Origin of the sequence: Xanthomonas sp. DAR 34887 (assembly GCF_041245805.1) — a bacterium.
Lineage (GTDB): Bacteria > Pseudomonadota > Gammaproteobacteria > Xanthomonadales > Xanthomonadaceae > Xanthomonas_A > Xanthomonas_A tesorieronis.
On the sequence record NZ_CP162490.1, the window covers coordinates 1569874 to 2031246 of the forward strand.

Genomic DNA, 461373 nt, shown 5'->3' on the forward strand with positions numbered 1-461373 from the left:
AGCTGGCTGGGCTGAGCGGACGCTGCCGCCGGCAGCGGTGATGGGCTGCAAGGCGGCGTCGCGGTTGACGCCGCCGCAACGCGCGCCCTGGGGCGCCACGCAATGACGGCGCTGCGCCGCGGTGGTGCGCATGCGCGTATCGCTGCCCGCCACGCCGCCGACCGCTCATCGTACGGGCCGCTCTGCCAAACTAACCGGCAGGCGGCGCCGTTGCCGTCGCATCGGAACCCGCACGTGACCGCAGCCCGCTACGACCTTCCCGCCCTGCTTGAGATCATGGCGCGCCTGCGCGATCGCGAGCACGGCTGCCCCTGGGATCTGGAGCAGGATTTCGCCAGCATCGCCGCGTACACGATCGAGGAGGCCTACGAGGTCGCCGACGCGATCGACCGCAACGACCTGGGCGAGCTGAAGGACGAACTCGGCGACCTGCTGCTGCAGGTGGTGTTCCATGCGCAGATGGCGCGCGAGCAGGGCGCCTTCGGTTTCGACGACGTGGTAACCGCGATCTGCGACAAGATGGTGCGCCGGCACCCGCATGTGTTCGGCGACAGCCAGGTCGCCGATGCCGGGCAGCAGACGTTGAACTGGGAACAGATCAAGCGCGACGAGCGCGCTGCGGCCGGCAAGACCGACAGCTCGGCGCTGGCCGGGATCGCCCGCGGCCTGCCGGAATGGCAGCGCGCGGTGAAGCTGCAGGCGCGCGCGGCGCGGGTCGGCTTCGACTGGCCGGGGCCGGAGCCGGTGCTGGAAAAACTGCAGGAAGAGCTGGAGGAAGTGCGCGCGGAATTCGCGCGCGGCGCGGTGCAGGACAACCAGGCGCGGCTGCAGGACGAGATCGGCGATCTGCTGTTCGTCTGCGCCAATCTCGCGCGGCACGCGCAGGTCGATGTCGGTGCTGCACTGCGTCATGCCAACCAGAAATTCGAGCGCCGTTTCCGCGCGATGGAGCAGCTCGCGCAGCACGACGGCAGCGCGCTGGACGGCCTGTCGCTGCAGCAGCAGGAGGCGTACTGGCAGCGCGCCAAGCGCCAGGAACGCGACGCGGCGCAATGAAGACACTGCTGCTGTTCGCGCTGACCGCATTGGCCGAGATCGTCGGTTGCTACCTGCCGTATCTGTGGTTGCGCGAGCGGGGCAGTGCGTGGCTGTTGCTGCCCGCCGGCGCCAGCCTGGCAGCCTTCGTGTGGCTGCTGAGCCTGCATCCGGAGGCCAGCGGCCGTGTCTACGCGGCGTACGGCGGCGTCTATATCGCCATGGCGCTGCTGTGGCTGTGGGCGGTGCAATCGATCCGGCCCACGCGCTGGGACCTGCTCGGCGCCGGCCTGTGCCTGCTCGGCATGGCGGTGATCATGTTCGCGCCGCGGCAGGGCTGATCCGCGCGGCGCGCCGGCGCGCCTTGCAGAAACTGGCGACTTTCCGGCGCCGCGCCGAGGATGCGGCGCCGGCCGTCGCATGGCGCCCGCGGCGCCACTTGCCGCCCCGCGCGATTGGGCTGCGCGGCACCCGCCTCCGGCGTCTCGGGCCTTTCCAGCGCCCGCTAGCACGCTTCTTTAATGCCGACGCCGGCGCGGCGTATGCTGGCCGCCTGCGTTGCCTCGGGAGGGCCGCCGCATGCGCCGTTTCGCCAGCTTCCGCGAGTTCTATCCTTTTTACTTGAGCGAGCACCGCCATCCGCTGTCGCGGCGGCTGCACTTCGTCGGCAGCGCCGCGGTGCTGCTGAGCGTGTTGCTGGCGCTCTGCACCGGCCAGCCACGCTGGCTATGGGTGGCACCGGTGTGCGGCTACGGCTGCGCCTGGGTCGGGCATTTCTTCTTCGAGAAGAACCGTCCGGCCACCTTCCGCCATCCGCTGTATTCGTTCGCCGGCGACTGGGTCATGTTCAAGGACGTGCTGCTCGGCCGCATCCGCTGGTAGCGCTGGTCGCCTGCCGGCGCTCGCTATACTCGCGGCATAGTCTTTTCTTTGGTTAATGGAGCGACCCGATGCCGTCCACTTATTTCCTCGCGCTGGTGATCCTGTTCTTCGGCGTGGTGGCGCTGTTCAAGACCGTGCGGATGGTGCCGCAGGGATTCCAGTGGACGGTGGAGCGCTTCGGTCGCTACACCCACACGCTGTCGCCCGGCCTGAACTTTCTTATCCCGTGGATGTATGGCGTGGGGCGCAAGGTCAACATGATGGAGCAGGTGCTGGACGTGCCCAGCCAGGACGTCATCACCAAGGACAACGCCGTGGTGCGCGTGGACGGGGTGGTGTTCTTCCAGGTGCTGGACGCGGCCAAGGCGGCGTATGAAGTGTCGAACCTGGAGATCGCCACCATTGCGCTGGTGCAGACCAACATCCGCACCGTGATCGGCTCGATGGACCTGGACGAGTCGCTGAGCCAGCGCGAGACGATCAACGCGCAGCTGCTCAGCGTGGTCGATCACGCGACCAACCCGTGGGGCATCAAGGTCACCCGCATCGAGATCCGCGACATCCAGCCACCGCGCGACCTGATCGATTCGATGGCGCGGCAGATGAAGGCCGAGCGCGAGAAGCGCGCGCAGATCCTCGAGGCCGAGGGCTCGCGGCAGTCGGAGATCCTGCGTGCCGACGGCGAGAAGCAGGCCGCGGTGCTGGAGGCCGAAGGCCGCAAGGAGGCCGCGTTCCGCGACGCCGAGGCGCGCGAGCGCCTGGCCGAGGCCGAAGCGCGCGCCACCGCGATGGTGTCCAAGGCGATCGCCGAAGGCGACGTGCAGGCGATCAACTACTTCATCGCGCAGAAGTATGTGGAGGCGTTCAAGGAGCTGGCCACCGCGCCGAACCAGAAGTTCGTGCTGATGCCGATGGAATCCAGCGGCATCATCGGCTCGATCGCCGGCATCGCCGAACTGGCGCGCGAGGCGTTGGGCAAGCAGCAGTCCGCGCCGCCGGCGGTGCCGCGCGGCATGCCGCCACGAAGCGGAGTCTGAGCCATGCGCACCGAGGTGGTGGCGTGGGGCGCGCTGACCTTGCTGCTGTTCGCGGCCGAAGCGCTGGCGCCAGGCGCCTTCATGCTGTGGATGGGGTTCGCCGCCGCGGCGGTGTTCCTCGCGGTGCTGGTGCTGCCGGACATGTCGCTGCTGCTGCAGGTCGGCGCGTTCGTGTTGCTGAGCTTCGTCTCGATCCAGGTGTACCGCACCTGGTTCCGCAACCGCGGCCGGGTCAGCGACCAACCGCTGCTAAACCGCCGCGCCGAACAACTGATCGGCCGGGTGGTGATGCTGGACCAGGCGATCCAGGCCGGCCGCGGCCGCGCCAAGGTCGACGACGCGTTCTGGGTGGTCGGCGGCCCCGATTTGCCGGCCGCCAGCGCGGTGCGCATCGTCGGCGTGGACGGGATGACGCTGCTCGTCGAGGCGGCTTGAAGGTCGGGATTGGGCCTTCGGGATTGGGGATTGGTGGCGCGCGTGCGCGGCACCTCGACGTTTCTGATGCGTACCGGTAGGAGCGACTTCAGCCGCGACCGCCGTCCGCGGATGTGTCGCGGCTGAAGCCGCTCCTACAACGGATGCGCGAAGGGTGTCGCTCCATCGGGTTCGGGAAGCCCGCTCCTGCGAATCCCCACTCCCGACTCCCCAATCCCGGCCTTCTGCCAGCGATAATGGGCGACTTTCCTCACGGACCCGCGCCATGACCCAGAAGACCATCCTCAACGACAGCCATCGCGCCCTCGGCGCCAAGATGGTCGACTTCGGCGGCTGGGACATGCCGATCCACTACGGTTCGCAGATCGACGAGCACCATCAGGTGCGCCGCGACGCCGGCATGTTCGACGTCAGCCACATGACCGTGGTCGACCTGCATGGCACGCAGGTACGCGGATTCCTGCGCCATCTGCTGGCCAATTCGGTGGACAAGCTCAAGGTGCCGGGCAAGGCCCTGTACACCTGCATGCTCAATCCGCAGGGCGGGGTGATCGACGACCTGATCGTCTATTACATGTCCGACACCTTCTTCCGCCTGGTGGTCAACGCCGCCACGCGCAGCAAGGACCTGGCCTGGATCGGCGAGCAGGCGCAGAAGTTCGGCGTGGACGTGCGCGAGCGCGAGGACTTCGCGATGATCGCGGTGCAGGGCCCGAATGCGCGCGCCAAGGCGATCGGCCTGCTGCGCGAGGACGATCGCGCCGCGGTGCAGAAGCTGGGCCGCTTCGCCGCGTTCGAGGCGACCTCGGCCGACGGCGTGGCGCTGTTCGTCGCGCGCACCGGCTACACCGGCGAGGACGGCTTCGAGATCGTGCTGCCGCAGGAACACGCGGTGGCGTTCTGGAACGTGCTGCTGCAAGCGGGGGTCAAGCCGGCCGGCTTGGGTGCGCGCGACACGCTGCGCTTGGAGGCCGGCATGAATCTGTACGGGCAGGACATGGACGACAGCGTGTCGCCGTACGAGGCCGCGCTGGCCTGGACCGTGGCGCTGGAAGAGGGCCGCGTGTTCATCGGCCGCGACGTGCTCGAGACGCAGAAGGCCAATGGCGCGCCGCGGCAGATGATCGGTCTGGTGATGGACGACAAGGGCGTGCTGCGGCACGGCCAGAAGGTGCTCACCGCGCAGGGCGAGGGCGAGATCCTGTCCGGCACGTTCTCGCCGACGCTGGGCAAGGCGATCGCGTTCGCGCGCGTGCCGGCCGGCGAGCCCGGGCAGGTGCGGGTGGACATCCGCGGCAAGGAAGTGCCGGTGCGCGTGGTCAAGTTCCCGTTCGTGCGCGAAGGCCAGGTCCAGCCCGGCGTCCTGGAGTGAACCGACCGTCGCCGCGATGCGCCCGCGACGTCGTTGCGGAGCATCCGGTTCGCTACACTAGCCATCCATTCCCGACACCGTCTTTTTCCGGAGCAGCCCCATGAGCGAGATCCCTGGCGACCTCAAATTCCTCAAGTCCCATGAATGGGCGCGCGTCGAAGGCAACGGTCGCGTCACCGTCGGCATCTCCGAGCACGCCCAGGGCCTGCTTGGCGACCTGGTCTACGTCGAACTGCCCAACGTCGGCGACGACGTCGTCGCCGGCAATGGCGTGGCCGTGGTCGAGTCGGTCAAGGCCGCATCGGACGTGTACAGCCCGCTCAGCGGCAAGGTGGTCGAGGTCAACTCCGCGCTCAGCGACAAGCCGGAGACGATCAACGAGGACGCGTACGGCGAAGGCTGGATCTTCGTGCTGGAGATCGAAGATCCGGAGCAGTTGAACGACTTGCTGACGCCGGACGACTACGCCGAGCTGCTCGAGGAAGACGGCCACTGAGCCGAGCCTCGCGTCGCGACAGCCGAACCGGCCGCCTTGTGCGGCCGGTTTTCGTTTGGGCGGCGCAAAAGAAAGCGGCAGCGGGAATACAGGAGGCGGAGCGCGTTTCGATGATCCGCGAGGTTTGCCGAGCGGGCGCGCTGGCTCGGCGCTCGGCATTTCCGAGTGGCCGGCGTGGCACCGAGCGGATGCGCCACAGGCGAGGGTGCGGCACGCCAGGCGGTGGATGCGGTCGCACCGCACGCAGCGATGCGCACCGGATGATCGCCGTGTGCAGGAAAGCGACGTCGCTGCAGCGACACCGGAACGCGGCGACCACGCGCCGGTTTTTTGGCAGTGACGGTGATGTGCATCGCAGTCGGTCGTGGGCGAGGCATCTGCCGATCGCGGCGGCGCTGGCTGCGTTGCGGCCAGCGGCGTCGCATTCGTTCGTTCGGTCGGGTGGGTTCGGCGTGGCGCGCGCATGCGCAGTGCGGCGAGTCGGTCGAGGCGGGCATGCGCGACGCGGCGGACGCGGCGGCAACAGCGAGCGCGACGCGTCCGGTCGCGTGCGCGTGATGTGCCGGTGAGGAGCATGCGCAGACATGCGGACGCTACAACGGCATCGTCGCCGCCGCCGCGATGCAGTGCGAGGCGCCGCGCACGCGCGCTCGCAAGCGCCGAACAGCGCGAAAAAGTTTGCGCAGTTTTGCGCATTTGCTCTTGTGCGATGCCGGAACGGTGCACGCCGCGAAAAGTTTTTTTCAGCTTGCGGACAGGCTCGCGTACGCGCGCCCGGATGCCGCCGGCGCCGCGCGCGGCAGCACGCGAAACTGCCGGTCGCGTCGGCGTGTTGCAAAAAACCACGGGAATTACCGCTGTTTTTGTTTGCGTCGAAGTTTCGCTGCGGGTTTCGCAGCGGCGGTCGTCGAGGTCCGGGGGCTGCCGATCGCGATGCTCGGTGCGCTCGCGCCGCGCGACGCCTGAAAAAAAATTGCGCAGAACTGTTGACAGTAAAAAAAAGCGTGATTAGGTTTCGCCCAGCAGACGTTGCTGCGCAAGCGAGTGAATCGGATCGACATCAGAACGCGAAGCACAACTTGGACCTCCACCAGGAACCTGACGATGGTGGATCAGGTGTCGCTTCCCTCCGAGAAACGCAACGTCTCCCCCGGCACGGCACCCGTATCGAGCTTCGATACGGGTGTTTCTGTATCCGACCCGGCCCGCACTACGCGCCGACGGATCCTGCAGGCGCACCATCGCCGCAGGTTTGCTTTAACTGGGCGTTTTCAATCCATAGTTCACTGACGAGGAGCCATCCCATGGCCACGAAAAAAGCTGCGAAAAAGAAGCCGGCCGCTAAGAAAGCGGTCAAGAAGACTGCCGCCAAGAAGCCGGCAGCGAAGAAGGTCTCGGTAAAGAAGGCGGCCAAGAAGGTCGCCAAGAAAGTCGCCAAGAAGGTCGCCAAGGTGAAGAAGGCCATCAAGAAGGCCACCGCCAAGAAGACCACCGCGAAGAAGGCGGTAAAGAAGACGGCGAAGAAGGCGACCGCCAAGAAGGCCGCCACCAAGAAGGCCGCCACCAAGAAGACCGCGAAGAAGGCCACCGCCAAGAAGGCCGCCACCAAGAAGACCGCGAAGAAGGCGACCGCCAAGAAGGCGGTGAAGAAGTCGGCTGCCAAGAAGCCGGCCGCGAAGAAGGCCGTCGCCAAGAAGGCCGTCGCGAAGAAGAAGCCGGTTGCCCGCAAGAAGAAGACCGCTCCGGTCGCGCTGCCGGCAACGCCCGCGCCGCTGATCTGATCTGATCCATCCCGATAGCCGTACCTAGAGCTCTCTCCCCGGTGCCCAGCGGGGAGGGAGCTTTTTTATGGGCGTCCGCTCGCCGTCGCCGTGGCGAGCTGCTTGCCGGCGTCGCCATGGCACCGACCTGCCGCACCTCTGCTGCCGACGTGTTGCCTGCACGGCGGCTAGCCCTGAGCCGTGACCGGCAGTGTTGCCGCCGCCGCGCTCCGCCGCCAACGCGCGCGTGCCCGATCTGTGCCGGATTCCTGCGCGTGCAGGTGGCGATGCTGCGCGAGTTCGCGAAGTGTGTGCCTCGCTGCCGTAGATGAGTGGTCGCCACGCCGCTCGCAACGCCGGATGAGGGGGTATGCGTAGCCACCCTGGTAGGGCGAGGTGGGGAGGCATCGTCATGCGCACTCATTGCCATCAGGCTCGGCCGGGTCCTCACAGCCGCTTTTTGTCGCGGGCCTCGCCCGGTCTCAGCGACCTGTTGTCGCGAGGCTTTGCCCGGACCCTACCCCAACCCCTCTCCCGATGGGAGAGGGGCTTTTGTGTTGGCTTGATGGATTTCTGCGCGAGTGCCCGCAGCTGACCCGATAGCCGGTTGTCGTAGTCGCAGACGACGGCCACGCCGCCAGCGACTTTCCGGTCGCTGGCATCAGCAGCCTGTCGACGCGCACGCTGCTCTTCCTGTAGGAGCGGCTTCAGCCGCGACAGATCGCCTGGTTCCCATCGACCTCGAAGCAGGCGCAGTTGCTGACTAGCGCAGCCCGCGCCAGATCCCGTCACGCTCAGGCCGCGGCTCCGCTAAAGCCGGCGCGCAGACAGCAGAAAGGCGGCTCGCGCCGCCTTCCGCCGCATTCATCGGGAGACCGCCCGCGTCAGTGCGGCGACGCGGTCGACTTGGACGAGGAGGCGCCCTTCTTGTCCTTCGGGTCCGCGCGCTCGGCCATCATGTTGTCGCTGCCGAAGTCGGTGTCCACGTCCAGCCAGCGCTGCGTCGGCAGGCCGATCGCGCGGTCGAGGATGGTCGGCAGCAGGCCGGAAGGCAGGCCGCTCTCGCCGTTCCACAGGATCGCCACGCCCAGGTCGCGTTCGGGCACCAGCGCGACCAGGCCGCGATAGCCCTGCACCGCGCCGGCATGGAACACCACCTGGTGGCCGGAGTAATCGAAGATGCGCCAGCCCAGCGCGTAGCTGGCCGAGTTGACCCGCTCGCGGCGCCAGCCCGAGCGCATTTCGCCAGGCGTGAGGATCAGCGGCGCGTGCAGCGTGGCCAGCAACGGCGCCGGCAGCACGTCCGGACGGTGCCCGGTCTGCGCAATCAACCACTGCGCCATGTCGCTGATGCTGGCGTTGACGCCGGCGGCCGGGGCCAGCCGGTAGTAGGTGGGCTTGGGCATCAGCGACACCCAGCCGTTGCGGCTGCGCACGTGCGGGCGTGCCCAGCGCGGGCTGGCCTGGATCCCGGCCAGGCCCATGCTGGCGTCGTTCATGCCCAGCGGCTTGAAGATGCGGCGCTCCACCGACTGCTCGTAGAAGCTGCCGGACGCGGCGAACACCACGTCGCCGATCAGGCTGAAGGCGACGTTCTGGTAGGCGTAGCACTCGCCCGGCGCGCACTTGAGCGGCGCGTAGGCGAGCTTGTGGCTGAGCGTGTAGTAGTCGGTATTGGATTCGACGTCGCGGTCGTAGGCGTTGTAGGTCAGGCCGACGCGATGGCTGAGCAGGTCGGCCACGTTCAACTGGCGGGTGGCGACCGGATCGCTGAGCTGGAAGCCGGGCACGTAGTCGACGACCTTGCTGTCCCAACGCAGCGTGCCGTCGTTGACCAGCAGGCCGGCCATGGTGCCGGCGAAGGCCTTGGACAGCGAGGCCAGGCGGAACACGGTGTGCGCATCGACTGGCTCGGGGCGGTTGACGTCGGTGACGCCGTAGCCGCGCGCGCTGATCACCTGGCCGTTGTGCACGATCGCCACCGCCAGGCCGGGCACGCGCTCGCCGTAGGTGAGCTGCTCGGCCATCGCTTCCAGGCTGGCGACATCGAAGTCCCTGGCCAGTGGCAGCACCTTGCTGTCCGGCAGCGACGCGCGGTACGGCAGCGGCTGGGTCGGCGAGGTGTAGCGCGTGGCCTCGGTGTAGATCGGCGGCGGCAGCGGCTGCGAAGGAGCCGGCGTCTGCGCGGTGGAGGACATCGCAAAGGGCAGCAATGCCCCGAGCAACCCGGTTGCCACCGGTCGAAGGAGCCGGTGCCTGCTGTTCTGTTTCATCGCGCGTGTGGCCTGTGAGGTGCTGCCGAAACCGATTCTAGCGCCGCTTTTCGCCATTGCACAAACCGGGAGAAGATGAATGGGCATCGCCTTGATCCTGCTGGTGATTTTGCCGGGCCAACAAGGCCGGCAACGTGGCGTCCGCGGCGGCTGCCGCGACGCTATGGCGGGTGCCTGAAAGACATGCAATCGATGTGCCGAAGCCGCTGCGGCCGCGGTTGACCAGACCGAATCGTTGCGGGCGCCGTGACGGCGCGGTACTGCTGCGGGATCATGGCGCATGCCCGCTCCCGACCTCGCCCCGATCCCTGCCGCCCGCACGGCGCCTGCCGCCGCGACCTGGCTGGGCTTGGCCTTCGTGCTGGTCTGGTGCACCGGCTACATCGCCGGCAAGCAGGTGGTGGCGCATGCGGCGCCGTTCACCGCGCTGCTGTGGCGCTTCGGCCTGACCGCGCTGTGCTTCGCGCTGGCCGCCGGTCCCGCACGCCTGAAGGCGCTGCCGCGGCAGGAGCTGGCGCGCAGCGCCGTGGCCGGGGTGTTGATGCTGGCCTTGCAGTTCGGCGGGGTCTACGCCGCCTTCGCGCTGGGCACCGGCTCGGGCGTGGCCGCGCTGGTGATCGGGGCGATGCCGCTGCTGGTGGCCTGGGTCAGCCCGTGGTGGGGTGGTCAGCGCTTGCGCGCGACGCAGTGGCTGGGCATGGCGCTGGGCTTCGCCGGCGTGGCCACGGTCGCCGCCGACCGCATCGACGGGGCGACGCCGTGGGGCGGCTGGCTGGCCTTGCTGGTGGGCCTGTTCGGCATCGCCGCCGGCACCCTGTACCAGAAGCGGCATGCCGCGCAGCTCGACCTGCGCGTCGGGCTGGCGGTGCAGAACGCCGCGGCGACGCTGGTGCTGCTGCCGCTGGCGGCGTGGGAAGGCTTTCGCTTCCAGGCCAACGGCGGTTTCGCCGCGGCGATGGCGTGGCTGGTGCTGGTCAATTCGATCGGCGGCTTCGCGTTGCTGTTCCTGCTGTTGCGGCGCGGCGCCGCCACCCAGGTGGCGAGCCTGTTCTTCCTGATGCCGCCGGTGACCGCGGTGTTCGGCCACGTGCTGCTCGGCGAGCACCTGACCGCGCTGAAGCTGTGCGGCTTCGCGCTGGCGGCGCTGGGCGTGTGGCTGGCGGGCCGCGCGCGGTGAGGCGCGGGTAGGGCGGCCGCGGCTCAGCCGTCGCGCAGCACGCTGCGGCCGCGGATCAGGTCGGCGGCGCGCTCGGCGATCATCATTGTCGGGCCGTTGGTGTTGCCGCTGACCAGGCGCGGCATCACCGATGCATCGACCACGCGCAGGCCTTCCAGCCCGCGCAGGCGCAGCTGCGGATCGACAACCGCCTGCGCATCGCTGCCCATGCGGCAGGTGCCGATCGGGTGGTAGATGGTCTCGGCCTTGGCGCGGATGTAGGCGATCAGGCCGGCCTCGTCCAGGTTGTCGCGTTCCGGCAGCAACGGCGCGCCGCGCCAGGGATCGAACGCCGGCTGCTGCAGGATGCGCCGCGCCAGGCGCGCGCATTCCACCAGCATGCGCAGGTCAAAACCGTCCGGATCGCTGAGGTAGTTCGCCTGGATCCGCGCCGGTGTGCGCGGATCGGCGTCGTTGAGCGACAGGCGGCCGCGGCTGCGCGGCTGCAGGTGGCAGGCGTGCAGGGTGAAGCCATCGCCGGGCAGCCGGTTGCGGCCATGGTCGTCGAGCATCGCCGGCACGAAATGCAGCTGGATGTCGGCACGCGCGTCCGGCGCCAGCGGCGAGCGGATGAAGCCGCCGGCCTCGGCGATGTTGCTGCTGCCGGCGCCGCGGTGGCCGCGCAGGAAATAGTCGAAGGCGATCTTCAGCTGGTTGCGGCGGTCGTAGCTGATGCCAGGGCGGGTGCGGTACAGCGTGCACACGTCGAGATGGTCCTGCAGGTTGGCGCCGATCTGCGGCTGATCCAGGCGCACAGGAAGGCCATGGCGCTGCAGCTCGTCGGCCGGGCCGATGCCCGAGAGCATCAGCAACTGCGGCGAGTTCACCGCGCCGGCGCTGAGCAGCACCTCGCGCGCAGCCCGCGCCTGCACTTCGGCGCCGCGTTGCGCATAGGCCACGCCGACCACGCGTTCGCCCTCCACTAGCAGTCGCAGCACTAGCGCGTCGGTGACCACCTGCAGATTGGCGCGCGCAAGCGCCGGCGCCAGGTAGGCGACCGCCGCCGAGCAGCGCGCGCCGTCCTTCTGGGTGACCTGGTACAGGCCCACACCCTGTTGCTGCGGGCCATTGAAATCGAGGTTGTGGGCGAAACCGGCCTGCTCTCCGGCCGCGATGAACACGTCCGACAGCGGGTTGTGGTAGCGCAGATCGGACACGTGCAGCGGCCCGTCATTGCCGTGCAGCGCATCGCCGCCGCGGCTGTTGCGTTCGCTGCGGCGGAAATACGGCAGCACGCCGCGCCAGTCCCATCCCTCGGCGCCGTCGGCGGCCCAGTCGTCGTAGTCGGCCGGCACGCCGCGCACGTAGCACATCGCGTTGATCGAACTGGAGCCGCCCAGCACCTTGCCGCGCGGCCACCACAGGCGCCGCTCGTTCAAGGCCGGCTCCGGCGCGGTGAGGTAGTTCCAGTTGATGCGGCGGTTGCCGGTCAGCCGCGCCAGGCCCGCCGGCATATGGATGAAGGGATTGCGGTCGCGCGGCCCGGCCTCGATCAGCAGCACCTTGCAATCGCGATCCTCGCTGAGCCGGTTGGCCAGCACGCAGCCTGCCGAGCCTGCGCCGATGATGATGTAGTCGTACACCCGCGGTCCCCCTGTTTCGTGGCGCCGACGCTAGTCGCCGGGGATAGAGCATATGCTCGGCCGCGTCGCGGGACGCGGACGCCGCGATGGGCACGGGGCTGCGCAGGCCGGCGGCGCTGGCGATGTTGCAGTGCATCGGCTACCGTGCGCGCAACCACACGGCGAACGGCGGGCCGATGCAAGCGGAAAACAAGCGCGTCCAGACCGGCGAGCTGCGCGCGGTGCTGCTGTCCTTCGTGTACTTCTTCTGCGTGCTGGCGGCGTACTACGTGATCCGGCCGGTGCGCGAACAGCTGTCGGCGGCGGTGGGCTCGACGCAGCTGCCCTGGTTCTTCATGGCGACCTTCGTCGCCACCCTGCTGCTGACCCCGCTGTTCGCATGGATGGCGGCGCGCTGGCCGCGGCGGATCGTGGTGCCGGCGGTCTACGTGTTCTTCGCGCTGTGCCTGCTCGGCTTCGTGCCGCTGTTCAGCGGCTACGGCGGGCTCAGTCAGCGCATGCTGGGCATCGTGTTCTTCGTTTGGGTCAGCGTGTTCAACCTGTTCGTGGTGTCGGTGTTCTGGAGCTTCATGGCCGACATCTGGAGCAACGAACAGGCGCGGCGGCTGTTCCCGCTGATCGGCCTGGGCGGCACCGCCGGCGCGGTGGCCGGGCCGCTGCTGACCCGCGGCCTGGTCGGCGTGATCGGCGTGGCGCCGCTGCTGCTGGTGTCCGCGGCGCTGCTCGGCGTGGCGCTGGCATGCGTGATCCTGCTCGGGCGCTGGGCGCGCGTGCATGGCGCGCGCCGCCACGACGCCGGCCACGAGGCGGCGGTCGGCGGTGGCATGTTCGACGGCCTCAAGCAGATCCTGGCCAATCCGTTCATGCGCGGCATGGCGCTGCTGATGCTGCTGGGCGACTGCATCGGCACGGTCGGCTATTTGCTGATGACCGATTACTCCGGCGCCACCTTCCACAACGCGGTCGAACGCACCGAGTTCGCCGCCAGCATCGACATGCTGACCAACGTGCTGCAGGTCGTGGTGCAGATCAGCGTGACCCGCTGGCTGCTGATGAAGAAGGGCGCCGGCGCGGTGATCGCGCTGTGGGCGCTAATCAGCGTGGGCACGCTGGTGGCCACCGCAGTGGCGCCCGATCCCTATGCGCTGGTGGTGTGGATCGTGCCGTGGGTGGTGCTGCCGCTGGTCATTACCCGTTCGCTGACCTACGGCATGGTCGGCCCGGCGCGCGAATCGCTGTACACGCGCGTGCCGCGGCAACTGCGCTACCAGGGCAAGAACGCGGTGGACACGGCGGTGTGGCGCGCCGGCGACGTGGCCGTGGCCTCGGCGATGAACGGTCTGCGCGCGCTGGGCATGGGCGTGCCCGGTTTCGCCGCAGCGGCCGCGCTGGCAGCCGGGCTCTCCGGCGTCATCGGTTGGCGCCTGGCGCGTGCTGTCGAAAGCGCCGCGCCTGCAGCAGCGGAGACGGCACCGACGCGCTGAGCCTGCGCGCCGCAGGCCACGCGGACGCGGTGCCGGCCGCCGCGGCAACGGCTATGCTGTGCATCCTCTTTCGCCGACGGACGCGCGCATGACCCTGCTGGCCTCGATCCTGGTAAGCCTGGTGGCCTTGCTGCACGTCTACATCCTGGTGCTGGAGATGTTCCTGTGGACGCGGCCGCTGGGCATGAAGGTGTTCCGCAACACGCCGGACAAGGCGCAGCTGACCAAGGTGCTGGCGGCCAACCAGGGGCTGTACAACGGCTTCCTCGCCGCCGGCCTGGGCTGGGGTGTGGCGGCGCAGCGGGTGGACGTGATGCTGTTCTTCCTGGGCTGCGTGGTCGTGGCCGGCCTGTACGGCGCGTGGAGCGTCAGCCGCCGCATCCTGTTCGTGCAGGCGACGCCGGCGGCGCTGGCGATCGCGGCGGTGCTGCTGGCGTACTGACGAGCCGGCGCCGTGCCGGCAGCGCGCTGCGGCGTCAGCCGTTCGCCGCCTTCGCGCGCGGCGACACCCACATGGCGATGCTGGCGAAGAACACCACCTGCTCGCGCGCGTCGCGGATCTCCACGCTGACCGGCAGTTCGTAGCCGCTGTCGGCGGCCACGATCGGCACGTCCGGCGTCGCCACCGCCTGCATCGTGCCGCTGGCCTTGCTGCGGTATTCGACGCGCATGCCTTTCGGGATCCAGCGCATCGACGGCGGCAGGCTGGCATCGACCATGACCCCGCCGGCCAATTCGGCCAGGTTGCAGAGCGCGATCGCATGCACGGTGCCGATGTGGTTGCTGACCCGCCGCCGATGCGCGATGCGCGCCTCGCAGCGGCCCGGCTGCAGGACGGTGATGCGCGGAGAAATGCTGGCGAAGTAGGGCGCCTTGAAGCACACCGCGCGCGAGAACAGCCACTGCCCGGCCGGCCAGCGCTGCATGCGTTGGTAGAGCGAAAGCAATCGGCTCATGATGCATGTCCTGAAATGACGACGGCGGACCGAAGTCCGCCGTCGTGGTGAGCGTAGCGCCGGCGCGGATGTCGCCGGCCCGGTTCAAGCCGCTTGCGGATCAGGCCGCTTCGCGCGAATGATCGTCGCCGGCCGCGGCACGGTGGTAGTAGCTGGCCGACCGCAGTTCGTCGGTGTCGAAGTCGTCCACGCTGATCGTGTCCATGGTGATCTCGCGCAGTTCCTCCAGCTGACGGCGCTCGTCGGCCGAGAGCACGCCTTCGCGCACCGCCTCGTCCAGCTGCGAGGCGAAGTCCAGCGCCTCGATGCCCTTGCTCTTGAGCGCCTTCAGGAACTTGCGCTCGACCGGCTCGGCCAGCACCGCCTTGGTCAGGTAGCTGGCGATGCGGCCGCCCGGATTGTTCTCGCACGGGGTCAGGAACACGCCCTGGCCGAGGCGATCGCGGGCTTCGTTCGGCGTCATCAGCAGCGCGGCGACGCGGTGACCCAGACGGTCGCCCGGGGCTTCGGCGCGGCGGCCCCACGGGAAGATCAGCGCCCACATCAGCCAGCCCACAGGGCGGATCGGGAAGTTGCGCAACGCCGCCGACAGCGCCAGTTCGATCTTGTGCACGCTGTCGTGGAACGCCCAGGCCAGCAGCGGCTGGTCGGTCGCCGGCGCGCCGTCGTCGTGGTAGCGCTTGAGCATCGCGCTGGTCATGTAGATGTGGCTCAGCACGTCGCCCAGACGGCCGGACAGCGATTCCTTGAACTTGAGCTTGCCGCCGAGCATCAGCATCGACACGTCGGCCATCAGCGCCAGGTTCGCCGAATAGCGGTCGAGCTTGCGGAAGAAACGACGGGTGTAGGCGTCGCCGGGCGCGGCGCCGATGCGTGCGGCGGTCAGGCCGAACCACAGCGAGCGCACCGCATTGGAGATGCCGAAGCCGATATGGCCGAACAGGTTGCGGTCGAACTCGTCGACGCCGGCCTTGTGGTCCGGGTTGCCGGCGGCCTTCATTTCCTTCATCACCCACGGATGGCACAGGATCGCGCCCTGGCCGAAGATCAGCAGGCTGCGGGTCATGATGTTGGCGCCTTCGACCGTGATCGCGATCGGCGCGGCCTGCCAGCTGCGGCCGGCGAAGTTGCGCGGGCCGAGGATGATGCCCTTGCCGCCGACCACGTCCATCACGTCGCTGATGACTTCGCGGCTCATCGTGGTGCAGTGGTACTTGGCGATCGCCGACGGCACCGACGGCACGTCGCCGCGGTCCACCGCCGCGGCGGTGGCCTGCGACAGCGCGCTGATCGCATAGGCCTTGCCGCCGATCCGCGCCAGCGCCTCTTCCACGCCTTCGAAGCGGCCGACCGACAGGCCGAACTGCTTGCGGATGCGCGCATACGCACCGGTGACGATCGCGCCGTACTTGGCGCCGCCGCTGGCGGTGGAGGGCAGGGTGATCGAGCGGCCCACCGCCAGACACTCGTTGAGCATGTTCCAGCCCTTGCCGACCATGTCCACGCCGCCGATCAGCTGGCTGAGCGGGATGAACACCTCGCGGCCGTGGATCGGGCCGTTCTGGAACGGCGAGTTCAGCGGGAAGTGGCGGCGGCCGATCTCGACGCCCGGGGTTTCGCGCGGCAGCAGCGCCAGGGTGATGCCGATGTCCTTGGTGTCGCCGATCAGGCCTTCCGGGTCGTACATGCGGAACGCCAGGCCGACCAGCGTGGCCACCGGCGCCAGGGTGATGTAGCGCTTGTCGAAGGTCAGCTTGACGCCGAGCACGTTGGCGCCGTTCCACTCGCCCTTGCAGACGATGCCGTAGTCGGGGATCGAGGTCGCGTCGGAGCCGGCGAACGGGCCGGTCAGGCCGAAGCAGGGCACTTCCTGGCCCACCGCCAGACGCGGCAGGTAATAGTCCTTCTGCTCCTTGGAGCCGTAGTGCAGCAGCAGTTCGCCCGGGCCCAGCGAGTTGGGCACGCCGACGGTGGAGCTGACCACGCTCGACACCGAAGCGATCTTCTGGATCACCTTGTGGTGGGCCAGCGCGGAGAAACCCAGGCCGCCGTATTCCTTGGGAATGATCATGCCGAAGAACTTGTGCTTCTTGATGAAGCTCCACAGTTCCGGCGGCAGGTCGGCGTGGACGTGGGTGATTTCCCAGTCGTTGGTCATCCGGCACAGTTCTTCGACCGGGCCGTCGAGGAAGGCCTGTTCTTCGGCGGTCAGCTGCGGCTTGGGATAGTTCAGCAGCTTCTGCCAGTCCGGATCGCCGGTGAACAGTTCGCCCTCGAAGCCGACCGAGCCGGTTTCAAGCGCGATGCGTTCGGTCTGCGACAGCGGCGGCAGCACCTTGCGGAACACTTTCAACATCGGCGCGGTGAGCAGCGGCTTGCGCACGAACGGCAGCAGCAGCGGAACCGCGATCACCGCCAGCACGACGGCGGCGACGATGGTCGCGACATGGCTGGCGCCGAGCAGCCAGCACGCGACCAGCAGCGTGGCGCTCAGCGCGGCCCACACGGCGAGCCGCATGCGGTGATAGGCGGCGAAGGCGCCTGCCAGCAACAACACGAGGAAGGGTGCGACGATGCTCATGGGCTTGCTCCGGGGACATGCTCGGTGACGGCGGACGATGCGCCGGCGCTAGCCGGTGGCAGTGCGTCCAGATAATGCAACACAGTGGCGGTAAATGCGGCGTTGTCGTCGCCGGCCAGCATATGCGTGGCCTCGGGCAGGTGCACATGCTGTGCATGCGGCACCAGCGACAGGAATTCTTCGATGGTCTGCGGCGTGACCAGATCGCTGCGTCCGCCGCTGACCAGCAGCACCGGGCAGTGCACCTGGCGCGCGGCCTGCGCGATCGCGTCCTGGTGCTGCTCGCTGTCGCGCGCCAACTCCTCGACCAGGCGCGGATCCCAATGCCAGTACCAGCGGCCGTCGGCGTGCCGGCGCAGGACGCTGCGCAGCGCCTCCGGCGATTTGCGCGCGCGCTGCGGCAGATAGGCGGCGATGGCATCGCCGGCATCGTCCAGCGTGGCGAAACCGTGCGGATGCGCGGTCATGAAGGCGAGGATGCGTTCGACCCCGGCCGGCTGCCAACGCGGGGTGATGTCGACCAGCACCATCGCGCGGAACAGGCCCGGCCAGCGCGCCTCGGCCATCAGCCCGAACAGCCCGCCCATCGAGGCGGCCACCAGCACCGGCGCCGGCGCCATTTCGCCGGCGACCACGATCAGGTCGTCGGTGAACTGCTCGCCGCGGTAAGCCAGGGCGGCGGGGTTGCGGGTGGAGTCGCCATGGCCGCGCGCGTCGTAGGCTACGCTGCGGTAGCCATGCGCCTGCAGCGCCGCGGCGCTGGCCATCCAGGCATGCCGGGTCTGCCCGAAGCCGTGCGCGAACAGCACGCTGCCGGCAGCGCCGGGCTCGGTGACGGTCGCGGCCAACCGCATGTCGTCCGCGCCGGCGAGCAGGGCGGAGACGGCAGTCGGCATGCTGGAAGGAGAGGAAACCATACGAGCTAGTATGGATGAGCCGGCGACGATGTCAATACGATGCAGTATGGAAGCGAAAAGCCAATGCTGCCGGGCATTTGCGCGCGATTCATGGAGGGCACATACTGCAACCGACTTCCCCGTATGGTTAAATCGACGGATGAACAACGCTTCCGTGTCTACCACCGACGATGCCGCCGCTCCCAGCGGTGGCCGCAACAACCGACTCAGCGCCGAAGACTGGGCGCAGGCCGCACTGGACCTGATCGCCGAACAGGGCGTCAACGCGGTGGCGGTGGAACCATTGGCACGGCGCCTGGGCGTGACCAAGGGCAGCTTCTACTGGCACTTCCCCTCGCGCGATGCGTTGTTGCAGGCCGCGCTGGAGCGCTGGGAACTGGTCGAGCAACAGCAGGTGTTCGGCAGCCTGGAAGAGGTGCCGGATCCGCGCACCCGGCTGCGCGCGCTGTTCCAGCTGGTCGCGCACGAGGTCAAGCCGCACATCATCTACAGCGAGTTGCTGAAGGCGCTGGATCATCCGGCGGTGCGCCCGGTCATCGACCGGGTCTCGCAGCGGCGCATGGAATACCTGATCGCCTCGTTCCGCCAGGCCGGCCTCAGCCGCACCGATGCCCAGCATCGCGCCCGGCTGGCCTACGCCGCCTACGTCGGCTTCCTGCAGTTGTCGCTGCAACTGCACCAGCCCAAGCAGGCGCGCGAGGAGTTCGAGGCCTACGTCGAACACGTGATCGTGACCCTGATCCCCGGCTGATGTTCCAGGAACTCACCCGCGCCGGCGTGCACGAGCAAGTGCGCCGCCATCTCGCCCAGGGCGACTACCGGCGCGCCGACGCGCTATGCGAACAGGTGCTGGCCACCGCGGCGGACGATGTGACGCTGCGGCGCATGCACGCGACGTTGCTGATGGAGAGCGGCGAGATCGCACGCGCGGCCCAGGCCTGGGCGTTGGTGGCCGCCGCCGAACCGAGCCTGGAGGCGTACAGCCGGCTGGGCGTCTGCCTGGCCCACCTGGGCGAGCATGCGCAGGCGCTGCCGGCGTTCGAACAGGCCTTGCGGCTGTCGGCGGACGCGTTCCTGGTACGGCTGTGCTATGCCGAGAGCCTGGATGCAGTGGGGCGCGGCGACGACGCCTTGCCGATGTACTTCGCTGCGGTGCATGCCGCGCAGGCCAGGGGCCGCTGGCTCGATCAGCACAGCACCGCGCCGGAGCTGCGGCCGCGGGTGATCGCGGCGATGGCGCGGATCGACCAGGGTCGGCATGCCTTGTTCGCGGCAGCGGTGCAGCCGCTGATCGACCGTTTCGGCGAAGCGGCATTGCGCCGGGTGACGGCGGCGCTGCGGATCTATCTGGGGCTGCAACCGCGTCCCGCCGACGACGGCCAGCATCCCACCTTCCTGTATGTGCCCGATCTGGATCCCTCGCCGTACCTGAGCGCGTCACGGTTCCCTTGGTACGCGCAGCTGCAGGCCGCCACCGAAGGCATCAGCAACGAAGTGCGGCAGGTGCTGGCCTCGCGCCAGGCGGTGCAACCGTTCCTGGATTTCAGCAACGGCGCCACGCCGCAGGACTACCTCAGCGCCAAGCACGGCGATGGCGCCTGGGATGCCTATTTCTTCTACCGGCACGGCGTTGCGCACGCCGAGAACCTGCAGCGGTGCCCGATCACCGCGGCGGCGCTGGCGCATGTGCCGTTGACCCGGATCGATCTGCACGCGCCGGAGGTGCTGTTCTCGATCCTGGCGCCCGGCACCACGATCAAGCCGCACTACGGGGTCAGCAACTCGCGTGTGGTCACCCATCTGCCGCTGATCGTGCCGCCGGAGTGCGCGCTGGAGGTCGCCGGCATCGCCCACCATTGGCAGGTCGGACAGCTGGTCACCTTCAACGACACCTGCCTGCACCAGGCCTGGAACCACAGCGAGCAGCTGCGGGTGGTGATGATCCTGGACACCTGGCATCCGGACCTGGAAGAGGCCGAGACGCTGGCGCTGCGGCAGTTGATCGAGACGATCGGCGCATTCAACCAGCGCGCGGGCCTGTAGCCCGCGCCGCCGTCCGGCCACGCGCGCCCGGCTCGCGCACGCGATGTCGGACCGGCGCGCGCCGCTCAGCGCTTGAACATCAGGTAGGTGGACAGGATGTACTTGTCGTTGGAGATCGGCGGATTGCCGACGTGCTGGTACATCCAGTACGGCGGGAACATCAGCAGCCTGCCGGTGCGCGGCACGGTCTCCACGTCCAGGTCGCAGAAGCGCGTGGTGCCGCCCTCGGCGACGTCGTTGAGGTACCACAGGAACACCAGGTAGCGCTCGGACACCTCGTCGACCGAATCGAAGTGCGGCTGGAAGCGGTCGCTGCCGCCGACCTGGTATTTCTTCAGGATTAGCCGATCGATGGTGGGGCGGTACGGGATCGACAGGGTCAGCCCGAGGTCCTGGTTGTAGCGCGCCAGGTAATGCTCGATCTTGTCCAGGAAGAACCCCAGGAACGCCGGGTCGGCGAGCGCGCCGACATCCAGTTCGGTCCAGTTGCTGTCGCCGAGCACCGCGCGGCTGTTGCTGCCGTTGCGCCGGTGGTGCGCGGCCGAGGCTTCGAAGCCGTCGATCAGCTGCCGGCAGAACGCCTCGGGCAGCGCGTCGTCGTAGCTGCGGATGTAGTCGCTCAGCGCTTTCATGACGCGGGAGTCTCCAGGTCGTAACCCCAATGCGCGGCCACCGGTTGCAGGATCGGCAAGGCGCCGGCCAGCCACGGCGCGTAGGCGTGCCAGCGGTCCACCGCACGCCGGTTCACCGGTTCCACCACCTGCGAATAGCTGGGCGTGCTGATATAGCCCTTGCGCGCGGCATGCTGGCTGAAGCCGGCCAGGAACTCCGGCTGCGCGATGCCGAGGAAGCCGCCGATGCGCTGCACCTGCGCGGGAAAATCGGCCACCGTTTCCTCGTACTTGAGGATCAGCAGGTCCGGCTGCAGCAGCGCCTGATGGTGGATCCAGAACCGCATCGCGTTGACGTAGCTCTTGGCCAGGCGCTCCAGGCTGGAGCACAGCACCATGAACGCCGGCGAGCGGAAGTTCTGCATGTAGCAGCTCAGCAGCACGTCGCAGGGATGGCGCAGGGCGAGGATGATCTTGGCGTTCGGGAACAGGCGCACGATCATCGGCAGGCGCAGCATGTTGAGCGGATTCTTGTCGACCAGTTGCTGCCCCGGAGCCAGCGCGATGACCTTGGCGATCTCCGACCAGTACACCTGGCGCATCGCCTCCACCTGCGCCTCGTCCAGCGTGCCCAGGTCGTAGGGATAGCGCTTGCCCTGCGCTTCCATCCAGTCGATGCAATTCTGCAGGATGGCACGCTCGTCCATCGACGCGTAGTTCGGGTGCGCGTCTAACATCTGCTCAAGCATCGTGGTACCCGAGCGCGGGAAACCGACAATGAAGACCGGCGAGGTACTGCTGGTGGGTGCTGCGTCGCGAGTGCCGGCATAACACGCTTGCGTTTGTTCTAGCCACAGTTGTGAGCTTTGCAGCGGTTCCTCTCCAGACTGGACGATGCCAGGCATGCTGCCCGCGGCGATCTTCAGCTGTATGGCATGCGCCTTTTCCAGCATCTGCATCGCCTCGGTGGTGTGCCCCTGCTTATCTGCGATGCCGCCGAGCATGAAATAGGCAGTGGCTTGTATCTGCGGGGGAGGCTGCAATTCAAGCAATGCTCTGAGCGCGTTGCGCGCGGCAGCATGATCCTTGCGGCGCAGCGCAAGAGATGCTTCCAACTGCAACATGTCCCCCCGCTCCTGTGGACTCTGCTCGCTCGACGCCAATGCGATTTGCCGCAGTAATTCGCTGGCTCGCTCAAGCCGATTGGTGCGCTCGTGCAACTGCGCAAGTCGGATGAGATGGGAGATAGGGGGATGCTGGCCCTGTGATGGTTGCGAAAGCAACACTTCGGCCTCCGCGGTTCTGCCCACTTGGATCAACGCACTCGCCAGTTCCCCACGCAGATCTTCGGACAGTTGCGGCCACGCCGATGGTGGCGGTAGCAAGGCGGCCGCACGCTGCGCATCGCCGCACTCGAAGCAGGCGATCGACGCATGGATGCGCGCTTCCGGCTGTGTAGGGTCCAGGTCGACGGCGTCCAGGAGGCGATGGCGGGCGTGGGCGATATCGCCCATCTCCATCAGCAGCAAGCCATAGTCGACCAGGTGGTGATGTGTGTGGGGAGCAAGCGCCAGCGCTTGCAAATAGGCTTGCTCTGCAGGGCCATGATCGCCAAGGGTGCGCAGAACCAATCCAAGGTTGGCCCAGTGCGCAGGCTCATGCGATTCCAGTACTGTGAGCGTTCGATAGATGGCGGCAGCTCCTGCGAAGTCGCCGATCTGCTGCAACGACATCGCCAGCAGCGTGTTCCAGGAGGGGTCTCGGGGAGCGCCAGCCAACGCCTGGCGGCAGATGCCAGCAGCCTCCTCGGCTGCACCTTGTTCGATCAGTTGAATAGCGTATTGCAATTGCGGAGCGCTCATTCGGATCTGCCAATGAAAAGGGCCGCGCGAATCCTTCGCGCGGCCCTCTATTTCAAACCAACAGCACGATCAACTCGATCAGAAGTTCATGCTGTAGCGAGCCCACAGGTAGCGGCCCACGGTGTCGAAGGTGTTCACGTCCGTGTTCGCATTCAGTACGTTGTTCTGATACAGCAGCGGCGGCTGCTTGTCGAACACGTTGTCCAGGCCGACTTCCACCTTCGAGTTGAACCACGGCAGCGCGTAGTTCACGCTGACGTTATGCACGAAGTAGGAGCCGTAGCTCGTGGAAATGGCGCAGTACTGCGGGGTTTCCGTGCTGCAGGCTGCGTCGCTGCTGAACTGCTGCCCCGGATCCTTGCTGCCCACATCGAACGGACCGACATAGCGCACACGCCAGCTGGCGCCGAAGTCACCCTTTTGCCAGTTCACGAACAGGCGGCCGCGGACGCGCGAGTACAGGCCGTAGCTCTTGTTGTACGTGCCTGCCACATGGACCACGGTGCCGTCCGGGTCGGCTGGATTGGTGTTGTTGTCGTAACGTGCGATGTAGGTGCCGTCCAGGCCGAAGGTGTAGCTGCCCCACGCGGTATCCGGCAGGCGGTAGCGCAGCGCCAGATCCCAGCCCTTGGTGTCGAGACGGCCCAGGTTGACGATCGGTTCGCGGATGAAATTGACTTGACCGTCCGAATAACGGCTGATGAAGCCGCAGAACGGGCTGCTTTCGTCGTTGTAGCAGATGTTAGACACGGTCTGCGCATCGGCGCGGTTGATCGTATCGTTCAGGTACAGGCGCCAGTAGTCCAGGCTGGCCGAGAAGCCCGGCAACCACTCCGGATCGTAGACAACGCCCCAGTCGAACGACTTGCCCTGTTCCGGCTTCAGATCGAAGCCGGCAGCGACGGAACCCGACCACACGCCGGTGGTTTGCGACAGGCCGGTGGAGGTGATGCCGGTGGCGGGAATGGCGGTCGCGCCCGAACCCGCGCCGCAAGCGGCTTCGTGGTTGCGGGGGGTGCCAGCAGCGCCGTAACCGATACACGGGTCCGTGAAGTTCGGCGCATCGCCGCTCGCACCCGCATACAGGTTGTCGATGGTCGGCGCACGGAACACTTCGGCAACCGTGCCGCGCAGCAGCAGGTTCTGGATCGGACGCCATTCCAGCTGAATCTTGCTGTTGGTGGTGTTGCCGAAGGTGTTGTAGTCGGAGTAACGCGAGCCCAGGGTCAGCGCCAGCAGGTGCGCGAACGGCACTTCCGACAGCAGCGGGACGTACAATTCGCCGTAGACTTCCTTGACGTTGTACTTGCCGCTCAGCGGTGTGCCGCAGGCTTCCTGCGAGATGAAGCAGTTGCCATTCGGGTCGGCGATGGCGATGTAGTCCACCGAGTTCTTCTGATATTCCTCGCGCCAGGACACGCCGACCGCCAGCTGCGCGGCGCCGGCCGGCAGCGTGAACAGCTCGCCGTTGGCATTGGCTTCGAAGCTGCGCATCTGGTACGTGGTCGAGTAGGTCGGACGCGCTTCGTAGTCCTTCAGCGTCGAGATCGTCTGCGGATCGTTGATGTTGAAGATGTTGAGCGGGGTGCAACCGGCGATCACATTGCCGGCGCTGCCGCACTTGACCACGCCGTCGGTGTCCTGGAACGACGGGCCCAGCGCGTCGCGCAGGCCGGCGTAGTACACGTAGCCGTAGCTGGTGTTCTCGCGGGTGTAGTGGCCGTAGTTCATCGCCGCGTCCCACTTCCAGGACGTGTCGCCGACGAAGCCTTCCAGGCCGGCGACGACCTGGTCGGTGACGGTGCTGTAGTACGAGCGACGCTGACCCAGCGAAGTGAAGCGGGTCAAGAGCTGGTTGTACTGGTTGCCCGCGGTGTCGGCACCGAAGTCGACGCCGAACGGGTTGTAGTAGTTGTCGGCGGAGATCACCACCTTGTCGCCGCGGGCGTCGAACGGCAGCGCCGCGATGGCGAAGTTCGAGCTGGTCTTGTTGTGGTAGACCTGCGCGAACGCGTTGATGCTGTCGGTGATCTGGTAGTTGGCCAGGAAGAACGCGTTGGTGCGCTCCTGCGGGGTCATGATCAGGTTGGTGGCCTGATAGTTGAACGCGTCGCGCGCGCCGGAGTAGCAGCGGTAGTCGCCCTGCGAAGCGCCGGTGGTGCCCGGGGTCAGGGTAACGCTCGAGCAGCCACCATACTGGCCCTGAAGAGACGTGGGCAGGGAAATGCGGCCACCCGGAGTGCGGCTGGAACCGCCGATGCTGATGCTGCCGCCGGACAGGTAGGTCGCGTCCTTGGAATACTTGCGGTTGGCCGAGGAGATGCCGTCGAACTTGTTGTAGTTCAGGCCCGCCATGATGTTGCCGCGATCGCCGACCTGGCCGAAGGTGACCGAGCCGCCGTTACGCGCGCCGTCGCTCAGGTGGGTCGCCTGGCCGTAATCAACCGAGACCGCCAGACCTTCGAAGTCCTTGCGCAGGATGAAGTTGACCACGCCGGCGACGGCGTCGGAGCCGTACACGGCCGAGGCGCCGCTGGTCAGCACTTCGATACGCTCCACCGCGCTGGCGGGGATCGAGTTGACGTCGTTGTTGGCGACGCGGCGGCCGTTGACTAGCAGCAGCGTGCGCTCATCGCCCAGGCCGCGCAGGTCGACCGAGGACTTGCCATCGCCGCCGCCGTTGTTGACCGCCGGAGTGGACGGCGCGCCGGACATCGCGGGCAGTTCCTGCACCAGGTCGCCCAGGGTCAGCTTGCCGGTCTGCTCGATCGCGGCGCGATCGATCACCACCACCGGGCTTGCGGTTTCGGTTTCGACGCGGGCAACGCGCGAGCCGGTGACCTGGATCGTGTCCAGGGTCTTGGAGGGGTCGCTGGAAGAACTGTCCTGGGCAACCGCTGCGCCCGTGCTGAGCAGCGCGGTGGTGCCAGCGGCGAGCGCGAACGTGATGGCGTCGCGCAGGCGATGGGTCTTGCAATTCATTGGCTCTCTCTCCGAATGAGATGTGGTGTCAACTGAAGGTTGTCCGGCGGTGGTGTCGAAAAAGGCGACGCCAAAATCCGCAGGGTGAACCGATAGTAACTGCGTCTTCAGAGAAATTAAAGAGTTGTTAATAAGATCGACATAAATGTGATGTAGGTATCACTAATTTGCGTCAACCGGGCAAAAAAAAGCCCTCGAAAAGAGGGGCGTTTTTCCGCAACAACTCCTTTTCCAACAAGGGGTTGCTGGTTACAGGTCCTGCTCGTAACGCACGTAAGGGATGGTGCCTTCCTCGGTGCTGATGTTGTTCGGGGCGAACGGGTTCTTGCCGCGGGTGATCACGTTCTCGGCGCCGACGGTCAGCTGGCCACTCCACGGGGTGCGCCAGGTCAGGCCCACGCCGAGGCCGGACCACTTGCCCGGTTGGCCCGGCGCGTCGACCACGCGGCCGATGACGTTGGCGCTGAACGAGCCGTAGCCGCCGCCGATGCTCAGGCTCTTGCTGTCCCATTGGTCGACCAGCGCCGGCGAGGCGTCGGCGATCGGCACCAGACGCGCACGCGCATAGGTGCCGCCGATCGAAACGAAGCCTTCGCGGCCGATGTTCTGCTGCGCGAACACGGTCAGGTCGTTCTGCTCCATGCGCAGCGCGGGGGTCTTGTTGGCTCCCGCCAGCCACGCCGGCATGTTCTCGCGGCCTGTGCCGGCCGACAGCGACACGCGTCCGCCGGGGCGGTTGAAGGTGGTGGTCGCGGCAATGTGGTGGCCGACGTCGTTGTCGTCGTCGCCAAGGCTGGCGAGCATGCAGTGGCTGGCCAGTCCGCTGATGCTGCTGCCGCTGGCGCTATTGCACAGCAGGCCGAGCGAGTCGCCGGAGGACAGGCCGAAGGCGGCGTCGAGCGAGTTGCGGCCGAAGTGCCAGCGCGCGCCGACCGCCTGCTCGCCGGTGGGTTCCAGGTACAGCAGCGCTTCGACCTTGCCGCTGCCCTTGTTCCACACCGGCAGCACGGTACGGTCCGCGGGCTTGCTTTGCGCGTGCGCGCCCGTGCTCGCCGCAAGGGCGATCAGCAGGGCAAGTGGCAGGCGCAGTAGGGCTCGCATCGGCAGTGTCTGACTCTCGGGCGGGGACTAAAGTTCCCGCCGTTCAGGGTGAACGATACTAGTGGGTTTATGTTTCTTTAACAAGTCGGACTCCCCGGTCCTAGTCCTCGCCCCTGGCTATTGCAAGCGCTCCGAGGGCGCCGGTTCAGCCAAGGTTACAGCAAACAATACGCCAAATTCCGTCAAGGGGAAGTCATAGTGGCGGCCGCAGAATTCGCACCGTATCTCAACTTGCCCGGTTGCCTCGGCGGCGGCGCGCGCTTCTTCCTCGCCCAGCGAGCGCAGCATGGCCGCCACCCGCTCGCGCGAGCAGGAGCAGCCGAAGCGCAGCGGCCTGGTGCCCAGCAGCTCCGGCGCTTCCTCGTGGAACAGCCGGTGCAACAGGGTTTCGGCCGGCAGCTCCAGCAGTTCGGCTTCGCTGATCGTGTCGAACAAGGCGCCGGCGCGGTTCCAGCCGTCCTCGTCGCCGCTGTCGCCGGGCAGCTTCTGCAGCAGCAGGCCGGCCGCCTGGTCGCCGTCGGCGGCCAGGATCAGGCGCGTCGGCAGCTGTTCTGACTGGCGGAAATACTCTTCGAAGGCCTGGCCCAGCTCGGCCGCCGACAGCGCCACCAGGCTCTGGTAGCGCTGTGGTTCGCGCGGGTCCAGGCCGGGATTCTCGATGGTGATGGCCAGCAGTGCGTCCTCGCCGAGCGCGCGCAGGTCGCGCGGGGCGTCGCTGCCCTCGCTCAGCTGGACGATGCCGCGCAGGGTGCCGGCCGCGGTGCATTCGGCGAACAGGGTGCGCAGCGCGCCCTGGCTGCGCAGCTGCACCGAGAGGCGCCCGTCGACCTTGGTGTGCCCGGTGAACAGGGCCGCGGCCACGCAGGCCTCGCCCAGCAACTCGGTCGCCGCGGCGGGATAGCTGGCCGGCGCGAGGATGTCGCGCCAGGCGGACTGCAGGCGCACATGCACGCCGCGCACGCCGGCGCTGGGCAGCAGAAAGCGGGTCAGGTGATCGTGATCGGAGGAAGTCATCGCGGCCTCGCTGCGCATGGGAAGATGGCGACCGCAGGATAGTGGGTCATCTCGGTGGACAAAGTCGAAGAAGGCATAGCAATGGGGGCGACACGAGGCGTTGCAAGTGGCGCGGCGGTACCGCGGCGCAGGCGTTGGCTGCGCTGGCTGCTGGCGGCGCCGCTGTTGTTCGCGCTGGCGAGCGTGTCGCAGGTGATCATGCTGCGCTTCGTCGATCCGCCGTTCTCGGCGATGATGCTCGAGCGCCAGATAAGCGCCTGGGGCGAGGGCGATTGGTCGTTCCGCGTGGCTTACGATTGGCGCGACAGCGCGCAGATCGCGCCGAGCCTGCCGATTTCGCTGGTGGCCGCCGAGGACCAGCGCTTCCCGAGTCACCATGGCTTCGATCTGGAGGCGATCGAGAAGGCGCGCGACCACAATGCGCGCGGCGGGCGCCTGCGCGGCGCCAGCACGATCAGCCAGCAGGTGGCCAAGAATGTGTTCCTGTGGCAGGGCCGCAGCTGGCTGCGCAAGGGATTGGAGGCCTGGTACACGGTGCTGATCGAGGCGCTGTGGCCGAAGCAGCGGATCCTGGAGGTGTATGCCAACGTGGCCGAGTTCGGCGACGGGGTCTACGGCGCGCAGGCGGCGGCGCGCAGTTTCTGGGGCAAGGATGCGGCGCAACTGAGTCCGGCGCAGAGCGCGCTGCTGGCGGCGGTGTTGCCGGCGCCGCAGCGCTACAACGCTGCGCGCCCGGGTCCGTACGTGCAGCGCCGCGCCAACTGGATCCAGCGGCAGACGCGGCAGCTGGGCGGCCCGGCCTATCTGCAGGCGCCCTAGGAACATCGGCATGGCGCTGCGTTTAGCCCCTCTCCCATCGGGAGAGGGGTTGGGGTGAGGGTGCGGCTGTCCATGAGCTTAGAGGGTTCGGCGGCAGGCGTACCCTCATCCGCCCCTTCGGGGCACCTTCTCCCAGTGGGAGAAGGGAACGGCTAGGCATCTTCTCCCGGCGGGAGAAGGGAGACGCCGAGTTTTCGCCAGGCGGTGTGCTGCCGCTGGTGAACGCGCAGGCTGCTCCGTACCATCGACACATGGAACCCGAGCGCCTGACCGTCGTCGTCACTGCCTTCAACGAGGCGCAGACCCTGCCGCTGCTGCAGCCGCGGATCCTCGCCGCGCTCGACTGCCTGGATGGCCTGGAGGGGCGGGTGCTGTACGTGGACGACGGCAGCCGCGACGCGACCTGGGAGGTGATGCTGGCGCTGGCCGCGGCCGATCCGCGGGTCGGGGCGCTGCGCCTGTCGCGCAATTTCGGCAAGGAGTTGGCGCTGACCGCCGGCCTGGATTTCGTCGAGCGCGGCGCGGCGATGCTGCTGGATGCCGACGGCCAGGATCCTCCGGAACTGATCGCGCAGTTCGTCGCGCAATGGCGCGCCGGCTACGACGACATCTACGGCACCCGCATCGCGCGCGACGGCGAAGGGTGGCTCAAGCGCGGCACCGCGTCGTTGTTCTACCGGGTGATCGGACGCCTATCGAAGACGCCGATTCCGGCCGACACCGGCGATTTCCGCCTGCTGTCGCCGCGCGCGCTGGCGGCGCTGGCGCAATTGCGCGAGCGCCATCGGTTCATGAAGGGCCTGTTCGGCTGGGTCGGGTTCCGGCAGATGGCCTTGCCGTACCGGCGTGCGCCGCGCCTGGCCGGGCGCAGCAAGTTCGGCCTGTGGCGGTTGTGGAACTTCGCGCTGGAAGGCATCACCAGTTTTTCCACCGCGCCGCTGCGGGTGGCGACCTATCTGGGGCTGGCGACTGCGGTGGGCGCCTTCGTGTTCGGAACCTGGATCGTGATCAAGGCGGCGCTGTGGGGCGATCCGGTCGCCGGTTGGCCGACGATGATGGCGGTGATCCTGTTCCTGGGCGGCGCGCAGCTGATCGCGCTGGGCCTGATCGGCGAATACCTGGGCCGGCTGTACGAGGAATCCAAGCAGCGGCCGCTGTATCTGGTCGACACCTGGCGTGCACCGGGCGGAGGAGTATCCTCGGCCGTACGATCCAGCGAACCGGGAGGCAGCGATGCGTACGGTACGACAGTTGTTGGGCGACAAGGGCGGTGAGATCCACGCGGTGTCGCCGGATGCGGCGGTGGTCGATGCGCTGCGGCTGATGGCCGAAAAGGGCATCGGCGCCGTGCTGGTGATGCAGGACGGGCGTCTGGCCGGCATCCTTTCCGAGCGCGACTACGCGCGCAAGGTGGTGCTGCAGGACCGTTCTTCGGCGACCACGCCGGTGCGCGACATCATGAGCGCGAAGGTGTACACGGTGGACCCGTCGCAGAGCGTGCAGCAATGCATGGAGCTGATGACCGGCCAGCGCATCCGCCATTTGCCGGTGGTGCAGGCCGGCGCGGTGGTCGGGGTCATCTCGATCGGCGACCTGGTCAAGGCGGTGATCGAGGAACAGCAGCAGGAACTCGATCAACTGCAGCGCTATATCACTAGCTGACGCGGGATTGGGAATTGGGGATTCGGGATTAGGAAAGTCAAAAGCAGGTCACCCTGCTTTTGCTTCTACGAATCCCCAATCCCAAATCCCCAATCCCAGCTACTGGGCGTAATGCCCACCGCAATCGGCATCCTTGCCCGGGCCGGTTTCCAGCGTGGCGAGCAGGGCCGCCGGCGGAGCGATGCTGCCCAGGGTCAGGGCGATCGCGCCGCGCACACCCAGCGCCTTGAAGTCGGGGCGGAAGCTCGGATCCTTGAAGGTGCCGCCGACGCGCAGCGGCGAGCGCAGCGACAGGATGCTGCGGTCCTTCGGCCGCGCCTTCAGCAGCAGGTCCAGTGTCTCGTCGCCCAGGTCGATGTTGCCGGTGCCGATCAGCAGCGTATCGGTGCTGTCGAAGGCCAGTGCGCGCGACTCCATCACCCCGTCCCGGACCGCGAAATCGCCGAACGCACAGCGCACCGGAATCTCGCGGTCCTTGGTGACCAGGAATTTCAGCGATTCGGCGATGTCCAGCCCGGCCAGTTCCATGATCAGGTTGCTGATATGGCCCTTGCCCATGCCGATGGCGACGCTGCCATCGGCGCTGCCGAGCATCTGCGCGATCGAGTTGCCGGTGCCGGCGAGCACGATCTCGCCGCCGATCGCGCCGGAGGCTTCCTTGGCCAGCTGCCCGTCCGGGAACAGCTTGGCCAGTTGCATGCCGCGCACCGAGATCTGCGCGCGGGTGGCGATCGTGGGCTTGCGCGCGTCCATGCGGATGTCGGAGCGGAGGTTGCCGCCGGCGACGCCGAAGTCGAGCGGCTGCAGCAGCAGGACGCCGTCGTTGAGTTTCAGGTGCGCGTCCATGTCGTCCAGCGGCAGCGTCTGCGCATTGATCCGCTGTGCCTTCCAGCGCACGTCGGCGTCCATCGCGCGCAGCTTGCCGAGGTCGTACGGGGTGGATGGCAGCACTTTGCTGGCGACGGCGAGCTTGGCCGCTTGCGCCTTCTGTTCGTCGTTGGCGGTCTCGCCGGCGCCGGTACGCGGCGGCGCGCCGACGAAGCCGGCCAGGTCGTCGAAGTCCAGGCGCCGCGAACGCAGGTCGGCACGCAGGAAGGGGCGTGGCCCGGCGGTGTCGATCTGTACGCTGCCGGCCAGATCGCTATCGCCGGCGCGGCCGCTGAAGTCCTCGTAGCGCCAGAGTTCGCCGTTGCGCTTGAGCCGGCCGTCCAGCTCATAGGGCGGGGTGGAGGGAATGGCGATGCCGAGCAGCGGATACAGGTGTTGCATGTCGGTGCCGGCCAGGCTCAGCTGCAGGTCGAACACGCGCAGCTGAAACGGATTGGTCAATGTGCCGCGCATGTGCGCGCGGGTGCTGCCGGCGCTGCCGCGCAGGTCGACCTTGAACGGATGATCGCTTTCGCTCAGTTCCAGCGGCGAGGCGGTGCTGCCCTTGAGCGTGAACGGGTTGCCGCGCCAGCGGCCGTCGCCGGCGACCGCGATCGGCGGCGCCGCGTCGCCGCGGCGCCGCTGCGAGGTCAGGCTGTCCACGCTGACGTCGATGTCGGTGCGGCCGGGGACATCCTCGAAGCGCAGGCGTCCCTGCTGCACCAGCAGGCGGCCCAGGACCACCTGCGTCCCGCCGTCGTTGCCGAAATTCCAGTTGCCGGGCTGCCCGTTCGGGCCGGTTTCCAGCAGCAGCGTTGGCTGGGTCAGGCGGATCTCGGGGATGCGTACCTTGCCGCGCAGCAACGGCCACAGCGACAGGTCGATTTCGGCGCGCTGCGCGCTGGCCATCTGCGCTTGTTTCGACCAGTCCGCATTGGCGAAGCGCAGGCGGTCGCCACGGATGGTGACGGTGCTGCCGAGGTCGACGTCGAGATTGCCGTCGATATGGAATTCGCGGCCGGTCTTGGCCTGCACCGCGCGTTCCACCGGGCCTTTGAACCAGTTCCAGTCGAAGATCAGGATGACGACCAGCAGCACCAGCACCAGTGCGCCGAGGACCAATGGCCAACGCCGCAGGCGGCCGTCGGGCCGACGCCAGGGCCAGGAGCGGCGCCGGCCACGTGACACAGAAGTGGGTTCGCGATCCATCGCGTCATACTAGGCAGCGGGCGTGCACGGGGCGCGAAAAACGTGCCTCCCGCAAGCGGTCTACAGCACCTGCCCGGTCACCGCGACGAAATGGCAGACGCTGCCGGCGAGCACGAACAGGTGCCAGATCGCATGGAAGTAACGCACCGTGTCGCGCTGGTAGAAGTAGGTGCCCAGCGTGTAGAACAGGCCGCCGGCCAGCAGCCAGCACAGGGTGGGGACATCGATCGAGCGCAGCAGCGGCTCGATCGCCACCACGATCAGCCAGCCCATGGCGAGGTAGAGGATGGTCGACAGCAGCCGGAAGCGGCCGGTGAAGAACAGTTTGAACACCACCCCGGCCACGGCGATGGTCCAGATCGCCGCGAACAGACCCCAGCCCCAGGGACCGCGCAGGCCGATCAGGGTGAACGGGGTGTACGTGCCGGCGATCAGCACGTAGATCGCGCAATGGTCCAGGACCTGCAGCCGCGCCTTGGCGCCGGGATGCGGGATGGCGTGGTACAGCGTGGACGCGGTGTACAGCAGCAGCAAGGCGACACCGAACACGATCGCGCCGGCCAGTTGCCAGCCGTCGCCGTAGATCGCGGCCAGGGTGATCAGCACCGAGCTGCCGGCCAATGCGGCGATCGCACCCAGGCCGTGGGTCAGCGCGCTGGCCAGTTCGTCGCGCCAGTCGGTGGAGGGCGCTGCGTCGGCCTGCATGGGCGAAGACGTGGGGTCGGCTTCCATGGCCGGAGACGGTACCGCAATTGCGAGCGGTTCGCATCCGTTGCGATGCAGCAATTGGCGCGCGGTTCACGCCCGCGCGTTGCCGTTTCCGTCTCTCGCGTCAGTCCAGCGCGACACTGTGCGCGTGCTCGCGGGTCGCGGCGAAGCGCACGTCCGGCGCGCGTTCCTGCGCCAGCTGCAGGTTGACCCGGGTCGGCGCCAGATAGACCAGTTCGCCGGCGCCGTCGATGCCGAGGTTCATCGCGTTCTTCTCGCGGAATTCTTCCAGCTTCTTCGGGTTGTCGCAGTGCACCCAGCGCGCGGTGACCACTCCGACCGGCTCGAAGCTGGCATCCACGCCGTACTCGTCCTTGAGCCGGTAGGCGACCACCTCGAACTGCAGCACGCCGACCGCGCCCAGGATCAGGTCGTTGCTCATCAGCGGGCGGAAGAACTGGGTGGCGCCTTCCTCGGACAGCTGCGCCAGGCCCTTCTGCAGCTGCTTGAGCTTGAGCGGGTCGCGCAGCCGCGCGCGGCGGAACAGTTCCGGAGCGAAATTGGGGATGCCGGTGAACGACAGCGCTTCGCCCTCGGTGAAGGTGTCGCCGATGGAGATGGTGCCGTGGTTGTGGATGCCGATGACGTCGCCGGGGTAGGCCTCGGCGGCGATCTCGCGGTCGCTGGCCATGAAGGTCAGCGCGTTGGCCAGCTTGGTGTCCTTGCCGGTGCGCACGTGCAGGGTCTTCATGCCGGCACTGAAGCGGCCGGAACAGATGCGCATGAACGCGACCCGGTCGCGGTGCTGCGGATCCATGTTGGCCTGGATCTTGAACACGAAGCCGGTCAGCTTTTCCTCGGTCGGCTGCACCGGGCGGCCGGTGGTGGCATGTTCCTGCGGCGGCGGCGCATGCTCGGCGAAGAAGTCCAGCAGCGGCTGCACGCCGAAGTTGTTGACGCCGGAGCCGAAGAACACCGGGGTCTGCTTGCCGGCGCGGTAGGCGTCCAGGTCGAACGGATGGCTGGCGCCCTGCACCAGCTCCAGTTCCTCGCGCAGGTCGGCCAGCATCTGCTCGCCGATCCGCTCGGCCAGGCCGGGCGCGTCCAGCGACGGGAAGATGGTCGAGTCCTGGCGGGTGAAGTTGCGGCCCTGTTCGTACAGGTGCACTTCGCCGCTGATCAGGTGCACCACGCCCTTCAGGCGCTGGCCCATGCCGATCGGCCAGGTCACCGGCGCGCACTGGATGCCGAGCACGGTCTCCACTTCGTCGAGCAGGTCGATCGGCTCCTTGCCTTCGCGGTCGAGCTTGTTGATGAAGGTCATGATCGGCGTGTCGCGCAGCCGGCACACTTCCATCAGCTTGATGGTGCGTTCCTCCACGCCCTTGGCCACGTCGATCACCATCAGCGCCGAGTCCACCGCGGTGAGCACGCGATAGGTGTCCTCGCCGAAGTCGGCGTGGCCCGGGGTGTCGAGCAGGTTGATGATCTTGCCTTCGTACGGGAACTGCATCACCGACGAGGTCACCGAGATGCCGCGCTCCTTCTCCAGCGCCATCCAGTCGGAGGTCGCATGGCGCGCGGCCTTGCGGCCCTTGACCGAGCCGGCCATCTGGATCGCGCCGCCGAACAGCAGCAGCTTTTCGGTCAGCGTGGTCTTGCCGGCGTCGGGGTGGGAAATGATGGCGAAGGTGCGGCGGCGCGCAGCTTCCTGGGCAACATCGGACATGGCAACGGCGCCCACTGGGCGATCACGGCTACAGGGAAGAGGGCGATTATAGCGCCGCGGCGCCAGGCTCGGGTTGCGCGCCGTCCGCAGCGTCCTCGCTGCGCGGCAATTTGAGTTCGCCGAGCGCGCCGGCCATGCGGAACGGGATCGACTCCAGGCGCATGCCGCGGTTGACCTGCACCGCGAAGTGCAGGTGCGGCGCGGTGCTCAGGCCGGTGTTGCCGGACAGCGCGAGGCGTTGTCCGGCGGCGACGCGCTGGCCCGGATGCACCGCCACGCCGTTCGGCGCCAGGTGCGCGTACAGCGCCATGCTGCCGTCGGCGTGGAGGATGCGCACGAAGTTGGCGCGGCCGCCGAAGGTTTCGCGGTCCAGTCCGGCCTCGGCGAAGCCCGCCTCCACCTGCATCACCGTGCCGGCGCGCGCGGCCAGGACCGGGGTGCCTTCGGCCAGGGCGAAATCCAGCGCGTAGTAGTTCTGCGCGTCGCGGTGGCTGAACTGGCCGCCCACGCCCTGGTCCACGCGCACCGGCGCCGCGGCGAACGGCAACTGGTACAGGGCGTCCTGCGGCTTGGCGGCCGGGTCGCCGGGCACGGTTTCCAGCAGCAGTTCGAACGGGCTGGCGTAGCGCGGGTCGCTGGCGTACAGCCGCGACAGCAGGGCGCTGCCGCGCGCGGGCAGCACCGCGCGCAGCGGCAGTGCCGGGACCGCAGCGAGGTTGTCGGCGTGGCGGCTGCGCAGTTGCACCTGCAGCGGTCCGTCCAGGCGGTTGTCGGCCCAGGCCTGTTGCCGTGGAGGTTGGCCATCCAGGCGCAACTGCGCCAACGGCAACTCGGCGCTCGCCGACGCCGACGGCGGTTCGGGCGCCGCGGCGTGCTGCTGATCGGCCACATGATCGCCGTAGTGAGCGATGCCGTTGGCGTCCCTCCACGTATATAGCGTCTCGGCTGCGCCCGGTGTGGATGTGACAGCCAGTGCCCAGGCGACCAGCAACGGCCAGCGCGGCGCGGCGCGGAGCCGAGCGACGTCGTGGGCGGTGGCGGGGGCCGGGCACTGGCCGGGCATGGGAGCTCCTGGCGCCGGCGTGGGGAGCGCCGTGGCGGTGCGGAGTATGCGGCAGTCGCGCTGCCGGCTTCTTTATATCGCTCCATCCGAATAAAGAGATTTGACAACGCCGAAAAACGCTGGCATCGTGGCGCCACCATCGAGACCGGCGGAGGGACAGGCCCTTTGATGCCGGGGCAGCCAGCGGACGCGCAAGCGACCGTGTAGGTGCCAAATCCTGCGGGGACCACCGCGTCCGCCGAAAGATGGTTCGATTCGTGCCTTCCGCACGTCGAACGCGAGCTCCGCGAAGCTCGATGGCCGTTCCTCCCCGGATATCGCCATGAGCCTCGTGAACACGCCAAACCGCCCCCTTGCTGTGAATGTGCCGCTGGACCGCTATGCCGCCGCCGTTGCGCCGGCCGCCGATGGCGTCGTCGCGATGCGCGGCGAAGTGGCGGTGGCGCTGCCGCTGCGCCATGCCGGCGTGCAGTTGCTGCGCCTGCGCTACGAACTGAGCGGCCCGGCGGACGCGCCGGTGGTGTTCGTTGCCGGCGGCATTTCCGCGCATCGCCATCTCGCCGCCAACGCCAGCTTCCCCGAGAAGGGCTGGGCCGAAGGCCTGGTCGGGCCGGGGCGGGCGCTGGACCCGAGCCAGCGGCGGCTGCTGGCCTACGATTTCGTCGGTGCCGACGGCAGCCTGGACGCGCCGATCGACAGCGCCGACCAGGCCGATGCGATCGCCGCGCTGCTGGATGCCCTGGGCATTGCCCAACTGCATGGCTTCGTCGGCTATTCCTACGGCGCGCTGGTCGGCCTGCAGCTGGCGGTGCGGCATCCGCAGCGCTTGCTGAAGCTGGTCGCGGTCAGCGGCGCGCACCGCGCGCATCCGTATGCTGCGGCGTGGCGCGCGCTGCAGCGCCGCGCGGTGGCCTTGGGCCAACTGCAGTGCGCCGAGAGCCACGGGCTGTCGCTGGCGCGGCAGTTCGCGATGCTCAGCTACCGCACCCCGGAAGAGTTCGGCGAGCGTTTCGACGCGCCGCCGGAAGTCATCAACGGCCGGGTGCGCGTCGCCGCCGAGGACTACCTGGATGCCGCCGGCGCGCAGTACGTGGCGCGCACCCAGGTCAACGCCTACCTGCGCCTGTCCGAATCCATCGACCTGCACCGCATCGACCCGGCGGCCGTCGCCGTGCCGACCGTGGTGGTCGCGGTCGAAGGCGACCGCCTGGTGCCGCTGGCCGACCTGGTCACCCTGGTCGAAGGACTGGGCCCGCGCGGCAGTCTGCGCGTGCTGCGTTCGCCGTACGGCCACGACGCCTTCCTGAAAGAAACCGACCGCATCGACGCGATCCTCGCCACCGCCCTTCGCCCCACCGGAGCTACCGCATGAGCACTTCTCACGACCACGATCTGCCCTGTAGCGCCGCCACCGCCGCGGTGCGCGCCGGCATCGATCGCGATACCGCCTACGGCGCGGTGACGCCGCCGATCGTGCTGTCGTCGAACTTCAGCTTCGACGGCTTCGGCAACAAGCGCCAGTACGACTACACCCGCAGCGGCAATCCGACCCGCGACCTGCTCGGCGAAGCGCTGGCGGAGCTGGAAGGTGGCGCCGGCGGCGTGATCACCGCCACCGGCATGGGCGCGATCAACCTGGTGCTGAACGCGCTGCTGCAGCCCGGCGACAAGCTGGTGGTGCCGCACGATGCCTACGGCGGCAGCTGGCGGCTGTTCAACGCGCTGGCCAAGAAGGGCCATTTCGAGCTGATCACCGCCGACCTGACCGACCCGCGCTCGCTGGCCGAGGCATTGGCGCAGTCGCCGCAGCTGGTGCTGATCGAGACCCCGTCCAATCCGCTGCTGCGCATCACCGACCTGCGCTTCGTCATCGATGCGGCGCACAAGGCCGGCGCGCTGGCGGTGGTCGACAACACCTTCCTGTCGCCGGCGCTGCAAAAGCCCATTGCCTTCGGCGCCGATCTGGTGATCCATTCCACCACCAAGTACGTCAACGGCCACAGCGACGTGGTCGGCGGCGCGGTGATCGCCGCCAGCGCCGAACTGCACCAGCAGCTGGTGTGGTGGGCGAACGCGCTGGGCCTGACCGGATCGCCGTTCGACGCGTTCCTGACCCTGCGCGGCCTGCGCACGCTGGATGCGCGCCTGCGCGTGCACCAGGAAAACGCGCAGGCGGTGGTGGCGCTGCTCGACGGGCATGCCGCGGTCAACCAGGTCTATTACCCGGGCCTGGCGACGCATCCGGGGCATGCGGTGGCGGCGCGGCAGCAGACCGGCTTCGGCGCGATGATCAGCTTCGAGCTGGCCGGCGGCGAAGCCGAGGTGCGTGCCTTCGTCGATGGCCTGCGCTATTTCACCCTGGCCGAATCGCTGGGCGGGGTCGAGAGCCTGGTCGCGCATCCGGCGACGATGACCCATGCGGCGATGACCGCAGAAGCGCGCGCCAACGCCGGCATCGGCGATGGGCTGCTGCGATTGTCGGTGGGCATCGAATCCAGCGAGGACCTGATCGCCGATCTGCAGGCCGGTCTGCTGCGTGCGCAGCAGGCAAGCGAGGCGGTGGCGCGCAAACGGGTGGACGCGTGAGCAGCAGCGTTGCCGATGCGATAGCGCCGGCGCCGGCGCGGACGGACGAAGCCGCACTGCCGCGGCTGGGTCTGCTGGGCACCGGCACGGTCGGCCGCGCCTTCGTCGCGCGCTACCAGGTGCTGCAGCAACGCCGCCCGGGCTTGCCGGCGTTCGCCTGGCTGGCCAATTCGCGGATCCTGCAGGACTGCCGGCAAGCGCCGGCACAGGCGCTTGTTGTGGCCAATGCCGCCGCGCGCGGCGCTGGCGGCAGCGCGCCGCAACCGGCCGACCTGCGTGCCGGCGACATCGTGGTCGATGCCACCGCCAGCGAAGCGGTGGCGCAGCGGCATGCCGAATGGCTGGCGCGCGGGGTGCACGTGGTGACCGCGAACAAGCTCGGCCAGGGCGCGGCGTTGGCGCGCGCCGAACAGATCCATGCCGCGCGGCATGCCGGCGGCGCGCACTACGGCGACAGCGCCACGGTCGGCGCGGGCCTGCCGTTGTTGAGCAGCCTGCGCGCGCTGGCTGCCGGCGGCGACCATATCCATGCGGTGGAGGGCGTGCTGTCCGGTTCGCTGGCGTGGCTGTTGCATCGCTACGACGGCAGCCGCGCGTTTTCCGAGTGCGTGCGCGAGGCGGCGGCGGCCGGTTACACCGAGCCGGATCCGCGCGAGGACCTGTCCGGCGAGGACGTGCGCCGCAAACTGTTGATCCTGGCGCGCGCGGCCGGGCTGGCGCTGCGCGCCGAGCAGGTGCAGGTCGATTCGCTGTTGCCGCCCGCGCTCGCCGCGGCGGCGCCGCGCGATGTGGATGCGGCGTTGTCGACGCTGGATGCGCCGCTGGCGGCGCGCCTGGCGCAGGCGCGCGCGAACGGCGCCTGCCTGCGTTTCGTCGGCCGCTTCGATGCGCATGGCGCGTCGGTGGGGCTGCGCGAACTGCCGCTGGCGCATCCGCTGGCCAGCGGCGCCGGTACCGACAACCGCGTCGCCATCCACAGCGACCGCTATCTGCAGCAGCCTTTGCTGATCCAGGGCCCGGGCGCCGGCGCCGAGGTGACGGCCGCCGCGCTGCTCGACGATGTGCTGCGCATCGCCGCCTGAGCGCTGAAGCTGAGCGTGGTGGACGCTTGCGTGCGCGTGCGTGTGCGCGAGCGCAGCCGGCAGATCGGCCGAGATGCGCCGAGGCGAATCCCGCGATGACGAAGACAAACGCCGGCTTGCGCCGGCGTTTGCATTAGTGGCCTCGCTGCGCGCTGGCGGTCACTGCAGGCCGTTGCTGAGCGCCTTGACCAGTTCCGCCTGCGGCGCATCGCCGCTGAACTCCCAGAAGAACGCGCCGCCCAGTCCCTGGGCTTTCACGTAGCCCATTTTCTGGGTGATCACCGCGGGCGTGTCGTAGCTCCAGAAGGTGCTGCCGTTGTATTTCCAGTGCGCGCCGGCGGCGCTATCGGTATGCGAGGTGCCGGCCGCGTTCTTGAGGACCTTGTAGTCCTCGATGCCGGCCTCGTAGGTGCCCGGAGCCGGGCTGCCGCTCTGGTACAGGCCGTTGTTGACGTTGGGCACGTTGGTCCAGCCGCGTCCGTAGAAGCCGATGCCGAGATTGAGCTTGGCCGCCGGAACTCCTGCGTCCAGGAACGCCTGCATCGCATCGTTGCTGTTGTAGTAGCGCTGGTCGCCGGTGGACGGATCGGCCGGCGAATCGAACAGCGCCGAGTGGTGGTTGGTGATCGGCTCGAACGCGCCATGGAAGTCGTAGGTCATCACGTTGATGTAGTCCAGCGACGGGTGGTACTGCCCCGGATCGGTTGCGCGGATCTTGTCCACGCCGGCACCCACCGCCACGGTCAGCAGCAGGCCGGAGCGCACCTCGTTGAGCTGGCGCCGGAACTCGGCCAGCAACGCGGTGAAGTTCTGCCGGTCCTCGGCGCTGCCGCAGCTGATGCCGCAGGCGTTGGGGTACTCCCAGTCGATGTCGATGCCGTCGAACACGCCGGCCGCCGCCGCCGCGCCGCCCGCGCCGTCGGTGACCGGCAGGTTGCCGCGGATGTAGGCGTCGATGCACGAAGCGACGAAGGCCTGGCGGTTCTCGGGACGCGCGGCGTTGGCGAAGCCGCGCGACCAGGTCCAGCCGCCCAGCGAGATCAGCACCTTCAGCCCCGGATGCTTGGCCTTGAGCTTCTTCAGCTGGTTCCAGTTGCCGCGCAGCGGCTGGTCCCAGGTGTCGGCCACGCCATCGACGCTCTGCGCAGCCGCGAACGCCTTGGTGTAGTCGGCAAAGGCGTCGCCGCCGGCGCCGGTGTTGGGATCGGACGGCTGCACCACGCCCACTTCGCAGCGGTTGTTGCGCACGTTGCCGAAGGCGTAGTTGATGTGGGTCATGTAGCCGGCCGAGCCGCTCTTCTCGATGTCGGCGACCTGGTAGTTGCGGCCGTAGATGCCCCACTGCGCGAAGTAGCCGATGACCCGCTTGCCGCCGCCGCTGCCGGACGGCTTGGTGCGCACGCTCAGCGCCGCGCTGTTGGCCGAGACGTTGCCGGCGTTGTCGCGCGCGGCCACCTGGTAGCTGTAGCCGGTATCGGCCGCCAACGCCGTGTCGGTGTAGGCGGTGCCCGTCGGCGAGCCGACCAGCGTGCCGTTGCGGTAGACGCGGTAGCCGGCGATGCCGCTGCCGCCGGCGTTGTCGCTGGCCGCATTCCACGACAGGGTCACGCTGCTGCTGGTCTGGGTGCTGGATGCCAGGCCGCTAGGGACGCCCGGCGGCGTGGTGTCGGTGGGCGCGGTGCCGGTGACGGTGATGCTGCGCGCCGCGGAAGTGGCGGTCGCGCCCTGGTTGTCGGTCGCCACGGCGGTCAGCTGGTAGCTGCCGGCGCCGGCGTTGTTCCAGGTCACCGCATAGGGTGCGCTGCTGTCGCTGCCCAGCGAGGTGCCGCCGCGGAAGAACTCGACCTTGGCGATGCTGCCGTCGGCATCGGTGGCGTTGGCGGACACGGTGATCGAGGCGCCGCTGGCGAAGCTGGCGCCGTTGGCGGGAGCGGTCAGGGCCACGCTCGGCGGCTGGTTGGCGGTGGCGCTGCAGGTGCCCAGTTCCTGGTACCAGCCGCAGCTGCTGCAGTAGTTGGGCGCGGCGTTCCAGATCTGCGTGGTGGCCTGGTACAGCTTGCCCTGGAAGGTCAGCTTGTCGCCGCTCTGGTAGATCGTGGCGGCGTTCCATGCGGCGATGCCGGTGCAGGAGACGGACTGCGCCCGTGCCTGCGGCGCGAATCCGGCGAGGGCGGTACAGCACAGCAACCACGGGAGAGCGCATTTCACGTTCATGGTGAAACCTCCAGTCTGTGTGGCGTAGGTGGTGCTTTGTCGGAACAGCCGGACTCTCCCCCTGCTGGCTGCCTTCCAGCGGTGCCGGGCGCGGCGAGGGTGGCGCGCCGCGGGGTGCTGGAAAACCGACGCTCGGCTCCGTTGATAACGTTGTCAATTACCGACGCAAAGCTATCGGGGATGGCATCACATTAATTAGTGACAACGTTGGTTCTGAGGCGCGCGCGGACGGCGTCCTGGCGCGCTCCATGTTGCGGGGCGGCAAAGGTGAAGCGGCTGCGGCCAGGCCGGCGCAACCGGCGCCGGGTTCAGTGCGACAGCGCCTGCAGCAGCGCGGCGTTGAAGCGCTGCGGCGCTTCGACCTGCGGCGAGTGGCCCAGGTCGGCGAATTCGACCAGCGTCGCGCCGGGAATCGCCGCCGCCGCGCGCTTGCCCAGCGCCGGATAGTCGCCCAGGGTCTTGGCCAGCGCCGGCGGCGCCAGGTCCTTGCCGATCGCGGTGCGGTCGCGCTGGCCGATGAACAGCGTGGTCGGCACGCGCAGTTGCGGGAACTGCTGCACCACCGGCTGGTTGAACACCATGTCCGAGGTCAGCGCCTGGTTCCAGGCCACGCGCTCGTGGCCGGGGCCGGCGTACAGCCCGGCCTGCATCGTCACCCAGCGGTCGTAGTCGGGTTTCCAGTTCCCGCCGTAATAGGCGTTCTGCTGGTACTGCCTGATCGAAGCGGCATCGGTCTTGAGTTCCTTCGCGTACCAATCGTCGACGCTGCGCCACGGCACGCCGGCCGCCTTCCAGTCCTCCAGCCCGATCGGATTGACCAGCAGCAGCCGGCTCACGTCCTGCGGATACTGCAGGGCGTAATGCGCGGCGAGCATCCCGCCCATCGAGTGGCCGACGAACACGGCCTGGGTCACTCCGGCGTGCTGCAGCAGTGCATGGGTGTTGGCCGCCAGTTGCGCGAAGGAGAACTGGTAGGCCTGCGGCTTGCTCGACTTGCAGAAGCCGACCTGGTCCGGCGCGATCACCCGATAGCCCGCGGCGACCAGTGCGGCGATCGCCGACTCCCAGGTCGCGGCGCAGAAGTTCTTGCCGTGCAGCAGCACGACGGTGCGGCCGTTCGGCGTGCCGCTCGGCGCCACGTCCAGGTAGGCCATCTGCAGCGGCTGGCGCTGCGAGGTGAATTCGTAGCGTGCGACCGGATACGGATAGTCGAAGCCTTCCAGCTGCGCGCCGTAGCGCGGCGTGGGCGTGGCGGCATGGCAGGGCGGCAGCAGGAGCGCGGCGGCGAGCGCGGCGAGGAGCGAGTGTCGGCGCATGCGGACTGAAGCGAGTGCGGGGATGCCGCGACTCTAGCCCGGGCCATGCGCGGGCCGCGTCAACGCGCTTCAGCAGCGCGAATGCACCAGGCTCAGGCAGGCGTGGTACTGCATGCGCTCGGCCGGTTCCTGCAGCGCCGCCAGCACCTGCTCGGCCTGGGTGCCCAGCACCGGCCGGTACGCGGCCCAGCCGTTGCGGCCTTTGGCCTTGGCCTGGTACAGCGCGCGGTCGGCGAGGATCAGCAATTGCTCCCAGCCCAGGCGGCTGTCGGGATCGTGCACGAACGGGAATTCGGCCAGGCCGATCGAGCAGGTGACCTGGCTATGGCGGCCGTGATCGAGCGCGAAGCTGTGCGCGGCGATTGAGCGGCACAGGCGCTCGGCGGCCACGGTCAGGTTTTCGCGCGGCGCCGAGCGCAGCACCAGCAGGAATTCTTCGCCGCCCCAGCGCACCACGTAGTCGCTTTCGCGGGTCAGCTTGACCAGCAACTGCGCCATCTGCTGCAGCACCGCGTCGCCCGTGTGGTGGCCGCCGCTGTCGTTGATCGCCTTGAAATGGTCGATATCGATCAGCGCGAACAGCATGCCCGAGGACAGCATGTCCTGGTCGTTGGCGGCCATGCGCCGGTACAGCGCGATGTCGCTGGGGATGTGCAGCGACAGGTAACGGCGATTGCGCAGCTGGGTCAGGTCGTCGGTGAAGCTGGCTTCCTGCAGGCGCTGGTTGGCTGCCTGCAGCGCCTCGGTGCGCTGACGCACCTGCCGTTCCAGGGTTTCGCGCTGTCGCTGGTTGACGACGCGCGCGATGCCGATGCACAGCAGCGCCAGCGCCAGCACGCCCAGGCCCAGCAGCAGCTTGTAGAACAGCGTCTCCTGGAAGCGCAGCCGGATCCGCAGCGGCAGCCGTGCCGGCGCCTGCGTCCAGACGCCGGCATTGTTGCTGCCGGCGACCTCGAACACGTAGTCGCCGCCGGGCAGGTTGGTATAGCTGGCTACGCGCTGGCGGATGTCGTCCAGGCTGCGCCACTGGGTGTCGTAGCCGACCAGGCGGTAGCGCAGCTCCACGTTTTCGGGGGCCTGGAACGAGGGCGCGGTGAACTCGAAATCCAGGTCGCGCGCCTGCGCCGGCAGCGGCGTGTCGCGCAGCGCCTGCGGCGCCAGCCAGCGGCCCTGCGCGCGGATCCGTTCCACCACCGGCTGCGGCGCGACCGGATTCTTGACGATGCCGGCAGTGTCCATGGTCACCACCCCGTCGCGGCTGGGCAGCCACAGCGTGCCGTTGTCGATGAAGCCCTTGCCGTTGCCGGCGCCGTTGCAGCACAGGCCCTGCACGCCGCCGTGGCGCTGGCCGCGTTCGTTGAGCAGCAGTTCGGCCTGCAGCGGCGTGCTCGGCACCTCGATGCGCTTGAGCAGGCTCGCCAACGGCGTCCGGTACACGCCGCGCAGGCCGGCCACCCACAGGCTGCCGTGGCCGTCGTCGGCGATGAAGAACGCGGCGTTGGCCGGCAGCCCGTCGCGTTCGTCGAACATGGTCCAGCGCTTGCCGTCGAACACCCACAGCTGATCGGCCAGGGTGCCGATCACCCACTGTCCGCCGGGCAGTTCGTGGATCGCGGTGACGTCGGCGTCGGCCAGCGCCGAGCCGGCCTCGGCGAGCGGCAGCAGGCGCTCGTCGCGCAGTTCGTACAGGCCGGCCTGGGAGCCGATCAGCAGGCGGCCGGCGCGGGTCTCGTGGATCAGGCGGATGCGCGGGTCGCGCAGGCCCTCGCTGTTGCCGTAGCGCTGCAAGTGCGCGCCGTCGCTGCGGAACAGGCCGTCGCTGGTGGCGAACCACAGCCGCTGCGCGCGATCGCGGACGATGCCGCTGACCTGCAGTTCGTGCAGCGGCGCCAGCCACGGCGGCTCGGTGGCGCGCCCGTCGCGGTACAGCAGCGCGCCGCGGCGGGTGCCGATCCACAGCTGGCCGGGTTCGGCGAGCAGGGTATAGGGAACGTCCGTAGGCAGCTGGTCGCGGCGCAGCACCTGCTGATAGCGGCCGGCGCGCAGCCGCGCCAGGCCGTTGCCGGTACCGACCCACAGCGAACCGTCGGGATCGCGCGCCAGCGTCCACACCAGCGGGTCGGTCAGGCCTTCGTAGCTGCTGTAGCGGCGGGTCCAGCCGTTCCACAGCCGGGTTGCGCCGTTCAGGGAGCTGCCCAGCCACAGGTTGCGCTCGCGGTCCTCGAAGATCGCGCTGGCACCCTCGTCCCGATCGCCTTGCAGGTTTTGCTCGACGATGCCGCCGTCGCGCACGCGCAGCACATAGCCGGGCAAGCCCACCCACAGATTGCCGTCGCTGTCCTGGAACAGCGCCTGCACCGCGCGCCGGGTCACCGCCGGGTCGCCCGGCAGCCGCTGCCAGCGGCCATCGCGGCGGAACAGCAGGCCGTCGCGACTGCCGGCCCACAGCCGTCCCTGCGCGTCCAGCAATTGCCGCACCGGCGCTGCGTGCGCATCGGCCGGCAGCGGCAGCGGTTCCTCGTCGCCCTCGGCGAAGCGCAGCACGGCGCCGCGCGTCCCCACCCACAGCTCGCCGCCGCGCGGCAGCAGCGCATAGGCGCCGTCGGCGATGCGATGCCGCAGGCGCAGGCGGTCGCCGACCACGGCATAGACGCCGTCCTGCGCGGCGACCAGCACCGTGCCTTGCGCGTCGACCGCGATCGCTTCGATGTTCAGCAGCGACGCCTGCGGATCCTGCGGCAGCAGGTTGCTGAAGCGGCCGTCGCGGTAGCGCGCCAGGCCGCGGTAAGTGCCGATCCACAGGTCGCCGCGCGGGTCCACCTGCAAGGCCTTGATCCACGGGCCGGGCAGGTTGGCCGGCGCCTTCTCGCCGAAGGTGGTCATGCGCACGCCGTCGAAGCGCGCCAGCCCGCCCATTGTGCCGATCCACAGATAGCCCTGCCGGTCCTGCGCGAAGGCCTGCACGCTCAGCTGCGGCAACCCTTGCTCCAGGCCCCAGCTTTGGCGTTCGTAGTGATTGAACTGCTTGTCCGGCTGCAAGGCGTCCGCCGTCGGCACGAGCGAGATCCACGCTGCAAGGAGCATGGCCAGCTTTAGCGCACAGGTGCACCAGGAAGCGGGGTGGGACTGCAAGGGCATTCCAGTGCCGGCTCGGCGGATCGTCAAAGTCGCTATCGGCGCAAGTGCGCCGATCTTTATCCGTACTGCAGCAAAGGCCTGCGCGGCGTCGGCGATGGCAATGGCGATGGCGACGGCCGCAAGGCCTGTCATTCGGCCAGGTCCGACCCGTGCGGCGTGGCGGCGCGCGGCCGCGGCGCGCGATCCGAGTCCGCGCGCCGGCGTGGCCCCCGCATGCGCCGCAGCGTGCGATCCGCGCGGGACATCAAGGGCACGCCCGCGCCATCATCTCAGCACTCGATCACGTTCACCGCGAGCCCGCCGCGGCTGGTTTCCTTGTACTTGTCCTGCATGTCGCGGCCGGTGTCGCGCATGGTCCGGATCACCTTGTCCAGCGACACCTTGTGTTTGCCGTCGCCACGCATGGCCATGCGGCTGGCGTTGATCGCCTTCACCGCGCCCATCGCGTTGCGCTCGATGCAGGGGATCTGCACCAGCCCGCCGATCGGGTCGCAGGTCAGGCCGAGGTTGTGTTCCATGCCGATCTCGGCGGCGTTCTCGATCTGTCCCGGCTTGCCGCCGAGCGCGGCGACCAGGCCGCCGGCGGCCATCGAACAGGCCACGCCGACTTCGCCCTGGCAGCCGACTTCGGCGCCGGAAATGGACGCGTTTTCCTTGTACAGGATGCCGATCGCCGCGGCGGTCAGCAGGAAATCGAAGATGCGCTGTTCGTCGCTGCCCGGGCAGAAACGGTCGAAGTAGTGCAGCACCGCCGGAATGATCCCGGCCGCGCCGTTGGTCGGCGCGGTGACCACGCGCCCGCCGGCGGCGTTCTCTTCGTTGACCGCCAGCGCGTACAGGTTGACCCAGTCCAGCGTGGTCAGCGGATCGCGCATCGCCGCTTCCGGCTTGGACGACAGCTCGCGGTACAGCGCCGGCGCGCGCCGCGACACGTGCAGGCCGCCGGGCAGCGTGCCTTCCTCGCGGATGCCGCGCGCCACGCAGGCCTGCATCGCGTTCCAGATCTCGCGCAGGCCGGCGCGGATCTCGTCCTCGCTGCGCCAGCATTTCTCGTTCTCGAACATCAGCGCGGCGATGCTCAGGCCGCTGCGCGCGGCCTGCGCCAGCAGCTCGTCGCCGCTCTTGAACGGGTAGGGCAGCGGGGTTTCGTCGGCGACGATGCGGTCGTCGGCGGCGTCGTCCTGATTGACCACGAAGCCGCCGCCGACCGAGTAGTAGTCGCGCGTGGCGATCACCTCCTCGTCGGCGGCATAGGCGGTGAAGCGCATGCCGTTGGTGTGGTACGGCAGCTTCTGGCGCTTGTTCATGGCCAGGTCGCGCTTCTCGTCGAAGGCGATGCTGTGCTGGCCCATCAGGTTGATGCGCTTGCTGCCGCGGATGCGCTCCAGCGTGCTCGGGATGATGTCCGGGTCGATCAGGTTCGGGCGCTGGCCTTCCAGGCCCAGCAGCACCGCCTTGTCGGTGCCGTGGCCACGTCCGGTCAGCGCCAGCGAGCCGAACACCTCGGCGCGGATCCGCACCACCTCGCCGAGCCGGCCCGGATCCAGCAGCCAACGGTGCACGAAGCGCTCGGCCGCACGCATCGGCCCCACGGTATGCGAGGAACTCGGCCCGATGCCGATCTTGAACAGGTCGAAGGTGCTGACAGCCATACGTGCCGGAGAGGTGGAAGGCCAAAGACCGTCTATTCTATGCTCCCGGCGCATCGCGCACGCCCGCAACGCAGCATCGGAGCCGCGACCATGTCCCTGACCCTGTACCAGCGCGACGACTGCCATCTGTGCGACCAGGCGCTGCTGGTCCTGGCGCAGGCGCGCGTGGGCGAGTTGGAAAGCGTGTTCATCGATGGCGACCCCGCGCTGGAGTCACGCTATGGAGAGCGGGTGCCGGTGTTGCGCGATGCGGCGGAGCGCGAGCTGGACTGGCCGTTCGATGTGGCGCAGGTCAGGATCTGGTTGACGGCCGAGCAGTAGTCTGGCAGGCGGGGCACCTGGCGCGGCGGTATCGACGCAAGTCATCCACAGTCATGGCGACAAACGCAGAGGCGGCGACATGAGGGTTCCTTTTCGTACTGGAGTGGCAGTGCTTGCTCTGCTGTGGAGCGTGGCCGCAGCGCAAGATCAGGTGCAGCGCCGTTTCGACCTGCAGACCGCGACCATCGCCGAGATCAACCGCGCGATCGACAGCGGCGCGCTGGATTCCGAGCGACTGGTCGCGCTGTCGCTGGCCCGGATCCACGCCTACGATCCGCAGCTGCATGCGGTCATCAGTCTCAATCCGCACGCGCTGGAGCAGGCCCGCGCGCTGGATGCCGAGCGCCGTGCCAGCGGACGCCGCTCGCCGCTGCATGGCATTCCGGTGCTGCTGAAGGACAATATCGATACCCGCGACCTCCCCACCACGCTCGGCTTCTACGGCCTGCGCGGCGCGGTGCCGTACGCGGATGCAGCGGTCGTCGTGCGGCTGCGCGAGGCGGGTGCCATCATCCTGGCGAAGGTCAACTTGAGCGAGCTCGCGTCGGGGCCGGCATTGAGTTCGCTAGGCGGGCAGACGCGCAATCCGCACAATCTCGCCTACAGTCCGGCCGGCTCGTCCAGCGGGACTGCCGTGGGCGTTGCGGCCGGCTACGCGCCTGTGGGCATCGCCACCGACACCACCGGCTCGGCGCGCTGGCCCGCGGCAACCAATGGCGTGGTCGGCTTGCGTCCGACCACCGGCGCGATCGGTTATGCAGGCATCCAGCCGAATGCGCCCACGCTCGATGCGGTCGGTCCGATCGCGCGCTCCGTCGCCGATGCCGCGCTGGTGCTGAGTGTGCTGGAAGATGCGGTCCGGCGGCCAGTGACGGCGTACGACGCCACTGGCCGCTCTGCGGCCGATCCCATGCTCGGGCTGCGCACCGATGCGCTGCGTGGTGCGCGCATCGGCTTTCCGCGGCGCGACTTTTCCGGCGACGATCCGCAGGTGGACGCGGCGATGGAGGCCGCTCTCGACGCGTTGCGGGCGAGCGGCGCGGCGGTAGTGGAGATCGAGCTGCCGCCGTGGTTGCTGCGCCTGAGCGGCGAGCTGCAGGCGATCCTCGTGCGCACCGAAGCCGCACCCAGTCTCGATGCGTATCTGTCGGCCTCTTTCCCGCCACGATATCCGCAACGCCACGCCGATATCCTGGCGCTGAGCGAAGTGCTCAATGCGGCGCCGCCGGCCGGCGCCTTCCCGAATCCCGGGCGCCTCGATGGATATCGCGAGGAGGCCGCGGCGGCGCCGCCGACCGATCCGGTCTATCTCGCCGCCCGCGACCAGGGCCGTCAGTTCGTCAAGGCGTCGATGCAGGCGGTCCTAGCCCGCTACCGTCTGGACGCGATTGTCTATCCGACCCAGACCATGCGCATCAACCGGATCGGGGAACCCGCGCAGCGCAATGCGCGCGGCCTGTTCGGCAACTTCGGTCCGGGCGTGGCGAGTGTAGCGGGCTGGCCCGAGCTGACGGTGCCGGCGGGTTTCACCGCGGACGGCTTGCCAGTGGGAGTGTCGTTCATGGGGCCGGAGTTCAGCGAGCAGCGGCTGTTGGGCTACGGCTTCGCCTTCGAACAACGTACGCACGCGCTGCGTCAGCCGGCGGCGACGCCGCCGCTTGCGGGCGACCGCTTCGTCTATTGAAGCGGCGCGCCACAAGCGGCGATCGCGCTCGTGCGGCAAGGCCAATCCGTCGTGGCCAGAAAGCGCCTTGCTTCTATTCCGCCGACAGGCCGGCCGCGGCGCCGTGCGGATGCTTGGTCGCTGGCGGCGTGTCCGCATGCCATGCGAAGCAGCAGCTCAATGTGCCGTCGCCGACCCAGCGCATGGCCTCGGCATCGCCATAGACCGCGAGCAAGGCATCGACGTCGGATAGGCGCAGGTGGCGGCCGATCAGGCGCGTGCTCCTAAAGAGTTCCCGTTGCATGACCAGAGTGTGTGGCATGCGCGGCAAGTGCGCGCGCCCGTCCGGCCCCGGTGCCACCTGCGCGAGCGCACAAGGCCCGTTGGCGGCGATGCCGCCGGCACGGCGTGCGCCTGGCCGCGCAGCGTACGTCCAGGCACAAAAAAAGCGGCGGACCCGACGAGGGAATCCGCCGCCCAGTGGCCGCGTGCCGCAGCGGCCTGTGGCGAATCACTTCGCCTTGAACACCACCTTGGTGCTGATCGCGGTTTCGTTGGGAATGGTCTTGGTGTCGGCCCAGTCGCCGCCACCGACGCCGAAGTCCAGGCGCTTGACGGTGGCCTTGCCGGCCAGCACCGGCTGCGCGCCGGGGGTCCAGGTGAAGGTCAGGGTCACCGGCTTGGACACGCCGCGCAATTCCAGGGTGCCGTCGGCGGCGTACTGGTTGTTGCCCAGCGAACGGAACTTGTCGGCGCGGTAGTGGGCGGTGGCGAACTTGGCCACGTTGAAGAAGTCCGGCCCCTGCAAGGTCGAGTCGCGGTCGCTGTTGCCGCTCTTGGCGCCGGCCAGCGGAATCGCCACGTCGAGCTTGGCGCTGGCCAGATTGGCCGGGTCGAAGCTGAGCTTGGTGTCGAAGCCGGGGAACTGGCCGGTGAACACTTCGCCGTCGTACTTGCTGGCGAACACCAGGCTCGAGCCCGCGGCCTGCACGTAATCGGCGGCGAACGCAGGAGCGGCGGCGAGCATCGCCACCAGGCTGGCGGCAACGGCGGCGGGGGAGGCGAAACGGGACGACATGATGGAACTCCTCAGGATTTGGGGGTCAGCCAGCCGCGCGGCAACATCCGCGCCAGGGTGGCATCGCGTTGGAACAGGTGGTGGTAGAAGGCGGCGCCGGCATGCGCCAGCACCACGGCGATCAGGATCCAGAAGCCCCATTCGTGCACCGCATGCGACAGGTCGCGCAGGTGCGGATCGGGCGCGCTGAGCTTGGGCACGGCGACCAGGCCGAACCAGCGGAACGGGCGCAGGCCGCTGCTGGAGTCGTACAGCCAGCCGGACAGCGGCATGGCGAAGATCAGCACGTACAGCAGCGTGTGGGTGGCGCCGGCGATGCGTTCCTGCCAGCTCGGCGTGCCCGGCACCGGCTTGGGCGCGCCGGCATACAGGCGCCAGCCCAGGCGCGCGACCACCAGCGCCAGCACGGTCAGGCCGAGCGACTTGTGCGCGGTGTAGACCCAGAAATACTTGGGCGTCTTCGGCAGTTCGCCCATGGTCAGGCCGACCACGCCCAGCAGCAGGATCAGGAAGGCGATCAGCCAATGCAGGGTCTGGCTGACGCCGCCCCAACGTTCGGCGGTGTTCTTGGCGGTCATGGCGTGGTGGGTTCCTGGCTGACGCTGGGCGGCGGAGTGGGGGTGTCGGCGGCAGGCGCGTCCGCCGCTGGTGGCTCGGCATCGGCGCGGCCCTCACGGGTGGCCTCGGCCTCGATGCGCAACTCGACCGTGGCGCCGATCACCGACGGCCAGGCCGCGATGCCGAAGTCGGCGCGCTGCAGCGTGGTGGTGGCGGAAAAGCCGACCGTACGGCGGAACGGCGGCAGCGGGTGGCGCTTCAGCGCGTTGAGGGTCACGTCCAGCGCGATCTCGCGGCTGACCCCGTGCAGGGTCAGCGTGCCGAACACCTTGGCGTGGGTGGCGTCGATCGGCTCGATCCGGGTGGAGACGAAGCGCGCCTCGGGGAAGCGCTCGCCGTCGACCAGGTTATGCGCCAGCGCAGCGCGGTTCCATTTGTCGTCGCCCAGGTCCAGGCGCTGCAGCGGCACCCGCGCGTCCAGCCGCGCGCTGCGCCAGTCGTCCGGGTCGAACGCCAGCGTGCCGGTGCTGCCGGACACGGTGCCCAGCGCCTTGGAGAAGCCGGCGTGCTCGATCGCGAACAACACGCGGGTGTGCACCGGATCCAGCGCGTACTGCGCCGGGGCGGCCAGCGCGGCGGTCGGCAAGGTCAGCAGCAGGGCGATCAGGCAGCGCTGGAGCATGGGTGGGCCAGGCGGGAAGGGTAGGCGGGATTCTAGGCGCAGTCCGCCGCGCCTGCGCCAGCGCATGGCGCAATGGTTCGTTGCGTTGCGCGGCGGGTGGGATTTTGCGGCCCCCCGCGGTATAAGAACGCTGCCGCATCAAGGCGGCACGGAGCGGTCGCGCTGTCTGCGGCCGGCCCCGGCAGTGCGCCGGTGTTCATCCGCCGCCGATCGTTCACTGCCGCTGGAGCCGATGTCGATGCAAATCCCGTGTCCTCGACGCCTGCGCCGCGGCTGGACGCTCGCCTGGCTGCTGCTGTTGCTGGCCGGTTGCTGCAGCGGTGCACTGGCGGCGGTGCCGGAACTGCCGCGGTTCCGCGTGCTGGGCGCCGAGCATGGGTTGCCGTCCAGCGAGATCTCGCGGCTGGCCCTGGACCGCGACGGTTACCTGTGGATCGCTAGCGGCGACGGCCTGGCCCGCTACGACGGGCGCGAATTCCGCCTTTGGCGCCACGACCCGGACGATCCGCAGTCGCTGCGCTGCAACTACGTGCAGGAACTGCACATCGATGCGCGCAACCGGGTCTGGGTCGCCTGCGAAGGCGGCGGCCTGAGCATGCTCGATACCGCGCGCCGCGGGTTCCGCCATTTCAACATGGCCACGCAACCGGCGATGCGCAGCGACGAAGTGTTCGCGATCACCAGCCGCGGCGACGAGGTGGTGTTCGGCACCTACGCCGGCGGCCTGTACCGGGTGACCGCGGACGGGCGCGTGCAGCGCATCCAGGCCGGCGACGGCGAGGTCGATGCGATGCTCGACGGCGTGATCGTCGGCCTGGGGTTCGATGCGCAGGGGGTGCTGTGGATCGGCACCTTCAAGGGCATGGTGCGCTACGACGGCAAGCGCGCCAGCGCCTACCGCCTGCCCGGTCCCACGGATGCGCCGCAGAAGGTCGCGGCGGTCATCGCGCTGTCCGACGGCCTGTGGGTCAGCACCAACGGCGAGCTGTACCGGCTCGGCCACGACGGTCGCTGGCAGCGCGCCGACTGGACCGGCGCGTTGCAGCGCGGGGTGCTGTGCATGGCCGAGGACGGCAACGGCGGCTATTGGCTTGGCAACGGCCAGGGGCTGTGGCACAAGCCGGCCGACGGCGCGTTGCGCCGCATCGCCGAGGGCGAGGCGGCGGTGGCCGGCGCCAACGTGGTGGTGAGCATGCTGCGCGACAAGGAAGGCGGACTGTGGGTGTCGTTGCCGACCCGCGGCCTGGGCTACCTGCGCCCGAGCTGGCGGCGGCTGGCGGTGCTGGGGCCGGCGCACGGCCTGGTGCCGGACCTGTATGCCAGCCTGGCGCCGGCCCGCGACGGCGGCGTGTGGCTGGCCGGCACCGGCGGCAATGTGTACCGGCTGCAGCCGGCCAGCGGCGAGCTGGTCAAGCCGCAGTGGACGCCCAGCCTGCCCGGCGTGCGCGTGCTGTCGGTGCTGGAAGACACGGCCGGCGACGTATGGCTGGGCAGCAGCGCGCAACTGCTGCGCGGTCCTGCCCACGGCGGCGCGCTGCAGGGGTGGGGACGTACTTCGGCGGCCGACGCGACCCCCGATATTGGCGTCAACAGCTGGTTGCGCCAGCGTCCCGACGGCACCTTGTGGGTGGCCGCGCCCGGCTTCGGCGTGCAGGTGCGCGCGCTCGCCGACGGCCATGTGCTGGACAACATCCACGGTCCGCAACGCGGGCTGGCCGCCGCCGCCGATATCGCCGCGTTCGACCTGGCGCCGGACGGCACGCCGTGGCTGGCCGCCGAGCGCCTGCACTATTGGGACACCGCCGCCGGGCAGTTCCGCGCGCCGCCGGAATTTGCCGGCGAGCGGGTGCAGTCGTTCGCCTTCGCCGATGCGCAGACCCTGTGGCTGCATCGCCTGTCCGGACTGGAGCTGTGGCGGCGCGAGGGCGGACGCTGGCAGCAGGTGCATCGCTATGCGGCGGCCGACGGCGTGCCGGCGATCGAGTCGCAGGGCCTGGTGGTCGATCAGCAGGGACGCGCCTGGCTGGGTACCCGCCGCGGCCTGTTCCGGATCGATCCGCGGCACACGCCCGCGGTGCGCGCGTTCGGCACCCGCAATGGATTGAGCAGCCAGGAAGTGGTCAAGCGCGGGTTGTTGATGGCGGCCGATGGGGTGCTGGTGGCGGCCACCGCCGATGGCAGCGTGGTGTTGCTGGATACGCGGTTGCCGGACCCGTCGCCGGTGCCGCTGACGCTGAGCGTGGAGAGCGTGCAGGTGCGCCGCGGCGAGCGGCTGCTGGCGCTGCCGGTGGGCGGCGGCTTCGCCCTGCAGCCGGACGATCGCGATCTGCGCGTGGTGGCGCGGCTGCTGTCGTTCGTCGATCCGGAGGGCATCGTCTACCGCTTCCGCCTGGCCGGCTACGACCGCGACTGGATCGTGGTCGGCGCGACCGGCGAGCGCACGCTGCCGCAGTTGCCGGCCGGTGCGCAGGTGCTGGAGGTGCAGGCGCGCACCCGCAACGGCGCCTGGTCGCCGACCTTGCGGCTGCCGTTCCGGGTGTATCCGCCGTGGTGGCGCAGCGTCTGGGGCATTGCCGGGCTGCTCGCCACCGCCGCGCTGCTGGTGCTGGCCTCGCTGCGCGCCTACCGCCGTCGCCTGCGCCGCCAGCACGCCTGGCAGCTGGCGCTGCACAAGCAGGAAGTGGCCGAGCAGGCGTCGCTGGCCAAGACCCGCTTCCTGGCCACGCTCGGACACGAGGTGCGCACGCCGATGACCGGCGTGCTCGGCATGAGCGAACTGCTGCTGGCCACGCCGCTGGATCCCAAGCAGCGCGGCTATACCGAATCGATCCGCCATGCCGGCACGCACCTGCTGCATCTGGTCAACGACGCGCTGGATCTGGCGCGGATCGAGGCCGGGCGCCTGCAGCTGGACCTGCAGCCGTTCGCGTTGCAGGCGCTGATCGCCGACGTGGTGAATCTGATGGCGCCGCTGGCGCAGGCGCGCGGCCTGCGCTTCGAATGCCACGACACCTTGCCGGGTGCGGTGACCGTCAACGGCGACGCGGTGCGGGTGCGGCAGATCCTGCTCAATCTGATCGGCAATGCGATCAAGTTCACCGCCAGCGGTTCGGTGACCCTGCACGTGTCGCCGCTGCACAGCGGACACGGGCTGTGCGTGGAGGTCGCCGACACCGGTCCGGGCATCAGCGCCGAACAGCAGGCGCGGCTGTTCCAGCGCTTCGAACAGGGCGAAGGTCCGCGCACCGCCGCCCGCTACGGCGGCAGCGGGCTGGGCCTGGCGATCAGCCAGGAGCTGGCGATGGCGATGGGCGGGCGCATCCAGGTCGACAGCCGGCTCGGGCACGGCGCACGCTTCCGGGTGACGTTGCCGCTGCGCTGGCAGGCGCGGCCTGCCGCCGCGGTGACGGTGGTGCCGCTGCCGGCGCGGGCACAGGCGCCGCTGCGGATCCTGCTGGTCGAGGACGAACCGACCGTGGCCCAGGTGATGGCCGAACTGCTGCGCAGCCGCGGCCATCATGTCGCCTGCGCTGCGCATGGCCTGGAGGCGTTGACCGAAGTGACCCAGGGCACGTTCGATGTGGGCCTGCTGGACCTGGACCTGCCGGCGCTGGACGGCCTTGCGCTGGCGCGGCAATTGCGTGCGCTCGGCTACGGCTTCCCGCTGATCGCGGTGACCGCGCGTTCCGACGGCGAGGCCGAGGCCGCGGCCAAGGCGGCCGGTTTCGCCCGTTTCGTGCGTAAGCCAGTCACCGGCGACATGTTGGCCGAAGCGATCGCGGGCGCGATGCAGGGGGACGCCGGAGCGCGGGACGCGGGACCGGGTACGCGGAAAGCGTAGCGTCTTGTCGGAAGGCGCTGCGGATGCGCGGGCAACGCAAGCGCCGCGTCGAGTCCCGAGTTCCGCGTCCCGCCACCGGTCTGTTGCCAGCGGCGGCGCTTATCGCCGACGATGGCGGCGGGCGTCGAGGGACACGGCGCCCATGCACAAGGGGACGAGGATGCGGTCGAGACGGATCTTGGGATGGCTACTGCTGCTGTGGTCGACGGCGGTCGTCGCGGCGGTGCCGCCGACCCCGCAGCCGCGCCAGTTGACCGTGGCCGACGGCTTGCCGTCCAACAGCATCAACGGCTTCGCCGAAGACCAGCTCGGCTACCTGTGGCTGGCCAGCAGCGACGGCCTGGCGCGCTTCGACGGGCGCGGCTACCGCATCTGGCGGGTCGAGGACGGGCTGCGCGACAACAAGATCTGGACCGTGCACGTCGATGCGCAGAACCGGGTCTGGTTCGGCACCCAGAACGCCGGCATGGGCATGCTCTCGGCGGACCGGCGCACGTTCCGCTATTACGACCGCACCAACTACCCGCAAATCGGCGGCGCCACGGTCTGGGCGATCGCGTCCACCCCCGACGGCAGCATCTGGTTCGGCACCGCCAACGGCGGCCTGGACCGGCTGCGGGCGGACGGCACGCTGAGCCGCTACATGCCGATGCCGGGCGATGAGCGCAGTTTGCCGTCGCCGGCGGTGATCTCCCTGGCGACCACGCCCGACGGCACGCTGTGGGTGGGGACGCGCGGCGGCGTGGCGCGCTGGACCGGGCACGACTTCGAGCGGCTGCCGGCCTCGGCGCTGCCGCGGCCCGAGGTGCAGGGCCTGATCCCCGAGCGCGACGGGTCGGTGTGGGTCTCCACCCAGGGCGGTACCCGCCTGCTGCGCGCCGACGGCAGCGTGGTGGCGCCGTACTGGCGCAACATGCCCAGCGAGAGCGTGCTGGGCATGCTGGTCCACGACCGCCACGGCAATCGCTGGTTCGACACCCTGGACGGTCTGGGCCGCGAGGGCGATGCCGGGCAGATCCTCAACGTTCCCCTGTACAGCAATTCCGCGCACGGCCTGGTCAAGCCCAATTGGTCGCTGGCGTTCGAGGACCGCGAGGGCGATCTGTGGTTCGCCAGCTTCAACGCCGGCCTGTGGTACCTGCCGGCCAATTGGCGGCAGTTCTCGGTGCTGTCGTACCGGGTCGACGATCCGGACTCGATGGGCAATCCCTACGTCATGGCCACTGCCGCCTCGCGCGATGGCGGGGTGTGGCTGGCAGGGACGCGCGGTGTGCTGGACAAGCTGGATCCGGCCACCGGTACGGTGCGCCACCACATCATGGCGCTGTTCGGGCGCGATTGGTCGCGCACGCTGGTCGAGGATGGCCAGGGTCGAGTATGGGCGTCGGCGTTGGCGGGCGTGCTGCGCTACGACCCGGTCAGCGGCGAGGTGCGGCGCTGGGGCAAGCAGGACGGCGCCGATGCGCCGATGCCCGGTGACGTCGATCGGGCGATGCTCAGCGGCGACGGCCGCCTGTGGTTGTTCGGCGAGGTCGGCGGTGCGCAGGTCCGCGATCTGGACGGACACGTGTTGCGCAACATCGCCCCAGGCGCCGACGGGCTGCCGGCGGAGCTGACCGTGGACGATGCCCGGCCCGGCCCGCTGGGCCAGCCCTGGGTGCTCGGCCAATACGGCATGCTGGCCTGGGATGCGACCAGCGAGCGCTTCGCGCCGGTGCCGGGCGCGCCGACGCGGCCGCTGAGCGCCTTCACCATCACCGACGGCAACGTGGTGTGGCTGGCCAGTCTCGGCCGCCTGGAACGCTATCTGTGGGACGGCGCGCGGCTGAGCCTGCTCGACCGCATCGACGCCGAACAGGAGTTCCCGTCGCTGGCGCCGAACGGCATCGTGGTCGATGCCAGCGGCGTGGCCTGGTTGAGCAGCGTGCGCGGCCTGATCCGGGTCGATCCGGCGAGCAAGGCGATCCGCTCCTACAGCGTGCACGACGGCCTGCCCAACCAGGAGTTCCGCACGCAGACCCTGATCCAGGCGCGCAGCGGGCAGATCCTCGGCGGCACCCCGGACGGGGTGGTGCTGTTCGAACCGTCGCAGGTGGTGCCGTCGCGGCGGCAGCCGCCGCTGGTGATCGAGCGCATCGGCGTGCGCCGCGGCGAGCGCGCGCTGGATCTGCTGCATGCCGGCAGCATCGCGCTACAGGAAGGCGACCGCGACCTGCATGTGGTCGCGCGCCTGCTGTCGTTCTCCGACACCGACGCCAACACCTACCGGTTCCGGCTCAGCGGCTACGACCCGGACTGGGTGGATGTCGGCGCCAGCGGCGAGCGCCTGTTCTCGCGCCTGCCGTCGGGCCACTACACCCTGGAAATGCAGGCGCGCACCGCCGACAAGGTGTGGTCGAAGGTGACCACGCTGCGTTTTCGCGTGCTGCCGCCGTGGTGGCGCAGCCCATGGGGCATGGCCGGGCTGGCCTTGCTGGCGCTGTTGGCGTTGTGGCTGGCGTCCTATCTGTACCGGCGGCGGCTGCGCCGGCGCAACGCGTGGCAACTGGCCCTGCACAAGCAGGAGCTGGCCGAGCAGGCCTCGCTGGCCAAGACCCGTTTCCTGGCCACGCTCGGACACGAGGTACGCACGCCGATGACCGGCGTGCTCGGCATGAGCGAACTGCTGCTGGCCACGCCGCTGGATCCCAAGCAGCGCGGCTACACCGATGCGATCCGCCGCGCCGGCGCGCACCTGCTGCGCCTGGTCAACGATGCGCTGGACCTGGCGCGGATCGAGGCCGGCCGCCTGGAGCTGGACCAGCAGCCGTTCGACCTGATCCAGCTGATCGCCGAACTGGAAGCGATGATGGCGCCGATGGCGCACAGCCGCGGCCTGGCCTTCGCCCTGGACAACGCGATGCCCGCGGCGGTGACCGCCAGCGGCGATGCGACCCGGGTACGGCAGATCCTGTTGAACCTGCTCAACAACGCGATCAAGTTCACCGACCACGGCGGGGTGACCCTGCGTGTGGCGCCATTGCAGGATCGCAACGGCGTGCGTTTCGAGGTGGCCGACACCGGCCCGGGCATCAACGCCGAGCAGCAGGCGCGGCTGTTCCAGCGCTTCGAACAGGCCGACGGCCCGCGCACCGCCGCCCGTTACGGCGGCAGCGGGCTGGGCCTGGCGATCTGCCAGGAACTGGCGGTGGCGATGGGCGGCCGCGTGGAGCTGCACAGCAAGCTCGGCGTCGGCACCCGTTTCATCGTCGATTTGCCGTTGCCGTGGACCCCGGACGCGCTGCATCCCACCACGCGCGGCGAGCGCGAAACCCTGGCGGCGACGCAGCCGCTGCGCATCCTGCTGGTCGAGGACGACCCGACCGTGGCCGAAGTGGTCAGCGGCCTGTTGAGCGCGCGCGGACACCACATCATCCACGCCGCGCATGCCCTGGCGGCGCTGACCGAAGCGGCCGGCAACCGCTTCGACGTGGCCCTGCTGGACCTGGACCTGCCCGGCCTGGACGGCCTGGCGCTGGCGAGGCAATTGCGCGTGTTCGGCTACGAAATGCCACTGATCGCAGTCACCGCCCGCGCCGACGCCGACGCCGAACCCCAGGCGCGCGCCGCCGGCTTCGACGGCTTCCTGCGCAAGCCGGTGACGGGCGACATGCTGGCCGAGGCGATCGAGGCGGTGCTTGAAGGCCGGGATTCGTGATTCGGGATTGGGGATTCGCAAAAGCGCATTGCCGTCGCGGCCGCTTCGACGGCTTCCCAGGAGACATGTTGGCCGAGGCGATCGAGGCAGTGCTCGGAGGCCGGGATTAGGGATTTCGCAAAAGCGAGTGGCCGCCGCCGCCGCTCCTGCGAATCCCCAATCCCGAATCCCCAATCCCGGCCACTCAGCTACTCAGCCACTTCCTCCACCTTCTTGTCCGGATGCGGCCGCGCGTCCGGCAGCTGCCAGAAGATCAGGGTCGAGGTCAGGGTGATCGCGCCCACGCAGACGAAGGTCGCGTGCAGTGCGGCGGTGGCGCCGTGGCTGTCGCCGAGGTGGTCGTTGAAGGCGGCCAACAGGCTGCCCGCGGCGGCCGCGCCGAAGCCGGTGGCCAGCATCATCACCATCGACAGCAGACTGTTGCCGGCGCTGGCCTGGTCGCGGTCCAGGTCGCGCAGCGTCACCGTGTTCATGACCGTGAACTGCAAGGAGTTGACCGCGCCGAACAGCGCCAGCTGCAGCAGCCGCCAGCCCAGCGGCTGGCCGGCGTCGAACAGCAAGAAGCTGGCCATCGCCACGCCGACCAGCACGGTGTTGGTCATCAGCACCCGGCGATAGCCGTAGTTCTCCACCAGTTTCACCGCCGCGCGTTTGGCGGCCATGCCGGCCAGCGCCACCGGGATCATCATCAGGCCGGCGCGCATCGGACTCATGCCCAGGCCGACCTGCAGCAGCAGCGGGATCAGGAACGGCATGCTGCCGCTGCCCACGCGCGCGAACAGATTGCCGAGGATGCCGATGCGGAAGCTGGTCACCTTGAACAGGTGCAGCGGGAACAGCGCCGCCGGCGCGCTGGCCGCGTGCAGCCAGTAGCCGATCAGCGCGGCGAGGCCTGCGATGGCCAGCAGCATCACGAACGCATGGCGCAGGCCCAGCTCGGAAATCCCGTCCAGCGCCAGCGACAGCGCGATCATGCCGAAGGCCAGCATCGCGTAGCCGATCAGATCGAAGCGGGCGCGCTGTTCGCCGTGGAAATCGGGCATCACCTTCAGCGCCGCGGCGAAGCCGATCGCGCCGATCGGCAGGTTGATCAGGAACACCCAATGCCAGGATGCGACCTGCACCAGCCAGCCGCCGAGGGTCGGTCCGACCAGCGGCCCGATCAGCGCCGGAATCGCGATGAAGCTCATCGCGCTGAGGAACTGCTCGCGCGACACCGAACGCATCACCGCCAGGCGCCCGACCGGCAGCAACATCGCCCCGCCGATGCCTTGCAGCACGCGCGCGGCGACCAGGTAGGGCAGGCGCGGCGCCGCCGCGCACAGCAGCGAGCCGAGCGTGAACAGCACGATCGCGGTCAGGAAGGTGCGGCGCGTGCCGTAGCGGTCGGCGATCCAGCCCGAGGCGGGGATGAACATCGCCACCGCCAGCGCATAGCTGAACACCACCGACTGCATCTGCAGCGGGCTCTCGCCCAGGCTGCGCGCCATCGCCGGCAGCGCGGTATTGACGATGGTCGCGTCCAGCATCTGCATGAAGATGGCCAGCGACACCAGCCACAGCAACGGCCGGAAACTGCGGTAGCTCGGAACGGAGATCGGATCGGGGGAGGGCGCGGACATCGGCACGCACGGCAACGCGAGGGGTGCATAGGATCGCGCACATCGCGTTGCGGCGTCGTGCAGCAGCGGGCGGTTGTGGCGCGTGGCGAAGGTGGTGGCGTCGGAGCGGCGGCCGATCGAAGCGCGTCGCGTGGCGTGCTGTCTTCGGTGTTGTGTGAGATTTCAGTGCCGATGCGGTGCGAAGTTGTGTGGGAGTTCAGTGCCGATGCGGTGCGAAGCCATCGGGCCCATCGTTCTGCTCGTCGCGACTGAAGTCGCTCCCACAAGGGGCTCGCGCTCAGCGCATCGGATGCAGTGTGGGAGGGACTTCAGTCCCGACGGAGTCCGCAGCCCGAGGGTTCATCGCTTCGCTCGTCGCGGCTGAAGCCGCTCCTATAGGAGCTTGCGGCAGGTCGGCTGGGTGCACTGTAGGAGGGGCTTCAGCCCCGACCGATGTCCGCGGGTGTCGGGTTCACCGTTTCGCTCGTCGCGGCTGAGGCCGCTCCTACAGGGAGCTCGCAGCAAGCCGGCTGGGTGCACTGTGGGAGGGACTTCAGTCCCGACTGCAGGATGGCCGAACATTCCGCGCATCCGCGGCGCGCAAGGCGCCCGGCGGATGCGGCGGCTGGGGGCGGGTCGCTATGCCTGCCCGCGGCGGCTGTGCCGCTGCACCGCGGCGACCAGTGCGCCGACATGCTCGGGTTGCATGTCCGGCGACAGCCCATGGCCGAGGTTGAACACGTGCCCTTCCGCGGAGCCGTTGCCTTCGGCATAGCTGCGCAGCACGCGCTGCACCTCGCCTTCGATCGCCGCCGGCGAGCCGTACAGCATGGCCGGGTCTAGGTTGCCCTGCAGCGCCACGCGGCCGCCGGTGCGGCGCGCGGCATCGGCCAGGTCGATGGTCCAGTCCACGCCCAGGCCCTCGGCGCCGGAGGCGGCCAGCTCTTCCAGATACGGTGCGTTGCCCTTGCCGAACAGGATCAGCGGGGTGCGCTCGGCGCCATCGCCGCGCGGCAGTTCGCGGGCGATGCGCTGCAGGTAGGGCAGCGAGAACTCGCGGTACATCGCCGGGCTGAGCACGCCGCCCCAGGTGTCGAACACCTGCAGCGCCTGCGCGCCGGCCGCGCGCTGCGCCGCCAGGTAGGCGATCACCGCGTCGGTGTTGACCGACAGCAACCGGTGCAGCGCCGCCGGGTCCTTCAAGGCCAGCGCCTTGATCCGCGCGTAGTTGTCGCTGCCGCCGCCCTCGACCATGTAGCAGGCCAGGGTCCATGGGCTGCCGGAGAAGCCGATCAGCGGCACGCTGCCGTCCAGCTCGCGGCGGATCACCCGCACCGCATCCATCACGTAGCGCAGCTCGGTCTCCATGTCCGGCACGCCGAGCCGGGCGATCGCCGCCGCGTCGCGCACCGGGTGCTTGAACTTGGGACCTTCGCCTTCGACGAAATACAGCTCCAGGCCCATCGCATCGGGAATGGTGAGGATGTCGGAGAACAGGATCGCCGCGTCCAGCGGGAACCGCGCCAGCGGCTGCAGGGTCACCTCGCAGGCCAGTTCCGGGGTCTTGGCCATCGCCAGGAAGCTGCCGGCGCGTGCGCGGGTGGCGCGGTACTCGGGCAGGTAGCGCCCTGCCTGGCGCATCAGCCACACGGGGGTCTGGTCCACGGGCTCGCGGCGCAGGGCGCGCAGCAGACGGTCGTTCTTGAGCATGGGGGTTTTTCCTTAGCGCGGGGCGTCGGCGCCGCGGGTGAACATGACCTGGAAGCCGCGCTTGATTTGCGCATCGCGGGCTTTCTCGAAGGCGGCGTGGGCCTCGTCCTGCAGCAGGTATTGCTCGCGCTTGAGCTGCGCGCGGCCGCCGATCTGGCCGCTCTCGCGCAACAGCTCCCAGCTGCCGAACAAGTCCGGTTGCAGGGTCAGCTGGACGTAGCGGGGCGGCTCGTTGTCGCCGGGGCGTTGCTGTAGGAAGACGCGCATGGGCCGATTGTACCCATCGCGGGTCGCCGCGGCGTCGGCGCCGGCCGCGCGTTAGGGGTCGGGTAGGGAAGCCGGCCGGACGGCCGTGCCGCGGTTGTCGGGCCGCCACGGCAGCTGGCGGCTGGTGCGACGCGTGCATCCGCCGGTGTCCGAACCATGGACGACGCGCGACCGCCAGGGCGAGCGTCTTGGCGCTGGCTTGCGCCCGGGGCGCCGTGCAGGCACGCGTGCCTGCTGGCTGGGTGCACTGGGGGAGGGACTTCAGTCCCGACGTTGTCCGGCGTCGGGAGGCCCGCCCTTTCGCTCGTCGCGGCTTCACGGCACCTCTGACAACTCCAAAAAATGCCGACCTCGGCATTCGCAAGTGATTGATGTGCAGAACCTGCAATTTCTCGGAATCGAGGGCATTGGAGGTGCCGTGAAGTCGCTCTCTCAAGGACTTGCGGCGAGCCGGCCGCCGAGGGCAGAGGCATGCCTCTGCGCAGCGACCTGCGCTACGCCGCCGCCCGCATTGCCGCGTCCAGCACCGCCAGCACCGCCGCTTCGTCCACGTCCGGCACCACCTCGGCGCGGCCGATGCCGCGCCACAGCACCAGCCGCAGGCGCCCGGCGATGTTCTTTTTGTCCAGCCGCATCCGCGCCAGCAGCGCGTGCGGCGCCAGTCCGGCCGGCAGCGCGGTGGGCAGGCCGTAGTCGGTCAGCAGCGCGCGCAGCCGTTCGCTGTCCTGCGCCGTGGCCATGCCCAGCTGCGCCGACAGTTCGGCCGCCAGCACCATGCCCACCGCCACCGCTTCGCCGTGGTTGAGGTTGGCATTGCCGGGCGCGCCGTAGCCCTGCTCGGTCTCGATCGCATGGCCGAAGGTGTGGCCGAGGTTGAGCAGGGCGCGCTCGCCTTTCTCCAGCGGGTCGCGGGCGACGATCTCGGCCTTGTGTTCGCAGCTGCGCGCGATCGCCTGCGCCAGCGCGGCCGGGTCGGCGGCCAGCAGCGCCTGGCGTTCGGCGTGCAGCCATTCGAAGAACAGCGGGTCGCGGATCGCGCCGTACTTGATCACCTCGGCCAGGCCGGCGCGCAATTCGCGCGGCGGCAGGCTGCGCAGGGTGGCGGTATCGGCCAGCACCGCGCGCGGCGGATGGAACGCGCCGACCAGGTTCTTGCCCTGGGCGATGTCTACCGCGGTCTTGCCGCCGACCGAGGAGTCGACCATCGCCAGCAGCGTGGTCGGCAGCTGCACGCAGTCCACCCCGCGCATCCAGCACGCGGCGGCGAAGCCGGCCAGGTCGCCGACCACGCCGCCGCCCAGCGCCAGCACGCAGGCGTCGCGGGTGGCGCCGAGCTCGGCCAGCGCGGCGATCGCCGCGCCGAAATTGTCCAGGGTCTTGGAGGCTTCGCCGGCGGGGATCACGAACTCGCCGATCTGCAGCTGCGGGCGCGCGGCCAGCAACGCCTGGCGGACCTGCGCCGCGTACAGCGGGGCGACGTTGCTGTCGCTGAGCAGCAGCACATGGCGGCCGCGCACGTGCTCGGCCAGGCGCGCGCCGTCGTCGAGCAGGCCGGGGCCGATGCGGATGGTGTAGGCCGGGTCGCCTTCGACCGCGACGCTGCGGTGGGAAACAGTCATGCAATGGAGTCCGGAAGTTTCCACGACGCGGCCAGGCGCACGACCAGCTGCGCGGTGGCTTCGGCGGGATTGAGGTGGTCGGTGTCCAGGATCAGGTCGGCGACTTCGCGGTACAGCGGCTCGCGCACCGCGTGCAGTTCGTGCAGCACCCGTTCGCGGTCGCCACGCTGCAGCAGCGGGCGGCTGCGGTCGCGTTGCAGGCGCTGCAGCTGCGAGGCCACGCTGACCCGCAGGTAGACCACGAAGCCGTGCTCGCGCATCTCGCGGCGGCTGTCGGCGTCGAGCACGGCGCCGCCGCCGGTGGAAATGAGGTGGCCGGGGGTGCTGAGCACGCTTTCCAGGACGCTGCGCTCGTGCTCGCGGAAGCCGGCTTCGCCGGCATGCTCGAACAGCGAGGCGATGCTCGCGCCGGTGCGTTCGACGATGGCCTGGTCGCTATCGACGAAGGCGAGGCTGAAGCGCTCGGCCAGGCGGCGGCCGATGACGCTCTTGCCGGCTCCCATCGGGCCGACCAGCACGAGATTGGGGGCGGGATTCATCCGCCGATGCTAGCAGACGCGCTGCGTACGCAGGCCGGTCGTGCCGCTTGCGCTTGGAGGCGTGTACCGTTGCGCTCGCGGGCGCAAGCGCCTCGCTGCCGGCCGGTGCGTCTGCGCCACGCGCGGCGTTGGCGGCCAGTCGGCTGGGTGGGGGCGCGCGTGACGGTCGCGGCGCGTGCCGTGCAGGCTGCCGCACGGGCCGCGCGGTGCCGCCAGCCTCGGAGGGTAGGCGAGCGCATAACCCGATCGCGGTACTCGTGTGGTCCGCAAGGACCGTCGCCCGGCCAACCCCGCGCTGCCGCGTGCGTCGCGCCGTGCATGGCGCGACAATGGGGCATCGTCTGCCGAGTGCCTTGCTGCCATGCCCGATCTCTACGCCGAAGCCCTGTCCACGTTCGCCGACCTGTTCGCGGAGGCGCGGACCAGCGACGAGGCCGAATACAACGCCATGGTCGTGTCCTCGGCCACGCTGGAGGCGCGCCCGTCCTCGCGGGTGGTGCTGCTGAAGTCCTACGACGCGCGCGGCTTCGTGTTCTACACCCACCTGGACAGCCAGAAGGGCCGCGAGCTGCAGGCCAACCCGCAGGCCGCGCTGCTGTTCCTGTGGCGGCGCATGCGCGAGGACGGGGTGCAGGTGCGTATCGACGGCGAGGTGCAACTGGTCGCCGCGGCCGAGGCCGATGCGTATTTCGCCTCGCGCCCGCGCATGAGCCAGATCGGCGCGTGGGCGTCGGCGCAGTCGCGCACCCTGCAGTCGCGCGAGGAGTTCGAGCAGCGCGTGGCCAAGGCCGAGGCCAGCTTCGAAGGCCGCGAGGTGCCGCGCCCGGACGGCTGGAGCGGGTTCCGCGTGGTGCCGCGCAGCTTCGAGTTCTGGTACGGCGGCAAGTACCGCCTGCACGAACGCTGGCGCTACGACGCCGATGCCGCCGGCCACTGGTCCAAGCGGATGCTGTTCCCGTGACCGAACAGTTCTCGATCCGCGCCGCCGCCGCCGCGGACCTGCGCGCCTGGGCGGCACTGCGGATGGCGCTGTGGCCGGACGAGCCCGATGCCTTCGGCGGCGTGGCCGAAGCGCTGCAGCGCGAGGACGCGGCCAATTTCCTGGCCTTCGCCGGCGACGGCCAGGCGATCGGGTTCGCCGACGTCACCCTGCGCCAGGACTACGTCAACGGCACCGATAGTTCGCCGGTCGGGTTTCTGGAAGGCTGGTACGTGGTGCCCGAATGGCGCGGCCGCGGCATCGGCCACGCGCTGTTGCGCGAGGTGCTCGAGTGGACCCGCGCACAGGGCTGCAGCGAGCTGGCGTCCGATGCGCTGCTCGATGATGCTGCCGCACAGGCCGCGCATCGCGCCTGCGGCTTCGAGGAAACCGAGCGCGTGGTGTATTTCCGCATGCCGGTCGAGGACTGACGTGGGTCCGCAGCGCATCGTCTGCCTGACCGAGGAACCCACCGAGACGCTGTACGCGCTCGGCGAGCAGGCACGCATCGTCGGCATCAGCGGCTTCACCGTGCGGCCGCCGCAGGCGCGCCGCGACAAGCCCAAGGTCAGCGCCTTCACCAGCGCTAAGATCGGCGAGATCCTCAAACTGCAGCCGGATCTGGCGATCGGATTTTCCGACATCCAGGCCGACATCGCCGCCGAGCTGGTGCGCAACGGCGTGGAAGTGTGGATCGCCAACCATCGCAGCGTCGACGGCATCCTCGACTACATCCGCCGGCTCGGCGCGCTGGTCGGCGCCGGTGCGCGCGCCGAGGCCTACGCCGACGAGTTGCAACGCGGGCTGGATACGATCGCGGCGCAGGCGGCGGTGCTGCCGCGGCGGCCGAAGGTGTATTTCGAGGAATGGGACGAGCCGATCATCACCGGCATCCGCTGGGTCGCCGAACTGGTGCGCATCGCCGGCGGCGACGACGTGTTCCCGGAATTGTCGGCCGAACCGCTGGCCAAGGCGCGGATCCTGGCCAACGGCGACGAAGTGGTGCGGCGCGCGCCGGACATCATCCTCGGCTCGTGGTGCGGCAAGCGCTTCCGCCCCGAGCGCGTGGCCGCACGGCCGGGTTGGGCGGCGATCCCGGCGGTGCGCGATGGCCAGCTGTTCGAGATCAAGTCGCCGCTGATCCTGCAGCCCGGTCCGGCGGCCCTGACCGACGGCGTGCGTGCGATCGCCGCCATCGTGCAGGCCTGGACGCAGCGCCAGTAGGGCACCTCAAATAACCCCCCCAAAAGCATGTCGATGCACTTGCGAGACGCCGACACGCCCAGCCTGCGGGTTTTGGCATCGATACGTTCGAGATGCGACGGGCAAAGACGCATTGGCGGTAGACTCGGTGGCGTTGCGGCCGCGTTTTTCATGGACGCCTTGGCATCATGGCTACTTCGTCCTCCTGTCGCGGCTGAAGCCGCTCCTACAAGAGCACGGCGCGCATGTGTAGGAGCGGCTTCAGCCGCGACAAAAAAGAACACGCCATCGCCACGCGCCGCGTGCAGCTTCCGGAATGGAGTTATTAGAGGTGCTCAGTAGTCGCGCGGGCTCAGCGCGGCGGCGCCGGCTGGGTGCGGCCGGCGATGCCCAGGCCGAGCAGCGCCAGCAGCGCCGCCACCGCGAAGGTGGACAGGTACGCGGCGGGCACCGAGCGGGTCAGCAAGGCCGCGAACAGCGAGCCGCCCACCGCCAGCGTGGTCGCCACCGCGATCGCCTCGCTCAACTGCAGCGCCGAACTGTTGGCGCCCTGCTGCGCCGGCGGCGACAGGGTCAGGGTCAACACCGACAGGGTCGGATAGATCAGGCCCATGCCCAGGCCGGTGGCGGTCCAGCCGCCGATCGCTACTGCCGCGGGTACCGCAGGCAGCAGCGCCAGGGCGGTGATCGCCAGGCCCAGCGTCATCAGTGCGCCGCCCACGCGCAGCCGACGCAGGCGGGTGCCGTCGCGGCCGTAGTGGCCCTGGTACCAGGAGCCGGCGAACCAACCCAGCGCGCCGACGCTCAATGCCACACCGGCCCAGATCGGCGACAGGCCGCGTTCGCGCGACAGCAGCAGCGGCAGGAACGCCTCGCAGCCGAAGAACGCCGACCCGGCGATGCCGCGCAGTGCGATCACGCTGGGCAGCCCGCGTGCCGCGCGCAGGGTGCCGCGCGGCAGCAGCCGCCAGGCGCAGACCAGCAGCAGCGCCAGCGCCGGCAGTACCATGGCCGCCGCCCAGGCGCCGCGCTGCTGGCCGCCCAGGTACAGCAGGCAGATCCCGGCCGCAGCGCCGATCGACCACAGCAGCGGCGCCGCACTGGAACGCGCCGCGGCCGCCACCGGCGGCAGGCTGCGCAAGGCCGGCTGCAGCAGCGCGGCCGACGGCAGCGCCAGCAGCGGCACCGCCAGGAACACCCAGCGCCAGCCGGCGTGTTCGACGATCAGTCCGCTGATGCTCGGCCCGATCAGCGACGGCACCACCCAGCCGGCGGAGAACGCGGCGAAGATGCGCGGCCGCAGCGCCTGCGGATACAGCCGCGCGACCAGCACATACAGCGCCACCGAGATCGCGCCGGCGCCCAGGCCTTGCACCAGCCGCCCGGCCAGCAGCATCGGCATCGACAGCGCCAGGCCGGCCAGCAGCAGGCCGCACACGAAGCACAGCAACCCGGTCCACAGCGGCGCCGCCGGACCGCGCAGGTCGCTCCAGCGACCGGCCACGGTCATGCCGATCGCACTGGTGGCCAGCGTGCCGCCGAACGCCAGCGCGTACAGCCGCAGGCCGTCCAGCTCGCGCGCCACCGTCGGCATCGCGGTGGCCACCGCCAGCGCCTCGAAGGCGATCAGCGAGACCAGCGCGACCATGCCCAGCGTGGTCGCGCGATAGCGCGGCGCCAGCACCGAGTCGGCGCCAGGCACCGCAGTTGCGGTGGTATCCGCCGGCGCCGGTGCGGTGCCGTGGGGTTCGTTGCTGGATGCTGCGGCGTGATTCATCGAAAAACCTTGTGCGGGGCAAACGGCCGCCAACCCAGGCTTGCGTGGCGGGAAGCGGACGCGCAGCATGCAACCTCAACCGGACTCGAGGTCAAGCGATGCGGCAGGAGCTGAGCGTGGGGCAGGTGGCCGAACGCAGCGGCGTGGCGGTGTCGGCGCTGCATTTCTACGAGAAGAAGGGCCTGATCCACAGCCTGCGCACCGCCGGCAACCAGCGCCGCTATGCGCGCGACGTGTTGCGCCGGCTGGCGGTGATCCGCGTCGCGCAGCGCGTCGGCGTGCCGCTGGACAGCATCAAGGCCGCGTTCGCGCAGCTGCCCGATGCGCGCACGCCCACGCGCGCGGAGTGGGCGCGGATGTCGGCGGCGTGGCGCCAGGAGCTGGACGCACGCATCCTGCAGCTGACCCAGTTGCGCCACCAGCTCACCGATTGCATCGGCTGCGGCTGCCTGTCGCTGCGCCGCTGCCGCCTGAGCAATCCCGCCGATGCGTTGGGCACGCAGGGCGACGGGGCGCAGCGCTGGACATCGCCCTGAGCGGCGCCGATGCTGGGCGCCACGTCACGGCAGGAGCGATGCGATGAAGGTGGCGGTCTACAGCGCGCGGCGTTACGACATGGCGTTGCTGGCGCAGGCCAATGCCGCGCATGGCCATGACCTGGTCTTCGTGCAGGATGCGCTGAGCGCGGCGACGGTGCCGCTGGCCGCCGGCTGCGGCGCGGTCTGCGTGTTCGTCAACGACCGGGTCGACGCCGCCGTGCTCGCGCTGCTGGCCAGGGCTGGCGTGGGCCTGGTCACCACCCGCTCCACCGGCTTCAACCATATCGACGCGCTCGCCGCGCAGCGCCATGGCATCGCCACCGCGCGGGTCGGCGACTACTCGCCGTATTCGGTGGCCGAATTCGCGGTTGGGTTGCTGATCGCGGTCAACCGGCGCATCGCCCGCGCCAGCCAGCGCACCCGCGACGGCAACTTCGAGCTGGACGGATTGATGGGCTTCGACCTGCACGGGCGCACCGTCGGTGTGGTCGGCACCGGCAAGATCGGCCGCATCTTCGCCCGCATCATGGCCGGCTTCGGTTGCCGCATCCTTGGCTTCGATCCGTTTCCGCACCCGGAGTTCCTCGCGCAGGGCGGCAGCTATGCGGACCTGCCGACCCTGCTGGCTCAGAGCGACGTGGTCTCGCTGCACTGCCCGCTGACGCCGCAGACCCAGCACCTGATCGACGCGGCCGCGCTGCAGCACATCAAGCCCGGCGCGCTGCTGGTCAACACCAGCCGCGGCGGCCTGGTCGATACCGAAGCGGCGATCGCCGCGCTGAAGTCGGCGCGGCTGGGCGGCCTGGCGATCGACGTCTACGAGCAGGAGGCGGACCTGTTCTTCCACGACCTGTCGGCCACGGTCATCACCGACGACGTGATCCAGCGCCTGGTGTCGTTTCCGAACGTCATCGTCACCGGCCACCAGGCGTTCTTCACCGAGGAGGCGATCGGCCAGATCATGGCGGCGACGCTGGACAACATCAGCGCCTTCGAACACGGCGCGCCATTGCCGAACCCGATTCCGTTGCCGGCCGGCGCCTTGGACGGCAGCGCCTGACGCGCGAATGCGCTAGAAACTGCGGCTGAAGCGCACTGTGCCGGCACCGTCGGCGCTGCGCACATCCACCACGAAATTCAACTGGTCGTGCTCGCTGGTGCGCACCGTGCCGACGTAATCGGTGTAGGCGTCGGTGACCGCTTCGCGCAAGGCGATGGGTTGCCGGCGGCCGCTCAGGTCGGCGGCCACCGCACGCACCTCGCCGGTGGCCGGCAGCTCTTCGCCGCCCTGCACCCGGCGCAGCGCGATCATCACCAGGGCGGTATCGGCGGCGCGCACGATGCCGTAGCGGCGCGCCACGCTGTCGCTCATCGCCAGCGTCGGCAATGCGTTGTAGTGCACCCGCAGCGCACCCAGCTCGGCCTGTGCGGGTGTGGCCGCGACCAGCGTCGCCGGGCGCGGCGCGTCCTGCGCCGAGCAGGCGGCCAGGGCCAGGCACAACAGCGCGATGGCAGGCAGGCGGCGCATCATCGGCGGCTCCGGATCAGTCGTTGGCGGCGGACAGGGCGCGGCCGCGTGCGGCGGCGGCGGCGATGGCGGTCGCGGTCAGCGCTTCGAAGCCGCCGGCCTGGAAGGTTTCGATCGCGGCCTGGGTGGTGCCGTTGGGCGAGGTCACCCGGCGCCGCAGCTCGCTCGGCGCTTCGCCGGATTCGGTGAGCATGCGCGCCGCACCGAGCACGGTCTGCAGCACCAGCGTGCGCGCCGCCTCCGCCGGCAGGCCTTGCGCGATGCCGGCCGCTTCCATCGCCTCGGCGAGCAGGAACACATAGGCCGGGCCGCTGCCGGAGACCGCGGTGACCGCATCGATCAACGCCTCGTTCTCGACCCAGACGGTGACTCCGGCGGCGGCCAGCAAGCGTTCGGCCTGGCGCTTCTGCTCGGCACTGGTCTGGGCATTGGCGAACAGGCCGGTGACCCCGGCGCCGAGCAGCGCCGGCGTGTTCGGCATCGCCCGCACCACCGCGTGCGCGCCGCCCAGCCAGCGGTCCAGCTGGAGCGCGGTGATGCCGGCGGCGATGGACAACAGCAGCGGCCGCTGCGCCGCGGCCAGCGCGCTCAGCTCGCCGCATACGCTGCGCAGCACCTGCGGCTTGACCGCGAACACCCACAGCGGCGCGCCATCGGCCGCCTCGGCCGCCACGGCCACGGCATGCACGCCATAGTCCGCCGCCAGCGCCTCGCGCAGGGCCGGCACCGGTTCGGCGACGCGGATCGTGTCCGCGGCGATGCCCTGGCGGACCAGCCCGGCGATCAGGCTGCGGGCCATGTTGCCACCACCGATGAAGGCGATGTCGGCGCTGGGGGAGCCGGAGCTGGCAGAGGGCATGGGCGGACACCGAGAACGCGAGGAATCCCTATGGTAGCGGCTGCGTTGCCCGCGGCGGCAGTGCGGCGCCGTCTGCCGGCGGGCGGCCGGGCCTGCCGACAGGTTCGCGCTGGCGCTGGGGCGCATCGCCAGCGCGGGCTGGCTCAGTTGGCTTCGGTGAAGGTGATCGACGGCGTGGAGCCGCCGGCGGCGGAACAGCTGCCCAGGTTCAAGTTGTTGGTTTCGCCGGTGGTGCCGGCGTTGGCGGCGCAGGTCGGCGCGGCGGTGGAGCCGTTGGTGGCGGCCACCTTGACCGTGATCGAGGAGCCGGAGTTGAAATTCGCGCTCGAACCGCCGGCATTGCCGACCACGTTGAACTCGGACATCTTCCACACCGTCGCCAGTTTGACCACGCTGTCCTTGGCGCTGATGCTGTAGGCGGTGTTGCCGTTGGCGAAGGTGATGGTGTCGTTGCCGTTGGCCGTCGCCGAACCGGTCAGCTTCAGGTTGGCCAACTGCGTCGCTGGCACGTCGGGGGCGCTGACCGCATTGCTGTTGCGGTAGCAGTCGGTGCCGCCGTCGCTGAGCCAGCCGCTCGGGCAACTGGAGCCGTAGCCGATCAGCCAGTACTGCATGAACACCGCCGCTTCGCCCTGGGTCTCGTAGTCGGTCGCGTATACGAACTGCTGCCAGACCGTGCAGCCGGAATGCCCGTTGCAGACGCTGGTAGTGCCGTCGTAGTTGGAATTGATCTGCAGGGAATATTCGTTGGGGCCGAGAATGCCGCCGCCGCCGAACGCGGCCACGCCCACGCCCTTTTCGGAGGTGACACCGCTGACCTGGGGGAAACTGCCGACGGTCTTGCTGATCAGGCTGCTGGACTGCAGGGCGTAGTCGTAGCCGTTGCCGGTGGTTTCCGACGCTCCCCAGTGGACACGGTGCGGGATCGGGTGGATATGCCGGGTCAAGGTCTTGCAGGTGTCCGCTTGCCAGTTGGTGTCGGGGTAGGTCGCGTGGAAGCAGCCTTCCGCGGGGGTCGGCAGGTGCGCCATGGTGTCGCGCCATGCATTCCGCGCACTGGCTTCGGCAGGCGTCATCAGCGGATCGTTCGCGCTCCACGCGCTCGTCGCCGACGGCGCCGCCATCGCGGTCGGGACCTGCAGAAAACCGGCTACACAAGACGCAAGCAGCAATCTGGTCGATGCATCCATTTGGTTGACCTCGTACGTGCCGATCGCATTCGGCGATGGGCAGCGGAAAACCCGCTGCCGCCGCCATGGGAGCGGAGTTTTCCGGGTCGGAACCTTGACCGATTTAACGGTTGTGCATGCAGTCTATGCAGCACCTTGACTTCAACTGGAAAAAGTAGTGTTTTCAAATGTTTGAGCTACGACATATTTCCGATGTCGCTTAATCGGGTTTGAATATTTCGTAGACAAGCATCCGGCCGCGCTGGCCGCTGTCACGCCATGCTCGGTTGCGCGGCGACTTCAGGGCGCGACAGGCGCTGCGCGGCTGCCGAACAGCGCGGTGCCGATGCGGACCATGGTCGCGCCATCGGCGATCGCCGCGGCGAAGTCGCCGCTCATGCCCATCGACAGCGTGTCGGCGTCGGGGTGGCGCGCTTGCAGGCCGTCGAGCAGGGCGCGCATGCGTTGGAACGCCGCGCGCCGCCGCGCCTGTTCCGGGAACGGCGCCGGGATCGCCATCAGCCCGCGCAGGCGCAGCGTCGGCTGCGCGGCGATGGCGGCGGCCAGCGCGTCCACCGCGTCGGGGGCGCAGCCGTGCTTGCTGCTCTCGTCGTCGATGTTGACCTGGATCAACACGTTCAGCGGCGGCCGCTGCGGCGGACGGTAGCGGCCCAGGGCGGCGACCAGCTTGAGCCGGTCCACGCTCTGCACCCAGTCGAACAGCGTGGCGGCCTGCTCGGCCTTGTTCGATTGCAGGTGGCCGATCAGGTGCCATTCCAGCGGCAGCGCCGCCAGCTCGGCGATCTTGCCGGCCGCTTCCTGCACGTAGTTTTCGCCGAACGCGCGTTGTCCCTGTGCGGCCAGGGCCGCGATCGCCGCGGCCGGTTGGGTCTTGGACACGGCCAGCAGCTGCGCCGGCGGGCGCTGCGCGTCGGTGGCGGCGCGGCCCATGTCCAGGCGGATCTGCTGCAAGGGGGAGAGGGGCACGGGCGGCGCTTCTGGCAATGGGGAAGGGCGCTATACTGCCGGCCGGGGAATCATCCTTCCAGTCGCAGCCCAAGGGGAAAAGCAGCGTATGGATATCGCTGAACTATTGGCGTTCTCGGTCAAGAACAAAGCATCCGACCTGCACTTGTCCGCCGGCCTGCCGCCGATGATCCGGGTCGATGGCGACGTGCGCCGCATCAACATCCCGGCGCTGGACCACAAACAGGTGCACGCGCTGGTATACGACATCATGTCGGACAAGCAGCGCCGCGACTACGAGGAGTTCCTCGAAGTCGACTTCTCGTTCGAGATTCCCAGCCTGGCGCGCTTCCGCGTCAACGCGTTCAACCAGAACCGTGGCGCCGGCGCGGTGTTCCGCACCATTCCCTCGGAAGTGCTGACCCTGGAAGACCTCGGCTGCCCGCCGATCTTCCGCCAGCTGATCGACCAGCCGCAGGGCCTGATCCTGGTCACCGGCCCGACCGGCTCGGGCAAGTCGACCACGCTCGCCGGCATGATCGACTACATCAACAAGAACGAATACGGCCACATCCTCACCGTCGAGGATCCGATCGAATTCGTGCACACCTCGCAGAAGTGCCTGATCAACCAGCGCGAAGTGCACCGCGACACGCACGGCTTCAACGAGGCGCTGCGTTCGGCGCTGCGCGAAGACCCGGACATCATCCTGGTCGGCGAGTTGCGCGACCTGGAAACCATCCGCCTGGCGCTGACCGCGGCGGAAACCGGCCACCTGGTGTTCGGCACCCTGCACACCAGCTCGGCGGCCAAGACCATCGACCGCATCATCGACGTATTCCCGGCCGGCGAAAAGCCGATGGTGCGCTCGATGCTGTCCGAATCGCTGCGCGCGGTGATCTCGCAGGCGCTGCTGAAGAAGGTCGGCGGCGGCCGCACCGCGGCGTGGGAGATCATGGTCGGCACCCCGGCGATCCGCAACCTGATCCGCGAGGACAAGGTGGCGCAGATGTACTCGGCGATCCAGACCGGCCAGCAGAACGGCATGCAGACCCTGGACCAGCACCTGCAGGACCTGGTCAAGCGCAGCCTGATCACCCGCAACCAGGCGCGCGAGTACGCCAAGGACAAGCGTGTGTTCGAGTAGCCGGGATTGGGGATTCGGGATTGGGGATTGGCAGGGCAACTCGCCAGCCCGGCTCTTGCGAATCCCGAATCCCCAATCCCCAATCCCGGAGTTCAAGCCATGAGCACCATCGACTTCACCTCGTTCCTGAAACTGATGGCGCACCAGAAGGCGTCGGATCTGTTCATCACCTCGGGCATGCCGCCGGCGATCAAGGTGCACGGCAAGATCACCCCGATCACGCAGACGCCGCTGACCTCGCAGCAGAGCCGCGACCTCGTTCTGAACGTGATGACGCCGGCGCAGCGCGAGGAGTTCGAAAAGACCCACGAGTGCAACTTCGCCATCGGCGTGGCCGGAGTGGGGCGCTTCCGCGTCAGCTGCTTCTACCAGCGCAACCAGGTCGGCATGGTGCTGCGCCGGATCGAAACCCGCATCCCCACTGTCGACGAGCTGAACCTGCCGCCGGTGATCAAGACCCTGGCGATGACCAAGCGCGGCATCATCATCTTCGTCGGCGCCACCGGCACCGGCAAGTCGACCTCGCTGGCGGCGATGATCGGCTACCGCAACCAGAACTCCACCGGCCACATCATCACCATCGAGGACCCGATCGAGTTCGTGCACAAGCACGAGGGCTGCATCATCACCCAGCGCGAAGTCGGCATCGACACCGACAGCTGGGAGAACGCGCTGAAGAACACGCTGCGCCAGGCGCCGGACGTGATCATGATCGGCGAGGTGCGCACCCGCGAAGGCATGGACCATGCGATTTCCTTCGCCGAAACCGGCCACCTGGTGCTGTGCACTCTGCATGCCAACAATGCCAACCAGGCGATGGACCGCATCATCAACTTCTTCCCCGAAGACCGCCGCAGCCAGCTGCTGATGGACCTGTCGCTGAACCTGCGCGGCGTGGTCGCCCAGCAACTGATCCCCACGCCCGACGGCAAGGGCCGCCGGGTGGCGATGGAGATCATGCTCGGCACGCCGCTGGTGCAGGACTACATCCGCGAGGGCGAGATCCACAAGCTCAAGGACGTGATGAAGGAATCCACCAACCTGGGCATGAAGACCTTCGACCAGAGCCTGTTCGAGCTGTACCAGGCCGGCGAGATCAGCTACGAGGACGCGCTGCGCCACGCCGACTCGCAGAACGAAGTGCGCCTGCGCATCAAGCTGGCCCAGGGCGGCGACGCCAAGACCCTGGCGCAGGGGCTGGACGGGGTGGAGATCGCCGAGGTGCGCTGAGCCGGTCCGTCCGTCCGGCGGTCGGGGGAGGGCAGGCGCAGGCAAGATGACAGGGAATCGACACGACACCGGTTATATGCAGGTCGTCCGCTGGTGTCGTGTTTTCAGCCAAATGCTCGCAGGAGTCCGTTGAGGACTCTTCAACCCAAGGGAGGGGATCCGCTTGAACGACGTGCCTGAAGTGCTCTGGTCGACGCAGCCGCATGCCGGCTACTACATCAATTCGGTGGCGGTGTCCGGCGATGGCAATGTCATCGCCGCCGGCACCTTCTTCCACGAGTACGGCGGCTCGTCGCAGAGTGCCGGGCTGGACGCGGTGCCCGTCGCCCAGCGCAAGATCTTCGAACGCATCGACCCTGCCACCGCGCGCAGCGATGTGCGCGGCAACCAGGACGGGACCTTCGGCACCTACGTCTGGGATCGTACCGGCCAGCCGCTGCTGGCGAAGGAATTCGACGGCTGGCAGGGCGTGTACTGGGTCGATGTCGCGGCGAACGGGAGCACCGTCGCCAGTTGCGGCTGGAGAAGCCAGAATCCGTACGCGGGTTTCATCGGGGCCTGGTCGGTACCAGGCGGCGAGGAACTGCTGTCGTATCCGCTGACGGGGGGCCGCGGCAACATGGTGTCGCTGGATGGGCGCGGGCTGACCCTGCTGGCCGGCGCCGATCAGGGCTATCTGTTCTTCCGCAGCGCCGCTGCGGCCTTCCCCGCGCCTGTGTACATCGCGCTGAGCGCTGCCGGCGACACCGTCGTCGCCACGGGCCTCTCCATCGACGGCGGCACCGGGCTGGTGGCCAGCTATCACGGCGAGATCATCCTGTTCTCGATCGCCTCCGGACAACCGGCGGCGCTGGCGCGCTGGCAGTTGCCCAATGGCGCCTACACCCATGCCGCGGCGCTGTCCGGCGACGGGCGCAGGGCCTATGCCGGCGCCAGCGACGGCACGCTGTACGCGTTCGACGTGGCCGCCTTCCAGGGGATGCCCGCGCCGGCCTGGAGCGAGGAGGTCCCCGGTGGTGCGAAGACCATCTATGGACTGGCCTGCGATGGCGCCGGCGACAAGGTCGCGATCGCCGGCAACCTCACCCAGGGCGGCATCGTTGCGGTGTTCGCCGATACCGGCAGCGCGGCCCAGCCGCAGTGGACGGCATCCAGCGAGTACTCGCCCAACTGTCTGGCGTTCGACCCTGGCGGGCGCTGGTTGGGGCTGGCCGATGGCCACCCCGACGGTACGCCTGGCGGGTTCACGCTGTGGGATGCGAGCGACGGCGCGCTGCAATGGAACCGGGCCGCGGGCAACATGAGCTGGCCGATCCGCCTGAGCGGCGATGCGTCGGTGGTGGTGGGCGGCAGCGACGACAGTTCGGTCACCGCGTTCGTCGGCCCCGGTTCGGCCACCGCCCGGAGCCGGCCGGAGGCGGATGGATGACAGGCTGGGACGCCGAGGCGCCGTTCCGCACGCGCGCCACGGCGCCGCGCCGTCCCGGCGCGCTGCTGATACTGTCGGCGGTGCTGGTGGCGGCGTGGCTGGCGGGCTTCGAGTTGGCGCGAGTGCTGGGCTATCAGACGCATGCGAGCCTGTGGTTCCCGCCGGTGGCGGTGACGCTGGCCGCCTTCATGGTGCTGGGTTGGCGCGCCGCGCCGGCGATCGCCATCGCCTGCGTGCTGGCCACGCTGCTCAGCTTCTACCGCACGACCGAACACACGGCCGTTCCGGGCCGGGCGGTCCTGGGCTACGCACTGCTGTTCACCGCGCAGCAGTTCTTCATCTGGGGCGGACTGGCCTGGCTGCTGCGCCGGGTCGGGCAGGGGATGTCCTCGACCAGCCTGCCGCGCGCGGTCACCTACTTCATCCTGGGCGGCGGGGTGGCCTCGCTGCTGTCCGCCTGCCTGGGCGGCGCGGGGCTGGTGGTCACCGGTGCCATCGACCTGCCGGCCATGTTCGCCCAGTCGATCCCGTGGGCGATCGGCGACTACGCCGGGCTGCTGGCGCTCGGTCCGCTGGCGATCCTCGCGGTGCTGCGCCTGGCCGAGTTCCTGCAGATCGCGCCGCGGCCCGGCATCCCGCGCCTGTCGGGGATGATCGCGCCCAGCGGAAGCGCCACCGGCTATCTGGTCAAGCTCGCGCTGCTGCTCGGCGTCACCCTGGTGGTGATGTGGCTGGCGGCCGCGTTGCCGCGGCAGCCGGCGGTGGTCTTCGCGTTGTTCGTGGTGGTGGTGATCCAGTTGTGGATCGTGCATACCCACGGGATGCTGCAGGCGCTGGCGGCGATCGCCGCCTTCAGCCTGCTGATCGCCCTGGCCACGCCGCTGCTGCGGCTCGAGGCGCAGGCGCTCGCGCTGCAGTTCGCCATGATCAGCCTGGCGGCGAACAGCTATTTCGGTCTGGCCGTCCCCGGGCTCTACGCCGACAACACGCGGCTGCGCCATGCGCTGGTGCGCGATCCGGTGACCGGGGCGCTGTCGCGGACCGGATTCCTGGAACAGGTGCTCAACGATCTGCAACTGGCCGCGCAGGAGCCGCGTCCGTTGGCGGTGATCGTCGCCGACATGGACAACCTCAAGGCGATCAACGACCAGTTCGGACACGCCGCCGGCGATGCGGCCTTGCGCGCCTTCGTCAAGCGCTGCCGCAGCTGCCTGCGGCCGGGTCAGTTGCTTGGCCGCCGGGGGGGCGACGAGTTCGCGCTGTATCTGCCGCTGATCACGGCGGAGAAGGCGCGCGGACTGATCGACGCGCTGCGCGCGGCGCTTGCCAAGCCCGGCGAGGACGACGGGTTCGCGACCGGGCTGTCGGCCAGCTTCGGCCTGGCCCTGTGCAACCACCGGGACCTCGATGCGGAAGCGCTGGAGGAACTGCTCGAACGCGCCGATGCGGAAATGTACGCGGACAAGCGGCAGCGCCGCGCCTTCGCGCGCTGATGGCGCTCGCCGCGGCGCGATTCTGGAAACGCACCGGCCTAAAATGCCACGCATGCAATCAGACAATCCTTACGCCGTCCCCGCCGCCGCGCTACCCGATGATGCATCCGCTCTGGCCTCCGGCGATCCCCTGTCCGCGCTGTTCGCGCCGTCCGCAACAAAAGTGGCATTGCTCTGCGCGACGAGCTTCGGCTGGTATGCGCTCTACTGGTTCTACCGCAACTGGCACGCGTTGCGCCTGCTGTCCGGACATCGACGCATTTCGCCAGTGTGGCGCTCGGTGTTCTCACTGATCTGGGTGTTTGCCTGCTTCCGCGGGCTGGAACGCACCATCGGCGCAAAGCGCGGCGCATGGATCGGCTGGCTGGCGCCTGCGCTGGCGTATGTCTGCCTGAGCTTGATCTTCGCATGGCCCTCGGCATTGTCGCTGCTGACCCTGTTGGCCTGGACGCCGGTACTGCTGGTCAACCAGCGTCTAGCCCGCTTCAAGCAGACGCATGGCCTGCCGCGCAGTGCCGCGGAGCGCTTCACTGCGTGGACCTGGACCTGGACGTGGCTGGCGATCGCGGGGCCGGTGACCCTGCTGGTGGTGATCGCCATGGTAAGGGCGGTGACCGTCGGCCTCAGCATCGACGTCGACTTGCCGAAACACTAGGTCAGCGAAGCGGATCCCGCGCGACAAGCTGGAGCGTCCTGCAGCCGGTGGCCGGCATGCTGCAGGGACAGTCCGTTGCGAGACTTCAAAGTTTCATGTGCAACCACCTCGCGGCTGGTGTCTAATACCGCGCCCCGCGTCGCCTTCCCTCCCGTGAGCCTCCCCGATTCCGATCTGCGTCCGGACCTGGACCCTTTGCCCGACGACGGCACCGTCGTCACCGCCGGGCCGTTGACGCCGCCGGCGGATTCGGCCGGCACCGCACAGGATGCGCAGGCGCTGCGGCACAGCGTGGCCGAAGACATCCAGGGCATGCTGCTGGCGACGCTGGTGGCCTCGCTGGGCCTGGCAGTGTTCGCCAAGGGCGGACTGATGATCGGCGGCATGGCCGGCGTCGCGTTCCTGCTGCACTACGCGCTGGGCTGGAACTTCGGCCTGATGTTCGTGCTGGTGAACCTGCCGTTCTACTGGCTGTCGGTGCGGCGCATGGGCTGGGAGTTCACCCTGAAGACCTTCGTCGCGGTCGCCGCGTGCGGGGTGCTGACCGATCTGCTGCCGCGCTGGGCGCAGTATTCGACGATGACGCCGCTGTATTCGGCGCTGGTCGGCGGCGCGCTGGTCGGGCTGGCGATCCTGTTCTTCATCCGCCATCGCGCCAGCCTCGGCGGCGTCGGCATCCTGGCGGTCTACCTGCAGCGCAGCCGCGGCTGGAGCGCGGGCAAGGTGCAGATGAGCTTCGACGGGGCGCTGATGTTGATCGCATTCTTCGTGCTGGCACCGCAGCAGGTGCTGTATTCGGCGATCGGCGCGGTGGTGCTGAGCCTGGTGCTGATGTTCAACCACCGCTCCGGGCGCTACATGGGCGTGTGAGCGGCAGGCCGCGGCGCCCGCTGCGCGGGGTGCCCGCTCGGTGCGATGCGTCGAACGGCGCAATGGATGCCTATGCCACGGTGCGCCGAAGCAGTCGCGCCGTTTACCGCATGCCGCAACCGATTTTGCGTATGCCGATGTAGGACGTCGACGCGCATGCATGCCGCGCGGCCACGCATCGCTCCAGCGATCGCCACCATGCGGACATGGCCCGCATGCAGCGATCGGCCGCGGCTGCAACTGTCTACGGGATATCCCGCGTGTCTACGAAATGGCCTTGTGGACGCGTTTGTCGTCGGCGCATGCTGGCTGCGCAGGCGAGCGGCAGTACGCGCGAATGACATGACGCGATTCACGGGAGTCATCGTGCCTGCGATGGGGGAACCGATCTGGATTTTTTCAGCGCTTGCCGGTCCGGCATCGTGAGCTGCCGCATGGCCGCGCGCCGTCATGGGAAGGGGCGTTTTCAGCTGTCTTTCGAGTGCCGAAGGAGAATGCGATGAAGCGTGCGATAGGGTTCGCGGCGTTTGTCTGTGTCTTGGTCGCGGCGTGTTCGGCCGTGAATCCCGGTCCCGGTCCGGGTCCGCTTGCGCAACAGGGCAGTGGTGGCGTGGTGCCGCCAAAGCCGGGACCTGCCGCCGGCACCTGCGTGCCGCCCGGATCGCCGAATTCGAACTGGTTTCCGCACGCGAACACGCCGGCGCCGGATTCGACCGATTTCGGCACCGACAGTACCAATTGCGACTTCCACATCTGGTCGTGGAACGCGTTCCTGTGGTTGACCCAGGACGTGGGCGGGCAGCCGCGTTTCCTGAGCATGAGCACCGATGGCATCGGCGGTGTCGCCGACGGTGTGCTCGATCCGTTGATCGGCCGCTCGCAGCAGGCGCGCACCGTGGAACTGATCGATCAGGCGGGGCCAGACGGCGTGCTGGTGGACCGCAACGGACGCGCGGTCTATTACTCGATCCACTCCAACGACGTGTTCGGCCAGTTCATCGCCAGCAATGGCCTGCAGGATCCGAAGAAGCTGCGTGCCTTCAATCCCGACGCGGCCTTTCCGGTGGGCAGCATGACCCTGAAGGCGGCGTGGAAGGTGGTGCAGCCGGGCGAGGATGTCTCGACGTTCTATACGCGCCAGGCGCAGATCGCCAAGCTGGGCACGCGCAAGGGCAAGATCGTGGCCACTGCCGATACCGAGACCGTGACCGTGGCGTTGGTCGGTTTCCACATTGGCGGCACGGTCCAGGGGCATCCGGAAATGATCTGGGCCACCTTCGAGCACCAGGACAACGCGCCGGACCTGCCGCAACCGATGGAGAAGATGCAGCCGAACGACATCGTCTCCGCCAAGGACTGGACGTTCTACCAGGCCGATACCCCGATGAAGCAATGCAATCTCAACGCGGCCGGCTCCGGTGCGCTGAGCTTGAACGCGCAGACGCAAACGCTGAGCCCGGTCACCCAGGTGTGCCGCATGGTGCCCTTCGGCGGACAGAAGCCGTGCCCCACCGGACAGGACTGCAACATCGACAACATCAAGTCGATGAACGCCTCGGTCGATGGCCAGTTGAACGATGTGTGGAAGAACTACTTCGAGGTCGGCGCGATCTGGTTCAACCAGCTGGACGCGCTGCAGCCCAATTGCACCTTCCAGCCCGGCTCGGCGCTGGAGTGCGTGCCGACGGGAAAAACCTCGCCGCTGCTCACCGGTTCGGTGCGCCTGTCCAATTCCACCATCGAGACCTTCACCCAGGTGCAGAGCACGCAGGACAACTGCTTCGCCTGCCACAACACCACCCAGGTGATTTCGCCCGATCCGCGCGCGCAGTCGTTGCCAGGGCTGAACGTCAATCTCAGCCACGTGGTGATCAACGACTACTTCCAGGCGCAGCTGCCGCAGAAGGCGCCGCCGGCGCCACGGCCGGCCTCGCCGCGCTGACGCGCGCCCTCTCTTCCGGATCAGGAGCAAATCATCATGTCCAGCAACGTGTTTCGCGTGCATCCGGCGATCGGCATCGGCCGCGTCGGCGATAGCCAGGACTTCTATCTGGCGCCGGTGACCGCGGCCGGCGCGCGCGGCGCCGACGGCCTGATGGGCGGGTTGCCGGTGCAGCCGGGTACCGAGTCCACGCCGATCACCGCCGAGCAGTTCCGCGACGCCGACGGCAACGTCAAGCGCCAGGCCGCGCGTTTCCACATCTACGCCTATCCCAGCGGCAGCTCCGGCACCTATCCCAATGGCGGCGGTACGCGCGTGGACGTGGGCAGCACGATCGACGGCAAGACGGTGAAGGACATCGTCTGGACCGTGCATGTGGCCAACAAGAAACTCAACAACTATTCGACGGTGAGCGAGGGCGGCCAGTTCCGCGGCATCGGCGCGTACGAGGCGCCGGGCCTGCTGGAACTGCGCAATCCCAGCTACACCAGTTCGGGCGACCCGAACGACCCCGTCCGCCTGCAGCAGCTGGTCATCGATCCCGGTCCGCGCGCGCTCAGCGTCGCGGCCGGCAGCGCGGCGCCGGTCGGTTTCGATGCGGTGACCACCGCCAGCTACGCCGATGCCGCCGGCGCGATCCAGCAGGTGCCGGACTATCCGGTCAGCTTTCCGTCCATGTTCCATTTGCTGCACGAACCGCTGGGCGCGCTCGATTCGCTGGGCGACATGCGCGTGGAAGCCAATGGCGCGCTGATCGTGGCCGGCGGCTTCGCGCGGACTTCGGCGGTCAAACAGGCCGACGGCAGCTATCCGCCGTTGACGGACCCGACCGAGAACGGCCTGTGGTACGACGATGCCGCCGACGGCCCGGTCAATGCGGTGCTGCTCTTCAGCGACGGCAGCAGCGCCAGCGTGCAGGGTGCGTGGTACGTCACCGGCGATCCGGGCTACGCGCCGCAAACGCGCAATGTGGTCTCCACCTGGGACGACGTCTACGACGTGTGGGTGCGCGAACTGGGGCTGGTGCCGTCGCTGTACGCCAACAATGCCTTCGTTGGCACCTACCAGCCGTCCTTCAGCGACGACATCCAGCCGATCTTCCACGCGGCCATGCTGCAACGCTGGAACACCAATCTGCCGTCGGGCGCGATCAGGGGCCACGACATGATCGGGCAGATCCAGCCGACCGACGATCCGACCGCGAAGATTCCCAATCTGAAGACCCTGATCCGCGATCCGGCGTCCGCCGCCGACACCCAGACCGGCTCGCCGATGATGCCGCTCTCGCTCGGCGATGCGCAGAAGAGCTTCCTCAGCGTCAGTGCGACCCAGTACTTCCTGCTCAACCAGTGGCATGGCAACAACTACGTGCAAGGTGGTGCCACCGCGCTGGGACCAGGCGAACTGCTGGACAAGGTCACGCTGCAGAACTGCCTGGGCGGCCGTTACAGCCCGGGCATCGAGGTGTCGTTCCCGATCCGAGACACCAACCTCTATGTGACGCAATGGCAGCAGCAGGATTGCGGCCCGTTCCGCATCAACCAGGCGCCGCTGGATTACGGCACCGCGCAGAAGGGCAAGGCGTTCCTGAGTTTCGGCTACGTGCCGCTGCAGCCGCATCCGGTGGAGCCGGGCGATCTGTCCAAGTTCATGTCGGTGCCCTGGCATACCGACTACAACTCCTGCGCCACGCATCTGCCCGATCCCAACCCGGGGGCGGCCAGCACCAATCCGAACATCACCGCGAACAACACCCTGTTCTGGTCGTGGCCGGCCGAGCGGCCGTTCGCGGTCTATCCGGTGGCGTTGTGCCAGGTCGATCCGGACGACGACACGTGGTATCCCGGCCCGCAGGTGTACTCGGTGCGCGGCACCGGCACCGACACCGACTATCCGGCGCAGGTCGGACGCTTCCAGAAGTACGAGGATTTCGTCGCCAACTGGGCCAAGGTGGGCTTCGTCGTCAGCGGGTCGCAGATCGCGCAGGCGGCGGGACAGCCGCCGTATCCGGGGGACATGTTCCTGGAAGTCGCCAGCCGGTTCGATGTCGGCCAGGAGTTCGTCGCGCCCTGGCCGATGGCCAACATTCCGGTCTATCCGCCGCCGTCGGCAACGTCGCGCGACGCTGCCGATGGCCTCGGCTGAGCCGATCGGCGCGATGGCCGCGAACGCGCGCCATGCCGTGGCGATCGTCGGCGGCGGCGCGGCCGGATGCGCGACGGCGCTGGCGCTGGCCGCGCGCGGCATCGAGGATGTCGTCGTGGTCGACATGGGCCGCGCCGCGGGCTGGCGGCTGGGTGAGGCGCTGGCACCCACCGCCAGCGCGGCGCTGCAGCGGCTGGGCGTGTGGGACGCGTTCCTGGCGCAGCGGCCGCTGGCCTCGGCCGGCAGTTGCGCCAGCTGGGGCACGCCGGAGCTGGGCTACAACGACTTCATCGTCGCCGGCCAGGGCAAGGGCTGGCACGTGGATCGTGCCGCCTTCGACGCGATGCTGGCGGCGGCGGTGCCGGCGCAGGGCGGCACGCTGTTGCGCGGACTGCGCCTGGGTGCGGTCGGCCGCGACGCGGACGGCAGCCATGTGCTGGAACTGCATGGCGAGCAAGGTACGGCGCGGCGCTTGCGCGCCGGCTTTCTGGTGGATGCCAGCGGCATCGCCGCCGCCGCGGTGCGGCGGCTCGGCGTGGCGCGCAACGAAGTGGATTGCCTGGCCTTCGTCGCCGGCGTGTTCGCGCTGGAGCACGCGCAGGCGATCCCGTCGCAGGCCTTGCTGGAGGCCTGCCGCGATGGCTGGTGGTACGCGGCCAAATTGCCGGGCGCGCGCATGATGCTGGCCCTTGCGCTGGAGCCGCGGCGGCAGCGGCATTTTCTGGACACGGCGACGTGGCTGGCGGCGGCGCAGCAGACGCGGCACGTCGCGCACTGGCTGGCGCGCAGCGGTGCGACCCTGCCCGCGGGCGGCGGCCTGCTCGCCGCGCTGGGCCCGTCGGCGATCCTCAGCCGCGTGGTCGGGGAGGATTGGCTGGCGGTAGGCGACGCGGCCAGCGCTTACGATCCGTTGACCGCGCACGGCATCGTCAAGGCGTTGCAGGATGGCGAAGCGGCGGCGCATGCCCTGGCGGTGCAGCTGCAGGGTGCCGGTCCGGCGCCGCTGGCGGCCTATCAGGACGGGGTGTTCGCGCGTTTTCGCGCCTATCTGGGCGAGCGCGGGGCCTTGTACGCGCGCGAGCGGCGCTGGGCGCAAGCGCCGTTCTGGCAGGCGCGGCTGGCGGCGTGATCCGTCTGCAGCGCGGCGCCGGATTCGCGCCGCGGCGCAACGGATGCGTAGCGCGTGCCGCTGCACGCTGGTGCCTGCGTCAGCCGTCGCCTTCGTCGCGGTCCGGGCACGGCGTCGCGATGCCCAACCGTTGCGCCAGGCGCCGCGCATCGAACGGCGCATGCACCTTCATGTCGTTGTCGAAGTAGCAATACACGTCGCGGCGGGCGCGCCGCGCAGCGGCCGGGCCTGCGCGTTGCGGCGCCGCCGGCTCGCCGCCGCGGTGCCAGGCGTCGATCCGTTCGGCCCAGGCATCCAGCGCCTGGTCGCTGTAGCCGCTGGCATACAGCTGCGCGTCGCCATGCAGGCGCAGGTACAGGAAATCGGCGGTCACGTCCTCCAGGTACGGCCATTTGCCGGCGGTGTCGGCCTGCACCAGGGCGACACGATGCTTGCGCAGCAGCGCGATCGCCGCCGGCGTGGCGAAGCTGGGGTGGCGCACTTCCAGCGCATGGCGCAGGCGCCGGTTGCGGTCGATCTTCAGCAGGCTGCGCTCGCGCATGCGGGCGGCATCGCGCTTGCCGGCCAGGGCCAGCGCCGCTTCGTGACTGCGCGGCAGCAGCGCCAGGAAGTCGTCCAGCAAGGCGGAGTCGAAGGCCAGCGACGGCGGCAGCTGCCACAGCAACGGTCCCAGCTTCGGCCCCAACCCGAGCAGGCCGGAGGCGAAGAAGTTGGCCAGCGGCTGCTCGCAATCGCGCAGCCGTTTCAGGTGCGTCACGAAACGCGGGCCCTTGACCGCGAACACGAAGTCGCGCGGCGTCGCATCGCGCCAGGCGGCATAGCTCTTCGGCGTCTGCAGCGAGTAGAACGAGCCGTTGAGTTCGACCGAGCGGAAGCAGCGCGAGGCGTATTCCAGTTCGCGCCGCTGCACCAGCTCGGGCGGATAGAACACGCCGCGCCATCGGGGGTAACGCCAGCCGGAGATGCCGATGCGCAGGCTCATGCGCCGACCATGCCGATGGCAGCGTTCAAGCGCCGTGCATGCCATGGCAAGACCGCGTCGACCGTGGCCGGCGCAGCGCAGGCGGATCAGCTGGCGCTGCTCACTCCTGAGCCGGCGGAGCCGCGATCACCGCGACGCCGGCGCGCTCGCGCCTGGACCGCAACGGCAAGACCACCGCCTGCTGGCCGGGCGCGGCGTACAGCCACAGCGCGCAGCAGGCGGCGTAGGAGGTAAGGTAGCTGCTGCGAAAGGCGACGATGCTGGCGCTGTAGCAGTCCGGCCCGTGCCGCAGGCGCAGGTCGGCGACGTAGTCGAAGGTGTAGTGGCCGGCATCGCGCCACGGCCATTGCGCGCGTTCGTCGGGGTCGCCGATGCCGGCCGGCACCGGGCAGCGCGCGTCCGGGTCCGGACTGCGTTGCCGGCCTTGCGCATCGAACCCGAGGCGCTGCAACTCCCGGTCCGCAACCGCGCGCAGCTGCGGGTGCTGCGCCAGCCAGCGCGCCGCGTCCTGATCCTCGGGCGTGGCCTGCGCAGGACCTGGCGAAGGCGCCAGCGTGTGCCGGTAGCGGTAGCGCACCTGCAGTACGCGCGGGCTGCTGCGTTCCTCGGACAGCGGCGACAACGGCCGCGACAGGGTCAGCGTGTCCTGGAAGTAGTCGCCATCGCGATAGGCCGCGTAGCTGCGGCCGTCGAGGCGCAGCCAGTACAGGGCCTGGTCGCCGCCGCGCCCGTTGATGCTGAAGACAGCCGCCGCCGGCTCCGCTTCGGATGCGGCGTTGGGCGGGGCGAGGAAGCCGTGCGCGGCGTCGCGGCGCAGCACCGCGATCTCGGTGTACAGGCCGGTGCCGCCGACGTAGGCCGTGTCCAGCAGGTCGCGTTGCCCGTCTTCGTCCAGGTCGAGCAAGGTGTAGTGGTGGTTGCCGTTTTCGGAGACGTCGTTCTGCACGACGCTCGCGGCACCCAGGTAGGTGCGCAGCGCCTGCCACTCGGCGGCGGTGACGCCGGCCGGTTGCGTGGGCGGCGCCGCCGCGTTGCCATCCGCGCCCGCCGTGGCGATGTCGAAGCTCAGGCCGGTGGTGTCCGCGTGGCGCTGCAGCACCGTGTCGATCGGAGTGGGGTCGGTGGGCGGTTCGGCCTCGATCTCGCGGCGCAGGCGTTCCAATACCTGGGGCAGCGTCGCCGTGCCGGCATCGGCCGCAGTCGCTTGTGCCGCGTTGAAGGCGGCCAGCGCGAGCAGTGCCGCGGCTGCCCACGCTGTCGGCCGCGGCCGCAGCGTCCGCTGCGCTGCGGCGTCGGCGCAGTGCGCAAGCGCCGCAGCGCGGTTCACGCGCCGCGCATCCATGGCGGGTCGAGCCGCGCGATGCGCGCGAACGCCGGGCAGTGTTCTTGGTGCGCGCCGCGCAGGTAGCCCAGGCTCATCAGGAACTCGCCGGTGATCTCGCCGCCGGTGAAGCGGAAGGTGCGCTTGAACAGCTTGATCCACTCGGCCTTGTCGCGCGAATGGTGCGCATCCAGCCAGGCGGCGAAACCGCCATGCGAGGCGCGCATCCGCTGGATCACCTGCGCGTTGTGGATCGCGGCCTGCACCTTGAGCCGGTTGCGGACGATGCCGGGGTCGGCGAGCAGGCGCAGTACGTCGGCCTCGCCGAATGCGGCGACCTTGTCCACGTCGAACCCGGCGTAGGCGGCGCGGAACCCGGCGCGCTTCTTCAGCATCAGCTCCCAGCTCAGCCCGGCCTGGTTGATCTCCAGCACCAGCCGCTCGAACAGATCGGTTTCGGCGCGCTGCGGAACGCCGTATTCGTCGTCGTGGTAGGGGCCGTGCAGTGCGTGGCCGGGGGCGATGTCGCAATAGCTGGTCATCTCGGTCGGATTCCGTCAGTCGTGCTGGTCGTTGTCTTCGGGGGAGATTTCCGCGCGCTGCGCATCCGGCAAGCGCAGGTCCGGCCAACGCCGTGGCACCAGTTCCAGCTTGCCGGCGCGCAACGCGTCGAACGGCGCATCCGCGCGATCGGGCGACCTGGGCGAGAAATGCACGCGCGCCACGTCCTGCCAGCGGTCCTGGCGGTGCGCATGGATCCGGCACTCCATGCCGAAGGTGTCGGTGTCGTTGCACAGCAACGCCTCGCCGCTGCCGTCGCCGTCCAGGTCGCGTACCAGCAGCACGCAGCGGTCCTCGCGTTGGCGGCAGTCGCCGTCGTGCACGCTGCCGGCGAGCAGCGCCTGCCACCAGCCCTCGCCGGGATCGGCGCTGCCGGCGGCGAGCGGGATGTGCTGGCGCAGTTCGGCCGCCGCATCGATCCGGCCCTGCGCGCGTTGCTCGCCGCTGGCGTCGCCGTCGTCGCCCCAGCGCTGCGTGCGTTGCAGGATGCGTTGCAGCCGGTCGCGCTGCGCCGGTTCCTCGGCGAACCCCGGCGTGTCGCGCAGCGACTGCGCCGCCTGGTAACCGCGGCGGCCGCTGTCGAAGCGCAGGTAGTACAGGTCCACGTCCGCGGCCGCGGTGCGGCCGTCGGCGAAGCGTTGCAACTGGCTGCCGACCACGATGCGGTACGGGTCCAGCAACGGCGAAGCGGTGGCCAGCGCCAGCGCGATCACCACCCAGGACATGGCCCGGTTGACCGGCGCCAGCGGCCGCAGCCAGTGCCCGCCCGGGCGCAGCACCGCCCACGCGTAACCGAACGCGTAACCGCAGGCGACCACCGCCACCAGCACGCCATTGAAGCGCTCCGCGCTCCAGCCGTATTGGTCGATGCGCAGCCACAGCGCGTACAACGCCAGCAGCGCGTACAGCGACAGGCTCAGCAGGCCGGCATCGATCAGCCGCCGCAGCCACTGCGGATACGGCGCGGTGGCGGTGCCGTCCTGATACACCGCATTGACGAACAGCACCAGGGCCGCCACCAGCGCGATCAGGATCTTCGCCGCGGCGCGGGTCTCCCACAGCGGCTGCAGGCCGGTGAACGGCAGGCTCAGCGCGAACAGCACCGCCACGAACGCCAGCAGCGGCAACAGCCCGGTGCAGATCGCGAACAGGATCTGCCGCATCACCTGCACCGCGCGCTGCTGCGTGCGGCCGATCAGCACGCCCAGGCCGAACATGATGCCGGTGGCGAGATAGGCGAAGGCGCTCTGGCGGAACAGCTCACGGAAGAATTCCAGCTTCACCAGCGCGAACAGCGCGCCCCACAGCCACAGCACCAGCCAGCAGACGCCGACGAACAGCCCGGCCAGGGCCAGGGTCAGCGCGTTCTGCCAGGCGTGTTCGAACAATTCGCGGTACGGCGCCTGCCAGTGGCCATGCTGCAGCCGGCACTGCAGCCACGCCAGCAGCACGAACATGCCCAGCGCGGTGGCCATGCCGAATGGAACCAGCACAGCGTCGCTGCGCAGGCCGGGCGCGCCGGTGGCACTCCACGCGGCCCAGCCCGACAGCGCCGCCACCAGCAGCGCCAGGGCGATCGCGTGCTGCCACAGGCGCAATTCGCCAAGGCGCTGCACCGACAGCAGGACCATCGTCGGCACGGTCAGCACCAAGGCGTACCAGCACACCCGGCCGCCCAGCGCCGCGAACGGCCACCACCCGGCATCGGCGCCGCGCTGGGCCAGGTACAGCAGCGCGCCCTGCAGCAGCGCCACCAGGACGATGAAGGCACGGGTCTGGCGCGGCAGGTCGGGGGCGGTTTCCATGCAGGACGGCATCCTTGGCGGCGCGGCGGCGCGCGATCGGGGGCGATTATGGCAGCCCGCTCTGGGCCGACGCAGCGCCGGCCCGGGAGGGACGATAGAATGGGGCCATGTCCGCTTTGCCTACCCCCCTGGCCAACCAGCTGCTGATCGCGCTGCCGGCGCTGTCCGATCCCAATTTCGCGCGCGGCGTGGCCCTGATCTGCCAGCACGACGCCAACGGCGCGATGGGCGTGCTGGTCAACCGCGCTTCCGAATACACGCTAGGCGAAGTGCTGGAGCAGATGGGCATCGACACCATCGACGAGACCCTGCGCGAGCAGGTGGTGCTCAGCGGCGGGCCGGTGCATCCGGAGCGCGGCTTCGTGATCCACGACGGCGAACGCGCCTGGGATTCGAGCCTGGCGTTCGGCGACGGCCTGTTCCTGACCACCTCGCGCGACGTGCTCGAAGCGATGGCGCGCGGCGACGGTCCGCGCCACGCGGTGGTCGCGCTGGGCTGCGCCGGCTGGGGCGCCGGCCAGCTCGAATACGAACTGGGCGAGAACAGCTGGCTGACCGCGCCGGCCGATGCCGAACTGCTGTTCGAGCTGCCGCTGGAGCGGCGCTGGCAGACCGCCGCCGGCCGCATCGGCGTGGACCTGTTCCGCCTCACCGACTACAGCGGGCATGCCTGAGCCCGGCGCGCCCGCTGCGGACAGCGCCGCCGCCGGCACGATTCGCCGCGACGGCACCGTGCTCGGTTTCGACGTCGGCAACCGCCGCATCGGCGTGGCCGTGGGCAGCAGCTTCGGCAGCGGCGCGCGCGCCCTGGCCGTGGTCGACGTGCACGCGCAGGGCCCGGACTGGCCGGCGCTGGACCGCCTGCACGCCGAATGGCGGCCGCACGGCCTGGTGGTCGGCGATCCGCTGACCCTGGACGGCGCCGACCAACCCAACCGCAAGCGCGCGCATGCGTTCGCCCGCGAACTCGGCGCCCGCTACAAACTGCCGGTGGTACTGGTCGACGAGCGCTCCAGTTCGGTCGAGGCGGCCAAGCGCTTCGCCGTGGACCGCGCCGCCGGCCGCAAGCGCCGCCGCGACGCCGCCGCGCTGGACGCGGTGGCCGCCGCGGTGATCATCGAGCGCTGGCTGGCCGCGCCCGACGACGCCACTCCCATTTCCTGATTCCCTGCCCGGACCCGCCATGACTGACCCGCAACTCGATTCGAACGGGCGCCTGCGCCACCTGCTGACCCTGGAAGGCCTGCCGCGCGCGACCTTGCTGCAATTGCTGGACCGCGCCGGGCAGATCCGCGACGCGGCGGTGGGGCGGGTCGGCAAGCGCAACGTGCTGGCCGGCACCGCGGTGTGCACCCTGTTCTTCGAACCATCCACGCGCACCCGCAGCTCGTTCCAGCTGGCCGCGCAGCGGCTCGGCGCGGACGTGCTGAACTTCGACGCCTCGACCTCGTCCACGCGCAAGGGCGAGACCGCGCGCGACACGCTGAAGAATCTGGAAGCGATGGGCGTGCGCGGCTTCGTCGTGCGCCATCCCGAGGACGGCGCCGTCGAGCGCCTGGCCGAAGCGGCCGGCGAGGGCACCGCACTGATCAACGCCGGCGATGGCCGCAGCGCGCATCCCACCCAGGGCCTGCTCGACATGCTGACCCTGCGCCACGCCAAGGGCGGCGATTTCTCCAAGCTCAAGCTGGTCATCGTCGGCGACGTCAAGCACTCGCGCGTGGCGCGCTCGGACCTGCACGCGCTGCGCACGCTCGGTGCCGGCGAAGTGCGCGTGTGCGGCCCGCAGGCGCTGCTGCCCGACGACGGCACCCTGGACGGCTGCGTGGTCGGCGACGACTTCGACGCCATGCTCGACGGCGTGGACGCGGTGATGATGCTGCGCCTGCAGCGCGAGCGCATGGAAGAAGGCCTGGTGTCCTCGCTGGAGGGCTACCACGCGCAATACGGCCTCACCGCCGAACGCCTGCGCCGCGCCGCGCCGGGCGCGGTGGTGCTGCACCCGGGCCCGATCAACCGCGGCGTGGAGATCACCGACGAGGTCGCCGACGGCGCGCAGTCGTGCATCCTGCGCCAGGTCGCCAACGGCGTGGCGGTGCGCATGGCGGTGCTGGAGACGTTGTTGGGGTGAGGCGAACAGGCGATCGCGACTGAACTTGTGGGAGCGACTTCAGTCGAGACGGGCATTATCGCTAAGGCCCGTCGCGACTGAAGTCGCTCCCACGGTGGATTTCGCGATGTGGATACCGTTCGGCACACCCGCGCCCGCGCGATTCGGCCTACCATCGGTGGCGATCCTCCCCACGGACGCCCACATGATCCATATCCTGCGCCGCGCCGGCTTCGCCGCGGCTTGCGCTTCCCTCGTCGCCTTCGCCCAGGCCAGCGCTGCCGCGCCGGCCGCTGCCGCGCCCGCCGGCTACGACCCGCTGGCCCTGTTCGCGCCACTGCAATTGCCGCAGCCGGCCAATGCCTACCGCAGCGGCGGCGGCGTGCCCGGGCCGCTGTACTGGCAGAACCGTGCCGACTACGACCTGCACGCCACCATCGATCCGGCCACGCGCACGCTCAGCGGCCAGGAAACCATCACCTACAGCAACCGCAGCCCGGACACGCTGGACGTGCTGTGGCTGCAGCTGGACCAGAACATCTACCGCGTCGACGCGCGCGCCCACGGCGTGCGCCCGGCGCGGGCAGACCGTCCATCCGCGCCGTCCAGCGACGGCTACCGGATCGCCAAGGTGGAAGTGGAGCAGGGCGGCAAGCGCGTGCCGGCCAATTTCCTGATCGACGACACGCGCATGCGCGTGGACCTGCCGCAGCCGCTGGCCGGCGCCGGCAAGACGCTGAAGCTGCATATCGACTACGCCTACACGGTGCCCGGCGCCTGGGGCGGGCGCACCGCGGTGACCGCGACCGGCGACGGCGACATCTACGAGATCGCGCAGTGGTATCCGCGCATGGCGGTGTACGACGACCAGCGCGGCTGGGACACGCAGCCCTACCTGGGCGCGGAGTTCTACCTGGAATACGGCGACTTCGACTACGCGGTGACGGTGCCGTGGAATTACCTGGTCGCCGGCTCCGGCGAACTGGTGAACCCGGCGCAGGTGCTGACCGCCACGCAGCGCCAGCGCCTGGCCCAGGCCGCGGCCAGCGACCGCACCGTAGCGATCCGCAGCGCCGCGGAAATCGGCGATGCGGCCAGCCGGCCCACCGCCAGCGGCACCCAGACCTGGCGCTTCCACATGGCGCATACCCGCGACGTGGCCTTCGCCGCCTCGCCGGCCTTCGTCTGGGACGCGGCGCGCATCAACCTGCCCGAAGGCAAGCATGCGCTGGCGATGTCGGTGTATCCGCGCGAAGGCGTCGGCGCCGACAAGTGGGACCGCTCCACCGAGTTCGTCAAGGCCTCGATCGAGCATTTCTCGCAGTGGTATCCGTATCCGTGGCCGGCGGCGGTGAACCTGGGCGGCCACGGCGCCGGCATGGAATATCCGGGCATCGTCTTCGACGACATGCACGACGGCGGCAAGGACCTGTTCTGGATCACCGCGCACGAACTGGGCCACGGCTGGTTCCCGATGATCGTCGGCTCCAACGAACGCCGCTACGCGTTCATGGACGAAGGCTTCAACACCTTCATCGACGTCTACGCCTCCGATGCCATCAACCACGGCGAATTCGCGCCCAAGCGCGACAGCGAGTACGCGCCCAAGGGCGGCAACCCGGTCGAGGAGATCCTGCCGCTGCTGGCCGATGCGCAGGCGCCGAACCTGCTCGATCGCGCCGACGCCACCAGCGAGACCTACCGGCATCCGCTGACCTACTTCAAGGGCGCGCTGGGCCTGGTGCTGCTGCGCGAACAGATCCTCGGCCCGGCGCGCTTCGATCCGGCGTTCCGCAAGTACATCGCCACCTGGGCATACAAGCATCCGACCCCGTCGGATTTCTTCCGGCTGATGGAAAGCGAGTCCGGCGAGGATCTGTCGTGGTGGTGGCGCGGCTGGTATCTCAACAACTGGCAGCTGGACATGGGCGTGCGCGCGGCCAGCTATGTCGAACACGATCCGGGCAAGGGCCTGCTGGTGACCTTGCAGAGCCGGCAGAAGCTGGTGATGCCGGCGACGTTGCGCATCGACTTCGCCGACGGCAGCCACCTCGACCAGCGCGTGCCGGTGGAGACCTGGATCCAGCAGACCCAGCCGCAGATCCGCGTGCCGAGCACGCAAAGGGTGCTGCACGTGATCCTGGACCCCGAGCACAAGCTGCCCGACGCCGATCGCGCCGACAACCAGCTCGACACGGTGAGCTGAGCCGCATCTCATTCGCGGCGCGCGGCGGGCGCATGCCGCTTGCGCCGCCGCGCCGGCACGGCGATAGTGCCGCGCCGCACGCGTCCGCGTGCGTCTGCACGCAGGAGAAGGACCTTGCCCTCCATTGCCGGCCTCGCCACCGCGATCATCCTGTCCGTCATCGACGCAGCGGGTGCGGCGACGAAGGCTGCGCGTGCGCCAAGCGCGGCGCGTTCGCACGCGGTCGCCGCGCCGCGCGCCGGCATGTCGCTGCGCCGGCAGCCACGCGCGCCGCGTATCGCCCTGGCGCTGTGCCTGCTGGCGGCCGCACCGCTCGCCGGCGCCTGGCATCCGCAATATCCGCCCTGGGCCGGCACGCCGCCGAGCGCGGCATGCAAGGTGCAGGCGCTGGCACCGGCCGATGGCGGCGCGGTGAGCTGGGACGGCATCGCGACCTATCGCCATGCCGGACTACGCCTGGAACTCGATTTCACCGACACGCCGACGCTGCGCCTGTTCGATGCGCAGGGTCGCGCCTTGGCCGCGCCGGTGGCGATGAGCGGCGCGCGGCTGGGCTTCCACGGCGTGGAAACGCTGGACCTCAACCACGACCGGCGACCGGATTTCGTCGTCACCCTCGGCAGCGGCGGGGTCGGCCTGGCCGGCGGCAATGCCTGGCGCCGGGTGATGCTGTCCGATGGCGACCGCTATCGGCCGATCGACGTGGCCACCCATGAGCCCACCGCCGACGACTACCGCCTGCTGCCGCGCCATGCCGGTTGCGGATTGCTGCAACTGGTGCCGGTGTGGGCCGATGCGTCGCTGACGCGCGACCGCAAACCGCATCTGTTCTGGGTCTATCGCCTGTTGCGTTTCGACCACGGGCGCGTGCGCTACGCCGATGCGCGCCTGCCTGAATTGCCCAAGTGGATCCTCTACACCGCGCGACCGCACAACAGCCGCGCCACCAACCTGCTCGGGCCCGCGCAGAAGCGCGTGGCGTGGGCGGCGCGCGAGCACGGCGAGATCACACCCGCGCCCGCCACGCCGTAGCGGTCCCGATCTGCCGGGCGGTCGTCGGCGACCCGGTTCGGCCGGCGTCGCCTGCGCCGTTCCATGCTGCGTGCGCAACATCGCTTGCAGGTGGGCCGATGCGCCAATGACGCGCGAATGTCTCCGTTACCAGGCCAGCGCGCCCGGCGGGTGGCGCCACGCGCCGTGCCGATGGCGCTGCGTCGCGGCTCTTCGTCGCATTCGGCACGCCTGTAACAGCGCACGCGAGTGCGTTGCCGCCGCCTGTCTTCGCCTGTCGTTGTCTGTCTCCGCTTGTCCATTCGTGTCTGTTTCGCCTGTCTTGCGGCGCGATCGTAGGTACGGATCTAGCTTCCCGCTTTGACCGATTGCGTCCGCGCAAGGCCGGGCGAAGACTGCGCCCGGCCCCCACGCCCCGTGCCATCGCCCATCGCGTCCGCGAGGGCGCCAGGCATCTATCGCTGCAAGATGGGAGAGTCTGATGAACATCCAGCCGCTCAAGTGCGCGCTCGCGCTTGCCCTGGTTTCCTGCGTATCGCCGGCCGTCGCCGGTCCGGTCGGCTACGGCGCCGCCACCACCGGCGGCGGCAACGCGATCCCGATCAACGTCGCCACGATGCAGGCGATGCAAACGGCGATCGACAACTACTCCGGCAGCGGCGGGCTGGTGCTGAACTACACCGGCCAGTTCGATTTCGCCAGCATCGGCAATGTCTGCGCGCAGTGGCAGCTGCCGGCCAAGACCGTGCAGATCAAGAACAAGAGCAACATCACCATCAAGGGCGCCAACGGCTCCTCGGCGAACTTCGGCCTGTGGGTGGTGGGCAATGCGCACAACATCATCATCCGCAACATGACCATCGGCCTGCTGCCCGGCGGCGAGGATGCCGACTCGATCTCGCTGGAAGGCAATTCCAGCGGCGAGCCGTCCAATATCTGGGTCGACCACAACACCTTGTTCGCCTCGTTGACCAAGTGCGCCGGGGCCGGCGATGCCTCCTTCGACGGCGGCATCGACATGAAGAAGGGCGTCCACCATGTCACCGTGTCCTACAACTACGTGCACGACTACCAGAAAGTCGCGCTCAACGGCTACAGCGACAACGACACCAAGAACGCCGCGGCGCGTACCACCTATCACCACAACCGCTTCGAGAACGTGGAGTCGCGGCTGCCGCTGCAACGCCGCGGGCTGAGCCACATCTACAACAACTACTTCAACAATGTGTTCACCTCGGGCATCAACGTGCGCATGGGCGGGATCGCGCTGATCGAGGCCAACTACTTCGAGAACGCAAAGAACCCGGTGGCCTCGCGCGACAGCAGCGAAATCGGCTACTGGGACTTGATCAACAACTACGTCGGCAGCGGCATCACCTGGAGCGTGCCGGACAGCACCAGCAAGCCCTACGCCAACGCCACCACCTGGATCTCGTCGAAGACGTTCCCGCAGCCGCTGGGCTACGTCTATACCGCGCTCCCGGCGGCGCAGGTCAAGGCCAAGGTCATCGCCACGGCCGGCGCCGGGACCAACCTGGCCGAGTAGCCGTTCGACCGGCGCGCGGTCACGTTCGGTCCGGCCCGGGGCGCCGCCGCCGCGCGGCTGTCCGTGCGCGCGCCGCAGCTTCCAGGCGAGCGGCGCGTACACGGGAAGCGCGGCGCCATCTGCTCGGTTTCGCACCGGGGCGAACATCGAGCACGCGGGTCGCAACGACCCGCCGGCTGCACGGCGAGCGCTTCGCCGGCGCGCTCGTGTCGCATGTTTTTCACGTGGATTTCATCGATCCGTGCGCGCCGCGGTCGCCGCGCCGCTTACTGTGCACATGCCGCTCACCTCGCTGACGGAGTTCAATAAAATATGCGTAATTGCGCATAAAGAATTTGCAGCGGTCGCCGTTACACCGCCCAAGCAACGGTGCACGCGTTGTGCGCGATGGGCCTGGATTTCGAACGATTCGGCCTGCCGCTCGCGCTGCATCGCGGCTTCCCGACGCCTGTCGTTTCGTGCCCGTTTCCGCATCGTTCAGGATCGCGGCGCACTTCAATTCCTTCCCCCAAGCAGGTACCTCATGATCGGATTTCTTCAGCGCTACAACGTCGGCACGCGCCTCTCCGCTGCCTTCGGCGTGCTCATCCTGCTTTCCTGCGCGCTCGTCGTCGCCGGGTTGATGACCCTCGCGCAGGCGCGCGAACGCATGGACACCATCGTCAACCGCAACATGACCATCCTCGAGTACACCAGCGAGATGCGCGAGGCCAGTTCGATCATCGCGGTCAACCTGCGCAACATCGTCCTGCCGACCACGCAGGAAGAGAACGTCCAGTTCGGAAAGCGCGTCGAGCAGCAGCGGCAGCGCTACAGCGAGGCCCACGACAAGCTCTATGCGATTCCGGTGTCCGATGCCACCGGCGCGCAGATGCGCAGGCAGATCGACCTCGGGTACCAACGCGCGCGCGGTGCCAACCAGCAGGTATTGGATCTTGGCATGAACGGCAAGCCCGACGAGGCGCTCAAGGTCATGCTGACGCTGGCGGCGCCTGCCACCCAGCAATGGCAGGACGCGCTCAACGCGTATTCGGAGCGGCAGCGCCAACGTGGCGCCAGCGCCTACGCCACCGCCAATACGGCGATGGACCGCGGTCGTGCCATGCTCATCGGCGGCGGTCTGGCAGTGATCCTGGTCAGCAGCCTGCTGGCCTGGCTGATCACCCGCAGCCTCACCGTGCCGCTGAGCCGTGCCACGCGCGCGGCCGAGGCGATCGCGCGCGGCGACCTGGACAACGATGTGCAGACCCAGGCCCGCGACGAGACCGGCCGCCTGCTGCGCGCGATGCAGGGCATGCAGCAGCAATTGCGCAGCCTGATCGCCGCGCAGCTGGACATGGCCAAGCGCCACGACGCCGGGCAGATCAGCTTCCGCATGAGCGCCACGACGCCGGGCAGATCAGCTTCCGCATGGATGCCGCTGCATTCCCGGGCGACTACGGGCGCATGGCGGCGGAAACCAACGCCTTGGTCGGATCGCACATCGAGATGAAGCTGAAGCTGGCGCAGATCATGGGCCGCTATGCGGTCGGCGACCTCAGCCAGGACATGGACCGTCTGCCGGGCGAAAAAGCGGTGCTGACCCGGACCATGGACGAAGTAAAGGCGAATCTGTCGGCAATGAACGGCCAGGTCAAACAGCTGGCGCAGTCCGCCGCCAACGGCGACTTCAGCGCCCGCGGCGATGCGGCGCGTTTCCAGTTCGACTTCCGGGTCATGGTCGAGAGCCTCAACCAGTTGATGACCACCGCCGACGGCAATCTGCAGGCGCTGTCGGGTTTGCTGCAGTCCATCGCCGCCGGCGACCTGACTGCGCGCATGCACGGCGAGTTCCACGGCGTGTTCGCGCAGATGCGCGACGACGCCAATGCCACGGCCCAGCAACTGGCCGAGATCGTCGGCCGGATCAAGCACTCGGCGGTGTCGATCGATGCCGCCGCCAGCGAGATCGCCACCGGCAACGACGACCTGTCGCGCCGCACCGAGCAGCAGGCCGCCAGCCTGGAAGAAACCGCCGCGTCGATGGAAGAGCTGACGTCCACGGTGAAGCAGAATGCCGAGCATGCGCGCCAGGCCAACCAGCTCGCAGTCGGTGCCGCGTCGGTCGCGTCGGAAGGCGGCGAGGTGGTCGGCCAGGTGGTGACCACGATGAGCGGCATCGAGGCTTCGTCGAAGAGAATCGCCGACATCATCAGCGTCATCGACGGCATCGCCTTCCAGACCAACATCCTGGCGCTCAATGCGGCAGTGGAAGCGGCGCGCGCCGGCGAGCAGGGCCGCGGCTTCGCCGTGGTCGCCAGCGAGGTGCGCACGCTCGCCCAGCGCTCGGCCGGCGCGGCCAAGGAGATCAAGGAACTGATCGACGACTCGGTCAGCCGCGTTGCCGAAGGCTCGGCGCTGGTCGGCCAGGCCGGCAAGACCATGCACGAGATCGTGTCCTCGGTGCAGCGCGTCACCGACATCATGGGCGAGATCTCCGCCGCCTCGCAGGAGCAGTACGCCGGCATCGAACAGGTCAACCAGACCGTGACCCAGATGGACGAGAGCACCCAGCAGAACGCCGCCTTGGTGGAAGAAGCCAGCGCCGCGGCGCGGTCGATGGAGCAGCAGGCCACCGAGCTGGCGCAGGCAGTGGCCTTGTTCAAGCTGGAAGACAACGCCGCGCCGATGCGCCAGCCGACCTCGGCAATCGCGTCGAAGCCGAGGAGCTACGCGCGTCCGGTGCCGACGCCGACCGCTGCACGTCGCCTGCAGTCGGTCGCCATGGCGACCAGCGACAAGGATTGGCAGGAGTTCTGACCGGCACTGCGATGTTCGCCGCTCTCCGATCGGAGGGCGGCTCGCCGTCGCGGTGCGCACCCATCGCGTGTCGCGCTGGGTGCGCGGGCCGGAGACCGCAATGGAATGATCGCGCTGACAGACCTGTAGACAGCGGCAGCGGCCTGGACCGCCGCATTCGCATGCCTCGCGGCTGCAAGACCTGGCCGCTCCCGGTCGCGGCACGTTGATGCCGCCGCGCGCCACCGCAAGCGCAGAGCACCGCCTGAGAAGCCCGGGCACTGCGCGCGCACGCCGCAGGCAAACGCCGCGCCCGGTCGCGCGCGCGGCGCCGTGATTTTGGCTATATTTGCCGCGCGGGCGCCGGCAGGGGCGGGCGTCGCAGATCAAGGAAAGATCGTGGAAATCAAGCAACGCCGCTTTTCGAACCGCATCGGCTATGTCTTCGGCGACGACGAGTTGCACTATTCGGTGCAGGACAGTTCCGGCAGCCGCAGCTTCTCGGTGGCTTACGGCGACATCGGCCGCGACCGCCAGACGCTGACCGAACGCAACCAGTGGCTGCGCAATGCCGGCCTGCTATGGGGCGTGTTCGGGCTGGTACTGACCGTGATGTCCTCCATGAAATACCACGCATTCACGCCCTCGTTCTGGCTGTGGATCGGCATGGTCTGTTATGCCGCCTACCACCTCGTGGTGACCCACTACCTGATCATTCCGACCGAAAAAGGCAATCTGCTGGTGATCAAGAATGCCGACGGCGAGCGTATCGTCGCGCAGATCGAGCAGCGCCGCGCCAGCTACCTGCGGCGCGAGTACGACGTCATGCTCGCCGAAGAGCATCCCGAGCAGCGCCGTAGCCGCTTTCGGTGGCTGCATCGCGAGGGCGTCCTGAGCAGCCAGGAACTGGAACAACGCCTGCAGCAGGTGGATGCGCGCGATCCGGCGCTGCTGGTGGTGCAACAGGTCTTGTCGGGCAACCAACTGCCGTGAGCCGGCCGCGCATCGCCGACGCGGGCGCCTGCGGCGCACGCGGGGACATGAAGCTGATGCAGCGTCCGCCGTCTCCGTGCTGCCGTGTCTGTTCGCCCAGGCCTGCAAACGGGTAAGGATCGCGTGCCTGCGTGTTCGTAATGCGGGTTTGCGCATGCAACGAAAACGCCGCGGCCGTCGCCGGCCGCGGCGCTGCGGGTGCCGGCGAGGCCGGTTACTGCGGCGGTTTCGTTGACGGGCTGCGCGGGAGCACGTACGAGGTGATGTACTCGCCGTTGGAGCCGTAGACCACGACGATCATCTGGGTGGCGTCCTGGTAGACCACGGTGGCGCTGCACGGGCAGCTCGCGGCGGCGGTGACCATGCCGAGCGGGCGGTCCTTCTCGTCGTTGACGACGAGCAACTGCTCTTCGGCGGCCAAGCCGATCGGCAGGCGCGATTGGGCGCCCGGGGTGAGCGAGAGCACGGTGATCACCTCGTCCTTCGACGAATTGATCTGGGCGAAGGTCAGCCCGGACTTCTCGAACGTGTAGACCTTGAACAGCGGCGACAGGCTGACGTTCTTCTTGCCGACCGGGACGCGTTCGCCCAGGCCTTGGATGGTGTCGTTGGCTTCCAGCTTCTGCCCGGTGGCGTGGGTCTGCGCCGCGGTGAATGCGACGGCCAGAACCGCCAGGGTCAACAGGGGTTTGATCATGGTGTCTCTCCTTGTCTCGATGAAGCGGACCGTTGCGCTTGGGCCGTGCGGTAGCCGTGGTCCTTTCCGGCCGAACCGTTCGGTGCAGACCATCTCCAGGCCTGCCATCACACGTGCGGACGGAGCCGTACCTGGCGGCCGGCGTAGCGCCCTTGTGCGGCGCTACCTCGGTCGTCGGGGCACACTTCCGACGCGACACTAAGTTCAGTATTTCTGACGTTAGTATCGCTGTCAATATCTAAAATCAACGACATACGTCGCGCGCGGCAAAAAATCTTTTGTTTTGTATCTCCGAACTTCGGTTTGCCACCCTGGCCGCGCGGTTTGTGCTCCGTTTGCATGCATGCAGGCGGTCGAGCGGGTGAGGGAACACGAACGGCGGGCGAGGGCAGAGCGACGGACCTGCGTCCGGCGGTGCGCTGCCGCCTAGGCTGCACGCGACAGCCCGGCGCGGTGGGGCGGGCGCGTCGCCATTCGCCAGCCCGAACGCTGCGTCATACGTCCGCTGCCGTTGCGCGAAGGCGCCACGCGTCCGTCGGCGGCCGGGGTTCTGAAGACCCGGTGCGACCCGCTCAGGATCGACTGGCGCGTGACCGCGAGCACGGCGCCATCGCGACGCGGTATCGTGTCGGGATTCCTGCCAATCGACGAACCCGATGCCGCATCCGTCCATGCCTCCCGGTCCCGCCGCCCCGTCCGCCGCGCCGGCGTTGCGCCATGCGTTGAAGCCGCGACAACTGATCATGATGGGGCTGGGCAGCGCGATCGGCGCCGGCCTGTTCCTGGGGTCGGGCGTGGGCGTGCACGCGGCCGGGCCGGCGGTGCTGATTTCTTACCTGGTCGCCGGCGCGCTGGTGATCATCGTGATGAACGCACTGGGCGAGATGGCCGCGGCCAAGCCGGCCAGCGGCGCGTTCTCGGTGTACGCCGCCGATGCGATGGGCGCCACCGCGGGCGCGACGGTGGGGTGGTTGTGGTGGCTGCAGCTGGTGATCGTGATCGCCGCCGAAGCGGTGGGCGCAGCCGGGCTGTTGGCGACGGTCTGGCCGGCGTTGCCGGTGCCGCTGGTCGCCGTGGTGTTCATGGCCGCCTTCACCGCGATCAATCTGCTCGGCGTGCGCAATTTCGGCGAGTTCGAATTCTGGTTCGCGATCCTCAAGGTGGTGGCGATCCTGGCCTTCATCCTGGTCGGCGTGGCGCTGCTGGCCGGCTGGCTGCCGAACGTGGCTTCGCCGGGATGGTCCAACGTCACCGGCAATGGCGGCTTCGCGCCCAAGGGGCTGGCCGGCATCGGCGCGGCGCTGCTGGTGGTGGTGTTCGCCTTCGGCGGCACCGAGATCGTGGCGGTGGCCGCGGCCGAGACCGCCGACCCGGAGCGCAGCATCGCGCGCGCGATCCGCACCGTGGCCTGGCGCATCCTGGTGTTCTACATCGGCTCGCTGAGCGTGATCATTGCGGTGGTGCCGTGGCAGAGCGAGGCGCTGAGTTCGCCGTTCGCCGCGGTGCTGCAGGCGGCCAAGATTCCCGGCGCGGCCACCGGCATCACCCTGATCGCGGTGATCGCGCTGCTGTCGGCGCTCAACGCCAATCTGTACGGCGCCTCGCGCATGATCTTTTCGCTGGCGCAGCGCGGCGAGGCGCCGCGCGTGCTGGCCTTCACCAACGGCCAGCAGGTGCCGCTGCTGGCGGTGCTGGCCAGCGTGCTGTTCGGCTTCGTCGCGGCGGTGCTGGAATTTCTGTATCCCAACCGCGTGCTGCCGACGCTGCTGAACATCGTCGGCGCGACCTGCCTGCTGGTGTGGACGATCTCGCTGCTGTCGCAGCTGATCCTGCGCGCGCGCGCCGATCGCGCCGGGACGCGCCTGCCGTTCCGCATGCGCGGCTATCCGCTGCTGACCTTGCTGGCGTTGGCGATCCTGGCGCTGATCTTCGGCCTGCTGGTGGCCTCGCCCGACACCCGTGCGCAATTCCTGTCGATGGCCGCGCTGACCGCAGCGATCGCGCTGATCAGCGGCGTGGCGCGGCGCCTGCGCGCGTAGCGGACAGGCTGGGGTGCGCGCCGCTTTCCGTAGGAGCGGCTTCAGCCGCGACAGGACGTCGGAGGCGTTCCCGTTCCTGCAACATGCGTTGATCCGCGGGGTCGGTCGCATGCATCCCAGCGACCGGTCGCGGCTGAAGCCGCTCCTACAGAAAGCGGCGGGGGCTCAGCCCAGCAGCAGCCGCGCGCCCAGCGCGCACAGCAAGGCCGGCGGCATCACCAGCGCGCCGACCTTCAGGAAGCGCCAGAAGCCCACGTCCTCGCCTTCGCGGCGGATCGCGGTCAGCCACAGGATGGTGGCCAGCGAGCCGGTGATCGACAGGTTCGGCCCCAGGTCCACGCCGATCAGCAGCGCATCGACCACCAGTTGCGGCGGATGCGCCTGGGCGATGGTGGTGCTGGCGATCAATCCGGCCGGCAGGTTGTTCAGCAGGTTGGAGCCGAACGCCAGCAGCGTGCCGGCCGCGCCGGCGGTGGCCACCGGCGACTGCGTCGCGGAGGCCGACAGCGTCTGCGCGAGCCAGGCGATGACGCCGGTGCGCGACAAGGCCTCGACCAGCACGAACAGCCCGGCCACCAGCGGCAGCACCGCCCACGACACCGCCTTGGCCAGCGGCAGCGGCGACTGCCGGCCGCCCAGGCACACCGCCGCCAGCGTGGCCACGCCGGCCAGACAGGTGGGCAGGCCCAGCTCCAGACCAAGCGCCGAGACGCCGACCAGCAGCGCCGCGGTGGCGAGAATGCCGGCCAGCGCGAAGGCGCCGCCGCGGCTCAGCGGCACCGTATCCACGCGTTCGGCGCAGCGCCCGCGCAAGTCCTTGCGTTCGGCCCAGTACAGCATGCCGAAGGTGACCGCGATCGCCAGCAACGACGGCAGCGCGAAGGCGGCCATCCACGCGCCCAGCGTCGGCATGGTGCCGCCGTACAGCACCAGGTTGGCGGGATTGGAAATCGGCAGCACGAAGCTGGCGGCATTGGCGATCAGCGCGCAGGCGAACAGCAGCGGCAGCGGCTTGGCCCCGGCCTTGCGCGCGGCCGCGTACACCGCCGGGGTCAGCACCACCGCGGTGGCGTCGTTGGACAGGAAGGCGGTGACCACGATGCCGACCCCGAACACCAGCGCGAACAGGCGCCGCGGCGAGCCCTTGGCCAGGTTCACCGCATGCATCGCCACCCAGTCGAACAGGCCTTCGGCGCGCGCGGTTTCCGACAGCAGCATCATGCCGATCAGGAACAGGTAGACGTCGTAGCCCTTGAGCACCGCGTGCCAGGCATCGGCGCCGGGCATCAGGCCGAGCACCATCAACAGCGCCGCGCCGCCCACCGCCCACAGCGCTTCGGGCAGTTTGAACGGCCGCGCGATCACGCCCGCCGTGGCCAGCGCGCAGATGCTCCAGGTGGCGACGTTCGCCGTGTGTCCGCTGAGCATGGTCATGCCGCCGTCGCGGCGGCCGTGGCCGGGCAGGGCGCGTGCACCAGGCGATCGGCGAGGGCGGCGGCGCCGTCTGCGGCGGATGCGTGGGGAAGGGCGGACATGGCGGCAATCGGCACGCGGATCGGCAGGAAAGAACGGCCGGCAAGGATAGCAAGCCGATTGCCGTCGGCCTGGCGTTCAAATCCTCTTGGCGGAGCGCGTGCGCGGTTGCGTTCAGCGGCGAGGCGGCAGCGACGTGCGAATGCCGACAAGTGGGCTCCAGCGCATGGCTTTCGCTGTACGCAGCGACCGCCCGGGCACGTGCCTGACGGTCTCGGAAAGCGCGCACCAGCGTTGCGGGCGCGTCCCGATCGCGCATTGCATGCAGCAACCGCCCAGGCCACGCTGTTGCCGTGTCCCGTGTCCCGTGTCCCGTGTCCCGTGTCCCGTGTCCCGAGTCCCAAGTCCCAAGTCCCAAGTCCCAAGTCCCAAGTCCCAAGTCCCAAGTCCCGAGCCCCGCTATCGGACGTGCCGATCGATCCAGCGCTGCAGAAAGTCGCTCAGGCTCAGCTTGGTCGCCGGCGCCAGGCCGGCGCTGCGCACGAAACCGGCCGCGGCCTGGGCGAAGTCCTGTTTCGCACGCCGCGTCGCCTGCTGCGCCGCCGCCTGCTGCTGGCGCAATTGCACGAGATGCAGCGACGGCCGCCCGGGCGGCGCGAACTTCTGGTCGCGGCGCAGCGCATCGGCGGACAGGGTGGTGGCGTGCGCGGCGTGCAGCAGCGCACGCCTGGCCTGCAGCGCCCGCAGCAACCATTGCCCGGTGTCGCTGAGCCGCCAGGGCGCGGCCGGATCGGCGCTGGCGATCAGCAACGGCGGGATCGCGGCATCGGCGAGGCCGGCGGCGCTCGGGTCCAGGCGCTGCAGCCGGTCGAGAAAGTCGGCCTGTGCGAAGACGGTGTCGGTTGCCATGGGCGTCCCGGGAAGAAGCGAGCGCGGACTGTACGCGGTTTTTGCGCGTGGTGGCGCCGCCGAGGGGTGCGCAGTAGGCATGCAGGTCCGGACGTGCAGTATCGGCATGCACATTCGCGGTGGATGAACTCGCCGTGGCGGTGTTCAGGCGCTTCGATGCTGTCGGCTGGTGCGGCTGCAGTCTTGCCTTCGGCGGGCTCGGCGTCTGCAGCGTTGGGCGCATTGCCGGTCTGGGTGTTCCCGCTTGTAGGTGGGTTTCGGTCGCGGCCGAAGCCGCTCCTACAAGGGGCTTGTGGCCAGTCTCGTGGGGCATTGCAGGAGGGGTTCAATTGCGAAAGACGATCGGCAGTTCCGCGAATGCCCGACGTCGCTTGTCGCGGCTGAAGCCGCTCCTACAAGGGCGAGACTGTTCCGGTCCGCGACGCCGGCTCAGCTGCCGCCGCTCGTGGTTTCCGGCGCCGCGTCGGCGGTGTCGCCGCCGCGCTTCTGCGCGAACAGCCATTGCCACATCTTCGGATTACGGTAGGTGGCGTCCCAGGCGTTGTGGTTGCCTTCCGGATACTCGGTGTAGCGCACGTCGGCATCCAGGTTCTTGAACGCGCGGTAGATCTTGCGGTCGTCGTGCGGCAGCACCACGTCGTCCTCGGCGCCATGGAACATCCACACCGGAATCTGCTGCAGGCGTTCGGCCAGCGCGGTATAGGGGTCGGGCAGTTCCGCCACCGGGGTCACCACCAGATATTCGCGGTCCTCGTGCGGGGACAGGATCGCGCCGCACACCGGCACCAGCGCGGCGAAGCGCTGCGGCTGCTGCAGGGCGATTTCCCAGGTGCCGTAGCCGCCCATCGACATGCCGGTCAGGTAGGTGCGCTGCGGATCGCCGTTGAATTCGGCGCTGGCCGCGTCCAACGCCTGCAGCGCCATGGTCGCGTTGACCCCGTTCCACTCCTGCTCGTCCGGCACCTGCGGCATCACCACCAGCGCCGGGAAGTCGCCCAGGTGGCGGCGCAGGTACGGTCCCACGCCGGCATCGGCCTGCTGCTTGCCGTCGCTGCCGCGCTCGCCGGAGCCGTGCAGGAACAGCACCACCGGCACCGGTCCCTGGCGGTGCGGCGGCGCCGGCACGAACACCTGGTAGCGGTACAGGCGACCGTCCACGGTCAGTTGCCGGGCCACGAAATGGCCGGTGGCCGGATCGCTGGGCAGGCTGCTGCAACCGACCATGGACAGGCACAGCAGCATCAGCAACGAACGCATGGACATGGGCGGCCCTCGGCGGTGGAGATCCCCAGTATCGGCGTCCCGGCGCTTCGGCGACAGCGCGGCGTGCGGCCAGGGCCAGGGTCGGACATGCGCCAGTCAGGCGCCGCCGGCGCGGCGTTCAGCCTGTCGCGGGCGCCTCGGCATGCGGCGGCGAGAAAGCCGACACATGTGCGTGCGCCGGCGATGCGCTGGCGTGCGCGGCAATGCGGATGCCGCGCGGATCGGCCTACAGCAGCACCAGCGTGGCCAGGCCGAGGAAGCTGAGGAAGCCCATCACGTCGGTCAGGGTGGTCAGGATCACGCCGCCGGCCAGCGCCGGATCGAAGCCCAGGCGCTTGAGCGTCAGCGGCACCAGCACGCCGCCGAGCGCGGCGGTGAGCAGGTTGATGGTCAGCGCCGAGCCGATCACCAGCGACAGCAGCGGCTGGTGGAACCACGCCAGCACGATGATGCCCAGGCCGACGCCCAGCGCCAGGCCGTTGATCAGCGCTACAGCGAGTTCCTTGCGCAGCAGCACGGTGAAGTTGGAGGCGCCGATCTGGCCCAGTGCCAGGCCGCGCACCATCAGCGCCAGCACCTGGGTCCCGGCGTTGCCGCCCATGCCGGCGACGATCGGCATCAACGCGGCCAGCGCCACCAGCTTGGAGATGGTGCCCTCGAACTGGCTGACCACGCTGGAGGCGATGAACGCGGTGCCCAGGTTGATGGTCAGCCACAGCAGGCGGCGCCGGAACGCGCGCCGCACCGGGCTGAACATGTCCTCGTCCTCGTCCAGGCCGGCGGCGCTGAACGCCTGGTGCTCGGCCTGGTCGCGGATGATGTCGACCACGTCGTCGATGGTGATGCGGCCGAGCAGGATGTTGTTGTCGTCCACCACCGGCGCGGAGATCCAGTCGTGGTCGGAGAACTGCCGCGCGACCTCGTCGGCGCCTTCGCCGACGTCGATGGCCGGCTGCTCGTCGTCGATCAGCCGGTTGATCGGGGTGGAATCCTCGTGGGTGACCAGCGCGGCCAGCGAAACCCGGCCCAGGTACTGGTGGCGGCGGCTGACCACGAACAGGTGATCGGTGTGGTCCGGCAGTTCGCCGCGCAGGCGCAGGTAACGCAGCACCACGTCGACGTTGACGTCGGCGCGCACGGTGACCACGTCCGGGTTCATCAGGCGCCCGGCGCTGTCCTCGGGATAGGACAGCACCTGTTCCAGGCGCTCGCGGTTCTCGCGGTCCATCGACTTGAGCACTTCGTCGATGACCGTGTCGGGCAGATCCTCGACCAGGTTGGCCAGGTCGTCGATGTCGAGGTCTTCGACCGCGGCGATGATCTCGTCCGCGTCCATGTCCGCGAGCAGGCTTTCGCGCACTTCCTCGCCGACGTGCAGCAGCACCTCGCCGTCGTCTTCCGGATCGACCAGGCCCCACACCACCACGCGCTTGCCGGGCGGCAGCGACTCGAGCAGGTTGCCGATCTCCGCCGGCGCCAGCGTATTGACCAGCCGCCGTACCGGGCCCAGGCGCCCGCTATCCAGCGCATCGGACAGCAAACGCAGCTGCCGCGCGGTCTTGTCGTGGCGGACGGCGTCGGCCATGCGCTGCTCCTGAAAGTGGAAGGCCGCGCGCCGAAGGCGGGCGGTCGGTCAGATGTTCATCGCAACATTATCGCCTGCATGTTGCGGGAAGCACAGCGGGCCGGGATTTGGGATTTGGGATTTGGGATTGGGGATTGGGGATTGGGGATTGGGGATTGGATGGTGTTGCGCGAGTGCAGGCTGCTGCGCTTTTCTGTAGGAGGGGCTTCAGCCCCGACGCCTTACCGGTAACGCGTCGGGGCTGAAGCCCCTCCTACAGAAAAGCGGTGGGGCAGGCACTGCTGGGATTTGCGGTTGCTGCCCGAAGGGCTGGCGATTTTTTCATCAAGGCGCGCAGTGCAGGACGCCGCAGCCGGCATCCTGCAATCGAATCCTTACGTTCCGCAGCCGAACCGCTGCTTGTCCGAATCCCCAATCCCCAATCCCCAATCCCGGCACTCAAGCCAACCAGCGCTCGATGCCCTTGCGGTCGCGCGCCTGCAGCAGCTTTGCGCCACGCAAGCGCAGCGCCTGCAGGTCGGTGTCGCGGATCACCCGGCGCACTTCCAGCATCGTCGCCGGGTGCAGGCTGAACTCGCGCAGGCCCAGCGCCAGCAGCATCGGCGTCAGCGCCGGGTCGCCGGCGATCTCGCCGCACACCGCCACCGGTTTGCCATGCGCCTGGCCGGTGGCGATGACCTGCGCGATCAGGCGCAGCACCGCCGGGTGCAGCGGCGAATACAGCTCGCCCAGCGCTTCGTTGTTGCGATCGGCGGCGAGCAGGTATTGCACCAGGTCGTTGGTGCCGATCGACAGGAAGTCGATGGCGTCGATGAAGGTGTCCAGCGCGATCGCCGCGGCCGGCACCTCGATCATCGCGCCGAGTTGCACCTGCTCGGCAATGACATGGCCCTCGCGGCGCAGTTGCGCGGCGATGCGCTTGAGATGCCGGCGCATCGCCATGATCTCCTCGCGTGCGCCGATCATCGGCACCAGCACGCGCACCGGACCGTAGCCGGATGCGCGCAGGATCGCGCGCAGTTGCGTGTCCGAGACCTTTGGCCGGGCCAGCGACAGGCGCACGCCGCGCAGGCCCAGTGCCGGGTTCTGCTCGTTGCTCATGGTCAGGCCGGTGCGGTCGGCCTTGTCCGCGCCCAGGTCCAGGGTGCGGATGGTCACCGGCCGCCCGCTCATGCCCAGCACCGCGTCGCGGTAGGTGCGGAACTGTTCTTCCTCGTCGGGCAGCGCGTCGCGCTGCAGGAACAGGAATTCGGTGCGGTACAGGCCCAGGCCGTCGGCGCCCAGCGCATGCGCGCGGGCCACGTCGTCGCGCGATTCGGCGTTGGCCAGCAACACGATGTCGACGCCGTCCACGGTGCGGCTGGGCTTGGAGCGCAGCTTGCCGAGGCCGCGTTGCAGCTTGGCCTGGTCGCGCACCCGGGTGCGATAGTCGCGCAGATCGTCGGGCGTGGGCTCGACGATCACCGCGCCTTGCACGCCATCGACGATCAGCACGTCGCCGTCGTTGATCTTCTGCAGCGCATCGGCGACGCCGACCACCAGCGGCAGGTGCAGGCTGCGCGCCAGGATCGCGCTGTGCGACAGCGCGCTGCCGGCGCTGGTGACGATGCCGACCACGCCCTGCGCCTGCAATTGCGCCAGTTCCGACGGCGCCACGTTCTCGCACACCAGGATCTCGCCGGCCAGGCCGGCGCTGTCGGGCTGGCGCTTCTGCAGGAAGGCATGGATGCGCCCGATCACATGGTCCAGGTCGTCCATGCGGCTTTTCAGGTAGGCGTCTTCCATGTCGTCGAACACGGTCGCCAGGCGGTCGCGTTGCAGGCGCAAGGCGTAGTCGGCGCTGTAGCGGCCGGTGCGGATCAGTTCGTCCAGGCCGTGCAGCAGTTCCGGATCGTCGAGCAGCAGCGCGTGCAGGTCGAGGAACTCGCCGACCTCCTTGGCCAGGGCGCCGTGCAGGCGCTGGCGCAGGCCGTGCATTTCCTCGCGCGCGGCGTTCACCGCCAGGTGCAGGCGCTCCAGTTCTTCGGGAATCTGCGCGGCGCCGATGCGTTGTTCGGCCACCTCCAGCGCATGCGGCAGGCGTACCCGCGCGCGGCCCAGCGCGTTGCCGCGCGAGGCGCCATGGCCGACGATGCGCAGGCTCACCGCGCGCACCCGCGGCGGCGCGGCGGCGTGGTCGCCGACGGCGGCCGGCGCCGCATGCTCAGCTGTCCTCGTCGAAGCGCCGCTCGAACAGGCCGACCACGGCCTCCAGCGCGTCGGCTTCGTCGGCGCCGTCCACCCGCACCGTCACCGGCGTGCCCTGCGCGGCGGCCAGCAGCATCACGCCCATGATGCTCTTGGCGTTGACTTCGCGGCCCTTGGCCGCCAGCGTGGCGTTGCAACGGAACGAGGACAGCGTCTGCACCAGCTTGGCGGTCGCGCGCGCATGCAGGCCCAGTCGGTTGGATACGATGAGTTCGCGTTCAAGCATCGTCGATCACCACTCCGTTGCGCGAGCCGGCGGCGGCGGTCGCGGGCAACTGGTCCAGCCCCTGTTCGGGGTAATTCATGATCCGCAGCAGCATCGGCAGGCTCAGCGCCGAGACGCGCCGCATCGGCGTGCCGAGACGAGCGAGTTTCGTCGCCAGGTTGCTCGGGCTGGCGCCATACAGATCGGTGACGACCAGTACGCCGTCGCCGCCGTCGACCCGCCGCAATGCCGCCGATGCCTGCGGCAGCAGCGCATCCAGATCGGCATCGAGCGGGACTTCGAACGCTTCGGTCTTCAGCGGCAATTGCCGCAACAATCCGGTGGCCACGCTCAACAGCGACGCGCCCACACCGGGATGAGTAATCAGGAGAATGCCACAGGCCATGGGAGAACGTTAACAGGTCGGGCAGGGGGCAGGGAATGGCTGGTTGTGGGGCCGGGATTCGGGATTGGGGATTGGGGATTGGCAAAAGCGGGAGCGGCTCTGGCGTTTGCGAATCCCCAATCCCGAATCCCCAATCCCGGCCTTCGATCAATCCTGCTCGCGATGGAACGTCGCCACTTCCGGCCAACCCTGCTCGCGCGCGTGGCGGGCCAGGCGTTCGGCCAGGTACACCGAGCGGTGCTTGCCGCCGGTGCAGCCGAAGGCGATGGTGACGTAGCTGCGGGTGTCGTTGCGCAGCCGCGGCAGCCAGGTGTCGAGCAGGTCGACGATCTGCGCGGTGTAGCGCTGCACGTCCGGTTGCGCGTCCAGGTAGTCGCGCACGCCACTGTCGCGGCCGGTCAGCGGCCGCAGTTCCGGATCCCAGTGCGGATTGGGCAGCACCCGCGCGTCGAACACGAAGTCGGCTTCGGCCGGAACCCCGCGCCTGTAGGCGAAGGACTCGAACAGCAACGACAGGCTGTTCTCGTTGGTCAGCGCGAACTCGGTGGTGACCCGCCGGCGCAGCTGATGCACGTTGAGCGTGCTGGTGTCGATCACCGCATCGGCCTCGCGGCGCAGCGGTTCGGTGAGTGCGCGTTCGCGCTCGATCGCCTCCGGCAGCGACAGGCCCAGGTGCGACAGCGGATGCCGACGACGGGTGTCGGCGTAGCGCTTGATCAGCGCTTCGTCGGTGGCATCGAAGAACAGCAGCCGCGCGTCCAGGCCGAACTGCGCCACCGCCTCGCGCCAGCGCGACAGCTGCGCCAGGTCGCTGTGGCGGCTGCGCACGTCGATGCCCACCGCCAGCTTGCCGGGGCCGACGTCGTCGCGCACCAGGCTCTTGACGAAGGCCGGCAGCAGTTCCACCGGCAGGTTGTCGACGCAGTAGTAGTCCAGGTCCTCGAAGGTCTTCAGCGCCACCGATTTGCCGGAGCCGGACAGGCCGCTGACGATCACCAGGGTGGAGGTGTTCGCCACCGCGTTCATGGTGTGCGCCGTTCCAGCAGGTTGCTGTGGCGGGCGATGAACATCGCCGCCGGATCGATGCCCTTGGTGCGCAGGATGTGCAGGCGCGTGGCGGCCTCGGTCAGTACCGCCAGGTTGCGCCCGGGCATCACCGGCAGGGTGATCAGCGGCACGTCCAGGTCCAGCACATGGCGGGTGCCGGAATCGCCGGTCAGACGCTCGTAGCCATGCGGGGTCGGTTCGGTCATGGGCCGGGTCAGGTGCACGATCAGGCGAAGATACTTGTTCTTCTTTACAGCCGTGTCGCCGAACATATCGCGCACGTTGAGCACGCCCAGGCCGCGCACTTCCAGCAGGTCCTGCAGCAGTTCCGGGCAGGTGCCGTCGAGCACGTCGGGGGCGATCTGGGTGAACTCGGGGGCGTCGTCGGCCACCAGCCGATGGCCGCGGCTGAGCAGTTCCAGCGCCAGTTCGCTCTTGCCGGAGCCGGCCTCGCCGGTGATCAGCACGCCGATCGAGTAGATCTCCATGAACACCCCGTGCAGGATCACCCGCGGCGCCAGCGTGCGCGCCAGGTGATAGGACAGGTGGTTGAGCAGTTCGTGGCCGCGCTTGGGCGAGCCCCACAGCGGCGTGTCGGATTCGTCGGCGGCCGCGCGCAGGTCTTCGGGGCAGGACTGGTTCTTGGTGATCACCAGCGCCAGCGGCCGCACCTGCACGATCTTCTCGATGGTCTCCCAGCGCTGGCGCGAATCCAGCGAATCCAGCCAGGCCAATTCTTCGGTGCCGAGGATCTGCACCTTGTTCGGATAGATCGTATTGAGATAGCCGGCCAACGACGGGCGCCGCGACACCGCGTTGCCGGCTTCCAGCTCGCGGTGTTCGCCTTTTTGCCCGCCCAGCCAGCGCAGGCCGAGCCGGTCGCGTTGCTGGTCGAACAGTTCGCGGGCAGTGATGCTGGTATTCATGCTCATGCGGCGCTGGCCTGGGCAGCGCCGCCGAGCAGGTCGTGCAGCGCGGCAGCGTCGGGGGCGCGGCGCAGCGCCTCGCGGAAGCGCTCGTCGGAGAACTGTTCGGCCAGTTCCGACAGCAGCATCAGGTGTTGGTGGGTGTAGTGCGCCGGCACGGCCATCGCGAAGATCAGGTCGACCTGCGCGCCGTGGCCGTCGAAATCGATCGGTTGCTCCAGCCGCAACAAGGCGCCACGTGGTGCGTCGAGATGCGGGGCGCGGCCGTGCGGGATGGCGATGCCATGGCCGATGGCGGTGCTGCCGAGCTGTTCGCGCTCGCGCAGGCTGGCGAAGAGTTCGTCGAAGCCGGCCTGCGGACAGGCCAGCAGGCCGGCGGCGGTGCGCAGCAGGGTGTCGCGATCGGCGGCCGGCAGCACCTGGGTGCGGACGGCCGCCATTAGATCGGTCAAGGGCATGGCAGGAGCAACGTGTGCGGGATCACACGATATTGTCGCGCACCTCGGCGGCGTGGTGGTCCTGTTTCTTTTCCTTGTGCTTGATGATCAGCCGGTCGAGCTTGTCGGCGAGCAGGTCGATCGCCGCGTACATGGTCTGCGCGCTGGCATCGGCGTGCAGGGTGCGGCCGGGGACGTTGACGGTGGCTTCGACGTGGTGGTCGGGCTTGCGCAGCGCCAGCTGGGCGCGGACCTCGATGGTTTCCTCGTAATGCCGCTTCAGCCGTTGCAACTTGGTCTCCACGTACTCGCGCAGGGCGGGGGTGACTTCGATCTGCTGGCCGTAGGTCTCGATACGCATCGGATACTCCTTGGTTCGGGATTCACCTATGAACCATTGCCGCCTGCCGCCGACGCATCAACCGATGCGGACGCGTTCGTGGGAGGCGGAAATGTTCATGGCCTCACGATACTTCGCAACGGTGCGCCGCGCCACAGGCACGCCGGCGCCCTTCAGCAGGTCGGCCAGCTTGGCGTCAGAAAGCGGCTTGCGCGGGTTCTCGGCCTCGATCAGGCGCCGGATCATCGCCTGAATGGCGGTGCTGGAGGCTTCGCCGCCACTGTCGGTGTCGATGCCCGAGGCGAAGAAGGCGCGCAGCGGGATGGTGCCGCGCGGGGTGCGCACGTACTTGCGGGCGATGGCGCGGGAGATGGTGCTCTCGTGCAGGCCCAGTTCGCCGGCGATCTCGCGCAGAGTCAGCGGGCGCAGCGCCTGCTCGCCGAATTCGAGGAAGCCGGCCTGCTGGCGCAGCAGGCAGCGGGTCACCTTGAGCAGGGTCTCGCCGCGCGCCTCCAGGCTCTTCAGCAGCCAGCGCGCTTCCTGCAGCTGGCCGCGCAGGTAGCCGGCGTCGCTTTCGCCGCACTGGCGGATCAGTTGTTCGTAGCCGCGGTGGATGGTGACCTTGGGCCGCGCGTGCCCGGCCAGCGCCGCATGCCAGACGCCGCGCTGGCGCCAGATCACGCAGTCGGGCACCACGTAGGTGTCGGCGCTGAGTTCGCCGACCTGCTTGCCCGGGCGCGGGTCCAGCGAGCGCAGCAGGTTGACTGCGGTCTCCACCGCCGAGGCCGGGCGCTTGAGTTCGTGGGCGATGCCGGCGATGCCGCTGCGCGGCAGTTTCTCCAGCGGACCGTTGGCGATGGCGCGCGCCAGTTCCAGTCCGGGGGTGTCGGCGGGCAGCACGTCCAGCTGCAGGTTCAGGCATTCGCCCAGCGTGCGCGCGGCGATACCGACCGGGTCGAAGCGCTGGATCTGGTGCAGCACGGTGAGGATTTCCTCCTCCTCGGCGACAATGTCCGGCTGCAGGGTCTCGGCGATCGCGGCCAGCGGTTCGCGCAGGTAGCCGTCGTCGTCGAGCGCGTCGATCAGCGCCGCGCCGATGCTGCGGTCGCGCGGCGACAGGTGCGACAGATGCAACTGCCACAGCAGGTGGTCGATCAGCGTATCGGGATCGGCGACGCGCTCGGCGGCGCTGCCCATGTCGTCGTCGTCGTCGAAGGAACCGCCGCTGCCGCTGCTCCAGGCCGGCTCGGCATCGGACCAGTCGTCGCCGTCGTGCTGCGGCACGTTGTCCAGCGTATCGCCGGCCGGCGGCGCGACCTCGGCCTCGCCTTCGGCACTGCCGGCGCCGCCCACATCGAGCGTGGGCGCGGCGTCTTCGGCCCATTCCAGCAGCGGATTGCTCTCCACCGCCTCGGCGATCTCCACTTCCAGTTCGGCGCTGGACATCTGCAACAGCTTGATCGCCTGACGCAGTTGCGGCGTCATGACCAGATGCTGTCCCAGCGATGTCTGCAGCCGTGCTTTCATGCCTGTGCCGAACGAGGAGGGGGCGTATGGCGGGACGCCCGCGCGGTCACAGCCTGAAGGTTTCCCCGAGGTAGACGCGGCGCACGTCGCTGTTGGCCAGCAGCGCTTCCGGTGCCCCCTGCGCCAGCACGCTGCCTTCGTTGAGGATATACGCCCGGTCGCAGATTCCCAAGGTTTCGCGCACGTTGTGGTCGGTGATGAGCACGCCGATGCCGCGTTGTTTGAGGTGGGTGACGATGCGCTGGATTTCGCCGACCGAGATCGGGTCGACGCCGGCGAAGGGTTCGTCGAGCAGCATCAGCCGCGGCTTGGCGGCCAGCGCGCGGGCGATCTCGCAGCGGCGGCGCTCGCCGCCGGACAGGCTGGCGCCGAGCTGGTCGGCGACGTGGCCGATCTGCAGTTCGTCCAGCAGCGAGGACAGTTCGCGCTCGCGGCCGGCATCGTCCAGGTCCTCGCGCAGTTCCAGCACCAGGCGGATGTTGTCGGCGACGCTGAGCTTGCGGAACACCGACGGCTCCTGCGGCAGGTAGCCGACGCCCAGCTTGGCGCGCTTGTACATCGGCAGCGCGGTGATGTCGTTGCCGTCGAGCACGATGCGTCCGGCATCGGCCTCGACCAGGCCGACGATCATGTAGAAACAGGTGGTCTTGCCGGCGCCGTTGGGGCCGAGCAGGCCGACCACTTCGCCGGCCTCCAGGGTCAGCGCGAACTCGCGCACGACCTCGCGCTGCTTGTAGCGCTTGCGCAGGCCTTCGGCGAGCAGCATCACTGGCCTCCTTGCTTGGCCGGGGTGGTGGGCTTGGCTGGCGTCGCGGCGGGCTTGGCGGCCGGTTTGGCCGCCGGTTTGGCGCCAGCGGCTGGAGCGCCGGCGGGCGCAGCGTTCTTCGGCTGGATCACCGTGTGCACGCGGGTGCCGTCGCCGCCGCCCTGCATGTCGCCGGTCTTGGTGTTGTAGACCATGCGCTGACCGGCATTGGTGCCCTTGGGCGAGGTCATGCGGTAGTTGCCGGTCAACACCACCGTATCGGTGCCGACCTTGTAGTCGATGTTGTCGGCCACGGCATCCATCGGCGAGCCGTCGTCCAGTTCCTGCTTGAGCGTGGCCTGCTTGCCGACCAGCACGACGCGGTCGATGTCGCCATCCTTGCGGAACAGGTCGGCGGTGTCGGCATGGATTTCGAGCGTGCCCTGGATGATGACGACATTGCCCGTGTAACGGATCTTGCCGTTGTCGTCGAGCATGTTGCCGCTCTGGCTGGCGGAGGTGATATCCATCGGCTGGTTGCGATCGGACGACTTGGCCATCGCCAGGGCGGGCAGCAGCAGGGCGAGCAGCGCGAGCTTAGCGGGCAGCGTTCGGTTCATAGCGTGTCTTGACCTGTGAAAGGAGCTTGTACTGCCGGGACTTCAAGTCGATCTCGAAGCCGACGCCGGACTGCATCATACCGGGCCGGGTCATGGTGACCGGGTCGGCGGTGCGCGCGGCGTTGGTCTGCGGGAAGACGTCCAGGCTCTGGGTACGGAAGGTGGTGGGCGGGATGCTGGGCACCTTGGGGCTGTCGCCGGCGACGTCGCCGCGCAGGCGCAGCTCGTTGCCGTCGGCGCTGACCCAGCCGGTCTTGCTGCGCATCTCCCAGTGCTGGCCGTTGGCGTCCGGCAGCAGGAACAGCGGGGTTTCGATCGCCATGGTCTGGTCGGCGCGGCTGCGTTCCATCTGCGGCGCGCGCAGGGTCATCGATTCCTTGCCCTGCTTGTCCAGCGCCACGATCTGGAAATCGTGCGCGATGTAGTCCGAGCGCGCCTCGGCGTCGGTTGTCGGCACCCGCTTGCTGCGCTGGTGCCAGGCCGACCAGCCGCTGACCACGGCCGCGACCAGCAACAGGCCGCCGAGAACGGTACGCCAGTTCATGCGCCATGCTCCTGCAGCAGGGAGGGGACGTGGCCTTGCGCGGCCAGCAGCACGTCGCACAGCTCGCGTGCGGCGCCTTCGCCGCCGCGGGCGCGGGTCAGCCAGTGCACGTGCTCGGCGGTCCACGGATGCGCATTGGCCGGGGCCACCGCCAGCCCGACCACGCGCAGCGGCGCGAGATCCGGCAGATCGTCGCCCATGAAGCACACCTGGTCCAGGCTCAGCCCGCGCTCGTCGCACAGCGCCTGCACCCCGGCGCGCTTGTCCTTGACCCCGATCTGCACCAGCAGGCCCAGTTCCTGGCCGCGCTTCTCCGCGGCCAGGCTGGGCCGCGCGGTGATCAGCGCCACTTCGATGCCGTGCCGCCGCAGCTGCACCAGGCCCTGGCCGTCGAGCACGTTGAACGCCTTGCTCTCGTTGCCGTCGCGGTCGTAGTACAGGCGGCCGTCGGTCAGCGTGCCGTCCACGTCGAAGCACGCCAGGCGGATCCGGGCGGCGCGGTCGATCAGGTCGGCGGGAAGGTCGGCCAGCGGGGAATAGGGCATGGTTCGCTATATCGGGACGGGGAGGCCGGCTTTCCAGCAGGCCAGGGCCAGCGGCGCAAGACGCCGGCAGCGGTGAACAAGTTCAGGCTGTTAAACCACTCTGGCGCGCAACAGGTCGTGAATGTTGAGCGCGCCGACTGCACGGCCGTCGCCATCGACCACGATCAAGCCGTTGATCTTGTGGGTTTCCATCAGCCGTGCGGCCTCGGCGGCGAGTTGGTCGGCGCCGATCGTGCGCGGTTGTCGGGTCATCACGTCGGCGATGCGGGTCTGGCGCACGTCCAGCGGGCTGTCCAGGGTGCGGCGCAGGTCGCCGTCGGTGAACAGGCCGAGCAGGCGCCCGTCGCCATCGACCACCGCGGTCATGCCCAGGCGCTTGCGGCTCATCTCCACCAGCGCCTCGCTGAGGCTGGCGTCCTCGCGCACCCGCGGCAGCTCGTCGCCACCGTGCATCACGTCGGTGATGTGCAGCAGCAGGCGCCGGCCCAGGCTGCCGGCCGGGTGCGAGCGGGCGAAGTCGTCGGCGGTGAAGCCGCGCGCGTCCAGCAGCGCCACCGCCAGCGCATCGCCCAGCGCCAGCGAGGCGGTGGTGCTGGAGGTCGGCGCCAGGTCCAGCGGGCAGGCCTCGGCCGGCACGCTGACGTCCAGGTGCAGGTCGGCCTCGCGCGCCAGCGTGGACTGGGCGCGGCCGGTCATCGCGATCACCGCGTTGCCCTGGCGCTTGAGCACCGGCAGCAGCATCAGGATCTCGTCGGACTCGCCGGAATAGGACAGCGCCAAAACCACGTCGGCATCGGTGATCATGCCCAGGTCGCCGTGCCCGGCCTCGCCGGGATGCACATAGAACGCCGGGGTGCCGGTGGAGGCGAGGGTGGCGGCGATCTTGCGCGCCACGTGCCCGGACTTGCCCATGCCGGTGGCGACCACGCGCCCGCGCGAGGCCAGGATCAGCCGGCAGGCGGCGGCGAACTCGGCGCCGATGCGCGCACCGACCGCGCCCAGCGCGGCCTGCTCGATCTCGACCACGCGGCGGCCGCTGGCGACCAGGCTGGCGTCGTCGATCGCGGCGGGGGACAGGGGCGATACAGCCATGCGGAAGCCGGTCGGAGGGTAGAATGGCCGATCATTTTATTAGGAAAGCCCGTTGGACGCCGAAACCATCCGTAAACTGATCGAGGCCGGCCTGCCCGGCGCGCGCGTGCAGGTGCAGGGCGACGACGGCGTGCACTTCGAGGCCACCGTGGTCAGCGCCGCGTTCGCCGGCAAGCTGCCGCTGGCCCGCCACCGCATGGTCTACGCGACGCTGGGCGAGCTGATGGGCGGGGCGATCCATGCGCTGGCGCTGACCACGCTGACCCCCGAACAGGCCGGCTGAGCCGCGCCTTCCGCGTTCCTTCCGTTTCTTCTTTCCAATCCCCCGAGACCCATGGCCAAAATCGTAGTGACCGGCGGCGAACCGCTGCACGGTGAAGTGAACATTTCCGGCGCCAAGAACGCGGTGCTGCCGATCCTGTGCGCGACCCTGCTGGCCGACGCGCCGGTGGAGATCACCAACGTGCCGCAACTGCACGACGTGATCACCACGGTGAAGCTGCTCGGCGAACTGGGCGCCGAGGTCACCATCGACGAGGGCACCCTGGCGCGCGGCAGCGCGATCACCGTCGATCCGCGCAAGGTCGACCAGCACGTCGCGCCGTACGAACTGGTGCGCACCATGCGCGCCTCGATCCTGGTGCTGGGCCCGCTGCTGGCCAAGTTCGGCGCGGCCGAAGTGTCGCTGCCCGGCGGCTGCGCGATCGGCTCGCGGCCGGTGGACCAGCACATCAAGGGCCTGCAGGCGCTGGGCGCGGAGATCAGCGTCGAGAACGGCTACATCAAGGCGACCAGCAACGGCCGGCTGAAGGGCGGCCGCTACGTGTTCGACATGGTCAGCGTCACCGGCACCGAGAACGTGCTGATGGCCGCGGCCCTGGCCGACGGCACCACGGTGCTGGAGAACGCGGCGATGGAGCCCGAGGTCACCGACCTGGCCGACTGCCTGGTCGCGCTCGGCGCGAAGATCGAAGGCGCCGGCACCTCGCGCATCGTCGTGCACGGTGTGGAACGCCTGTCCGGCGGCCGCCACGCGGTGCTGCCCGACCGCATCGAGACCGGTACCTTCCTGGTCGCCGCGGCGATGACCGGCGGCAGCGTCACCGTGCGCCGCGCGCGCGCCGACACGCTCGATGCGGTGCTCGACAAGCTGAGCGAGGCCGGCGCCAGCATCGAGACCGGCCCAGACTGGATCCGCCTGGACATGCAGGGCAAGCGCCCGCGCGCAGTGAGCCTGACCACCGCGCCGTACCCGGCGTTCCCGACCGACATGCAGGCGCAATTCATGGCGCTCAACTGCGTGGCCGACGGCGTCGGCGTGATCAACGAGACGATCTTCGAGAACCGTTTCATGCACGTCAACGAGCTGCTGCGCCTGGGCGCGGACATCCAGGTCGAAGGCCATACCGCGATCGTGCGCGGCAGCGAGCGGCTCAGCGGCGCGCCGGTGATGGCCACCGACCTGCGCGCCTCGGCCTCGCTGATCCTGGCCGGCCTGGTCGCCGACGGCGACACCACCATCGACCGCATCTACCACCTGGACCGTGGCTACGAGAACATCGAGGAGAAGCTGGGGGCGCTGGGCGCGTCCATCCGGCGCATCGCATGATCCTCAGCGGCCGTTTCAGCCGCCGGCGCAAGGTGCTGCTGGCGGTAGTGATCCTGTTCGTGGCCTGGATCGGCTACGCCTGGTACGCCGGCATCGCCATCACCCAGGGCATCGAGCAGCGCGACATGGACTGGAACGGCGACGGCCAGGTCAGCCGCGGCGAGATCGCGCAGGCGTTCTACGCGGTCGGCGTGACCCGCACCCAGAACGGCCCGCGCCAGTGCAGCACCTTCTACTGGCGCGACAGCGGCACGCAGATCCGCGTGGACTGCCGCACCACCTTCAAGGCCGCGCCGGCGGAAAAGAAGTAACGGCGCAGGGCGGGGCGCTGCCTAGTCGGCGCCCGCTTTGGGAGTGCGGTAGGGAAAGACAAGGCCGGTCGTCGCGATCCATGTTCCATGGAGAGGAGTTCACGCGCGCCTCGGGGTCAGCCGCAAATCGCCGGCCGGTTTCGCAGGACGATTCGCGCCCTCGCCTCGGGGCTGAAGCCCCTCCCACATGGGAAGGCCACGCGCTGGGGAACTGCTGCTGCAATTCCCGAATCCCGGCTCACCGCGTCGCGGCTGAAGCCGCTGCTACATGGGAAACACAAATAGCGGGGAAACCGCTGTTGCGATTCCCCAATCCCAATTCCCCGTTCCCACGGCGAAGCCGCCGTTGCGATTCCCCAATCCCGAATCCCCAATCCCGGCCTCAGTGCAGCGTCTTGATGGTCAGGTCCAGCGCGTCCTGGCCGTTCTCGCGCTGCAGGATGCGCACCGGCACCGGCATGTCCGGCACGATCCAGGCGATGATCTCCTTGGAGCCGTCGCTGCGGCTGACCTTGGTCGCCTGCTCGCTCTTGCCGTTGACGGTGATCGCTTCCTTGCCGGCCACCTTGTAGCTCATCGGCTTGGCGCGGCCCTCGTCGACCATGCGGTAGCTGGGGGTCTTGCCGGCGTTGACGTCGCGCGCGATCGCCAGGTTGATCAGCAGCGCGTCCATGTCGCCGGGCTGCAGCTTCACCGGGCCACGGCGGTCCGGCTTGACGTCGCCGGCCCAGGTCGCCTGCGCGGTGCTCCAGTCGTAATTGGCGGTCACCGCCTTCTTCTTGATCAGGAACAGCGAGCGGTCGTCGCTGCTGAGCGGGCGCAGTTGCCCGCCCTTTTCCTCGAACACGGTGCTCTGGCTCAGGTCGGCGACCTGGTTCTTGATCGACAGGCTGTAGCGCCAGCGGTTGTTGCCTTCGCTGGCCAGGGTCATCAAGCCGTTGGCCTGCATGCCCATGTAGCTGGCCTGATAGTCCGCCTTGAACGGCTCCAGTGCCAGGGCGGGCAGGCTGGCCAGCGCCAGCAGGGCGGCGGCGACGGCGGACAGCGGGCGGGCGATGCGTGTCATGGTCAGACTCCTTGATATTCGGTCAGGCGCAGGTCGATGCGGTCTTCGCCGTTTTCGCGCTGCAGGATGCGTACCGGCGTCGGCACGCCGTTGGCGATCCACAGAATGGTCTCATTCCTGCCGCCATTGGTGCGCGACACGCGCAGCGCGTCGTAGTTGAGATCGCCGACCTGCACCGTCTCGGTCTGCTCGGCGGCATGGTAGATGTGTTCGCGCACGCGGCCGACGTCGACGAAGCGGTAGGTCATGGTCTTGCCCGGCTGCGCGTCGCGCATGATCGACAGGTTGATCAGCAGCGCGCTCTGGTCGCCGGGCTGCAGCGGGATCGGCTGCTGCCGGTCCTTCTTCAGGTCGCCGTCCCAGCGCGCCACGCCCTTGCTCCAGTCGTAGAAGCCGGTGACCTTCTTGCCGAAGAACACCGCCTTCTTCACCGTGCTCTGGCTCTGCGGCACGTAGCGCCCGTCCTGGGTGCGGAACACCGTGCTCTGCTCGATGTTCAGGCCGAGGATGCTGGCGAAGCCGCTGCGGCCCTGCACGCCCAGGTCCACGCGCCATTCGTCGCCGTTGCCGTGGCTGACTTCCATGCGCGCATCGCCGGCCTGCTTGCCCTTGTACAGCGCCTGGTAGGTGGCCACGAAGGGTTGCAGCGGCGGCGGCGTCCACGGCGCCGCCTGCAGGTCAGGCGCGGCAGCCGGTGCGGGAGCGGCAGGCACGGGAGTGGCTGGCGCGGTCGGCGCCTGTGGCGGTGGCGTCGGCGTGGCTGCCGGCGCCGGGGGCGCCTGCGCGAGCGCGCCGATGGCCGGCGCCAGCAGGCCGAGGCAGGCCACGGCAAGAACAGCGAACGGACGCGGAAGGGGCTTCATGGGATCGGCTGCGAGAGAAGGGAGTAGGGCGCGAATGCGTCGCAGCGGTATCGGGCCGCGGCGTATTCAGGAAATCAGCACGCCCTGGCAATCTAGGCGCAGCGGACTAAACCGACACTGACCGTCTAGCCAGACGCTGCCATCCCGTTCAGCCAGGCGTCCGGCCGCGGCCAACTGCAGCACTGCGCACAGCAACTGGTGTTCGCGCGGCAGCAGGCGCTGCGCCAGGTCCTCCGGGCGGTCGCCGGCCTGCACCGGCACTCGCACCTGCGCGATCACCGCGCCGGCATCCAGTTCCGGCACCACGAAGTGCACGCTGGCGCCGTGTTCGGCGTCGCCGGCGGCGAGCGCCTGCGCGTGGGTATGCAGGCCGCGGTACTTGGGCAGCAACGAGGGATGGATGTTGAGCAGGCGGCCGGCGAAGCGCTGCACGAAGCCATCGCCGAGGATGCGCATGTAGCCGGCGCAGACGATCCAGTCCGGCTCCGCCGCGGCGACCGCATCGCCCAGCGCCCGATCGAAGGCGGCGCGGTCGGGGAAGCCGTTCGGCGCCGCCGACCAGCGCAGGGCCGGCGCCACCTTGGCTAGCGCCGGCGCCTGCGCGCGGTCGCTGAACACCCCGACCACCTGCGCATCCAGCGCGCCGGCGGCGATCGCATCGAGCAGCGCCTGCAGGTTGGAACCGCGGCCGGAGGCCAGCACCGCCAGGCGGACGGTCATCGGCGCGGTTCCTGGAACAGGGCGCTGGCGGCCGGACGCTGCAAGACCAGCAGGGTCCACACCCCCAGTGCGGTGCCCAGCGGGAAGCCGAAACAGGTCAGCGTCGCGGCAGCCTTGCACAGGGTCAGCTTGCGGCGCCGACGCAGCGCCAGCGCCGCGGCCACGTGCGCCAGCAGCAACGTCAGACCCAGTGCCAGCATCACCGAGAGCATGACGATGACCGCCTGGCCATTCTGCGCATCGTGAGCGCTCTGTCCGGCTGCGGTCTTGGCCGCTTCGTAATGAATGCCGAAGGCCAGAAAGCCGCCCAGCAGCAGAACCGACAGTCCTTGCAGCGCCGCCATCACCGCGTACAGGGTGGCCAGCGTGCGCAGGTCCGATTCGGCGCGCAGGGACGCGATGCGGTCCAGGTCCTGGGAGGGCAAGGGTGGGGGCAGCGACATCGTGCGGTCTCTAGCGCGGCAATGGGGTGGGGTGGTCGGCGCGCCGCCACGGCCAGGCGCTGGCGCAACCCAGGGTGGCCAGCAGCATGTCCATGTGCGCGTCCCACGGGTCGCCCTGCTGGCCGTTGTAGGACTCGGCCTGCTCGGGCGACAGCAGCAGGGCGATCGACCATTCCAGCCATTCGTAGACCAGGCTGGCGCACATGATCGCCATCGTCGCCAGCGCGAACGCCTGCCGCGCGCTCAGCGCCGGCCAGCGCTGGCGCGCGTATTCGCGCAACGCCGGCGCGAAGCACAGCCCGAACAGCAGGTGGATCAGGCGGTCGGTGTGGTTGCGCTGCCAGCCGAACGCGGCATTCGGCGACCAGCCGCTGAGCGCGCGCAGCCACTGGTCGTAGGGCACGTTCGAGTACAGCCAGTGCGCGGCGATGTTGTGCACGCTGATGAAGATGCAGATCGCGGCGAAGTGCGCGCGGCGCAGCGGCCAGCGGCGGTCGTGCCAGACCAGCCAGGCGATGCCCAGCACCGCCAGCGAACTGTGCATCGCCTGTTCCGCCGGCCACAGCGGATGCACCCAGCTGGCGGCGAACACCGCCAGGGTCAGCGCCAGCCAGGCGCGCTTGCCCGCCGCCATGCGGCTCAGCCGATATGCACGCGTTCGCCGGCGCCGGCCGCCACCACCGCGCCGATCTGCCAATGCGCCAGGCCCAGGCGGTCCAGGCTGCGCTCCAGCGCGGCGACCTGGTCGGGCGCGGCCACCAGCACGAAGCCGATGCCGCAGTTGAAGGTACGCCACATCTCGCTGTCGGCGACCGCGCCTTCGCGCTGCAGCCACTCGAACACCGGCGGCAGGCTCCAGGCGCTGGCGCGGATGTCCAGGCCCAGGCCGTCGGGGATCACGCGGATGATGTTCTCGGTCAGGCCGCCGCCGGTGATGTGCGCCATCGCGTGGATGCCGTCGGCATGCTCGCCGCGCAGCAGCGACAGGATCGGCTTGACGTACAGCGCGGTCGGCGCCATCAGCGCGTCGGCCAGGGTGGTGCCACCGAGCTGCAGCTCGGCCGGGCGCCCGGCGCGGTCGTAGATGCGGCGGATCAGCGAATAGCCGTTGGAGTGCGGGCCGGAGGAGGCGATGCCGATCAGCACGTCGCCCTGGCGCACCTTGGCGCCGTCGAGCAGCTGCGACTTCTCCACCGCGCCGACGGTGAAGCCGGCCAGGTCGTACTCGCCCGGCGGATACATGTCGGGCATTTCCGCGGTCTCGCCGCCGATCAGCGCGCAGCCGGCCAGTTCGCAGCCGCGGGCGATGCCGCCGACCACCGCCACGGTGGTCTCCACGTCGAGCTTGCCGGTGGCGAAGTAGTCCAGGAAGAACAGCGGCTCGGCGCCCTGCACCAGCACGTCGTTGACGCACATGCCGACCAGATCGATGCCGATGCTGTCGTGCCGGCCCAGCTGTTGCGCCAGCTTCAGCTTGGTGCCGACGCCGTCGGTGCCGGACACCAGTACCGGCTCGCGGTACTTGCCGGACAGGTCGAACAGCGCGCCGAAACCGCCCAGCCCGCCCATCACCTCGGGGCGGAAACTGCGCTTGACCAAGGGTTTGATGCGTTCGACGACGGCATTGCCGGCATCGATGTCGACGCCGGCGTCGCGGTAGGTCAACGGGGCGGCGGCGGGGGTCTTGGGAGTGGTCACGGGCGGTGGCGTCGGCGGAAAGACGGCGATTTTAACAGGCCGCATTGGCGCTACGCCCGCATTCGGGCAACAATTCGCCCCGGATACGCCGAGCAATGGAACCTTCGATGCGCCGCAGCCTTGCCTTACTCCTGTCTTTCGCGCTGTGCCTGCCCGCCGCGGCCGCCCTGGCCCAGGCCGGTCTGCGCACCGAAGGCGACGTCGCCGGCGCGCAGAGCCCCTACGACGCCGAGGTGCCGGTCAACAGCCAGAGCGAGGGCGACCGCAACGGCGCGGTGGCGCGCGCGCTGGGGGTGGTGCTCGGCAAGATCTCCGGCGACCGCGCGGTGATGTCGCGCCCGGGGGTGACCCAGGCGCTGCGCAACGCCAAGAACTTCGTCGACAGCTACGACTACCGCCAGGACCAGGGCACCTCGCCGAGCGGTGCGCCGACCTTCCGGACCACCTTGATCGCGCGCTTCCGGCAGAGCGATGTCGACGGCCTGGCCGCGGCGCTGGGCCTGCCGCTGTGGCCGCAGCCGCGGCCCAAGCCGGTGCTGTGGCTGGCGATCGACGACGGCAGCGGTCCGCGCCTGGTCGGCGTGCAGCAGTCCAATGCCGCGCGCAGCGTGCTGGACCGCGCGATCGAGCGCGGCTACCGGCTCGGCCTGCCCACCGGCAGCGCCGCCGAGCAGGCCCTGGTCGGCGCGATCTGGCGCCAGGACACCGCCGCGGTGGCCAGCGCCTCCTCGCGCTACAGCCCGCCGATGCAACTGATCGGCAAGCTGTACCGCGGCAAGTCCGGTGGCTGGACCGCCGACTGGGTGTTCGTCGACAGCGGCAAGACCCTGTCCAGCTGGTCGGCCAGCGATGCCGACGCGCGCCGCGCGATGGCCGCCGGCGCAGACGGCGCCGCCGACGCGCTGGTCAAGCGCTATGCCAAGGCCGCCAGCACCGGCCCGGCCGGCGTGTACCGGGTGGTGATCAGTGGCATCAGCAGCGCCGACGACTACCTGCGCGTGTCGGCGACGCTGCAGAACACCTCGGTGGTGCGGCGCATCGTGCCGGTCCAGGCCAACGGCGACCGCCTGGAACTGGATCTGGACCTGCTCAGCGGCGTGTCCGGCCTGAATCGCATGCTCGGGCCCGATAGCCCGCTGCAGCCGGTGACGACACCGGTCGAGGGTGGACCGATCATCCTCAACACCGAACGCACCGAGTACCGGCTCAAATGACCCTGTCTCCCGAAGCGGAGATCGCCCAGTTCCTGCGTCGCCTGAAATGGGCGGCGGTGATCGTGGGCGTGCTGTGGGTGATCGCGCTGCTGGCGCCGATCCTGACCCCGTTCGTGCTGGCGCTGCTGCTGGGCTGGCTGGGCGATCCGCTGGTCGATCGCCTGGAGCGCGCCGGCCGATCGCGCAACATGGCGGTGACCCTGGTGTTCGTGCTGATGCTGTTGCTGCTGGTGCTGGCGCTGCTGATCCTGGTGCCGATGCTGGAGCGGCAGATCGTCACCTTCATCGACGTGCTGCCGCAGGTGCGCGACTGGTTCACCGGCACCGCGATCCCTTGGGCCGAGCAGAAGACCGGGCTGCAGCTGATGGCATGGCTGGATCCGGAGCGGCTGATCGACTGGATCCGCGGCCACTGGCAGCAGGCCGGCGGCGTCGCGGCGACCTTCTTCGGCTATCTGTCGCGCTCGGGTTTCGCCATGGTCACCTGGGTGGTGAACCTGGTGCTGCTGCCGATCCTGACCTTCTACTTCCTGCGCGACTGGGACATCTTGGTCGAGCGCGTGGCCGCGACCATTCCGCGCAACCACGTCGCCACGGTCGGCCGCCTGGCGCGGCAGTCCAACGACGTGCTGGGCGCGTTCATCCGCGGCCAGTTCCTGGTGATGCTGGCGCTGGGCGTGATCTACGCCGGCGGGCTGAGCCTGGTCGGGCTCAACCTGGGCCTGCTGATCGGCATCGTCGCCGGCCTGATCAGCTTCATTCCGTACCTGGGCGCGACCACCGGCATCCTGCTCGCGGTGCTGGCCGCGCTGGTCCAGGCCAAGGGCTTCGACCTGCAACTGCTGATCCTGGTCGGCGTGGTGTTCACTGTCGGCCAGCTGCTGGAAAGCTATGTGCTGACCCCGCGCATCGTCGGCGACAAGATCGGCCTGCACCCGGTGGCGGTGATCTTCGCGGTGATGGCCGGCGGCCAGCTGTTCGGTTTCCTCGGCATGCTGCTGGCGCTGCCGGTAGCGGCGGTGGCCAACGTGCTGTTGCACTACCTGCACGAGCAGTACCGGCAGAGCGAGCTGTATGCCGGCGACAAGCCGGCGATCCTGCTCGATGGCAGCGCCGAACGCGCGCCGCTGATCGAACTGCCGCCGCGTAACCCCGACCAGCCGTGAGCGTGCCGCAGCTGCCGTTGGCGTTGCGCTATCCGCCGGAGCAGCGCTTCGATCGCTATGTCGGCGCCCCGGCCGGCCTGCTGGCGCAGCTGCAGGCCGTCGCCGACGGCCGCGACGCGGACTGGATCTACCTGGCCGGTCCCGCCGGTACCGGCAAGACCCATCTGGCGCTGGCGCTGTGCGCGGCGGCCGAGCAGGCCGGGCGCAGCGCCGCCTACCTGCCGCTGCAGGCCGCGTCCGGGCGCCTGCGCGATGCGTTGGAAGCACTGGAAGGCCGCGACCTGGTCGCGCTGGACGGGTTGGAGGCGATCGCCGGCCAGCGCGATGACGAAGTGGCGCTGTTCGATTTCCACAACCGCGCGCGCAGCGCCGGGGGCACCCTGTTGTACACCGCGCAGGCGATGCCCGACGGGCTGGCGCTGAATCTGCCCGACCTGCGCTCGCGCCTGGCGCAATGCACGCGGATCGCGCTGTCGCCGCTGGACGATGCCGGCCGCGCCGCGGTGCTGCGCGAACGCGCGCAACGCCGCGGGCTGGTGCTGGAAGATGCGGCGATCGACTGGTTGCTGACCCATGCCGGCCGCGACCTGGCCGGCCTGGTCGCGCTGCTGGAGCGGCTTGACCGCGAATCGCTGGCGGCGCAGCGGCGGGTGACGGTGCCGTTTTTGCGCAGGCTGGGAGTCGGGAATGGGGAATCGGGAATGGGGAAAAGCTGACACCCTCGCAACCGGAAGCTGCTGCGAACTCGGTAAGCGATTTTCCCTGCTTGGGCGATGCACGCGCATCCCCGATCTCTCAAAAACCACGCACGCATTCACATTTCATCCGCCGTGCCTGGCGTGGCGGTCTCGGAATCGGCGTTCTAGCGGTGGTTGCGCGCCACCGTGACGTGGGCCGCCCCGCGGGAACCTCAGCTGTTCCCCATTCCCGATTCCCCATTCCCGATTCCCAGCTCTCCATCCAGCTCCGCCAAGCGCTGCGGCGTGCCCACATCGGTCCAGCGGCCGCGATGGTGCAGGCCGTGGATGCGGCCGGTGGCCATATGCGCCCGCAGGATCGGCGCCAGCGCGAAGCGCGGCGGCGTGCCGTGCTCGGCAAGCGGCGTCGCGAACACCGTCTGCCAGTCGCGCAGCAGGTCCGGCCGATAGACGCCCACCCCGGCGTAGGTCAGCAGCGGCGCGCCGTCGTTGCGCAGCGTGGCATCGGCATGCAGCGCGAAATCGCCGTGTGCGGCATAGGCCGGCGGATCGACCAGCACCAGTTGCGCCAGGCCGGGCGGTTCCGGTGCCAGCCGCGCGAAATCGAAATCGGTCCAGATGTCGCCGTTGACCAGCAGGAACGGCGCCGGCCCGAGCAGCGGCAACGCGTGCAGCATGCCGCCGCCGGTTTCCAGCGGTGTGGCGCCTTCGTAGGAATAGGCGATGCGCAGGCCGAACGCGCTGCCGTCGCCCAGCGCCTGCGGGAACTGCTCGGCCAGCCACGAGGTGTTGACCACCACCTCGCGCACGCCCAGCGCCGCCAGCTTGCGCAGGTGCCACACGATCAGCGGCGTGCCGCCCACCGCCAGCAGCGGTTTGGGGGTGCGTTCGGTCAGCGGCCGCATGCGCTCGCCGAAGCCGGCGGCGAAGATCAGCGCCTTCATGCGCCGGCCACCGCGCGCTGCGCCAGCGCCGGCTTGATCCGCGCCTGCAGCAGCTGCGCCAGCGGCTGCAACTGCGGGTGCCGCGGCAACACCTCGTCGAGGTAGCCGATGAAACGCGGCACGTTGTCCAGGTACCAGGCCTTGCCGTCGCGGTAGTTCAATCGCGAAAAGATGCCCAGGTTCTTCAGGTGCCGCTGCACGCCCATCCAGTCCGCATCGCGCAGGAACTGCGCCAGCGGCGGCAGCGCGATCCCGGCCTGCAGCGCGCGCGTGTGGTAGCGCGTCAGCCAGCCATCGACCCGCGCCAGCGGCCAGCTCACCGTGGTGTCCTTGAACAGGCTGACCGGATCGTAGGCGACCGGGCCGAGCACGCAGTCCTGGAAATCCAGCACCGCCGGGCCATCGTCCACCGGCATCAGGTTGCGCGGCATGAAGTCGCGGTGCACCAGCACCTTCGGCTGCGCCAGCGCGTTGTCCATCAGCCGGCGCTGCACCAGTTCCAGCGCGTCGAGGTCGGCGCAGTCCAACTCCAGGCCCAGGTGCCGGCGCAGGAACCATTCTTCGAACAAGCCGGCGTCACGCTGCAGCAGCGCCTCGCCGAACACGCCCAGGTCCGGCGGTGGCGCGATCGCCTGCAGCCGCAGCAGTTGCCCGAGCGCGGCATCGAAGTGGGCATCGGCCGAGACCGCGTCCAGCGTCTGCGCCAGGGTCGGTCCGCCAAGATCTTCCAGCAGCAGGAAGCCGGCCTCCATGTCCTGCGCCAGGATCGCCGGCACGCGCACGCCGCCTCGCTGCAGCAAGGCGTGCATGCGCAACCACGGACGCACGTCCTCCAGGCCGGGCGGCGAATCCATCAGCACGCGGCTGGCGCCTGCGCCGTGACTGCGCCAGTAGCTGCGCCAGCCGGCGTCGACCGACGCGCGCTGCAGCGTCGCCTGCGTGTCGCCCAGTGCGGTGCGCGCCCAGTGCAGGCGTTGTGCTGCGCGCAGGTCCGGCGCGTCGGGAAGATCGGTGCTGGAACTCATCGGGACGTTGCGGCGGACATTGGCCGCACAGCGTAAACGTGCGGCGTCGGCATGGCGAGCCATGCCGACGCCGCCGCGTGGCTTCAGCGTTTGCCGGAGAACAGCCGCAGCAGCGCGAGCAGGGCGATGGCGCCGAGCAGCGCGCCGAGGAAGCCGGCCGGCTCGCCGCGGCTGTACCAGCCCATGTAGTGGCCGAACCAGCCGGCCAGCAACGCACCGGCGATGCCCAGCAGCACGGTGAACAGGCAGCCCGAGCGCCCGCTGCTGGGGCCGAGGAAACGCGCCAGCAGGCCAACCACGAAGCCCACCAGGATGATGTAGAGCCAGCTGTCGCTGCCGAACAGAGTGTGCATTGGGAGCGTTCCGGACGCGGAAGGGAATCAGCGTCGGATCGTGCCAGATCGACCGTGATGGCGTCGATGCTTGCGTGCGCGGCGCAGGCGGCACAGCCATGAGGCCGGCCGCCCGCGCTGCGCAGCGATGACGCGATCGGATAGGCGCCGCGTCGGGCGACGCCTCTTCCAACGAAGAGCGGGAGAAATCAGGAAATCAGGAAACAGGGTTTCCAAATCCCCAATCCCGACTCCCCGCTTTTCCACAGCCTAATGGCTGGTCATTCCGACCCCATCAGCAGCAGCCGTGCCCGCCGTGCTGCTCGCCGCCGGCCACCGCGGCGCTGCCGCTGGTCTCGCCGCGCACGCTGGCCGCATGGTGCTCGGCGATCACCTTGGACACGCAGGCGGTGACCCGCTTGCCCATCGGGATGTGCAGGAACTCGTTCGGCCCATGCGCGTTGGAATGCGGGCCGAGCACGCCGGTGATCATGAACTGCGCGCCGGGGAACTTCTCGCCGAGCATGCCCATGAACGGGATCGAGCCGCCTTCGCCCATGTACATCGCCGGCTTGCCGAACGCCGCCTGCGAGGCGGCCTCGATCGCGTTGCTCAGCCACGGCGACTGCGCCGGCGCGTTCCAGCCCGAGGACGACTTCTCCAGCGCCAGCGACACCTCGGCGCCGTACGGCGGATCGCGCAGCAGCACCTCCTTCAGCAGCTCGCCGGCGCGCTTGCCGTCCAGCGTCGGCGGCAGGCGCAGCGACAGCTTCACCGCGGTCTGCGGGCGCAGCACGTTGCCGGCCGAGGCCAGCGGCGGCAGGCCGTCGGCGCCGGTCACCGACAAGGCCGGGCGCCAGGTGCGGTTGAGTACCAGCTCGGTCAGGTCCTCGTTCATCGGGGTCATCCCCGGCAGGAACGGGAACTTGCTGTAGACCTCGTCGCCGAGCACCTCGGCGACCTTGCGCGCCTGCGCCAGGCGTTCCTGCGGAATCTCCGAATACAGTCCGTCGATCCTGATCTTGCCGGTGGCCTCGTCCTCCAGCCGCGACAGCAGGTCGCGCAGCACGCGGAAGCTGGACGGCACCACGCCGGACGCATCGCCCGAATGCACGCCTTCGCTGAGCACCTTGACGCTGAAATTGCCGCCGGCCAGGCCGCGCAGCGAGGTCGTGCACCACAATTGCTCGTAGTTGCCGCAGCCCGAATCCAGGCACACCACCAGCGACGGCTTGCCGATGCGCTCGGCCAGGTGATCGACATAGGCGGGCAGGTCGTAGCTGCCCGATTCCTCGCAGGCCTCGATCAGCACCACGCAGCGCGCGTGCGGGATGCCCTGATCCTGCAACGCCAGGATCGCGGCTAGCGACCCGAACAGCGCATAGCCGTCGTCGGCGCCGCCGCGGCCGTATAGGCGGTCGCCCTTAAGCACCGGCGTCCACGGACCCAGGTCGGCGTCCCAGCCGGTCATTTCCGGCTGCTTGTCCAGGTGCCCGTACAGCAGCACCGTGTCCGCGCCGGTTTCCGGGCCGGTCGCCGGCACCTCCAGATAGATCAGCGGCGTGCGCCCTTCCAACTGCACGACCTCGACCACCAGGCCCGGGATGGCCTGCGCGCGCGCCCAGCGCTCCATCAGCTTCACCGCATCGTCCATATAGCCATGGGCGACCCAATCGGCGTCGAACATCGGCGATTTGTTGGGGATGCGGATGTAATCGACCAGTTGCGGGACGATGTCGTCGTCCCACTTCTCGCTCAGGAAACGGTCGATCTTGGCACTGTCCATGGAGCACTCCGGCTTTGTTGCAAAAGAAAGTACGCGCATTCTACGCCCCGGCCGCCGTGTAGGGTTTTTCCTACACGTTGACGCGCCGTTTACCTGCTGTTTGGAAAGGGCCTTGGCGATAGGCTGTACTCATGTGGCGAGGGATGCTTTCGACACCGGCAGGAGAGGCCGGTGAAGTCCCCATCCAAGTCACAAGGAGTGTTGCCATGCAGTCTTTTATCGTGGTCCTGAAGTCTCTGGTCCTGGCGTTGCTGCTGACCGGTTCCGCGCTCGCCGCGGACAAGGTCAACATCAACTCCGCTAGTGCAGCGGAAATCGACCGGGTGTTGTTGAACGTGGGTGCCTCCAAGGCACAGGCGATCGTCGACTACAGACAGGCACACGGCCCCTTCAAAAGCGTCGAGGACCTGACGCAGGTGAAGGGAATCGGACTCAAGACGGTCGAACGGAACCACGACCGGATCGAAGTGGGAGCCACGAAGGCGACCACGCCGACGGCAGCCAGGACGGCAGCCGCTAAGCCGGTGGAAAGGCGTTAAACGGATTTAAGGATTAAACGGATTTAAAGGCATTAAAGGGATTTGAAAGGACAGAGGATACGGCTGGCGCAGGACGCGCGGTCGCGACCTCGCTGAGCAGGACGCTCAGCGGGGGAGGCAGGAAGCCGACAAGGACGTACATCGTCGCCCGGTGTTGCACAGTGACGTGCAGCCGGGCGACGTTTTTTATGGGCGAAGGTTTTTTGTCGGGCATCGCGCCGCTGCGCTCGGCGTGCTTCGGTCGTCCTGCTGCCGTCCTGCTGCCGGCGGTGGCCATCGCGCCGCGGCGGTGCACCCGTGGGCGGCGCGCGGCCAGCCCATATCGCCGACGTTATCGATGTCCTTGGCCGGGCGATGGTCCGTTTCGATGCGCGAAGGTCGCTGGCTGGTGCCCGCCGGTGCGATTCGTAGTTGCTCACGGCCGGGTACGTGTGGGAAGCCGCAGACGCCTGCCGGTCCCGCTGCATCCGGCCGCGCCGCCGGATCGTGCAGAATGCGCCGATGGACTGGTCGCACATGCCTTCGCGGGTAATCCCCGCCAACGATTACCGCCGTGAGCGCTGGCGCAACGGACTGGGGTGGACACGGGAGATCCTGCGCCTGCCGCAAGCGGACAGCGACGACTGGCTGCTGCGCCTGTCGATCGCCGAGATCGAGCAGGACGCGGCCTTTTCCAGTTTCCCCGGCATCGATCGGGAGCTGGTGCTGCTGCGCGGCGCCGGCCTGCGCCTGCGCTTCGACGACGGCGCCGTGCATGTGCTCGAACCGCCGTATGCGCGCTTGCGCTTCGCCGGTGAGCGTCCGCTGCGCGGAGAATTGCTCGACGGCCCCACCCACGACTTCAACTTGATGTGGCGCCGCGATCGCCTGCGCACGCAACTGCTGCATCGGCCGCTGGTCGGGCCGATGCTGTTCTTCGCCGAACCCGGAATCTGTTGGGTCGTTCATCTTCTGGCAGGGCAGGCGCAGTTCGATGCGGGCTGCGGATTGCCGCCGATGGCCGCCGGCGACAGCGCGTGGTTGGGCGCCAACACCAGGCAGCGCTTCGCTTTGAGCGGTGGCGGCGAACTGCTGGCGATCCGCATCGAGCCGCTGGCGGCGCCCGCCGACTGAGCGTGCGGCGCCACGCGCGTGGCTCTTGCGGGGTTGCCGCCGACCGCGTCCAATGCGCGAACGCGGCTATCCCGGAGCCGTGGACCGGAACGAACAGGTGGCCTCGGATAACAGCAGGTGGTTGGCGAAAGTATTGGTAGTGGACGACGACGCGGCCTTGCGCGACCGGATTCGCGATTATCTGGCCCGTTTCAACTTGCAGACCCACGATGCCGAAAGCGGCGTGCAGCTGTATGCGCAGCTGGCGGCCGATCGCTATGACGCGGTGCTGCTCAATGCCGGCCTCGGCGGCGGCGAAGGGCTGAACCTGTGTCGGCAGCTGCGCGACCGCGGCGGCATCGCGATCGTGATGATGGCCGACCAGGCCGAGCCGGTGGATCGGGTGATCGGCCTGGATCTGGGCGCGGACGACTATCTGAGCCGGCCGCTGGACCTGCGCGAACTGGTGGCGCGGCTCAACGCGGTGTTGCGGCGTACCCGTGCGACCCCGCCGCCGGCGCCGGCGCAGGACGGCGCGTGGCAGGTCGATGCCTATCGGCACCAGGCGGTGGCGCCGGATGGGCGCGCGATCCCGTTGTCGCCCAGCGAGTTGCGCCTGATGGCGGTGTTCCTCGAGCAGCCCGGCAACGTGCTCAGCCGCGAGGACCTGCGGGCGGCGATCGGCGACAGCGACGGCAGCGTTCCCCAGGGCGGTCGCGGCATCGATCTGCAGGTCTCGCGGCTGCGGCAGAAGCTGGGCGACGACCCGCTGGTGCCGCAATGGATCCGCACCGTGCGCGGCAAGGGCTATCTGTTCGAACCGCATCGGTTGGGGATGCCAGCCGCACGCTGAGCAACTGCCGCGGAGTCGCGGTGGCGCGGATCGCGGCGTATCCGGTTCTGCGAGTGAGGCATGCGTGGTGCCCCGATCGCTGCATCGATCACAGTGGGGGGCTGCGCGGTCGGGGCCATCACTCTGAGGCCCTTCTGACAGCTGCGTGATACGCACCGACGACGCAATGACGCGCGACCCGCGACGGATTGCCGGTCGCGGCAACGTGATGCCTGTCGAGTGTTTCAGTATCGATACAAAGCCGATATCGTGCTGACAAACCCTGCATCGACACTGCCTGCGTCGGGTTGCCGCATCGGCGCAGCCCTGACCGCAGCGATGGCTGCATTCCACGCCTGCACTTCATGACCACAGGGGGTCAGCATGATCAGCAGCATCAGCAGCATCAGCAGTGGCAGCTCGGCCTATGCCGTCAGCCGCACCAGCTCCGGCAGCGGTGCGCTCTCGCAGACGGCGCAAGCCGAAAAGCAGAATCCGCTCCAGCAATTGTTCAAGAGCATCGACAGCGATGGAGACGGCAGCCTCAGCAGTTCCGAGCTGAGCACGGCGTTGAAGTCCAGCAGCGACAGCGACAGCAGTTCCAGCATCGATATCGACGGTTTGCTCAGCATGCTCGACCAGGACGGGGGCGGCACCGTCAGCGAAAGCGAGTTCGCCCAGGCCTTGCAGCCACCGCCGCCGCGCGGCGATGGCGGCGACAAGGTGGATGCCGAATCGCTGCTCAACAGCCTGGATACCGATGGCGACGGCACCATCAGCAGCGAGGAATTGAGCGCCGCCAGCCAGGGCAGCGACAGCAGCGACCTGTTCGCCACTCTCGACAGCGATCAGGATGGCGGCATCAGCCTGCAGGAACTGAAGGAGGGCACGCGGCCGATGGGACCGCCGCCGCCGCGGGGTGCCGAGGGCGGCGATGCCACCAGCGCCGGTGCCACCAATGCGGACTCCAGCTCCAATTCCAGTTCCAGCAGCACCAGCAGCACCAGCAGCGCGCAGGATGCCTACGCCTTGCTGCTGCAGCTGGCATCCAACCAGTACCGCAGCTACGGCAGCAACGCCAGCGCGACGACCTCGTTCTCCGTCGCCGCCTGACCGCGGCGGTCCGCCCTCGTGGCGGACCGTGCGCCGCGACCTGCGGCGCCGGCGCAGTTCGCGCTCGTAGCGGCAGACGCCGACGCAGCGCAAAGGGATCACCAGGCTGGTTCTCACGCCATCGGTGCGTGCATGGCACACAGTCGCGTGTCTCCGGCAGCCCGCGGACGGCGGTAAGCGTTCAACCAGACATTGGTGCCGCTTGCTCGCATGATGGTGCTTCATGCGCAGCGGCGCGCGGGGGCGCGATGCTTACGGCGCGCTTCGCGTTTCTCACTCGGCCGGCGCCTTGGCCAATGCACGCCGCCGCCGCGTCCGGCAACGTGCCCCATGCGTCGGCAATTCAGCCGACGATGGGCGCTCGATCGATGCGTGTCCAGTCCGATGGCCAGACGCGGCGTCATGACCCGCACGCGCATCGGTTGCTGTGGAGAGTCACTACAGCTGCTGCTCGAATTGGCCGGGATCAGCGTAGACACGGCAATGGACGCGGGCAGGTTGCGCAAGTCGCTGTCGCGCATGTCTGGGCGGGATCGCAGTGCTCCGACGCCGGCGTAAGCGCTGGCTTCAATACACGTCGCGCCGGTACCGCCCTTCCAGCAGCAGGGTTTCCTTGCCCAGCCGTCCCAGCACGTCCTCCAGCACCGCGTCCACGCCGGGCGCCATGCCGCGCAGGCTGCCGCAGACATAGATCGCGGCGCCTTGCGCGACCCAGTCGCGCAGTTCCGGCGCGGCCGCGCGCAGGGCGTCCTGCACGTAGCGGTGCGCGCCGGTGTCGCGCGAGAACACCGCATCCAGCCGTTGCAGCGCGCCGTGCGCCAGCCAGGTGCGCAGTTCCTCGCCGTAGTGGTCGTCGTGCGCGGCGTGGCGTTCGCCGTACAGCAGCCAGGTGCGGGTCGCGCCGGCGTCGATGCGCGCGCGCAGGTGCGCGCGCAGGCCGGCGATGCCGGTGCCGTTGCCGATCAGGATCAGCGGCCGCGTCGGATCGGCAGGCGGATGAAAGTTCGGATTCGGGCGCAGCCGCAGGGCGATCTCGGCGCCGATCGGCGCGGTGTCGCAGAGCCAGCCGCTGCCCAGGCCGGGCGTGCCGTCCGCGTGCAGCGCACGGCGCAGCAGCAGGCGCAGCGTGCCGTCGCTGGGCATCGAGGCGATCGAGTATTCGCGGTGCGGCAGCGGCTGCAGGCGTGCGGCCACCGCTGCGGGTGCGGCGCCGGCGACCTGTTCCGGCGCCGGCAAGTGGCTGCGCGCCAGCAACGCGGCCAGTGTCGTCGGCGCCTGGCCTGGGCGCTGCAGCGTCGCCGTGCCGTCCAGGCCGCTGGCCTGCAGCCATGCCTGCACCACGGCGTCGCCATGGCACGGACCGATCTCGGCCAGGTCGCCGGCCTGCCACGCCGGCAGCGCGCCGTCGGCGGGCAGCAGCGCCAGTTCGAACACCGCGCCGCCGACGCTGCGGGGATTGCACAGGCGCCGCTGCTGCAACTGCCAGCGCTGGTAAGCCGGCGGGCTCCAGTCGGGTTGTTCGCTGCCGCCGGCGAGCTGGCCGAGCAATTGCTGCCAGTGGCGCAAGGCGGCGTCGTCGGCGTTGTCCACGTCGATGCGGTCGAACAGCGGGTGCGCGCCGTGCTGGCGCAGCCAGGCGTCGAGCTGGCGGCCGAATGCGCAGAAATGGTCGTAGCGGCGATCGCCCAGCGCCAGCAGCGCGTAGCGCAGCTGCGGCAAGGCCGGCGACTGCGCCATCGTCTTGCGCAGGAACGGCAGCGCGTGGTCTGGCGGATCGCCTTCGCCGCTGGTGCTGACCACGAACAGCGCCTGCGTCGCGCCGGCCAGTTCGGCCGCGCTGACGTTGTGCAAGGGCAGCACGCGCACCGGCTGGCCCGCCGCACGCAATGCCGCGGCACTGCGCAGCGCGAGTTGCTGGGCAAAGCCGGTCTGACTGGCCCAGGCCAGCAGCAGTGGCGCGTCGCCCTGCTTGCCGGTGCGCTGCGCGCGACGGCCGCGCCACCACAGCCACGCGCACGCCACTGCATACGCCGTCGTGACCAGCGCCGCGTAGACGATGCGCTGCCGCGATGGCGCGCCGGTCCACCATGGCTGCGGATGCAGCCGCAGCAGCGCATAGCCGATCGCGCCCAGCAGCGCGAACGCCGCCACGTGTCCGACGGCATTCCAGTTGCGTTGCGAGCGCGGCCGGGTCATGCGTCGAGCAGTGCGGCGAAGGCGCTGCTGAGCCGCTCCTGCACGCGCTCGCCATCGCGCAGCAGGAAGCGTGCTGCCAGCCGTTCGCGCTCGGCGCAGGCCAGGCCGGCGTCGGCGCCGAGCACGCTCAGCGCGGTGGCCCAGGCATCGGCCCGCATCGCATCGGCGGCGACCACGCTGACCGCCGCCAGCGACGCCGCGATCGGCGTGCCGCTGCGCGGATCCAGGGTATGGCTGTAGCGCTGGCCATCCTGTTCGAAGCGGTGCCAGCGATCGCCTGAAGTGGCGACCGCGCGGCCGTCCAGCGCCAGCACCCGCGGCGGCGTCGCCGCCCGCGCGTCCTCGTCCGGCGCCGACTCCACCAGCACCCGCCACGGCTGCCCATCCGGCTTGCGGCCATAGCCGTAGAGTTCGCCGCCGACCTCGACCAGCGCGCTGGCCACGCCCTGCGCCCGCAAGGCGCGCACCGCCACATCCACGCCGTAGCCCTTGGCGATCGCCGAGAAATCCAGGCGCAGGCCGCCAGGCTGGCGCAGCGTGGCGCCGTCCTCGTCCAGCACCAGTTGCCGCCAGTCGCCAGCGGCGCGCGCCTGGCGCAACGCATCGGCATCGGGCACACGCTGGTTGCCGGCGTCGGCGCCAAAGCCCCACAAGCCAAGCACTGCGCCGATGGTGGGATCGAACGCGCCGTCGCTGCGCCGCGCAATGTCCAGCGCGCAACGCAGTACCTCGGCGAACGCGGCGGGCAGCGCGTGCACGCTGTCGGCGGCGGCGCGGTTGTAGCGGCTGATGTCCGAGTCCGCTTCCCAGGTGCTCATCTGCGCGACCACCTGGTCGAGCTGCGCCTGGATCGCCGCGTGCAGCGGATGCAGGTCGCGGCCGCGACGCAGCACCAGTTTCGCGCTCCAGGTCGTGCCCATGCTGCGACCGCCGAGCGTGGCGATCTCGGCATCGGCCTGGAGCGCGAGCGGCGTGTTCATGCCGCGACGTGCCGCCATGCGCAGGACGGGCGCGCTGCCGCTGTCACTGCGGCAGCACTTCCAGCGTCGCCACGTAGCTGAGCCGGCGCTGCTTGGCCTGCGGCAGCGAGGTCTTGGCGTCCTCGCTGGTGGTTTCCAGCCAATACATGCCCGCTTCCGGCCAGGTCACGCTGAAGCTGCCCTGCGCGTCGGTGGTGAGCTTCAGTTCGTCCTGCGTGTTGCGATAGCGGGTGCCGCCGCGCACGATCTCTACCTCCAGCCCAGGCGCCGGCTTGCCGTCGATGTGCAGCTTGAAGGTGGCCTTCTCGCCGGCGAACAGGTCGTTGGGATGGGTCACCGGCACCAGTTCCAGGCCGCGGCCGCTGGGCTTGAGCGCGGTCTGGTTGGGCGCGCCGTTGGTGACGAAGGTTTCCACCCGGCCCAGCGTCTGCGACACCTGCAGGTCCTTGGCGTCCTTCGGCACTTCGCTGGCGAAGCTGGCGGCATTGCCGCGCCAGCGCTTGCGCTGGCCGTTCTCGTTCCAGTTCGCGAACAGGCCGTCGTTGACCAGGGCCAGGCGGTAGGTGCCGGTCTGCACCAGCTCCACGTCGAACACGCTGCGGTACTTGCCGGTGGCCGGGTTCTGCGGCTGCACGGCGCTGCCGTCGGGCGCGGTGATGACCAGGCTGTCCAGGCGCAGAGGCACGTGGTTGAAGTAGAACAGGTCGTTGGATACCGCCGCATCGACGGTGATCCACGGCCGCTCGCCGGCGAGCACGGTCTGCGAGGGTTGCAGCCAGGCCTTGTGGGCGAGGGCGGAGAACGGCAGCACTGCGGCGATGGCCACTGCCAGCAGGAAAGAACGCTTCATGGACTTGCTCCTTGCGATGAACGAGGGAATCACGGCTTGGCGCTCAGGCGCACCGCGCCCAGTTCGCTGCTGCCTTGTGCGCTGCCGGTGGCGCCGGCCTTGGCCGGCCAGGCGAACGGGATCTTCAGCAGCTCGCGGCCGCCGACTTCGCGCACGGCTTCGACCACCAGCGTGTACTCGCCCGGCGCCAGGCCCTTGAGCTGCTGCGCGTCGGTGAACGCCAGCGCGTGTTTGCCGGCCGGACGGGTCGGGCCGCTGACGCCGTCCACCGGCATCTGCAAGGTGCGCCCGCTGCGCCGCCACCACTGGCGCAGATCCGGCAGCCACTTGGTGCCGTGGCCTTCGGCGGTGTCCTTAGACTGGTACCAGACCGCCAGGTTGCGCGCGACCTGCTGGTCGGCGCCTTCCACCCAGATCGCGACATAGGGGCGGTGGTATTCGGCGACGTTGAGCTTGGGAATCTCCACGTCCAGTTCCAGCGTGGCCGCATACGCGGGCAGCGTCGTCAGCAGGCCGCTCAGGGCGATGGTCAGGGTGACGCGCATGCGAGGCTCCATAGGGGTGAGAGGAACGATTCGAAATGACCGGTGAAGCGAATCAGTGGATCAGCAGCAGTGCGATCAGCAGCGGAATCAGCAGGCCCAGCCCGACCAGCGGCCAGGTCATGCGCCGCTGCCGCGCATGCAGCTGCAGCAGGAACAGGCCGGTGATGCAGAACACCAGGCAGGCCACCGCGAACAGGTCGATGAACCAGCCCCACGCGGGGCCGGCATTGCGGCCCTTGTGCAGGTCGTTGAAGTAGGAGATCCAGCCGCGGTCGGTGCGTTCGTACTCGACCGCGCCGCTGCCGCGATCGATGCTCAGCCAGGCATCGCCGCCGGGGCCGGGCAGCGCCAGGTACACCTCGTCGGCAGACCACTCTGCCGGTTGCCGGCCCAGGCTCAGCGCCAGTTCGCGTTCCAGCCAGGCCGACACCGGCCGTGGCAGCGGCGCGTCGCCATCGGCGTGGCCGGCGAGCCGCTGCAGCAACGCGGGCGGCAGCTGCGCGGTGCGATTGAGTACCTGCGGCTTGGCCTCGATGCGCGCGGCATGGTTGAGGGTCAGCCCGGTGGCGGCAAACACCAGCATGCCGATCAGGCACAGCGCCGAGCTGATCCAGTGCCACTGGTGCAGCGTGCGCAGCCAGAAACCGCGGCGTTGCTGCGCCGTGGCCAGATCGGGAGAGGAGGAGTCGGACAACGCGGCGGTCGTATCGGAGTAGGGCGGAATGCATTCTACATAAATGAGAATTAGTCGCGATTGTGGCGATGCGTCTTCGCGGCAATGGCCGGGCTACGTCTCCAACGCGGCGGCGCCGTCCGCGTCGACCGCCGGCTCAGGTCTCCGACCAGTCGCGCAACAGGTTGTGGTAGACGTTGCTCAGCCGCAGCAGCGCGGTGGCGTCGGCCTTGGTGGCGGTCAGCGCCTGGATCGAGGTGTCCAGTTCGAACAGCAACTGCCGCCGGCTGGCGTCGCGCACCAGGCTCTGCACCCAGAAGAACGCCGCCACGCGCGCGCCGCGGGTGACCGGCAGCACCCGATGCAGGCTGCTGGACGGATACAGGATCAGATCGCCGGCCGGCAGTTTCACCTCGTGCTCGCCGTAGGTGTCGCTGATGACCAGTTCGCCGCCGTCGTACTCCTCCGGTTCGCACAGGAACAGGGTGCAGGACAGATCGGTGCGCAGGGTCAGCGCCGGCTGCGTGGCGTTGGTGGCCTGGGTCATCACCGCGCCATCGACGTGGAAGCCGTACTCGCCGCCGCCCTCGTAGCGATTGAAGCGCGGCGGGATCGTGCGCAGCGGCAACGCGGCGGCGAAATACAGCGGGCTGCGCGCCAGCGCGTTGAGCACCGCCTGGCCCAGTTCGTGCTTCAGCGGCGAGGCGTCGGGCAGTTGCAGGTTGCGTTTGACCTGCGCGCCCTGCGCGCCGACCGTCTCGCGGCCGTCGGTCCAGTCGGCGCCGTCGAGCGCCTGGCGGAAGCGCGCGAGTTCTTCGGCGCTGAGGATGTCGGGGATGTGCAGCAGCATGGGGCGCTCCGGCGGCGGCCGCCTTCCACTGAAGGCGGCCGCTGCATGTGGATGGACGACGCTGCGGTCAGAACTTGATTTCGGCGCTCAGCATCGCCGAGCGCGGCGCGCCGGGCGTGTAGCGGAAGCCGCTCTTGTTGATGGCCGCGACGTAGTCCTTGTCGAACACGTTGTACACGTTCAGACGCAGGTTGAAGTGGTCGCTGATCGGGTAGGTCACGACCGCGTCCCATACCGTATACGACTTCACCAATGCCGGCGTGCCCACCGCGCCGTCGGTGCCGCGCTTCATCTCGCCGGAGTAGCGGGCGCCGCCGCCGACGGTCAGGCCGAACGGCAGGGTGTAGGTGGTCCATGCGGTGAACGCGCTGTCCGGGGTGTAGGCCAGGTCCAAGCTGCCGTCCTGCGACACCTTGCTGCCTTCCAGCACCTGCGCATCGAGCTTGGTGTAGCCGGTGGAGATCGACCAGTTGTCGCTGAGCTTGCCGACCGCCGACAGTTCCACGCCCTGCACCCGCTTCTTGCCGGTCTGGTAGTACAGCCCGTCGCTGCCCTGCGCGATCTCGTTGCTGACATCGGTGCGGAACAGCGCCATGGTCACGAACAGGTTGTCGTCCAGGAAGTTCCACTTGGTGCCGACTTCGGCGGTCTTGGCCTTCTGCGGATCGAAGCTCGGGTTGTTGGCGTTGTTGGCCGACGCGCTCAGTTCCAGCGAACTGCCGCCCGGAGGCTGCTGCGAGATCGCGTAGTTGGCGTACAGGCTGATGTCGTCGGCCGCCTTGTAGACCGCGCCGAGCTTCCAGCTGAACAGCGTATCGGAGATGTCCGCGTCCACGCCGACCGCGGTGGTGCAGGGCACGGCGGTGGAGGTGGCGGTGGTGCAGGTCAGGCTGTTGAAGTCGGTCTTGTAGTGGTCCGCGCGCACGCCGGCGGTGATCAGGAAATCGTCGCCGAACTTCAGCGTGTCGAAGGCGTAGGCCGAGAACGTGGTGGTGGTGCCCTTGCTGTGCGCGCCGTTGCGCGCGGTGAACAGCGGCGTGGTGTTCCAGTCCGGGGCGTAGACGTTGGCCGGGTTGGCGGCCAGCCAGGCGGCGCGGTTGACGATGTTGTGGCCCCAGCTCTGCAGCTCCTCGCGCGCGGCTTCCACGCCGGTGCTGAGGTTGTGCTGCACCGCGCCGGTGGCGAAGTCCACGCGCAGGTTCAGCTGGTCGGTGAGGATGGTGTACTGCTGGTCCTTGAACGTGGGCAGGCTGCGCGCCACCGTCCAGGTCGAGGTGTCGGCAGGGTTCGGCGTGCGCAGGTTGGCGGTGTTGGGCATGAACGCGAACAGCAGGTAGTCCTGCTCGTTGCGGCCCCAGCGCGCGGTGTTGGTCAGCTTGACCGTGTCGGAGAAGTCGTGCTCGAAGCGGAACGTGGCCATCTTCGCGGTCACGTCGTCGTGGTCGTAGCGGGTGCCGTAGAAGTTCTCGCTGTCCACGCGCGGGGCGTTGGTCAGCCACGGACGCGCCGGATCGGGCGAGGTGTAGCCGGGCAGGCCGAAGGTCGGCACGCCGCCGTCGGGCACGTTGTCCTGCTTCACGTACAGCAGGTCGAGGTAGTAACGGGTGTCGCTGCCGAGGCCGAACACAAGCGACGAGGCCACGCCCCAGCGCTTGTTGTTGACGTGGTCGCGGCCGATCGCATCGCTGTCCTGGCCCATCACGTTGACCCGCAGCGCGCTGCTGGCGCCCAGCGTCTGGTTCCAGTCCGCGGTGACGCGACGCTGGTTGTCGCTGCCGCCGGACAGCGTGCCGCTGACCGCATCGGTGAGGTTCGCCTGCTTGGTCACCAGGTTGATCGCGCCGGTCGGCGCGCTGCGGCCGTTGTCGGTGCCGGCCGGGCCCTTCTCGACCTCGATCTGCTCGATGTTGAACACATCGCGCGAGATCGAGCCCAGGTCGCGCACGCCGTCGACGAAGATGCTGCTGGAGCTGTCGAAGCCGCGCATGTAGATCGCATCGCCGGTGGTGGTGTTGCCGTTCTCGCCGACATAGAAGGTGCCCACGCCCGGGCTGTTGCGCAGCGCTTCGGTCAGCGTGGTGGCGCCCTGTTCGTTGAACAGGTCCTTGCTGATCACGTTGATCGTCTGCGGGGTGTCGATCAGCGGCTGGGTGAACTTGGGCGAGTCCGGCGCTTCCACCAGGTAGCGCTTGGCGCGCTGCGCTTCCACGTCGACCTTGCCGAGGGTGGTCGGCTGATCGGCGGCCGCGGCATCGGCGGCGAGCGCCGGAGAGGACAGCAGGCTCAGGCCGCCGAGCAGCGCGGCGGCGGTGAGGGTCTGCGCGGAGACCTGGCGGGAAACGGCGTGCTTGCGGCTCTTGATCGGGGAGGTCATGGACGGGTCGGCTATGCAGGATGGAAAAGGCGGTCCGCAGCGCACCGGGCCGTGCCGGGAGGGCAGGCCGCAGGCGATGGTCGGAGGGTGGCCAGATGACTGGCTGCCGCTGGCCGCTTAACGCGGTCATCACGTCTATTTCCGCGCAAATGCGAATTATTTGCAATAGCTTTCGTTACATTGCGTTACATGGCGGCGCGTGGCGCCGTTTCCCGGGATCGCCTGCCGGCATCTCGTTCTGTAGCAGATATCTGAAAAATAAAGCTTTTCGGCGCGAGCTGGGCAGGACGCTCAGTCGCGGTCGTCGCGGGTCCAGAGCCCGCCGTGTTCGGACTTCACCGGGAACTTGGGTACCGGGCTGTAGGCCGGTGCGCACAACGGGCGGCCGTCGCGGATGTCAAAACGGGCGCCGTGCAGCAGGCATTCGATGCTGCCCGTGGCGGCATCGAAGGTGCCGGGAGACAGCTCGTAGTCCTCGTGGCTGCAGCGGTCCTCCAGCGCGTAGAACACGCCGTCGAGGTTGAACACCACGATCGGGGTGGCGGTGACTTCGTCCCACACCGTCGCGGTCTCGCCCGGCAGCAGCGCGCCGTCGGCGCAGACGAAGGTCCAGGTCTCGCTCATGCGGCGCCGCCCAGCGGCTTTTCCAGCAGTTCGAAGCGCAGGTCGTCGCGCTTGGGCGCGCCGAAGCGTTCGTCGCCGTAGGGGAAGGGCTTCTTGATCCCGGTGCGGCGGTAGCCGCGGCGCTCGTAGAACGCGATCAACTCCTCGCGCACGTCGATCACCGTCATCTGCATCACCGGCAGCCGCCATTCCTGCCAGGCGATGCGCTCGGCCTCGGCCAGCACGGTCTTGCCCAGACCGCTGCCCTGCGCCTGCGGCTGCACCGAGAACATGCCGAAATAGCCGGCGCCGCCGTCGTCGGCGATGTGCGCGCAGGCGATCAGTTCGCCGTCGCGCTCGGCCAGCAGCACCAGGCTGCGCGGGCGCAGGATGTCGGCGCGCAGCACCTCGCGATCGATGCGGTTGCCGTCGAGCAGATCGGCCTCGGTGGTCCAGCCGACGCGGCTGCTGTCGCCGCGATAGGCCGAGGTGACCAGGGCGGCGATGGCGTCGATGTCGGCGACGGTGGCGGTGCGGAAGGTGAGGGTGTGCATGGGCCGATTTTAGCCTGGCGGCCGGGATTTGGGAGTCGGGATTGGGGATTCGAAAAAGCTTCGCCTTTGCGAATCCCCAATCCCGAATGCCCAATCCCCGCTCATCAGCCCAACAGCTTGCGCACCTTCAGCAACGCCGCCACGAAGCGCTCGATCTCGGCGTGGGTGTTGTAGAACGCCAGCGAGGCGCGGCAGGTGGCGGCGACGCCATAGAACTGCAGCAGCGGATGCGCGCAGTGCTGGCCGGAGCGCACTGCCACGCCTTCCAGGTCCAGCAGGGTGGCCAGGTCGTGGGCGTGCGCGCCCTCGACCAGGAACGACACCACCGCGGCCTTGCCCGGCGCGGTGCCGAAGATGCGCAGGCCGTCGATCCTCTGCAGTTCCTCGGTGAAATGCGCCAGCAATTCGGCCTCGCGCGCTTCAACGTGCTGCAGGCCCAGCATGCCAAGGTAGTCCACCGCCGCGCCCAGGCCGACGAAGCCGGCGATGTTCGGGGTGCCGGCCTCGAACTTGTGCGGCGGATCGTTGAACACGGTGCCGTCGAAGCTGACTTCCTTGATCATCTCGCCGCCGCCGATGAACGGTGGCATCGCCTGCAGGTGCTCGCGCCGCGCCCACAGCGCGCCGGTGCCGGTGGGGCCGCACATCTTGTGGCCGGTGATGGCGTAGAAGTCGCAGCCGATCGCGGCCACGTCCAGGGCGCGGTGCGGCGCCGCCTGCGAGCCGTCGATGACGCTGACGATGCCGCGCTTGCGCGCTTCGCGGCAGATCTCGCGCACCGGATTGACCGTGCCCAGCACGTTGGAGACGTGGGTCAGTGCAAGCAACTTCACGTCCGCGGTCATCGCCTTGCGCAGCGCGTCCAGGTCCAGCGCGCCGTCGGCGGTGATCTCGGCGACCTTGATGGTGGCGCCGGTGCGCTGCGCGACCAACTGCCACGGCACGATGTTGGCGTGGTGCTCCATCCGCGACACCAGGATGCTGTCGCCGGGCTTGAGCCGCGGCAGCGCCCACGAGTAGGCCACCAGGTTGATCGCAAAGGTGGTGCCGCTGCACAGCACCAGTTCGTCGGCGCGCACGTTGAGGAAGCGCGCCAGCTTGTTGCGCGCGCCCTCGTAGGCGTCGGTGGCCTCGGTGCCCAGCGCGTGCACCGCGCGGCTGACGTTGGCGTTGTAGCGGCGGTAGAACTCGTCCAGCGCCGCGATCACCTGCAGCGGCTTCTGCCCGGTGTTGGCGTTGTCGAAATAGATCAGCGGCTTGCCGTGCACCTGCCGCATCAGCAGCGGGAAATCGCTGCGGACCTTGTCCCAGTCCGGCGCCTGTTCCGGCGCCGCGGTGTGCGGGGCCAGGCTGCTCATGCCACGCCCGCGGCGGCCAGCGCCTGGTCCAGGCGCGCGACCAGGAATTCGCTCAGCGATGCATCCAGCACGCGCAGCGGTTCGCGGCAGAACGCGGCGGTCAGCAGCTGCTGCGCGCGCTCGCGCGGCAGCCCGCGCGAGCGCAGGTAGAACAGCGCATTGGCGTCGAGCTGGCCGACGGTGGCGCCGTGCGCGGCCTTGACCTCGTCGGCGTCGATCACCAGCACTGGCTGGGTGTCGATCTCGGCATCGGCGGACAGCAGCAGGTTCTTGTTCGACAGGTTGGCGTCGCTGCCGTCGGCGCCCTGGCGGATATGGATGCCGCCATGGAACACCACCCGGCTGCGCGCCGCGGCCACGCCGCGCCACAGCAGTTCGCAGGCGGTGTCGCGGGCGATGTGCTCGATGCCCAGGCGGGTGTCGACCTGGCGGCGACCGTTGCCGAGCAGCACGCCGTTGGCGATGAGCCGCGCGTTGTCGCCCTCCAGGCGCACGTTGAGTTCGTGCCGCGACAGCGCGCTGCCCAGTTCCAGATCGACGCGCCGGTACTGCGCGTCGCGCGCCAGCACCGCATCGGTGCGCAGCAACGCGGTGACGCCGGACGCGTCCGCCTGCACCCGCGCGTGGGTCAGTTGCGCGCCGGCGGCCAGGTGCACGTGGGCCAGGGTGTTGCTCAGGTGCGCGGCCTCGCCCAGGTGCAGGTGATGCTCGACCAGCGACAGCGCCGCGTCCTGGCGCAGTTCGACCAGGTGGCGGTGGTGCCAGGCATGGTCGCCGGCGCCGGCGGTGGACACGAACACCAGGTGCAGCGGCGCCGCGACCTGCACGCCGGCGTCCACGCGCAACACGCTGCCTTCGTCGGCCAGCGCGGCGTTGAGTCGGGCGAACACTTCGTCGCTGCGTTCGAAGCGGCGGCCGAGGAAGCGCATCGCGTCGTTGCCGCTGCGCAGGATCGTGGACAGGCGCTGCAGTTCGACGCCTGCCGGCAGGCCGGCCAGGTCGGACAGCGCATCGCTGGCGCGGCCGTTGACGAACACCAGCCGCGGCGCGGGAATGCCGTCGACGATGGCCGCATCCACGACCGCTGCCGCGCTCGGCACCGGGCTGAAGCTGCGCCGCTCCAGCGCGCGCAGCGAGGTGTACTTCCACGCCTCGCTGCGCGGGCCGGGCAGGCCGTCGCGCAGCGCCTGTTCCAGCGGCGCACGGCGTGCGCCGTCGCCATGGAAAGCGGCGGCCAGGGAGTCGAGCAGGGCGCTCATCAGACTGCCGCCTCCGGCGCCACACGGTCCTTCAACCATGCGTAGCCATGCGCTTCCAGTTCCAGCGCCAGTTCCGGTCCGCCGCTCTGCACGATGCGGCCGTCGGCCAGTACATGCACCACGTCCGGCTTGATGTAGTCGAGCAGGCGCTGGTAATGGGTGATGACCAGGAATGCGCGCTCGGGCGAGCGCAGCGCGTTGACGCCTTCGGCGACGGTCTTCAGCGCATCGATGTCCAGGCCGCTGTCGGTCTCGTCGAGGATCGCCAGCTTCGGCTCCAGCACCGCCAGCTGGAAGATCTCGTTGCGCTTCTTTTCGCCGCCGGAAAAGCCTTCGTTGACGCCGCGGTGCAACAGCTCGTCCTTCAGGTGCAGCACGGCCAGCTTCTGCCGCACCAGCTTCAGGAACTGCATCGAATCCAGTTCGGCCTCGCCGCGCGCCTTGCGCTGCGCGTTCAGCGCGGCGCGCAGGAAGTAGGTGTTGTTGACGCCGGGAATCTCCACCGGGTACTGGAACGCCAGGAACACGCCGGCGGCGGCGCGCTCCTCCGGTTCCAGCTCGAGCAGGTCGCGGTCTTCGAAGCGCACGCTGCCCTGGGTCACCTCGTAGCCGTCGCGGCCGGCGAGGATGTTGCCCAGCGTGGATTTGCCGGCGCCGTTGGGACCCATGATGGCGTGCACCTGGCCGGGCTGCACCTGCAGCGACAAGCCCTTGAGGATGTCCTTGCCGGCGACGGAAGCGTGGAGGTTTTCGATGGTGAGCATGCAAATGGTCCGTCAGAATTCTTGATTAGCCCCTCTCCCATCGGGAGAGGGGTTGGGGTGAGGGTGCGGCGCGAAGCGTCTCGTGGAGGTTTGGGGGCGCGAGGCTTCGCACGTACCCTCATCCGGCGCTTCGCGTCACCTTCTCCCGATGGGAGAAGGGTAGAGGCGTCAGCCCACCGAGCCTTCCAGCGACACTTCCAGCAGCTTCTTTGCTTCCACCGCGAATTCCATCGGCAGTTCGCGGAACACCTGCTTGCAGAAGCCGTCGACGATCATCGACACCGCGTTTTCCTGGTCGATGCCGCGGGCGCGGCAATAGAACAGTTGGTCGTCGCTGATCTTGGAGGTGGTGGCCTCGTGCTCGACCGTGGCGGTGGGGTGCTTGACCTCGATGTACGGGAAGGTGTGCGCGCCGCACTGCTTGCCGATCAGCAGCGAGTCGCACTGGGTGTAGTTGCGCGCGCCCTCGGCGCCGCGCTCCACCTTGACCAGGCCGCGGTAGGTGTTCTGGCCGCGGCCGGCGCTGATGCCCTTGCTGACGATCTTGCTCTTGGTGCGCTTGCCGATGTGGACCATCTTGGTGCCGGTATCGGCCTGCTGGCGGTGATGGGTCAGCGCCACCGAGTGGAACTCGCCGACCGAGTCGTCGCCGAGCAGCACGCACGAGGGATACTTCCAGGTGATCGCCGAGCCGGTCTCGACCTGGGTCCAGGTGATCTTGCTGCGCGCGCCGCGGCATTCGCCGCGCTTGGTCACGAAGTTGTAGATGCCGCCGACGCCGTTCTCGTCGCCCGGGTACCAGTTCTGCACCGTCGAATACTTGATCTCCGCGTCTTCCAGCGCGACCAGCTCGACCACCGCCGCATGCAGCTGGTTCTCGTCGCGCATCGGCGCGGTGCAGCCTTCCAGGTAGGACACATAGGCCTTGTCCTCACACACGATCAAGGTGCGCTCGAACTGGCCGGTGTGGCCGGCGTTGATCCGGAAATAGGTGCTCAGCTCCATCGGACAGCGCACGCCCTTGGGAATGAACACGAAGCTGCCGTCGGAGAACACCGCCGAATTGAGCGCGGCGAAATAGTTGTCGCCGACCGGCACTACGCTGCCCAGGTACTGCTTGACGATTTCCGGGTGTTCCTTGATCGCCTCGGACATCGAGCAGAAGATCACGCCCTTCTCGGCCAGTTCCTTGCGGAAGGTGGTGCCGACCGAAACTGAGTCGAACACCGCGTCCACCGCCACGCCGGCCAGCTTGGCGCGTTCGTGCAGCGGCACGCCGAGCTTGTCGTAGGTGTCCAGCAGTTCCTTGGGCACGTCGTCCAGCGAGGCGTACTTGGGGCCCTTCGGCGCGGAGTAGTAGCTCAGCGCCTGGAAATCGATCGGCGCGATATTGAGCTTGGCCCAGTGCGGCATCGGCATCTTCAGCCAGTGCCGATAGGCGGCCAGGCGCCATTCGGTCATCCACTCCGGCTCGTCTTTCTTGACGGACAGGGCGCGCACGACATCTTCGTTCAAGCCGGGCAGGAACGCGTCGGATTCGATGTCGGTGATGAAGCCGGCGTCGTAGCGACGTCCCAGCCGTTCCAGGATTTCAGCGTTTTCGGTGGCCATGGGGGCTGCCTACAGGTCAGGTGGTCGCGAAACGCACGGCGATCGGGCGCCGTCTGGTTTCGCCGGAAGAGGGAAGCGGATGCAGCATCTGCGCCAGGGTCACGCCGCGCAGCGCATCGGCGACCACGTCGTTGATCAGCCGCCAGTTGGAACGCACGCCGCATTTTTGCGCGATGCTGCACTGGCTTTCCTGGTGGCTGCATTCGGTGATCGCCAGCGGGCCTTCCATCGCCTCGACGATCTGGATCAGGGTGATAGTGTCGGCCGGGCGCGCCAGCCGGTAACCGCCGTGCACGCCGCGCAGACCCTCGACCAGCCCGGCCTGGGCCAGCGGCTTGAGCAGCTTGCTGACGGTGGGCGGCTCCAGCCCGGACTGCTCGGCCAGCTCGGTCGCGCTCAGCACCTCGCCGGGACGCGCGGCAAGCACGGTCAGCACGACGGTGGCGTAATCGGTCAACTTGGTGACGCGGAGCATGGGACAACGGCCGGAATTCAATGCGGACCGAAATTGTACGCTTTTGCGCCGCCGACGTCCAAGCCGTGCGTTCATGTTTTTCGCGATCGTTGCGATTCCCGCCGCCAATGGCCGCGGTGCCGCCGCCCGGCCGGTCCGAAAGGGCTTGGGATCGCCGCCGATGTGCGCCAGAATCAGCCCTTTCCCGTTCCGGACCGCCGCATGCCCCGCAAGATCGCCGCCCGCAAATCCCGCATCCATGGCAACGGCGTGTTCGCCGTGCTGCCGCTCAAGAAAGGCGAGCGGGTCATCGAGTACAAGGGCCGCCGCCGCACCCATGCCGAAGTGGACCGCGACGAGGCCGGCGATGTCGAGACCGGGCACACCTTCCTGTTCACCCTCAGCGACGACTACGTGATCGACGCCAACTACGAGGGCAACGACGCGCGCTGGATCAACCACAGCTGCGCGCCGAACTGCGAGGCGGTGATCATCGAGGCCGAGGGCGACGACCGGCGCCAGGACAAGGTGGTGATCGAGGCGCTGCGCGCCATCAAGCCGGGCGAGGAGCTGACCTACAACTACGGCATCACCCTGGGCGAGCGGCATACGCCGCGGCTGAAGAAGATCTGGGCGTGCCGCTGCGGGTCCAAAAACTGCACCGGGACCATGCTGCAACCCAAGCGCTGAGCGCCCTGCACGTGGCCTAGACGCGCGGCTCACGACGCTGCAACCGCGGTGCTCCTACGGTGACGCTCCCCCTGTAAAGGAGTTTCCCATGAGCACAGCATCTTCCCTGTCCGGCAAGCGCGTCGCGGTTCTGGCGACCGACGGCTTCGAACAGTCCGAGTTGCAGGAGCCAAAGCGCCTGCTGGAATCGTGGGGTGCCCAGGTCGATGTGATCGCCCCCGGCGATGCCTCCAGCATCCGCGGCTGGAACAAGAAGGACTGGGGCGACAATGTCCCGGTCGACAAGCGCCTGGCCCAGGCCGATGCCGGCGACTACGACGCGCTGGTGCTGCCGGGCGGGGTGATCAATCCGGACAACCTGCGCACCGAAGCCTCCGCGATCCGCCTCATCCAGTCGTTCGCCAGCGCCGGCAAGCCGGTCGCGGCGATTTGCCACGGGCCTTGGCTGCTGGCCGAAAGCGGCCTGGTCCGCGACAAGCAGGTGACCTCGTGGCCGTCGGTGAAGACCGACCTGAGCAATGCCGGCGGACGCTGGCAGGATGCGGAAGTGGTGGTGGACGGCAACCTGATCACCAGCCGCAAGCCGGACGACATTCCGGCGTTCGCCGCGGCGGTGGCCAAGGCGCTGGGCTGATCGGCGCGGGTTCGGCAAGGAAACGGCGGCCCATCGGCCGCCGTTTTTCTGTGCGCTGTGGTGTGGGGGGCCGCACCGTAGCGCTATGCACGCTGCAATACATGCAGGATCATGCGGTGCTTGATCTGCATGGAGCACGCATTCGATGTCCAAAGGCAAAAGAAAGACCCTGCCGAAGAATTTCGAGGACCTGCTGAAGGAGGGCGATCCCGATGCGATCAAGGCCGTCTTCGACACCTGCGACGTGAATGCCTACGGCGGCGTGTTCAAGCAGACCGCGCTGGCGTTCAACGAGTTTCCCGATGCGCTGGTGCGCTGGTTGATCGAACGCGGCGCGGACATCGCGGCGCCGAACAGTTATGGCGAAACGCCGCTGCATGCACGCGCCGGCCATTGGCAGGGCCGCATCGAGGCGCTGCTGGAGCTGGGCGCAGATGTGCATTGCATCGATAGCAGGGGCGATACCCCGTTGCACAAGGCCGCGGCGGTGCGCAACGTGCGCACTGTGGGCGTCCTGCTCGCGCATGGCGCCAGCGTCGAGGCCGTCAACAAGGCCGGTTTGACGCCGTTGGAGCACGCGCTGCAACGCTGCAGGAATGCCGACATCGAGGGGATGGCCGATGTCGCCGAGGTCTTGCTGCAGGCGCAGCCGCGCACGGCCGACACCCGCTCCTTCGCTGCGCGCCTGTTCGGCAAGGCGCCAGCGACCGAAGCCGTGATCTCCCCGACGATGCGCGAATGCGTGCAACGCATCGGCACCGATTTCGAATTCCACCGCAGCGGCTTCAATCCGGACGGCGTGGACGCGGCCAGCGCTGCGCTGAACAGGCTCTACGTCTTGTTCGGGGTGGCGCCGGTCCCGCGGCGAAGCCTGCACGACGGCAAGGCGCCGATCGTCGCCAAGGCGGACAGCTGGCAACAGCGCCACCAGGAGCTGTGGGAGTTGCTGGTTCCCTCCAGCGGCGCCGCCACGACGGTGCAGGGCGAAGTGATCCGGATCTCCGGACGCATCACCAGCGAGCTCGATGGCAACGGCGGAGCGAATTGGGATGCGCAGTTCGCGCGGATGGCCGATGCATTGTTGGTGCATTTCGGCGCTGGCAATGCCTTGCCCACGCCCGAGCTCAGCGAAGCAGCCTTGATCGTCGGCGATGTGAAGCGCAAACATGGCGACACGCAGCGGCTGTGCGAACTGGCGGTCGCGTGGGTCGGATTGAATCCGCTGCCGATCGCCTTGCCTGCGCCGTCCTACGACCGCTGACCCGGCCGGCCAGGACGGGATTGCCGATAGGAATGTGCCGAAGCGATGGGATGGGATAGCGTTTCCCGAAGCCTGGCTTCACGGCCATCGCTTCCTGTCGCGGCTGAAGCCGCTCCTACAGAGGTGCGGCGCACTTGTTGTAGGAGCGGCTTCAGCCGCGACAGGAAAACGCCAAGCCATCGATACCCGCAACGGGCAGCTCCCGGATTGAGGCTATTCGAGGTGCCCTGCAGCCGCCGCCTCAGGCGTCGCTGCTATGGCGGGGACATCAACGCACACAGCAGAACAAGCGCGATGCTGCGCGGTTTGCGGCGACCGTCGCTTCCTCGCTGTGCATCTGGCGCCTGGCGCCGCGATCCGGCGTCATTGTCCCGGCAGCGCGCCGGCCGGCACCAACTTGCCGACATCCTGGTTGAAGTGCACCACCAGCTTGCCGTTCTCCACGCCCGCCGATTCGATCTGCACGTTGCCCATCACCGCGGCCAGCGCCGGATCCAGCTTGTAGATCGGTTCCTTGCGCGCGTAGTCGCCCAGCCAGACGTTGAGCAGTTCGCGGGTATTGGCGTCGAGCTTGCCGCCGTTGGCGGCCGGGCGGAAGTCGTCGATGGTCGGCGACTGCAGGTGGAAGCCCTGGGTCTGCTGTTCGTAGCGCAGTCCGCTGGTCAGCAACACCGTGCCCAACGGCGTCGGCGCGCCACCGCCGGTGGCCATGCTCAGGTCGAACTGCATCTTCAGCCGGTCGCCCGGCGGCAACGACAGCTTGGGGTCGCGAATGGTCATCTTCACCAGGCCGCCGAGCGCCTTGTGCGTCTGCGGGAAGCTGCCGTCCAGATAATGCTGCACATCGGCGGCGCCGACGCTGACCTGCTTGCCCTGGATCATCGGCTCGGCCTGCAGGTGGCTCGCGGCGACGAGGGTCAGCAGCGCGGCGGCGCGCAAGGTCAGCAGGCGGAGTTTCATGGGATGTGGGGCCTTGGCGGAATCAGGGGTTCAACATAACCGCAGCTGGTGAATGCGCGATTAGCGAACGCGGGCGAGGGCGGCGGTCCGATCCGTGGGTCGGCCGGACCGTCTCATGCGGCGGTCGGCGCCAGCCGTGCCAGGATCGCATCCAGCGCCGGCCGCAGCGGCGCCAACAAGGCCTGCGCCTCGCTGTCGCTGTGCTCACTGAGTCCGCGCAGCAGTTGCGTGCCGATGGTCAGTGCCGCGCGCTCGTCGCCGCGCAGGCCGGGATGGCGCTGCGCCGCTTCGAGCAGGCGCATCCAGTCCTGCCGGCAACGCGCCTCGAATTCGATGGTGCAACGGCCTTGGCATTGCAGCCCGTCGGCCTCGATCGGCGTGACGGTGATGCGGTAGCGTTGGGAGGCGGTCATGGGCGTGCGCACGGCGGGTCGGTCGATCCAAGATAGGCGCCATCTGCCGCCATCACGAGAGGGATGACCGCGACGCTCTGTTCTAGCGCGCGTCATCAAGCATTGGACCCCCGTCGTGGCGCGAGCCGTGGCTGTCCGGTTCAGGCATTGGCAACTGCCGCCTGGCGCCCGCGGCGCGGATTCCACCCTCTTGATGAAGAGCGCCGTCATGTCATCGGCAAGCGCCCTGTCGGATCCGGTGCGGAGTGTCTGGGCGGCGGTGCGCCGCTTCGCGCCTTGGTCAGCGTGCGGCGCGCAGCAGCGGCAGCGGATCGTAGGCGCCGCCCTCAGCATAGACGCCGTAATGCAGATGCGGTGGCGTGCCGCGCGCGTTGCCGCTGTCGCCGACCGTGCCGAGCGGATCGCCGGCCTCGACCAGGTCGCCGACCTGCAGGTCCGGCGCCCAGTCCTGCAGATGCGCGTAGTAATGGCGCTGCCGGGCCGGACCCATCACCCACACCTGGCGGCCGCCGAGGCCGCGATCGGCGACGGCGACGACGATGCCGCGGGTGGCCGACAGCACCGGGGTGCCGCGTTTGGCGAAGATGTCCACGCCCGCATGCTGGCGATCGCGGCCGCGCGGCGCACCGAAGGTGGCGGCGACGCGGCGCGGATCCACGCCCTGCACCGGCATGCGCAGGGTGGCGGGCGGCGGCTGCCGCGCCAGTTCCCAGCCGGCCCGCGCGCGCAGCGCCCACGGTTGCTGCCAGGCCCAGGCCAACGCCAGCGCGGTGCAGGCCAGCGCCGCCGAGCGCAGCAGCCAGCGGCGCAGCGTCCGCGCAGGCGAGGGCGCTGCCGTCGGCATCGCGTCAGCCAGGCTGCGCGGCGGCCTGCTTCTGCAACTGCTGCTTCAGCGCCTCGTCGATGCCGAGCTGGCGCGCCAGTTCGTCCAGGTAGCTGCGTTCCATGAAGCTCTGCTCGTCGGCGGCGAGCAGGCTGGCCAGGTACATCTCCGAGGCGATCTCCGGCGTCGCGGCGGCCTGCGCCACCTCGGCAGGGTCCAGCGGCTTCTCCAGCTCGGCATGCAACCAGCGCTGCACGTCCTCGTCGCCGTTGAGGCGGGTGAACTCGCCTTCGATCAGTTCGCGTTCGCGGGTGTCGATGTGGCCGTCGGCCTTGGCCGCGGCGACCAGTGCGCGCAGGATCGCCTGGCTGTGCTGTTCCACTTCCAGCGGCGGCAACCGATCCAGGGTTTGCGGATCGGGCGCGGCGGCACCGAGTTGCTGGCGCTTGTAGTCGCCGTAGGCGCGATAGGCCATGACCCCGAGCGCGGCCAGGCCGCCGTAGGTCGCCAGCTTGCGCGTGGTGCGGTTCTTGCCGAGCAGCAGGCCGAGCGCGCCGCCGCTCAGGGCGCCCTTGCCGAAGTCGGCGTTGAGCATGCCGCCGAGGCCGCCGCTGTTGGCGGGCGATCCCGCGGAGGCGGGCGTACCGGTCTTGGCCATGGCCTGTCCGGCGGCGCCCTGCGCCGATTGCAGCAGTTGGTCGAGAAAGCCCTGTAGCTTCATGCACGCATTCCTGTCGGGTTGAGCCGCAGGTATAGCGGGCAGCGCCTTAGCGGCCTGTCAATCCCGCTGCGGGCAGCGGCGCGCGCAAAAAAAACGAGACGGCAGGGCCGTCTCGTCAGGTGTACGTGCCTGGATCAGGCGACGCTGCTCAGAGCGCGGCGTCCTTGAGCTTCTTCAGCGGGCGCACCTTGAGCTTGGTGGTGGCCGGCTTGGCGGCGAACCACTGCTCTTCCTTGGTGAACGGGTTGATGCCCTTGCGCTTCGGCTTGGCCGGCACGCTGACGGCGGTGATCTTGAGCAGGCCCGGCAGGGTGAACGAACCGGCGCCCTTCTTGCTGACCGAGCCGGCCACGGCGTGCTCGAGCGAGGCCATCACCGCGCGCACGTCCTTGGCGACGACGCCGCTGGCTTCGGCGATGTGGGCGACCAGCGCGGACTTGCTCAGCGCTTCCTTGATCGGCTTGGGAGCGGCCGGCTTGGCGGCGGTCTTGGTGGCTACTTTCTTCGCTGCCTTTTTCGGGGCAGCCTTTTTCGCGGTCTTTGCCATGATGTCCTGATTCCGTAAACGATAGGTGGTTGGGTCGCGCCGACCCCGTCGGCATGGCGAAATGTAGGGCATGTGCTACGCCGCGCCAATAGGCAAACCGCAAAAAGACGCGGAAAAAGCCCCATGCCGGGTTTTTTGGCGCCACCAGGGCGCATTTGGACCGGGAAAAACCGCGGCGCGCTGCCGCCCGGCGCAGCGTTGAAGCGTTCGTGGTGCGCGCGAACGGGCTATCGCGACGGTCTCGCCGCGGATGGCGGCAGTGCTGGGCGAGTGCGCAGGCCGTTGCCGGACCAGTCCGGCGGATTGCGATTCCCTCACCGCGTGGCCGGCTGATTCCGATATTCGTGCCGAGCGCACACCTCCGGAACTGACGCAGTCGCTGCCGCCGAGGCGCAGCGGTGCGCCGCGGGAACGACCAGCGGCGTCCCGATGCGCGCCGCCCGCGCGATGTACTGCGCCGCACAAGGGCGTAACGCCTGCTGCCCTATCGTGTCCGCTTCATTCACCACGGGAGTACCGCATGGGCATTTCGCGTCACGCCACCGCGCATTGGGAAGGCGATCTGAAGAGCGGCAAGGGTCAGCTGAGCACGCCGCAGAGCGGTCTGCTGGACAACACCCGCTATGCCTTCAGCAGCCGCTTCGGCGAGGAGAAGGGCACCAATCCGGAAGAACTGATCGCCGCCGCGCACGCCGGCTGCTTCACCATGGCGCTGTCGGCCAAGCTCAGCGAGGCGGGCTTCCCGCCGACCACGCTGGACACCCGCGCCGAGGTCGATCTGTCGATGGAAGGCGGTCCGCAGTTGTCGCAGATCCGGCTCAAGGTCAAGGCCGTGGTGCCGAACATCGAGGCGACGCAGTTCCGCGCGCTGGCCGACGACGCCAAGCAGAACTGCCCGGTGTCCAAGGCGCTGAGCGCCGTGCCGATCAGCCTGGAAGCGGAACTGGGTTGAGCGTCGGGCCTGGTGCGAACCGCCAGGCCTTTTCTCTAAAACGGCGGTCAGGCCGCGCCGGCTGCGGCGCGCGCGGTCTGGCCGTTCGTCGTTGCATGGAGCGGTTCCAGCCCCGATGCGCGCAGCCCGATGCTGCGGCAACAGCTGTCGCGACGCTAAACAGTCGCCACGGAACGGGCCCAATTCAGTGTCGTTTCACCGGAACAGACCGAGCATGCGGTTGCGCGATCCACGCGCCTGGAATCTTCGACATGAACAAGTTCTCGACCCGTCTTCTGACCGCCGCGCTCGCCGTGAGCGTGGTCGGCTCCGCCGCTGCGCAGGACTATGGCCGCTACGACGACTACCGCGACCGCGGCTACCCGAGCAGCGGTAGCTACGAGTACGCGCGCGTCGTCCGCGCCGATCCGATCTTGGTGCATGTGCGCGGCCCGCGCGAGACCACCGAGCGCTGCTACGAACGTCCTGCTTCCGGCAGCTATGTGGAGAACGGCTACGGCGGCGGCTATTACAACGATGGCTACCGCGGCACCGATGGCGGGCGCAGCGCGGCCACCGTGGTCGGCGGCATCGCTGGCGCGTTGCTGGGCAGCCGCGTCGGCGGCGGCAGCGGCCGTTTCGTCGGCACCGCGGTCGGCACCATGGTCGGCGGCCTGGCCGGGCGTTCGATCTACGACAGCAATGCGCGGACCACGGTGCAGACCGGTTCGGTCAGCGTCTGCGAACCGGTCGCCTATCGCAACGACAGCTACGACCGGGTGGACGGCTACGACGTGACCTACGAATACGGCGGCCGCTACTACCACACGCGTAGCGCGGAACGTCCGGGCGACCGCATCCGCGTGCGCGTGGACGTGCTGCCCGACTGAACGATGCGGACGCCTCGCCGAGGCGTCCATGGACCTCGGCCTCCAGCGCCACGGCGCTGGCGGCCGACAGCGAGTCGTCAGGCCGTCCGTTCCGGCCGCTGCAGACAGCCGCTGTCGATCTGACCTTCAACGCCAGTCGATGCGCCCGTCGATCACAGTCTGTACCTGGCCGCCCGACCAGACCTCGCCGGCGCTGTCCACGCTCAGGGTCAGCAAGGCATCGTGGCCGACCTCGCGGCCCTGACTGACCACGTAACGGCCCTCGCGGCCGGGCAGGGCGTTGCGCTGATCCAACCATGCGGCGAGCACGGCGTTGGCCGCGCCGGACGCGGCATCCTCGAAGCGGCGGCCATTGCCGACGAACGCGCGCACTGCCAGCTGGTACGCCTGAGCGTCCGACCGCGCATAGGCGAACACGCCCATGCTGGCGGTGCTTTCGGCCAGCGCGGCGATCGCGTCCCAGTCCGGCGTCAGGCCGCGCAACGCGGCCTCGTCGGCGAGTTCGACCAGCCACCAGCAGCGGCCGCCGTCCATGCGCACTGGCGGTTGCACGCCGGGCGTCCAGCCGGCCAGCGCCGCGGCCAGGCGCGGATCGGCGGCCTCGGCGATCTCCGCGACCTGCGCGCGCGGGGTGCGGATGGCGATGCTGCGTACGCCGCCGTCCGCATCCACGCGCAACGGCAGCAACCCAGCGATGCCTTCCTGGATCAGCACGCCGTCCTGGGGCGCGGCGATGCCTGCTTCCAGCACCGCGTGCGCGGTGCCGACGCTGGGATGGCCGGCGAACGGCACTTCCTTCTGCGGACTGAACATGCGGATGCCGTAGCTGGCGCCGGGTTGCGTGGGCGGAAACACGAAGGTGGTCTCCGGCAGCCGCGTCCAGCGCGCGATCGCCTGCATCGCCGCCGCGTCCAGGCCCTGCGCATCCAGCACCACCGCCAGCGGGTTGCCGGCGCCGGGGCGCGGGGAGAACACATCCAGTTGCAGGAAACGGCGCGTGGTCATGGCGGGGGCACTTGACGGTGGGGGCGCGCAGCTTAGCAACCGCGGCCTGCGCGCGCTGCGGTGCCGGCGCAGCGCGGGCTTGGCCAGGCGAGCGCAGGCGTGCTGCGCTTGGCATAGAATCGCAGGTTCCGCCCGGCGTTCCGGGCCTCTTTCCCTCCACCAGACCCCACAACGAAATGTCCTCTTCCCCCCACGTCGATCGTTGGATCGTCCTCAAGTTCGGCGGCACCTCGGTGTCGCGTCGTCATCGCTGGGACACGATTGGGAAGCTGGCGAAAAAACGCGCCGACGAGACCGGCGCGCGTGTGCTGGTGGTGGTGTCGGCGCTGTCGGGGGTGACCAACGAGCTGACCGCGATCGCCGACGGCAGCGCCGACAGCGCGCAGCGGGTCGCCGCGCTGGAGCAGCGCCACCGCGAGTTCCTGGGCGAACTGGAACTGGATGCGGACAGCGTGCTCGGCGAGCGCCTGGCGGCGCTGCGCGGATTGCTCGACGACCCGCGCGCGGCGAGCCGCACGCTGGACTGGCAGGCCGAGGTGCTGGGTCAGGGCGAGTTGTTGTCCTCGACGCTGGGCGCGGCCTATCTGCGCGCCAGCGGCCTGGATTTCAGCTGGATGGACGCGCGCCAGTGGCTGGACGCGCTGCCGCCGCAGCCGAACCAGAGCGAGTGGTCCAAGCGCCTGTCGGTGTCGTGCCAATGGCAGTCCGACAGCGCCTGGCGCGAACGCTTCGTCGCCCAGCCGGCGCGGATGCTGATCACCCAGGGCTTCATTTCGCGGCACCAGGACGGCGGCACCGCGATCCTCGGTCGCGGCGGCTCTGACACCTCGGCGGCGTACTTCGGCGCGCTGCTCGGCGCCAGCCGCGTGGAGATCTGGACCGACGTGCCGGGCATGTTCAGCGCCAATCCGCGCGAGGTGCCGGATGCGCGCCTGCTGACCCGGCTGGACTATTACGAAGCGCAGGAAATCGCCACCACCGGCGCCAAGGTGCTGCACCCGCGCTCGATCAAGCCGTGCCGCGACGGCGGCGTGCCGATGGCGATCCTGGACACCGAGCGCCCCGAGCTGCCCGGCACCAGCATCGACGGCAACGCGCGCACCGTGCCCGGGGTCAAGGCGATCAGCCGCCGCAACGGCATCGTGCTGGTGTCGATGGAAGGCATCGGCATGTGGCAGCAGGTCGGCTTCCTGGCCGACGTATTCGCGCGTTTCGCCAAGCACGGCCTGTCGGTGGACCTGATCGGTTCGGCCGAGACCAACGTCACCGTGTCGCTGGACCCGAGCGAGAACCTGGTCAACACCGACGTGCTGGCGGCGCTGTCGGCCGACCTGGCGGAAATCTGCCGGGTCAAGATCATCGTGCCGTGCGCGGCGATCACCCTGGTCGGGCGCGGCATGCGCTCGCTGCTGCACAAGCTCTCGGACGTGTGGGCCACGTTCGGCAAGGAGCGCGTGCACATGATCTCGCAGTCGTCCAACGACCTGAACCTGACCTTCGTCATCGACGAGGCCGACGCCGACGGCCTGTTGCCGATCCTGCATGCCGAGCTGATCGACAGCGGCGCGATGCCGGTGGAGGAGACCGAGGTGTTCGGTCCGCGTTGGCGCGAGATCACCGGCAGCGTGCGCACGCGGCCCACGCCGTGGTGGCACGCCGAGCGCGAGCACCTGCTGCGCCTGGCCGACGCTGGTACGCCGCGCTACGTCTACCACCTGCCGACGCTGCGCGAGCGCGCCCGCGCGCTCAAGGCGATCGCGCCGATCGACCAGCGCTACTACGCGATCAAGGCCAATTCGCATCCGGCGATCCTCGAGGCGCTGGTCGCCGAGGATTTCGGCCTGGAATGCGTGTCGCACGGCGAACTGCGCCGGGTGTTCGACACCTTGCCGGAGCTGTCGCCGCGGCGCGTGCTGTTCACCCCCAGCTTCGCGCCCAAGGCCGAGTACGAAGCCGCGTTCGCGCTGGGCGTGACCGTCACCGTGGACAACGTCGAACTGCTGCAGCGCTGGCCGGAGCTGTTCCGCGGCCGCAGCCTGTGGCTGCGCATCGACCTGGGCCATGGCGACGGCCACCACGAGAAGGTCAATACCGGCGGCAAGGCTTCCAAGTTCGGCCTGTCGGCGACGCGGGTGGACGAGTTCATCGAAGCCGCGCGCGCGCTGGACATCCGCATCGTCGGCCTGCACGCGCACCTGGGCAGCGGCGTGGAGACCGCGCAGCACTGGCGGCGCATGTGCGACGAACTGGCCGGTTTCGCGCGCCGCATCGGCAGCGTGGAGGTCATCGACATCGGCGGCGGCCTGCCGATTCCGTACAGCGCCGATGACGAGCCGTTCGACCTGCAGACCTGGGCGCAGGGCCTGGCCGAGGCCAAATCCGTGCATCCGGCGTTCCGCCTGGCGATCGAGCCGGGCCGCTACCTGGTCGCCGAATGCGGCGTGCTGCTGAGCCGCGCCACCCAGGTGGTCGAGAAGGACGGCATTCGCCGGGTCGGCCTGGATGCGGGCATGAACGCGCTGATCCGCCCGGCGCTGTACGACGCCTGGCACGACGTGGCCAACCTGAGCCGGCTCGGGCACGAGGCCGACGCGGTGTTCGACGTGGTCGGGCCGATCTGCGAATCCAGCGACGTGTTCGGCAAGCGCCGGCGCCTGCCCGCCGCCACCGCGGCCGACGACGTGCTGCTGATCGCCGATGCCGGCGCCTACGGCTACGCGATGGCCAGCACCTACAACCAGCGCGAGCTGCCGCGGGAGGAGGTGATCGATGGCCCCACTGCCTGAGTTCGTCGCGCTCAGCATCGTCGCCGGCGCCGCGGCGATGATCCTGGCTACCGCGGCCGACCAGTCCGGCACCATGCTGCCGTGGACCGACAGCCTCAAGTGGGCGCTGCCGGCCTTGATCGCGGCCGGCGCGGGCGCGTGGTTGACTGGGCGCTGGCAGGGGCGACGACCAACCCGGCGTGCTGGCATGCTGGCGTTGCGCACGCTGCTGCTGGCCGCTGGCGGCTATCTCCCGTTGCTGGCGCTGTACCTCGCGGTGGCGTTCGCGGCTTCGGGCGATGCCTCGCAGGCGGGCGCGAGCCCTTGGGTCTGGTTTCCGTTTGCGTTCCTGTTGGGCTGTCTGCCGTGGCTGTGGGCGGCGCTGCCGTTTTCCCTGATCGAATTCTTCCTGTGCCGGCGCTACTTGCGTCGCACGCGCGCGCTTGCAGGTAGTTCATGACCGTTTTCGACAAACAGCAGATCACCACCTTCCGCTTCGTGCGCTGCGCGTTCGACGCCGACAGCGGCGTGGCGCGCCTGGTCTATGCCTTCGACCAGGGCCCGGAGCTGGTGGAGACGATCACCGTACCCGGCGCGCCGTTCGTGCTGGACGCGGCGCGTGCGCAGGCGGTGCAGCGCGCGCTGCGGCTGCTGCATCTGATCGCCGGGGTCAGTTACTACAAGGCCGCGGTGCCGCCGCAGATCGCCATCGACGACTACGCGATCGACGCCGAGACCGCTGCGCTGCTGGAGACCGTGTACCTGCATGGGCTGGGCGAGTTCGCCTACCGCAACGGCCTGGACCTGCACGGGAAGATCCGCTTTCCCGCGAACGCAGCGGCGGATGCGCAGGGCGCGGCGGCGCTGGGCCTGCGCGCGCACGCGCTGGTCGCGATCGGCGGCGGCAAGGACTCGCTGGTCAGCATCGAGGCGCTGCGCGCCGCCGGCGTGGAGCAGACCGTGGCCTGGATCGGCGGCTCGCAACTGATCCGCGCCTGCGCCGAGCGTACCGCGCTGCCGACCTTGAACATCGGCCGCGCGCTGGCGCCGGAACTGTTCGAACTGAACCGGCAGGGCGCGTGGAACGGGCATATCCCGGTGACCGCGGTGAACTCGGCGATCCTGGTGTTCGCCGCGCTGCTGCAGGACGCGGGCCAGGTGGTGTTCTCCAACGAGCACTCGGCCAGCTACGGCAGCCAGATCGCCGGCACCGGCGAGGTCAACCACCAGTGGTCCAAGGGCTGGGCGTTCGAGCAGGCGTTCGGCGCGCACGTGCAGCGTTACGTGGCCGCGGACCTGCACTACTACTCGCTGCTGCGCCCGCTGTCGGAACTGGCGGTGGCGCGGCAGTTCGCCAAGAACGATCACTACGACGCGCATTTCTCCAGCTGCAACCGCAACTTCCACATCCTTGGCGAGCGCCCGGCGCATCGCTGGTGCGGGGTATGCCCGAAGTGCCATTTCGTGTTCCTGGCGCTGGCTCCGTTCATGCCCAAGACGCGGTTGGTGCGGATCTTCGGCCGCAACCTGCTCGACGATGCGGCGCAGGCGCCGGGCTTCGATGCGCTGCTGGAATTCCAGGATCACAAGCCGTTCGAATGCGTCGGCGAAGGCCGCGAATCGCGCGCGGCGATGGCCACGCTGGCGGCGCGCGCGGAATGGAAGGAGGACGCGCTGGTAACGCGTTTCATCCGCGAGATCCAGCCGCAGCTGGAGGCCGGCGACCTGCGCGTGGAACCGCTGCTGGCGCTGGACACGCAGCACCGCATTCCGGCCGAACTGTGGGAACGCGTGCGTGCGAATTTCGCAGCTTGAGGGCTTGCGCGTCGCGCTGTGGGGTTGGGGCCGCGAAGGCCGGGCGGCGTATGCCGCGGTGCGCGGCTGGGAATGGGGAATCGGGAATGGGGAATCGGCGGCGCCGCTGCCGCTGACGGTGTTCTGCTCGATCGACGAGGCGCCGGCGCTCATTGCGCTCGGCGATTCGGCGCTACACGTGGAGACCGAGGCCAGCGCCGAGCGGCTGGCTGCGTTCGACGTGGTCATCAAGTCGCCCGGGATCAGTCCGTATCGACCCGAGGCGCAGGCCGCCGCGGCGCGGGGCACGCGCTTCATCGGCGGCACGTCGTTGTGGTTCGCCGAACATGCGGACGCCGACGGCGTGGTGCCGGGCAGCGTCTGCATCACCGGCACCAAGGGCAAGAGCACCAGTACCGCGCTGCTGGCGCATCTGCTGCGCGCCGGCGGCCACCGCACCGGCCTGGTCGGCAACATCGGCCTCCCGCTGCTGGAAGTGCTGGCGCCGGCGCCGCCGCCGGAGTATTGGGCGATCGAACTGTCCAGCTACCAGACCGGCGACGTGGCGCGCAGCGGCGCGCGGCCGCAGCTGGCGCTGGTGCTCAACCTGTTTCCGGAACATCTGGACTGGCATGGCAGCCAGGCGCGCTATGTCGAAGACAAGCTGGCGCTGGTGACGCGGGCGCGGCCGCGCGTCGCGCTGCTCAACGCCGCCGATCCGCAGCTGGCGGCGCTGGCGCTGCCCGACAGCCAGGTGCTCTGGTTCAACCGCGAAGACGGCTGGCATATGCGCGGCGATGTCGTGCACCGCGGCGACGTGGCGGTGTTCGACAGCGCGCGGGTGCCTCTGCCGGGCCGGCACAACCGCGGCAACCTGTGCGCGGTGCTGGCGGCGATCGAGGCCCTGGGCCTGGACGCGGCGGCGCTGGCGCCGGCGGCCGTGCAGTTCCGGCCGTTGCCGAACCGGCTGCAGACGCTGGGCGAGCGCGACGGCGTTGCCTACGTCAACGATTCGATCAGCACCACGCCGCATGCCACGCTGGCGGCGCTGGAGTGTTTCCGCGGGCGCCGCATCGCGTTGCTGGTCGGCGGCCACGACCGCGGCCTGGACTGGCAGGACTTCGCTGCGGCGATGCGCCACGGCGCGCCGCTGGAGATCGTCACCATGGGCAGCAACGGCCCGCGCATCCACGCCTTGCTGGCGCCGCTGGCCGCGGCCGGCGGCTTCGGCCTGCATGCCGCCGCGGACCTGCCGGCGGCGGTGGCATTGGCGCGCGCGGCGCTGGGCGAGGGCGGCGGCGTGGTGCTGCTGTCGCCGGGCGCGCCCAGCTTCGGCGCCTACCGCGATTACGTGGCGCGCGGCCGCCATTTCGCCGAACTGGCCGGGTTCGACCCGGAGGCGATCAGCGCGATCCCGGGGCTGGGCATCGCCTGAGCTGTGCGCTCCTGCATGGGCCGGCGTGCGTGCCGCTTGCCAGGAGCCTGCCCTGGGACACTTCGATCGAGGGACGCTGTCTCTGGGAGGGGCTTCGGTCGCGACAGGCTTTCTCGGTAATGCTTGTCGCGATTGAAGGCACCTCTAATAACCCACAAAAGCATGTCGATGCATTGCGAGACGCCGACGCCGACACGCCTGCAGGTTCCGGCATCGATACGTTCGAGATGCCATGGAGTGGCGAAGCGCATTGGCGGTAGACGGTGGCGCTGCGGCCGCGTTTTTCATGGACGTCTTGGCATCACGGCCACTTCGTTCTCCTGTCGCGGCTGAAGCCGCTCCTACAAGAGCAAGGCGCGCATGTGTAGGAGCGGCTTCAGCCGCGACAGAAAAAAGGAACACGCCATCGCCACGCGCAGCGGGCACCATTCCGGAATGGAGTTACAGAGGTGCCCTGAAGTCGCTCCCACAGGTGTGCGGATCGCCGAGAGAAAACGTTCTAGACTGCCGGCTGGTTCCGATGGGAGAGACGCGATGCGCACTCGTTCGATGCGGTGGATCGGCCTGCTGGGCCTGGCCTTGGCGCTGCCGTTGCCGGCGCTGGCCGCGATGCAGGCCAAGCCGGTGGAGTGGAAAGTCGGCAAAGACAGCTTCAGCGGCGTGCTGGTCTACGACGATGCCGACAGCGACAAGCGCCCGGGCCTGGTGATGGTGCCGAACTGGCGCGGGGTCAACGCCTCGGCGATCGAAAAAGCCAAGCAGCTCGCTGGCGACGACTATGTGGTGCTGCTGGCCGACGTCTATGGCAAGGGCAAGCGCCCGGCCAACGATACCGAGGCCGGGCAGTTCGCCGGCGCGCTGAAGAAGGACCCGTCGACGCTGCGCGCTCGGGCATTGAAGGCGGTCGAGGTCTTGAAGGCGCAGGCCGGCAAGGCGCCGCTGGACGCCTCACGGATCGGCGCGGTCGGCTTCTGCTTCGGCGGCACCACGGTGCTGGAACTGGCCCGCGCCGGCGCGCCGCTGGCGGGTGTGGTCAGCCTGCACGGTGGCCTGTCCACGCCGTCGCCGGCGGCCGCAGGCAGCGCCAAGGCGCCGCTGCTGGTGCTCAACGGCGCCGACGACAAGAGCGTGAGCCGCGACGACATCGCCGCCTTCGAGCAGGAAATGAACGCTGCCGGCGCCGACTGGCAGTTCGTCAACTTCAGCGGCGCGGTGCACTGCTTCGCCGAGGCCGATGCCAACAGTCCGCCGGGCTGCCAGTACAGCCCGCGCGCGGCCAAGCGTGCCTTTCGCATGCTGCACGATTTCTTTGACGAGCGGTTTGGTGAATAGCCGGGATTGGGGATTCGGGATTCGGGATTCGTAAGAGCGGCTTGGTCGCGCTTTTACGAATCCCGGCCTTCGATAGCCGGGTGGCTGGTCAGCCCGAATCCCTGATCACGATTCGGTGGTAGGCGATTCACCGAAAAGCGGGGCCCCGCCTTTGCGAATCCCCAATCCCGAATCCCCGCTTTCCACAGCCGAATGGCTGGTCATCCCGTCCGGCGCGCAAAGCGCGCCGGATCAATGCCTGCGTTCGACCGCGTAACGCGCCAGCCCGCGCAGCGCGGCCACTGCCTCGCTCTCCGGCAGGCCGTCCAGCGCGCGTTCGGCGGCGGCGGCGTATTCGGCGGCGCGGCGCCGGCTGTAGTCGAGCCCGCCGCTGGCCTGGATCGCCGCCAGCACTTCCGGCATCGCGTCGGCATCGCCTTGTTCGACGATATGGCGCAGGCGCTGGCGGGTGGCCTCGTCGGCGTGCGCCATCGCGTGGATCAGCGGCAGGGTGGCCTTGCCTTCGGCCAGGTCGTCGCCCAGGTTCTTGCCCAGGTCGGCGGCATCGGCGGTGTAGTCGAGTACGTCGTCGGCGATCTGGAACGCATAGCCCAGGTGCATGCCGTAGTCGTACAGGCGCTGCTGCACCTCGTCGGAGGCGCCCGAGGCCATCGCCCCGAGGCGGGTGCCGGCGGCGAACAGTACCGCGGTCTTGCGCTCGATCACACGCAGGTAGGCGGCCTCGTCGGTATCCGGGTTGTGCACGTGCAACAGCTGCAGCACTTCGCCCTCGGCGATGCGGTTGGTGGTGTCGGCGAGCAGCCGCATCACCTGCATGTTGTCCAGCTCGACCATCAGCTGGAAGCTGCGCGAATACAGGAAATCGCCGACCAGCACGCTGGGCGCGTTGCCCCACAGCGCGTTGGCGGTGCTGCGGCCGCGGCGCAGGTCCGATTCGTCGACCACGTCGTCGTGCAGCAGGGTCGAGGTGTGGATGAACTCGACGATCACCGCCAGCTGATGATGCACCGGCCCGCCGCCGGCACAGGCGCGCCCGGCCAGCATCACCAGCATCGGCCGCAGGCGCTTGCCGCCTGCGGAGACGATGTGCTCGGCGATCTGGTTGATCAGCACCACGTCCGACGCCAGGCGGCGGCGGATCAGGGCATCGGCGGCGCTCATGTCGGGCGCGGCCAGCGCCTGGATCTGAGGCAGCCCCAGGGCGGGGCGGAGGTCTTCGGCGAGGCTCATGCGGTCGGACTAGGGGGAGTACAGGGATTATAGGCCACCCCGGTGAGGGCTCGCCTGACGCCTGAACCGGGAGAAGGCTGATATCCGCCGCCAGCCCGGTATAATTCACTGTCTACGTCCGTTTCCGAGCGGGCGCCCCCATCCGACCTGCCCGCGCCCGAGCGGGTTCACCACCCCGAACGGAAGAATTCCATGGCCCGCGGCATCAATAAAGTCATCCTCGTCGGCAACCTCGGCAACGACCCCGACACCAAGTACACCCAGGCCGGCATGGCGATCACCCGCATCAGCCTGGCCACCACCAGCGTGCGCAAGGACAAGGACGGCAATCAGCAGGAGCGCACCGAATGGCACCGCGTGGTGTTCTTCGGCAAGCTCGGCGAGATCGCCGGCGAGTACCTGCGCAAGGGCAGCTCGGTCTACGTCGAAGGCTCGATCCGCTACGACAAGTACACCGGCCAGGACGGCGTGGAGAAGTATTCCACCGACATCGTCGCCGACGAGATGCAGATGCTGGGCGGCCGCGGCGAAGGCGGCGGTGGCGGCATGGGCGGCGGCGATCGTCCGCAGCGCTCGGCGCCGCCGCGCCAGGAACGCCCGAACCAGGGCGGCGGCGGGCAGGACTACGCGCCGCGCCGCCAGCAGCCGGCGCCGCAGCAGTCCGCACCGATGGACGATTTCGCGGACGACGATATCCCGTTCTAATTTTTAGTATTTTCACGATGCAAATAAACCCCAGTAAGCAATTGTTCTTACTGGGGTTTTTTTGTTTACACGACAATCTCTACTTCCTGCTACTGTGAGGCCAATCTTCTATCAGTAGAGGATGTAAACGATGGGGCCGGCATTTCGAGTTCGGATCGTCGTGTTTGCCTCTGGTGAACGCTTTCCAGTGCTGTTGGATGAGCACGGGTGCCCGCTCTTTCGTCCTACCATATTTGCCCTCACTCAGGTCCGCGGTAGAAATCTCTCAACAAACACGATCAGCAATGTGCTGCGTGCGGTCGTGGTTCTCGAATTGTTCCTTGCTGCGCAGCGAATCGACATCGACAGTCGCCTGCAGTATGGGGAACTTCTTTCGGTCGCCGAGGTTGAGGGGCTGATACGTAGTAGCCGACAGCCGTTGGCAGAACTCGGTTCCAAGACAGCAGTCTCCCGCATTCATAAAAAGACGCAAATCCAAGCTGTGGAGACGGTGCGTGGTCGATCAGCTAGACAGCAGCTGAAAGAGGTGGCCCCCCAAGTAGCATCCACGCGCCTCTTGTATATTCGGGGCTATCTTGCCTGGTTGGCGGATGATCGTAGGAGTCAACATGGCCTCTCGAACGAATTCCTAGTCCGCTTTCAGAGTGCCACAGAGATCACGCTCAGGGCATTGGATAGCCGGATGCGTTTCTCGGCCGTAGCCGGCGTCGGAGTTGAGCGAGAGGGACTATCCGACAGCCAAGTGCAAGAACTGCTGCGAGTAACCGATCCTTCTTGCACCGACAACCCGTGGCGTGATGAACATACTCGCCATCGCAATGCGCTTCTGGTGCGGTGGTTGCTGAATCTTGGGTTGAGGATTGGAGAGGCGCTTGGAGTGCGCAATTCTGATATCGATAGCCGATTGGGTGAAGTCACAATTCATCGCCGCGCGGATGATCCGGAGGATCCTAGGCGAAATCAACCTCAAGCCAAAACTCGAGCAAGGATTCTTCAATTGCAGAAGGATCTCCTGGCTCAAACTAACGCGTACATTCTTGACCATAGGTCGGGTTTGCCGATGTCAAAGACCCACGGCTTTCTGTTCGCGGCCAGCCGCAGTGGAAAGCCGCTCACTGTGGCCGCTGCGGAGAAGGTCTTTGAGGTACTGCGCACCGCATGTCCAGACTTGCCCAAGGATCTTTCACCACACCTTCTCCGACATACGTGGAATGACATGTTCTCTAGGCAGATGGATTCGGCGAACGTGCCGTCGGCAGAGGAGCAGAAGTATCGAAGCTACCTGATGGGATGGTCGCCAACGTCCGACCATGCGTCCGTATATACCAGGCGTCACATTCGTAAAAAAGCAAGAGAAGCTTCAATCGCAATGCAGGAAAGGGTTGTTGCTGAGGGTCATAAGGATGAATGAGGCAGGGCGTACCAGTGTCGAAGACCCCCGGTCTCTGCCAACCCGGGTGCAGACGCCGAGTGGGGTGGTGTTCAATCCCCAGCGCGATCACTGGATGTATCGGGACGTTTCTGAGGTAATAAGCCTTCGCTTTTCTAAACTCTGTCTTTCAAGGGACTTGGAAGATTCGGCCAAAGTAGTGCTTGTGTGGTACGCGGAAAGGATGGCGTCCAGCCATCTGCGCGTGATGTTTCAACAGCTACTTAGATTCGCGTTGCACGTCGGAAAGGTTCGTGGCGGCCCGGTTGCTGAGTTCAATGACACTGATCTTATCAATTACAGAGCATCTTTGGATGCTCGGAATCTCTGGAGTTTCGGTCAGTTGTCAACCCTGTTGCGGCGCTGGTACGAGCTCGGCTGCGCGGGAGTTCCAGAGCAGGCATATCTGCTTCTTAAGCAAATTAGAAATCCTGGTGTTAAGAAGGGGCGTGCAGTACTGACTCATGATCCTGTCTATGGCCCCTTTACTGACATCGAATTGGAGACCCTTCAAAGGGCTCTAGATCATGCCGATAAGAGAGGTGATGTCTCCAAAGAGGGATATGTGCTGGCGTATTTGTGCATGCTATTGGGGCAGCGTCCTGTTCAACACGCCGCGTTGAAGGTGCGGGACATCTCTGTTGTTGAGCAGAAGGGCGGGGCGCCGGTGTATTTGCTGCGAATGCCACGGGCCAAGCAACGCGGCAGCCTTGTCAGAAGTGCGTTTAAGGATCGCTTGGTGATACCGCAGATCGGTAAAGTGCTTGTAGAATACGCCGACGGTGTCAAGAAGTCGTTCGAAGGGGTGCTTGAAGATCCCTCTGAGGCACCATTGTTTCCCGCGACTTCAAGGTCGCATATCGAGCCTGACGGTTTTCGGTTTCATCGCACTGCGAAGGATATCACTGATCTTTTGCGGTCCACCTTGGATCCTCTCAAAGTTAGGTCGGAGCGAACGGGAGAGCAACTTCGAATTAGCTCTGTGCGTTTTCGCCGAACATTTGCAACCAGGGCTGCGATAGAAGGCCATGGCGAACTGGTCATAGCAGAATTGCTTGATCATAGCGACACCCAGAATGTCGGTGTGTACATCGAGGCTCGGCCGGAGATCGTGGAGCGAATCGACAAGGCTATCGCATTTCGATTGGCTCCACTGGCACAAGCTTTCTCAGGCGTGCTCATTGAGAACGAGTCTCACGCTACTCGCCACGCCGATCCGACTAGTCGGATATGTGACCCGCGCTTTGATCCATCGATGAGGCCGATCGGTAGCTGCGGAAGCTACGGATTCTGCGGCTTCCTGGCTCCCATCGCCTGCTATACCTGCGTAAACTTTGAGCCCTGGGTTGATGGACCTCATCACGCCGTGCTGGAGCACTTGGTGGATGAGCGCGAGCGGCTGAGCAAGGATGTTGATGCTCGAATCGCAGCAGTGAACGACAGAACTATCCTGGCGGTGGCGGAAGTAATTCGTCGCTGTGAGACGTGGAAGGAGGGGCGAGATCATGGTGGTTGATATCGTCGTCTTCATTCCTCGTTCTGAGACTGACACTAGGGCCAATATTCGTCAATTTATAGATCTAGCTCGCGATCAGCTTGTTGTCTTTGGTCGACAGCTTTCGTTCGGAAGTGATACGTGGGACGTAACCGACGCGGTCTTGACCAAGGCTAAAGGAAGAAAGCGAGAGCGCATCAATTTTTCAATGCTTGCGGCGATAGATGGTCCTGTCCCAGTAGCGATGCCTGAACCGTTCCGAAGTTTTGCGAAGGCCTACATTCGCTACCTCTCGGGGATTCGTCCCGTTAAAGCCATTCACGCTAGACTCGCTGCGCTTCGCACGTTGGCTGCGGCTCTTGCAGAGTGCCACGGAGATTGTGATCCAGTACGCGCGGATCAGGCGGTCTTTAATCGAGCAGCACAGCTCGTGGTAGGACACTTCAGTGACGGAGCGGCTTATCGCATCGGGCAACAGCTGGAGTTGCTGGCTAAGTTCATGAAGGCTAATGCCCTTATGATCAATAGGACAGGCTGGCGTAGCCCGATCCGACGCCCATTGGATACTGTGCGGGTGGGTGCGGAGGCTGATAGGCGCAGGGAGGAAAAGCTACCGTCTGCAGCTGCTCTTGATTCTTTGCCACGAATATTCCTGTTGGCTCAAGAACCCGTGGACGTTATCACCACGGCAGCGGCTGCAATCATGCTGTCAGCTCCCGACCGCATTAGTGAGGTCTTGACGCTGCCATCGGACTGCGAGGTTATAGAGGAGCGTGCAGGGAAGGGTGATGCATACGGCCTGCGCTGGTGGCCGGCTAAGGGGGCCACGCCCGGAGTGAAGTGGATGGTGCCAGCAATGGTGCCGGTGGTGCAGGAAGCTTTGCGTCGAATCCGAACAGTCACTGCCGAGGCACGGGTAGTTGCCGAGTGGTACGAACGCAACCCTGGTCAGATCTATCTGGCGTCAGATGTGGAGAGCCTCCGGGGCAATGAAATGCTAAGCCTCGGGGAGGTTGCGCGAATCATTGGCCTAGTTGACAGGGTCAGCGCGAACTCTTGGTGCAAGGTACAGGGAATTAGGACGGTTAAGCAGAAGGGTGAGGCGAAGGCGTTGTATGTCAAATTCCAGGATGTTGAGAAGGCCATTCTTTCACTGCTCCCGCGGGGCTTTCCAACTCTCGATGAGGTCACGGGTGTCACCTATGCGAAGGCGTTGTTCGTTGTCCGCCGGAACGAACTAGGAACGCAGCGTGGGACATACCGTTGCATGATTGAGCTGGTAAGCGTTGGGCAGATCAATACGGGCCTCGGAAGTCGGAGCGCACACGGCTTGAGTTCAATCTTCTCGCGCTTTGGTTTCACAGAGCCCGATGGTAGCCATATCGCTCTGAAGTCCCATGCTTTTCGGCACTACCTAAATACGTTGGCGCAGACAGGTGGGCTGAGCCAGCTCGATATTGCGAAATGGTCTGGTCGACTGGACGTGCGCCAGAACGAAGCATACGACCACGTGTCACCTAGGCAGATGCTCAAGAGCATTCGATCGGCAGTAGGCACTGATGAAATGATTGGCCCTCTGTCCACGCCGCCAAAACGTGCGCTTATCAAGCGTGATGCCTTTGCACAACTGGTGGTGCCGACTGCACACGTAACAGAACTCGGATACTGTATTCACGATTATACGTCGTCTCCGTGTCAGTTGCATGCTGACTGCATTAATTGCCAAGAGCTGATCTGTGTAAAAGGTGATGTCAAAAAAGTCTTGAGATTGCGTGAGCAGCTGGCGGAGGCAGTTCGGCTGAAGGAGAAGGCGGAAGTGGCAGTCGGCCGAGGCTATGCTGGCAGTGATCGTTGGATGGAGCATCATTGCGTGACTGTGGGGCGGCTCACCCAGTTGCTGTCCATCATGGAAGACCCAAGTGTTCCAGATGGTACGCCAATCCAGATGGCAGTGAATCAAACTCCTTCGCGCCTTGAAGAAGATGGGGTCATTCATGCGTTATATGCGCCAATTGCCCAAAAAGATCAAGCGGAGGCAGAGTGAGAGCAGCTCATAAGAAGACCGGCGCGCGACGGAGTAAGAATCTATCAGATGGTGCGATTGAGCAGATTGTCAGGATCCTTGACGCTTGGATTTCCGCTCCGTTGAATTGGAACGCCTTGATCGATGCGGTTGCTCTAAGGTTGCATTGCCGCTACACCCGGCAGGCACTTCATAAACATGAGCGCATTCGCGCGGCATTTGTTCTAAGGAAGGAGGCGCTGAACGAGATGCGGCCGGCACATAGGCGGGGCGTCACCTCACCCGGTATGGCAGAGCGGTTGGCTCGACTGGAAGCCGAGAACCAGCGGCTTGAGGCAGAGAACCAGCGGTTGCTAGAGCAGTTCGTTACCTGGGCCTACAATGCACACTCGCGCGGCTTAACTCAAGATTTCCTCAGCCAGCCACTTCCTCGCGTGAACCGTGGACAGACCTCACCACGGCAAGGGTGATGCCCCATTGAGCAAAAGGAAGTTTCAAGCTTGAAATTAATTAGGAACTGGCATGGTAGAGACCGCTGTCGAAAAGAAAGAGATTGGAAGTGCAAAATTCCTAGCATGGGGATCAGTTTTTATAGCGTTTGGCGCTGTTCAAGGAGTGATTTACCTAAGGTCGTACTGGGGTAATTTCGGCATAGATCCGTTTCAATTTGGGGCCGTAAGCGATTTGGCGCTAGTGGGCCTGATTGCTATTGGCGCGACATTGGCGTTTCTGCTTCTGGCATCGCTTGTTGGTGGTTATCTGGGCAGGCAACTCGCTACCTTGAGCGAGCAATATCGTGCGGTAGCAATATTTGCCCCAATTGCTGTGTTGATCTCTCTGATCGCTTTGGCTTTCTATGTGGATTTTGGCCTTTATCTTGTAGTTGGTGTTTTTCTCACATGGATTATCATCTGGTTGGTGAAAAGAACTCCTGAAGTTCCCATGGGCGTCCGCCGGATGGAACTACTGCCTTACATGGCACTGGTGCTTGCGTATGTGCCACTCTCGGCACACTACCTTGGACACCGCAAGGCTGCCAGCGTAAAGCGAGGGCCTGCGATGGTGAGAGTCTTGACTGATCGTAACGCAGAGATGGGAGCTAAGGACTCTGAGAAATACCAACTAGCAGGGCGACTTGGCGATGTCTACGTCCTTTACCGCAAGGTCGACGACAGCGTCGAAATAGTTCCTTCATCGGAACTTCAGCGCCTGATAATTGGGCGATCCGCTACCCCTCCTGGCAATACCTCTAAGCCGCGAGAAAGCGTGCGTAATCCCGCCTAGATCTTGACTGACGCATTGGCTGACGCATCGCGGATCAAAATTTCAGCGAGGAATGGAGCCGCACCGAGAAGGGCGTCCACCGGCTTCTACCGTGGCGTCAGCCGTGTGTCTGAAGCAGCGTGATCTAACCAGACGGTGCCAATGGCTATTTGTCTCTTGGTGTGCGTCTGGTTGAGCTGGATTGGCTCTTGGTCGGCAAGTCGCCAAGGTTGTAATACAGCCTAGAGACCCTGTCGCTGAGCCCCATGGTCAACGGCCCGTACCGATAGCCTTCAAGCCAGCCAGGCTCAGGCTGCGGCAGGAAGTGTCCGATGGCCGACGGAGTAACGGCAAGAGTGCACCCTGGCGTGGGGTAGTGACGTGTCAGCCGGGCCGCTTCGCGGCGCACCTCAACAGGCAAGCGATCATCAAGCGCTAGCTCAACCAGGAAGGCGCCGGCCTGAAAGAGGTGGCGCGTACTTTCTTCGGGTGTCGTCATATGAACATCCTGAAAAATGGAGGAGTTGGGATCAAAAGGCCTGGGCTTGACACGCGATCTCGGCTCGTCCGTAGCCGTTAGCTGGCTTGGGGGGGTGGCAGCGTCCAAAATTTCTCCCCCATCGGCGCGATTCGTGTCAGGAAGAGTTCCAGCAGTATTGGGCGGCGCCAATGGGCGTCGGGTACGAAGCTGTACTCGTCATCAGCAAGATCTCGCTGGCGCTGCCTTGCCGCGAGCCAACGCCCTCGGCGTCGTAGATGAGTTTGCAGGGCGGCGTATGCTGCGTCCGTACCAAAGTCTCCCTGGGACAATGTGGCGGCCGCGTGGCGCACGCTCAGCCACGCAAGATAGCGACGTCTACCTACGGAATATGGAGCCCACTCTGCTCGGATCGCCAATATGAGCGTCTGGACGTCGCCACTGTCCAGTCGATGGCGCTGCAAGAGACGGACAAGATAGGCCTCGCTATCCCCATCAGCGAGCAGGCGCCAGAGGGCATTGCGAACAATCCCATCGTCCTCGGCCAAGCGAAGTTGCAACGCGTCGTCAAGTCCGGCCTGGATTTCTGTGCTTGGCAGATCGACATCACAGTAGCGCCAGGCTACAGGTTCGTAGAGAGCCCGGTGCGTTGCACCAGAGGGGGACATGCAACGTATCAAAATGCCCGCCTGCTCTAGGAACTGAAGCAGCTGCTCTGTTAGGCAAGGGCGGGAGGTGATTGGGCTTGGCTGTTGGGTGGCAAGGTGCAATGCGCACCAGGCAGCAGTGCCCATCAAACCGACACGCTCGGAAGCGCGCAACAGCGCGGTGCGAGGAGTTAAGAGGGTCGGTTGAGTCTGGACATGGGCCACGTATACCCCGGTGGGATCCAGTCCTTAGCGTATCAGGTGAAGGGACGGAAGGCTACATGATTTTCATGTAATCAGTGGGTGGCGCATAGATTGCTGGTCGCATTCAGCAATCGCGACCATGGCAACCAAGACGATCTATGACGGGCAATACCGTGAGCTGATCTACCAGCTACGTGCACGTCGTGAGCGATTGGGACTCTCACAGAGTGATGTTGCTCGGCGGTTGAGCTGGCCACAACAACGCTTGTCGGCGATCGAAGCGGGTGCGCGTCGTCTCGATATCTTGGAGTTTGTTCTGCTTACGCGGGCCTTGGACATGAGTGTAGCTGCTGCCACCAGGCTTCTGTTCCCAAAAGAAGGCTAGGTGGCAAGCCCCATAGGGCGCTTTCACTAACTCAGCGCGTAGCTGGAGCGTCGATCGGTTTTCCTAGTGTGGGAGCCAGTTGAGAGGAGGGTGCAGGTCGCCGGCAGCCGAGGGATGGGTGGTGGTTGTATTAGACTCTTGGGGTTGCGGGGTAGAGCCCATATTTCTAAGAAGGCATTAGCTGGATGAGTAGGAAAACCCTGGAGTCGATTGTTTCCGCCAAGGCCAAGATTGAAGAGGAACTCCGCAAGCTTGAAGAGCAGGAGGTGGCTCTCCACCAAGAACAGACTGCCTCCGCTGTCGCGGAAATCATCGACCTACTGACCCAATACAGCGAGCACTTCACCCCGAAGCAGAAGGCGGAGCTGGCAGTGGCGATCGGGGCCAGCAGCCCAGGCCGTGGCCGCAAGGCTGCTCCGACCTGGGCGAAGAAGGAAGTCGCCCCCAAGTATTGGCTGCCTCATACCCACGAGACCTGGAGCGGCCGGGGCCGTCCTCCGCGCGCCTTCACTGCCTGGCAAGGAACCGCTGCCTACAACCAGTGGAAGGCCGGTCACCCGGACGAGAAGTTCCCGAAGTATCCCGGCTAAGCGTTGTCCCTTTACTGGAGGCCAACTTTTGATGGAGCGCAAGCTCATAGGCCTCTGAGGGCCTGACAGGACAGTGGGCGTCGTTAGAGGCCAGGGGGTGAGGCGCGGTGCTCTGGATTTCCCCGGCGGCTAGCTGGGCCGGCCGGCCATCAAAAAAGTTCTGGCCGTCTCAGAATTTGCAACAAAGGAGCGATACGATTTGTTGGCGCCGGGCAATGCCTACGCATCGCGTTTGCCCGCCTACCCTCTATCGAAGCTCAAGGATGAAGCCATGTTGAAACGCCTCACTGCTGTTATCGCTTTAAGCGTCCTTGCGCTTCTTCCTGCGAGGGTGTTTGGGCAAACTGGCGACTATGGCGCGCCTTATACCGTCCAGTCTATACATGGGGTAGGCTCGTTTGCCACCGTTGGTGAGGCCGTGGGGTTCGTCACCAAAAAGATAAATGATCTGTGTAACGGAACTTGTACCAATCCACCTCAGATCTCGGTTCGCTATGGAACGGGCGATGTTGTTGCGGTCATTTATTTGAATGGATCGAGCGACACATACGTCCATGCCACATTGAGTCGGGCCGGCGGCGTGCCCCAGAAGAACCTGGGAGGCTGCCATACGCGCTGTACCGCTGGGCTTGGAGCGGATAAGGACGGTACCGGCCCGCGCGGCAGTCGCGAAAATGCGTCATTAGCGAATGGCGAAAATCCAGGAAGCCCCTTTGAAGGCGATCCAGTAAACGCATCGACGGGAAATCTGTATCGACAAGAAACGGATTTCCGCTCTGCCTCCAACCTCGTGTTCCGCAGGTTCTATAACAGTTCTTCGGTTGTGGCGTCTTCCAATCTAGGGCCTCAGTGGAGGCACATCTATGACAGGCGCTTGGAAGTTCAGCGCTCTGACATGGCGGATAGTCAGCAAATCATTAACGCGTTTCGGCCGGATGGCGGCGTGATTCGCTTCGTGCTTGCAGATGGTGTCTGGAAAGGTGACCAGGATGTGGCTGAGAAGCTTGTCGAGCTTCCAGCTGGGGCTGGTTACGCACTCCAGCTTTCAGCGAACCATCAAACCGAGTCTTACGACGCGAGCGGGCTGATTAAAGAGGTTAGCGATCAGGCCGGGCAAGGGATTCTTGTATTTGCCTACAGCGACAGCAATACGCCTGCCAGTATTGCGCCAAAGGCAGGATTGTTGATTGCAGTGACTGACCAGTTTGGTCGAACGCTCAACTTCAGCTATGACAGTGCGGCGCGACTGGTCAGTGTCGTTCAGCCGGATGGCGGAAGCCTGGGCTATGTCTACAATGCCGCCGGATATCTCACTAGCGTTACCTATCCCGATGGGAAGGCGCTTTCCTATGTCTACAACGAGGGCGCTTACACCGGAAACAATAATCTTCCGGGTGTTCTGACCGGAATCATTGATGAGAAAGGCGTCCGCTACGAAACGATCAAGTACCAGGGAAACACAACGAGGCGTGTGGCATCCACAGCCTTCGCCGGCAATGTGGATCTGACCAGTTTTGAATACGACAGCATCATTAGGAATGGTGGGTACAATGCGAAGGTCACCGGTCCACTTGGCAGCAGCGTAACGCTCTCTTTCACGAATACCGGCTTCGGCACACTGCGCTCCTTTGGCGCCAGCGTTCCGTGCGGCGACCAATGCAACCAACCATGGAAGTCGCTGACCTACGATGCCAACGGCTATCCGGCGTCGGTGACAGACTTCAAGGGGACAGTCACCAAGACGACCTATACGGCGGATGGACTGCTGACCCAACAGATCGATGCCTCGGGGACCACGCAGCAGCGCACGACCAACACCACCTGGAACGCCAGCCTGCGCGTGCCGCTGACCCGCACCGTGCTCGATGCCGCCGGCGCCACCGCCGCCAAGGCCGCCTGGGCCTACAACGCCCGCGGCCAGCAAACGGCGCGTTGCGAGGTCGATCCGGCCGTGTCCGCCGCCATGAGCTACAGCTGCGGCAGCGCGGCCAACGCGCCGACCGGTGTGCGCCAATGGCTTACCAGCTACTGCGATACCGTCGATGGCACGCAATGCCCGCAGATCGGCCTAGTGCTGAGCCAGGACGGCCCGCGCACCGATGTGGCCGACACCATTACCTACCGCTACTACCTGACCGCCGACGAATCCGGCTGCGCCAACGTTGGCGGCGCCTGCCATCGCGCTGGGGACCTTTATCAGGTGGTCGATGCGCTGGGCCGGGCCACGACCTATGTGGCCTATGATCGCAACGGCCGTCCGACGCGCACCCAGGATGCCAATGGCCTGATCCGCGACCTCACCTATACGCCACGCGGCTGGGCGGCCTCGAGCACGCTGCGTGCGAATGCCGACGGCACGCCGTCGGACCAGGACCAGGCCACGCTCGTCGCCTACGATGCCGTTGGCAACGTCAGCAAGGTCACCGATCCGGACGGCACGTTTGTCCTCTACGGATATGACGACGCGCACCGCTTGACCGACGTGACCGATGGTGCCGGCAACACGATCCACTACACGCTGGATGCGTCCGGCAATCGAGCCAAGGAAGACACCAAGGACGCGTCCGGCACGCTCAAGCACACGCTGTCGCGGATCTACAACAAGCTCGGCCAGCTGGCCACGCAGGCCACCGCCGAGGCCGACCCGACCGACTTCAGCTACGACCTCAACGGCAACGTGCAACTGGTCACCGACGCGCTCAAACGCAAGACCCAGACCGACTATGATCCACTGGACCGGGTCAAGCAGACCCTGCAGGACGTCGGCGGCATCGCCGCGCAGACTCAGTTCGACTACGACGCGCTGGACCGCACCACCAAGGTCACCGATCCCAAGGGTTTGGCGACGAGCTACCAATACAACGGCCTCGGCGAGCTGCTCAAGCTGACCAGTCCCGACACCGGCGTGACCAGCTACACCTACAACAGTGCCGGCAACCTTGCGACCCAGACCGACGCGCGCGGCACCAAGACCAGCTACATTTACGACGCGCTCGGCCGCCTGGCCAAGGCGACCTACGCCGACAAGGCGCTGATCGCGACCTATACCTATGATGCGAGCCAGACCGTTTGCGCGGCCGGCGAAACCTTCGCGCTGGGTCGCCTTAGCAAGCTGCAGGATGGCAGCGGCCTGACTCAGTATTGCTACGACCGCTTCGGGCGCGTGGTGCACAAGGTGCAGATCACCAACGGCAAGGCCTTCACCGTGCGCTATGCCTACACCAAGGGCGGCCGCCTGAGCCGGGTGACCTACCCGGACGGCGCGGTGGTGGACTACGTGCGAAATGCGCTGGGCCAGGCCACGGAAGTGGGCGTCACCGCAGCCGGCGGCACCCGGCAGAAGCTGCTGGGCAGTGCCACCTACTATCCGTTCGGCCCCAGCGCCGGCTGGTCCTACGGCAACGGCCGGCCGCTGCAGCGCGTGTTCGACCAGGACTACCGCCCGCAGGCGATCCAGGACAGCCGCACCGATGGCCTCAATGTGGGCTTCGCCTTCGACCCGGTCGGCAACCTCACAGCGCTGACTGCGCCGGGCAATACAGCGCCCGTGGTCAGCTTGGGCTACGACACCCTCAGCCGCCTGACCGCCTTCAAGGATGGTCCGACCGGCACGGTGATCGACGGCTACAGCTACGACGCCACCGGCAACCGGCTCAGCGCCCAGGTCAACGGCGGCACCCAGACCTACAACTACCCGACCGACAGCCACCGCCTGGCGAGCGTGGCCGGCGCCGCGCGTAGCTACGACGCGGCCGGCAACACCACGGCCATCGACGGCACCGCCCGCGAGTTTGCCTACGACGCGACCGGACGCCTGAGCCAAGCCAAGCGCAGCGGCACGCTGGCGATGGAGTATCGCTACAACGACCGCGGCGAGCAGGTGCGCCGCTTCCTGGGCACGACCAACACCTACACGCTCTACGACGAAGCCGGTCGCTGGCTGGGCGACTACGACAGCAACGGCAAGGCGCTCCAGCAGGCCATTTGGCTCGACGGCCTACCGGTGGGCGTGCTGGCCGGCACCGCCTTGAACTACGTGCAGCCGGACCACCTCGGCGCACCGCGGACAGTCATCGACCCGGTGCGCGACGTGGCGATCTGGAAGTGGGACATCAAGGGCGAGGCCTTCGGCAACTCGCCGCCGGACCAGGATGCGGATCGTGATGGCGCGGCGTTCGTGTTCGGGATGCGCTTCCCAGGCCAGCGCTACGACGGTGCGACGGGACTCAATCAGAACTACTTCCGGGACTACGACACGAGCACGGGCCGCTATGGGCAAAGTGATCTCATTGGATTAAATGGTGGTATTAGCACTTATGCTTATGCTTTGGGTAATCCACTATACCTTCTTGATTTGGATGGGCTTGCGCCTGCCGTATTGCCGAGATTTACTCCTGTATTGCCTAGAATTCTGCCCCGGACCGTTCCCGTGCCTGTCGATCCGGTAATGCCTGTTCCTTCGCAATCTTTGCCTTTTAGTGAATCTAATCCGCGGCTGCCACGAACCGATTCCTGCAAGACAACTGAAATGGATATGTGCAGGGCGCGTTGTCCAGCAAGAGTGGATGGATGTTATGTTTCTATAAAATGGAAAACCCATGGAATTCGTGGCGGTAGTCCGATCCGATCAGAGGAGCGAACTGTGAATTGCAATTGCGCAGATGAGGAATATTATGTGTGCAAATAAAATTAATATGAAAACAGGTGGGATATATTACCGGGTGACTTATCTGGATCCTTTAATGAGGTATCCAGTAATAAAGGCGTTTTTATGCTTGGGAGTTAATTTATCAGATGATGATATGGACGGGGACGTTTGGTATTTTCAAGACGTATCCGACTATTATGAATATGGGTCAGCCTTGGAGGCAACCGAAGAGGGGACTCCCGTTGTATGTCTTCCAGCTGATGCCTTGTATGACGACATGCTAGATATAGATCGTCTCCATGCGGCACTTTCAGCGGTGAATGGAAGGATGTGACCGGGCTCGTGATGCAGCGACCAGTGGGTGGTGATTCCCCATGTTCGAAGGCTGACTAATTCGCGGATTGCGCCATGTTGAATGTGGGTGCAAAAATGAACGCTACTTTTTTGGCCGTTTATTTTTTATCTTTGGCCGTTTCTTTAGGTTGGTTTTTCATGGCTTGGCGGAAAGGGCGCGCAATCGCTCCTTCGGTGATTCTGGCCATGGACATGATTTTTGGTGTTGTTCTGGTGAGGTTGGCTGCTCGAGGTGTTCCAGGTTTGTGCTCGTCTGAGCAGTGCGTGTCAAGAGTTGTGCGAGTTTTTGATTTTTCCAGTTACATGATGATGGCTTTTGTGGCTATCGCTGTTGCTTTGCTTTTTTTCGCTGTAAAGAAAAGAGGTTGATTCGCTGGCAGACGTGATGCTGGCGTGCGGGGTTTTCTGACACTGCAATGGGGGTCTGGCTGATCAACCTCCGATGTCAACGATGGCAACCTGTCTCCGTCGTCCAGGCCACTTCACCCACCATGGTTGGGGGACGGAGGCCAGAACCTCCACTCAAGCGCCGACGACCAGAGGCCTCGCATGCGAGGCCTTTGGCTTTTGCGCCTAGGGCCTCCTAACCAGGCAGGGGCGGGCATGGGAAGGCCATCGGCCGGAAGACTCTGTCTATCCTCGTAGACGTTTTGGGTAGTCCTCGAACTGGCGCTTGCGTGCCCATCTGGCCAGCAGTAGCGTTTTCGCAACGCTTTCCTCGTCAAGGAACGAACGATGAAAACCCTTTCCGGAGCATTGCTCGGATTGGCCGTGCTGACTGCTGGCCTCTCTCCGGTAGCCAAGGCGACGGACCAAGTGATGAACCAAGGCGACGTCATAGAGGGCATGGGGGAGCGGGTGCCCCCAGGCAAGCAGAACGTCAGTCTCTCCCCGCTGTTCAAGGTCTACACCTTCGAAAAGTCAGGGCTGAAATTCGTTCAAATCAATTCTTTGCGGGACGAAGTCATCACGGTGATCGTCGTGACCCCGGGCGCCGAGTCCCGCCTGCCGATCGGCTCTGCGGCGGGCCAACCACTGCTCTTGGTCAACGACGAAGCGGTGGGCTTGCAGGCGGGGTAAGGCAGCAGGTCCCGTACCCTCTGCCTCGGGTTAGGGAGGGCGTTATCGAGGCTGGAAGATATTTGGAGCCTAGACGAAGCTGCCAGCTAATCATGCGTGCACGATCCATCGCGCATACTGCCACTTGAGGAGATCCAACCAATGACTCCTGATCCCTGGTGAACTTAGGGCTATTGTGGATAGTCGCGATTAAGGAGGAATGCTAATTTGTCAAGATTCAATCGGCAGCCGAGGACCTATGCATACTTGGGAAGTACACGTTGACGCAGGTAGCGACTACATCGATTTCGCGAGTAATTTTCATAGCCGTCATCTGGCGTTTGGATCGGAACATGATGAGCATACGGGGCATGTCTTCACGGCCTATAGCCATCACATCGATCACCTCGACGATCCGGTAGCTATCTCCAATAGGGTCTACTCGCTTGAGCTGTTGGTGAATGGTGCTCGGCGAATGAGTATCGGCGGGATTGAGCGCACGATGCGCATCAAGTTCTCGGGATACCAATCCCTTACAGGTACGGCGGGTCGGTACGAGGTGGCGGCGATTGACGAGACCCCCTTTGATTCCTCGATGCCTCCGCCTGTTCCTCATTGCGTAAAGGTTGGTCGCTTTACGCCGGAGCACTATATTGATGTGGCGGCTTCTGACAACCCCGTCAGAATGTTACTTTTTCTGGCCGGCCTCATCTATCGCGCGACACCTCAAGAGGTAATACTTACTTGGAGCACGCTCTACAAAATGTTCGACAGCTACAGGTGGATGGCAAAGCAAATAGGGGAGAGCCTATCAGATTTCGAAGACACTGTCGGTGAGGTAAATCGATTCACCGCGGCATGTAACAACGCGAGCATTCTAGGTCTGGAGGCTCGCCATGGATTAAGCACGAACGTGCCTCCGTCCAACCCGATGACAGATCTTGATGAGGCTATAGAATTGAACTTGCGTATAGCGCGAAAGATCTGCGAGCGTTACATAAATCATTTATATTCGTGATTTATCAAATAGTGTCTAAGCTTATCTATTTAGTTGAGAGGTAATGTATTTTACTGGATTATGGGTGTTTATCGGCGGTAGGGTAGGTTCGCTTCGACCCGAAGCGGACCTGCCGGCACCACCACGATAACCGCCCTGACTGGCCCTTAGCGACCAACGCCTGGCCTTCACCGGCGGCATCAGGCGCAAGAGTGAGCAGTTGCTGGCGCAGGCGCAGCGGGAGTTATAATATTGATCCCCCGTGAACACGCCTAAGCTTGACCACCGATGATTCCCATTGCCTCCACCGAAGAAGACATCGACCGACGGGTCCACCAGTTCTGCGCCCCTCTATTTGGCAATGGAATATTCCTGGAAGGCGGGCACGACACTTCGGTAACGAACGCCACTACGACGTTCGTGAAGTTCGAGTCGCGCTTCTATGCCGTGACTTGCCACCATGTCCTAGCGGCGTTCTTCAGCGCCAGTGTGAGTAGTAACCGACGCATCGTGCCGACGCTTCACTCTGGCAACGCTGTCTACCATTTCGGCAACTACACGTCACAAGGCACCTATCGATGGTCCTTTCGCAGTTGCCGGGATTTCCCCCGCTCAGCAGATGTCGGCAACGCTGACGCACTCGCTGCACTGGATAGAGTGAACGCGGAACGACCGGACATCGCAATCGCGGACCTCACCGAGATCTGGCCATCGTTCCGCAGTCACCGCAACGCCGAGGCGATCGACCTCGACACTTGGACCGAACCAGACTGGGCGACGGCGCAATCGACGTGGCTGGCATTCGGCTTTCCCGATACACACAAGTACCGGGCCGAAGACAAGCTGGCGGCGCCGATGCCAAGGGTATCGGTGAACCTAGCGACCGATTTTCCCACGCCAGAAAAGCCCACCTACATCCTGTGCTCTACGCTGACCGCCGACCACGGCTGGGGATTCAGTGGCATGAGCGGCGGCCCCGTTTTGGTTGCGCACGCCACCGACGACAGGTTCGCTTTCGTAGGCATCACCTTCGAGGGAGCACCGAGCACAAAGGAACTGCATGACAACGCCCAAGCGTTCGTCGGAAAGAACGACATCGTGCTTAAGGGCTACCACCTCACGCCGCAACAATTCAGTTTGTGGCTGTCGCAACTGAAATACGGAGTGGAGTTGGCTGCACTGCCGATGCCATAGGGCTCCTGACCGATTGGGGGCGCGCTAGGAATTTCCGAGTAGGCAGTCCTGCTGTGAGCCTCTAGGGTACCTCGATTCCGCCGAGCCAGTTGACGTTCTCGCGCGTGACGATCGGCGCGGCGTGTTCGGGCGCGAGCTGGTCGAACACGTGGACAGCGGCCAGGCGCAGGCTGCGCAGGTATTCGCGACAGCGGTTCTCGTCGACCGCAGTGAACACGGTCGAGGTCAGAGCCACCGGATCGACTTCCTCGCCGCGCTCCTTGGCGTGCATGAACGAGTTGCGCAGCTCGCGCACGCGATCCAGCGCGTCGTAGGTTGGCTGCCCAGCCGCGAGCGGCGCGAACGTGCGGCTCGCGGCCTTCGCGAGCGCCGCGCCGGCGTCATTGATCTTCTGCAGTGGCTGGCGCCTGTCGCGGTGGTCGGGGTGCGCGCCGGTTTGCAGGAACGAGAGACGGTTGCCGATGGCCTCGGCGCAGGCCGCCACTGCAACCACACAGTAGACACCGTGGACGAACGCGGCCTCGGTACCCTTCTTCGCTACCGCAACCTTGAGCGCGTCGAACTCGCGCAACGCCTTCTCGTAGTGCAGCAGCGCGAACGACAGTTCAATTCGCGGCTGCCCGCTGGCGTCGTGGGTCAGGCGACCGTAGCGGGTCAGCGTCGGCGCCACGTAGTCGAACGGCTTTTCCAGCGGCGCGCGCTCACGGTGGTGCGCCGTGGCCGCGGCGAGGATCTTCCTGTTCTCCGCGAACATCGCATCGAGCAGCGCGGCAAGCCGAACGATGTCGCGTGGCTGGTCGCGCGTCCCGTTGATGTACTTGAGATGGAAAGTCAGTGCCATCTCCGCCAGCGGGTCGAAGTCGACGAGTGCGCACCGCGGCCGGCTATGTCCGTCGGCAATCACCAACTCGGCAAACTTCCGCTGGTAGCTGCCGTTTCCGTCGATGTATATATAGTGCGTATGAAGCGCCGCAAACGGATGTGTGCCGATGGCGAACATGTCGTTAAAGTTCATGACCCAATTTGCTCGCGGATTGGCCATGCCCTCGACGACCACCTGCGCGTCGGGGGACATCCCAGCGTCGATGCCGCCGCTCATCATCCATGAGATCAACCGGCTGCCGCCTTCTTCGGGGCGGATGTTCTGCATCAGGCGACCGCCCGCGAACACCGCAAACTCACCGATGTCCTGACAGTGGGCATCGACCCTTTCGGTGTCGACAGCCAAGTATGGATAGGCCTCGATCGGCACCCATACGTCGCGATGCCGTTGCAGCACATGCTTGACCGTCAACGGCACAATCCTCGGCAGTACTTCGCCGTTGACGCCCTCATATCGCTGCTTCACTCCTAGCCCCATCGTCGGCCTCAGATCGGATAAGCGTAGAGGTTTTCGAGTCGCGCGGAATCGCCCAGTGCGCGCTGGTCTTGGAGCGCTGACATTGGACTCGTGAAGTCCGTTCTTGACTCCGAAAGACTGGCCGCTTTTCGCCGGCAGTGGACATCGGAAAGCAGGGGATTAGAGCGATTTACCTAGGGTGGGGCAGCTTTCGACCCGAAGCGGACATCGGCCCTAGCAGGACGTCTGTGTGGCGGTCGGACCGCTGCGCCGCTGTGGCAGAGGTGCCGGCACCCAGCGGCGCCCTTGGTTGTCGTACTCCGGTTCGCTAGCGTCGATAATACATAATAGCTGCTAGTAACCACGACATCCTGCCAGCGGTAGCGCAGCAACAATTCCGCGCCGCAGGTATGGGTGATGCTATCGACGTTGACCAACTGCATGCGTTGGCTGCCATCGGCAGCGGGTGTCCAGCTTCCAGTCGCACTGGCGTCGCAGTTATGTCTGAGACGTCATGGTGCGTCTAGCGCGATGGGGGGGGGGGGGGGGGCGGTTCTAGGTATCTGGCAGACGGCGGTCCGTCCTCCGTTTGCTGCTGCGCCCGTCGGTCGCTTGGGCATATTCCTTGACAGGACAGTACGGCGTATAGTCATCCCTGGCTGCCGTCGCCTGCCGCACGCACCCCTCGGGGCAAGACGAAGACGGAAAACACCGCAGACCAACCCAGAAACCATTGTTTCCATGGGCGGCCCGCAATGCGTGCGCCGGACGCATCGCCCAGGAGAACAAACAATGGACATCCCGCAGTTGAAGCTGTTGGCGGGCCGCGTACGCGGTGAGCTCCAGCAATCGTCATGCTTGATCGGACACAGCCAAGCGCTGGATCTGATCGCCGCCTTGCCAGGCTTGCGCAACTGGCCGGAAGTGATGGCGTTTCCACGACGTGTCGCAGCCTGCGAACTCGACGCAACGTCTGTTTCGCGACTGGCCTACCGGATCAACAAGAAGTTCTCACTCCAAGTCGGGCCGAAGGACTTGTTTGCCGCCCTGACTCAGGGCGAGTGCACGCCATCCGTCGGCTCGCTCCAGGTGTGGCCGGGCGGCCCGTTGCCGGGCGTCTATGTGACGACGTCAATGGAAGCGATCGATGCGCTGCTTGCGCGCTACGAGGACGCCACAGACGGCGGTCTCGTCTATGCCGAAGAGGTCGCGAAAGGATGGGACGGGAGCATCGACCTTGGTGAATATGGCTTGTGGTCGGCCGGGATCGACCGACTGCCCAGTGGAACCTTGTTGGTAGTCGGCCCCATTAAGCTGGATCAGTCCACATGGAATGACGCCGCGGAACGACTGGAAATAGCATGCCTTCACGCGCTCAATTCGCAACATCGCGTGGCTGTCTTGGTGGACACGCCGGCGCCGGATCTGCTCTGCGAGGATCTTGACCTGATGGTCAGGAAATTGCGGGAGGAAGGGTCGGACACCCACACGGCGTTGCAAGGCGTCGTAAGCGAAGAAGGCGAACTCCAAGATCGCCGACCATTCTCGCGAGGGTATCCCCAGCCGGTGTTGATCCGGGCACAGTCGAACCTGTATGCGATTCCTGACGCAGCGCTGGAGCCGCTGCGCAGGGAACTGGCGTCGCGGACCCATGGAATGGTGCTGTTCGGCGCGTCGAGGATCACAGAGCATACCGCCTACGAACAACTGTCCGCGGCGCTGGCACTGACGGAACACGCCGGTCCGGCGGCCAGAATCATGCCGCGGCACCGAGGCACTCCGGCCAAGGACTGGATGGTGCCGGAGCCGATCAAGCAGTTGCCGTTCCTGCCATCGATAGAAAGCGCGTACGCACAGGGTTACAGACGCATGCTGGTGGATGCACATTACACGCAAAGCGAAGCCTGGCTGGAGTACGACGACGTACTGTTCATGGGCGCGACGTACGGGCACGACGTGATGGACGTGGCCCTGAACTTGGTCGCCCGCAGCGGGCTGCGCGAGTCCAAGGCACTGCAGGGAATCGTCGCGGTGCTCGGGATCCTGCACGTCCAGGGCAAGAAAGATCCGCTCTGCGCTAGCGATCTGTTCGTTCGAGGAGATGCGACGGGCCCGACGGGAACGGAATGGAGTGAGTTCGAGGAGTTCCTGCGAGCTCAGCGGGTCCTGCGTTGGGAGGACGGGTTGTCCGCGCTGCTAGATGCCGGTGCCGTCACTGCGGCCAGCGTGATGAAATCGGACCCGCGGAACAGGTATCTCGGCGAGTTCTTCGCGCGACGCGAAGAAATGAAGAAGGCATCGTAGTCGCGATCCAAGCCGGCCCTGCGATGTTGTGGGCCGGCCCAATTTTCGGTGTCGCACTGCGGCGCCGATCTTTCCGGTACCAATGACCATGGGAATGTCGTTTCTGGAATACGCCTCGGCGATGATCGGTTGTTACTCCGCGTTGCCACGCGACGAGCGTGAGCGCCTGCACGCATGGGAATCCGACCATCTGGGTGGGCCGGAGAACTACGGTACGTCGGATTGGCCGGGGTGGGAGAAGTACATCGGCAAGTTCCGACCGCCACAGCCGGCGCCCAAAGACACGTTCGGGTATGTTTACTTGATTCAGTCGACCACCGGCTACTGCAAGATCGGGTCGTCCCACTCCGTGCCGAATCGCTTAAGACAGTTGCAGTGCGCGAACCCGGAGCCGCTCACGCTACTGCATCAGTTTGCTTCTGCGAATGCGCAGCAGGACGAACTGTCGCTCCATGCCAAGTTTGCCGAAAAGCGAGTCAGGAACGAGTGGTTCGCATTGACGGTCGATGATATTACGCACATTTGCGCGTCCACGATCCACGCAGGTGACTAGCGGCTTGCCGCTTGCTGCCACCAGAAGCAGGTGCACCGGCGGGTGACAAGCAGGCTTCAAGCATGCACAAGGCTTAACGAGCGAGCAGACATGGACGAATACGAATCCAAGTTGGACAAGTTGGCGTGGGCGTGGCTCTCCTTGACAAGCCCGAGACAGTGATACTGAAAGAACTAGGCTGACACCGGACGGTCGATCACTATCGGACCAAATGTGAAGTCGTTGTACCCTGTCTCAGCGCCGACACCATTTCTCGTACACGTGAAGGCGACCCTCGCGATGCTGCGAAGTGCGTACTGCCGGCAGCGCTCATTGGTGTTCTGACCTCAAACTAAGGCCTTAAGAAGTGATGCGGGTGCCGTCTGCCGCGCATCATCTTGGCCATGCCTGCGCGGGTGTTAATCTTGGGTGCCCCAATCTGATCACGCTCTTCAGCAGCCTCGGCGCTCTCAAAGCATAGGTGCGCCGGCCTTGGCTAGGACTGCGCCATCAGCGTCGTGGCGCCCCACCATGTGCACTTGGTCCAGTCGGCGTAATTCTTGGTACGATTTCGAGCCATGGGCTACTGAGAATCCCGCGGTAAACTGCAGGATCAGGGCGCAACGGCGCCGATTGTTTTTCAATCACGACGAGGCACGGATGCATTGGCTCCTGACGCCTTTGGACAGGCATTTCGACGACGGGTTTGGCGCGATGGCCACTGCATTTCGAGCCAGTGCGGAGACGCTTCTGGTGGCCGAGAAAGACACCATGGCCCAGCGTGAGCTGCCGACGTGCTTCTTGCTGCGGCACGCCGCCGAGCTGTTCCTCAAGTCAACGCTAGTGGTGACCCATCGTGCATTCAGGCCCGGTGTGCAGGGTTATCCGACCGTCCAAGTTGATAGCAAGGACAAACCCCTGACGAATGTTCATGGCCTCGGACCGCTCTATCACGCTTTGACTGCCGTACTGACAGAGCATCGGATCAAGCTGGCGGAGCGTGCCAGCACCGTCTGGCTACCCATGCCACAGGAGTTGGATGAGGCCATCGCTGCGATCGATGATATGGACAACAGGGGTGTGTTCTTCCGCTATCCAACCGAAAGCAACGCCAGCAAGTCAAATAACAAGCCGATTACAAGCGGACAGATCGCAGCGTGGGACAAAGAAACGGGAGGCTATCTTAAGGCTTTCGTTGTGCTAGATCAGAATGATGAGATCGTTGAGGCCTTTCAATACGACCCAGATCTCCTCACGAAGGAGTTGGAGACCCTCAAGATCGCCTGCGAGTGGCTCAACTGTTTCCACGTAGGGCTGCGCATGGAACTGGCGGGCGGTTGGTGATGGTTGCGAGCGACCGGTTTGGGCCGAAAAGCGGACGCTGGCCGAGTAGGAGGATTAGGGAGGTTTCCGGTAAGGATTAGCTGCTTCGGAGTCGAATAGGCCAGTACAATCGCCAGGCGCGACGCCAGGCGGACGTGAAAATCCAAGGGAATTTATGTCATTCGAGTTCGTTATTCCAGTAGCAGAGGCTACTAAGCCATTAAAGGTACTCCTCAAGGCCGGCGAGATGCTTTTCATCTTGGGTGCCAACGGCACTGGTAAATCAAGTTTGCTGCAACACTTCAACACAGCAAGTACCTTGACGCGGCGGATCACTGCACACCGTCAGACTTGGCTCCGCACCGGCTCAGCCGACGTCACCGGGCTGCAACGACTGGAATACGGAAAAGTCGTGGCCAAGCACGATCGTGATTGGAGCTCACGGTGGATGGATGATTATCCTGAACAGCGCGCACAAATGGCAGTGTACGACTTGATCGCGGCAGAGAACACGCGCGCACGCGAGATCGCCCATGCAGTCGATGCCAAGAACCATGACCAGGTGCGCGCGCTTGCCGATGTGGACGGCGTGGTTGCACGGCTCAATCGACTGCTACGCTTGTCCAATCTCGACATCGAAATCTCCCTTGAGGCGAACGAGGAGGTCATGGCGACGCGCGGGAGCCACACTCGCTACAGCATCTCCAAGCTGTCGGACGGGGAGAGAAATGCGATCTTGATTGCTGCTAACGTTCTCACGGTTCCTGAGGGAACACTTCTCTTGATCGATGAGCCGGAACGGCACCTGCATCGCTCGATTATCTCGCCGCTGTTGTCGTTACTCTTGCGGGAGCGACCAGGCTGCGCTTTCGTGGTCTCGACTCACGAGCCGATGCTGCCAGTCGACAACCCTGATGCAAGCGTTCTCCTGACGCGCGGCTGTACATATGAGGGCGACGTCGTGGTCCGTTACGACATCGACATGCTCATCGGTACTGGAATTGTCGACGAAGACCTGAAGGTGACGATCCTCGGCGAACGCCGAAAGATTCTGTTTGTCGAAGGTGTTGAGCATAGTCTCGATAAGCCACTTTACAGTTTACTTTTCCCAAAAACGTCGGTAGTCCCAAAATCAAGCTGCCGGGACGTCGAGCAAGCCGTCGACGGCATCCGTAATGCCGCGATACTGCACTGGGTACAGGCATTTGGACTGGTCGACAACGACACCTCCGATGCTGAGAGACTCCAGAAGCTAGCAGGCCGAGGTGTGGTTCCGCTCAGCGTTCATTCGGTCGAGTCCATCTATTATCATCCCGACGTCCAGCGGGACGTCGGCGAAAAGCTGGCGGATGTTGTAGGTGGTGACATTGATCAGAGGATCGCGGACGCCCGAACCGCCGCGCTGAAAGCGGTGCAGCAGCAGCGCACACATCTCGCGGTGGGTGTCGCGGAAAAGGCCGCACGTGCTCAGGTTTTTACCTTGCTGCCCCAAAAGGGCGAATTGTCCGGCGGCGGGAAGCGCACGGCCGACATTGATTTCGGCATGTGCCTTAAAGACGAACAGGACCGACTCGATGCTCTTGTGCAAGGACAGGACTTCGTTGGCATCCTGCGACGGTATCCCATACGAGAGTCGGGAGCACTGGACGCTATTGCCAAGGCCCTGGGGTACTCTGGGCGTACCCAGTACGAAAGCGCGGTCCTACAGTTGCTACTGAAAGATCCACAGGCTGTGGCGCGCGTGCGAGCGCTGCTCGGTCCGATTCCGCCGGAGTTGGCCGATTAGTTGCCAGACTACGATCAATGTCCCGCCGCCTTAAGTTCACGAAAGCCGGCTGCGTAAACTAAACAAGGGCGTACAGCCCCCGGTTCGGCACGCTTCCACACTTGAAGGGCCTCAACGACGCCCTTCACCAATCCGTTCATGTTTACGCCGCGTCGATAGGTCGCTGAACAGGTATCTGACAGGGATATCTGCTTCTAGCCGGAAGCGGACATCGCCGAGAGCAAGGGATTAGGCAGGTTTATCAGGGCTACGAACCATTGGAGTCAGGAACCCTAAGCATGTTCGGAGAACCGCCGAGCAGGGATAGCTATCAGTGGTGCTTGAGGACTTGTTGGGAACCTGCGTTCTCCCGTGAGAACACCAAAAGGATCATTTTCACGATTCCAGCAACCAGGCGATGCGGCTGTCGCCGTAGATCCGCACTGGGAGCATTGAGGGGTGTGCTGGTGCTATTCTCGGCTGCTTCGCTCAGGGACGATCCGTGACGTGCTAGCCGACTACGGAAAGGTCAAATCAGCGCTACGGAAGGTGCCCTTGGAGGACTCGCTCCGCCACGTGTGGCAGTACTCAAGGTTGGTCTCGGGCCGGGTGAAGCTACCTGACAGCTATGTCCACCGGGATGAGCGGGGCTACTCCCACGATATCGAGAAATATCTCCATCCTCACCAGGTGGAGCTTCTGGCTCGCGAGCTGCTTTTGCATGCAGACAGAAGTGGGAGGCCTACAGGCCATTCTTTGGCGAATTGGCTGGACTTTGCCAACGTAAAGAGTGCTTTGGATACGTTCGCCAATGATGTGCACGAGGACAATCAAAACACGGACATCATGCTGACGCTGCACCGGATTGCGCAGGACCAATTTCCGCGGTTCAGCCGACTGACACGGGCCAAGATCGGTCGCTACCTGGCGATGTACAGAACGCCAGCCCTTCGGGCGATCTTCGAAGAGCATCTTGGGATCGATGTCGACACATATTTCATCCTGACATTTGGCGTGATCGCGTCAGCACTCAGCCGGGTACAGATGAACACTGCGACGGACTACGCAATCCTTGGGGTGGATAGATCGCAGTCGACACGTTTCTTCGAACGCATCACCGGTGGTTTGGAGCCGATGCGCAAGAAGCTCATTGAGACGCAGCGTCAGAATGATTGCTGGGAGTACACCTTCAACGCATTTCACTTCTATCCGTTGATCTCACTCTTTCCAGATCACCCAGAGCGCGTCCTGTGTCCAGTGCCACCAGCATTGGAGCGGCGTTTGCTTGAAGGTCTGTATTTCGACCTAGTTAACGCCAAGGGTTTTCCCCACGCCTTCGGTGATGCGTTCGAGAGCATCACGGGGCGGATGCTCAGAAGCCTGGAGCCGCACTATGAAGTCGAAGAAGCGCAGTCCCAAAGAATCAGAAAGAAGCGATATGATGGGACCGACTGGATCGTCAGGTCGCCCGGACACTGCGCGTTCGTAGAGTGCAAGTCAAAGCGCTTGTCGTTGAGTGGACGTGTGGCAGAGCAGGTCAGTGACTTGGAAAAGGACATAGCCAAGCTCGCTGAGGCGGTCGTACAGAACTACGCCAACATCTATCGTGAGATGCAGGCTAAGCAGGAAAAGGATTGCCAGTACTTCAACATCATCATCACTCTCGAAGACTGGATCTTGTTCAGCGATATCACCACGACGACGCTGCATGGTCATGTGGTGGATCAGATCAGCAAAAAGGGGCTTCCTGAAGATCTGATCGATAAGGTGCCGTATCGCGTGCTCAGCTTTGAAGGTTCGATGTACACCTGCGCGACGTTGAAGGATCACCCGATGATCGAGGTGTTCGGACTTGAGAGCAATCCAACGTTCAGTGGACTGTACTTCCTCACGGATCTGAAAAATCGCTTTCCGAATGCAGATGCGGACAGCGTGGGCGAATTCGAAGAGGATTTCCTCGTTCTGATGAGACCTGTCATCGAGCAATCGAAGGAAATGGCCACGAGCCAATCTGCGTCGCAGTCTGTTGGCATGACAGGTCCCCTCTAGCATTGCGACCAGATCAACGCATCCCCGATCCCGCGCAAGGCGTGTGCCTGCTCCACAGTGTCCCGCCCTCCGGTGTGCCCTCCTTGGCTCGCCACTGGCATCCGGTCTCCTCCCACAGAGATTGATATGGACTACCAGAATAAGTCGCCCGCATCCGAGCGACCGCCAACGCAGATTTCATCAAAGCTATCTTGGCCAGCTCCCCCGAACATGAAGACATCGAGCCACGCGAAGCCGCTGATGGATTGCGAAAACGAACCTTACCGACGAGCAGCGGAGTGTCCCAACCACTCAATTAGATCGATTTATCGGGGGATGGGAGGACGGCGGGTGGGTTATAGATGGCTATGAGAACCAGGCGATTAAATATCAACGCTCATTGCTGAGGGGCGCGTATTTGTCGGTAGAATAGACTCTCATCTTCAATGAGAAATCGTTCAAATCGAGTTGCATTTAGTCGCACGTCCTTGTGCGCAGACTCTCGTGCCTTGGCTGCCCATGCGATGCGACCCGATCGGTAGGCCTCAATTAGAAAGTTGACAGAGTCGGCCTTGTTGCGTGGAAGCGAAATATACGGTAGCCCAACCATTACATAGGGTCGACGAGAATCCATTCCGTACACGTGCTGCTGGGCTCGCCACAGCGCGAGCGGGAGTTCAACGTCAGAATCTGCGGCGAAAAATGCACGCGCGACTTCTTGGGCCTCAGGATCCAAAACTGGGTAGAGGCTTCCCACGTAGCCGCGTGCTCCCGCGAATGTTGCGCGTTTACTCAATTCGTGCCATGACCAGCAGGAGTTGTTGAAGAAGAGAGGGGCTGATCCCGTGGCCAGCGCATGAGATGCGAACAACATAATCCCCCCGTGCATCTGGATGCCCATTGAGCCTGGGACGCGGCTGACCTCCTCACTTGCCACCAAGTATTCGTTGTGTCCCTGAAGTCCGCCGAGTTCTCGCCAAGCCAGCATGGCGCTGCCTACCGGCAGCGCCTCTTTGCCTGCCTTGTCGCGCCAGCTGACGCCATCCAATGAATGAAAGTGGTAGTACTCCATGACTCGAACCATGTCCTCGACCCGGTCGTAGCTAAAGCTCACGGCGCGATCCACGATAAGCCTTCGCCACTTTCCCTCGAAGTCTGGAAACTCATAGGTGAGCTGGTGTCCCTGCGCGTCTCCCGAATGGCTGGAGATCACGATGACGTCATACGGGACGAGGTCCAGAAGGAACTGCACCTTCATGGGGGTGGCCTCTGACCCTTTGAGCATACGCACCAGCGTGCCCCGCTTATAGAGGGCCTGCGCCACGTCCGCAATCTCTGCACTCTCGACCGCTCCCGGGTCCACCAGCAAGGCGGTACGCGTCGATCGCGCTCGCCCTTGGGAGGCCCAGATGCCCTCGATTGTGGCCCGCCCGAAATCTGGATAGCGGTACATGTGGGTAACCGCCGTATGCGGCGCGATCACGCCCCAAGGAAATCCGGCGGTGACAAAAAGGATGGACTGGTAGCCCGTCAGATCCAGCGCACCGACGTGCTGCCGGGCACGATCCACGATGGCACCGAAGCGTGCACTCACCTTGCCGCCTTCTCCCAGATCGTAGATGTCCTCGATCCATTGATCGTGCAACTCCTTGGCAAGCTCGGCGATGGTCGAGAAGGAGGCATTACTCGCGAAAGCGATGTTGCTGGCGATTACTTCTGCCAATGCATCACCCCGTTCGCAAACCACGAGTAGGTGGCGGCCACGGGCGACCAACGAGGGCTCTGGCGAGGCGTCCAAATCGATTACCAGTTCACGCGAGGCCAGGCGCGCCAGGTACAGCCCCACGCCCAGGTTGTCCTTGCCCCAGCGTAGCGCCCCACTGGAGCGACTACGCCCGCCAACAATTGCCTTAAGATCCGCATAGTCATCATGGTGGGCACTGTGCGGCCAGCCGGCCGCCATGGCTGTGACCGCATCGTCGGGCAGGCCGCCAAGCAGCACTTGTTCGATTCCAGCGAGTACCAGCGCGTTGCGTCGACGTATCGTTTCGTTTTCCGCGTCCTCGCGTCCTAACCGCGGTCCGTCCATCACTGGAAAATAGCGGCCCTGACGAGTAAAGAGCGCGGAGACCTTTGCAGCCAGAAGTGCGTTGTCAGTGACCAGAGCGCAGTCCTGGAACGTCGGAGCGTAGAGCACGGGTTTCTCCTGGCCGAGAAGGGTACGCAAAGCTGTCCTGCATGCGTGCGCCGTGTGGTCCCTGGTCAATCTATCCTAAGAATAACTGTTTCGCTAGCCACGGTCAGTTGTTCAAAGCGGCTCTCAGAATGGGCAGCGAGCGGGAGTGCCTCGGCTTGGCGGTAGGGCCCTGCTTGTCGTAGCTATTCAGAGGTTGCAGTGCTAGGCGCCCAGGCTCGTCGATTCCAGACACAGCTAGACTCACTGTGATCGATCATGCCGGCCACCGCCCGAAAGTCGGTCAAGGTCATCAGCGCGGGCAGGGCGATCTCTTGGCCGGCCCCTTCGGTGGGAATAGGTCCAGTGTCGTTCTACTTCAGACAAAGCCACCTTAGCGCGCTTCCCGTTTAGCGTCCGCTGTCCGGACAAAAGCAGTCGTCCGATAGGCGTTTAGACCGGGCTAACTAAAAGATACGCTCCATTTTTCATGAAGCGAAGCGAGAGTCGACTGGCCAGCGGCTCCAAGTGGCTCAGGATCGCCAATCGCAGATCTGCTCCTACGTCCGGATACATCTCGGCCAGCGTGTTCGCGTCCGCGAGGGTTCCATGTGCGGCAATCAACGCTACAGCGCTGGTGGCCAAGTTGTAAGAGCTGTTTCTCGCCATTTGCTCGAGTTCGTCAACGCCCAATCCCTCCCCATGTGCGTGGAGGACTTCGATGGTCCGGGCAGCAATGAACGAGCCGTTCGTGTATTCGCCAGCGCCGACGGCCAAAGCCGCGCCCAACGCGGCACGTAGGCCAACACACGCTTTGGGCATCCCAAGTCGTACCCCATCGAGCATCATGCGCAAGCGATCCAATGCGCTGTAGTCGTTCAGTGCCAACCATGTGCGCAACAGCTCGTGAGGGACGCTTCGGCCTGGATGAAAAGCAATGGGTTCCAGGGTGCCGGAACGCAAGCCGATCATCTTCATGCGATAGGTAAGGCCGGTCGCAAACGCTCCGGTAAGAGCCACCCGGTCTTCTGCTGACCAAGTACGTGCAGAGATTGCGGAAACGGTACGATCCACAATCTGTCTCTCTTGCGCATGGCCGAGTAGCATCACGGTCGTGCATGCTACCTCCGCGCTCAGCTGCCCCATCCGAGCGATCAGTTGATCGATGGCCGCAACGTCTCCGTCCTCGATTACATACAGCAACGCGACGTCGCGCGGCGGGCCACATAGTTCAGCCACGTCGAGAAGCTCTCGGATGCGTTCCGGTCGACGGGCTTGACGCCAATCACTAAAGACGTAATCGATAATGTTCGCCGCCTGGGCTGCGTCGATGGCTTCAGAATTGAGCAGGCGAGCGACCTCAGATAGGGTCATGCTTAGCGAAGACAACGCCTGGGCAGCCACCGAATTGGGATGAAAGCCTTCCGCCTGCATGGCGTTCACAATCAACTGTTCCAGGGCCGCGTCCAGTTTTCGCCCGGACTTGCCCCAGGCAGCGAGCCTGACCAGTATCGGCAGCTCCAAATCGTTCGCTGCAGCGTGCGCCACTTCTTGGTCGACGCAGTCGCCATTCATGTGCCCGATAAGGCAGCTGATTGCTTCTACGTCGTGTTCGACCAGGATTTCTCTCCTGCACCTAGCCAAGTACAACTCGAAGACGGGAGTTCCGAGGCGATCAAGCTCGTCCTGCAGATCACCCACATTTAGAAGGTGCTCAAGATCGCCTCTCAGCAAGTCACGCAGCACGGACAGCGTCAGGTCTGAATCTCGGTTCAAGGCTACAATCGCGCCTGACCCTTCGTGAATTAGCCTGCGCTCACCCAGTCTCGCCCGAATTGCGACGTGCAAGGGCTTGGAAAAGGCATCAATGATGATGCCGTTGATCAGCTTGTTCGATCGCCATGACGCTGTGCCCCAGATGGCCGCCAGTCGATCTCCGATTTCCTCACGTTGATGCGAGGGGATGCGCATGCCATTAGCCAGACACCGGCCTAAGAGGCGTAGTCCGGTATGAAAGGCGTCATCGGCGTCGACCAGCAGCTGCGCAACCAGCGGCTCTGGGTTCGGATGTCGCTCGAGCACGAATTGAATCGCCTGTGCCCAAGGACGCTTTGAGATTAGCGCCAATCGCTTGACGATCTCGGTCGCGGATTGCTTGAGCAACTCTGCCGAGGCGAGGTACTCCTGCACTATGGGAAACGGGAACGACAGCCGCACCAAGCCTGTCCGCCGCAGCACGCCGCGGCGGATGAGCGCTTCGCGCACGATGTCGACTGAGGTGGATGGCGTCACGCGCAAGACGCTGCGACCAAATATCTGGTTCGTGATTCCGATCGCATCGCCCTCGAGCGCCTCAAATGCAGCCATCTCCGCAACGTATCTAAGTGTGGCGATGTCGATAGATTCGCGTTCCACACTCTTGAATTCAGCGGGACGAAAGAGCGTTTCGATATAAGTCTCTAGCAAGTCGCTTCGCCGCAGATCGGCACCCTCGAGCCGTAAGACGAGCATGAGCGAGAGGAATATTGGAATTCTGGCCAACTGGGCCAGGTCAGCCCGAGCAGCGACGCGCGCTAGCAGAGCATCATCGACTCCGGGTTCTCCCGGCCTGTAGAAGGCAACGTATGAGGAAACGTCTGCGTCTCGCAGTGGTGCAAGCTCCATCATTAGCGCCCCCTCCGGTGGAGCCAACGCCCCTGCATCGCGCACCGTCATCAGCCACCTTACGCTCGGGTGCGCGGCGCGGTAGACCTTAAAGCGCTCTAAAACCACTGTGCGACGGTCGCCGGATATCTCGTCCAAGCCATCGAGGAATAGCACCAAAGTACCGGTGGCTGCCGCGGCTTTCCAGTCGATCCGTACATCGAACGCCGGATTGATTACCCGCTCGAGGTAGTCGCCAATGGAACAGTCTGCATCCGAAAGTTTGGTCGCCGAAATCACAGCAGGAACTAGACCTGCAAGCGTGGCTTGGCGGGCGATCGCATTGACCACCGTCGACTTCCCAAATCCAGGGCCTGCGACAAGCACTGCTGCGCCAAAGTTCGTCGTGGGGAAGTCTCGCAGGTCAACTTCCTCCCTGGCACTCAGCTCGCGCCAACCGGGAAGATCATCGTCAAAGTCCGACCGGCGATCGCGGTCGTACCTCAGGCAACGAGGCCATAGAAACTCTGAAGTTGGCTCCTGGCGAAAGTCCGTACCCGGCACCTCGATGACCGCCAATGCCGCAATAGCAGCGCAGTAGCGTGCCAGCCCCCACATAGCGCTATCAACAAAGGTAATCCCCCATTCTTTCCGTAGCCGATCGCGCAGCGTCGCACCGTCGAAACGATGGCGCGTCTCTGCGCCCGCCCAAACCATGCCTGCCAAAATATCCAGCAACTGTGCAGCTGGCTCGCTTCCGGGGGGCATCCACAGGGGCGCGTAGTCTCGCGCGAGCTCCTTCGCCGGCCATACGTGTACATCAAGGTGGCAGAACAGTCGAAAGACCTCGGCCCCGGGCGCGGCAAGTACTCGGGCAATTGAGGACGCGATCTCTCGCTGCTGCGTGGTCAAACGCTCGAGCCATTGTACGGGGGCCACGCTATCGGTCCGTGCGACGAGCTCCTTCAAATCGGAGGTGAGGGCTGTAGAATCGCCCATCACGAGCACAAGCCGATCATCTCGGGACAGGTCCACCGTAAACTGGCGATATAGCGCTCGCCACAGAGACTCCCACGCCTTACCCCGTCGCTGAAGGGCTAGCTTGGCCTGGAAAAAGTGACGAGAACCATCGTCAAAGCGGACGACGAGGTCATCCACCGCATCAGAGGTCTCGACGCGCACCTCCATCGGTCGATCACGACTGGGGCGTTCCCGCGGGTCCAGCATGCGGCCTAAATACAGGGCAGCGACTCGGTCTTGGAAGCGAATGCCCGCCTGTGTCGTCGGCCCGCCGATTTCTGTCATCCCTTATCTCCGTGATCAGTGCGAGTTGCAACGTTGAAACGTGCGCCTGCATTCGAGCGCGCTGCCACGGTCACTAGCTGCCACAAGTAGTCGCACTACCAGATGGCTAGCGGTCCAATAAAGGAATGTAAACAACCTTGGGTGATAGGGGAATTTGTTTGCACCTATAAGTACGTCGTAACGTAAATTGTTTTGTTTGTCAATGAGTTATGGTAGTTGTTTACGAAATTAGTAGCCACAACCGTTCTGACCAGCGCCTGGCGGTGTTGATTCAGATCCGAGAAGAGCCCCGTTTTTACGGGGCTTTTCTTTTGTCCGGTGATGCCGATTGTCCGGTGATGCCGGCCCGCACAGGCGAAGCGGTTCTCGTCCACGCGCAGCTCGGACTCCAATCCGACGCATGCCGCTGCGGCCGAGGATGGGCGATGCCGCCGTTGCTCTAGCGATGTCGGCGGGAAAATATCGATCAGAAGAGGGGGCTATCTGTCCGTTCGCTGCGCCCCGCGCCGGCACGGTCGCTAACACTGTTTCTCGTCATGCTTCCCTGGTGGGCCACGGCCTTCGGGGTGCCGGTCCCGCTGCGCCTCCAGTAGTTCAGCTACGTGCGCCCTGCAGCCATTTCTTCTCCGCACGCGGCCATCGGCGGATGGGCGTTGTGCCCTGCAGCATGCGTTTTAGTGCACTGCGTCTTGCAAAAAAAAGACTCCCTCCTTTATGGTGCAATCGATTGCATTGCGGTGAATCTTCAGCGTTTGGCACCGGTTGGGAGGCCGGAAGTCGATGTCTATCCATTCGACCGGACCGGTGCCGGCCCCGGGGTTCACCAGGCGCGACGCGCTGCGCGTCGCTGTCGCCGGGAGCCTTGGCCTTGGCGCTGCGGGCCTGCTGCCTGCTCTTGCCGCGACCGCTGACCCTGCCGCGCCGCGCACGGGCAAGCTGAAGCATTCCGTCGCGCGCTGGACGTTTCCGCAGCAGTCGATCGCCCAGCTTTGCCAGACGGTGAAAGGCATCGGCTTCGCCGCCATCGACCTGGTCGGTCCGGCGGACTGGCCCACGCTGAAGGCGCATGGCGTGTACAGCTCGATGTGCAACGGCGCGGAGCTGGGCCTGGACAAGGGCTTTGCCGGCAAGCAGTTCCACGACCAACTGGTCGAGCGCTACACGCGGCACATCGATCTGGTGGCCGATGCCGGCTATCGCAACCTCATCTGTTTTTCCGGCAATCGCAACGGCATGGATCCGCAGGAAGGCATGGCCCACGCCGAAGCCGGGCTCAAGCGCATTCTCGGGCATGCCGAGAAGCGCGGCGTGGTGCTGGTGATGGAGCTGCTGAACTCCAGGGTCGATCATCCCGACTATCTGTGCGACCACTCCGCTTGGGGCGTCGAGCTGTGCCGGCGGATCGGCTCCGAGCATTTCGGCCTGCTGTACGACATCTACCACATGCAGATCATGGAGGGCGACATCATCGCCACCATCGGCAAGCATCACGCGTGCTTCAAGCATTACCACACCGCGGGCGTGCCTGGCCGGCACGAGATCGGAGACGCTCAGGAACTCCACTATCCCGCCATCTGTCGCGCGATCCGCGATACCGGTTTCGATGGCTATCTGGCGCAGGAATTCATTCCTACCGCGCCCGATCCCGTCGGCTCGCTGCGCGAGGCGATTCGCCTCTGCGATGTCTGAAACGCTATCCACCCAGGTGAAGTAGAACCCATGGCAGACAATCACTACGACGCCATCGTCGTCGGCTCCGGAATCAGTGGCGGTTGGGCGGCGAAGGAGCTGGCCGAAAAAGGCCTCAAGGTCCTGATGCTGGAACGCGGACGCAACATCGAGCACGTCAAGGACTACGTCAACGCGATGAAGGAGCCGTGGGATTTCCCGCATCACAACCGCCCGACCCAGGCGATGAAGGCCGACTATCCGGTGTTGAGCCGCGACTATGGCCTGGTCGAGAACCTGCAGGGGATGTGGGCCAACGAAAAGGAATCGCCCTACACCGAGACCAAGCGATTCGACTGGTTCCGCGGCTACCACGTGGGCGGTCGCTCGCTGATGTGGGGACGGCAGAGCTATCGCCTGTCGGACCTGGATTTCCAGGCGAACCTCAAGGACGGCATCGCCACCGATTGGCCGATCCGCTACGCCGACATCGCGCCCTGGTACGACTACGTGGAGAAGTTCGCCGGCATCGCCGGCACGCGCGAGGGGTTGGACGTGTTGCCCGACGGCGAATTCCTGCCGCCGATTCCGTTGAACATCGTCGAAAAGGACGTGGCTGCGCGGATCAAGAAAGCCTTCGGCGGAACCAGGCACCTGATCCACTCGCGCACCGCGAACATCACCAAGCCCATGGTCGAGCAGGGCCGGGTCAACTGCCAGTATCGCAACAAGTGCATCCTGGGCTGTCCGTTCGGCGCCTATTTCTCGACCCAGTCGGCGACGCTGCCGGCGGCCATGAAGACCGGCAACCTGACCTTGCGGCCGTTCTCCATCGTCAAGGAAGTGCTCTACGACAAGGACCGCAAGCGTGCGCGAGGCGTGGAGATCATCGATGCCGAGAGCGGACAGACCTACCAGTACACGGCCAATGTCATCTTCCTCAACGCCTCGTCCTTCAACTCGACCTGGCTGCTGATGAACTCGGCCACCGATGTCTGGGAAGGCGGGCTGGGCTCTTCGTCCGGCGAACTTGGGCACAACGTGATGGACCATCATTTCGGCGCGGGCGCCTCCGGCCGGGTCGAGGGCTACGAAGACAAGTACTACTTCGGCCGTCGTCCGTGCGGCTTCTACATTCCCCGTTTCCGTAACGTCGCCGCTGACAAGCGTGGCTACCTGCGCGGGTTCGGCTACCAGGGCGGCGCCAGCCGCACCGGCTGGTCGCGCGAGATCGCCGAGCTGAACATCGGCGCGGACCTGAAGGACGCGCTGACCGTGCCGGGCGAGTGGCGCATCGGCATGACCGGATTCGGCGAGATGCTGCCGCACCACGACAATACGATTCGCCTGGACCCGCAGCGCAAGGACAAATGGGGGCTGCCGGTGCTGGCGATGGACGTGTCCCTGCGCGCCAACGAAAAGGCGATGCGCAAGGACATGGCCGCCGATGCCGCCGAGATGTTCGAGGCCGCCGGGGTCAAGGACGTGCAGATGCACGATGACGACTACGCGCCCGGCAAGGGCATCCACGAAATGGGGACCGCGCGCATGGGCCGCGACCGCAAGAATTCGGTGCTGAACCAGCACAACCAGGTGTGGGATGCGCCGAACGTCTACGTGACCGACGGCGCCTGCATGACCTCCAGCGCCTGCGTGAATCCCTCGCTGACCTACATGGCGCTGACGGCGCGGGCAGCGGACCATGCGGTGCGCGAGCTGAAAGCGGGGAACCTGTGATGGAACGCCGCGACCTGCTGAAGATGATCCTCGCCGCCACGGGCGCGGCCATGGTCGGCCTGCCCGCGCTGGGGCATGGACAGGCGCCGGCCGGCGGGGCGAAGAACGCGTTCTCCGCCGCCGAGGTCGGCACGCTGGACGAGATCGCCGAGACCATCCTGCCGCGGACCAAGACGCCGGGCGCGAAGGACGCCGGCGTAGGCCTGTTCATGGCGCAATTCGTCACCGACTGCTACACCGCCCGGCAGCAGGCGACGTTCCGCGCCGGCCTGGTCGAGATCGACAAACGCGCCGGCGGCCGATTCGTGTCGCTGACGCCGCAGGCGCGCACCGAGCTGCTGCGCGCGCTGGATGCGGAGGCCAGGAAGCACGCCGTCAGAACGACCGATACCGGCACCGCCGAAACGGCGGACGCGATGCCGCATTACTTCACGATGATCAAGCAGCTGTCCATCTTCAGCTTCTTCTCCTCGAAGGTCGCGGCGACCGAAGTGCTGCGCTACGTCGCCGTGCCGGGCCGCTACGATGGCGACATGGCCTATGCCCCGGGTACGCCTGCCTGGGCGACCAACTGATGGACAGCAATGGTGCGCCCATGTACCACTTCCTCGGGAACAACATGACCAGATCCCTCCTGACGGCGGCCTGCCTGCTGGCCGCGGCGCCTGCGTTCGCGCAGGCCAGCGACGACCCGTCGCGCGATCCGAAGACGACCGAGGTATGGAAGCCGGTACCCGCGATGGTGGCCACGCCCCCGGGCCGGGCGCCTTCCGACGCGATCGTGCTGTTCGATGGCAAGGATCTCTCGGCCTGGGAATCGGAAGAGGGCGGTCGCGTACCCTGGACCGTCGCCGGCGGCGCGCTGACCGTGGTGCCGGGAAGCAAGGGCATCCGCACCAAGCAGCGCTTCTGCGACATCCAGCTGCATGTGGAATGGCGCACGCCCACCGCGACCCGCGGCTTCGACGGTCAGCAGCGGGGCAACAGCGGCATCTTCCTGCAGGAACTGTACGAGCTGCAGGTGCTCGACAGCTACAACAACCCGACCTATGCCAACGGCCAGGCCGGCGCGATCTACAAGCAGGCCATTCCGCTGGTGAACGCATCGCGCGCGCCCGGCGAGTGGCAGGCCTACGACATCATCTGGAAGGCGCCCCGCTTCTCGCAGGGCGGCGGGCTCACTGCACCCGCGCGCATCACCGTCCTGCACAACGGCGTGTTGGTGCAGGACGACACCGTGCTGTCGGGCAAGACCGAGTACATCGGCGCACCGTCGTACGCGCCGCATGCGTGCGCGCCGATCTCGCTGCAGGAGCACGATTCCAAGGTCAGCTACCGCAACATCTGGGTGCGCGAACTGTAGCGCCGGCGCGCGGCTGGCGCCGGCGTCCTATTGCGCCAGGAAGCTCGCGATGTCGTCGACATCCTGTTGCGACAACTGAGGGAAGGGCGGCATCAGTCCGCCGCCGTTCCTGATCTTCTGCTTGACCTGCGCCGCGTCCAGCCGCTTGCCGACATCGGTGAGCGCGGGGAACGTGCCTGCGACGCCGGCGCGATCCGCGCCGTGGCAGGCTGCGCAGTTCGTTGCGTAGAGCCGCGCGCCGGCCGCCGGATCGTCCTTGGGCCAGGCGGTGGTCGCAAGCGTCGCTCCAAACAGGAACACGGCCGCGGTCAGGATCGTCTTCAAGCTGGGGCTCCTTTGCGTGCTAGCGCTGTGCGCTGGCGGGCAGGTGTTCGCGCAGATAGTCCGCACCGGTCCGGATGACCGTGGCCGGGTCGCGCGGATGGTCGTGCTCGATGATGTACCAGCGCACGCCGGCACCCGCCGCGGCAGGCAGGATCGCGTTCCAGTCCAGCACGCCGCGGCCCACGGCGGCGAAGCCGCCCTCGTCCTCGGCCTGGCCTTTCGGGGCATTGTCCTTGGCGTGGACCGCGAACATGCGGCCCTTGAACTTGCCCAGCATCACTGCCGGGTCGTGGCCGGCGCGCGCGACCCAGGCCAGGTCCAGCTCGGTCTGGAGATCGGGGCCGGCCGCGGCGAACAGCAGTTCCAGGCCGGTCCTGCCATCGAAATCGACCAGTTCGAAGTCGTGGTTGTGGTAGGCCAATTGCATGCCCTTGGCCTTTGCGCGCTTGGCGATCTGGCCCAGCTCCTTGCCCAATGCAGTCCAGCCGGCGGCATCGGTCGGCCGATCCTTCTCGGCCAGATAAGGCACCACCAGCGTCGTGTTGCCGATCGACCGGTTGAAGGCCACCGCGCCGTCCAGGTCCTTGCGCAGATCGGCCAGTTGCACGTGCGAGGAGATCGCCTTGATCGAATACTTGTCCAGCAACTGCTTGAGTTCCGCAGCGCTGACGTTCTGCGTGCCGACGGTTTCCACCGCGGCCACGCCTGCGTCGTGGACGATCTTCAACTGTTGGTCGAGCGAGCCGGCGTTGCGCAGCGTGTACATCTGCACCGCGATGGGCGCCTGCGGGCCAGCGGCGTCGCGTGCGAAGGCGGGCAGGGCGACGAGGAGCAGCAGGGCGAGGGTCGCGGTCCTGCGTGTCGGTGTGTTCATGGAGCAGTTCTCCCGGGGTTCAATCGATGGATGTCCAGGCGCGCGTCCTGGCCGAGGCGATGACGCGGTCGACGATCAGCGCCGAGCGCACGCCGTCTTCGAAGGTGGGCAAGCCGTCCGGCCGCTCGCCGTCGATGGCGCGATAGGTGTCGGCGACGAACGCCTCGAAGCAATCGCCATAGCCTTGCGCGTGCCCGGCCGGCAGCGTCGCCAGCCGGCGTTGTTCGGCGCTGCCGGCACCCGGGCCGCGCACGAAGATTTCCTCGCGCTGGTCGGGCCGGCCGATCCACAGCCGCTCGGCGTCCTCCTGATCGAACGCCACGCTGGCCCTGGCGCCGTCGATCTCGAACCAGAGGCGATTGCGGCGACCTGCCGATACCTGGCTGACCGTCAACGCCGCCAGCGTGCCCGCGCCGGTTCTGAACATCGCCGCGGCCACATCCTCGCTGGAAACCGCCTGCATCGCGCCGCCCGCCGCTGGCGTGGTGAAGCTCTGCCCGGTGAGCGCGCCGCGCTCGGCGATCACCGTGGCGAACGCCGCGCTGACCTCGGCGAAACGCTCGCCGCCGACCCATTCCACCAGGTCGCACCAGTGCGAGCCGATGTCGGCGAACACGCGCGACGCGCCGCCCAGTGCCGGGTCCACGCGCCAGTTGTTGCTGGCGGGGTCCAGCAGCCAGTCCTGCAGGTAGCTGCCGTGGATCAGCCGCAGCGGCCCCAGGTCGCCCTGCGCGATGCGCGCACGCGCCTCGCGGACCACCGGGTGGTAGCGGTAGACGAAGGGCACTGTGGCGACCAGCCCGGTCGAGGCGGCCAGTGCGGCCAGGGCCTGGGCGTCCTGCAAGGTGGTGGCCAGCGGCTTCTCGCAGATCACGTGCTTGCCGGCGTGCAGCGCCGCCTGCGCCATCGCGCGGTGCAGATGGTTGGGCGTGCACACGTGCACGACCTGCACCTGCGGATCGGCGACCACGTCCTCGATGTCGCGATAGGCGCGCGGCACGTTCCAGGATTGCGCCACGTCGCGTGCGCGTTGCGGCGAAGAGGCGGCGACGCCGCGGACCGCGGCGCCGGCCAGCAGCGCCGCGCGACGATGTACGGCGCCGATCATGCCCGTGCCGACGATGGCGATTCCAAGCTTGGTCATCAGGTGGGTTCTCAGGGCGAGGAGGGCGAAGCCGCGACTGCCGGCCGGTCGCGGAACAGCAACAGGAAGGCGATCAGCACGACCAGCGCCACGCCTGCCGGAAACAGCCAGATCTGCTGCCAGTCCGGGCCCGCCGCCGTGGTGTAGTGCTCCACGACGGCGCCGGACAGGAAGGTGCCGATCAACATGCCCACACCGTACGTGGCCAGGGTGATGAAGCCCTGCGCGCTGCTGCGCGCGGCGGGGCCGGCATGCGCATCGGTGTAGATCTGGCCGGTGACGAAGAAGAAGTCGTAGCAGATGCCGTGCAGCACGATACCGATCACCAGCAGGGAGAAGCCGCCGCCCGCATCGCCGAAGGCGAACAGGGCATAGCGCAGCACCCACGCGGCCATGCCCACGGCCAGCATCGTCTTGACGCCAAGGCGCACGAACAGGAACGGCATGGCCAGCATCAGCAGCACTTCGGACACCTGGCCCAGCGATTGCAGGCCGGCCGCGCCGCGCACGCCCAGATCGTTGAGATACGGGTTGGTGAAGTTGTAGTAGAACGCCAGCGGGATGCAGATGGCGATGGAGGCCAGGAAGAACACCAGGTAGGAGCGCGACTTCAGCAGCCGCAGCGAGTCCAGTCCCAGCACCTGTCCCAGTCCGGCGTCGCGCTGTCGCGCCAGCGGCGGCGTGTGCGGCAGGGTGAAGGCATACAGGCCCAGGGCCAGCGACGCCAGCGCCGCCATCCGGAAGGTCAGCTCGAGCCGGTGCGCCTGTTCCCAGCCCAGCCAGCCGATCAGCACGCCGGCCACGATCCAGCCGACGCTGCCGGCCACGCGCACCGGCGGAAACTGCTTTTCAGGCGATTGCATGTGCCGCATCGCCACACTGTTGGCCAGCGCCAGCGTCGGCATGAACAGCAGCATGTAGGCCATGACGCAGGCGGAGAACATGCCGAAGCTGGTCGCCGTCGACGCCAGCCACATGAGCACGGCGCCGGCGAGGTGCAGTACCCCGAGGATGCGTTGCGCCGCGAAGTAGCGATCGGCGATCAGGCCGACCAGGAACGGCGCCACGATGGCGCCGATGGACTGGCTGAGGAAGGCCGTGGCCACCTGGCTCGCGCTGGCGTGCAGGGGACCCTGCACCAGGTACGTGCCCAGGGTCACGAACCATGCCCCCCAGATGAAGAACTGCAGAAACATCATCGCGCCCAAGCGCGACATGGTGTGCGTCATGGCTTCCCCTCCCAGGGCGATCGTGGCTCAGGTCCCCAGCATGCGGCGCAGCGATTGCGCATCGGCGCCGCTGTCGGCGAAGTCGTCGAAGGCGCGTTCGGTCACGCGGATGATGTGCTCGCGGATGAACGCGGCCCCCTCGCGTGCGCCGTCTTCCGGATGCTTCAGGCAGCACTCCCATTCCAGCACCGCCCAGCCCGGAAAATCGTATTGCGCGAACTTCGAGAAGATCGCCTTGAAGTCGATCTGGCCATCGCCGAGCGAACGGAACCGTCCCGGGCGATCGATCCAGTCCTGGTAACCGCCGTAGACGCCGCTGCGCGCGCTGGCGCGATACTCCGCGTCCTTGACGTGGAAGATGCCGATGCGCGCGTGATACCGGTCGATGAAGCCCAGGTAATCCATCTGCTGCAGCAGCAGGTGGCTGGGGTCGTACAGGATCCTGGCGCGCGGATGGTGGTCGACCACCTCGAGGAAGCGCTCGAAGGTCGCGCCGTCGTGCAGGTCCTCGCCGGGGTGGATCTCGAAGCACAGGTCCACGCCGCAGGCATCGAAGGCATCCAGGATGGGGCGCCAGCGGCGGCCGAGTTCGGCGAAGGCTTCGTCCACCAGCCCAGGGGGGCGTTGCGGCCAGGGATAGAAGTAAGGCCAGGCCAGTGCGCCGGAGAACGTGGCATGTGCGGTCAACCCGAGGCGCTGGCTCGCCTTGGCGGCCAACAGCAACTGCTGCACCGCCCAGGCCTGGCGGGCGGCGGGATCGCCGCGCTTGTCCGGCGGCGCGAATCCGTCGAACAACTGGTCGTAAGCGGGGTGGACGGCGACCAGTTGCCCCTGCAGGTGGGTGGACAGCTCGGTGATCTGCAGGCCGTGTCCGGCCAGCATGCCGGCGAGGTCGTCGCAGTACGCCTGGCTCTGCGCGGCCTGGGCCAGGTCGAACAGGTGCGGCGTGCTGGTCGGCACTTGTACGCCGCGGTATCCCAGACCCGCGGCCCACGCGGCCAGCGTGTCCAGGCGATCGAAGGGAGGTGTGTCGCCGATGAACTGCGCCAGGAACAGCGCCGGACCCTTGAGCGTCTTCAACGTGATTCGCCTCGATGCAATCGATTGCATTTATCCTAGCATGGGCCTCCCGCAAGACCCGTTGTGCACTGCACAGCAGAAAGAAGACACTACGTCATGGCCACCATTTACGACATCGCAAAGCACGTCGGCGTCTCCGCCGGCACGGTGTCGCGTGCGCTTTCCCGGCCGGACAAAGTCTTGCCGGCCACGCGCACGCGCATCGAGCAGGCCGCCGCGGCGCTGGGCTATGTCCCCAACACGGTCGCCAGGACGCTCAAGACCCAGCGCAGCGGCAAGATCCTGGTCACCGTCCCGGATATCGCCAATCCCTTCTTCGCGCAGATCCTGCAGGGCGCGGAGGAAGCGGCGCAGGCCGTCGGCTACGCCGTGCTGCTCGGCGATACCCAGAACCAGCCCGACCGCGAGGAGCGCTACGCGCAGATGCTCCGTCGCAACGAGGCGGACGGCCTGATCGTACTGGGGCACCGGCTGCCGCCGACGGCGCGCGAGATCGTCAAGCAACGCGGCGCCGCCGCGCCGGTGGTCAACGGCTGCGAGTTCGACCCGGCGCTGGGCATCCCCAGCGTCCACATCGACAACGCGGCCGCCGCGCGCGCGGTGATGGAACACCTGTACGGGCTGGGGCACGAGCGGATCGCCGTGGTGGGCGGCCCACCCGACAATCCGCTGCACCAGCAGCGACTGGAAGGGGTCAGGGCTTGCGGCAAGGCGCGCGGCCGCCTGCGCAATCTGACCATCGTGCCGGGCGACTTCTCCGTCGAATCGGGCCATGCGGCCGCGATGGAGTTATTGGCCCGCGCGCCCATGCCGAGCGCGATCTTCTGCTTCAGCGACCAGATGGCGCTGGGCGCCCTGGCGGCCTGCCGGGACCTGGGCATCTGCGTGCCGGACCAGCTGTCCATCGTCGGCTTCGACGACCTGGCGTCGTCCAGTTACCTCACGCCGCCATTGACCACCATCCGGCAACCCATGCGCGAGATCGGTGTCCGCGCGGTCAAGCTGCTGCTTGCGATCATCGAACATGTGGACGTGCCGCTTCAGCAGACGCTGGATTTCAGCTTGATGTTGCGCGGGTCGACCGGTGCGCCGAAGCGGTAGTTGGCGGCGGTGGGCAACGGGCTGTTGGCGTGGTTGCCGATAGAGGGAGTTGGCATCGCGCAACACAACGCAACGCGGCGCGCAGCGTCGCGATGATGCGCGACAGCTATCGGGAACGTCCGCGCTTGCGCACCGCCGGCTTGCCTGCTGCGCGCGGGTCCGTGCCGGTCGTCTGTCGCGGCGCGGCGCCGAGCAGGAATTGCTCGACCGCGCGTTGCGCCATCTTGCGCACCAGCGCTGGCGCCAGCGGCGGCGGATCGCGCTGGTAGATGCGCACGTCCACTTCCGCGGTCAGCAGCGCCAGGAAGTGCAGGGCGGCGATGGTGGGGTCGCTGGTGCGCAGTTCGCCGCGCGCCATGGCCGCTTCCAGCACCGCGGCCACCGCCACCACCGATTCGCTGGGACCGGCCTGGTAGAACAGCTGCCCGACCTCGGAGCGGCCGGCCTCGGCCACCACCATGCGATAGACCGCGATGGCGAGCGCATCGTTGCTCACCACCTGCAGCATGCATTCGCCGAACTGCAGCAGCATCGAATGCAGGTCGGTCTCGCCGGCCTTGGGCGATTGCAGGCGCCGGATCGCGTCGGACAGATGTGCGGTCGCCGCGGCGCGGACCACGGCAGTGAACAGTTCCTCCTTGGACGCGAAATAGCCGTACAAGGTGGCCTTGGAGCCGCCCAGCCGTTTCGCCAGTTCGTTCATCGAGGCGCGCTCGTAGCCAAGTTCCTGGAACAGCTTCGTCGCCGCCTCGACGATGGCCTCGCGTCGGGCCTCGGTCCGAACCTTCATTGCGTCTCCTAAGGTGAATCCGCTGCACTTTTTTGGCAGCGAGGAAATTCGTTTCTAATAATAAACCGTACAGCGCGGTTTTATTTGGGATGGGCATGCCTTGGCCAGCGACCGGCGGCGCCGGTCATGGCGTGGTGCAGTCGATCCGCTGCAAGGAAGGCGCCTTGGGCGGTTCGGTCGGCGATGCGTGGAGGGCTACGACGCCGGCAACAATCGCCTGCTCGCGACCACATTTCCGAGCAGTATCCGAGTGCCGCGCGCGGCGCCTTGAACGCATCCCCGGATTGATTGTTCGACAGTGGGTTGCAGCGTTGCGCGTCGCAGTGGCGTTGCTGCCACTACGACGCCGATGCTCACTAGTCGGCGTGCGCTGCGCGCGACATCCGATCGATGCGGCCGGGAGTCTGATCCTGGTGGGGCGCGTAAGGCCTGAGGCAAGCGCCTCAGGCCGCCGCGCGGCCGCCGGCGCGGGCCCCGCGCCGCGGCGCGCGCGCCGTATTACACTTTCGCCCGCAAACCAACCAACATGGATACAGGGGATCAGGATGAGTGGAAGACTGGGGGCAGTCGCGTTGTGCTGCGCGCTGGGGATGGGGATCGGAATGGGGAACGCGCAGGCGCAGGTGGACCTGGCGCCGTTCCTGATGAAGGAACAGGTCGGCGAGCTGCAGCTGTCGCCGACCGGCGAGTTTTACGCGGCCACCGTGCCGCTGGCGGACCGCACCGCGCTGGCGGTGATGCGCCGCTCCGACAACAAGATCGTCGGCAGTTTCTCGATGGAGAAGAACACCCATGTCTCCGGCTTCCGATGGGTCAACGACACGCGCGTGTTGTTCAGCATGGCCCAGAAAATGGGTGAGCGGGATGAGCCGTGGGGGACTGGGGAACTGTTCGCGATCAATGCGGACGGCGGTGCGGCGGAACTGCTGGTGGGCCAGCGCGTCACCGGCAATGGGCCGGGTACGCTGATCCAGACCAAGAAGGTAGAGAAGGTCATCGCCGATTGGGTCGGCCCGCTGCCCGGCGACGACCGCAACGTCATCATCCAGGCGCGACCGTTCAGCGTCACCCAGGATCCGTACAGCCGCGCCGAAGTTCTCGACGTTTACAGCGGTCGCCGTCGTCTCCTGACCGGTTCGCCGAAGGTGCGCGGCGCCGATTTCTACAGCGACGAGCAAGGCAAGGTGCGTTTTGCCTGGGGCGCCGATGCCGATAGAGCCAACAAGCTGTTCTACCGAGACGCGCAAGGCGGCGACTGGCGGCTGATCAACGACGAGAACCTCAGCCATCACACCGAGTGGCCGATCGGCTTTTCCGAAGATGGGCGCACCGCGTATTTGGAGGTCCAGCAGGACAAGGGCAGCGACGCGATCGTGGCCTGGAATGTGGACAGCAACGAGCGCAAGGAAGTGGCGCGCGATGCCCTGGCCGATCCGTACCAGATTATTCGTCGCCACGGCACCCGTATACCGGTGGGAATCCAGATACTGGCCGACAAGCCGCGTAGCCTGTTTTTCGACCCGGCCTCGCCCGAGGCCAAGACCCAGCGCTCGCTGGAGGCGGCGTTTCCGGGCCAGGCGGTCTACGTGACCTCCAGCACCCGCGATGGCCGGCTCAACCTGGTGCAGGTGCAGTCCGGGCGCAATCCCGGCGAGTACTACCTGTTCGATACCGTGGCGAAGAAGGCGGATTTCGCATTCGCCAGTCGTGCCGCGTTGCAGCCGCCGAAGCTGGCCGAGGTACGGCCGATCGCGCTGCAGGCACGCGACGGTCTTCCGTTGCACGGCTTCGTGACCCTGCCTGCGGCGGCCGCATCGGGCAAGGTGCCGATGGTGGTGATGCCGCACGGCGGCCCGTTCGGCGTGTTCGACAGCGGTCTGTTCGATCAGGATGCGCAGATCCTGGCCAGCGCCGGTTACGCGGTGCTGCAGGTCAACTACCGCGGTTCGGGCAACTACGGACGCGCTTTCCACCAGGCCGGTGGTGGGCAATGGGGCGGCGCGATGCAGGACGACGTGACCGACGCCACGCGTTGGGCGATCGCCCAGGGCATCGCCGATCCCGCGCGCATCTGCATGTATGGCGCCAGCTACGGTGCCTATGCGTCGCTGATGGGCGTGGCCAAGGAGCCGACGCTGTACCGCTGCGCGGCCGGCTACGTCGGCGTCTACGATTTGCCGATGCTGTACGTCAGAGGCGACACCCAGGAGCGGGACTCCGGCAAGACGTTTCTGCGCGAATGGGTGGGATCGGGCGCCGAACTAGCGGCGGTGTCGCCGGTCAATCTCGCCGACAAGATCAAGGTGCCGGTGTTCCTGGCGGCCGGCGGCGAGGACGAGCGCGCGCCGATCCAGCATTCGAAGAAGATGGAGGCGGCGCTGAAGAAGGCCGGCGTGCCGGTGGAGACGCTGTATGAGCCGACCGAGGGGCATGGCTTTTACACCGAAGAACACCGCCGTGAGTTCTACACCAGGCTGCTGGCGTTCCTGAGCCGCTCGCTGGGCGGCGCGCAGGCTGCGCCGGCGCCGGCGCGCTAGCTGCTGGGGATGTCTCGGTGCCGATGCGTTGCAAGCGCATCGGCACCTGCAAGTCTTGAAAGCTGGTTCGCGGCCCGACGCACCGTCGGGCCGCGCTTCGCGCGCAGCGACGACGCTGCCGACGCTCAGCGCACTCCGTGCATCATCCGCCGCAGCAGCGGCGCGGCCACGAAGGCCAGCACCGCGCAGCCCACGCCGATCCACAGCATCAGCCAGAACAGGTGCGCGTACTTGGCCGCGGCGTCGGCGATGTTCATCGCTTCGCCCTCCGGCACGTCGATCGCGGCGAGTTTGCCGAACAGCGCGGCCAGTGCTTCGGAGAACGCCGTGGCCAGGAACCAGGTGCCCATCATCAGGCTGACCACACGCGGCACCGCGAGCTGGGTCACCGCCGACAGGCCGACCGGCGACAGGCACATCTCGCCCGCTTCCAGTATCAGGTAGGCCAGCACCAGCCACCACACGCTGGCCATTTGCCCGCTGGCGCCGACCTGCTGCGCGGCCAGCGCCAGCGGCACGAACGACACCCCGGCCAACAACAGGCCCATGGCCGACTTGGACGGCTTGGACGGCTCCAGGCCGCGCCGTTCCAGCCATGCCCACAGTGCGGCGAACAGCGGCGCCAGCAGCACCAGGAACAGCGCGCCCAGGTAGGTCAGCGAACCGGCGGTCTGCGGCAGCACCAGGCAGTCGCGCACCAGGAGCAGCAGCATCAGCACGCTGACCGCGATGAACAGCAGGCGCGGCGCGGCCGATTCCGGGGTGCGGTCGGACAGCGACGCCGCGGCGACGAAGCCCAGCGGCGCCAACAGCAACGAGGCGATCGACCACGGCAGCGGCGTACCGTCGCGTATCACCAGCGACGGCACGATGTCCTTGGTCATCAGCCGGTCGGTGAAGGTGACCCAGGACCCGTAGGTCTGCTCGTACAGGGTGAAGTACACCAGCGCCATCGCGATCAGCACCATCAGCGCGATCATCTGCTGGCGCTGCACCGGCGTGCACTGGGTGCCGGTGAACCAGGCGAACCACAGCAGCACGCCGCCGAGCACCACCAGCATCAGCAGCAAGGCCAGCGAGATCTCGCCGCCCAGGCTGAAGGCGCCGTTGGCCGCGGCCCACATCAGCCAGGCCACCGGCAGCACGCCGAGTACCGCAACCAGATAGATCGCCCATTCGCGCGGCAGCCCGGCCACGCGTTGGCGCAGCAGCGCCGGTTGCGCCGGCTCGGCATGGCCGTGCAGGTATTTCTGGCCCCACAGGAACATACCCAGGCCCAGCAGCATGCCGACCCCGGCGGCGCCGAAACCGTAGCGCCAGCCGTAGGCTTCGCCGAGGAAGCCGCACACCAGCGAGGCGAACAGCGCGCCGAGGTTGATGCCGGCGTAGAACAGCGAGAAGCCGGAGTCGCGGCGCGGATCGTCCTGCGCATACAGCTTGCCGACGATGGTGGAGATGTTCGGCTTGAGGAAGCCCACGCCCATGATGATCAGCGCCAGCGACAGGTAGGTCACGCCCAGCGACGCGGTGTCGCGCACCACTTCGCCATGGATCCGCGTGGCGGCGTGGCCTTCGAAGGCCATGCCGACATGGCCGAGCACCAGCAGGATGCCGCCGAACACCACCGCCTTGCGCATGCCCAGCCAGCGGTCGGCGAGCAGGCCGCCGATCACCGGCACGCAGTACACCAATCCGCCGTAGGCGCCGAGCAGATCGAGCCCGGCCTTGTCGCCGAACAGGTGGTACTTGGTCAGGTACAGCAGCAGCAGCGCCTTCATCCCGTAGAAGGAGAAGCGCTCCCACATCTCGGTGAAGAAGCAGACGTAGACGCCTTTGGGGTGGCCGAGGAAATCGTCGCGCACGTCGCGGACGGGGAGGGCGGTGGCGGACACGGCTGGCCTGAGGCGGGGAGGGCAGCGGCGGAGTATAGGCGTGCCGCCAGGGGTTGGCTGAGTCGCGGCAGCGTGGGTTCCTTTTTCTATGGGGACCACGGGGGACGGAGTCCAGGAGGGGGGGATGAAGGGGCGGGCACAGCTTCGTGCTCTCAAACCCCGCGAGTCGCTTCGCGCCGTACCCTCACCCCAACCCCTCTCCCGATGGGAGAGGGGCTAGCGGCTGTTCCCTTCTCCCCTCGGGACCATGGCCCCCTTTTCGGGGGAAGGTGCCCCGCAGGGGCGGATGAGGGTGCGGGCGAAGCCTCGTGCACCCAATTCCGCGAGTCGCTTCGCGCCGTACCCTCACCCCAACCCCTCTCTCCCACGGGGACTCCCTTCGGTCGCCGGTGGGAGAGGGGCTAGTCGGCTGTTCACTTCTCCCATCGGGACCATGGCCCCGTTTCGGGGGAAGGTGCCCCGCAGGGGCGGATGCGGGTACGGCGCGCCATTGCACCCACGAATCCCCAATCCTCACTCCCCAATCCCAGCCTCCCAGGCATGTGCCACAAGCTGGGCGCCGCGAGGCTGGACTTGCCCAGCCCCAGACGCTAGCGTGCAAAACGTTTTTGTCGTTTCAGGGGTAACCATGAACAACGCTGCTGCGCCGCGTCAGCTCACCTTCCGCGCGGTCGTGCTGGCGATCGTGCTGGCCGTCGTGCTGTCGGCCGCCAACGCCTACCTGGGGCTGTTCGCCGGCCTGACCATCGCCACCGCGATTCCGGCGGCGGTGGTGTCGATGGGCGTGCTGCGCCTGCTCGGCGGCGGCACCATCCTGGAGAACAACATCGTGCAGACCGGCGCCTCGGCCGGTTCGTCGATCGCGGCGGGGGTGATCTTCACCATCCCGGCGCTGGTGATCATGGGCTACTGGCCGGACTTCAAGTACTGGTGGGTGCTCGGTATCGCCGGCATGGGCGGCCTGCTCGGGGTGCTGTTCTCGGTGCCGCTGCGGCGCTCGATGATCGTCGAGGACCCGCTGCCGTTCCCCGAGGGCAAGGCCGCGGCCGAAGTGCTCAAGGCCGGCGAGAATCCCGGGCCGGGCCTGAAGATCCTGGCGCTGTCGGCGACCATCGGCGGGTTGGTCAAGCTGGCCGCGGCCAGCGGTCTGAAAGTGATTCCCGACACCTGGGCGCAGGCCACCTACCTGGGCAGCAGCAAGCTGGTCGGCTACGTCGGCACCAACCTGTCGCCGGCGCTGCTGGGCGTGGGCTACATCGTCGGGCTCAACGTCGGCATCGTGGTGCTGTCCGGCTCGATCCTGTCCTGGCACATCGCCATTCCGCTGTACCAGCAGTTCTTCATGAACTCCGATCCGGCGCTGGCGCAGAGCCTGGCCACCGCGCCGGCAGCCGAGGCCGCGTTCGGCATCTGGGCGGCCAAGGTGCGCTACCTGGGCGTGGGCGCGATGCTGATCGGCGGCGTGTGGACGCTGTTCTCGCTGCGCAAGTCGCTGCTGTCCGGGGTCAAGAGCGGCTTCGCCGCGGCGCGCAAGAGCACTGCCGGCACCGTGGTGGCCGAAACCGACCGCGACCTGCCGATGAAGTGGATGCTGGTCGCGCTGCTGCTGTGCACGCTGCCGCTGCTGGGCCTGTACCAGGCGATCGTGGGGCAGTGGCATGTCAGTGTGCCGATGACCTTGATCATGATCGTCGCCGGCTTCCTGTTCGTGTCGGTGTCCGGCTATCTGGCCGGGTTGATCGGGTCGTCGAACAATCCGGTCTCGGGCATCACCATCTCCACCATCCTGTTCGCGTCGGCGGTGCTGGTGCTGCTGCTCGGGCGCGACTCGCCGATCGGCGCGGTCGCCGCGATCATGATCGGCGCAGTGGTGTGCTGCGCTGCAGCGGTGGGTGGCGACAACCTGCAGGATCTGAAGGCGGGCTACCTGGTCGGCGCCACGCCTTGGAAGCAGCAGCTGATGCTGGCCATCGGCGCGTTCTCCTGCGCCTTGATCATGGCGCCGGTGCTGAACCTGCTTGCCCAAGCCTACGGCATCGGCGCGGCGACGCCGGCGCATCCGAACTCGCTGGCCGCGCCGCAGGCGACGCTGATGGCGTCGGTGGCCAAGGGCCTGTTCGGCGGCGAACTGCCGTGGACGATGATCGCGATCGGCGCCGGCGTCGGTGCGGCGATCATCGCCCTGGACGAGTGGCTCAAGCGCACCGGCAAGCGGTTCCGCGTGCCGGTGCTGGCCGCGGCGATCGGCATCTACCTGCCGCTGGAACTGATGGTGCCGATCTTCCTCGGCGGCCTGATCACCTACCTGGTCGAGCGCTTCCACAAGATCCGCGCCGACGACGAGGAAGGCCGCGACCGCGTGCACCGTCCGGGCACGCTGTTCGCCGCCGGCCTGATCACCGGCGAGGCGCTGATGGGCATCGCCATCGCGGTGCCGATCGTGGTCTCCGGTCGCGCCGACGTGCTCGCGCTGCCCGAAGCGTTCCATCTGAACCAGTGGTACGGCCTGGTGCTGCTCGCCTTCGTCGGCTGGCTGCTGTACCGCACCGGCAAGAAGGGCGAGCCGACCGCGCCGCTGCCGCCGTCGGCGTAAGCGCAGCCACCCGCAAGCAATGCAAGAAGCCCGGCCCCGCGCCGGGCTTCGCGTTTTCGCTGGTCGCGCAGCGTTCGGGCAATGTGCTCGGCCGCTTCTTCGCAAAGCGCCGGGCGCGACGCTCCGGATCAAAGTCGCTCGCGCCGCGCAGAGTGCCGCAGCGCTACAGGCAGTAACGCAATGCCGTATCCCCTCCAGTGTCGCTGCCGCCCTGCATCGAAAGACGCCGGCGTCGCGCTCCTGCGAATCCCCACTCCCGAATCCCCAATCCCGGCATCTCCATGACTTCATGCCTTTGCACCACGCCCACCCGCGCGCCTACCATCGACGTTTTGCCGTGTTCCGGAGACGCCCGATGACCTTGCGCTACGCCTTGCTGCCCCTGTGCCTGCTGACCGCGCTGCCTGCGCTGGCGGCGACCCGCGGTTTCGATGTCCGCGACATGGTGGCGCTGGACCGGGTGTCCTCGCCGCTGCTGACGCCCGATGGCGGTACGGTGATCTTCGCCAAGCGGCAGGTGGACAAGGCCAGCGACAAAGCCAGCACCGGGCTGTGGCTGCGCAATCTGCGCACCCGCGATGCGGCGCCGCCGAAGCGGTTGACCCCGGATGGCTGGAACGTCAATTCGCCGGAGCTGTCGGCCGACGGCAAGACCGTGTATTTCCTCAGCGCCAAGTCCGGCCGCCAGCAGCTGTACGCGCTGCCGCTGGCCGGCGGCACGCCGCGCCAGCTCACTAATTTCGCGCTGGACGTGGACAGCTACCGCATCGCGCCGCAGGGCGACCGCGTCGCCTTCAGCGCCGGCGTGTTCCAGGACTGCGGTTCGGACCTTTCCTGCACGCAGCAGCGGCTGGACGCGAAGAAGAACGCCAAGGCCAGCGGCGTGGTGTTCGACCAGTTGTTCGTGCGCCACTGGGACACCTGGAACGACGGCCGCCGCAACAGCCTGTTCGTGGCGCCGCTGCCCGGCGACGCCAAGGCCAAACCGGTGGTCGGCGCCTCGGCGATCAGCGTGACCCTGGCCGGCGACATCCCGTCCAAGCCGTTCGGCGGCAGCGAGGACTACACCTGGGCGCCGGACGGGCAGTCGCTGGTCGCCAGCGTGCGCGTGGCCGGGCGCGAGGAGCCGTGGTCGACCAACTTCGACCTGTACCGGCTGGACGCGGCGGGCAAGGCCGCGCCGGTCAACCTGACCGCGGCCAACCCGGCCTGGGACGCCGGCCCGGTGTTCTCCGCCGACGGCAAGACCCTGTACTACCGCGCGATGAAGCGCCCAGGTTTCGAGGCCGACCGCTTCGGCCTGATGGCGATGGACGTGGCCAGCGGCAAGACCCGCGAGATCGCGCCGAAGTGGGACCGCTCGGCCGGCGAGATCGTGCTCTCGGCCGATGGCGGCACCGTCTACACCACCGCCGACGACACCGGCCAGCACCCGCTGTTCGCGGTGAATGTCGCCAGCGGCAAGGCCGCGACCGTGGTCGCCGACGGCCACGTCGGTGCGCCGGCGCTCGCCGGCAGCACCTTGGCCTACACCCTCAACAGCCTCAAGAGCGGCGACCAGGTGTTCGTCGCCGATGCCGACGGCCAGCATCCGCGCGCGATCACCGCCAGCGCCGGCGAACAATTGCCGGACGTGGCCTTCGGCGACTACGAGCAGTTCCAGTTCAAGGGCTGGAACGACGAGACCGTGCACGGCTACGTGGTCAAGCCGTACAACTACCAGCCTGGCAAGACCTATCCGGTCGCGTTCCTGATCCACGGCGGCCCGCAGGGCAGCTTCGGCAACGGCTGGAGCAATCGCTGGAATCCGCAGACCTATGCCGGCCAGGGCTACGCGGTGGTGATGATCGATTTCCACGGTTCCACCGGCTACGGCCAGGCGTTCACCGATGCGATCAGCCAGCACTGGGGCGACCGCCCGCTGGAAGACCTGCAGAAGGGCTGGGCCGCCGCGCAGCAGCAGTTCAAGTTCCTCAATGGCGACAAGGCCTGCGCGCTCGGTGCCAGCTACGGCGGCTACATGGTGTACTGGATGGCCGGCAACTGGAACCAGCCGTGGAAGTGCCTGGTCGACCACGACGGCGTGTTCGACAACCGCATGATGGGCTACGCCACCGAGGAACTGTGGTTCAGCGAGTGGGAGAACGGCGGCACGCCGTGGCAGAACCCGGCCGGCTACGAGAAGTTCAACCCGGTGCTGCACGTGGACAAGTGGAAGGTGCCGATGCTGGTGATCCACGGCCAGCAGGATTTCCGCATCCCGGTGGAGCAGGGCCTGGCCGCGTTCAGCGCGCTGCAGCGCAAGGGCATCGAATCCAAGTTCCTGTACTTCCCGGACGAGAACCACTGGGTGTTGAAGCCGCAGAACAGCATCCTGTGGCACGACACGGTCAATGGCTGGTTGAAGCAGCATATCGGGCAGTGAGGGGACCTGGGCTCGGAGCTTCCGGGCCCCGGTCTGGGTCATGGCCCAGGTCCCGGGATTGGGGATTGGGGATTGGGGATTGGGGATTCGGGATTCGGGATTCGGGATTCGGGATTCGAGATTCGAGATTTTCCCGCGATCCAGTAATCCGATAGCCGTTGTGGGAGGGGCTTCAGCCCCGACGCCTTACCGCTAACGCGTCGGGGCTGAAGCCCCTCCCACAAAAAGCAGGGCGCTTGCAGCGTGTCGCTCCTGCGAATTCACCCGCGCTCTGCATCGTTCTTTCGATCTTTGTGTACACCTCCAAACCTCCAAACCTCCAGCCGCGGCTCACGAATCCCGAATCCCCACTCCCGAATCCCGGCCCCACCGCCCGATGCCCTCGACGCCCCTGATCACCAACGACATCGTCATCTTCGGCCTGATTGCCGCCACCCTGGGTGCGGTGTTCTGGACCGCGGCGCGGCCGTCGGGATTCTGGAAACGCTTCTATGGCGTCGTGCCGGCGCTGCTGCTGTGCTATCTGATTCCGGGCATCTACAACACTGTCGGCCTGATCGACGGACAACACAATTCGCTCTACAACCCGGTCGCGCGCGACGTGCTGCTGCCGGCGGCGCTCGTCCTGCTCACCCTCACCGTCGACCTCAAGGGCATCCTGCGGCTGGGGCCCAAGCTGGTGGCGATGTACCTGGGCGCGTCCTTCAGCATCATGCTCGGCGCGGTGGTCGCGTTCCAGGTGATGAAGTGGCTGCACCCGGTCACCGTGGCCGGCGACACCTGGGCCGGCATGGCGGCGCTGGCCGGCAGCTGGATCGGCGGTGGCGCCAATATGCTGGCGATGCGCGAGGTGTTCCAGGTCGATGCCACTACCTTCGGCCAGTTCGCAGTGGTCGACGTCGGCGTCGGCTACGTGTGGATGGCGCTGCTGATCTTCCTGGCACAGCGTGCGCCGGCCATCGACGCGCGCACTGGCGCCGACACCCGCGGTATCGACGACCTCAAGCAGCGCATCGCCCACTTCCAGGCCCAGCACGAACGCGTGGCCAGCCTCACCGACCTGATGCTGATCGTCGGCGTCGCCTTCGGCGCGGTTGGCCTGGCGCATGCGATCGCCACCCCTACGGCGGCGTGGTTCGACGCGAACGTGAGTTGGGCCAAGCAGTTCAGCCTCGGCTCGCCGTTCGTCTGGGTGGTGGTGCTGGCGACCACGATCGGCCTGCTGCTGAGCTTCACCCGCGCGCGCACCCTGGAGGGCGCCGGCGCATCGCGCATCGGCTCGCTGCTGCTGTATTTCCTGATCGCCTGCATCGGCATGCAGATGGATCTACTGGCGCTGTTCGACCGCCCGTGGATCTTCCTGCTCGGGCTGATCTGGCTGTGCGTGCACATTCTGCTGTTGCTGGCGCTGGGCAAATTGCTGCGGGTGCCGTTCTTCTATTTCGCGATCGGCTCGCAGAGCAACGTCGGCGGCCCGGCCTCGGCGCCGGTGGTGGCGGCCGCGTTCCATCCGGCGCTGGCGCCGGTCGGCGTTCTGCTGGGCACGATGGGCTATGCCACCGGCACCTATCTGGCGTACCTGGTCGGGATCACCTTGCGTGCGATGGCCGGGGCGCCGTAGCGCACCGTCATGGCCCTGTAGGAGCGGCTTCAGCCGCGACGGGCGTTACCGACACCTTCTGTCGCGGCTGAAGCCGCTCCTACAGGGGGATTGCCGCGATCTACTGCTGCAACGCGACCCGGCGCTGCTGCTCTTCGTGTTGCGGTGCAGTCGCCTGCAGGTTCTGTTGCTGCAGATGGCCGACGTTGGCCTGCGCCGGTTCGTTGGCCGCGGCTGCCGTCTGCACCTGGCTGCGCAGATGCGCAGGGTCGTCGACGCGGCCCTGCACCGCGAACAGGCGATCGCCGTCGTTGCTGGGGACCAGTCTGTCGATCTGTTTCAGGCCGTCGTCACTGGCTCGCGCGGCGACGCTGGCGGCGGTGTTGAGGAACTGCGCGTCGTCGCGCAGGCCGAGCCGCTCGCGCTGCCCATCCAGCTGCACCACCGCATCGTTGAACAGGCGGCTGCCGGTCGGCAGCGCGCGTTCCTGGGTCTGCGCGTGGCTCTGCGCTTCCACGTCCTGCGCCTTCATCACCGAGTCGATGCCATGCAGGTCTAGCCGATGCTTGAGCATCATGCCCGGGATCAGGCGCTGGCCGAACGACAGCGGATCCGGGTCGGGCAACTGGATCTGGTGGCCGGCGGCGTCGGGCATCGCCCACTTCAGCGGGATGCTGTCTTCCTGCAGATAGGTCAGCAGTTCGTTCTTGACGTGATAGCCGCGGATCAGGCCGTCGGCGGCATAGGCCTTGGCCGCGGACGCATCCAGGCCTTCGCGCTCCAGGGTGCGGTCGTTGACGCCGGCGGCATTGTAGGTGACCGCCGGCACGTCGTTGACCATCGCCGAGGCCGCGGCCAGGCCGCCGCCGAGCGAATGCCCGGAGATCATCAGGTCCTGGCCGAACGCCTGCTTGGCCTGATTGCCGAGCTGGATGGCCGAGGCGTACTGCGCGTCGGCAAAGCCCAGGCCCTGGCCGATGTTGTGCTTCCAGTCCTTGCCTTCGTCGGTGCCGCAGAACGCCAGCACCACGTTGCCCTGCGCGTTGCGGTAGAGCGCGGCGTCGAAGCCGCTCTTGGCATCGTGCAGCATGCTCGGATCGATGCCGGCGCGCTGCACGGTGGCGTCGTCCATGCGGGTCCAGCCGTCGGGCAGCGGCGCGAAACTTTCCGCGCCGCCGGCGCGGCGCTGGCCGGCGGTGACGTACAGGTCCTGCAGCAGCGTGGGAAGTTGCGTGTCCACCGCCTGCGGCTGCTGGCCGCGGACGGCCTCGGCGAAGGGGGCGGACGCGGTATTGTCGGAGAGATCGTTCTGGCTCATGCGCGGCTCCTTGCGTGTCGTGCGAACAGCCGCCTCAGCGGCTCGCTTCCAGGGGGATGTCGTGGGCGCTCAACCAGTCGCGTACCGCAGCGCGGGTCTGCTGCGCGGCGCTGTTGAGCAGGCGCTCGGGCGTGGTGAAGAAATACGCCTGGAAGGTCTTCTGCTGCGCGTTGCGCAGGCCCGGATCGACCCCGGCCTGCAGCAGTTTCAGCACCCACGGATTGCCGGCGCTGCTCTGCGCGGCCAGGTGCAGCAGCGAGTTGCCGCTGGCATCGACCCGGTGCGGATCGGCACCGGCCTGCAGCAGCAGCTGGATCTGTTCGTCGCGCTTGCTCTGCAGCGCGCGGAACAGCGGCGTCCAGTTGCCGCGCGGACTGACCGGATCCACCGGCGCACCGTGCTGCAGCAGGATCTTCAGGTATTGCGGATCCTTGGCCATCGCCGCCATGTGCACCACGGTTTCCTGGTCCATGCCGGGTTCGGCGGGGTTCGCGCCGGCGTCCAGCAAGGCCGCGAGCGCGCGCGGCTGTTCGTTCCAGATCGCGTATTCGAGCAGAGTGACGTTCTGGTCGCCGTGCGCGGAGAGGTCCACGCCGGGCGCCAGGGCGGCGATGCGCGACGCGTCGCCGCGCGCGACGGCGGCGGCAATGTCGGCGAGATGGGGATCGCGGAACGCGACCGAATGATCCTGCAGTGTGGCTGACATGGCAGATTGCTCCTTGGCGCCGGGCGAGGCGGCGCATGAGACCGAGATGGACATCGAGGTCGCAAGCGCGATCAGGGCGGGGAATTGCTTGCGCATGAAGTGCTCCTTTTCCTGTTCGCGTTCCTGTGCCGGTGGCGACGTTCCTTGCCACCGAGGGGGATGCTAGCAGCTGCCCGGTGCCGATTCGGTAAGGTTTTGTTACAGCGCCGCTGCGGTCTGCGCGGCGTGCCATGCGCGGCGGAGCGTCGATCAATGCGAAACGAATGCAGGCGTCGGGTAGCGGAGAAAGGCCCGGTTGTGGCCAAACGCACACGCCGAGGTTGCCGCAGCAGGCGGCGTACATGCGCAACTTGGCATAATGCGGGTTTCCGCCGAGGCCCTTGCGATGACCGCGACCCCGTTCGACCTGCTGATCAGCGACTGCGACGGCGTGCTCGTCGACAGCGAGGTGCTGGCCGACCGGGTGATGTTCGACGCGCTGGGCGCCTACGTGCCGCGGGCCGAGCTGGAGGCCTATCTTGCCGGCAGTTTCGGCCAGACCGCGCACGAAATCGTGGAGCGGGTGCAGCGGCATTTCGCGGTGACCTTGCCGGATGGCCTGTTCGAGCAGATCCGGGAACGTTCGGAAGCGTTGATCGCCGCCGAGGTGCAGCCGATCGATGGTGTCCGCGAGGCGCTGCTGGCATTGCCGCTGCCGCTGGCGGTCGCGTCCAACAGCTTGCGCCACAGCGTGGTGGCGTCGGTGGCGCGCGCCGGGCTGAGCGAGCGGGTGAACGGCCACATCTTCAGCGCCGACATGGTGGCGCGGCCGAAGCCGGCGCCGGACGTCTACCTGCTGGCCGCGCACACCCTGGGCGTGGCGCCGCCGCGTTGCCTGGTGATCGAGGACAGCGTCACCGGCGCCAGCGCGGCGCTGGCGGCGGGGATGACGGTGATCGGGTTTACCGGCGCGGGCCACATTCCGCCGGGCCATGCCGACACCCTGCGTCACCTCGGCGTGGCCGCGGTGATGGAACATATGCGGCAGCTGCCGCAGGTCTACGCCGACCTGGTGCGCGCGGCGGCGGCGTAGCTGCGGCCAGGAAGCAGTCGGCCTTCTGCAGCGTAACCAATGCGCTCTCCGCCAGCCCCTGTAGGAGCGGCTTCAGCCGCGACGAACGAAGCGGTGCCGCGAACGGGTATCGAAAGCAGTCGGGACTGAAGTCCCTCCCACAGTGCATCCAGCCAATTCGCCGCAGGTTTTTGTGGGAACCACTTCAGGGCACCTCCAATAACTTTAGTCTGGTAGCTGCACGTTGCACGGCCAATGGCGTGGCGTTTTCCTGTCGCGGCTGAAGCCGCTCCTACAAGAGCACGGCGCGCTCGTTGTAGGAGCGGCTTCAGCCGCGACAGGAGGACGAAGTGGCCATGATGCCAGGCGTCCATGGGAAACGCGCCCGCAACTGCACCGAGTCCCATCGCCAACGCGCCTTTGCCACTTCGCGGCATCTCGAACGCCTTGATGCCGGGACCTACAGGCTGGGCGCATTGGCGGCTCGCAAAGGCATCGGCATGCTTTTTTGGGGCTAATAAAGGTGCCCTGAAGTCGCGACGCACGTGCTGCCGGGTGGTGGCGGCATGCCCTGGCTGGGCCGCGCGATGGAGCCCTGCCGTGGAGCGTGGTGAATAGTGAGAGCGGCTGTGGACCGCTTCTCCTCATCCGTAGTGCCTCTCTTCTTCGTACTGCCTGTCGCGACTGAAGTCGCTCCTGCATGGGAGTTGGTGCGTGTTCAATGCACGTCGTAGCGCATGTTCACGCACTGAAGCGTCATGATGGGCTTCCGCAGCGGCGATGCCGGTAGACACCGGACTCCCGCTTCCACCAATCCCGAATACCGAAGCACAAATCCCGGCCCCTCACTCAACAACAGCGAAACCCGCTCTTGCCGCCATACCGCGCTTCCTGGCGCTCGCGGAAGAAGGTCTTGTAATCCATCGGCTGCCGGTCGGGATGTTTCTCCAGCACGTGGCGCACGTAGTTGTCGTAATCGGGAATGCCGCAGCACAGCCGCGCGGTCTGCACCAGGCGCCGCCACAGCCGGCGGTGCGCCTGGTATTGCCCGACCGGAACCAGGTCGTTGCTCATCACACGTCCGCCATCTGGTGCGGCTGCAGCGCCACGTATGCGGTCTCCTTGTCGCTGCGCTGCGGGTTGCGGCGCGCGGCAAGGATGGTCTTGACCGCGTAGATCAGCACCGAGAACACCACGAACAGGAACAGCGCGGTCAGCCCGGTGTTGACGTAGGCGTTGGTGACGATCTGCTGCATCTGCGGCAAGGTCTTGGCCGGCGCGGTGATGGTGCCGCTGGCGATGGCGTCCTGGAACTTGTGCGCCTGCGCCAGGAAGCCCTGCGCCGGATTCGGGTCGAAGATCTTGATCAGCCCGGCGTAGGTGGTGCAGATCAGCAGCCACAGCGCCGGCACGATGGTGACCCAGGCATAGCGGTCGCGCTTCATCTTGAACAGCACCACCGTGCCCAGCATCAGCGCGATGCCGGCGAGCATCTGGTTGGAGATGCCGAACAGCGGCCACAGCGTGCGGATGCCGCCGTACGGATCCTTGACTCCGGTGTACAGCAGGTAGCCCCACAGCGCCACGCAGCCGCCGGTGGCGACGATGTTGGCGGCCCACGACTCGGTGCGCTTCAGCGCCGGCACGAAATTGCCGAGCAGGTCCTGCAGCATGAAGCGCCCGGCGCGGGTGCCGGCGTCGACCGCGGTGAGGATGAACAACGCCTCGAACAGGATCGCGAAGTGGTACCAGAACGCCATCATGTCCTCGCCCGGCAGCAGCTGGTGCAGGATCTGCGCGATGCCCACCGCCAGCGTCGGGGCGCCGCCGGCGCGGGCCAGGATGGTGGTCTCGCCGATGTCGCGGGCGGTGGCCTCGAGCACATCGGGGGTGATCGCGAATCCCCACTCGCTGACCTTGGCCGCGACCGCGACGACGTCGCTGCCGACCATCGAGGCCGGCGCGTTCATCGCGAAATACACGCCCGGCTCGATGATCGAGGCGGCGACCAGCGCCATCACCGCGACGAACGACTCCATCAGCATGCCGCCGTAGCCGATGTAGCGCATATGGCCTTCGTTGGCGAGCAGCTTGGGGGTGGTACCGGAGGAGATCAGCGCATGGAAGCCGGACACCGCGCCGCAGGCGATGGTGATGAACAGGAACGGGAAGATGCCGCCGGTCCACACCGGGCCCATGCCGTTGTGCGCGTACTGGGTCAGCGCCGGCATCTTCAGGTCGGGCATGACCACCAGGATGCCGATCGCCAGGGCGATGATGGTGCCGATCTTGAGGAAGGTGGACAGGTAGTCGCGCGGCGCCAGCAGCAGCCACACCGGCAGCACCGAGGCGACGAAGCCGTAGCCGATCAGCATCCAGGTGATCTGCACGTCGGTGAAGGTGAAGGCCGGGCCCCAGGTCGGATCGGCGGCGACCTTGCCGCCGAACCAGATCGCGGCCAGCAGCAGGATCAGGCCGACGACGGAGATCTCGCCGATCTTGCCGGGGCGGATGTAGCGCATGTACACGCCCATCAGGATCGCGATCGGCATCGTCGCGATCACCGTGAACATGCCCCACGGACTTTCCGCCAGCGCCTTGACCACCACCATCGCCAGCACCGCCAGGATGATGATCATGATCAGGAACGCGCCGAACAGGGCGATGGTGCCGGGGACCTGGCCCATCTCCTCGCGCACCAGGTCGCCGAGCGAGCGGCCGTTGCGGCGGCTGGACAGGAACAGCACCACGAAGTCCTGCACCGCACCGGCGAACACCACGCCGACCACCAGCCACAGCAGCCCGGGCAGATAGCCCATCTGCGCGGCGAGCACCGGGCCGACCAGCGGACCGGCGCCGGCGATGGCGGCGAAGTGGTGGCCGAACAGCACGTGCTTGTTGGTCGGCACGTAGTCCAGGCCATCGTTGTTGAGCACCGCCGGCGTGGCCCGTGTGGTGTCCAGCTGCATCACCTTGGTGGCGATGAACAGGCTGTAGAAGCGATAGGCGATCAGATAGATCGAGACCGCGGCGACCACGATCCACAGCGCGTTGATGTGCTCGCCGCGGCGCAGGGCGATGGTGCCCAGGCAGAACGCCGCCAGCACCGCGAGCGCGGCCCAGGCCAGTTTGGAAAACCCTTTCATGCAGATCGCTCCCCCACAAGATTCCCGCAAGGGTCGCCCCGATGGCCTGGGGGGTCAATGCCGGGACAGGCGATGGCCCTAGTACTTTGGTCGTAGTCGGCGTGGTTCGACCATGGCGATGGACCGGCGACGGCGAGTCGAGACGGTCTTGCCGAATCGTGATCGGCATCGGGTGCGGCGGATCGGGTGCAAGCGCATGGCGACGGGAGCGGCGGGCCTGGCTGCAGTCGGGACTGAAGTCCCTCCCACAAGAGCGCGTATCGCCTGCACCAGCGTCAGCACCGGCACCGATATCCGCATCCGCATCCGCATCGTGCCAAAACGCGCCGCGCCGACACACTCGGCGCATTCGGTTCATTCGGTGCACCCCGCGTATTCGGTAAACCCGGCGCACGCGGCCGGCCCCCACGATGGAACAATGGGTTGCGCCGGTCGCGATTGGCCGCCGATAGCGGCACGCCCATATTCGGTGCTTCGCCAGGAGATCGCCTGCCATGACCGACACCCTCACCGCCGTCCCCGCGCGCATCGCGCGCACCATCCGTGGCCGCGCCACCGCCGACGGCGACGGGGTCAGGCTGACCCGGGTCATCGGTGGCCCCGAACTGCCCGAGCTGGACCCGTTCCTGCTGCTCGACGAATTCGGCACCGACCGCGCCGAGGACTACATCGGCGGTTTTCCCAGCCATCCGCATCGCGGCTTCGAGACCGTCACCTACATGCTCGACGGGCGCATGCGGCACAAGGACAACCACGGCAACGAAGGCCTGCTGACCCCGGGCAGCGTGCAGTGGATGACCGCCGGCCGCGGCCTGGTGCATTCGGAGATGCCGGAACAGGAGTCCGGGCGCATGCGCGGCTTCCAGCTGTGGGTGAACCTGCCGGCGCGCGACAAGATGACCGCGCCGCGCTACCAGGAGTTCGCGCCCGAGCGCATTCCGCTGGCGCAGCCGGCGCCGGGGGTGACGGTCAAGGTGATCGCCGGCCAGGTCGGCGACGTGCATGGGCCGATCGCGCAGCCGGCCACCGATCCGCTGTATCTGGACATCGCGCTGGATGCCGGCGCGCGCTGGGACTACCTGCTGCCGCCCGGACACAACGCGTTCGCCTACGCCTACGAGGGTGCCGCGACGCTGGGCGAGGGCGAGGCCGCGCGCGAGTTGCCGACCCAGACCCTGGCCGTGCTCGGCGGCGGCGACCTGCTGCAGTTGCAGGCCGGCGCGGCGGGTGCGCGGCTGATCCTGGTCGCCGGCCGGCCGCTGCGCGAGCCGGTGGCGCGGCACGGGCCGTTCGTGATGAACACGCGCGAAGAGCTGATGCAGGCCTTCGTCGATTTCCAGGAAGGGCGGTTCTAGTGGCGTGATGTGGCGATCGACACGCCATGAAACCTGTAGGAGCGGCTTCCGCCGCGACCGGCATTACCGATAGATTCTGTCGCGGCTGAAGCCGCTCCTACAGGGGCTTGCAGTCGGCCGGCTGGCAGCCGCCTCAGCGATCCAGCGCCAGGCTGGTCGGGCGCATATCCAGGTTTTGCACCATCGCCTGCAGCGATTGCAGTTCCTGCACATCGCTGGCATCGATCCAGACCTGGGCGTAGTGGTCCTTGCCCAGCTCCACCACGGTGACCCGGCGCGAGGCCAGGCCCGGCGCGTCGACGCCGCCCAGATCGGGCCGGTACCAATGCACGCTTTCGCCGGCGATGCTGCCTTTCTCTTCGCGCAGGTTGCGTGCCAGCGGGATGTTCGGGTCGCGCGAGGTCAGCATCATGCCGAGCACCTGGCGGCCGTCGGCGGCCGTCGCGCGGCACACGATGAAGCCCTTGTCGCTGCGCTCGCTCCACTGCAGGTTGGCCTGCGGCGGCAGTTGCGGACAGTTCTGCGCCTGTTGCGCCATGGCCGTGGCCGCCGCCAGCACGGCGGGCAGGACCGACAGGCCGGTGAGCCAGTTTGCAACCCTCATTCGCGATGTCCCCATGTACCGCCGCGCTGCGACGGTATCGATCTTCAGCGCACGCCCACGCAGGCCGCACGGCACATCACCCTCATTCCTTTGCGGGATCCGCGTGCAGTGCATACCCCTACGCAATGCGTGTCCCGGTGTGCGGCCGCAAGTTCCCCGCCGCTGCCCGAACCATAGCCCAGCGAGCGGCACTTGACAATTGGGATGCGAATCGAAACCCGGCGCTTGCGCGGGGGCATTCGCCTGAACGCAGTCAGCGGCCGCTGGCCGCTGCGGCGCCGATGCCGCGTTGAAGCAGGGGATGCCGCCGCGCCAGCGCGCGCACGCGGTGTCGCCCTTCCATCCCTGTAAAGGAGTACAGCCCATGCCCAGCATCGATCCGCGCAAATTCATCATCGTCGCCAGCTACATGTCGCCCGGCGTCGCCGTCGGTGGCGGCGGTTTCGTCATCGTCGGCGGCAAGGTCACCAAGGTGCCGCCGAAGGGCCTGCGCCAGCTGCAGGCGGCCTACACCCTGCTCGAGGCCAGCGACGGCGTCGCCAACAAGGGGCTGGCGCAGCAGCTGCAGCAGCTTGCGGTGGAGTTGGCCGCCGATGCAGTGCCGGCGAAGGGCCGCGTCGCGGCCACCGCGGCGAGCTAGCGCGTTTTCGCGACGCGTCTGACGCAGTGGAGCGACTCTGGGTGGCCTAGTTCACTGCTCGGGACAGGCCCGACCGATGGTGCCGCCCGGAGTCGCTCCTTCATGTAGCGCATTCCGGCGGGAATGCATTGGACAGCGGCGATGCGCTCGGATCGGGCCCGATCGCACCGCCAGACTTACTTGCCCGGCTCGGGCAGCGGGATGAATTCCTGGTCGTCGCCGGGGATCAGCCCGAAGCGGCCCTCGCGCCAGTCGCGCTTGGCCTGTTCGATGCGCTCGGTGGAACTGGACACGAAGTTCCACCACAGGTGGCGCGGCCCGTCCAGCGGCTCGCCGCCCATCAGCATCGCCTTCAGCGGGGTCTTGGCGCGCAGCCGCCCGCGCGCGCCGGCTTCCGGCAGCACCAGGTAGCGTGAGGGGATGTCCACGCCGTCCAGTTGCGCCTCGCCTTCCAGCACGTACAGCGAGCGCTGCACGTGGCCGGTGTCCAGGTCGATCTCCGCATCCGCGTCCAGGTCCAGCGCCACGTTCAGCGTATCGGCGAACACCTTGACCGGCGATTCCTCGCCGTAGGCGCGGCCGGCGATCACCCGCAGCCAGACGCCATCGCGGCGCTGCTGCGGCAGGCTGGCGGCGGCGTGGTGGAAGAACGCCGGCGCGGTTTCCTCGGCCGACTTCGGCAGCGCCACCCAGGTCTGCATGCCGTGCAACGGATGCGGCTGCGTACGCAGCGACGACGGCGTGCGCTCGGAATGGGCGATGCCGCGGCCGGCGGTCATCCAGTTGACGTCGCCGGCGCGGATCACCTGGTCCGAACCGAGCGTGTCGCGGTGGCCGATCTCGCCGGACCACAGGAAGGTCACCGTGGCCAGGCCGATATGCGGATGCGGGCGCACGTCCACGCCGCGGCCGGGTTCGAAGATCGCCGGCCCCATGTGGTCGATGAACACGAACGGGCCGACGCTGCGCGCCTGCAGGCTGGGCACCGCGCGACGCACTTCGAAGCCGCCGATGTCGTGGACGCGGGGAGCGATCAGGGTGGGCATGCGCGGCCTCGCGGGCTGGAAACAGGGGCACGAGCTTCGCATGCGCGATGGCCGAAGTGGGAGCGTGGCGGCAAGACGGACTGTCCCGGCACGTCGCAAGCGATGCTGCCGTGGTGGGGCATGCGCGGTCGGGCGGATGGCCGGCGGCGGGTCGCATCGGGTTGCTGCGTGTCCCGCCGGCTGCGTGCGCCGCGCAGGCGGCGCGCGATGCAGCGATGCGTCGCGGCTCGATTCAGAACAGCTGCCCGTTCCCGGTGGCCTGCACCGCGACCTCGCCGCGGCGCGAGGCTAGTCGGTCGGCCAGGCGGGTCGGTTCCGGCAGCCGGTAGCCGCGCAGATAGCGCAGGGTCCAGTCCAGCGCGCTGTCCACCGCGACGCGGTGGCCGGGCGAGACGATCAACGGATTGCAGCGCGCCTTGCTGCGCAGCGCCCAGCCGACGGTGTCGCCGCGGTGCACGATCGGGCTGCGGTCGCCGGCCTGCGGCCCGGGTTCGTCGTAGCGCCCGGCCAGCAGCTTCTTGGCCACGCCGATGCTGGGCAGACCGCTGACCACGCCGAAGTGCGCGGCGATGCCGAGCCGGCGCGGATGGGCGATGCCCTGGCCGTCGACGAACACCAGGTCCGGCCGCTGCCGCAGCAGGGCCAGTGCGGCCAGCAGCGCCGGCAGCTCGCGAAAGCTCAACAGGCCTGGCACGTAGGGCATCGAGGTCGGCACGCGGGCGATCTCGGCCTGCTGCGGTTGCAGGGTCTCGGCGTCAATCAGTACCGCAGCGGCGCGGGTGGTCTGGCCTTCGTCCTCGAAGCCGACGTCGAATCCGGCCAGCCAGCGCGGCGGGTCCGGCACGTCGTCGTGCAGCCGCACCTGCTTGGCCAGCGTGGCCTGCAGCGCCCGCGCCTGCACGATGCTGCCGTCCCAGTCGCCGAAGACGCTGTGCGAGGAAGTGTCCATGTGGCGATGATCGCGCCGCGCTCGTGGCTGTGGCGTGGAGGAGTTGGGAATGGGGAAACGGGAATGGGGAATCGTTGAAGCAGGTTGCTGATCGATGCCTGGCGACGAGGTCGCGGTCTCGACAATAGGATGAAGGTGGTCAGCGCCGATCCGCTTGCGTTCCGGCGTAGCGCCGGCCCGGCGCGTCCTTGTAGGAGCGGCTTCAGCCGCGACAGATCGTCAGACGGCAAGGCGCACCGGAACGCCAAGCAGTTCCCACTCCCCATTCCCGACTCCCCATTCCCAGCCGCCGGCTACAATCCAGGGCCGCACGACCCACGCATCCCCCAACGGAGACCGTCGCAGTGACCCGCAAACTCGTACTGTTGCGCCATGGCCAGAGCCAGTGGAACCTGGATAACCGCTTCACCGGCTGGGTGGACGTGGATCTCACCGAGCAAGGCCGCCAGGAAGCCGCCGCCGCCGGCCGCCTGCTGCGCGAGGAGGGGCTGCAGTTCGACGTGGCGCATACCTCGGTGCTCAAGCGCGCCATCCACACCTTGCAGGGCGCGTTGAAGGAACTGGACCAGGACTGGCTGCCGGTGCACAAGAGCTGGCGCCTCAACGAACGCCACTACGGCGGCCTGCAGGGCCTGGACAAGGCCGAGACCGCGGCCAAGCACGGCGAGGAGCAGGTCAAGATCTGGCGCCGTTCCTACGACATCCCGCCGCCGCCGATGGACGCCGACGATCCGGGCCATCCGCTGCACGACCGCCGCTACGCCACCCTCGACCGCAACGCGCTGCCGGCCACCGAGTCGTTGGCGACCACGCTCGAGCGTGTGCTGCCGTACTGGCACGACGCGATCGCGCCGCAGCTGAAGGCCGGGCAGACCGTGCTGGTCACCGCGCACGGCAACTCGCTGCGCGCGCTGTACAAGTACTTGAACGGCGTCTCGCGCGAGGAAATCCTGGAACTCAACATCCCCACCGGCATCCCGTTGCTGTTCGAGCTGGACGACGCGTTGACGGTGCAGTCCTACCGCTATCTCGGCGACCCGGAAGCGGCGAAGAAGGCCGCCGAAGCGGTGGCCAACCAGGGCAAGGCGAAGTAAGGCGCACGCGGCACGCGCCGCATCAAGGAGGATGGGATGGGCGGATTCAGCATCTGGCACTTCGTGATTCTGTTGGTCGTGCTGGCGGTGCCGGCGGTGGTGTTTGCGGCGGTATGGCTGGCCATGCGCCGCAGCCGGCGTACGCAGGCGGTGCAGCATGCCGCTGCGCCGCCGCAGGCATCGTCGGTGGAAGCGCGGCTGCGTGCACTCGATGCATTGCGGGCGCAAGGCCTGGTCGACCAGGCGGAATACGAGCACCGGCGCCAGCAGATCCTCGCCGATCTGTAGGCGCGCAGCACGGCGGCGATCGGCTTCGGGGCGCCTGTTATGACTTCGGTCCTGAAGCTGCACGCTGTGCGTGTCGATGGCGTGCCGTTTTCCTGTCGCGGCTGAAGCCGCTCCTACACCATGTGCACCGTGCCCTTGTAGGAGCGGCTTCAGCCGCGACAGGAAGGCGTAGCGGCTGCGCTGCCAAGTCATTCATGGGAAACGCGGCCGCAACGCCGCCGATGCACCGCGTCTTTGACGGCACTTCAGGGCATCTCGAACGCCTCGATGCCGGAACCTGCGGCTGAGCGCATCGGCGCTTTTGAGGGGGAAGGCGCCCGTCAGTCGCCGCCGCTCGCGTCCACCCACACCCGCATCTCGCCTTCGCCGCGGTTGGCCCAGGCGAAGTAGGGTACGAAGGTCAGGGTCTGTGCCTGTCGCGGCGGCGGCGGCGCGTCGTAGCGGTACAGCGGCACGGCGTCGGCCTGCGCATCGTCGTGGCCGTGCAGGCGTTCGCCTTCGGCCTGCAGCAGCACCTGGCCGGCCAGCGTGCCGCTGCCGGGCGCGGTGCGGATCGCCGCGTCGGCGGGCAGGCGCAGCTGGTGCAGGTGCGTGCCGTTGTCGGCCTGCTCCAGGCAATAGACCAGCGGCCCGCGCTGCAGCGCGACCTTGCCGGCCAGATGGCGCACGCGCGGGTGGCCGCTGACCCGCATCGGCGCCATCGGCAGATGCAGCTGCAGGGTGTCGCCGCGTTGCCAACGCCGGCGCAGCACGCAGTAGCCGTGCTGCAGATGCGCCTGGATCGCCACCGCTTCGCCGTTGAGCTGCAGGTGCGGCGCACGGCACCAGTCCGGCAGGCGCAGCGCCAGTGCGGCTTCGACCGCCGTTTCGCACTCCACGGTCAGGTCGATCCGGTCCTGCCACGGGTAGTCGCCGCGCTGTTGCACGTGCAGCGTCTTTCCGTCCACCTCGAACGCCGCGTCGCTGCCGACGTACAGGTTCACGTAGAGCGTGTCGTCGCGGCGGGTGTAGATGTAGTGGCCGAGCGAGGTCAGCACGCGGGCGATGTTCGGCGGGCAGCAGGCGCAGCCGAACCAGCGCTGGCGCACCGGCTTGACGTGGTCGAAGCCGTGGTTGCCGTGCACGGTGGGCGGATGCACTTCCAGCGGGTTGACGTAGAAGAAGTGACGCCCGTCCAGGGCCATGCCGGCCAGCACGGTGTTGTACAGCGCGCGCTCCATCACGTCGGCATAGCGGCTGTCCGGCGCCAGCTGCAGCATGCGGTTGGCGAACATCATCAGCCCGATCGAGGCGCAGCTCTCGTTGTAGGCGGTGTCGTTGGGCAGGTCGTAGTCGACGCTGAAGGCTTCGCCGTAGCTCTGCGCGCCGATCGCGCCGGTGAGGTACAACTGGCGCTGCGTGGTGTTCTCCCACAGCCGCTCGCAGGTCGCGCGCAGTGCGGCGTCGCCGCTGTGCCGCGCCAGGTGCGCCACGCCGGCGTACAGGTACACGAAGCGCACCGCGTGGCCGACCGCGGTGGTCTGCAGCGCCACCGGCAGGTGCGCCTGGCTGTAGGCCTTGTCTTCGATCATCCACGCCGGCCCGTGGCCGCCCCAGAAGAAGCTGCGACCGCGCTTTTCGTATTCTTCGTCGTAGTAGTGGGGGGTAGTGCCGCGCTGCTCGACGAAGTAGCGGGTCAGCGCCAGGTAGCGCGGCTCGCCGGTGGCTTCGTACAGGCGCATCAGCGCCAGCTCGATTTCCGGATGCCCGGGGTAGCCGTGCAACTGGTCCGGACCTGGGCCGAAGGTGGCGTCGATGTGATCGGCGAGCCGGCACACGATGTCCAGCAGCGCGCGCTTGCCGGTGGCCTGGTGGTAGGCGACGCCGGCCTCGATCATGTGCCCGGCGCAGTACAGCTCGTGGCATTCGGCCAGGTTGGTCCAGCGCTGTTCCGGCGCCTTCACCGTGAAGTAGGTGTTGAGGTAGCCGTCGGCCTGCTGGGCGGCGCCGATCAGCTCGATGGTGGCATCGGCGTCGCGTTCCAGCGCCGGATCCGGATGCTGCGCGAGCAGGTAGGCCACCGCTTCCAGCCACTTGGCCACGTCGCTGTCCTGGAACACCATGCCGTAGAACGCGCCATCGCTGCGCCCGGCGGCGATGCGGAAGTTCTCGATCGCGTGGCTGGGTTCGGCATCGGCGACGTTGTCGTTGAGCGCGTCCCACTGGTACGGCAGCACCACCTCCTGCACCAGGCGCTGGTAGCGCTGCCAGAACGGGTCGGCGATGCGCAGGCGGTCGAGCGGGAGTTCGGGCGGCGGGGCGAGCGAGTGCGGCATGTGAGGAGTCGATCCTGGGGAGAGGGGAGGGAAGGGCGTCAGTGCACCGGGCGCGCGGCCAGATCGGCGCCAATCTGGGCCAGCAGCGGCCGGCGCAGGCGGCAGCGGTAGATCACCGCGGCCAGCGCCAGGTGCAGCGCGGCGGGGATCAGCGTTTCCAGCAGGGTGATCGCCTGCAGCGAGGCAGCGGTCTGATGCTCGGCGCCGGCGCGGTAGCCCACGCGCACGAACAGGTAGCTGATCACCACCGCGCTCGAGGCCCACGCCAGCTTGATGCAGAACAGGTTGAAGGCGAAGTTGATGCCGGAGGAACGGATGCGGTTCTTCCATGCGCCGTAGTCGTCGGCGAAGGCCATGATCGAGAAGTGCAGCGGCAGCGCGAAGCCCAGGACCAGGCAGTTGACGAAGATCAGCCCCAGCCACAGCGTCTGCTGCGCCGGCCCGGTGGGCATGCACCATTGCAGCACGCCCAGCGCGGCCAGCGCCAGGTTGGTGTGCAGGTACAGCGCCAGCGGATCGAAGCGGCGGCACAAGGCGTTGACCACGATCGCGCCGAGCACCGTGGCCAGCGCCACCATCGCGAAGAACAGCGAGGTGTAGCCGGCGCCGCCGCCGAGCACGTAAGTGATGAAATACAGATAGCCGCCGCCGCGGATGTTGAACACGTTGATCAGCAGGAACGACATCAGCAGCACCAGCCGCATCTGGTCGTTGCGCAGCAGCCCGCGCAGATGCTCGCCGATGCCGGCCTCGCCCAGCAGGCTGACCGGCACGCGCTCGCGCACGGCGAAGAAGCAGCACAGGAACATCGCCACCGCCAGCACGCTGAGCAGGCCCACGCCGAGCTGGTAGCCGTGCGCGGCATCGCCATTGCCGAGCACCCGCACCAGCCATGGCAGCCCAACCGAGACCAGGAAGCCGGCGATGCCGCACAGCACGAAGCGCCACGACTGCGCCGACACCACTTCGCGGTGGTCGCCGGTCATGCTGTTGATCAGCGCGCAATACGGCACGTTGATCGCGGTGTAGCACAGCGACAGCAGGAAATAGCTGGCGAAGGCGTAGGCGACCTTGGCCGAGTAGCTCAGCTGCGGGGTGCTGAAGGTCAGCACGCAGGCGATGCCGATCGGCAGTGCGATCCACAGCTGCCAGCCGCGGAAGCGGCCCCAGCGGCTGCGGGTGCGGTCGGCGAGCAGGCCCATCAGCGGATCGGAGACCGCGTCGGCGATGCGCAGCACGGTGAACAGCGTCCCGACCAGCGCCGGGGTCAGGCCGAACACGTCGGTGTAGAAGAACGTAAGGAAATTGGCGATCAGGCAGGTGACGATGGTGCCGCCGGCATCGCCCAGGCCGTAGCCGAACTTTTCCAGGCGCGAGAGTCGGTGCGAGGCGGCCGGTTCGGCGCCTGCGGCAACGGGGCCAACGGCGGTCGCATTCAACGGGACGGTTCCTGGCGGGCGCGGGGTGCGGCGTCACTGCAAAGTCGCATGCCGCCGACAGCGGAACAAGAGCCGGTGCGGTATAAAAACGGTACGATTCCGACCTGCGCGGCCGCGGTGGCGCCCGCACCGACGCCGCGCCTTATTTGCTGCAGTGCAGCGTGCCATGCTCGCCGGGGAGACGCTTCCGACATGCTCGAACTCGCAGTCGCCTATCCGATCCGGGTCCAGAACGGCGGCCTGTTCATTTCGCGCGGGGTCGGCGCGCATCCGACGCGGGTGATCCAGTCCTACGAGCTGATCTTCGTCGAGCGCGGCACCTTGTCGATCCGCGAGCAGGACGAGGATTTCCACATCGGCCCCGGCGAGACCCTGATCCTGTGGCCGGGCCGCGAACATGCCGGCCTGGGCCGCTTTTCCGACGAGCTGCGGTTCTACTGGGTGCATTTCGAACTGGCGCCGAGCGCGGTCGCCGCGGACGAGGCGACGCTGCTGTCGATGCCGCAGCGCACCGCGATCCGCGACCCGGAGCGGTTCGTCGGCCTGTTCCGCTGGTTCCTCAGCGAGCAGGAAGAACGGCGCACCTTGCCGATGCTGGAGCCGATCGTGCTGTCGATGCTGCAATGCGTGGCCGGCGCCTGGCCCGATCCGCACGACTCCGATCGCGCCGGAGTCGCGCTGGCGTACCGCGCCAAGCAGCTGATCGGCACCCAGTTCCACACCGCGCTCACCGCCTCCACGCTGGCCGCGCAGCTGCATTGCAACCCGGACTACCTGGGCCGCATCTACCGCCGCGCGTTCGGCACCACGCTGACCGAGGCGATCCATCGCCAGCGCATCGCCTTCGCCGAGAAGTTGCTGCTGGTGAACACCTGCACCGTCGACGAAGTCGCGCAGCGCGCCGGCTTCAGCGATGGCGGCTATTTCCGCCGCATCTTCCGCCAGCGCCTGGGCATGACCCCGAGTGCGTATCGGCGGCTGTATTGCAAGGAGCACATCAACTCGGGGTGAGCGCGGGCTCGGCGCGGCCTACACAGCGCCTTGCCTAGACTGCGCCGATCTTCCGGGGAGCGTGGGCATGAAGAAGGCGCTGAAATGGGGCGGTGTGGCGGTGGCGGCATTCCTGCTGGCCTCGCTGGCGGCGCTGTACGGCTACGGCCGCTTCGCCGACCGCGCGCAGGGGCGGGCCAGCCATGCCTTGCCGGCGACCGCGCTGCGCACCCCGATCGACCGGGTGGTGGCGCCGCTGACCGCCGCACATCCCGGGCACAGCGGCATGGTGATCCTGCCCGACAACGTCGAGGCGTTCGCGGTGCGCGCGGCGGCCGCGCGCGCGGCCGGGCGCAGCCTGGACCTGCAGTACTACATCTGGCATGCCGATTTCACCGGCAACCTGCTCTACAACGAGCTGTTGCGCGCCGCCGACCGCGGCGTGCGGGTGCGCCTGCTGCTGGACGACATGAACGTGCACGGCAGCAAATCGGTGCTGGCCGCGCTGGACCGCCACCCGCTGATCGAGGTGCGGCTGTTCAATCCGACCCGCGCCCGCGAAGGCACGCTGATGCGCGGCGTGGAACTGGTGCTGCGGTTCTTCAGCGTCAACCGGCGCATGCACAACAAGGCCTGGATCGCCGACGGGCGCATGGCGGTGGTGGGTGGGCGCAACGTCGGCGACGAATACTTCGATGCCGCGCGCGATACCAATTTCATGGATACGGATGTGGCGGTGGTCGGGCCGGCGGTGACGCAGGCCGAGCAGATCTTCGACGCCTACTGGAACAGCCGCACCGCAGTGCCGCTCGGCGCGCTGGTGCAGGCCGACCCGGAGGCGCTGCCCAGGCTGCGCGCCAGCATCGATGCCGGGTTGGGCTCGGCGCGGGCGCATCCCTACGTACAGCGCCTGCGGCAGGCGCCCAGCGTGCGCAACCTGGTCGAAGGCGAGCGCCCGATCCACTGGAGCGCCGAGGCGTCGATCGTGTCCGACCCGCCGGAAAAGGCCGAAGGCGCGCCGCCGCGCGCGGACTGGATGACGCCGCGGCTGGTCGGCGAGATGGCGCGCGCGCAGCGCGAACTGGCGCTGATCTCGCCGTACTTCGTGCCGGGCGCGGAGGGCATGCGCTGGATCGGCCAGCTGCGCCAGCGTGGCGTTGCGGTCGGCGTGCTGACCAATTCGCTGGCGGCCAACGACGTGATCGCGGTGCATGGCGGCTATGCCGGCTACCGGGTGCCGCTGCTGCGCCAGGGCGTGGCGCTGTTCGAACTCAAGCCGCAGGGCGATCCGGGCGGCAGCCTGTTCGGCTCGAGCGGCGCCAGCCTGCACACCAAGGCGTTCGTGGTCGATGGGCAGGAAGGCTTCATCGGCTCGTTCAATCTCGATCCGCGCTCGATGAATCTCAATACCGAGATGGGCTTGCTGTTCCGCGACCGCACGGCGGCGGCCGAACTCGAGCGGCTGTACCGGACCAAGGTGTCGGCGCCGGTCAGTTACCGACTGGCGTTGCAGGACGGGGAGTTGCGCTGGCACGACGCGGCGGTGCGGCCGCCGAAGACCTGGGAGCGCGAGCCGGAAGCCGGCCTCTGGCGGCGTGCGGCGGCACGGGTGATCGGCTGGTTGCCGGTGGAGTCGCAGTTGTAGGGCGATGCCTGCGCATCCTGTAGGAGCGGCTTCAGCCGCGACAGGCGATAGGTGGTACCGACTGAGTCTGTCGCGGCTGAAGCCGCTCCTACAGGGGCAGCATTTCTGTGTGGAGACTGGGCTAGGTCAGCTGCTGCACGATCTCGCGCGCCATCGAACCCAGCGGCAGGATCTTTTCCGCGCCGCCGCGCTTGATCGCTTCCTTGGGCATGCCGAACACCACGCTGCTCTGTTCGTCCTGGGCCACGGTGCGCGCGCCGGCCTGGCGCATCTCCAGCAGGCCGACCGCGCCGTCGTCGCCCATGCCGGTCATGATGATGCCCAGCGCATTGCCGCCGGCGGCGCGCGCGGCGGAACGGAACAGCACGTCCACCGACGGCCGGTGCCGGTTCACCGGCGGCCCGTCCACCACCTCGACGAAATACTGCGCGCCGCTGCGGCGCAGCAGCATGTGCTTGCCGCCGGGCGCGATCAGCGCCCGGCCCGGGACCACGCGGTCGTTGTTGGCCGCTTCCTTCACCGCGATCTGGCACAGGCTGTCCAGCCGCGCGGCGAACGCGGCGGTGAACTTCTCCGGCATGTGCTGGACGATGACGATGCCGGGGCTGACCCGCGGCAGCGCGGTCAGCACTTCCTCCAGCGCCTGGGTGCCGCCGGTGGAGGTGCCGATCGCGATCACCCGTTCGGTGGTCTGCGCCAACGGGCGCCCGCCCTGCGCCGGCAGGATCACGTCGGCGTTGTGCTTGACCTCCGCTTCCACCGCCGGCGCGGCGCTGCGCGCGGCCAGGCGCTTGACGTTGGCGCGCGCGGCGGTGCGCACGGTGGCGACGAGTTCGTCGGCCGAATCGGTGAGGAACTGCTTCAGCCCGAGCTTGGGCTTGGTCACCACCGCCACCGCGCCGGCGGCCAGTGCATCCATGGTCACCCGCGCGCCCTTTTCGGTGAGGGTGGAGCAGATCACCACGGGGGTGGGGCGCTCGCTCATGATCTTGCGCAGGAAGGTGATGCCGTCCATCTTCGGCATTTCCACGTCCAGCACGATCACGTCCGGCCATTGCTGGCGCATCTTGTCGATCGCCAGCAGCGGATCGGCGGCGGCGGCGATCACCTCGATCCCGGGCGCCTCGTTGAGCACCGCCACCAGCACCTGGCGCACTACCGCCGAATCGTCGACCACCATGGCCTTGATCGTCGTCGTCATCGGTCGTTCCTTGGAAAAGCGGCAGCAGGGTTCATGGTTTGCGATAGACCGACGGCGCCACCTGCACGACCTCGTTGTTGACGTCGTTGAGGCTTTCCGAGTGGCCGATGCAGAAGATGCCGCCGCGCTTGAGCACCGACAGCACCCGCGCGACCACCTCGCGCTTGGTCTGGCCGTTGAAGTAGATCATCACGTTGCGCAGGAAGATCACGTCGAACTGGCCGAGGTTGGGCAGCGTCGCATTGAGGTTGGCGTGCAGGAAGCGCACGTGGTCGCGCAGCTTGCGGTCGATCAGCAGGCTGCCTTCGTATTCGCCGCGGCCTTTCAGGCAGTAGCGCTTGAGCAGCGCCGGCGGCATGTGCTCGATGCGCTGCAGCGGATAGTGGCCGGTGCGCGCCTTGGCCAGCACGCGGGTGCTGATGTCGGTGCCGACCACTTCGTAGGGGCGTCCCTGCAGCGCGTCGTCCAGCACCATCGCCATGCTGTAGGCCTCCTCGCCGGTGGAACTGGCCGCGCTCCAGATGCGCAACGGCGCGCTGCCCTTGTGCTCCAGGGCCAGCTTGCGCAGCAGTTCGAAGTGCTTGGGCTCGCGGAAGAAGTAGGTCTCGTTGGTGGTCAGCAGGTCGATCGCGGTCTGCACTTCGCCGCTGCCTTCGCGGCTTTCCAGCAGCTTCAGGTACTGGGTGTAGGTCTGCAGCGAGTGCGCCTTCAGGCGCTTGCCCAGGCGCCCGCACAGCATCGCCTTCTTGGCCGGGGAAATGGTGATGCCGGCCGCGTCGAAGATGAAGCGCTGGAACTTGCCGAATTCCTGCTCGGTGATGGTGTCGGTGCTGGTCATGATGGTCCGGAAGTCAGTGATGCGGCGCTTGCGCCGAAGTGGGGCCGTGTTCCTGCAGGCGGGTCTGGTGCTCGATCAGCCAGTTGGTCAGCGCGCCGCCGCCCATCGGCCGCGCCAGCAGATAGCCCTGGCCCAGGTCGCAACCCAGTTCCTGCAGCAATTGCCAGTCCTCGACCGTCTCGATGCCTTCGGCGACGGTGCTCAGGCCCAGCCGTTGCGCCATGCCCAGCGCCGATTCCAGCACCGTGCGCAGATTGCGGCTGCGGTGTGCGTCGTGCACGAAGATGCGGTCGATCTTCAGTTCGGTGAAGGGGATGCGGGTCAGCTGCTGCAGCGAGGAAAAGCCGGTGCCGTAGTCGTCCAGCGACAGGCCGAAACCCTGCAGCCGCAGCCGCGCCAGCATGCCCAGCGCGCTGGCCTCGACCAGCGAGCTTTCGGTGATCTCCAGGATCACGTCGGCCGGCACTAGCCCGTGGCGGCGCAGTTGGGTATGCAGTTCGTCGAGCAGTCCCGGGTCCTGCAGCAGGCACGGCGACAGATTGATCGCCAGGGTCAGGCGGAAGCCGGATTGCTTCCAGGTCGCCAGCCGCGCCATCGCCTGGTCGGCGACGCTGGCGGTCAGCGCATGGATCAGGCCTTCGCGTTCGGCCAGGGCGATGAAGCGGTCCGGCGCGATCTGCCCGTTCTGCGGATGCCGCCAGCGCGCCAGCGCTTCCACGCCGCCGACCTGGCCGCTGCGCATGTCCACCTTAGGCTGGTAGGCCACTTCGATGTCGCCGCGGCGCAGCGCCTCGTGCAGCATCGCCGCGTCGGTGGAGTCGCCGGCGCCGGCGTCGTTGCGCGCGGCCGTCGGCGGCTGCGGGTGCGCCTGCAACGCCGCATCGAGCTCGGCTGCACGCAGCGGCTTTTCCAGGCCGGCCAACACCTGCAGGCCGCTCGCGCGCCCGACCTGCAGCACCGAATCGATCAGCGCCGCGCCGCGTTGCGAAGCGACCACGATCGGCACGCGCACGTTGCAGCGCGCCAGCGCATCGAGCAGCTGCACGCCGTCCATGCCGGGCATTTCCAGATCCACGATCAACAGCCCCGGCGCCGGTCCCTGGCTCACCCGCGCCAGCGCCGCGTGGCCGTCCGGCACGCCCTCCACCGCCACCGCGCCCAGCCGCAGGCACAGGGCGAGCGCGTGCTCGCGCTGGACATGGCTGTCGTCGACGACCAGGACCGTACCGAATTGGCTGAGCGTGGCGATTTCGGGGACGAGCGACATGCGGATTCCGTCGGTGGACAAGGGCTGGGCGCGGCGCGAAGCGCCACGCCACACGGGGAACTCAGGCGGCCATGCCTTCCTCGACACCCGACTCGATGCCGGCCATGGCGACGAACTCCTGGGTGGACAGCGCCGCATCGGCATCGAGCAGGATGACGAAGCGCTCGCCGACCTTGCCCATGCCGTGGATGAAATCGCGGCGAATGCCGGCGCCGAACGCCGGGGCCGGGGCGATGTCTTCGGCGGCGATCTCCAGCACTTCGCTGACCGCGTCCACCAGCAGCCCCAGCACCTGGCGCTCGTTGCCGTTGGCGACTTCGACGATGACGATGCAGGTGCGCTTGGTGACCTCGCTGGCGTCGCGGCCGAAACGCTGTTGCAGGTCCACCACCGGCACCACCGCGCCGCGCAGGTTGATCACCCCGCGCAATGCCGGCGGCATCATCGGCACGTCGGTCGGCGTGCGGTACTCGATGATTTCCTTGATGCCGAGGATGCCGACGCCGAACATCTCCTTGCCGAGCAGGAAGGTCAGGAACTGGTTGGGAGCGAGATCGGCGTCGCCGAACGGCACGGGCGATTCTTGTGCGGTCATGGCCTGTCCTCAGAAGGTTTCGAAATGGGCTTCGTCGGGCATGCCACCGGCCAGCGCGAGCCGGCTCTCGGCGAAACGCCCCGACGGCTTGCGTGCAGCGGCACGCGGCGGCTGCGGTTGCGGCCGCCGCGCGCTGGAAGCGGCGGCACGGCGCGCCGGTGCCGCGCCGGCGAGCTTGAAGAAGCTCATCAGCTGCTGCAGTTGCTCGGCCTGGCCGCTCATTTCCTCGGCGGTGGCGGCCAGCTCCTCGGAGTTGGACGCGGCCTGCTGCGTGGTCTGGTTGAGCTGGCTGACCGCGCTGTTGATCTGGCTCACGCCGGAGGTCTGTTCCTCGGAAGCGGCGGTGATCTCCTGCACCAGGTCGGAGGTGCGCTTGATCGACGGCACCATCTCCTCGAGCAGCTTGCCGGCGTTCTCGGCCAGTTCGACGCTGGAGCCGGCGACGTCGCCGATCTCCTGCGCGGCGATCTGGCTGCGTTCGGCCAGCTTGCGCACTTCCGCGGCGACCACGGCGAAGCCCTTGCCGTGTTCGCCGGCGCGCGCGGCCTCGATCGCCGCGTTCAGCGCCAGCAGGTTGGTCTGGTAGGCGATGTCGTCGATGATGCCGATCTTCTGCGCGATCTGCTTCATCGCGTGCACCGTGGCGCGGACCGACTCGCCGCCGTCCAGCGCCTGGCTGGAGGCCTTGCTGGCCATGCCGTCGGTGACTTTGGCGTTCTCGGTGTTCTGCGCGATCGAGGCGGTCATCTGCTCCAGCGAGGCGCTGGTTTCCTCCACACCGGCGGCCTGCTCGCTGGCCGCCTGGCTCAGCGACTGCGCGGTGGCGCTGACTTCCTCCGAGGCGCTGGCCAGGGATTCGGCGCTGCCGTTGACCTCGTTGACCACCTGCGACAGGCGCGCGATGGTGTCGTTGACGTAGTTCTTCATCTCCGCATAGGCGCCATCGTAGGACTTGTCGATGCTCTGGGTCAGGTCGCCCTCGGCCATCGCGCCCATCACCCGCACCACGTCGCGGATGCTGTCGCCGGTGGTGACGACCAGCTCGTTCAAGCCCTGGCCCATCTCGCGCTGGAAGCCGGCCAGGCCGTCCAGCGTGACCTGTTCGGAGAAGTCGCCGCGGTTGGCGGCCTGGACCACGCGGCGTTGGCCGTCGATGACCAGCTTCAGCCGCTCGACCATGCTGCGCATCGCGTACAGCGCGCTGCCGCTGTCGTTGGCGCGCACCTGTACTTCCAGCGCCAGGTCGCCCTGCGCCACCTTGTTGGCGATCTCGGCGACGTAGGCCGGCTCGCCGCCGAGCAGTCGGCTGAGGATGCGCACGATGAACACGGATACCACCACGCCGAGCAGCAGCGCGATCGCGATCGCCACCGCGATCAGCGTCCGCGACGAGGCATACAACGTGTCGGCGGCGGCACTGGCCGCGTCGCCGCCCTTGACGTTGAGGGCGACAAGCTTGGTCAGCGTGTCGGCGGTGCCGCGGTAGATCTCGCGCTGCTCGCCGTTGAGCAATGCCAGTGCCTCCTTAGTCTTGAGCTGGCGAGACAGATCGAGCACGCGATTGTGCAGCGCCATGTAGCGGTCGAACTTGGCCGAGAATTCCTCGTACAGCGCGCGCTCTTCGGACGAGGAGATCAGTTTGACGTAGCTCTGTCGGCTCTTGCCGAAGCTTTCGACGGTGCGCTGCATGCGCGCGTCGTAGTCCTGCATCTCGGCCGGGTTCTCGGTAATGACGTGCTGCAGTTCGTACAGGCGCAGCTGGGTGAAGCCGGCATTCATCTCCTGGATGTTGCGCACGCTGGGCAGCCAGTTGCCGGCAATGTCGGTGGACGATGCGTTGATCTTGGACATTTGCAGCATGGCGAAGCCGCCCATGCCGAGCATGAGCAGCAGTACCAGGCCGAAGCCCAGGCCGATGCGCGTTGCGATTTTCATGTTGCCGAACATAGAGGTGGTCTCTGGTAGCGGGAGGCGATTCCACGCATGGGCGCGGGCCGGTACAGTGGTAGGTGGATCAAAAGCTGTCGAAGTGGAGTTCGTCCGGGGCGGTCACCAGCGCCAGCCCGGCCTCGCCGTAGGTGCGCGGCCGGGCGTGTGCGGCCGCTTTCCTGCCGCCGCCAGTGCGCGCCACGCCGACCGGCCGGCGCGCCGGCGCCAGATAGTTGGTGCGGAAGAAGCCCATCAGCTGCTGCAGCTGTTCGGCCTGGCCGCTCATTTCCTCGGCCGTGGCGGCCAGTTCCTCGGAATTGGCCGCGGCCTGCTGAGTGGTCTGGTTGAGTTGGCCGACCGCGCCATTGATCTGGCTCACGCCCGAGGTCTGTTCCTCGGAGGCGGCGGTGATCTCCTGCACCAGGTCGGAGGTGCGGCGGATCGACGGCACCATCTGCTCGAGCAGCTTGCCGGCGTTCTCGGCCAGCTCGACGCTGGAGCTGGCGACATCGCCGATCTCCTGCGCGGCGATCTGGCTGCGCTCGGCCAGCTTGCGCACTTCCGCGGCGACCACGGCGAAGCCCTTGCCGTGTTCGCCGGCGCGCGCGGCCTCGATCGCCGCGTTCAGCGCCAGCAGGTTGGTCTGGTAGGCGATGTCGTCGATGATGCCGATCTTCTGCGCGATCTGCTTCATCGCCGCGACCGTGGAGCGCACCGCCTCGCCACCCTCGCTGGCCTCGCGCGAGGCCTTGGCGGCCATGCCGTCGGTGACCTTGGCGTTCTCGGTGTTCTGCGCGATCGACGCGCTCATCTGCTCCAGCGCCGCGCTGGTTTCCTCAACGCCGGCGGCCTGCTCGCTGGCCGCCTGGCTCAGCGACTGCGCGGTGGCGCTGACCTGCTCGGAGGCGCTGGCCAGCGCCTCGGCGTTGACGTTGACCTCGCCGACCACCTGCGCCAGGCGCGAGACGGTGGCGTTGAGGCTGTCGCACAGTTCCTTCAGCTGGCCCTGGCAGGCGACGTCGGCGGTGCGGGTCAGGTCGCCGTCCTCGATCGCCTTGAGCACCTTGCGCACCTCGTCGATCGGACCGATCACCGTGTCCAGGGTCTGGTTGACGCCGGCGACGATGCGGCGGAAGTCGCCGTGATGCAGGCTGGCATCGGCGCGCACGTCCAGGCGGCCGGCCGCGGCCGCGTCGACCAGCAGGTCGGTGTCGCGGATCAGCGCGCGCAGGTTGGTGCGCACCTGTTCGACGGTGTCGTTGATGAACGCCTTCTTGCCCGGGAAACGCTGCAGCGGTGCATCGAAGTTGCCGCGGCCGAACTCGGCGATGCAGGCCATCGACTGTTTCTTGACCGCGATGTGCCCGGCGACCATGCGGTTGATGCCGTCGGCCATGCTGCGGAAGTCGCCATCGAAGCGGGCGCTGTCGATGGTCACGTCGATATCGCCGGCGTCGTGCTCGGCGGACATGTGGTTCATCTGCGCGATCAGTCCCAGCAGGTTGCGGCGCACCTGTTCGATGGTGTCGTTGATGAACGCCTTCTTGCCGGGGAAGCGCTCCAGCGGCGCCTGGAAGTTGCCGCGGCCGAACTCGGCGATGCAGGCCATGGCCTTCTTCTTGGTCGCGATGTGGTCGCCGACCATGCGGTTGATGCCTTCGGCGATGGCGCGGAACTCGCCTTCGAAACGCTGACCGTCGATCACCACGTCGATGTCGCCGGCATCGTGTTCGCGGGTCATGCGCCCGATCTCTTCGCTGAGCAGGCGCACGCCCGACTGCACTTCGCGCAGCGCCAGCAGGATCTCGCAGGCCTGGTCGTTGCGCACCGTCGGCATCACCACGTCGAAGTTGCCGCGGGCGAAGCGCGCCAGGGTGGTGGTGGCGATGCCCAGCGAGCGCGAGATCGCATACGCCACGTAAGCGAGCACCGCGCCGCCCAGGATCGCCGTGGCGACGGCCAGTGCCAGCACCTGGCCTGGCGGCAGCGCCAGCGCGAAACCGGCCACGCTGGCTGCCAGGGGCAGCAGCGCGGCGACACAGCAGCCAGTCCATAGCTTTGCGGAGAGTGAGGTGGCGTTGGACATGACGGTGTACCTATGGCTGTTGGGTTGGCGCGTCCCGGCCGTGTCGCGGCCGATTCCGGGTGGCGGTTGCGGGGTCAGAACGTTTCGAACGCGGTTTCGTCCAGCCGTGCCGCCGCCGGACTGTTGCCGGCGAAGGCGCGCAGGCGCGGCGCCCGCGCTACCGGCGCTGGCGTGCGCCGCGGCAACGGGGTCGGGACGGACGCGGCAGTGGCCGGGTTGGTCTTGAAGAAGTTCATGAGCAGTTGCAGTTGTTCTGCCTGGCTACTCACTTCTTCGGCCGTGGCGGCCAATTCTTCAGCGTTGGCGGCCGATTGCTGCGTGGTCTGGTTGAGCTGGCCCACTGCGCAGTTGATCTGGCCGACGCCGGAGGTCTGTTCCTCGGAAGCGGCGCTGATCTCCTGCACCAGGTCGGAGGTGCGGCGGATCGACGGCACCATCCCGTCGAGCAGGCGCCCGGCGCTTTCCGCCAGGTCCACGCTGGACCCGGCCACGTCGCCGATCTCGTGCGCGGCGACCTGGCTGCGCTCGGCCAGCTTGCGCACTTCCGCGGCGACCACGGCGAAGCCCTTGCCGTGCTCGCCGGCGCGCGCGGCCTCGATCGCCGCGTTCAGCGCCAGCAGATTGGTCTGGTAGGCGATGTCGTCGATGATGCTGATCTTCCTGGCGATCTCCTTCATCGCCGCGACCGTGGCGCGCACTGCTTCGCCGCTCTCGGCGGCTTCGCGCGAGGCCTTGGCGGCCATGCCGTCGGTGACCTTGGCGTTCTCGGAATTCTGCGAGATCGAGGCCGTCATCTGCTCCAGCGACGCACTGGTCTCCTCCACGCCAGCCGCCTGTTCGCTGGCCGCCTGGCTCAGCGACTGCGCGGTGGCCGACAGCTGCTCGGAGGCGCTGGCCAGGGTGGCGGCGTTGCCGTTGACCTCGTTGACGATGCCGGTGAGCTTGTCGATGGTGGCGTTGACGTAGCGCTGCATGTCGGCGAAGGCGCCTTCGTAGTGGCCCTGCACCTTGCAGCTCAGGTCGCCCTCGGCGACCGCGCCCATCACCTTGATCACGTCGCCGACGCTGCGCAGGTTGCCGCGCGCCTGCTCGATGGTGTCGTTGATGAAGGCCTTCTTGCCGGGCAGCTGCGCCAGCGGCGCGTCGAAGTTGCCGCGGCCGAACTCGGCGACCACGCCCATCGCCAGTTTCTTGACCGCGATGTGTGCGGCGACCATCTGGTTGATGCCGTTGCCCATCGCGCCGAAGTCGCCCTCGAACTTGGCGGTGTCGATGACCACGTCGATGTCGCCCCTGTCGTGCTCGGCGGACATGCGATTGATCTCGGCGATCAGGTGCTTGAAGTTGCCGCGCACGTGTTCGACGGTGTCGTTGATGAAGGCCTTCTTGCCGGGCAGCTGCGCCAGCGGTGCGTCGAAGTTGCCGCGGCCGAACTCGGCGACCACGCCCATCGCCAGCTTCTTGACCGCGATGTGCGCGGCCACCATCCGGTTGATGCCGTCGCCCATGGCGCGGAAGTCGCCTTCCAGCCTGGCGGTGTCGATGGCCACGTCGATGTCGCCGGCGTCGTGCTCGGCGGACATGCGGTTGATCTCGGCGATCAACTGCTTGAAGTTGCCGCGCACGCGCTCGATGGTGTCGTTGATGAAGGCCTTCTTGCCGGGCAATTGCGCCAGCGGCGCGTCGAAGTTGCCGCGGCCGAATTCGGCGACCACGCCCAGCGCCAGTTTCTTGACCGCGATGTGCCCGCCGACCATGCGGTTGATGCCCTCGGCCATGCCGCGGAAATCGCCCTGGAACTGCGCGCTGTCGATGACCGCGTCGATCTCGCCGGCCTCGTGCTGGTCGGACATCCGGCGCATTTCCGCGATCAGCCCGGTCAGGTTGCGGCGCACCTGCTCGATGGTGTCGTTGATGAAGGCCTTCTTGCCGGGGAACGCGGCCAGCGGCGCGGCGAAATTGCCGCGGCCGAATTCGGCCACGCAATCGATCGCCTGCTTGTTCACGCCGATGTGCCCGGCGACCATCGCGTTGATGCTGACCGCCAGGTCGCGGTGGGTGCCGGGCCAGCGCGCCGGATCCAGCGCCGCATCGCACTCACCGGCGGCGTGCGCGCTGGCCATGTGGCTGACGTCGGCATGGAACCGGCGCAGGTCGGTCTGTGCGGTGCGCAGCAGCTGCGCCACTTCGTTGTCGGTTGCGGCGGTTGCCGGCACGATGTGCTCCAGGTCGCCGCCTACCAGCGCGTCCAGCCCGGCGGTGGCCAGGTTCAGCGTGCGCGCCGCGGCGAGCGCGGCCCAGCCCAGCAGGCCGGCGCCGGCCAGCGTCGCGACCGCGACCAGCGCCAGCGCGGCGCCCTGCGCGAGCGGAAGGAGCAGCGCCGTGGCGGCGGCAGCGGCGGGCAGGGCGACGGCGATGGCCGCGGTGTTCAATAACGTGGTCGCGATCCGTGAGCGATGAGACATGGCAGCGATTCCTGGCTAGCGTCTATGGGTGGTGTGGGTGCGCAACGCACCCGGCGGGGCGGTGTCAGGCCGCCAGCGCATCGGTGGAAGGTTCGACTTGCGACAGCAGCGAGGGCACATCCAGGATCAGCGCGACGCCGCCGCTGCCGAGGATGCTCGACCCGCTGATGCCCTTGACCCCGGCGAACACCTTGGACAGCGGCTTGATCACGGTCTGCCATTCGCCCAGCAGCGTGTCCACGACCAGGCCGAAGCGCTGCGCGCCCTGGCGGATCACCACGATGCTCTCGCGCGGCGGCGGCGCGCCGGCGATGCCGAACAGCGAACGCAGGCGCACGTACGGCAGCACCCCGCCGCGCAGGTCGATGTAGTCGCTCTGGTAGTTCGGCGCGAACTCCACGCATTCCTCGACCACGTCCAGCGGCACCACGAACACCGACTTGCCGACGCCGACCTGGAAGCCGTTGATGATCGCCAGGGTCAGCGGCAGCCGCACCGAGATGGTGGTGCCCACGTCCTGCTGGCTGCTGATGTCCACGCTGCCGCGCAGCGCGGTGATGTTGCGCTTGACCACGTCCATGCCGACGCCGCGACCGGACAGGTTGGTGACCTTCTCGGCGGTGGAGAAGCCCGGCTCGAAGATCAGCGCGAACACCTCGCGGTCGGACAGGCTGCGGCCGGGCTCGATCAGGCCGCGCTCCAGCGCCTTGGCCAGGATCCGGTCGCGGTTCAGGCCGCCGCCGTCGTCGCTGATCTGGATGACCACGCTGCCCGAATCGTGGAATGCGTTGAGCCGCACCGTGCCGCGCACCGGCTTGCCGCGCGCCTGGCGCAGTTCGGCCGGCTCGATGCCGTGGTCCATCGCGTTGCGCACCAGGTGGGTCAGCGGATCGGCGATCTTTTCCACCACCGACTTGTCCAGCTCGGTGTCCTCGCCGTTGACCACCAGCACGATGTCCTTGCCCAGTTCGCGCGCCACGTCGTGGACCACGCGATGGAAGCGGCTGAAGGTGGCGCCGATCTTGACCATGCGCAGCTGCAGCGCGCTCTCGCGCACTTCCTCGACCAGGCCGGCCAGGATCGAAGTGGATTCGAGCAGTTGCGTGTCGCCGGTGCGCTGCGCGTTGGCGCCGGTGCTGGCGACAGCGATGATCAGTTCGCCGACCAGGTCGATCATGCGGTCGAGCTTGTCGGCATCGACGCGGATCGAGCCGCCCTCGCTGCGCGCGGCGGCGGGTGCCGCTGCGGCCGCTGCGGCCTTGGCCGGCGCGGCGGGAGCGGCGTGCGCGGGGGCAGCCGCGGCAACGGGCGCGGCCGGCGCAGCCGCCGGTTCCGGGCTGCCGAAGTTGGCGAAGTCGTCGGCGTGGCCGTGGCCGGCGGCCTCGGCCACCAGCAGCGGCAGCTCCAGATTGGCGGCATCGCCGTGCGGATCCACCGCCAGCACCTGCAGCTCGCAGTCGTCGCGGACGAATTCGAAGATGTCCTCGATCGCGGCCTGCTTCGCGTCGGAGCGCAACAGGATGTCGAAGCCCAGATAACAGGCTTCCGGATCCAGCTCCGGCAGCGCCGGCACGCGCTCGTGGCGGGTGCGGACCGCTTCCAGCGTGCCCAGGCTGCGCAGGCAGCGGATCAGGTGCAGCGGCGAGTTGCCGAAGCGCAGCGCATCGCTGAACAGTTGCAGCGAGATCCGCCAGTAGCCGGTGTGCGCCGCGGCGGTGGGCGCGACTGCGGCGGCGGCCGCCGGCGCGGCGGCCGGTTGCAGGTAGGTCTGCAGGCGCGCCAGCAACGGCTCGCCCTCGGCGGCGAGCACCGCTGCGTCGGTCTTGGCGCCGGCCGCGGCTTCCACCAGCGCGCGGATGTGGTCGCAACAGGCCAGCATCAACTGGATCAGCTCCGAATCCAGCGCCACTACGTGTTCGCGCACCAGATCCAGCACGCTTTCCACGACATGGGTGAAGCCCACCAGTTGCGCCAGGTCGAACAGTCCGCCGGAACCCTTGATGGTGTGCGCGGCGCGGAAGATGGCGTTGACCGCGTCCGGACCGGCTTCGCCGCGTTCGGCTTCCAGCAGGTTGCGTTCCATGTCCTCGAGCAGTTCGCGGCTCTCGGCGATGAAGGTCTGCAGCAGCTTAGCGAGATTCATGGGCATGGGGTTGGCGCCGATCAGTGGAAGGTGTCGCTGGCGCCGGGCGCGAGCGTGTCGTGCAGGCCGAGCAGCTCGAGCGCGTCGGTGACCGGCGCGCTGCAGCCGTCGAACTGGAACGGCCGGCCCAGCGCGCGCAGCGCGGCCTGGGTGGCGAGCAGCAGCTGGATGCCGGTGGCGTCGATTTCGGTGACCGCCTGCAACTGCAACTGCAGGCCGCCGGGGTGTTCCAGCGCCGGCAACAGCAGCGGCTTCAGTTCGCCGGCGCGGCGGATGGTCATGTCGCCGTCCAGGCTCAGTTGCAGCGGCGGGGGCGGGGCGTCGGGGAGTTTCGAGCGCATGGCATGTCTCCGATTCGAGCGGTGGAACGGCGAAAGAGCGGCTGCGGCACGATGTGAAGGCGGCGTGCAGGTGCGGTGTAAGCAGATATCGGCGCCTTTCAGGAATATTTAGGCCGAATGCCACATTTGTCTCGCTAACCCTTGACATGGATGAGCGGTTCAGATGCAAAACCGGAAATGCATTCCAGATGCCTGCGCGTCGCTGCCTGGCGAGGGACTAGATGCATGCGCCATGCCAGTGCATGGCGGCCGCGACGCAACGGAAACGGCCGGAAACCGGCCGTCGTTCTTCACGCGGATAAAGGAGCGCCGGGGAGCCGGCGCGTGGCGCGCGCCTCTCGGGCGCGCCGGTGCCGCCGGCTCAGCGGGGCGACAGCGCTGCGAGCAGGCCGCGCGCGGCATTGAAGCGGTCTGCGGCCTCGGGCAGCGGCAGCTTCAGTTTCAGCTTGTCCGGCCCGTCCATCGCGTACAGCTTGGGCTGCTTCTGGATCATCTGGATGATGGTCATCGGATCGACGTTGGGCTTGGCCTCGAACACGATGCGCCCGCCGTTCTCGCCCAGTTCCAGCTTGCGGATGCCCAGGGTGTTGGCCTGCAGCTTGAGCTCGGCGATCGCGAACAGGTGCTTGACCGCATCCGGCAACAGGCCGAAGCGGTCGATCATCTCCACCTGCAGTTCGCGCAACTGCTCGCTGTCGCGCGCGCTGGAGATGCGCTTGTACAGGGTCAGGCGGGTGTGCACGTCGGGCAGGTAGTCGTCGGGGATCAGCGCCGGCACATGCAGTTCCACCTCGGCGCCGCGCGCTTCCTCGCCTGCGTCCAGGTCCGGCAGCTTGCCCTGGCGGATGCTGCGCACCGCGCGTTCCAGCAGTTCGGTGTACAGGCTGAAGCCGACCTCGGCCATCTGCCCGCTCTGGTCCTCGCCGAGCAGTTCGCCGGCGCCGCGGATTTCCAGGTCGTGGGTGGCCAGGGTGAAGCCGGCGCCGAGTTCGTCCATCGAGGCGATCGCGTCCAGCCGCTTCTGCGCGTCGCTGGTGATGCTGCGCCGGTCCGGTACCAGCAGGTAGGCGTAGGCGCGGTGGTGCGAACGGCCGACGCGGCCGCGCAGCTGGTGCAGCTGGGCCAGGCCGAAGCGGTCGGCGCGGTTGATGACGATGGTGTTGGCGTTCGGAATGTCGATGCCCGATTCGATGATCGTGGTCGACAGCAGCACGTTGAAGCGCTGCTTCTGGAAATCCAGCATCACCCGTTCCAGCTCGCGCTCGGGCATCTGCCCATGGGCGATGCCGATGCGCGCTTCGGGCACCAGCTCGCTGAGCTCGCGCTGCATGCGGCCGATGCTTTCCACGTCGTTGTGCAGGAAGTACAGCTGGCCGCCTCTGCTGAGTTCGCGCTGGAACGCCTCGCGCAGCAGCGCGTTGTCCCAGGCGGTGACGAAGGTCTGCACCGCCAGCCGGTTCGGCGGCGGGGTGGCGATGATCGACAGGTCGCGCAGACCGGCCATGGCCATGTTCAAGGTGCGCGGGATCGGCGTGGCGGTGAGCGTGAGCAGGTGCACGTTGGCGCGCAGCGCCTTCAGCGCTTCCTTCTGGCGCACGCCGAAGCGCTGTTCCTCGTCGACCACCACCAGGCCCAGGTCCTTGAACTTGACGTCCGGCTGCAGCAGGCGGTGGGTGCCGATGATCACGTCGATGGTGCCGTCGGCGACTTTCTCCAGCTCGGCCTTGATCTCCTTGGCGCTCTTGAAGCGCGACAGCACTTCGACCCGCAGCGGCCAGTCGGCGAAGCGGTCGCGGAAGTTGCGGTAATGCTGTTCGGCCAGCAGCGTGGTCGGCACCAGCACCGCCACCTGCTTGCCGGCGCTGGCCGCGGCGAACGCGGCGCGCACCGCGACCTCGGTCTTGCCGAAGCCGACGTCGCCGCAGACCACGCGGTCCATCGGCTGGCTGCTGCCCAGGTCGCGCAAGGTGGCCTCGATCGCGGCCAGCTGGTCGCCGGTCTCCTCGAACGGGAAGCCGGCGGCGAACGGCTCGTACATCGCCCGGTCCACCTGCAACGCCAGGCCGGCGCGGGCGCGGCGCCGTGCCTGGATCTCGAGCAGTTCGGCGGCCACGTCGCGCACCTTTTCGGCGGCGCGGCGCTTGGCCTTGCTCCATTGCTCGCCGCCCAGCGAATGCAGCGGCGCGGTCTCGGCCGAGGCGCCGGAGTAGCGGCTGATCAGATGCAGCTGCGCGACCGGCACGTACAGGCGGTCGCCCTTGGCGTATTCGATTTCCAGGAACTCGCCGGGCATGCCGCCGGCATCGAGCACAATCAGCCCGCGGTAGCGGCCGACGCCGTGGTCCTCGTGCACGATCGGCGCGCCTTCGGTCAGCTCGCCGAGGTCGCGGATGATCGCTTCCGGCTCGCGCCCGGCGCGGCGCGTGCGCCGCGGCTGGCCCGCACGCTCGGGGAACAGCTGGCGCTCGGTGAGCACCGCGATGCGTGGGTCGTCGAGGGCGAAGCCGTCGTCCAGCGGGGCGACCGCGATGGCAAAGCGTGCAGGTGCTACGTCGGCATCGAGCCCCTCTTCCGTCGGCGACCGAAGGGAGTCCTCGTGGGAGAGAGGGGTTGGGGTGAGGGTACGACCGCTCGGGTTCTGCGTTTGCGTAGATTTGGACGAACCTGCCGAACCCGCCTTCTTCGCTCCCGACCGCGCGAGCGCCGCACCCTCATCCGGCGCTTCGCGCCACCTTCTCCCCCACGGGGACTCCCTTCGGTCGCCGGTGGGAGAAGGGAGGAAGCTCGCGAAGTTCGGGATCACCTCCGGCTTCAGGTCCGCCGCGGCCAGCACTTCGAGCAACGCCTCGCGGCGGCCTGGCGAGTCGGCAGCGATCAGCACGCGGCCCGGGTAGCTGCCGAGGAAGCTCTTCAGCGCCGCGGCCGGGGCGGTGTCCTTGGCCGCCACCGGCAGCGGCGGCAGCGGCTGGTCGCCCAGCGCCTGCGCCTCGTCGATGCGCGCGTGGTCGGCGGCCCATACCTCGATGCGCGGCAGGCCGTTGAGCTTTTCGCGCAGCGTGTCCGGCGCCTGGTACAGCTCCTCGGGCGCCAGCAGCGGGCGCTCCACGTCGTGGCGGCGCTGCTCGTAGCGGTTCTGGGTGTGCGCCCAGAACGCGTCGGCGGCGGCGCCCACGCCCGGCGCGAGCAGCGGCAGCACCGACGCGCCCAGATAGTCGAACAGGGTGGCGGTGGTGTCGCGCGCCGCGGCGCCGGCGCCGCGCGCTTCCTGGAAGAACAGCGGCAGGTAGTACTCGATGCCCGACGGCGCCAGCCGCGCCTTCAGGTCCTGGTACAGCGCGCTGCGCCGGGTGTCCACGTCGAAGCGCTCGCGCAGCGTGGCCAGCACCCGCTCCACGCTGGCATCGTCCATCGGCACTTCGCGGCCGGGCAGCATCTTCACCGCCTGCACGTGGTCCAGCGAGCGCTGCGATTCCGGATCGAAGGCGCGGATCGAGTCGATGTCCTCGTCCAGCAGTTCGATCCGCAACGGCGTGTCCGAGCCCATCGGGTACACGTCGAGCAGGCCGCCGCGCACCGCGAAATCGCCCGGGTCCATCACCTGCGGCACGTTGCGGTAGCCGGCGCTTTCCAGGCGGCGCTTTTCCGCCTCCAGGTCCAGGCGCTGGCCCACGTGCAGGTCGAAGCTGCCGCCGACGATGTAGCGCACCGGCGCCACGCGCTGCATCAGTGTCTGCACCGGCACCACCACGATGCCCTGCTGCAGCGTCGGCAGCCGGTGCAGCGCCGACAGGCGCTGGCTGACGATGTCCGGGTGCGGGCTGAACTGGTCGTAGGGCAGGGTTTCCCAATCGGGAAACGGCACCACCGGCAGGCTGCCGTCGCCGGCCAGCAGCGTGTGCAGGTCGGCCTCGATCTGGTGCGCGCTCTGGTTGTCGCGCGCGACAACCAGCAACGGCCCGCGATGGGCCGCGGCGGCGCAGGCGATGTGCCAGGCCAGTGCGGTCGAGGACGCAGGGGCGCGCCAGAAGGCGCGGAGCTGGCCGGATTTGGGCAGCGGCGGAACGGGGAAGGAAAGAGGCGCCATTGACCGATTAGTTTAGCAAGCCGGGATTGGGGATTCGGGATTGGGGATTCGCTGGAAGGGCTCGTGTGCGCGGACACGGGCACTTGGCCCGGCAGCGGTCGCTGCGGGCGGCACCTGCTGTGAACAGGTCGGCGGCAGCGGGTGAGCCGCCGCTCGCGAACCGTGCGGGTTCGCGATCTGCAGGGAGGTCCTGCGTCTGGCGGCCGCGCGACCGCGGCCGGCTGGCTGCCTCAGTTGCCCAATTCCAGCACCACCCGCACCAGTCCCGGCGTGTCCGGATGCGGCATCGGCTGGAAGCCCAGCGATTCGGCCAGCTGCAGCATTGGCAGATTGCTTTCGAGCACGTCGCCGTAGAGCCGGTCCAGATACTTGCGCCGCGCCCACTTGACCAGCTTGCGCATCAGCTGCCGGCCCAGGCCCTGGCCGGCGACGAAGCTGCTGACCAGGATCGCGTATTCCGCCTCGCGGGTGCCGGGCGTGATCGCCGCGCGCGCCACCGCGCCGACCACCGCTTCGCCCGGCGGCAGCGGTTCGGCCGCGACCAGGGTCAGTTCGGTCTTCGGATTGGGATGGGTCAGGCGCTGCGCCATGTCCTCGGTCAGTTCCTGCACCGAATGCAGGAAGCGCTCGCGGATTTCGGTGGGCCCGAGCAGGCCGAAGGCGCCTTGCAGCGGCGCACTGTCTTCCGGCCGGATCGGCCGGATCAGCAGCTCGCGGCCGCTGGGTAAGGTGAAGTTTTCATGCCACGGAGGCATGCGGTTGCGGGTAGCCATGGCCGGATGATCCTCGACGAAGCCTGGATTCTCGCATTACCCGCGGCCGCGGCCGTGAACGCAGCGCTCACCGCGGTTGCTTACCCTGCGCATGGATTTTTCGACGAGGATGTGCCATGTCCGGCAGCGGCGATTCGCGGCGCGCCATTTTCTTCGCGCTCGGCGCCAACCTGGCCATTGCGTTGGCCAAGGGCGCGGCGGCGCTGGCCACCGGCTCGGGCGCGATGCTGGCCGAGACCGTGCACTCGCTGGCCGACTGCGGCAACCAGCTGCTGTTGCTGCTGGGCATGCGCCAGGCCAAGCGCCCGGCCAGCGCCGAATATCCGCTGGGCTACGGCCGCGCGATCTACTTCTGGTCGTTCCTGGTGGCGGTGATGCTGTTCTGCATCGGCGGCATGTTTTCGGTGTACGAGGGCGTGCACAAGCTGCTGCAGCCCGAGCCGCTGAGCAGTTGGGGCTGGGCGGTGGGGGTGCTGGGGTTCGCGCTGGTCGCCGAGGGCGTGTCGCTGCGCACCTGCCTGCAGGAGATCGCCAAGGTGCGCGGCGAGCGCTCGCTGTGGACCTGGTTCCGCGAGAGCCGCCAGGCCGAGCTGATCGTGATCTTCGGCGAGGACCTGGCGGCCTTGCTCGGCCTGGCGCTGGCGCTGGCCGCGGTGCTGCTGAGCGTGCTGACCGGCGATCCGCTGTGGGACGCGCTGGGCACCATCGCCATCGGCACGCTGTTGATCGTGGTCGCGGTGCTGGTGGCGATCCAGATCAAGGCGATGCTGATCGGGCAAAGCGTGGACCCGGCGATGCAGCGGCAACTTCATGCGTTTTTCCAGGCGCAACCGGAGATCGAACGGGTGATCCACCTGATCGCCGTGCAGCTCGGCGAGGACGTGATGGTCTCGGTGCAGGCCACGCTCCGGCAAAAGCACGATGCGGCGGCGCTGCTGGCCGACATCACCCGCATCGAGCGCGCGCTGAAACAGCGCTTCCCGACGGTGCGCTGGAGCTTCTTCGAACCCGAGCAGGGCGCCGCCGCGGTCGCTTCCGGCGCCTGAGCGGCATTGCTACAGTGGCGCCCGGTCCATCGTAGGCGACATCGCAATGAAGACCTCGAACGCCGTGCTGCTGTCCGTCGCGATCACCCTGGCGTTGGTCGCCGCGCTGGGCGGGCTGGTGCTGGGCGGCGGCTGGTGGCTCAAGCGCAGTATGCAAAGCGCGCAGCCGGTCGCCTCCTCGCCCGACGCGGCGAAGGTGGAGGTGAACGCCAACGCGGTCCTGGCGCCGTACCGGCAACGCCTGGATGCCACGCGCAGGCCGGTGGCAGTGGTGGGCCTGCAGCCGATGGCGCAGGACGATCGCCTGGCCAGCAAGGTCGGCGGCCGTCCGTACTGGACCGCGGAGAAGGCCTATCCGCGCGACACCCGCGGTCAGCCGCTGGCGCTGCTGGCGCAGATCGACCTGGCGAAGATGCCGCCGCTGCGCGGCTATCCCACGCATGGGATGCTGCAGTTCTTCATCGGCGGCGACGATTTCTATGGCGCCAATCTCGACGGCGCCACCGAGTTGGCCGCATTGAGCGCGCAACGCAATTTTCGCGTGGTGTATTGGCCGCAGTCCGATCCCTCGGCGCGGCAGGCCGAAGTGCCGTTGCCGGCCGCCGATACGCTGCCGTTCGACCCGGCGCATCCGCGGGCGATGCAGTTCAGCGTCGGCGAGGAGCCCATCGGCAGCGCCGACGTGCATTTCGAGCAAGCGCTGGGCCGGCCGTTGGACGAGGTCACCGCTGCCTACGCCAGCCGCCACGCGCTGCCGCAGGACGACGTGGACGAGGCGTTGTACGAAGCGTTGAATCGCAGCGGGCACAAGCTCGGCGGCTACCCGCAGTTCACCCAGGAGGATCCGCGCAAGCCGCAGGATGCGCAGGTGCTGTTGCTGCAGCTGGACAGCGACGACGCCATGATGTGGGGCGACAGCGGCATCGCCAACTTCTTCATCGATCCGGCCGACCTGGAACGCGGCGATTTCAGCCGGGTTGCCTACAACTGGGATTGCTATTGACTCAGTACCCCGCGTGTCGCATGCGCAGGCGCAACACGGGACGCGCTGCGCGCCGCTTCACGCCTCGCGCTTGAGCCACTCCAGGCGCGTGGATGCGCCCGCTTCGCCCAGATGCGTCTTCAGCGCCGGCAAGGCGCTGGCCAGCACCTGCTCGAACTGCCACGGCGGATTGAGCAGCAGCATGCCGCTGCCGTTGAGCCGCAGCGGCGAATCGTCCGGGCGCACCTGCAGCTCGGCCAGCAGCACCGCCTTGGCCGGCATCGCCGCGGCCTTGCGAAAGAACGGCTGCAGGCTGCGGCGCTGCTTGATCGGATACCACACCGCGCACATCGCCTGCGGCCAGCGGGTCAGGGTCTCGCGCAGGGCAGCGGCGATCAGCGGGTATTCGGCGTCCTGCGCTTCGTAGGGCGGATCGATCAGCACCAGGCCGCGGCCGATCTTGGTCGTGCCGGCTTTCGGCGGCACGAACGCCTTGATCGCCGCATAGCCGTCGCCGGCGTGCACCTGCACGCGGCGGTCGTTGCCGAACAGCGCCTTCAGCTCGGCCGCTTCCTCGGGCTGCAGTTCGCAGGCGGCGAGCCGGTCCTGGTCGCGCATGGCCTGGGCGACCAGCAGCGGCGAGCCGGGATAGGCGAGCAGGGCGCCCACCGGATTGTCGGCCTGCACCGCGCGCAGGTAGCGTTCCAGCACCTCGGGCAAGGTGGGCAGGCCCATCAGCTTCAGCACCCCGGCCGCGGCCTCGCCGGTCTTGCGCGCCTCGCTGCCGGCGAACAGGTAGCGGCCGCGCCCGGCATGGGTGTCGAGCACGAAGAACGGGCTGTCCTTGCGCTTGAGCGCATCGATCAGCGCGAGCAGCACGGTGTGCTTGAGCGCGTCGGCATGGTTGCCGGCGTGGTAGGCATGGCGATAGTTCATCGCGGCAGTGTACGGGCGGGCGCGGGTTGCGGCTATGCTGCGCGCCATGTCCGCGCCCGCCGCCCCGTGTGTCCTCGTCGTCGAGGACGAATCCGCCATCGCCGATACCGTGCTGTACGCCTTGCGCAGCGAGGGCTACCAGGTGCGGCACTGCCTGCTCGGGCGCGAGGCGCTGGCGCAGGCGCGCGCCGGCGGCATCGACGTGGTGGTGCTGGATGTCGGCCTGCCGGACCTGGGCGGCTTCGAGGTCTGCCGCGAACTGCGCAGCTTCAGCCAGGTGCCGGTGATCTTCCTGACCGCGCGCAACGACGAGATCGACCGCGTACTCGGCCTGGAACTGGGCGCCGACGACTATATGGCCAAACCCTTCTCGCCGCGCGAACTGGTGGCGCGGGTGCGTGCGCGGCTGCGGCGGCCGGCGGTCGCGGCGAGCGCGGAAGCGGAGTCGGGCTGGCAACGGCACGGCGCGTTCGCGATCGACCGCGACGGCCGCCGCATCCATTACGGCGACACCGCGCTGGACCTGACCCGCTACGAATACGCGCTGCTGGCCGCGCTGCTGCAGCGGCCGGGCGCGATCCTCAGCCGCGCGCAACTGATGGACCGCGGCTGGGACAGCAGCGCCGACAGCGCCGACCGCACCGTGGATACCCACATCAAGACCCTGCGCGCCAAGCTGCGCGCGGCCGGCGCCACGCACGACCCGATCCGCACCCATCGCGGCCTCGGCTACGCGCTGGAGCAGTGAGATGCGGCTGGGGCTGAAGCTGTTCCTGGGCTTCTTCCTGATCGTCGGCGTCGCCGCGTTCTTCGTGATGCGGGTGTTCGTCAACGAGGTCAAGCCGGGCGTGCGCCAGGCGATGGAATCGACCCTGGTGGACGCGGCCAACGTGCTGGCGCAGATGGCCGCCGCCGACCTCAAGGCCGGGCGCATCGACAGCGGTGCGTTCGCCCGCGACCTCGGCGCGGCGCAGCGGCGCAATCCGCGCGCGATGGTGTGGCGCTTCCCCAAGCGCAGCGTCGATTACCGGGTCACCATCACCGACGTGGCCGGCGTGGTGGTGTTCGATTCGCGCGGCCAGGACCTGGGCCGCGACAACTCGCGCTGGAACGACGTCTACCGCACCTTGCGCGGCGAATACGGCGCGCGCTCCAGCGCCGAGGGCGACGGCGACCCCAACCACACGGTGATGCACGTGGCCGCGCCGATCTACGACCCGGCCGACAGCCGGCGCCTGATCGGCGTGCTCACCCTGTCGCAGCCCAACCGCAGCATCGAGCCGTTCATCGTCGCCAGCCAGCGCAGCATCCTGTTGCGCGGCGCCTGGCTGATCGGCATTTCCGCGCTGATCGGCTTGCTGATGACCTGGGGCCTGCTGCGCGGCATCGGTCGGCTCAACCGCTACGCGCAGGCGGTCAGCGCCGGCGAGCCGGTGCCGCCGCCGCCGCCGCGCCGCGACGAGATCGGCGATCTGGGCCGTGCGCTGGAGACGATGCGGCGCAAGCTCGAGGGCAAGGCCTATGTCGAGCAGTACGTGCAGTCGCTGACCCACGAGATGAAGAGTCCGCTGGCGGCGATCCGCGGCGCCGCCGAACTGCTGCAGGAACCGCTGCCGGACGCGGAGCGGCAACGCTTCGTGCGCAACATCGCCGAGCAGCAGCAACGCCTCACCGAAACCATCGACAAGCTGCTGGCGCTGGCCGAGGTCGAGCAGCACGGCTGGCTGCAGCGGCGCGAGCGGATCGCGCTGGCGCCGCTGTTCGCGCAGTTGGCCGAGGCCTTGGCGCCGCAACTGCACGCCAGCGGCGTGCAGTTGCAGGTGCAGGCGCCGGAAGCGGAGCTGGCGCTGGCCGGGGATCCCTATCTGCTGCGCCAGGCGCTGCACAATCTGCTCGACAACGCGATCGGATTCTCGCCGGAGGGTGGGGTGGTGGTGCTGCGTGCCGAGCGCGATGTGGACGCGCGCATCGCGTTGCTGGTGGAAGACGCGGGCCCCGGCGTGCCCGATTACGCGCTGGAGCGGGTGTTCGAGCGCTTCTATTCGCTGGCGCGGCCGGCCACCGGGCAGCGCAGTTCCGGCCTGGGCCTGCCGTTCGTGCGCGAAGTGGCGCGGCTGCATGGCGGCGAGGCCAGCCTGCGCAACCGCGAAGGCGGCGGCGCGGTGGCGCGGTTGTCGCTGCCGGCCGCCTGAGCGGCGCCTGGATCCACCGCGGGATCGGCTCCGTCGTGGCCACAGGCCATCGGTTCCGACGGTGTACGTGACCGCTATCGCTCAGGGCTTCGCTCGTCGCGACTGAAGTCGCTCCCACAAGGAACTTGCGGCCAGCTCGCCGGGTGCACTGTAGGAGGGGCTTCAGCCCCGACACATAGCCGGCGCGTTGGGATGCCTGACTCCGCTCGTCGCGGCTGAAGCCGCTCCTACACGAGGCTCGTAGCCAGCTTGCTGGGTGCACTGTGGGAGGGGCTTAAGCCCCGACACATAGCCGGCCGCGTTGGAATGCCTGACTCTGCTCGTCGCGGCCGAAGCCGCTCCTACACGAAGCTCTTAGCCAGCTCGCCGGTGCACTGTAGGAGGGGCTTCAGCCCCGACACATAGCCGGCCGCGTTGGAATGCCTGACTCTGCGCGTCGCGGCTGAATCCGCTCCTGCACGAAGCTCTTAGCCAGCTTGCCGGGTGCACTGTGGGAGGGGCTTCAGCCCCGACGCTGTCCTGTGTCGGCGCTCGCCCCGACATCGCTCGTCACGCGACCGCCTTGACCGATGACGCCGCCATCCCGCCTCCCACAACCGCGTCCGCCACTTCACACTCGCTTCAAATTCGCCTCAAACCCCGCACACGCGGGCGCGGCACCCTGGCGTCCTCCATCCACCGAGGACCGTCGATGAAATCCCTCAAGCTCGTTCTGCGATTCGCCACCATCGGCGGATTGATCCTGTTGCTGCTGATCCCGCTGATGATGATCCGCGGCACCGTGCAAGACCGCCAGCGCTACCGCGACGAGGCGGTACAGCGCGTGTCGCAAAGCAAGGCCGGCGAGCAGCGCCTGCTCGGGCCGCTGCGGGTGGTGCCGTGGACGCAGGTGCGCGATGTCGCGGTGGTCGATGCCGACGGCAAGCGCAGCGTCAAGCGCGAAACCGAAAACGGCTACGACGTGCAGACGCCCAGGCACCTGGCGATCAGCGGCGAACTGAAGCCGTCGCAGCGCAACATCGGCCTGTTCAAGGTGCAGGTGTACAGCTGGCATGCGCGGCTCAAGGCGGAGTTCGACGATTTCGACTACGCGGCGGTCGAAGGCCGCAGCTATGGCCAGCCGTATCTCGTGGTGGGCATCGAGGACGTGCGCGGACTGGTCGGCACTCCCAATCTGCGCACCGACGGCAAGGCGCTGGCGCTGCAGCCGGGTTCGCTGGCGTTGTCCGGCCAATCCAAGGGCGTGCATGCGCTGCTGCCGGCGCTGGCCGATGCGCGCCAGGGCAAGCTCACCGATCTGCACAGCGTGGAAATGGAATTCGTGCTCGACGGCACCCAGGGCCTGTCGATCGTGCCGGTCGGCGACGACAACCAGATCGCGCTGACCTCGCCGTGGCCGCATCCGCTGTTCGGCGGCCGCTTCCTGCCCAACGAGCGCAGCATCAGCGAGAAGGGTTTCCAGGCCAACTGGGCGCTGTCGTCGCTGGCCACCGGGGCGCAGTCGCAGCTGTTCTCCGGCGGCGAGATCGACGCGCTGCGCGTGGACCTGGTCGATCCGGTCGACGTCTACACCCAGGCAGATCGCGCCAGCAAGTACGGCATCCTGTTCGTGGTGCTGACCTTCGTCGCCTTCGCCCTGTTCGAGCTGATCAAGCGCCTGCCGATCCACCCGCTGCAATACCTGCTGGTCGGGCTGGCGCTGGCGATCTTCTTCCTGCTACTGCTCAGCCTGTCCGAGCACATTCCGTTCTGGCAGGCGTACCTGGTCTCGGCGGTGGCCTGCATCGGCTTGCAGTTCGTCTACCTGTCCGGGGTATTGCGCAGCCGCGGCCGCGCCGCCGGTTTCGCCAGCATGCTCACCGTGCTGTACGGCGCGCTGTATGGACTGCTGGCGTCGGAAGACAACTCCCTGCTGATGGGTTCGCTGCTGCTGTTCGGCATCCTCGCCGCGATCATGTGGATCACCCGCAAGATCGACTGGTACGAACTCGGCGCGGCACTGCGCTGAGCCGGCACGCGATCAGGACTTCGCCATGTCGGCACATACCCATCTGCATCGTCGCGTCCAGGCCCTGCTGCCGGACGCGTTGGACACCCGCGGCCTGCACCGCGGCAATGCCGGCGCGGCGCTGGCGCGCAGCGCGCAGGCGGCGCTGGTCACCGCCGCCGACCGCGGCGGCGCACTGTGGCTGCGGTTGAGCGAACGCAGCCGCGAGGCGCTGGCCGCGCACGGCCTGGGGTTTTTGGCAGCGGCGCTGCAAGCCCGCGCCGCCTTGCCGGGCGAGACCGAACCGTGGCGCTATTGCGCATGGCGCGCCTTGCGCCGCGACTCGACCTGGGCGCAGGCCGGGCAGGGCGCGCAGGCCCCGCACGGACCGGGCTTCGTGACCTGGGAAGCACAGGGACGCGCACGGCTGCTGGTATTGCCGGCGCAGGCGGCGCTGCTGTGCCGCTGGTGGCGATGAAGCGCGCACCGGCGCTGGCGAAGGCGCCGTTGCGCATGCCGCGCCCGCGGTGCCGGTTGTCGCGATAGCAGGTCGCAGCCCCACGCCGCCACACGACATGGGTTGGCAAGCGCATCACAAGGAGTGGCCAAGGACATCGCCGCAGCTAGCGGCATCGGGCAGGAGGCCCGCCGCCAAGGACGGCGCCATGGATGGATCCAGCGCGCAGGCGCGATCGCACGACGGACTAGCGGTCATGGACGCCGCGGCAGGGACGCAGGACCGGGCAGGGACGCCCACCGCCAGGGACGGCGACAGGAGCAGCACCGACCAGGGCATCGCCAAGCCGGCAGCGCCACGGAAACGCCTGCGGTAGAGTTCACGGATGGACTCTCCGCTCCCCATCCAGCGCCTGCGCGGCGCGCAGATCGCCCCGTTCCTGGACGATGTCGCGCGGCTGCGCATCGCCGTGTTCCGCGACTGGCCCTATCTGTACGCCGGCGACCTGGACTACGAACGCCAGTATCTGTCCGCTTACGCCGCCTCGCCCGACAGCGTGTTCGTGCTGGCGCGCGACGGCGAACGCGTGGTCGGCGCCTCCACCGGGCTGCCGCTGGCCGACGACGCCGAGGCGTTCGGCGCGGCCTTCGCCGGCAGCGCCATCGCCGTAGACGACGTGTTCTATTTCGGCGAATCGGTGCTGCTGCCCGCGTATCGCGGCCGTGGCGTCGGCCATGCCTTCTTCGATCATCGCGAAGCGCACGCACGCGCGCTCGGCCGCTTCCGCCTGACCGCGTTCTGCGCGGTGGACCGCGACCCCGACGATCCGCGCCGCCCGCCCGGCTACCGCGGCAACGATGCGTTCTGGCACAAGCGCGGCTACGCGCGGCAGCCGTCGTTGCGCATGCGGCTGGCGTGGGACGAACTGGACCGCGGCGAGATCCTGCATACGCTGAGTTTCTGGACCCGCCCACTGGAGCCCGCCGCATGAAGATCGCCGTCGCCAAATATCCGATCGGCGCGCCGGCCGATTTCGCCGCCTTCGCCGACAAGCAGGCGGCCCTGATCGGCCAGGCCGCGCAGACCGGCGCGCAGCTGGCGGTGCTGCCCGAATACCTGTCGCTGGAGTTGGCCGCGACCTTCGCCCCGGCCGTGGCCGAGGATCTGCCGGCCTCGCTGGCGGCGATCCAGGCGCTGCATCCGCAGTATCTGGCGCTGTTCGCGCAGCTGGCGCAACGGCACCGCCTGCATCTGATCGCCGGCAGTTTCCTGCTGGCCAGCGGCGAGGGCCGCTACCGCAACCGCGCCTACTGGTTCGCGCCCGACGGCAGCCACGGCTGGCAGGACAAGCTGCAGCTGACCGGCTTCGAGAAGGCCACCGGCCTGATCGACGGCGGCGACGCGCTGAAGGTATTCGCCGCGGGCGACGGCGTGCGCGCCGGCGTGGCGGTCTGCTACGACAGCGAGTTCCCGCTGCCGGTGCGCGCCCAGTACGAGGCCGGCGCGCGGCTGCTGCTGGTGCCCAGCTGTACCGATACCGAGGCCGGCGCCACCCGGGTGCGCATCGGCTGCCTGGCGCGCGCGCTGGAGAATCGGATCTTCGTCGCGCAGTCGGTGACCGCCGGGCTGGCCGAGTGGAGCCCGGCGCTGGACGTGAACACCGGCGAGGCGGCGATCTATGCGCCGATGGACGCCGGCTTCCCGGCCGACGGCATTGTCGCGCAGACCCGGGGCGAGCAGGTGTGGGCGCTGGCCGACCTGGATTTCGCCGCGTTCGAGGCCAGCCGCGCCAGCGCCCAGGTCGCCAACGACCGCGATTGGCGCGGGCAGCTGGCGCCGGCCATCGTGCGCGCGGAGCTGGGCGGCTTCGAGTAGCCGCCTGGTCGATCCGCGCGCAGGCGCCAAGCGCGGCAGGCCGTCACCGCGGCCGCGCGGTGCGCATACGCCTGGTGCGGAGCCGGTGGACCACGCCACCGCCGGTTGGTTTTGCGGCCAGAGCAGTCCCCGCACATGCCTGACGGCGCGGGGTCGGTAGCCGCACACGGAAGCCAGGGAAGGCCATGGCGCACATACGGTCTTCGCCAGCCTGCCGCAGCCGCATGCGTCGCGCACCACACGCCATCCGAACGCACGATGCGCTCTGCTGGCGCTTCCGCTCGCTACCGGCCCACTGCCTCTATGCCCAAGACTCTGCTGCCGCACGCCGTGCGCCTGGAATTCGCGCCCGGCGCGCTGGTCCACGCCAACCTGTCCGGGGCCGCATTCACCGACGACTGGCTGTGGGTGGCCGGCGACGAAGCCTGCGCGGTCGATCGCCTGCAGGCGCTGGCGCCGGTCGGCGACGAGGCGCTGCGCTTCGGCGCTGGCCGCAGCTTCGCCCTCGGCGACTTGCTCGACCTGCCCGGCGACCACGACGAGGAGGCCGACCTGGAAGGCATGGCGTTGTCGCCCGGCTATCTATGGGTGGTCGGCTCGCACGGCATGAAGCGCAAGAATGCCAAGCCCGACCGCAGCGACGCCGACAACGGCAAGCGCCTGGCCAAGCTCAAGCTCGACGCCAACCGCCGCCTGCTCGCCTGCCTGCCGATCGAGCGCGCTGCCGACGGCGCGCCGCAACTGGTCCGCGAAGCCGCCGACGGCCGCCGCGCGCTGCGGCTGAAGGGCGACGCCAAACACAACCAGCTCACCGTGCTGCTCGAGGACGACGCGCATTTCGGTGCCTATCTGAAGATCCCCGGCAAGGACAACGGGTTCGATATCGAGGGCATGGCGGTGGACGGCCAGCGCTTGCTGCTGGGCCTGCGTGGCCCGGTGTTGCGCGGCTGGACCGGGCTGCTGGAGATCGCGGTGGAGGCGCATCACGACCATCTGCGGCTGGTGCCGTTGGACGCGGAGGGCACCTTGCTGCGCAAGCATTTCCTGCAGTTGGGCGGGCTGGGCGTGCGCGACCTGCATTTCCACGGCGAAGACCTGTACCTGCTGGCCGGCCCGACCATGGTACTGAACGGCGAGATCCGCCTGTTCCGCTGGCCCGGCGCGCGCGCGGCGCTGGCCGCCAACCGCGAACCGGTGCGGTTCCAGCGCGAACTGGTCAAGTCGTTGGCGCTGCCGCACGGCGAGGACAGCGACCGCGCCGAAGCGCTGTGCAACCTGCCGCTGGCGCTGTCCGGCGGCGTGCCGAGCTGGCTGGTGCTGTACGACGCGCCGGGACCGGCGCGCAGCGACGGCGAATGTGTCGTGCATGGCGACTTGCTGCGCTAGGGCCCGGTATCCAATCGCGGAAGCAGACCCTGAGCGATTCGTCAGCCCCTGTGCCTCCTGTAGGAGCGGCTTCAGCCGCGACCGAATGCCACCGAAGCGTCCCGCTCGCGGCCGAAGCCGCTCCCACAGCGGGAAACCTATCGCCCTGGCGGTGCCTCGTCTCCGCCGGGCAAGCGCAGGCACGGCAGGGTAAAATCGCCCGATTCCCGTTTTGCTCCGAGCGTTCCATGGCCTGCCGCACCCGTTTCGCCCCCAGTCCCACCGGTTACCTGCACATCGGCGGCGCGCGCACCGCGCTGTACTGCTGGCTGGAGGCGCGCCACCGCGGCGGCGAGTTCGTGCTGCGCATCGAGGACACCGACCGCGAGCGCAGCACCCAGGCGGCGATCGACGCCATTCTCGACGCGATGGACTGGCTCGGCCTGGACTACGACGAAGGCCCGGTCTACCAGACCCAGCGCATCGCCCGCTACCAGGAAGTGGCCGAACAACTGCTCGCCGCCGGCAAGGCCTACTACGCCTACGAGACCCGCGCCGAACTCGACGCGATGCGCGAGGCGGCCATGGCCAAGCAGGAGAAGCCGCGCTACAACGGCGCGGCGCGCGAGCAGAACCTGGCCTACCGCGACGATCCGAACCGGGTGATCCGCTTCAAGAACCCGCTCGGCGGCAGCGTGGTGTTCGACGACCTGATCAAGGGCCGCATCGAGATCGCCAACAGCGAGCTCGACGACATGGTGATCTTCCGCCCCGACGGCTATCCCACCTACAACTTCGCGGTGGTGGTGGACGACTGGGACATGGGCATCACCGAGGTCATCCGCGGCGACGACCACATCAACAACACCCCGCGCCAGATCAACATCTACGAAGCGCTGGGCGCGCCGGTGCCGAAGTTCGCGCACATGCCGATGATCCTGGACGAGCAGGGCGCCAAGCTGTCCAAGCGCACCGGCGCGGCCGACGTGATGCAGTACAAGGACGCCGGCTATCTGCCGCATGCGCTGATCAACTACCTGGCGCGGCTGGGCTGGTCGCACGGCGACCAGGAACTGTTCGGCCGGCAGGAGCTGATCGACCTGTTCGACGTCAAGGACGTCAACTCCAAGGCCGCGCGGCTGGACATGGCCAAGCTCGGCTGGGTCAACCAGCACTACCTGAAGAGCGACGATCCGGCCACGATCGCGCCGCAGCTGGAGGACCAGCTGGCCAAGCTCGGCATCGACCCGGCGGCCGGCCCGGCCGCCGCCGACGTGGTGGTGGCGCTGCGCGAGCGCGTGCAGACGCTGAAGGAAATGGCCGAGAAGGCGGTGGTCTGGTACCGGCCGCTGGAAAGCTACGACGAAGCCGCGGTGGCCAAGCACCTGAAGCCGGGCGCCGAGCTTGCGCTGGGCAAGGCGCGCGAGCTGCTGGCCGCGCTGGGCGAGTGGAGCGTGGACGGCGTGTCCGCCGCGCTGCACGAGGCGGCCGTGGCGCTGGAGATCGGCATGGGCAAGGTGGCGCAGCCGCTGCGCGTGGCCATCACCGGCACCCAGGTCAGCCCGGACATCTCGCACACGGTGTACCTGGCCGGGCGCGAGCAGGCCTTGAAACGCATCGATGCCGCGCTCATCAAGATCCCAGCGGGAAGCTGATTCCCCGGAGACGCCCATGTCCAGCAAGAAGACCGCCTGCACCGAGCCGCACCACCACGTCCACGACGCCGACGACTTCGTCAAGGTGGTGGAGCGGGTGAGCCGCGAACGCGGTCTGCGGCTGACCCCGATCCGCGCCAACGTGCTGCGCCTGATCGCCGAGGCGGGGCGGCCGGTGAAGGCCTACGACCTGCTGGAATGGGTGCGCGAGGGCAAGAGCGTGGGCGCAGATGCGCCGCCCACCGTGTACCGCGCGCTGGATTTCCTGATGGCCAACGGCTTCGTGCACAAGCTCGAGTCGGTCAACGCCTTCGTCGCCTGCCACCATCCCAGCAGCGCGCAGCACTCGGTGCCGTTCCTGATCTGCGACCGCTGCCACAGCGCGGTCGAACTGGAGGACCGCGACGTGGTCGCGCAACTGGAACAGCGTGCCAAGGCGCTGGGCTTCCAGCCGCAGGCGCAGACTCTGGAAGTGCACGGGCTGTGCGCGCGCTGCGCGGGGTAGGGCGCCCAGGCATTGTGGGGTAGCGCCGGGCCTGTGTGGTTCCGGCGCGTTCGATCCGTCGCACCGGCGTGCGCAGCGTCCGCCGCCTGCATCAGCCGCGCTCCAGCACATCGCCGAAGCGAAGCCGTGTCCACGCTTCGGCGGCCGCCTGCGCGAGCGCCTGCGAATCGCTGCCGCCCTCGGCCATGCTGGTATCGCTACGCGGATCGATGACTTCCCATTCCCAGGTCTGCGCTCTCTTGGGCAGCCATACCGCGAGCAGCAGCGCGGGCAATTCCGGCTTGCCGGTGACTACGTCGCAGCCCCAGATCGGCAGGTCCGCCAGCGCTTCGCGCCGCCAGCGCAGCGGCCGTGGCTGCCGTCGCGCCGTGGCGCCAGCGACGGCATCCGGCGTCGCATCCACGCGCGTGCGGGCCAGCGGCGCGGCGCAACCGGTGTGCACCGCGTGCGCGGAGGGGATCGGATCGGTGATCTTGTGCATGCTCGCTCCTTCTGTATCCGAGAAGGCGTGCCGGGAGACATGCGAGACCCCATCGGACACACCCGCGTCGACCGGCAATGCCGGTGGCTGGTGTCGCGGGTGCCCGATTGGCTGAGATGTCGCCGCTGGGTGCGGCGACGGCCGGGCTACCATCCGGCCTGCTCTCTTTCGACCGCCGCAGCGTACCCAGTCCAGGGTGTCGCGACAAGCGCTTTTTTCTATTTCAAACTATTGTTTTTGAAGGGGATGTGTGAGCAATTCGGGCGCTGCATCGCCGCTAGGCGCTTGCATGCGGCGGCGTTTTCGCGCCCCACAGCGCATAGAACAGCACGTACAGCTCGCATGCGGCGGTGAGCAGGAAGGCCCGTTGCAGCCCGACATGGTCGGCCAGCCAGCCTTGCACCACCACCAGCGCGCCGCCGGCGATGGCCATGATCAGCAGGCCCGAGCCTTCCTCGGTGAGCGGGCCCAGCCCCTTGATGCCGAGGGTGAAGATGGTCGGGAACATGATCGAGTGGAACAGGCCCACCGCGATCAGCGACCACATCGCGACATGGCCGGTGGTGAACACCGCCAGCAGCACCACCAGCAGCGCGCCGATCGAGAACAGCGCCAGCACGGTTTCCGGCGCGATGCGGCGCATCAGCGCGCTACCGGCGAAGCGCCCCACCATCATCCCGCCCCACAGCAGGAACAGGTAGTGCGAGGCCTGCTCGTGGGTGAGGTTGCCGATGTGCGGCTGCGACACGAAATTGATGAACAGGTTGGACACGCCGATCTCGGCGATCAGATAGATGAAGATGGCCGGGATGCCAAGCACCAGATTGCGGTGCTCCCACAGCGAATGGTTGGCACGCTGCGCGCCGGTGGCGCGCTGGGTGGCTTGGCCGAGCGCGGGCAGCTTGAAGCGTGCGATGACCACCGCCAGCAGCACCAGCACCACGGCGACGATGAGGTAGGGCAACTGCACCGATTGCGCGTCGGCCAGGCGTTCGGCCTGGGTCAGCACGGCGTCGCCCTTGGCGGTGCCCGACGCCGAGCGGCCGAGGATCAGGTAACCGCCGAACAGCGGCGCCAGCGTGGTGCCCACCGAGTTGAACGCCTGCACCAGGTTGAGCCGCGACGAGGCGGTGTCCGCGCTGCCGATCACCGCGACGTAGGGATTGGCCGCGACCTGCAACAGGGTGATGCCGCTGGCGATCACGAACAGCGAGCCGAGGGTGATGCCGTAGGAGACCAGGCGCGCGGCCGCGATCATGCCCAGCGCGCCCAGCGCCATGATGCCCAGGCCGATCACCAGCGCGCGCTGGTAGCCGATGCGTTCGATCAGCTTGGCCGACGGCAGCGAGGCGAAGAAATAGGCGATGAACCAGACCGACTCGATCAGCGTGGCCTGGGTGTAGCTCAGCGCGAACACGCTGCGCAGGTGCGGCAGCAGCGTGTTGTTGATGACGGTGATGAAGCCCCACATGAAGAACAGCGAGGCCAGCAACGACAATGCGGCGCGGTAGGACGGCGCGTTGCCCGCGAGCGGTGCGGAGTGGGAGAGCGGAGCCGCCGGCCCTGTCGGTCCTGCCATCGTGGGTGTTTCCTCTGCGCTGTTGCGGGGGAAGTTGTCGGCATGCGTGGAGCACGTACCTGCATTGCGGCGCCGCCGTCGTCGCGCGGATCGCAGCGCTATCGCGCAGGGTCGCAAACGATGCCGCGGCGCCAGCGCAGCGGCGAGGATAGGTGCCACGTGTTGCGCGCGACCAATGATTTAAATCGGCACGGCTATACGGTTATTGCAATGCTGCGCTGCAGCGGAGTGTGGTTCTGGCAGCCGTCTGGATGCGTCTTCGGCGGACCGTCGGCCACCGTTGTCACCATCCGCAGCAGGCCCCGCATTGCATGTCGCGGCCAACGCATGCGTGGCCGTCATGGTATGCCACGGCCGTGCTGCAACGATGTCGGACGATTGATGAGCGGCGCTTATCGCGGCATGTACTTGGCGCCGGCTAGTGCCGCCGGCGCAGCGCGCATACAGTCCATACAGCCACCCAATGCGAGGAGATTGCGATGAACCCTTTCGCCACCGCCATGTCGCTGTCGATGATGGCCGCTGCGGTTCCCGGCGATGACGCCAGGCCGATCAGGATCGCTCGCGCCGGCAGCACCGCATCGGCGGTGGGGCCTGCGGATTATTTCACCGGCAACGTGCGCATCGATGCGCCGTTCCAGGGCGAGGCGCCGGCGCGCGTCGGCGGCGCCACGGTCAGTTTCGAACCGGGCGCGCGCACCGCCTGGCACACCCATCCGCTGGGCCAGACCCTGATCGTCACCGCCGGCGTCGGCCGCGTGCAGGAATGGGGCAAGCCGGCGCAGGAGATCCGCCCCGGCGACATCGTATGGATTCCGCCGGGAATCAAGCACTGGCACGGCGCCAGCGCGCAGGTGGCGATGACCCACATCGCCATCGCCGAAGCGGTGGACGGTTCGCCGGTGACCTGGCTGGAGCCGGTGTCGGAAAGCCAGTATCGCGGGGAGTGAGCGGCGCGCAGCCGCGCAGCCGCGCCGGCGCGGCGCGCGGTAGCGATCGACCTGTGGGGCGGCTTCAGCCGCGACCGGCGCTAACGAGTGTCTGTCGCGGCTGAAGCCGCTCCTACAGGTGCGCCTTGGTTGCGAATAGGCTATGCGCCATAGCCGCCGAAGAACACCTGCAGCGCGCGCCGTGTCGCTTCGCGCAGGTGCTCCTTCGACGGGTCTTTCAGCGCGCCGAACAGGCGGGGCATCAGCGTTTCCGCGTCCAGCAGCGCGGCCAGATGGCGCGCGGCGGTGGTCGGATCGGCGCGGCGCAAGCGGCCCTGATCCATCTGTGCCTGCAGGAACGCGCCGAGGCGCTGCATGCCCTGGTCGGGGCCGCTCTGAAAGAACAGCAGGCCGATGTCCGAGCGGCCGGAGACGCCGATGATGGTCTGCCATACCTGCGCCGACTGCGCCGAGCACAGAAACGCGAGGGTGTCCTCGCCCATGCGTTGCAGCGCGGCCGGCAGATCGTCCGTGGACTGCTCCAGCGTGGTCAGGATGGGGTCCATGAACTGGATGGCGACGCTGTGCGCCACCGCCACGAACAATTCCTCCTTGGACGGGAAATAGCCGTACAGGGTGCGTTTGGAGCTGCCGGCGCGGGTGGCGATCTGGCTCATCGAGGCGCCCTCGAAGCCGGCCTCCAGGAACACGGCAGCGGCCGCTTCGATGATCGCTTCGCGTTTGGCTTCGGTCCTGACGCGCATCGCTCTGCCGTGGGGAGGGTACTTAAGTATACCGGGAGGGCAGAAATGGTTGACGGCCCCGAATCGCGGGAATAGTATACCGAACCGTACCGTTTACCTTATCCCCGCCTGCCTGCGTTCCCATCCGGAGATCCTCCCGTGCGCCCTGTCCCGTCTTCTCGTCTATCGCTGGCCGTGGCGGCCGCCCTGCTGTTGAGCGCCTGCGGTTCGCCTCCGGGCGGCGCGCCGCCGCCGGAGGGCACGCCGGAGATGGGCGTGATCACCGTCGCCACCAAGCCGGTCGCGCTGACCACCGAACTGCCCGGGCGCACCGTGCCGTACCTGATCGCCGACGTGCGGCCGCAGGTGAACGGCATCATCCAGGTGCGCAAGTTCCGCGAAGGCGGCGAGGTCAAGGCAGGCGAAACGCTGTACCAGATCGATCCGGCCACCTATCGCGCCAGCTACGACAGCTACGTGGCTGCGCTGGGCAAGGCCCAGGCCACGCTGCGCACCGCGCGGCTGAAGGCCGAGCGTTACCGCGAACTGGTCAAGGTGTCGGCGATCAGCAAGCAGGACAACGACGATGCCGACGCCGCGCTGGACCAGGCCGAGGCCGACGCCGCCGCGGCCAAGGCGAACGTGGAGAGCGCGCGCATCAACCTGGCCTACGCGCGGGTGGATGCGCCGATTTCCGGGCGCATCGGCAAGTCCAGCGTGACCGCCGGCGCGCTGGTCACCGCCAGCCAGTCCACCGCGCTGGCCACGATCCAGCAGCTGGACCCGATGTACGTCGACGTCACCCAGCCCAGCGCCTCGCTGCTGCGGCTCAAGCACGCGCTGGCCAGCGGCGAGCTGGAAAAGGCCGACGCCACGGCGGCCAAGGTGAACCTGCTGCTGGAAGACGGCAGCCCGTATCCGTTGCAGGGACGGCTGGAGTTCTCCGACGTCACCGTCGACCAGAACACCGGCTCGATCACCGTGCGCGCGGTGTTCCCCAATCCGAACGCCGAGCTGCTGCCCGGCATGTACGTGCGCGCGGTGCTGCAGGAGGGAACCAAGGACCAGGCGATCCTGGTGCCGCAGCGGGCGGTGTCGCGCAACGGTGCGGGCAAGCCGACCGTGTACGTGGTCGGCGCCGACCACAAACTGCAGCTGCGCGTGCTGGAGACCGAGCGCACGGTCGGCGACCAGTGGCTGGTGCGCAGCGGGCTCAAGCCCGGCGAGCAGGTGGTGGTCGATGGCCAGTCGCGGGCGCAGCCCGGGGCGACGGTCAAGACCGTGCCGTGGCAGCCCCAGGCGGAGAGCGCGGCACCTGCGGCGGCGAACGCCGCGCCCGCCGCCGCCGCGCCCGCGCCGCGCGCGGCGAACTGAGGGCCTAGACCGTCATGGCACGTTTCTTCATCGACCGCCCGATCTTCGCCTGGGTGCTGGCCATCATCGTGATGCTGGCCGGCATCCTCTCCGTGCTCACCCTGCCCATCGCGCAATACCCGAGCATCGCCCCGCCCGCCGTCGCGATCACCGCCAACTATCCGGGCGCCTCGGCCAAGACCCTGGAGGACACCGTCACCCAGGTCATCGAGCAGAAGATGAAGGGGCTGGATCACCTGAGCTACATGGCCTCCACCAGCGAGTCCAGCGGCCAGGTCACCATCACCCTGACCTTCGACAACGGGACCGACCCCGACACCGCGCAGGTGCAGGTACAGAACAAGCTGTCGCTGGCCACGCCGTTGCTGCCGCAGGAAGTGCAGCAGCAGGGCGTGACCGTGACCAAGTCGGCGACCAACTTCCTCAACGTGCTGGCCTTCACTTCCGAAGACGGCAGCATGAGCGATTCGGACCTGTCCGATTACGTCGCCGCCAACGTGCAGGAAACGATCAGCCGCGTCGAAGGCGTCGGCGACACGACCCTGTTCGGCTCGCAGTACGCGATGCGCATCTGGCTGGATCCCAACAAGCTCAACAACTTCGGCCTGACCCCGCTGGACGTGAAGACCGCGGTGCAGGCGCAGAACGCGCAGGTGTCCGCCGGCCAGCTCGGCGCGCTGCCGGCGGCGGCCAACCAGCAGCTCAACGCCACCATCACCGCGCAGACGCGGCTGAAGACCGCCGCCGAGTTCGAGGACATCCTGCTGCGCACGCAGTCCGACGGCTCGCAGGTGCGCCTGCGCGACGTGGCGCGGATCGAGCTCGGCAGCGAGAGCTACAACACCGTGGGCCGCTACAACGGCAAGCCCGCCGCCGGCCTGGCGATCAAGCTCGCCACCGGCGCCAACGCGCTGGACACGGTCAAGGCGATCGACGCCAGCATGGCCGAGCAGGAGAAGTTCTTCCCGCCGGGGATGAAGGTGCAGAAGCCGTACGACACCACGCCGTTCGTGCGCATCTCGATCGAAGAGGTGGTACGCACGCTGATCGAGGCGGTGGTGCTGGTGTTCCTGGTGATGTACCTGTTCCTGCAGAACTTCCGCGCCACGCTGATCCCGACCATCGCCGTGCCGGTGGTGCTGCTGGGCACGTTCGGCGTGCTGGCCGTGTTCGGCTACACCATCAACACGCTGACCATGTTCGCGATGGTGCTGGCGATCGGCCTGCTGGTGGACGACGCGATCGTGGTGGTGGAGAACGTCGAGCGGGTGATGAGCGAGGAACACCTGCCGCCGAAGGAAGCCACGCGCAAGTCGATGGGGCAGATCACCGGCGCGCTGGTCGGCGTGGCCCTGGTGCTGGCGGCGGTGTTCGTGCCGATGGCGTTCTTCGGCGGTTCCACCGGCGTTATCTATCGCCAGTTCTCGATCACCATCGTCGCGGCGATGACGCTGTCGGTGCTGGTGGCGATGGTGCTGACCCCGGCGCTGTGCGCGACCTTGCTCAAGCCGGCCAAGCAGCACGGCATGGCCACCACCGGTTTCTTCGGCTGGTTCAACCGCGTGTTCGATCGCGGCAACGGCCGCTACCAGGGCGCGGTGCGGCACATGCTGGGCAAGGGCTGGCGCTACATGATCGCCTACGCGGTGGTGTTGGCGCTGGTGGTGGTCGGTTTCATGAAGTTGCCGGTCGGCTTTCTGCCGGACGAGGACCAGGGCACGCTGTTCGTGCTGGTGCAGTTGCCGCCGGGCGCCACCGCGGCGCGCACCGATGCGGTGATCCGCCAGGTGGAGCACCACTTCCTGGTCGATCAGAAGGACTCGGTCGGAGGCGTGTTCGCCGTGTCCGGTTTCAGCTTCGCCGGCAGCGGGCAGAACCTGGGCCTGGCCTTCGTCAAGCTGCGGCCGTGGGACGAGCGCACCGGCAAGGGCCAGAGCGTGACCGACGTGGCGGCCAAGGCCGGCAGGTACTTCGCCGGCATCCGCGACGCCAAGGTGTTCGCGTTCGCGCCGCCGGCGGTATCGGAACTGGGCAATGCCACCGGCTTCGACCTGATGCTGCAGGACCGCGCCAATCTCGGCCACGCCGCGCTGATGCAGGCGCGCAACCAGCTGCTGGCCGAGCTGTCGCAGGACAAGCGGCTGGTCGCGGTGCGCCCGAACGGGCAGGAGGACACGCCCGAGTTCAAGCTGGACATCGATCCGCACAAGGCCGAAACGCTGGGCCTGTCGATCTCCGACATCAACAGCACGTTCTCCAGCGCCTGGGGCAGCACCTACGTCAACGACTTCATCGACAAGGGCCGCGTCAAGAAGGTGATGCTGCAGGCCGATGCGCCCTATCGCATGCTGCCGGAAGACATCGATCGCTGGTACGTGCGCAACAGCGCCGGCACCATGGTCGCGTTCAGCTCCTTCGCCAAGGCCAGTTGGACCATGGGCTCGCCGCGGCTGGAGCGGTACAACAGCGTGCCGTCGGTGGAGATCCTGGGCATGGCGCTGCCGGGTGCGGCATCCAGCGGCGAGGCGTTGGCCATCGTCGAGGCCGCGGCGGCCAAGCTGCCGCCGGGCATCGGCTACGAGTGGACCGGACTGTCGCGGCAGGAGAAGGCGTCCAGCGGCCAGACCGGCATGCTGTACGCGCTGTCGATCCTGATCGTGTTCCTGTGCCTTGCCGCGCTGTACGAAAGCTGGGCGATCCCGTTCGCGGTGATCCTGGTGGTGCCGCTGGGCGTGTTCGGCGCGCTGCTCGGCGCGGTGCTGACCTGGAAGATGAACGATGTGTACTTCCAGGTCGGCCTGTTGACCACGATCGGCCTGGCCTCGAAGAACGCGATCCTGATCGTGGAGTTCGCCCGCGAGCTGCACGAGGGCGGCAAGAGCCTGGTGCAGTCGGCACTGGAAGCGGCGCGCATGCGCCTGCGGCCGATCCTGATGACCTCGCTGGCGTTCATCCTCGGCGTGGTGCCGATGGTACTGGGCAGCGGCGCCGGTGCAGGCGCGCAGCATGCGCTGGGCACTGCGGTGATCGGCGGCATGCTGTCGGGCACCGTGCTGGCGATCTTCTTCGTGCCGCTGTTCTTCGTGCTGGTGTGCGGCCTGTTCAAGCGCCGCGCCGGCACGCCCGACGATCCGTCCGCCGCGCATGTCGCGGAAGGAGCCTGACATGTCCCGTTTCGTCCTGACCCCGCTGGCGCTGGCCGTGTCCGCACTGCTCGCCGGCTGCAGCCTGATGCCGGCCTACGAGCGCCCGGCGGCGCCGGTGCCGGCGCAGTTCGACGGCGCCGCCGCCGAAAGCGGCGCGCAGACCGAGGCGATCCCCGTCGCCGACATCGGTTGGCGCGCGGTGTTCACCGATCCCAAGCTGCAGCAGGTGATCGCGCTGGCGCTGGACAACAACCGCGACCTGCGCGTGGCCGCGCTCAACATCGACCAGGCCTGGGCGCAGTACCGCGTGCAGCGTGCCGACCTGGTGCCGGGCGTGGACCTGGCCGGCAGCGGCAGCGGCTCGCGCACCCCGGCCGGCCTGTCCGCTACCGGGCAACCGCTGGTGGCGCACAGCTACAGCGCCACGCTGGGCATCAGCGCCTACGAGCTGGATCTGTTCGGCCGCATACGCAGCCTCAAGGAACAGGCGCTGCAGCAATATCTGGCCACCACCGAGGCGCAGCGCAGTACCCACATCAGTCTGATCGCGCAGGTCGCCACGGCCTATCTCACCCTGGCCGCCGACCAGGATCTGCTGCGCCTGGCGCAGGACACGCTGACCAGCCAGAGCGAGAGCTACCGGCTGCAGCAGCGCAGTTTCGAGCTCGGTTCCGCCTCGGCGCTGACCCTGCGCCAGGCGCAGACCACGGTGGAAAGCGCGCGGGTGGACGTGGAGCGCTACACCGCGCAGGTGGCGCAGGATCGCAATGCGTTGCGCCTGCTGGCCGGCACGGAAGTGCCGAGCGAACTGCTGCCGACCGCGCTGCCGGACAGCGCCAGCGCCGACGCCAATGTGCTGGCCAGCATTCCGGCCGGCTTGCCGTCGGAACTGCTGCAGCGCCGCCCGGACATCCTGCAGGCCGAGCGCACCCTGCAGGCGGCCAACGCCAACATCGGCGCGGCGCGCGCCGCGTTCTATCCGAGCATCAGCCTGACTGCCGCGGCCGGCAGCGCCAGCGCCGGCCTGTCCGGGCTGTTCAAGGGCGGCTCGGGCAGCTGGAGTTTCGCGCCCAGCATCTCGCTGCCGATCTTCGACGGCGGCCGCAACCGCGCCAATCTGGATGTCGCCAAGGTGCAGCGCGACATCGACGTGGCCAATTACGAGAAGGCGATCCAGACCGCGTTTCGCGAGGTCTCCGACGCGCTCGCCGAGCGCAACACGCTTGGCCGCCAGCTGCTGGCGCAACAGGCGCTGGTGGACGCGTCGGCCGACAGCTACCGGCTGTCGCAGGCGCGCTTCGAACGCGGCGTGGACAGCTACCTCGGCGCGCTGGATGCGCAGCGCACGCTGTACAGCGCCGAGCAGACCCTGATCAGCACGCGGCTGTCGCGCTTCACCAATCTGGTGACCTTCTACAAGGCGCTGGGCGGCGGCTGGGTGGAGATGGCCGCGTCCACGGACGCGACGGCCTCGACGGGACGTTAGCGGTGCCGCGCCTGGTGTCCGCGCCCGCAGGGGCGCGGCGGCGCGGTGGGCAGGGCGCGACGCGCGAAAAGCACGCCGCGATCCTGGATGCGGCGCGCCGGCTGTTTTCCCGCAACGGCTTCGACCACACCAACATGGACGCCATTGCTGAGTGTGCCGCCGTGTCCAAGGCCACCGTGTATGCGCATTTCGCCAGCAAGGACGTGCTGTTCCAGGCGACCGTGGATGCGATGGTGAGCGAGATGCCGGATCGCTGGGAGGCGCTGCTCGCCATCGGCGGACCGTTGCAGCCGCGCTTGGCGGCGGTGGCATACGACCTGATGGCGATGACCGCGGCGCCGATGCTGCAGGCCATTCATCGCATGCTCGCGCTGTCCACGCAGTTGTCGTTGCGGCGTGCCGATACGTACTGGGACCTGTGTTTCGCGCGCTACGACCGCGCCATGCAGCGGTTCCTGCGCGCTCAGACCCGGCAGGGAACGCTGGCGATCGCCGACGAGGCGCAGGCGTCGGCGCAGTTCTTCGCGCTGATCGTCAGCGCCTCGGCGTTGCGCGGATGGCTGACCGGCGAGCCGGGCGCGTCGCAGCGGCTGGCGCGCACGCGTTGCGTGGAAAGCGCGGTCGCGTTGTTCCTGCGCGGCTATCGTGCGGAGGCGAATCCTGCGCCGGCACCGCGCCGGCGCCTCGCCGCCAGGTCCTAGGGCGTGTCATCAATCCCCGAGCAGCTCGCGCCAGCTTGCGCATGCGAACCCATTTAACGGTATGCACGCGCAAGCGTGGCCCTGCGGGTTGGGCCTGTCAGGCCGCCCGCCGGCACCGCGCGGCTTGACCCGACCGCCAGTCGGACGCTGCGCCGCGCGGCACCGGCGGGCGACCTGGCAGACCCAACGCGACCTAGTCGGCAATTGACGACATGCCCTAGGCGGGGCGTGCGGCCGCGAGCGGACGCTGTTCGCGGATCGGCAGGTTGACCAGCGCCGCGGCCGCGGCCAGGGCCATGTCGGCGTACCACATCCACTGGTAGTTGCCGAGGCGCTCCAGTGCCACGCCGCCGAGCCAGGCGCCGAAGAAGCCGCCGATCTGGTGCGACAGCAGGGTCAGCCCGAACAGCGTTCCCAGATAGCGCGGCCCGAACAGTTTGCCGATCAGGCCGGCAGTGGGCGGAACCGTCGCCAACCAGGTGAACCCGAGCGCGGCGGCGAACAGGTAGAAGGTCAGCGGCGTCGGCGGCGCGACCAGGTACAGGGCGATCAGCACCGCGCGGCTGGCGTACATCGCCAGCAGCAGCCACTTCATGCGCACGCGCTCGCCGAGCTTGCCGGCGATCAGGCTGCCGGCGACGTTGCACAGGCCGATCAGCGCGATGGCGATGGCCGACACGCTGGGCGCGAGCCCGCACAACGCGATTTCCCCGGGCAGATGGGTCACCAGGAACGCGATGTGCACGCCGCAGGTGAAAAAGCCCAGGTGCAGGCACCAGTAGCTGCGGTCGCGCAGGGCGCTGCGCAGCTGCGCGCGCAAGCCGCCGTCCGCGGCCGCCGCGGTCGGCAACGGCGCGCTGCCTTTGCGGCGCAGCGGCCAGGCCAGCGGCAGGGTCAGCAGCGACAGCGCAGCCATGCCGGTCATGGCCATCGCCCAGCCGGCAGCGCCGATCATCCATTGCACCAGCGGCGCGAACAGGAACTGGCCGAGCGAGCCGCCGGCGTTGATCAGCCCGGCGGCGAACGAGCGCCGCTCCGGCGCGATGCGATGCGCGGTGGCGCCGATCAGCACCGAGAAGCTGCCGGCACCGGCGCCCGCCGCGGCAAGCATGCCCAGGCTGACGATCAGGCCCCATTCGCTCGGCAGCCAGGGCGCCAGGCCCAGGCCCAGCGCCAGCATCATCCCGCCCAGCCACAGCACCGGCAGCGGGCCGCGCTGGTCGGCGATCGCGCCGAAGACAGGCTGCACCGCGCCCCATACGAACTGGCCGACCGCCAGCGCGAAACTGATCGCGGCGATGCCGACGCCGCTGCTGCGGTGGATCGGTTCGACGAACAGGCCGGTGGTCTGGCGCGCGCCCATGGTCAGCATCAGCGTCGCCGAGGCGATGATCAGCAGGCCCCACTGACGGCCGGCCTGCGCGTGCGGCGCCGCGACGCTCATGCGGCGGCGTCCTCGCGCTCGGCGCACAGCGCGCGTTCCAGCTGCCGCAGCTGGCGGTGCAGGGCATCGATGGCCGCATCGCCGGCCAACGCGTCGATGCGCGCCTGCGCGCGTTGCCAATGCGGCAGCGCGCGTTTGAGCAGGCGCCGGCCAGCGGCGCTGACCACCACCAGCTTCTGCCGCGCATCGTCGCCGCGGCGTTGCTCGATCCAGCCGGCCGCCTGCATCGGCTTGAGATTGCGCGACAGCGTGCTGCGGTCCATGCCCAGGCGCTCGGCCAGCGCGCCCAGCTGCTGCGCGGTACCGGCGCGGCGCAGGATCGAATACTCGTTCAGGCTCAGCCCCACCGCGCTCAGTTCGCGGTCGTAGACCTGCGAGGTACGCCGCGCAGCGCGGCGCAGCAGGAAGCAGGTGCAGCGGCAGGGTGCGGTGTCGTCCATGTCCGGCAAAGTACGTGCATATGCATGTAATTGGCAAGCGCCGGGCGGGGAAGGCCGCGCATCGCCACCGTTCGCGGGCGACGCGCGCAGGGCAGGCCCTGCTCGGGCGACGGCATGCGCACGAATGGCGGCTCGCATGCCGTTGCAGCGCCGCCACACTTCGCCCAGGCGCAGCGATACATGCAGGCGCGCGCCGCTCGCCGACATTGCTATGCTCTGCGTCGCCTTGCGCTCGCCGGAATGCCATGCCGATGCCCAACACCCGCACCGCCGTCTCTATGCCGATCGCCGCCGCGCGTGCGCGCGCGCTGTGGCTGGATGCGCAGCGGCTGACCACGCCGGCGCCGTTCGGCGCGGGGGCCGAGGCGGTGCGGCAGGCCACCGCGCACCTGGGTTACGTGCAGATCGACACCATCCACGTGATCGAGCGCAGCCACCACCATGTGCTGTACAGCCGCATTCCCGCCTATCGCAAGCAGGACCTCGAACAGGCGCAGGCACAGGACAAGTCGGTATTCGAATACTGGACGCATGCGCTGGCCTATGTGCCGATCGCCGACTACCGCATGTACGTGGCGCAGATGGCCCGTTACCGCGCCCAGGCGGATGCGGCCGGCAAGATCGATCCGGCCGATTACGCCAGGCTGCTGCGGCGCATCCGCAACGACGGGCCGTTGTCGATCCGCGATATCGACGACGACGTGCTGGTCGAGAAGACCCATCCATGGGGCAGCCGCAAGCCGTCGCGCGCGGCGTTGCGCTACGGCTTCTTCAGCGGCGACCTGGTGGTCAGCCAGCGCAGCGGCATGCTCAAGACCTACGAGCTGGCCGCGCGCCATTTCGGCTGGAGCCGGCGGCCGCGCCCGGTCAGCGATGCGCAGTACGCGCGCTATCTGCTGCAGCGCGCGCTGCGTGCGCAGGGCCTGGTGAGCGTGGATTCGATCTGCTACGGCAATGCCGGCGCCAAACCTGCGGTGCGCGCCTTGATCGCCGCCGCGGTCGCCGCCAGGCGCCTGCGGCCGGTGCATCTGCAGGGCCAGGAGCAGGTCGCGCTGTGGGCCGAACCGGCGCTGCTGGAGCACGCGCCGCCGCTGCCGGACGATTCCCTCGCGCACCTGCTGTCGCCGTTCGATCCGGTGCTGATCCAGCGCAAGCGCCTGCAGCAGTTCTTCGGCTACGAACATCGTTTCGAGGCCTACGTGCCGGCGCCACAGCGGGTGCTCGGCTACTTCGCGCTGCCGGTGCTGGTCGGCGACCGCATCGTCGCCGCACTGGATCTGAAGATGGATCGCCAGGCGGGCAGGTTGTTGATCCAGAAATGGACCTGGCTGGTCGCGCAACGGCCGGCGTTGAAGAGGGCGATCGACGCGGCGCTGCAGCGCTTCGAACAATTTCATCTGCAGTAGCGCAGGCGCGGCGCGTCCTGCCGCGTACGTCATGGTGCGTGGTGCGGATCACGCGATCGTGCATCGCGCCGGCGAACATCATGCTGGAGCCATGCAACGACCGGCGCACGCGCCTCGCGTGCGCCGGCGCGCGGATCAGGCCTTGAAGAAGGCCAGCAGATCCTGGTTGATCTGTTCCGGCTGGGTGGTGCACATGCCGTGCGGGTAGCCCTTGTAGACCTTCAGCGTGGCGTGCTTGACCAGCTTGGCCGACAGCAGCGCCGAGTCGGCGATCGGCACGATCTGGTCGTCGTCGCCGTGCATGATCATCACCGGCACGTCGAGCTGCTTCAGGTCCTCGGTGAAGTCGGTTTCCGAGAACGCCTTGATGCAGTCGTAGTGGGCCTTGGCGCCGCCCATCATGCCCTGCCGCCACCAGTTGTCCATTGCCCCCTGCGAGACCTTGGCGCCGTCGCGGTTGTAGCCGTAGAACGGCACCGGCACCTCTTTGTAGAACTGCGCGCGGTTGGCGGCCAGCTGGGTACGGAAGCCGTCGAACACGTCCATCGGCAGGCCGCCGGGGTTGTTCTCGGTCTTGAGCATGATCGGCGGCACCGCGCCGATCAGCACCGCCTTGGCCACGCGGCCGGCGCCGTGCTTGGCGACATAGCGCGCCACTTCGCCGCCGCCGGTGGAATGGCCGACGTGGATGGCATTCTTCAGGTCCAGGTGCTTGACCAGCGCGGCCACGTCGGCGGCGTAGGTGTCCATGTCGTTGCCGGTGGCGGTCTGCGTGGAACGGCCATGGCCGCGGCGGTCGTGCGCGATGACGCGGTAGCCTTGGGCGACGAAGAACAGCATCTGCGCGTCCCAGTCGTCGGCGCTGAGCGGCCAGCCGTGATGGAACACGATGGGTTGGCCGGTGCCCCAGTCCTTGTAGAAGATTTCGGTACCGTCTTGCGTGGTGATGCTGGGCATGGTGGTGTCCTGATGGGCGTGCGGGCTGGCCGCAGGCGTGGGGGAAAGGCCGGGTCGGCCCGGTGCGGCGATGCCTGCCAGGGGCAGGGCGGTCAATGCGGCGGCGCCGAGCAGCAGGCGCCGCCGGACAGGATCGGCGATGTCGGTAAGCGTCGTGTGAGCGTCCATTGCAGGTCCCGCGTCGAAAGCAGCGACGCAGATGATGCGCGGCGCGGCGCCACGCCGATTGCATAATCCTGCTGGTTTGCCGCGCCGCGCCGCGCTGCGGGCAAGGCGGCGTGGTCATTGCGCCTTCTTCGCCGCCAGGTCACTCCGTCACCACAAGCCGCTGCTTAGGCTGTGGTTCCCCCATAGCCTGTGCCGCCGCATGTCCGCAGCCAGACACTGTATCCACGATGCCATCGTCGCCTGCCGGCAGCGCGTGCCCGCGGTGCTGGCGGTGGTGATGGCCACCGAAGGCTCCACCTACGCGCGTGCCGGCGCGATGGCGCTGTTCGGCGCCGACGGCGCGCAGCAGGGCTGGCTCAGCGGCGGTTGCCTGGAGCCGGAGATCGCGCGGTGCGCGGCGGCCGCGGCAGCGGCGGGCGAACTGGCCTGGATGGATATCGACACGCGCGACGACGAGGACCTGCTGTCCGGTTCGGCGGTGGGCTGCCGTGGCCGCCTGCATCTGGCCTTGCTGCCGTTGCATGCCTTGCCCGGGTTCGAGCGCCTGGCGCAAGCGTGGCTGCAGCGGCGCGGTGCGTTGCGCCTGGCGCTGGACGCCGACGGCGGAATCGTCGCGGCGGTGGCCGGCGAGGCCCTGCAGTGGCGCTTGCGCTGCCAGGCCTGGGCTGGCGCGTCGGCGTGCGGCGGCCAGGTACAGCTGCCGCCGCCGCCGCGGGTCAGCGTGTTCGGCGCCGGCCCGGAAAGCGCCGTGCTGCTGCCGCTGCTGCGGCAACTGGGCTGGATGACCACGCTGGTGGAACAGCGCCCGCGCTGGGCGGCGCAGGCGATGCTGGCCGACCAGGCCTTGGCATGCACCCCGACCCGTGCGCTGGAGGAGTGCGCCGACAGCGACGCGGCCCTGGTGATGCACCATCATTTCGAACTGGACCGCGAGGCGCTGGCGGCGCTGGCGGCGAGCCCGATCCCGTTCCTGGGCCTGCTGGGCCCCGCGCGCCGGCGCGAGGACCTGTTCCGGCTGTTGCGTCCGCAGCAGCACGCGCAACTGTTGCCGCGACTGCATTCGCCGATCGGGCTGCGCCTCGGCGGCAGCGGTGCGGAGGCCATCGCGCTGAGCATCGCCGCGCAGTTGCAGGGCATCCGTGGCGTGCAGCACGCCGGCGCCAGCGCGGAGCCGACCCCTTGCAACGTGACCCGTTTGCACGCCGGCGACGGCGCATCGGCCGCACCCGTGCCATTGCACGCCGACAGCGGCGCGCGGGAGGCGGTGCGATGAGCCACGCGCATGCCGCGCTGATTCTCGGCGCCGGTGCCAGCCGCCGCCTCGGCCATGCCAAGCAGGCGCTGACCCGCGACGGCGAGTCCTTGCTGCGGCGCACGGCGCGGCTGGCGCTGGCCTCGTCGCCAGCCCGCTGCGTGGCGGTGCTGGGTGCGCAGGCCGAGGCGCTGCGCCCGCTGCTGGACGGCCTGCCGGTGGAGATCGTGATCAATCGCGAGTGGCCGACCGGCATGGGCGGCAGCCTGACCTGCCTGCGCGCGGCGCTGCAGGGCGACGCATCGATCACCCACAGCCTGGTGCTCGGCTGCGATCAGCCGGCGCTGGAGGCGGCGCACCTGCAGGACCTGCTGGCCGCGGCGCGGCGTGCCGCCTCCGGCTGCGCGGTCAGCGCCTACGCCGGCGTGCGCGGCATGCCGGCGGTGGTGGCGCAGGCGTACTGGCAGGCGTTGCCGTTGAGCGGCGACCAGGGCCTGCGCGGAATGTACGAGGCGATGGCGCCGGAGAGTCTGGGGTGCATCGTCGCCCCGGCGCTGGCGCTGGACCTGGATACGCCGCAGGACGTGCAGGCCGCGGTGGAACGCGGGTGGTTGGATCCGTAGCCACAGGGCAACCCGCCCCTGTAGGAGCGGCTTCAGCCGCGACATTCACCTTGTCGGAGAGGACCTGTCGCGGCTGAAGCCGCTCCTACAGGACATGCGAGGGCAATGGCATAAAGCCGACGTCGCGAGGCAAACCGCGCGACGCCTCGATGGCAGGCATGGCCGCTCAGCCGATCAGCTTGTCCGGGGTGATCGGCAGTTCGCGGATGCGCTTGCCGGTGGCGTGGAACACGGCGTTGGCGATCGCGGCGGGAATGCCGACCATGCCCAGCTCGCCCATGCCCTTGACCCCGAGCGGATTGACGATGGTGTCGTTCTCCTCGACGAACATGGTCTCGATCACGTGCACGTCGGCATTGACCGGCACGTGGTAGTCGGCCAGCGAGGCGTTGAGCATGCGTCCGTAGCGATGATCCACCTCGGTGCCTTCGCTGAGCGCCATGCCGATGCCCATCACCACGCCGCCGATCTCCTGGCTGTGCGAGGTCAGCGGATTCATGATCTTGCCGCAGGCGGTGGCCTCGATGACCCGGGTCACCTGCACCATGCCGGTGTCCGGATCGACCTTGACCTCGATGAACTGCGCGCCGTGCGCGGCGGTGGCGTACTTCTTGCGCTCGGCCGAGGGCTTGGATTCGTGCACCACGTCCAGTTCCTGCAGACCGTGCTGGCGCATCAGCTTGGCCACCTCCAGGCCGGCTTCGGGCTTGCCGGTCGGCTGCAGGCGGCCGTCGGCCAGCTCCACCTTGTCCACGTCCAGCCCGGCGAACGCGGCTTGCCCGTCCTGCCTGGCCAGCTCCAGCAGCTTGTCGCGGATCTCGCGCGCGGCGCCGTGGATCGCGCTGCCGACGCTGGCGGTGGTCCACGAGCCGCCCTGCGACGGCGCCTTCGGCAGGCGCGTGTCGCCGAGTTCGAACTGCACGCGCTTGGCGTCCAGCCCCAGGTATTCGGCGGCGATCAGGGTCATCACTGTGTAGGTGCCGGGGCCGATGTCGGCGGTGGCGCTGCCGACCCTGGCGCTGCCGTCGGCCTTCAACACCACCCGCGCCAGCGCCGGCATCTGCATCGCCGCCCAGGTGCCGGTGGCCATGCCCCAGCCGACCAGCAGGCGGCCGTCGCGCATCGAGCGCGGCTCGGGCGTGCGCTTGCTCCAGCCGAAGGTCTCGGCAGCGAGCGAATAGCATTCGCGCAGCGCCTTGCTGGAGAACGGCTTGCCGGTTTCCGGATCGGTTTCGGCGTAGTTGGCCAGGCGCAATTGCAGCGGGTCCATCTTCAGCGCATAGGCCAGCTCGTCCATCGCGCACTCGATGCCGAACATCTGGCTGATGGTGCCGGGCGCGCGCATCGCCTGCGGTGTCGGCAGGTCGGTCTCCACCACCTCGAAGCGGTCCTCGACGTTGGGGCAGGCGTACAGCGAGCGCGCGTTGCGGAAGAACGCCTCGTTGAACGCCTCGATGCGCGAGGTATTGAGCACGTGCCGGTAGCGGATCGCCTGCAGCTTGCCGGCGGCGTCGGCGCCCAGGCCCAGTTCTACCCGATAGTAGGGACGGTAGCCGTGGCCGCTGAACATCTGTCGGCGGGTGTAGACGATCTTGACCGGGCGGCCGACCGCCTTGGATACCGCGCCGAGCAGGAAGGTGTAGTAGTTGGGGCGCAGGCACGAGCCGAACGCGCCGCCGACGAACAGCGACACCACGTTGACCTGCTCGATCGGAATGCCGAAGTAACCGGCCAGCTGCTCGCGGTCCTGGTGCACGTTCTGGCTCTTGTTGACCACGGTCAGCGTGTCGCCGATCCAGTAGCCGATGCCGCCGTGCGGTTCCATCGGGTTGTGGTGCTCGATCGGCATCGTGTACGCGGCTTCCACCTGCACCTGTGCCGCGGCGAACGCGGCGGCCGGGTTGCCGCGCGGCTTCGGCGATTCCTCCGGGGTCGGGTCGTGCGCCTGGCCGAGCAATGCGTCGAAATCGGTGTGCGCGGTCTCGGCGGCGTAGTCCACCTGGATCAGCCGCGACGCATGCCGCGCCTGCTCGAAGGTGCTGGCGACCACCACCGCGATCGGTTGCGCGCTGAAATGGATGCGGTCGTCGACCAAGGCGCGGAACGACAGGTCTTCGCCTTTCTTCTTGACCTCGTCGGAGACCGGCTTGACCGAATTCAGATGGGTCAGCACCTTGATCACTCCCGGCGCGGCCTCGGCGGCGCGGGTGTCGATGCGCACGATGCGGCCCTTGGCGATGGTGCTGGTAAGGATGTAGCCGTGGGTCAAGTGCGGGATCTGGAATTCCGCCGCATAGCGCGCCTTGCCGGTGACCTTGGCGTAACCGTCGACGCGGCGCATTTCCTTGCCGATGTAGTTCATTGCGGGTTCTCCGGTTCGGTGCTCACGCGGCGTCGCTGCCGCTGGCGCGGTGCAGGGCGCGGATCATCGCGTGCGTGCCCATCGGCACCTTGTAGGCGTTGTGCGCCAGCGGGCGCGCGGCGGCCATCTCCGCCTGCGCGGCGGCGGCGAAGGCGGCTTCGCCGACGCGTTGCCCGACCAGCGCGCGTTCGGCGGCGTGCGCGCGCCATGGCTTGTGCGCCACGCCGCCCATCGCGATGCGCGCCTCGCGGATGCGCCCGTCCGGTTCCAGCGCCAGCGCCGCGGCCACCGAGATCAGCGCGAACGCGTAGCTGGCGCGATCGCGCACCTTCAGGTAGTGGCTGTGCGCGGCGAAGCGTTGCGCCGGCAGGGTGATCGACTCGATCAGCTCGCCGTGCGCCAGCTGGTTGTCCAGGTCGGCGCGGGCCTCGGGCAGCAGGTGGAAGTCGGCGAAGGGAATCTCGCGATGGCTGCCGGCCGGCGTGCGTACCTGCACCGTGGCATCCAGCGCGGCCAGGGCCACGCACATGTCCGACGGATGCACCGCCACGCAGTGCGCGCTGTGGCCGAAGATCGCGTGGGTGCGGTTGAGTCCCTCGCGCGCGCCGCAGCCGCTGCCGGGGTTGCGCTTGTTGCAGGGCAGGGCGGTGTCGTAGAAATAGCCGCACCGTGTGCGCTGCAGCAGGTTGCCGCCGTTGGTCGCCATGTTGCGCAACTGCATCGTCGCCCCGGCCAGGATCGCCTGGCTCAGCAGCGGATAGCGCTGGCGCACCAGCGGATGGTTGGCGGTGTGGGTATTGTTGGCCAGCGCGCCCAGGCGCAGGCCGCCGTCGGCGGTTTCGGCGATCTCGGCCAGGCCCTTGAGCCGGGTCAGATCGACGATCGCATCGGCGCCGGTCACCCCTTCCTTCATCAGGTCGAGCAGGTTGGTGCCGCCGCCCAGGAAGCGCGCATTCGGGTTGGCGGCGACGCGGCGCACCGCGTCTTCCGGCGAACTGGCGCGCTGGTAATCAAACGGCGTCATCGGCCACCTCCTTCGCCAGCTTCAGCGCGGTCAGTTCGGACTGATCGACGTAGCGCCAGGTCAGCGCGCGCGGCGCGCCGCCGCTGTGCACGTCCTGGATCGCGGCCACGATCTTCGGATAGGCGCCGCAGCGGCAGATGTTGCCGCTCATGCGTTCGCGCACCTCAGCGTCGCTGAGCTCGGTGACCGGCTGGCTGACGTCGGCGCTGACATGGCTGGCGTCGCCGCGCTTGATCTCGTTGAGCAGGGCCACCGCCGAGCAGATCTGCCCGGGCGTGCAGTAGCCGCACTGGAAACCGTCGTGCTGCACGAACGCGGCCTGCATCGGATGCAGCCGTTCGCCGTCGGCCAGGCCTTCGATGGTGGTGATCTGCGCATCTTCGGCCTGCGCGGCCAGGGTCAGGCACGACAGGCGCCGCTCGCCGTCCACGATCACCGTGCAGGCGCCGCACTGGCCGTGGTCGCAGCCCTTCTTGGTGCCGGTCAGCGCCAGGTGTTCGCGCAGCGCGTCCAGCAAGGTGGTGCGCGGGTCCAGCTGCAGGGCGTGGCGCTGGCCGTTGACCTGCAGTACCACCGGCATCGCATTGTGCGGCGGCGCCGCGCTTGCGGCCGGTGCGGCGAAGGCGGCGTCGCTGAACACGATCTGCCCGCCGGCGCTGCTCAGGCCGGCGGCCGACAGCAGGGTGAGGAATTCGCGCCGCGACAGGCCGCTGATCCCGAGCCGGCGCGCGAGTGCGGCCTCGTCGTCGCTCAGCCCGGCATCGTGCGGGGGCTCGGCGGCGCCGGGCGTGAGCTGGGAAGGGTGGGGATCGTGCTGCATCGGTCTCTCCTGCCTGGGGACCGCGCATCGCTGCGGTGGCGCAGCAACGGATGGGCGATTCGACCTGGGTAGCGGTGCCGCCACTGCGGCACCGGCGCGCGGGCGCGCTGAGACGCCCATACGCGAGCATCGCAGCGGTGTCGCGAAGAGATTGCGAAGGGGCGGTGGCGGCGGGGTGATGCGGCCGGGCTTCGGGATTTTCGTGAGGCACGGCATGCCGCTTTTCTGTAGGAGCGGCTTCAGCCGCGACAGACTCTACGGACAGAGCCTGTCGCGGCTGAAGCCGCTCCTACAAGGGCGCGTGGTTGCGGACGGTTGCGGCGGAAAGACGCCGCGCTACCAGCGGTACGCCACCGACACCTGGTACTGGCGGCCGGCGATCGGGCGGCCCATGAACACGCCGCCGGTGGCCGCGCCGGGCACGCGCACGTTGCCTTCGGTCAGGCCCAGTTCGTTGGTCACGTTGCTGCCGCTGGCGGTGAACTCCCAGTGTTCGCCGGCATGCAGGCTGGCGCCGAGGTCGAGCATGTCGTAGGACGGCAGGCGCTGGCTGTTGGCCAGGTCGGCGTAGCGTTCGCCGATGTAGGAGTAGGTGGCGAACACGCGCAGGTCGCCGAACGGCAGCATCCAGTAGTAGCTCGGCGTCAGCCGGAATTGACGCTTGGGCTGGCGCATCACCTGGTTGCCGGTGTACTCGCGGTAATTGCGGTACTTGGCGTCCAGCCACACCCCGGTGCCGGCCAGTTCGAAGCCGCCGAACGGACGGATCGCGCCTTCCACCTCCAGGCCGTAGGCGCGCGAGTCGCCGACCGTGGTGAAGTTCTGGCCGTTGGCCAGGAACGCCTGGAACGGCGAGTTCTTGAAGGTGTTGTAGAACGCGGTCAGGTACAGGTCGTAGGCGGCCGCACCGGACTTCAATCCCAGTTCGTACTGGTCGATGTCCTGCACCTTGGTCTGCCCGTCGCGCAGGTTGTCGAAGCCCGGGAACTTCACCCCGGAATTGACCCGCGCGAACAGGCTGTTGTGCGCGTCGAGCTTGAAGTTCAGGCCGGCGGTCCACGACAGCGCGTTGTCGTCCTGGTCGATGCGGCGCGCGCTCGGCAGCGAGATCGAGGTGGCGTTGTCGTACAGCGTGGCCGGATTGCCGTCCAGGTCCACCGTGGCGGTGTCGTGCACGGTGCCGGTGACGCGCTGGCGCTCGTAGCGCGCGCCCAGGTCCAGGCGCAGGCGTTCGTCCAGTTCCCATTCGTCGGCGACGAATACGGCGGTGTTCTCGCCGTCGTAGTGCGCGCGCAGGGCGAAGAAGGCGGTGCTGGTGAAGCCGTCGCGGGTCGGCTGGCGGCCATCGTCCAGGCTGACGTCGATGCGCCGTGCGTGGTTCTGCGCGGTCAGCAGCATGGTATTGCCGAGATACCAGGTGTCGTTGGAAGAATACTTGGCGTAGTAGCTGCCGACGGTGAGCGTATTGCCGGCGAACAGTTCGCGGCTCAGGCGCAGATCGTTGGTGAAGGAATTCAGGCGCTTGTCCACCGACCACCAGCCGGCTTCCAGCACCTGCTGGTTCGGATCGACCGCGCCGCCGCCATTGGTGTAGGTGGCGCTGCCGGTGCTGCCGTAGCCGGCGATGAAATCGCTCAGGCGTTGCGGCGCATCGCCGGTGAACAGCGCGTAGGTCGGCGCGGTGCCGCCCATCACGCTGAAGCGGTCGGCGAGGGTCCAGTCGCCGAGCTGCCAGTTGAGCTCGCCGCCGAACACATCGATGTTGATGCCGCGGCCGTCGGCCAGGTCGCGCTGCACGGTCTGCCCGTTCGGGCCGACCGGCAGGCTGACGTTGCGGAAGTCGTTGCTGAGCAGGGTGCCGGTCTGCGCATTGAGGCCGGGGAAGCTGGACAGGTCGCTGCCGTTGTTGCGCGACAGCAGCGGGATCGCGGTGTAGAACGCGTTGTTGTCGTCGGTGTGGCGCGCGTAGAACGTCAGGTCGCCGCTGTCCCAGCGCTTGCTCAGCGTGGCGCTGAACTGGCCGCCCTTGTCGGCGGAGAACTGCGGGTCGCGCACGCCGTCGGTTTCGCGGAAGAAGCCGCCGATGCTGTAGTACCAGCCATTGCCCATCGGCCCGCTGTTGAACAGGTCGATGCGGCGCAGATTGTCGCTGCCGCCGGTGAGGCGCACGCTGCCTGCCGGTTCGTCCTGGCCCTGCTTCTGGATGAAGTTGGCGGTGATGCCGGCCTGACCGTTGGAGAAGATCGGGCTGGAGCCGCCGCGCAGCACCTCCATGCGCTCGATGGTGTCGTCGGTGCGGAACAGCGTAGAGTTTTCCAGGAACGACAGCGTCGGCGGCGGGAACAGCGGCGAGCCGTCGAGCTGGAAGGTGACGAACGGCGCATCGCCTTCGGAGGGCATGCCGCGCACGAAGATGTTGGCGCCGGTGCCGCCGCCGCTGGGCTCGGCCCACACGCCGGGCACGATCTTCAGCAGGTCGGCGCTGCTCTGCGGCACCGCCTGCTGGATCTGTTCGGGCGTGGCGGTGGTGATCGAGAAGCTGGCGTCGCGCTTGCGCAGGCCCTTGAAGCGCGCGGTGCCGCTGACCACCACGGTATCCAGGGTGGTGGCATCGGACTGCGCGGCGGGTGCGGCGGCGTCGGCGGGTGCGGCGGTCTGCGCCAACGCGGTCGGCGCAAGCACGACCGCGGCGATGGACAGCGGCAACAGGCGGAGGGTCAGGGCGGCTTTCATGAAGAATCTCTCCTTTCTTCATCCGAAACGGTGCGCCGGCGCACGCAGCGACCCACGCGTGCAGCGCACGTCGACGCAGGCTTGGCCGGCACAGCGCGATGCAGGGGACATCGCGCGGCGCTCTTTGTAACGCCGTTGCGCGGACAGGCCGTTGTGCAGCGCGGTAGAGGCGCCGTTTGCGTGACAGGTTGCGCAGGCCGGTCGCCAGCGCTGCGTGTCCTCCGGCGCGCCGTGCGCGGCGCGACGCTCGTCATGGAGACGGCACTCGCTGGCCTCGGGCCTGCGCTCGCGACGGGCGCTGCCGCTGCCGCGTGGTGCAGCCCAGTGCATGTTTTCGCTGCGAGTGTGTGCCTGTCGATCGCCTCTTCGGTCGCTGCCAAAAAAAAGGCCGCCCAAGGGCGGCCTCCACCGACGCGTGGGAGGGGAGCCGCGTCAGAAGAACAGGCGCACGCCGAACGAGGCGTTGCGGCCGGGCAGCATCACGTCGTCCTTCAGGAACGAGGTGTGCACGCGCGCGTCCTGGTCGGTCAGGTTGTTGCCGTCCAGGAACACTTCCCAGGCGGTGCTGCCGGCATCGACGTGGTAAGCCAGGTGCGCATCGACCATGGTATAGCCGTCGGTCGGGGTCTCGTTGACCGCCACCTTGTCCTGCTTCTGGTAGCGGGTGGCGCCGAGCGAGGCGCGCCAGTTGTTCGCATCCCAGCGCAGCTGCGCACCGTAGCGTGCCGGAGCGATGCGCGGCAGGTTGCCGCCGTCCTTCAGCCGCGCGCGCACGGTGTCGCCGAACACCCTCAGGTCCCAGGCGCCGCTGTCGTTGTCGGCCAGGTGGAAGGTGGCATCGCCCTCGAAACCATGGAAGATCGCGTCGGCCTGGGTCCACTGGCGGATCGGCAGGAAGTCGTTGTCCTCCTCGTGGAACCACTGCGCGCCGGTATCGGCGATGTAGATGAAGTCGTCGTAGCGGTTGTAGTACGCCGCCACCTTGGCATCCACCCAAGTGTTCTTGAAGTTCAGTCCCAGCTCGGCCTGGTTGGCCTTCTCCGGCTTGAGGTCGGCGTCGCCGATCTCGTAGGCGAGGGTGGCGATGTGCGGGCCGTCGGCGAACAGTTCTTCCTCGGCCGGCGCGCGCTCGGCATGGTCGAGGTTGGCGGTCAGGCGCCACTGTTCGTTGAAGCGGAAGCCGCCGCTGAGCGAGACGCTCTTCGGGGTGAAGTCGCGGTCCACGCCGCTGTCGGTCTCGTACTTGACCTTGTCCACGCGCGCGCCGACTTCAGCGCTGACGCGGTCCCAGTTGTTGCGGGCCACGGCGAACACGCCGATGGCGCGGGTGTCGGTCTTCGGCACGAACGCCTCTTCGCCGATCGCCTGGAAGGTGGAGTCGCTGCCCTGCACGCCGAACGCGGTCTGCCAGCCGCCGCCGACGGTGAAGGAGGCTTCGACCCGCCCTTCGTTGGCGCGCTTGTCGAACACCGTGCCCACTTCCTCGCCTTCGAACTCGATGTGGGTGTAGGCGGTATGGCCGAAGCTGTAGCGCAGCGCGCTGCCGTCGCCCCACGGATCGGTCAGCCCGCCCTTGAGTTCGTAGCGGTCCTGGTGCATGCGCAGCGACACGCCGCGCTCGCCGGCGGCCGGATCGCCGGGTTCGCCCGGGTTGCCGTAATTGTCGCGGAAGCGCGAGATCGACACGCCGACGAAGCCCCAGTCGCCGGCCAGCGAGCTGCCGATCGAGCCGGTCTTGCCGTCCAGGAAGGAATTGGCCTGGCGGCCCTGCGGGGTGTCGTAGTCGTTCTGGTTGCGGTACACGCCGTCGGCATGGATCGACAGGCCGCTGCCGTTGCCGGCATCGACCCGGAACATGTCGGTGTTGCCGTCCTTGTCGCCGCCGTCGAAGCGCACTTCGGCGCGGCCGTGCACACCGTCCACCGGAGTCTCGGCGATGCGCCCGTCGACCACGTTGACCACGCCGCCGATCGCGCCGGAGCCGTACAGCAGGGTGGACGGGCCCTTCAGCACTTCGATCTGGTCGGCCAGGAACGACTCCACCGCCGGCGAATGGTCCTGGCTGACGGTGGACACGTCCTGGGTGGACAGGCCGTCGCTGAGCACCGCCACGCGCGGGCCGTCCAGGCCGCGGATGATCGGCCGGCCGACGCCGGGGCCGAAGTTGGAACTCTGCACGCCGGGCAGGCTGGCCACGGTCTCGCCGACGCTGGCGCCGCGGTTCTCGTCCAGGCGCTCGCCGGCCAGCACGTCCACCGGTTGGCTCAGGTCGCCGGCGGCATCGCGCAGCGGGCTGGCGGTGACCACCACCGCGTCCATGTCCTTCACGTGGCGGTCCTGCTTGTGGCCGTCGGCATGGCGGCTGTCGCTGGCCGGTGGCGTGGCGGCGTCCGCGGTGGTCGCATCGGCGGCCAGGGCGAGGGCGGGGCTGAGCAGGCCGCCCAGCGCGAGGGACAAGGCGGTGCGACGGAACGAACGGGAGCGGGAAAAGGACATAGACATACCGAGTGGGGGGGAATAAGGCGCCGCCAGGCGAGCGCGGGCGCTCGCGTTCGCCGCGCGGAGGCGGCGGCAGGCAGGGCGTAAGGGCGTGGCGACCCCTGGTCGCCGGCCGAGTAATGTTATATTATTCTATAACGCAATCACCACTGTGCTGGAAGTCATGACGCCCACCTCCGATCTGCGCGCATTGCTCGACCGCCTCGGCGCCACTGGTTCGCTGCTGTGCGCGGTGCACTGCGCGCTGCTGCCGCTGGCGCTGGCCGTGTTGCCCTCGCTGGGCCTGTCGGTGTGGCTGGGCGATGGCGTGGAACGCACGCTGGTGCTGTTCGTGACCTGCCTGGGCCTGTTCAGTCTGGTGCTCGGCTATCGCCGGCATCGCGCCTGGCAGGCGCTGGGCTTGCTGCTGTTGGGTCTGCTGTCGCTGTGGGCCGGCATGCTGGTGCCGGCGCTGCATCACGCAGTGGCGCCGCACGCGGCGATCATGACCTTCGGCGGCACCCTGGTCGGGCTGGCGCATCTGCTCAACCTGCGCCTGAACCACGGCCACGTGCACGACGCCAGCTGCGCCCACTGAGCGCACGTGATAGGCTTGCCGCCCTTGCGCGAGGGCGCCGACCGCGTTGGCCTCGCCAAACCCGTGCATCGCGCGGGGATTTTCGCACACACATTCAGGAGTCGATGAGCATGGGTAAGGGTGACCGCAAGACCGCCAAGGGCAAGCGCTACAACGCCAGCTATGGCAATTCGCGCTCGCACAGCGTGAGCAAGGTGGCCGTGGGCGCAGCTGCGCCGGTCGCCAAGAAGTCGGTGGTCAAGGCCCCGGCGGCGAAGAAGGCCGTGGCCAAGAAGACGGTCGCCAAGGCCGGCTGAGCCTCGGCTCCAGCGGTACAAAAAACGCGGCGCTTGCGCCGCGTTTTTTTTGCCTCGGGAAAATGCGCCGCCGCCGCTTCAGCCCCTCTCCCTCCGGGAGAGGGGTTGGGGTGAGGGTGCGGCGCGAAGCGACTCGCGGCGCTTTGGGGGGGGGCGCGAGGCTTCGCCCGTACCCTCATCCGCCCCTTCGGGGCACCTTTCTCCCGATGGGAGAAGGAAAGCCGCGGGGCCCCTCTCTCCTCGGGAGAGGGGTTGGAGTAAAGGGTCCGACGCGAAGCGACCCGCGGAGCTGCCGCTCAGCGCGGCGGATCGTCCTCGCCGCTGTCGCCGGCCAGGTCGACCGTCAGCGGCGTCGGCTCCGGTTCGGGCGCGGCCACCACCGGCACCACCAGCAATTGTTCGGCCAGGCCGCGATAGATCGGCGTGCGGCACACCAGCGCCGAGGCGCCGCGCGCGATCAGCACCGTGGCCAGGATCGGCAGCAGCATGTCGCTGCTGTCGGTCAGTTCCAGCGAGATTACCGCCGAGGTCAGCGGCGCCTGGGTCACGCCGGTCAGATAGGCGCACATGCCGAGCAGCACGAAGGTGCGCGGATCCACGTCCGGCATCAGCACCGCCAGGTTGTGCCCGACGCCGGCGCCGACCGCCAGCGCCGGCGAGAACAGGCCGCCGGGGATGCCGGCCACGTACGACACCAGGTTCGCCAGCAGCTTCATCAGCCCGAACTCGTGGCCGACGCTGGCGTGGCCCTGCACCAGGCTGCGCGCCTGTTCGTAGCCGGTGCCGAACGCGCCGTTGCCGAAGACCAGGCCCAGCGCGACCAGGGCCAGGCCGCAGCCCGCGGCCAGCAATACCGGGTGGCGGCCGCGCAGCGCGCCCAGCCAGCGCGGCTTGCCGGCCACCGTGGCCAGCACCATGCGGCTGAAGGCGCCGCCGAGCAGGCCGGCGACCACCCCGCACAGCACGATCGCCAGCCATGCCCGGCCCAGCGGCAGCGCCGCGGAGACCTTGCCGAAATAGGTGTAGTTGCCGAGCAGGCCCAGCGAGATCACGCCGCCGACGATCACCGCGGTCAGCAAGGTGCCGGAGAACCGGTGTTCGAAACGGCCGCTCAGTTCCTCGATCGCGAACACCACCCCGGCCAGCGGCGTGTTGAACGCCGCGGCGATGCCGGCGGCGCCGCCGGCGAGCAGGAAATGCGAGGCCTGGCGCGGGTCGCGGAAACCGAACCAGCGCCCGAGCACGTACATCAGGCTGGCACCGACGTGCACGGTGGGGCCTTCGCGCCCGACCGAGGCGCCGCCGAGCAGGGCCAGCGTGGTCAGCAGCAATTTGCCGGCCGACACGCGCAGCGACAGGTTGGTCTGCCGGAATGCGTCGTCGGGCCGTTCCAGCGCGGCGATGACCTGCGGAATGCCGCTGCCGCGGGTGGGGCGCAGCACGCCGTTGGTCAGCCAGGCCAGCAGCGCGAACACGCTCGGCGTGAGCAACAGCGCCCACCACGGCGAATGCGCGATGATGCGCTGGAACAGATGGAAGGCGGCGTCGCTGGCCTTGGCGAACACGATGGCGACCAGCGCCACCGCGACCGCGCCGCCCCACAGCACCGCGCGCTGTTTCCAGCTTTCGTGCGAGAGCAACGGGCGTAGGCGCTGGCGCATGCGCGGCGGCGGCACGGGATCGGGCGACTGCATGCGCGGATTGTCGCATGCGCGCCATCGCGTGGACCTGCCGCCGCGTCCACGCATTCATGCCTGGGGCGGTGTGCGGCGTCGCAGATTGGTCGCGTTACTGCATCGAATGCTTGCGATGGCGATGCGGCCGCTGCCGTCGGTGATGTGGTGTGCGAGCGAGGCAAGGATTGCGAAGCGCCGCCAATGCAGTAGCCCCTCTCCCCCCGGGAGAGGGGTTGGGGTGAGGGTGCGGCGCGAAGCGTCTCGCGGCGTTTGGGTGCACGAGGCTGCGCCCGTACCCTCATCCGCCCCTGCGGGGCACCTTCCCCCAAAAAGGGGGCCATGGTCCCGAGGGGAGAAGGGAACAGCCGCTAGCCCCTCTCCCCCCGGGAGAGGGGTTGGGGTGAGGGTACGTCGGCACGAACGGCCCGAGACGCCGCAGTTTGCGGACTTCGCTAGTCTTCCGATTCGTCCCCTTGTGACCTTCCCGAGAAAAGTGGCCCTTGATCTCGCAGGCAGGAGGGCGACCGTCATCACCGCGTTGCCCCGTTCGCTCGCCGTCGCGCAGCTCAGTCGAACAACGCCGCCGTCGCACCATCCGCTTCGATGGCCCCACGCCGCTCCAACGCCAGCAGTGCGGCCTTGGTCGGCAGGCCGCCGCCGAAGCCGGTCAGGGTGCCGTTGGCGCCGATCACCCGATGGCAGGGCAGCACGATCGGCAGCGGATTGCGGCCGTTGGCGGCGCCGACCGCACGCACCGCCCGCGGCTGCTCGATGTGCCGCGCCAGCTGCGCGTAGCTCCAGGTCGCGCCGAACGGGATGTCGGCCAGCGCCTGCCACACGCGGCACTGGAACGCGGTGCCGCGCGGCGCCAGCGGCAGGTCGAAGCGGCTGCGTTCGCCGGCGAAATACGCCAGCAACTGCTCCCGCGCTTCGCGCACCGGCGCCGCGTCGCGGATCCAGTCGGCGCGGCCACGCGCGTCGTAGCGGTTCTCCGGGAACAGGATGTGGCGCACACCGTCGTCACCGACGGCCACGGTCAGTTCGCCGATAGGAGTGGCGAAGGCGTCGTAGTACAGGCGTTGCTCAATCATCGGAAGTCTCCTCGGGTGGATCGCCGGCCAGGTGCCACAGATGCAGCACGGCGTAGGCGCGCCATGGCCGCCAGGCCTGCGCGCGGGCGTCGGTGGCGCGTTCGCTCAGGCGCGCGCCGTCGGCGCCGAGCATGCGTTGCAGGACCAGGTCGCCGGCCGGGAACGCATCGGGCTGGCCGAGCGCGCGCAACGCGATGTAGTGCGCGGTCCAGGCGCCGATGCCGGGCAGGGCGGTGGCGCGTTCGACGAAGTCGGATAGGCGCTGGCCGGCGCGGAACTGCAGGCGTCCGTCCACCACCGCCGCGGCCAGCGCGCGGATCGTGGCGGCGCGCGAGCGCGGCAGGCCGATCGCCTCCAGCGGCGCGTCCAGCAGCTGCTGCGGCGCCGGGAACGCGCGGTCCAGGCCGGGTGGCTGCCCCGCTCGGTACGCGCCGTGGCGCTCGACCAGGCGCGCGGCCAGGGTCGCCGCGCCGGCCACGCTGACCTGCTGGCCGAGCACCGCGCGGACCGCCACTTCGAAGCCGTCCCAGCCGCCGGGCACGCGCAGTCCCGGGCGCCGCGCGATCGCGCGCGCCAGCAGCGGTTCGGTGCCAAGCGTGGCATGCACGGCGCGCAGGTCGGCATCCAGGTCGAAGATGCGGCGCACGCGCCGTACGATGTCGGGAATCGCCCGCGGATCGGCCGCGGCGATCTGCAGGCGCAGTTCGTGGCGCTGCGGATCGGCTTCGACGCGGATCCGGGTGGAGGCGTCCAGCGGGCCGAGCACGCGCTCGTAGCTGGCCTCGCCGATGCGCTCGATGCCGGGGATCGCGCGCTTGCGCAGGAACGCCAGCATGGCCGCGAAATCCAGCGGCGGGCGGTAACCCAGGCGCAGCAGCAGATCGCCGCCGGGTACCTCGGCGCGCTGTTTGCGGATCGCCGAGGGCGGCATGCCGCAGCCTTCCAGGAACGCGGTGTTGAAGCGGCGCAGGCTGTTGAACCCGGCGGCCAGCGCCACCTGGGTGATCGGCAGCGCGGTCTCGGTCAGCAATTGCTTGGCCAGCAGCAGGCGCCGCGTCGCATGCACCGCCGCCGGGGTGGCGCCGAGCTGGGCGACGAACACGCGCTGCAACTGGCGCGCGCTGAGTCCGACGTCGGCGGCCAGCCGTTCGACGCTGGCGTCCTGCAGCGCGCCCTCGGCGATCAGCGCCAGCGCACGCTGCACCGATTCCTCGCCCAGGTGCTGTTGCGCTTCGGGCGACAGCTCCGGCCGGCAGCGCAGGCACGGACGGTAGCCGGCCGCGGCCGCGGCGGCGGCGCTGGGGTAGTAGCGCACGTTGCTGCGCTTGGGCGCCGGCGCCGGGCACACCGGCCGGCAATAGATGCCGGTGCTGCGCACGGCGGTGAAGAACACCCCGTCGAAGCGCGCATCGCGCGAGTGGCGGGCGCGGTCGTAGAGGTCGTGGTCGTCGGGCGTGATCTGCGGCATGGGGCCAGTCTAGTCTGCGCCGCTGCGCCAAACTCGCCGTTTTCGGACATGGATGCGCCGGCTCCGGCGTGCTCCTTGCGGGGCGCCTGTGCCGCACGCTTGCGGTTTAGGCGCAGTTGGGAACCGAATGCGTATCGGCACTAGACTAGCGAGGCGCACGCCGAACGCGCCGTCCCTTCCTTCGCGGATGACCTGCTTGCCTCTTCCGTCCAAAATCTGGTGGCTGTCGTTGTGCTGCGCTGGCCTGTTGTCGTGCCAGCAGGGCCCGTCATCTGCCGGCAGGACCGTGGCCGACAGTCCGCCCGGCGACGGCGAGCACATGGTGTCGGTCGGCACGCCGCCGCCCGCGCCCGCACCGCGGCCTGCGGCCACGCCCAAGCCCGATCCCGACGTCTGGGAGCAGGCGGCGCTGGAGAACGGCGAGGCCTTCGTCAGCTGCGACACCGACTACGCGGCCGCGGCCGGCGACGGCGAGGCGCTGGCCGGGCTGGACCGGCCGACGATCGAGGCGGCGCTGGCGCCATGCCGCGAGCGCGGCCTGCTGCGGGTGCGCTACGAAGGCAAGATCAACGCCGGTTTCGCCGAGATGGTGCGGCGCCTGGCCGAGGTCGCCGCGCATGCCGGCATCGGCAAGCGCGTGCTGGACCTGGATTCCAGCGGCGGTCAGGTGGAAGCGGCGATCCGCGCCGGCGATGCGATCGGCGAATCCGGCTGGACCATCTGGGTGCGCGAAGGCTCGATCTGCCACAGCGCCTGCGTGTTCGTGCTGGCCGCCGGCGACAACCGGTTGATCTCGGGCAAGGTCGGCATTCACCGCATGATGCGGATCAGTTCCACCGCGACCTCGCGCGCCGAGCTCAACCGCGAACTGCAGGAGGTCTACGGCAACGTCAAGGACTACCTGGAGCGCAACGGCGTGGCGGTGGCGGTAGCCGACCTGATGATGACCGTGCCCAACCGCAGCCTGCGCCTGCTCAGCAACGAAGAGCTCAAGCAGTACGGGCTGGACGGGACCAACGCGGTGCAGGACGACCTGGAGCGGATCAAGCAGTTGCGCAAGTGCGGCGACGATTTCGTGCGGCGCAAGGACGCGTTCCTGATCGCATTCGACCACGAGTGCAAGGCCAAGGGCGTGGACCTGGAGTCGCTCACCGCCTGTGGCCAGGCGCTGAAGCAGCGCTTCGGCTTCCCCGACCAGGCCTGCCCGGCGGAGAGCCCGCTGTCGGAAATCGACGTGGCCACGCTGCCGCTGGCCTCGCCCGGGGCCTGAACGCCGGTTGCGCGCTGCGCCCGGCGTTCACGCGCCAGGCACCGCGGCGGCGCTAGCGTCCGCGCCATCCACTTCGGGAGCAGGCGCATGGCGATCGGGACCAAGCTGATGGTGCGGCTATACCTGCCGCCGGCGATGCTGGCGCTGGGCGGTTTTGTGGTCGCCGAACTGCTGCTGCAGTTCGCCAACGGCGCGCATGCGCAGCTGCTGGCGCGCATCGCCTCGTTGCTGAGCCTGGCCGGCCTGCTGGGCGGCACCGCCTGGGCCCTGGGCGTCAGCTGGCATGCCTGGCACCGGCAGCGCTATGCGGTGCCGGTGAGCGCGGCCGCGCCGGGCGAGGAGCCGTGAGCATCACTGCGCAGGCACGCTTGGCCGGCGTAGACTGCCGCCCCTGCCATCACCGAGCTCCCTGAGCGATGCCCATGCCGTTGTCACTTCGACTGTTCCCCGCATTGTTCGGCGTTGCCGTGTTCGCTGCAGCGGCGCAGACCGCACCGGCACAGCCTGCGGCGCCCACGTCCGCCGCCGCCAGACCCGCGGCGGCCAGGCATGCCGATCCTGCCGCGCCGGGACCGCTGTCCAAGCAGGACGCGCAAATGGCCCAGGCCGGCCTGCGCGCGGCGCAGCTGGTCGATGCCGGACGCAGCGGCGAACTGTGGGACGGCGCATCGGCGGTGGCCAAGAAGGCCGTTACGCGCGAGGTGTTCGTGCGCCAGGTCGATGCCAGCCGCGCACGGCTCGGCGCGCTGCTCGGCCGCGGTGTGGCCAGCGTGGCGCGGGTGCAGTACGCCGCGGGTTCGCAGGTGCCGCCGGGGGTCTACGTCAACGTCAGTTTCCCCAGCCGCTTCGCCAATGCGCCGCAGCCGGTGCGCGAGCTGGTCTCGTTGCGCCTGGACGAGGACAAGACCTGGCGCCTGGTCGGCTATCACGTCGGTCCGCCGAACTGACGCGCATGCGCGCGCCGCTGCTTTCGTTTTCGCAACCGACCGAGGTGTCGATGAGTATCGAAATCCGCATGCTGGCCTGGGCGATCCTGCTCGGCATCGCGCAACTGCTGCTGGCTGCGGCGTTCGTCACCGCGCAACGCGGCATGAAGTGGAATGCCGGCGCGCGCGACGCGCAATTGCCGCCGCCCGCCGGCGTGGCCGGGCGCCTGGAGCGCGCGCTGCGCAACTTCCTGGAGACCTTCCCGTTCTTCGCCGCCGCGGCGCTGGCGGTGGTGGCGATGGGCAAGGGCAGTGCGCATACCGCGCTGGCGGCGCAGCTGTATTTCTGGGCGCGGCTGGCGTACGTGCCGTTGTATGCGGCGGGCGTGCCCTACCTGCGCAGTCTGGTCTGGCTGGTGTCGCTGTGGTCGATCCTGCAACTGGTGTGGGCGCTGTTCTGAGGCTGCGCGCCGCGTTCGACGCGCGCCGCTGCGACCGTTTGCCGCAGCGATGATCCAGATCAATGCCGCGCGCCGCGGCGGGTTTATGCTGGCTGCGTCTTGGACAGGAAGCGCAGCGATGCATGTGGATATCGCCATTGTCGGTGCCGGCCCCGCGGGCCTGTGTTTCGCCCGGTCTCTGGCCGGCAGCGGCTTGTCGCTGGCGCTGATCGAACCGCAGCCGCGCGCCGCCCTGGCCGAGGCCGCCTTCGACGGCCGCGAGATCGCGCTGACCCACGCCTCGCGCAGCCTGCTCGAGCAATTGGACCTGTGGTCGCGCATCGATCCGGACGCGATCGCGCCGCTACGCGATGCGCGGGTCATGAACGGCTCTTCGCCGTTCGCGCTGACCTTCGCCGCCAGCCAGGACCGCCGCGGCGATCTGGGCTGGCTGGTGCCCAATCACCTGATCCGCCGCGCCGCGTTCGCCGCGGTGCAGGCGCAGCCGGGCCTGACCTTGCTCGACGGCGTCTCGGTACAGGCGCTGCGCAGCGACGACATCCAGGCGCAGCTGATGCTGTCCAATGGCCAGGCGCTGACCGCGCGCCTGGTGGTGGCGGCCGACAGCCGCTTCTCGTCGACCCGGCGCATGCTCGGCATCGGCGCGCAGATGCGCGATTTCGGGCGCAGCATGCTGGTCTGCCGGGTCAGCCATGAGCGCCCGCACCACCACACCGCCTGGGAGTGGTTCGGCTACGGCCAGACCCTGGCGCTGCTGCCGCTGCACGGCAACCAAGCCTCGGCGGTGCTGACCTTGTCGCCGGACCGCGCGCAGGCGCTGCTGGACATGGACACCGCCGCGCTGGGTGCGGAGATCAGCGCCCGCTTCGAGCAGCGGCTCGGCGCGATGACGCCGATCGTGCGGCCGCAGGCGTATCCATTGGTCGCGGTGTACGCGCACCGCTTCGTCGGCAAGCGCTACGCGCTGATCGGCGACGCGGCGGTGGGCATGCATCCGGTGACCGCGCACGGTTTCAATTTCGGCCTGCAGAGCCAGGCGCGGCTGGCGCGCGCACTGCATGCGGCCGTGGCGCAGGGCCGCGACATCGCCGCGCCGGCCTTGCTGGCCGGTTACGAGCGCGGCCACCGCCTGGCCACGCGGCCGCTGTACGAGGCGACCAACGCGATCGCCGCGCTGTACACCGACGACCGTCTGCCGGCACGCGCGCTGCGCAATGCGGCCTTGCGCGTGGCCGACCGAGTGGGGCCGTTCAAGCGCGCGATCGCCGCGCACCTGACCCAGCGCGCAGCGGTGGGTGCGCGCTGAGATGCGGATGCGCGCGGGATGCTAGAGAAATATCTTCGTCGCTTGGCGAGCCAGCGCGACGCTTAGTGCCACGCCAGCGGCATCCCGCTTCTTTCGTGGGCCTGCATACACCCTGTAGGAGCGGCTTCAGCCGCGACCGGGTGTGTCAGGAAGGTTCCGGTCGCGGCTGAAGCCGCTCCTACAAAAAGCCGGCGTCGGCGCATGGTGCCTGCCGCTCTATTCGCTTGGGATAGTCGTTGTGGGAGCGACTTCAGTCGCGACGGGCTCTACCGGTAAGCCCGTCGCGACTGAAGTCGCTCCCACAAAAAATATCGCTGCCTGCACAGATGCGAGCGAGCGCCTAGCGCCGCGGCGTGCCGCCGATGCGGCGTTCTTCAGCCCCGGCAACGAGCAGGGCGAGGGCGCCTTGCACATCGCCCGCGCGCTGCGCCGCCTCGATCGGGGCGATGGCCCAGTCGCAGCCAGCGCGGCGCAGATGCAGGCGCCAGTCGCCGCACCAGCCGTCCAGTTCGTCCAGGCCCAGGAAGATGGCGCCGCCGCGTTCGGCATGCCCGCCGCGAATGGATTGCGACAGGCAGAACGGCCGCGCCGCGTCGGGGTCGATCGACAGTGCGTAGACGTCGTGCAGCGGATCGTCCGCCGACGGCGCGATGTTGCGCGCGCCGATGTCGATCAGCATGGCGCGACCGCCGTGCGCGGCGGCCGCAGACGCGACGCGCAGGGCGCGCCGTTCACGCTCATGCCTTGCCGATCACCCGGATCTGCACGTCGTCCAGTTCCACCACCTGGCCCGCGCGGATCTTGCAGGCCTTGCGCACTTCCACTTCGCCGTCCACGCGGACCTGGCCTTCGCTGATCACGGTCTTGGCCGCGCCGCCGCTGTCGCACACGCCGGTCAGTTTCAGCAGGTGCTTGAGTTCGACGTAGTCGCTTTCTAACTGGAGATCGATGGTCTGCATTGGGGGACGCTGTTCGGAAATCGGCGCCCATTGTCGGTCATTCGCGGAGGAAACGCTCGGACTTCGCGCCGCGCACGCTGCGCTGGGCCTCTTCGCACGCATCGCGACGCGACGGCTGCGCACTCAGTCGTGCCGAAAACGCTCCACCTCGTCGAGCAGAGCGCTGGCCTTGCGCAGGCTCGCGCCGCCCAGACTGTCGTCGACGATCCGCTGCAGCCGCGGCCGCGCGGGATAGCGCGAACACCGATAGAGCCACACGCTGCCGGCAAGACCCGCCGCGCCGACGCCAAGCCCGCTCCACACCACGGCCGGCGCTGCCGCCAGCAGATCGATGCCGGCGAGCGCGGCCAGCACCATCAACACCGGCACCCACAGCAGCCACCACGACAGTCCGCAGACCACGCCGCTGCCCACGTACCAGCGCCGGGTGTGCGCGATCCGGCGCTGGATCTCCAGCACCGGTGCGCTGTAGTCGATGTGCAGCAACCGGCCCAGGACGATGCCGGCCAGCGCCACGGTGGCCACGCCGTAGGCATGCATCGCCACGCCGGCGGCGATCAGGTGCCCCGGCAGCGTGCCGCCGCGGCTCCACAGCAGGCCGGCCAGGGCGATGCAGCACAGGCCGAACGGCACCTGCAGGAACTGGCCCCACAGCAGCGGGCGCAGGCTGCGCTGCACGCGCTGCAGGCTGTGCTGCCGCAGCTGCTGCGCTTGCAGGCGGTCGTGACGTTGCAGGCGCTGGTCCAGCGCCAGCCAGGCGTGTTTCAGTTCGTCGGGATGCATGGGTCGGGTCCTGTGGAAGAGTCAGAGTTCGTCGCGGAGGCGTTGCTTGAGGCGGCCGATCTTGGTGGAGACGTTGCTTTCGCCGATGCCCAGGATCTCGGCGATCTCGCGCTGCGGGCGGTCGTCCAGGTACAGCAGGGCCAGCGCCCGCTCCAGCGCCGGCAGCTGCGCGATGAAGCGGTACAGGGCCTGCACCTGGCGTTCGCGCTCCGGGTCGGCGGCGTGCGGGTCGGCGATGTCCAGGTCCTGCAGCGGCAGGGTCTGCCGGTGCGCCCGGCTGCGCCCGCGCAGGTCGCCGATCGCCACGTTCAGCGCGATCCGGTACAGCCAGGTGGAGAACGGCCGCTGCTGGTCGTAGCGGGGAAAGGCCCGCCAGGCCTGCGCGGCGATCTCCTGGATCAGGTCGGCACGATCGTCCGGATCCCGGCAATAGCTGCCGGCCACTTTCGCGACGATGCCGCGGTGCGCCTGCAACAGCGTGGCGAAGTCGGCGGGAGGCGCTGCGGCGGGGGTGAGAGCGTCGGGCATCGGGCGGGTCGCGGAAGGGTCTGCAAGGTGATTCGCGGCAGGCCGGGGTTTCTCACGCCTGAACGGCTTCGTTCACCCGGTTTCGACATGCGGCCCGGCAAGGCGCACAATGTGCTTCTTTGCGCCTGCCGGTTCTCTGCGGCGCCTCCGGAGTCTCCCATGTCCCAAGATACCCCCGCGCCGCTGCTGTTCGCAGATCTCGGCCTCTCGCCTGCTGTGATGAAAGCCGTCTCCGACGTCGGCTACGAGTCGCCGTCGCCGATCCAGGCCGCCACCATTCCCGCGCTGCTGACCGGCCGCGACCTGCTCGGCCAGGCCCAGACCGGCACCGGCAAGACCGCCGCGTTCGCGCTGCCGATCCTGTCGCGGCTGGATTTCAACCAGCGCAAGCCGCAGGCGCTGGTGCTGGCGCCGACCCGCGAACTGGCGATCCAGGTCGCCGAGGCGTTCCACCGCTATGCCGCGGCGATCCCCGGCTTCCAGGTGCTGCCGGTGTACGGCGGCCAGCCCTACGTGCAGCAGCTGTCGGCGCTCAAGCGCGGCGTGCACGTGGTGGTGGGTACCCCGGGGCGGGTCATCGACCACCTCGATCGCGGCACCCTGGATCTGTCGGAGCTGAGGACGCTGGTGCTCGACGAAGCCGACGAGATGCTGCGCATGGGCTTCATCGACGACGTCGAGGCGGTGCTGAAGAAGCTGCCGGACTCGCGCCAGGTGGCGCTGTTCTCGGCGACCATGCCGACCGCGATCAAGCGCATCGCGCAGACCTATCTGAACGACCCGGCCGAAGTCATCATCGCCTCCAAGACCACCACGTCGGCGAACATCCGCCAGCGCTATTGGGCGGTCAGCGGACTGCACAAGCTCGATGCGCTGACCCGGATCCTGGAAGTGGAGCCGTTCGACGCGATGATCATCTTCGCGCGCACCAAGGCCGGTACCGACGAGCTGGCGCAGAAGCTGCAGGCGCGCGGTCTGGCCGCCGCGGCGATCAACGGCGACATCCAGCAGGCGCAGCGCGAGCGGGTGATCCAGCAGCTCAAGGACGGCAAGCTCGACATCCTGGTCGCCACCGACGTGGCCGCACGCGGCCTGGACGTGGAGCGGATCAGCCACGTGCTGAACTACGACATTCCCTACGACACCGAAAGCTACGTGCACCGCATCGGCCGCACCGGCCGCGCCGGCCGCAGCGGCGAGGCGATCCTGTTCGTGAGCCCGCGCGAGAAGGGCATGTTGCGCGCGATCGAGCGCGCCACCCGGCAGCCGATCGAAGAGATGCAGCTGCCGAGCGTGGACGCAGTCAACGACCAGCGCGTGACCCGCTTCATGGAAAAGATCAGCGAGACCATCGCCAGCGGCGGCATCGACATGTACCGCGATCTGCTGCAGAAGTTCGAGGCCGAGAAGAACGTGCCGATGGTCGAGGTGGCCGCGGCGCTGGCGCGCCTGCTGCAGGGCGACACGCCGCTGCTGTTGGCGCCGGAGCGCGCGCGTCCGCCGCAGGGCGAGCGTTTCGAGCGACCGGGCGCCGAGCGCCGCGAGCGCGCCGACCGCGGCGAGCGCACCGAACGCCCCAGGTTCGAGCCCAAGTTCGACCGCGAGGCGCGCCCGCCGCGCCGCGATGAAGGCGAGCGCGCGCCGCGTCCGCCGCGTCCCGCGCCGGCCGGGCATGGCCCGGATTACGACTACCAGCGCGATGTCGGCAGCTTCGAGGCGCCGCGCCGCGACAAGGCGCCCAAGGCGCCGCGCGGCGAGCCGGAAGTGGGCATGGAGACCTACCGCATCGAAGTGGGCCACCAGCATGGGGTCAAGCCGGCCAACATCGTCGGCGCGATCGCCAACGAGGCCGGCCTGGAGAGCAAGTACATCGGCCGCATCGACATCCACGACGACCATTCGGTGCTGGACCTGCCGGCGGACATGCCGCGCGAGCTGCTGACCCACCTGAAGAAGGTCTGGGTCTCCGGCCAACAACTGCAGATGCGCAAGCTCGACGGCGACGACGCCGGCAGCGCGCCGTTCAAGCCGAAGTTCGCGCGTGGCGCCGGCAAGCCCGGCGGCCGCCCGAACGCGGCCGGTCCGCGCCCATCGGGCGCCGCCACCCGCATCGCCGACCGCGGCGCCGGCGAGCGCCCGCCGCGCAAGGGGCCGCCGAAGCGCTGAAGAGCCGGGATTGGGGATTGGGGATTCGGGATTCGTCTCGGTCCCCAGTCCTGCGATGCCTCGTGCCGCTGCCGATAGCGGACTTCTGCTTTTGCCAATCCCGAATCCCCACTCCCGAATCCCTGCTCCAATGTCCATCCGCCTCAACAAGCACATCGCCGAAACCGGCTACTGTTCGCGCCGCGAGGCCGACCGGCTGATCGCCGCGCGGCGCGTCACCGTCAATGGCCGGCCCGGCGGGATCGGTGCGGTGGTGGGCGAGGGCGACGAGGTGCAGGTCGACGGCCAGCCGCTGCGCGCGCGCGCCAAGCAGAAATCCGGGCGCCGCCACGTCTACATCGCACTGAACAAGCCGGTCGGGGTGACCTGCACCACCGAGAGCGAGGTCAAGGGCAACATCGTCGATTTCGTCGGCCACGAGCAGCGCATCTTCCCGATCGGGCGCCTGGACAAGGAGTCCGAGGGGCTGATCCTGATGACCAGCAACGGCGACATCGTCAACGAGATCCTGCGCGCCGAGAACCGCCACCAGAAGGAATACCTGGTGGCGGTGAACAAGCCGGTCAGCGACGAGTTCCTGCGCGGCATGGCGCGCGGGGTGCGCGTGCACAACGAAATGACCCTGCCGTGCCGCACCGCGCGGATCGCCAAGTTCGGCTTCCGCATCGTGCTCGAGCAGGGCCTGAACCGGCAGATCCGGCTGATGGCCGCAGCGTTCGACTACCGCGTCACCCAACTGCGCCGCGTGCGCATCGACAACATCAAGCTCGGCGCGCTGAAGCCGGGCCAATGGCGCAACCTCACCGAGCAGGAACTGCGCGGGCTGCTGCCGCAGCGCCAGGACTGGTAAGCCGGGCCGCGCCGCCTTCACTGGCAATGGCGGCGATTTTGGCGATACTCGCCATGCAATCCGCCGCCCGCCGCCCGCTCCTGTGATCAAGCCACGCAAGCCCGACAACGAAGCCGACCGCCTGCGCGCGCTGCATGCGCTGCAGATCCTGGACACCGAGCCGGAAGCGACCTACGACGACCTGGTCGGCATCGCCGCCAGCCTGTGCGACACGCCATCGGCGCTGATCTCGCTGGTCGACGACGAGCGCCAGTGGCTGAAGTCGCAGCGCAACGTCACCCTGCTCAGCACCTCGCGCGACGCCTCGTTCTGCGGGCATACCATTCTTTCCCCGCGGGATGTGATGGTGGTCACCGATGCGGCCGCGGACCCGCGGTTCGCGTTCAATCCGCTGGTCACCGAGGTCGGTGTGCGCTTCTACGCGGGTGCGCCGCTGTTGAACAGCGAGGGCTTGGCGGTGGGCGCGCTGTGCGTGCTCGACCGCCGCCCACGCACGCTGGAGCCGGAGCAGGTGGTGGCGCTGCAGGCGCTGTCGCGGCAGGTGATGCAATTGGTCGAGCTGCGCCGCACCAGCCACGCGTTGGCGCTGCAGCTGCGCGAACGCGAACGCTACGAACAGCAGCTGGCCCGCTACCAGGCGTCGCTGGAATCGCTCAACGCCGACCTGCTCGAGCAGTCGCGCACCGATCCGTTGACCGGGCTGTTCAACCGCCGCGCCTTCGCCACCGCGTTGATGGTCAACGCGGAGACCGCGCAGTTCGGTGCCGTGCCGCTCAGCGTGGCCTTGCTGGACCTGGACTATTTCAAGCACATCAACGATCTGCACGGCCACGACAAGGGCGATGCGGTGCTGATGGCGCTGGCCGACATGCTGCGCACGCACGCGCCGTCGGGCAGCCTGGTGGCGCGCTACGGCGGCGAGGAATTCGCGATCCTGCTGCCTGGCCTGGACGCGCGGCAGGCCATGCACGAATGCGAGACGCTGCGCCAGGAAGTCTCCCTGCTGCAGCTCGGCGTGCCGCTGACCGCCAGCTTCGGCGTGGCCACCCAACAGCTGGGCGAAAACGCCGATCAGTTGCTCAAACGCGCCGACCAGGCCCTGTATCGGGCCAAGCGCGCCGGCCGCGACTGCGTTTCGCTGGCGGAGTGAACCGCGCCGGCGGAGTCACTCCAGCGCGTTCTTCGCTTCGGAGGTCGCCAGCAGTTCCGGGTGCTGCACCGGCTTGTCGCGGGTCAGCAGCGGATGCAGGAACACCGCTCCCAGGATCACCGCCACGCCCAGGTAGAACAGCGCGGTGAGTTGCTTCTGCTCGTCCAGCAACACGATCGCGAACACGATCGCGTAGACCGGCTCCAGGTTGGTCACCAGCTGCACCGCGTAGGCGCTGAGCCGGCGCAGCGCGACCAGCGCCAGGGCGAACGGCAGCAGCGTGCACAGCAGCGCCAGCGCGAGCAGCAGCAGGGTGTCGTGCAGGCCCGGCAGCACCAGCAACGGGCCGCTCAGCGCCGGCAGCACGAACGGCAGCAGCGGCGCCAGCAGGGTCAGGGTCAGGGTGCCGGCGCCCAGTTCCAGCGCGGTCACGGTCAGCGGGTCGGCATGGTCGACCAGACGCTTGTTGAGCGAGCCGAACGCGGCGACCAGCAGCGCCGAGACCGCGCCGACCGCGACGCCGGCGCGCATGCCATCGGGCACGCCGCCGACCACCAATGCCACACCCGGCAGCACCGCCAGGCCGAACACCAGCTCGCTGGGACGGAACGGGCGCTTGGCCACCCACGGTTCGATCACCGCGGTGAACACCGGCGCCAGCGCGATGCAGGTCGCCGCCACCGAGGCGTTGGCCAGCTTGATCGCGCCGTAGAACGTCAACCAGTGCAGGCCGACCAACGCGCCGACCACGGCATAGCCGAGCGCCAGTTTCGGGGTCAGCGCGGCCAGCCCGCGCCATACCCGCGGCAGCAGCGCCAGCGCCGCCACCACCATCAGCATCCGCCACCACACCAGCGGCAGCGCCGGCAGGGTGATCAGCTTGCCGAGGATCGCGGTGATCCCCCACAGCAAGACGCAGAAGTGGATTTGCAGCTGGGCTTTGCTGGTGGGGTGCAGGGGCATGCGGCTATTGTCGCGCGTTGAGGCTGGGGGGGGGACGGTGAGTCGGAATGGGAGAGCCCCCTCTCCCGTCGGGAGCGGGGTTGGGGTGAGGGTGCGGCGCGAAGCGACTCGCGGCGTTGGGAGCACGAGGCTTCGCCTGTACCCTCATCCAGCCCTGCGCGCTGCGCCTCAGCGCTTGCCGAGTTCGGCCAGCAGCGCCATCGCCGCGGCCGGATTGCGTTCCTTGGCTGCGCTGATGAAATAGACGAAGACCTCGCGCGGCTTGGCCTTGGCGGCCAGCGCGCCGACATGCGGCAGCGTGTCCGGATCCTCTCCGCGGCGCCAGGCCTGCGCCTGCGCCGCCCAGGCGCGCACTTCCTTCGGCGTATAGCCGTGCGCCAGGTTGGCGCGGCTGCGCATCAGCCGCGCATAGACGAAGTCGGCGCTGAGATCGGCGAAGGACGGGAAGTCGGGCGAATCGGTGAACACCGTGGCCACGCGGTGGCGGCGCACCAGCTCCAGCAGGCGCGGCCCGACGCAGGCCGGGTCGCGCACTTCCAGCACGTGCCGCAAGCGGCGACCGCCGGCTTGCTGCGGAAGCAGTTCGAGGAACGCGGCGAGCTCGTCGAGGTCGAGCGTGCGGCCGTGCTCGAACTGCCAGACCAGCGGGCCGAGCTTGTCGCCAAGCGTCGCGATGCCGCCCACGAAGTCCTCGATCTGCGCGCCGGCCGTAGCCAGCTTGCGCATGCCGGTGATGCGCTTGGGCGCCTTGGCCGAAAACAGGAAATCGGCCGGCGCCTCGTCGCGCCAGCGCGCGTAGGTATCCGGCTTCTGCGTGCCGTAGTAGGTGCCGTTGATCTCGATGCTGCTGACGTGGCGGCTGGCGTATTCCAGCTCACGGCGTTGCACCAGTCCCTGCGGGTAGAACATGCCGCCGCGCCACGGCGCGTAGGTCCAGCCGCCGATGCCGACGCGGATGCCGTCCGGCGCGGCCGGGGCGGAGTCGAAGAGATCGTTCATGGCAGTACACGCGGGCGGACAGGGAAGCGAATTGTGCCGCAGCCCGCGCCTGCGTCGTGTGCATGGTTGCTGCGGCTGCCGTCGTGTCGGCGCCGCGCTACCATCCAGGCGACGCCACTGCCCGGAGCGACCATGCGCTGGACCACGCCCGACCTGTGCGACGACCACCCCGATGTGCAGGTCGCCGAACCGCTGTTCCGCAGCTATGGCGGCCGCGCCGCGTTCTGCGGGCAGATCGTCACCGTGCGCTGTTTCGAGGACAATTCGCGGGTGCGCGAACTGGCGGCCACGCCCGGCGCCGGCCGCGTCATCGTCGTCGACGGGCAGGGCTCGCTGCGCTGCGCGCTGCTCGGCGACCAGATCGCCGAGAACGCGGTGCGCAACGGCTGGGCCGGGCTGTTGATCCACGGCGGCGTCCGCGACGTGGAAGCGTTGGCGGCGCTGCCGCTGGGCGTGCAGGCGCTGGCCGCGTGTCCGCGCAAGACCGAGAAACGCGGTCTTGGCGAAGTCGCTGTGCCGCTGTCCTTCGCCGGCGTGGCGTTCGTACCTGGACACTGGCTGTACGCCGATTGCAACGGCGTGCTGGTCGCCGCGCAGGCGCTGCTGCCGGTGTAAGCGGGTCTTTTCAGCAGAACTGCAACGTTGCCGAATCGCTGCGCCACGCGCGTGGCACCCGCGACGCTGCGCTATTTCCGGGGCAGGCTGCGCCCGGGCGGGCGCGGCGCGGCTATGCAGCGGAGATCCGGCGCGCGGCTGCGGTGCCGACGCGGGCGCGTTCGGCGTCCATGTCGGCCAGCGGCCGCACCTCGATGCTGCCGAAGCGCGACCAGGGGAAATGTTTGGCGATGCGCACCGCCTCGTCGTGGTCGCGCGCATTGATCAGATTGAAGCCGGCCAGCAGTTCGCGCGTCTCGGCGAAGGGGCCGTCGGTGATGCGCAGCTGGCCCTGCCGCGAGCGCAGGGTGCGGGCGGTGGCGACAGGCTGCAGTTGCTGCGCCAGCACCAGGGTGCCTTCGGCCTGCAGCGCGTCGGCATGCGCCAGGCAATCGCGCATCAGGCGGTCGTATTCCTCGGCGGGCAGCGCCTCCAGCAAGGACGGGTCGATGTAAATCAGCAGCAGGAATTGCATGGGCGAGCGGCCGGCGGCAACGGGAGACGCATGATCGCTCAGCGCGGCGCGGCCGTGTGTTGCGCCGCCGCATCCAGGCGTCCCGAAAACTTTTTTGCGCAGGCCTGTCGATTTTCGTCTTCCCCCGGCGTCGTACCCAATGCACGGCCCGCCAGCGGCCGCACCCGTGGAGGACACGATGAAAGTGATGGTATTGGTCAAGGCCACCGCCGACTCCGAGGCCGGGCGCCTGCCCAGCGAGGACGCGTGGCGGGCGATGGGCGCCTACAACGATCGGCTGGCCGAGGCCGGGGTCCTGCTCGCCGCCGAAGGTCTGCAGCCCAGTTCGCGCGGCCGCCGCGTGCGTTTCGCGCCGCAGCGGCGGCAGGCGATCGACGGTCCGTTCGCCGCGAGCGGCGATCTGCTGGCCGGGTTCTGGCTGTGGCAGGTGCGCTCGCTGGACGAGGCCACCGAGTGGCTCAAGCGCGCCCCGTTCGAGCCCGGCACCGAGGTCGAACTGCGCCCGTTGCTGGACCTGCAGGACCTGGGCGACGCGCTGCCTGCCGATCTGCTGCAGGCCCGGCAGCGCCGCCTGCGCGCGTGCGCTCCGGGTTGAGCCGCGTCACCACCACACCACCACCGCAAGGAGAGACCCCGATGAAACTGATTCCGTTCCTGAGCTTCGACGGCTGCACCCACGAGGCGATGGCGTTCTACGCGCAGGCCCTGGGCGGCAGCGTCGTGTCGGAAACGACCTATCGCGACATGCCACCCAGCGACACCATGGACGGCTGCGGCGAGATGTCGCCGGGCACGCTGGACCAGGTCGCGCACAGCCAGCTCGAAGCCGGCGGCGCGGTGCTGATGGCGGCCGACAGCCACGCCGCGCAGGGCGCCGGCACCACCACCATCAACGTCGAGGTGGAGTCGGTGGAGGAGGCCGAACGGGTGTTCGCCGCGCTGGGTGCCGGTGGCCAGGTCGGCGTGCCGCTTGCCGAGACGTTCTGGGCGCAGCGCTGGGGCATGCTGGTCGATCGCTACGGCAAGCCGTGGATGGTCAACTGCATGAAACGGCCATGACGGCCCGCGCATTCCCGCCCCTTTCGCTCGAGAATCACCGCCATGTCCGATACGCCGCAGATGATCTTCGTCAATCTTCCGGTCCGCGATCTGGAGGCCTCCCAGGCCTTCTTCGCGGCGCTGGGCTATTCCTTCAATCCGACCTTCACCGACCAGAATGCGGTCTGCATGATCGTCAGTGACAGCATCTTCGTGATGCTGCTGACCGAGCCGTTCTTCGCCGGCTTCACCAACAAGCCGCTCAGCGATGCGCGGGTGAGCACCGAGGTCATCACCGCGTTGTCGGTGCCCAGCCGCGCCGCGGTCGACGCGCTGCTGGAGAAGGCGCTGGCGGCCGGCGCGCGCGAGCCGCAAGCGCCGCGCGACTACGGTTTCGTGTACCAGCGCGGCTTCGAGGATCCCGATGGCCACCTGTGGGAGATCGCGCACATGAGCGGCACGCCGGGCTGAGCATGGCTGCCGCCGCGGCTTGTGCGGCGGCGCATCCGATGCTCTGATGCCGCGCATGGAGACCGCATTCGCGCAACGCCTGGAAACGGTCTGGCGCATGGAGGCGCCGGGGCTGATCGCGCGCCTGTCGCGGCTGCTCGGCGGCGATGTCGGCCGCGCCGAGGAACTGGTCCAGGACACCTGGCTGGCCGCGCTGGAGCGCTGGCCCGCGCAGGGCATTCCCGACAACCCCGGAGCGTGGCTGATGACCACCGCGCGCAATCGCGCGATCGACGTGCTGCGCCAGCACCGGCGCATCGCCGGCCAGCACGCGCAGTGGGGCGAGGCGCTGCAACCGCAGGCGCTGCCCGCGCCGGACGACAGCGATGCGCTGCAGGACGACATCGGCGACGACCTGCTGCGGTTGATGTTCGTCGCCTGCCATCCGCTGCTGCCGGCCGACGCGCGGGTGGCGCTGACCCTGCGCCTGCTCGGCGGCCTGACCACCGAGGAGATCGCGCGCGCGTTCCTGCTGCCGGAGCCGACCATCGCCCAGCGCATCGTCCGCGCCAAGCGCACCCTGGCGCAGAAGCGGGTGCCGTTCGAGGTGCCGCGGCAGGCGGCGCTGCCGCAGCGCCTGGCCTCGGTGCTGGAGGTGATCTACCTGGTGTTCAACGAAGGCTATGCGGCCAGCGCCGGCGACGACTGGATGCGTCCGGCGCTGTGCGAGGAGGCGCTGCGGCTGGGCCGGGTGCTGGCGCATCGGTTGCCGGCGTGGCCGCAGGTGCATGGACTGCTGGCGCTGATGGAGCTGCAGGCTTCGCGCAGCGCCGCGCGGGTGCGTGCCGACGGCAGCCCGGTGCTGTTGCCCGAGCAGGACCGGGCGCGTTGGGACTGGCTGCAGATCGCGCGCGGCCAGGACGCGCTGCGGCGCGCGCAGGCGCTGGGCGGCGACGACGACGCCTACGTGCTGCAGGCGGCCATCGCCGAATGCCATGCCTGCGCGCGCCGCGCCGATGACACCGATTGGGCGCGGCTGGCGGCGCTGTACGCGCGGCTGGCGCAGCTGCATCCCTCGCCGGTGGTGGAGCTCAACCGCGCGGTCGCGGTGGCGCGTGCCGAGGGCGCGGCGGCGGCCTGGGCCTTGCTGCAGCCCTTGCGCGAGGATCCGCGATTGCGCGACTACGCGCCGCTGGCGGCGGCCTGCGGCGATGTGCTGCAGCGCCTGGAGCGCACCGACGAGGCGCGCGCCGCCTTCGCACAGGCCGCCGCGCTCACCGCCAACGCACGCGAGCGGCAGGCGCTGCTGGCGCGGGCGGCGGCGCTGTAGCGCGGCACTGCCGCGCAGGCCGCCGGCTGTCCTACACTCCGTGCTGCACGGTGCGGGGTTGGGGCGCGCGGCAGCGCTACGGTGCTGACGGTCGCTGCCTCGCTGCCGGGTCGCGCTGTGGTTTGACGGCCGGCGTGTCGCCGCCGCGGCATGCGCCGCGCCGCGCACGTATGGCGCGGCAAGGCGCCGGCTTGGTCCTTTTTCGGTTTTTCTGCGAGGAGCGTGATTTGAAGACGATGTCGATGGGCTGCGGCCTGTTGTTGGCGATGACCGCCACCGCGCAGGCGCAGGCGCCCGCGCCCGCCCAGGTGGACGCGGCGTTGCCGCCCGCGCTGCAGGACCTGGACGCGCGGATCGAGCGGGTGCGCAAGCAGTTCGACGTGCCCGGCATCGCCATCGCCATCGTCAAGGACGGGCAGGTGGTGCTGGAGCGCGGCTACGGCGTGCGCGAACTCGGCAAGCCGGAACCGGTGGACGCGCAGACCCTGTTCGCGATCGCCTCCAACACCAAGGCGTTCACCGCCGCGTCGCTGTCGATCCTGGCCGACGAAGGCAAGCTCGCGCTCGACGACCGGGTGATCGAGCACCTGCCGTGGTTCCAGATGGCCGATCCCTACGTGACCCGCGAGATGCGCGTGCGCGACCTGCTCAGCCACCGCAGCGGCCTGAGCCTGGGCGCCGGCGACCTGCTGTTCTGGCCGGCGACCAGCTACAGCAACGAGGAGGTGGTGCGGCGCCTGGCGCAGGTGCCGCTGAAGGGCGGCTTCCGCGACCGCTACGCCTACGACAACATCCTCTACGCGGTGGCGCAGAAGGTGATCGAGCAGGTCTCCGGGCAGTCCTACGCCGAGTTCGTGCGCCAGCGCATCTTCGTGCCGGTGGGCATGAGCGGCGCGCGCATCAACAGCGACTACCTGCAGCCCGGCGATCGCGCGGCGGTCGGCCATGCCAAGTTCGATTTCCGCGACCTGCGCCCGGTGCCGCCGCTGACCTGGTCGAACAATTCCGGTGCCGGCGGCATCTACGCCAGCGTGCACGACATGGCCAAGTGGATGCAGGTGCAGCTCGACGGCGGTCGCCTGCCCTCGGCCGATGGCCAGGAGCGGCGCCTGTTCAGCGCGCAGCGGCAGCAGGAGATGTGGCAGGTGATCACCCCGATCGCCATCGCCGAGCCGAGCGTGCCGCAACTGCTGCCGGCCAAGCCGAATTTCGCCGGCTACGGCGAGGGCTGGAGCCTGAGCGACTACCGCGGGCACAAGCTGGTCTGGCACACCGGCGGCTGGCCGGGCATGGTGTCGCGGCTGACCCTGCTGCCGGAACAGAAACTGGGCGTGATCGTGCTGACCAACCAGGAAGTGGGCGCGGCGTTCAATGCGCTGACCCTGCAGGTGCTCGACGCTTACCTGGGCGCGCCGGCGACCGACTGGACCGCCGCCTATGCCGCCGCGGTGGCCAAGGCCGATGCGAAGGCCGACGAGGACTGGAGCAGGCACCAGGCCGCGCGCGATGCGCGCTCCAAGCCATCGCTGCCGTTGGCCGGTTACGCCGGCACCTATCGCGATCCGTGGTACGGCGAGGTGGCGATCGTGCAGCGCGGCAAGCAGCTGGAACTGCGTTTCAGCAAGACCGCGCAGCTGGTCGGCACGCTGGAGCACTGGCAGCACGACACCTTCATCGTGCGCTGGCGCGACCGTTCGCTCAATGCCGATGCCTTCGTCAATTTCGCGTTGACGCCCGACGGCAAGGTGCGCGAGGTGCGCATGGAAGCGATCTCGCCGCTGACCGATTTCAGCTTCGACTTTCAGGATCTGTTGCTGACGCCCGAGAGCGGGGATTCGTGATTCGGGATTCGTGATTCGGGATTTGGGATTGGTAAATGCCGAGCTGACGCGTCTTTGGCTATTTGTGGGAGGGGCTTCAGCCCCGACGCCTTACCGGTAAGGCGTCGGGGCTGAAGCCCCTCCTTCAAGTGCATTGAATTTCGGATGCGCTGCGCGAGGCAGCGATCCCGAATCCCCAATCCCCAATCGCCAATCCCGGCTGCCAAGCCTCAACGCTTCCCAAGCGGCGGTCCGATCGAATCGCGCAGCAGCAAGCGATACGTGAGGGTCTCGCAGGCCGGCGGCTGCGGCGTGCGTACCCGTGACAGCAGCAGCTCCAGCGCGCGCCGGCCCATCTGCTGCAACGGTTGCTGCACCGTCGCCAGCGCCGGCGAGACCTGCTGCGCGACCAGGGTGTCGTCGAACCCGCACACCGACAGGTCGCGCGGCACGGCGAGTCCGCGCAGGCTGGCGCTGCGCAGCACGCCGGCGGCCATCTCGTCGTTGGCGGCGAACACCGCGCTCGGCCGCGGGCGCTGCCCGAGCAGGCGCTCGGCAGCCTCGACGCCGGACGTGAACTCGAAGCGTCCCGGTACGACCAGGCGCGGGTCGTAGGCGATGCCGGCCGCCGCCAGCGCGTCGCGATAGCCGGCCAGGCGCCATTGCGTGGCGCCGTGGCCGGGCAGGCCGCGCACATGCGCGATGCGGCGATGGCCGAGCCGCACCAGTTCGCCGACCAGTTCGCGCGCGGCGCGGCGTTCCTCCAGCCGCACGCCGGGCCAGTCGCGCTGGCGCCGCGGCGACACGCAGGCCAGGGCGATGCCTTCGGCGTCCAGCCGGCGCAGCAGCGGAACGTCGTCGGTCAGCGGCGGAATCAGCAGCAGGCCATCGATGTGCTGGTGCCGCGCCAGCGCCACCAGCGCATCGGCATGGTCGGCACGGCTGCGGTCCACCGGCGCCAGCATCAATGTGTAGCGCTGCGCGCGGCACGCCGCGAGCACCCCGTTCTGGATCTCCATCTGGTAGTACGAGGGATTGTCGTAGGCCAGCGCCACCGCATAGGAGCGCTGCCCGGCCAGGCTGCGCGCCGACGGGTTGGGCTGGTAGCCCAGCTGCTGCATGGTCTGTTCGACCTTGCGCCGGGTCTGCTCGCGCACGTTGGGCTCGCCGTTGATCACCCGCGAGACGGTCTTCATCGACACGCCGGCGCGCGCAGCCACGTCCTCGATGCGCAGGCCCGGCGTGGCGCGTTTGCTCACTGCGGCGCGACCGCGGCCGGCGCCGGCCACACGAAGCTGGCCAGGCTGCGCGCCGGCATGGTGTAGCGAAAGCCGCGCGCGCCTTCGGCGACGCCGAACGTACGTTCGCGTTCGGCGCTGTTGACCACCACCAGCACCCGCGAGCCGTCCGGATTGAGGAACGCCACGTTGTCCATGCCTTCGCTGCCCTCGCTGGAATCGATGCGCCAGGCCTGCGGATGCACGAAGCGGCTGGCATGGGCGAGCGCATAGTACTCGTCGGTGCGCACCACGCGCTCGCCGCGCGGGTCGAGATCGACCACGCCGCGGCAGGTGTCGCAGCCGCCGGCATGCGGGCCGCCCTGCAGGTCCAGCGCCAGATTCCAGAACAGCACGCCGCGCGCGCCGTGGCGCACCGACTGCACGATCAGCCGCCGCGCCTGCAGGGTCAGCCCGCCGCTGCGCAGCGGTTCCCAGTCGCCGCCGGAACATTCGGTCATGTAGGCGTCCTTGTCCGGATAGGCGGCCTGCACCGGGCTTTGCGCGGAAGGGTCGCCGGCGTAGCAATGCCAGGCGACGGCGGCGACGTGGCGCCGCGCCTGCGAATCGGCCAACACCGCCAGCGGTTCCTGCGGCTGGTCCCAGTTGTGGTCCCAGTCGAAGATCAGCGGCGGGTCGCGGCGCGCGTCGAGCAACGGGCCGAGGTGGCGGCCGATCAACTGCGCGCGCTGCGCCGCCTCCAGGCGCATGCCCGGATAGTCCTTGGGAGTGAAGCCCGGCTCGTTCTGCAGGGTCAGCGCGAAGATCGGCACGCCGGCCTGCGCGTAGGCGTCGACGTAGCGCAGCAGGTAGCGGGCGAAGGCGTCGTAATACTCGGGCTTGAGCGTGCCGCCGATCAGGCTGCCGCTGGTCTTCATCCACGCCGGCGCACTCCACGGCGAGGCCATGATCTTCAGCTCGGGATTGATCGCCAGCGCCTGCTGCGCGATCGGCAATACGTCGTCGCGGTTGGGGGCGATGCTGAAGTGCGCCAGCGCCGGATCCGGCGCGTTGTCCGGCGTGTCGTCGAGGCTGTAGTGGTGGCGCGAGAAGTCCGAGGCGCCGATGGTCAGCCGCGCGAAGCTCAGGCCCAGGCCGCCGTCCGCGCGGCCGAACAGTTCGTGCATCAGCGCGTCGCGGCGTGGCGCCGGCAATTGCTGCAGCACCCAGGCCGAGGCGTCGGTGATCGAGGCGCCGAAGCCGAGCATGCGCTGGCGCCGGGCCGTGGCATCGACGCGAATATCGGCGTCGGGCTGCGCGCTCCAGGCCGCGGCCGGCGCCGCCGCCAGTGCCTGGCGATGGTCCTGGGTGGTGATCCAGACCAGGACGTCGCCGGATGTCTGCGATGCGGCGAAGGCAGCCCCGGAGACAGCCAGCAGCGCGCCGCACAGCGCGCCGGCGCAGTGCCGCCAGCGGCCGGGCGAGGACCGCGATCGCCGCGCAAATGCCGTGCTGCGACGCAGCGATTTCGCCGGGGGCGCCGGCGCATCGGCTCGAATCTCGACGAACTTGCATGGCTGCGGCATGGCCCGCTCCTTGGTGGGATTGACCGCATTGGATACGACGCGTATGACAGCGCTGTCAAAAATGCCGGGAGAGGGCACGACATGAGGGGCATGCAGGAATCGTTCGTAGGCCGCGCGCGCCGCGGCGCACCGTCGCGGCGGCTGTTGGCCGTGGCCTGTTGCATCGCCGCGTTGCAACAGGCGCATGCGCAAACCGCCAGCGCCGATGCGCCGCCGCCAGCGTCGCAGGACACGGTCGGCACGCTGGATACGGTGCGCGTCACCGGCATTCGCCACGCCATCGAGACCGCGGTGGAGACCAAGAGCGAATCGTCGCTGATCGTGGAGGCGATCTCGGCCGAGGACATCGGCAAGCTGCCCGACGTGAGCATCGCCGACTCGATCTCGCGCTTGCCCGGCGTGGCCACGCAACGCGTGGACGGGCGCTCGCAGGTGATCAACATCCGCGGCATGTCCGAGCAATTCGTCGGTACCACGCTCAACGGCCGCGAGCAGGTCAGCACCGGCGACAGCCGCGGCGTGGAGTTCGACCAGTTCCCGGCCGAGCTGATCAACGCGGTCACCGTCTACAAGACCGCCGACGCGGCGGTGATCGGGCAGGGCCTGTCCGGTACCGTGGATCTGAAGACGATCCGCCCGCTGGACTTGGGCGAGCGGCGCATCGTGGTCAGCGGCAACGGCGAGAAGAATTCCTTCGGCAAGCTCAGCGCCGACGGTCACGACACCGGCTATCGCGCCGCGGCGTCCTACGTCGATCAGTTCGCCGGCGACACCATCGGCGTGGCGCTGGGTGTGGCGCGGCTGAATTCGCCGTTCCAGGAAAAACACTACAAGGCGTGGTGGTGGGGCAACCCGGACAGCTGGGGCGCGACCCAGCCGGGCAAGCCGCCGGGCGCGGTGGCGCTGCAGGGCTCGGAGGCGTGGATCAAGTCGCGCGAACTGACCCGCGACGGCGTGATCGGCACCCTGGAGTACAAGCCAAACGAGCACTTCCACAGCGTGCTCGACGGCTACTGGTCAAAGTTCGACCAGAAGGAAACCACGCATGGCGCGATGTGGTCCAACGCGCCGGACTTCAGCAACGCGCTCGGCCAGCAGGTGAGCTACAGCGACATCGTCACCACCGACCGGCAGGGCGTGCCGATCATCACCCAGGGCACCTTGAGCGGCGTGCAGCCGGTGGTGCGCAACGACCGCAACGACCGCCAGGACAAACTGCTCTCGGTCGGCTGGACCAATACCCTGCACTGGGAGCCGTGGTCGCTGAGCCTGGACCTGAACTACTCGCGCGCCGAGCGCCGGCAATCGCAACTGGAGACCTACGCCGGCCTGGCCGATCCGCAGGACATCGGCTTCGAGCTGCCGCTGAGCAACGATTTCGCGCGCTATTCGCTCGCCAATCTGGCCGATCCCGGCGCGGTGTACCTGTGGGATCCGCAGAAGTGGGGCCACGACGGGCGCCTCGAGAACTCCTGGCAGAAGGACGAGATCAAGGCCGGCCGGCTGGAGTTCAACTACGACCTGGACACCGCGCTGATGCGCAGCATCGACCTGGGCGTGAACGTCAACCGGCGCAGCAAGGACAAGCGCGCCGACGTGTACTTCGCCGACCTGCCGGGGCGCGCGCCGACCCTGGTCGACCCGGCGCTGCTGTATTCGCCGACCTCGCTGGGCTTCGCCGGCATCGGCGACGTGCTCAGCTTCGATCCGCGCGCGCTGCTGTCGCGCTACTACGGCGTGACGCTGTCGGAAAGCAACGACGACCTGCGCAAGGACTACGTGGTCGACGAGCACGTCAACACCTACTACATGCGCGCCAACATCGACATGGACCTGGGCGAGCGTGTGCGCGTGCGCGGCAACGCCGGCCTGCAGTACATCAGCACCGACCAGTCCTCCACCGGCTTCAACGCCAGCGGCGGCGCGGTGGTCGGCGCGCAGACGCTGGGCGCGCGCTACCACGACGCGCTGCCGAGCCTGAACCTGGTGTTCGACTTCGGCGACGGCTGGATGGCGCGGCTGGGCGCGGCCAAGCAGCTGATGCGCCCGCCGATCAACTACCTCAGCGCCGACGCCAGCGCCGCGGTGGACACCACCACCGGGCTGTGGAGCGGCAGCGGCGGCAATCCGACCCTGCAGCCGTATCGCGCCGATGCGCTCGACCTGTCGCTGGAGAAGTACTTCGGCTCGGCCAGCTACGTCAGCCTGGCGCTGTTCTACAAGGACCTGCAGACCTACATCTACCGGCAGAACCTCACCTGGGACTTCACCGGCTACAACCCGGACGGGAAGACCCCGCTGTCCAACATCGGCACCTTCAGCACCTGGGCCAACGGCAGCGGCGGCTACATGCGCGGCATCGAGTTCGCCGCCACCGTCACCGGCGACGTGTTCAGCGAGCGCCTGGACGGGTTCGGCGTGCAGTTCAACGGTTCCTACACCGAATCGTCGATCGATCCCGATCCCAGCGACAACTCGCCCGGCACCGACACCATCCCCGGCCTGTCCAAGATCGTCGCCAACGCCACGCTGTTCTACGAAAAGCACGGCTTCGGCGCGCGCGTCAGCCAGCGCTACCGCGATCCCTACCGCGGCGAATACGGCTCGCTGTTCGGCCAGCGCAGCTACCGCAACACGCTCAGCGAGCGCGTCACCGACCTGCAACTGAGCTACGACTTCCCCGACAGCGGCCGCTTGAAGGGCCTGTCGCTGATGTTCCAGGTCAACAACCTGACCAACGAGGCGTTCCGCACCGAGGTCAGTGCCGCCGGCGTCGCCGCCACCGTGTTCCTGCCCGAGGAATACACCGAGTACGGGCGCCAGTACCTGCTCGGCTTCCGCTACAAGCTCTGATCGCACCGCCTGCCGGAACGGGCGCCACGCCGCAGGTGGCGCCCGCATCGGCCCGATGGAGAAACCCGCATGTCCACACCGCACCCCTGGGCGCGCGCGCTGCTCGCCGCTGCCACGCTCGCCGCCGTCGCTGCCGTCGCGCCGCCGGCGGCACCGGTATCGGCACCGGCGCCGCTGCGCGACTGGCCGTCGCTGCGCAGCGCGGTCGCTCCCGATCCGGCGATCGAGGCCCGCGTCGAGCAAATCCTGAGCGGCATGACCCTGGCGCAGAAGGTCGGGCAGATGACCCAGGCCGAAATCAAGTCGATCACGCCCGAGCAGGTGCGGCAGTACTACATCGGCTCGGTGCTCAACGGCGGCGGCTCGTGGCCGGGCAAGGACAAGCACGCGCGCGCGGCCGATTGGCTGCGCCTGGCCGATGCCTACTACCAGGCCTCGATGCGGACCGATGCGCAGGTGCCGATCCCGATCGTGTGGGGCACCGACGCGGTGCACGGGCACAGCAACGTGTACGGCGCCACGCTGTTCCCGCACAACATCGGCCTGGGCGCGGCGCGCGACCCGGCGCTGGTCGAGCAGGTCGCGCGCGCCACCGCCGAGGCCAGCCGCGCCACCGGCATCGGCTGGGCATTCGCGCCCACGCTGGCGGTGGCGGAGGACCCGCGCTGGGGCCGTACCTACGAGAGCTTCTCGTCCGATCCGGCGCTGGTGCGCAGCTACGCCGGCGCCTACGTGCGCGGCCTGCAGGGCAGGCTCGGCGACGAGGCCAGCGTGCTGGCCACCGCCAAGCACTACCTCGGCGACGGCGCCACCGCGCACGGTCGCGACCAGGGCGTGGCGCAGATCGACCAGGCGCGGATGCTCAACGTGCACGGTCAGGGTTACTACGGCGCGATCGAGGCCGGCGTGCAGACGGTGATGGCCTCCTACAGCAGTTGGAACGACATCGCCGCCGGTGTCGACTACGGCAAGATGCATGGCGCCAAACCGCTCCTCACCGAGGCGCTGAAGCGCAAGATGGGTTTCGACGGCTTCGTGGTCTCCGACTGGAACGGCATCGGCCAGGTGCCGGGTTGCAGCAATGCCAGCTGCGCGCAGGCGATCAACGCCGGCGTGGACATGGTGATGGTGCCCGACGACTGGAAGGCGTTCATCGACAACACCGTGGCCCAGGTGCAGTCCGGGCAGATCCCGCAGGCGCGCATCGACGATGCGGTGCGGCGCATCCTGCGGGTCAAGCTGCGCGCCGGCCTGTTCGCGCACGCGCCCTCCGCCAGCCGCTATGCCGGACGTGAGGACGCGCTGCTGCACCGCGACCTGGCGCGGCGCGCGGTGCGCGAATCGCTGGTGCTACTGAAGAACGAGCGCGGTGCGCTGCCGCTGCGCCGCGGCCAGCGCCTGCTGGTGATCGGCAAGAGCGCCGACAACCTGGCCGACCAGGCCGGCGGCTGGTCGCTGACCTGGCAGGGGACGGATAACCGCAATGCCGATTTCCCCAACGCGCAGAGCATCCTGGCCGGCTTGCGCGAGGTGGGCGGTGCCGACAGCGTGCGCTACGCCGAATCGGTCGCCGCGGCGGCGCCGGGCAGCTACGACGCCATCGTCGCGGTGATCGGCGAAACGCCGTATGCCGAGGGCAGCGGCGACATCGTCGCCTCCAGCACGATGGCACACAGCCAGCGCCATCCCGAGGACCTGAAGACGCTGCAGGATGCCGCGGCCACCGGCAAGCCGGTGATCGCAGTGCTGCTGTCCGGGCGGCCGCTGTACGTCAACGACCTGCTCAACCTCTCGCAGGCCTTCGTCGCCGCCTGGCTGCCGGGCAGCGAGGGCGGTGGTGTGGCCGACGTGCTGTACGGCGGGGCGTACGATTTCCGCGGTCAGCTGGGCTTCCCGTGGCCGGGCCAGGCCTGCCCGCCGCCGGTGGCGCCGGCCGATCCGGCGCGGCCACCGCTGTTCGCGCTCGGCTACGGCTTGCGCTATGCCCGCAGCGGCCATGTCGGGACGCTGCCGGTGCAACTGCCGGCCGGCTGCGGCGCGGCCACCACGCTGCCGGTGTTCAACCTGCGCGACGCCGCGCCGTTCGCGCTGACGCTGGCCGCGCGCGGCCAGCAGCGCGCGCTCGGCGCCGACCTCAACGCGGTGGTGGAATGGCCGCAACCGGATCCGGCGCTGCGCGTGCGCACCGTGCAGATCAATACGCAGCAGGACGCCAAGCAGGTGACCTGGCTGGCGCCGGCGCGCCTGCTGGCCAGCGGCGCCGCCAGCCAGAACCTCACCGCGATGGCGCAGGCCCGCGCCGCGCTGCAGTTCGACGTGCAGGTGCAGCGGGCGCCGAGCGCGCCGGTGACGCTGCGCCTGGGGTGCATGCGCGGCTGTGGCGAGGGAATCGACATCGCCGCGTCGCTGCCCCCCGCGGGATCCGGCAAGCGCACCGTGAGCGTGCCATTGGCCTGCTTCGCCAAGCGCGGCGCCGACCTCGGCGGCATCGACATGCCGTTCGCGATCGATGCCGATGCGCCGTTCGCGGCGGCGTTCACCCGCATCCAGGTCGTGGCCGGCGCGGCGGATGCGCCGGATGCGTTGCGCTGCGATTGAGCCCGAAGCGGGCGCGGGGCGGGCAACGCGACTGCTGCGCCATGCTGCCGTGCGCCGCGCGTTGGCGGCGGTGCCGCCGTCTCCCGCGCGGCGAAGGCTGTCACACGCAGCTGGACCATCGCGCCCGGCGTGGACCGCGGCGGCGCCGGTGACGCGCGAGGGTCGTCGTCGCGCGACCGGCATCGGCGGCGCGTCGCCCAACGCGCCGCTACCGCGGGTCAGGCAAGGTCCGCGCCGGCATCGCCACGCACCAGCGCGAAACCCTCGTCCAGCCAGCCGGTGACGCCGCCGATCATCAGCTTCACCGGGCGTTGCAGCGCCGCCAGACGCAGCGCCGCCTTGTCGGCGCCGTTGCAGTGCGGGCCGGCGCAATACACCACGAACAGGGTGCCGGCGGGGTAGGCGGACAGTTTCCCCTGCACGATCTTGGCGTGGGGCAGGTTGCGCGCGCCCGGCAGGTGGCCCTGTGCGTACAGCGCCGGGGAACGGACGTCGAGCAGGACGAAGCCGGCGTCGGCGCCGGACAACGCGGCATGCACGTCCCAGCAATCGGTCTCCAGAGAGCGCTTGGCGGCGAAATGGCGCAGCGCGTCGGCGCTGGAGGCGGCAGGTGTCTGCAGCACGGGATTGTGCACGGGGATGTCCTTTGGCATGGGAATGGCCAGTGTGCCGCCGATGCCACGGCGGCTACACTGGCAGGATGGACGAACAGCGGTCATTCCCTGCCAAGGCGAACGCGTCGCCGTACGTGGTCGCCTTGGCCTACCCGAACCTGTGCCTGTTCGAGTTCGGCATCGCCGCCGAACTGTTCGGCCTGCAGCGGCCGGAACTGGATCTGCCCTGGTACCGCTTCGGCGTGGCGATGACCGCGCGCAAGGTGCACAGCGGCATCGGCGGGCTGCGGGTCGCCGCCGACGGCGGCCTGGAACTGCTGCGCAAGGCGCATACGATCGTGGTGCCGGGCTGGAGCGGGCCGGCGGTGTCGCCCGGCGCCGCGTTGAAGGCGGCCCTGTGCGCGGCGCATGCCCGCGGCGCGCGGCTGCTGTCGATCTGCTCGGGCGCGTTCCTGCTCGGCCATTGCGGCTTGCTCGACGGGCGCAGGGCGACCACGCATTGGCGCTATGCGCAGCAGTTCCGGGACTGCTTTCCGGCCAGCACCCTGGTCTGCGATGCGCTGTACGTGGAAGACGGCCGCATCGTGACCTCGGCCGGCAGCGCTGCGGGCATCGATGCCGGCCTGCATCTGATCCGCAGCGACTTCGGCACCGCCGTGGCCAACCGCGTGGCGCAGCGCCTGGTGATGCTGCCGCACCGCGAGGGCGGGCAACGCCAGTTCGTCGCCAGCCCGGTCGCTACGCCGCGCAGCCATCCCTTCGGCGGCGTGTTCGACTGGGCGCGGCAGCGGTTGCACACCGGCATCGGCGCCGCCGACCTGGCGCGGGCGGCGGCGATGAGCGAACGCAATTTCTACCGCCGCTTCAAGGCGGCGATCGGCACCACCCCGGCGCATTGGCTGCAGCAGGAGCGGGTGCGCGCGGCGAAAGCCCTGCTCGAGGAGGGGCGGCTGGATCTGGAGCGGGTGGGCGCGGCCTGCGGCTTCGCGACGCTGGAGGCGTTTCGCGCCGCGTTCCGGCGCCATGTGGGCGTGGCGCCATCGGTATACCGCAGCAGCTTCGGCTCGTTCGCCTGAGGCCAGAATGCCTGCGCGCGCCACGCCGCAAGCGCGCACGCACATGGCGAGGACACCGGCATCGGCTACGCTGCGCGTCTTGCAAGAGGATGCTCCGCAATGTTCCGCTGGTTCGAGTCGCTGATTCCCGTGTTTCCCGCCATCGACCCGCGCACGCCGCCGCGCGGGGTGTGGCGCTTCTATGCCTTCTACCTGCGCCCGGTGTGGCCGGTATTCGCCGCCACGCTGGTGGCCGGGCTGCTGCTGGCGCTGGTCGAAGTGGCGATGTTCGATTTCCTGGCACGCATCGTCGACCTGGTCGCCGAGGCGCCGGGGCCGGATTTCTTCGTGCGTCACCGCGACGAATTGCTGTGGATGGCCGCCATCACCCTGATCGCGCGGCCGCTGCTGACCGGGCTGCACAATCTGCTGGTCAACCAGGCGATCATGCCCGGGCTGAGCAACCGCACACGCTGGCTGATGCACAACTACGTGGTGCGGCAGAGCCTGAATTTCTTCCAGAACGATTTCGCCGGACGCATCGCCAACCGGGTCATGCAGACCGGCACCTCGCTGCGCGAATCGGCGGTGCAGATGGTCGATGCGCTGTGGTACATCCTGGTCTACACCGGCACCGCGCTGTACCTGTTCGCGCAGGCCGACGTGCGGCTGATGGCGCCGCTGCTGGTGTGGCTGGTGGCCTACACGGCGCTGATGGCGTACTTCGTGCCGCGCATGCAACGGCGCGCGTGGATCGCCTCGGAGGCGCGCTCCAAGGCGATGGGCCGCATCGTCGACGGCTACACCAATATCGCCACGCTGAAGCTGTTCGCGCATGCCCAGCGCGAGGAGGCCTATGTGCGCGAGTCGATCCAGGAGCTGGCGGTCAAGCACCGTGGGCAGACCCGGATGACCACCGCCATGGATTTCTCGATCGCGGCGTTGAACGGTTTCCTGATCGTCGGCACCTGCGCGCTGGCGCTGTGGCTGTGGAGCCAGGGGCGGATCAGCGTCGGCGCGATCACCCTGGCCACCGGGCTGGTGATCCGCATCCACAACATGTCCGGCTGGATCATGTGGGTGGTCAACGGCATCTTCGAGGACATCGGCACGGTGCAGGACGGCATGGAGAGCGTGGCCCAGCCGATCCAGGTGCAGGACCGCGCCGATGCGCAGGCGTTGCAGGTCAGCCGCGGCGAGGTGCGTTTCGAGCACATCCATTTCCACTACGGCAAGCGTGGCGGGGTGATCGCCGGGCTCGACCTGCAGGTGCGGCCGGGCGAGAAGATCGGCCTGGTGGGGCCGTCGGGCGCCGGCAAATCGACCCTGGTCAATGTGTTGCTGCGGCTGTACGACCTGGAGAGCGGGCGCATCCTGATCGACGGCCAGGACATTGCCGCGGTGACCCAGGAAAGCTTGCGCGGGCAGATCGGCCTGGTCACCCAGGACACCTCGCTGCTGCACCGCTCGATCCGCGACAACCTGTTGTACGGCCGCCCCGACGCCAGCGAGGCGCAACTGCTGGCGGCGGTGCGCAAGGCGCGCGCCGATGGTTTCATCGACACGCTGCGCGACGGCGAAGGCCGCAGCGGTTATGAGGCGCATGTCGGCGAACGCGGGGTCAAGCTGTCCGGCGGCCAGCGTCAGCGCATCGCCATCGCCCGCGTGCTGTTGAAGGACGCGCCGATCCTGGTGCTGGACGAAGCCACCTCGGCGCTGGATTCGGAAGTGGAGGCGGCGATCCAGGACAGCCTGGACGAACTGATGGCGGGCAAGACGGTGATCGCGATCGCGCACCGGCTCTCGACCATCGCGCGCATGGATCGCCTGGTGGTCATGGACCAGGGCGCGATCGTCGAAACCGGCACCCATGCCGAACTGGTCGCGCGCGGCGGCCTGTACGCACGGCTGTGGGCGCGGCAGACCGGCGGTTTTGTCGCGGGGTAGGGTATCGGCGAACGCAAGTTGTGGGGGCGACTTCAGTCGCGACGGGCGTTATCGGTACAGCCCGCCGCGAGTGAAGGGCACGGCATAACCCCAAAAAGCACGTCGATGCACTTGCGAGACGCCGATACGCCCAGCCTGCAGGTCCGGCACCGATAACGTTCGAGATGTCATGGAGTGGCAAAGGCGCATTGGCGGTAGACGGTGCCGTTGCGGGCGCGTTTTTCATGGCGCCTTGGCATCACGGCTACTTCGTCCTCCTGTCGCGGCTGAAGCCGCTCCTACAAGAGCACGGCGCGCATGTGTAGGAGTGGCTTCAGCCGCGACAGGAAAAAGGAACACGCCATAGCCCACGCGCAGCGTGCCGTGCATCTTCCGGAATGGAGCTATTAGAGGTGTCCTGAAGTCGCTCCCACAACACTTTGAGCGGCGTTATCGCAATCGTGCTAACGCCCCCACAGTTTGCTGCGCAAACAGTGGGCCCCAGCTCATCGCCTTCCAGATCCCCCGCGCCTGTCGGCGCGCCCCCTTGACTCAAGGGGGGCTTTTTCTCCAGATGGATCGTGCGGTCTTCAGGTGCGAGGAACCGCTTTTACGAATCCCCACTCCCGAATCCCCACTCCCGGCCCGTCACTGGATCGGCTCGTCCAGCATCAGCTCGCGCACGAAACGCACCGGCGGCGCGCCGTAGGACAGCACCTGGTCGTGGTAGGCCTTCAGGTCGAACTTGTCGCCGAGCTTGGCCTGCATCGCCTTGCGCAGGTCCAGGTGCTCCTGCACGCCGACGAAGTAGGTCGGCAGCTGCGCCGAGGTCAGCTGCGCGCGTACCCACTTGCCTTCGGCTTCGCTCTGCTGCTGGAAGGTGTCGTGCACCATCAGCTGCATCGCCTGTTCCTTGCTCCAGTTGTCCACGTGCACGCCCTGGTCCAGCAGCGCGTTGGCGAGGGTGCGCAGGTAGAACTTCAGCTGCACCAGATGGAACAGCGGATCGTTGTCCAGGTAGCCCTGCTCCTGCATCATCCGCTCGGTGTACACCGCCCAGCCTTCGGCGAAGGTGCCCGAGCGCAGCACGCCGCGCAGGGTCGAGGGGAACTTGGCCGAGTGCCAGCCTTCCACGTAGTGGCCGGGCACGCCTTCATGGATGCTCAGCAGGTGGATCATGCGGCCGTTGTATTCGCGCAGGAACGACTCGGCCTGCTGCGCGTTCCAGTCGTCGGGAATCGGCGACACCGCGTAGAAGGTCTTCAGGTTCTTGTCCAGCGGGCCGGGCGAGTCGCAGTACGCCACCGCCACGCCGCGCTGGAATTCGGGCATCAGGATGATGTCCACCGGCGCATCGGGCAGGGTCAGCAGGTTCTTGGCGCGGACGAAGTCGGTGGAGGAGGCCAGCGAGGCCTTGGCCTCCTCGACCACCTTGTCGCGCGCCGGATGCTGCGCGTAGGCCAGTTCCAGCGCAGCCTCGATCGCGGCCTGCTGCTGCGCGTCGTTCGGCGCATCGACCAGCGCCGGCGCGTTCGGGCGGTCCTTGAGCACGGTGCGGGCGATGCCGTACATCTCCTCGCGCACGCGCTTGAGCTCGGCCTCGGCGCGCTGCTTGATCTCGGCACGCGACAGCGAGGAGTTGAGCGCGAATTTCAGCTTCTGGTCGTAGTTCTCCGCGCCGATGCGGAAATCGCCCTTGGCGTTGGGCACCAGGGTCTTGTCCAGCCAGGTCTGCTGTTCGGCCACCGCCTTCTTCAGCCCGTCGATCGCCGCCTGCAGGCGCTGCGCGTCGGCCTCCGGCAGTTCCTTGACGTGCGGAGCGATGAAGGTATCGACGATGCTGAGGATGCCCTGGTTCTGCTTGGCCACGGTCTGCGCGTTGATCAGCGGCACCCGCGCCGGGTCCAGGTTCGCGCGCGCCTGCGCGAACAGCGCCGGGATCTTTTCCATGCGCGCGGTGGCGGATTTCAGCCGCTCCGGCAGCGGCGCGAATTCGCGCGCCATCAGCCCGTAGATCGCGCCGCCGGCCAGGCCGTTGTAGACCTGCGGATCCCACGCCCAGCTCTGCGACACTTCGCTGCCCCAGATGTCCGACTGCAACTGGTTGCGCAGGATCGCCGCATCCACCTGGTTCTCGCGCGAGAGCTTGCCCACCTGCAGTTTGTCCAGCTCGGCCAGCAGTTGCTTGCTCGCCTCCAGGCTCTTCTGCCGGCCAGCGGCGCTGAGATCGTCCAGTTCGCTGTCGTAGCGGTGATCGCCGGTCTGGGTGGCGCCGACCGGAGACAGCTGCATCCAGGTGTCCACGGCACGCTTGGACAGCGCGGCGAAGGCCGCGTCGGCGGCCGGATCGGCGGCATTGGCGGCCGCGCCGGGCGTGGCGGCGGATGCCGCGGTCGGCGCGTCGGCGGGTTTCTGGCAGCCGGCGAGGGCGGCGAGCAGGGCGGCAGCGAGCAGGTGCTTGCGCATCGGGTTTCCTGTGATGGGTCGATTCCCAAGCATAGGCGGCCGCGGCGGCGCGCGCACCTGCCGTTGGATTATTCTGGTGCCTGTTCTTGGACGGGAGCGCAGGGATGAACTACACCGGCAGTTGCCATTGCGGGCGCATCGCATTCGAACTGGAAACCGAGGCGCCGATCGCCGAGGTCTACGACTGCAACTGTTCCATGTGCCGCCGCCGCGGCGGGCTGCTGTGGTTCGGCGCGCGCGCGGCGCTGTCGTTGCGCAGCGCGCCGCAGGCCCTGGGCACGTATCGGTTCAATCGCCAGCACATCGACCATCACCATTGCCCGGACTGCGGCATCGCCCCGTTCAGCGAGGGGACCCATCCCAAGACCGGCGAGGCGACGGTGGCGGTCAACGTGCGCTGCCTGCCCGAGCTGGACCTGCGCGCGTTGCAGGTGCACACCGTGGATGGAGCGAGCCTGTGACCGCACGCGCGTTGCGCCGCTGCGCGCCGCTGCTGCTCGCGCTGGCGCTCGCCGCCTGCTCCAAGCACAGCGCCGAAAGCGCCGCCGAGGCGCCCGCCGCCGGGCCGGCCGCGGCCCCGACCGCGGACGGGCGCGCGGCGATGCTGGCCTACGAGCACGAGGTGGAGGTGCAACTGCCGGCCACGCAGATCGACGCGCGGCTCAAGCAGGTGCAGGACAGCTGCCTGAGCGGCCGCTTCGGCGCCTGCAACGTGCTGTCGATGCAACAGCGCGGCGGCGAGCATCCGCAGGCCACGCTGAGCGTGCGCATCGTGCCGGCCGGAGTGGAGCCGCTGATCGCGCAGGCCGGCAACGGCGGCGAGATCGGCAGCCGCAGCACGCATGCCGAGGACCTGGCGCAGGCGGTGCAGGACAACGCCGCGCTGCAGCAGCGGCTGCAGGCCGAGCAGCGCCGCCTGCAGGAATTCCAGCAGCGCCGCGACCTCAGCGTCGCCGACATGATCAGTCTGTCGGCGAAGCAGGCCGAGCTCGAAACGCAATTGCTGGCCGCCAGCCAGGACGCGGCGCAGCAGCGCCGGCGCATCGAGACGCAGCGCTTGACCCTGCAGTTCGCCGCGCTCGACGGCGAGCGCAGCCGCAGCGAGATCGGCGAAGCCTTCGCCGACATGGGCTCGATCTTCGCCTCGGCCACCGCCTGGGCGATCCGCACGATCGCGGCGCTGACCCCGTTCGCGCTGCTCGGCGCGGTGCTGTTGTGGGTGGTCGCCTGGCTGCGTCGGCGGCGCAGGCGCAGCTAGGACGCTGCTGCTCTCCAGCGTGTCGCTTGTGTAGGAGCGGCTTCAGCCGCGACATTCACCTTCCGGAGAGGATCTGTCGCGGCTGAAGCCGCTCCTACAGTGCTCGGCAGCCTCGGCGAGAAGGCGCTAGCCCTCGTCCTGCTCGAACTCCACGATCACTTCCAGGTCGAAGGCCAGCGCCTCCACCGCTTCGCGTACCTTCTGCGCGGTGGCGAGGTTGCCGGCCTCGATCTCGACCTCGTGGGTGCCCGGACCCTGGTCGTCGGGCAGGCCGGCCGAACTGGAATCGTCGTCGTCCATATGGCTCATCAGATCGTCGATTTCCTCGACGTGCTCGATGCCTTCCAGGCTGCCGAGCAGGTTGATGATGGCGCGGGCGTCGTCTTCGCTGCCGGTGATGCGGATACGGAGCAAGGGCATGCGTGTTCCTCTGTGTAGGGGAAAGCCAGGCTAGGCAGGCGCCGGCTAAGACGAAGTGATGACGGCTCAGCGCGGCTGCGGCGCGGCGCTGCCGAACGCGGCCTGGTCCACCGTGGTCTCGTCGAACACCGGGGCCAGCAACGCCTCGGCCGCGGCGCGCAGCATCGCCGGGGCGATGTAGTGGCGATGGCCGCGCGCGATCAGCGCCATGTACAGGCGGCCGAACCAGTTGCGGCAGGCCACCCGCGTGTCCAGGCTCAGTTCCACGCTGCCGTCCTCGGCGATGTCCAAGCCCACGCAGCTGCGGAACACCAGGTGCCGGTCGTCGGCGCCGAGCAGCACCTGCGCGCGCCGGTCGTGCGCGGCGTGCGCCTGGCCCAGCACCGGGAAGCGGCCGGCGAACAGGCGCTCGCGCTGTGGCGACAACAGCGAAGACACCGGGCAGCCCAGCGGCGAGGTGCGCAGCCGCAGCGGCGCGACCAGCGCGTTGCGGATCCGCATCAGCCAGGTCACGCCGAGCGGACGGCGCTGCATGAAACCTTCCAGCAGCGCCACCATCAGCGCATGCGCGCCGCCCTGGCGCAGCTGATGCGGCTGCAGGCGCAGGCGCACGCTGTCCTGGTGGTCGTGCACCTGCAGGTGGTCCCACAGCAGCGAGCCGGGCACCGGCTGCGGCAGCGAGCGCACGGCCGCCAGGCGCGGCGCCAGCGCGGCGAAGCCGGGCGGATGCCGCCATGCGCTCAGCGCCTGCCGCAGGCGCCCGCTGCGCGCGCGCAGGTCCGCGCACCAGGCCAGCCGCCGGCTGCCGGGCGATGCGGACAGCGACAGGCGCACGGTCGGCACCTGCAGCGCCTGCGCCTGCGGCGACGCCAGCAGGTCGCTCACCGCATGCGGCAGCAATTCGGTCAACGTGGCGATGTCGGCGCTGCCGGCCATGACCCGTTCGCGTACCTCCGGGCGCAGATCGCCGCCGGCCTCGTCGCTGTGGCAGGACAGGGCGAAGAACGCCGGATGCGCCGCATTCGCGCGCAGCGGCGCGAACTGGTGCCAGGTGCCGCCGCCGAAGCGCACGGTGAACAGGCAGTCGGCGGGCAGGTCGACATGGCGCAACGCGGCCAGGAAATGCTGCGGGTCCTGTTCGAGCTGCGCCATCGAGGCGGTGCTGAAGCGCAGCTGCGCGCCGCCGCTGCCGGTGATCGCGGTGAACATGCGGTGCCCGGCGTGGCGATGGAAGGGATGCCCGTTCGCGCCGACCGCGAAGGAGAACAGCGCCGTCGATTCGCCATTGGCGAAATCGGTGTCGGCCAGCCGCGCCGACGGTTCGTCCAGCGCATCGTGGAAGTTCGGGTGCGCGCGCTGGCGCACGCAGGCCTGCGCGATCAGCGGATCGCCGGCGCCGGCGCCGAGCTGTGCGATCAGGGTCACTTCCACCGGCAGCCCGCCGCTGTACGAGGCCAGGCGTACGGAGGGAAAACCTGCCTGTGCGGCAGCGGTTTCGCGGAGCGGGGCGGTGGACATCGGCGGATTCCTTGTGGCCGGGTGGGGATCAGGCGTTCTTTTTCGCCAGCTTGCGCGCTTCGCGCTTGAGCGGGCCGGCGCTGGGGCAGACCTCGAAGGCGAAGCCGCTGAGCGTGTTGACCAGGTTGTCGGGGGTCAGCCGGTACACCACGAACTGGCCGCGGCGCTCGCTCGACACCAGTCCGGCCGCTTCCAGCACCGACAGGTGCCGCGAGATCGCCGGCGCGCTCATCGCGAAGCGCTGCCCGATCTGCCCGGCAGTGAGCTCCTGCGCCGACAGGTAGGCCAGGATCTCGCGGCGCGGGCGGGAGGCGAGGGCTTCGAAGACGCGATCGATGGACATTGGCTTAGCTAATTAACGAATTAGTTAATTAATGACGTGTTGCCGGGCGCATGTCAAGTGCCGGGGCGACCATGCGATCCGGCGTTGGCATTGAGGAGACCACCCGTGTCGAAAGAAGTGACGGGCGCCGTCACCGTGTTTCATTCAACTTTCCTTGCGTGTCGTCACCAGGCGCAGGAAGGCTTCGTGCTGGTAGCGGCTCATGCGCAATTGCTGCCCCGTATCCATCGTGACCACATGGTGGCCGTTGAACCAGGGGTGGATCGCCTTGACCCGGCGCAGATTGACGATCGCCGATCTGTGCACGCGGGCGAAGTGGCGCGGGTCCAGCCGCGCGGCCAGCGTGGCCATGGTCTCGCGCAACTCATGGGTACGGTCGGCCAGATGGATCAGCACCGTGTTGCGGCTGGCTTTGATCCAGACGATGTCCTCCACCGCGACCAGCACCACCGCTTCGTCGACGCGCACCGGAATCCGTTGCAGATAGTCGTCGCGCTGGCGCAGCGCATCCAGGGTCTGCAGAATGCGCGCCTCGGCAAAGGAACCAACGCCGCTGCCGGCGGACAGGCGCCGCTTCGCGCGCTGCAAGGTCTCGGCGAAGCGTTCGCGGCTGAAGGGTTTGACCAGGTAGTCCACCGCATTGGCCTCGAACGCACGCACCGCATACTGTTCGTAGGCGGTGACGAAGATCGTCGCCGGCATGTGGGCCGCCCCGATCGTGGCCAAGACGTCCATGCCGGTCATCGCCGGCATCTGGATGTCCAGGAACACCAGGTCGGGCGACTGGCTGCGGATCGCGATGACCGCAGATGCGCCGTCGCCGCATTCGCCCAGCAGTTCTATGTCCGGATCGGCGCGCAGCAGCCGCACGATGGCGTGGCGCGCGATCGGCTCGTCGTCGATCACCAGCGCGGTGAAGCTCATGCGGCGACGTGCTCCGGGGCGTCCTCGGCGTCCAGTTCGCGGAATGGCAACCGGATACGGCAGGAAACGCCTTGCGGATAGAGCATGTCGAGCCGTATGTCGGCGTTGTCGCCGTAAAGTTCCTTCAGCCGCAGGCGGGTATTGGAGAAGCCGATGCCGTGTCCACCCGCAGTGCTGTTTTCCTGCAGCGTGCTGTTGCCGTTGCGCACTTCGATGGACAGCGTCTCGCCATCGCGCCGGCTCTCGATCTCGATGCGGTCGCTGCCGACACGCTGACCGATGCCATGGCGGATCGCGTTCTCCACCAGCGGCTGCAGCACCAGGCTGGGCACCGCGCACTGCAGGGTGCCGGGCGCGACATAGATCTGCGTGCTCAGGCGGTCGCCATAGCGCTTGCGCTGGATGCCCAGATACAGATCGAGCAGGGCCAGTTCGCGTTCCAGGGTGATTTCCTGGCCGTCGTATTCTTCCAGGAACGCGCGCAGCAGTTCGCTCAACCGCAGCAGCATGTCCTCGGCGGCGGCGGCGTCTTCGTCCAGCAGGGTGACGATGGCATGCAGCGTGTTGAACAGGAAATGCGGTTGCAGCTGGCTCTTCAGCGCTTGCAGGCGCGACTGCGCGAGTTCGGCGGCCAGACGGCTGGCTTCCACTTCGCGCCTGGCCTTCTCGGCGTGGAAGTGCAGCGCTTGCTGGATCGCGAACAAGGTCCAGTAGGTCAGCAAGCCGATGGCGAAGTGCTGCTCCAGGAAATACCCCAGCTGTTCGGCGAAACCGCTGGGCTCGAACAGGGTGGAGACCAGCGCACCGATGACCATCGCGGCAAACGTCACGCACAGGCTGGCCGCTGCCTGCACGCCAAGCCCGTGAAAGCGCTGCGCGCCGCGGACAGGAAAGCGTTCGGCGAGCCGGAACACGGCCGGCGCCAGCGCGGCCCAGGTGTACCACTGGATCAGCGACCACCGGATGAGCACCCCGAGAGGCCATCTGCCGGAAGACAGACCGTTGTTGACCATGCTCTGGAACATGAAAACCATGGCCACCAGCGTCCACAGCGCGATATAGCGCGGCAGGCTGATTTGGGCAGTGCCGAGTCGGACGTTCATCCAGAGGTGATCGAGGGGTGACGGGGGCATCCTAGGCGCAGCGGCAAGCCGTGGAAAGCACCGGAGCGCGCGCACTACGATTGGGAGCGAAATAGCGACGATTCGTCCCGAATCGATTTGCAGCCGCGCCGCCACGCGGCCTGATGGGCCCGCCAGCACACAGGGAAACCATTCCTCCTCGCGGCTGGCGAATCCTTCCCATCGGAGATCCCGTCATGCCCTCGATCCGCAGCCTTGCCTTGGTCCTTTCCCTGTCCGTCGCGGCCGCACAGGCTGCCGCCGCCGAGCCGGGTCGCTATCTGGAACTGAGCAACCGCTCCCACGACACGCTGACGGCGCTGGCGGTCGCGGCGCCGGGCAGCAATGCCTTTCGCGACGTCGCGCTCAGTGCGCCGTTGCAGGGCGGCGGCGACGCAGCGACCTTTCCGCTCGCGGGGGCTGCCTGCCGCTACGACCTTCGCTTCACCTTTCGCAACGGACGTTCGATGCTGTATCCGGATGTGGATGTCTGCGCATACCGCGTGCGCATCCGACCGCTGCCGCGGCCGCGGCCGCAGTCGGGCGAACGTGCGGTGCAGGTCGCGAGGACAGCTGGCGCGTTGCTTTGATGCGCGCTGCGCTTGGCTTCGCCGTGGTAGATGGCTTCGATGTTGTTGCTATCCGAAGCCAGCGCGCATGCACCGCCGCAAGGAACTCTTGTCGGCGTCTGTCGCGGCCAAAGAGCACCTCTAATAACCCCATTCCGGGAGCTGCACGCTGCGCGTGTCGATGGCGTGTTCCTTTGTTCTGTCGCGGCTGAAGCCGCTCCTACACATGCGCGCCGTGCTCTTGTAGGAGCGGCTTCAGCCGCGACAGGAGGACGACGTGGCCGTGATGCCAAGGCGTCCATGAAAAACGCGGCCGCAACGCCACCGAGTCTACGGCCACTGCGTCTTGCCCATCGCATCTCGTACGTATCGATGCCGAAACCTGCGGGCTGGGCGTATCGGCGCCTCGCAAGTGCATCGACATGCTTTTTGGAGTTATTAGAAGTGCCCTAAAGCCGCTCCTACAACAGCACGCAGTCAGGCGAAAATCCTAGCTCGCCTTCGGCGGCAACCCGAGCAGCTCCGCCGGCAACGCCGGCAGCGGCGTGCGCTCGTCCAGCGCCTCGCGCTTGAGCCAGTCGATGAACTGGCTGGCGGCCGGGCTGGGCAGGCGGTGGCCGGGATGCACGATGTAGTAGGAATAGCGCGCCTTCAGTGCCGGACCGGGCAGGCGCACCAGTTCGTAGCGTTGCAGATACGGTTGGGCGATGTGCTTGCGCGCCAGCACCGCGCCGACGCCGTACACCGCGGCGCGCATCGCATCGGTGCTGTCGTTGAAGGTGTGCATCGGCGGCAGCTCCACGCCGCGCACGCCGGCGGCGCGGAACCAGTCGCGCCAGCCTTGCGGCGACATGTCGGTGAGCAGCGGCAACTGCGCGATCTGCTCTGGCCGGCGCAGCGTGGCCAGCTGCGGCAGCGCCGGCGAGGCCACCGGGAACAATGCGTCGTCCATCAGATGGTGCGAGGTCAGGCCAGGCCACGCGCCCTGGCCGTAGCGGATGCCCAGTTCCGGGCCGCCCTCTTCGAAGCGGGAGAACGCCGCGTCGGTCTGGATGTCCAGGCGCACGTGCGGATGCGCCTGGCAGAAGCGCGGCAGCCGCGGCAGCAGCCAGCAGTAGGACAGCGAGCGCAGTGTGGTGATGCGCAGCGGCGCGGTGTCGGCCTGCGGGTGCAGGTTGCCGGCCACCGCGGCGACATCGGCCAGGGCCGCGCTGGCGGCATCGGCCAGTTGCCGGCCCTCGGCGGTCAGCTTGACCCCGCGCGCGTGGCGCTGGAACAGCGTGGCGCCGAGCAGCGCTTCCAGCTTGCGCACATGGTGGCTGACCGCGCTGGCGGTGAGGTGCAGCTCCTCCGCCGCGTGGGCGAAGTTCTGGTGGCGCGCGGCGACGGCGAATACGCCGAGCGCGGGCAGCAGGGCAGGACGCAGTTGCATGGCGGGACACGCGGCAGATTTGTGGCTCGCGACGATACTACGCGCTTGTGGGCATTGCGACGTCGCGCGATCCTGGCAGCCATGCGCAAGATGCGGGGCCGGTACGGCCGGCTCGGCGCGAGGCTCCGCTTCTGCCGCTGTTCGCGTATGTGCCCTGTCACCAGGCGGCAGTGGCAGTCGCGTCCGCGGCGGCAGCACGATCGACGGCAGCGCACACGAAATGAATCCAGGAGACGACACGGTGAATGCAGCCAACCCCGCGTCCGGCGATCCAGCCGGCGCCCTTCCGGCAGCGGCGGCGCGCGACTGGCGCACGCCGCTGGAACTGCTGTTCCTGGGCATCGTCTGGGGCTGCTCGTTCCTGTTCATGCGCGTGGCGGCGCCGCAGTTCGGCGCCTATGCGCTGGTGGAGCTGCGCCTGGCGCTGGGCGCGACGGTGCTGCTGCCGTTCCTGTGGATGGCGCGCGCGCGCTTTCCGCTGCGGCGCTGGCCGACGCTGGCGGCGATCGGCCTGCTCAACTCCGCGCTGCCGTTCCTGCTGTTCGCCTGGGGCGCGCAACATGCGCCGGCGGCGATCGGCGCGATCTGCAACGCGATGACGGTGCTGTTCACCGCGTTGATCGCGTTCCTGTTCTTCGGCGAGAAGATCGGCGTGCGCCGCGCGGTGGCGTTGCTGATCGGCTTCGTCGGCATCGTGGTGCTGGCCACCGGCAAGTCGGCCGGGCTGAGCGTGGGGCCGGCAGCGTTCGCCGGCGCCACCGCCTCGCTGCTGTACGGCATCGGCTACAGCCTGGTGAAGCGCTACATGAGCGACCTGCCGCCGGCCGCGTCGGCCGCCTCCACTCTGGGCTGCAGCGCGTTGCTGCTGGCGCCGCTGGCATGGACGCATTGGCCGGCCGCGCCGGTGCCGGCGGTGGCCTGGGCCTGCGCCGGCGCGCTGGGCGTGGTCTGCACCGGCCTGGCCTTCCTGATGTACTACCGGCTGATTCAGCGCATCGGCCCGGCGCGCGCGTCCACGGTGACCTATCTGGTCCCGGTGTTCGGCGCGCTGCTGTCCTGGGCGATCCTCGGCGAGCCGTTGACCTGGAGCATGCTGCTGGCCGGCATGCTGATCCTGGGCAGCGTCGCCTTCAGCCAGCGCGCGCGTTGAAGGACCTGCCGATGACCGCTTCGCTGCTCGCATCGCAATTCGCCTACAAGGCCTGGGCCAACGCCGAACTGCTGCAGGCCTTGGCGCAGATCGACGCAGCCGCGTATCCGGCGCAGCGCCAGCGCGCGATCCGGCTGTTGAACCACACCTACGTCGTGGACCGGATCTTCGCCGCGCATCTGCACGGCGGCACGCATGCGTTCACCGCCAGCAACACGCCGCAGACGCCGGCGCTGGAGGCGTTGCATGCGGCCGTTGCCGATTCCGATCGCTGGTATGCCGGCTACGTGGCCCAGTTGGACGCGGCCGCATTGCAGCAGTCGATCGCCTTCCGTTTCACCGATGGCGATGCCGGCCGCATGACCCGCGAGGAAATGCTGTTCCACGTGCTGGCGCACGGCGCCTATCACCGCGGCAACATCGCCATGCTGCTCAGCGACTGCGGGGTGGAGCAGCCGCGCGACCTGTTCACCCGCTTCCTGCACGCGCGCGAGCCCGAGCGCCGCGACGCGGCGCCAGTGGCCTAGCAGCGGAAAGCCACGCAGGGGCGTCCGCTGGCGAGCGCAAGCGCGGGACGGACTACTGCGGCGGCGTGCGCACCGGCAGCGGCACATTGCACAGGTCGATGTGCCCGGCCGGGCGCTTGTAGAAATCGTCGCGACGGTTGCGCCGCGCTTCGGCCACGTCGCGGAAGGTCTGCGTGTCGGTGCGCAGCAGTTGCAGCGGGGTGCGCTGGGCTTCGGGCAGGTCGCTGGCGAGCGTGATCGCACGGATCGGCGTGCGCTGTTCGGGCTTGGCGTAGAAGCCCATCGGGTCCGGTCCGCGCGGAATCACGCTGAGCAGTTCCATGCCCTTGACCACGCGCCCGACCACGGTGATGTTGCGGTCCAGCTGCCGCGGCGATTGCCCGGTGACCACGTACAGTTCGGCGCCGATGCTGCTGTCCTCGTCGTTGTTGCGGCCGGCACCGAGGGTGCCGTAGCAGTGCGCCAGCCATGCCTTGCCGTCCTTGGGGTCGCGCGCGGCAGGAAAGCCGTCGACGAATCCCACTTGCGGCGCCCAGCCGTCGCTGTCCGGCAGCGCCTGGAACGCCAGGCCCTTGGCATCGCGCTGGAACTCGGCCGGCAGGTGCCGCTTGGCCGACCCCAGCGACTTGGCCTTGTCCGGCTCCTCGCCGTCGGGATCGCCGAACTGCACGACGAAGTTGTCCTGCGACCGATAGATGCTCAGGCCGTCCCAGAAGTGCTCGTGGGCCAGGGTGCGGATATTGCCGACATGCTGCGGCGCGAACGCCGGCGCCAGCTCGATGACGACGCGGCCGGTGTCCAGGTCCAGATACAGCGTGTTGGCCGGGTCCAGCGTGCGCCAGTCGCTGGGCTTGGACGCGTCCAGGATCTGCTGCGGACTGCGGTACGGCGCGGCGGGCGTGGCGGCCAGCGCGCAGGCGGCGGTCGACAGCAGCGCAAGGGCGAGCAGGGTGGGGCGCAAGGGCATGGCGGCAACCTGGAGGACGGTAGCCGATTCTTACCCAGCCACCGTCGCTGCGCCAATGCCGCCGTTGCGTTGCAGGCGCTGCGCTCAGCGCGCCGGTGCGCGTTGCGGAGCGTCCTGGGTCTCCTGTGGGGCGGCCATCGCGGGCTGCGCCGTCGCGTTCAAGGCATCGAGCTGGCGCAGGCTGTCCCGCAGCGGCGTGGCCGTGGCGACCTGCGCATCCACGTAGGCGGTGCGCTTGTCGGCGCCTAGCGGATCGCCCTGCACCGCGAACACGCGGCCGGCGTCGTTGCGCAGCACATGGTCGACCTGGGTCAGGCCTTCGCGCTTGGCCGCCAGCAGCAGTTGCGTCGCCAGCTGCGGATCGGCCGGGGTCAGGCGGGCATCGATCATGCGCTGCATCGCATGGTCCGGATGCGCCGGATCGCGGGGATCGGACGGTGCGCTCGCGGATGTCGCCCGCGTCGCGGCGGCCGCCTGCGGAGCGGCGCTGCCGATGCCGGCGCCGATGCGGGCCAGCGCGCCGCCGAGCGCGCCATCGGCGTCGGCGGCGACATGGAACAGGCGTTCGCTCAAGCCTTGCCGGGAATTGCCGAGATTGCGCGCCAGGCCGATCGCGAATTCCTCGTTGCTCATGCGCGCATAGGCGCCGGCCTGCTCGCGATCGAACGGACGCGCCTGCGCGGCCTGCGCGTACTGCTGGCGCAACGCGCCCATCTGCGCTTCCGAGAAGCTCAGGCTCACGTCCTGGCCGGCGACGATCGGACCGTCTGCGCTGGCATTTCCGGCCAGAGCGGCATTGAGCAGTTGCGCCTGGTTGCCGTCGACCTTGCCGAAGCCGAGCTGGTAGCGGCGCGCCTCCATCTGTTCGCTGCCGGCGGCATCGAACTGGCGGGTCAGGGTGAGCGGCACGTTGTCGGCGTACTGCAGCTTGCTGGCGACGCTGCTGCTGCCGTCGGCCAGGGTGCTGCGCACGCTTTCGCCGCTGTTGCGCTGCCCGCCCAGCTCCAGGCTCAGCGGCCCCAGGCCGAGTTTGGCGCGGGTCTGCGAGCTCATGCTCAGGGTGTCGATCCGCTGCACGTCGCCGACCCCGGGCGCCTGCGCCGGCAACTGGCCGCTGCCGAGGAAATCGCGGTAGGCCGCCTGCGCCTGCGGGTCGCGCAGGTCGAAGGTGGCGGTGTGCATGCTGGCCTGTCCGAGCGCGTCCTGGCGGCCGAGCATGGCCTGCGCCACGGGCGTCTTCAGTCCCAGCATCTCGACCCGTTCGATCGCCGCGGTCGGCCCGATCGCCACGCGCACGTGGTACGGATCCAGGCGCTGCGCGGCATAGCTCACGCCCGCCGCGTCGGTGTGTTCGCTGCTGCTGGCAAAGTGGCGGAACGATGTCTCCAGCGAGGTACGAACGAAAGCCTGGCCGTCGAGCCTGACGCTGCCGCCGACCGGGATGCTCAGTGGATCGAACGGATTGACGCCACGCGCGGCCTCGGCGGTGGCGTCGCCGGGCAGGGTGACGTTGTAGCGCGCGCGCTCGCCGAGCTGGGTCGTGCTGCTGACGCTCGCGGCATTTCTGCCGGTGATGGCGGCATCGGACTGATGGCCTTGGCGAAACTCCATTTCGATGCCGAATTCGGTATTGCCGTCGGCAGTGCGCCGGCTGGCGCCCACGCTCTGGGTGGCGACGAGCCGGTGCTCGATCGGCCCCGAACGCCCCAGCGCGCGCGATTCGGTATGCTCCACGCTGGCGCTGCCGTCGGCCGGATTCCACTTCAACGGACCGGCGCTGCCGCTGCTGGACGCGCCGGCAAAGGTGGGATCGGTGGCCTGGGCGGCGGCGGGCGTCGTCGAACTCATGCATTCCTCCTGGAGAGCGCCTGCCGGCGCGAGCGGCGCGGAGGATAGCCAGGCCGACGTTGCCGGTGCGTCAGGCGTTCGTTATGTCCGCAATGACTACCGGCACATTCGCTATACCCAACTCAACACTAGTATGCATTCCATCCTAGTGGGGGAGCGGTCATGGTCGAGCCGGATGCACAGCTGAAGAAGTTCCAGAAGGAGCTGAGCGCGGGCACCGTATCGCTCGCGCTGCTGGCGGTGCTGGCCGAGGCCAAGGAACCGATGTACGGCTATCTGATCGCCAAGCGCCTGGAAAAAGTGGGCGACGGCGTGCTCAGCGGCAAGCAGAGCGCGCTGTATCCGGTGCTGCGCAATCTGGAAGCGGCCGGCCTGTTGTCCAGCCATGTCGAACCGTCGGTGGCGGGGCCGCCGCGGCGCTACTACCGCATCACAGAACACGGCCACGCCACCTTGCAGCAGTGGGCTGCGGCGTGGCGCGCCACCCGCGATTCCGTCGATTCCGTCCTGAAGGGGATTTCAGAATGAGCAGCGAACAACTCCAGGCACGGCCATTGCCGGCCACCATTCCCGACTACCTGGCGCAACTGCGCGCGGCGCTGGCCGGGGCCGACCCGGCGCTGGTCCAGGACGCGTTGTACGACGCGGAGGAATACCTGCGCGCCGAGTTGGCCGAGCAGGCCGGCAAGAGCGAGGCCGAGGTCATCGCCGAAGTCGCCGGCAGCTACGGCGCGCCGGAGGAGGTGGCGGCGATCTACCGCGACACCGAGGTCACGGTGAACCGCGCGCTGAAGCCGCCGGCGCCGCCCAAGCGCAAGTCGCTGCTCGGCCGCTTCTTCGGCGTGGCCGCCGATCCGCGCGCCTACGGCGCCCTGTTCTACATGCTGCTGGCGCTGGTCACCGGCATCTTCTACTTCACCTGGGTGGTCACCGGGGTCAACGTCTCGCTGGGCTTGCTGGTGTTGATCATCGGCGTGCCGTTGCTGGTGCTGTTCTTCGGTTCGATACGGCTGCTGTCGCTGGTGGAAGGGCGTATCGTCGAGGTGCTGCTGGGCGAGCGCATGCCGCGGCGGCCGCTGTACAGCGAGCGCACACAACCCTGGCTGCGGCGCATCGGGCAGATGTTCACCGACGCGCGTACCTGGACCACGATGCTGTACTTCGTGCTGATGCTGCCGCTGGGGATCTGCTACTTCACCGTCTTCATCGCCCTGCTGGCCACCGGATTGGGGCTGGCCCTGGCGCCGCTGGGCCCGCTGTTTCCGGACAACATCCACATGGGCCTGACGTTCGGCGACATCGGCTTCGCCGGCCCCGGCCTGTTGCTGCTGCCGCTGGTCAGCGCGCTGGGCATCGTGTTGCTGTTCGCCACGCTGCACCTGGCGCGCGGCGTCGGCAAGCTGCACGGCATGCTGGCCAAGCACCTGTTGGTGCACAGCGCGGCGCAATGATGGGGGCGCCCGCGGCCGTCGGCCGCGGGCGCAGCGCGCTCAGCCGGCCTTGCGGCTGCCGCGGCGCTTGAGCGGGGTGACGTTGCCGCTCGGCGCCTGCGCGCTGGCGGCTGCATTGGCGGCGATGAACGCACGCACCTGCGGATAGACGATGTCGCGCCAGCGGCGGCCGCTGAAGATGCCGTAGTGGCCGGCGCCTTCCACTTCCAGATGCTGGCGGCGGTGCGCGGCGATGCCGGTGCACAGGTCCTGCGCGGCGGCGGTCTGGCCCAGGCCGGAGATGTCGTCCAGTTCGCCTTCGATGCTGAGCAGGGCGGTATCGCGGATCGCCGCCGGATCCACGCGCTCGCCGCCGATCACCCATTCCCCGCGCGGCAGCAGGAATTCCTGGAACACCACCCGGATCGTGTCCAGGTAGTAGGTCGCCGGCATGTCCAGCACCGCGTTGTATTCGTCGTAGAACCGGCGGTGCGCCTCCGCGTCCTGAAGGTCGCCCTTGACCAGGTTGGCGTAGAAATCCCAGTGCGACATGAAGTGCCGGCTGGGGTTCATCGCCAGGAAGCCGGTGTGCTGCAGGAAACCTGGATACACCGCGCGGCCGTGCCCCGGATACGCCTGCGGCACGGTGTGGATGACGTTGTGCTCGAACCACGACAACGGATTGCGCGTGGCCAGGTTGTTGACCTGGGTCGGGCTGCGGCGCGCATCGATCGGCCCGCCCATCATCACCAGCGAGCGCGGCGTGGGTTCGCCGCGTCCGGCCATCAGCGACACCGCGGCCAGCACCGGCACGGTCGGCTGGCACACGCTGATCACGTGCAGCTTGTCGGCGCCGATGTGGCGGATGAAGTCCTGCACGTAATTGACGTAGTCGTCCAGGCCGAAGTCGCCCTCGCTCTGCGGCACCATGCGCGCGTCGATCCAGTCGGTGACGTAGACCTTGTGGTCGCGCAGCAAGGTGCGCACGGTGTCGCGCAACAGCGTGGCGTGGTGTCCGGACAGCGGCGCCACCACCAGCACGGCGGGCTGCTGCTTGAGTCCGGCCACGACCTTGGCGTCGTCGCTGAAACGCTTGAAGCGCAGCAGGCGGCAGAACGGCTTGCGCAGCACTTCCTGCTCGACGATCGGCAGCGGGTGGCCGTCGACCTCGACATGGTCCAGCGCCCAGGCCGGCTTCTCGTAGTCCTTGCCGAGCCGGTGCAGCAGTTCGTTGGTGGCGGCCAGACGCTCGGCGCCCGGGAGCGTGGCCCACAGGCTATTGGCGTCGGAGAAGATCTTGGCGTTGGCCGCTGCCTGGTGGACCCAGGGGGCGAGCAGGTTGCGGGTCAGTTCGTGCCACTGGTAGAGCATGCCGGTGTTTCCATCCTGAGCGTATGCTGCCGTGCAGCATATCCTATCCGGTGTGGTTGCACCTTAATGGGGCACCAGACCAATCGTCTCCAGCGCCGCCGCATCCCCCGCCAGCGCTGGCGACAGCCAGCAATGACTGCCGACCGGACGCAGCCCGAGCGCACCAAACTGGCGCCGGTACCAGCGCGCCTGACGCGGCTGGAATCCCGCATGGTCGCCGTCGAAGTCGTCCTCCATGGCGAAGGTCTCCAGGAACGCGACCCCGCCGCACAGGTCGGCCAGCCCCGGCAGGCCCTGGCGCAATTCGCGGCTGGGCACGTAGTGCAGCACGTCCGAACACACCAGCAGGTCCACCGGCGCGCACGGCCGCAGCCAGGCGAAATCGCCGAAGCGGGCCGGGTGCAGGTTGCGCTGGCGGCCGTAGCGCGCCACCGCGTACTCGCTGCTGTCGAAGCCCAGGTAGCTGAGTTTCGGCCGCAGCTTCAGCAGCGGCGCGCGCCACGCGCCTTCGCCGCAGCCGATGTCGAGCACGCTGCGGATCGGCCGTTCCAGGTAGTACTCGGCCTGGGCGACGGCGAGGGCGACCTTGCGCGCCAGGCGCGCGTTGCCGCCGATGCCGTCGCGGCGATACCAGCGCTGGAAATAGTCGGCGTCGTACTGTTTGTCCATGCGGGGGTCGTGGTCCGTGCGGGCGCGAGGCGAATCGGCGAAAATGGCGTGACATCCTACGCCAGCGCCCCGGAGCCAGCATGCAACTCTATCTGTGGATCAAGTCCCTGCACCTGCTGTTCGTGGTGGCATGGATGGCGTCGGTGTTCTACCTGCCGCGGATCCTGGTCAACATCGCCGAGAGCGCCGGCCAGCCGGAGGTGCAGGCGCGGCTGGTGTTGATGGGGCGGCGCCTGTACCGCTTCGGCCACATGGTGTTCGGCCTGGCGCTGCTGCTGGGGTTGACGCTGTGGCTGGGCTACAAGGTGTTGCCGGATTTCCCGACCATGGTCGCGCCCGGCCACAGCGGCTGGCTGCACGCCAAGCTGGGCCTGGTGGCGCTGATCCTGGCGTATTTCATCTTCAGCGGACGCTGGCTCAAGGGCGTGACGCAGGCGCGCGCATTGCCGTCCTCGCGCGCGCTGCGCCTGTTCAACGAACTGCCGGTGCTGGCGTTGCTGGTGGTGATCTGGTTGGTGTTGGCGAAGCCGTTTTGAGCTGGGATTGGGGATTGGGGATTGGAAAAATCCTGATGGCCGATCCTTTCCGGGCCGATAGGCGTTAGCGGCTATCGAGCTGTTTCAGTTCGCTGCGGGCCAGGTCGATCCATTGGCGTTGGTCGCGCTGGTAGTAGCGCGGGGCCAGGCTGGAGCGCTTCAGCACTTCGTTGAGCACTTCGCGCGCGCGTTGCGGCTGGCCCGCGCGCTGCAGCAGTTGCGCGTAGCGCACGCGCGCTTCTTCGCCGGGGTAGTCGTCGGCGAGCGCGGCGTATTCTTCCAGCGCCGCGTCGGTGTCGCCCAGCGCCTCGGTGGCGCGCGCGTACAGCAGGTGGCCGTCGTGCGAGCGGAACTGCGGGTTGGCGGCGATCAGCCGGTCCAGCGTGGCTTTCACCTCGGCCGGCCGGTCCAGGCCGAACTGCGCCTTGGCCAGTCCCAGCAACAGCCCCGGGTCGTCGCGGTGGATGCCGCGCAATCCGCTCTCGAACACCTCGGCGGCCTGCGCGTAGTCGCCGTTGTCCAGGTGCACCTCGGCCAGCTGCCGGCGGTTGTCCACGGTGTCGGCCAGTTCCAGGCGATTGCCGGCGGTGCGCTTGTCGCGGTTCGGATCGAGCTTGGCGCCGACCTTGCGCAGGTGGCGGCGCGCGCGCGGATCGTTGCGCCATTCCGGCAGCAGCTCGGCGATCACGTAGATCAGGATTCCCAGATACGAAAAGATCAGCAGGATGAAGATCCAGTACAGCGGGCGGCCGCTGCGCACCACGTGCACGCAGCAGGCCAGCTGCAAGGCCAGCGACAGCAGGACGACGGGATTCATGGACAAGGCTTCCTTGTGCTGCGATCAGGCCGCTTCGTACGCCCCATAGCTGCGCAGGCGCTCGTAGCGCTTCTGCAGTAGTTGTTCGACCGGCAGTTTTTCCAGCGCGTCCAGTTCGTTGAGCAGCACCGCCTTCAGGCGCCTGGCCATCTGCGTGGGGTTGCGATGCGCGCCACCGATCGGCTCGCGCACCACCTTGTCGACCAGGCCCAGCGCGGACAGGCGCTTGGCGGTCAAGCCCAGTTGCTCGGCGGCGTCCTTGGCCTTGCCGGCGTCCTTCCACAGGATCGAGGCGCAGCCTTCCGGCGAGATCACCGAATAGGTGCCGTATTCCAGCATCAGCGTGCGGTCGCCGACGCCGATCGCCAGCGCGCCGCCGGAGCCGCCTTCGCCGATCACGGTGCAGATCACCGGCACCTTCAGTTCGGCCATCTCCAGCAGGTTGCGCGCGATCGCCTCGCTCTGCCCGCGTTCTTCCGCGCCGATGCCCGGATAGGCGCCGGGGGTGTCGATGAAGGTCAGCAGCGGCAGCTTGAAGCGCTCGGCCAGCTTCATCAGCCGCAGCGCCTTGCGGTAGCCCTCCGGACGCGGCATGCCGAAGTTGCGCGCGACCTTGCTCTTGGTATCGCGGCCCTTCTGGTGGCCGATGATGACCACCGGCCGCCCGTCGATGCGGCCGAGGCCGCCGACGATGGCCTTGTCGTCGGCGTACGCGCGGTCGCCGGCCAGTTCCTGGAATTCGTCGCAGAACACGTTGATGTAGTCCAGCGTGTACGGACGCTGCGGATGCCGCGCCAGCTGCGAGATCTGCCACGACGACAGGTCGCGGAAGATCTGCGCGGTGCGCACGCGCAGCTTGTCCTGCAGGGCGCGCACTTCGGTCTCGACATTGACCGCCGGGCCGGTGCTGGCGTTGCGCAGTTCCTGGATCTTGGCTTCCAGATCGGCGATGGGTTGCTCGAAGTCGAGGTAGTTCGGATTCATTGGAAACCGTCGTGAACTAAAGCGGCAAGTGTAGCCGAACGGCTGCGGCCGACCCGTACGGGGCCGTGCGGTTGCCGTGGCGCGGGAACGGGGCGGCGCAGCCTGCGATCAGCGACGCGGGCCGGCGGCCGCCGCCGGCGCGGCGGCGATCAGCGCCGGGCTGCCGAAGGTCTGGCCGAGCTGCAGCACGAAGTCATTGCGCGCCTGGTTCGCCTCGGGGCCAAGATCGGCGCCGAGCGTGGCGGTGGCGGCGGTGAACTGCAGCATGGCCTGGAAGTAGTCCTTCTGCAGCTGGCGCTGCTGCGCCGGATCGGAGGCGCGCAGGTAGCGCGCGTGGAGCTGGCGCAGCGGCGCCGCATGCGCCTCGAACGCCGGCGCCAGCGGCGGCAGCGCCGCGGGCGCGATCTCCGACGCGCGTGGCGGCGGCTGCCAGCCCGGTGCGCGATGCTGCGCGAAATAGCCCGGCTGGCCGCTGACCGCTTCGTAGTAGGCGATGAACTCGGCGGGGCCGAACAGCTTGGACTTGATGTTGCCGCCGCGGTCGGCGACGTAGGCCACGGTGCGCTCGGGAAACGCCTCGCGCAGCCCGTAGTCCCACTGCTTGCCGATGAACAGCGCATGCCGCGCCTCGAACGGGCCGCGGACGGTCACGCCCTGCAGGGTCAGCGTGTCCTCCACCGTGCCGAAGTTCTTCAGCTTGGAGGCGTCGGTGACGTAGATCTCGCGGCCGATCACGTAGTCGGACAGGGTCGGGTTGATCAGTCCTCCCTTGCCGCCGGCGTAGACGATGAAGGGCACCTCGCCCAGCGCCGCGGTGCGCAGCCGGTGCGCGCCGGGCGCCAGGTCGAGCGCGGTCGAAGCGTCCGCGGCCACGTCGTAGGCCTGGTCGTCGACGACGATGCGCAGCGGCGCGGCGGTCGGATTGTCGACCACGAAGCGCTGCTTTGCTTCGCCGCAGCCGCCGAGCAGCGCGGCGCATGCCAACAGGATCAGGAAACGGGTCATGGCGCGTGCTCGCTTGCAGGGAGGAGGGCGGCGCTGCGCGGGCGGCGCAGGCTCAGGTCGCCCACGGCGGGTTGTACTTGACCTTCACCGCGCGCACCCCCGGATCGGCGCGCAGCGTATCCAACAGCTGCGGGTCCACGCGCACCGAATGGCTGCCGTTGAGGTCGAGCATGCCGGCGACGGCGCCTTGTTCGGATTGCAGCAGCAGGTCCAGGCGCAGCGGGGTCTTGCCGGGGCGGTGGCGCGCCAGCAGGGCGTCGATGCGCGGCCAGGTGCTGCGCTGGCGCAGGTCCAGGCGCAACGACAGGCGCTGCGCGTAGTGGGTGCAGATCTGCTCGTAGTCCCAGCACTGGCGGATGCGCATCGCATAGCCGCCGTTGAATTCGTCCTCGCGCACGCCGCCCTTGACGATCAGGATGCGGTCGCGGGTGAGCAGGTGGCCGAACTCGGCGATGGCGTCGGTGAACGCGCTGCACTCGACCCGGCCGCGGCCGTCCTCGAGCTGCACGAACACCTGGCTGTCGCCCTTGCGCCGCACCCCGACCACCTGGCCGGCGAGGATCGCGCTGGTTTCCGGGCGCCAGGCGCGTTTTTCGCCGTCGCCGCCACCACCGCGTCCGCCGCCGGATTGCGCGCAGATCTTTTCCAACGCGCTCAGGTCGCAGCCGACCAGCTCGCGCACTTCCTCGCGGTAGGGATCGAACGGGTGGCCGCTGAGGTAGAAGCCCAGCGTCTCGCGCTCCCCGGTCAGCAGCTGGCCCAGCGGCCATTCCTTGCTTTCCGGCAGGTCCAGGCGCAGCGCCGGGGCGCTGGTGTCGGCGCCGCCGAACAGCGAGTTCTGCCCGGAGGCGCGCTCGCGCGCCATCTGTTCGGTGGCCTTCATCACCTCCGGCAGCTGCAGCATCAGCGTGGCGCGGTTGCTGCCCAGCCCGTCCATCGCGCCGGCGTTGATCAGCGCTTCCAGGGTGCGCTTGTTGAGCTTGGCCGATTCCACGCGGGTGCAGAAATCCAGCAGCGAGGCGTATTCGCCGCCGCGCTCGCGCTCGGCCACGATCGCCTCGCAGGCGCCGCGGCCCACGCCCTTGATCGCGCCCAGGCCGTACTGGATGGTGTCCGGGGTGGCCGCGGCGAACATGTAGGCCGAGGCGTTGATGCGCGGCGGCAGCACGGTCAGGCCGAGGTTGCGCACCTCGTCGAGGAAGCCGACCACCTTGTCGGTGTTGTCCATGTCCGAGGACAGCGTCGCGGCCATGAACTCGGCCGGATAGTGCCGCTTCAGCCACGCGGTCTGGTAGCTGACCAGCGCGTAGGCGGCGGCGTGCGACTTGTTGAAGCCGTAGCCGGCGAACTTCTCCATCAGGTCGAAGATTTCGTCGGCCTTGGCTTCGCCGACGCCGCCCTTGGCCGCGCCCTCGCGGAAGATCTCGCGGTGCTTGGCCATCTCGGCCGGCACCTTCTTGCCCATCGCGCGGCGCAACAGGTCGGCGCCGCCCAGCGAGTAGGCGCCGACGATCTGCGCCATCTGCATCACCTGCTCCTGGTACACCATGATGCCGTAGGTGTCTTTCAGGATCGCTTCGGTGCGCGGATCGGGGTAGACGATCTCCTGCTGGCCGTGCTTGCGCGCGTTGAAGTCCGGGATCAGGTCCATTGGGCCGGGGCGGTACAGCGACACCAGCGCGATCAGGTCTTCGAAGCGGTCTGGCTTGGCGTCCTTCAGCAGCCGGCGCATGCCCGAGGATTCGAACTGGAACACCGCGCCGGTGTTGCCCGAGGCGAAGATGCCCTTGTAGGTGGGCGCGTCGTCCAGCGGGATCGCGGTGATGTCCACCGGCGGGATGCCGGCGCGCGCATGGCGCACGTTGATCGCCTTCACCGCCCAGTCGATGATGGTCAGCGTGCGCAGGCCGAGGAAGTCGAACTTGACCAGGCCGACCTGCTCGACGTCGTCCTTGTCGAACTGGGTGACCGGGTTCTTGCCCAGGTTGTCGACGTCGTGTTCGGCGAACAGCGGGCAGAAGTCCGACAGCGGCGTCGGTGCGATGACCACGCCGCCGGCGTGCTTGCCGGCGTTGCGTGTCAGGTCCTCCAGCTGCCGCGCCAGGTCCATCAGGTCGCGGACGTCGTCCTCGCTCTGGTAGCGCTGGATCAGCTCCGGCGAGGCCATCTCGCTGTCCTTGCCTTCGCCCATCGCGTCCTTCAGCGTGATGCCGAGGATGTTGGGAATCAGCTTGGCCACGCCGTCGACCAGGCCGTACGGGAAGCCGAGCACGCGGCCGCAGTCGCGTACCACCGCCTTGGCCGCCATGGTGCCGTAGGTGATGATCTGGCTGACCCGGTCGCGGCCGTACTTGCGCGCGACGTAGTCGATGACCTCGTCGCGGCGGTCCATGCAGAAGTCGATGTCGAAGTCGGGCATCGACACGCGTTCGGGGTTGAGGAAGCGCTCGAACAGCAGGTTGTACGGCAGCGGATCCAGGTCGGTGATCTGCAGCGCCCAGGCCACCAGCGAGCCGGCGCCGGAACCGCGGCCCGGGCCGATCGGAATGCCCTGGTTCTTGCCCCACTGGATGAAGTCGGCCACGATCAGGAAGTAGCCGGGGAAGCCCATCTTGATGATGGTGTCCAGCTCGAACTCGAGCCGGTCGGCGTAGTCTTGGCGGGTCTTGCCCGGCGCCAGCGGATTCTTCTCCAGGCGCGCGGCCAGGCCGTCGCGCGATTGGCTGCGGATCCAGCTGTCCAGCGTCTCGTTGTCGGGCACCGGATACGCGGGCAGGAAGTAGGTGCCCAGTTGCATCTCGATGTTGCAGCGCTGCGCCAGCGCCAGCGTGTTGTCGATGGCGTCGGGAATGTCGGCGAACAGCGCGGCCATTTCCTGCGACGACTTCAGGTATTGCTGGTCGCTGTAGTCGCGCGGGCGCTTGGGATCGTCGAGCACGCGGCCGGAGGAGATGCACACGCGCGCTTCGTGCGCGGCGAAGTCGCTGGCGTACAGGAAGCGCACGTCGTTGCTGGCGATCACCGGCAGCCCGCGCATGCCGGCGGCGTGCAGCGCGAACTGGTTGAACGCTTCCTCGCCGTCGCGGCCGGTGCGGGTCAGTTCCAGGTGCAGGCCGTCGCCGAAGATGCGTTGCCAGTCGGCCAGTTGCTGCTCGGCCAGATCGTGGCGGCCTTCGCTGGCCAGGCGCCCGGCCAGGCTGTCACGCCCGGCCAGCGCGAACAGATTGTCGCTGCCGGTCTGCAGCCACTCCGGGCGGATCGCCACGCCGCCTTCGTTGCGGTGGCCTTCCAGCCAGGCGCGGGTCAGCAGCCGCGACAGGCTCAGGTAGCCGTCGCGGTTGCGGCACAGCACGGTGAGCCGCCACGGCGTCTCGCCGGGGCTGTCGGCGATCAGCAGGTCGGCGCCGGCGATCGGCTTGATGCCCACGCCTTCGGCGGCCTTGTAGAACTTGACCAGCGCGAACAGGTTGTTCAGGTCGGTGACCGCGAGCGCGGGCAATTCCAGTTCGACCGCACGGCTGAGCAGGTTGGCCTGCTTGGCCTTCTTCGGGTCGGCCTGATCCGGTTTCTCGGGCACACGGATGGTCGAATCCGCCAGCGAGAACTCGGTGTGGACGTGCAGATGAGCGAAGCGGGAAGTGGACATGCGGAACCAGGACGATGCCCGGTCAGGTTAGCGGCGGGGGGCGGAGCGAACAAGGCTTGACAGGGCGATGGGCGGCAGCGGGGCTCGCGCCGCCGATGGACGGACGCTCCTGTTCAGCTGTGCGGGCGTGACCGCGCCGAAGTGCGCCCTCGCTGCCGCGCGACGCCCCGGCCGCTCGCCGCCGGCTGCCCGGTTCGCGCCGCATGCCGATGGCCGCGCCGGTCGGCGCCGGCGGGGTTCATCCGGCGATCAGCAGCGCGCGATCCGCCGCCGTGTCCAGCAAGTCCGCCTCCTCCTCCTCCTCGCAGGGCACGTCCCAGGCGCCGGACGTCGTGTCCAGCCCGAGCGCACGGCGCACCGGCGCGAAGCTGCGCCGGTGCTGCGGGCATGGGCCGTGGGCCTGCAGCGCCGCGAGATGCGCCGGCGTGCTGTAGCCCTTGTGCAGGTCGAAGCGGTAGTGCGGGTGCTGCTCGTGCAATTGCCGCATCAGCCGGTCGCGGGTCACCTTGGCGACGATCGAGGCGGCCATGATCGCGCGGTCGCGCGCGTCGCCGCCGACCAGCGCCTCGGCCGCGCAGGGCAGGCCCTTGGGGATGCGGTTGCCGTCGATGCGCGCGAACCGGGCGACGTGGGCCACGCCCTCGACCGCGCGGCGCATGCCGAGCATCGTCGCCTGGTAGATGTTGATGCGGTCGATCTCCTCGTTGTCGATCAGCACCACCGACCATGCCAGCGCGCGCTCGACGATGCGCGCATACAACTGCTCGCGGCGCTCGGCGGTGAGCTGCTTGGAGTCGTTCAAGCCGTTGATGCGCGGCCGCGCCGGATCGAACACCACTGCGGCGACCGCCACCGGCCCGGCCAGCGGGCCACGCCCGGCTTCGTCGACGCCGGCGTAGAGCCGGGAATCGGGAGTGGGGAACGGGGAATGGGATAAAAGCGGCTGCTGTGGCGACGGTGGCGGAACGAAGCGCTTCATGCCGTTGCTCCTGACCGTTCCCCATTCCCCGTTCCCGATTCCCGGCTCTCCAGCAGCTCCAGCACCGCATCGGCCGCACGCGCCGAGGCGTCCTGGCGTAGCAGCTGGTGCAGGCGCGCGTACTCGGGCTGCAGCGCGGCCACCGCCTGCGGATCGCGCAGCCAGTGCAGCAGCGCGGCGGCGAGGGCGTCCGGGGTGCAGGCGTCCTGCATCAGTTCCGGCGCCAGGTCGCGGCCGGCGAGGATGTTGGGCAGCGCGTAGCGGTCGACCTTCAGCAGGCCCAGCGCCTTGACGATGCGGTAGGTCAGCGGCGCGACCTTGTAGCCGACCACCATCGGCCGCTTTACCAGCATCGCCTCCAGCGTCGCGGTGCCGGACGCCAGCAGCACCACGTCGGCGGCGAGCAGGGCGGTGCGGGCCTGGCCGTCGAGCAGGTGCGAATACACCACCGGCAACGCCGAGCGCGACAGCTGCTCGGCCAGCAAGGCCTTGCACGCGGGATTGGCCGCCGGCACCACCACGTGCGCGCCGGGCGTGCGTTGCAGCACCTGCCAGGCGGCGGCGAAGAAGGTATCGCCGAGCCGGCCGATCTCGCCCAGGCGGCTGCCCGGCAGCACCGCCAGCACGGTCGCGCCGGCCGGCAGGCCGAGTTCGGCGCGCGCCGCCTCGCGATCGCCATGCAGCGCGATCGCGTCGGCCATCGGGTGGCCGACGAAGCGCGCATCCACGCCGTGTTTGGCGTAGATCGGCGGTTCCATCGGGAACAGGCACAGCACCCGGTCGGCGCTGGCGCCGATCTTGGCCGCACGCCGTTCGCGCCAGGCCCACACCGACGGGCTCACGTAATGCACGGTGCGGATGCCGCGCTGCTTGAGCCAGCGCTCCACGGCCAGGTTGAAGTCGGGCGCATCGATGCCGACGAACACGTCCGGGCGCCAGTCCAGCAGGCGCTGGCGCAGCTCGCGGCGCAGTTTCAGCAGCCGCGGCAGATGCCGCAGCACCTCCAGCAGCCCCATCACCGCCAGCTCGCTGGCATCGAACCAGGTCTGGCAGCCGGCGCCGCGCATCGCGTCGCCGCCGATGCCGGCGAATTCGGCGTCCGGATAGCGCGCGCGCAGCGCCTCGATCAGCCCGGCACCGAGCTGGTCGCCGGAGGCTTCGCCGGCGACCAGGGCGATGCGCAGCTTGGCTGCGCCGGGATTGGGGATTGGGGATTGGGGATTCGCAACAGCGGAAGCGGCGCTACCGGCGACGGCGATACCGCCCTTGCCAATCCCGAATCCCGAATCCCGGCTTCCCGCATTCATCGCAACAACGGCCGCTCGCTGGCTTCGATGAATTCCAGCATCGCGCGCACGTCCTCGCTGCTTTCGGCCAGCACCGCCAGCTGCTGCTTGGCCTCGGCCAGCGGCAGGCCGGCCACGTACAGCGCGCGGTAGGCGCGCTTGATCGCCGCCAGGCGTTCGGTATCGAAGCCGCGGCGCTTGAGGCCTTCGCTGTTGATGCCGCGCGGGCGGCCCAGCGAGTTGCCGCCGACCATGGTGAACGGCGGCACGTCGCCATTGATCAGCGCGCCCATGCCGAGGAAGGCGTGATCGCCGATGCGGCAGAACTGGTGCGCGCCGGCGAAGCCGCTGATGATCACATGATTTCCGACATGCACGTGGCCGGCGAGGGTGGTGTTGTTGGAGAACACGCAGTGGTCGCCGACCACGCAGTCGTGGGCGACGTGGGTGTAGGCCAGGAACCAGTTGTCGTTGCCGACGCGGGTGATGCCGCCGCCGTTGCCGGTGCCGCGGCTGACGGTAACGAACTCGCGGATCACGTTGCGGTCGCCGATCACCAGTTCGGTGCGTTCGCCGGCGAACTTCTTGTCCTGCGGATCGCCGCCCAGCGCGACATGGCCGACCAAATGGTTGTCGCGGCCGATCCGGGTCGGGCCGATGACGCTGCAGTGCGGGCCGATCACGCTGCCGTCGCCGATCTCGACGTCGGCGCCGATCAGGCTGAAGGCGCCGACACGCACGTTGGTCCCCAGCGTCGCCGACGGGTCGATCACCGCGGTGGGATGGATGAGAGGGGCGTTGTCGCTCATTGCAGGTCTCCTGCCTGGCTCATTCGCGGGTGCCGGCGCACAGCACCTCGGCGCAGGCGACGACCTTGCCGTCGACCTTCGCCTCGCCGTAGTACACCGCCATGTTGCGGATCACCCGCTTGATGTCCACGTGCAGTTCCAGCACGTCGCCGGGGACGACCTGGCTGCTGAAACGCGCCTTGTCCACCTTGACCATGTAGAACAGCTTGGACTGCGCGTCGCGGCCCAGCGCCAGCTGGGTCAGGATGCCGCCGGCCTGGGCCAGCGCCTCGATGATCAGCACGCCGGGCATGATCGGCTGGCCGGGAAAATGGCCCTGGAAGAACGGCTCGTTCACGCTGACATTCTTGTGCGCGACGATCCTGCGGTTCTCGAAATCGAGCGAGATCACCTTGTCCACCAGCAGGAACGGGTAGCGGTGGGGGATCAACGCCTGGATCTGCGTGATGTCCGGCAGGCAATGCGCATGGTGGTGGCTGTGGCTCATTCGTTCTCCTTGCGGACAGACAGGATGCGACGGGCCAGGGCATCGAGCTGCTTGAAGCGCGCGGCGTTCTTGCGCCACGTGCGGTTGTCGGTCAACGGGGTGCCGGAGGAATACTCGCCCGGCTCATGGATGGAATTGCGCACCACCGACTTGCCGGTGATCACCACCTTGTCGCAGATTTCCAGGTGGCCGACCACGCCGACCGCGCCGCCGAGCATGCAGTAGCGGCCGATCTTGGCGCTGCCGGCGATGCCGGTGCAGCCGGCGATCGCGCTGTGCGCGCCGATGTGAACGTTGTGCGCGATCTGCACCAGGTTGTCCAGGCGCACGTCTTCCTCGAGCGTGGTGTCTTCCAGCGCGCCACGATCGACGCAGGCGTTGGCGCCGATCTCGCAATCGTCGCCGATGCTCACGCCGCCGAGCTGCGGCACCTTGATCCAGTGGCCGGCGTCCATCGCCAGGCCGAAGCCGTCGGCGCCGAGTACCGCGCCCGGATGGATGCGCACGCGCTTGCCCAGGCGCACGCGGGTGACCAGGGTGACGCGGGCGATCAGTTCGCAGCCGTCGCCGACCTGGCAGTCGTCGCCGACCACGCAGCCCGGGCCGATCACGCAGCCGTCGCCGATCACGCTGCGCGCGCCGATGCTGACGAAGGCGCCGATGTGCGCGCTGGCGGCGATCTGCGCGCTGGGGTCGATGCTGGCACTGGGATGGATGCCGGGCGGCCGCGTGGGCGCCACGTCGAACAGCGCGGCGATCTTGGCGAACGCGACGTACGGGTCGCGCGCGATCAGCGCGGTGCCGCGCGCCGCTTCGGCATCGTCGGCGCGCAGCACCACCACCGCCGCGGCGCTGTCGGCGAGCTGCGCGCGATAGCGCGGATTGGCGAGGAAACTGAGCTGGCCGGGGCCGGCATGCGCCAGCGTGGCGACGCCATGCACGGCCACGGCGCCGTCGCCATGCACCTGCAGCCCGAAGCGCTCGGCGATCTCGTGTGCGGTATGGGAAGGAGTATTCACGCGGGGATTCTACCGTGTGCCACCGGCACGGTCATGCTGCGCTCGTCCAGTAGACAGTGCGGGCAGGATCGGCCAATGCGTATGGCCGCGCCCAACCAGTCGCGAACAGGCCCGTCGTTGGCCAGACCGCATTTGACCAACTGGAGAAAAGCCCCCTTTTGTAAACCTGATTAGCGTCGAATCTCAGCCGGAGCGCGCAGAGCGCGCTCCGGGATGGCATGAGTGGCCATGGAAGCCAAGCCGAGTTGGTCAAGGATCGCGGCCAAGTTGAAGCGCCGGTTGACCTGATATTGGTGCGCGCGCAGGTAGCGCAGACCGTATTTGCCGAAGGCGATGGCATGGTGGGTGCCGCCAAGGGCGGTCTTGAGATTCCCCAGGATCGTGTTGACCCATTTCAGAGCGGGCTGTTGTACCGATTTGCGCCCGGTGCCGGTCACGATCGGCTCATGGCTCATACCGGCCCAGGTGACGGCGGTGAAGGCGGTCAGCCCATCGCTGAGAACGTGGGTTCCCGGCGCCAGGGCTTGCTGGGCCCAGCGATGGACAGCATCGCGGCAGAAGCTGCCGACCCAGTCAAACCGGACGCATCCCGGCCGACCTTGTCGCGTCTCCACGGCGGCAATGAACGGGATCTTGTTGGTCCACTGTTCGGCACCGCTGCCGCGCGCGCGCTCCCCACCCAGATAGGCATCGTCGATCTGCACCCAGCCGGCCAACTGACGTTGGCCTTCCCGCTCAGCCATAGCCGCCATCAGCTTGTGCTTGATGCGCCAAGCCGTGCGGTAGCACACGTCCAGGTGGCGCATCAGCTCCAGGGCCGAAATCCCGTTCTTGGCCTGGCTCAGCAGATACATCGCCATCCACCACAGACGCAGCGGCAATTTGGTGTCGGCCAGCACGGTGCCCGCCGTCAGGCTGGTCTGGGCGCGGCACTGCCGGCATTGCCACAGCCGCTGGTGCCCGCGCTGGAACTGACTGGCCGCCCGCTGGCCACAGCGCGGACAGACGAAACCGTCAGGCCAGCGGTTGCGCAGCAGCGCGGACACGCACTGCTCCTCAGTGCCGTAATGCTGCAGGAACTGCGGTAAGGACATCCCCCGCTGGAACTGCACACGATTCATCGCCATGACTGCCTCTCCAAGAGAACCGGCAGCAAGGGTGCACCTGTCACGCATCAGCAGCTGAGATTCGACGCTAATCAGGTTTTGTAAAGGGGGGGCGCGCCGAAGGCGCGGGGATTAGGCGGGCCAAACCCCAGCCAGGTTTTCGCAACGCGAAAACCTGGGCCGCCAGGGCAACGCCCTGGCGGCGGGTGGGCAGTTCTTTAGAACTGCCCGCCAAAGGTGAACTGCAGACGCTCGATCTCGTCGTTGTCTTCCTTCTTCAGCGGAATCGCGTAGCTGATCGAGATCGGGCCGACCGGTGCGCGCCACAGCAACGCCACGCCGGTGGAGGCACGCAGTTCGTTGGTCTTGTAGTTGTCCACGCCGTTGAACACATTGCCGACGTCGACGAACGCGGAGACGCGCGCCGAGGGGCTGTCGAACAGCTTCGGGAAGTACAGTTCCGCCGAGCCCACGGTCTTGAACGAGCCACCCAGCGGCTGCCCGCGGCTGTACGAGGCGGTGGCTTCCGAACGCGGACCGAGCGTGTTGTCCTCGAAGCCGCGCACCGAGTTGGTGCCGCCGGCGTAGAAGTTCTCGTAGAACGGCAGGCCCGAGGCGGTGACGTGACGTATCAGGTTGGAGCCGTTGCAGGTCTGCTCCGTATAACCGGTGCTGGTGACGGTGCCGCAAATGTCGCGCGAGACGTCGCTGCCGTAGCTGTCGCCGTAGCCGAATTCGGCGCGGGTATTGAGCACGATCGCGGGGATGATCGGCCAGTACTTGGAGATCTGATAGTTCAGCTTCCAGTACTCGACGGTGGAACCGGGCAGGGTGGCTTCCAGGCCGATGCGCTGGTACATGCCGCGGGTCGGCATGAAGTAGTCGTTGCGGGTGTCGCGCGCCCAGCCCAGTTCGCTGCGCCAGGCGTGGAAGGTGCGCGTGCCCATCGCGTCGATGTAGTTGATGATCGCCTGCGGGGTGTAGCCGGCGTAGGTGGTGATCTGGTTGCTGTCGACGCCGAACATCACCGACACGGTGTCGTTCTCGGTGATCGGCACGCCGAAGATCACCTGCGCCGCGCCGTTCTTGCTGTTGTACTGCGCGGTGCCGAAGTCGGAGTAGTCCAGCTTGCGCCAGGACACGTTGTAGCCCAGCGACACGCCGTCGTCGGTGAAGAACGGGTTGGTGTAGGAGAACGCGTAGCGCTCCTGGTAGCTGCTGCGCGAGGCGTCCACCGAGACGCGGTTGCCGCCGCCCAGGAAGTTGTTCTGCGACAGCTGCACCGAGGTGGTCACGCCGTAGGTCTGCGAATAGCCCAGGCCGAAGGTGAAGCTGCCCGAGGTGGTTTCCTTGACGCTGTAGACCACGTCGACCTTGTCGTTGCTGCCCGGGACCGGCGGCGTTTCCACGTCCACCGATTCGAAGTAGCCCAGGCGCTGCAGGCGGATCTTGGAGCGGTCGATCGCGGCCTGCGAGTACCAGCTGTTCTCGAACTGGCGCATCTCGCGGCGCAGCACCTCGTCGGAGGTGCGGGTGTTGCCCTTGAACACGATGCGGCGGACCGACACGCGCGGGCCCGGCACCACCTGCAGGTTGATCGCGACGGTGCGCTTCTCGCGGTCGGTGGTGGGGATCGGGTTGACCTTGGCGAAGGCGTAGCCGATGTTGCTCAGGGTGTTGGTGATCGCGTCGGAGCTGAATTCCAGCAGCGCGCGCGAGAAGGTGTCGCCCGGCTTCGGGATCACCAGCTTCTCGACCTCTTCCTGCGGCAGCACGGTGTCGCCGGTGACCTTGATGTCGGAGATCTTGTACTGCTCGCCCTCGGTGATGCCGGCGGTCAGGTACATGTCGCGCTTGTCGGGGCTGATCGCCACCTGGGTGGAATCGACGCTGAAATCGACGTAGCCGCGGTCCAGGTACCAGGAGTTGAGCTTCTCCAGGTCGCCGGACAGCTTTTCCTTGGAGTACTGGTCGTCGCGGCGGTACCACGACAGCCAGTTGTGCTCGCGCGACTCCCAGTTCTCCAGGATGTCCTCGGTGGCGAACTTCTCGGTGCCGATCAGGTTGACGTGCTGGATCTTGGCGGCCTTGCCTTCCTTGATCGCGATCGCCACGTCGACCCGGTTGCGGTCCAGCGGGCTCACCGTCGGGGTGATCTCGACGTTGTACTTGCCGCGGTTGTTGTACTGGCGGGTCAGTTCCTGGGTCACGCGATCCAGGCTCAGCCGGTCGAAGGTGCCGCCCTCTGTCAGGCCGATGTCGGACAGGCCCTTGAGCAGCTCTTCGCTCTTGATGTCCTTGTTGCCGGTGACGGTCAGCTTGTTGATCGCCGGGCGTTCCTTGACCGTGACCACCAGGATGTTGCCCTGGCGATCGACCTGCACGTCCTCGAAGAAGCCGGTGCGGTACAGCGCGCGGATCGATTCGCCGACCTTGGCATCGTCGACCGTGTCGCCGCGTTCCACCGGAAGATAGGTGAACACGGTGCCGGAAGAGATGCGTTGCAGCCCATCGACGCGGATGTCGCTGGCGGTGAAGGGCTCCGTCGCCTGGGCCAGAGCCGGCAGGCTGAGGCTGGCGGCGAGGGCGAGGGCTAGCAGGCGGCGAGTGGGAAATCTCGTCATGTCACGTCCGGTAGAGGTCGATATCGTTGTTGCATGGGCGCCGGCGTAAGACGACGACAGCGGGGTCGAGTGGATCAGCATCGGGTTCATCGCAAGACCTGGCCGAAGATGTCGTTGTAGAACGCCAACCCCATCAGCCCGGCCAGCATCGTCAGACCGACGAACTGCCCCGCAGCCATGGCACGCTCGCTCAGCGGGCTGCCCTTGACCAACTCAATAAGGTAATACAGCAAGTGCCCGCCGTCCAAGATTGGAATCGGCAGCAGGTTCATGATCGCCAGGCTCAGCGACAGCAGCGCCAGGAAATACAGGAACCAGTCCGGCCCCTGCTGCGCCGAGACGTTGGCCACCTTGGCGATGGTGATCGGCCCGGACACGTTCTTGATCGAGGCCTGGCCGGTCAGCATGCGCCGGATCAGCCCCAGGGTATCGCCGGCCAGCTTGCCGGTTTCGCGGAGCGCGACCGGGATCGCCGCCAGCGGTCCGTACTGCAGCTTGGCGTCGAACGGCGGCGGCGGGCGGTCTTCCTGGCCGAGGCCCACGCCCAGCGACAGGCCCTTCAAGCGCGGGTCCTTGCTGGGGCTCAGATGCACCTCCAGCGCCAGCCGTTCGCCGTTGCGCTCGACTTCGACCAGGCCGCTGCCGCCGTTCCTGGCCAGTGCCTGGACCTGCGGCGCGACCTGGTCGGCGCCGGAAACCGAGGCGCCATCCACCGCCAGAATGAGATCGCCGGGGCGCAGCACGCCGTCGGCGGCCGAACCCGGGGTGATCTTGGAGACGACCGCCGGCTGCAGGCTGAAACGCCAGGTCAGGCCGGCCAGGCGCGGCACCTGCTGTTCGTCGAAGCCGGCAGGCAGCTGCGACAGGCGCAGCGTATGCACGCGGCTGGCGCCGTCGCGGGTGTCCTCGGTCTGGATGCGCACGTCCGCGGCGTCCATCGCCGCCACGGTCAGCTGCATGCTGGCATCGCTCCAGCTGGAGACCTCGCGCTTGCCGATGCGCACGATGCGCTCGCCCGGCTGCAGCCCGGCCTGCAGCGCCAGGCCTTCGGCGCGGCCGACCACCGCCGCGTAATCCTGCTTGCCGATCACGAACATCGCCCACAGCAGCGCCACGCACAGCACCAGGTTGGCGATCGGGCCGGCGGCGACGATGGCGATGCGCTGCCACACGCTCTTGGTGTTGAAGGCCTGCGCGCGCTCGGCCGGGGCGACCTCGCCCTCGCGTTCGTCGAGCATCTTCACGTAGCCGCCCAGCGGAATCGCGGCGATCGCGAACTCGGTGCCATGGCGGTCGTAATACGACCACAGCGGCTTGCCGAAACCCACCGAGAAGCGCAACACCTTGACCCCGCAGCGGCGGGCGACCCAGAAATGGCCGAACTCGTGGAAGGTCACCAGCACGCCCAGGCTGACGATCATCCACCAGACGGACCCGATGAAGTCACCCATGCGCGTGGCTCATAGGGGCGTGCGTGTCAGACATGGGCGGGCTGGCGGGCAATGGCGAGTTCGGTGATCTGGCGCGATTGCGCGTCCGCCGCCAGCAGCGCGTCCAGGGAGTCGGCCGCGCCCGCGGGCAGCACGGTCAGGGCGTTCTCGACCAGCGCAGGAATCGATAGGAAACCGATACGGCCCTGAAGAAAAGCTGAAACAGCCACTTCGTTGGCCGCATTCAGGATCGCCGGCGCGCTGCCGCCGGCCTGCATCGCGCGCCAGGCCAGATCCAGGCAGGGGAAGGCCTCCAGGTCCGCGGGCTCGAAGTCCAGGCGGCCATGCGCCAGCAGGTCCAGTCCGGCGACGCCGGATTCGATCCGCTGCGGCCAGCCCAGGCCCACCGCCAGGGTGGTGCGCATGTCCGGCAAACCCATCTGCGCCAAGGTGGAACCGTCGATGAACTCCACCAGCGAGTGCACCAGGCTCTGCGGGTGCACCAGCACCTCGATGCGCGCCGGCGGCAGCGCGAACAGGTGGTGCGCCTCGATCACTTCCAGGCCCTTGTTCATCAGGGTGGCCGAGTCGACCGAGATCTTCGGGCCCATCGACCATTTCGGATGCGCCACCGCCTGCGCCGGGGTCACACCCTGCAGCCGGCTGCGGTCCCAGCCGCGGAACGGGCCGCCGGAGGCGGTCAGCAGCACCCGCCGCACTTCGGCGCCGGTCTGGCGCGAGCGCAGGCACTGGAAGATCGCGCTGTGTTCGCTGTCGATCGGGATGATCTCGGCGCCGGCCGCGGCGGCCGCGGCGGTGACCAGCTCGCCGGCCAGCACCAGCGATTCCTTGTTGGCCAGCAGCAGGCGCTTGCCGGCGCGGGCCGCGGCCAGGGTCGAGGCCAGGCCGGCGGCGCCGACGATGGCGGCGACCACGGTGTCGCAGGCGTCGCTGGCCACCAGGTGCTCCAGCGCGGCGGAGCCGGCATGCGCCTGGGTGCGCAGCCCGGCATCGCGTAGCCCGTCGCGCAGCGCCGGGTACAGGGCCGGGTCGGCGATCACCGCGTGCGCCGGCCGGTGCGCGGCGCACAGCGACAGCAGCCCGGCGACGTTGCTGCCAGCGGCCAGCACGCTGGCGCGCAGCCGCTGCGGGTGGCGCGCGATCACGTCCAGCGCGGAGGCGCCGATCGAGCCGGTGGCGCCGAGCACGGCGATATGGCGGACGGCGTCGGACATGTTCAGAACCCGAAGATGTCCTTGCCCAGCGCGAAGATCGGCAGCGCCGCCAGCACGCCGTCGACGCGGTCCAGCACGCCGCCGTGGCCGGGGATCACGTTGCCCGAGTCCTTGGCGCCGACGTGGCGCTTGAGCAGGCTCTCGAACAGGTCGCCGACCACCGAGGCCAGCACGCTGACCGCGGCCACGATCAGCAGGCCGGGCAGTTGCGGCACGGTGACCCCGGCCAGCCAGCCGAAGCCGGCGGCGCAGATCAGGCCGGCCAGCAGCCCGCCGATCAGGCCTTCGACGGTCTTGTTCGGGCTGATCCGCGGCGCCAGCTTGTGCTTGCCGAACTGGCGCCCGGCGAAATAGGCGCCCGAATCGGCGGCCCACACCGTGACCAGCGCGGTCAGCAGCCAGCGGTGCCCGTTCGGCTCGCTGGCATGGATCAGGCCCAGTGCGGCCCAGGCCGGCACGATCGCCAGGGTGCCGGCGGCGAGCTTGAACACCCGTGCGTAGGTGGCGTGGTCGGAACCGAACTGGAAGAAGCGCAGCCACAGCAGCGCCACGCACCACCAGCCGACGCCGACCAGCGTGGTCAGCTGGAACAGCACCAGCGAGCCGGCCGAGGCCCACACCAGCAGCACCATCAGCAGCAGGTTCAGCACCAGCAGGATGGTGCGCGGCAAGGTGTCGTCGACCTCCGCCAACTTCAGCCATTCCCACAAACCGATCAGGAAGATCAGCGCGGCCAGGGCCGCCAGCCACTGCGTCGGCAGCAGCAGGATGGCGCAAATGGCCAGCGGGGCCATGATCAGCGCGGCGATGACGCGGGTACGGGTCATGCGGATGTGTTCTCCGTCGCCGGGGCGACTTGCGCGCTGGTCAGGCCGAAACGCCGCTCGCGGCTGGCGTAGTCGTCCAGGGCTTGTTGCAGCACCTCGGCGCCGAACTCGGGCCAGAGGGTCTCGGTGAACCACAGTTCGGTGTAGGCCAGCTGCCACAGCAGGAAATTGCTGATGCGCACGTCACCGCCGGTGCGGATGAACAGGTCCGGCGGCGGCAGGTCGGCCAGCGCCATGTGCGCCGACAGCAGGGTCTCATCGATCTGCTCGGGGCGCAGGCGTCCGGCCGCGACCTCTTCGGCCAGTGCGCGCGCGGCCTGGGCGATGTCCTGGCGGCCGCCGTAGCTGGCCGCGATCGACAGGTGCAGCGCCTGGTTGTGCTGGGTGCCGGCTTCGGCCTGGGCCATGCGCTCGCGCAGCGACGGCGCGAAGCGCGAGCGGTCGCCGATGAAGCGCACGCGCACGCCGCGCCGCTGCAGTTCCTCGACCTCGCGGTCCAGCGCGTGCAGGAACAGTTTCATCAGCGCGTCCACCTCTTCCTGCGGCCGGCCCCAGTTCTCGCTGGAGAAGGCGAACAGGGTCAGCGCGGGGATGCCGCGCTCCAGGCAGAAGTCGATGGTGCGGTTGACCGCGCGCGCGCCGGCGCGGTGGCCGATCACGCGCGGCCGGCGGCGGCGCTGCGCCCAGCGGCCGTTGCCATCCATGATGATGGCGAGGTGGCGGGGCAGGGACATGGGGTGGGGGTCGGAAGGCATGGCCGAAAGGCGCAGGCTCAGACCGCCATCAGTTCCTGTTCCTTGCTCTTGACCACCTCGTCGACATCCTTGATCGCCTTGTCGGTCAGCTTCTGGATGTCGTCCTCGGCGGCGCGGGCCTCGTCCTCGGTGACCTGCTTGTCCTTCAGCAGATCCTTGATCTGCTGGTTGGCGTCGCGGCGGATGTTGCGGATCGCGACCTTGCTGTCCTCGCCTTCGCTGTGCACGACCTTGGACAGCTCGCGGCGGCGCTCTTCGGTCAGCGCGGGCAGGTTGAGGCGGATGGTGGTGCCGGAGGTGTTCGGGGTCAGGCCCAGGTCCGAGGCCAGGATCGCCTTCTCGACCGCGCCGACCATCTGCTTTTCCCACGGGCTGATGGTCAGCGAGCGGGCGTCGGCCACGGCGACGCTGGCGACCTGGCTCAGCGGCATTTCCGAGCCGTAGTAATTGACCTTCAGGTGTTCGACCAGGGCGGTCGAGGCGCGGCCGGTACGCACCTTGATGAGCGTATGGCGCAGCGCATCGATGCTCTTGGCCATGCGGGTCTGTGCGTCTTGTTTGATTTCGTTGAGCATCGCCGGTGTCCGTGCTGAATCTGAATCGGACGATTATAGCCGGGAAGTGTGTGGGGCCGGGATTGGGGAGTCGGGATTGGGGATTCGCAAAAGCGAGTCTTCAGGTGCTCTGAGCCGCGGTGGCGCCACTGCAGCCGCGGTGCTGCGGTGCGCAACGCTCCTGCGAATCCCCAATCCCGACTCCCCAATCCCGGGAGGGGCGTCAGCCCCGACCCTTCACCAGCGTGCCGATCTCCGCGCCGTGCAGGATCTTCAGCAGTTCGCCGGGCTGGCCCATGTTGAAGATGCGCAGCGGCAGGTCGCTGTCGCGGGCCAGCGCGAAGGCCGCGGTGTCCATCACTTCCAGGTTGCGCGCGATCACTTCGTCGTAGGTCAGGCTGTCGAAGCGCACCGCGTCGGCGTGCTTCTTCGGGTCCTTGTCGTACACGCCGTCGACCTTGGTCGCCTTCAGCAGCAGGTCGGCGCCGATCTCGATCGCGCGCAGCGCCGCGCCGGAGTCGGTGGTGAAGAACGGGTTGCCGGTGCCGGCGGCGAAGATCGCGATGCGGCCCTTTTCCAGGTGGCGGATCGCGCGGCGGCGGATGAAGTCCTCGCACACGTCGTTGATCTTGATCGCGCTCATCACCCGCACCTTGGCGCCGAGCTTTTCCAGCGCGTCCTGCATCGCCAGCGCGTTGATGACGGTGGCCAGCATGCCCATGTGGTCGCCGGTGACCCGGTCCATGCCGCCGGCGGCCAGGCCGGCGCCGCGGAAGATGTTGCCGCCGCCGATCACCAGCGCCACTTCGGCGCCGGCCTGCTGCGCCTCGATCACTTCATGGGCGAGGCGATTGATGACCTTGGGGTCGATGCCGTAATCCCCATCCCCCATCAGCGCTTCGCCGGAAAGTTTCAACAGGATGCGGCGATAGGCGAGCTGGGACATGGTGACCTCGTTGGGGGGACGGGCAAACCACGCGATTCTAGCCGAAGCGCGGCGCGGAATCTGCCGCGCGCGCGCCTGCGTGCGGTGACCCGGTTCAGGCCAGGGTGTCGCGAAACGAGCGCGCGGTGACGCGATTGCGGCCGCCGTGCTTGGAGCTGTAGAGCATGTCGTCGGCCGCCTGCAGCAGCTCTTGTGCGGTGCCGAAGCGCTCGCGCCCGCCCTGGGTGGCGACGCCGGCGGAGAAGCTGATGTACAGCGGCCCGCTCTGCAGTTCGACCATCGGCCGCTGCGCGATGTCGAGCAGGATGCGCTGGATCACGCCCAGCGCGGCTTCCTCGCTGGTATTGGGCAACAGCACCAGGAACTCCTCGCCACCGAAGCGCGCCACGGTGTCGCTGCTGCGCAGCAGCGGTTGCAACGCCTGGGCGAACGCGCGCAGCACCTGATCGCCGATCAGGTGGCCGTGGGCGTCGTTGATCTTCTTGAAGTCGTCCAGGTCGATGAAGGCGATCGACAGCGGCCAGTCGTGGCGGCTGGCCAGGTCGAACTGCTGGTTGAGCAGGACGTCCAGCTGGTGCCGGTTGTACACGCCGGTCAGCGCGTCGCGGCTGGCCTGTTCGGCCAGGCGGCGCGCGCGGTGTTCCGATTCGTCGGCCTGGTGCCGGGCGAGGGTGGCTTCCTGGATCTGGCGCAGATTGCGCAGCACCATCAATTCGCGGGCATGGCTGATGATCGCGTCGATCCGCTCCGGCTGCGCGATGCGCACGTCGAAAATCGGGCCGATGACCGGCAGGGCCTCGGCCATGCCGGCGATCACTTCGTCGAAGCGGCGGCTGTCCAGTTGCAGCTCGCGATAGGCGCGCTCCATCGCCACGCCGCGCGCGGCGTCGACGTCGCTGCTCAGCCAGATGTCGGCGATGCTGCCGGACAGCAGCACGCATTTGCCGAAGGTGTCCGAGGCCTGTTCGCTGCCGGGGCTGTGGCCGATGCTGCGCTGCAGGTAGGCGGGCAGCTTCCACTTCTGCGCCAGCCAGGCGCCGACCTCGGCGTGGTCGCAGCCGAGCCGCTCGCGTTCCATGGCGACCAGGGTCTCGCTGCCGCTGCCGCCGGCTTCGCGCAACAGCGGCGCGTAGTCGTCGTGGCAGATGTGCAGCAGGGCCAGCGCGCCCATGTCCTGCAGCAGGCCGGCCAGCATCAGTTCCTCCTGCTTGCGCAGGCCCATGGCCTGGCCGAGCAGACGGCTGGCCAGCGCCGACAGCACGCTGCGCCGCCAGACCCGTTCCTGCAGGTCGCCGGCACCGGCGCCGTCGCGCAGGCTCTGCACCATCGAAAAGCCCAGCGCCAGGCTCAGCGCGGCGTTGAGCCCGAGCATGGTCAGCGCCTGGCCGAGGTTGTCGATGCGGCGCCGGCTGGCGTACAGCGGCGAATTGGCGATGCGCAGCATGCGCGCGCTCAATGCCATGTCCATCGCGATGGTGTCGGCGGTGGTGGCCAGATCGACGTCCGGATCCTGCGCCAGGTCGATGATGCGCAGCGCAATCCCGGGCGGCGAGGGCAGGTTTCGGGAGTGAGCCAGGATGGCTTCGAGTTCAGGGCGCATGCGGTTCCGCGGGAAGTGTGATCGGGACAGCGATGCGTCCCTGCGCGCAGAGCGTACCACCGGCAAAAAAAAAGCCGCGAAAAACGCGGCTTTTTTTCTCCGGACTGGCCGGATTCAGGCCAGGCCGGCCTGCTTCATCACTTCGGCGGCGTAGTCTTCCACCACCTTCTCGATGCCTTCGCCCACGGCCAGGCGCTGGAACCCGACCACGTCGGCGCCGGCGGCCTTCACCGCCTGCTCCACGGTCTGGTCGGTGTTCAGCACGTAGGGCTGGCCGTACAGGGTGACTTCGTTGACGATCTTGGCGATCTTGCCGCTGATGATCTTCTCCAGGATGTCGGCCGGCTTGGCCTTGTCCTTTTCCGACATCTTGGCCAGCTCGATTTCCTTTTCCTTGGCCACGAACTCGGCCGGGACGTCGGACGCCTTCACGTGCGGCGGGTTCATCGCCGCGATGTGCATGGCGATGCCGCGGGCCAGCTCGATGTCGCCGCCCTTGACCTCGACCAGCACGCCGATGCGGCCGCCGTGCACGTAGGCGGCGACGTTGTTGGCGCTGTCGATGCGCGCCAGGCGGCGCACCTGCACGTTCTCGCCGACCTTGGCGATGACCGCGGCGCGGGCTTCCTCGACGGTCTCGCCGCCGGGCAGCTTGGCGCTCTTCAGTGCCTCGGCGTCCGCGGCGCCGGAGTTCAGCGCGGCCTGGGCCACGGCTTCGGTGAAGGCCAGGAAGTTGTTGTCCTTGGCGACGAAGTCGGTCTCGGAGTTGATCTCGACCAGCACGGCCTTGCCGCCGTCCTGGGCCATCGCGATGCGGCCTTCGGCGGCGACGCGGTCGGCCTTCTTGTCGGCCTTGGCCAGGCCCGACTTGCGCAGCCACTCGGCGGCGTTGTCGATATGGCCGGCATTCTCGGTGAGCGCCTTCTTGCACTCCATCATGCCGGCGCCGGTGCGCTCGCGCAGTTCCTTGACCAGGGAAGCAGTGATTTCCACGGGATGACCTCACAAAAGGTGGGAAAAGGCCGGTTTGCGGCCGGCCGGGAATTCTGGAAAACGGGCGCTTGCGGCGCCCGCTGACCCGGGCGCGCAGCGCGCGCCGGGTGGCGACTGCGCATGCTCGCGCAATCGCATGGCGCGCCGGTTACTCGGCGGCGGGAGCGGCTTCTTCGGCCTTCTTGCCGTTCTTGCGCGGGCCGCGGCCCTTGTCGTCGCCGGCTTCGCTGAACTCTTCCTCGCGCACGCTGGCGGCGTTCGGCGCGGCGGCCTTGCCTTCCAGCACGGCGTCGGCGGCGGCGCGGGCGTACAGCTGCACGGCACGGATGGCGTCGTCGTTGCCCGGGATGGCGTAGTCCACCAGTTCCGGGTTGTAGTTGGTGTCGACCACCGCGATCACCGGGATGCCGAGCTTCTTGGCTTCCTTGATGGCGATGTCTTCATGGCCGATGTCGATGACGAACAGCGCGTCGGGCAGGCGGTTCATTTCCTTGATGCCGCCCAGCGAGGCCAGCAGCTTCTCGCGCTCGCGGCGCAGGGTCAGCACTTCGTGCTTGACCAGCTTGTCGAAGGTGCCGTCGGTTTCGGCCGATTCCAGCTCCTTCAGGCGCGCCACCGACTGCTTGACGGTGCGGAAGTTGGTCAGCGTGCCGCCCAGCCAGCGCTGGGTCATGAACGGCTGGCCGCAACGCTCGGCTTCTTCCCGCACCGAGTCGCGGGCGCTGCGCTTGGTGCCCAGGAACAGGATGGTGCCGCGCTTCTGCGCGACGCTGGAGATGAAGTTCATCGCATCGTTGAACAGCGGAACCGTCTTCTCGAGGTTGATGATGTGGATCTTGCCGCGCGCGCCGAAGATGTACGGCGCCATCTTGGGGTTCCAGTAGCGGGTCTGGTGGCCGAAGTGGACGCCGGCTTCCAGCATCTGACGCATGGTGACTTGGGGCATTGCAGTGACTCCTGATGGGGAACCGGCCGTGCGCGGGCAGGATAGGGTGAAGCCGCGCATGGACGTGCAGGCCGGTGAGGGCGTACACGACGATTCCGGGGTTGGGCCTCCCTGCAGCCTCCGTGACCGAACTCCTCGCGGAGCACCCCGGCACGGGCAATGGCGGCAGGTGTGTATTCGCCGGTGCGTCCGGCGTGGACGGTTCGCTGGCCCTGGCGGGCGCAACAAAGCCGCGGAACTATAACGGGCTGCGGCCCCAGGCGCAAATGCGCGGCGGCCGGGTCATTCGGCCAGCAGAGGCTGCAGCTCGGCCTGGCTGTCGAGCCGGGCGGCGAAGTGGCCGCCGCGCGCGGTTTCGAACTCGACCGGCAACGACCAGCGCTTCTGTTCCCCGGCCAGCACGTAGCCGGCCAGGTTGTGGAACAGGGTCAGCGCGCGCCCGTCGCTGCCGACGTAGCTCAGGTCGCTGAGCCGCGCGTGCCCCTTGCCGCGGTTGCGGATCTGCAGTTCGTAGCCGTGGACGCCGGCGACCAGGCTGGCGCTGAGCGCGGGAACCGGCGCCGCACCGGGCGGGGACAGGAAGACCGGGGTGGAATAGCGCAGCAACAGGCCCGGGTCGACGGCGCCAGCGTCCGCGTCCGGGCGTTCTTCCAGCACCAGGCGGTAGGCGATCTCGCTGTCGGTCGCCGCCGGCCCGGTGCGCACCACCCGCAGCAGCTGCCGCCCCTGCGCGGGGATGTCGATCAGCCGCGGGCTGACCTGGATGTCGTCGGTCGCCTGCAATTGCTCCATGCCGTCGGCCTGGCGCCAGCGGTACAACTTGGCCTGCGCCTGCCAGGGCCGGTCCTGGGTATTGTTCAACCAGATCTCGGCGGTCTGGGCGTCGGGCGGGAGTTGCACGATGGTCGGGCTGATGCGCACGCCGGCGGCCGCGGCCAGGCTCGGCAGCAACGCCAGCAGCAGGCCGGCGATCCAACCGCGACCGCGGTTGCCCACTTAGAACGCGACCGTGGTGTAGCGCGAATCCTGGCGCGGCAGGCCGTCGGCCAGGCTCAGGCTCAGCGCCAGCGCGCCGGCGTTGGGTGCGGTGGCACCGTCGATGTTGACCTGGTAGGGCAATGGGCGGCTGCAGGCCACCTGTGCGGCGGCTGCGCCGGGCTGGCGCCCGCCGGCGGTGTCGATCTCGCAGCTGCCCATCAGGCGGATGCCGACCCGGAACGCCGTGCTTTCGTTCGCGCCTGGATTTTGCGCCGCCGCGTCCGCACAGACGGCGCACAGGCCGGCGAGCAGCAGCGATTGCATGAACGGGCTGGCGGTCATGGTGGCATTCCCGGGAGGACACGACAGATAACGGCGCGCCATATCGCGACTTTACCGCGTCCGCGCCAGCGTTTAACTGTCAGTAGGTCACAGTCACCTTGACCACGTCGCTGTAGCTGCCCGGGGGCGGGGTCTGTGCGGCGGGCACCTGGCCGTACAGCGTCAACGACTGTGTGCTGCCGGTCCCGGTTCCGGTCTGGGTATCACTGTTCAGGGTGCTGCCCCAGCGCTGGCTGCGCGCCGCGTCGCGGTACAGCTCGTAGCGCAGGTATTGGCCCGCGGCATTGCGCATGCGCCGGATGTTGCCGCTGGCGTACTGGCCGTTGTCCAGGCTGACCTGCCAGGCGGTGCGCCGGCGGCAGTTCATGCTCAGCGCGGTGGTGTAGTTCAAGGCGCTGTCGACCAGGCCGGAGTGGCTGCCGAAGTCCAAGTCGGCGATGCTGGCGATGGTGCACAGCGTGGCTGCGTTGGCCGAACTCACGAATGGGAACTGCACCGCGGTGGCGCCGCCGGTGCCGCCGGTGGTGCAGGAGGCCGGCATGCTGGCCGGCGTGCCGATCAGCGGTTCGTCGTAGCGGTACTGCAAGTTGGTCTGCACCCCGCTGAAGCTGTTCTGGTACAGCCCCGTGGCGATGCCGCTCTGCAGCGGGACGCGTCCATAGATGGTGTAGCTGGCGCTGCCGCTGCCGCCGGTCACCAGCGATGAGTAGGTCAGGTCCATCTGCAACGGCGTGGAGGCGTTCAGCGTGCTGCCCCAGATCAGGCTGCGGGCGCTGTCGCGGTACAGCTGGAAGTTGAGACTGTCGTTGAGCGGGTTGAGCATGCGCCGCGGTGCGATGCCCAGGCCGCCGCCTTGTGCGCCCTCGCCGATGTTCAGACACATGCGCACGTAGATCGTACCCAGGATGCTGAGCGCACCGGTCTGGCAGGTGACCGTGATCTGCGCGCTGCTGTCGGTGGCGGCGCTGGCGGAGACGTTGCCGAAATCCAGTGCGGTGGTCACCGCCGTGCAGGTGGTGGTGGCCTCGGCCCGCTGCGTGGCCAGCGCAGCCAGCGCCAGCAGCAGGCCGAGCCATGCGCTGCGGGTCACGGCGCCGGCCCTGCGCTGCAGCGCAACGGCCCCAGGCGAGCCGGACGCCGTTGTGGCGTGTGGTCGATCGTGACCTTGCAGCTGCCTGTTGCCATGTCCACCTCCAGCGCGTTGCGGCCGAGTTTCAGCCCTTCCAGGTAGGCCTCGCCGTCGTAGCCGACCACTGCGGCGATGCCAGGGCCGCGCACCCGGCTGCCGACCGGCAGCGGCGCGTCCTGCGCATCGTGCAATTGCACCAGGACGCCGTCGCTGCTGCGGATCGGGAAATCCACCACCACGCCGGTGCGGTCGCGCGGCACCACGATCTGGTCGACCCGCTCCGGACGCATCTGCGGCGGCAGTCGCATCGGGTCGATCGACAGCTGATTGTGCTGCCAGCCCATCAGCGGCGTGACCAGCAGGAAGCCGCGTGCATCGGTGACCCCGATCGGGCGGTTCTCCAGCAGCACCGGCACGTCGGCGACGCCGCTGGTGGAGACCAGGGCGAAGGCCTGGTCGAGATCGCGGCTGGGGAACCAGCCGCCGCCGATCCAGGCCAGGCCGCCGGAGGCTTCGGCATAGCCATAGGTCTGGCCGCCGTAGCTGGCCAGTCCCGCGGCATAGCGTGCGGTGTCGCGCCGCCAGGTAGCCTCGGCCAGGCCGCCGGCGCTGTCCTGGCCGCCGCGCGCCTGCAGCCGCCAGCCGCTGCCGCCGTCGGCGGCGGCCGAGCGGCTGAGATCGGCCACCACGCTCATGCGCTCGCCGACCCGCTGCAGGGCGACGCTGGCCTGGCGCGCGCCGCCAAGCGCGATCGACCAGCCCAGGTACATGCTGCGATCGCTGGCCTGGTCCAGATTCTGGTTGACGCTCAGGTTCAGCGAGGACTGCCGCGGCAGCGCGCGCGTCCAGAACACGCTGGCATAGCGCACGTCGCCGCTGTCCGGATAGGCCAGGCGCACGTAGCTCATCGACACGGTGCCCACCTGTTCCCAGCTGAACCCGGCCAGCGCGCGTTCGCTGATCCGCGGCGGCGGCGCGCCGTACCGCGAGGCCACGTCGCGATAGCCGCGCTGCGCGCGCTGGGTGTCCACCGAGACGTTGAAGCGGCCGTTGTTCCAGCGGTAGCTGAGCGCGTACTGGCGGCCGCTCAGGCCGTTGTCCTGGCTGTGCGCCAGCGATGCGCCGATCACCCCGGCCCGCGGCAGCAGCCAGATGCCGCCGGCGCCGGCGTTGCGGATGCCGGCGCCGGCCTCGGCGTGGGCCTCGGCGGTGAAGCCGGCGCCGAGGCCGCGGCGCCAGCTGGCGCTGCCGACGGTGTCGCCGGCATAGGCGAAGGCATCGCTGCCATAGCCTTCGCGGACCCGGCCCAGTGCCAGCGACCAGTCGTCCAGGCCATCGGCGAGCAGGTCCTGGGTGGCATAGAACGGAAATTCGACCGAGCGGGTGCGGCCGTAGGCGTCGGTGATGACCAACTGCGCGTTGCCGGCGCCGTCCACGCCGGGCGCGGCGGACAGCTGGAACGGCCCGGCCGGCAACTCCGAGCCGTACTGGCGGATGCCGTTGACGTACAGGTCCACGCTCGAGGGCACCGTCACTTCGCCGAGGAATTCCGGCAGCGGCGTGGTCACCCGGTACGGCTGCAGGCCGAAGTCGCGACCCACGCGCACGCCGCCCAGGCGCAGCGTGCGGCTCCAGCTGGTACTGCTGCTGAGCGTGTCGCCGAGCACCACGCTGGTCATGCGGTCCGGCAGCGACCACTGCCACTGGGTGTCCAGGCGGATCGCCTGGCTGCGCCAGTCGCGCTGCGGTTCGCGGTAGAGGCGGGCGACGAAGGATTGACGGAACATGCCCTGGCCGAGCAGGCCGTCACCCAGGCCGAAGGCGCGCACTTCGCCGCTGGCGGTGAGGTTGCTGGCGCTGCCCTGGCGGCTGGCGTACACGTCGTAGTCGAGCAGGGCGCCGGGCGAACTGGTCGCCGGCAGCGCCGGGCCGCTGTCCTGCGCATCGATGCGGGTCAGTGGCACGTCGAGCAGCGCCACCGGCGCATCGATCGCCAGTTGCTGCAGGCCAGCGTCGTAGCGGTAACGCACCCCGTCCAGGTCTTCCAGGGCGATCGCCGTGGCGTCGTCGGCGTCGATGCGCAGGCCCAGCTGACGCAGCGTGGCCGCATCGGCGAGCATGCGCGTGCCGTCGTGCTGGAAGCGGAACAGTCCGGGCTTGCGGGTTTCGTTCAGGGTGACCTCCAGGTACAGCGTTTCCTGGTCCGGGGCCTGGCCGCCCTGCTGGGCGGCGGCGAGCTGCGCGGCGCTTGCCCACAGCGCCAACAGCAGCTCAAGGAGCCTGTGCTTCCAGCGCAAGCGATTGAGCAAGGGGCTCACCGTTGATCGTGGCCTTGAACGTGCCTTCGGCACGCGCGAGTTCGGGAGGAAGCGGCCAGCGTTTGTGTTGGCCCGGCAGCACGTAGCCGGCCAGGCCGTCGGCGATCGCGGCACGGGTGCCGTCGCTGGCGACGAAGTGCAGGTCCACCAGTTGCGCGTGCTGGCTGCCCCGGTTGACGACTTCCAGCGCCGGTGCGGCAGCGTCGCGGATCAGCCGTGCCTGCAACGCGGGAGCCGCGGCGGCCGTGGGCTTGACGAAAATGGGCACCGAGTAGCGCAGCACGAACTGCAGGCCGGACGCGTTGGCCGTGGCATCCGCCGCCGGCAGTTCGTCGACCAGGACCCGATAGGTGTCCTCGGTGGTGCTGGGCGCATCGTCCAGGCGGATGATGCGCACCAGTTGCCGCGAGTGCGGCGCCAGTTCCAGCATCGGCGGGCTGATCGCGATCTTGTCGCTGGGGTCGAGCAGATCCTCGCCGCCCTGCTGGCGCCAGCGGAACACCCGCACCTGCGCCTGCAGCGGCGTGTCGCCGCTGTTGCTCAGCCACAGGCCCTGCGCCGACTGTTCCGCGGTCAACTGCACCGAGGTCGGTGCGACCTGCAGGCTGGCGCCCTGGGCCGCCAGGATCGCCGCCAGCCACAGCGCGGCGGCGATCGGCAAACGAAACGCGAGAGGACGGCGCAAGGGCATGGGAACGCTCCGGTTACCAGGTCACGGTGGCGGTGACGACGTCGCTGTACGAACCGGCAGGGTAATTGGTGCTGGCGACCTGGCCGTAGACGACGAGCGGTTGCACCGCACCATTGCCGGTGCCGGCCTGGGTGTCGCTGCCGATGGTCGAACCCCAGTTCTGGGTACGCGCCGAGTTGCGGTACAGGGCATATGGCACGCGTGCGGTGTTGCCGGCATCGGCACTGCCCATGGTGCGCGAGGTCACCGTCGCGCCGGAACCGCTGCCGGCGTTGAGCGCGATGTTGTACGGCGTGCCCGAGGTGCAGCGCACGTTCAAGGTGCCGGTGCTGTTGATCGAGGTCTGGGTCGAGTTGACGCTGCCGAAATCGACGTCGGTCGGGGCGGTCTGGATGTCGCAGACGCTGGTGATCTGGATCTTGACGTTGAAGGTGCGCGAATCGGTCTGCGCGGACGCCGCGCCGGTTCCGGCGGCCAGAAACGCGATGATGGCGAGTGCGCGATGGAGTGCTTGCATGAGGAAAGGCTCTTCGGAATGACGGAGTCCGTCGGTGCCTACGCCGATGCAAAGTGTGGGCCATCTCTCACTTTTTTGGATGCATATCCAGTTTTGACAAGGAATGCGTATCCCCGTTTTTCTGGGTCACTTTTGTGAAAAAGACGGCCCACGGGCAGGCGACAGAAAATCGGCAGCACGCACGGACGCGTTCAGGAAAGCCCCGAATGAGCGATAATGGCGGGTATGACCGTCAATCTGAAAACCCCCCAGGACATCGAGAAGATGCGCATCGCCGGCCGCCTGGCCGCCGAGGTGCTGGACATCATCGGGCCGCATGTGAAGCCCGGCGTGACCACCGCCGAGCTGGACCGCATCTGCCATGACCACATCGTCAACGTGCAGCAGGCGGTGCCGGCCAACGTCGGCTACCGCGGCTACCCGAAGACGGTGTGCAGCTCGGTGAACAACGTGATCTGCCACGGCATTCCCAGCGACAGCAAGGTCCTGAAGGACGGCGACATCGTCAATATCGACGTCACCGTGATCAAGGACGGCTGGCATGGCGACACCAGCCGCATGTACTACGTCGGCGCCCCGTCGGTGATGGCGCGGCGCCTGGTCGAGGCCACCTACGAGGCGATGTGGCGCGGCATCCGCGCGGTGCGGCCGGGCGCCACGCTCGGCGACGTCGGCCACGCGATCCAGCAGTACGCCGAAGGTCAGCGCTTCAGCGTGGTGCGCGAGTACTGCGGCCACGGCATCGGCAAGGTCTACCACGACGAGCCGCAGGTGCTGCATTACGGCCGTCCCGGCGAAGGCATGGTGCTGAAGCCGGGCATGACCTTCACCATCGAGCCGATGATCAACGAGGGCTCGCGCTACACCCGCGTGCTGCCGGATGGCTGGACCGTGGTGACCAAGGACCGCAAGCTGTCGGCGCAGTGGGAACACATGATCGCGGTCACCGAGGACGGCGTGGAAGTGCTGACCCTGTCGCCCGGCGGCCTCGGCGAGCCGTGAGCCTGCTGCCGGCCGGTAACGATGTCGGCATGCCCGACGCGGCCGCCGACGATGCCGATTGGGCCGCGGCGGCGCGGCAGTTGCTGGTCCAGACCGATGCGCGGCTGTGCAAGCGCTTCGACCAGGGCGACGACATCGACCGCCTGCTGGCGCTGCGCGCGCGCGCGCTGGACCAACTGATCAAGCACGCCTGGAACCGCTGCCTGCCGCGCGATGCCGGGCTGGCGCTGTACGCGGTCGGCGGCTACGGCCGCGGCGAACTGTTTCCGCGCTCGGACATCGACCTGCTGGTGTTCGGCGAACCCGAGCACCAGCGCGCCCACGAACAGGCGCTGGCGCGGTTGTTCGCGCTGCTCTGGGATGCCGGCGTGCCGGTCAGCCATGCGGTGCGTTCGGCCATGCAATGCACCACCGCCTGCGCCGACCAGACCGTGCTGACCGCGCTGATCGAGGCGCGCCCGCTGCTCGCCGATGGCGCCGCGCGGGCGGCGCTGGCCGCAGCGATCGCGCCGCAGCAGGTGTGGACGCCGCGCGCGTTCTTCCTGGCCAAGCGCGAGGAACTGCAGACCCGCCACCAGCGTTTCGGCGACACCGCCGACAATCTCGAGCCGGACATCAAGGATGGCCCGGGCGGCCTGCGCGACCTGCAGACGCTGGGCTGGATGGCGCTGCGCGCGTTCGGCGTGCGCGACCTGGAAGCGCTGGTCGGACTGGGCCATGTCGGCAGCGACGAGGCCGCGGCACTGCGCCGCGAGCGCCGCGAGCTGGCGCGCCTGCGCTACGGGCTGCATCTGGTCGCCAACCGCCCGGAGGAGCGCCTGCGCTTCGACTACCAGAAGACCCTGGCGCAGCGCTTGGGCTTCTCCGACGACGCCGAGAGCCTGGGCGTGGAGAAGATGATGCAGCGCTTCTACCGCAGCGCGGCGATCGTGCGCCGGCTCAGCGACCGCCTGCTGCAGCGTTTCGAGGAACAGTTCGACGGCGAGGCGCAGCCGCAGCCGCTGGATGCCGAATTCTCGCTGCGCCGCGGCTATCTGGCCGCCGATGCCGAGACCTGGCCGCAGGCCGATCCGGTGCAGGTGTTCGCGCTGTTCGCGATCTGGGCCGCGCATGGCGACGTGCGCGGCCTGCATTCGCTGACCGCGCGCGCGCTGGCCGAGGCGTTGCCGCAGTTGCCCGCCTACGACAGCGCCAGCGCGCTGGCGCGCGAGCGTTTCCTGGCGCTGCTGCGCGGCCCGCGCGCGGTGCAGACGCTGACCCGGATGGCGCGGCTGGGCGTGCTCGGGCAATGGATCCCTGCGTTCGCGCAGGTCTCCGGGCGCATGCAGTTCGACCTGTTCCATGTGTATACGGTGGACCAGCACACGCTGATGGTGCTGAAGAACATCGCGGTGTTCGCCAGCGCCCGCGCCGACGACCGCTTCTCGATCGCGCACGAAGTGTGGCCGCGGCTGCGCAAGCCGGAACTGCTGCTGCTGGCCGGGCTGTTCCACGACATCGCCAAGGGCCGCGGCGGCGACCATTCCGAACTCGGCGCGGTGGATGCGCGCGCGTTCTGCGTCGGCCACGGCCTCAGCGCGGCCGATACCGAGCTGGTGGTGTGGCTGGTCGAGCAGCACCTGCGCATGTCGGTGACCGCGCAGAAGCAGGACATCTCCGATGCGGACGTGATCCACCGCTTCGCCACCCTGGTCGGCGACCGCGAACGCCTGGACTACCTGTACCTGCTGACCTGCGCCGACATCGCCGGCACCAGCCCCAAGCTGTGGAACGCGTGGAAGGACCGGCTGCTGGCCGACCTGTACTTCGCCGCGCGGCGCGCGCTGCGCGACGGCCTGGAGCATCCGCGCCCGGTCGCCGAGCGCGTGCAGGAGGCGCGCGAGGCCACGCGCGCGCTGATGCATATCCAGGGCCACGACGATGCGATCATCGACCGCCAGTTCGCGGGCATGCCGGACGAGACCTTCCTGCGCTTCCGTCCCGAGCAACTGGCCTGGCAGGCGAGTTCGCTGATGGAAGTGGAGCTGGGCGGCACCCTGGTCAAGGTGCGCCCGGTGACCCCCGACGACGACGCATTGGAAGTGTTCGTGTATTCGCCGGACCGCGACGGCTTGTTCGCCGCGATCGTGATGACCCTGGACCGGCTCGGCTACGGCATCCACCGCGCGCGCGTGCTCGACGCGCCGCATGAGGCCATCTTCGACACCTTCGAGGTGACGCCGGCCGATGCCTTCGCCAGCGGCGATACCGCGCAGCTGGAAGCGGCGCTGCGCGAGGCGCTGTCCGGCGACCTGACCCGGCTGCGCCCGGCGCGGCGCGTGGTGCCGCGCCAGCTGCGGCATTTCCGCTTCGCCCCGCGCATCGAATTCCGCGAGAGCGTGGACGGCCGCCGCACCCGCCTGAGCCTGGTCGCGCCGGACCGGCCCGGGCTGCTGTCGAACGTGGCGCAGGTGCTGCGCCGCCAGCAGCTGCGCGTGCACGACGCGCGCATCGCCACCTTCGGCGAGCGCGCCGAGGACGTGTTCCAGATCACCGACGAGCACAACCTGCCGTTGCCCGATTCCTCCCGCCAGACGCTGCACGCCGCACTGCAGGCCTGTCTGGATCCCGATACCCCGCCTGGAGACCCCCGCTAATGGCCACCAAGAAGCCTGCCGCCGCCAAGAAGCCCGCTGCCAAGACCGCCGCCGCCAGCAAGACTGCCGCGAAGAAGGCAGCGGCCGGCAAGCCCGTTGCCGCCAGCGCCGCGGCCAAGCCGGCAGCTGCGCCGAAAGCGCCGGCCAAGCCGCTGCGCGCCAAGCCCGCCGCCGGCCCCAGCGCCGACGAACTGAAGTTCACCATCGACAGCGCCTTCGAGCGCCGCGCCGCGCTGACCCTGGACGAGATCGAAGGCTCGACCCGGCCGGTGGTCAACCGCGTCATCGATGGCCTGGAATCGGGCGAGTTCCGCGTCGCCGAGCCCGATGGGCATGGCGGCTGGAAGGTCAACGAGTGGCTGAAGAAAGCGGTGCTGCTGTACTTCCGGGTCAACGAGATGGCCGTGATCGAGGCGCAGCCGGCGCCGTTCTGGGACAAGGTCGAATCGCGCTTCGCCGGTTACCACGAAGCCGAGTTCCGCAAGGCCGGCGTGCGCGTGGTGCCGGGCGCGATCGCGCGCCGCGGCAGCTACTTCGGCAAGGACGTGGTGCTGATGCCGAGCTTCACCAACATCGGCGCGCACGTGGGCGAAGGCACCATGGTCGATACCTGGGCCACGGTGGGTTCGTGCGCGCAGATCGGCAAGCACTGCCACCTGTCCGGCGGCGCCGGCATCGGCGGCGTGCTGGAACCGCTGCAGGCCAGCCCGACCATCATCGAGGACCACTGCTTCATCGGCGCGCGTTCGGAAGTGGTGGAGGGCGTGGTGGTCGGCCACCACAGCGTGATCGGCATGGGCGTGTTCATCGGCCAGAGCACGCGCATCTACAACCGCGCCACCGGCGAGGTCTCCTACGGCTACGTGCCGCCGTACAGCGTGGTGGTGTCCGGGCAGTTGCCGTCCAAGGACGGCTCGCATTCGCTGTACTGCGCGGTGATCGTCAAGCAAGTCGACGCCAGGACCCGCAGCAAGACCAGCGTCAACGACCTGTTGCGCGGCCTGGCCGATTGAGCGCGCACCCGGACCCGCGCGAGGGCGTCCTCTCCCGGGCTGCGTCGCGCTGGGTGAGGTGGGGTATCCCCGCATACTGGCTGGGCTGGAGCGTGCTCTACACGGTCGGCGTGCTGCTCCGCGACCCCACGGTGCCCACAGGCGGGCCGTGGCACTGGATCGTACCGGCGCTGGTGGTGGCGATGGCCGTGCGTTGGCTGCGGCAACCGGCGCGCTGGGCGCAGGTCTACGACGCCGGCGACGCCTTGCTGGTCGAGCGCCAGGGGCAGCGGCAGCGCATCGACCTGCGCGAGCTGCGTGCGGTCGAGCCGGCCTGGCTGATTCCGCCGGTGCGGCTGGCGCTGCGGATGCAGGCCGCGGATGCACCGGTGATCTTCCTGCCTGCCCGCGGGCAGTCGCCCGAACGGCTTGCCGCAGGCCTGATGGCGCGCGCCGATGCGCGCCGCGCAACCACAGGAATTCCATGACATGACCACGCTGTACGGATTGAAGAACTGCGACACCTGCAAGAAGGCGACGAAGTGGCTGGACCGCTTCGGCGTGGCCTACACCTTCGTCGACTATCGCGAACACAAGCCGAGTCCGGAGACCCTGGTCGCGTGGGCCGGCAAGGCCGGCGGCTTCGATGCGCTGGTCAACAAATCCTCGACCACCTGGCGGCAATTGCCGGACAACAAGAAAACGCCGGGGTCCGAGGCCGAATGGAAACTGCTGCTGCGCGAATACCCGCAACTGATCCGTCGTCCGCTGCTGGTCACCGACGACGGCCAGTTCAGCCAGGGATTCTCGGACAACGGCTTCAAGCAACGTTTCGGCGTGGGCTGAAGCAAGGTCGGTGGTGCCGCTGCTCCTCGCTCCCTGTAGGAGCGGCTTCAGCCGCGACCGTAGCGCCCGGGGTTGCACCGGAACCCGGGTCAAGCGCAGTTGCCGGCATGTCTGGCACCCTTAGTGTCTGTCGCGGCTGAAGCCGCCCCTACAGTGATTTCCCGCCATGTCCGACGTCGTTGACCTCACCTGCGACCTGATCGCCCGCCCGTCGGTCACGCCCGACGACGCCGGTTGCCAGGAGCTGATCGCGCAGCGGCTGGCGCGTGCCGGCTTCGCCATCGAGCGGCTGCGTTTCGGCCAGGTCGACAATCTGTGGGCCACGCACGGCAGTGGCGGGCCGGTGCTGGCGCTGCTCGGCCATACCGACGTGGTGCCGCCGGGGCCGCGCGAGGCCTGGACCAGCGATCCGTTCGTGCCGCAGATCCGCGACGGCGTGCTGTACGGACGCGGCGCCGCCGACATGAAGAGTGGGGTGGCCGCGTTCGTGGTCGCCGCCGAACAGTTCGTTGCCGCGCATCCGCGGCATCCCGGCACGCTGGCGGTGCTGCTGACCTCCGACGAAGAGGGCGACGCGCTGGATGGCGTGCGCAAGGTCGCCGAGACCTTCCGCGCGCGCGGCGAGCGCATCGACTGGTGCATCACCGGCGAACCGTCCTCCACCGAACGCCTCGGCGACCTGCTGCGGGTCGGCCGCCGCGGCAGCCTGTCGGCCACGCTCGCGGTGCGTGGCGTGCAGGGCCACGTGGCGTATCCGCACAAGGCGCGCAACCCGATCCACCTGGCCGCGCCGGCGCTGGCGGAACTGGTCGCGCGGCATTGGGACGACGGCTACGAGAGTTTCCCGCCGACCAGCCTGCAGATCTCCAACGTGCATGCCGGTACCGGCGCCAACAACGTGATCCCCGGCGAGCTGCAGGTGGCCTTCAACCTGCGCTACAACCCACATTGGGACGCGCCGCGGCTGGAAGCGGAGATCGCCGCGCTGTTCGATCGCCACGGCCTGGATTACACGCTGCGCTGGCATCGCAGCGGCGAGCCGTTCTACACCCCGGAAGGGCGCCTGCGCAGCGTCGCGCGCGAGGTGTTGGGCGAGGTCGCCGGCGCGGCGCCGGAAGAGAGCACCGGCGGCGGCACCTCCGATGCGCGCTTCATCGCGCCGCTGGGCGCGCAATGCATCGAAGTCGGACCGGTCAACGCCAGCATTCACCAGGTGGACGAACATGTGCGCGTGGCCGACCTGGAGGCATTGCCCGCGCTGTACCTGCGCCTGATCGAACGGTTGCTGCCGTAACAGTTGCGCCGCTGCGCCAGCCGGGTTACGGTCGCCGCATGACCTTGCTGTCCGCCCTCCGCCCGATCCACGCCAACGGCCGCAATAATGCGCTGGCGAATAATCGTGCGCGGCCAATGCGGGTCTGCGAATAGGCGCTACCGAAACACCACGCCCAGTATCCAGAAAACCCGCATCGGCCGATGCGGGTTTTTTTATGTGTGTCGTTTTTCCCGCATCGCGGTGCCGGCCGGCCTGCGCTGCACACCACACCGCAACGACCTGCTACCCCACACACCATCCAGGAGCTTTTCCATGTGTTCGATCTTCGGCATCTTCGGCCTGCAACCGGGCGACGACCTGCAGGCGCTGCGGCGGCAGGCGCTGGACTGCTCGCAGCGGCAGCGCCACCGCGGTCCGGACTGGAGCGGCGTGTATGTCGACGACGGCGCGATCCTGGTGCACGAGCGCCTGGCCATCGTCGATCCGGCCGGCGGCTCGCAGCCGCTGCTGTCCGAAGACGGGCAACTGGCGCTGGCGGTCAACGGCGAGATCTACAACCACCGCGAACTGAAAAAGCAGCTGACCCGGCCCTACGCGTTCCAGACCGGCTCGGACTGCGAGGTGATCAATGCGCTGTATCGCGAAACCACGCCGGCTGAGCTGCTGAACCGGCTCAACGGCATCTTCGCCTTCGCGCTGTGGGACAAGGCTGCCGGGCGCGTGCTGATCGCGCGCGATCCGATGGGCGTGTGCCCGCTGTACTGGGGCCACGACAGCCAGGGCCGGCTGCGCGTGGCCTCGGAGATGAAGTCGCTAGCCGACAGCTGCGCCGATGTCGCCCAGTTCCCGCCCGGCCATTACTACGACAGCGCCAGCGGCCAAGTGCAGCAGTACTACCGCAAGCCGTGGCGCGACTACGCCGCGGTGCAGGGCGTGCAGGTGGGCAAGCAGGAACTGCGCGAGGCGTTCGAACGCGCCGTGCACCGCCAGCTGATGACCGACGTGCCGTACGGCGTGCTGCTGTCCGGCGGCCTGGATTCGTCGCTGGTCGCGGCGGTAGCGGCGCGTTTCGCGCGCAAGCGCATCGAGGACAACGACGAGGCCGAAGCCTGGTGGCCGCGCCTGCATTCGTTCGCGATCGGCCTGAAGGGCTCGCCCGATCTGGCCGCCGCGGCGATCGCCGGCGAGGCGCTGGGCACCGTGCACCACGGCTTCGAATACACCTTCGAGGAAGGCCTGGACGCGCTGCCGGAAGTGATCCGGCACATCGAGACCTACGACGTCACCACCATTCGCGCGTCCACGCCGATGTTCCTGCTGGCGCGGCGAATCAAGGCGATGGGAGTGAAGATGGTGCTGTCCGGCGAGGGCAGCGACGAGATCTTCGGCGGCTATCTGTACTTCCACAAGGCGCCGAACGCGCGCGAGTTCCACGAGGAGCTGATCCGCAAGCTCGACGCGCTGTACAACTACGACTGCCTGCGCGCCAACAAGTCGATGATGGCCTGGGGCGTGGAGCCGCGGGTGCCGTTCCTGGACGTGGAGTTCCTGGACGTGGCGATGCGCATGGACGCGCAGTACAAGATGATCGACAGGACCAGCAGCGGCGCGATCCGCATGGAAAAAGGCGTGCTGCGCGAGGCCTTCGAAGGTTATCTGCCCGATTCGATCCTGTGGCGGCAGAAGGAGCAGTTCAGCGACGGCGTCGGCTATGGCTGGATCGACGGGCTCAAGGCGCATGCCGAGGCGCAGGTCAGCGACCGCGAGCTGGCCGCGGCCGACAAGCGCTTCCCGGTCAACCCGCCGCAGACCAAGGAAGCCTATTACTACCGCACGCTGTTCGAGCGCGCGTTCCCCACGCCGGCCGCAGCCGAGACCGTGCCCGGCGGCAAGTCGATCGCCTGCTCCTCGCCGGCGGCGATCGCCTGGGATGCGAGCTTCGCCAACGCCGCCGATCCGTCGGGGCGCGCGGTGGCCGGGGTGCACGCGCAGGCGCTGGGGGCGTAACCCGCGCACGGCGCCGGCAACGCGCCGGCGCCGTGCGGCAGCGGTCCGTTAGCCGGCGAGGCGATGGCGACGATTGCGTCGCCGCCGCCTGCGCCACTGCCGTGGCTCACTCCGATGGCTGCGGCGGCGGTGGCGGCGGGTGATCGTCGCCGTTGCCGCGGTTTGCGGGCGCCGCGCCGGTGCCGGTTTCGATACGAATGCGGCCCTTGCCTTCGCGCTTGGCCGCGTACAGCGCGCGGTCCGCGCGCTTGAGCAGGTCCGGCACCGTGTCGCCGGGGTGCAGCCGCGCCGCCCCGGCGCTGAACGCGAACGCCACGTCGCCCACCCGCAGCCTGCAGACGCGTTCCAGCAAGCGCTGCAGCAGGTCGCCGACCTGCGCATCGCGCATGCCCTGGAACAGGATGCCGAACTCCTCGCCGCCCAGCCGGCCGACCCTGCACCCGTCGCCCAGGCGCGCCAGCTCCGCGGCCAGCGCCAGCAGCACCGCGTCGCCGACATCGTGGCCGTGGGTGTCGTTGACTTGCTTGAAGTCGTCGACGTCCAGCATCGCGAAATGCAGCGCGCGCTCGCCGCGTGCGGCGGCGAAGTCCTGCAGCTGCCCGGTCAACGCGCGGCGGTTGGCCAGCCCGGTCAGCGCATCGGTTTCGGAGATGCGCCGGTAATCCTCCTGCAGCGCGAAGGTGCTGCGCATGCTGCGCACGAACACGCGATTGAGGGCGAAGCCGATCAACGACACCGCCGCGACCAGCAGCGCGAGCAGCGGCAGGTCGGACCTGGCCGGTACCGGCGCCGGCTGCGCGATCAGCATGATCGACCAGGTGCAGGCCAGCACCAGCAGATAGTCGCGCGAGAACAGGAACAGCAGGTTGACGCCCAGGCATAGGGTGACCGATACCGGCAGCAGCCAGAACTCGCCGTGCCAGCCCATGCCGTGCAGTTCCAGCCGATAGGCGGCGGCCAGCGCCAGCACGTACAGCGCACCGCTCAGGCGCCACTGCCAGAACCGCCTGGACAGCGCCGAACCCGCCGTCGTACCGAGCAGCGCGGCGAACGCCAGAGCATAGGCAAGATCCAGCGGCCGCTGCAGGTGGGGATTGAGCAGCAGGGTGGCCAGCCAGACAGCGATGGTCAGCCACTGCACCGCCATGATCGAAGGCGCCAGTACCTGGCGAATGTGGGTCTGATACGTCATGTATGCCCTTCAAGACCTGTGGCTGCCGGGTCTTGGCGTGCGCAACGCCCACACTGCGGTGTCTCGATTGCCCAGGATCGATCCCTGGTTATCGGCATGAGGAAAGCGCGCTTGAGCGCCGCCGCGCCTTGGGCCGATGCCGCGCGGCGGTCGCGTGCGCAGCTATTCGAAGCGCATGCAGCGCCCGTAGCGCTCCGGCTGGATGTCCACGCCGGAGGCGTCGGCCTGGTTGTTCTTGCGCCACAGGTTCTGGCGGAAGTCCGGACCGCTGCAGTTGGCGGCGCGGTCCACGCCGATCGTGTAGGTGTAGGGATTGCCCTTGAAGGTATTGTTTTCGAAGGTGTTGTCCTGGCTCATGCTGTTGTCCCAGCACAGGATCTCCGGGGTGCGCTGGCGGATCGAGCAGGCCAGGTAGATGCCGGCGCCCTTGTTGCCGATGAACTGGTTGCCGACGAACAGGTTGCGCCGCGCATCGGCCAGGTACACGCCCTGGCTGCCGTTGCGCTCCAGGCGGTTGTCGCGGATCTCGCTGTCTTCCAGGTGCTCGGTGGTGATGCCGGCGGCGACGTTGTCGTGGATGTAGTTGTCGATCAGCTTGACCTTGGCGGTGCGGTTGAACGACACGCCGTCCCAGATCGCGCCGGACACGTCGTTGCGCTCGATCAGCAGGTCGCGGCTGTCGTACTCGCTGAGCAGGCAGGCGCTGCGGCACTTGCTCACGCGCAGCCCGGACAGGCGGATGTTCTGGCCGGCGCGCACCACCACCAGGCTGTTGCTCAGGTACGGGCGCTCGGGCATGAATTCCTTCTCGGCGCTGCCGCCGACGATCTGCAACTGCTCGACGACGACGTCGCGGATCGGCCGCTGCGGGCGTTCGTTCTGGTAGTCGCCGACCACGATGACCGGTTGCTGCACCCCGTCCTGCATGCGCAGCACGGTGGCGTCGCCCTGGCCGCGCAGGCGCAGGCCGTCGCGCTGGATCGACAGCAGCTTGGTGACGTGGAAATCGCCGGCGGTCAGGCACACCGTGGCCGGCTTGCCGTCGTTGGGCACACGGTCCACCGCGGCCTGCAGGTCGTCGCCCGGCTCGGCGCGCACGCTGCAGTCGGTGGCGGCGGCCGCAGGGGCGGCCGCCGTGGCGCAGCCGCTCGACAGGCAGGCGGCGAGCGGCAACAACAGGGCGAGCAGGGGACGGGAATTCATCGGATACAGGCTCCGCTTTGGGGGAGGAGGAGGCGCCAGGCCGCAGGCACCGCGCTGGTCGCAGCGGCAGGTGGGACCGCGTGGTGCGCATCGGCGCGACGAGTGCCTCATTGTCGCGCAGCCGGCCTTAATGTCAGCGTGTAGCGGGCCGGGCCGGGCAGGAAGGGCGATGCGCGGCCTTGCACCCAGTCCTCGTGGCCGGCGCCCCAGAACGGCGACAGCGGATTTTCGCTCTGGCCGCCGGGCATCTGCGCGATGCCGTCGGCCTCGTGGCCGGGCGCGACCACCATGCGCTCGGAAGCGCCGAAGTTCGGACGCTGCACCCGCGGCATGTCGTTGTCGCCGGGCAAGGGCTCGGCCGGCATGCACAACCAGCGCCGCAGCACTCCCGGCAGCGATCGCGCCAGCGGATGACAGATCGCGGCGGTGTTCTGTTCGCCCCAGCGGCGCTGCGGCAACGGCGCATCCTGCTCGGGCTGGTCGCGGACCTCGGCGGCGGCGTCCTCCAGCAAGGCCTGCCAGCTGCCATAGCGGCGCGGCAGCAGATGCGGCGGTTGTTGCTGCAGCATCGGCCAGGCCACCGCTTCCAGCTGCGGCAGCGGCGGCATCGCGTAGTCGGCGCCCAGTTCGGCGCGGGCGGGGGCGATCAGGCCGTCGCGGATCCGGGTCAGCAGCGCCAGGCGCCAGGCGCGCACCAGCCGGTAACTCACCGAATCGGTGCTGGCGCGGCCCTCCCAATGCTTGCTGGCCTGGGCCAGCGCATGCAGCGCCGGCGTGGCGGCGCCGCCGTCGCGTTGCTGCAGCAAGGTCCACCAGCGTTGCAACAGCAGCGCGCGGTCGTCGAGCTGGATGGACAGCAGTTGGCGCTCGTCCAGTTGCGGATGCAGGCGCAGGTCGTCGCGGATCTGTTGCGCGCGCGCGCCCAGTGCGTAGCCGCCATCGCCGAGCACCGCCAACTCGTCGCCGCCGACCACGCGCGCATTGGCGGTCCACAATTGCCCGTCGGCAGGATCGATGCGCTGCGGCGAATGCGCCGTGGACACCGGCCAGGGCGCGCAGCGCTGCGCCGCCGGTACCGCCGCGCTGACGTCGTGGACCAGGGCGTCGCTGGGACAATTGGCGCCGCGCAGCGGCAGCGCGCCGAGCACGTGCCAGCCGATATGCCCGGCACTGTCGGCCAGCAGCATGTTCTGCGCAGGCGTGGCGATATGCTGCGCGCTGGCGAAGGCGCTGGCGAGGGAGTCGGCGCGGGCCAGGTCGGCCAGGCCCAGGTTCAGCGCGCCGGGCAGCTGCGCCGCCCAGCGCTGCGCCAGCGCGGTGCCGTCCGGCTCGTGGTGCAGGATCGGGCCGTAGGCGGTGTCTTCCACGTCCAGGGTCACGTCCAGGCCGCCGGCCACCTCGATTTTTTCGCGGTGGTGGACGACCGCGGTGCAGCCGGGCTGCGGCGTGGCCGCGCACGGCGTCAACCGGTACCAGTCGCTGGTGTCGGTATAGCTGTTGGTGAAGCCCCAGGCGACGTGGCCGTTGCTGCCGACGATCACCGCCGGCAGGCCCGGCAGCGAAAAGCCGGTGACGTCGACACGGCCGCCCGGCGCCTGCGCGTCGGCGTAACGCAGGCGCACGCGGAACCACAGGCTGGGCGCACCCAGCTGCAGATGCATGTCGTTGGCGACGATGGCGCGACCGTCGACGCTGCGGCTGCCGGCGATGGCCCAGTTGTTGCTGCCCGGTGCGGCATGGTCCGCGGTGCTGGCGTCGCGCGGGGCATCGGGCAGGGTACGCAGGTCGACCTGGCTGGCGTCGGGCAGGGTGGCGTCGCCGCGCGCCGGGGCGTCCAGCGCCGCGTCCCAACTGCTGCCGTCGTGGCGCAGCAGGGCGAACAGCGGCGCCGGCAAGTGCTGTTGCAGGCGATACAGCGACAGTTCGCGGCCGAGCTGGCGGCCTTGCAGATCGAAGTACATCGCGTCGCCGGCCAGCACCGAATCCACCGGTTGCCAGTCGCGCGGCGTCTTGACCAGCAGCAGGTAGGGCCACGGCCGCACCCGCAGCGCGTGCAGGCCGCGATTGACGCCGGCGCTATAGGCCTGCAGCGCCGCAGCATGGCCGCCGCCGAAGCTGGCCAGTTGCGCGGCGGCGTGCGCGCGCAGGCGATGCATGCGGCGGTGCTTGTCCACCCCGAGCGTGGCGTTGCCGACCAGGTCCGACAGTTCGCCGGCCGCGGCGCGGCGCATCAGGTCCATCTGGAAGTAGCGTTCCTGCGCATGCACGTAGCCGAGCGCGCGCATCGCGTCGACCTCGTTGCCGGCATCGATGGTCACCGTGCCCCGTGCGTCGCGCTGGATCTGCACCGGCGCCGTCAGCCCGTCCAGGTCGACCTGGCCGTCGAGCGTGGCCAGGCTGCCGCGCAGCAGTAGCCATGTCGCCAGCGTCAGGCCGATCGCCAACCCCGCCAGCCACAGCAGTCCCCTTTTCCACTTACTCCGCATCCAAGCATCTCCGCTGGCCCAGGCCCGATTCTAGACGCGACTGCGTGTCGTTCTTGCAACGGCGGCTGGCCGTTGCGCGAGGTTGTGCCAGGATCGGTGTCGTTCGCACACGGATGCCTGCGCCGGCGGTGGAATCGGGATGCTAATGATTCCGATTGGAACGCGGCGCGCGCGGCTCGGGCACTATGGCGGCCTTAGACGTTACGGAGCCTGCCCCATGAAGGGACATCCTGAAGTTGTGCAATGCCTGAAAGACCTGTTGCGCGGCGAACTCGCCGCACGCGATCAGTATTTCATCCACTCGCGGCGCTACGAGGATCAGGGCCTGCAGGCGCTGTACGCGCGCATCAACCACGAGATGGAAGAGGAGACCGAGCACGCCGACGCGCTGCTGCGGCGCATCCTGTTCCTGGAAGGCGACCCGGACATGCGTCCGCATGCGTTCGAGCCCGGGCGCACGGTCGAGGAGATGCTGGAGAAGGACCTGAAGGTCGAGTACGAAGTGCGCGCCAATCTGGCTGCCGGCATGAAGCTGTGCGAGGAGCACGGCGACTACGTCAGCCGCGACGTGCTGCTCAAGCAGCTGCAGGACACCGAGGAAGACCATGCCTGGTGGCTGGAGCAGCAACTGGGCCTGATCAAGCGTCTTGGCATGGCGCTGTACCAGACCTCGAGGATCGACGGGCACGTGTCCGGCAAGGACGCCTGATGATGGTGAGCGGGGAGGCATCTCCGCCACGGCGGCCGCGCCAGTGCCGGCCGCGCGTCGGTGGCAGGCAACAGGTCGGCCCCATTTCCGCTGCCGCCCGCCTCGGGCCGCTGGCGTTGCGATGACCTTTCATCCAGGTGCATGTCTTGGCTCGCGTCTGCGGGCAGCGTCCGCCATGCATCGGGCGCAGTTGAAGCCCAGTCTGCGTCGCCTCTGATCGCCTGCGCCTGCGCCCGAAGCGGGCGAGGTTCTTTTACCGATAGCGACTCCCGCCTGTCCGCTGCGCCAGCGGCTGGGCGCTGTCCCGTGCTCGGGCATTCGCCGATGCATGACGTCGTCGCGCCCGCCAAACACTGTTGCAATGCCGCAAAACGCAGTCGTCGGTGGCATGCATACCATCGCGAAATTCCTTTTATTTCCAATTGGTTGCGAAAGGCGCGAGGTCCGTGCCGGGTGTTGCGCGGGCGGCGCTTGCAAAACGGTAGTTATCGCTATACGGTAGTTTTCACTACTTAATTGCGCGATGGCGAGGGGCGTTCGATGCAGGCGAGTCTGGGTGTGAAGCGGTATGGCGCGGCGTGCGTGGCCGTGGCGGCGTGGTTGTCGGCACCGGCCGCCGCGTTCGCCGCGACGGCACCGGCGCAGGGGCTGTGGCTGACCGCGGCCAAAGATGCGGTCGTGGAGTTCGGGCCCTGCGCCGACGCGGCGACGGCGCTGTGCGGACGCATCGTGTGGGACAAGGACGCCGGCACCGCCGCCGATACCTGTGGCGTACAGATCGCGCGCCTGGCGCGCGAGGACGGCGATACCTGGCGCGACGGCTGGGCCTTCGATCCGCGCAGCGGCAAGCGCTACAAGGCCACGCTGCGCGCCAGCGGCAAGGCGCTGGACCTGCGCGCCTTCATCGGCGTGGAGGTGCTCGGCGAGACCGAGCGCTTCACCCGCGTGCAGGCGCTGCCCAGCGCGCCGGTCTGCGCCAAGTAGTTCACCGCCGCGCGCCGGCGCCATCGACGCGCGGTCCCGGCGACGGTTCCGCGCATCCCACGATCCTCAGCGAACCAGGGGAATTCAGATGACTGCAGTCCGCTTCATGGCGACCCTCGCGGGCGCACTGGCATTGCAGGGCGCGTGCTGCGCCCAGGCCGACGCCCAGCAGGCCGACACCGATGGCGTGGTGAACTACGAGTTCCAGAACCAGATCAAGCTGATGAGCGAGCAGCGCACGCGCGGCGTGTCCGACTCGCTGATGCGGCCCTCGCTGAAGTGGACCGCCCAGTTCGTGCACGCCAGCGGCTTCGTCGCCCTGCTGGAGGTGGCCAAGGTCAGCAAGAAGCAGTTCGTCGACGGCGACGGGCTGGGCATCACCGCCGCGGCCGGCTACCGCTTCGGCAATCCCGATGCCTGGCATGCCGGCGTCGGCCTGGCCACCGAGCGTTTCCCCGGCGCCAGTTTCCTGGCTCCGCACCGGATCGATCTGCAGGCCGGCACGCCGGAGGATTTTCGCCGCACCGACTACGACAGCGACTTCGGCGTGCTCGAGCTTGGCTACGGGGCGGTCGAAGGCCGTGTGCTGTACGTGTTCTCCAAGACCTACCGTGGCGCCGACACCGGCGGGGTGTGCGCGCAGATCCTGCAGTTCGCCGCGGACCCGACGGTGGCGCTGCGCTGCTTCGCGCGCGGCGAGCACGACTCGCGCGGCACGCTGCTGGGCGATCTCAACTACCAGACGCCGCTGCTGCCGGCGATGCTGCCGTCGACCACGCTGCGGCTGCACGCCGGCTACCAGAAGCTGCGCAACTTCAGCGAGGGCAGCTTCGCCGACTACCAGATCGGGGTCACCCACAAGCATTGGGGCCTGGACTGGAATCTGGACTGGGTCAGCACCCGGGTCAACGCGCACGAGCTGTACTGGGTGCAGGACGGCGCGCGCATCCGCAAGACCGACGGCGACACGCTGGTGGCCTCGATCGGCTACACGTTCTGACCCATGCGCAGCGAACTGCTCGATGCCGACCGTGGCGGCGACCAGCCGCTGGTGCTGGCGGTGGATCTGGGAACCTCCGGCTGCAAGTGCGCGCTGGTCACGCTGGACGGCCAGGTGATCGCCTGGGCGTTCGAACCGGTGTCGCTGCACGTGCACGGCGTCTGCGCCGAGCAGGATCCGCGCGACTGGTGGAATGCGCTGCTGGTCACCGCCGCAGCGGTGCTGCAGGGTGGCGAGGCGCTGCGCCGGCGGGTGATCGCGCTGTGCTGCTCGACCCAGGGCGAATGCACCGTGTGCGTGGACCGCGACGGCCACGCGCTGGGCAACGCCATGCTGTGGCTGGACATGCGCGGGCAGGCGGCGATCGCGCGGCGCCTGCGCGGGCGCTGGCTCAACGTGCGCGGCTATGCGCCGCTGAAGCTGCAGCGCTGGTTGCGCCTCAGCGGCGGCGCGCCGTCTCGCAGCGGCAAGGACTGCGCCGGCCACATCGCCTACCTGCGCGATCATGAGCCGCAGCGCTACCAGCGCACGCACAACTTCCTCAATGCGCTGGACTATCTCAACCTGCGCCTGACCGGACGCTTCTGCGCCACGCCGGACTCGCTGCTCACCACCTGGGTCACCGACAATCGCGACCCGACGCGGATCCGCTACGACGCCGGGCTGCTGCGCCTGCTCGGCATCGAGCGCGACAAGCTGCCGGATCTGGTGGCGTCCACCGAGGTGCTGGGTCCGCTGCTGCCGCAGGTGGCCGCGCAGTTGGGCCTGGCGCCGCAGACCCGGGTGATCGCCGGCGCCATCGACAACTCGGCGGTGGCGGTGGCCGCGGCGGTCGAAGACTACGCATCGCATCTGTACCTGGGCACTTCGTCGTGGCTGGGCGCGCACGTGCCGCGGATGAAGACCGACGTGTTCAGCAACATCGCCGCGGTGCCGTGCGCGGTGAGCGGGCGCTACCTGGCCACCGCGCTGCAGTCCACCGCCGGCGCCAACCTGTCGTTCCTGCGCGACCGCATCCTGTTCCATCCCGACGAGCTGCTCCGCGACGAAGAACGCCCGGACGTGTACGAGGTGCTCAACGTGATCGCCGCGCGGGTGCCGGCCGGCGCCAACGGCCTGTTGTACATGCCGTGGCTGTTCGGCGAGCGCACTCCGGTGGAGGACCACAGCCTGCGTGCCGGGCTGGTCAATCTCTCGCTGATGCACACCCGCGAGGACATCATCCGCGCCTTCATGGAAGGCGTGGCGTTGAACACGCGCTGGATGATGGAGCCGTTCGCACGGCTGCTCGGCCGCGATCCCGGCGTGATCGCCGCGGTCGGTGGCGGTGCGCAGTCGGACCTGTGGTGCCAGATCATCGCCGACGTCAGCGGCCAGCCGATCCGGCAACTGCACAACCCGATCCAGGCCAACACGATCGGCGCCACCTTCATCGCCGCGGTGGGCCTGAGCCGGCTGCGCTTCGCCGATCTGCCGGCGCTGCAGCGCGCGCGCCGGGTTTACGAACCGTCCGCGGCCACGCGCGCGCTGTACGACGACCGCTATGCGATGTTCCGCGAGTTGCAGCGCACCCTGGCGCCGATCTACCGGCGCATGAATCCCGCGCCCGAGTGCGTACCGGAGGTCCCCCAGCATGTTTGCCCATGAACAACGTGCGCGCGTGGTCGCGCTGTGCGTGGCGTTGTCGCGGCGCGGCTATCTGGCCGGCACCGGCGGCAACGTCGCGCTGCGCCTGGATGCCGAACGTTTCGCAGTGACGCCCTCGGCGATCGACTATCTGGCGATGCGCGCCGACGACATCTGCGTGGTGCGCCTGGCCGACCTGCGGCAGGTGGAAGGCGCCGCCACGCCATCGGTGGAAACCGGGCTGCATGCGCAGGTGTTGCGCCGCCGCGGCGACGTGGCCTGCAGCATCCACACCCATCAGCCGGTGGCCAGCGCCTGTGCATTGCTGGGCGAGGCGCTTGCGGTGGAGGATCCGGCGTTGCAGGCAACGATCGGTGCGCATGTGCCGCTGGTCGGCTATTTCCCGTCCGGCACCGGCCTGCTGGCCTGGTTGCTGGCGCGGCAACTGTGCCCTTCGAGCAACGCCTATCTGATGCGCAACCACGGCGTGCTGTGCTGCGGCCGCAGCCTGGAACAGGCGGTGGCGGCGGTCGATGCGCTGGAGCAGGTCGCGCGTGCCCATCTGGCGCGCCGCATCGAGCGCCGCGCGCTGCACGACGCCGGCCTAGCCGCGCCGCTGCGTGCCGTCCTCGCGGCGTTGGAGGCCTGAGCGCATGTCGCACGTCCTTTCCGTTTCCGTTCCCCCGAGCCCGGCACCGACCATGAGCCAGACTTCCGCCATTTCGCAATGGCCCGATGTGGACCAGCTGTACGCACGCTTCCATGCACTGGTGAACCAGCCGATGCGGCCGATCGGCGCCGCCGGCATGGCCAAGGTGATGCGCTATTTCGACGAGCGCTGCCAGGGCTCCAAGCGCCTGGGCGAGGCGGCCAAGCAGGTGATCCCCGGCGGCGTGCAGCACAACCTGGCGTTCAACCATCCGTTCCCGCTGGCCATGCGCAGCGCCGAGGGCGCGCACCTGACCGACGTGGACGGCAACCGTTACCTCGATTTCCTGCAGGCCGGCGGCCCGACCCTGCTCGGCTCCAATCCGCCGGAACTGCGCGAACACGTGCAGGCGGTGCTCGACCAGTGCGGTCCGGTCACCGGCCTGCTGCACGAATACGAGGTCAGGCTGGCCGAACTGGTCTGCGCCAGCATGCCGGCGGTGGAGATGCTGCGGCTGCTCGGCTCCGGCACCGAGGCGGTGATGGGCGCGGTGCGCCTGGCCCGCACCCACACGCGCAAGAAGTGGATCATCAAGATCGGCGGCGCCTACCACGGCTGGAGCGACCAGCTGGTGTACGGCATGCGCCTGCCGGGTACCGGGCGCATGGAGGCGATCGGCATCCCGCGCGGTGCCACCGCCCATACCCAGGAATGTCATCCCAACGATCTGGATGCATTGCGCCGCAAGCTGCAGTTCAATCGCCTGCGCGGCGGCACCGCGGCGGTGCTGCTGGAACCGCTGGGGCCGGAGAGCGGCACGCGGCCGGTGCATCACGACTACAACCGGCAGGTGCGCACGCTGTGCGACGAGTTCGGCGCGCTGCTGATCTTCGACGAGGTGGTCACCGGCTTCCGGCTCGGCCCGGGCGGCGCGCAAGGCTATTTCGGGGTGATGCCGGACATCACCGTGCTCGGCAAATGCCTGGCCGGCGGCTATCCGATGGCCGGGGCCATCGGCGGCCGCCGCGAGGTGATGATGAGCCTGGTCGGCGGCATCGGCACCACCGCGCGTCGGGCCTTCGTCGGCGGCACGCTGTCGGCCAATCCGCTGTCCTGCGTGGCCGGCTACCACGCCTTGCTGGAGGCGCAGCGCAGCGACGCCGCCGGCCAGGCCGGCCGCGCCGGCGATCGCCTGCGGCAGGGCCTGGAGGCGATCATCCGCCGCCTCGGCCTGCCGTACGTGGTCTACAACATGGGCTCGATCGTGCATCTGCAGACCTCCGGCGTGCTGCTGCTGGACACCGGCAACCTGTACAAACTGTGGCGCGTGCGCGACGAGGCCAAGCGGCGCAAGCACATGATGGAGGAAATGGGCGCGGCGTATTCCGCGCATGGCCTGATCACCCTGGCCGGCAGCCGCCTGTACACCAGTCGCGCCGACACCGATGCGGTCGTCGACGAGGCGTTGAACCGCTTCGACGACGTGTTCAAGCTGGTGTAACGCATGCCCGCCGCATCGCACATCCAAACGCTCTGGCTGCACACCCGCGAGCGGCTCGTGGCCAAGTGTCTGCTCGGCGACGACGCGGCGGCGCTGGCGCTGCGCTGTCCGGGCAGCACGGCGATGTACTGCGGCGCGCTCGATACAGAGCGGCCGCTGTTGTTGGACTGGCGCGACCCGGCGCTGCCGGCGTCGGCGCAGGTGCACGCGCAGGTCTACCTGCGGCGTCCCGATGCCGGCGCCAGCGCCTGGTCGGCGGGGATGTTCGGTCACCGCCTGGCCGATGTCGGCGGCGTGCTGCCGCAGGTGTTCGACGAGCAGGCCCGGCACATCGGGCCGATGCCGGCGCCGCTGGCCGCCGCGGCCGCGTTGGCGGGCGCACCGCCGCAGATCGGCAACGCGCTGCTGCTGGGCGGGCGCCCGCTGTGCCTGGGGACCAGCGCGCAGCGGCTGGCGCTGAACGTGGAACTGTTCGAGAAATGCGCCAAGGCCTACGTGCTGGCCGCGGCCACCGGCGGACGGGTGCGGGAACTGCCATGGTGGGTCCGGCGCATCGCCAACGGGCGCTTGCGCAAGGACCAGACGCGTGCCGCCGCGGCCTTCGCCGCCGGCCAGCTGCCGGCCGAAGCTAACGGGTATTGAGGAGCCACTGCGATGACCGCCACGCCATCCCCGTCGTCCCTCCCGCCAGCGGCCACGCGGGCGGCGCGTCCGCTCGCTGCCGCGCTGTCGATCGGCGCGATCGCCTTGCTGATCCTCGGCGTGCAACCGATCGTGCTCGGCGCGCTGGTCGAGCAACGCCTGATCACGCTGCCCGGCGTGGGGGTGGTGGCGATGGGCGAGATTGTCGCGCTGGGCGTCGGCGTGGCGGTGGCCGACGCGCTGTTGCCGGTGGCCTGGCAGCGCGCCACCGCGGTGCTGGCGGCGCTGCTCGCCGCGCTGCTGAATCTGGCCACGGTGCAGGCGCAGGGCGATGTCGCCTTCGTCGCGCTGCGCGCCGCCGCCGGCCTGGCCGAAGGCCTGTTGCTTTGGGTCGCCACCGTCAGCATCGTGCGTGCGGCCGCGCCGGACCGCATCACCGCGGTGTTCATGGTGGTGCAGGCGCTGGCGCAGATCGCGCTGGCGGCGACCCTGGCGCTGTGGGTGCTGCCCTCGGCCGGCTGGAAGGGCGGTTTCGTCGCCATGGCCGCGACCAGCCTGCTGGCGGCGGGACTGGCCGCGGCCTTGCCGGCACCGGCGGCGCTGGCGTCCGCGGCCAGCGTCGCGTCCGCGGCGACCGCGACGGCGCGGTTGCGCTGGTCGGCGGCCACGCTGGCGCCGTTGCTGGTGGCGTTCCTGCAGATGTCGGCGATCGGTGCCCTGTGGGCGTATCTGGAGCCGCTGGCGCTGCGTGCCGGACTGGACGCGCATGCGGCGCAGCTGCAGACCTCGTGGGTGCTGGGCATGCAGATCGTCGGCGGGCTGGCGGCGATCTACTGGGTGCGGCGCTTGCCGGTGACCGCGACGCTGGCGCTGGGCGGCCTTGCGCTGTGCCTGGTGGCCGCGGCGATGTATCGGGTTCCCGGCGGCGCTGCGCTGGGGTTCGCGGCGGTGTGCGTGGTGTTCGGCTTCGCCTGGATGTTCCTGATGCCGTTCCATGTCGGCCTGGCCTTGCGCGCCGATGCGCAGGGCCGGGTGGCGGTGCTGATTCCGGCCGCGCAGTTGATCGGCTCCGCCTGCGGGCCGCTGCTGGCGTCGCTGCTGCTGCACGCCGACGACCCGGCGCCGGTACCGCTGGTCGGGCTCGGCTTCGCGCTGGCCGCGGCGCTGCTGGCGCTGTGGATCGGCCTGCGGCAACGCCGCCCGGCGGTCTTGCGGGCCGGCACGCATGCGGGTTGATGGCGATCGATCGACGGCACAGGTCGCCGCCGCGACGCGAGTCGGCATGCCGTGCGTGGCGCAGGGCAGGGCACTGCCATGCGCAGGCTGGTGGCCGATGTCCGACGACAGGGAGGCGTGCGATGTCGCCTGAGCCTGTGCAGGACACCGCGCCGGCGACCATCGCCGCCTTGTTCGCCGCGCAGCAGGCCACGGCGCTGACCTGGCGGACGTCCTCGGCCAACGCGCGCCGCGAGCGCCTGCGCGCACTGCGTGCGGCCTTGCTGGCGCGGCGGCCGGCGCTGATCGCCGCCTTCGCTGACGATTTCGCCAAGCCCGCACTGGAAGTGGAACTGACCGAGCTGTTGCCGGTGGTGGACGAGATCGCCACCGCCATCGCGCAGCTGCCGCGCTGGATGCGTCCGCGCAACGTCGCGCCGACCCTGCTGGCGTTGGGCACGCGCGCGCGCATCGCGTACCAGCCCAAGGGCCGCTGCCTGATCGTCGGGCCCTGGAACTATCCGGTGGCCACCGTGCTGGGTCCGCTGGTGTCGGCGCTGGCCGCCGGCAATACCGCGCTGATCAAGCCCTCCGAGTTCACCCCGCAGGTCAACGCGGTACTGCAGGTTGTGCTGGAAGCGGCGTTCGCGCCGAACGAGGTGGCCCTGGTGCAGGGCGGGGCGGCGACCGCGCAGGCGTTGCTGGCGTGTCCGTTCGACCATGTGTTCTTCACCGGATCGGCGGCCGTGGGCCGGCAGGTGATGGCGGCCGCGGCGCAGCAGTTGGCGCCGGTGACGCTGGAACTGGGCGGCAAGTCGCCGGTGATCGTCGACCGCAGCGCCGACCTGCGCCGTGCCGCCGAGGTGATCGTCTGGGCCAAGCTGGTCAACGCCGGGCAGACCTGCATCGCGCCGGATACCTTGTTCGTGCATCGCGAGGTGCGCGCGTCCTTGCTCGATCGGTGCCGCACGCTGCTCGCCCGGCGTTACGGCGCCGACGCGCAGGCCATCGCCGCCAGCCCGCATCTGGCGCGGATGATCCACCCGGCGCATGCCGCGCGCGTGGCCGCGCTGATCGACGAGGCCCGTGCCGGCGGCGCGCAGCTGCTGGCCGGCGGCGAGCACGATGCGGCGCGACGCTATGTGGCGCCGACCTTGCTCGCGCAGGTGCCGCCGCAGGCGCGCATCGCGCAGGAGGAAATCTTCGGCCCGGTGTTGCCGGTGATCGAATTCGAGCGCCTGGAGGAAGTTCTCGAGCGGCTCGACGCCGCGCCCAAACCGCTGGCGCTGTATCTGTGGAGCCGCGACCGTGCCCGCATCGCGCAGGTGCTGGCGCGCACCAGCTCCGGCAGCGCGGTGGTCAACCACTGCCTGCAGCAGTTCGTGCACAGCGGCCTGCCGTTCGGTGGCGTCGGCGCCTCGGGGTTCGGCAGCGCGCACGGCGTGCACGGCTTTCGCACGTTCTCGCACGAACGCGCGCTGCTGCAGGGCGGGCGCCTGCCGATCGTCAAGGCGTTCTTTCCGCCGTACTCCGCCTTGCAGCAGCGGCTGGCGACCGGTCTCAGCCGCTGGCTGGCGTGGCGCTGAATGTTGCGGCCGGTGCGTCATTTGCGGGCGCGGTAAGATGCGATGTCGGCGCATGCAGCGACGTTGCGGCGCAGTCCGCGCAACCATTACCTTGGCGACGCATGTCGTCAGGCCGGCGTAATGCCGCTACCGCGGCGTCCGCTGCCTTCACCACCATCGAGATCCCATGCCCGCCGACACGTCGCGTCCCGCCGCACCGCACCGCCCGCGTCTGACCGGGAACAAGGTGCCGGCCCAGCATCGCGCCACCGAAACCTACGAACAGATCCTCTCGGTCACCGCGCAACTGCTCGGCGATGTCGGGGTGGAACGGTTGTCGACCAACCTGGTGTGCGCGCGCGCCGGACTGACGCCGCCGGCGCTGTACCGCTATTTCCCCAACAAGTACGCGCTGCTGTCGGAACTGGGCCGGCGATTGATGCAGCGCCAGAACCAGCTCATTCCGAAATGGATCACGCCGCAGGCGATGAGTGGCACGCGCGAGGACCTGCAGCGCGCGCTCGCGGGGCTGGTGCTGGAGACCTACCGCGTCACCAAGGCGACCGAGGGCGGAGTGTGGGTGCTGCGCGCGTTGCGTGCGGTGCCGGCGTTGCAGCAGGTACGCCTGGACTCGCATGCGCAGGTCACCAAGGGCCAGGTGCGCTTCCTCAGCGAGGCGTTTCCCGAGGCCGACCCGCGCCAGTTGCGGCTGGTCAGCCGCATCGCCGTCGACCTGATCTACGCCACCGTGGAGCTGCTGTTCGACACCCGGCTCAGCGCCCGCGCCGTGGCCGACACGGTGGCGGCGATGATCGCCAGCCATGTCGAGCAACTGCGCGCTGGGGCGTTGGCCGAATAAGGCGGGGCTGCGGCCCGGCTGTGGGGCCGCTGCGTGGCGCACGCGCGCCTGAAAAACGGGAGCGCAGGCGCGACGACCAATGACGGTGCGAACGCGGCGTCGCCAAGCGGCCGCTTGCGGCGGGCAACATGCGCAGCGGCAGCGGCAGCGGACAAGGCGCGGCGTGCGCAAGGCACGCGCGGCCGCCCCAAGCGCGATCAGGGCGCGGCAGCGAACTTGCCTTCGTCGAGATCGGCGATCAGCGTGGGGCCGGTCGGCGTCCAGCCGAGCCTGGCCTGCGTTAGCGCGCTGGAGGCCGGCATGTCGAATTGCATGAACATCGCCATCCAGCCGAAATGCGCGGCCGCCTCGTCCGGCGCGATCGAGACCACCGGCAGCTTCAGCCCGCGCCCGAGCGCCTCGGCGATCTCGCGGCTGCGCACGCCCTCCTCGCCGACCGCGTGATAGCGCGCGCCCGGCTGCGCCTTCTCGATCGCCAGACGATAGAGTCGCACCGCATCGGACAGATGGCCGGCCGCCCAGCGGTTGCTGCCGTCGCCGACATAGGCGACCACGCCCTTGTCGCGCGCGATCGCCGCGAGCGGCGTGATCAGTCCTTGCCGATACGGGTTGTGGATCTGCGGCAGCCGCATCACCGAGACGTTGACGCCGGCCTCGAGCAGCGCGTTGCCTGCCTGCTCGGAGCCAATGCGCGGATTCGGGTGCGTGGCGTTGAACACGTCCTCGCTGGCCGGCGCGCCGTGTTCGCCGCTGCCCATGCCGGTGCCCGAGGTGATCAGCAGCGGACGCTCGGAACCCTTCAGCGCCGCGCCGAGCGCCGCGATCGCGCGCTTGTCCTTCTCGCAATTGGCGGCGAAGTTGCTGAAATCGTGGTCGAAGGCCGCGTGGATCACGGCATCGGCCTGGGCCGCGCCCCGCGCCAGGCTGTCCGGATCCTCGAGCGTGCCATGGTGGACCTCGGCGCCGGCCGCGCGCAGCGCCTGCGCGCCGGCCTCCGAGCGCGTCATGCCGAGCACGCGATGGCCGGCCTGGATCAGTTCGGGAACCAGGGCCGAGCCAATGAAACCGGTCGCGCCCGTCAGAAAGATACGCATCGTCAACTCCCTTGGGTCAGTGCGAGCGACTCTCCGGCATTCGCTTATCCCGTTAAAGTAGTGACCTCATCGTAGTAAAGCGACTACCAGGCTTGCCATGAGTTCCGATCCGGCCCGTTCCCTGGGCGACTTCCTGCGCAGCCGTCGCACCCGGCTCGATCCCGCCAGCTTCGGCTTCTCCGGCCGCCGGCGCACGCCGGGGTTGCGCCGCGAGGAAGTCGCGCAGCGCGCCAACATCAGCCCGACCTGGTACACCTGGCTCGAACAGGGGCGCGGCGGTGCGCCGTCGGCGGAGGTGCTGGAGCGGATCGCCGGCGCGCTGCTGCTGACCGACGCCGAACGCGAACACCTGTTCATGGTCGGGCTGGGGCGGCCGCCCGAGGTCCGCTATCGCTCGGCGGCGGGCGTCACCCCGCGGCTGCAGCGCGTGCTCGATGCGCTGGAGCCGAGCCCGGCCATCGTCAAGACGCCGACCTGGGACGTGGTGGCCTGGAATCGCGCGGCGGCGGTGGTGTTGACCGACTACGGCCAGCTGCCCGATGGCGAGCGCAACATTCTGCGCTTCCTGTTCGGCAATCCCGCTGCGCGTGCCAAGCAGCACGATTGGGCGAGGGTGGCACGCTTCGTGGTGGGCGCGTTTCGTGCCGACGTCGTGCGTGCGGGGCTCGCGTCGGAAGCTGGAAACCTGGTGGCCGAGCTGTGCAGGCTCAGCACCGAGTTCGAGGCGCTGTGGCACGACAACGAGGTGTTGAGTCACGGCGAGGGCGGTGGCGTGAAGCATCTCAAGCATCCGCTGCTCGGCGCGATCGAGCTCGAATACTCGGCCTTCGCGGTGGACGGGCGGCCCGATCTGGGCATGATCGTCTACACGCCCGTCGATGCCGGCGTGGCCGCGCGGATTCGCCAGCTCGTGGCCGCACATGGCGTGGCCCAGGCCGCGCGCATGGACGCGGCGATGGAGCCGGCGGAACAGCCGGGGCGATAAAGAGGACGCGGCGCGCGCCCTGGCGCGCCGGTCCTCAGGCCCATTGCCGGCGAGAAGCGCTTACTCCACCGCCAGATCGTCGACCTTCTGCCAGCCGCGCGGCAACAGCCCGCCACGGCTGGCACGCGCGCCCAGGTAGGCGTCCAGGTCCTTGAACGACAGCGACATGGTGCGCTGCCCGCTCTTCACCAGCAGCGTGTTGCCCGGCGCGACCGCGGCGATCGCCACCACCCGCTCGGTGCCGAGCTTGGCCTTGGGGATGTCGATGATCTTGTTGCCCTTGCCCTTGTCCAGCTCGGGCAGGTCGGCGATCGGGAACGCCAGCAGGTGGCCGGCGCTGGTCACCGCGACGATGCGGTCGGTCCCGGCGTTGCCGACCGCGGCCGGCGGCAGCACCTTCGCGTTCGGGGTCAGGTTGAGCATCGCCTTGCCGGCCTTGTTGCGGCTGGTCAGGTTCTCGAAGCGGGTGACGAAGCCGTAGCCGTGCGAGGACGCCAGCACCAGCCGGCTGTCGTTCTCGCCGCTGGCCATGGCCTGGAACGACGCGCCGGAGGCCGGCGAGAAACGCCCGGTCAGCGGTTCGCCGTTGCCGCGCGCCGAGGGCAGCGAATGCACCAGCGTGGAGTAGGCGCGGCCTTCCGAATCCAGGAACGCCACCTGCTGCGTGCTGCGCCCGCGCACCGCGGCCAGCAGGCTGTCGCCGTCGCGGTAGGACAGGCCGGCCGGGTCCACGTCGTGGCCCTTGGCGGCGCGGATCCAGCCCTTCTCCGACATCACGATGGTCATCGGCTCGCTCGGCACCAGCTCGGTCTCGTCGATCGCCTGCGCCGCGCCGCGCTGCACCAGCGGCGAGCGCCGCGCGTCGCCGAACTTCTTGGCGTCGGCGACCAGCTCGTCCTTGATCATCTTCTTCAGCTTGGTCTTGCTGGCCAGCACCGCCTGCAGCTGTTCGCGCTCCTTGGCCAGCGCATCCTGCTCGCCGCGGATCTTCATCTCCTCCAGCCGCGCCAGCTGGCGCAGGCGGGTTTCCAGGATGTAGTCGGCCTGTTCCTCGCTCAGCCCGAAGCGTGCGATCAGCGCCGGCTTGGGCTCGTCCTCGCTGCGGATGATGCGGATCACTTCGTCCAGGTTGAGGAACGCGACCAGCAAACCTTCCAACAGGTGCAGGCGGCGCTCGACCTTGTCCAGGCGATGATTGAGCCGGCGCACCACGGTGTCGCTGCGGAAGCGCAGCCATTCTTCCAGCAGGGTCTTGAGGTTCTTGACCTGCGGGCGGCCATCCAGGCCGATCACGTTGAGGTTGACCCGGTAGCTGCGCTCCAGGTCGGTGGTGGCGAACAGGTGGCCCATCAGCTGCTCGGCATCGACCCGGTTGGAGCGCGGCACCAGCACCACCCGCACCGGGTTGGCGTGATCGGACTCGTCGCGGATGTCTTCCAGCCACGGCAGCTTCTTGGCGCGCATCTGCTGCGCGATCTGCTCGATCACCTTCGACGGCGACACCTGGTAGGGCAGCGCGGTCACCACGATGTTGGCGTTTTCCTTCTGGTAGGTGGCGCGGGCGCGCACGCTGCCGTGGCCGGTCTCGTAGATCGCGCGCAGGTCGGCGGCGGGGGTGATGATCTCGGCGGTGGTCGGGTAGTCCGGACCGCGCACGTGCTCGCACAGGTCGGCGACGCTGGCGTCGGGATCGTCGAGCAGGCGGATCAACGCGCTGACGATCTCGTTGAGGTTGTGCGGCGGCACGTCGGTGGCCATGCCCACGGCGATGCCGGTGGTGCCGTTGAGCAGCAGGTGCGGCAGCCGCGCCGGCATCCAGGTCGGCTCGTCCAGGGTGCCGTCGAAGTTCGGCGACCAGTCCACGGTGCCCTGGCCGAGTTCGCCGAGCAGCACTTCGGCGATCGGGGTCAGCTTGGATTCGGTGTAGCGCATCGCCGCGAACGACTTCGGATCGTCGGTGGAACCGAAGTTGCCCTGGCCCTCGATCAGCGGATAGCGGTAGGAGAACGGCTGCGCCATCAGCACCAGCGCCTCGTAGCAGGCGCTGTCGCCATGCGGGTGGTACTTGCCGATCACGTCGCCGACGGTGCGCGCGGACTTCTTCGGCTTGGCGGTGGCGTTCAGGCCCAGCTCGCTCATCGCGTAGATGATGCGCCGCTGCACCGGTTTGAGGCCGTCGCCGAGGAACGGCAGGGCGCGGTCCAGCACCACGTACATGGAGTAGTCGAGGTAGGCGCGTTCGGCGTATTCGCGCAGCGGCAGCTGTTCGAAACCATGGAAGGCGGGGCGGGCGAGATCGGTCATGCGCAGGAAATACCTATAGGGGAACGCGGCGGCGGGCGCCGCAGGTCAGCCGGTCGATTATCCGGATGCGGCCGGCGATGCCAAGCCGCGCGTGCTGCCGGCGTGGGCCAGATAGCGGGCCGGAGGATGGCCGAAGCGGCCGCGGAAGGCGGTGACGAAGGCGCTGGGGCTGCTGTAGCCCAGCCGGAAGGCGGTGTCGGCGACGCTGGCGCCGTCGCTGAGCCGGCGCAACGCCTCGGCCAGCCGCGCCTGCTGGCGCCAGCCGGCGAAGCCGAACCCGGTCTCGTCGCGGAAGTGCCGGCTCAGGCTGCGCGGCGACAGTCCAGCCCAGTGCGCCCATTGCGCCAGCGAGCGGTCGTCGCCGGGGGTTTCCAGCAACTGGGTGGCGATGCGCAACAGGCGCCGGTCGCGCGGCATCGGCAGATGCAGGTGCTCGATCGGGGCGTTGCGCACCTCGTCCAGCAGCACCGCGCACAGGCGCTGCTGTTCCGCATCCAGCGCCGGCGGCACGCCCCATTGGGTCATCCGCCGCAGCACCTCACGGAACAGGCCGTTCATGCCGATCACGCAGGTCCGCGGCGGCAGGTCGGCGCAGACGTCGGGGCGGATCAGCACCAGATAGCTGCGCACCCGGCCGGACACCTGCACCGTATGCAGTTCTTGCGGCGGCATCCAGCCGGCGCAGCCCGGCGGCAGCGACCACTGGCCATGCGCGGTGCAGGTGCCCAGCACACCGTCCTCGACATAGATCAACTGGCCGCGGACGTGGCGGTGCCAATCCACCTCGCGCCGCAGCGAGACCGGCGAATGCGCCACGAACGCCAGGGCGGGTGGGCCGTCGGCGCGCTCGAACCACTCCATGGCGCGCGGGTCCAGGGCGCTGCCGGGGGCGGCGGCGGGCGAGCCGGGTGCAGCCGCGGTTGGCGCGATTTCGATATCCATTGTCTGGATTGTAATACCGAGCCATGCACACGCGCCGCTACAGTGCGCTCGCCGCCAGCGTTCTCCTGTTGCAACGCAGCATCTACTTTCTTCGGGGATATTTTCTTGACATATATTTCTAAATGAAAATAATTGGCACCCATGAAGTGCCCTCCTTCCCCTCCTGGTCCCCTCTCGCTGCCGGGGCCACCGTCGTTCGGCCTGTTGCTGCGGCAGGTGCGCGACGGCCTGATGCGGCGCCTGGATGCTGCAATGGCAGAACTCGAACCCGGCTTGGGCTTCACCCACTACATCGGGATAAAGGCGCTTTCGTACATGGCGCCTTGCACCGCCAACGAACTGGCCCAGGCCATCGACCAGAACCCCAGCGCGGTCACCCGCCTGCTGGACAAGTTCCAGGACCTGGGCTGGGTGCGCCGCGAGGCGCATGCGCAGGACCGCCGCGCGCTGCAGATCGTGCTGACCGACGAAGGCCGCGCGTTATGGCAACAGCTCAAGCAGCGCGGCGACGACGCCATCGCCAGCGCCCTGCGCGACCTTTCCGCCGATGAGCGCGAACAGCTCACCTCCTTGTTGACCCGCGTCCGCGACTCCCTCAATTCGCCGTGAATCCGCTCATGAACCTTTCCGCTTCGTCCCATCGCCTGCGTCCGTTCGCGGCCGCGGCACTCACCCTGGCGCTGGCCGCCTGCGCCAGCAGCCGTGGCCTGGAACCGCAGGGCCGCCGGCTCGATGCCGACCAGCAACTGCAGGCCGGCAAGACCCTGGCCGCCGACCAGCTGGCGCCGGCCGCCTGGCCGCAGCAGGACTGGTGGAAGGCGCTGGGCGACCCGCAGCTCGACGCACTGATCGCCGAGGCGCTGCAGGGCACGCCGAACCTGGAGGCGGCCGACGCGCGGCTGCGCCTGGCGCAGGCGCAGGCCGGCGCGGCCAATGCCGACCGCGGCGCCAAGCTGTCGCTGTCGGCCGGCTATACCGGGCTGGAGCTGCCCAAGGGCCTGGCCGGCGACGAGATCGGCGGCAAGTACATCCACAACGAGCAGGCGGTGCTGGATTTCAGCTACGGCTTCGACCTGTGGGGCGGCAAGCGCGCGGCCTGGGAAGCGGCGGTGGATCAGGCGCATGCGGCGCAGGTCGATGCGCAGGCCGCGCGCCTGGACCTGTCGGCCGGCGTGGCCCGCGCCTATGCGCAGCTCGGCTACGCCTGGCGCCTGTACGACCTGGCCGGCGAGGAGCTGGCGCGTTCGGAGAACAGCCTGAAGCTGGTGCGGCAGCGCGTCGGCGCCGGCATCGACAGCAACCTGCAGCTGCGCCAGGCCGAGGCGCGGGTGCCGGCCGCGCGCCAGCAGCAGCAGGCGGCGCAACAGCAGATCGACGAGGCGCGCACCGCGCTGGCGGCGCTGCTCGGCCGCGGCCCGGACCGCGGGCTGGAGATCGAACGCCCGCGTCCGCTCGATCCGGTGGCGGTGCAACTGCCGTCGGTGCTGCCCAGCGACCTGCTCGGGCGGCGTCCGGACGTGGTCGCCGCGCGCTGGCGGGTCGAGGCGTCGTCGCAGAGCATCGGCGCGGCCAAGGCGCAGTTCTATCCGAGCATCAACCTGCTCGCGCTCGGCGGTGTCGCCGCGACCAATCCCGCCGACCTGTTCAAAAGCGACGCGCTGCTCGGCGTGTTCGCGCCGAGCGTGAGCCTGCCGCTGTTCGACAGCGGCCGCCTGCGCAGTCAGCTGGCCGAGCGCGATGCGCAATACGACCTGGCGGTGGCCACGTACAACCAGGCGCTGGTGGCGGCGCTGCGCGAGGTCGCCGACCAGGTCAGCGCGGCGCGTTCGCTGGCGCAGCAGGCGCAGCAGCAGGCGCAGGCGGTGAGCACCGCGCAGGCCGCCTTCGACTTGGCGCAGCAGCGCTACCGGGCCGGCATCGGCAACTACCTGGACGTGCTGAGCGTGCAGCAGCAGTTGCTCGAGGCGCAGCAGCGCCTGGCTTCGCTGCAGTCCAACCAGATCCTGGTCTCGGTGCGCCTGAATCAGGCGCTGGGCGGCGGCTACGAAGCCACCTCCGCCGCCGACGCGCCGCTGACCTCTTCCGCTTCCACGCATTCCTGAGACCGCTGCAATGAATCAGACAACGACCCCCGATTCCTCCGCTCCCGCCCCCAGCCGGCGCGGCATGCTGCTGCGCGGCCTGGCCGTGCTGGTGGTGCTGGTGCTGATCGCGCTGGCGATCTGGTACTTCGTCTCCGGCCGCTGGCACGAAGACACCGACGACGCCTACGTGCAGGGCAACCTGGTGCAGATCACGCCGATGGTGGCCGGCACCGTGGTCAGCATCGGCGCCGACGACGGCATGCGCGTGGAGCGCGGCCAGTTGCTGGTCAAGCTCGATCCGGCCGACACCCAGGTCGCGCTGCAGCAGGCCGAGGCCAATCTGGCGCGCACCGTACGCCAGGTGCGCGGCCTGTTCCGCAGCGTGCAAGGCGCGCAGGCCGAACTGTCGTCGCAGCAGGTGACCCTGCAGCGCGCCCGTGCCGACGTCGCCCGCCGCGCCAGCCTGGTCGCCACCGGCGCGATTTCCGCCGAAGAACTGGCGCATGCGCGCGACCAGCTGGCCGCCGCCGAGGCCGCGGTCAGCGGTTCGCGCGAGACGGTGGAGCGTAACCGCGCGCTGATCGACGACAACGGCGTGGCCCACCAGCCCGACGTGCAGGCCGCCGCCGCGCAGGTGCGCCAGGCGTTCCTCAACAACGCCCGCAGCGCGATCGTCGCGCCGGTGTCCGGCTACGTCGCACGGCGCTCGGTGCAGGTCGGCCAGCGCGTGCAGCCCGGCACCGCGCTGATGGCGGTGGTGCCGCTGGAGCAGGTGTGGGTGGAAGCCAACTTCAAGGAAACCCAGCTCAAGCACATGCGCCTGGGCCAGCCGGTGGAACTGGAGTCGGACCTGTACGGTGGCGCGGTGCGCTACCAGGGCACGGTGCAGAGCCTGGGCCTGGGCACCGGTAGCGCGTTCTCGCTGCTGCCGGCGCAGAACGCCAGCGGCAACTGGATCAAGATCGTGCAGCGCGTGCCGGTGCGCATCGCCATCGATTCCAAGCAGCTGGCGCAGAACCCGCTGCGCATCGGCCTGTCGATGAAGGTGGACGTGAACCTGCACCAGCAGAACGGCGGCGTGCTGCCGACCAAGTTCGCCACCGGCACGCTGCTGGACACCGACGTCTATGCGCAGCAGCTGAGCCAGGCCGACGAGGCCATCGCGCAGATCATCCACGCCAACCTGCCCGACGCCAAGGCGAACTGAGTCCGGCCATGTCCAACCAAGCTGCCACTCCTGCCGCGCCCGGGGCTCCGGGCGCACCGGCGATGGGCTTCCGCCCGCCCAGCGTGGCCTTGTGCACGGTGGGCCTGGCGATGGCCTCATTCATGCAGGTGCTCGACACCACCATCGCCAACGTCTCGCTGCCGACCATCGCTGGCAACCTCGGCGCCAGTTCGCAGCAGGCGACCTGGGTCATCACCTCGTTCGCGGTCAGCAATGCGATCGCGCTGCCGCTGACCGGCTTCCTCAGCCGCCGCTTCGGCGAGACCAAGCTGTTCGTGTGGGCCACGCTGTCCTTCACCATCGCCTCGCTGCTGTGCGGCCTGGCGCAGAGCATGGGCATGCTGGTGGTGTCGCGCGCGATCCAGGGCTTCGTGTGCGGGCCGATGTACCCGATCACGCAGAGCCTGCTGGTGTCGATCTACCCGCGCGAGAAACGCGGGCAGGCCCTGGCGCTGCTGGCGATGATCACCGTGGTCGCGCCGATCGCCGGCCCGATCCTGGGCGGCTGGATCACCGACAACTACAGCTGGGAATGGATCTTCCTGATCAACGTGCCGCTGGGCATCATCGCCGCGATCGTGGTCGGCTCGCAGCTGCGCGACCGTCCGGAACCGACCGAGCGCCCGCGCATGGACTACGTCGGCCTGATCACCCTGATCATCGGCGTCGGCTGCCTACAGCTGGTGCTGGACCTGGGCAACGACGAGGACTGGTTCAGTTCGGACAAGATCGTGGTGCTGGCCGCGATCTCGGCGGTGGCGCTGGCGGTGTTCCTGATCTGGGAACTGACCGACAAGGATCCGATCGTCAACCTGCGCCTGTTCCGCCACCGCAACTTCCGCGCCGGCACCATGGCGCTGATCGTGGCCTACGCCGCGTTCTTCAGCGTGTCGCTGCTGATTCCGCAGTGGCTGCAACGCGACATGGGCTACACCGCGATCTGGGCCGGCCTGGCCACCGCGCCGATCGGCATCCTGCCGGTGCTGATGACCCCGTTCGTCGGCAAGTACGCCTCGCGCTTCGACCTGCGCATGCTCGCCAGCGTCGCCTTCATCTTCATGGCGGCGACCAGCTTCATGCGCTCGGACTTCAACCTGCAGGTCGATTTCGCCCACGTGGCCGGGGTGCAGTTGCTGATGGGCGTGGGCGTGGCGCTGTTCTTCATGCCGGTGCTGCAGATCCTGCTGTCGGATCTGGACGGGCGCGAGATCGCCGCCGGTTCCGGCCTGGCCACGTTCCTGCGCACGCTGGGCGGCAGTTTCGCCGCCTCGCTGACCACCTACCTGTGGGCCAAGCGCACGCAATTGCACCATGCGCACCTCACCGAGCACATCTCCACGTATACGCCAGGGATGCAGGAGCAGGTACAGGCGATGGGGCAGGGCGACCTGCAGACCGGTGCCGCCTTCCTCAACAACACCATCAATCACCAGGCCTCGCAGATGGGCTTCAACGACATCTTCTACCTGCTGGGCTGGACCTTCCTGGGCATCATCTTCTTCCTGTGGCTGGCCAAGCCGCCGTTCGCGGGCGGTGGCGGGGCGGCGGCCGCGGGCGGTCACTGAGTCCGGCGCGCCGGCAACGACGAAACCCCGCCGCGTGCGGGGTTTCGTTTATGTGCGGGATGCGCCCGGCGCCTGCCAGCGCCGCGCTTGCCGCCGCGGCGACCGGCGGACCAGAATGCCGCTCCCTCGCACGTATCGGCAGGTTCGGACATGCAGCGTTTTCTGCGCGCCTTGTGGTCTCGCCCGGATTCCCCGCGGCCGCGTCGCGGCGCCGCGCGCGCGCTGCGGTCTGCGACGCTGCTGCTGTGCCTTGGCGCCCTCGGCATCGGCAGCGCCAGCGCGCAGGCCGAGCCGAGCGCGGCAGCGATCACGCCGACCGACCGCCTGCACGAAGCCTGGTGGGCACAGCGCCACCAGCAGGTGCTGGAGCAGGCGCGCGCGCACCCGGATACGCCGCTGCTGCTGATCGGCGACTCGATCACCCACAACTACGACAAGGCGAATGCGCCGGACGAGGATTTCCAGCCGACCTGGCAGACCTTCTACGGCAGCCGCGGCGCGCTGAACCTGGGGTTCAGCGGCGATGCCACCGAGCATGTGCTGTGGCGGCTGCAGCACGGCGAAGTGGATGGCCTGCAGCCCAAGGTCGCAATGCTGCTGATCGGCACCAACAACACCGGGCACGAGCAGCACAGCGCCGCGGACACGGTGCGCGGCATCGACGCGGTGGTGGCGACCCTGGAGCAGCGCCTGCCGAAGACCCGCATCCTGCTGCTCGGCCTGCTGCCCAGCGCCGGATCGGCGCAGAAGCGCGCGCGCGACGCCGAGGTCAACCGTGCCCTGGCGGTGCGCTACGGCGACAATCCGCGCGTCGCGTATCTCGACATCGGCTCGGTCTTTCGCAAGGACGGCGCGCTCGACCAGAGCCTGTTCTACGACCCGCGGCTGCATCCGCCGGGCGGCGCCCTGCATCCGGACACGCGCGGCCAGCGGCTTATGGCCGAGGCGATCGAGCCGACCCTGGCGCGCCTGCTCGGCGAGCCGCCGCGGGTGCCGCTGGCGGCGATGACCGAGGTCAATCCCGCGCTCATCCCGGTGCCGTGGCTGGAGCAGGATTCCTACGACTGGTACGCACGCCACCACGCGGCGCTGGACGCGGCGCGCGGGTTGCAGCCGGACGTGGTGATGCTCGGCGACTCGATCACCCACTTCTGGGCCGGGCCGCCGCAGGCCGTGCGGGTCAGCGGCGCGCAGGCCTGGCAGCGCACCTTCGGCAAGGCCAGGGTGTTGAACCTGGGCTTCGGCTGGGATCGCACCCAGAACGTGCTGTGGCGGCTGCGGCAGGGCGAAGTGGACGGCCTGGCGCCGCGCTGGGTGGTGATCAACATCGGCACCAACAACCTCACCGGCACCGAGAACGCGCGCGCCAGCACGCCGCAGGAAGCGGCCGACGGCGTGGCCGCGGTGGTCGCCGAGGTGCGCCAGCGGCTGCCGCGCAGCAAGATCGTGCTGATGGGGATCTTCCCGCGCGGCTTCGCCGCCGACGGGCCGTTGCGCGGCCCGATCGCGCAGACCAATCGCCTGCTGGCCGCGCGCTTCGGCCACGATCCGGCGGTGCGCTGGCTGGATATCGGCGCGCGCTTCCTGCAGCCCGACGGGCGCCTGCCGCAGGCGCTGATGCCCGACAGTACCCATCCCAACGAGGACGGTTACCGGATCTGGGGCGAGGCGCTGCGCGAGATCGGCGTCGGCGGTTAAAGCACCGACAGGGAGAGATAGCCACTGTAGGAGCGGCTTCAGCCGCGACAGGCGCTATCGGTAACGCGTGTCGCGGCTAAAGCCGCTCCTACGGTGGTGGCGCAGGCCAACCCCGCACTCCATGCGCCGGAGGCCGAGGGCAGGCGCTAGGCGCCCGTGGCGGGAATCCCTTGCCGGCGAATGCTGCGCGCTCAGCCCTTGTCCGGCTTCAGCAGTTCCAGCACCGCTTCGCGGCGCCGCGCCGGCAGATTGCGGTAGCGGGTCAGCAGCGCCTGCTCGTGCGTGTCGTGCGCCTGCAGCGCGTAATCGGCCGGCAGGTCGTGCAGGCGCGCGCCGCCCTGGCCGCAGATCAGTTCGTCCAGCGAACGCTTGAGCACGCCGCGCAGGTTGGGCAACAGGCGGAAGCTCGGGGTCTCGCGATCGTTCTCCCACGCCGACACCGACGACTTGGTCACGCCGAGTGCGAAGCCCAATTGTTCCTGGGTGAGCCCGGCGGCTTTCCTGGCTTCGCGCAAACGGTCGCCGAAGCTTTTCATCGCGGTGGGCCTTGCAGTTACGGGGCCTACCAAGATATGGAGCATCCGTAACCTTGTCGTACAGCCATGCTTGACTCTAGATGTTCGGAGATTCGATACTTTGGCGGTGCGGGCCGCGCTGACACGTGATGGCGCGCACAGCGGACACGGACGACCGAGGAGTGCATGGTATTTCGCCTATTTTCCATTGCCGTTGCAGCCACGGCGCAGCGGCGCCGCGTGGCGTTTCTTCCCAGGACCGGCCGCGCCACGACGCGCGAGCGTGGTGCGGCCGCCGCCGCGACGGAGGGTGGCGCATGGCCACCTACGAAGTGAAGCTGCGGCGCGTGGCGCAGCTGGAGCCGGCGGTGTACGTGCTGGTCCACGCCGCCAACGCATATCTGGCGGCGCGCGCCGCCGAGCGCCACAACCCGGGCTATCGTGCGTACATGGTCGCGGTGTGGGTGGATGGCGTGCGTGTGGACATCGGCGCGTTTCGCCCGCCGTATCGCTGAGTGCGCGGCGGCCGATTGCGTGCGGCGCAGCGCCGTGCGCTGCCTGGCGTGGTGACATACGTTGCGGCAATGCGGGCGCGGAATCGTTGGCCGCCGCCTGAAGGGCGCCTTTAATAACTCCATTTCTGAAGCTGCACGCTGCACGCTGCGCGTGGCGATGGCGTGTTCTTTTTTTTGTCGCGGCTGAAGCCGCTCCTACACACGCGCGCCTTGCTCGTGTAGGAGCGGCTTCAGCCGCGACAGGAGGACGAAGCGGCCGTGATGCCAAAGCGTCCATGAAAACGCGGCTGCAACGCCACCGTCCACCGCCAATGCGCCTTAGCCACTCCATGGCATCTGGAACGTCTCGATGCCGAAACCTGCGGGCTAGGCGTGTCGACATCTCGCAAGTGCATCGACATGCTTTTGGGGATTATTAGAGGTGCCCTGATGGCGGGCATCGGCTGAGACGCAGGCAACAAAAAACCCGCCGAAGCGGGTTTTCCTTACAACGCTTGCCGTATCGATGGTGCCCAGGAGAGGACTCGAACCTCCACGAAGTTGCCCCCGCTAGCACCTGAAGCTAGTGCGTCTACCAATTCCGCCACCTGGGCGATACAGGCGCGGAATTCTGCTGGCAGCGCGTGGGACTGTCAAGCAAGTTTTTTGGTACAGCGCGGCGGTTACGCGACAGCCGCTGTTGTTCGCCGCATCGCTCCCTCAACTGGCCGCGCATGCGGAGCGATCGGAGGCATGAGTTCCGTTCGCGACATCGCGGCCTGGGTGATGGGAGACATCGGTCGCATCGGGAATCGCCGAGCGCTGTGCGGTTCGACGCGTCAGTGGCTGGCGTCGTAGGAGGGGACTTCAGCCCGGACACGCCATTGCCGCCGAATCCTCGGGACGAGTCGTTGCAGAAGAACGTCCACGCAGGCCTGCACGGAAGAGTGCGCTGGCGCCGCCGCGCGAACCATCGCGTCACGGCCGCGAACGCCGGGCAAAAAAAATCCCGCCGAAGCGGGTTTTTCTTTGCTGCTGTATCGAATGGTGCCCAGGAGAGGACTCGAACCTCCACGAAGTTGCCCCCGCTAGCACCTGAAGCTAGTGCGTCTACCAATTCCGCCACCTGGGCGATACAGGCCGAGAATTTTGTCGGGTGCGCGCGTCGCTGTCAAGCGGCGTTTAAGCGCGCTTCGGCTGTGCCGTGCCAGCGGCGCGCGGCCGCAGGCCGATGCGTCAGCTGGCAGTGAAGTGCAGGCCCTGATAGATCGCGCAGCGGTAGCCGAGCGTGGCGCCGTTCTGCCGGTAGCAGGGCAGTGCGGCCTTCGGTCAACCGATATGTGCCAATGCGCAGGCCGCCACGGGGCTGGGTCGGAGTGGCGTTGTCGGTACCGGGCCTGCACTGGCTCAGGTCGATCGCGATCGCGGCCGAGGCGTCGCTCTCCGGCGACCGGGCAATCGAGCGATCAGGGCATCGCGGAATCAGGCGCGCCTCTGGCGGTGGGTAGCCCGCGGAACGCGCGTTGCACGTCGGCATTGACAAGGGCGCGCGGCGCCTGCAAAATTCGCGGCTTCCATCGCCCAGATGGCGGAATTGGTAGACGCACTAGCTTCAGGTGCTAGCGGGGGCAACTTCGTGGAGGTTCGAGTCCTCTTCTGGGCACCATATGCAAGACGCGGGAGCGCTGAATTCCCGCAACGACCGGCCCGCTGACGCGGGCCTCGTCGTTTCTGGGGGTCTCTGCCGCCAGGGCCTGGCCGCCGGTTTGCGTGTGTTGACGACCCAGCGAGTACCATGGGCAGATGACCAATAGAAAAGCCAAGTCCGGCAAGTCCGGCAAATCCGCATCCCACGATACGCCCGCCAGCAAGGCCGGCACCCCGGCGGCTCCGCCGCCGAAGAAATCCAAGATGCCGTCGTGGATGCCCAGCCTCCCCAGTTTCCTGCGGCGCAGTCCCAAGCCGCCGTTGCAGCCGCTGCATCCACCCGAGCCGGTGTCCGCGCCGTCCTCGCGCAAGAAGCCGCCCGCACCGGTGGTCGATCCGTACGCCGCCCGCGAGGCCGAGCGCTATGCTGAGCCGATCGCCAGCCGCGAGGCGATCCTGCAGTTGCTGGACCGTTGCGACGGCCCGCAGACGCTCGAGGAACTGGCCGGGCAACTGGGCCTGACCGAGCCGTCGCGCATGGAGGCGTTGAGCAAGCGCCTGGGCGCGATGCTGCGCGAGGCGCAGCTGGTGCAGAACCGCCGCGGCGGCTATGCGCCGGTGCAGCAGACCAATCTGATTCCCGGCGTGGTGATCGCCAATCCCGACGGTTTCGGCTTCCTGCGTCCGGACGAAGGCGGCGACGATCTGTTCCTGCCGCCCTACGAAATGCGCAAGGTGCTGCATGGCGACCGCGCCCTGGCCAACGTCACCGGCATCGACCGCCGCGGCCGCCGCGAAGGCAGCATCGCGCGGGTGCTCGAGCGCGGCCTGACCCGCCTGATCGGCCGCTTCAGCATGGAAGGCGGCATCGCCTACGTGGTGCCGGACGACAAGCGCATCCAGCGCAACGTGCAGATCCCCATCGATGCGACGGGCGAGGCCCGCGACGGCCAGCTGGTGGTGTGCGAACTGACCTCCACTCCGGATGGGCGTCGCCCGCCGATCGGCAAGATCATCGCCGTGCTCGGCGACAAGCTGACCCCGTCGCTGCTGGTGGAAGCGGCGATCCATGGCCACGAGTTGCCGTACGAATTCCCGCAGGAAGTGCTGGACGAGGCCGCGGCGGTGCCGCTGACGGTGGAGCCGGCGGCGATCAAGGGCCGCGTGGACCTGCGGCAGACGCCGCTGGTGACCATCGACGGCGCCGACGCCAAGGACTTCGACGACGCGGTGTTCTGCGAACCGAACGCGGAAGGGTTCCGCCTGGTTGTGGCGATCGCCGACGTGTCGCACTACGTGCGTCCGGGCACGCCGCTGGACACCGAGGCGGTCAAGCGCGCGACCTCGGTGTATTTCCCGGGTTTCGTGGTGCCGATGCTGCCGGAGACGCTGTCCAACGGCATCTGTTCGCTCAACCCCAAGGTCGACCGCATGTGTTTCGTCTGCGACATGCAGATCGACCGCCAGGGCGAGGTGACCGGCGCACGCTTCTACGAGGCGGTGATGAACTCGCACGCGCGGCTCACCTACGACCAGGTGTGGCAGGCGGTGGGCGAGAAGGACGAGCAGGTGCGCAAGGACGTGGCTGCGGTGCTGCCGCACCTCGAGCGCCTGTACCAGCTGTACCAGGTGCTGGCCAAGGCGCGTTCGCGCCGTGGCGCGATCGAGTTCGAGACCTCGGAAGTGCGCTTCGTGCTCGACAACACCGGCGAGGTGACCCAGGCCGGCATGCTGGTGCGCAACGACGCGCACAAGCTGATCGAGGAATGCATGATCGCCGCCAACGTGGCGGCGGCGCGGCACCTGCTGGAGGCGCGCATCCCGGCGCCGTACCGCGTGCACGAGCGGCCGCCGGAGTCGAAGTACGCCGACCTGCTGGAGTTCCTCAAGGAATTCAAGCTGAGCCTGCCGCCGTGGAACAAGGTGGTGCCGGGCGACTACACCAAGCTGCTGAAGAAGGTGCGCGAGCGCCCCGACGCGGCCTTGCTGGAGTCGGTGCTGCTGCGCAGCCAGAGCATGGCGGTGTACTCGCCGGACAACGCAGGCCACTTCGGCCTGGCGCTGGAGGCGTATGCGCACTTCACCTCGCCGATCCGCCGTTATCCGGATCTGCTGGTGCACCGCGCGATCAAGTACGCGCTGACCCGCGGCGCGCCGGACAAGTACCTGTATTCGCCGCGCGAGATGACGGCGCTGGCGCTGCAGTGCTCCGAACGCGAGCGCCGTGCCGACGAGGCCGAGCGCGAGGTCGACGAGCGCTACCGCGCGGCGTGGATGGAAAAGCATGTCGGCGGCCAGTTCGACGGCGTGGTCAGCGGCGTCACCAGCTTCGGCCTGTTCGTGGAGCTGGACCAGTCCAAGGTCAACGGCCTGATCCACGTGACCCAGCTGCCGCAGGACTATTACCAGTTCGACGCGGTGCGCAAGACCCTGTCCGGCGAACGCCGCGGCATGCAGTTCCGCCTCGGCGACCGGGTCCGCATCCTGGTGCTGAAGGCGAGCATGGAAGAACGCAAGATCGATTTCCGCCTGGTGGTGGAAGGCGAGCCGATGACCGACATGCCGCCGCCGCCGGAACGCGGGCAGCAGCCGGCCAAGCGCAAGAAAAAGAAGTACTGACGGCGCAGGATCGCGGCCGGTCGCGTGGCGGCCGCCGCGATCGCTGGCTCCCTGCGCGAGGCGCGGGGGGCGTTTCCTGCGCGATGCGATTCGCAACGGAGAGCAGACATGGACCACGACGAGTACAGCGGCGGTTGCCAGTGCGGTGCGGTGCGCTTCCGGGTACGCGGCCGGCTGGACGATGCTTCTATCTGCCATTGCCGGATGTGCCAGAAGGCGTTCGGCGCCTATTACGCGCCGCTGGTGTCCACGCGCGGCGCCGAGTTGCTGTGGACGCGCGGGGCGCTGAAGCATTTCCAATCGTCCAATCTGGTGCGGCGCGGTTTTTGCGGCGACTGCGGCACGCCGCTGACCTACGAGGCGCCGGACGGCGTCGCCGTGGCCGCCGGCGCGTTCGACGATCCGGCGGCGCTGCCGCCGCGGATCCAGTACGGGCTGGAAGGCAAGCTGCCGTTCGTGGACGGCCTGCACCGGCTGACCGCGATCCGCACCGATGGCGATCTGGACGCGGCGCCGTTCCTGGCGCAGGTGGTGTCGTACCAGCATCCGGACCACGACACCGAACGCTGGCCGGGCTGAGTCAGGATGCTGGCCGGCCGAGGCGGGCAAGCCCGGTCGCAGCGGGCGCCTGCGCGACGGTCTGTCGTCGCTCAAGCAGGCCGCGGCGCGCTGCGCGACGGCATGGTGTGGGCGTATTCTGGGAACTGCGCCGCATTGGCCACCGGCGTGCGCCCGCCCCTCTACGATGGCGCAGGCGCTTCGGTGCGGTTCCGCACGGGCTGGCGCAATGCCTGCATGCCGCTAAGCAAGCCGAGCCAACGCCTCCTGTAGGAGCGGCTTCAGCCGCGACGCGCGCAGCCCAAGCGCCGCACTGACCGCCGAGGCTCGGCTGCATCCTCGCGCGCGGAATCGGGAAGCCACTGACGCCGCACTTCCTATTCCCCAGTCCCAATTCCCCATTCCCAGCCCCACCATGTGACGCGAGCAGCCGCAACGCCTACCATGCCCGCTTTCCTCCTCGCAGCCCCCGCCTCATGAGCAAGCAGAACCAGTGGATCGTCGGCGTCAACGCCGTGGCATCGTCGATCGAGAACGATGCCGACAACGTGCGCGAAGTGCTGGTCGAGGCGGGCAGCAAGAACCCGCGGCTGGTGGAGATCGAGGAGAACGCGCGGCGCAAGGGCATCGAGGTGCGGCGGGTCAACACCCAGGCGCTGGACGGCGTCGGTGGCTCGGTGCGGCATCAGGGCGTGGCCGCGCGCTATGCGGCGGCGCGTACCTGGGGCGAGAACGAACTGGAAGGCCTGGTGACCGCCGCCGAAGGCCGCGCGCTGCTGCTGGTGCTCGACGGCGTGCAGGATCCGCACAACCTTGGCGCCTGCCTGCGCAGCGCGGCTGCGGCTGGCGCGACCGCGGTGGTGATTCCGAAGGACAAGTCGGCACCGGTCAACGCCACCGTGCGCAAGACCTCGGCCGGCGCCGCCGATCGCATTCCGATCGTGGCGGTGACCAACCTGGCGCGCTGCCTGCGCGACCTGCAGAAGCAGGGCGTGTGGATCTACGGCCTGGTCGGCGAGGCCGACACCTCGCTGTACGCGCAGGACCTGCGCGGCAACGTGGCGCTGGTGCTGGGCGGTGAATCCGACGGCCTGCGCCGCCTGACCCGCGAGCACTGCGACGGCCTGGTCAAGATTCCGATGCCGGGCGATATCGAGAGCCTCAACGTGTCGGTGGCGACCGGCGTGACCCTGTTCGAGGCGGTGCGGCAGCGCATGGGCTGAGGCTGCGGGTGCGCTTGGGGCGCGTAGATTGCTGCGCGAGTGACGGGTGTGCCGGGATGGTGCCGTTGTAGGAGGGGCTTCAGCCCGACCGAGGCCGAAATCGTTTGACTCTTCCGCTTCGTTCGTCGCGACTTCAGGGCGCCTCTAATAACTTCGTTCCGCAAGCCGCAAGCCGCAAGCCGCATGCTGCGCGTGCGATGGCGTGTCGTTCCTGTCGCGGCTGAAGCCGCTCCTACAAGAGCATGGCGCATGTTGTAGGAGCGGCTTCAGCCGCGACAGGAGGACGAAGTGGCCGTAATGCCAAAGCATCCCTGAAAAACGCGGCCGTAACGCCACCGAGTCCATCGCCAATGCGCCTTTGCCGCTTCATGGCATCTCGAACGCATCGATGCCGGAACCTGCGGGCTGGGCGTGTCGGCGTCTTGCAAATGCGTCGGTGTGCTTTTTTGGATTATTAGTGGCTCCCACGGTGGGCGCGGGATGCACTGCCGGTTGCGCTTGAAGGGGCTTCGGCCTCTCGGTGCTATCCGAAAGCGGGAGGGCCGCCATGCAGTCTGTCGCGGCTGAAGCCGCTCCTACAAAGGCGTTGGGACGCTGGTTTGGTGCATTGTAGGAGGGCTTCATCCTTGCCGGCATCTCGAGCACGGAAGGTGCGGTTACTTCGATTGTTGCGGTGGAAGCCGCCGCTTCCGGTGGGAGCAGAAGGCAACGCCGGCTGGGTGCCTGTGGGAGGGCTTCAGCCCCGACTGCACGATGGCAGAAGGTTTTTGGGGCTGGGCGCGTCGCGGCTGATGGCCCGGCGCAGTCCGACGGCGCCAGGCCTGCCGCTTCGCGCGCCGCGGCCACCCGAAGCCGCTTGCCAGGCGTCTCTGGCTCAATCCTGGGCGATCGCCGTGGTCGCGGCATTCGCCACCGCCGATGCTGCCGGTGCCGACGCAGTCCCTGTGGCCGCAGCCGAGGTGCCGCTGCCGCCCAGTGCCTGGTACAGGGTGACGTCGTTGTCGAGCTGGTCGAGCCTGGCCTGGGCCAGGGTCAGTTCCGCGCTGCGCCGGGTCTGCTGCGCATCCAGCCAGGTGCGCAGGTCGCTGGCGCCGCTGCGGTAGCGCACTTCGTACATGCGCTCCACGTCGCGGGCGGCGTCGAAGGAGCGCTGCGCCGACGCCACCTGCACCTGCAGTTGCGTGCGCGCCGACAAGGCGTTGTCGACGTCGCCCAGGGCGGTATACAGCGTGGTGCGGAAGGTGCTGGCGGCGATTTCGTAGCTGGTGCCGGTGATGCGGGTGTTGAGCTGGGCCTGGCGCAGGTTGAGGAACGGCAGGGTCAGCCCGGCGCCGAGTGTGGCCAGCGGATTCTTCAGCACGTTGGCCAGCGTGGGGCTGCTGCCGTCGAGCGAGCCGTTCAGGCTCAGGGTCGGGTAATAGCTGGTCGCGGTGACCTTGATGTCGGCCAGTGCGCTGCGCAGCCGCAGTTCGGCCGCGCGCAGGTCCGGTCGGCGGGCGAGCAGTTGCGCAGGCAGGCCCGGCGCCAGCGGTGGGCGTGCGATCGCGTCCAGATTCTGCGGCTCTTCCGCCTGCGGCCACGGCCGACCGTCCAGCAGCACGGTCAGCGCGGTGCGCGCCTCCACCCGTTGCTGCAGCAGCTTGCTCTGCGCGGTGCGCTGGCTGTCCAGGTTCTGCTCGGCCTCGCGCACTTCCAGGCGCGACACGGCGCCGGCCTGGAACTGCGCCCGCACCAGTTGCAGGGTCTTGGCCAGGCGCGCGAGGTCTTCCTCGCCCGCGGCGATGCTCTGGTTGAGATAACCGAGTTGCCAGTACTGGCTGCAGACCTCGCCGACCAGGGCCAGTGCGGTGTTCTCGCGGTCCTCGTCGCTGGCCTCGGCTTCCCAGCGGTCGGCGTCGCGCTGTGCGCGCAGCTTGCCCCACAGGTCGATCTCCCAGCTCAGCGACACGCTGGCGGCATGGCTGCGGGCGACGTCGTCGTGATGGTCGGTGGCGCGGCTGCCGGAGGCGCTGACGCTGCCGCTGGCGCTGGGCCACAGGTCGGTCTCGCTCAGGCCGGCCTGCAGCCGCGCCTGGCGCAGGCGCAATCCGGCCGTGGCCAGGTCGGCGTTGACCGCCAGCGCGCGTGCGACCAGGCGGTCCAGGCGCGGATCGCCGAAGCCTTGCCACCAGGCATCGGCGGCGATGTCCTGGGCGGGGTAGGTGGCCTGCATCGCCAGCGGCTGGCGCGCGCCGCCCGCGTGGTCGGCGCCGGCGGCGTATTGCTGCGGCACGTCGATCGGCGCGGCACGGTATTGGCCGGTGCTGACGCAGCCGGACAAGGTGGCGAGCAATGCCAGCGGCAACAGCGCCGCGCGCAACGAGGAGAGCATGTTCATTCGCGGGCCAAGGCCTCCACGGGATCGAGTTGCGCGGCGTTGCGCGCGGGCAGGAAGCCGAACACCACGCCGATCAGGCTGGAGCAGGCGAAGGCGGCGACGATCGAGCCGGTCGAGAAGATCATGCTGAAGCTGCCGCCGGCCGCGGCGAACACCCGACCCAGCGCCAGCGCCAGGCCGACCCCGAGCAGGCCGCCGAGCAGGCACACCAGCACCGCCTCGATCAGGAACTGCTGCATGATGTCGCTCTGCCGCGCGCCGACCGCCATGCGCACGCCGATCTCGCGGGTGCGCTCGGTCACCGACACCAGCATGATGTTCATCACCCCGATGCCGCCCACCACCAGCGCGATGGCGGCGATCGCGCCGATCATCAGGGTCAGCGTCTGCGTGGTCTTCTCGATGGTCTCGCGGATCTCGGCGCTGTTGCTGAGGAAGAAATCCTCGCTGCCGTGGCGCAGTTTCAGCAGCCGCGTCACCGCCTGCTCGGCCGCATCCATCGGCGTGGCATCGGACACGCGCACGGTGATGCTGGACACGTAGCTCTGCCCGAGCATGCGCGACATCGCGGTGGTGTAGGGCACCCAGACGCTCAGCGAGGAACTGCTGCCGAAGCCGGTGGTCTGCTTCTGCGCCACGCCGACCACGCGCACCGGCACGTTGCCGAGCAGGATCACCTGGCCGATCGGGCTGCGCGGCGAACTGCCGAAGAACTGCGCGCGGGTGTTCTGGTCGATCACCGCCACCTGCTCGATGCCCGACACCGCCTCGGCGCCGAAGAACGCGCCTTCGGCCAGCTTCAGTCCCTTGACCCGGAAATACTGCTCGCCGACGCCGCTGACCTGGGCGGTGGACGACTGGTTGCCGTAGCGTGCGGTGACCGAAGTGGAGACGTTGGGCGTGGCGCTGTCCACGTAGCTCTGCTGCGCCAGCGCGGTGGCGTCGCGCGCCTTGAGCGTCTGCACCCGGCCCGAGCGCATGTCGCCGAAGCCGCTGCCCGGATAGACCTCGATGGTGTTGGTGCCGAGCGCGGAGATGTTGGACAGGATCTGCTGCTGCGAGCCGTTGCCCAGCGCAACCACCGAGACCACAGAGGCGATGCCGATGATGATGCCGAGCATGGTCAGGAAGGTGCGCAGGCGGTGCGCGTTCATCGCCAGCAGCGCCATCCGGAACGCTTCGGTGAAGCGGTCGCGCAGCGCCTGGAAGCGGTTGCCGCTGGCGCTGGGCGGTGGCAGGCGGCGTGCGGCGCGGCGCGCGTCGATCGCCGGATTGGCGCGGTCGGCGATGATCGCGCCGTCGCGGATCTCGATGATCCGCTGCGCGTGCTGCGCCACCGCCATGTCGTGGGTGACGATGATGATGGTGTGGCCTTCGGCATGCAGCTCGCCGAGGATCGCCATCACTTCCTCGCCCGAGCGCGTGTCCAGCGCGCCGGTGGGCTCGTCGGCCAGGATCACCTGGCCGCCGTTCATCAGTGCGCGCGCGATCGACACGCGCTGCTGCTGGCCGCCGGAGAGCTTGCCGGGAGTGTGCCCGGCGCGGTCGCTGAGTCCCAGCCGGCGCAGCAGCTCGGCCGAGCGCGCGCTGCGCGCCGCCGCCGGCATGCCGGCGTACACCGCCGGCACTTCGATGTTGCCGCTGGCGTCGAGATCGCCGAGCAGGTGGTAGCGCTGGAAGATGAAGCCGAAGTGCTCGCGGCGCAGCTGCGCCAGCTCGTCAGGCTGCATCGCGCCGGTGGCGCGGCCGGCCACGCGGTAGCTGCCGGCGGTGGGCCGGTCCAGGCAGCCGAGGATGTTCATCAGGGTGGACTTGCCGGAGCCGGACTGGCCGACGATGGCCACCATCTCGCCGGCGGCGATGTCCAGGTTGACGTCGCGCAGCACGACCAGGGTCTCGTCGCCGGCGGGGAACTCGCGGCGCAGGTCGCGCAGTTGCAGCAGGGCTTCGCTCATGGCCGGCGCCTCACATGCCCATCGGCGGTGGGCCGCCGCCGGGGCCGCCGCGGCGCTGGCTGTTCTTCTCGCTGGCCGCCTGCTTGGTCGCGGCGGTGGCCTCGCCGACCACCACCCGCTCGCCCTCGCGCAGGCCGCTCTTCACTTCGGCCAGCGCGTTGTTGTCGAGGCCTATGCTTACGGCGCGCGGCTGCGGGCGTCCGTCGGCGCCGACCACCCGCACCGTGTAGCGGCCGTCGCCGCGTTTGTCGCCCAGCGCCGCCGAGGGGATGCTCAGCACCTTGTCGGCCTTGCCGAGCACGATGCTGACCTGCGCGGTCATGTAGGTGCGCAGTTCGCGGTCGGCGTTGTCCACGTCGAACAGGCCGTTGTAGTAGATCGCCGAACTGGAGGTGGACGTGGACGAGGACGAGGTGGACGAGGAGGTGCTGTCCTCGCTGGTCACCGATTCGGGCGCCGGGGCGATGTCGCGCAGGATGCTGGTGTAGCGCTTGTCGGGGTTGCCGAGGATGCTGAAGTGCACCGGCTGGCCCTCCTTGGTCTTGACCACGTCGGCTTCGGAGATTTCCGCGTACACGGTCATGATGTTGAGGTTGCCGAGCATGACGATGGTCGGCGTGCTCTGGTTGGCGTTGACCGTCTGCCCCTGCTTGGACACCACCGCGACCACGGTGCCGTCGATCGGCGCGGTGATCTTGGTGTAGCCGAGGTTGGTCTGCGCGTTTTCCACCGTGGTCTGCTGCTCGGCGATGGTGGCGTCGAGCGCGGCGATCTGCGCGCGGGTGCCTTCCAGCGTGGCGAGCGCGCTGTCGTAGTCGGCCTGGGAGGTGGCTTCGGCGGCCAGCATCTGCTGCTGGCGCTTGAACGCCAGTTCGTACTGGCGCAGGTTGGCGACCTGCACCTGGCGCGTGGCGCGCGCGTTCTGCAGCGCCGCCTGCGCGCTCTTGAGCGTGTTGAGCTGTGTGCGCGAATCGATCTCGGCGATCAGGTCGCCGGCCTTGACGTTGTCGCCGAGCTTGACCTTCAGCGACTCGATGCGGCCGGACGCCTGCGCGCCGACGCTGACCAGCTGAGACGGTTTGATCGTGCCGGTGGCCTCGACGGTCTGCTCGATGTCGCCGCGCACCACCGGCGAGGTGGCCAGGGTCGGTGCTTCCGGCGGGCGCAGCCACCAGGCCGCGATCGCGGCGAGCAGCAGCAGCGCGAGGATCGACAGCACGATCCGGTTGCGTCGTGTCGTGGGAAGCGCGGATTTCACGGAGGCGGAACCTGTGGCCTGGCCGCGTGCTGCGGCGTCGACAGCAGCATGGCGGCCGCGCCCGTGCGGCCTCAACGCACGTTGTGTGTCGGCGTGTATCGGGTTCAGCGTGGCCGGTATCGGCGTGTTTCCGGCCGCGCCGGCGATACGCGGCGACACGCAGCGGGCGCGCGCGCCGATCGGCTAGGATGGATCATCGCCGCATGAAGGAAGAACCGACGATGCATCGCCTGCTGGTGGTCGACGACGACGTCGACATCCGCACCCTGCTGGCCGAACAGTTGGGCCGCGCCGGCTACCAGGTCAGCACCGCCAGCGACGGCGCGCAGATGCGCCAGGTGCTGGAGCGCGAACACGTGGACCTGATCGTGCTCGACCTGAACCTGCCGCGCGAGGACGGGCTGACCCTGTGCCGCGACCTGCGCGCCAGGTCGAGCACGCCGGTGATCATGCTGACTGCGCGCAGCGAGCCGATCGACCGCGTGCTCGGCCTGGAGATGGGCGCCGACGACTACCTGGCCAAACCGTTCGAGCCGCGCGAATTGCTGGCGCGGATCCGCAACGTGCTGCGCCGGACCGAGGCGCTGCCGGCCAACCTGGAGCCGCTGGCGATCCGCCGCGCGCGCTTCGGCGGCTGGCTGTTCGACCTGGAACAACGCCACCTGGTCGATCCGGGCGGCAGGGTGGTGGTGCTGTCCGGCGCCGAATTCCGCCTGCTGCGGGTGTTCGTCGGCCATGCCAACAAGGTGCTGTCGCGCGAACAGCTGGTGGCGTTGAGCAGCGGCCGCCAGTACGAGGCGCAGGACCGCGCGATCGACCTGCAGATCAGCCGCCTGCGGCAGAAGCTGGGCGACAGCGGCGGCGACGGCCTGATCAAGACCGTGCGCAACGAAGGCTATGTGCTGGCCGCGGCGGTGGCGCTGGAATGAAGCGGCTGCGCCTGTTCTTCGCCTCGATGGCCGGGCGCCTGTTCCTGATCCTGCTGCTGGGCATGGCCTGCGCGGCCAGCTTCGCCACGCTGCTGGCCAATGCCAAGCGCCGCCAGGAATTCGACCGGCAGAACATGGAGCGCACCGCCGACCGCCTGCAGAGCTTCGTCGAACTGCTGCAGAGCGCCAGCCCGGAACTGCGCGCGCGGCTGCTGTCGCTGGGCGGGCCGGGCATCCGCATCCTGCCGGCCACGGCACGCGCGCAGGCGCCGGACCCGGCGTTCGCCGCGGTGCTCGGCGCGCGCAGCGGCGCGCTCGCGCAGGCGCAGGTGTCGCGCCTGGACATGCCCGCCTGCATGCCGCAGCGCCCGGATTTCCTGCCGCCGCCGCAACGCCGCGACTTCGAGCGCGAGGACGCTGCGCTGGAACCGCCGACCTGCCGGCTGATCGCCCTGCGCCTGGACGACGGCACGCCGCTGCGGCTGGGCCTGCAGACCCAGCCGATCGCGCGGCAGACCGCGCTGGCGGTGGACCCGTTGTTCCTGTCGCTGCTGGCGCTGGCGATCGCGCTGCTGGCCTATGTGGTCGCGCGCATCGCCAGCACGCCGCTGCAGCGGCTGGCCGACGCCGCCGATGACCTCGGCCAGGACCTGCAGCGCCCGCCGCTGCAGGTGCGCGGGCCGCTGGAAGTGCGCCGTGCCGCGCAGGCCTTCAATGCGATGCAGCAGCGCCTGCAGCGGCACCTTGGCGAACGCACGCAGATGCTGGCGGCGATCACCCACGACCTGCAGACCCCGTCCACGCGGCTGCGGCTGCGGCTGGAGAACGTGCAGGACGAAGCGCTGCGCGAGCGCCTGATCGGCGACCTGGCGGCGATGCAGGCGTTGATCCGCGAAGGCCTGGAGCTGGCGCGCAGCGCTGAGACCGCCGAACGCCGCGCCGCGCTGGACCTGGATTCGCTGCTGCAGAGCGTGGTCGAGGACGCGGCCGAAGCCGGCGCCGACGCGGTGTTCGAACACGGCTGCGGCGCGGTGCTGCCTTTGCGGCCGTTGGCGATGCACCGGCTGTTCTCCAACCTGATCGACAACGCCCTGAAGTATGGCGGCGCGGTGCGGGTCGCCGCCGAGCGCCATGCCGACGGCGCGCTCAGTGTGTATGTGCGCGACCGCGGCCCGGGTATCGCCGAGGCCGAACTGGAGACGGTGTTCGATCCGTTCGTGCGGCTGGAGACCTCGCGCTCGCGCGAGACCGGCGGCGCCGGCCTGGGCCTGACCATCGCCCGCGCGCTGGCCGAGAAGGACGGTGCCACGCTGCGCCTGCGCAACCTGCCGGCAGGCGGCCTGGAGGCCTGCGTGCACTGGGCCGCGCCGCTGCGCCGCAGCTGAGCGCCGCAAGCGCGTCCACCCGCGGCGGCGGATTTTTGCCTACCATGTGCGCTCTTCCCGTGTTCCGTTCCGGTAATGAGCCAGTATCGCCCCCGTCTCGCCGATCCTGGCCGGCCGCCGTGCCCCGGGGCATGGCGTCCACTGCCTGGCAGGAGCGGCCAGCAGGGCCGCGATGGCGCCGGCGTGGCCCTGCGCCAGCGCGCGGCGGCGCCCGCCCGCGACCGCGCCGGTTTGGCCCGCGCCTGCGCGCGCTTCTTGCGCGCCGCACCGGAATCGATGGCATGCGCTAGCGCTCTCCAGGCCGGATCGACCCGGTGAGGGCGGGGGCATCGGGGCATGCGGCGGCGGTCCGCCGCGCCGCGCATGCGTGGCTGCTGCTGGCGCTGTTCGCCTTGTCGCTGGGAATACGTCCGGCCGCAGCCGCCGACCCGGCCGTGGCGGGGCCGCCGCCGCTGCGCGACTACGCCGTGGATGCCTGGACCTCGCGCAACGGCCTGCCGCACAACTCGTTGCGCGACCTGGCGCAGACCCAGGACGGACGCCTGTGGTTCGCCACCTGGGAAGGCCTGGTGCGCTACAACGGCCTGGACTTCGCGGTGATCGACCGCAGCACCCGGCCCGGCCTGCCCGACAACGGCGTCGGCGCGCTGTACGTGGACCGCGACGGCGCGTTGTGGCTCAGCGATTCGCGCGGCAACCTGGGCCGTTACGACCGCGCCGGCAACTGGCGCTTCTGGCTGCAGCCGCCGGGCTGGCCGCGCGCGCTGATCCACGCCATGACCGAGGACCGCCAGGGGCGGCTGTGGTTGCTGTTCGAAGGCAACGGCCTGGGCTGCCTGTGGCCGGACGGCCGCTTCGACTACCAGCCGGCGCCGCCGGATCTGCCGCTGGCCAACAGCTTCCCGCGGATCGCCGTGGACGACCGCGGCCGGGTCTGGATCGGCAGCCTCGACGGCCTGCTGTACCGCGACGCGCAGGGCGTGCTGCGGCGCGCGCCGGCCGCCTTCGGGTTGCCGCCCGGGCTGGCCTGGCCGTACCGCGACGCCGACGGCACGCTGTGGCTGGTGGCCGGCGAGAACGTGTACCGGCTGCAGGGCGAGCAGGCCGTGCTGGTGCAGCGCCTGCCGGGCTACGGCCACTTCACCGCGATGCTGCGCGACCGCGACGGCGCGTTGTGGCTGGGCACCGAGAACCAGGGCCTGCTGCGCATCGGCCGGTACGGCATCGAGCACATGGCGCCGGGCGAGGTGCTGCCCAACGGGCGCGTGGTGAGCCTGCTCGAGGACGCCGAGGGCAGCGTCTGGATCGGTGCCAACGGCGGTCTGTTCCGGCTGCGCGAGACCCTGTTCACCAGCTACACGCGCCGCGACGGACTCAGCGGCGACTACGTGCGCGCGCTGCTGGAAGCGCCCGACGGCGCGCTGTGGATCGGTAGCGCCGCCGGCCTGGACCGGATGGCGGCGGATGGCAGCATCGCGCCATCGGGCCTGCGCAACGCCAACGGCAGCGCGCCGTCGGTGCTGAGCCTGGCGCGCGGCAGCGACGGCGACCTGTGGGTCGGCACCTATGCCGACGGCGTGTACCGGCTGCGTGACGGCCGCGTGCGCCACCACTACGACAAGGACGATGGCCTGCCCAGTGGGCATGTCCGCGCGATCAGCGTGGATGGCGCCGGCACGGTGTGGCTCGGCACCCAGCGCGGCCTGGTGCGCATCGACGGCGAGCAGGCGCGCGTCGCCGACGTGCCGGGCTTGCCGCAAGGGCTGATCACCGCGCTGGCCAGCATCGGCGGCGCATTGTGGATCGGCTCGGTCGAAGGCGCCTCGGTGCTGCGCGACGGCCGCGTCCAGCAGCTGCCGCTGGAACCGCTGGGCGGCGCGCGCAGCGTGTTCGGCTTCCAGGCGCTGGGCCGCGACGTGTGGATCTCCACCGACCGCGGCCTGCACCGTGACCGCGACGGCAGCCTGGCGCGGGTCGGGCTGGAGCAGGGCATGCCGGTGGACACCGTGTTCCAGCTGGTCCGCGACCGCCTGGGCAATGTCTGGATCACCAGCAACCGCGGCGTGCTGCGCACCAGCGCCGACGCGCTGAATGCGGTCGCCGACGGTCGCGCCGGCAGGTTGCAGGTGAGCCGTTACAACGAAATCGACGGCATGGCCAATGCCCAGGGCAACGGCAGCTCCGGCCCTTCGGAAATCGTGCGAGGCGACGGCAGCGTGTGGCTGGTGACGGCCGGCGGCGTCAGTACGGTCGATCCGAACCGGCTGCAGCGCTTCCGCGAGCGCCTGCCGCCACCGGCGGCGATCGAGAACGTGTTGCTGGACGGGCATGCCTTCGACTGGCGGCGCCAGTCGCGCCTGCCCGGCGCCACACGCATCGCGGTGTCCTACGTCGGGCTCAGCTACCTGCTGCCCGAGCGCATCCGCTACCGCACCCGGCTCGACGGCCTGGACAAGGACTGGGTGGACCGCGGCCAGCAACGCAGCGTCGAATTCATCGGCCTGCCGCCGGGCGAGTACACCTTGCGTGTCGCCGCGGCGCATCCGGATGGCGCCTGGAGCGCGCGCGAGGCGGTCTGGCACTTCAGCGTCGCCCCGCTGTGGTGGCAGCGTGGCGGCGTGCAGGCCGCTGTCGCGCTGGCGCTGCTGCTCGCGCTGGTGGCGCTGTACCGCTACCTGATCGCCCGCTACAAGCGGCGCAATCTACGCCTGGAGCGGCTGGTCAAGCAGCGCACCGGTGCCCTGCAACTGCAGACCGAGCGGCTGCTGCGCGCCGACGCCGACAAGAGCCAGCTGCTGGCCGAACTGCAGCACCAGGCCGACGCGTTCGAGCGCCAGGCCCACGAAGACGCATTGACCGGTCTGCCGAACCGCCGCCATTTCGACGAGGTGCTGCTGCGCGAGCTGCGCCGCGCGCAGCGCAGCGGCAATCCGCTGTGCCTGCTGGTGATCGACATCGACCGCTTCAAGCAGATCAACGACGGCTACTCGCACGCCACCGGCGACGCGGTGCTGCGCGAGGTCGGGCAACTGCTGCTGAGCGCCTGCCGCGGCTCCGACCTGCCGGCGCGTCTGGGCGGCGAGGAATTCGCCGTGCTGCTCGGCGACACCCCGCCGGCCGACGCCGAGCGCATGGCGTCGCGCCTGCGCGACCTGTTCCACGCACGCCTGCAATGGGCCGACGCGCCGGCGCTGCGGGTGACTTTCAGCGGAGGACTGGTTGCGCTGAGCGGGGAGGAGACGCCGAGCCAGTTGCTGCAGCGCGCGGATGTGGCGCTGTATCGGGCGAAGAGCGGAGGGCGGGATCGGGTGTGCGTGGGATGAGGTTGGTTCTAGACCTTTGTCTGCTTGCCCTGCACCGTATCCCGATCGGCCAAAGCCGGCTGCGGTTGCGAGCAGGCTATTTAGGCATCGAGCGAGGCGTTTTCTGGCTTCGACCTAGGTTGCCAAGCGACTCTCCGCGACTGCTTGTTCTCCGCGGGCAATGCCCTCTAGCACCACCATGTGCTGATGTATGAGGTGACAGGTTTCGACGTCAATCAGATACACACTGGGGTAGGCGATTTTGGGTAATCAGGAAGTCTGTTTGTCCTGCTTGATGTGCGCGAGCAGTTCGGTAGTCTGGCGTTTGAGGGCGGTGACGAGTTCGGTGCGAAAGCGTTAGCGAAGGGTCTAACGCCTCAAGTGAGCCGCGCCAGGAGACGGCGTCGGTTTGATTGAATGCTGGCCATCAGAGTCCGGAGAAGCCCTGGTTGGTCATGGATTGCGGGACGCGAAGGCATTTGGATCTCTTGTCATATTGAACGAGCTTATTGTTTTGCTCGAAAATGGCGGCGACGGAGACCATATGCAATGAGCCATGGACGGGAGTGTCCGCTTGCCTTTCATAGATTGCGAACCAGACAGGAGTGGAGGATAGCTCTTGCATGGCTTGATGGGACTTCATTGCTGAGTAAGGCAAATAATAATAGCCGCCATATAGCGTTAGGCATTTGACCTCTATTTCGATGCCTTTTGTTCTCAGTAAATAATCCCCGCGCTTTATCGGGCTGGTTGTGGCAGAAGTGTATGCCTGAAAGGATTCCCTATCTTGGTGTATTTTTTCTGGGATGAGTTTCTGGTGTTTTGCTTCTTCGAAGAATTGCCATTGGGCTCGAATTCCTGCGCGAAACCAATCTTCGGCGAGAAGTTTATAGGTGTCATCGTCGCCAACAACGGAAGGTGTCCACTCTTCGGCAGCTTGATAAATGATGGAATCCGCGGCTATGCCATCGAATTTACACAATCCCTCTAGGGTTTCAGAGAAATGATTGGAAATTGTGCCGTCTTCCCGGCGAGTGATGAGATGATAACCCATGATGGTTAGCAGCTCTTCGATGAAAATTGACGATTAACGCCAGCTTGCAACGTGAAAATTCGCATAAGAACGCCGCATTCCCTTTGCCGGACAATGCAATTGACGGTATCACTCCCGCCGATCGGCTTCAACGCACTCGATGTGGCTGAGCGGAAGAGGATGCCGCAGTGACCGGATCGCAGTGACCAAATAGCCAGGCCCAAGGCCGCTCTTGGTCGTGCGAGGCATTCAGCCGATCTGCGGTGCCGGCCACGCGTTGGCGATCTTGCAGAACAGGCGGGCAGTCTGTTCGGTGTCGTAGACCGCGCTGTGCGCCTCGGCGGCGTTCCAGTCGAAGCCGGCGGCCTGCACGGCGCGGGCCAGCACGGTCTGGCCGTAGGCGATGCCGCCCAGGGTCACGGTGTCGAACACGCTGAACGGGTGGAACGGATTGCGCTTGTGACCGCAGCGGGCCACGGTGGCGTTGAGGAAGTTCAGGTCGAAATGGGCGTTGTGGCCGACCAGGATCGCGCGCTGGCAGCCGTATTTCTTCACCGCCGCGCGCACCGGCGCGAACACGTGGTCCAGCGCCTCGCGCTCGGGCTTGGCGAAGCGGAACGGATGGTCGAGGATGATGCCGGTGACTTCCAGCGACTTCGGGTCGATGGCGGTGCCGGGCGCCGGCACCACGTGCGCGCTGGCGGTGGCGCCGGGGTACAACTGGCCGGCATCGTCCATCTCGATCGGGACCACGGCGATCTCCAGCAGCGCGTGCCGGTTCCAGTCGAAGCCGCCGGTCTCCACGTCCACCACCACCGGCAGATAGCCGCGGAAACGCCGCGACATCGGGGTGACGGCGAGGGGCTGGGACGGGCTTTCGACGTGATCGTTCATGCGTGCAGGGTAGCAGAGCGCGGCTAAACGCCCTCTGTGGCCGCGCTTGCGCGCGGCTGGCGAAGGCGCATCAACACGGCGACACTGACGAGGCGGCACGGATTGTCGCGGATCGATGGAGCGTCGGCGAGGCGCCGTGGGAGCGGCTTCAGGGCTTCTCTCATACCCCCTCGGCAGCATGGCAGTGCGCTTGCGCCGCCGACGCGTTCGCATGGAGGCCGTGGCACCGAGGCCACTTGGTTCTCCTGTCGCGGCTGAAGCCGCTCCTACAACATGCGCGCGTGCTCTTGTAGGAGCAACTGTCTTCTCACCCGGTTGCCTCTTGCCATGGTGTGCGATCACGCGCCATGGCGTTGAGGCGGATCAGCAGCACGCGCATGCACGCGGTGATGGCCACCTTGGCGGGCTTGCCGCGTGCCCGTAGCTGGTGATAGCGCTCCTTGAAGGAGGCTTGGGTGCGCACGCCGCTCCAACAGGCCATGTAGAGCACCCGTCGGATCGGGGCCCGCCCGCCGCGGATGCGGCGTTTGCCACGGTGCTTGCCGCTGTCCACGTTGTAGGGCGCCACGCCGACCAGAGCCGCGATCTGGCGGCGGTCCAGGGTGCCCAACTCGGGCAGGTAGGCGATCAGGCTGGCCGTGGTGACCTCGCCGATGCCAGGGACCGCGCTCAGCGAGCGCGCCAGTGCATCGTCGAGCTGGTGCTGCACCTGCTTGATCGCCTGGTTCATCCGCTGGAGACGGCGACGCAAGTCGCCGATCTGTTGGATCAGACACTCACGCACGACGGCCAGGGTCGCCTGATGCAACCGACGGCGCTCGTCGTCGCGCTGCTGAACCAGTTGTTCGCGGCGCTGGACCAGCATGCGCAGTTGCTCGCGCAAGGGATCAGGAGGCGGCGCGGGCGCTTGCACCAGCTGGGCCATGCGCGCGAGCAAGGCCGCATCCAGCGGATCGGTCTTGGCAATGGTGCCCAAGGCCGTGGCAAACGCGCGCGCGCGGCGCGGATTGATCCGGGTCACCGGGAGGCCTGCCGTGGCCAGGGCGTTCATGACCGCTCGTTCGTAGCCGCCGGTGGCCTCCAGCAGCACGTTGCCGACGCACTGCCCGGCAAGCTGGTCACACAGGCGCTGGTGGCCCTGGGCGGTATTGGGAAAGGACAGCAACTGGTTCAGGGGAAGCACGTGAACGGCCAAGGTGTCCTTGGCCACATCCAGACCAATCCAAAGAGACATAAGCGTTAGGTAGACTGAGGGGCAGGAGAGAGCTGCCTCGTGGCTGCCCACGCTTGTGAAGTTCGAGCGAGCGCTCGTTCAACTGTTCGGGCTAGGCAACGAGGTCGATGTGCGGCCGCCCTGGCTCCTACACGTGCTCGAACACTGCGGCCTGTCGGCGTGCCGCACATCGCTCTCCACTCAAACTGTAGACCAACTTCCAGACACAAGCGGCTTCAGCCGCGACAGGAAGACCACGCGCAACGTACAGCTTCGGACTGAAGTGAGAGGTGCCCTTCAGGCGCTCCCACAGGACAGGCGGGTACCGAGGATGCCGCCTTGGTCGCGCAGGCGCTCGAGCAGCACGGTGCCTTCATGCAGCAGCGCATCCGGATCCTGGCCATGCTCTGCTGCCAGGCGCAGCAACAGTGCGCGTCCGCTGTGCGCGCCGTCGCGCAGCCGCTCGACCAGTGCGTGGGCCAGCGGCGCCAGTTCGGCGAAGCGGGCCTGACCGTCGGCATCGCGCCGCGCCAGCAGGCAGGTCGCCTGCGCCTGCGCCGGCGCTGCGCTCGGTTGCCAGGTCGGGCCGATGTGTTGCACCGGCCAGCGATAGCGCAGCAGGCGCAGCCAGGGCGAGAGCTGCGGAATGCCGTCGAGCAGGTCGCCGTGCGGATCGTGCGGCGGCACTGGCGCATCGTCGATCTGCACCTCCAGCTCGACCGTTTCGTAGTGCGCCAGTTCGGCCAGCCATGGCCGTTGCGCATCTTCGCCGCGTTGCTGCAGAAAGCGTACGAACTCGCCGCCGATGCGCGGGAACAGCGGCGTGCGTGCACGGTGCTCGGCGCAGAAGGCGCGCAGCAGGGCCAGCCATGCGTCCTCGCCGAGCGTGGCGCGTAGCACCGGGAACTGCGAGGCGAGCAATTGCGCGATGTTGTCGAAGAACAGCGCGCGGTACACCGCCAGCCGTCGCGGCTCGATGTCCGCCGGCGGCGCGTGCCGCTGCGGATCGCGCAGGTGCAGCGCCAATGCGAACTGCTGCGCGTGCAGGGTGTCAGCCATGCGCCACTTGCGCCCTCTGCGCTGCTTGCACCGAGGTGGCCTGCGCCTGTGCGTCGCGGATGCGCTGCACCTCGTCCAGCAGCTCGGACAGCGGCGGGAACTGGCTGTCGCGCTCGAGCAGGGTCGGGCACACGCCGTGCAGGCGGTAGGCCGCGTCGAGCAGATTCCAGACATCGGCCGCCACTGCCGCGCTGTGGGTGTCGATCTTCAGCGCGCTGGTGGCGTCGTCGCGATGCCCGGCGATGTGGTACGAGGCGATGCGTGGGCTCGGCATCGCGGCGAGAAAGGCGAGGGCGTCGTAGCCGTGGTTGGCGGCGTTGACGCAGACGTTGTTGACGTCGAGCAGCAGGTCGCAGTCGGCTTCGGCCAGCACCGCCGTCACGAACTCGGCTTCGCTCAAGGCCTGGCCGGGCGCGGCGTAGTAGGACACGTTCTCCACCGCGATGCGCCGGCCCAGCGCATCCTGCGCCTGGGCGATGCGCGCGCCGGCATGACGCACCGCTTCGTCGGTGAACGGCAGCGGCAGCAGTTCGTAGAGCTGGCCGTCGTCGGCGCTGTAGCTGAGGTGTTCGCTGTACAGCGCGACGCGGTGGCGATCCAGGAACTGCCGGGTCTGCCGCAGCAGGCCCGTGTCCAGCGGCGCCATGCCGCCGAGCGACAGCGACAGGCCATGGCAGCTCAGCGGATGGCGCGCGGCCAGCGTGTCCAGCATCTCGCCCAGGCGGCCGCCGACGCCGATCCAGTTGTCCGGTGCGCACTCGAGGAAATCGAATGCTGTCGGCGCGGCCTGCAGCAATTCCGGTAGCAGGCCGCGGCGCAGGCCGAGTCCCGCGCTTGCCGCGGCCAGCCTGCGCGCGGAGGAATCAGCTGCCGCCGCCACACTTGCCTTCGCCGCACTTGCCTTCGGCCATCGCCTTGTCGTCGTGCCGGGCCGGAGCGGCAGCAGGCTTGTCCGGCGTGGACGAGTTGGCCTGCTGCGCATGCGCGCCGCAGCTGCCCTCGGCGGTCTTGTCCGCGCTGGCGTCAGTCGCGGACTTGGACTTGGGTTGCGCCGGCGCCGTGGGCGCGGCCTTGTCGGCGCTCGGCGGCGCCGCGGACTGGGCGCCCAGCGCATAGCCCTGGGCCAGGTCGGTCATCGCCAGGGCGGAGGCGGACAGGCCCAGGCCGCTGAGCAGGACGGCGCCGGCGAGCGCGGCGGACGGACGCGAGGGGATGGACATGTAAACGCTCCTGGCGAACGAAACGTGGTGCCGGCGTCGCCACGCTGGCCGTGTCCGCCAAGCGTACCCGTTGGCGCCGGCCACCGCATGCGGCGCTGCGCCGTGCGCAACGAAAAGGCCCCGCCGAAGCGGGGCCTTGCGATCGCGCCTTGCGCCGCCGCCTTAACGGCTGTTGGCGATGACGCTGCTGATCACGCCGGTGGCCACGGCGATCAACACGTACTGGTTGTCGACCCGGCGCCACTCGTGGCCACGCGGCGGCGGCTTCAGCCCGTGCTTGCGGTAGTCGGGCACGCGATCGCCGCGATGATCGGCGGCCAGGCGTTCGCCGCGCTGGTAATGGCGCGGACCTGCGTGACGGCCGTTGTCGTGGCGGTCGTCGCGATGATCGCCGCGATGATCGTCGTGGCGGCCATCGTTGCGCGCCTGTTGCGGGCCCCGATCGTCGCGTTGGTCCTTGCGGCCGTTGTCGTGCGGATGGTCCTTGCGTCCCTGCTGCGGATCGCGGTCGCGATCGTGGTCGTCCTGCCCGGCGGCGAAGGCGCCGCCGGAGGCCAGCAGGGACAGGGCGAGGACCGAGCCGATGATGCGCTTCATGGTGTCTCCTGGGTGGTCGGTGGAGAACGGCTCCACGCGTACCGACACGCTAGGCGCCAGCCGATGAATAGGCGATAAAATTCCCAGGAGATTCAATCATTTGCACATGTCGATATGTGTCGCAACGTATCGACCGCGTCGAGGGCGCGTGAATCCGGGCGTCAGATGCCCGAGGTGCTGCTGGTCTCGTCGCGTTTGTCGCGCGGCGGCAGCGGCTGGTCGCCATGCACCAGGAACCACACGTTCTCGGCGATGTTGGTGGCGTGGTCGCCGATCCGTTCCAGATTCTTGGCCATGAACAGCAGATGCGTGCACGGGGTGATGTTGCGCGCATCCTCCATCATGTAGGTCAGCAGCTCGCGGAACAGCGCGGTGTACTGCGCGTCCAGCAGCGCATCGCTCTGGCGGACCCGCAGCGCGGCGTCGGCGTCGTTGTTCTGGTAGGCCAGCAGCGCCTCGCGGACCTGCTCCGCGGCGAGCTTGCCGAGCTGGCGCAGGCCCAGGGTCTGCGGCATCGGCGGCGAGGTGTTCAGCGCGATGGAGCGCTTGGCCACGTTCGCCGCGTAGTCGCCGATGCGCTCGATGTCGGCCGGGATGCGCAGGCCGGCGAGGATCTCGCGCAGGTCGCGCGCCATCGGGCCACGCAGCGCCAGCCGCATCACGTCGCTGCTGATCGCATGCTCGAGCGCGTCGATCGCTTCGTCGTTGACCACGATGCGCAGCGCGGCGTTGTCGTCGCGGCGCTCGACCACGTCCAGGGCCGCTTCCAGCTGCGCCACCGCGGTCTCGCCCATGCGCACGATCTCCGCGGCGATGCGGTGCTGTTCTTCGTCGTAGCTCTTCACGATGTGCTCGTTCGGCTGGGTGTTCATGTCGTAGATCCGTTGGATTCGTTAGTGTCGCCGCGGCCGTCCTGGCGTCGCGGGGCTGGCGTCGGGCGTTCTCAGCCGAAGCGGCCGGTGATGTAGTCTTCGGTCTGCTGCTTGCTGGGCTGCGAGAAGATGATCTCGGTGCGGTCGTGTTCGATCAGGTCGCCCAGGTACATGAAGGCGGTGTAGTCGGACACGCGCGCGGCCTGCTGCATGTTGTGGGTGACGATGACGATGGTGTAGTCGGTCTTCAGCTCTTCGACCAGTTGTTCGATGCGGCTGGTGGAGATCGGGTCCAGCGCCGAGGTCGGCTCGTCGAGCAGCAGCACGTCCGGGCGCAGGGCCACGGCGCGGGCGATGCACAGGCGCTGCTGCTGGCCGCCGGACAGGCCCAGCGCGCTCTGTCCGAGCTTGTCCTTGACCTCGTCCCACAGCGCGCCCTGGCGCAGCGCCTGCTCGACGCGGTCGCTCATGTCCGCCTTGGACAGCTTCTCGTGGTGGCGGATGCCGTAGGCCACGTTCTCGAAGATGGTCATCGGGAACGGCACCGGCTTCTGGAACACCATGCCGACCTTGCTGCGCAGGCGGTTCATCGGATACTTCGGCGACAGGATGTTCTCGCCGTCCAGCAGCACCTCGCCGCGCGCCTCCAGCTTCGGATACAGCGCATAGATGCGGTTGAAGATGCGCAGCAGGGTCGACTTGCCGCAACCGGACGGGCCGATCAACGCGGTGACGCGCTTTTCCGGCACTTCGAGGTTGATGCCCTTCAGCGCGTGGTACTTGTCGTAGTAGAAGTCCAGGCCGCGTGCGGCCACCTTGACCGGCGATGGCGCCAGCGCGGTGTGTCCGGCGGGCATGGCGATGCGGTGCATCGGTGCGGCGTTGTGGTGATCGTTCATGGCCGGTTCCATAGGGGGCTCAATCGTTGGAAGTCTTGTAGCGGCTCAGCAGGCCGCGCGCGCCGAGGCTGACCAGCAGCACGAACACGGTGAGCACCAGCGCGCCGGACCAGGCCAGTTGCTGCCAGGTCGGGTAGGGGCTGCCGGCGAAGGAGTTCATCACCACCGGCACGCTCGCCATCGGCTGCATCACGTTGTTGTTCCAGTACTGGTTGCCGAAGGCGGTGAACAGCAGCGGCGCGGTCTCGCCGCTGATCCGCGCCAGCGCCAGCAGCACGCCGGTGACGATGCCGGCCGAGGCGCTGCGGTACAGCACCTGGATCGTCACCTTCCACTGCGGGATGCCCAGCGACAGCGCCGCCTCGCGCATCTGCGAGGGCACCAGGCGCAGCATTTCGTCGGTGGTGCGCACCACCACCGGCAGCACGATGAAGGCCAGCGACAGCGCGCCGGCCATCGCCGAGAAGCGCCCGCCGGTCTGCATCACGTACAGCGTGTAGACGAACAGGCCGAGCACGATCGACGGCGCAGACAGCAGGATGTCGTTGACGAAGCGCACCACCTGGCCGGTCTTGCGCGCGTTGCCGTATTCGGCCAGCCAGGTGCCGGCGGCTACGCCCAGCGGCGTGCCGATCAGCAGCGCCAGGCCGCACATCACCGCGCTGCCGAAGAACGCGTTGGCCAGGCCGCCTTCTTCGCCCGGCGGCGGGGTCATGCGGGTGAACAGGTCCAGGTCGATGCCGGCGATGCCCTTGGCCAGCAGGGTCCACAGGATCCAGCCCAGGAACACCAGGCCGAACAGCGCGGTGAGGCAGGACAGCAGCAGCGCGAACACGTTGACCACGCGGCGGCGGTTGTACAGGCGGTCGGCGATGTCGGCGGCCATTTAGTTGCCCTCCCGGCGCGACAGTTGCTGCAGCATCAGGCGGGCGATCGCCAGCACGATGAAGGTCACGATGAACAGCACGAAGCCCAGCAGCAGCAGCGCCGAACGGTAGGTCTCGGTGGCCTCGCCGAAGTCGTTGGCGATCAGCGCGGCGATGGTGGTGCCCGGTTCCAGCAGCGACGGCGACAGCCGCACCGTGTTGCCGACCACGAACGCCACTGCCATGGTCTCGCCGAGCGCGCGGCCCAGGCCCAGGAAGATGCCGCCGATCACCGCCGAGCGGGTGTAGGGCAGCACGATGTCCCAGCTCACTTCCCACTTGGTCGAACCCAGCGCGTAGGCCGATTCCTTCAGCCGCGTCGGCACGGTCAGGAACACTTCACGCATCACCGAGGAGATGAACGGGATCACCATGATCGCCAGCACGAAACCGGCGGTGAGCAGGCCGATGCCCAGCGGCGGGCCCTGGAACATCGGCCCGATCACCGGCAGCGTGCCGAGATGGTCGTTGAGCCACGGCGTGCCGTATTCGGTCATCACCGGCACCAGCACGAACAGGCCCCACATGCCGTAGATGATCGACGGGATGCCGGCCAGCAGTTCGATGGCGGTGCCGATCGGGCCGCGCAGCCAGCGCGGCGACACTTCGGTCAGGAAGAACGCGATGCCGTAGCTCACCGGCACCGCGATCAGCATCGCGATCAGCGCGGTGACCAGGGTGCCGTAGATCGGCGCCAGCGCGCCGTACTTGTTCTCGACCGGATTCCATTCGCTGGAGTAGAAGAAGCTCAGGCCCTGCATCTGCAAGGCGTGGCGGCCGCCCCACAGCATCGACAGCGCCGCGCTGGCCAGGGCGATGAGGACGAAGACGACGGTGGCGGTGAGCGTCCAGCGGAACAGACGGTCGGCACGGGCGTCGCGCAGGTCGCGTCCGCTGGGCGCCGATATCGCTTCGGGAATGACAGTGGCGTTCATGGGCTCGGTGGTTGCCGGAGCGCGCGCTGGCGCGGTCCGATCGTTGCCGCGGCGGCGGTGGCCGCGCGCGGTGGGTGGCTGCGTCGCTCCCGCGCAAGCGGGAACCCGAAAGTCCGGACTACGTCGTACCGCTGCGGCGCCCGGCGTTGCTTGCCGCGACGCCGGGCGCGATTCACATGCGTGGCGCTTTCCGCCGCGCAGATGCTTCCGCCAGCGAGGGCGGAAGTGGGGCTGCGCTTACTTGAACTCTTTGGCCCAGTACGCCTCGATCTGCTGCACCAGTTCCGGCGGCAGCGGCACGTAATGCAGTTCGTTGGCCTGCGGCTGACCCTTCTCGAACGCCCACTTGAAGAACTCCAGCGTCGCCTTGCTGCGCGCCGCGTCCTTGGGCTGCTTGTGCATCAGCATGAAGTTGGTGGCGGTGATCGGCCACGCCTGCGCGCCGGCGGCGTTGGTGATGACCAGGTTGAAGTCCTTGGCGTTGGCCCAGTCGGCCGACGCGGCGGCCGCGGCGAAGCTGTCGGCGTTGGGCTGGACCCAGTTGCCGGCCGCGTTCTGCAGCGAGGTGTATGGCATCTTGTTCTGCAGCGCGTAGGCCAGTTCGACGTAGCCGATCGAGCCCTTGATCTGCTGCACGTAGGAGGCCACGCCTTCGTTGCCCTTGCCGCCGACGCCGCCCGGCCACTGCACCGAGGTGCCTTCGCCGACCTTGCTCTTCCACTCCGGGCTGACCTTGGAAAGGTAGTTGGTGAAGTTGAAGCTGGTGCCCGAACCGTCGGAGCGGTGCACCAGGTTGATCTTGGTGCTGGGCAGGGTGGTGCCGGGGTTCAGCGCGGCGATCGCCGGATCGTTCCAGGTGGTGACCTTGCCGAGGAAGATGTCGGCCAGTACCGTGCCGGTCAGCTTCAGCTTGCCCGCTTCCATGCCGTCCAGGTTGACCACCGGCACCACGCCCCCGATCGCCGAGGGGAACTGGCCGAGGCCGGCGGCGGCCAGTTCGGCGCTGTCCAGCGGCTTGTCGGAGGAACCGAAATCGACCGTGCCGGCCTTGATCTGGGCGATGCCGCCGCCGGAGCCGATCGACTGATAGTTGATCTTGTTGCCGGTGGCGCTGTGGTAGTCGGCCGACCACTTGGACACCAGCGGGTAGATGAAGGACGCGCCGGCGCCGGAGATTTCCGCGGCGGTCTTGGCGCCGTCGGCCGGAGCGGCTGCGGGCGCGCCACCTGCCGCATCGGCGGCACCCTGCGGCTTGTCGCCATTGCCCGGCTGGCAGGCAGTGACGGCGAAGGCGAGGGCCAGGGACAGGACGGCAAAAAAGCGTGCCGGCTGCAGTTTCATGGGGTCACTCCGTAGCGAAGAGGGCCGGAAGGTCCGGCGGATGCTCGCTATGAAATGATGTTTTTGTTACAGCCTCATGACGCGGCCGCCCGTGCGTGAAATTGGTCAAGAAAAACAGCAGCTTCGCTCCCCTCTCCCCTCGCGAGAGGGGTCGGGGGTGAGGGTACGGGCGAAGCCACGCGCAGATGGGCGGAGTGGCTGTTCTGCGGTATCTGGGTGGCTCTTGCATGCGCTGCGATCTTTGGTGCCGCTTCGTGTCTCCATCGGGCACCGCTTCAGGCGTACCCGCATCCGCCCTGGGGCACCGTCCCCCGAGAAAAGGGCCAGGGTCCCGATGGGGAGGAGATAAAAAAACGCGGACCCCGTGAGGGGCCCGCGTCCGGGTAGCGATCGGCGGAGAGAGGGCCGATCAATACTTCAGGTTGGCGGTCCAATACGCGTCGATCTGCTTGACCAGCGCGTCCGGCAGCGGCACGTAGTCGAGCTGCTTGGCCTGGGCGTCGCCGTTGGCGTAGACCCACTTGAAGAACTCCTTGGTGGCCTTGGCGCTGGCCGGGTTCTTCGGCTGCTTGTGGACCAGGATGAAGTTGGTCGCGGTGATCGGCCACGAGGCCTCGCCCGGGGCGTTGGTCATGACCAGGTAGAAGTCCTTGGCGCTGGCCCAGTCGGCGCTGGCGGCAGCGGCGGCGAAGCTCTCGTCGCTGGGCTGCACGAACTTGCCGGCGGCGTTCTTCATCGCGGTGTAGGCCATCTTGTTCTGCAGCGCGTAGGACAGTTCGACGTAGCCGATGCCGCCCTTGATCTGCTTGACGTAGGCGGCGACGCCTTCGTTGCCCTTGCCGCCGATGCCGACCGGCCACTGCACGGCGGTGCCTTCGCCGACCTTGCTCTTCCAGTCCGGGTTGACCTTGGACAGGTAGTTGGTGAAGTTGAAGCTGGTGCCCGAACCGTCGGAGCGGTGCACCACGGTGATCTTGGCGTCCGGCAGCTTCGCGCCCGGGTTCAGGGCGACGATCGCCGGGTCGTTCCAGGTCTTGACCTTGCCCAGGAAGATATCGGCCAGGGTCTTGCCGTCCAGCTTCAGCGCGCCCGGGGCGATGCCCTGCACGTTGACCACCGGTACCACGCCGCCGATCACCGACGGGAACTGGGCCAGGCCGGACGCAGCCAGGTCGTCGGGCTTCAGCGGCGCATCGGACGAACCGAAGTCGACCGTCGCCGCCTTGATCTGGGCGATACCGCCGCCGGAACCGATCGATTGGTAGTTGACCTTCTTGCCGGTGGCGGTGTTGTAGTCGGCCGACCACTTGGACATGACCGGATAGATGAACGAAGCGCCCGCGCCGGTGACATCGGCGGCGTTGGCGGCGAACACGAACGAGGCGGCGACGGCGGCAGCCGCGACGCGGGATTTGAGCGAGAGGATCACGGAGGAAGCTCCTGAAGGGTGGTGAGCGGGGCGCCGCATGTGGTCATTACATAACCATTGGATGACGGCGCCGGGGCTGGTACATGACGGAAACATGACGCTGCGATGGAGCATGGCGCCGATGCGGCGCACGGCATCGGCCGCGCACTGCACCGGCGCCGCGGCGATTACCAGTAGAACTGTGCGCGCGCTTCGAGGATGTTCGGCTTGTCGCTGACGTTGCCGCGGGTGGTGCTGCTGTACTTGCTGCTGTCCACCATCACGTAGTTCAGCGCCAGCTTGAAGTTGGAGCGCCAGTACCAGTTGGCGCCGACCGTCCAGGTGCTCATCTTGCCGCCGAGCACGCCGTCGACCAGCGGTGCGCCGACCGGACGCGCGACCAGGCTGCCGTCGTTGAGGTCGATGCTGTCGTAGCGCACGCCCAGCTGCCACATGCCGCTGGCCGGCTCGTTCGGCAGCGGGGTGGTCGGCACGCCGGCCTTGTAGCCCCAGGTCTCGCCGGTGATGTTCCACACGCCGCTGAGGTACCAGCCGTCGCTGCTGTAGTTGTCGCTGGCGCCGTAGCGCTCGACCTTGGCGTTGTAGTACTCGGCCTGGGTCTTGAACGGGCCGGTGACCCACATCGCTTCGCCGCCGATCACGCCGATGCGGTCGGTGTTGGTCAGGTTGCCGCTGTCGACCAGACGCACCGAGGCCAGGTCGGCGTCCGGACGCGCGCGCAGGCGCAGCGTGTCGGCGTCGGTGTCGTAATTCACGTAGCTCAGGCCGAAGTGCAGGATGTTGCCCGACTCGTTGATCGGCGCGAAGGTGCCGCGCGCGCCGTAGCCGCTGCCGTGCGCCAGGTTGCGGCTCAGCTCGCGGCCGAACACGCTGCCGACTACGCTCCAGTTGTTGTCGCCGAAGCCGACCACGCCGCCGAGGCGACGCGACACCGCGTAGGTGTTGGTGACCGAGGCCTTGGAGATGAAGTCGTTGTTCTTGGTGCTGGACAGTTCTTCCAGGCTGTTGGGCTGCTTGTACTGGCCGAGCTGCAGGAAGTTGTTGGCGTTGCCGCCGAACTTGTACTTGATGTTGTTGTCCAGGAACTTGCCGGTGCTGCGCACGGTGGTGCCGTTGTTGGACGATTCGCGCAGGACGCTGGCGTCGTAGCCGGCGACCCACTCGAAGTTGCCCGGGCCCTTGCCCTTGACCACCAGCTCGGCGCGGCGGATGCCGAACTCGGAGTTCTTGCCGTTGTTGCCGGTGGTGCCGTTGAGGTCCTGGACGTCGTTGTCGAACCAGTTGCCGTCGGCCTGGACCAGGCCCTCGAAGGAGATTTCCGAACCGCCGATCACGTCGATGGCGATTTCGGCGTGCGCGGCAGGTGCGAACACGGCGGTGAGCACGGCTGCCGAGAGGAGGGTGCGAGACAGTTTCATGGGTTGCCTGGGCGGTGGGAAGATGCGCGCAGGCTAATGTGTGAAGATTGCGTAAATGTGACACTTGGCGGACGGCCGCCGCGCACGCTGGTGCACGCCACTGCGTCTTTTGCGCCATTGAACGCGCGCCATGTTGCGGTCCGATGGCGCGCAGATGAAACGCCGGCTGCGGACGTGCCGGACGACGGGCGTCACAAAGCACGGCATCGTCTCGCCAACGCGCCATCGATTGGCGCTTTTGTGCGCTGCACCACTTGTCGCTGGTGGAGCCGCTGGGTAGCGTGGAGGCATGACCTCGCATGCCCGCAAACGGATGCCGACGCTCGCTGCACTGTTGCTGATCGTGCTGCTGGCGATACTGCCGACATTGCGCTCGGCAGCGACGGCCTTGCCGCCGCTGCAGGCCGAGAGCGGTCAGGCCGTTGCGCCGGACCCGCAGGCGGGCACGCAGGACACCTCGCGCAGCAGCGCCGATCAACTCGCATACGACGACACGCCGGTATTGCCGGCAGCGCCATGGCGGCCGATACGCAGCGCGCCCATCTGGCGCGAGCCGGCGGCGTGGCACGGTGCCGGCACCCATCCGCGGCCGCGCCTGCGACCTCCCAGCGCCTGACCGAGCGGCGCCGATCCCGCTCGGCCGGAGGCCGGCTCTGGCTCGATCGCCGCTTCAAGGTCCAACGCCCGCCTGCCGCTGCGGCATTCGTGCAGTGCGCCCCGGCGCGACGCTCACGTTCCTTCCCTAGTTCTGCGGCATCCGCCGCGGCGACGCCTTCCCCTTGTCCCGAGGTTCCCCCATGGAAAGTCTGCTCAATGGTTTCCGCCACTTCCGCAAAGAGGTCTATCCGCGTCAGCGCGGCCTGTTCCGGCAACTGGCCGGCGGCCAGACCCCGCATACGCTGTTCATCACCTGTGCCGATTCGCGGGTGATGCCGGAACTGATGTTCGCCGCGCAGCCCGGCGAACTGTTCGTCTACCGCAATATCGGCAACGTGGTGCCGCCGTACTCGCAGCACGTCAGCGGCGTGGTCGCGGCGATCGAATACGCGGTGGCGGTGTTGCAGGTGAAGCACATCGTGGTCTGCGGCCACACCGACTGCGGCGCGATGAAGGCGGTGCTCGATCCCGACGCGCTGCAGGACGTGCCCAACGTGGCCGCCTGGCTCAAGCACACCGACAGCGCGCGCCAGGTCGCCGCGCAGCACGATCACGCCGGGCACCCCGAGGACGCGCTGCACTGCCTGACCGAGGAAAACGTGGTGTCGCAGCTGGACCATCTGCGAACCCAGCCGGTGGTGGCGGCGCGGCTGGCGCGCGGCGCGCTGCGGATCCATGGCTGGATCTACGACATCGCCCACGGCGAGATCCGCGCCTTCGATGCCGAGCAGGGCCGCTTCGTGCCGCTGCTGCCGGAAGAAGGCAAGCGCGCGCCCGAAGCCACCCCGCGCCCGCGCCTGGCGCCGGTCCTGCGCAACGTCGCGATCTGAAGGAGGCGAGCATGCGAACCATGACAGAACCTTCCCGCGGCGGTGCGTCCGCGCTCGCCGGCTACCTGCGCAACGGCGCGTTCGGCCGCGACCTGCTGGCCTCGGTGGTGGTGTTCCTGGTCGCGCTGCCGCTGTGCATGGGCATCGCCATCGCCTCGGGCATGCCGCCGGCGGCCGGCCTGATCACCGGCATCGTCGGCGGCCTGGTGGTCGGCATGATCGCCGGCTCGCCGCTGCAGGTCAGCGGCCCGGCCGCCGGCCTGGCCGTGCTGGTGTTCGAGCTGGTCCGCCAGCATGGCGTGGCCGCGTTGGGACCGGTGATCCTGCTGGCCGGTGCGATCCAGTTGCTTGCGGGGCTGTGCCGGGCCGGGGTGTGGTTCCGCATGACCTCGCCGGCGGTGGTCGCCGGCATGCTTTCGGGCATCGGCATCCTGATCGTCGCCTCGCAATCGCACGTGCTGATGGATGCGGCGCCGAAGGCGCGCGGGCTGGAAAATTTCGCCGCGTTGCCGGCGGTGCTGTGGCAGACGCTGGACGCGGGCGTGGGCCGCGCCGCGCTGTTGGTCGGGCTGGGTACCATCGCGATCATGCTGGCGTGGGAGCGGCTGCGTCCGCAGCCGCTGCGCTTCGTGCCCGGCGCATTGCTGGCGGTGGTGGCGATGACCGCGCTGGTGCAGCTGCAGGGCATGGACGTGCGCAAGGTCGACGTGCCGGCCAACCTGTTCTCCGCGATCCAGACCCCGAGCCTGGCCGAGATGCTCGGCGTGTTCGACGCGACGCTGTTGCTGTCGGCCTTCACCTTCGCCTTCATCGCCAGTGCCGAGACCCTGTTGTCGGCGGCGGCGGTGGACCGTATGCACGACGGTCCGCGCACCCATTACGACCGCGAACTCGCCGCGCAGGGCGTGGGCAACATGCTGTGCGGCTTTCTCGGCGCGTTGCCGATGACCGGGGTGATCGTGCGCAGCGCGGCCAACGTGCAGGCCGGCGCCGCCACGCGCATGTCCACCATCCTGCACGCCGGCTGGCTGCTGGTGTTCGCGCTGCTGCTGCCGTGGCTGCTGCGGATGACCCCGGTGGCATGCCTGGCCGGCATCCTGGTCTACACCGGGCTGAAGATGGTCAAGCTCGGGCAGGTGCGCGACCTGGCCGCCTACGGCCGCGGCACCGCGGCGATCTACCTGGCGACCACCTTCGCCATCGTCGCCACCGACCTGCTCACCGGCGTGCTGATCGGTTTTGCGTTGTCGCTGCTGCGCCTGGCGTTGCAGCAGTCGCGGTTGAAGGTCGGCGTGCATGCGCACGAAGATGCGGGCGGCAGTGCCGCGGCCGGCGCCGGCAAGCTGCGCCTGTCGCTGGAGGGCTCGGCGACCTTCCTGCGCGTGCCGACGATGGCGCGCGCCCTGGAACGGCTGCCGCCCAACACCGAGCTGCATCTGGACGTGGCACGGTTGCATCACGTCGACCATGCCTGCCTGGAACTGCTGCGCGACTGGAGCCGCAACGCCGCCGCCCGCGGCTGCGCGCTGGTGGTGGACTGGAAGGAACTGGACCGACGCGTGGAGGGGCAGCGCGCGGCGTAGCGGGCTGCGACGTTTGATGCGTCTTCATGAAAAGCGTGCAGGAGCGGCTTCGGTCGCGACGCGCGCAGATGCGGGCATTGCGGCTTCGGAAAGTGGTCGCGGCTGAAGCCGCTCCTACAAGGCCTGCGAACTAGCCGGCTGGGTGCACTGTAGGAGCGGCTTCAGCCGCGACGAGCGAAGCGGTGGATGTTCCGAACTGGCATGCAGTCGGGACTGCGGTCCCTCCCACAAGAGGTCTCGCAACTCGACTGCGCTGCGGAAACCCTTGTGGGAGCGACTTCAGTCGCGACGAGGGAAACTGTGGAGTCCCGGCTTCGGTCGCTGTCGCGGCTAAAGCCGCGCTCCGCAGTGCATCTGATCGGCGCTGCGGCGGCTATCGTTCGAACCACCTCACCCTGGCGTCTTGTCCTTGAACCGGCACAGGTCGCGGATCACGCAGCGTGGGCACTCCGGTTTGCGCGCCTTGCACACGTAGCGGCCATGCAGGATCAGCCAGTGGTGCGCATCGTGCAGGAACTGCGTTGGCACCCGCTTGAGCAGGGCGTCCTCGACCGCGCGCACGTCCTTGCCCGGGGCAAGGCCGGTGCGGTTGGCGACGCGGAAGATATGCGTGTCCACCGCGATGGTCGGCTCGCCGAAGGCGGTGTTGAGCACCACGTTGGCGGTCTTGCGGCCGACCCCCGGCAAGGCCTCCAGCGCGGCGCGCTCGCGCGGCACGTCGCCGCCGTACTGCTCGACCAGGATGCGGCAGGTGGCGATCACGTTCTTGGCTTTCGCGTTGAACAGGCCGATGGTGGAGATGTAGCGCTTCAGGCCATCCTCGCCCAGCGCCAGGATCGCCGCCGGCGTGTTCGCCACCGGATAGAGACGACGCGTGGCCTTGTTGACCCCGACATCGGTGGCCTGCGCCGACAGGATCACCGCGATCAGCAGCTCGAACGGTGTGCTGTATTCCAGCTCGGTGGTCGGCGTGGGATTGAGTTCGGACAGGCGCGAGAACAGTTCGTGGATCTCGGCCTTGCTCAACGTGGGTCCACGCCTTGGCGCGGCGAGCGCGGCGCTCATTGCGCACCTCGCGCGGCCGCTTTGGCCTTGGCCCGTGCCAGGATCGCCGCCGCGGCCGGCGGCAGCGACGGTGCCGCAGCGGCGACGCTCGCCGGCGGCGCTCGCCGCGCCTCGCGTGCGGCGGCGCGGCGTGCCAGGCGCGCGGCGCGCGCGCGGTAGCGTTCGCGCGCGGCCCAGGCCTCGCGCAGGCGTTGTTGCGCCGCCAGCAGCTGCGTGCGCAATTGCGGATGCGCCGGATCGAGCAGGTCGTCGTCGGCGGTGCCGGCGTACTCCATCAGGCCGCCATCGATCGCCGCGTCGAGATCGTCGTCGAGCACCCAGCGCAGCAGTTGCAGCGGCGATGCGGGAGAGGGCAGATCGGACATCGGGCGCGCGGCTCAGCGATTGCGGAACAGCGGCGGGCGCCGCTCCAGGAATGCGCGCGTGCCTTCGCGCATGTCCTCGCTGGAGAACAGCAGGCCGAACTGCGCGGTCTCGTACTCGAGGCCTTGCTCGATCGCCGATTCGGCGCCGACCTGGATCGCGTCGAGGATGCCGCGCAATGCCAGCGGCGCGGCGCCGGCCAGTTGCTGCGCCAGTTGCAATGTAGCCTCGCGCAACTCGGCCGCAGGCACCACGCGGTTGACCAGGCCCAACTGCAGCGCGCGCGCCGCATCGATCGGCGTGCCGAGCAGGCACAGTTCCAGTGCCGCGGCGCGGCCGGCCAGGCGCACCAGGCGCTGGGTGCCGCCGAAGCCGGGGATCAGCCCGAGGTTGATCTCCGGCTGGCCGAGCCGGGCGCTGTCGGCGGCCACGCGCAGGTGGCAGGCCATGGCCAGTTCCAGCCCGCCGCCGAGCGCGAATCCGTTGACCATGGCCAGGACCGGCTTGCTCAGGCGCTCGATGCGGCGCATCAGGCGCTGGCCGAGCTGCGAGAAGTCGCGCCCCTGAACCGGTGTGAGTTCGTTCATTTCGGCGATGTCGGCGCCGGCCACGAAGGCCTTCTCGCCGGCGCCGGTCAGCACCACGACGCGGATGGCCGGGTCGGCCTCGGCCTCGGCGAAGGCCGCGTCCAGTGCCTGTAATGTTTGGCGATTCAACGCGTTGAGCTTGTCAGCGCGGTTCACGGTGACGATGCGGATCGCATCCTGGGTCGCGGTGACGACCGGCGTGCCGGACATGGCCATTCCTGAGATGTAAAAAAAGAGTGAAGGGAACTCCGGCGGCGCAAGCTTGTCAGAATTGCGTCGTCGGTAGCGGTTATGCGCCGCGGCGGCTATCCTAACGCGTCATCTCAGGCGGCACAGGCCGTCCTGTGCCACCACCCTGGAGAATTGTTTGATGAAGTTGCGTTCTATCGCGGTCGCCGTGGCGGCCCTGGCCCTGAGCGGCAATGCGTTCGCCCAGGACACCTCGTCCGAGAAGGGCAAGCTGAGCTATTACTTCGGTTACGACTACGGCAACAACCTTGCCGAACTGTCCGGCCGCGGCGAGCAGCTCGATATCAATGCGGTGGTGAAGGGCTTGCAGGATGCCTACGCCAAGAAGCAGCCGGCGGTCGCCGCCGACCAGCTGAAGCCGGCCGTCGAAGCGTTCCAGAAGCGCGAGCAGGCCCGTGCCCAGCAGGCCAAGGCCGATTACGAGAAGGCCGCTGCCGAGAACAAGACCAAGAGCGACCAGTTCATCGCGCAGAACAAGGCCAAGGCCGGCGTGCAGACGCTGCCCAGCGGCGTGCAGTACCGCGTGATCGAAGCCGGCAAGGGCGCCAAGCCGACCCAGGCCAGCACCGTGCAGCTGGAAGTGGCCGGTCCGTACCCGTTCGGCCAGCGCCCGGCGCAGGCGCGTCCGGCGCAGCAGATCCCGTCGATCAAGGTCAGCGAAGTCGAGATGCAGGCCATGCGCGACACGCTGCTGCAGATGCCGGCCGGTTCCAAGTGGGAAGTGACCCTGCCGCCGGACAAGGCCTATGGCGCCGACCCGCGTACGCCGTTCCCGCCGAACGTGGCGGTGCAGTTCGAGATCAAGCTGGTCAGCGTCAAGTAAGCGCGCCATCCAGTGCATGACGATTGCGCCGGCGGCAACGCCGGCGCAATTTTTTTTGCGGCAGGGAAAGTGCCGCTGCCGGCGAATCGCGCTAGTCTGAGCAGGTGTCGAATCCGATGGATCCCGTCCCCCATGCGTTGCTGTCGCCCTGCATCGGCCTGTGCACGCTCGACGCGCAGGGCTACTGCGCGGGCTGCCTGCGCAGCGGCGACGAGATCGCGCGCTGGCGCGGCATGAGCGACGCCGAGCGCCGACGTTACATGCAGGACGTGCTGCCGGCGCGCGGATGGTCGCCGACGCCGGGCCAGCGCCTGGCCGAGCGCACGCGGCTGCTGCGCGCGCTGCATCCGCTGCAGCTGCCGCCCGACGGCCCCGGCTGGAACCACCACGAATTGCACGATCTGCTGCCCGACGGCGCACTGGCCGAGGCCGCGGTGCTGGTCGGGCTGCTGCCGCGTGCCGACGGCACCCACGTGCTGCTGACCCGGCGCACCGACGGCCTGCGCCACCATGGCGGCCAGGTCAGTTTTCCCGGCGGCCGCATCGAAACCGACGACGCCGACGCGGTGGCCGCGGCGATCCGCGAGAGCGAGGAAGAAATCGCGCTGTCCGCGGCGCAGGCGGAACCGCTGGGCTATCTCGATCCGTTCGTGACCATCAGCGGGTTCCGGGTGATGCCGGTGGTGGCGGCGATCGATCCGGCGTTCGTGCCGCAGCCGCATCCCGGCGAAGTGGCCGACGTGTTCGAGGTGCCACTGGCTTACCTGATGGCGCCGGACAACCTGCGCAGCATCGAGACCGACTATCGCGGACGGCCACGCGTGGTGCTGGAATACGGCTGGCCAGGGCAGCGGATCTGGGGCGCGACCGCGGCGATCCTGCTCAACCTGCGCCGACGACTGGAGCAAACCGCATGAGCGACCCGTTCTCCGAGTGGAAGCAGTTGGTCGATGCGCCGGCGCTGGCCGCCGCGCTCGGCCATCCCGACCTGCGCATCGTGGATGCGCGCTTCGCCGCTGCCGCGCTCGCCGATCCGCAGGCCGCGCAGCTGGCGCGCCAGGCCTACGCGCAGTCGCATCTGCCCGGCGCGGTGTACGCCGATCTCAACACCGATCTGTCCGACCTCGGCCGCCGCGGCCTGGGCCGGCATCCGTTGCCCGAGGCCGATGCGTTCGCGCAGACGCTGGGGCGCTGGGGCATCGCGCCGCACACCCAGGTGGTGGTCTACGACGCCGGCGACGGCAGCATGGCCGCGGCCCGGCTGTGGTGGATGCTGGGCCTGCTCGGGCATCGCCGCGTCGCCGTGCTCGACGGCGGCCTGGCCGAATGGCGCCGGCTCGGCCTGCCGGAGACCGATGCCGCCGCCACGCCTGCGCCGTTGCCGCCGTATCCGCAGCGCTTCGATGCCAGCCTGATCGCCGATGCCGAAGAAATCGCCGCGCGCCTGCACGAGGCGCCGGGCTGGTTGCTGGATGCGCGCGCCGCCGAGCGTTTCCGCGGCGAGGTGGAACCGATCGATCCGGTCGCCGGGCACGTGCCTGGCGCGATCAACCGTCCGCTGGGCCAGAACCTGCGCGATGGGCGCCTGCGCCCGCCGCAGGAACTGCGCGCCGAACTGGAGCCGCTGCTGCACGGGCGCGATCCGCGCGAGGTGGTGCTGATGTGCGGGTCGGGCGTGACCGCCTGCCATCTGCTGTTGGCGCTGGAGCATGCGGGCCTGCACGGTGCGCGCGTGTATGCCGGTTCGTGGAGCGGCTGGATCGCCGATCCCGCCCGGCCGCGCGCCAGCGGCTGACCGCTACTACAGTGCGCCGAGGCGCGCCCGCGCGACGCAGAGGAGACATGGGTGGCAGGTAGAAGGGCTGAGGCGATGCGCTGGCGGGGGATGTGGATGCTGGCGGCGGCGCTGGGCCTGGCCGCCTGCGGCGAGCGGCCGCGCGGCAACGGCGCCGATGCCTCGCCGCGCTCGCAATCCGACGCGCATTACCGGATGGCGGTGGAGCAGCGCCGCGCACAGCGCGTGGCGCGGCTGCGCGCGCCGGGCGGCTGGCTCAGTTACACCGGTTCCGGCCGGCTGCGCAGCGGCGTGCATCAGGTGGGCAGTGCCGCCGGCAACGATGTGCAGCTGCCGGCCGGCCCTGCGCACCTGGGCAGCCTGCGCATCGACGCCGATGCCGGCGTGGTGTTCGAGGCGGCCGCAGACGCAGCGCCGACGGTGCGCG

General features: G+C 68.4%; 392 protein-coding genes, 3 tRNA genes, 2 pseudogenes and 1 riboswitch (2 of these 398 cut by a window edge). Of the genes and pseudogenes, 185 read left to right on the forward strand and 212 right to left on the reverse strand.

From position 1 onward, the window contains the following. The 8 genes from cysQ to gcvH form a co-directional block, all read left to right on the forward strand. Positions 1–15, forward strand: the end of a protein-coding gene (gene cysQ / locus AB3X08_RS06625) for a 3'(2'),5'-bisphosphate nucleotidase CysQ (protein WP_184410749.1). The gene continues 786 nt to the left of window position 1, outside the view; 15 of the gene's 801 nt are visible here — the last part of the coding sequence; the start codon falls outside the window, past its left edge; the stop codon is at positions 13–15. A 261-nt stretch (positions 16–276) separates the two neighbouring features. Next, positions 277–1056, forward strand: coding sequence for a nucleoside triphosphate pyrophosphohydrolase (mazG, locus tag AB3X08_RS06630; protein ID WP_369938459.1), 780 nt, complete (start codon positions 277–279; stop codon positions 1054–1056). Next, positions 1053–1376: a YnfA family protein gene (locus AB3X08_RS06635; RefSeq protein ID WP_369937069.1), complete on the forward strand. Its 324-nt coding sequence runs from the start codon at positions 1053–1055 to the stop codon at positions 1374–1376. Before mazG ends, AB3X08_RS06635 begins: the two co-directional genes overlap by 4 nt. A gap of 238 nt (positions 1377–1614) precedes the next feature. Next, positions 1615–1917 carry an Mpo1-like protein gene (locus AB3X08_RS06640; protein ID WP_369937070.1) on the forward strand — a complete coding sequence of 101 codons (303 nt, stop codon included), beginning with the start codon at positions 1615–1617 and terminating at the stop codon, positions 1915–1917. 68 nt (positions 1918–1985) lie between these two features. Next, positions 1986–2954 (forward strand): SPFH domain-containing protein, encoded by a 969-nt coding sequence (locus tag AB3X08_RS06645; protein WP_369937072.1) that lies wholly within the window; start codon positions 1986–1988, stop codon positions 2952–2954. Positions 2955–2957: 3 nt separating this feature from the next. Beyond that, positions 2958–3389, forward strand: a complete 432-nt coding sequence (locus AB3X08_RS06650; RefSeq protein WP_369937074.1) for an NfeD family protein — start codon at positions 2958–2960, stop codon at positions 3387–3389. A gap of 265 nt (positions 3390–3654) precedes the next feature. After that, positions 3655–4761 (forward strand): glycine cleavage system aminomethyltransferase GcvT, encoded by a 1107-nt coding sequence (gene gcvT / locus AB3X08_RS06655; protein ID WP_369937076.1) that lies wholly within the window; start codon positions 3655–3657, stop codon positions 4759–4761. A gap of 100 nt (positions 4762–4861) precedes the next feature. Continuing rightward, complete coding sequence (gcvH, locus tag AB3X08_RS06660) at positions 4862–5257, forward strand: glycine cleavage system protein GcvH (RefSeq protein ID WP_184410742.1); 396 nt, start codon at positions 4862–4864, stop codon at positions 5255–5257. Positions 5258–6467: 1210 nt separating this feature from the next. On the opposite strand, the gene AB3X08_RS06665 is transcribed toward gcvH, so the two are convergent. Then, complete coding sequence (locus AB3X08_RS06665; protein ID WP_369937077.1) at positions 6468–6722, reverse strand: hypothetical protein; 255 nt, start codon at positions 6720–6722, stop codon at positions 6468–6470. On the opposite strand from AB3X08_RS06665, the gene AB3X08_RS06670 reads away from it, so the two are divergent. Next, positions 6709–7038, forward strand: coding sequence for a hypothetical protein (locus AB3X08_RS06670; RefSeq protein WP_369937079.1), 330 nt, complete (start codon positions 6709–6711; stop codon positions 7036–7038). The two genes, AB3X08_RS06665 and AB3X08_RS06670, sit on opposite strands and share 14 nt — an antisense overlap. A gap of 863 nt (positions 7039–7901) precedes the next feature. Here the strand turns inward: AB3X08_RS06670 and AB3X08_RS06675 are convergent. Then, a complete protein-coding gene (locus AB3X08_RS06675; protein WP_184410740.1) occupies positions 7902–9290 on the reverse strand; it encodes a serine hydrolase domain-containing protein in 1389 nt (462 codons plus the stop codon). Positions 9291–9570: 280 nt separating this feature from the next. On the opposite strand from AB3X08_RS06675, the gene AB3X08_RS06680 reads away from it, so the two are divergent. Further along, a complete protein-coding gene (locus AB3X08_RS06680; RefSeq protein WP_369937081.1) occupies positions 9571–10467 on the forward strand; it encodes a DMT family transporter in 897 nt (298 codons plus the stop codon). Positions 10468–10490: 23 nt separating this feature from the next. On the opposite strand, the gene AB3X08_RS06685 is transcribed toward AB3X08_RS06680, so the two are convergent. Beyond that, on the reverse strand, positions 10491–12089 hold the full coding sequence (locus AB3X08_RS06685; protein WP_369937082.1) for a GMC family oxidoreductase: 1599 nt from the start codon (positions 12087–12089) through the stop codon (positions 10491–10493). An 86-nt stretch (positions 12090–12175) separates the two neighbouring features. Between AB3X08_RS06685 and AB3X08_RS06690 the strand changes: the two genes are divergently transcribed. After that, on the forward strand, positions 12176–13573 hold the full coding sequence (locus tag AB3X08_RS06690; RefSeq protein WP_369937083.1) for an NTP/NDP exchange transporter: 1398 nt from the start codon (positions 12176–12178) through the stop codon (positions 13571–13573). 88 nt (positions 13574–13661) lie between these two features. Beyond that, positions 13662–14015, forward strand: a complete 354-nt coding sequence (locus AB3X08_RS06695; protein ID WP_369937085.1) for a DUF1304 domain-containing protein — start codon at positions 13662–13664, stop codon at positions 14013–14015. 34 nt (positions 14016–14049) lie between these two features. Here the strand turns inward: AB3X08_RS06695 and AB3X08_RS06700 are convergent, their stop codons facing one another. The 3 genes from AB3X08_RS06700 to AB3X08_RS06710 all read right to left on the reverse strand — a co-directional run bounded on the left by AB3X08_RS06700 (position 14050) and on the right by AB3X08_RS06710 (position 18027). Then, on the reverse strand, positions 14050–14532 hold the full coding sequence (locus AB3X08_RS06700) for a hotdog fold domain-containing protein (RefSeq protein WP_369938460.1): 483 nt from the start codon (positions 14530–14532) through the stop codon (positions 14050–14052). Between the two features lie 97 nt (positions 14533–14629). Continuing rightward, on the reverse strand, positions 14630–17110 hold the full coding sequence (locus AB3X08_RS06705; RefSeq protein ID WP_369937087.1) for an acyl-CoA dehydrogenase: 2481 nt from the start codon (positions 17108–17110) through the stop codon (positions 14630–14632). After that, positions 17107–18027, reverse strand: a complete 921-nt coding sequence (locus tag AB3X08_RS06710; RefSeq protein WP_369937089.1) for an alpha/beta fold hydrolase — start codon at positions 18025–18027, stop codon at positions 17107–17109. The genes AB3X08_RS06705 and AB3X08_RS06710 overlap by 4 nt, the downstream gene beginning before the upstream one ends. A 139-nt stretch (positions 18028–18166) precedes the next feature. Between AB3X08_RS06710 and AB3X08_RS06715 the strand changes: the two genes are divergently transcribed. Continuing rightward, entirely contained in the window at positions 18167–18778 is a 612-nt protein-coding gene (locus tag AB3X08_RS06715; protein ID WP_184410732.1) for a TetR/AcrR family transcriptional regulator, read from the forward strand. Continuing rightward, the gene (locus AB3X08_RS06720; protein ID WP_369937091.1) at positions 18778–20070 is read left to right on the forward strand and encodes an aspartyl/asparaginyl beta-hydroxylase domain-containing protein; all 1293 of its coding nucleotides are present in this window, start codon (positions 18778–18780) and stop codon (positions 20068–20070) included. The genes AB3X08_RS06715 and AB3X08_RS06720 overlap by 1 nt, the downstream gene beginning before the upstream one ends. 65 nt (positions 20071–20135) lie before the next feature. On the opposite strand, the gene AB3X08_RS06725 is transcribed toward AB3X08_RS06720, so the two are convergent. From AB3X08_RS06725 to AB3X08_RS06745, 5 genes are all read right to left on the reverse strand, one after another. After that, positions 20136–20702 carry a 2OG-Fe(II) oxygenase gene (locus tag AB3X08_RS06725; RefSeq protein ID WP_369937094.1) on the reverse strand — a complete coding sequence of 189 codons (567 nt, stop codon included), beginning with the start codon at positions 20700–20702 and terminating at the stop codon, positions 20136–20138. Continuing rightward, positions 20699–22543 (reverse strand): tetratricopeptide repeat-containing sulfotransferase family protein, encoded by a 1845-nt coding sequence (locus AB3X08_RS06730; RefSeq protein ID WP_369937096.1) that lies wholly within the window; start codon positions 22541–22543, stop codon positions 20699–20701. Before AB3X08_RS06730 ends, AB3X08_RS06725 begins: the two co-directional genes overlap by 4 nt. 78 nt (positions 22544–22621) lie before the next feature. After that, entirely contained in the window at positions 22622–25525 is a 2904-nt protein-coding gene (locus AB3X08_RS06735) for a TonB-dependent receptor plug domain-containing protein (RefSeq protein ID WP_369937098.1), read from the reverse strand. Between the two features lie 249 nt (positions 25526–25774). Next, positions 25775–26626, reverse strand: a complete 852-nt coding sequence (locus AB3X08_RS06740) for a hypothetical protein (protein ID WP_184410727.1) — start codon at positions 26624–26626, stop codon at positions 25775–25777. A gap of 117 nt (positions 26627–26743) precedes the next feature. Beyond that, positions 26744–27658, reverse strand: a complete 915-nt coding sequence (locus AB3X08_RS06745; protein ID WP_369937100.1) for an Hsp33 family molecular chaperone HslO — start codon at positions 27656–27658, stop codon at positions 26744–26746. A 63-nt stretch (positions 27659–27721) separates the two neighbouring features. Between AB3X08_RS06745 and mtgA the strand changes: the two genes are divergently transcribed. The 3 genes from mtgA (at position 27722) to AB3X08_RS06760 (ending at position 30121) form a co-directional block, all read left to right on the forward strand. Continuing rightward, positions 27722–28459 (forward strand): monofunctional biosynthetic peptidoglycan transglycosylase, encoded by a 738-nt coding sequence (gene mtgA / locus AB3X08_RS06750; RefSeq protein WP_369937102.1) that lies wholly within the window; start codon positions 27722–27724, stop codon positions 28457–28459. A gap of 251 nt (positions 28460–28710) precedes the next feature. Further along, entirely contained in the window at positions 28711–29733 is a 1023-nt protein-coding gene (locus AB3X08_RS06755; RefSeq protein ID WP_369937105.1) for a glycosyltransferase family 2 protein, read from the forward strand. After that, entirely contained in the window at positions 29693–30121 is a 429-nt protein-coding gene (locus AB3X08_RS06760) for a CBS domain-containing protein (protein WP_184410723.1), read from the forward strand. The genes AB3X08_RS06755 and AB3X08_RS06760 overlap by 41 nt, the downstream gene beginning before the upstream one ends. Before the next feature lie 99 nt (positions 30122–30220). Here AB3X08_RS06760 and AB3X08_RS06765 read toward each other — a convergent pair whose 3' ends face one another. From AB3X08_RS06765 to AB3X08_RS06780, 4 genes are all read right to left on the reverse strand, one after another. Further along, positions 30221–32197: an AsmA family protein gene (locus AB3X08_RS06765; RefSeq protein WP_369937108.1), complete on the reverse strand. Its 1977-nt coding sequence runs from the start codon at positions 32195–32197 to the stop codon at positions 30221–30223. A gap of 60 nt (positions 32198–32257) precedes the next feature. Then, complete coding sequence (gene trhA / locus AB3X08_RS06770; protein ID WP_369937110.1) at positions 32258–32902, reverse strand: PAQR family membrane homeostasis protein TrhA; 645 nt, start codon at positions 32900–32902, stop codon at positions 32258–32260. A 127-nt stretch (positions 32903–33029) separates the two neighbouring features. Continuing rightward, positions 33030–34634, reverse strand: a complete 1605-nt coding sequence (locus tag AB3X08_RS06775; protein ID WP_184410722.1) for a peptide chain release factor 3 — start codon at positions 34632–34634, stop codon at positions 33030–33032. Positions 34635–34680: 46 nt separating this feature from the next. Continuing rightward, positions 34681–35697: a M23 family metallopeptidase gene (locus AB3X08_RS06780; protein WP_369937112.1), complete on the reverse strand. Its 1017-nt coding sequence runs from the start codon at positions 35695–35697 to the stop codon at positions 34681–34683. Between the two features lie 133 nt (positions 35698–35830). Continuing rightward, a riboswitch (SAM riboswitch) is annotated at positions 35831–35949 on the forward strand. A 70-nt stretch (positions 35950–36019) separates the two neighbouring features. Between AB3X08_RS06780 and metX the strand changes: the two genes are divergently transcribed. The 3 genes from metX to AB3X08_RS06795 are packed head-to-tail and all read left to right on the forward strand — an operon-like array spanning position 36020 to position 39365. After that, positions 36020–37069: a homoserine O-succinyltransferase MetX gene (gene metX, locus AB3X08_RS06785; protein ID WP_369937114.1), complete on the forward strand. Its 1050-nt coding sequence runs from the start codon at positions 36020–36022 to the stop codon at positions 37067–37069. Beyond that, entirely contained in the window at positions 37066–38283 is a 1218-nt protein-coding gene (locus tag AB3X08_RS06790) for an O-succinylhomoserine (thiol)-lyase (protein WP_369937115.1), read from the forward strand. Before metX ends, AB3X08_RS06790 begins: the two co-directional genes overlap by 4 nt. 20 nt (positions 38284–38303) lie before the next feature. Beyond that, on the forward strand, positions 38304–39365 hold the full coding sequence (locus AB3X08_RS06795; protein WP_369938461.1) for a homoserine dehydrogenase: 1062 nt from the start codon (positions 38304–38306) through the stop codon (positions 39363–39365). A gap of 159 nt (positions 39366–39524) precedes the next feature. Here the strand turns inward: AB3X08_RS06795 and AB3X08_RS06800 are convergent, their stop codons facing one another. From AB3X08_RS06800 to AB3X08_RS06815, 4 genes are all read right to left on the reverse strand, one after another. Continuing rightward, positions 39525–41579: a glycosyl hydrolase family 18 protein gene (locus AB3X08_RS06800; protein ID WP_369937117.1), complete on the reverse strand. Its 2055-nt coding sequence runs from the start codon at positions 41577–41579 to the stop codon at positions 39525–39527. A gap of 308 nt (positions 41580–41887) precedes the next feature. Next, positions 41888–42895, reverse strand: a complete 1008-nt coding sequence (locus AB3X08_RS06805) for an alpha/beta fold hydrolase (protein ID WP_369937119.1) — start codon at positions 42893–42895, stop codon at positions 41888–41890. 69 nt (positions 42896–42964) lie between these two features. Beyond that, complete coding sequence (locus AB3X08_RS06810) at positions 42965–45952, reverse strand: two-component regulator propeller domain-containing protein (protein WP_369937121.1); 2988 nt, start codon at positions 45950–45952, stop codon at positions 42965–42967. Positions 45953–46302: 350 nt separating this feature from the next. Beyond that, on the reverse strand, positions 46303–47685 hold the full coding sequence (locus AB3X08_RS06815) for an L-serine ammonia-lyase (RefSeq protein WP_369937122.1): 1383 nt from the start codon (positions 47683–47685) through the stop codon (positions 46303–46305). 90 nt (positions 47686–47775) lie between these two features. On the opposite strand from AB3X08_RS06815, the gene AB3X08_RS06820 reads away from it, so the two are divergent. Both AB3X08_RS06820 and AB3X08_RS06825 read left to right on the forward strand, forming a co-directional pair. Continuing rightward, entirely contained in the window at positions 47776–48006 is a 231-nt protein-coding gene (locus AB3X08_RS06820; RefSeq protein ID WP_369937124.1) for a glutaredoxin family protein, read from the forward strand. Between the two features lie 151 nt (positions 48007–48157). Further along, complete coding sequence (locus AB3X08_RS06825; RefSeq protein ID WP_369937126.1) at positions 48158–49690, forward strand: amidase family protein; 1533 nt, start codon at positions 48158–48160, stop codon at positions 49688–49690. Positions 49691–49763: 73 nt separating this feature from the next. Here the strand turns inward: AB3X08_RS06825 and AB3X08_RS06830 are convergent, their stop codons facing one another. The 4 genes from AB3X08_RS06830 to AB3X08_RS06845 all read right to left on the reverse strand — a co-directional run bounded on the left by AB3X08_RS06830 (position 49764) and on the right by AB3X08_RS06845 (position 51987). Continuing rightward, positions 49764–49973, reverse strand: coding sequence for a hypothetical protein (locus tag AB3X08_RS06830; protein ID WP_369937128.1), 210 nt, complete (start codon positions 49971–49973; stop codon positions 49764–49766). A 207-nt stretch (positions 49974–50180) separates the two neighbouring features. Next, positions 50181–50747 carry a YceI family protein gene (locus tag AB3X08_RS06835; RefSeq protein WP_369937130.1) on the reverse strand — a complete coding sequence of 189 codons (567 nt, stop codon included), beginning with the start codon at positions 50745–50747 and terminating at the stop codon, positions 50181–50183. Between the two features lie 11 nt (positions 50748–50758). Next, complete coding sequence (locus tag AB3X08_RS06840; RefSeq protein WP_369937132.1) at positions 50759–51325, reverse strand: cytochrome b; 567 nt, start codon at positions 51323–51325, stop codon at positions 50759–50761. Next, entirely contained in the window at positions 51322–51987 is a 666-nt protein-coding gene (locus AB3X08_RS06845; protein ID WP_369937134.1) for a YceI family protein, read from the reverse strand. Before AB3X08_RS06845 ends, AB3X08_RS06840 begins: the two co-directional genes overlap by 4 nt. Before the next feature lie 238 nt (positions 51988–52225). Here AB3X08_RS06845 and AB3X08_RS06850 point away from each other — a divergent pair, with 238 nt between their 5' ends. Both AB3X08_RS06850 and AB3X08_RS06855 read left to right on the forward strand, forming a co-directional pair. Continuing rightward, complete coding sequence (locus AB3X08_RS06850) at positions 52226–55828, forward strand: hybrid sensor histidine kinase/response regulator (RefSeq protein ID WP_420018504.1); 3603 nt, start codon at positions 52226–52228, stop codon at positions 55826–55828. Between the two features lie 178 nt (positions 55829–56006). Then, positions 56007–59525 (forward strand): hybrid sensor histidine kinase/response regulator, encoded by a 3519-nt coding sequence (locus AB3X08_RS06855; RefSeq protein ID WP_369937138.1) that lies wholly within the window; start codon positions 56007–56009, stop codon positions 59523–59525. A 188-nt stretch (positions 59526–59713) separates the two neighbouring features. Here the strand turns inward: AB3X08_RS06855 and mdtD are convergent, their stop codons facing one another. The 5 genes from mdtD to AB3X08_RS06880 all read right to left on the reverse strand — a co-directional run bounded on the left by mdtD (position 59714) and on the right by AB3X08_RS06880 (position 65261). Then, a complete protein-coding gene (gene mdtD, locus AB3X08_RS06860; RefSeq protein ID WP_369937140.1) occupies positions 59714–61147 on the reverse strand; it encodes a multidrug transporter subunit MdtD in 1434 nt (477 codons plus the stop codon). A gap of 618 nt (positions 61148–61765) precedes the next feature. Beyond that, positions 61766–62836: a uroporphyrinogen decarboxylase gene (gene hemE / locus AB3X08_RS06865; RefSeq protein WP_369937142.1), complete on the reverse strand. Its 1071-nt coding sequence runs from the start codon at positions 62834–62836 to the stop codon at positions 61766–61768. A gap of 12 nt (positions 62837–62848) precedes the next feature. Next, entirely contained in the window at positions 62849–63103 is a 255-nt protein-coding gene (locus AB3X08_RS06870) for a WGR domain-containing protein (protein WP_369937143.1), read from the reverse strand. A 494-nt stretch (positions 63104–63597) separates the two neighbouring features. Next, a complete protein-coding gene (aroB, locus tag AB3X08_RS06875; protein WP_369937144.1) occupies positions 63598–64722 on the reverse strand; it encodes a 3-dehydroquinate synthase in 1125 nt (374 codons plus the stop codon). Next, positions 64719–65261, reverse strand: coding sequence for a shikimate kinase (locus AB3X08_RS06880; RefSeq protein ID WP_369937145.1), 543 nt, complete (start codon positions 65259–65261; stop codon positions 64719–64721). Before AB3X08_RS06880 ends, aroB begins: the two co-directional genes overlap by 4 nt. Before the next feature lie 361 nt (positions 65262–65622). Between AB3X08_RS06880 and pdxH the strand changes: the two genes are divergently transcribed. The 3 genes from pdxH to AB3X08_RS06895 are packed head-to-tail and all read left to right on the forward strand — an operon-like array spanning position 65623 to position 67464. Then, entirely contained in the window at positions 65623–66222 is a 600-nt protein-coding gene (gene pdxH, locus AB3X08_RS06885) for a pyridoxamine 5'-phosphate oxidase (RefSeq protein ID WP_369937147.1), read from the forward strand. Then, positions 66219–66671: an aminoglycoside 6'-N-acetyltransferase gene (gene aac(6'), locus AB3X08_RS06890; protein ID WP_369937148.1), complete on the forward strand. Its 453-nt coding sequence runs from the start codon at positions 66219–66221 to the stop codon at positions 66669–66671. The genes pdxH and aac(6') overlap by 4 nt, the downstream gene beginning before the upstream one ends. A 1-nt stretch (position 66672) precedes the next feature. Then, a complete protein-coding gene (locus AB3X08_RS06895) occupies positions 66673–67464 on the forward strand; it encodes a cobalamin-binding protein (protein WP_369937149.1) in 792 nt (263 codons plus the stop codon). 331 nt (positions 67465–67795) lie between these two features. Here the strand turns inward: AB3X08_RS06895 and AB3X08_RS06900 are convergent, their stop codons facing one another. Beyond that, a complete protein-coding gene (locus AB3X08_RS06900; RefSeq protein WP_369937150.1) occupies positions 67796–69220 on the reverse strand; it encodes an MFS transporter in 1425 nt (474 codons plus the stop codon). 98 nt (positions 69221–69318) lie between these two features. On the opposite strand from AB3X08_RS06900, the gene soxR reads away from it, so the two are divergent. After that, the gene (soxR, locus tag AB3X08_RS06905; protein WP_184410699.1) at positions 69319–69756 is read left to right on the forward strand and encodes a redox-sensitive transcriptional activator SoxR; all 438 of its coding nucleotides are present in this window, start codon (positions 69319–69321) and stop codon (positions 69754–69756) included. 43 nt (positions 69757–69799) lie between these two features. Next, positions 69800–70819, forward strand: a complete 1020-nt coding sequence (locus AB3X08_RS06910) for a 2-hydroxyacid dehydrogenase (protein ID WP_369937152.1) — start codon at positions 69800–69802, stop codon at positions 70817–70819. 12 nt (positions 70820–70831) lie between these two features. On the opposite strand, the gene AB3X08_RS06915 is transcribed toward AB3X08_RS06910, so the two are convergent. From AB3X08_RS06915 to AB3X08_RS06930, 4 genes are all read right to left on the reverse strand, one after another. Beyond that, positions 70832–71287, reverse strand: a complete 456-nt coding sequence (locus AB3X08_RS06915) for a DUF4426 domain-containing protein (RefSeq protein WP_369937154.1) — start codon at positions 71285–71287, stop codon at positions 70832–70834. 16 nt (positions 71288–71303) lie between these two features. Further along, positions 71304–72146, reverse strand: coding sequence for a pyrroline-5-carboxylate reductase (gene proC, locus AB3X08_RS06920; protein ID WP_369937156.1), 843 nt, complete (start codon positions 72144–72146; stop codon positions 71304–71306). 143 nt (positions 72147–72289) lie between these two features. Continuing rightward, positions 72290–73318 (reverse strand): hypothetical protein, encoded by a 1029-nt coding sequence (locus AB3X08_RS06925; RefSeq protein WP_369938463.1) that lies wholly within the window; start codon positions 73316–73318, stop codon positions 72290–72292. A 297-nt stretch (positions 73319–73615) separates the two neighbouring features. After that, on the reverse strand, positions 73616–74266 hold the full coding sequence (locus AB3X08_RS06930) for a YggS family pyridoxal phosphate-dependent enzyme (RefSeq protein ID WP_369938465.1): 651 nt from the start codon (positions 74264–74266) through the stop codon (positions 73616–73618). Positions 74267–74390: 124 nt separating this feature from the next. On the opposite strand from AB3X08_RS06930, the gene AB3X08_RS06935 reads away from it, so the two are divergent. The 9 genes from AB3X08_RS06935 to AB3X08_RS06975 all read left to right on the forward strand — a co-directional run bounded on the left by AB3X08_RS06935 (position 74391) and on the right by AB3X08_RS06975 (position 86321). Then, entirely contained in the window at positions 74391–75428 is a 1038-nt protein-coding gene (locus AB3X08_RS06935) for a type IV pilus twitching motility protein PilT (RefSeq protein ID WP_104557606.1), read from the forward strand. A 99-nt stretch (positions 75429–75527) separates the two neighbouring features. Beyond that, positions 75528–76658, forward strand: a complete 1131-nt coding sequence (locus AB3X08_RS06940; RefSeq protein ID WP_184410693.1) for a PilT/PilU family type 4a pilus ATPase — start codon at positions 75528–75530, stop codon at positions 76656–76658. Positions 76659–76830: 172 nt separating this feature from the next. Continuing rightward, positions 76831–78087, forward strand: coding sequence for a WD40 repeat domain-containing protein (locus AB3X08_RS06945; RefSeq protein ID WP_369938467.1), 1257 nt, complete (start codon positions 76831–76833; stop codon positions 78085–78087). Next, positions 78084–79580: a sensor domain-containing diguanylate cyclase gene (locus AB3X08_RS06950; protein WP_369937160.1), complete on the forward strand. Its 1497-nt coding sequence runs from the start codon at positions 78084–78086 to the stop codon at positions 79578–79580. The genes AB3X08_RS06945 and AB3X08_RS06950 overlap by 4 nt, the downstream gene beginning before the upstream one ends. A 52-nt stretch (positions 79581–79632) precedes the next feature. Then, entirely contained in the window at positions 79633–80235 is a 603-nt protein-coding gene (locus AB3X08_RS06955; RefSeq protein WP_369937162.1) for an MFS transporter permease, read from the forward strand. 195 nt (positions 80236–80430) lie between these two features. Continuing rightward, positions 80431–81105 (forward strand): YitT family protein, encoded by a 675-nt coding sequence (locus AB3X08_RS06960; protein WP_369938469.1) that lies wholly within the window; start codon positions 80431–80433, stop codon positions 81103–81105. A gap of 559 nt (positions 81106–81664) precedes the next feature. After that, positions 81665–83047, forward strand: coding sequence for a hypothetical protein (locus tag AB3X08_RS06965; RefSeq protein WP_369937163.1), 1383 nt, complete (start codon positions 81665–81667; stop codon positions 83045–83047). Between the two features lie 36 nt (positions 83048–83083). After that, positions 83084–85192, forward strand: a complete 2109-nt coding sequence (locus tag AB3X08_RS06970) for a LodA/GoxA family CTQ-dependent oxidase (protein ID WP_369937164.1) — start codon at positions 83084–83086, stop codon at positions 85190–85192. After that, on the forward strand, positions 85179–86321 hold the full coding sequence (locus tag AB3X08_RS06975; RefSeq protein ID WP_369937165.1) for an FAD-dependent oxidoreductase: 1143 nt from the start codon (positions 85179–85181) through the stop codon (positions 86319–86321). Before AB3X08_RS06970 ends, AB3X08_RS06975 begins: the two co-directional genes overlap by 14 nt. Before the next feature lie 79 nt (positions 86322–86400). Here AB3X08_RS06975 and AB3X08_RS06980 read toward each other — a convergent pair whose 3' ends face one another. From AB3X08_RS06980 to AB3X08_RS06995, 4 genes are all read right to left on the reverse strand, one after another. After that, on the reverse strand, positions 86401–87303 hold the full coding sequence (locus AB3X08_RS06980) for a DUF72 domain-containing protein (protein ID WP_369937166.1): 903 nt from the start codon (positions 87301–87303) through the stop codon (positions 86401–86403). Between the two features lie 100 nt (positions 87304–87403). Then, positions 87404–88645, reverse strand: a complete 1242-nt coding sequence (locus tag AB3X08_RS06985) for a hypothetical protein (RefSeq protein WP_369937168.1) — start codon at positions 88643–88645, stop codon at positions 87404–87406. Continuing rightward, positions 88627–89166 carry a DNA-3-methyladenine glycosylase I gene (locus AB3X08_RS06990; RefSeq protein WP_369937169.1) on the reverse strand — a complete coding sequence of 180 codons (540 nt, stop codon included), beginning with the start codon at positions 89164–89166 and terminating at the stop codon, positions 88627–88629. The genes AB3X08_RS06985 and AB3X08_RS06990 overlap by 19 nt, the downstream gene beginning before the upstream one ends. 15 nt (positions 89167–89181) lie before the next feature. Then, on the reverse strand, positions 89182–90990 hold the full coding sequence (locus AB3X08_RS06995; RefSeq protein WP_369937170.1) for a DUF4153 domain-containing protein: 1809 nt from the start codon (positions 90988–90990) through the stop codon (positions 89182–89184). A 107-nt stretch (positions 90991–91097) separates the two neighbouring features. On the opposite strand from AB3X08_RS06995, the gene AB3X08_RS07000 reads away from it, so the two are divergent. From AB3X08_RS07000 to AB3X08_RS07035, 8 genes and pseudogenes are all read left to right on the forward strand, one after another. After that, positions 91098–91664, forward strand: coding sequence for a YqgE/AlgH family protein (locus AB3X08_RS07000; RefSeq protein ID WP_369937172.1), 567 nt, complete (start codon positions 91098–91100; stop codon positions 91662–91664). Next, on the forward strand, positions 91657–92154 hold the full coding sequence (gene ruvX / locus AB3X08_RS07005) for a Holliday junction resolvase RuvX (RefSeq protein WP_369937174.1): 498 nt from the start codon (positions 91657–91659) through the stop codon (positions 92152–92154). Before AB3X08_RS07000 ends, ruvX begins: the two co-directional genes overlap by 8 nt. 19 nt (positions 92155–92173) lie before the next feature. Then, on the forward strand, positions 92174–93121 hold the full coding sequence (locus tag AB3X08_RS07010) for an aspartate carbamoyltransferase catalytic subunit (RefSeq protein ID WP_184410681.1): 948 nt from the start codon (positions 92174–92176) through the stop codon (positions 93119–93121). Between the two features lie 184 nt (positions 93122–93305). After that, on the forward strand, positions 93306–95306 hold the full coding sequence (locus AB3X08_RS07015) for a M1 family metallopeptidase (protein ID WP_369937175.1): 2001 nt from the start codon (positions 93306–93308) through the stop codon (positions 95304–95306). A 114-nt stretch (positions 95307–95420) separates the two neighbouring features. Beyond that, positions 95421–96338, forward strand: coding sequence for a hypothetical protein (locus AB3X08_RS07020; protein ID WP_369937176.1), 918 nt, complete (start codon positions 95421–95423; stop codon positions 96336–96338). 460 nt (positions 96339–96798) lie between these two features. Next, entirely contained in the window at positions 96799–97863 is a 1065-nt protein-coding gene (locus tag AB3X08_RS07025) for a pectate lyase family protein (protein WP_369937177.1), read from the forward strand. A 523-nt stretch (positions 97864–98386) separates the two neighbouring features. Beyond that, positions 98387–100662 (forward strand): annotated as a pseudogene (locus AB3X08_RS07030) (methyl-accepting chemotaxis protein). 378 nt (positions 100663–101040) lie between these two features. Then, entirely contained in the window at positions 101041–101634 is a 594-nt protein-coding gene (locus AB3X08_RS07035) for a hypothetical protein (RefSeq protein WP_369937178.1), read from the forward strand. A gap of 214 nt (positions 101635–101848) precedes the next feature. Here the strand turns inward: AB3X08_RS07035 and AB3X08_RS07040 are convergent, their stop codons facing one another. Beyond that, the gene (locus tag AB3X08_RS07040) at positions 101849–102331 is read right to left on the reverse strand and encodes a hypothetical protein (RefSeq protein ID WP_369937179.1); all 483 of its coding nucleotides are present in this window, start codon (positions 102329–102331) and stop codon (positions 101849–101851) included. Between the two features lie 656 nt (positions 102332–102987). On the opposite strand from AB3X08_RS07040, the gene AB3X08_RS07045 reads away from it, so the two are divergent. Further along, a complete protein-coding gene (locus tag AB3X08_RS07045) occupies positions 102988–104370 on the forward strand; it encodes an amino acid permease (protein WP_369937180.1) in 1383 nt (460 codons plus the stop codon). Between the two features lie 165 nt (positions 104371–104535). On the opposite strand, the gene AB3X08_RS07050 is transcribed toward AB3X08_RS07045, so the two are convergent. The 18 genes from AB3X08_RS07050 to AB3X08_RS07135 form a co-directional block, all read right to left on the reverse strand. Beyond that, complete coding sequence (locus AB3X08_RS07050; protein ID WP_369937182.1) at positions 104536–105804, reverse strand: arsenic transporter; 1269 nt, start codon at positions 105802–105804, stop codon at positions 104536–104538. After that, complete coding sequence (locus AB3X08_RS07055) at positions 105801–106055, reverse strand: hypothetical protein (protein ID WP_369937183.1); 255 nt, start codon at positions 106053–106055, stop codon at positions 105801–105803. The genes AB3X08_RS07050 and AB3X08_RS07055 overlap by 4 nt, the downstream gene beginning before the upstream one ends. A 247-nt stretch (positions 106056–106302) precedes the next feature. Next, entirely contained in the window at positions 106303–106752 is a 450-nt protein-coding gene (locus tag AB3X08_RS07060) for a hypothetical protein (RefSeq protein ID WP_369937184.1), read from the reverse strand. Positions 106753–107181: 429 nt separating this feature from the next. Next, positions 107182–108015 (reverse strand): prolyl oligopeptidase family serine peptidase, encoded by an 834-nt coding sequence (locus AB3X08_RS07065; RefSeq protein WP_369937185.1) that lies wholly within the window; start codon positions 108013–108015, stop codon positions 107182–107184. 226 nt (positions 108016–108241) lie between these two features. Beyond that, positions 108242–109600, reverse strand: coding sequence for a magnesium transporter (gene mgtE, locus AB3X08_RS07070; RefSeq protein WP_184410670.1), 1359 nt, complete (start codon positions 109598–109600; stop codon positions 108242–108244). 438 nt (positions 109601–110038) lie between these two features. Beyond that, complete coding sequence (gene ptsP, locus AB3X08_RS07075) at positions 110039–111745, reverse strand: phosphoenolpyruvate--protein phosphotransferase (protein ID WP_369937186.1); 1707 nt, start codon at positions 111743–111745, stop codon at positions 110039–110041. Positions 111746–111803: 58 nt separating this feature from the next. Next, positions 111804–112073 carry an HPr family phosphocarrier protein gene (locus AB3X08_RS07080; RefSeq protein ID WP_009591660.1) on the reverse strand — a complete coding sequence of 90 codons (270 nt, stop codon included), beginning with the start codon at positions 112071–112073 and terminating at the stop codon, positions 111804–111806. Then, complete coding sequence (locus AB3X08_RS07085) at positions 112066–112458, reverse strand: PTS sugar transporter subunit IIA (RefSeq protein WP_369937187.1); 393 nt, start codon at positions 112456–112458, stop codon at positions 112066–112068. Before AB3X08_RS07085 ends, AB3X08_RS07080 begins: the two co-directional genes overlap by 8 nt. A gap of 147 nt (positions 112459–112605) precedes the next feature. Then, positions 112606–113484 (reverse strand): RNase adapter RapZ, encoded by an 879-nt coding sequence (gene rapZ, locus AB3X08_RS07090; protein WP_179566240.1) that lies wholly within the window; start codon positions 113482–113484, stop codon positions 112606–112608. After that, positions 113481–114431, reverse strand: a complete 951-nt coding sequence (gene hprK, locus AB3X08_RS07095; RefSeq protein ID WP_179567931.1) for an HPr(Ser) kinase/phosphatase — start codon at positions 114429–114431, stop codon at positions 113481–113483. Before hprK ends, rapZ begins: the two co-directional genes overlap by 4 nt. A gap of 2 nt (positions 114432–114433) precedes the next feature. After that, complete coding sequence (locus tag AB3X08_RS07100) at positions 114434–114889, reverse strand: PTS sugar transporter subunit IIA (protein WP_369937188.1); 456 nt, start codon at positions 114887–114889, stop codon at positions 114434–114436. A gap of 22 nt (positions 114890–114911) precedes the next feature. Beyond that, the gene (hpf, locus tag AB3X08_RS07105; protein ID WP_003478125.1) at positions 114912–115229 is read right to left on the reverse strand and encodes a ribosome hibernation-promoting factor, HPF/YfiA family; all 318 of its coding nucleotides are present in this window, start codon (positions 115227–115229) and stop codon (positions 114912–114914) included. A gap of 57 nt (positions 115230–115286) precedes the next feature. Beyond that, positions 115287–116735, reverse strand: a complete 1449-nt coding sequence (locus tag AB3X08_RS07110) for an RNA polymerase factor sigma-54 (RefSeq protein ID WP_369937190.1) — start codon at positions 116733–116735, stop codon at positions 115287–115289. A 46-nt stretch (positions 116736–116781) separates the two neighbouring features. Next, positions 116782–117501, reverse strand: coding sequence for an LPS export ABC transporter ATP-binding protein (lptB, locus tag AB3X08_RS07115; protein WP_228319657.1), 720 nt, complete (start codon positions 117499–117501; stop codon positions 116782–116784). Then, entirely contained in the window at positions 117501–118100 is a 600-nt protein-coding gene (lptA, locus tag AB3X08_RS07120; RefSeq protein ID WP_369937191.1) for a lipopolysaccharide transport periplasmic protein LptA, read from the reverse strand. Before lptA ends, lptB begins: the two co-directional genes overlap by 1 nt. After that, complete coding sequence (gene lptC, locus AB3X08_RS07125; RefSeq protein WP_369937192.1) at positions 118078–118644, reverse strand: LPS export ABC transporter periplasmic protein LptC; 567 nt, start codon at positions 118642–118644, stop codon at positions 118078–118080. The genes lptA and lptC overlap by 23 nt, the downstream gene beginning before the upstream one ends. Beyond that, the gene (locus AB3X08_RS07130) at positions 118641–119189 is read right to left on the reverse strand and encodes a KdsC family phosphatase (protein WP_184410662.1); all 549 of its coding nucleotides are present in this window, start codon (positions 119187–119189) and stop codon (positions 118641–118643) included. The genes lptC and AB3X08_RS07130 overlap by 4 nt, the downstream gene beginning before the upstream one ends. Before the next feature lie 90 nt (positions 119190–119279). After that, the gene (locus tag AB3X08_RS07135; RefSeq protein ID WP_369937193.1) at positions 119280–120281 is read right to left on the reverse strand and encodes a KpsF/GutQ family sugar-phosphate isomerase; all 1002 of its coding nucleotides are present in this window, start codon (positions 120279–120281) and stop codon (positions 119280–119282) included. A 52-nt stretch (positions 120282–120333) separates the two neighbouring features. On the opposite strand from AB3X08_RS07135, the gene AB3X08_RS07140 reads away from it, so the two are divergent. Genes AB3X08_RS07140 through AB3X08_RS07150 form a run of 3 tightly spaced genes read left to right on the forward strand, consistent with a single transcriptional unit; the run spans position 120334 to position 122201 of the window. Further along, a complete protein-coding gene (locus AB3X08_RS07140) occupies positions 120334–120564 on the forward strand; it encodes a BolA family protein (protein ID WP_003478139.1) in 231 nt (76 codons plus the stop codon). 51 nt (positions 120565–120615) lie between these two features. Then, entirely contained in the window at positions 120616–121890 is a 1275-nt protein-coding gene (gene murA, locus AB3X08_RS07145) for a UDP-N-acetylglucosamine 1-carboxyvinyltransferase (RefSeq protein WP_369937194.1), read from the forward strand. Further along, on the forward strand, positions 121887–122201 hold the full coding sequence (locus tag AB3X08_RS07150; protein ID WP_369937196.1) for an EF-hand domain-containing protein: 315 nt from the start codon (positions 121887–121889) through the stop codon (positions 122199–122201). Before murA ends, AB3X08_RS07150 begins: the two co-directional genes overlap by 4 nt. A 382-nt stretch (positions 122202–122583) precedes the next feature. Here the strand turns inward: AB3X08_RS07150 and AB3X08_RS07155 are convergent, their stop codons facing one another. The 6 genes from AB3X08_RS07155 to purM all read right to left on the reverse strand — a co-directional run bounded on the left by AB3X08_RS07155 (position 122584) and on the right by purM (position 126958). Next, on the reverse strand, positions 122584–123267 hold the full coding sequence (locus AB3X08_RS07155) for a DUF3108 domain-containing protein (protein WP_184410658.1): 684 nt from the start codon (positions 123265–123267) through the stop codon (positions 122584–122586). A gap of 2 nt (positions 123268–123269) precedes the next feature. Beyond that, positions 123270–124130 (reverse strand): DUF3108 domain-containing protein, encoded by an 861-nt coding sequence (locus AB3X08_RS07160; protein WP_369937199.1) that lies wholly within the window; start codon positions 124128–124130, stop codon positions 123270–123272. A gap of 66 nt (positions 124131–124196) precedes the next feature. Further along, positions 124197–124850, reverse strand: coding sequence for a phosphoribosylglycinamide formyltransferase (gene purN / locus AB3X08_RS07165; protein WP_369937202.1), 654 nt, complete (start codon positions 124848–124850; stop codon positions 124197–124199). Next, the gene (locus tag AB3X08_RS07170; protein ID WP_369937204.1) at positions 124847–125293 is read right to left on the reverse strand and encodes a hypothetical protein; all 447 of its coding nucleotides are present in this window, start codon (positions 125291–125293) and stop codon (positions 124847–124849) included. The genes purN and AB3X08_RS07170 overlap by 4 nt, the downstream gene beginning before the upstream one ends. 10 nt (positions 125294–125303) lie before the next feature. Beyond that, the gene (locus tag AB3X08_RS07175; RefSeq protein ID WP_369937206.1) at positions 125304–125927 is read right to left on the reverse strand and encodes a DUF2238 domain-containing protein; all 624 of its coding nucleotides are present in this window, start codon (positions 125925–125927) and stop codon (positions 125304–125306) included. A gap of 5 nt (positions 125928–125932) precedes the next feature. Further along, a complete protein-coding gene (gene purM / locus AB3X08_RS07180; RefSeq protein WP_369938471.1) occupies positions 125933–126958 on the reverse strand; it encodes a phosphoribosylformylglycinamidine cyclo-ligase in 1026 nt (341 codons plus the stop codon). A 128-nt stretch (positions 126959–127086) separates the two neighbouring features. Here purM and AB3X08_RS07185 point away from each other — a divergent pair, with 128 nt between their 5' ends. From AB3X08_RS07185 to hda, 3 genes are read left to right on the forward strand one after another with little or no spacing between them, the layout of a single operon-like run. After that, a complete protein-coding gene (locus AB3X08_RS07185; protein WP_369937208.1) occupies positions 127087–128205 on the forward strand; it encodes a DUF2066 domain-containing protein in 1119 nt (372 codons plus the stop codon). Further along, complete coding sequence (locus AB3X08_RS07190; RefSeq protein ID WP_369937210.1) at positions 128202–129371, forward strand: AI-2E family transporter; 1170 nt, start codon at positions 128202–128204, stop codon at positions 129369–129371. Before AB3X08_RS07185 ends, AB3X08_RS07190 begins: the two co-directional genes overlap by 4 nt. Next, on the forward strand, positions 129368–130087 hold the full coding sequence (hda, locus tag AB3X08_RS07195) for a DnaA regulatory inactivator Hda (RefSeq protein WP_369937212.1): 720 nt from the start codon (positions 129368–129370) through the stop codon (positions 130085–130087). Before AB3X08_RS07190 ends, hda begins: the two co-directional genes overlap by 4 nt. A 194-nt stretch (positions 130088–130281) precedes the next feature. On the opposite strand, the gene murU is transcribed toward hda, so the two are convergent. The 4 genes from murU to AB3X08_RS07215 all read right to left on the reverse strand — a co-directional run bounded on the left by murU (position 130282) and on the right by AB3X08_RS07215 (position 134156). Beyond that, entirely contained in the window at positions 130282–131013 is a 732-nt protein-coding gene (gene murU / locus AB3X08_RS07200) for an N-acetylmuramate alpha-1-phosphate uridylyltransferase MurU (RefSeq protein ID WP_369937214.1), read from the reverse strand. Continuing rightward, the gene (locus AB3X08_RS07205) at positions 131010–132038 is read right to left on the reverse strand and encodes an aminoglycoside phosphotransferase family protein (protein ID WP_369937216.1); all 1029 of its coding nucleotides are present in this window, start codon (positions 132036–132038) and stop codon (positions 131010–131012) included. The genes murU and AB3X08_RS07205 overlap by 4 nt, the downstream gene beginning before the upstream one ends. Positions 132039–132121: 83 nt before the next feature. Continuing rightward, positions 132122–132391: a GlsB/YeaQ/YmgE family stress response membrane protein gene (locus AB3X08_RS07210; RefSeq protein WP_369937218.1), complete on the reverse strand. Its 270-nt coding sequence runs from the start codon at positions 132389–132391 to the stop codon at positions 132122–132124. A gap of 274 nt (positions 132392–132665) precedes the next feature. Further along, positions 132666–134156, reverse strand: a complete 1491-nt coding sequence (locus AB3X08_RS07215) for a M20 family metallopeptidase (RefSeq protein ID WP_369937220.1) — start codon at positions 134154–134156, stop codon at positions 132666–132668. Positions 134157–134287: 131 nt separating this feature from the next. Here AB3X08_RS07215 and AB3X08_RS07220 point away from each other — a divergent pair, with 131 nt between their 5' ends. The 3 genes from AB3X08_RS07220 (at position 134288) to AB3X08_RS07230 (ending at position 136640) form a co-directional block, all read left to right on the forward strand. Further along, complete coding sequence (locus AB3X08_RS07220; RefSeq protein ID WP_185815746.1) at positions 134288–134695, forward strand: ComEA family DNA-binding protein; 408 nt, start codon at positions 134288–134290, stop codon at positions 134693–134695. 516 nt (positions 134696–135211) lie between these two features. Continuing rightward, positions 135212–135808 (forward strand): HutD family protein, encoded by a 597-nt coding sequence (locus AB3X08_RS07225; protein ID WP_369937222.1) that lies wholly within the window; start codon positions 135212–135214, stop codon positions 135806–135808. 97 nt (positions 135809–135905) lie between these two features. Beyond that, positions 135906–136640 (forward strand): response regulator, encoded by a 735-nt coding sequence (locus AB3X08_RS07230; RefSeq protein ID WP_369937225.1) that lies wholly within the window; start codon positions 135906–135908, stop codon positions 136638–136640. Positions 136641–136864: 224 nt separating this feature from the next. On the opposite strand, the gene AB3X08_RS07235 is transcribed toward AB3X08_RS07230, so the two are convergent. Beyond that, positions 136865–137017, reverse strand: coding sequence for a hypothetical protein (locus AB3X08_RS07235; protein ID WP_369937226.1), 153 nt, complete (start codon positions 137015–137017; stop codon positions 136865–136867). Here AB3X08_RS07235 and xopAW point away from each other — a divergent pair. Continuing rightward, on the forward strand, positions 137004–137732 hold the full coding sequence (gene xopAW, locus AB3X08_RS07240; protein WP_369937229.1) for a XopAW family type III secretion system calcium-binding effector: 729 nt from the start codon (positions 137004–137006) through the stop codon (positions 137730–137732). The two genes, AB3X08_RS07235 and xopAW, sit on opposite strands and share 14 nt — an antisense overlap. A gap of 567 nt (positions 137733–138299) precedes the next feature. On the opposite strand, the gene AB3X08_RS07245 is transcribed toward xopAW, so the two are convergent. The 14 genes from AB3X08_RS07245 to AB3X08_RS07310 all read right to left on the reverse strand — a co-directional run bounded on the left by AB3X08_RS07245 (position 138300) and on the right by AB3X08_RS07310 (position 152824). Further along, the gene (locus AB3X08_RS07245) at positions 138300–139928 is read right to left on the reverse strand and encodes a sulfite reductase subunit alpha (protein WP_369937231.1); all 1629 of its coding nucleotides are present in this window, start codon (positions 139926–139928) and stop codon (positions 138300–138302) included. Then, complete coding sequence (locus AB3X08_RS07250) at positions 139925–140908, reverse strand: FAD:protein FMN transferase (RefSeq protein ID WP_369937232.1); 984 nt, start codon at positions 140906–140908, stop codon at positions 139925–139927. The genes AB3X08_RS07245 and AB3X08_RS07250 overlap by 4 nt, the downstream gene beginning before the upstream one ends. A gap of 43 nt (positions 140909–140951) precedes the next feature. After that, positions 140952–141758: a DUF4198 domain-containing protein gene (locus AB3X08_RS07255; protein WP_369937233.1), complete on the reverse strand. Its 807-nt coding sequence runs from the start codon at positions 141756–141758 to the stop codon at positions 140952–140954. A 29-nt stretch (positions 141759–141787) separates the two neighbouring features. Next, complete coding sequence (locus tag AB3X08_RS07260) at positions 141788–142303, reverse strand: DUF2271 domain-containing protein (RefSeq protein ID WP_369937235.1); 516 nt, start codon at positions 142301–142303, stop codon at positions 141788–141790. Positions 142304–142355: 52 nt separating this feature from the next. After that, a complete protein-coding gene (locus tag AB3X08_RS07265) occupies positions 142356–142997 on the reverse strand; it encodes a PepSY-associated TM helix domain-containing protein (protein ID WP_369937237.1) in 642 nt (213 codons plus the stop codon). Positions 142998–143133: 136 nt separating this feature from the next. After that, the gene (locus AB3X08_RS07270) at positions 143134–143826 is read right to left on the reverse strand and encodes a Fe2+-dependent dioxygenase (RefSeq protein ID WP_369937239.1); all 693 of its coding nucleotides are present in this window, start codon (positions 143824–143826) and stop codon (positions 143134–143136) included. A gap of 67 nt (positions 143827–143893) precedes the next feature. Continuing rightward, the gene (locus tag AB3X08_RS07275; protein ID WP_369937241.1) at positions 143894–146200 is read right to left on the reverse strand and encodes a catecholate siderophore receptor Fiu; all 2307 of its coding nucleotides are present in this window, start codon (positions 146198–146200) and stop codon (positions 143894–143896) included. Between the two features lie 291 nt (positions 146201–146491). Next, positions 146492–146824 (reverse strand): non-heme iron oxygenase ferredoxin subunit, encoded by a 333-nt coding sequence (locus AB3X08_RS07280; RefSeq protein ID WP_369937243.1) that lies wholly within the window; start codon positions 146822–146824, stop codon positions 146492–146494. Further along, a complete protein-coding gene (locus tag AB3X08_RS07285) occupies positions 146821–147357 on the reverse strand; it encodes a GNAT family N-acetyltransferase (RefSeq protein ID WP_369937245.1) in 537 nt (178 codons plus the stop codon). Before AB3X08_RS07285 ends, AB3X08_RS07280 begins: the two co-directional genes overlap by 4 nt. Positions 147358–147461: 104 nt before the next feature. After that, positions 147462–148715 carry a cysteine desulfurase gene (locus AB3X08_RS07290; protein WP_369937247.1) on the reverse strand — a complete coding sequence of 418 codons (1254 nt, stop codon included), beginning with the start codon at positions 148713–148715 and terminating at the stop codon, positions 147462–147464. After that, positions 148712–149974, reverse strand: a complete 1263-nt coding sequence (gene sufD, locus AB3X08_RS07295) for a Fe-S cluster assembly protein SufD (protein ID WP_369937249.1) — start codon at positions 149972–149974, stop codon at positions 148712–148714. The genes AB3X08_RS07290 and sufD overlap by 4 nt, the downstream gene beginning before the upstream one ends. After that, entirely contained in the window at positions 149974–150738 is a 765-nt protein-coding gene (sufC, locus tag AB3X08_RS07300; protein ID WP_369937251.1) for a Fe-S cluster assembly ATPase SufC, read from the reverse strand. Before sufC ends, sufD begins: the two co-directional genes overlap by 1 nt. Positions 150739–150906: 168 nt before the next feature. Continuing rightward, entirely contained in the window at positions 150907–152349 is a 1443-nt protein-coding gene (gene sufB / locus AB3X08_RS07305) for a Fe-S cluster assembly protein SufB (protein WP_369937252.1), read from the reverse strand. 16 nt (positions 152350–152365) lie between these two features. Then, entirely contained in the window at positions 152366–152824 is a 459-nt protein-coding gene (locus tag AB3X08_RS07310) for an SUF system Fe-S cluster assembly regulator (protein WP_184410630.1), read from the reverse strand. 201 nt (positions 152825–153025) lie between these two features. On the opposite strand from AB3X08_RS07310, the gene AB3X08_RS07315 reads away from it, so the two are divergent. The 3 genes from AB3X08_RS07315 to AB3X08_RS07325 all read left to right on the forward strand — a co-directional run bounded on the left by AB3X08_RS07315 (position 153026) and on the right by AB3X08_RS07325 (position 155388). Further along, a complete protein-coding gene (locus AB3X08_RS07315; protein WP_369937254.1) occupies positions 153026–153493 on the forward strand; it encodes an SET domain-containing protein in 468 nt (155 codons plus the stop codon). A gap of 88 nt (positions 153494–153581) precedes the next feature. Beyond that, on the forward strand, positions 153582–154127 hold the full coding sequence (locus AB3X08_RS07320; protein ID WP_184410628.1) for a type 1 glutamine amidotransferase domain-containing protein: 546 nt from the start codon (positions 153582–153584) through the stop codon (positions 154125–154127). 145 nt (positions 154128–154272) lie between these two features. After that, a complete protein-coding gene (locus AB3X08_RS07325; RefSeq protein WP_369937257.1) occupies positions 154273–155388 on the forward strand; it encodes an ankyrin repeat domain-containing protein in 1116 nt (371 codons plus the stop codon). Positions 155389–155751: 363 nt separating this feature from the next. On the opposite strand, the gene AB3X08_RS07330 is transcribed toward AB3X08_RS07325, so the two are convergent. The 5 genes from AB3X08_RS07330 to AB3X08_RS07350 all read right to left on the reverse strand — a co-directional run bounded on the left by AB3X08_RS07330 (position 155752) and on the right by AB3X08_RS07350 (position 158852). Further along, positions 155752–156348 (reverse strand): DUF1439 domain-containing protein, encoded by a 597-nt coding sequence (locus AB3X08_RS07330; RefSeq protein WP_369937259.1) that lies wholly within the window; start codon positions 156346–156348, stop codon positions 155752–155754. A 113-nt stretch (positions 156349–156461) separates the two neighbouring features. Beyond that, entirely contained in the window at positions 156462–156761 is a 300-nt protein-coding gene (locus AB3X08_RS07335) for a DUF3861 family protein (RefSeq protein ID WP_369937261.1), read from the reverse strand. A gap of 280 nt (positions 156762–157041) precedes the next feature. Then, positions 157042–157605 carry a M23 family metallopeptidase gene (locus tag AB3X08_RS07340; protein WP_369937263.1) on the reverse strand — a complete coding sequence of 188 codons (564 nt, stop codon included), beginning with the start codon at positions 157603–157605 and terminating at the stop codon, positions 157042–157044. Between the two features lie 4 nt (positions 157606–157609). Beyond that, positions 157610–158305 (reverse strand): tellurite resistance TerB family protein, encoded by a 696-nt coding sequence (locus AB3X08_RS07345; RefSeq protein WP_369937265.1) that lies wholly within the window; start codon positions 158303–158305, stop codon positions 157610–157612. 148 nt (positions 158306–158453) lie between these two features. Next, positions 158454–158852 (reverse strand): HU family DNA-binding protein, encoded by a 399-nt coding sequence (locus AB3X08_RS07350; RefSeq protein ID WP_184410622.1) that lies wholly within the window; start codon positions 158850–158852, stop codon positions 158454–158456. Positions 158853–159372: 520 nt separating this feature from the next. Between AB3X08_RS07350 and AB3X08_RS07355 the strand changes: the two genes are divergently transcribed. Both AB3X08_RS07355 and AB3X08_RS07360 read left to right on the forward strand, forming a co-directional pair. After that, on the forward strand, positions 159373–159804 hold the full coding sequence (locus AB3X08_RS07355; protein WP_369937267.1) for an OsmC family protein: 432 nt from the start codon (positions 159373–159375) through the stop codon (positions 159802–159804). A gap of 251 nt (positions 159805–160055) precedes the next feature. Then, complete coding sequence (locus tag AB3X08_RS07360) at positions 160056–160673, forward strand: glycine zipper 2TM domain-containing protein (RefSeq protein ID WP_369937269.1); 618 nt, start codon at positions 160056–160058, stop codon at positions 160671–160673. A 126-nt stretch (positions 160674–160799) separates the two neighbouring features. On the opposite strand, the gene AB3X08_RS07365 is transcribed toward AB3X08_RS07360, so the two are convergent. Then, positions 160800–161678 carry a PhzF family phenazine biosynthesis protein gene (locus tag AB3X08_RS07365; RefSeq protein WP_369937271.1) on the reverse strand — a complete coding sequence of 293 codons (879 nt, stop codon included), beginning with the start codon at positions 161676–161678 and terminating at the stop codon, positions 160800–160802. Positions 161679–161854: 176 nt separating this feature from the next. On the opposite strand from AB3X08_RS07365, the gene AB3X08_RS07370 reads away from it, so the two are divergent. From AB3X08_RS07370 to AB3X08_RS07390, 5 genes are all read left to right on the forward strand, one after another. Further along, a complete protein-coding gene (locus AB3X08_RS07370) occupies positions 161855–164464 on the forward strand; it encodes a bifunctional aspartate kinase/diaminopimelate decarboxylase (protein ID WP_369937273.1) in 2610 nt (869 codons plus the stop codon). Beyond that, on the forward strand, positions 164448–164903 hold the full coding sequence (locus tag AB3X08_RS07375) for a hypothetical protein (RefSeq protein ID WP_369937274.1): 456 nt from the start codon (positions 164448–164450) through the stop codon (positions 164901–164903). The genes AB3X08_RS07370 and AB3X08_RS07375 overlap by 17 nt, the downstream gene beginning before the upstream one ends. After that, positions 164900–166258 (forward strand): UDP-N-acetyl-alpha-D-muramoyl-L-alanyl-L-glutamate epimerase, encoded by a 1359-nt coding sequence (gene murL, locus AB3X08_RS07380; protein ID WP_369937276.1) that lies wholly within the window; start codon positions 164900–164902, stop codon positions 166256–166258. Before AB3X08_RS07375 ends, murL begins: the two co-directional genes overlap by 4 nt. Further along, positions 166239–167672, forward strand: a complete 1434-nt coding sequence (gene murD, locus AB3X08_RS07385; protein ID WP_369937278.1) for a UDP-N-acetylmuramoyl-L-alanine--D-glutamate ligase — start codon at positions 166239–166241, stop codon at positions 167670–167672. The genes murL and murD overlap by 20 nt, the downstream gene beginning before the upstream one ends. Positions 167673–168206: 534 nt before the next feature. After that, a complete protein-coding gene (locus AB3X08_RS07390; RefSeq protein ID WP_369937280.1) occupies positions 168207–169004 on the forward strand; it encodes a dienelactone hydrolase family protein in 798 nt (265 codons plus the stop codon). A 231-nt stretch (positions 169005–169235) separates the two neighbouring features. Here the strand turns inward: AB3X08_RS07390 and AB3X08_RS07395 are convergent, their stop codons facing one another. Further along, the gene (locus AB3X08_RS07395; RefSeq protein ID WP_369937282.1) at positions 169236–170234 is read right to left on the reverse strand and encodes a polyprenyl synthetase family protein; all 999 of its coding nucleotides are present in this window, start codon (positions 170232–170234) and stop codon (positions 169236–169238) included. 192 nt (positions 170235–170426) lie between these two features. Here AB3X08_RS07395 and AB3X08_RS07400 point away from each other — a divergent pair, with 192 nt between their 5' ends. The 5 genes from AB3X08_RS07400 (at position 170427) to AB3X08_RS07420 (ending at position 177170) form a co-directional block, all read left to right on the forward strand. Continuing rightward, positions 170427–170939, forward strand: coding sequence for a single-stranded DNA-binding protein (locus tag AB3X08_RS07400; protein WP_184410612.1), 513 nt, complete (start codon positions 170427–170429; stop codon positions 170937–170939). A gap of 130 nt (positions 170940–171069) precedes the next feature. After that, entirely contained in the window at positions 171070–172350 is a 1281-nt protein-coding gene (locus AB3X08_RS07405; RefSeq protein ID WP_369937284.1) for a tyrosine-type recombinase/integrase, read from the forward strand. A gap of 67 nt (positions 172351–172417) precedes the next feature. Beyond that, complete coding sequence (locus tag AB3X08_RS07410; RefSeq protein WP_369937286.1) at positions 172418–173884, forward strand: site-specific integrase; 1467 nt, start codon at positions 172418–172420, stop codon at positions 173882–173884. Beyond that, complete coding sequence (locus tag AB3X08_RS07415; RefSeq protein ID WP_369937287.1) at positions 173874–175907, forward strand: integrase; 2034 nt, start codon at positions 173874–173876, stop codon at positions 175905–175907. Before AB3X08_RS07410 ends, AB3X08_RS07415 begins: the two co-directional genes overlap by 11 nt. A gap of 501 nt (positions 175908–176408) precedes the next feature. Next, the gene (locus AB3X08_RS07420) at positions 176409–177170 is read left to right on the forward strand and encodes a hypothetical protein (protein WP_369937289.1); all 762 of its coding nucleotides are present in this window, start codon (positions 176409–176411) and stop codon (positions 177168–177170) included. Positions 177171–177315: 145 nt separating this feature from the next. Here AB3X08_RS07420 and AB3X08_RS07425 read toward each other — a convergent pair whose 3' ends face one another. Beyond that, a complete protein-coding gene (locus AB3X08_RS07425; RefSeq protein WP_369937291.1) occupies positions 177316–177648 on the reverse strand; it encodes a BPSL0761 family protein in 333 nt (110 codons plus the stop codon). Positions 177649–178617: 969 nt separating this feature from the next. On the opposite strand from AB3X08_RS07425, the gene AB3X08_RS07430 reads away from it, so the two are divergent. From AB3X08_RS07430 to AB3X08_RS07460, 7 genes are all read left to right on the forward strand, one after another. Then, positions 178618–178863, forward strand: a complete 246-nt coding sequence (locus tag AB3X08_RS07430; protein ID WP_369937293.1) for a helix-turn-helix domain-containing protein — start codon at positions 178618–178620, stop codon at positions 178861–178863. Between the two features lie 185 nt (positions 178864–179048). Further along, positions 179049–179453 carry an H-NS family nucleoid-associated regulatory protein gene (locus tag AB3X08_RS07435; protein WP_369937295.1) on the forward strand — a complete coding sequence of 135 codons (405 nt, stop codon included), beginning with the start codon at positions 179049–179051 and terminating at the stop codon, positions 179451–179453. 271 nt (positions 179454–179724) lie between these two features. Beyond that, positions 179725–184140 carry a DUF6531 domain-containing protein gene (locus AB3X08_RS07440; RefSeq protein ID WP_369937297.1) on the forward strand — a complete coding sequence of 1472 codons (4416 nt, stop codon included), beginning with the start codon at positions 179725–179727 and terminating at the stop codon, positions 184138–184140. A gap of 369 nt (positions 184141–184509) precedes the next feature. Continuing rightward, positions 184510–184824 carry a hypothetical protein gene (locus tag AB3X08_RS07445; RefSeq protein WP_369937299.1) on the forward strand — a complete coding sequence of 105 codons (315 nt, stop codon included), beginning with the start codon at positions 184510–184512 and terminating at the stop codon, positions 184822–184824. 366 nt (positions 184825–185190) lie between these two features. Beyond that, on the forward strand, positions 185191–185535 hold the full coding sequence (locus AB3X08_RS07450) for a hypothetical protein (protein ID WP_369937301.1): 345 nt from the start codon (positions 185191–185193) through the stop codon (positions 185533–185535). Positions 185536–185773: 238 nt separating this feature from the next. After that, on the forward strand, positions 185774–186532 hold the full coding sequence (locus AB3X08_RS07455; RefSeq protein WP_369937303.1) for a hypothetical protein: 759 nt from the start codon (positions 185774–185776) through the stop codon (positions 186530–186532). 267 nt (positions 186533–186799) lie between these two features. Beyond that, the gene (locus AB3X08_RS07460; protein WP_369937305.1) at positions 186800–187705 is read left to right on the forward strand and encodes a hypothetical protein; all 906 of its coding nucleotides are present in this window, start codon (positions 186800–186802) and stop codon (positions 187703–187705) included. A 61-nt stretch (positions 187706–187766) separates the two neighbouring features. Here AB3X08_RS07460 and AB3X08_RS07465 read toward each other — a convergent pair whose 3' ends face one another. Next, the gene (locus tag AB3X08_RS07465) at positions 187767–188999 is read right to left on the reverse strand and encodes a hypothetical protein (protein WP_369937307.1); all 1233 of its coding nucleotides are present in this window, start codon (positions 188997–188999) and stop codon (positions 187767–187769) included. 837 nt (positions 189000–189836) lie between these two features. On the opposite strand from AB3X08_RS07465, the gene AB3X08_RS07470 reads away from it, so the two are divergent. The 5 genes from AB3X08_RS07470 to AB3X08_RS07490 all read left to right on the forward strand — a co-directional run bounded on the left by AB3X08_RS07470 (position 189837) and on the right by AB3X08_RS07490 (position 197017). Next, positions 189837–191348: a hypothetical protein gene (locus AB3X08_RS07470; RefSeq protein WP_369937308.1), complete on the forward strand. Its 1512-nt coding sequence runs from the start codon at positions 189837–189839 to the stop codon at positions 191346–191348. 94 nt (positions 191349–191442) lie between these two features. Further along, positions 191443–191901 (forward strand): GIY-YIG nuclease family protein, encoded by a 459-nt coding sequence (locus tag AB3X08_RS07475; RefSeq protein ID WP_369937309.1) that lies wholly within the window; start codon positions 191443–191445, stop codon positions 191899–191901. A 639-nt stretch (positions 191902–192540) separates the two neighbouring features. Next, positions 192541–193224 carry a hypothetical protein gene (locus tag AB3X08_RS07480; RefSeq protein WP_369937311.1) on the forward strand — a complete coding sequence of 228 codons (684 nt, stop codon included), beginning with the start codon at positions 192541–192543 and terminating at the stop codon, positions 193222–193224. A 154-nt stretch (positions 193225–193378) separates the two neighbouring features. Further along, the gene (locus AB3X08_RS07485; RefSeq protein ID WP_369937312.1) at positions 193379–194989 is read left to right on the forward strand and encodes an AAA family ATPase; all 1611 of its coding nucleotides are present in this window, start codon (positions 193379–193381) and stop codon (positions 194987–194989) included. A gap of 534 nt (positions 194990–195523) precedes the next feature. Continuing rightward, positions 195524–197017, forward strand: coding sequence for a hypothetical protein (locus tag AB3X08_RS07490; protein WP_369937314.1), 1494 nt, complete (start codon positions 195524–195526; stop codon positions 197015–197017). 376 nt (positions 197018–197393) lie between these two features. Here the strand turns inward: AB3X08_RS07490 and AB3X08_RS07495 are convergent, their stop codons facing one another. Together AB3X08_RS07495 and AB3X08_RS07500 are read right to left on the reverse strand one after the other, a co-directional pair. Continuing rightward, the gene (locus tag AB3X08_RS07495; protein WP_369937315.1) at positions 197394–199193 is read right to left on the reverse strand and encodes a hypothetical protein; all 1800 of its coding nucleotides are present in this window, start codon (positions 199191–199193) and stop codon (positions 197394–197396) included. Between the two features lie 429 nt (positions 199194–199622). Continuing rightward, a complete protein-coding gene (locus tag AB3X08_RS07500; RefSeq protein ID WP_369937317.1) occupies positions 199623–203117 on the reverse strand; it encodes an NACHT domain-containing protein in 3495 nt (1164 codons plus the stop codon). A gap of 780 nt (positions 203118–203897) precedes the next feature. Here AB3X08_RS07500 and AB3X08_RS07505 point away from each other — a divergent pair. The 4 genes from AB3X08_RS07505 to AB3X08_RS07520 are packed head-to-tail and all read left to right on the forward strand — an operon-like array spanning position 203898 to position 207885. Beyond that, complete coding sequence (locus AB3X08_RS07505; RefSeq protein ID WP_369937318.1) at positions 203898–204806, forward strand: hydroxypyruvate isomerase family protein; 909 nt, start codon at positions 203898–203900, stop codon at positions 204804–204806. A 30-nt stretch (positions 204807–204836) separates the two neighbouring features. After that, positions 204837–206522, forward strand: coding sequence for a GMC oxidoreductase (locus AB3X08_RS07510; RefSeq protein ID WP_369937319.1), 1686 nt, complete (start codon positions 204837–204839; stop codon positions 206520–206522). Beyond that, positions 206522–207097, forward strand: coding sequence for a gluconate 2-dehydrogenase subunit 3 family protein (locus AB3X08_RS07515; RefSeq protein WP_369937320.1), 576 nt, complete (start codon positions 206522–206524; stop codon positions 207095–207097). Before AB3X08_RS07510 ends, AB3X08_RS07515 begins: the two co-directional genes overlap by 1 nt. Positions 207098–207141: 44 nt before the next feature. Further along, entirely contained in the window at positions 207142–207885 is a 744-nt protein-coding gene (locus AB3X08_RS07520) for a 3-keto-disaccharide hydrolase (protein WP_369937321.1), read from the forward strand. 27 nt (positions 207886–207912) lie between these two features. Here the strand turns inward: AB3X08_RS07520 and AB3X08_RS07525 are convergent, their stop codons facing one another. Genes AB3X08_RS07525 through AB3X08_RS07545 form a run of 5 tightly spaced genes read right to left on the reverse strand, consistent with a single transcriptional unit; the run spans position 207913 to position 212536 of the window. Then, the gene (locus AB3X08_RS07525) at positions 207913–208209 is read right to left on the reverse strand and encodes a c-type cytochrome (RefSeq protein ID WP_369937323.1); all 297 of its coding nucleotides are present in this window, start codon (positions 208207–208209) and stop codon (positions 207913–207915) included. A 19-nt stretch (positions 208210–208228) separates the two neighbouring features. Beyond that, positions 208229–209083, reverse strand: coding sequence for a sugar phosphate isomerase/epimerase family protein (locus AB3X08_RS07530; RefSeq protein ID WP_369937325.1), 855 nt, complete (start codon positions 209081–209083; stop codon positions 208229–208231). 19 nt (positions 209084–209102) lie between these two features. Beyond that, on the reverse strand, positions 209103–210227 hold the full coding sequence (locus tag AB3X08_RS07535) for a Gfo/Idh/MocA family protein (protein WP_369937327.1): 1125 nt from the start codon (positions 210225–210227) through the stop codon (positions 209103–209105). Between the two features lie 11 nt (positions 210228–210238). Next, the gene (locus tag AB3X08_RS07540) at positions 210239–211456 is read right to left on the reverse strand and encodes a nucleoside permease (RefSeq protein ID WP_369937329.1); all 1218 of its coding nucleotides are present in this window, start codon (positions 211454–211456) and stop codon (positions 210239–210241) included. A 27-nt stretch (positions 211457–211483) separates the two neighbouring features. Further along, complete coding sequence (locus tag AB3X08_RS07545; RefSeq protein ID WP_369937331.1) at positions 211484–212536, reverse strand: sugar phosphate isomerase/epimerase family protein; 1053 nt, start codon at positions 212534–212536, stop codon at positions 211484–211486. Between the two features lie 96 nt (positions 212537–212632). Between AB3X08_RS07545 and AB3X08_RS07550 the strand changes: the two genes are divergently transcribed. Beyond that, positions 212633–213637, forward strand: a complete 1005-nt coding sequence (locus AB3X08_RS07550) for a LacI family DNA-binding transcriptional regulator (RefSeq protein WP_369938472.1) — start codon at positions 212633–212635, stop codon at positions 213635–213637. A gap of 106 nt (positions 213638–213743) precedes the next feature. Here the strand turns inward: AB3X08_RS07550 and AB3X08_RS07555 are convergent, their stop codons facing one another. Next, positions 213744–214427, reverse strand: coding sequence for a TetR/AcrR family transcriptional regulator (locus AB3X08_RS07555; protein ID WP_369937333.1), 684 nt, complete (start codon positions 214425–214427; stop codon positions 213744–213746). Between the two features lie 602 nt (positions 214428–215029). Here AB3X08_RS07555 and AB3X08_RS07560 point away from each other — a divergent pair. Next, a complete protein-coding gene (locus tag AB3X08_RS07560; protein ID WP_369937335.1) occupies positions 215030–216964 on the forward strand; it encodes an alpha/beta hydrolase family protein in 1935 nt (644 codons plus the stop codon). Positions 216965–217089: 125 nt separating this feature from the next. Here the strand turns inward: AB3X08_RS07560 and AB3X08_RS07565 are convergent, their stop codons facing one another. Next, complete coding sequence (locus AB3X08_RS07565) at positions 217090–218856, reverse strand: peptide MFS transporter (RefSeq protein ID WP_369937337.1); 1767 nt, start codon at positions 218854–218856, stop codon at positions 217090–217092. Between the two features lie 628 nt (positions 218857–219484). On the opposite strand from AB3X08_RS07565, the gene AB3X08_RS07570 reads away from it, so the two are divergent. From AB3X08_RS07570 to AB3X08_RS07580, 3 genes are all read left to right on the forward strand, one after another. Continuing rightward, on the forward strand, positions 219485–221449 hold the full coding sequence (locus AB3X08_RS07570) for an OPT family oligopeptide transporter (protein ID WP_369937339.1): 1965 nt from the start codon (positions 219485–219487) through the stop codon (positions 221447–221449). Between the two features lie 355 nt (positions 221450–221804). Next, a complete protein-coding gene (locus tag AB3X08_RS07575; RefSeq protein WP_369937341.1) occupies positions 221805–223874 on the forward strand; it encodes a prolyl oligopeptidase family serine peptidase in 2070 nt (689 codons plus the stop codon). A gap of 376 nt (positions 223875–224250) precedes the next feature. Beyond that, positions 224251–225495 carry a DUF819 domain-containing protein gene (locus tag AB3X08_RS07580; protein WP_369937343.1) on the forward strand — a complete coding sequence of 415 codons (1245 nt, stop codon included), beginning with the start codon at positions 224251–224253 and terminating at the stop codon, positions 225493–225495. Positions 225496–225595: 100 nt separating this feature from the next. Here AB3X08_RS07580 and AB3X08_RS07585 read toward each other — a convergent pair whose 3' ends face one another. Together AB3X08_RS07585 and AB3X08_RS07590 are read right to left on the reverse strand one after the other, a co-directional pair. After that, a complete protein-coding gene (locus AB3X08_RS07585; protein ID WP_369937345.1) occupies positions 225596–226792 on the reverse strand; it encodes an XVIPCD domain-containing protein in 1197 nt (398 codons plus the stop codon). 34 nt (positions 226793–226826) lie between these two features. Continuing rightward, positions 226827–227594, reverse strand: a complete 768-nt coding sequence (locus tag AB3X08_RS07590) for an ankyrin repeat domain-containing protein (RefSeq protein WP_369937347.1) — start codon at positions 227592–227594, stop codon at positions 226827–226829. 289 nt (positions 227595–227883) lie between these two features. Here AB3X08_RS07590 and AB3X08_RS07595 point away from each other — a divergent pair, with 289 nt between their 5' ends. After that, the gene (locus AB3X08_RS07595) at positions 227884–228570 is read left to right on the forward strand and encodes an HAD family hydrolase (RefSeq protein ID WP_369937349.1); all 687 of its coding nucleotides are present in this window, start codon (positions 227884–227886) and stop codon (positions 228568–228570) included. An 828-nt stretch (positions 228571–229398) separates the two neighbouring features. Here AB3X08_RS07595 and AB3X08_RS07600 read toward each other — a convergent pair. Then, on the reverse strand, positions 229399–229623 hold the full coding sequence (locus AB3X08_RS07600; protein WP_064539465.1) for a YbdD/YjiX family protein: 225 nt from the start codon (positions 229621–229623) through the stop codon (positions 229399–229401). Continuing rightward, positions 229623–231695, reverse strand: a complete 2073-nt coding sequence (locus tag AB3X08_RS07605) for a carbon starvation CstA family protein (RefSeq protein WP_369937351.1) — start codon at positions 231693–231695, stop codon at positions 229623–229625. The genes AB3X08_RS07600 and AB3X08_RS07605 overlap by 1 nt, the downstream gene beginning before the upstream one ends. A gap of 494 nt (positions 231696–232189) precedes the next feature. Here AB3X08_RS07605 and AB3X08_RS07610 point away from each other — a divergent pair, with 494 nt between their 5' ends. After that, entirely contained in the window at positions 232190–233050 is an 861-nt protein-coding gene (locus tag AB3X08_RS07610; RefSeq protein ID WP_369937353.1) for a pirin family protein, read from the forward strand. Between the two features lie 133 nt (positions 233051–233183). Here the strand turns inward: AB3X08_RS07610 and AB3X08_RS07615 are convergent, their stop codons facing one another. Next, the gene (locus AB3X08_RS07615) at positions 233184–233654 is read right to left on the reverse strand and encodes a hypothetical protein (RefSeq protein ID WP_369937355.1); all 471 of its coding nucleotides are present in this window, start codon (positions 233652–233654) and stop codon (positions 233184–233186) included. A 364-nt stretch (positions 233655–234018) separates the two neighbouring features. On the opposite strand from AB3X08_RS07615, the gene AB3X08_RS07620 reads away from it, so the two are divergent. Then, on the forward strand, positions 234019–234294 hold the full coding sequence (locus AB3X08_RS07620; RefSeq protein ID WP_369937357.1) for a hypothetical protein: 276 nt from the start codon (positions 234019–234021) through the stop codon (positions 234292–234294). A 176-nt stretch (positions 234295–234470) separates the two neighbouring features. Here the strand turns inward: AB3X08_RS07620 and AB3X08_RS07625 are convergent, their stop codons facing one another. Together AB3X08_RS07625 and nfi are read right to left on the reverse strand one after the other, a co-directional pair. After that, positions 234471–235340 carry a pirin family protein gene (locus AB3X08_RS07625; protein WP_369937359.1) on the reverse strand — a complete coding sequence of 290 codons (870 nt, stop codon included), beginning with the start codon at positions 235338–235340 and terminating at the stop codon, positions 234471–234473. Between the two features lie 232 nt (positions 235341–235572). Continuing rightward, positions 235573–236289 carry a deoxyribonuclease V gene (gene nfi, locus AB3X08_RS07630; protein ID WP_369937361.1) on the reverse strand — a complete coding sequence of 239 codons (717 nt, stop codon included), beginning with the start codon at positions 236287–236289 and terminating at the stop codon, positions 235573–235575. 344 nt (positions 236290–236633) lie between these two features. Between nfi and gpmA the strand changes: the two genes are divergently transcribed. Both gpmA and AB3X08_RS07640 read left to right on the forward strand, forming a co-directional pair. Further along, on the forward strand, positions 236634–237383 hold the full coding sequence (gene gpmA / locus AB3X08_RS07635; RefSeq protein ID WP_369937363.1) for a 2,3-diphosphoglycerate-dependent phosphoglycerate mutase: 750 nt from the start codon (positions 236634–236636) through the stop codon (positions 237381–237383). A 36-nt stretch (positions 237384–237419) separates the two neighbouring features. Then, positions 237420–237671 (forward strand): SHOCT domain-containing protein, encoded by a 252-nt coding sequence (locus AB3X08_RS07640; protein WP_369937365.1) that lies wholly within the window; start codon positions 237420–237422, stop codon positions 237669–237671. A 320-nt stretch (positions 237672–237991) separates the two neighbouring features. Here AB3X08_RS07640 and AB3X08_RS07645 read toward each other — a convergent pair whose 3' ends face one another. Both AB3X08_RS07645 and AB3X08_RS07650 read right to left on the reverse strand, forming a co-directional pair. Continuing rightward, a complete protein-coding gene (locus tag AB3X08_RS07645; RefSeq protein WP_369937367.1) occupies positions 237992–239986 on the reverse strand; it encodes a glycoside hydrolase family 127 protein in 1995 nt (664 codons plus the stop codon). Between the two features lie 38 nt (positions 239987–240024). Next, positions 240025–241425 carry an MFS transporter gene (locus AB3X08_RS07650; protein WP_369937369.1) on the reverse strand — a complete coding sequence of 467 codons (1401 nt, stop codon included), beginning with the start codon at positions 241423–241425 and terminating at the stop codon, positions 240025–240027. A 192-nt stretch (positions 241426–241617) separates the two neighbouring features. Between AB3X08_RS07650 and AB3X08_RS07655 the strand changes: the two genes are divergently transcribed. Continuing rightward, complete coding sequence (locus AB3X08_RS07655) at positions 241618–242436, forward strand: helix-turn-helix transcriptional regulator (RefSeq protein ID WP_369937371.1); 819 nt, start codon at positions 241618–241620, stop codon at positions 242434–242436. Positions 242437–242503: 67 nt separating this feature from the next. Further along, on the forward strand, positions 242504–244060 hold the full coding sequence (locus AB3X08_RS07660; protein ID WP_369937372.1) for a phospholipase D family protein: 1557 nt from the start codon (positions 242504–242506) through the stop codon (positions 244058–244060). Positions 244061–244181: 121 nt separating this feature from the next. Here AB3X08_RS07660 and AB3X08_RS07665 read toward each other — a convergent pair whose 3' ends face one another. From AB3X08_RS07665 to AB3X08_RS07715, 11 genes are all read right to left on the reverse strand, one after another. Next, a complete protein-coding gene (locus AB3X08_RS07665; protein ID WP_369937374.1) occupies positions 244182–245261 on the reverse strand; it encodes a protein-glutamate methylesterase/protein-glutamine glutaminase in 1080 nt (359 codons plus the stop codon). Positions 245262–245292: 31 nt separating this feature from the next. Then, positions 245293–246099 carry a CheR family methyltransferase gene (locus tag AB3X08_RS07670; protein ID WP_369937376.1) on the reverse strand — a complete coding sequence of 269 codons (807 nt, stop codon included), beginning with the start codon at positions 246097–246099 and terminating at the stop codon, positions 245293–245295. Between the two features lie 13 nt (positions 246100–246112). Next, entirely contained in the window at positions 246113–247372 is a 1260-nt protein-coding gene (locus tag AB3X08_RS07675; protein ID WP_369938474.1) for an EAL domain-containing protein, read from the reverse strand. 55 nt (positions 247373–247427) lie between these two features. Next, entirely contained in the window at positions 247428–247961 is a 534-nt protein-coding gene (locus AB3X08_RS07680; RefSeq protein WP_369937378.1) for a chemotaxis protein CheW, read from the reverse strand. 9 nt (positions 247962–247970) lie between these two features. Next, a complete protein-coding gene (locus tag AB3X08_RS07685) occupies positions 247971–249896 on the reverse strand; it encodes a methyl-accepting chemotaxis protein (RefSeq protein WP_369937380.1) in 1926 nt (641 codons plus the stop codon). A 79-nt stretch (positions 249897–249975) separates the two neighbouring features. After that, entirely contained in the window at positions 249976–251976 is a 2001-nt protein-coding gene (locus AB3X08_RS07690) for a methyl-accepting chemotaxis protein (protein ID WP_369937382.1), read from the reverse strand. Between the two features lie 74 nt (positions 251977–252050). Further along, positions 252051–254003: a methyl-accepting chemotaxis protein gene (locus AB3X08_RS07695; RefSeq protein ID WP_369938476.1), complete on the reverse strand. Its 1953-nt coding sequence runs from the start codon at positions 254001–254003 to the stop codon at positions 252051–252053. Between the two features lie 502 nt (positions 254004–254505). Then, entirely contained in the window at positions 254506–256584 is a 2079-nt protein-coding gene (locus AB3X08_RS07700; RefSeq protein ID WP_369937384.1) for a chemotaxis protein CheA, read from the reverse strand. Between the two features lie 20 nt (positions 256585–256604). Then, complete coding sequence (locus tag AB3X08_RS07705) at positions 256605–256925, reverse strand: STAS domain-containing protein (protein ID WP_369937386.1); 321 nt, start codon at positions 256923–256925, stop codon at positions 256605–256607. Between the two features lie 361 nt (positions 256926–257286). Next, positions 257287–261009, reverse strand: a complete 3723-nt coding sequence (mfd, locus tag AB3X08_RS07710) for a transcription-repair coupling factor (RefSeq protein WP_369937388.1) — start codon at positions 261007–261009, stop codon at positions 257287–257289. Between the two features lie 230 nt (positions 261010–261239). After that, the gene (locus AB3X08_RS07715; protein WP_184410568.1) at positions 261240–261782 is read right to left on the reverse strand and encodes a GNAT family N-acetyltransferase; all 543 of its coding nucleotides are present in this window, start codon (positions 261780–261782) and stop codon (positions 261240–261242) included. Positions 261783–261898: 116 nt separating this feature from the next. Here AB3X08_RS07715 and AB3X08_RS07720 point away from each other — a divergent pair, with 116 nt between their 5' ends. Together AB3X08_RS07720 and AB3X08_RS07725 are read left to right on the forward strand one after the other, a co-directional pair. Further along, positions 261899–262828 (forward strand): cation diffusion facilitator family transporter, encoded by a 930-nt coding sequence (locus AB3X08_RS07720; protein WP_369937390.1) that lies wholly within the window; start codon positions 261899–261901, stop codon positions 262826–262828. 46 nt (positions 262829–262874) lie between these two features. Beyond that, positions 262875–263831: a YwqG family protein gene (locus AB3X08_RS07725; RefSeq protein ID WP_369937393.1), complete on the forward strand. Its 957-nt coding sequence runs from the start codon at positions 262875–262877 to the stop codon at positions 263829–263831. A 57-nt stretch (positions 263832–263888) separates the two neighbouring features. Here the strand turns inward: AB3X08_RS07725 and AB3X08_RS07730 are convergent, their stop codons facing one another. Further along, complete coding sequence (locus tag AB3X08_RS07730; RefSeq protein WP_369937395.1) at positions 263889–264746, reverse strand: 23S rRNA (adenine(2030)-N(6))-methyltransferase RlmJ; 858 nt, start codon at positions 264744–264746, stop codon at positions 263889–263891. 34 nt (positions 264747–264780) lie between these two features. On the opposite strand from AB3X08_RS07730, the gene creB reads away from it, so the two are divergent. The 9 genes from creB (at position 264781) to AB3X08_RS07775 (ending at position 274782) form a co-directional block, all read left to right on the forward strand. After that, complete coding sequence (gene creB / locus AB3X08_RS07735; protein WP_369937397.1) at positions 264781–265494, forward strand: two-component system response regulator CreB; 714 nt, start codon at positions 264781–264783, stop codon at positions 265492–265494. Between the two features lies 1 nt (position 265495). Next, positions 265496–266938, forward strand: a complete 1443-nt coding sequence (gene creC / locus AB3X08_RS07740) for a two-component system sensor histidine kinase CreC (RefSeq protein ID WP_369937399.1) — start codon at positions 265496–265498, stop codon at positions 266936–266938. A gap of 691 nt (positions 266939–267629) precedes the next feature. Next, the gene (gene creD / locus AB3X08_RS07745; RefSeq protein ID WP_369937401.1) at positions 267630–268946 is read left to right on the forward strand and encodes a cell envelope integrity protein CreD; all 1317 of its coding nucleotides are present in this window, start codon (positions 267630–267632) and stop codon (positions 268944–268946) included. A 25-nt stretch (positions 268947–268971) separates the two neighbouring features. Continuing rightward, on the forward strand, positions 268972–269403 hold the full coding sequence (locus AB3X08_RS07750; protein WP_369937403.1) for a hypothetical protein: 432 nt from the start codon (positions 268972–268974) through the stop codon (positions 269401–269403). A 364-nt stretch (positions 269404–269767) separates the two neighbouring features. After that, positions 269768–270373, forward strand: a complete 606-nt coding sequence (locus tag AB3X08_RS07755) for a GNAT family N-acetyltransferase (protein WP_369937404.1) — start codon at positions 269768–269770, stop codon at positions 270371–270373. Then, positions 270370–271257, forward strand: a complete 888-nt coding sequence (locus AB3X08_RS07760; protein WP_369937406.1) for a carbon-nitrogen hydrolase family protein — start codon at positions 270370–270372, stop codon at positions 271255–271257. The genes AB3X08_RS07755 and AB3X08_RS07760 overlap by 4 nt, the downstream gene beginning before the upstream one ends. Before the next feature lie 303 nt (positions 271258–271560). After that, on the forward strand, positions 271561–272643 hold the full coding sequence (locus AB3X08_RS07765; RefSeq protein ID WP_369937408.1) for a DUF3616 domain-containing protein: 1083 nt from the start codon (positions 271561–271563) through the stop codon (positions 272641–272643). A gap of 227 nt (positions 272644–272870) precedes the next feature. After that, positions 272871–274277, forward strand: a complete 1407-nt coding sequence (gltX, locus tag AB3X08_RS07770) for a glutamate--tRNA ligase (protein ID WP_369937409.1) — start codon at positions 272871–272873, stop codon at positions 274275–274277. A gap of 16 nt (positions 274278–274293) precedes the next feature. Beyond that, positions 274294–274782: a transcriptional repressor gene (locus tag AB3X08_RS07775; RefSeq protein WP_003472952.1), complete on the forward strand. Its 489-nt coding sequence runs from the start codon at positions 274294–274296 to the stop codon at positions 274780–274782. 91 nt (positions 274783–274873) lie between these two features. Here AB3X08_RS07775 and AB3X08_RS07780 read toward each other — a convergent pair whose 3' ends face one another. After that, complete coding sequence (locus tag AB3X08_RS07780; protein ID WP_369937411.1) at positions 274874–275263, reverse strand: hypothetical protein; 390 nt, start codon at positions 275261–275263, stop codon at positions 274874–274876. A 277-nt stretch (positions 275264–275540) separates the two neighbouring features. Further along, entirely contained in the window at positions 275541–276842 is a 1302-nt protein-coding gene (locus AB3X08_RS07785; RefSeq protein WP_369937413.1) for a sugar MFS transporter, read from the reverse strand. Between the two features lie 479 nt (positions 276843–277321). Between AB3X08_RS07785 and AB3X08_RS07790 the strand changes: the two genes are divergently transcribed. Then, positions 277322–277792: a cupin domain-containing protein gene (locus AB3X08_RS07790; RefSeq protein WP_369937415.1), complete on the forward strand. Its 471-nt coding sequence runs from the start codon at positions 277322–277324 to the stop codon at positions 277790–277792. 140 nt (positions 277793–277932) lie between these two features. Here the strand turns inward: AB3X08_RS07790 and AB3X08_RS07795 are convergent, their stop codons facing one another. After that, the gene (locus AB3X08_RS07795) at positions 277933–278535 is read right to left on the reverse strand and encodes a TetR/AcrR family transcriptional regulator (protein WP_369937417.1); all 603 of its coding nucleotides are present in this window, start codon (positions 278533–278535) and stop codon (positions 277933–277935) included. A gap of 138 nt (positions 278536–278673) precedes the next feature. Between AB3X08_RS07795 and AB3X08_RS07800 the strand changes: the two genes are divergently transcribed. Genes AB3X08_RS07800 through AB3X08_RS07815 form a run of 4 tightly spaced genes read left to right on the forward strand, consistent with a single transcriptional unit; the run spans position 278674 to position 285221 of the window. After that, on the forward strand, positions 278674–279888 hold the full coding sequence (locus AB3X08_RS07800) for an efflux RND transporter periplasmic adaptor subunit (RefSeq protein WP_369937419.1): 1215 nt from the start codon (positions 278674–278676) through the stop codon (positions 279886–279888). 14 nt (positions 279889–279902) lie between these two features. Continuing rightward, a complete protein-coding gene (locus AB3X08_RS07805; RefSeq protein ID WP_369937421.1) occupies positions 279903–283052 on the forward strand; it encodes an efflux RND transporter permease subunit in 3150 nt (1049 codons plus the stop codon). 1 nt (position 283053) lies between these two features. Continuing rightward, positions 283054–284520, forward strand: coding sequence for an AdeC/AdeK/OprM family multidrug efflux complex outer membrane factor (gene adeC / locus AB3X08_RS07810; protein ID WP_369937423.1), 1467 nt, complete (start codon positions 283054–283056; stop codon positions 284518–284520). A gap of 14 nt (positions 284521–284534) precedes the next feature. Next, the gene (locus tag AB3X08_RS07815) at positions 284535–285221 is read left to right on the forward strand and encodes a TetR/AcrR family transcriptional regulator (RefSeq protein ID WP_369937424.1); all 687 of its coding nucleotides are present in this window, start codon (positions 284535–284537) and stop codon (positions 285219–285221) included. Between the two features lie 217 nt (positions 285222–285438). Here AB3X08_RS07815 and AB3X08_RS07820 read toward each other — a convergent pair whose 3' ends face one another. Together AB3X08_RS07820 and AB3X08_RS07825 are read right to left on the reverse strand one after the other, a co-directional pair. Then, entirely contained in the window at positions 285439–286665 is a 1227-nt protein-coding gene (locus AB3X08_RS07820) for an MFS transporter (RefSeq protein WP_369937425.1), read from the reverse strand. Beyond that, positions 286662–287105 carry a MarR family winged helix-turn-helix transcriptional regulator gene (locus tag AB3X08_RS07825; RefSeq protein WP_369937426.1) on the reverse strand — a complete coding sequence of 148 codons (444 nt, stop codon included), beginning with the start codon at positions 287103–287105 and terminating at the stop codon, positions 286662–286664. Before AB3X08_RS07825 ends, AB3X08_RS07820 begins: the two co-directional genes overlap by 4 nt. A 251-nt stretch (positions 287106–287356) precedes the next feature. Between AB3X08_RS07825 and AB3X08_RS07830 the strand changes: the two genes are divergently transcribed. Next, positions 287357–288511, forward strand: a complete 1155-nt coding sequence (locus AB3X08_RS07830) for a winged helix-turn-helix domain-containing protein (protein ID WP_369937427.1) — start codon at positions 287357–287359, stop codon at positions 288509–288511. Positions 288512–288646: 135 nt separating this feature from the next. Here the strand turns inward: AB3X08_RS07830 and AB3X08_RS07835 are convergent, their stop codons facing one another. Then, positions 288647–289468, reverse strand: coding sequence for an alpha/beta fold hydrolase (locus AB3X08_RS07835; RefSeq protein ID WP_369938479.1), 822 nt, complete (start codon positions 289466–289468; stop codon positions 288647–288649). 367 nt (positions 289469–289835) lie between these two features. Between AB3X08_RS07835 and AB3X08_RS07840 the strand changes: the two genes are divergently transcribed. Continuing rightward, entirely contained in the window at positions 289836–290909 is a 1074-nt protein-coding gene (locus tag AB3X08_RS07840) for an XdhC family protein (protein ID WP_369937428.1), read from the forward strand. Next, positions 290906–291511 (forward strand): nucleotidyltransferase family protein, encoded by a 606-nt coding sequence (locus AB3X08_RS07845; protein WP_369937430.1) that lies wholly within the window; start codon positions 290906–290908, stop codon positions 291509–291511. The genes AB3X08_RS07840 and AB3X08_RS07845 overlap by 4 nt, the downstream gene beginning before the upstream one ends. Before the next feature lie 166 nt (positions 291512–291677). Here AB3X08_RS07845 and AB3X08_RS07850 read toward each other — a convergent pair whose 3' ends face one another. From AB3X08_RS07850 to AB3X08_RS07870, 5 genes are all read right to left on the reverse strand, one after another. Next, complete coding sequence (locus AB3X08_RS07850; protein ID WP_369937432.1) at positions 291678–293873, reverse strand: xanthine dehydrogenase family protein molybdopterin-binding subunit; 2196 nt, start codon at positions 293871–293873, stop codon at positions 291678–291680. 22 nt (positions 293874–293895) lie between these two features. After that, a complete protein-coding gene (locus AB3X08_RS07855) occupies positions 293896–294897 on the reverse strand; it encodes an FAD binding domain-containing protein (RefSeq protein WP_369937433.1) in 1002 nt (333 codons plus the stop codon). Further along, complete coding sequence (locus tag AB3X08_RS07860) at positions 294884–295717, reverse strand: 2Fe-2S iron-sulfur cluster-binding protein (protein WP_369937435.1); 834 nt, start codon at positions 295715–295717, stop codon at positions 294884–294886. Before AB3X08_RS07860 ends, AB3X08_RS07855 begins: the two co-directional genes overlap by 14 nt. Positions 295718–296053: 336 nt before the next feature. Beyond that, a complete protein-coding gene (locus tag AB3X08_RS07865) occupies positions 296054–298450 on the reverse strand; it encodes a TonB-dependent receptor (RefSeq protein ID WP_369937436.1) in 2397 nt (798 codons plus the stop codon). A 432-nt stretch (positions 298451–298882) separates the two neighbouring features. Next, a complete protein-coding gene (locus AB3X08_RS07870) occupies positions 298883–300946 on the reverse strand; it encodes a TonB-dependent receptor (protein ID WP_369937437.1) in 2064 nt (687 codons plus the stop codon). Positions 300947–301112: 166 nt separating this feature from the next. Here AB3X08_RS07870 and AB3X08_RS07875 point away from each other — a divergent pair, with 166 nt between their 5' ends. Continuing rightward, positions 301113–301526, forward strand: a complete 414-nt coding sequence (locus AB3X08_RS07875; protein ID WP_184410535.1) for a MerC domain-containing protein — start codon at positions 301113–301115, stop codon at positions 301524–301526. A 110-nt stretch (positions 301527–301636) separates the two neighbouring features. Then, entirely contained in the window at positions 301637–301822 is a 186-nt protein-coding gene (locus AB3X08_RS07880; RefSeq protein WP_184410534.1) for a 30S ribosomal protein THX, read from the forward strand. A gap of 296 nt (positions 301823–302118) precedes the next feature. On the opposite strand, the gene AB3X08_RS07885 is transcribed toward AB3X08_RS07880, so the two are convergent. The 3 genes from AB3X08_RS07885 to AB3X08_RS07895 form a co-directional block, all read right to left on the reverse strand. After that, complete coding sequence (locus AB3X08_RS07885) at positions 302119–303516, reverse strand: chloride channel protein (RefSeq protein ID WP_369937439.1); 1398 nt, start codon at positions 303514–303516, stop codon at positions 302119–302121. A 548-nt stretch (positions 303517–304064) separates the two neighbouring features. Next, entirely contained in the window at positions 304065–304589 is a 525-nt protein-coding gene (locus AB3X08_RS07890; protein WP_369937440.1) for a methylated-DNA--[protein]-cysteine S-methyltransferase, read from the reverse strand. Next, positions 304582–306057, reverse strand: coding sequence for a DNA-3-methyladenine glycosylase 2 family protein (locus tag AB3X08_RS07895; RefSeq protein ID WP_369937441.1), 1476 nt, complete (start codon positions 306055–306057; stop codon positions 304582–304584). The genes AB3X08_RS07890 and AB3X08_RS07895 overlap by 8 nt, the downstream gene beginning before the upstream one ends. 187 nt (positions 306058–306244) lie before the next feature. On the opposite strand from AB3X08_RS07895, the gene AB3X08_RS07900 reads away from it, so the two are divergent. The 5 genes from AB3X08_RS07900 to ubiM all read left to right on the forward strand — a co-directional run bounded on the left by AB3X08_RS07900 (position 306245) and on the right by ubiM (position 310020). Next, a complete protein-coding gene (locus AB3X08_RS07900; protein WP_369937442.1) occupies positions 306245–307327 on the forward strand; it encodes a hypothetical protein in 1083 nt (360 codons plus the stop codon). Positions 307328–307414: 87 nt separating this feature from the next. Beyond that, the gene (locus AB3X08_RS07905; RefSeq protein WP_369937443.1) at positions 307415–307675 is read left to right on the forward strand and encodes a hypothetical protein; all 261 of its coding nucleotides are present in this window, start codon (positions 307415–307417) and stop codon (positions 307673–307675) included. A 74-nt stretch (positions 307676–307749) separates the two neighbouring features. Beyond that, positions 307750–308274: a DUF4019 domain-containing protein gene (locus AB3X08_RS07910; protein ID WP_369937444.1), complete on the forward strand. Its 525-nt coding sequence runs from the start codon at positions 307750–307752 to the stop codon at positions 308272–308274. A gap of 50 nt (positions 308275–308324) precedes the next feature. Then, on the forward strand, positions 308325–308714 hold the full coding sequence (locus AB3X08_RS07915; protein WP_369937445.1) for an MAPEG family protein: 390 nt from the start codon (positions 308325–308327) through the stop codon (positions 308712–308714). Between the two features lie 118 nt (positions 308715–308832). Continuing rightward, complete coding sequence (ubiM, locus tag AB3X08_RS07920; protein ID WP_369937446.1) at positions 308833–310020, forward strand: 5-demethoxyubiquinol-8 5-hydroxylase UbiM; 1188 nt, start codon at positions 308833–308835, stop codon at positions 310018–310020. Between the two features lie 340 nt (positions 310021–310360). Here ubiM and AB3X08_RS07925 read toward each other — a convergent pair whose 3' ends face one another. The 4 genes from AB3X08_RS07925 to AB3X08_RS07940 form a co-directional block, all read right to left on the reverse strand. Continuing rightward, positions 310361–310699 (reverse strand): hypothetical protein, encoded by a 339-nt coding sequence (locus AB3X08_RS07925; protein ID WP_369937447.1) that lies wholly within the window; start codon positions 310697–310699, stop codon positions 310361–310363. 58 nt (positions 310700–310757) lie between these two features. Next, positions 310758–310979: an RNA-binding S4 domain-containing protein gene (locus tag AB3X08_RS07930; RefSeq protein WP_145707723.1), complete on the reverse strand. Its 222-nt coding sequence runs from the start codon at positions 310977–310979 to the stop codon at positions 310758–310760. Positions 310980–311102: 123 nt separating this feature from the next. Next, entirely contained in the window at positions 311103–311762 is a 660-nt protein-coding gene (locus AB3X08_RS07935; protein WP_369937448.1) for a serine/threonine protein kinase, read from the reverse strand. A 21-nt stretch (positions 311763–311783) separates the two neighbouring features. Then, positions 311784–312290 (reverse strand): RNA polymerase sigma factor, encoded by a 507-nt coding sequence (locus AB3X08_RS07940; protein ID WP_369937450.1) that lies wholly within the window; start codon positions 312288–312290, stop codon positions 311784–311786. A 159-nt stretch (positions 312291–312449) separates the two neighbouring features. On the opposite strand from AB3X08_RS07940, the gene AB3X08_RS07945 reads away from it, so the two are divergent. The 3 genes from AB3X08_RS07945 to AB3X08_RS07955 all read left to right on the forward strand — a co-directional run bounded on the left by AB3X08_RS07945 (position 312450) and on the right by AB3X08_RS07955 (position 316456). Next, the gene (locus tag AB3X08_RS07945) at positions 312450–314456 is read left to right on the forward strand and encodes a DEAD/DEAH box helicase (RefSeq protein WP_369937451.1); all 2007 of its coding nucleotides are present in this window, start codon (positions 312450–312452) and stop codon (positions 314454–314456) included. A 130-nt stretch (positions 314457–314586) separates the two neighbouring features. Beyond that, positions 314587–315306: a pseudouridine synthase gene (locus AB3X08_RS07950; protein WP_369937453.1), complete on the forward strand. Its 720-nt coding sequence runs from the start codon at positions 314587–314589 to the stop codon at positions 315304–315306. An 82-nt stretch (positions 315307–315388) separates the two neighbouring features. Further along, entirely contained in the window at positions 315389–316456 is a 1068-nt protein-coding gene (locus tag AB3X08_RS07955) for a sensor domain-containing diguanylate cyclase (RefSeq protein ID WP_369937454.1), read from the forward strand. Between the two features lie 15 nt (positions 316457–316471). Here AB3X08_RS07955 and AB3X08_RS07960 read toward each other — a convergent pair whose 3' ends face one another. Next, a complete protein-coding gene (locus AB3X08_RS07960) occupies positions 316472–317419 on the reverse strand; it encodes a DMT family transporter (protein ID WP_369937456.1) in 948 nt (315 codons plus the stop codon). 168 nt (positions 317420–317587) lie between these two features. Beyond that, positions 317588–318418, reverse strand: coding sequence for a DUF72 domain-containing protein (locus AB3X08_RS07965; protein ID WP_369937457.1), 831 nt, complete (start codon positions 318416–318418; stop codon positions 317588–317590). Between the two features lie 132 nt (positions 318419–318550). Here AB3X08_RS07965 and rraA point away from each other — a divergent pair, with 132 nt between their 5' ends. Further along, entirely contained in the window at positions 318551–319033 is a 483-nt protein-coding gene (gene rraA / locus AB3X08_RS07970; protein ID WP_369937459.1) for a ribonuclease E activity regulator RraA, read from the forward strand. A 112-nt stretch (positions 319034–319145) separates the two neighbouring features. On the opposite strand, the gene AB3X08_RS07975 is transcribed toward rraA, so the two are convergent. After that, positions 319146–319547 carry a YciI family protein gene (locus AB3X08_RS07975; protein ID WP_369938480.1) on the reverse strand — a complete coding sequence of 134 codons (402 nt, stop codon included), beginning with the start codon at positions 319545–319547 and terminating at the stop codon, positions 319146–319148. 178 nt (positions 319548–319725) lie between these two features. Between AB3X08_RS07975 and AB3X08_RS07980 the strand changes: the two genes are divergently transcribed. The 5 genes from AB3X08_RS07980 (at position 319726) to AB3X08_RS08000 (ending at position 324206) form a co-directional block, all read left to right on the forward strand. Further along, positions 319726–320142, forward strand: a complete 417-nt coding sequence (locus AB3X08_RS07980; RefSeq protein WP_369937461.1) for a YciI family protein — start codon at positions 319726–319728, stop codon at positions 320140–320142. A gap of 41 nt (positions 320143–320183) precedes the next feature. Beyond that, entirely contained in the window at positions 320184–320606 is a 423-nt protein-coding gene (locus AB3X08_RS07985; protein WP_369937462.1) for a VOC family protein, read from the forward strand. Between the two features lie 42 nt (positions 320607–320648). Next, positions 320649–321056, forward strand: coding sequence for a VOC family protein (locus tag AB3X08_RS07990; protein WP_369937463.1), 408 nt, complete (start codon positions 320649–320651; stop codon positions 321054–321056). Positions 321057–321111: 55 nt separating this feature from the next. After that, positions 321112–322365 carry an RNA polymerase sigma factor gene (locus tag AB3X08_RS07995; protein ID WP_369937465.1) on the forward strand — a complete coding sequence of 418 codons (1254 nt, stop codon included), beginning with the start codon at positions 321112–321114 and terminating at the stop codon, positions 322363–322365. A gap of 242 nt (positions 322366–322607) precedes the next feature. Further along, on the forward strand, positions 322608–324206 hold the full coding sequence (locus tag AB3X08_RS08000; RefSeq protein ID WP_369938482.1) for a serine hydrolase: 1599 nt from the start codon (positions 322608–322610) through the stop codon (positions 324204–324206). Between the two features lie 209 nt (positions 324207–324415). Here the strand turns inward: AB3X08_RS08000 and AB3X08_RS08005 are convergent, their stop codons facing one another. Both AB3X08_RS08005 and AB3X08_RS08010 read right to left on the reverse strand, forming a co-directional pair. Next, the gene (locus tag AB3X08_RS08005; protein WP_369937467.1) at positions 324416–325444 is read right to left on the reverse strand and encodes a LacI family DNA-binding transcriptional regulator; all 1029 of its coding nucleotides are present in this window, start codon (positions 325442–325444) and stop codon (positions 324416–324418) included. Further along, entirely contained in the window at positions 325441–326988 is a 1548-nt protein-coding gene (locus tag AB3X08_RS08010; protein WP_369937468.1) for a glycoside hydrolase family 30 protein, read from the reverse strand. The genes AB3X08_RS08005 and AB3X08_RS08010 overlap by 4 nt, the downstream gene beginning before the upstream one ends. 90 nt (positions 326989–327078) lie before the next feature. On the opposite strand from AB3X08_RS08010, the gene AB3X08_RS08015 reads away from it, so the two are divergent. Together AB3X08_RS08015 and AB3X08_RS08020 are read left to right on the forward strand one after the other, a co-directional pair. Beyond that, positions 327079–329841: a TonB-dependent receptor gene (locus AB3X08_RS08015; protein WP_369937470.1), complete on the forward strand. Its 2763-nt coding sequence runs from the start codon at positions 327079–327081 to the stop codon at positions 329839–329841. A 69-nt stretch (positions 329842–329910) separates the two neighbouring features. Then, on the forward strand, positions 329911–332439 hold the full coding sequence (locus AB3X08_RS08020; protein ID WP_369937472.1) for a glycoside hydrolase family 3 protein: 2529 nt from the start codon (positions 329911–329913) through the stop codon (positions 332437–332439). A 218-nt stretch (positions 332440–332657) separates the two neighbouring features. On the opposite strand, the gene AB3X08_RS08025 is transcribed toward AB3X08_RS08020, so the two are convergent. Beyond that, positions 332658–333074, reverse strand: coding sequence for a rhodanese-like domain-containing protein (locus AB3X08_RS08025; RefSeq protein ID WP_369937473.1), 417 nt, complete (start codon positions 333072–333074; stop codon positions 332658–332660). A gap of 113 nt (positions 333075–333187) precedes the next feature. Here AB3X08_RS08025 and AB3X08_RS08030 point away from each other — a divergent pair, with 113 nt between their 5' ends. Together AB3X08_RS08030 and AB3X08_RS08035 are read left to right on the forward strand one after the other, a co-directional pair. Next, complete coding sequence (locus tag AB3X08_RS08030; RefSeq protein WP_369937475.1) at positions 333188–334129, forward strand: helix-turn-helix domain-containing protein; 942 nt, start codon at positions 333188–333190, stop codon at positions 334127–334129. 99 nt (positions 334130–334228) lie between these two features. Next, positions 334229–336055 carry an ABC transporter ATP-binding protein gene (locus tag AB3X08_RS08035; RefSeq protein ID WP_369937477.1) on the forward strand — a complete coding sequence of 609 codons (1827 nt, stop codon included), beginning with the start codon at positions 334229–334231 and terminating at the stop codon, positions 336053–336055. A 627-nt stretch (positions 336056–336682) separates the two neighbouring features. Here the strand turns inward: AB3X08_RS08035 and AB3X08_RS08040 are convergent. After that, a complete protein-coding gene (locus AB3X08_RS08040) occupies positions 336683–338500 on the reverse strand; it encodes a DUF885 domain-containing protein (protein WP_369937478.1) in 1818 nt (605 codons plus the stop codon). Positions 338501–338604: 104 nt separating this feature from the next. Between AB3X08_RS08040 and AB3X08_RS08045 the strand changes: the two genes are divergently transcribed. Further along, on the forward strand, positions 338605–338961 hold the full coding sequence (locus AB3X08_RS08045) for a GFA family protein (RefSeq protein ID WP_206259555.1): 357 nt from the start codon (positions 338605–338607) through the stop codon (positions 338959–338961). Further along, positions 338958–339758 (forward strand): DUF4349 domain-containing protein, encoded by an 801-nt coding sequence (locus AB3X08_RS08050; RefSeq protein WP_369937480.1) that lies wholly within the window; start codon positions 338958–338960, stop codon positions 339756–339758. The genes AB3X08_RS08045 and AB3X08_RS08050 overlap by 4 nt, the downstream gene beginning before the upstream one ends. Positions 339759–339884: 126 nt before the next feature. Here the strand turns inward: AB3X08_RS08050 and AB3X08_RS08055 are convergent, their stop codons facing one another. From AB3X08_RS08055 to AB3X08_RS08075, 5 genes are all read right to left on the reverse strand, one after another. Then, positions 339885–340178 (reverse strand): hypothetical protein, encoded by a 294-nt coding sequence (locus AB3X08_RS08055; protein WP_179565921.1) that lies wholly within the window; start codon positions 340176–340178, stop codon positions 339885–339887. Between the two features lie 66 nt (positions 340179–340244). Then, positions 340245–341696 (reverse strand): DUF2867 domain-containing protein, encoded by a 1452-nt coding sequence (locus tag AB3X08_RS08060; RefSeq protein WP_369937481.1) that lies wholly within the window; start codon positions 341694–341696, stop codon positions 340245–340247. A 28-nt stretch (positions 341697–341724) separates the two neighbouring features. Then, a complete protein-coding gene (locus AB3X08_RS08065; RefSeq protein WP_179565917.1) occupies positions 341725–342039 on the reverse strand; it encodes a metalloregulator ArsR/SmtB family transcription factor in 315 nt (104 codons plus the stop codon). 144 nt (positions 342040–342183) lie between these two features. Beyond that, a complete protein-coding gene (locus AB3X08_RS08070; protein ID WP_369937482.1) occupies positions 342184–342963 on the reverse strand; it encodes a LytR/AlgR family response regulator transcription factor in 780 nt (259 codons plus the stop codon). Next, positions 342960–344201: a sensor histidine kinase gene (locus tag AB3X08_RS08075; RefSeq protein ID WP_369937484.1), complete on the reverse strand. Its 1242-nt coding sequence runs from the start codon at positions 344199–344201 to the stop codon at positions 342960–342962. Before AB3X08_RS08075 ends, AB3X08_RS08070 begins: the two co-directional genes overlap by 4 nt. An 80-nt stretch (positions 344202–344281) precedes the next feature. On the opposite strand from AB3X08_RS08075, the gene AB3X08_RS08080 reads away from it, so the two are divergent. Next, the gene (locus tag AB3X08_RS08080) at positions 344282–344674 is read left to right on the forward strand and encodes a hypothetical protein (protein ID WP_369937485.1); all 393 of its coding nucleotides are present in this window, start codon (positions 344282–344284) and stop codon (positions 344672–344674) included. Between the two features lie 469 nt (positions 344675–345143). Here the strand turns inward: AB3X08_RS08080 and AB3X08_RS08085 are convergent, their stop codons facing one another. Next, on the reverse strand, positions 345144–346085 hold the full coding sequence (locus tag AB3X08_RS08085) for a LysR substrate-binding domain-containing protein (protein ID WP_369937487.1): 942 nt from the start codon (positions 346083–346085) through the stop codon (positions 345144–345146). Positions 346086–346305: 220 nt separating this feature from the next. Between AB3X08_RS08085 and AB3X08_RS08090 the strand changes: the two genes are divergently transcribed. Both AB3X08_RS08090 and AB3X08_RS08095 read left to right on the forward strand, forming a co-directional pair. After that, positions 346306–347235: a DMT family transporter gene (locus AB3X08_RS08090; protein WP_369937489.1), complete on the forward strand. Its 930-nt coding sequence runs from the start codon at positions 346306–346308 to the stop codon at positions 347233–347235. An 11-nt stretch (positions 347236–347246) separates the two neighbouring features. Further along, positions 347247–347762, forward strand: coding sequence for a DinB family protein (locus AB3X08_RS08095; RefSeq protein ID WP_369937491.1), 516 nt, complete (start codon positions 347247–347249; stop codon positions 347760–347762). Positions 347763–347814: 52 nt separating this feature from the next. Here the strand turns inward: AB3X08_RS08095 and AB3X08_RS08100 are convergent, their stop codons facing one another. Continuing rightward, entirely contained in the window at positions 347815–348729 is a 915-nt protein-coding gene (locus tag AB3X08_RS08100) for a peptidylprolyl isomerase (RefSeq protein WP_369937493.1), read from the reverse strand. 84 nt (positions 348730–348813) lie between these two features. Continuing rightward, positions 348814–350577, reverse strand: coding sequence for an XVIPCD domain-containing protein (locus AB3X08_RS08105; protein ID WP_369937495.1), 1764 nt, complete (start codon positions 350575–350577; stop codon positions 348814–348816). Between the two features lie 162 nt (positions 350578–350739). Here AB3X08_RS08105 and AB3X08_RS08110 point away from each other — a divergent pair, with 162 nt between their 5' ends. Both AB3X08_RS08110 and AB3X08_RS08115 read left to right on the forward strand, forming a co-directional pair. Then, a complete protein-coding gene (locus AB3X08_RS08110) occupies positions 350740–351105 on the forward strand; it encodes a PadR family transcriptional regulator (protein WP_369937497.1) in 366 nt (121 codons plus the stop codon). Further along, positions 351102–352028: a sensor domain-containing protein gene (locus AB3X08_RS08115; protein ID WP_369937499.1), complete on the forward strand. Its 927-nt coding sequence runs from the start codon at positions 351102–351104 to the stop codon at positions 352026–352028. The genes AB3X08_RS08110 and AB3X08_RS08115 overlap by 4 nt, the downstream gene beginning before the upstream one ends. Before the next feature lie 39 nt (positions 352029–352067). On the opposite strand, the gene AB3X08_RS08120 is transcribed toward AB3X08_RS08115, so the two are convergent. Further along, entirely contained in the window at positions 352068–353378 is a 1311-nt protein-coding gene (locus AB3X08_RS08120) for a polyhydroxyalkanoate depolymerase (protein ID WP_369937501.1), read from the reverse strand. 63 nt (positions 353379–353441) lie between these two features. Further along, positions 353442–354047 carry a class I SAM-dependent DNA methyltransferase gene (locus tag AB3X08_RS08125; protein ID WP_369937503.1) on the reverse strand — a complete coding sequence of 202 codons (606 nt, stop codon included), beginning with the start codon at positions 354045–354047 and terminating at the stop codon, positions 353442–353444. Positions 354048–354127: 80 nt separating this feature from the next. Here AB3X08_RS08125 and AB3X08_RS08130 point away from each other — a divergent pair, with 80 nt between their 5' ends. Next, on the forward strand, positions 354128–354583 hold the full coding sequence (locus AB3X08_RS08130; protein ID WP_369937504.1) for a CopD family protein: 456 nt from the start codon (positions 354128–354130) through the stop codon (positions 354581–354583). Positions 354584–354647: 64 nt separating this feature from the next. Here the strand turns inward: AB3X08_RS08130 and AB3X08_RS08135 are convergent, their stop codons facing one another. From AB3X08_RS08135 to AB3X08_RS08260, 26 genes are all read right to left on the reverse strand, one after another. After that, positions 354648–355400: a tetratricopeptide repeat protein gene (locus tag AB3X08_RS08135; RefSeq protein ID WP_369937506.1), complete on the reverse strand. Its 753-nt coding sequence runs from the start codon at positions 355398–355400 to the stop codon at positions 354648–354650. A 24-nt stretch (positions 355401–355424) separates the two neighbouring features. Beyond that, positions 355425–356384, reverse strand: a complete 960-nt coding sequence (locus AB3X08_RS08140) for an acetyl-CoA carboxylase carboxyltransferase subunit alpha (RefSeq protein ID WP_369937507.1) — start codon at positions 356382–356384, stop codon at positions 355425–355427. A gap of 108 nt (positions 356385–356492) precedes the next feature. After that, positions 356493–357389: a hypothetical protein gene (locus AB3X08_RS08145; RefSeq protein WP_369937508.1), complete on the reverse strand. Its 897-nt coding sequence runs from the start codon at positions 357387–357389 to the stop codon at positions 356493–356495. Between the two features lie 52 nt (positions 357390–357441). Further along, positions 357442–361035 carry a DNA polymerase III subunit alpha gene (gene dnaE, locus AB3X08_RS08150; RefSeq protein ID WP_369937509.1) on the reverse strand — a complete coding sequence of 1198 codons (3594 nt, stop codon included), beginning with the start codon at positions 361033–361035 and terminating at the stop codon, positions 357442–357444. Positions 361036–361273: 238 nt separating this feature from the next. Beyond that, positions 361274–362014 carry a ribonuclease HII gene (locus AB3X08_RS08155; protein WP_369937510.1) on the reverse strand — a complete coding sequence of 247 codons (741 nt, stop codon included), beginning with the start codon at positions 362012–362014 and terminating at the stop codon, positions 361274–361276. Further along, entirely contained in the window at positions 362011–363321 is a 1311-nt protein-coding gene (lpxB, locus tag AB3X08_RS08160; protein ID WP_369937512.1) for a lipid-A-disaccharide synthase, read from the reverse strand. The genes AB3X08_RS08155 and lpxB overlap by 4 nt, the downstream gene beginning before the upstream one ends. Continuing rightward, on the reverse strand, positions 363318–364109 hold the full coding sequence (lpxA, locus tag AB3X08_RS08165) for an acyl-ACP--UDP-N-acetylglucosamine O-acyltransferase (protein WP_369937513.1): 792 nt from the start codon (positions 364107–364109) through the stop codon (positions 363318–363320). The genes lpxB and lpxA overlap by 4 nt, the downstream gene beginning before the upstream one ends. A 19-nt stretch (positions 364110–364128) precedes the next feature. Then, positions 364129–364596 (reverse strand): 3-hydroxyacyl-ACP dehydratase FabZ, encoded by a 468-nt coding sequence (gene fabZ / locus AB3X08_RS08170; protein WP_369937514.1) that lies wholly within the window; start codon positions 364594–364596, stop codon positions 364129–364131. Then, complete coding sequence (lpxD, locus tag AB3X08_RS08175; protein WP_369937516.1) at positions 364593–365615, reverse strand: UDP-3-O-(3-hydroxymyristoyl)glucosamine N-acyltransferase; 1023 nt, start codon at positions 365613–365615, stop codon at positions 364593–364595. The genes fabZ and lpxD overlap by 4 nt, the downstream gene beginning before the upstream one ends. Before the next feature lie 170 nt (positions 365616–365785). Next, a complete protein-coding gene (locus AB3X08_RS08180; RefSeq protein ID WP_369933329.1) occupies positions 365786–366742 on the reverse strand; it encodes an IS1595 family transposase in 957 nt (318 codons plus the stop codon). A 197-nt stretch (positions 366743–366939) separates the two neighbouring features. Continuing rightward, positions 366940–369345: an outer membrane protein assembly factor BamA gene (gene bamA, locus AB3X08_RS08185; RefSeq protein WP_369937517.1), complete on the reverse strand. Its 2406-nt coding sequence runs from the start codon at positions 369343–369345 to the stop codon at positions 366940–366942. 86 nt (positions 369346–369431) lie between these two features. Beyond that, the gene (gene rseP, locus AB3X08_RS08190) at positions 369432–370796 is read right to left on the reverse strand and encodes an RIP metalloprotease RseP (protein ID WP_369937518.1); all 1365 of its coding nucleotides are present in this window, start codon (positions 370794–370796) and stop codon (positions 369432–369434) included. A gap of 26 nt (positions 370797–370822) precedes the next feature. Continuing rightward, a complete protein-coding gene (dxr, locus tag AB3X08_RS08195) occupies positions 370823–372010 on the reverse strand; it encodes a 1-deoxy-D-xylulose-5-phosphate reductoisomerase (RefSeq protein WP_369937519.1) in 1188 nt (395 codons plus the stop codon). A gap of 2 nt (positions 372011–372012) precedes the next feature. Continuing rightward, positions 372013–372837: a phosphatidate cytidylyltransferase gene (locus AB3X08_RS08200; RefSeq protein ID WP_369937521.1), complete on the reverse strand. Its 825-nt coding sequence runs from the start codon at positions 372835–372837 to the stop codon at positions 372013–372015. Beyond that, positions 372834–373571, reverse strand: a complete 738-nt coding sequence (gene uppS / locus AB3X08_RS08205) for a polyprenyl diphosphate synthase (RefSeq protein ID WP_369937522.1) — start codon at positions 373569–373571, stop codon at positions 372834–372836. Before uppS ends, AB3X08_RS08200 begins: the two co-directional genes overlap by 4 nt. Before the next feature lie 38 nt (positions 373572–373609). Then, entirely contained in the window at positions 373610–374167 is a 558-nt protein-coding gene (gene frr / locus AB3X08_RS08210) for a ribosome recycling factor (protein WP_369937523.1), read from the reverse strand. A gap of 202 nt (positions 374168–374369) precedes the next feature. Next, the gene (gene pyrH, locus AB3X08_RS08215; RefSeq protein WP_145707606.1) at positions 374370–375092 is read right to left on the reverse strand and encodes a UMP kinase; all 723 of its coding nucleotides are present in this window, start codon (positions 375090–375092) and stop codon (positions 374370–374372) included. A 94-nt stretch (positions 375093–375186) separates the two neighbouring features. Then, on the reverse strand, positions 375187–376692 hold the full coding sequence (locus tag AB3X08_RS08220) for an HDOD domain-containing protein (RefSeq protein ID WP_369937524.1): 1506 nt from the start codon (positions 376690–376692) through the stop codon (positions 375187–375189). A gap of 114 nt (positions 376693–376806) precedes the next feature. Further along, positions 376807–377685 carry a translation elongation factor Ts gene (gene tsf, locus AB3X08_RS08225; protein ID WP_369937525.1) on the reverse strand — a complete coding sequence of 293 codons (879 nt, stop codon included), beginning with the start codon at positions 377683–377685 and terminating at the stop codon, positions 376807–376809. Between the two features lie 148 nt (positions 377686–377833). Continuing rightward, positions 377834–378631, reverse strand: a complete 798-nt coding sequence (gene rpsB, locus AB3X08_RS08230; protein ID WP_184410471.1) for a 30S ribosomal protein S2 — start codon at positions 378629–378631, stop codon at positions 377834–377836. A gap of 282 nt (positions 378632–378913) precedes the next feature. After that, the gene (locus AB3X08_RS08235) at positions 378914–379627 is read right to left on the reverse strand and encodes a molecular chaperone (RefSeq protein WP_369937526.1); all 714 of its coding nucleotides are present in this window, start codon (positions 379625–379627) and stop codon (positions 378914–378916) included. Further along, positions 379628–379951, reverse strand: a complete 324-nt coding sequence (locus AB3X08_RS08240) for a hypothetical protein (protein ID WP_369937527.1) — start codon at positions 379949–379951, stop codon at positions 379628–379630. It abuts the gene before it with no gap. 79 nt (positions 379952–380030) lie between these two features. Continuing rightward, a complete protein-coding gene (locus tag AB3X08_RS08245) occupies positions 380031–381041 on the reverse strand; it encodes a spore coat U domain-containing protein (RefSeq protein ID WP_369937528.1) in 1011 nt (336 codons plus the stop codon). Beyond that, positions 381038–383398 carry a fimbria/pilus outer membrane usher protein gene (locus tag AB3X08_RS08250; protein WP_369937529.1) on the reverse strand — a complete coding sequence of 787 codons (2361 nt, stop codon included), beginning with the start codon at positions 383396–383398 and terminating at the stop codon, positions 381038–381040. The genes AB3X08_RS08245 and AB3X08_RS08250 overlap by 4 nt, the downstream gene beginning before the upstream one ends. Further along, positions 383352–384089: a molecular chaperone gene (locus AB3X08_RS08255; protein ID WP_369937530.1), complete on the reverse strand. Its 738-nt coding sequence runs from the start codon at positions 384087–384089 to the stop codon at positions 383352–383354. Before AB3X08_RS08255 ends, AB3X08_RS08250 begins: the two co-directional genes overlap by 47 nt. A 13-nt stretch (positions 384090–384102) precedes the next feature. Beyond that, a complete protein-coding gene (locus AB3X08_RS08260) occupies positions 384103–384606 on the reverse strand; it encodes a spore coat U domain-containing protein (RefSeq protein ID WP_369937531.1) in 504 nt (167 codons plus the stop codon). Positions 384607–384831: 225 nt separating this feature from the next. On the opposite strand from AB3X08_RS08260, the gene map reads away from it, so the two are divergent. From map to asnB, 7 genes are all read left to right on the forward strand, one after another. After that, a complete protein-coding gene (map, locus tag AB3X08_RS08265) occupies positions 384832–385608 on the forward strand; it encodes a type I methionyl aminopeptidase (protein ID WP_369937532.1) in 777 nt (258 codons plus the stop codon). Positions 385609–385637: 29 nt separating this feature from the next. Next, positions 385638–388244, forward strand: coding sequence for a [protein-PII] uridylyltransferase (locus AB3X08_RS08270; RefSeq protein ID WP_369938483.1), 2607 nt, complete (start codon positions 385638–385640; stop codon positions 388242–388244). After that, a complete protein-coding gene (gene dapD, locus AB3X08_RS08275) occupies positions 388244–389257 on the forward strand; it encodes a 2,3,4,5-tetrahydropyridine-2,6-dicarboxylate N-succinyltransferase (RefSeq protein ID WP_369937533.1) in 1014 nt (337 codons plus the stop codon). The genes AB3X08_RS08270 and dapD overlap by 1 nt, the downstream gene beginning before the upstream one ends. Before the next feature lie 53 nt (positions 389258–389310). Beyond that, positions 389311–389724: a hypothetical protein gene (locus AB3X08_RS08280; RefSeq protein WP_369937534.1), complete on the forward strand. Its 414-nt coding sequence runs from the start codon at positions 389311–389313 to the stop codon at positions 389722–389724. Position 389725: 1 nt separating this feature from the next. Continuing rightward, the gene (locus AB3X08_RS08285) at positions 389726–390082 is read left to right on the forward strand and encodes an arsenate reductase (protein WP_369937535.1); all 357 of its coding nucleotides are present in this window, start codon (positions 389726–389728) and stop codon (positions 390080–390082) included. A 166-nt stretch (positions 390083–390248) separates the two neighbouring features. Next, positions 390249–391376: a succinyl-diaminopimelate desuccinylase gene (dapE, locus tag AB3X08_RS08290; RefSeq protein WP_369937536.1), complete on the forward strand. Its 1128-nt coding sequence runs from the start codon at positions 390249–390251 to the stop codon at positions 391374–391376. A 294-nt stretch (positions 391377–391670) separates the two neighbouring features. After that, complete coding sequence (gene asnB, locus AB3X08_RS08295; RefSeq protein ID WP_369937537.1) at positions 391671–393365, forward strand: asparagine synthase B; 1695 nt, start codon at positions 391671–391673, stop codon at positions 393363–393365. Positions 393366–393471: 106 nt separating this feature from the next. On the opposite strand, the gene AB3X08_RS08300 is transcribed toward asnB, so the two are convergent. The 3 genes from AB3X08_RS08300 to AB3X08_RS08310 all read right to left on the reverse strand — a co-directional run bounded on the left by AB3X08_RS08300 (position 393472) and on the right by AB3X08_RS08310 (position 398246). Then, positions 393472–394557, reverse strand: a complete 1086-nt coding sequence (locus tag AB3X08_RS08300; RefSeq protein ID WP_369937538.1) for a sensor domain-containing diguanylate cyclase — start codon at positions 394555–394557, stop codon at positions 393472–393474. A 162-nt stretch (positions 394558–394719) separates the two neighbouring features. Continuing rightward, positions 394720–395760: a right-handed parallel beta-helix repeat-containing protein gene (locus tag AB3X08_RS08305; RefSeq protein WP_369937540.1), complete on the reverse strand. Its 1041-nt coding sequence runs from the start codon at positions 395758–395760 to the stop codon at positions 394720–394722. Between the two features lie 107 nt (positions 395761–395867). Then, positions 395868–398246, reverse strand: coding sequence for a penicillin acylase family protein (locus tag AB3X08_RS08310; RefSeq protein WP_369937542.1), 2379 nt, complete (start codon positions 398244–398246; stop codon positions 395868–395870). Between the two features lie 217 nt (positions 398247–398463). Here AB3X08_RS08310 and bfr point away from each other — a divergent pair, with 217 nt between their 5' ends. From bfr to AB3X08_RS08360, 10 genes are all read left to right on the forward strand, one after another. Continuing rightward, the gene (gene bfr / locus AB3X08_RS08315; RefSeq protein ID WP_369937544.1) at positions 398464–398955 is read left to right on the forward strand and encodes a bacterioferritin; all 492 of its coding nucleotides are present in this window, start codon (positions 398464–398466) and stop codon (positions 398953–398955) included. Positions 398956–399495: 540 nt separating this feature from the next. Then, on the forward strand, positions 399496–399939 hold the full coding sequence (locus AB3X08_RS08320) for a DUF2147 domain-containing protein (RefSeq protein WP_369937545.1): 444 nt from the start codon (positions 399496–399498) through the stop codon (positions 399937–399939). A 106-nt stretch (positions 399940–400045) separates the two neighbouring features. Then, positions 400046–400939: a TorF family putative porin gene (locus AB3X08_RS08325; protein ID WP_369937547.1), complete on the forward strand. Its 894-nt coding sequence runs from the start codon at positions 400046–400048 to the stop codon at positions 400937–400939. A 3-nt stretch (positions 400940–400942) separates the two neighbouring features. Continuing rightward, complete coding sequence (locus tag AB3X08_RS08330; protein ID WP_369937548.1) at positions 400943–402586, forward strand: xylulokinase; 1644 nt, start codon at positions 400943–400945, stop codon at positions 402584–402586. Continuing rightward, entirely contained in the window at positions 402573–403214 is a 642-nt protein-coding gene (locus AB3X08_RS08335; RefSeq protein WP_369937549.1) for a class II aldolase/adducin family protein, read from the forward strand. The genes AB3X08_RS08330 and AB3X08_RS08335 overlap by 14 nt, the downstream gene beginning before the upstream one ends. A 52-nt stretch (positions 403215–403266) precedes the next feature. Next, positions 403267–404715, forward strand: a complete 1449-nt coding sequence (locus tag AB3X08_RS08340) for an aspartate aminotransferase family protein (RefSeq protein ID WP_369937551.1) — start codon at positions 403267–403269, stop codon at positions 404713–404715. A 3-nt stretch (positions 404716–404718) separates the two neighbouring features. Beyond that, positions 404719–405357 (forward strand): hypothetical protein, encoded by a 639-nt coding sequence (locus AB3X08_RS08345; protein ID WP_369937552.1) that lies wholly within the window; start codon positions 404719–404721, stop codon positions 405355–405357. An 84-nt stretch (positions 405358–405441) separates the two neighbouring features. Then, entirely contained in the window at positions 405442–406593 is a 1152-nt protein-coding gene (locus AB3X08_RS08350) for an MFS transporter (protein ID WP_369938484.1), read from the forward strand. Between the two features lie 122 nt (positions 406594–406715). Further along, positions 406716–408158, forward strand: coding sequence for an aldehyde dehydrogenase family protein (locus AB3X08_RS08355; RefSeq protein ID WP_369937554.1), 1443 nt, complete (start codon positions 406716–406718; stop codon positions 408156–408158). Positions 408159–408324: 166 nt separating this feature from the next. Beyond that, the gene (locus AB3X08_RS08360; protein WP_369937556.1) at positions 408325–408996 is read left to right on the forward strand and encodes a TetR/AcrR family transcriptional regulator; all 672 of its coding nucleotides are present in this window, start codon (positions 408325–408327) and stop codon (positions 408994–408996) included. Between the two features lie 197 nt (positions 408997–409193). On the opposite strand, the gene AB3X08_RS08365 is transcribed toward AB3X08_RS08360, so the two are convergent. Then, positions 409194–410090, reverse strand: coding sequence for an SDR family oxidoreductase (locus AB3X08_RS08365; protein ID WP_369937559.1), 897 nt, complete (start codon positions 410088–410090; stop codon positions 409194–409196). Positions 410091–410187: 97 nt separating this feature from the next. Between AB3X08_RS08365 and AB3X08_RS08370 the strand changes: the two genes are divergently transcribed. Beyond that, entirely contained in the window at positions 410188–411075 is an 888-nt protein-coding gene (locus AB3X08_RS08370; protein WP_369937561.1) for a helix-turn-helix transcriptional regulator, read from the forward strand. A 60-nt stretch (positions 411076–411135) separates the two neighbouring features. Here AB3X08_RS08370 and parC read toward each other — a convergent pair whose 3' ends face one another. Next, complete coding sequence (parC, locus tag AB3X08_RS08375) at positions 411136–413379, reverse strand: DNA topoisomerase IV subunit A (protein ID WP_369937562.1); 2244 nt, start codon at positions 413377–413379, stop codon at positions 411136–411138. A gap of 57 nt (positions 413380–413436) precedes the next feature. After that, complete coding sequence (locus AB3X08_RS08380; protein WP_369937563.1) at positions 413437–414321, reverse strand: helix-turn-helix domain-containing protein; 885 nt, start codon at positions 414319–414321, stop codon at positions 413437–413439. A gap of 141 nt (positions 414322–414462) precedes the next feature. Here AB3X08_RS08380 and AB3X08_RS08385 point away from each other — a divergent pair, with 141 nt between their 5' ends. From AB3X08_RS08385 to AB3X08_RS08405, 5 genes are all read left to right on the forward strand, one after another. Next, positions 414463–414930: a MarR family winged helix-turn-helix transcriptional regulator gene (locus AB3X08_RS08385; RefSeq protein ID WP_369937564.1), complete on the forward strand. Its 468-nt coding sequence runs from the start codon at positions 414463–414465 to the stop codon at positions 414928–414930. A gap of 8 nt (positions 414931–414938) precedes the next feature. Next, complete coding sequence (locus AB3X08_RS08390) at positions 414939–416423, forward strand: efflux transporter outer membrane subunit (RefSeq protein ID WP_369937565.1); 1485 nt, start codon at positions 414939–414941, stop codon at positions 416421–416423. 10 nt (positions 416424–416433) lie between these two features. Next, positions 416434–417612 (forward strand): efflux RND transporter periplasmic adaptor subunit, encoded by a 1179-nt coding sequence (locus AB3X08_RS08395; RefSeq protein WP_369937566.1) that lies wholly within the window; start codon positions 416434–416436, stop codon positions 417610–417612. 8 nt (positions 417613–417620) lie between these two features. Then, complete coding sequence (locus AB3X08_RS08400; RefSeq protein ID WP_369937567.1) at positions 417621–419198, forward strand: DHA2 family efflux MFS transporter permease subunit; 1578 nt, start codon at positions 417621–417623, stop codon at positions 419196–419198. Positions 419199–419348: 150 nt separating this feature from the next. Then, the gene (locus tag AB3X08_RS08405) at positions 419349–420896 is read left to right on the forward strand and encodes a GDSL-type esterase/lipase family protein (RefSeq protein WP_369937568.1); all 1548 of its coding nucleotides are present in this window, start codon (positions 419349–419351) and stop codon (positions 420894–420896) included. A 191-nt stretch (positions 420897–421087) separates the two neighbouring features. On the opposite strand, the gene AB3X08_RS08410 is transcribed toward AB3X08_RS08405, so the two are convergent. Further along, positions 421088–421432: a helix-turn-helix domain-containing protein gene (locus tag AB3X08_RS08410; RefSeq protein ID WP_184410436.1), complete on the reverse strand. Its 345-nt coding sequence runs from the start codon at positions 421430–421432 to the stop codon at positions 421088–421090. 296 nt (positions 421433–421728) lie between these two features. Here AB3X08_RS08410 and AB3X08_RS08415 point away from each other — a divergent pair, with 296 nt between their 5' ends. After that, positions 421729–421926 (forward strand): hypothetical protein, encoded by a 198-nt coding sequence (locus AB3X08_RS08415; protein WP_369937569.1) that lies wholly within the window; start codon positions 421729–421731, stop codon positions 421924–421926. A 506-nt stretch (positions 421927–422432) separates the two neighbouring features. Here AB3X08_RS08415 and AB3X08_RS08420 read toward each other — a convergent pair. The 3 genes from AB3X08_RS08420 to AB3X08_RS08430 all read right to left on the reverse strand — a co-directional run bounded on the left by AB3X08_RS08420 (position 422433) and on the right by AB3X08_RS08430 (position 423442). Then, a tRNA-Leu gene (locus AB3X08_RS08420) sits at positions 422433–422519 on the reverse strand. Between the two features lie 431 nt (positions 422520–422950). Beyond that, positions 422951–423037 (reverse strand) — tRNA-Leu (locus AB3X08_RS08425). A 39-nt stretch (positions 423038–423076) separates the two neighbouring features. After that, positions 423077–423442 (reverse strand): VirK family protein, encoded by a 366-nt coding sequence (locus tag AB3X08_RS08430; RefSeq protein ID WP_369937570.1) that lies wholly within the window; start codon positions 423440–423442, stop codon positions 423077–423079. A gap of 42 nt (positions 423443–423484) precedes the next feature. Here AB3X08_RS08430 and AB3X08_RS08435 point away from each other — a divergent pair. The 4 genes from AB3X08_RS08435 to rlmB all read left to right on the forward strand — a co-directional run bounded on the left by AB3X08_RS08435 (position 423485) and on the right by rlmB (position 427952). Then, a tRNA-Leu gene (locus AB3X08_RS08435) sits at positions 423485–423571 on the forward strand. 137 nt (positions 423572–423708) lie between these two features. Continuing rightward, a complete protein-coding gene (gene rnr, locus AB3X08_RS08440) occupies positions 423709–426171 on the forward strand; it encodes a ribonuclease R (protein ID WP_369937571.1) in 2463 nt (820 codons plus the stop codon). Positions 426172–426279: 108 nt separating this feature from the next. Continuing rightward, complete coding sequence (locus AB3X08_RS08445) at positions 426280–426750, forward strand: GFA family protein (protein WP_369937572.1); 471 nt, start codon at positions 426280–426282, stop codon at positions 426748–426750. A 455-nt stretch (positions 426751–427205) separates the two neighbouring features. Then, on the forward strand, positions 427206–427952 hold the full coding sequence (gene rlmB, locus AB3X08_RS08450; RefSeq protein WP_369937573.1) for a 23S rRNA (guanosine(2251)-2'-O)-methyltransferase RlmB: 747 nt from the start codon (positions 427206–427208) through the stop codon (positions 427950–427952). An 874-nt stretch (positions 427953–428826) separates the two neighbouring features. Here rlmB and AB3X08_RS08455 read toward each other — a convergent pair. From AB3X08_RS08455 to AB3X08_RS08465, 3 genes are read right to left on the reverse strand one after another with little or no spacing between them, the layout of a single operon-like run. Next, on the reverse strand, positions 428827–430323 hold the full coding sequence (locus AB3X08_RS08455; protein WP_369937574.1) for an efflux transporter outer membrane subunit: 1497 nt from the start codon (positions 430321–430323) through the stop codon (positions 428827–428829). Between the two features lie 2 nt (positions 430324–430325). Next, positions 430326–432284 (reverse strand): MacB family efflux pump subunit, encoded by a 1959-nt coding sequence (locus AB3X08_RS08460; RefSeq protein WP_369937575.1) that lies wholly within the window; start codon positions 432282–432284, stop codon positions 430326–430328. 10 nt (positions 432285–432294) lie between these two features. After that, a complete protein-coding gene (locus tag AB3X08_RS08465; protein WP_369937577.1) occupies positions 432295–433542 on the reverse strand; it encodes an efflux RND transporter periplasmic adaptor subunit in 1248 nt (415 codons plus the stop codon). A gap of 203 nt (positions 433543–433745) precedes the next feature. Between AB3X08_RS08465 and AB3X08_RS08470 the strand changes: the two genes are divergently transcribed. The 3 genes from AB3X08_RS08470 to AB3X08_RS08480 all read left to right on the forward strand — a co-directional run bounded on the left by AB3X08_RS08470 (position 433746) and on the right by AB3X08_RS08480 (position 439179). Further along, positions 433746–434471: a response regulator gene (locus AB3X08_RS08470; protein WP_369937578.1), complete on the forward strand. Its 726-nt coding sequence runs from the start codon at positions 433746–433748 to the stop codon at positions 434469–434471. Beyond that, the gene (locus tag AB3X08_RS08475; RefSeq protein WP_369937579.1) at positions 434468–435856 is read left to right on the forward strand and encodes an ATP-binding protein; all 1389 of its coding nucleotides are present in this window, start codon (positions 434468–434470) and stop codon (positions 435854–435856) included. Before AB3X08_RS08470 ends, AB3X08_RS08475 begins: the two co-directional genes overlap by 4 nt. Positions 435857–436170: 314 nt before the next feature. Next, complete coding sequence (locus AB3X08_RS08480; protein ID WP_369937581.1) at positions 436171–439179, forward strand: diguanylate cyclase; 3009 nt, start codon at positions 436171–436173, stop codon at positions 439177–439179. Between the two features lie 114 nt (positions 439180–439293). On the opposite strand, the pseudogene AB3X08_RS08485 reads toward AB3X08_RS08480, so the two are convergent. The 15 genes and pseudogenes from AB3X08_RS08485 to AB3X08_RS08555 form a co-directional block, all read right to left on the reverse strand. Next, positions 439294–439467, reverse strand: a pseudogene (locus AB3X08_RS08485) (type II toxin-antitoxin system prevent-host-death family antitoxin). 118 nt (positions 439468–439585) lie between these two features. Beyond that, positions 439586–440212 (reverse strand): hypothetical protein, encoded by a 627-nt coding sequence (locus tag AB3X08_RS08490; RefSeq protein WP_369937583.1) that lies wholly within the window; start codon positions 440210–440212, stop codon positions 439586–439588. A gap of 228 nt (positions 440213–440440) precedes the next feature. Continuing rightward, positions 440441–441085, reverse strand: coding sequence for a ribonuclease T (rnt, locus tag AB3X08_RS08495; protein WP_369937585.1), 645 nt, complete (start codon positions 441083–441085; stop codon positions 440441–440443). Between the two features lie 307 nt (positions 441086–441392). Continuing rightward, on the reverse strand, positions 441393–442295 hold the full coding sequence (locus AB3X08_RS08500) for an IS110 family transposase (RefSeq protein ID WP_369937586.1): 903 nt from the start codon (positions 442293–442295) through the stop codon (positions 441393–441395). Positions 442296–442595: 300 nt separating this feature from the next. Next, the gene (locus AB3X08_RS08505; protein ID WP_369937587.1) at positions 442596–443357 is read right to left on the reverse strand and encodes a DNA-binding domain-containing protein; all 762 of its coding nucleotides are present in this window, start codon (positions 443355–443357) and stop codon (positions 442596–442598) included. Continuing rightward, entirely contained in the window at positions 443350–444237 is an 888-nt protein-coding gene (locus tag AB3X08_RS08510; RefSeq protein ID WP_369937589.1) for a DUF692 domain-containing protein, read from the reverse strand. The genes AB3X08_RS08505 and AB3X08_RS08510 overlap by 8 nt, the downstream gene beginning before the upstream one ends. Beyond that, positions 444221–444577, reverse strand: a complete 357-nt coding sequence (locus tag AB3X08_RS08515) for a hypothetical protein (protein WP_369937590.1) — start codon at positions 444575–444577, stop codon at positions 444221–444223. Before AB3X08_RS08515 ends, AB3X08_RS08510 begins: the two co-directional genes overlap by 17 nt. Before the next feature lie 162 nt (positions 444578–444739). After that, entirely contained in the window at positions 444740–445174 is a 435-nt protein-coding gene (locus tag AB3X08_RS08520) for an RcnB family protein (protein ID WP_369937591.1), read from the reverse strand. A gap of 161 nt (positions 445175–445335) precedes the next feature. Next, complete coding sequence (gene phoU, locus AB3X08_RS08525) at positions 445336–446046, reverse strand: phosphate signaling complex protein PhoU (RefSeq protein ID WP_184410404.1); 711 nt, start codon at positions 446044–446046, stop codon at positions 445336–445338. Positions 446047–446117: 71 nt separating this feature from the next. Further along, a complete protein-coding gene (gene pstB / locus AB3X08_RS08530; protein ID WP_369937594.1) occupies positions 446118–446945 on the reverse strand; it encodes a phosphate ABC transporter ATP-binding protein PstB in 828 nt (275 codons plus the stop codon). 19 nt (positions 446946–446964) lie between these two features. Then, the gene (gene pstA / locus AB3X08_RS08535) at positions 446965–447831 is read right to left on the reverse strand and encodes a phosphate ABC transporter permease PstA (protein ID WP_369937595.1); all 867 of its coding nucleotides are present in this window, start codon (positions 447829–447831) and stop codon (positions 446965–446967) included. Then, the gene (pstC, locus tag AB3X08_RS08540) at positions 447832–448806 is read right to left on the reverse strand and encodes a phosphate ABC transporter permease subunit PstC (protein WP_184410401.1); all 975 of its coding nucleotides are present in this window, start codon (positions 448804–448806) and stop codon (positions 447832–447834) included. Positions 448807–449043: 237 nt separating this feature from the next. After that, positions 449044–450147 (reverse strand): phosphate ABC transporter substrate-binding protein PstS, encoded by a 1104-nt coding sequence (gene pstS, locus AB3X08_RS08545; RefSeq protein ID WP_369937596.1) that lies wholly within the window; start codon positions 450145–450147, stop codon positions 449044–449046. Between the two features lie 409 nt (positions 450148–450556). Next, on the reverse strand, positions 450557–451576 hold the full coding sequence (gene pstS / locus AB3X08_RS08550) for a phosphate ABC transporter substrate-binding protein PstS (RefSeq protein ID WP_369937598.1): 1020 nt from the start codon (positions 451574–451576) through the stop codon (positions 450557–450559). A 167-nt stretch (positions 451577–451743) separates the two neighbouring features. Continuing rightward, the gene (locus AB3X08_RS08555) at positions 451744–452994 is read right to left on the reverse strand and encodes an OprO/OprP family phosphate-selective porin (RefSeq protein ID WP_369937600.1); all 1251 of its coding nucleotides are present in this window, start codon (positions 452992–452994) and stop codon (positions 451744–451746) included. A gap of 289 nt (positions 452995–453283) precedes the next feature. Here AB3X08_RS08555 and AB3X08_RS08560 point away from each other — a divergent pair, with 289 nt between their 5' ends. The 3 genes from AB3X08_RS08560 to AB3X08_RS08570 all read left to right on the forward strand — a co-directional run bounded on the left by AB3X08_RS08560 (position 453284) and on the right by AB3X08_RS08570 (position 456064). Continuing rightward, complete coding sequence (locus AB3X08_RS08560; RefSeq protein WP_369937602.1) at positions 453284–453610, forward strand: hypothetical protein; 327 nt, start codon at positions 453284–453286, stop codon at positions 453608–453610. 181 nt (positions 453611–453791) lie between these two features. Beyond that, positions 453792–454481 carry a carbonic anhydrase gene (locus AB3X08_RS08565; RefSeq protein WP_369937604.1) on the forward strand — a complete coding sequence of 230 codons (690 nt, stop codon included), beginning with the start codon at positions 453792–453794 and terminating at the stop codon, positions 454479–454481. Between the two features lie 11 nt (positions 454482–454492). Then, positions 454493–456064: a SulP family inorganic anion transporter gene (locus AB3X08_RS08570; protein WP_369937605.1), complete on the forward strand. Its 1572-nt coding sequence runs from the start codon at positions 454493–454495 to the stop codon at positions 456062–456064. A gap of 390 nt (positions 456065–456454) precedes the next feature. Here AB3X08_RS08570 and nth read toward each other — a convergent pair whose 3' ends face one another. The 3 genes from nth to AB3X08_RS08585 are packed head-to-tail and all read right to left on the reverse strand — an operon-like array spanning position 456455 to position 458289. Then, entirely contained in the window at positions 456455–457129 is a 675-nt protein-coding gene (gene nth / locus AB3X08_RS08575; protein WP_369974764.1) for an endonuclease III, read from the reverse strand. After that, positions 457126–457494: a hypothetical protein gene (locus tag AB3X08_RS08580; protein WP_369937608.1), complete on the reverse strand. Its 369-nt coding sequence runs from the start codon at positions 457492–457494 to the stop codon at positions 457126–457128. Before AB3X08_RS08580 ends, nth begins: the two co-directional genes overlap by 4 nt. A 12-nt stretch (positions 457495–457506) precedes the next feature. After that, positions 457507–458289, reverse strand: a complete 783-nt coding sequence (locus tag AB3X08_RS08585) for an enoyl-CoA hydratase-related protein (RefSeq protein ID WP_369937609.1) — start codon at positions 458287–458289, stop codon at positions 457507–457509. A 160-nt stretch (positions 458290–458449) separates the two neighbouring features. On the opposite strand from AB3X08_RS08585, the gene AB3X08_RS08590 reads away from it, so the two are divergent. From AB3X08_RS08590 to AB3X08_RS08605, 4 genes are all read left to right on the forward strand, one after another. Continuing rightward, positions 458450–459151: an FKBP-type peptidyl-prolyl cis-trans isomerase N-terminal domain-containing protein gene (locus AB3X08_RS08590; protein ID WP_228321593.1), complete on the forward strand. Its 702-nt coding sequence runs from the start codon at positions 458450–458452 to the stop codon at positions 459149–459151. Positions 459152–459267: 116 nt separating this feature from the next. Next, a complete protein-coding gene (locus AB3X08_RS08595) occupies positions 459268–460068 on the forward strand; it encodes an NUDIX hydrolase (RefSeq protein WP_369937611.1) in 801 nt (266 codons plus the stop codon). After that, positions 460065–460946: a sulfurtransferase gene (locus tag AB3X08_RS08600; protein WP_369937613.1), complete on the forward strand. Its 882-nt coding sequence runs from the start codon at positions 460065–460067 to the stop codon at positions 460944–460946. The genes AB3X08_RS08595 and AB3X08_RS08600 overlap by 4 nt, the downstream gene beginning before the upstream one ends. A 75-nt stretch (positions 460947–461021) precedes the next feature. After that, positions 461022–461373 carry the beginning of a DUF1684 domain-containing protein gene (locus AB3X08_RS08605; RefSeq protein ID WP_369937615.1) on the forward strand. Its footprint extends 581 nt past the window's final position, so the window shows 352 of its 933 coding nt (coding positions 1–352); the start codon lies at positions 461022–461024; the stop codon falls past the right edge of the window.

Bases quoted from the DNA above. Each gene is read 5' to 3' on its own strand.
- mazG (WP_369938459.1), top strand. From the start codon at position 277: ATGGCGCGCCTGCGCGATCGCGAGCACGGCTGCCCCTGGGATCTGGAG.
- AB3X08_RS06635 (WP_369937069.1), top strand. From the start codon at position 1,053: ATGAAGACACTGCTGCTGTTCGCGCTGACCGCATTGGCCGAGATCGTC.
- AB3X08_RS06640 (WP_369937070.1), top strand. From the start codon at position 1,615: ATGCGCCGTTTCGCCAGCTTCCGCGAGTTCTATCCTTTTTACTTGAGC.
- AB3X08_RS06645 (WP_369937072.1), top strand. From the start codon at position 1,986: ATGCCGTCCACTTATTTCCTCGCGCTGGTGATCCTGTTCTTCGGCGTG.
- AB3X08_RS06650 (WP_369937074.1), top strand. From the start codon at position 2,958: ATGCGCACCGAGGTGGTGGCGTGGGGCGCGCTGACCTTGCTGCTGTTC.
- gcvT (WP_369937076.1), top strand. From the start codon at position 3,655: ATGACCCAGAAGACCATCCTCAACGACAGCCATCGCGCCCTCGGCGCC.
- gcvH (WP_184410742.1), top strand. From the start codon at position 4,862: ATGAGCGAGATCCCTGGCGACCTCAAATTCCTCAAGTCCCATGAATGG.
- AB3X08_RS06665 (WP_369937077.1), bottom strand. From the start codon at position 6,722: ATGGCCTTCTTCACCTTGGCGACCTTCTTGGCGACTTTCTTGGCGACC.
- AB3X08_RS06675 (WP_184410740.1), bottom strand. From the start codon at position 9,290: ATGAAACAGAACAGCAGGCACCGGCTCCTTCGACCGGTGGCAACCGGG.
- AB3X08_RS06680 (WP_369937081.1), top strand. From the start codon at position 9,571: ATGCCCGCTCCCGACCTCGCCCCGATCCCTGCCGCCCGCACGGCGCCT.
- AB3X08_RS06690 (WP_369937083.1), top strand. From the start codon at position 12,176: ATGGGCACGGGGCTGCGCAGGCCGGCGGCGCTGGCGATGTTGCAGTGC.
- AB3X08_RS06695 (WP_369937085.1), top strand. From the start codon at position 13,662: ATGACCCTGCTGGCCTCGATCCTGGTAAGCCTGGTGGCCTTGCTGCAC.
- AB3X08_RS06705 (WP_369937087.1), bottom strand. From the start codon at position 17,110: ATGAGCATCGTCGCACCCTTCCTCGTGTTGTTGCTGGCAGGCGCCTTC.
- AB3X08_RS06710 (WP_369937089.1), bottom strand. From the start codon at position 18,027: ATGGTTTCCTCTCCTTCCAGCATGCCGACTGCCGTCTCCGCCCTGCTC.
- AB3X08_RS06715 (WP_184410732.1), top strand. From the start codon at position 18,167: ATGAACAACGCTTCCGTGTCTACCACCGACGATGCCGCCGCTCCCAGC.
- AB3X08_RS06720 (WP_369937091.1), top strand. From the start codon at position 18,778: ATGTTCCAGGAACTCACCCGCGCCGGCGTGCACGAGCAAGTGCGCCGC.
- AB3X08_RS06725 (WP_369937094.1), bottom strand. From the start codon at position 20,702: ATGAAAGCGCTGAGCGACTACATCCGCAGCTACGACGACGCGCTGCCC.
- AB3X08_RS06730 (WP_369937096.1), bottom strand. From the start codon at position 22,543: ATGAGCGCTCCGCAATTGCAATACGCTATTCAACTGATCGAACAAGGT.
- AB3X08_RS06735 (WP_369937098.1), bottom strand. From the start codon at position 25,525: ATGAATTGCAAGACCCATCGCCTGCGCGACGCCATCACGTTCGCGCTC.
- AB3X08_RS06740 (WP_184410727.1), bottom strand. From the start codon at position 26,626: ATGCGAGCCCTACTGCGCCTGCCACTTGCCCTGCTGATCGCCCTTGCG.
- AB3X08_RS06745 (WP_369937100.1), bottom strand. From the start codon at position 27,658: ATGCGCAGCGAGGCCGCGATGACTTCCTCCGATCACGATCACCTGACC.
- mtgA (WP_369937102.1), top strand. From the start codon at position 27,722: ATGGGGGCGACACGAGGCGTTGCAAGTGGCGCGGCGGTACCGCGGCGC.
- AB3X08_RS06755 (WP_369937105.1), top strand. From the start codon at position 28,711: ATGGAACCCGAGCGCCTGACCGTCGTCGTCACTGCCTTCAACGAGGCG.
- AB3X08_RS06760 (WP_184410723.1), top strand. From the start codon at position 29,693: ATGCGTACGGTACGACAGTTGTTGGGCGACAAGGGCGGTGAGATCCAC.
- AB3X08_RS06765 (WP_369937108.1), bottom strand. From the start codon at position 32,197: ATGGATCGCGAACCCACTTCTGTGTCACGTGGCCGGCGCCGCTCCTGG.
- trhA (WP_369937110.1), bottom strand. From the start codon at position 32,902: ATGCAGGCCGACGCAGCGCCCTCCACCGACTGGCGCGACGAACTGGCC.
- AB3X08_RS06775 (WP_184410722.1), bottom strand. From the start codon at position 34,634: ATGTCCGATGTTGCCCAGGAAGCTGCGCGCCGCCGCACCTTCGCCATC.
- AB3X08_RS06780 (WP_369937112.1), bottom strand. From the start codon at position 35,697: ATGCCCGGCCAGTGCCCGGCCCCCGCCACCGCCCACGACGTCGCTCGG.
- metX (WP_369937114.1), top strand. From the start codon at position 36,020: ATGAGCCTCGTGAACACGCCAAACCGCCCCCTTGCTGTGAATGTGCCG.
- AB3X08_RS06790 (WP_369937115.1), top strand. From the start codon at position 37,066: ATGAGCACTTCTCACGACCACGATCTGCCCTGTAGCGCCGCCACCGCC.
- AB3X08_RS06800 (WP_369937117.1), bottom strand. From the start codon at position 41,579: ATGAACGTGAAATGCGCTCTCCCGTGGTTGCTGTGCTGTACCGCCCTC.
- AB3X08_RS06805 (WP_369937119.1), bottom strand. From the start codon at position 42,895: ATGCGCCGACACTCGCTCCTCGCCGCGCTCGCCGCCGCGCTCCTGCTG.
- AB3X08_RS06815 (WP_369937122.1), bottom strand. From the start codon at position 47,685: ATGGCTGTCAGCACCTTCGACCTGTTCAAGATCGGCATCGGGCCGAGT.
- AB3X08_RS06820 (WP_369937124.1), top strand. From the start codon at position 47,776: ATGTCCCTGACCCTGTACCAGCGCGACGACTGCCATCTGTGCGACCAG.
- AB3X08_RS06830 (WP_369937128.1), bottom strand. From the start codon at position 49,973: ATGCAACGGGAACTCTTTAGGAGCACGCGCCTGATCGGCCGCCACCTG.
- AB3X08_RS06835 (WP_369937130.1), bottom strand. From the start codon at position 50,747: ATGTCGTCCCGTTTCGCCTCCCCCGCCGCCGTTGCCGCCAGCCTGGTG.
- AB3X08_RS06840 (WP_369937132.1), bottom strand. From the start codon at position 51,325: ATGACCGCCAAGAACACCGCCGAACGTTGGGGCGGCGTCAGCCAGACC.
- AB3X08_RS06845 (WP_369937134.1), bottom strand. From the start codon at position 51,987: ATGCTCCAGCGCTGCCTGATCGCCCTGCTGCTGACCTTGCCGACCGCC.
- AB3X08_RS06850 (WP_420018504.1), top strand. From the start codon at position 52,226: ATGCAAATCCCGTGTCCTCGACGCCTGCGCCGCGGCTGGACGCTCGCC.
- mdtD (WP_369937140.1), bottom strand. From the start codon at position 61,147: ATGTCCGCGCCCTCCCCCGATCCGATCTCCGTTCCGAGCTACCGCAGT.
- hemE (WP_369937142.1), bottom strand. From the start codon at position 62,836: ATGCTCAAGAACGACCGTCTGCTGCGCGCCCTGCGCCGCGAGCCCGTG.
- AB3X08_RS06870 (WP_369937143.1), bottom strand. From the start codon at position 63,103: ATGCGCGTCTTCCTACAGCAACGCCCCGGCGACAACGAGCCGCCCCGC.
- aroB (WP_369937144.1), bottom strand. From the start codon at position 64,722: ATGACTGTTTCCCACCGCAGCGTCGCGGTCGAAGGCGACCCGGCCTAC.
- AB3X08_RS06880 (WP_369937145.1), bottom strand. From the start codon at position 65,261: ATGAATCCCGCCCCCAATCTCGTGCTGGTCGGCCCGATGGGAGCCGGC.
- pdxH (WP_369937147.1), top strand. From the start codon at position 65,623: ATGCCCGATCTCTACGCCGAAGCCCTGTCCACGTTCGCCGACCTGTTC.
- AB3X08_RS06900 (WP_369937150.1), bottom strand. From the start codon at position 69,220: ATGAATCACGCCGCAGCATCCAGCAACGAACCCCACGGCACCGCACCG.
- soxR (WP_184410699.1), top strand. From the start codon at position 69,319: ATGCGGCAGGAGCTGAGCGTGGGGCAGGTGGCCGAACGCAGCGGCGTG.
- AB3X08_RS06910 (WP_369937152.1), top strand. From the start codon at position 69,800: ATGAAGGTGGCGGTCTACAGCGCGCGGCGTTACGACATGGCGTTGCTG.
- AB3X08_RS06915 (WP_369937154.1), bottom strand. From the start codon at position 71,287: ATGCGCCGCCTGCCTGCCATCGCGCTGTTGTGCCTGGCCCTGGCCGCC.
- proC (WP_369937156.1), bottom strand. From the start codon at position 72,146: ATGCCCTCTGCCAGCTCCGGCTCCCCCAGCGCCGACATCGCCTTCATC.
- AB3X08_RS06930 (WP_369938465.1), bottom strand. From the start codon at position 74,266: ATGGGCCGCGCCGCCACCGACGCGCAGCGCCCGCCGGCGCAGCTGCTG.
- AB3X08_RS06935 (WP_104557606.1), top strand. From the start codon at position 74,391: ATGGATATCGCTGAACTATTGGCGTTCTCGGTCAAGAACAAAGCATCC.
- AB3X08_RS06940 (WP_184410693.1), top strand. From the start codon at position 75,528: ATGAGCACCATCGACTTCACCTCGTTCCTGAAACTGATGGCGCACCAG.
- AB3X08_RS06950 (WP_369937160.1), top strand. From the start codon at position 78,084: ATGACAGGCTGGGACGCCGAGGCGCCGTTCCGCACGCGCGCCACGGCG.
- AB3X08_RS06955 (WP_369937162.1), top strand. From the start codon at position 79,633: ATGCAATCAGACAATCCTTACGCCGTCCCCGCCGCCGCGCTACCCGAT.
- AB3X08_RS06970 (WP_369937164.1), top strand. From the start codon at position 83,084: ATGTCCAGCAACGTGTTTCGCGTGCATCCGGCGATCGGCATCGGCCGC.
- AB3X08_RS06975 (WP_369937165.1), top strand. From the start codon at position 85,179: ATGGCCTCGGCTGAGCCGATCGGCGCGATGGCCGCGAACGCGCGCCAT.
- AB3X08_RS06980 (WP_369937166.1), bottom strand. From the start codon at position 87,303: ATGAGCCTGCGCATCGGCATCTCCGGCTGGCGTTACCCCCGATGGCGC.
- AB3X08_RS06985 (WP_369937168.1), bottom strand. From the start codon at position 88,645: ATGGATGCGCGGCGCGTGAACCGCGCTGCGGCGCTTGCGCACTGCGCC.
- AB3X08_RS06990 (WP_369937169.1), bottom strand. From the start codon at position 89,166: ATGACCAGCTATTGCGACATCGCCCCCGGCCACGCACTGCACGGCCCC.
- AB3X08_RS06995 (WP_369937170.1), bottom strand. From the start codon at position 90,990: ATGGAAACCGCCCCCGACCTGCCGCGCCAGACCCGTGCCTTCATCGTC.
- AB3X08_RS07000 (WP_369937172.1), top strand. From the start codon at position 91,098: ATGTCCGCTTTGCCTACCCCCCTGGCCAACCAGCTGCTGATCGCGCTG.
- ruvX (WP_369937174.1), top strand. From the start codon at position 91,657: ATGCCTGAGCCCGGCGCGCCCGCTGCGGACAGCGCCGCCGCCGGCACG.
- AB3X08_RS07010 (WP_184410681.1), top strand. From the start codon at position 92,174: ATGACTGACCCGCAACTCGATTCGAACGGGCGCCTGCGCCACCTGCTG.
- AB3X08_RS07015 (WP_369937175.1), top strand. From the start codon at position 93,306: ATGATCCATATCCTGCGCCGCGCCGGCTTCGCCGCGGCTTGCGCTTCC.
- AB3X08_RS07025 (WP_369937177.1), top strand. From the start codon at position 96,799: ATGAACATCCAGCCGCTCAAGTGCGCGCTCGCGCTTGCCCTGGTTTCC.
- AB3X08_RS07040 (WP_369937179.1), bottom strand. From the start codon at position 102,331: ATGATCAAACCCCTGTTGACCCTGGCGGTTCTGGCCGTCGCATTCACC.
- AB3X08_RS07045 (WP_369937180.1), top strand. From the start codon at position 102,988: ATGCCGCATCCGTCCATGCCTCCCGGTCCCGCCGCCCCGTCCGCCGCG.
- AB3X08_RS07050 (WP_369937182.1), bottom strand. From the start codon at position 105,804: ATGACCATGCTCAGCGGACACACGGCGAACGTCGCCACCTGGAGCATC.
- AB3X08_RS07060 (WP_369937184.1), bottom strand. From the start codon at position 106,752: ATGGCAACCGACACCGTCTTCGCACAGGCCGACTTTCTCGACCGGCTG.
- AB3X08_RS07065 (WP_369937185.1), bottom strand. From the start codon at position 108,015: ATGTCCATGCGTTCGTTGCTGATGCTGCTGTGCCTGTCCATGGTCGGT.
- mgtE (WP_184410670.1), bottom strand. From the start codon at position 109,600: ATGGCCGACGCCGTCCGCCACGACAAGACCGCGCGGCAGCTGCGTTTG.
- AB3X08_RS07080 (WP_009591660.1), bottom strand. From the start codon at position 112,073: ATGCTTGAACGCGAACTCATCGTATCCAACCGACTGGGCCTGCATGCG.
- AB3X08_RS07085 (WP_369937187.1), bottom strand. From the start codon at position 112,458: ATGGCCTGTGGCATTCTCCTGATTACTCATCCCGGTGTGGGCGCGTCG.
- rapZ (WP_179566240.1), bottom strand. From the start codon at position 113,484: ATGAACGCGGTGGCGAACACCTCCACCCTGGTGATCGTCAGCGGCCTG.
- hprK (WP_179567931.1), bottom strand. From the start codon at position 114,431: ATGAATACCAGCATCACTGCCCGCGAACTGTTCGACCAGCAACGCGAC.
- AB3X08_RS07100 (WP_369937188.1), bottom strand. From the start codon at position 114,889: ATGCCCTTGACCGATCTAATGGCGGCCGTCCGCACCCAGGTGCTGCCG.
- hpf (WP_003478125.1), bottom strand. From the start codon at position 115,229: ATGCGTATCGAGACCTACGGCCAGCAGATCGAAGTCACCCCCGCCCTG.
- AB3X08_RS07110 (WP_369937190.1), bottom strand. From the start codon at position 116,735: ATGAAAGCACGGCTGCAGACATCGCTGGGACAGCATCTGGTCATGACG.
- lptB (WP_228319657.1), bottom strand. From the start codon at position 117,501: ATGCTGCTCGCCGAAGGCCTGCGCAAGCGCTACAAGCAGCGCGAGGTC.
- lptA (WP_369937191.1), bottom strand. From the start codon at position 118,100: ATGAACCGAACGCTGCCCGCTAAGCTCGCGCTGCTCGCCCTGCTGCTG.
- lptC (WP_369937192.1), bottom strand. From the start codon at position 118,644: ATGAACTGGCGTACCGTTCTCGGCGGCCTGTTGCTGGTCGCGGCCGTG.
- AB3X08_RS07130 (WP_184410662.1), bottom strand. From the start codon at position 119,189: ATGCCCTATTCCCCGCTGGCCGACCTTCCCGCCGACCTGATCGACCGC.
- AB3X08_RS07135 (WP_369937193.1), bottom strand. From the start codon at position 120,281: ATGGCTGTATCGCCCCTGTCCCCCGCCGCGATCGACGACGCCAGCCTG.
- murA (WP_369937194.1), top strand. From the start codon at position 120,616: ATGGCCAAAATCGTAGTGACCGGCGGCGAACCGCTGCACGGTGAAGTG.
- AB3X08_RS07150 (WP_369937196.1), top strand. From the start codon at position 121,887: ATGATCCTCAGCGGCCGTTTCAGCCGCCGGCGCAAGGTGCTGCTGGCG.
- AB3X08_RS07155 (WP_184410658.1), bottom strand. From the start codon at position 123,267: ATGACACGCATCGCCCGCCCGCTGTCCGCCGTCGCCGCCGCCCTGCTG.
- AB3X08_RS07160 (WP_369937199.1), bottom strand. From the start codon at position 124,130: ATGAAGCCCCTTCCGCGTCCGTTCGCTGTTCTTGCCGTGGCCTGCCTC.
- purN (WP_369937202.1), bottom strand. From the start codon at position 124,850: ATGACCGTCCGCCTGGCGGTGCTGGCCTCCGGCCGCGGTTCCAACCTG.
- AB3X08_RS07170 (WP_369937204.1), bottom strand. From the start codon at position 125,293: ATGTCGCTGCCCCCACCCTTGCCCTCCCAGGACCTGGACCGCATCGCG.
- AB3X08_RS07175 (WP_369937206.1), bottom strand. From the start codon at position 125,927: ATGGCGGCGGGCAAGCGCGCCTGGCTGGCGCTGACCCTGGCGGTGTTC.
- AB3X08_RS07185 (WP_369937208.1), top strand. From the start codon at position 127,087: ATGGAACCTTCGATGCGCCGCAGCCTTGCCTTACTCCTGTCTTTCGCG.
- AB3X08_RS07190 (WP_369937210.1), top strand. From the start codon at position 128,202: ATGACCCTGTCTCCCGAAGCGGAGATCGCCCAGTTCCTGCGTCGCCTG.
- murU (WP_369937214.1), bottom strand. From the start codon at position 131,013: ATGAAGGCGCTGATCTTCGCCGCCGGCTTCGGCGAGCGCATGCGGCCG.
- AB3X08_RS07205 (WP_369937216.1), bottom strand. From the start codon at position 132,038: ATGAGTTCCAGCACCGATCTTCCCGACGCGCCGGACCTGCGCGCAGCA.
- AB3X08_RS07210 (WP_369937218.1), bottom strand. From the start codon at position 132,391: ATGCACACTCTGTTCGGCAGCGACAGCTGGCTCTACATCATCCTGGTG.
- AB3X08_RS07215 (WP_369937220.1), bottom strand. From the start codon at position 134,156: ATGGACAGTGCCAAGATCGACCGTTTCCTGAGCGAGAAGTGGGACGAC.
- AB3X08_RS07220 (WP_185815746.1), top strand. From the start codon at position 134,288: ATGTGGCGAGGGATGCTTTCGACACCGGCAGGAGAGGCCGGTGAAGTC.
- AB3X08_RS07225 (WP_369937222.1), top strand. From the start codon at position 135,212: ATGCCTTCGCGGGTAATCCCCGCCAACGATTACCGCCGTGAGCGCTGG.
- xopAW (WP_369937229.1), top strand. From the start codon at position 137,004: ATGATCAGCAGCATCAGCAGCATCAGCAGTGGCAGCTCGGCCTATGCC.
- AB3X08_RS07235 (WP_369937226.1), bottom strand. From the start codon at position 137,017: ATGCTGCTGATCATGCTGACCCCCTGTGGTCATGAAGTGCAGGCGTGG.
- AB3X08_RS07245 (WP_369937231.1), bottom strand. From the start codon at position 139,928: ATGACCCGGCCGCGCTCGCAACGCAACTGGAATGCCGTCGGACACGTG.
- AB3X08_RS07250 (WP_369937232.1), bottom strand. From the start codon at position 140,908: ATGAACACGCCGCTCGCGCTCCAGGCCGATGCCGAGATCGCCACGCTC.
- AB3X08_RS07255 (WP_369937233.1), bottom strand. From the start codon at position 141,758: ATGAAGCGTTCTTTCCTGCTGGCAGTGGCCATCGCCGCAGTGCTGCCG.
- AB3X08_RS07260 (WP_369937235.1), bottom strand. From the start codon at position 142,303: ATGCGCGTCACCCTGACCATCGCCCTGAGCGGCCTGCTGACGACGCTG.
- AB3X08_RS07270 (WP_369937239.1), bottom strand. From the start codon at position 143,826: ATGCTGCTGCACATCCCCGACATCCTCAGCGCCGAAGAACTCGCGCGC.
- AB3X08_RS07275 (WP_369937241.1), bottom strand. From the start codon at position 146,200: ATGACCTCCCCGATCAAGAGCCGCAAGCACGCCGTTTCCCGCCAGGTC.
- AB3X08_RS07280 (WP_369937243.1), bottom strand. From the start codon at position 146,824: ATGAGCGAGACCTGGACCTTCGTCTGCGCCGACGGCGCGCTGCTGCCG.
- AB3X08_RS07285 (WP_369937245.1), bottom strand. From the start codon at position 147,357: ATGCACACCCTCACCTTCCGCACCGCCACCGTCGCCGACATCGACGCC.
- AB3X08_RS07290 (WP_369937247.1), bottom strand. From the start codon at position 148,715: ATGAGCAGCCTGGCCCCGCACACCGCGGCGCCGGAACAGGCGCCGGAC.
- sufD (WP_369937249.1), bottom strand. From the start codon at position 149,974: ATGAGCGCCCTGCTCGACTCCCTGGCCGCCGCTTTCCATGGCGACGGC.
- sufC (WP_369937251.1), bottom strand. From the start codon at position 150,738: ATGCTCACCATCGAAAACCTCCACGCTTCCGTCGCCGGCAAGGACATC.
- sufB (WP_369937252.1), bottom strand. From the start codon at position 152,349: ATGGCCACCGAAAACGCTGAAATCCTGGAACGGCTGGGACGTCGCTAC.
- AB3X08_RS07310 (WP_184410630.1), bottom strand. From the start codon at position 152,824: ATGCTCCGCGTCACCAAGTTGACCGATTACGCCACCGTCGTGCTGACC.
- AB3X08_RS07315 (WP_369937254.1), top strand. From the start codon at position 153,026: ATGCCCCGCAAGATCGCCGCCCGCAAATCCCGCATCCATGGCAACGGC.
- AB3X08_RS07320 (WP_184410628.1), top strand. From the start codon at position 153,582: ATGAGCACAGCATCTTCCCTGTCCGGCAAGCGCGTCGCGGTTCTGGCG.
- AB3X08_RS07325 (WP_369937257.1), top strand. From the start codon at position 154,273: ATGTCCAAAGGCAAAAGAAAGACCCTGCCGAAGAATTTCGAGGACCTG.
- AB3X08_RS07330 (WP_369937259.1), bottom strand. From the start codon at position 156,348: ATGAAACTCCGCCTGCTGACCTTGCGCGCCGCCGCGCTGCTGACCCTC.
- AB3X08_RS07335 (WP_369937261.1), bottom strand. From the start codon at position 156,761: ATGACCGCCTCCCAACGCTACCGCATCACCGTCACGCCGATCGAGGCC.
- AB3X08_RS07340 (WP_369937263.1), bottom strand. From the start codon at position 157,605: ATGCCGACGGCAGCGCCCTCGCCTGCGCGGACGCTGCGCCGCTGGCTG.
- AB3X08_RS07345 (WP_369937265.1), bottom strand. From the start codon at position 158,305: ATGAAGCTACAGGGCTTTCTCGACCAACTGCTGCAATCGGCGCAGGGC.
- AB3X08_RS07350 (WP_184410622.1), bottom strand. From the start codon at position 158,852: ATGGCAAAGACCGCGAAAAAGGCTGCCCCGAAAAAGGCAGCGAAGAAA.
- AB3X08_RS07355 (WP_369937267.1), top strand. From the start codon at position 159,373: ATGGGCATTTCGCGTCACGCCACCGCGCATTGGGAAGGCGATCTGAAG.
- AB3X08_RS07360 (WP_369937269.1), top strand. From the start codon at position 160,056: ATGAACAAGTTCTCGACCCGTCTTCTGACCGCCGCGCTCGCCGTGAGC.
- AB3X08_RS07365 (WP_369937271.1), bottom strand. From the start codon at position 161,678: ATGACCACGCGCCGTTTCCTGCAACTGGATGTGTTCTCCCCGCGCCCC.
- AB3X08_RS07370 (WP_369937273.1), top strand. From the start codon at position 161,855: ATGTCCTCTTCCCCCCACGTCGATCGTTGGATCGTCCTCAAGTTCGGC.
- AB3X08_RS07375 (WP_369937274.1), top strand. From the start codon at position 164,448: ATGGCCCCACTGCCTGAGTTCGTCGCGCTCAGCATCGTCGCCGGCGCC.
- murL (WP_369937276.1), top strand. From the start codon at position 164,900: ATGACCGTTTTCGACAAACAGCAGATCACCACCTTCCGCTTCGTGCGC.
- AB3X08_RS07390 (WP_369937280.1), top strand. From the start codon at position 168,207: ATGCGCACTCGTTCGATGCGGTGGATCGGCCTGCTGGGCCTGGCCTTG.
- AB3X08_RS07395 (WP_369937282.1), bottom strand. From the start codon at position 170,234: ATGAGCCTCGCCGAAGACCTCCGCCCCGCCCTGGGGCTGCCTCAGATC.
- AB3X08_RS07400 (WP_184410612.1), top strand. From the start codon at position 170,427: ATGGCCCGCGGCATCAATAAAGTCATCCTCGTCGGCAACCTCGGCAAC.
- AB3X08_RS07405 (WP_369937284.1), top strand. From the start codon at position 171,070: ATGGGGCCGGCATTTCGAGTTCGGATCGTCGTGTTTGCCTCTGGTGAA.
- AB3X08_RS07415 (WP_369937287.1), top strand. From the start codon at position 173,874: ATGGTGGTTGATATCGTCGTCTTCATTCCTCGTTCTGAGACTGACACT.
- AB3X08_RS07420 (WP_369937289.1), top strand. From the start codon at position 176,409: ATGGTAGAGACCGCTGTCGAAAAGAAAGAGATTGGAAGTGCAAAATTC.
- AB3X08_RS07425 (WP_369937291.1), bottom strand. From the start codon at position 177,648: ATGACGACACCCGAAGAAAGTACGCGCCACCTCTTTCAGGCCGGCGCC.
- AB3X08_RS07430 (WP_369937293.1), top strand. From the start codon at position 178,618: ATGGCAACCAAGACGATCTATGACGGGCAATACCGTGAGCTGATCTAC.
- AB3X08_RS07435 (WP_369937295.1), top strand. From the start codon at position 179,049: ATGAGTAGGAAAACCCTGGAGTCGATTGTTTCCGCCAAGGCCAAGATT.
- AB3X08_RS07440 (WP_369937297.1), top strand. From the start codon at position 179,725: ATGTTGAAACGCCTCACTGCTGTTATCGCTTTAAGCGTCCTTGCGCTT.
- AB3X08_RS07445 (WP_369937299.1), top strand. From the start codon at position 184,510: ATGTTGAATGTGGGTGCAAAAATGAACGCTACTTTTTTGGCCGTTTAT.
- AB3X08_RS07450 (WP_369937301.1), top strand. From the start codon at position 185,191: ATGAAAACCCTTTCCGGAGCATTGCTCGGATTGGCCGTGCTGACTGCT.
- AB3X08_RS07455 (WP_369937303.1), top strand. From the start codon at position 185,774: ATGCATACTTGGGAAGTACACGTTGACGCAGGTAGCGACTACATCGAT.
- AB3X08_RS07460 (WP_369937305.1), top strand. From the start codon at position 186,800: ATGATTCCCATTGCCTCCACCGAAGAAGACATCGACCGACGGGTCCAC.
- AB3X08_RS07470 (WP_369937308.1), top strand. From the start codon at position 189,837: ATGGACATCCCGCAGTTGAAGCTGTTGGCGGGCCGCGTACGCGGTGAG.
- AB3X08_RS07475 (WP_369937309.1), top strand. From the start codon at position 191,443: ATGTCGTTTCTGGAATACGCCTCGGCGATGATCGGTTGTTACTCCGCG.
- AB3X08_RS07480 (WP_369937311.1), top strand. From the start codon at position 192,541: ATGCATTGGCTCCTGACGCCTTTGGACAGGCATTTCGACGACGGGTTT.
- AB3X08_RS07485 (WP_369937312.1), top strand. From the start codon at position 193,379: ATGTCATTCGAGTTCGTTATTCCAGTAGCAGAGGCTACTAAGCCATTA.
- AB3X08_RS07500 (WP_369937317.1), bottom strand. From the start codon at position 203,117: ATGACAGAAATCGGCGGGCCGACGACACAGGCGGGCATTCGCTTCCAA.
- AB3X08_RS07505 (WP_369937318.1), top strand. From the start codon at position 203,898: ATGTCTATCCATTCGACCGGACCGGTGCCGGCCCCGGGGTTCACCAGG.
- AB3X08_RS07510 (WP_369937319.1), top strand. From the start codon at position 204,837: ATGGCAGACAATCACTACGACGCCATCGTCGTCGGCTCCGGAATCAGT.
- AB3X08_RS07515 (WP_369937320.1), top strand. From the start codon at position 206,522: ATGGAACGCCGCGACCTGCTGAAGATGATCCTCGCCGCCACGGGCGCG.
- AB3X08_RS07520 (WP_369937321.1), top strand. From the start codon at position 207,142: ATGACCAGATCCCTCCTGACGGCGGCCTGCCTGCTGGCCGCGGCGCCT.
- AB3X08_RS07530 (WP_369937325.1), bottom strand. From the start codon at position 209,083: ATGAACACACCGACACGCAGGACCGCGACCCTCGCCCTGCTGCTCCTC.
- AB3X08_RS07535 (WP_369937327.1), bottom strand. From the start codon at position 210,227: ATGACCAAGCTTGGAATCGCCATCGTCGGCACGGGCATGATCGGCGCC.
- AB3X08_RS07540 (WP_369937329.1), bottom strand. From the start codon at position 211,456: ATGACGCACACCATGTCGCGCTTGGGCGCGATGATGTTTCTGCAGTTC.
- AB3X08_RS07550 (WP_369938472.1), top strand. From the start codon at position 212,633: ATGGCCACCATTTACGACATCGCAAAGCACGTCGGCGTCTCCGCCGGC.
- AB3X08_RS07555 (WP_369937333.1), bottom strand. From the start codon at position 214,427: ATGAAGGTTCGGACCGAGGCCCGACGCGAGGCCATCGTCGAGGCGGCG.
- AB3X08_RS07560 (WP_369937335.1), top strand. From the start codon at position 215,030: ATGGGGAACGCGCAGGCGCAGGTGGACCTGGCGCCGTTCCTGATGAAG.
- AB3X08_RS07570 (WP_369937339.1), top strand. From the start codon at position 219,485: ATGAACAACGCTGCTGCGCCGCGTCAGCTCACCTTCCGCGCGGTCGTG.
- AB3X08_RS07575 (WP_369937341.1), top strand. From the start codon at position 221,805: ATGACCTTGCGCTACGCCTTGCTGCCCCTGTGCCTGCTGACCGCGCTG.
- AB3X08_RS07580 (WP_369937343.1), top strand. From the start codon at position 224,251: ATGCCCTCGACGCCCCTGATCACCAACGACATCGTCATCTTCGGCCTG.
- AB3X08_RS07585 (WP_369937345.1), bottom strand. From the start codon at position 226,792: ATGAGCCAGAACGATCTCTCCGACAATACCGCGTCCGCCCCCTTCGCC.
- AB3X08_RS07590 (WP_369937347.1), bottom strand. From the start codon at position 227,594: ATGCGCAAGCAATTCCCCGCCCTGATCGCGCTTGCGACCTCGATGTCC.
- AB3X08_RS07595 (WP_369937349.1), top strand. From the start codon at position 227,884: ATGACCGCGACCCCGTTCGACCTGCTGATCAGCGACTGCGACGGCGTG.
- AB3X08_RS07600 (WP_064539465.1), bottom strand. From the start codon at position 229,623: ATGAGCAACGACCTGGTTCCGGTCGGGCAATACCAGGCGCACCGCCGG.
- AB3X08_RS07605 (WP_369937351.1), bottom strand. From the start codon at position 231,695: ATGAAAGGGTTTTCCAAACTGGCCTGGGCCGCGCTCGCGGTGCTGGCG.
- AB3X08_RS07610 (WP_369937353.1), top strand. From the start codon at position 232,190: ATGACCGACACCCTCACCGCCGTCCCCGCGCGCATCGCGCGCACCATC.
- AB3X08_RS07615 (WP_369937355.1), bottom strand. From the start codon at position 233,654: ATGAGGGTTGCAAACTGGCTCACCGGCCTGTCGGTCCTGCCCGCCGTG.
- AB3X08_RS07620 (WP_369937357.1), top strand. From the start codon at position 234,019: ATGCCCAGCATCGATCCGCGCAAATTCATCATCGTCGCCAGCTACATG.
- AB3X08_RS07625 (WP_369937359.1), bottom strand. From the start codon at position 235,340: ATGCCCACCCTGATCGCTCCCCGCGTCCACGACATCGGCGGCTTCGAA.
- nfi (WP_369937361.1), bottom strand. From the start codon at position 236,289: ATGGACACTTCCTCGCACAGCGTCTTCGGCGACTGGGACGGCAGCATC.
- AB3X08_RS07640 (WP_369937365.1), top strand. From the start codon at position 237,420: ATGGGCGGATTCAGCATCTGGCACTTCGTGATTCTGTTGGTCGTGCTG.
- AB3X08_RS07645 (WP_369937367.1), bottom strand. From the start codon at position 239,986: ATGCCGCACTCGCTCGCCCCGCCGCCCGAACTCCCGCTCGACCGCCTG.
- AB3X08_RS07655 (WP_369937371.1), top strand. From the start codon at position 241,618: ATGCTCGAACTCGCAGTCGCCTATCCGATCCGGGTCCAGAACGGCGGC.
- AB3X08_RS07660 (WP_369937372.1), top strand. From the start codon at position 242,504: ATGAAGAAGGCGCTGAAATGGGGCGGTGTGGCGGTGGCGGCATTCCTG.
- AB3X08_RS07665 (WP_369937374.1), bottom strand. From the start codon at position 245,261: ATGACGACGACGATCAAGGCCATGGTGGTCGACGATTCGGCGGTAGTG.
- AB3X08_RS07670 (WP_369937376.1), bottom strand. From the start codon at position 246,099: ATGACCAGCACCGACACCATCACCGAGCAGGAATTCGGCAAGTTCCAG.
- AB3X08_RS07680 (WP_369937378.1), bottom strand. From the start codon at position 247,961: ATGACCGCACAAGAATCGCCCGTGCCGTTCGGCGACGCCGATCTCGCT.
- AB3X08_RS07685 (WP_369937380.1), bottom strand. From the start codon at position 249,896: ATGAAAATCGCAACGCGCATCGGCCTGGGCTTCGGCCTGGTACTGCTG.
- AB3X08_RS07690 (WP_369937382.1), bottom strand. From the start codon at position 251,976: ATGTCCAACGCCACCTCACTCTCCGCAAAGCTATGGACTGGCTGCTGT.
- AB3X08_RS07695 (WP_369938476.1), bottom strand. From the start codon at position 254,003: ATGGTCGCCGGGCACATCGGCGTGAACAAGCAGGCGATCGATTGCGTG.
- AB3X08_RS07700 (WP_369937384.1), bottom strand. From the start codon at position 256,584: ATGAATCTCGCTAAGCTGCTGCAGACCTTCATCGCCGAGAGCCGCGAA.
- AB3X08_RS07705 (WP_369937386.1), bottom strand. From the start codon at position 256,925: ATGCGCTCGAAACTCCCCGACGCCCCGCCCCCGCCGCTGCAACTGAGC.
- mfd (WP_369937388.1), bottom strand. From the start codon at position 261,009: ATGGCGCCTCTTTCCTTCCCCGTTCCGCCGCTGCCCAAATCCGGCCAG.
- AB3X08_RS07715 (WP_184410568.1), bottom strand. From the start codon at position 261,782: ATGGCTACCCGCAACCGCATGCCTCCGTGGCATGAAAACTTCACCTTA.
- AB3X08_RS07720 (WP_369937390.1), top strand. From the start codon at position 261,899: ATGTCCGGCAGCGGCGATTCGCGGCGCGCCATTTTCTTCGCGCTCGGC.
- AB3X08_RS07725 (WP_369937393.1), top strand. From the start codon at position 262,875: ATGAAGACCTCGAACGCCGTGCTGCTGTCCGTCGCGATCACCCTGGCG.
- AB3X08_RS07730 (WP_369937395.1), bottom strand. From the start codon at position 264,746: ATGAACTATCGCCATGCCTACCACGCCGGCAACCATGCCGACGCGCTC.
- creB (WP_369937397.1), top strand. From the start codon at position 264,781: ATGCTGCGCGCCATGTCCGCGCCCGCCGCCCCGTGTGTCCTCGTCGTC.
- creC (WP_369937399.1), top strand. From the start codon at position 265,496: ATGCGGCTGGGGCTGAAGCTGTTCCTGGGCTTCTTCCTGATCGTCGGC.
- creD (WP_369937401.1), top strand. From the start codon at position 267,630: ATGAAATCCCTCAAGCTCGTTCTGCGATTCGCCACCATCGGCGGATTG.
- AB3X08_RS07750 (WP_369937403.1), top strand. From the start codon at position 268,972: ATGTCGGCACATACCCATCTGCATCGTCGCGTCCAGGCCCTGCTGCCG.
- AB3X08_RS07755 (WP_369937404.1), top strand. From the start codon at position 269,768: ATGGACTCTCCGCTCCCCATCCAGCGCCTGCGCGGCGCGCAGATCGCC.
- AB3X08_RS07760 (WP_369937406.1), top strand. From the start codon at position 270,370: ATGAAGATCGCCGTCGCCAAATATCCGATCGGCGCGCCGGCCGATTTC.
- AB3X08_RS07765 (WP_369937408.1), top strand. From the start codon at position 271,561: ATGCCCAAGACTCTGCTGCCGCACGCCGTGCGCCTGGAATTCGCGCCC.
- gltX (WP_369937409.1), top strand. From the start codon at position 272,871: ATGGCCTGCCGCACCCGTTTCGCCCCCAGTCCCACCGGTTACCTGCAC.
- AB3X08_RS07775 (WP_003472952.1), top strand. From the start codon at position 274,294: ATGTCCAGCAAGAAGACCGCCTGCACCGAGCCGCACCACCACGTCCAC.
- AB3X08_RS07780 (WP_369937411.1), bottom strand. From the start codon at position 275,263: ATGCACAAGATCACCGATCCGATCCCCTCCGCGCACGCGGTGCACACC.
- AB3X08_RS07785 (WP_369937413.1), bottom strand. From the start codon at position 276,842: ATGGCAGGACCGACAGGGCCGGCGGCTCCGCTCTCCCACTCCGCACCG.
- AB3X08_RS07790 (WP_369937415.1), top strand. From the start codon at position 277,322: ATGAACCCTTTCGCCACCGCCATGTCGCTGTCGATGATGGCCGCTGCG.
- AB3X08_RS07795 (WP_369937417.1), bottom strand. From the start codon at position 278,535: ATGCGCGTCAGGACCGAAGCCAAACGCGAAGCGATCATCGAAGCGGCC.
- AB3X08_RS07805 (WP_369937421.1), top strand. From the start codon at position 279,903: ATGGCACGTTTCTTCATCGACCGCCCGATCTTCGCCTGGGTGCTGGCC.
- adeC (WP_369937423.1), top strand. From the start codon at position 283,054: ATGTCCCGTTTCGTCCTGACCCCGCTGGCGCTGGCCGTGTCCGCACTG.
- AB3X08_RS07820 (WP_369937425.1), bottom strand. From the start codon at position 286,665: ATGAGCGTCGCGGCGCCGCACGCGCAGGCCGGCCGTCAGTGGGGCCTG.
- AB3X08_RS07825 (WP_369937426.1), bottom strand. From the start codon at position 287,105: ATGGACGACACCGCACCCTGCCGCTGCACCTGCTTCCTGCTGCGCCGC.
- AB3X08_RS07830 (WP_369937427.1), top strand. From the start codon at position 287,357: ATGCCCAACACCCGCACCGCCGTCTCTATGCCGATCGCCGCCGCGCGT.
- AB3X08_RS07835 (WP_369938479.1), bottom strand. From the start codon at position 289,468: ATGCCCAGCATCACCACGCAAGACGGTACCGAAATCTTCTACAAGGAC.
- AB3X08_RS07840 (WP_369937428.1), top strand. From the start codon at position 289,836: ATGTCCGCAGCCAGACACTGTATCCACGATGCCATCGTCGCCTGCCGG.
- AB3X08_RS07845 (WP_369937430.1), top strand. From the start codon at position 290,906: ATGAGCCACGCGCATGCCGCGCTGATTCTCGGCGCCGGTGCCAGCCGC.
- AB3X08_RS07850 (WP_369937432.1), bottom strand. From the start codon at position 293,873: ATGAACTACATCGGCAAGGAAATGCGCCGCGTCGACGGTTACGCCAAG.
- AB3X08_RS07855 (WP_369937433.1), bottom strand. From the start codon at position 294,897: ATGACGCCGTTTGATTACCAGCGCGCCAGTTCGCCGGAAGACGCGGTG.
- AB3X08_RS07860 (WP_369937435.1), bottom strand. From the start codon at position 295,717: ATGCAGCACGATCCCCACCCTTCCCAGCTCACGCCCGGCGCCGCCGAG.
- AB3X08_RS07865 (WP_369937436.1), bottom strand. From the start codon at position 298,450: ATGAAAGCCGCCCTGACCCTCCGCCTGTTGCCGCTGTCCATCGCCGCG.
- AB3X08_RS07870 (WP_369937437.1), bottom strand. From the start codon at position 300,946: ATGTCCTTTTCCCGCTCCCGTTCGTTCCGTCGCACCGCCTTGTCCCTC.
- AB3X08_RS07875 (WP_184410535.1), top strand. From the start codon at position 301,113: ATGACGCCCACCTCCGATCTGCGCGCATTGCTCGACCGCCTCGGCGCC.
- AB3X08_RS07880 (WP_184410534.1), top strand. From the start codon at position 301,637: ATGGGTAAGGGTGACCGCAAGACCGCCAAGGGCAAGCGCTACAACGCC.
- AB3X08_RS07885 (WP_369937439.1), bottom strand. From the start codon at position 303,516: ATGCAGTCGCCCGATCCCGTGCCGCCGCCGCGCATGCGCCAGCGCCTA.
- AB3X08_RS07890 (WP_369937440.1), bottom strand. From the start codon at position 304,589: ATGATTGAGCAACGCCTGTACTACGACGCCTTCGCCACTCCTATCGGC.
- AB3X08_RS07895 (WP_369937441.1), bottom strand. From the start codon at position 306,057: ATGCCGCAGATCACGCCCGACGACCACGACCTCTACGACCGCGCCCGC.
- AB3X08_RS07900 (WP_369937442.1), top strand. From the start codon at position 306,245: ATGACCTGCTTGCCTCTTCCGTCCAAAATCTGGTGGCTGTCGTTGTGC.
- AB3X08_RS07905 (WP_369937443.1), top strand. From the start codon at position 307,415: ATGGCGATCGGGACCAAGCTGATGGTGCGGCTATACCTGCCGCCGGCG.
- AB3X08_RS07910 (WP_369937444.1), top strand. From the start codon at position 307,750: ATGCCGTTGTCACTTCGACTGTTCCCCGCATTGTTCGGCGTTGCCGTG.
- AB3X08_RS07915 (WP_369937445.1), top strand. From the start codon at position 308,325: ATGAGTATCGAAATCCGCATGCTGGCCTGGGCGATCCTGCTCGGCATC.
- ubiM (WP_369937446.1), top strand. From the start codon at position 308,833: ATGCATGTGGATATCGCCATTGTCGGTGCCGGCCCCGCGGGCCTGTGT.
- AB3X08_RS07925 (WP_369937447.1), bottom strand. From the start codon at position 310,699: ATGCTGATCGACATCGGCGCGCGCAACATCGCGCCGTCGGCGGACGAT.
- AB3X08_RS07930 (WP_145707723.1), bottom strand. From the start codon at position 310,979: ATGCAGACCATCGATCTCCAGTTAGAAAGCGACTACGTCGAACTCAAG.
- AB3X08_RS07935 (WP_369937448.1), bottom strand. From the start codon at position 311,762: ATGCATCCCGACGAACTGAAACACGCCTGGCTGGCGCTGGACCAGCGC.
- AB3X08_RS07940 (WP_369937450.1), bottom strand. From the start codon at position 312,290: ATGCCCGACGCTCTCACCCCCGCCGCAGCGCCTCCCGCCGACTTCGCC.
- AB3X08_RS07945 (WP_369937451.1), top strand. From the start codon at position 312,450: ATGTCCCAAGATACCCCCGCGCCGCTGCTGTTCGCAGATCTCGGCCTC.
- AB3X08_RS07950 (WP_369937453.1), top strand. From the start codon at position 314,587: ATGTCCATCCGCCTCAACAAGCACATCGCCGAAACCGGCTACTGTTCG.
- AB3X08_RS07960 (WP_369937456.1), bottom strand. From the start codon at position 317,419: ATGCCCCTGCACCCCACCAGCAAAGCCCAGCTGCAAATCCACTTCTGC.
- AB3X08_RS07965 (WP_369937457.1), bottom strand. From the start codon at position 318,418: ATGAACGATCTCTTCGACTCCGCCCCGGCCGCGCCGGACGGCATCCGC.
- rraA (WP_369937459.1), top strand. From the start codon at position 318,551: ATGCGCTGGACCACGCCCGACCTGTGCGACGACCACCCCGATGTGCAG.
- AB3X08_RS07975 (WP_369938480.1), bottom strand. From the start codon at position 319,547: ATGCAATTCCTGCTGCTGATTTACATCGACCCGTCCTTGCTGGAGGCG.
- AB3X08_RS07980 (WP_369937461.1), top strand. From the start codon at position 319,726: ATGAAAGTGATGGTATTGGTCAAGGCCACCGCCGACTCCGAGGCCGGG.
- AB3X08_RS07985 (WP_369937462.1), top strand. From the start codon at position 320,184: ATGAAACTGATTCCGTTCCTGAGCTTCGACGGCTGCACCCACGAGGCG.
- AB3X08_RS07990 (WP_369937463.1), top strand. From the start codon at position 320,649: ATGTCCGATACGCCGCAGATGATCTTCGTCAATCTTCCGGTCCGCGAT.
- AB3X08_RS07995 (WP_369937465.1), top strand. From the start codon at position 321,112: ATGGAGACCGCATTCGCGCAACGCCTGGAAACGGTCTGGCGCATGGAG.
- AB3X08_RS08000 (WP_369938482.1), top strand. From the start codon at position 322,608: ATGGGCTGCGGCCTGTTGTTGGCGATGACCGCCACCGCGCAGGCGCAG.
- AB3X08_RS08010 (WP_369937468.1), bottom strand. From the start codon at position 326,988: ATGCCGCAGCCATGCAAGTTCGTCGAGATTCGAGCCGATGCGCCGGCG.
- AB3X08_RS08015 (WP_369937470.1), top strand. From the start codon at position 327,079: ATGCAGGAATCGTTCGTAGGCCGCGCGCGCCGCGGCGCACCGTCGCGG.
- AB3X08_RS08020 (WP_369937472.1), top strand. From the start codon at position 329,911: ATGTCCACACCGCACCCCTGGGCGCGCGCGCTGCTCGCCGCTGCCACG.
- AB3X08_RS08035 (WP_369937477.1), top strand. From the start codon at position 334,229: ATGTTCCGCTGGTTCGAGTCGCTGATTCCCGTGTTTCCCGCCATCGAC.
- AB3X08_RS08040 (WP_369937478.1), bottom strand. From the start codon at position 338,500: ATGCGCAAGCACCTGCTCGCTGCCGCCCTGCTCGCCGCCCTCGCCGGC.
- AB3X08_RS08045 (WP_206259555.1), top strand. From the start codon at position 338,605: ATGAACTACACCGGCAGTTGCCATTGCGGGCGCATCGCATTCGAACTG.
- AB3X08_RS08055 (WP_179565921.1), bottom strand. From the start codon at position 340,178: ATGCCCTTGCTCCGTATCCGCATCACCGGCAGCGAAGACGACGCCCGC.
- AB3X08_RS08060 (WP_369937481.1), bottom strand. From the start codon at position 341,696: ATGTCCACCGCCCCGCTCCGCGAAACCGCTGCCGCACAGGCAGGTTTT.
- AB3X08_RS08065 (WP_179565917.1), bottom strand. From the start codon at position 342,039: ATGTCCATCGATCGCGTCTTCGAAGCCCTCGCCTCCCGCCCGCGCCGC.
- AB3X08_RS08070 (WP_369937482.1), bottom strand. From the start codon at position 342,963: ATGAGCTTCACCGCGCTGGTGATCGACGACGAGCCGATCGCGCGCCAC.
- AB3X08_RS08080 (WP_369937485.1), top strand. From the start codon at position 344,282: ATGCCCTCGATCCGCAGCCTTGCCTTGGTCCTTTCCCTGTCCGTCGCG.
- AB3X08_RS08085 (WP_369937487.1), bottom strand. From the start codon at position 346,085: ATGCAACTGCGTCCTGCCCTGCTGCCCGCGCTCGGCGTATTCGCCGTC.
- AB3X08_RS08090 (WP_369937489.1), top strand. From the start codon at position 346,306: ATGAATCCAGGAGACGACACGGTGAATGCAGCCAACCCCGCGTCCGGC.
- AB3X08_RS08095 (WP_369937491.1), top strand. From the start codon at position 347,247: ATGACCGCTTCGCTGCTCGCATCGCAATTCGCCTACAAGGCCTGGGCC.
- AB3X08_RS08100 (WP_369937493.1), bottom strand. From the start codon at position 348,729: ATGCCCTTGCGCCCCACCCTGCTCGCCCTTGCGCTGCTGTCGACCGCC.
- AB3X08_RS08105 (WP_369937495.1), bottom strand. From the start codon at position 350,577: ATGAGTTCGACGACGCCCGCCGCCGCCCAGGCCACCGATCCCACCTTT.
- AB3X08_RS08110 (WP_369937497.1), top strand. From the start codon at position 350,740: ATGGTCGAGCCGGATGCACAGCTGAAGAAGTTCCAGAAGGAGCTGAGC.
- AB3X08_RS08115 (WP_369937499.1), top strand. From the start codon at position 351,102: ATGAGCAGCGAACAACTCCAGGCACGGCCATTGCCGGCCACCATTCCC.
- AB3X08_RS08120 (WP_369937501.1), bottom strand. From the start codon at position 353,378: ATGCTCTACCAGTGGCACGAACTGACCCGCAACCTGCTCGCCCCCTGG.
- AB3X08_RS08125 (WP_369937503.1), bottom strand. From the start codon at position 354,047: ATGGACAAACAGTACGACGCCGACTATTTCCAGCGCTGGTATCGCCGC.
- AB3X08_RS08130 (WP_369937504.1), top strand. From the start codon at position 354,128: ATGCAACTCTATCTGTGGATCAAGTCCCTGCACCTGCTGTTCGTGGTG.
- AB3X08_RS08135 (WP_369937506.1), bottom strand. From the start codon at position 355,400: ATGAATCCCGTCGTCCTGCTGTCGCTGGCCTTGCAGCTGGCCTGCTGC.
- AB3X08_RS08140 (WP_369937507.1), bottom strand. From the start codon at position 356,384: ATGAATCCGAACTACCTCGACTTCGAGCAACCCATCGCCGATCTGGAA.
- AB3X08_RS08145 (WP_369937508.1), bottom strand. From the start codon at position 357,389: ATGACCCGTTTCCTGATCCTGTTGGCATGCGCCGCGCTGCTCGGCGGC.
- dnaE (WP_369937509.1), bottom strand. From the start codon at position 361,035: ATGTCCACTTCCCGCTTCGCTCATCTGCACGTCCACACCGAGTTCTCG.
- AB3X08_RS08155 (WP_369937510.1), bottom strand. From the start codon at position 362,014: ATGAAGCGCTTCGTTCCGCCACCGTCGCCACAGCAGCCGCTTTTATCC.
- lpxB (WP_369937512.1), bottom strand. From the start codon at position 363,321: ATGAATGCGGGAAGCCGGGATTCGGGATTCGGGATTGGCAAGGGCGGT.
- lpxA (WP_369937513.1), bottom strand. From the start codon at position 364,109: ATGAGCGACAACGCCCCTCTCATCCATCCCACCGCGGTGATCGACCCG.
- fabZ (WP_369937514.1), bottom strand. From the start codon at position 364,596: ATGAGCCACAGCCACCACCATGCGCATTGCCTGCCGGACATCACGCAG.
- AB3X08_RS08180 (WP_369933329.1), bottom strand. From the start codon at position 366,742: ATGGCGATGAATCGTGTGCAGTTCCAGCGGGGGATGTCCTTACCGCAG.
- bamA (WP_369937517.1), bottom strand. From the start codon at position 369,345: ATGACGAGATTTCCCACTCGCCGCCTGCTAGCCCTCGCCCTCGCCGCC.
- rseP (WP_369937518.1), bottom strand. From the start codon at position 370,796: ATGGGTGACTTCATCGGGTCCGTCTGGTGGATGATCGTCAGCCTGGGC.
- dxr (WP_369937519.1), bottom strand. From the start codon at position 372,010: ATGTCCGACGCCGTCCGCCATATCGCCGTGCTCGGCGCCACCGGCTCG.
- AB3X08_RS08200 (WP_369937521.1), bottom strand. From the start codon at position 372,837: ATGACCCGTACCCGCGTCATCGCCGCGCTGATCATGGCCCCGCTGGCC.
- uppS (WP_369937522.1), bottom strand. From the start codon at position 373,571: ATGTCCCTGCCCCGCCACCTCGCCATCATCATGGATGGCAACGGCCGC.
- frr (WP_369937523.1), bottom strand. From the start codon at position 374,167: ATGCTCAACGAAATCAAACAAGACGCACAGACCCGCATGGCCAAGAGC.
- pyrH (WP_145707606.1), bottom strand. From the start codon at position 375,092: ATGTCCCAGCTCGCCTATCGCCGCATCCTGTTGAAACTTTCCGGCGAA.
- AB3X08_RS08220 (WP_369937524.1), bottom strand. From the start codon at position 376,692: ATGCGCCCTGAACTCGAAGCCATCCTGGCTCACTCCCGAAACCTGCCC.
- rpsB (WP_184410471.1), bottom strand. From the start codon at position 378,631: ATGCCCCAAGTCACCATGCGTCAGATGCTGGAAGCCGGCGTCCACTTC.
- AB3X08_RS08240 (WP_369937527.1), bottom strand. From the start codon at position 379,951: ATGACCGCCAGCCCGTTCATGCAATCGCTGCTGCTCGCCGGCCTGTGC.
- AB3X08_RS08255 (WP_369937530.1), bottom strand. From the start codon at position 384,089: ATGCCCTTGCGCCGTCCTCTCGCGTTTCGTTTGCCGATCGCCGCCGCG.
- AB3X08_RS08260 (WP_369937531.1), bottom strand. From the start codon at position 384,606: ATGCAAGCACTCCATCGCGCACTCGCCATCATCGCGTTTCTGGCCGCC.
- map (WP_369937532.1), top strand. From the start codon at position 384,832: ATGACCGTCAATCTGAAAACCCCCCAGGACATCGAGAAGATGCGCATC.
- AB3X08_RS08270 (WP_369938483.1), top strand. From the start codon at position 385,638: ATGCCCGACGCGGCCGCCGACGATGCCGATTGGGCCGCGGCGGCGCGG.
- dapD (WP_369937533.1), top strand. From the start codon at position 388,244: ATGGCCACCAAGAAGCCTGCCGCCGCCAAGAAGCCCGCTGCCAAGACC.
- AB3X08_RS08285 (WP_369937535.1), top strand. From the start codon at position 389,726: ATGACCACGCTGTACGGATTGAAGAACTGCGACACCTGCAAGAAGGCG.
- dapE (WP_369937536.1), top strand. From the start codon at position 390,249: ATGTCCGACGTCGTTGACCTCACCTGCGACCTGATCGCCCGCCCGTCG.
- asnB (WP_369937537.1), top strand. From the start codon at position 391,671: ATGTGTTCGATCTTCGGCATCTTCGGCCTGCAACCGGGCGACGACCTG.
- AB3X08_RS08300 (WP_369937538.1), bottom strand. From the start codon at position 394,557: ATGACGTATCAGACCCACATTCGCCAGGTACTGGCGCCTTCGATCATG.
- AB3X08_RS08305 (WP_369937540.1), bottom strand. From the start codon at position 395,760: ATGAATTCCCGTCCCCTGCTCGCCCTGTTGTTGCCGCTCGCCGCCTGC.
- AB3X08_RS08310 (WP_369937542.1), bottom strand. From the start codon at position 398,246: ATGCGGAGTAAGTGGAAAAGGGGACTGCTGTGGCTGGCGGGGTTGGCG.
- bfr (WP_369937544.1), top strand. From the start codon at position 398,464: ATGAAGGGACATCCTGAAGTTGTGCAATGCCTGAAAGACCTGTTGCGC.
- AB3X08_RS08320 (WP_369937545.1), top strand. From the start codon at position 399,496: ATGCAGGCGAGTCTGGGTGTGAAGCGGTATGGCGCGGCGTGCGTGGCC.
- AB3X08_RS08325 (WP_369937547.1), top strand. From the start codon at position 400,046: ATGGCGACCCTCGCGGGCGCACTGGCATTGCAGGGCGCGTGCTGCGCC.
- AB3X08_RS08330 (WP_369937548.1), top strand. From the start codon at position 400,943: ATGCGCAGCGAACTGCTCGATGCCGACCGTGGCGGCGACCAGCCGCTG.
- AB3X08_RS08335 (WP_369937549.1), top strand. From the start codon at position 402,573: ATGTTTGCCCATGAACAACGTGCGCGCGTGGTCGCGCTGTGCGTGGCG.
- AB3X08_RS08340 (WP_369937551.1), top strand. From the start codon at position 403,267: ATGAGCCAGACTTCCGCCATTTCGCAATGGCCCGATGTGGACCAGCTG.
- AB3X08_RS08345 (WP_369937552.1), top strand. From the start codon at position 404,719: ATGCCCGCCGCATCGCACATCCAAACGCTCTGGCTGCACACCCGCGAG.
- AB3X08_RS08355 (WP_369937554.1), top strand. From the start codon at position 406,716: ATGTCGCCTGAGCCTGTGCAGGACACCGCGCCGGCGACCATCGCCGCC.
- AB3X08_RS08360 (WP_369937556.1), top strand. From the start codon at position 408,325: ATGCCCGCCGACACGTCGCGTCCCGCCGCACCGCACCGCCCGCGTCTG.
- AB3X08_RS08365 (WP_369937559.1), bottom strand. From the start codon at position 410,090: ATGCGTATCTTTCTGACGGGCGCGACCGGTTTCATTGGCTCGGCCCTG.
- AB3X08_RS08370 (WP_369937561.1), top strand. From the start codon at position 410,188: ATGAGTTCCGATCCGGCCCGTTCCCTGGGCGACTTCCTGCGCAGCCGT.
- parC (WP_369937562.1), bottom strand. From the start codon at position 413,379: ATGACCGATCTCGCCCGCCCCGCCTTCCATGGTTTCGAACAGCTGCCG.
- AB3X08_RS08380 (WP_369937563.1), bottom strand. From the start codon at position 414,321: ATGGATATCGAAATCGCGCCAACCGCGGCTGCACCCGGCTCGCCCGCC.
- AB3X08_RS08385 (WP_369937564.1), top strand. From the start codon at position 414,463: ATGAAGTGCCCTCCTTCCCCTCCTGGTCCCCTCTCGCTGCCGGGGCCA.
- AB3X08_RS08390 (WP_369937565.1), top strand. From the start codon at position 414,939: ATGAACCTTTCCGCTTCGTCCCATCGCCTGCGTCCGTTCGCGGCCGCG.
- AB3X08_RS08395 (WP_369937566.1), top strand. From the start codon at position 416,434: ATGAATCAGACAACGACCCCCGATTCCTCCGCTCCCGCCCCCAGCCGG.
- AB3X08_RS08400 (WP_369937567.1), top strand. From the start codon at position 417,621: ATGTCCAACCAAGCTGCCACTCCTGCCGCGCCCGGGGCTCCGGGCGCA.
- AB3X08_RS08405 (WP_369937568.1), top strand. From the start codon at position 419,349: ATGCAGCGTTTTCTGCGCGCCTTGTGGTCTCGCCCGGATTCCCCGCGG.
- AB3X08_RS08410 (WP_184410436.1), bottom strand. From the start codon at position 421,432: ATGAAAAGCTTCGGCGACCGTTTGCGCGAAGCCAGGAAAGCCGCCGGG.
- AB3X08_RS08415 (WP_369937569.1), top strand. From the start codon at position 421,729: ATGGCCACCTACGAAGTGAAGCTGCGGCGCGTGGCGCAGCTGGAGCCG.
- AB3X08_RS08430 (WP_369937570.1), bottom strand. From the start codon at position 423,442: ATGCCGACGTGCAACGCGCGTTCCGCGGGCTACCCACCGCCAGAGGCG.
- rnr (WP_369937571.1), top strand. From the start codon at position 423,709: ATGACCAATAGAAAAGCCAAGTCCGGCAAGTCCGGCAAATCCGCATCC.
- AB3X08_RS08445 (WP_369937572.1), top strand. From the start codon at position 426,280: ATGGACCACGACGAGTACAGCGGCGGTTGCCAGTGCGGTGCGGTGCGC.
- rlmB (WP_369937573.1), top strand. From the start codon at position 427,206: ATGAGCAAGCAGAACCAGTGGATCGTCGGCGTCAACGCCGTGGCATCG.
- AB3X08_RS08455 (WP_369937574.1), bottom strand. From the start codon at position 430,323: ATGCTCTCCTCGTTGCGCGCGGCGCTGTTGCCGCTGGCATTGCTCGCC.
- AB3X08_RS08460 (WP_369937575.1), bottom strand. From the start codon at position 432,284: ATGAGCGAAGCCCTGCTGCAACTGCGCGACCTGCGCCGCGAGTTCCCC.
- AB3X08_RS08470 (WP_369937578.1), top strand. From the start codon at position 433,746: ATGAAGGAAGAACCGACGATGCATCGCCTGCTGGTGGTCGACGACGAC.
- AB3X08_RS08475 (WP_369937579.1), top strand. From the start codon at position 434,468: ATGAAGCGGCTGCGCCTGTTCTTCGCCTCGATGGCCGGGCGCCTGTTC.
- AB3X08_RS08490 (WP_369937583.1), bottom strand. From the start codon at position 440,212: ATGGGTTATCATCTCATCACTCGCCGGGAAGACGGCACAATTTCCAAT.
- rnt (WP_369937585.1), bottom strand. From the start codon at position 441,085: ATGAACGATCACGTCGAAAGCCCGTCCCAGCCCCTCGCCGTCACCCCG.
- AB3X08_RS08505 (WP_369937587.1), bottom strand. From the start codon at position 443,357: ATGGCTGACACCCTGCACGCGCAGCAGTTCGCATTGGCGCTGCACCTG.
- AB3X08_RS08515 (WP_369937590.1), bottom strand. From the start codon at position 444,577: ATGTCCATCCCCTCGCGTCCGTCCGCCGCGCTCGCCGGCGCCGTCCTG.
- AB3X08_RS08520 (WP_369937591.1), bottom strand. From the start codon at position 445,174: ATGAAGCGCATCATCGGCTCGGTCCTCGCCCTGTCCCTGCTGGCCTCC.
- phoU (WP_184410404.1), bottom strand. From the start codon at position 446,046: ATGAACACCCAGCCGAACGAGCACATCGTGAAGAGCTACGACGAAGAA.
- pstB (WP_369937594.1), bottom strand. From the start codon at position 446,945: ATGAACGATCACCACAACGCCGCACCGATGCACCGCATCGCCATGCCC.
- pstA (WP_369937595.1), bottom strand. From the start codon at position 447,831: ATGGCCGCCGACATCGCCGACCGCCTGTACAACCGCCGCCGCGTGGTC.
- pstC (WP_184410401.1), bottom strand. From the start codon at position 448,806: ATGAACGCCACTGTCATTCCCGAAGCGATATCGGCGCCCAGCGGACGC.
- pstS (WP_369937596.1), bottom strand. From the start codon at position 450,147: ATGAAACTGCAGCCGGCACGCTTTTTTGCCGTCCTGTCCCTGGCCCTC.
- AB3X08_RS08555 (WP_369937600.1), bottom strand. From the start codon at position 452,994: ATGAAACTGTCTCGCACCCTCCTCTCGGCAGCCGTGCTCACCGCCGTG.
- AB3X08_RS08560 (WP_369937602.1), top strand. From the start codon at position 453,284: ATGACCTCGCATGCCCGCAAACGGATGCCGACGCTCGCTGCACTGTTG.
- AB3X08_RS08565 (WP_369937604.1), top strand. From the start codon at position 453,792: ATGGAAAGTCTGCTCAATGGTTTCCGCCACTTCCGCAAAGAGGTCTAT.
- AB3X08_RS08570 (WP_369937605.1), top strand. From the start codon at position 454,493: ATGCGAACCATGACAGAACCTTCCCGCGGCGGTGCGTCCGCGCTCGCC.
- nth (WP_369974764.1), bottom strand. From the start codon at position 457,129: ATGAGCGCCGCGCTCGCCGCGCCAAGGCGTGGACCCACGTTGAGCAAG.
- AB3X08_RS08580 (WP_369937608.1), bottom strand. From the start codon at position 457,494: ATGTCCGATCTGCCCTCTCCCGCATCGCCGCTGCAACTGCTGCGCTGG.
- AB3X08_RS08585 (WP_369937609.1), bottom strand. From the start codon at position 458,289: ATGTCCGGCACGCCGGTCGTCACCGCGACCCAGGATGCGATCCGCATC.
- AB3X08_RS08590 (WP_228321593.1), top strand. From the start codon at position 458,450: ATGAAGTTGCGTTCTATCGCGGTCGCCGTGGCGGCCCTGGCCCTGAGC.
- AB3X08_RS08595 (WP_369937611.1), top strand. From the start codon at position 459,268: ATGGATCCCGTCCCCCATGCGTTGCTGTCGCCCTGCATCGGCCTGTGC.
- AB3X08_RS08600 (WP_369937613.1), top strand. From the start codon at position 460,065: ATGAGCGACCCGTTCTCCGAGTGGAAGCAGTTGGTCGATGCGCCGGCG.